Genomic DNA, 461373 nt, shown 5'->3' on the forward strand with positions numbered 1-461373 from the left:
GTAAAAATAAACTGGCGATGTATGGCTCAACTTCCCTCCTGGGTTACGTTATGCCGCTGAATTTCACGCCATATGCGGCTCCGCTTCACCCGAAGTGGTCCCAGCATTACTATAATACGCTTGGACCGGATATCCCCGTCCTCCTGGATGCTTACCGCTTAAATCATAATAAATATGCCAATCTGGAGAAGCTGGCTGAGGCCAGGCCCGAGCTGATTGTCTGTGCGCATGGGGTCGAGAATTGGGAGAAGGAGCAGCTTCGGCTGATTGCCCCTGTCTACGAAATGACGGGCGAGGGTTGGGAGTTCAATTTGCTCAGCCTCGCGAGGATGCTGGACAAGCTGCCTGAAGCAGAGCAGTGGATCGAAGAATTCCATCGCAAAATATCGGCCTATCGTGATCACCTACCCCATGCCATGGGAGGAGAACAGAGAGTTTTAACAGCCCGTCTGCATCAGGACGTACTAATGGATTATAGTCATCCGGGTATACAGGAGCTATTATTTGATTATTTTGATTTTCAGCCAGCATTGCCTGATACCGCGGAGAACAATGAGCGTTTAACAATCGAGCAGATCAAGGAGCTGCGCGCCGAGCATCTCCTTCTTCTGGTCCGGCAGGATTCGGATACGCTTGCCTATTGGAGAAAACTGCAGGCTTCACCGGAATGGTTGGCGCTTTCTGTGGTCAGAGAGGGTGGTTTTCATCTATTGTCCTCCTACCCTTGGCGCGAGTATTCCCCAATAGCAATGGAACGGATGGCAGAGGAAGCCTTCTTGATGTTTTCCGGAAATTGTCCATGATAAATTCGGTTATATGTCCATGGTGAATAGAGAGCAAATCCTATACCATAATTAATAATGATAATCATTATCAATTGATAGAGACCATGGAAGGGGTAAGGAGAGAGAAATGAAACGAATGAAATGGATCTTAGGGTTATTAGTTGTATTTGCGCTGGTACTGTCCGCTTGCGGCGGGGGTAACGAAGCTAAAGATACAGGTGAAGCAAGCACGACTGAATCAACAAATAATAAGACTGCAGCTGAAGAGGATAACGCTACACAGGAACAATCCGGCTCGTCAGATACCAAAGTTGTAAAATACCTCGATCAGGAATATACACTCCCGGCCAAAACAGAGCGCATCGTCATCACGGGTGCTGTTGAAGCGATGGAAGACTCCATTGTATTGGATGTGAATCCGGTGGGGGCGATCAGCTTCGCAGGTTCTTTCCCTCCACTGTTCGAATCGATTACGAAGGATGCCCAGTCGATTGGTGAGAAAACAGAGCCCAACTTTGAAACGATCCTATCGCTCAAACCTGACGTGATTTTGGGGTCTACAAAATTTAAGCCGGAGGTCGTAGAACAATTGAATAAAATTGCCCCTACGATTCCTTATTCCCATGTATCTACGAACTGGGAGAGCAATTTGAGATTGTTGGGTGAGTTAAGTGGCAAGAAGGAGCAGGCCGAGCAAGAGATCACTAAGTACAAAGAAGACCTGGAGACGGCTCGGACGACGATTGGAGACAGCTTGAAAGATAAAAAAGTTCTGACGCTTCGGGTCCGCGGAGGAGAGATGTACATCTATCCAGCAGGCGTGTTCTTTAACCCGATTCTATATGAAGATTTAGGAATTGACGTACCGGCTGAGGTAGAAGCAGCGCAAGCACAGGAGCTGATCTCCAAAGAGAGAATGGCAGAGATGAATCCGGATTATGTATTTATCCAGTTCTCACCGGAGGAGAACATGGAAACGCCGAACGCATTGGAAGAGCTGCAGAATGATCCTATCATGAAGAATCTTAAAGCGTTCAAGAACGGAACCGCTTTTGTCAACGTGGTTGATCCGCTCGCTCAAGGGGGCACTGCATACAGTAAAATTGAGTTTTTGAAAGCGGCGGTTGAAAATCTTACAAAGTAGCATCATTCATTCCAGATAAATTGTATAAGGCGTGTTGTTGATGGGGTTCAAAAAATCACTGCCGGCTGTCATCCTTGTGATGGCCCCGGCAGTCTGTTTATTACTCATAGCGGCCTCCATCTTGTATGGAGCCAAGAATATTACGATGGATACCGTTTGGGATTCCATTTTTGCTTTTGATCCGGAGAGCATTGATCATCAGATTATTAGGAGTTCCAGGCTGCCGCGAGTTGTAGGGGCGATGCTTATTGGTGCCTTTCTCGCTATATCTGGGGCGTTAATGCAGGGGATGACCCGAAACTATTTGGCCTCTCCCTCCATTATGGGAGTATCCGATGGTTCCGTGTTTGCGGTGACCTTGTTTATGGTGTTCATCCCGAATGCCAGTTCTAATATGTATATTGTCAGTTCTTTGGTCGGTTCTGCGATCGGAGCAGGCATCGTGTTTGGATTGGCATGGCTCATACCAGGCGGACTTAGTCCGGTCCGACTGGCTATACTTGGAACCGTAATCGGGACTTTTCTTAGCGGCACCGCGGAAGCTCTAGCTTCTTATTTTCAGATATCCCAAAGCATTAGCTTCTGGTATAATGCTCGCTTGCACGCCATGGATCCTGAGCTGATCAAGCTGAGCATTCCTTTTGCCATCGTTGGTTTATGTCTTGCGATCGTGCTGTCCAAATCGATTACGCTGTTGTCCCTTGGCGACGAAACAGCTAGGGGATTAGGTGTCAAAACATGGGTGGTCAAAGGGCTTGCGATGCTTGCGGTTGTTATCTTGACAGGTGTATCTGTGGCGCTGGCAGGGAAGATTGCATTTGTGGGCTTGATTGTCCCCCATATTGCAAGGTTCCTATCAGGGTCTGATTACCGATGGATCATACCCGTATCAGGTGTGCTTGGCTGTATGTTCCTTGCGCTGTGCGACATTCTCGCGCGGTTTGTGAACGCTCCCTTCGAGACGCCTGTCGGTGTCATTACAGCTCTCATCGGTGTTCCATTCTTCCTCTATCTGATCAAGACGAGGGGAGGGGCTCAGCGTGCGTAACCCTTATTATCGATTCCCGATTGTTCTTACTGGGGGAATTCTATTTGTATTGATTGCCGTATATTTCAGTCTGACCAACGGGACGTTTGATATGACCATCAAGGAAGTATTTCAGACACTTTTTCGGATGAATACCAATGCCGATTTTGATCTCGTTGTATTTGAATTCAGGCTCCCGCGTATTGTACTTGGTGCACTCGTTGGGTTCGCGCTGGGTATAGCGGGTGCAGTCGTCCAAGGGGTTACCCGTAACGGACTGGCAGATCCGGGTATTCTCGGCATCAATGCAGGTGCAGGCATGGCAGTTGTTTTGTTTATGTTCTTGCTGCAAGGGCAGATTCAGCTGACAGGCTGGCTTGGAGTAATGATGATGCCTATGTTCGGGATCGCGGGTGGTTTGGCTGCAACGACCGCCATATATATGTTTGCTAGAGAAAACGGAAAGCTGGATCCGCAGCGGCTCATACTTGTGGGCATCGCGATCGCATCCGGCTTTGGCGCCGTCACCATGTATGTATCGCTTAAAATGAACCCGAAAGATTATGAGACGGCGGCTGCCTGGCTGGCAGGCAGTCTCCACAGCGCCAATTGGAAGTTTGTCGTGACCATGCTTCCGTGGCTCGTTATTTTGCCGCCTGTCATTTGGCTTCGCTCACAAGTGCTTGATTTGTTCCAGCTAAGCGAGGAAAGCGTGAAGAGTGTCGGGGTAACAGTCGAGCGTGAGAAGAATATATTGCTTTTATGCAGCATTGGGCTGGTCAGTGCGAGTGTGGCCGTTTCCGGCAGCATCGGATTTGTTGGTCTGATCGCTCCGCATTTGGCAAGGCAGCTAGTCGGATTACGGCACAGGCATATCTTACCTCTTAGTGGGATAGCAGGTATGGCGATTGTGGTCATCGGCGACTTTATTGGCAGAACCATATTTGCTCCGGCGGAGCTGGCTGCAGGCATTGTGGTGTCTATTATCGGGGTACCATATTTTATCTATCTATTAATTCGCATGAGAAAATAAAAAGACATCTCTTGGGGAGGGTCACATGAATCGTTATCAGCAGCTGATGATTGAAGAAAGAGAACTCATACTGTATTTACCTCCTTCTTATGAAGAATCGGACCGTTCCTATCCTGTCGCCTATGTGCATGATGAAGGAGATCTGTTTACAGACTGCCTGAACTATCTGGACCACCTGTTTGCTGCTGGCCAATTGGATGAGGTTATATTGGTCGGAATATCTTCAGGAAATCGTAATCGCGAGTACACGCCTTGGCCGGCAAAGCCGCTGGTGGAGAGCGGTCCTCCCTTTAGCGGAGACGGCAGGGCCTATGTCGATGAGATTGCCGATGTTATCAAGGCATACATAGACAGACAGTATCGTACGCTGGCAGAACCCCAACATACGGCGATCATCGGCGGTTCTTTTGGCGGTCTGATCTCCATGTTTGCCGGATACTGGCGTCCCGAGATTTTCGGAAGGATCGGCATGCTGTCGGCCTCGTTGTGGTACGAGGGAGTGATGGATTATATTACGCAGCAAGGGCGGCTGCCAGCCGGGCTGAAGGTCTATATGTCCATCGGTCAGCTGGAAGGTGTGTATAAGAAAAATGCACAGAAAAATATGTTTCCGAGTAATATCGAGGCCCATCGCTATTGGAGCGAACAAGGGGTTAGCCCCGATCGGCTGCACCTGGCGGTAGATCCAGATGGAACCCATGACCCTATCTTTATGTCCAAAAGATTCCCCGATGCGCTCCAGTGGTTGCTCAATGGGGAAGCAGAGGAACAAGTGTCGGTGAAGGGGCAGACCCAACGCGAGGATACGGACTATCACGATCAGCACAAAGAGCACAATATCCAAGACAATAAAGGTAACCAAGACAACCAAGATAACCAAGATAACCAAGATAACCAAGATAACCAGGACAACCAAGATAACCAAGATAGCCAGGGCAAAACCTCTTTGTTCCACGTTCCTGGAACGCTGACCTGGTCTATGCAGTCCAACGAGAATGGTCGCAAATACCGTATTTTTATAGCCGAACCGATGGGTCCTCCGCCAGAGGGGGGATATCCGGTGTTGTACTCGCTGGACGCGAATGCGACCTTTGGAACCCTGGCTGAAGCAATTCGCCTGCAATCCCGCACACCCCGCGGCATACCGTCAGCTCTGATCGTCGGCATCGGCTTTGAAAGCGACAGTCCTATCGTGAGCGACGAGCGTTTCTATAATTTTACTGAATTTGCGGCTGACGATGAGCTGCCCGTCCGACCAAATGGAATGAAATGGCCTGAGACAGGGGGCATTGAGGCATTCCTTACATTCATTGAGCATCAGCTGAAACCAGCTGTTGAGAAACAATACGCCGTGAACCGGTCGAAACAAGCGCTGTTCGGACACTCGCTCGGTGGTTTTTTTACCCTCTATACACTTTTTACGAGACCTCATATCTTCCAGCGCTACATTGCAGCATCTCCATCGGTGTGGTGGAAGAATCATGTGCTATATAAGCGATGGGAAGAGGGAAAAGTTCGTTTGCAGCAGAATGAGCAGCTTCGTAAACTGCGTCTATACGTCGGGTCGGAGGAGAAACCGTCTATGGTTCAGGACGCCAAAGAACTGTATGCGCTTCTGAAGGAGCATACAGAGGTGCTGGAGACCACTCTTGATGAAATAGAGGGAGAAGGTCATGTGTCGGTGCTGCCTTCGCTGATAAGCCCTCTGCTTCGTTTTGTGAGCGCATAAGCGCATGACATCGGGGTGGACACCTATATCTATAAATAAGCAGCCTCAAACCCTGTACGAAGGGATATGGAGGCTGCTTATTTGATGTTGTATCATGAATGTTATTCAGACAATTCGGGGTTATCCAGGATAGAGGAATATTTGGGGTATAATCTGCGGATGCAATCCGGACATATATCATGGGTAAACTCAATCGGCAGGCGACTCTCCAAATAACTCTCAACAGGCTCCCATCCTTCGCCATGACGAACATATTTGCATACAGCACAGATGGGAATATGTCCGGGAAGAGGGACGCTGTGAGCCAGTGCTTGCGCTAAGAGTTGTTCCCTGCGCTTAAACTTTGTAATATCACTGAACGATATGACAGCCCCATGAATCTGCTCGCTCATGAGCAGGGGCAGCACCTCGCAAAGAACCCAATTCTCTTGACCCATCCACCTAATCACATATTCAAATGAGTAATCCGTCTGCTTACCCTGTGTAACATCTTTTATGGAGGGCATATCCAACTCCTGGAAAAAATGATCTAGGGAGGTCAAGCCTACAGATTGGGAGGTAAGATCAAAAAAAGAGATTCCCTGCCGCTTAAAATCAGGAGAGAAGCCTATTCGTTCGGCCATCGTCACAAGCGGATCGTTCATTCTGTCGATGATGCCATCCATATTAATGATCATGAGTCCCTTATTCAAGGAGTGAACTGCATTATTCCAAGAAGTGTTCCCGGTATCATAGGGCAAACGACTCGCTCCTCGTACTTAAATAGACTCATGAGTAAAAGATACAATCTTTTCATGAGTACTATGGTATAATTTAGGCAATACATATCGATTATATACTTAATTAAGTGATTATGCAAGAGAAAAATACTTAAATAAGTAAGTTTTTTGAAAAGAATCAGGAAGGCGGTTGTTTGATGCAGTCTATTTACCAACGAATCGAACATCTTATAGAAAGCCGGGGTATGACTAAGAAGGCGTTTTGTGCAACCCTCGGAATCAGCACAGGGAATTTTGGTGACTGGAAGAGGGGAAAAACAACGCCGAGCACGAATAAATTGATTGAAATTGCGGCATTTTTTTCCGTCAGCTTGGATTGGTTGATTATTGGCAAAGGCAGCCCCACGCCGCGCATCAAGGAGACCAGTGGTGAATATGAAGTCGATCCAGAGACGCTGGAGCTTCCTATGATCTCCGGATTGGCTGAACATGAGAAGGATTTCATCCGTGAGTATATCGAGTTCTCCGCCTACCGGAAAGAAAAGCGCAACGATAAGAACTAGTGGAAGCAAGTATTTATTGTCGTTCCATAATTTAGCTCTTTACTTTTGCTTCAGGGATCCGTATAATAGGGAATGTTCGCTACAGAACTTTCCTTATAATTTGCGGTAGTGGTGGAATGGCAGACACGCTATCTTGAGGGGGTAGTGGGTGTATACCCGTGGAGGTTCGAGTCCTCTCTACCGCATAATTTTAGAAAGAAGCTGTATATCAAGTGGGTTAACGCTTGATGTGCAGCTTTTTTTGTTTCTCTGTATAATTGTGCCTCTAAGCTATCGGTTATGGTGTATTTTCCATCAATTCTCCCCTTTTTCGTTTCAATTCCTACTGTAAGTTTAAAGAGTACATGTAGAGAACATAATAGGGCATGAAGGAGATGAACGAGCATGAAAGCATTATACACAGCTGATGTAAAAGTCATTGGAGGCCGCGAAGGCTCGGTTGAATCTACGGATGGAGTTCTAAAGCATAAATTAAGCATGCCGAAGGAACTTGGAGGACCTGGCGGAGACGGGACCAACCCCGAGCAGCTATTTGCGGCTGGTTATGGAGCCTGCTACGAAAGCGCCTTGGCTAATATAGCTCGTAAGGAGGGCATTGAGCTTAAGGATGTCGTGATTCATTCTCAGGTGATGATTGGAAAAGATGAGGGTGCCGACGGCTTCAAGCTTGCAGTAAAGCTGAAGATTGAAATGCCGGGTGTGGATAAGAGCCAGGCAGAGGACCTTGCTAAAAAGGCCCATGCATTCTGCCCTTACTCCAAAGCAACCCGCGGCAACATCGACGTGGAACTAAGCGTAGTTTAAGAATAGAGACGAAAAGATGATCCCCCGTCTTGGAGGGTCATCTTTTTTTGAAGCAGCAGCTGATATGAAACTTTTTGCATGTCGCTTCGTATTTCTGCTATAAACTACAAATGAAAAAGGGGCGTTTAGGATGCGCATTGAACAAATGATAGAGCAGAGGTTTGTATGCAGCAAATGTGGCGGCAATCATTGCCAGACGAAAGAGGTGTCCATGTCAGGAGCAGGACTTAGCAAAATGTTTGATATCCAGCACAACCACTACCTCTTTGTCTCCTGTACCAACTGCGGATATGTAGAAGTGTTTAACCCGGATATACTGGAAGGGAAAAAGCGTGGTCAGCTTGGGTCGATTCTGGATGTGTTCTTCGGTTGACATCAACCTCAAAATTCTTTAATATGACTAAGTACCAGAAAGTACAAACGAGTCACAAGGAATTTAAATAAAATAAACGGGTGATGACATGCCATACAGACCGCAGATTAAAGACGTGACTACAGCTGGAAGCAATGACAAGGAAGGGCTATACGAGTTCATTATCCACACGACTGACGGAACGGACATCCGCGTATTCTATAACCGCTTCCCGGAATGGAAACTAACTGCGCTTAGCCGACTTGGGAAAGTACCTTGCCCGGTTTGCCGTAAGGACTTCATATGCAAATGCATGGACAAATTCTCGAATGAATTCGACCAGCAGATGCGGGACGGCGAGTGGCTGAACAAAGCTGCCGAGAAATAAACCAAAAAAGCGTACTTGATCAAGCGTAGGAGAGGGCTCCTGCGTTTTTTCTTTTTTTAGGGGTGTGTGAGAGGAGGCATTTGAAGGATATGAGTCATTCAACTGATGATCCTAAGGAATCGGCTATTGTGCTGATTGATGGTGTGTGCCATATGTGTCAGGGGTTAACCCAGTTCATTATCCGGAGAGACCCTAGAGGTGTCTTTCGCTTTGCCTCACTCCAATCCGAGATTGGACAAGAGCTGCTAAGGCAGGGAGGAATTAGTAAAGGTTCCATTGATACTATGGTGCTGATTGAGAATGGAAAATATTACACAAGGTCGACCGGTGCTCTACGTATTGCACGGCGTCTTCGTTTTCCTTGGTCGCTGTCGTATATGTTCATCCTGATTCCCCCGTTCTTACGGAATCTGGTGTATCGCTGGGTGGCAAGAAACCGGTACCGGTGGTTTGGTCAATCCAGTGAATGCATGATCCCAACGCCGGAGATTCGGCGCCGGTTTCTGCCCTGATCCAGCTTTTTTAATGATGATGCTCTGCCGTACCTTCCTGAAATGTCGGAGTTCCCGCTTGCAGATAGGCAAGTTCGTCCTCTGACAGTTTGCCAACAGCAAACGGTTTCTGGGGAATGATGATCGAACCGTTGTTGCCGCTGTGAAGTTTGATGAAGTACAGCCCCTCTTTATCGAAAGTTTTGGTTACTGTATACACGCCATCACCGACCTCCACCGCATCCGTCATGGGATCCCGCAGGGAGCCGTCATGGCTCCACAGCTCGTAGTGAACAAAATCTGCACCCGGTACTCTTTGACCGTCTTGGGTGAGGATAATCTCGATGGTTTCCGGCTGATGTATGGATAGTGCTTCCGGAATGTTTACCTCAGCAATCAATGGAATTTCTTTTTCATACCGGTTGGCTGCATCGGGACTTGCCGTACATGCACTCAGCAGCAGGGCCGCCAGCAGTACAGTTAATACAATACGGCTTTTTATGATCATCAAATACTTCCCCCTTATTATCGATCGCGTGATAATGGATCAGGCATTTAGGAAATTCTTGATTGTTGGAACCCTCCTAACAATGATATAATCAATGATCCACACGATGATGAGAGATAGGCCTACAAGCGGGAACAGAATACCGAAGGCAATGAGCAGCAGCAGAAACAGCCTTATTTTCTTGGCATTGGCTACAGGTGCTTTTGGTGCTCCCAGCCCATGATCCGGTTTTCGTTTCCACCACAAGTACAAACCACTTGCCACAATTAAAATGATGCCCATACATATAAGCAAACTGAAGATCTGATTGACGATACCGAATTGGGTTCCTTTGTGCAGCGTAATGCCAAGGGCAACCGCTTTGCCAACGAATCCGTAATGATCATAGCGATAATCAGCCAGCACTGCGCCGCTGTACTGGTCGATATGCATGGTGGCTTCATCCTGGGCTTTCGGTGGATAGGCCGACAAGGTGTACACACCGTCCGCTTGCTGCGGGATACTGATGGTGTAGCTTGGATGCATTCCTTCGCTTCGGGCTACGTACATGACATCTTCAATCGGAAGCGGGGTGAAGTCGGAGATGGTGGAGTTGGGTACTTCGAGATTTTCGGCCGCCCAAGGGACCTCTGCCACTTCCTTCGTCTGCACGACATGGGAGGAAGGGGCACTGCCTGACCAGATGGAAGGGGGATAACCGGCACCGGTATTGGTTGCCATGGTTTGAAAATTACTGCCCCACAGACCCGACCAGGGCAACCCGGTCATGATGAGAAACAGCATGCCTGCTGCGATCCAGAAGGCGGGAACGGCGTGCAGGTCCCGGCGGAGAATCTGCTTGCCCTTGCCGAACCTCGGATACAGAATACCTGCGAGGCTTCTTTTCTTCTTGCTTTTGTTTTTATTTTTCGGGAACCATAAAAATAATCCGGAGAAAATAAGCACGATCGCCCAGCAAGCGGCAAGCTCTACGATCCGGTCGCCGATGGTTCCGACCATCAGCTCGCCGTGAAACTCCTCGATTTTGTCCATGATCCGGTCTTTATCTTTCAGCTCGCCAATCTTATTTCCCGTATAGGGGTCCATGAATACAGTCATCGTTTCGCTGCCCGTTGTCAGGCTGATTTCTGTGGAGCGGGAGTCCGACTCACCGGGGCGGTATTTATTGATGGTGGCGTCAGGGTAGAGTTCTTTCACTTGTCCGACCAGCTTGCTGGGCGTTATACGTTCAACTTGAGGTGTTACTGTGTAGTAGTCCCGATATAAAGCTTGTTCAATCTGGGGCTTAAATAAGTAAACGGAGCCAGTGATAGCTAGGATGATCAGAAAAGGTGCAAAAATGATGCCGGCATAAAAATGCCATCTCCAGATGATTTTGTACAATGCGGCAGAGCTTGGATTTGATGCTTGACTTTCATTTGGTTTAGATACTGGAGTTTTTCTTTTCCCCATGACTCGTGGCTCCTTTTCCCTACGGCTCAAATTTATATAAGATGAACATATGCGTTCATTTCATATATACAATTTTACTTAAGCGGTGCCCGGAAACCGGCCTGCACGGCTTCTTTTTCACTGCAGAACCACTGTTCTTGCTTGGTACGCTCATAATATGGGGAGTCGGGCGTGTGGTAGATTTTTTCACCTTTGGAGTTGATATTGCCTTTAATATCGCAGCCTTGCTTTTGTTTCTGAGGCTTCTCAGCCGGGACCTTGCTTGCGGTTGTACTATTGCTTCCAATGGCTCCTTCGTGTTCTTCCGGATGGAATCCGTCTTCCTGGGCGTAGTTCTCTACACTCCATATGCCGATAGCCTTGTTGCGGCTGATTCGCTGCAAATCGTCAAACTTGTCCACATAACGGGTGTTGGGAGGATAGATGTAGGCTACGCGTGCAAGTCCCTGTTCAAGCAATGATTCCTGGACCATCTTTCCGTCGGCATACACGTAGGCAAGCAGCCTGGAGTATTTGTCGCGGTTTGGACCGATATCAAACTCCAATTCAAGCTTCTTAGCCTGTTCGACGAGCTCTTTGGTATATGATTTCGCCTCAGGCCCGAATGGCTGTACACCCAGTTTTGGATGGCTTGTCTCAGGTGTATCGATCAGAAGCATGCGAACATTTTCCTTTTTGCCCTCGAACATCACGCTAATGGTATCTCCGTCAATGGATTTCACCAGTTCTACGGGTACTCGCGGAAGATTCAGATCATCGGTGGGATAGGTCGTTTGTTTGGAATTCGCCTTATCGGTATTTGTCTTGGCAGGGGCTGTAACGGTTGTTGGGGTATCATCGCTTGATGTCGCCGGGGACATCAGCGGCTGGCTGCAGCCTGATAATAGCAGCAAGGCAGTCAGCATGACGGATAACATACGTTTGTTCACTTGTTGTCACTCTCCTGAGCTTGGAAGTATTGTTTTAATTGGTTTAGGAGTTTATAAGTTACATCTATATAAGAAGTTTCTATATAGAGAACATTAGTTCTAATTCTATATAGTAGGGCATATATCCTTGTTTTGACAATAGTGATTAAGGGCTATCTATATATAAAAATAAAATCTTGCTGTTCATCTGCAACTGTGATATTCTAATGTCAAATTATAACAGGCAACGGAAGCACCGTTCATTGACCGCATTTATGCGGCTTTGACGGTGCTTTTTTGTCGTTGCTACAGAAGAGAGGGATTGGCCATATGATACCGGCCCGACTTGTGCTGGCAGTGCAGGATTCCCGGTATGTTGAACCGCTGCTGAATTATGTGCATGGAAGCTCTTACGGTACGGCTCTGCAAGTGATTGCATTTACGCGTACGGATTCGTTCCTTCGTTATATGGAAACGGGAGAAGTACCGAATTTGGTCGTAGGTGATACGGAAATGCTGGAATGTTGGCTCGCCCGTGGGGAAGTCTCCATCCCTTGGCTGCATTTAAGTGAAGGCAATACAGCTATCTCTTCTATGGAAGGTGGTAATAGTACCCCCAAGTATCAGCCGCTGCCTCAGCTTCTGGATGTCATACTCAGCCACTGCAAGCGAAGCGGGGGGGCCGCTGAGAAGCTGAATGCCGGCAGCACACCGATACTCGGCATTGTTTCTCCACTGGGCGGAAGCGGGAAATCGACCATAGCGATGAACATGGCGAAGCAGCTGGGTGTTCTGGGTTTGAGGGTTTTCTATCTTAATTTGGAGACCGTGAACAGCAGCGCCTTGTTTCTTTCCGGTTCTGTAGGTATGGAGGGAAGCTTCTCAAGATTGCTGTACGACATGAAGGCCGCTCAAGAACCGATATCAGGGAGCGAGTTGTCGGTAACCTCATATATTATCCGGCATCATGGCCTGAAGTGTGATTCCTTTGAGCCCAATTTCAATGTGAAGGAAATGGCGGAGATGACCCGGGAGGACACGGCATTGTTGTTGAACTCTCTTGTTTCTTCCAATCATTACGATGTCATCGTGGTGGATACGGAAGAGTATATGGGGGAGCGAATGCAAGCCGTTCTCGAACAGGCGGGACTGCTGATTTGGGTGCTATTGGATGACCTTATTAGCATACATAAAAGCGGTGTATGGGTCGATCAATTGGAACAGAGGCACCCTGCTCTTTTGGAAAGCGTAAGAAAACGGAGCACATTCATTGTCAATCGTTTTACAGGCCAGCTTGTGAACAGCTTCCCCCGTAAAGATATCAGCATCGACGGCGTACTGCCCTATATACCTTCATGGAAGCAGCTCCATCAAGAAGAACTACTGTTGTCCTCTCCAATCTATCAGAGAGAGGTGTTGAAGCTCTGCCGGCAGCTGCTGGAGGGCGCGGGTATCATGGCGGTACAAGCGGGTGGTGGGCAGTGATGATGGAAGATCCGTTCAGGTCGGTTCGTGATCAGGTGCGCTCCGAGCTTGATATGAGTGCCAGCATTTCCAACTCGGAATTGATGGTCCGCATTGAGGAGATGGTGTGGAGAAGACGCGAGCTTATGGAGCTGACGGCGACAGAGAAGCGAAGGCTGGTGCGCCGGGTATATGATTCTTTTCGCGGGCTGGATGTGCTCCAACCTCTGGTGGATAACCCCAGGATTACGGAAATTATGATTAACAGCCATGAGGATATATTCATTGAGCAAGATGGCGAGGTTCAGAAGCTGCCACTCCAATTTGAGTCCCAGAACCGCTTGGAAGATATCATACAGAGCATTGTCGGTACGGTAAACCGTGTGGTGAATGAATCAACACCCATCGTGGATGCCAGATTAAAGGACGGTTCCCGGGTTAATATCGTGCTTCCTCCTATAGCGCTGAAGGGACCGACCATGACGATTCGGAAGTTTCCGGAATCGCCGATGACGATGGATGATTTGGTTAGGAGGGAAGCCTTGACGGAAGAGGCGGCTGAACAGCTTCGTATCTTGGTCAAAGGGAAGTACAACATTTTTATAGGAGGCGGAACAGGTTCAGGAAAGACAACCTTCTTGAACGCCTTGTCACAGTATATTCCTCCAGATGAACGTGTCATTACGATTGAGGATTCGGCTGAACTGAAGATCGTTACTGTCCCGAATCTCGTGTCTTTGGAGACCCGTAATGCCAACACCGAGGGCCGGGGGGAAATCGCGATACGCGACCTTATCCGTTCTTCATTGCGGATGCGTCCCAATCGAATCGTGGTAGGTGAGGTGCGGGGCAGCGAGGCGTTGGATATGCTGCAGGCGATGAATACGGGACATGACGGGAGTTTATCGACCGGCCATGCGAACAGCACTCAGGATATGATAAGCCGCTTGGAGACAATGGTGCTGAGCGGGGCGGATCTCCCGATTAGCGTCGTCCGTCAGCAGATTAGTTCGGCAATTGATATATTTGTTCATTTATCCCGGCTTCGCGATCGGTCGCGGCGAGTAACAGAAATTAGCGAAGTGATCGGAATGCAGGACGGCGAGGTACTGCTGAATCGACTGTATCGTTTCCGGGAATCAGGCGAGTCAGGCGGACGTGTGATCGGACGCCTGGAACCCTGTGGCAATCCGCTCCAATCCGTGGACAAGCTTCATATGGCCGGGATTACAGCATGGCCGCTGCAGAAGATAACGGAGGTGACGGGATGAAACGATCCCAGAGTTCAGCCTTGATTCCAAAGCGAAATCGGAGGGAGCGGGCGGTGAAGGAAAGAAAGGGAGACAGGCAGGCCGAGTCTACTGCTGCAGTCCGTACACACACCTTACCTGATTACAGTGTATATCACTTTTCGATGGGTCAGAGAACCGGATGCATAATCGTTGGCGGTCTACTGTTTTTTTTCATCGGTTACCTGTTTTATCATCACGTGATCTTGTCCCTGTTGCTGGGAGCCGGAGGTTTGATAGTTCCCAAGTTTTGGCGGCAGTTCATGTTGAAACGCAGACGTAACACGCTCAATCTTCACTTTAAGCAAGCGTTGTATTCCCTGTCCTCTTCCTTGTCAGCTGGGCGGTCGGTAGAGAACGGGTTCAGGGATGCTGTTCAGGATCTGCTGCTTCTCGATCCCGGAGGTAATAGCGATTTAATCTTTGAGCTTAAAGTCATTGTGTCCCGCTTGGAATACGGTGAGCCAATCGAATTGGCGCTGCAGGATTTCGCCCGGAGGGCAGGGATGGAGGATATCTCCAACTTTGCGGATGTGTTCTCGACTTGTAAACGGACAGGTGGCGATTTGGTTGAAGTCGTGCGCAGAACCTCCTCTATTATCGGTGAGAAGCTGGATATCCAGCAGGAGATATCCGTCATGATTGCCCAGAAGCGGTTCGAATCCAAAGCGCTGCTTGCCGCGCCGTTCCTTCTGCTGCTGTTTATGAATATGACGTCTCCCGATTACATGGAGCCTATGTACAGCGGCGCAGGAATTGTTATCTCTACAATCGCACTGGCAGCACTAGGTGGGTGCTTCTTGTGGATCAACAAAATGATGAATATCAAAGTGTGAGGAGGTGAAACGGCATGCTGACGTGGATATCCGGCGCGCTGCTGGTTCTGCTTGTGGGTGGTTGGGTGGTGCTGAATTATGCGTGCGGCGAACGATACCATCGTCTTGCGACGTTATCAATGGAAGGGCTGAGACTGCAGAAAGTGGCGCCGCCCTTGTTGTTCCTCTTGGAACGGGGGAAGGTCCCCATGCGGTTGCCGATTGTCTTTTATCGGATGCAGGCCTCGATTCAGAAGATCCATGGATTGCGGCACAGTGCAGAGATGACCTTGTTGTTTATGGCGGAAGCACTCGGATATACATGGCTTATTTTGATAGGGGGTTCTGTATGGTCGTTGGTGTCAGGAGATGGCACGGGCCTTATAGGAGGTTTAGGCTTAGGCGTATTGCTTCCCGTTGCGTTGACCAAGGATCTTCACAAAAAGGTGATGCTGCGGGAGCAAGATATTATTCTGGAGCTGCCCGAGCTTTTAAACAAGATGGTGCTGCTTGTCGGAGCCGGAGAGACGGTGCAGCGGGCAGTCATTCATTGTGTAGAGCGGAATGAGAATATGAATCATCCATTGTATATAGAGCTTAAGAGGATGGTGCTTGAATGGGAAGGCGGGCATCCGTTCCAGCAAGCCTTCGAGCAGTTTAATAAACGGTGCGGCATACAGGAAGTCTCGATATTTACAACAACCGTGCTGCTTAATTTTCGCCGCGGCGGAAACGATTTTGTGTTGGCACTGCGTGATCTGTCCCGTGTGTTGTGGGAGAAGCGCAAGGCGATCGGCAGGACAAGGGGAGAGCAGGCCTCCTCGAAGCTGGTGCTGCCGATGGTGGTTATTTTTATGATCGTGATTGTTTTGCTCGGGGCGCCTGCATTTATGATGATGGATATGTAGAAGGGATCGGTGTATGAATATGATGTTGACCATGATCAAGAACGGAATGAAGGCTTTTTGGAAGGATGAGAGAGGGATTGGAACACTTGAGATGATTCTGATCCTTGTTGTTATTTTGATTATTGCGTTAGTTTTTAAAACACAGATTACGGATTTGGTAACCAAACTCTTTAATAATGTCAACAATAAAAGCCAAGAATTTCTTAAATAAAGGGATGCGGAGAAGATGGAAGGATGATTCGGGAAGCTTCACGATCGAAGCCTCCCTGGTACTTCCTATCGTGTTGATGGTGACGGTTCTGTTTCTATTCCTCTGCTTGTATATCTATCAGCAGTCTATGCTGGTCCAGGCTTCGGCTGCAGCCTCTGAGCGGGCGGCATATAGCTGGGATAACAGCCACAAGGTGGCAGCAACGGGTTCTGTAGAACAGGGACTTCATGATTCACTTTATTGGCGGTTAACGGATGATCATGTATTAGGACTTCTATTCGGTTTGGCGGGTGGCGACGGAAGCAGGTCCATATCCTTGCCGGGTGGTGGGGAAGGCAACGGAAAGCTGCCCGAACTAAAGATGTCCAAGGGAGGTACAGCTGTTCCTTCAAGCATGGCGGGAGAGATGCGCTATACGAATCAGCTGCTTATTCGAAAAGTATCAACGTCATTGCAAGAGCAGGTATCGCTAACACCGCTAAACCGTATCTTGGATAACGGAGGCGAGATCAAGGTAGATACACAGTCCATCGTGGTAGATCCGGTTGAGTTTATTCGCACTGTGGATTTAATGCGATATTACGGATCGAAATTTCAAGGCGGAGGAAATGGAACGAATAAGGCTACTGCAGGAGAAGTTCTACAAAAGTTCGGAGGTTTGCGATAGTCATGTTGAAACGAGAACGAGCACGTTCTGTCAAGAGAAAGAGAAGTTGGCAGCGGTCGTCGGATGGATCAGTTTCTGTTTTTTTGATTATCGCCTTGGCTGCTGTATTCATGTTTGTAGCCGTATTTATCGATTTTTCCCGCATAGCAGCGATGAAGGTGCAGAGCGAAAGACTGACAAGAGCAGCTGTACGTTCCGTAATGTCGGCCTATGATCCGCAGCTGCAGAAGGAATATGGATTATATGCTCTTGGAGACAGCAGTGGTGATCTGATTATGGGCAATGTGCTCAATGAAACTTTGAACCCGGGCAACAGGAGCGATGCGTTCTCTTTGATGGCCTTGGAAGTTGACAGCTCTGGCCTTGAACTGCAGCGCCAGCTTGGTAGTTATGATATCTTCAACCGGCAGATTATCGAGGATATGAAGTATAAAGCACCGATTGACTTCACGCTGGAGCTTGTCAACAAATTTAAGCCCATGTCGCAAGGGATGAAGGAAGCTTCCAATACGGTAGATGTCCTAAAAAAGCTTCGCAAATTGTATGACAAGCGGGAAGATGCGCTGGATGAGATGCTCGCAAAGCAGCGTAAGGCTGGAGCTAATGCTATGAAGTTATCAAAGCTGGTCATGGATCCGCCAGGGCAGTCCATCCCCGATACTTCGCTAGGTGGCAGTGTCTACAGCGCTGCTGACGTGGCATCACAGTACGAGGATTATAAGGTCAAAGAACAAGAGGATGCGGACAGGCCTCCTAAGGAGAAACAGTATACGCTGCTGCTGATAGCTTACCGCAGCGCGATGTCTTCCATGGGCTCGCAGATCTCGAGAGAGGCAAGCCAGCTCCAGAGGGAGAACGAGAAGCTGCTTGCGGATGCTCATAAGTTATGGGAAGAAGCCAGGGATCTGAATGAAGAGATGAAACAGGTCATTAAGGACTCCGAGAATCGTTCATCCAACGTAGGATATGACCAGGTCACGAATGATGTAACACCGGGATCAACCGATTCTTCCGCTGTAGAGGCGGAAATGATTCAATCCATTCGTAAACAAGCGGATAAGCTGATTCACGATGATGGACTCCTGAATGGCTTTAGGCAAGAGATTGAGAATCAGGAGAGGTATTTTCAGCAAGTTATCCAATCTGTTTCTTCTCTTCAATCCTCATGGGGCGGAGAGGGAATGAAGGGGCCGATACTTGAAGCAAGCCGTTCATTGCAAGGCTTCATATCCAGTTATGGGGTGTCTGGAAGCGGCAATATCATCGATCGGCAGCAGGCAGCCCTAGAGCAGTTTCGCACATCGGATAAGGAACGAAAGGCGATGGAGAAACAAGCTAAGCAGAAGCTGAAGGAGGCAACCAAGGTCATTGAGAGCCTCAACGGGCTAGGTGGGAATCATCAAGCTATTATGGACGAGTTTCGTGAGCTTCAGCAGTACTATGATGACAGTCTTCAGTTTAATGCTGAAGCGGACAGCATGAATAAAGGGAAGTCAATGGACGACGATCCGTACGATGCAGGCAAGAATGCGATGGATAATATGGACGGTATGTTTGGATTTATGGGGAACGTGCTCGGTGGTGTCAGGGATGAGCTGTTTCAGAATGAGTATGCGGTTCATTACTTTCAGCATTTTGATATTGGGAATTTATCCGGAATCGCGGACGGCTCCCAGAGTGGCGGGAATATGATAGAAGAATTTTCCATTGAAAATCAGGAAGTGGAGTATATATTGTACGGGTTCCATAATCCTGCCGGAAATATAGCGGCTGCCTATGCAGAGATTTTTGCTTCCAGGCTTGCGATTCGGACGATGGAAGGATTCATCGTTAATAGCAAACTCGGAAATCCATTGGCGATTTTGGCAGCAGCAATACTGTACGGGATTGAGAAGGCGATAGAGGACATGATTCGGTTGTGTCAGAAGGGGAGTGTTCAGTTATCCAAGTATGTTCCCGTTGAGTTAACTTACAGGGATCATTTACGGATATTTATGTTCATTCACAGCAATAACGAGAAGAAGATGTCTCGTATGTTGGCGCTAATTCGACTGAACACCGGCATTAATCCCGCTGAACGATACACTTACGCTTCTGGGGAAGTCAGCACGGCGATGCGATTATGGTTTTTACCAGGGGTGACAAAAGCGATCGGTGTTGTATTTGGAAACGATGGGGATGAAGTACAGGGGAATCGTTACTTGGTAAAGCGCCATGCCGATTTCTCTTATTAGGATTAGGGGTTACTCGTATGAGACGATTGTCAGGAATACAGCAGCCATATCGTAAGAGCAGAGCATCCGAACAAGGAAGCATGATAGTTGAAGCAGCTCTGGTGCTGCCGATGTTTATGTTTTTTGTCATATTTCTCATATATATCGTGCAGATGACACTAATATCCACTGCACTCCAAAGTACGGTTTCGGATACTGTCAAAACTGTGGCGGCCCATATGTACCCTATTTCTCTTGCAGTACAAGCCAATTCCGATGATAGCGGAACAGGGGAGCCAAGCACATCCCATTGGGAGATTCCGCAGTTGTCGCTCGCTGACTGGGTATCTAAGTATAGTGATTCACTTCCTGCTCCTGTTAATGAATGGGTTAGGGACGCAGTCGCCTCTGGTGAGGAACCGCTGCAGCAGCTCAAGAATCAAACCATAGAAGCAGTATTGGACCCGGTGCTTAAGCCTGTGCTGAAACCGTTTATGCCTGGCAATCTCCTGGACTATGACAGAATTCATGTGTCTAATGTACGCATTCCAAATCTGAAGAGCGGGGCTAGCCCATATTTTGGTATAGAGGTGAATTACGCGCTTCCGATCCGGGTTCCTTTCTTGAATAAGCGTATTGTGCTGCAGGCGAAGGCACAAGAACGATTATGGATTGGCGATACCGGCGAAGGAGGGGCGGGCTCAGGAACAGACGATGAGACGAACGGGGCTATCGAGCTGCTAGAGAAGCCGAATCCGGCGGTCGCTAGTAAACAGGCTTCGGTAAAAGTGAAGGTAGAGCCGGGCAGTAGTGCTCAATTGTCAGTCTATTATAAGAGCGGTCAGAGCACAGCGAAATACTTGGGATGGAAGACGGCAGACGAGAATGGATATATCGACTGGGAATGGAATGTAGGATTCAATACAACTCCCGGTACGTGGCTGTTTGTTGTTGAGACAACGGACGGGGAGCGGATCGAAGTACCGTTTACCGTGGTTGCGCGGTCTGATGGTTGAGCTATGAAAAACATAGTCTCGGGTGCAGCACTATGTGTGTGTTAGAGGTTCAAACTCAATAGACAGCTTGAACACCCGTAAAGCATAAGACTATTGGGTAACATGGAGGATGATCAGGATGGGTGTCTGGGTGTATCTAATAAGCAAATTCTATTGGTTATTCCTGCGAATAGTCTCAGCAAGGGAGTTTTGATATCGTATGGCCGTTGCATTTATTGTTTGTGCCGTTTATCTGATTGCAGCCTTCTTCACAGACCTTCGATCGATGAGAATACCGAATGTCTTAACCGTTTCAGCAATGCTGTCCGGTCTGATCTATCATAGTATTGTGAACGGATGGGAAGGCTTGTTCTTTTCATTAAAGGGGCTTGGCGCGGGTTTCCTCATCCTATTGCTTATGTACTTTATAGGGGCTGTGGGAGCAGGTGATGTGAAATTGTTCGGAGGGATCGGTGCTTGGACCGGTCTATGGTTTACCGTACAGGGAATCATGTATTCGGTTCTATTTGCGGGAGTTATTGGTCTGTTAATACTGCTGTGGCGGCGGGAGGCTATAAAGCGACTGCGCAAACTTGCTGGCAGCATCGTGGGGGTCTTTATCTTCAAGAGCGGGTTGCCATGGCGTAACCATCAGGAGGAACATTTGCGATTTCCATTTATGATTGCCGTCCTTCCTGGTGTAATCAGCACTTATATAGTACTGCATGGGTAGGGGGAGACGCTTATGTTCGGATTAAAAGCGGATTTTAAGCAGAACGGTGGAACAATCATGGTGATGGATCGCCCTGAGGGTATCCCATCCACCGATTTGAATCATGTACAGCTTGGTATGATCCGTTCTTCAAAGATTCCTCATCTTCTGAGGCTGCATATAAAAGAAGTCGATTTTAGAGTAACACTGGAATATGACATTACCGGCAAGAAAATGCTGTCTCAGGCATTAAAAAGTGAGCGCATGACACTAACCGAGTATTTCGGATTGCTGCTGCAGATCGCGACTGCTCTGGACGATAGCAAGTTGTATATGCTGCAACCGGAAAATTATATACTTCATGAGGATTATCTATTTATCGAAGGTTCATTGAATCTGGGTACTTTACATTTGACCTATGTCCCAATAGCAGCCATCGATGAAGGCAGCAGAAACCTCCCTATATTGCTCAAAGAGTTAATGACAAGGCTGCTTGCATCCGTATCTGAGCTACGGGGAGGAGGTGTCCAAGCGCTGATGTCCTTTTGCAGCGATACAAGCTTTAATCTTAAAGGATTCAAGAGTCTGGTTGTTGAGCTGCTTGCGAGAGAAGATGGTGATGAACACCGTGTCGTTAATCAAGCAAATTCAGGAGTGCCTGCACGCATGAATGAAAGTTTGCCGAGTAACGCGATCCAATCTAGAAACATCACCTTCTCCAAGCCCGCGTCTGCAGTTACAGAGCCAGCTAACACTCGGGCAGCAGTGCCCCATGCAGAGAAAGATGCCAATACAGATAAACAGAGCTTAATTCGAAGCTTGACGGAACGTACCAATGAAATGCTTGGGAAGAAGGTTAGATACGAAGATAACGATTCTCATCCGGACCGCAGTTACTCGGGTTCAGTTCCTGCGTGGCCGTCTGATGGAGATAATAGTGCTCTGGAAGGCTCGGATGATGATAAAGCTTCGCCGGTTCGCACCTATATATTGTTGGGATGTTTGCTCGGAACCGCTATGGCTTGGAGATTGTTGTATATGAATCAGCCGAATACCCTGATGCTCGGGTTGTCGGTTGGGATTACGGTCCTCCTAGCTGCAGTAGCTTACCTTGGCTGGACAGGAAAGCTTCGCCTTCCCTCACGCAGGAACGACGAGTGGAGCGATTCACTGCCGATGTTTGAATCAAGTGAGCTTGGTTCGCAGGAGCAATCCAAGTGGAAGCCGGTCCCTCGTTTTCAGGCTGAGCCTCTATCGGGACTCCTAACGGGCAACCCAGGAACAGACCAAAGGAAGTCTGAGCCAGACCCGGAGGAGGGCAGGGAGAGCTGGAGATGGAAAGTTCCTGAGCCTCCATCCCATCCTGAGAGGCAGGAACGTTATTCTGCACCGTCGCAAAGTTATGATTATTCATCCGGACGTGAGGCTGCAGCCTCGGCTTCTTATGAGGAAGAACAGGGGGACTATTACGCCCAGCTGTCCCAACGTACAGAGGTGCTTTCTTCCTCTGGAGCCGGGGGAGCTACTGTGCTGCTAAGCGGAGAGCCAGCGGCTCGTCCAGCAGGGCAGCGTCCACCAAGCGCCTATCTGGAGCTGAACGAACCGAATGCACCCGCCCCTCAGCGGATTGAGCTGCACCAGCCACATTTCATCATCGGTCGGTCACCTGACGTAGCCCAATTTGTTGCTCAGGGAGTGGGAACTTCACGAGCACATGTGGAGCTTTCGCGTGAAGGCGGAGAATACGTATTAAAGGATCTGGGTTCAAAAAATGGTACGGTGTTAAAGGGGGAGGCCATGGTGCCATATAAAGAATATCCTCTGATGGAAGGGGATGTCTTTACTATTGCGGGATGGTCGTTTACGCTGCGGCGGAGTTAATATTAAGTCGAGATCACATGTGTTGAAGAAAGAGCAACAATAGGTTATAGCTTTGCCCAAGCAGACTAAAGAGAATTCGTGAAATTCACGAGGATATAACGAAAAAGATAAATTCGCCTGAGCCTGTGGCTTAAATACTTGGATAGAGGTAAGGCATATCTTTGGGGCCAAAAAAGAAACAGGAATCATTTTTAATGGGCTTAGAGATGAACTCAGAATAATTGTTGAAAAGACTAAAGGCGCTCCTTGATATTTAGGAGTGCTTTTGGTCTTTTTCTTGTTTTAACTAGATCTATAGAAACATTTGGCGTGATGCTTATGGTAAAATATACCTACTGACTATAATGAGACTAAGTTTGTATATTCCAGTCTATTTCAACATTTTTCAGAAGCAGCTCTATCAGAAATGAGATGGACCTTCATTATATTGCTGGAGTCAATAGTTTTAGTTATAAAGTGATGATTTCATAAAAGGGAGAAGTAAATTGAACAAATTAGATCCTGCCTGGATTGGACTTGGTGGAGTTCTTGCTGGTTCGTTGGTTGGTTCACTAACTACATGTTTAGGATAAAGATTGATCTTTTAACAAACGGGATTGAGTAACTATGAATAAACTTCCTGAGATCAGCAAGAACGTGAACACAATTTAAAAGATGCCGTTCTTTCTTTTAATCATGGGAAAAGAGATTCACTTAAATACATTCCCAGGCAGAAAGAAGATATTTAATTTTATATAGATAAATTTATGTCCGCAGAAGAAGGTTCTTAAAAATGAAAAAGACAACGTTTTTGAAGTAAATCCTAATTTGAGAACTATAAATTTATCGGAGTGTATAGACAGACTAAAACATCTTTGCCTATTCACAATATCTGAGGTTCTAGAAAAAATTTATTATTTAAATGGTATTAGAAATCAGTTTATGGATTAAGAGGTTATTCTATCAGAAGAAGGGATGCTTGAACTTTTTCGCAAAATACAATTGGACTATGAGATATGTGTTGAATTTTTGGTTCATTGAGTGTTTACAGGATTCTGAGTTTAGAATCGATGTCTAGTTGAATCTGGGTAGTTTAATACAAATCAAATTGACCACTTGACCAGCAGTTAGATTACTCCAGTGATAACCAATTTGGTTAATCTAGAAATTAATAACCAAGGTGTGTAAATGGGAAATTCACATACTAAAAAAATCCCCTTCAACAATGAGTCAATATGTATTGGGTGACATTTGGTGTCACATCATTTAAAATTCAAAGCCACTCTCTCTTGTTTGGGCTCATACTTGGCTTCCATTTTCAGATCCAATGCTTTGAACACATCATTGATTGGAACCAGATATCCTTTTGTTTTTTCGTTATATACAACGCCTTTGCTTGACTGCTTATCGAGAACAATATCATATGTGTTGTTATTCTGCAGGTTCTTAAGCTTGTATGATTTTTGTTTTTCTATGATATCAAGATACTTATATTCGCTTGCATAGTGCTGAGCTGTCACTAAATCAGGATCGTCATTACTAGATTCATAAATCATGTAATCATTTGAAGCAATAGAGATGAGAAGATCTAATCATGAAGCTTCAAAATTGTGATATATGGTGTCACCCTGTACGAACAATGCAGCTCCCGTTACTAAAGGATAATAGTTCTTGTCCACTTTAAGTTTTAATTCAATGTTTTCATCTAACCTGATAAATTCCCCAGTACTTGTTGTCTTGCTTGAGCCAGAAGCAGTTATTCTATTATCTAGCATAATATTTCCTTTGTTTAACGTTAAATTATATCCTAAAGCATTAGAAACCTCTCTGACGGGCAAGTATGTAATTCCATCAATAACAACCGGCTTGTTCTTCAAGTTTTGTTCTTTTCCATTAACATACACCTTATAACTTGCTTTCGTGGCGGTTAACTTGCCTGATGCTGCATAAGATACCCCTGAAAAAAACACTGCCCCACATATAAACCCGATTACGGCCTTTTTCATAGATTATTCCTCTCTTAGAAATATTAACTAAATTCTACCATTGAGGAACTCCTAGGTCTATGGGTTTATTGAGAACGCGAGATTATCTTATATTATAGAATTTTTCAAGCATCGCGTATCAGGATATTATAAATTACCTTGCGAAAGGGAAAAGTTGAACGCAACTCCAATAGCATGGTTGTCTATACATATATACTTCCCGAAATCTACGGATAATGACAAAACTTCGCAGATTCGGATCTATATGTGATTGATGTTTAATTTGCATTCGAGATATCCAACCGAATGTCTTGGTGATATAGGTTTATAGTCTATAGTGGATTTTTATCTTATGGAAGGGTAAGTGATAAATAAATCCTTGATATTATTTAAACACCAAGTACTAGGAAAAAGGGATCATCGTTTTGATGATCCCTTTCTAAACAAGCTAATTTGATTTTTTAATTAAATATGATCTAATCTCAGAAGTGAAATAACCAACCAAATATGTCCCAAGAATGATTAGTTGAACAGACAGTATACCCTTTGATGATAAGCCCCAACTCTTAAAAAAATTAGGAATCCAAAATATACAAACCATAGCTAAAATAATCAATATTAATACTGGAAGAGTACGTAGCAGTGCCTTCATAGTTGGCTCCCTTATTCATAGTCTTCATCATAACTTAAAAGCATTTTGTTGGCAGGTCACGCGGCCAGAAGAAATGCATCAGAATATTTTTCACTGTTGTTTTTCCTACTTCTTTACCAACAGTTAGACAAACTATGGATTTCACGAGGTCGACTTCATACATCTCAAATGTGACGGACATATCTTCATCTCTTACTGTCTGATAAGCAGTGAGTATCAATCCGGTAACAATTGCAGTAATCGCAGCAGCAAAACCCGCTGTAATTATAGCTTTGTATGCTAGTATTCCAAATAATGCACCTACGGCAGCTACTCCTATTCCTAAGATATAGCTTGCATCACCGGCAGCTATATAAACCTTATAGCCAAACCCCTTGACTGCACTCCAAATTTTTTCGATTTTACTACCTTTCCAAAATCCACTCTTAATCCCGATCTCCCCCTGTACAGGAGCAGAATTAGCACTCTCTATAGCTTCTTCGAGATTTTTCTCAAATTGGAAATATGTTCTTTCTACAACAATAGATTCATTATTATTTGCTAGAAGAGCGAGATTATCCTCACTATTTATACTAATTGTTGAAGAAACTGTAGCATAATGAGTATTGCCGTCATTATTATTTTTCACTTCAACAACCGACATTCCATTTTCGGCATTAGTGTAGACAACTGTAGATTCACAATCACATTCTTCGGATTGAGCATACGCCGGGGCAACAACTGAAAACAACAATATCAAGGATAAGAATAGACTAATCATTTTCTTATTTTTAATCAAGGTTAAATCCTCCTAAAAAAAGTGATTTATTTGAAATCCGGCCGGATATTCAAATCATAACACGATATACATGTAATAATATACCATAAAAGCGCTTTAGATGGAATAAATAATATAATTATCCTTATATTTTAATATATTCCTCGTTTTTATGTCGTTATGAGACTAAAAAACTATCCAATCAAACATAGATTATAAATTTGTATGGGAATGTATAAATCTCCCAGTTGTTCAAAACTAATACTATTAATGGGGGTTATATGAAAGAAGAAGGTTACAAATGATATGAGGAAACTGAGAAGTTTTAGGAACATAAAAAGACATCAAAAGCCCCCTTTACTATTATTGAAGGGGGCCAGAAAATGTCACTTATTAATTAAATGCTGATAAGGCTTGTAGTCGATTTCCTTCATCTGGAGGAAATTCATCAGGAATTTGTAATCCCGCTTTAGGCGTGGCCACGATGTAACCTTTGATGCAGTGATCCCGGGTTACTTCGGTTGCACCGGATTCGACGGCGATTTTGCCGATTTCGGTTGCAATGGAGTGTTTGGCGATATCACGGAACGGTCCTAGCACAGGCTACACCAGTTCATTCAGAAATGTTTTGGATTCATCGGTCATAGCAGACGGCTTCGCTCTACCCGGTAATTTTGCCAATCGAGCTTTGATTTTCCATCTGCCTTGGGAAGTACTTTGAGAAACTTGCGTAACATGAAAAATCCGCCAATAGTATATTAATCTATAGGAGTTGAGTCTAATGTCAAATAGACAACGGTTTAGCATAATATTGTCTAGTGCAGTTTTTTTATGTGGTATAGCAGTCATAATATTTTCATTCCGACCAGCACAAGTCACTTCAACTCTAGAGGAAAAACCGCTCATTGCTCAAAGGATCAATAACAGAAGAACCAGGTTCTCCAACTCCACCTAAAAAACCACTTTCTGTTCATGCTACAATGCTAGACTACACTTATGACATTAAAGAAATGAGAGATGAATCAGATTTGATAGTTGTGGGCGAAGTCATATCACAGTATGAACCCTCCAGAGCTACCGTTGGGTCTGTAATTCGAGTAATTAAAGTTTTCAGGGGTGAGCAGTCAGACGAAATAGTAGTATTTCAATTTGGACAGATCAATGAAGAAACAGTAATTGAACCAAACAAAACTTACTTGTTCTTCATGGCATCTCAGAATATAGAAGGCCAGTATTACACTAAAGGCGGGGAACAAGGGATATTTCTAATCGATAATGAAATATTAAGACCACAAGATATCATTATGAAGGAAGAGTTTGAAACAAAGTTCAATGAAGAAGACGTATTTAATATCAATGCTAAATCTACCAGTGAGTTTGAAAAATGGCTATCTGAATAGAAGCAGCAGCCGTTTCTCGGTTAAGCATCGAGGAACGGTTTTATTTTTTTGTAATCCTAACATTGTTATTTTGCTCACTCATCAATTTTTTCACGTTATTGTCTTATGATACGACAATAATTTACATTTATTTAGAGAAAAAGATAGCAGAGGTTTAAAATGCTGCTTTTGTATCCTTTTAATTAAACGAAATTTATAAAACAAATCCCCCTGACCCTCTCTCGAGGACTAGGGGGAAACTTTTGAGAAAGAAAACCCTCTTTTGGAGGGGGATGTCTTTATTATTGCGGGATGGTCGTTTACTCTGCGGAGGAGTTTATTTTAACGAACAATTATACGGTAGAAGAAAGAGGATTAATTGTTTTCCTAGCTAATATTCAATGGTCTCAGAGAAAATTGAATTATTGTAGAAAAAAACCAATGGCGTTCCTGGATCTTTAGGGCTCGCCTTTGGTTTTTTTCTTGTTTTTAATAGGACACTGGAAACATTTGGGGTAATACTTATAGTAAAGTATACACATTAACTATAATATGACTAACTTTGTATTTATTAATATAAGGAGGAATTTGATGTGTCAGAAGAACTAAATAGAGAAATATTGAGAGAGTTAAAAGAAATAAATAATAAACTAGATACCTTAAACTCGTCAAAGGGGTTATCAGGTACTCTAAAAGTTATTGCTCTGATATTCGGGTTTTTAGTGATAGGACCTTTGCTAATAGGGATTATTGTGTATCTATTTGGAATAACTGGCTAAAATGTTCTTTATGATTCTTATCTTAAGTTCTGAAAGGAGAGGAGATGTAGGAGAGAGGCATATAGTGCTTCATTATTAGTCCTAGCCACCTATCTTTATTTACGAACTTTCGGGGATTGAATGATCAAATACAACCTATGATTACCTATCACTTTATTCCAGCAGATTTATATATATGCGGAGAGCATCTAAAATTTGTCGCTTCATTATTTGGTTAAGCGACATTATCCCTTATATAACAACAAGCAATTCAAGATTAAAATGAGACCAAGTCCTCAGGAGTTATATTCCATATTATGTTAATGTTAAATTATACCAATAAAAGGAGGTAATGTATTATGAATATCAAATCTTTAACAATGGGTGCTCTAATAGGGGTATCAATGTTATTTGGAAGTGTGAGTGCGAGTGCTGCACCTGTTGATACAAATTCTGTATCTCCGTATGCTTCCGAAAATTTGGTCTTGCGCGTCGGTGAAAACCACACCTTTAGTGGTACAATCTCCATGGTTGATAATATACAGAATGTAATAGCTGTAACATATCCGTCGACGATTAGAGGAATCAAGCCGGGAAGCGCAAAACTTAGAGTTTATAGTAATGGGGTATATACATATTATGATATTTTCGTAAAAAGCGGCATATGGTAAACCTACGTTCTTATAATTAAAGCATAGTATCACTAGGGCACTACGCAATGAGTTCATCTTCTTTTGCGTACCACTAAAGGATTACATGCAGAACGGCTTAGATATGTTACGTATATGGCATGTCATTGAGAAGCGGAACCCCCGGGTATTAAGGCAGCAATCCTGCCCTAATACCCGGGGGTTCGTTCTATTATTATTGAAGTGTGCGTTCGAAATATTTATAACGAACTAGAATAGATCATATACTCCGTATCGCCGGTTGGGTCAAAATACCAGTAAGCTACCTTTTTCGAGTAATTATAAGATCCTCCATATAAGGGCCAGCGTGTAACATACATATTGTATTCGGGAACGAAAACATTATACTGGGCATCGTATCCGCTTGGGTAAGAGGAACTGGCAAAGAAGGTAATGATAAATACGTAGACATTTTTGTAGCCGTATTTTTTATGTACATGGTCGGCAATGTTCTTGGTTAACAGATGCCCTGTTGAAGGTTTGCTGTCAAAGGCGTCGATAATGTTTTGCATCGTTTGTTCATCCGAAATTTCTACAGCGATGGAGATTGTATCCGAATCGTCTCTGACGCCATAAGTTAACTTGTTCAGGTGCAGTTTCCCAGAGGAGAGATTCGAGTATTTGGATTCCAATTCCTCTTGGATTTTGTCGGTTTTCGTTTTGACTGGTGGAATCGGAGCAGGCTTTGGTACAAACGGCTCTGTTCCTTGGTAACTGGTTATGTTGATGGTATTTCCTTTTACGGCAAGAGTTGCTCCAGTGGCTTCGCTAATAAAGCGTAGCGGAACGAATATGTTTCCGTTAATTGATACAGGCGGAGATTCGAGCAGCACACGAGAGCCGTTTATATAGGCGTTTTTATTGCCAACGGTCAGCACCAGGTTGATTCCTTTTTTAGTTCCTGTAATTTGCTGTTTAGAAGAATCCCACTTCACGGAGAGACCTAAGCTTTTGAATATAGGAGCGAATTGTACCAAGGTTACCCCGTCTCGCACAATAGGAGCTTGCATCCCCACTTTAACGCCATCTACATTGACGATATTGGCTGGTGCCGCAACTGCAGCTGGTACGAGGCATGTAAATAATAGAACTATAATCGCAGCGATTTTAAACTTCATGTCTTTCTTTCCTCCTGGGTCTGTTGGTATATATTTCTTATAACAGTCTATTATACTTACTTTGCAATTGATATCCTTAATTCTTAAAGAGTAATCTATAGGGGTTGAGTCTTGTGTCAAATAGAAAACGGTTAACTATAATATTATCTAGTGCAGTTTTTTTATGTGGTATAGCAGTCATAATAGTATTTTTATTCCGACCAACACAAGTTACTTCAACATTAGAGGAAAAACCGCCCACTGCTCAAGGATCAAAAACAGAAGTACCAGAAACCCCAACGTCACCAAAAAAACCACTATCTGTTCACGCTTCCTATTCAGACTTCAATGCTGACCTTGAAGCTATGAAAGATTCAGCATATGTGATCGCTGTAGGCGAGGTTGTTTCTCAACATGAGCCCTCTAGAGTTGCGGTAGGCTCTGTAATCCAAATAAACAAAGTTTATAAAGGAAACCCACAAGAGGAAATAATAGTGACTCAGGTAGGTCAAATTAATGAAGAGACAGTACTTGAACACGGCAAAGCATATTTGCTTTTCTTAGGGGATCAGGAGGTCGAAAACACATATTACGTTAAAGGTGGGGAACAAGGAATATTCCTAATCGATAATGAAATCTTGAAACCTCAAGATTATATTATGAAGGTAGATTTGAAAAAAAGATTTAATGAGGAAGTTTCATTTAATATCAATGCTAAATCTACTAGTGAGTTTGAAAAATGGCTATCTGAATAGAAGCAGCAACCGTTTCTCGGTTAAGCATCGAGGCACGGTTTTTTATTTTTCTGTGATCTTAACCTATGTTATTTTGCTGACTCATCAATTTTTCAAATTATTGTCTTCTGACACGACAATAATTTTACATTTGTTTTACATACCTCCGATAGCTGGGTTATTTAAACGATGCTTTCATATCCTTTCAATTTAGCGGTATTTTAAAAAACAAATCCCCCTGATCCTCTCTCAAGGACTAGGGGGAATACTTTTGAGATCAATACGGTTGTCCAGTCATTAGATTGAGAAGAATAACCATTGATCCATTTAGGTTGTGTCATCACTTGTTAATTAAATGCTGATAAGGCTTGTAGTCGATTTCCTTCTTCTGGAGGAAATTCATCAGAAATTTGTAATCCCGCTTCGGCGTGGCCACGATGTAACCTTTGATGCAGTGATCCCGGGTTACTTCGGTTGCGCCGGATTCGACGGCGATTTTGCCGATTTCGGCTGCAATGGAGTGTTTGGCGATATCCCGGAACGGTCCTGGAACAGGCTGCACCAGTTCGTCCAGAAATGCTTTGGATTCATCGGTCCATAGCGGGCGGCTTCGCTCTACCCAGTAATTTTGCCAATCGAGCTTTGATTTACCATCTGCTTTGGGAAGCACTTTGAGAAACTTGCGGAACATGAAAAATCCGCCAATCCCCATCAGTCCGAGCATGACCCATCCCCAGAAGGCAATGGAGTACATGAACCAGGATGGCGGTGCACTGGACGATAAATAACCCAAAACGGCTCCTGTGCTCTGCATCTGTATATCACCTCAATGATTATTTCACATGACACTTTCACGAGAATTATAACGCATTTCTAGATTTATTTCGACTTACAAGCTAAAATAGGTGTAATTGTGTGTTAAAAAAGGGGGATACAGCATGTTAAAAATTGGTTCCCACGTGTCGTTCTCAGACAAGGGATTGCTGACTGCAACGAATGAGGCCAAGTCTTACGGGTCCAGCTCGTTCATGATATATACCGGCGCTCCGCAAAATACACGCCGCAAGCCGATCGAATCCATGTATATTGAAGAGGGCAGAGCGGCTATGCAGGAAAACGGGATTGATGAGATTGTGGTCCATGCGCCATACATTATCAACCTCGGATCGTACAAGCCTAACACGTACGAGCTTGCCGTGAGCTTTCTGCAAGAGGAAATTCGCCGAACGCATGCGGTCGGCGTGAAGAACATCGTTCTCCATCCCGGCGCTTATACCGATAAGGATGCGGAATACGGTATTGATCGAATTGCCGAAGGCCTCAATGAAGTGCTTGGCGGTACGGATGAGACTGAAGTGAAGATTGCGCTTGAGACCATGGCAGGCAAAGGTACTGAGATGGGCCGCAGCTTTGAAGAAATTGCTTCCATTATAGATAAGGTGAAGTACAATGACCGTCTGGCAATTTGCCTTGATACTTGCCATATCCATGATGCCGGATATGACATTGTGAATGATCTGGACGGCGTACTTGAGCAATTCGACCGATTGATCGGCCTCGACAGATTAACTGTCGTGCACGTGAATGACAGTAAGAATCCGCGTGGAGCGGGTAAAGACCGTCACACTCCGATTGGAACCGGATGGATCGGGTATGAAGCTATTCAAAGAGTAGTCCATCATGAAAAGCTGCAGGGCAGACCATTCATTCTTGAGACACCTTGGATCGGTAAAGATCCGAAGAAGCAGCGGCCGATGTATGAGATCGAGATTGCACTGCTGCGTGGTGATGTGGAAGGGCGCTTCGGATCTGATTTTGTTCAGCAAGTACAAGAGCTAGGCGCATTCTTTAATAAGGAAGGCATCGATTCCCGTTCTTTCGTGCTGGATACCTGGACGCTCCTGAAGAATGATGCCAAAGCCAAAAAAGCGGACCCTAGAGAACCGATGGAACGTTTGTATGATATGGTCTTAGCGGCAGGATTGTTGTCCGACTTGTCAGAAGAGCAGATCAATCAACGTTTGATTGCTTGGTTGTCAGGCGCTACTCTGACGGCATAGGTTCCATTGGAATGAGACTTAGTTAAGTTCCGGTCTGAATGTAAAGCAGTATGATAGAGAGTGTCCTCAGCTAGAATGCAGTTTGGTTTTTTGGATGAGGCACTCTCCAATTATTGAAAAGTGGACGTCAAACCTTTATGAAAGTTGTCTTTAGGCTTTCATGTAGGTTGTCGTCAGGGTTTCATGTAGGTATTCGTCAGGCATTTATAAAGGTTGCCTGTAAGCATAAACTATTGAAGTATATTGTAGAAGTATAAGGAGGATCACCTAGTATCATGGAAATACACATCAAGAAAGATTTGTCATCAGCGGCAGGCCAGTACCCTAATCGTGCCCGCATGCTGATTTCCTGTCCGGATGGACCAGGAATTGTAGCGGCAGTTTCCCGCTTCTTGCATGAGCATGGAGCAAACATTGTGCAGTCTGATCAATACACGATCGACCCCGACGGCGGAATGTTTTTTATGCGGGTTGAATTTGATCTGGAGGATTTGAACACCAGGATTTCCAAACTGGAGGAATCCTTCCGGAAAGTGGCGGATCAATTCCAAATGGAATGGAATATCTATCACGCCGCGCGCAAGAAGCGGTTGGCGATTTTCGTTTCGAAGGAAGATCATTGTTTGGTAGAGCTGCTGTGGCAATGGCAGGCAGGTGATCTGGATGCAGATATCGCACTGGTTGTGAGCAACCACCTCGACATGAAAGAATATGTGGAGTCATTTGGTATTCCTTATCACCATATTCCGGTTACGGCCAATACGAAGCCTGAAGCAGAGAGACGCCAACTGGACGTCATCGGTGATGATATTGATATGATCATTCTCGCGCGTTATATGCAGATTATCTCACCGACCTTTATCGAGCATTATCGGAACCGGATTATCAACATCCACCACTCCTTCCTCCCGGCTTTTGTGGGCGGCAAGCCTTATGCGCAAGCCTATAACCGCGGCGTGAAGATTATCGGTGCGACCGCACACTATGTAACTGAAGAGCTCGATGGCGGACCGATTATTGAGCAGGACGTGCAGCGCGTAAGTCATCGGGACGATGTTAACGAACTGAAGCGAATTGGCCGGACCATCGAGCGCGTGGTGCTGGCGAGAGCAGTTAAATGGCATGTTGAGGATCGAATTCTGGTGCATAACAATAAAACGGTAGTTTTCAGCTAATGACGTAGCAGCTTAAGGCAGGATGAAGAGAGAAAACGGGCAATACCCCGCTCCGGCGGCCACTATCCGTGGCCAACAGCTCATTGGAATGATATACCATAGATCATGTAATGGAGCAGCCTGACACTTTAACGCTGCAATGGAATAACCTTGAACCCGCTCCTGTTTCTGGAGCGGGTTCTTTTTTTACAAATGCAAGGATGAAATCGTTTCAGATTTATTTTTTGGATATTAAATGCCAAACTTTTTGTATTTTCGACTCGTCAGTATATTTGAACCTTCGAAGAGAATCATTACATAAGTCTTCGGATTCTTGTGTCATATGTCGTGGGAAAGCAATTTATATGTGGAGAGGGGAATCATCAGTTGTCGTTTTATACTAAGAGAACGTGGATATTGCTGCCGATGATGGTACTGCTGATCATGGCGACTTTATCCTTGTCAATACCGGCAGGAAAGGTTTATGCCGACGGTGCGAAGATTGGCATTCAATCCGAGATGGGGTATCAAGGCAAGATCAAACATGATAAATGGAATCCGCTCAAACTAACCTTAACGAGTGACCGGGATATATCGGGTGACATAGTCGTGCAGATTCAAAGCAACTACGGCAATGGTTATCACACTTCCTATGTCCAGCAGGTGGATTTACCGAAGGATACACCTAAGGAAGTCATTATCGGAATTCCAGGGACTGTGCTAAACAAAGATAATAACCAGATCCTTTTCTATGAAGGGTCTTACTCCAAGGGAAAGCCAATCTCTTTTGCTACGGGTAAAAACTATGTGCAAGCTTCCCCTTACCAAGGCGCGCTTATGGGGGTCTTGTCCGATGATCCGGACACCATGAATTTCATGAACGTCCTGAATGGCAAAGGCAATAGCGTGAATGTATTCCCGCTCAAGCCGACCAGCATTCCAGCAGATGCGATGCTGCTTAACGGGCTGGACGTGATCGTAATCAATAATTTTTCATCCGATACATTGTCAGATCCACAGCGCAAAGCGATCACGGATTGGGTGAATGGCGGCGGTACGCTGATACTTGCCGGTGGTGCGGGTTATGCCAAAACGGCTGCGCCGTTTGCCGACATTGCTCCGGTGGTGGCAAATGGTACGATGACTGTTAACGCTTTGCCCGAGCTTGAAAAACTGGGCGGAAAACCGCTGAAACTGGATGGGCCATTTACCATTTCTACCGTGACGGCGGTGGAAGATGCACAGATCGGAATTAAAGCAGACGGTCAACCTGTATTTGCCTCGCATGTTTATGGCCAGGGAAGCGTTCAATATGCTGCATACGACCTTGCCATGGAGCCAGTAAGCTCATGGGCTGGCCATCCGGATGCATGGGCCTCGGTATTGCGCAATCACCTACCTATGATGGGTTTGCAAAATGGCATGTACTACAATTCGCTTATGGACAATTTGAGTTATGTGCTGGAGTATTTTCCATCGCTCAAGATGCCTTCCTTCACATTGCTGTTATGGATGCTTATTATATATGCGGTCATCGTAGCGCCACTTCTCTATTTTATTTTGAAGAAGGCGGACAAGCGGGAATGGGCGTGGTTCTTGATTCCGATTATTGCTGTCATTGCGAGCGTTTCCGTTTATGCGGTGGGTTCGTCGGATAAAACGAGGGAACTCGCGCATACCATCAACCTGATTGAGCTTAACGGGCGGGGAGACGCGGTAAAATCCACGGCCTCCGCATTCTTCACGCCGCGCAGCGGCAATTATGCCCTCGAATTCCCCGAGCATACGTATTTGAAAACGGGAGGCTTGCAGAATACGTTTGGGGGAATGCGTGATAATAATAGCTTTGTCCGTGTGGGACAGGAGTCCACAACGCTGGAGCTCCGAGATATGTCTCAATGGTCGTTAGCCAAAGTATGGATTGACGGGCAAGGGACGGAGGAGATGGGACGTCTTTCTCTGGATTTAAAGCTGGATGACAAAGGGGATTTAAACGGTAAGGTCACTAACAATACCATTAACGATTTGACCGAGGTGGCATTGGTTGTTGGAGGCAAAGCCTACAAGCTGGGAGATATCAACAAGGGGGGAACGGAAGCTATTCCCCAGGATCCGAAACAAATCATTAAGTTTGTAGGCGGTGATTTATCCGGAATGCTGTACCCATACTCGCAGAATGACACCAAACAGCGGGAACGGGATATTTTGTCTAATTACGGGTATTCGAGAGGGATGGTGGGCCAGGACGCTTACATTTTGGGATGGAGCAAAGACCATTTGACGAACTATACGCTGAAAGGCAGCGAAGTAGATAGTGATCAGCTTAATTTCTGGATACAACCGGTGAAGATGGAGTGGGGGCTGAGCGGCAAGGTTAACATTCCTTACGGTTTCCTATCTGCTGAAATAGCCCAGGTGAATGCACCAATGTTTGGAGTATATCCGCATGGGGTCGAGATGGGACAAGGCAGCTTGATCGCTGAATTCCCATTAATATCGGAAGGCAATGTAAAGTACTCGGAGTTGTCCATTAAAGGCACCAAATTCAACAGCAACGTTACGATGGAGATTTGGAACGCGAAGAAGAGCGAATGGGAGCCTGTTACTGACACGAACAATGTATATACCATTAACAATAATCCCGAGCAGTATATTATAGGGAACCGGATCAGGTTCATGATCACCGCTAAGGATCAAACCAACTTTATGATGCCGGAACTGTCTGTGAAGGGGGAGGCCACGCAATGATCGAAATTCAAAACCTTAGTAAAAAATACGGTACATTTCATGCGCTCAAAGACATTAGTCTTCATATCGAAAAAGGGACGGTATTCGGGTTTGTCGGTCCAAACGGAGCAGGCAAATCCACGACCATGTCCATATTGGCTACCCTGATGCTGCCAACCTCTGGCGTTGCCAAAGTCGGTGGCTATGACGTGACCCAGCATCCCAAGGAGGTCCGCAAGCGGATTGGCTACATGCCCGATTTCTTTGGGGTATATGATCAGCTGAAGTCTACCGAGTATCTGCATTTTTATGGAGCGAGTTATGGCATTCCGCGTGCCGAGCGGGAGCAGCTCATTCCACAGCTTCTTGAGCTGGTGAACCTGAGTGACAAGGCAGATACGTACGTGGATAGTCTCTCACGCGGCATGAAGCAGCGTTTATGCCTGGCGCGCTGTTTGGTGCATGATCCAGATGTATTGATTCTGGATGAGCCAGCCTCGGGTCTTGATCCGCGGGCCCGGATCGAGATGCGGGAAATATTGAAGGAATTGAAGCTTATGGGCAAGACCATCATCATTTCGTCGCATATTCTGCCGGAGCTTGCCGAGATGGTGGATGAAATCGGTGTGATCGAGCATGGCGAGATGGTGGCGCAAGGCAAGGTGGCTGATATCCAAAGCCGTCTCCGCGTCAAAAAGGTCATCCACATCCGCACGCTGGAGCGGGAAGAGGAGCTGGCCGAGAAGCTGCGGGACGAACTCCATGTCACATCGGTATTGACGGATAATACCGGCGTCCATGTCCATTACAGCGGGGATGATGTGCAGCAAAGCGCTCTGCTGCGGCAGGTGGTCTCCTGGGAGATTCCGATTGTGTCGTTTCAGGAAGCGCAAAGCAATCTGGAGGATGTATTCCTCGAAATTACCAAAGGAGGACCCCGCGAATGAATTGGAGTAAAGCGCTAATCAATCCGGTCATTGACAAGGAATTTCGGCTGCGGATGCGTTCAAAGCGTTCGATGCTGTCCGTATTGCTGTATGTGCTGGCGCTTGGCGCCATCGCCATGGGTTTCATATATCTTTTCTTATACTTAGGGCAGCGAGGGCCTCAACGATTCGATCCGCAAATGAGCCAGATGATGTTCTACGTGCTCAGTTTTGCCCAGCTTGTGCTCATTGCGTTCATGGCTCCGGCACTTACCGCCGGGGTCATCAGCAGCGAACGGGAGAAGCAAACACTTAGCATGCTGCTGACAACCCAGCAGAGCTCAGCTACCATCGTGCTAAGCAAGCTGGTGTCGGCACTTAGCTTTATGGCACTCATCGTGCTGGCCACACTGCCGATCTACAGTATTGTTTTTCTGTATGGAGGAATTTCGCCAAAGCAGCTCGTATCTGTGTTTATCTTTTATTTATTCGTCATGCTGCTGCTCGGCTCGCTAGGGGTCATGTTTTCTACTTTATTCAAAAGGACCATCGTGGCGATCATTGTTACCTACGGTGCTGGACTTATTATTTTCCTTGTAACAGGACTGCTGTATCTGTTCTTCATGGGGATTGAACAGCGGAATATGTATCAAAGCGGGCAGCCGATCGTACCGGGGAGTTATTCCTGGGTTGGATATTTGCTTGGTCTGAATCCAGCCGGAGCGATGCTAAGTTTATTTAACCCTTCCTTCTCGGAGCAGGTATTCATGCTGCGCGGCGGAAGCTTAAACAGCAAGGCGCCCATCGAGTTGTGGCTGGAATTCTTCATCGTGTATTCGGTTGTGATCGTCCTTGCCTTGTGGGTAGCTATTCGAAACATTCGACCTGTCGCAAGACGGAAACGAAAGGATAAGATTTCAGCTCAGCCACCCCAAGCACAGGAGACGGCAGATAACGAAGTCTAACATATCCAAAGCTCAGGATAAGGAGGAAGTGCAGTGGACAACATCATGCGCTTTATTGAAGCCGCCAGAGCGCGGCTGCAGCGATTCCGCCTCATTACGTATGCATTATACGGACTTACGGCAGGGTTTGCCGCGCTGCTGCTGCTCCTGGTGCTTGGGAGATTCATACCCATAACCTGGCTTACATTCGCATACATTGCCTTTCCGATTGGTGCAGGCTTTGTAGGTTTGATATGGGGATGGCTGTATCGGGTGCCAATCGAAGAGGCTGCTTCCGCGATGGATCAGTCTTCGGGCGGAACGGAACGAAGCGATATGATGGTGACGGCATTATCGTTTAAGGAAGAGGAATCGCAGGCAGTCAAATGGCAGCGGGAACAGGCGGAGCGTTACGGTGCGCGATTTGCGGAGCAATTACCGGAGCGGCTCCCTTCTCCTCGTCGAAAAAAACAACTCCTGCTGTGCATCGTTACACTCGTTGCCGTGGTCATCCTTGCCTTTGTCCCGAATCCAATGGATAAGAAGGTCGAAGCAGCCAAAGAGCAGCAAAACTGGATGAAGGAACAGGTAGCCAAAACCGAAAAGCTTGCGGAAGAGCTTCAGAAAGAAACACTAGCTCCTGCCGACAGGAAAAAGCTGCAGGAGAAGCTGGATGCCTTGAAAAAAGCATTGAAGCAAGAAAAGCATCCCGAGCAAGCGCTCGAGAAGCTGGAAGAAGCCATGAAAGAGCTGGAGAAGATGGCGAAACAGCAGCAGGAAAAAGCAAAGGCGATGTCTGAACTCGCCCAAAAAATGCAGCAGAATAAGCTGCTATCCCAAGTCGGGAAGAAGCTTGCCGAAGGTATGGCCGATCAATTAAAGCAGGAAATGAAGAAACTCACCGAGCAGGTGAAGAAGATGTCTCAGGAAGAGAAGAACGAGCTGTCCGATGCTTTAAAAAAGCTGGCTGAAGAAGCTGCCAAGCAGATGGAAGACAAGAAGCTGGAGCAAGAGCTTAAGAAAGCAGCCGATGCACTAAAAGAAGGCAAGCTGCCGCAAGAGCTGGAAGAAGCGCTTCAGCAGCTGGCAGAGGAGTTGGCCAAGGCAGCGCAATCCAAAGCAGCTTCAGATAGTCAGTCGCAGTCTGCTGCTTCGCTGGCAGCTGCTCTTGCTTCACAGGGGCTAAGTTTAGCCGATCAGATGGCGGCAGCAGGAATGTCGGTATCCGATGCCTGGAGCAGCGGCGGCAGTGCTGAAGCATTGGCTCTGGCTGGTTCCGGCGGAGGCTCAGGCGAACAAGGCGAAGGCTCGGAGGATTCTTCCGGCGAAGGAAGTAGCGGGGCTGGACAAGGTCAAGGCGCTGGCAGCGGATCCGGTTCGGGAAGCGGCGCAGGTTCCGGTACAGGCTCGGGTTCGGGCGGCAGTGGATCAGGCAGCGGAACCGGCAGTGGAGCCGGTCTTGGCACAGGCGGCCGTGAGCTCGTGACGATCCCGCGGGATTACAAGGGCAGCGGCAATGTACAGAATGATTCCGGCGAGATCAAGGGCAGCGGCGGAGATGTTCAGAAGGGCGGCGTTTCACCGACAGTTCCCGGCATGTCGAGGCCTTATGAGGAAGTGTACCGCGATTACGAGGCCGAGGCGCGTAAAACGCTGGACCGCAATCAGCTGCCGGACCAAATGCAAGGACTGGTTGAGGAATATTTCATGCAAATCAATCCGAATCCGTGAGGGTTTAAAGATATACGAAGTTAGAATGGACTATTGAATTTCATTTTGAATTTTACCAAGAAGATGGAGGTTGAATCCATGTCGGACATAGCAGTGAGGCCGCAGGAATGGATGGAGAAAATAGCAGGCCTGCGGGAACATATCGGCAAGGTGATTGTCGGACAGCAGGATGTCGTGGAGCAGATGCTGTGGTGTATTTTTGCAGGAGGGCATGCCCTCCTGGAAGGGATTCCTGGTCTCGGCAAAACAATGCTCGTCCGTACCGTATCCGAAGCGTTGGAACTGTCCTTTTCCCGTATACAGTTTACGCCGGATTTGATGCCGAGCGATATTACGGGCACCAATATCCTGTCATTTGGCCAGCATGGCGACACCGGAATGACCTTTCAAAAGGGTCCGCTGTTCAGCAGCATTGTGCTCGCCGACGAAATCAACCGGGCAACGCCCAAAACCCAGAGTGCTTTGCTGGAGGCCATGCAGGAGAAAACGGTTACGGTCGGTGGGGTAACCCATCAGCTTCCTAAGCCTTTCTTCGTGCTCGCAACGCAAAACCCGCTGGAAAATGAAGGGACATATCCATTGCCAGAGGCACAGCTTGACCGCTTTCTGCTGAAGATTGAGGTATCATATCCCAGCGCGGATGAACTGAAGGAAATCGTGAAACGGACGACGTCCTCTCATGAATTTCAGGTGGAACGGCAAATGACCGGGGACGAGCTGCTGGAGATTCAGCGCGGAGCCAAGGAAGTGCTTGTTGCAGACGAAATACTGGATTATGCAGTTCGCTTGCTGATGATGACGCATCCGGAGGAGGCAGCAGCACCGGAAGCAGTACGTAAATACGTGCAGTTCGGTTCCGGGCCGCGGGGCATTCAGTCCATCATCTCAGTGAGCAAAGTGCGGGCTCTGTGCAGCGGACGCATGCACGTATCGACGGGCGATATCCGTGCTGTAGCTCTGTCTGCGCTGCGCCATCGTCTGTTTCTGAATTTTGAGGGGCAGGCGCTCGGCATTACGACAGACCATGTCATTCAGGAGGTTCTGCAAGCATTGGAGGCATCCGCGTGAGCGGGGGCGAATACCTGCTTCCTCCGGAGTGGCTTCCGCGCCTGGAGCGATTGACTCTTGATGCAAAGCGAAGGGTCGCTGGAACGCTGCAGGGGAAGAGACGATCCCGCCGGCTCGGTTCATCTCTCGAGTTCGCTGACTACCGGGTATATGCTCCCGGTGACGATGTCCGCAGATTTGATTGGGGCGTTTATTCTCGTACGGGAAAAGCATTCGTGCGGCAATTTATGGATGAACAGGAGCTGACCGTGAGTATCTTTGTAGACTGTTCCGCATCCATGGGAACTGCTATCTCATCGCCTATGGAACCAGCCGCCGATAATCCGGCGGAAGGGAAGGGAAACAGGAAATGGCTGCTTGCGCGTCAACTCGCTGCAAGTATCGGCTATATGGCATTATCATCCTACGACAGGCTGCAGATTGCCTGTTACAGCCGTTCGATTCATGCCCGTCTTCCGATCATGAGAGGAAAGGGATCGGCCCATCGCCTGTTTTCGTTTCTGCAAGGGGCAGAAACGGGGGGAGAGGGCAGTTTGGGAGCGGCGCTTGCGGTTCCAGGTGCCTTGCCAAGGCAGCCCGGAATGACCTGGGTGTTCTCCGATTTTTGGCTGGAGGGCGGCGAAGAGGAATTGTTCAGGGCGCTTTCCCTTTTGTCTGGTACCGGACAGGAGGTCGTGCTGGTGCATGTATTATCAAGGGAAGAGCTGGAACCTAAATTAACGGGCGATTTGCGACTGATTGACAGTGAAACAATGAGCGGCAAGGAAGTAGCATTGACGGGGAAGGTCCTTGAAGCTTACAAGGAGGAGCTGGAGAGTTACCGGACGATGCTGTCCCGCGTGTGTGCGGAACGCGGAATGTCCTATGTGCTTATTCCGGCCGATATGCCGCTTACAGATGCGATGTTTGGAGTTCTTGCGGGAGCTGGTTTGGTCACTGGATAGAGAGGGACTTCATACATGGAGGGTCATTGGATAAAGAGAGGAAGTTATAGATAGCCCTTCTTTTTCAATACTTGGGGAAACAAGGAAGTCTCGCTAGTCAGGGTCCATGGGAGTAAGGAGGGAACAACTTGGGGATTCAATCTTGGCTGAGTCTATGGTTCGGTTTAACGCTGCCGGCCATCGTGCTCATGTATATGTTCAAACGAAAATATGTAGATACAACTGTTCCCAGCCACTTGCTGTGGGAGCGCGTGCTGCGGAACCTGGAGGCCAACAGGCCTTGGCAGAAGCTGCAGAACCGGCTTCTCCTGTGGCTCCAACTGCTTGCTGCAGCACTCATGGTCTTCGCACTGATGCAGCCCTTTTTGCAGGTGTCGGGTGGAGGAAGCGCCCATGTCGTCATCGTTGCCGATACCTCGGGCAGCATGAGCGCGCAGATACAGCCTTCCACAGAAGGAGAAGCAGTTACGAGGCTGGAATTGATGCAGGAAAGAATCAGGGACTATGTAAAGAATCAAGGAAGAAGAAGTGAAATTACGCTGCTGTCGATGGGAGCAAGTCCGATAACACTGCTATCCCATGAAAGTGACCGTACAGCTATTGATAAAGCTGTGGATGACTTGCGTCCTTATTATGGGGCAGCTTCGTATAGGGAGACCCTGTCGCTTGCCTCGGCTCTGACGCGAGAGGAACCTGATGCAGAAGTGGTCATTTTTACGGATAGCTACTGGAAACAGGACACGGTGCCTATAGCATTTCAGGTCCCGGTATCCGTAGAGAAGGTGCAGGGCGAGCTTCCTCACAACGTGTCCATTGATCAATTCGGCATTTCGGCAAAGGGAGAATCGGGCTCATCCTATGGGGCGGTTGCGGTTCTCAGCACGAATGCCAAGGAATCCGTTTCGGCCGAAGTAAATCTTTACGGGGATGAACAGCTGCTGACCAGCAAGGTGCTGGAGCTTTTGCCCGGCAAGAAATTAACGGAATCGTTTACCGATCTCCCGTTTGCGGAGGTATACCGGCTTGAGCTATCCGGGGAAGACGGGTACGCCGCAGATAATCAATCTTATGCATTCGGTCTCGGGCATGGATCTTCACGCGTACTGCTGCTGACTTCAGGCAATCTGTTTCTGGAGAAGGCCCTGCAGTTGAGTGGCGCCGAAGTCACCCGGGTTGCCTGGAATGATGCGGAAGGCAAGAAGGATGAGAATGAGAATTCAAATATAGAAGCGGACAAGGGCAGCGCAGCCTCGGACATACCGCCTGTACCTGACGGCGAATTTGATCTGCTGGTAATGGATGGAGCCGTTCCCGCAGGGTTTAGGCAAGGGAAGTGGGCAGAATTGACTGCCAAAACACCGCTGTGGACGATCGGCGGAGAAGGCGACAAAGTTGGAAACCAAGGAGGACGCCCCGTTCTTGCCAAGCATCCGGTGACTAAATTTGTTACCCTCTCGGGCGTTTATTTCGGAACGCTGGTGGATCAAACCCCGACATGGGGAGATGCTGTCGTCAAGCTTGGTGATCAACCCATCGTCTATGCAGGGAATGAAAGTGGACGCCCTCGATTGTCCTTCAATTTTCTGCTTCAGGACAGCGATCTTCCGTTATCGCCTGAATTTCCGGTCATGGTCAGCAATGCGCTGGAATGGATGACTTCAGGCAAAGGAAGTGGGCTTGGCCGATATATGGCCGGTGCGCAAGCGGATATTCCGATTGCGGCGGATACGGTATCCGCACAGTTCGTGCCCAAGAACGGTCTTGCACTTGCGGACGGAATCTCACCTGAGGAGGCTCTCCGTAATGAGCAAAGCATATCGCCGGTACAGATTGTACCGGAAATCCCTGGGTTGTACGCTTTTGAACAGCAGAATGAGGCGGGCGATAAGCTCCGTTACTGGCTGGCCGTAACGGCAGATCCATATGAGGCGGAGTGGAGCAAAGATCAGGGTCCGCCTGTGAGTCAAACATCATCGAACCAGGATGATACGACAGCTGGTGATCGTGACGGGTCATCCAAGCACAGCGAAACGTCAAGTCGTGCCGGTTCGTTAATGCCATGGCTGGCAGCCTTGGCACTGGCTGTGGTCGCAGCGGAATGGGGGGTGTATCAGCGTGGGCGTTCAATTTAGCCAACCATGGCTTCTGCTGCTGTTGATTCCGGCTGGCGTGTTTCTCTATTACGCATACAAATCGGATTTTCGGTTAAGCGGCTTTCGCAAGAAACTGGCTTTGTTCCTGAGAACCTGTGTCATTCTGTTATTGATCCTTATGATTTCGGGCTTGCATGGTTTTACCGTACTCCGTGATAAACAGGTAGTGTATATGGCAGACCGATCGGACAGTATGGGGGAGTCTGCACGGATCACGAGCTGGATCAACGAGTCTCTTGCGGCAAAAGGGGAGAAGGATGGCACGGCCATTGTATCTGCCGGCCTTGAAGGCGCTGTGGAGCGGCGCTTATCCACTGCGACGAACGCCGGCGCATCTTTAAACGCGCTGCTGGAGCAGCGGTTTACTGGTTTGGAGTCCGGTCTTCAGCTTGCCGGGAGCCTATTTCAGGGCAAAAGTGATTCGCGAATCGTACTGATCTCGGATGGAGAAGAGAATGTAGGCAGTATGGCAGCAGCGGGGAGGCTGCTCAAGGATCGGGGCATTGCGGTTGATGTACTGCCGGCCCCGAAGCAGGTAATCAAGGACGCTGCTGTTGAGGAACTGAAGGTGCCGGATAAGCTGTATCAGGCGGAGTCTTTTTATGTGGAGGTCATGATTCGGAGTACATTCAAAACCTCCGGAGAATTGCGCATTTACGAGGATAACCGGGAGATCGGGCGGGAACGCGTGGACGTAACTCCTGGCGAGAATCGGTATGCCGTTAAAGGTTTGGCCAAAAATCCGGGACTCCATCGCTATCGTGCTGAAATCTTCATGGACGGGGATGAGGCATCCGCCAACAATGCAGCGTTTGATTTTACCCGTGTGGAAGGTCCGCCGAACGTGCTGATCGTGGAAGGTACACCGGGCACGTCAGGCAACATAACAGCTGCGCTTGAGTCCGGAATGATCGGCACCGAAGTGATTCCGCCGGAGCTGCTTCCGCTGGAAGCGGCCAAGTATGCGGCATACGACAGCATCATCTTTAATAACGTGTCGGGCAGTGACGTTGGCGGCAAGCAGATGGAGCTGATCGAGCAGGCTGTCCGAAGCTTTGGTATCGGATTTATGATGGCTGGGGGCGAGGACAGCTTTGGGATGGGGGGATATTTTAAAACTCCCATTGAAAAGGCACTGCCGGTCTCTATGGAGCTTGAAGGCAAGCGGGAGATTCCATCGCTTGGTCTCATCCTTGTCATTGACCGTTCAGGCAGTATGGATGGCGACAAGATCGAATTGGCCAAAGAATCAGCGATGCGAACGGTGGAGCTGCTGCGAGCCAAGGATACGGTTGGCGTTGTTGCTTTTGATGATCAGCCGTGGTGGGTCGTTCCGCCTCAGAAGCTCGGAAATAAGGAAGAGGTGCTCAGCAGCATCCAGTCGATTCCAAGCGCTGGCGGAACCAATATTTATCCGGCCGTTTCTTCAGCGCTTGAGGAGATGTTGAAGATTAAATCGCAGCGCAGGCATATCATTCTGATGACTGACGGACAATCGGCTATGGATCCAGGTTATCAGGATCTCACGGATACGATGGTGGAGAACAAAATTACGATGTCTTCAGTAGCAGTAGGGATGGATGCTGACACGAATCTGCTTCAATCCCTGGCTGAGGCAGCTAAAGGCCGTTATTATTTCGTAGAGGATGAAACGACACTGCCAGCGGTATTCAGCCGGGAGGCCGTTATGCTGGCCAAATCCTATATCGTGGATAAGCCCTTTGTTCCGGCCATTCATAATGCGGGTGATTGGGCGAGCTTATTCCAGAAGGGCGTACCGGGGCTATATGGATATGTAGCCGCAACGCCGAAGTCGTCTGCCCAGACCGTTCTGTCCAGTCCCGAACCGGACCCGATCCTGTCGCGCTGGCAGTACGGATCCGGCCGTACGGTGGCCTGGACGAGTGATTTAAGTGGCAAATGGTCGAAGGAGTGGGTGTCCTGGCCCAGCTTTGCCAATACGTTGACCGAAATCGTGAAGTGGACGTTCCCTCAGTTTTCGTCATCGCCCTATGAAGTGACGACTGAGACAGCAGGCAATCAAGTGAAGCTGCAAGTGACTGCAGCGGGTGAGAATCCGCCGGAGAAGCTTACCGCGGTGATTGGGGACGATGAAGCCGGCGAGCAGACCGTGGAGCTCACGCAGGAGGCTCCGGGTCGTTATACCGGACTTGTTAACGTATCAAAGCCGGGAGCTTATCTAATGTCCCTTGAGGACGCAAGCGGCGAAGGAGCGGTGCAAGCTGCGCCGGGCACCGGTTTCGTTGTGCCGTATTCGCCGGAATATCGCATTGCTTCCGGCAGCGGTGAGGAAGCTCTGAAACGGCTGGCCGAAGCGACAGGTGGCCGCGTGTTATCCTGGGATAACCCGGCCGAAGTGTTCGACCGGCAGGCAACCTCGCGGATGCAGCTCCATGATTGGAGCTATCCGCTACTGGCGGCGGCCCTGCTGCTGTGGGTCGCTGACATCGCCGTGCGGCGCCTGGCTCTGCCATGGGGCGCCATCGGCGCTAGGATGGCCGCCCTGGTCCGCAGGCGGCCGGCTCCTGCCCGCGAGGCCGCGCGTGACGCTGGCCTCGAGCGGCTGGCGGCGCGCAAAGCCCGCGCCGCCGATTTCTACGGCGGCAGCTCCGCGAAGCCGCCGCCGCAGGCCCCGCCCGTACGCGAGCGCAGCGGTGCGGGCCGCAGTGCCGGGGGCGGGGACCCCGCCCCGGCATCCCGCGCAGCTCCGGCAGCGGGCCGTAAGGCCCCGCCGGAGGCGCGCGATTCGCAGCGGGCGGATGCCCCGCTGCGGGAAGAGCGGCCGGCCCAGGCGAAGCCGGCCGCAAGCCAGGGCGCGCGCAAGGACATCGCGCCCACACCGCCTCCCCCGCCGCCGAAGGCGCAGGGGGACGGCAGCAGCCGGCCTGGGAGTACCGGGCCGGCTCCGGAAGCAGGCTCCTCCATGGATCGCCTGCTCAAAGCCAAAAAACGCGGCTCGCGATGATACCGCGCCGTACGAGATTCTCCTAAAATTAAATCTGATTTTTTTAACGAGATAGCTCATTAGATGAAACATACAAAAAAACAAAGAAATGGCGGTATCAGAGATAAACTCTGTACCGCCATTTTTTTGTTTTAGTCAGTTATCTTGCATGGATGCTTATGCATGAAGCAGTGGAGAGAACGAAACGATTCCGGACCAGCGGTAGCGGTCGCCTAAAAGCTTTCCGAAGGAAAGCTACATCGGAAGCAGGTGCTTTGCCCCCGAATTTCGTCCTTGCTAGAAACATTCCAAGATATTTGGGGGCAACAGCGAGAGGAGGAACGTTTCGTACGCGCTATGTTTAACGAAATCGTTTAATGACTGTCGAATCCGGTTATAACCGGACTATTAAGGGAAATAATGCAAGTGGGATGGTGGCTGCCCTGGTGACTTTTACATCACATTGACAATTACGTTATGGAAATGAAAGACGTGTGGTGTTACAATAAGAGTCAAAATGATATTCTCAACATTCCTAACTGCTCAGATGCATGTGAATTTGGGCGGTTAGGGCGTAAGAAGCCTTCATTTTTGAAGCTTACTATGGAAAAGATTTGAGGAGGACGAATCATGACAACCGAACATAACCAAACGATCGACAACCTGTCTATCGCAACGATCCGGACATTGGCGATTGATGCTATCGAGAAAGCGAAATCCGGTCACCCGGGCATGCCGATGGGTTCTGCACCTATGGGCTACCAATTGTTTGCGAAGACGATGAATCATAACCCGCAAGAGCCAACGTGGATTAACCGTGACCGTTTTGTCTTGTCTGCGGGCCATGGCTCCATGCTGCTCTACAGCTTGCTTCACCTGAGCGGCTATGACTTGTCCATTGAAGATTTGAAGCAGTTCCGTCAATGGGGCAGCAAAACGCCTGGTCACCCTGAGTTTGGCCACACTGCTGGTGTTGATGCAACAACAGGTCCGCTTGGACAAGGTGTGGCGATGGCTGTGGGGATGGCGATGGCAGAAGCTCACTTGGGCGCGACTTACAATAAAGATGGCTTTAATGTAGTGGATCATTATACGTATGCGATTTGCGGCGACGGCGACATGATGGAGGGCGTTGCATCGGAGGCAGCTTCGATGGCAGGCCATCTGAAGCTCGGCAAATTGATTATGCTGTATGATTCAAATGATATCTCTCTTGATGGTGAGCTTAATCTGGCCTTCTCCGAGAATGTAGCGAAGCGCTTTGATGCTTATGGCTGGCAGGTGCTGCGCGTGGAAGACGGTAACGATCTCCCTGCAATCGAGAAAGCGATCGAGGAAGCGAAGGCTGATACGAATCGCCCGACGCTGATCGAAGTGAAGACTGTCATCGGTTACGGCAGCCCGAACAAACAAGGCAAAGGCGGCCATGGAGGTACGCACGGTTCCCCGCTCGGTACCGAAGAAGCGAAGCTGACCAAGGAATTTTATAAGTGGGTATATGAAGAAGATTTCTATGTACCTGAGGAAGTACGCGAGCATTTCGGCAAAGTGAAAGACCGCGGTATTGCGGCTTATCAAGCTTGGGTTGATCAGTTCGCGAAATACAAAGAGGCTTATCCTGAGCTGGCAGCACAATTCGAGCGCGGCGAATCCGGTGAATTGGCTGAAGGCTGGGACAAAGACCTGCCGAAGTACAGCGCAGATGACAAAGCGGTTTCCACTCGTGTGGCATCCGGTAAAGCCCTGAATGGTTTGACTGCAGGCGTACCGCAGCTGCTCGGCGGATCGGCTGACCTGGAGAGCTCCACGATGACGCATCTGAACGACCTGGCATCCTTCACGGCAGAGAGCTATGAAGGCCGCAACGTTTATTATGGCGTTCGTGAATTCGCGATGGCTGGTGCCATGAACGGTATCGCACTCCACGGCGGACTGAAGATTTTCGGCGGTACGTTCTTCGTATTTACAGACTACCTGCGTCCAGCTGTTCGTCTGGCTGCCATCATGAAGCTGCCAGTTACGTATGTATTGACGCATGACAGTATCGCTGTCGGCGAAGATGGTCCTACGCACGAACCGATCGAACAATTGGCTTCCTTGCGGATCATTCCAGGTCTGACTGTAATTCGTCCAGCGGATGCTAACGAAACTTCCGCGGCATGGGCGTATGCGGTTGAAAATACGGATCGTCCTGTAGCGTTGGTGCTGACTCGTCAGAATCTGCCAATCCTTGCAGGTGCGGTGGACCAAGCTCGTGAAGGCATTAAACGCGGTGCTTATGTTGTTTCCGATGCGAAAGACGGCAACGCACAAGCTCAAATCATTGCAACAGGATCCGAGGTTCAGCTTGCTGTTAAAGCACAAGAAGCACTGGCTGAAGAAGGAATCGCTGTTCGCGTAATCAGCATGCCAAGCTGGGATCTGTTCGACAGCCAGGATCAAGCATACAAGGATTCCGTGCTGCTTCCGAATGTCAAAGCTCGTCTTGCCATCGAAATGGCTCATCCGTTCGGATGGGAGCGTTATGTCGGCGACCAAGGCGATATTCTTGGCATCAACACATTCGGCGCATCCGCTCCTGGCGACCGCGTCATTGCCGAGTATGGCTTTACGGTTGAGAACGTGGTTAGCCGCGTAAAAGGCTTGCTGTAAGATATTTGTGATATAACTCCATATGGTTGTTCCGGCACCCGCTTCATGCGGGTGCCGTCATATATACAGCTTTACATATTTTGGAGGAGGCGATGAAAGCCGATGTCACTGTTTAAGAATGCAACCATCACGAAAGCAGCTAACGTGTACTATGACGGACAGGTAACCAGCCGTACGGTACTCTTGGAGAATGGAGAGAAGGTAACCCTGGGGATCATGCTTCCGGGAAGCTATGAATTTGACACTGCCGGCCCTGAGATTATGGAAATTCTGTCCGGTGATCTGCGTGTCCTACTGCCAGGTGAGCAGGAATGGCTCGAGATCCAAGACAGCACGACCTTCAATGTTCCTGGCAATTCTAGCTTTAAGCTTGAGGTTCGTACCGTTACGGATTACTGCTGCTCTTATCCGACCATGTAACAGGCTGATGTGCCATTAAAAAATTCGATGCTTTAAACCCTGCACAGCCTGAAGGCTTTCTCTGAGTGACTGAGGGGTTTGCACGTAAATAAAAAACAAAAAAGGCTCAAAGCCGGTGGCTTCGAACCCTTCTTGTCAATGTCTGATATCAATGCATTATCATCCCGGGTAAATGTATCATGGACTCATTCTTCCGGAATTGATACGATCTCGCCTCGATAATCAGGATCGCTGCTGTCCAGTTCCACCCATCCGGCTGCCCATTCATCGGTCTGATTGATCAAGCGGTAGCTGGTCACGCCGGAAGGATAACGGAATACGAAATACGCAAACGTCGAATTTCTGACATCCGGCTGCTTGCCGATCTCCGCTATAATCGCGGGCAGGAAGAACAGGTTTTGTTTTGCCGGTACCTTGGCATTGTAGTCCAGCTTGCCTTGCCATTTCAAATATTTGACGCCGCCGTGGATTTCGAAGTAGCTGGCGATATCATTATCGACCATGAAGTAACGATTGGTTTCGCCTTTGGGAAAGTAAAAATCCCAGCCTTGCATTTCTACAGGGGACATTTCCAATTCAGGCTTCTTCAATTGAGATGTATAAGCAAGCCGAGTCGCCGCATTTCGTGCGGTGGCCAGATCTGAGCTCTTTAAGTCGGAGATGATATCGGCTTCGGCCTTATTAATATAGGCTGTCTTTAGAGATCCGTTCCAATAGACGCTGGCATCAAAAGCTTGGGCAACGGCTCTGAGGGGAATCATGGTCTTGCCTTTATGCAGCACTGGGGCAGCAGGGAGCGTCTTCTTCACTCCGCCGACGTCCATGCTGGTGTGTCCTGCCGTAAGTATCACCGTTTTATGATCACCTTTAATGGTCACCTGCTTCTTGCTGTTGTCATACTTTATGACGTAGTTCCCCAGCGGCTTCAGATCAGTCAGGGTAACGAAAGTAGTGCCTTGCCGAATCAGCACTTCACCGCTTGCCTTTACATTGTTAATGGTAGCGGTAGGTTTGGAAGCGGCAGAAACCGGTGAAACCGCAATGGCAGGAGACAGTACAGTGGTGAGTATGGCAGCAGCTGCCATCGTTTTTAATCCTTTGGTCCAATTCATTTTGTATTTCCTCCCTTCGTATAGTAGACGGAACGAAATTGAGAAAAGTTTCTTCCGGAGGGAAATAAGAGAGGGAAACTATAAAAATGGCTCCTTTCTCCTAGTCCGGATGACCGTATAACTAGAAGAAGGAGCCGTGATAAGACAAGGCATGGCTTGTCTGGTTAAGACGGTTGTCCGCCGATTTTTTGACCGATCCAGGCTTCATAGCATTTCACAACAGCGGAGAGATCCTCATCGCTAAAGCCCTCGCTCGCACCTGCTTGAAACAGGCTTTTGGCCAGGTTCAGCATTGGAGAAGGCATACCGATGCCGTCAGTTAGTGAAGACGCCAGCTTGAGGTCTTTGAGCATAAGCCCAAGCGAGAACTGGTTGCTGAAATCACCGTCGATAATTTTACGGCCTTTCAGCTCGGCTGCTTTGCTGCCGGCCGATCCTAACTGTACAAGTTCCAGAAAGTTGTCAGCGGGAATGCCTGATTTGGCGGCGATGGCAAAGCCCTCGGCAAGCGCCAGATTGTTAATGCCTACAATGGTGTTATGGGCAAGCTTTGCGACAGCACCGCTGCCGTTAGGCCCCATGTGAATGACTTTTTTGCCCAAGGTATCAAAGACATCCGCATGCGCTTCGATGACTGCGGCTTCGCCGCCAACCATGAAGACCAAGGTGCCATCGATGGCTGCTGGCTTGCTGCCGGTTACCGGGGCGTCTAGGAAGGAAGCGCCAAGGCCCGAAACGGCCGAAGCAATTTCCTTAACAAGGCTTTCTGAGATCGTGCTGCAATCTATGACAGTCATTCCGCTCGTAAGGGAAGCTAGCAGACCGTTCTCTCCATAGAATACATCCCGGATGGATTGGTCATTGCTTACCATCGTAATGACCAAGTCCTGCCCATGTGCCGCCTGACGAGGAGTGTCCGCGATGGAAGCTCCCTGCTCGGCGAGCGGGCGGCATTTTTCTTGGGTACGATTGTACACGGTCACATCATAATCCTGTTTGAGCAGATTGGAGGCCATGGGTGCGCCCATGGTGCCCAGTCCGATAAATCCGATTTTCTTCATAGCTACATCACCTTTAATATGGATTCCCGATCCATTCCATCTTAGCATGGGTTCTTGAGGCGAAGCCAGTATTAGAGAAAGATTGAAGAGACGCAGGACATGAAGAATAAATGACAGTTCTCCCATGAAACTTGCGGTCTTTATTAAATTAAAGTATCCTATTTCTAAATTAACTGGAGGTTTAAGGCATGACTAAAAAAATCAAATTTGATTACAGTAAAGCACTGACTTTTGTCAACCAACACGAAGTTGATTACTTTGCTGAGCCGATCCGCACAGCACATGAACAGCTACATAAAGGTACAGGAGCTGGCTCCGATTATTTGGGCTGGATCGACCTGCCGACTCAGTATGATAAAGAAGAATTCTCCCGCATCCAGAAAGCGGCTGCCAAAATCCAAAGCGATTCGGACGTTCTGATCGTTATCGGTATTGGAGGTTCTTACCTCGGGGCAAGAGCTGCCATCGAGATGCTGTCGCACTCGTTCTATAACGAGTTGTCCAAAGACCAGCGCAAGACGCCGGAAATTTATTTTGCAGGAAACAATATCAGCTCCACATATGTTACGCATCTGCTTCAATTAATTGAAGGCAAAGACTTCTCCGTCAATGTTATCTCCAAATCCGGTACAACGACAGAGCCGGCTATCGCATTCCGTATTTTCCGTGCGGAACTGGAGAAGAAATACGGCAAGGAAGAAGCACGCAAACGCATTTACGCTACAACGGACCAAGAGAAGGGCGCTCTCAAAAAGCTGGCAACCGAGGAAGGCTACGAGTCCTTCATCATCCCTGATGATGTGGGCGGACGTTATTCCGTGCTGACTGCGGTTGGTCTGCTTCCTATTGCTACGGCTGGTATCAATATTGAAGAAATGATGCAGGGTGCGGCTGACGCTGCCAAAGAATACAGCAACCCTAACGTTGCCGAGAACGAAGCTTACCAATATGCAGCAGTTCGTAATGCTCTATACCGCAAAGGCAAAGGCATCGAAATTCTGGTGAACTATGAGCCGTCCTTGCATTACGTATCGGAATGGTGGAAGCAGCTTTACGGCGAGAGTGAAGGGAAGGATTACAAAGGCATCTACCCGGCTTCCGTCGATTTCTCTACCGACCTGCATTCCATGGGTCAATTCATCCAGGAAGGCAGCCGCAACATCTTCGAAACGGTCATTCAGGTTGAGAATGTATCCGAGCATATTACGATTGAATCGGATCCGGACGATCTGGACGGTTTGAACTTCTTGACTGGAAAAACATTGGATTTTGTTAACAAAAAGGCTTTCCAGGGAACAATGCTGGCCCATACCGACGGCCAAGTTCCGAATTTGATTGTGACAATTCCAGATTTCACTCCCTATTCGTTCGGATATCTGGTATACTTTTTCGAAAAGGCCTGCGGTATCAGCGGCTATCTGTTAGGTGTCAACCCGTTTGACCAGCCGGGTGTAGAGGCGTACAAGAAGAATATGTTCGCATTGCTTGGCAAACCTGGGTACGAGAAAGAGAAGGCCGAATTGGAAGCTAGACTCTCCGAATAAACCTGACACTTTCACATGGATGACGCAAGACGCTGAAGGAAGCAGTCCACGGGCATAATATAGCCGTGGACTGCTTTCTTGGCAATATAGAGGTGGTTGTAGTTTCATGCTGGATCGATACAAAACGGTACGTCAGGCGGGTTCCAAAGAGATTGTTATCAAGAAGTCGCGATTCATCGGGCATGTGATGCCGGTGGAAACCGAAGCGGAAGCCGTCGCCTTTATTGAAGACATCAAGAAAAAACACTGGAATGCCACACATAACTGTTCCGCTTATATGATTGGTGAGCGGGACGAGATTCAGAAGCAATCGGATGACGGAGAACCGAGCGGAACGGCTGGCAAGCCGATTCTCGAAGTGCTCCGCAATCAGGGGCGGAAGAATGTAGCCATAGTGGTCACGCGTTATTTTGGCGGAATTATGCTTGGTGCAGGCGGACTGATCCGGGCATATACCGACGGCGCCGTGGCTGCGATCGAGTCAGGCGAACCGATCACAAAGGTGCTTCACCGGGAGATTTTCGTCGAGCTGGATTATACGTGGCTGGGTAAAGTGGAGAATGAGCTTCGCAACCGAAGCGTTCGTATGGGTGAGACAAATTTTGCCGACACGGTGACCTTGACCTGCTTGCCGCTCGATGCTGATGCGGAGAGCTTTATGACTTGGATGGTGGATTTGACACAGGGGCAGTCCTTGATCACAGAGGGAGAGCGGCTTTATTTTATTGAAGGGGAATAAAATAATATGGCAAGAAGAGCAGTAGAACGCGAGTTGTCGAGAGAGCGGATACTGGAAGCAGCCAGGCATTTGTTCATAACCAAAGGGTACAGGGCCATTTCGATGCGCAGCATAGGCCAGCATCTGGGTTATAGCCACGGCTCCTTGTATTATCATTTTAAGGAAAAGGCGGAGCTGTTTTACGCCATTGTCGTGAAGGACTTTAATGATCTTAATGATTTGCTGTTGGAAGTCTCGGGAAAGCCTCCCTGTGACGGGGTATCGAAGCTGGAACAGCTGATGCTGGAATTCGTCCGTTTTGGTCTGGATCATCCTTACCAGTACGAAATCATGTTCATGATTCGGGACGAAGAGCTGCTGTCCTACTGTCGCGCTGAGCAGGGACGCTGTTTTGAAATGTTTGCTATGCTGGTTCGTCAATATTTGCTTGAAGAGAATTACGATGAGGAAGAGCGGCGAACCGTCCCGTTGACTTTGTTTTTGTCGCTGCATGGATTCATATCGTATTATATTCAGGACAGGATTGGTTATGATGAGATCAAACCTGCCGCTCATACCCATGTTAAAGTGTTATGCCGGAGCTTGTATAGCAGGGTCTGACTATATTATATGTACTTTGAAGCATAGCCCTGTACTTCAATCCGTTACAACGGCCTAGCGTTGAAACGTCAATCGCCTAATGAAATGAAACAGACAGATGCACGCTCCCTAGCATGTACCTGTCTGTTTCTTTGTGTTTGGAATTGGTAAGCAGTCGGCTATTTCGATCCGGCTGCGAGGTTAGAGATTATCCTTCCATGATCTTCACATGGTATTGACGCTGTCTTGGTCCGTCAAATTCGCAAAAATAGATGCCTTGCCAACGTCCAAGGAGCAGATGTCCATTCTGAATGATGACCGTTTGGGAAGGCCCGCAGGTGATCGATTTGAGATGAGAAGCCGTGTTGCCCTCAGCATGGCGATATTTGGGATGTTCCCATGGATAGACCTCATCCAGGGACATCAGCACATCCCGTTTCACATCGGGATCCGCATTCTCATTGATGGCAATGCCCGCCGTCGTATGAGGACAATAAATCAGGGCGGTGCCTTGCTGAACCCCGCTTTGTTTCACAATGGAGATGATCTCCCTCGTGATATCCCTCATTTCATCTCGTCCTTTTGTATCCAACTCACCAGTAAACAGCATATTAATACCTCCTCATATTTCCATTTCTATTATTTTACCCGATAAGTTGCAAAAGATGGATTGACGATCTGATTCCGCATTTGGTAAAGTATGTGTAAAGTAAAACCAAGTATACAAATAGGAAATATAAAGATGGTGTGTGGAGTCGACCGGAATGCCATCCGGAGGCGGGAGGGATACGATGTGACAACATGGATTCGTCATAGAGGTTGGACTTGGGGTTTTAGAAGTACCGTGCTGCTTTATTTTCTTGCCTTGATCGTATTTCCGATTTTTGGGGTATACGTGCAATCCTTCTCTTCAGGCTGGAGCCATTTTGCGGAGAGCATAGCGGATCCGATTGCCTGGAAGGCTGTGCTGCTTACGATTAAGCTGGGTGTCATCGCTACTCTTATCAATGTGTGTATCGGAACGATGATTGCTTGGGTCCTCATCAGATACCGTTTTCCGGGAAGGACGCTGCTGAACAGCCTGGTAGACTTACCTTTCGCGCTTCCCACAGCCGTAGGCGGCCTGATGATACTGCTGCTGCTGGGACCGGGAAGCTTGCTTGGAGGACTTGCAGAGAAGCTGGGCGCCCAGATCGTGTTTCACCAGCCCGCAATCGTCATTGCTATGCTGTTTGTTACTTTTCCATTTGTGATCCGCGCAGTTCAGCCGCTCCTGGAAGAGCTGGACCCGCTGGAGCAGGAAGCGGCTTATACGATGGGAGCCTCCAAGGCGAGAACCTTCTTCAAGGTTATTCTTCCTTCGATGCTGCCGGGCATTATCAGCGGAGGAATGCTAGCCTTTTCAAGAGCTTTGGCAGAATTCGGCGCGGTTGTATTGGTTGCTGGGAATATTCCGGGTAGAACCCTGATTGCATCCGTCTTTATTTTTGGAGAGGTTGAAAGTGATAATCCGGCAGGCGCGGCTGCGGTATCGGTCCTGCTCCTGACTTTATCGTTCATCATCCTGTGGGTGATAAGCACGGTACAGCAGAGGGGGAGACGGGCTTGAGACGACTGTGGATCGGACTTACGTATGTGGTATTTATCATTCTGCTCATCATTCCCTTGTCTCGAATTGCAATCGGTGCATTCGAGAAGGGGCTGGACGGATTTATGGAGGGACTGCTGAGGCCGGAAGCCCTGCACGCTCTGATGATGACGGGCTTGATTGTGGTGCTTGTAACGCTGCTTAATGCATTGTTTGGCATCATGATGGCGCTGTATCTTGTGCGGGCCAACTGGCTTAGCCGAAGAATCAAAGGCGTTCTAAACAGCATTGTCGACCTGCCTTATGCAGTTTCACCTGTCATTGGCGGCTTGATGATCGTGCTGCTGATTGGTCCAGACAGCATCATTGGTGGTTTTTTTGAAGGGATCGGATTTAAAGTCGTGTATGCTTTCCCAGGCATGGTCATTGCGACACTCTTCGTTACGTTTCCGCTGATGGTTCGTGAGGTCATGCCAGTCCTGCAGGAGATCGGGCATGATCAGGAGCAAGCGGCAGCAACGCTTGGCGCATATGGCTGGACAACATTTCGGAAGGTAACATGGCCGTCCATTCGCTGGGCGGTTGTGTACGGTGTGGTGCTTACGGTAGCCCGTTCATTGGGGGAATTCGGTGCCGTGCTGGTGGTGTCCGGCAACATTATGAACAAAACACAGACGGCAACAACGCTAGTGTATCAGGATGTGGAGAATTTTAATGTGGCTGCCGCGAACGGAGTTGCATTGGTATTGGCTGCCTTCTCGGTAGGGATCTTGCTGCTGATGGAATGGGCCAAAAAAAGAAAGGATGTGCAATGATATGCATGTGGAGGTTCGCGATTTAAACAAGCATTTTGGCACGTTTCATGCCGTCAAGAATGTCAGCTTTGGGATCGAGAAGGGACATCTGATCGGACTGCTGGGACCCAGCGGAGGCGGTAAAACCTCCATCCTGCGCATGCTGGCCGGGCTGGAGAATCCGGATTCCGGGCAAATTTCCTTTCATGGCCAAGTGGTGAATGATTTGCCGCCGCAGGAGCGCGGTATCGGCTTCGTATTCCAAAACTATGCCTTGTTTAAACATATGACCGTGTTTGATAATATTGCTTTCGGTTTGAAGGTGAAGAAAACCCCTAAAGCCCAAATCAAAGACCGAGTGATGGAACTGGTCGAGCTGACCGGTCTAAAAGGTTTCGAAAGCCGCTATCCGCACCAATTATCGGGTGGACAGCGTCAACGGGTAGCCTTTGCCAGAGCGCTTGCTCCCGAGCCGCAGCTGCTCTTGCTGGATGAGCCGTTCGCCGCGATCGATGCGAAGATTCGCCAAGAGCTGCGCTCCTGGCTTCGGGAGTTGATTGAGCGGGTCGGCATCACATCGATCTTTGTTACGCATGATCAGGACGAGGCAATTGAAGTCGCGGATGAGATTATGATTATAAACCAGGGTCGAGTAGAACAGAAAGGAACGCCTTGGGATATTTATAAGGAGCCAACAACCCCTTTTGTCGCTTCCTTCATTGGCGAGTCGACCGTAATTTCAAGCGCTGCCGAGCTGAAGGGATTTGAGGCTGCATCTAACAAGAATGCGACGCGCGCGCTGATTCGGCCGGAATATATCGAGATTGGCAGCGAGCATGATTTCAGTGTGCTATCCGCAACCGAGACTGGCATTGTCCGTCATTTACATTTTCGCGGCAGCGAGTGGCTGGTAGAGGTAGAGGTTAAGGGCCATAAGCTGATCACCTACCGGTCACTGGAAAAGGAAACACTGCATCCGGGTCAAGAGGTCCGTGTCCTCGTTCACCGGGCTTATCTCTTCAATGATGAACACAGCTGGATTGAGGAGAACCGGCTCAAGGTCGATCCGATGCCGATCATGATCTAATGGATCCAAAAATATACGAAGGGAAGTGGATTCATGCGAATCTTGAATATGAAGCGAGCCTCATTCCTGCTGGTTGGCATGGCGCTTCTCTTCAGTGTGCTCATTACAGGATGCGCCAGTGATCAGCCTGTCAGCGAAGAAGTGTTATCGCCGCCTGGCGAAAGAACGATCGTGCTCGGCGCGTACAGCGTAGCAAGAGATGCCTTATCAGAGATTATTCCTGCTTTCCAAGCTGAGTGGAAGGACCGGACCGGAGAAGATATACATTTTCAGGAATCCTATGAGGCATCCGGCACACAAGCCCGTGCTATTACGGGGGGCTTTGAGGCGGATGTTACACTGCTCGCCATGGAGGGGGACATTGACAAGCTAGTTCGGGCGGGGCTGGTCGATCCTGCATGGAAATCGCAGCCCTATGAAGGCATGGTAACCCGATCGATTGTCGTTCTCGGCACGCGTGCGGGTAACCCAAAAGCTATACAGGATTTTGATGATCTGACCCGCTCGGACGTGAAGGTCGTATATCCCAATCCGAAGACCTCGGGCGGTGCACAGTGGGACATCAACGCAATATACGGCGCAGGGCTGAAACGATCCGAAGAGAAGGGGAAGCGCGATTCTGCGGAAGCAAAGGCTTTTCTTGAAGCGGTTCATCGCAATGTGGAGTCACTCGATAAGAGCGGCCGCGCATCGATGGCGGCATTCGAGTATGGGGTCGGCGATGTTATCGTGACTTATGAGAATGAGCTGCTTGCCCGGATTGCCCAAGGTGTCCAGTATGACATTGTTGTACCACAGCATACGATACTGATTGAGAATCCGGCCGCTGTTGTGGAGCGGTTCGCCGAGAAGCACGGCACTCAGGATGTATCGGCGGCTTTTGTCGAGTACTTACGTACGCCGGAGGCGCAGAACATATTCGTGAAACATGGCTTCCGTCCGGTTGAAGAATCCGTTCAGGCACAGACAAAGGATCAGTTTTCCAACCCGCCCGGACTGTTCGATATCGAATACCTGGGAGGATGGGATGAAGTTCGCGAGACGCTGTATTCCAAGCGTGGAGTTTGGTATCAGGTGCTAGCGGGACTTTGATAACTGTATGCGAGATGTTGCGCTCGAAGTGACGGGCACCGCTTGCGTGCGGTCTATGGTCTATCGTAAACAGTGAAATGCAAACACCTAAAACGAGCCTATTCAGCTTATTTCTGGAGGCTCGTTTATTCTGTATCTAGGGAAAGTCAGCAACCTAACTTGGTAAGCGTGCTGTTCGTGCTTCCCATTCCTCCCGCAGGATCCCCATACGGATGGAATCATAGTAGACTCCCTTGTAATACCTGCACTTCCTCATTCGTCCTTCGAGCTGCATCCCAACCTTCTCAGCACAGCGCATCATTCGCGGATTGCCGGACCAGGTGGTGATACCGACACGGGCGATATCAAGATGTTGGAATAGGCATTCAACCCATAAGGACAATGCCTCTGTACCGTACCCGCCGCTCCAAAGACTCGGATCGTAAATCAGGATTCCGGCTTCCAGCCAGCGGGATGCTTCATGCTCCCAGTAGAAGGTGACGATGCCAACCGTCCTTCCATCTACTTCGATGAGCAGATCGTTCGGGAAGTGATCCGTTTCAAAGTCGGCATTCCACTGCGTTTCAAAAATTTCGTAGGAAATTTGCTTGAGCGGAAAATAAGGCGCATCGTATTTTTTCCATTCCGGATTCTTCGTGCCATAGATCAATTGATATAAAACCGGGGTGTCCTCGGGCTTTCTCGATCGCAGCGTAACCTTGCTGCCTACAAGACGTATTTTTTGCATGGAAGATAGGTTCCTTTCGCTCTGTATGTAGTCAGATATGTTGTTAAATCCCAACCTTCATTGTAACGGTGATGAAGTTCATTGCCAATTAGATCTGGATATAAGATCCTATATATGAAACATTAGGTGACCTTATTCCGTCAATAGCAGGTAGATACAGAATCTGACATTGATGGGGGACAAGATGATGAGAGTAAGAAAGGTACTAATAGGTCTATGTCTGCTTCTAGGACTTACTGCTTGCGCACAGGGCAGCGAGATTCAGCCAGGGGAATCCCAAGGCAATGTGCATAAGCAGCCTAAAGCGAAGGAATTGTCGGCGCAGGAACGAAAAGAGGTATTGGGCAAGGTCGATATTGGCATGGCGAAAGCGCAGAATGATTTCGGCTTGCGACTGCATCAAGAGTTATACAAGATAGCTGGACAAGAAAGCGACAATCTGATTATTTCTCCGTACAGCATTACGCAAGCTCTGGCATTGGCTTATAACGGTGCCGTGGGTGAGACAGCAGCTGAGATTGCCGATGTGCTTGGCTGGAAGGGCATGAATACTGCGGATATCAACGAGGGAAACCGTTCGCTGCGGTCCTTGCTGGAGAACGGGGGAGGCGTCGTGTTGAATGTCGCGAATTCCGTGTGGCACAGGCCAGGTCTTAAGTTGAAGAAAGCCTATACGGAGACCGTAAAGGACGCATACAGCGCAGAGGTTAGAGAAACGGACCTTAAGCAGGAGGAGGGGATGAAGGCGATCAATCAATGGGTGAAAGAACAGACCCGTGAAATGATCCCAACGATTTATGATCGGCCTCCAGGCGGCGCCGCAGTCCTGATCAACGCCATTTATTTCAATGGCGGATGGATGGATGAATTCGATCCGGCGCGTACCGTGGAAGAACCATTCACACTGCTGGACGGAACGCGCAAGTCTGTTCCCATGATGAAACAGGAAGGAAGATATGGCTACAAAGAAGGAGAGTCCTGGCAGGCCATTCGCATTCCGTATGGAGACGGCCGTATGCATATGCTGGTCATTCTGCCGAATGAATCATATTCGATGGATGAGCTGCATCAGCAGCTATGGCAGGATGCCTCCGTCTGGAAGGAGGGTTATTCGTTCGAAACTGTGCAGCTTGGGCTGCCCAAGTTTAAGGCAGAGCAGGGCTTCGAACTTTCGGATAACCTCAAAAGCCTGGGAATGGTAAAGGCATTCGACTACGGCAGAGCAGATTTTAGCTCCATGGCGCAGGAGGGTGATGAATTTTATATCGATCATGTCAAACACCGGACGATTGTCGATGTCAGCGAAAAAGGGACAGAGGCCGCAGCGGTTACAGCAGTCGGGGTCGAGGCAGGTGCTGCACCGCAGTCCGAGCCGATCGTCATGAACATCAACCGCCCTTTTTTCTTCGCCATTGAAGACCGCGATACCGGCACATGGTTATTTATGGGGTCTGTTTTGAACCCGTAGCATATACTGTACCAACCTGCATGGCGAGAATTTCCACCCAAAAATAGGCAACTTTGTTATAATGGTCAAATAAGACTAAAATGTATAACAAAGGGAGAATAGGTGTGCCTATGACCATGCCGAAGCCGAATTTATTCATAGGATCTTCCAGAGAAGCCATCAAGTATGCAAGGGCGATCCACGAACAGATCAAGCGTTCTGCACAAGTGACCCCGTGGTATGGCGGAACATTTGGGGCAAACATGTATACGATGGAAGCTTTGGAGAAACAGCTGGCGTCCAGTGATTTTGGTGTGTTCGTCTTTTCTCCGGATGATGTGGCCCTCATTCGAGGCAAACATGTATTTGTCACTCGAGACAATACGCTGTTTGAGATGGGGCTGTACTGGGGAAGGCTGGGACGACGAAGGGTGTACTGCATTATCCCCGATCAGGTGGAGTCTGATCATCATTCCGTACAGGATGTTATTGTTAAAGACTATCATCTTCTCTCCGACCTGCAGGGACTCACTCTGCTCGAATATGAACTGCGCAGTGACGATGATTACAAATCAGCGGTCGATGTCGCCTGCGGGCATATTCTGAATGCAATCGAAAGGGAAGGATTCTATAACAACCCGAGTGCCGTGATTGAGGAGAAGGATGCAGAGCTTAGGCGCAAGCAAAGCGTGCTGCATTTTTTCTGGGAATATAATCGTCATGTGCATGTGAGTGATCAATCGGAAAAATATCATGCCTTGAGCGAAGCTGTACGAAATTCTTTGCTGCCGCCGGCAGCAGGGGGATTCAGGGTGACCGGAGCCGCTTTCTGGGCACGAAAAGATGAAGGCATTGCCCAAATTGGGGGTAATGTAGGAAGAGGAAGGTACTTCCCGTTCGAGGGAAATGGCGAGCATTCTTCGAGCAACCAGTCCATGTACGTCATTGATGTCTATCATAGTGGAAAATGGGCATTTTTTCACAAAGAGGAAGTTGCACAGGTGTATGTGTTCTGCTATCCTTTAGGTGTGAATCATGTATTGTCCGTGCATTTTACGGGAGATGAGATTCTTACGGATGAAGATCTCGCGGGTGTTGTGGAACAGAATCGCGAGCTGCTTCGTACCATCAGGCATTTAGTTGGAGGGGATTCGTCGTGAGCAGGAATGAGAAGAAGAGAACTTCAGGTCATCCACAAGGGTCCGCCAATGGCAGCTGGGTGGTTCGTGGACCCGTACCGATGATGAGTACCGTGAAATCCCGGAAACGTTCGGTAAGACGACCAAGCCAGAACAGCGTATACGTTGGTCCTTCCGTGGAAGGTGTAGATAAGAAGTACGTCAAGGTCATCAGCGGAGCTGTTGACGATAATAAACCTTCATTTGCTTAATAAGAGGGTAAAATAATCGCATCGTTATGCAGAAATGACGAAAGACCGTTTCGGGATGATCCCGGCGGTCTTTATTGTTTCCTATACGTAACTGGGAAGTTCCAATCAACATACATGGGGGATGACTATGAGTGGAGATACATTAACTTTTTTGGGAACCGGAGATGCCATGGGTGTCCCGCGGGTATATTGCGATTGTGACGTATGTACTGAGGCCCGGGATACAGGCGTGAACCGGCGTTTGCGATCCTCAGTGATGGTGGACAGCGGGGAAAGCTCTTTTGTGATCGACTGCGGTCCCGATTGGCGGGTCATGATGGAGCGGCTTGGGAAGCGAAAGATGAGGGATATGTTAATAACGCATGCTCACTTTGATCATATTGGCGGCCTTCCGGAATGGAGCGATGCCTGCAGATGGCAGAGGGAGAAAGGAAGATTATACGCGCCCTCCGAGGTTCTGGACCAGATTATGCGTCAGTATCCATGGCTTTCACGCCAAATGGACATGACGGCCGTGGATGATGGAATTACGCTGGCCGGTTGGGAGATTTGCTGCTGGAAGGTAAACCATGGTCAGAACGGTTATTCTTACGCCTACCGGTTCCAGAAGCAAGGATACATCTGGGTATACAATTCGGATTCGATTAATCTGAGTCCTGCGGAAAAAGAACCTCTGAAAGGTGTGGATTTGCTGGTGCTGGGGACAAGCTTTGTGCATGAAACTGCCGATTTGAAAACCCGCTCCGTCTATGACATGAAGGAAGCGGCTGAGCTCGTCTCGGAGGTGAAGCCTGGACAGACGGTATACACCCATATGTCGCATGACGTAGACGTTCGAACAGAGCTGCCACTGCCCGCAGGAGTCCAGGTGGCGAAGACTGGGATGACCTTGAAATTAAATAAATGAAAATATTAAGGTAGGCAGAGTATGTGTACGGATCGATTGCTCCCATGCAGGAAGGTTACAGCGCGAACATACGGCTGGATTGCCACTTTGAGTCGCGCGCTTGCAGGATCACCTCTTACAGGGATCTGGCCATGCCGTATCGTTCAGGATACAGCAGCTTAAATCCGGCATTCTGATACAGCTTGATTCCGGGAACATCTGTAATGACGGTGACCTCTGTACCGCTTGGTGCTATTTTCCCCAAGTGCTTCAACAGCTCGGACACAAGCATCTCCTCAATGCCATGATCCCGGTAGGGTATCGAGACTATAATATCTGCCAGTTGAAAATAAAAAGCACCATCGCCAATGACTCTTCCCATACCGATCAACCGGTCATTCTCGTCTCGGATGAGGACACACAACAGGCTGTGAGTGAGTGCCGTCTTAGCGACTGCTTCCTCCATCTCAGGCAGCCCTGCATCTAATTTAAGATCCATATATTCCTTGCTCAGTGGAAAATCCTTGGTTATGTGTATATTCATTACGATTAGCCTCCCGCTGTTAAGAATGAGTTCAACTTGATTTCACACCATCAATATACAACATTGATGCAAGTGAGAAGGCGCTAAACACCGAATTCAATCCACTCTAGGGGATAAATTGCACAGACTTTGTCATAGCACTTTAAGGTCTAGATTCAAGGTTTGCCTATGCCTAGTAATTCTGGTAAAGTAGGTTCTCGATTTTGAACAAGGGGGGACGACATGCATTACTACAGACCGAAGGATATCGCCAAAGAGCTGCGTATCAGTACAAGTGCTTTAAGGCATTATGAATCTATGGGAGTGGTACCCTCTCCTGAGCGGAATGAGAAGGGATATCGTCTCTACACGCATTTACATTTGGCCTACTTCCGGTGCCTGCGGGCCATGTTCCCCGCGTACGGTTACCCGGTTACATATGATGTGATTCGCCACATCCAGAAGAGGGAGATGGATGAAGCCCTCTGGATTGTGAATGCGGAGCAAGTTAAACTGCAGCAGGAGAAAACCGTTGCCGACGATACGCTTGCCCTGCTCGAGAATCCAGAGCTTGATAGCATCAAGAATAAACGTTTGAAAGCCCATATGACGATTGGTGAGGTGGCCGAACTGAGCGGCGTGGAATCATCTGCGATCCGCCACTGGGAGAAGGAAGGGCTGATCACCCCAGATCGAAATCCCGAGAATGGATATCGGCTGTACAGCCCCTCGCATGTTAGGCAGATTATGCTGATTTGCTCGCTAAGGCGAACGGTGTATTACCTGGAGAGTATTAAGGATATTATTCAAGCTGTCGAGCATCAGAGTATTGAGCAGGCCCAAAAACTGGTGCGCGAAGCTTTGTCCGTCATTCATCAACGGATTCTGCAGCAATTCAATGGCATTCATAAATTGATGGAGCTGTGTAGGGAGTTAGGATTGCTCAATTTCAACGATGCAGCCCTTTTAAAGCCGATTCTACCTTTTAACCCCGACCGGGATTGAGGGATATGCGACGTTCGTAAGTTTCCCGCTAGCCAGTTCCGGTAAGGAGCGGTCCAGACTCATCATCGGACATGAAGAAGCCCCCACGGATATCGTGGAGGCTTGTTATTGTGCATTCTATTTTGTTGCGTAAATTACTCTTGGTTAAGCACAAATTTATCAATGACAAGCTTCACGCCGTCTTCATTATTCCCGAGTGTAACAAAATCGGCAATCGCTTTAAGCGGCTCGATGGCATTTCCCATGGCAACGCCAAGACCGGCCGCTTCGAGCATTTCGTGATCGTTCCAGGAGTCGCCGACAGCGATGGTTTCCTTGAGATCGCAGCCGAAATGATTAGCAAGGAAAGTGAGGGCATGTCCTTTGGTGCCTTCCTTATGCATGAATTCCAGAAAGTGCGGCTTGGATTTGGTAATATGCACATCCTCGCCAAGCAGCTCGCGGAATATAGGGATCAATTCATCGAGATAATCGGGATCATCGATAATGAGCATTTTTGGTGTCGGCTTCTGAACCATCGTCAAGAAATCAGGCTCGATATAATACGGCGTCCGGTTCAGGGCGCAATAATCTTTAAGCTTTTGATTCTCTTCGCGGGCATAGAGCTTATCATCGACGTAGGTTTGAAGATGCAGATTATGCTCCACGCAGTATTCAAACAGCTTCACGGCAGCGTCGACGGGAACGAAGCGTTCATAGAGAACCTTCTCATCGAGCAGATTTTTAATCAGCGCGCCCTGATAGGTAATGATAGGCACGTTGAGTCCGGTTTGACGGGCGATCGCCTGGGCTGATGCATAGGCACGTCCGGTTGCCAGTGTCACAACGACACCATGGGCGACCGCTTGCTCAAGCGCCCGCTGGACGCCGGGAGTTACTTCTTTATCGTCATTGATCAAGGTATCATCAATGTCGATGGCCATCAATTTGTAAGTAGTCATAGTTATCTCTCCTTCTGATGCTGTCTATGTCTCTCTAACTCTATTGTACCTTTTGTGGCGCAGACTTCAATTCCGCAATCATCATTCCCGCCAAAATACACAGACAACCGATGCCGCCGATGACCGTAAGCCGTTCACCCGCAAACAGAATACCGGTGATTGCCGCGAATACTGGCTCCATGGCATAGATGATGGCCACCCTGGAGGGCGAGGTATATTTCTGGCAGACCGTTTGAATCCAGAAAGCGAATGCGCTCGTAGGCCCGATGGATATGGCTAGTGCCCACAGCACGTCCGGCTTTGTCAACTTGTCGATCAGTTCAGACGTATTACCAACCTGCTCGGTCCATGCAGAAGCCGCCAAGCTGAGTATCCCTACAACGGCCATCTGGAGCGCCGCCAGCACCAGAGAGGGGTACCGTCCTGCATATACGCCTGTATAACCGATATGCAGGGCAAAGCCGATGGCGCAGACAAATACGAGCAAATCCCCTTTATTCAAGCTCATGCCGGCTCCGGTGAAGGTAAGCAAATACAGGCCTGATGCTGCAAGCAATGCACTGAGCCAGGTAAATCTTGAGATGGCGTGCTTTAGCAGGACATAGGACAGGAAGGGAACCAATACGACGGACAAACCGGTAATGAATCCTGCATTAGACGTAGTTGTGTAGAGAAGGCCTGCTGTTTGAAAAGCGTATCCTATGAACAAAAAAAGACCCAGCAAGCAAGCATGCAGCAGCATTTTACCCGATATTTGCTTCCACTGGCCCCGGTAAAACACGGTGATGATCAAAGCCAGAAGCAGGGCTGCTCCCAGAAAGCGGACCGAGTTAAAGGCCATGGGCGGAAGCACGCGCACCGCATGCTGGACGATGAGGAATGTGGAGCCCCACATCATAGCCACCAGAAGCAGGCTGATATCGGCAATTCGTGAGCGATTCACTAGGTAGTCATCCTTTCGAAAAAGTATGCAGCTCTTGATGAGATTTCCGTACAATGTACCCGGATTCACATTTTGGACAAGTGATCAAATTGTATCTCATAACCAAGATTCGGACAACTATTTTTGCACCCGGAAAAAGTGGAAGGGGTAGACAAAAAGAGGATGATTTTGCTATACTAATAAACCGAACATATATTCTCGTTATCCTGGGCTATCGGACGAACGACCGACAAATGATCCATAGTCGACACACAGCTTAGAAAGGAAGATCGTCATCATGATGGGCAGAGCTCATTTGATTATTAGCACAGGGGTCGCTTTATCTGTAATGGAGATGAGCGGAGTTCCCGTTACACTGCCCGCTGCCGCGGTCGCTCTGGTTAGCTCGCTTCTTCCCGATATTGACGAGCCTAACTCCCTGCTGGTTCGTAAAGCTATTCCTTCCGGGTTATTGCGAATTCTGCAGCTAGCCATGATCGGTGCCGCGATATTCGTTGTCTTTTACGGCAAAGAGTATGCCCCTTGGAACATCGCACTGGCTGGACTTATCGGGATCGTTTCATACCTGCCCAGCCGAACGCTGCGTCATATTGTTATGTTCCTGATTGGTCTTGGATTGATATCCTTCGGCCAAGGCTTCAGCCCGTGGAATACCATCGCAGGCAGCGTACTGATTGCAGGCTCTTTGGTGACTCATAGGGGACTTACTCATACCGTTTATGCCGCTGCGGCTTGGACGGGCCTGCTGTATTTTGCGTCTCAGGGCAAGGCTGGCGGAGAAAGTCTATGGTTTGCCGGGGGATTATCCTATTCCATTCATTTGCTCGCAGATGCACTGACCAACCGCGGAATCCGTCCGCTCCCGCCGTTTAAATGGAGAATTAAACTGAAAATCATGAGCACCGGAAGTAAATGGGGACGTGTGGTAGAGAATGTCTGTATCTTCCTGACCCTTGTCCTTGTTTGGTATGTATTTATGGCATCTTGAGCCGAAGTACTCTGTTACAGATGAAAAGCCTCCCGTCCCTATGCGTGTTGCACAGGGACAGGAGGCTTATTTGGCTGCGAGCAGCTTTATTCCTCTAGAAAGATAAGGCTGATCAGATCGTCGAATTCAAGGTTGCCGAAGTAATGCTTGACGTCAATCTCGGATAGGGCGGTGCGTACTGCCGTTTCTTCATATCGTTTGCCGCGAAGTAGGTTCTCGATATCCGTGACATCGCCAACGCCGAAGAAATCGCCGTAAATTTTGATCTCGCCGATATGTCCTTCACGGATGTCCATGCGGATATCGATAATGCCCACTGGAAACTTCTTGGCATGCTTCACATTGCTCTCAGGTGACAGTCCATAGTTCCAATCCCAGTTCTGGTACCGTTCCTTTGAGATCTGGTTGATAATCTCCCAGTCCTTCTCTTGAAGGACATATTGCGGTACTTGATCCGGCTCCATACCGAAGATGGAGCGGAGCAGCTCCGCACGGAACTGTTCAATGGTCATATCGGTGCCAAGCAGTTCCTTGATGTTGGCCACGCGGCTGCGTACGGATTTGGTGCTCTTGGATTTGAATTTTTCCGGATTGGCATTCAGCGAAGCTTGTACATCATCCAGATTCAGATCAAACATCAGCGTACCGTGGCTGAACATGCGCCCGCGTGTGGAGAACTGTGCATTCCCCGATATTTTCTTCTCGCCGACCTGCAGATCATTCCGGCCGCTGAGCTCAGCAGGAACACCCATCTTTTGCAGGAAATCGATGACTGGTTGTGTAAACTTCAGAAAGTTATGAAAAGACTGGCCGTCATCCTTCGTAATGAAGCTGAAATTCAGGTTGCCGAGATCATGGTAAACGGCTCCCCCGCCGGACAAACGGCGAACAACCTGAATGTTGTTATCGCGAACGTATTCCTGGTTGATCTCTTCAATCGTATTCTGATGCTTTCCAATGATAATGGAAGGCTTGTTGATATAAAAGAGAAGGTAGCTCTCGTCCGTGGACAAGTGCTTCAAGGCATATTCTTCAATCGCTAGGTTAATGGAAGGATCATGGATCCCCTGATTATCGATAAATAGCATAGTACCCTCCGTCGTCACAATTCTAAATATGATGCTTCCAGACTATTGTAAACCAATTTCAAGACAGAGACAAAGCATTCCATGTTGACGAGTCAGGGACGGTAGCGACATAATGATGGCATTACATAACGGCAGGGCTTGCAAGAGCCAGGACATGGAAACGAAAGGAGCCCTTATGAACGATAAACAACAACCCGTGATTGAGGTGTATGGCCACGGAGGGGATGTGGAGACGGCCTCCGCCGCATTTGGAAGGAGTGCCGGGGATTTTCTGGATTACAGCGCCAATATTAACCCGCTCGGGCCGCCACCAGGAGTTATAACGGCCTTACAGGAGGGGATGAGTGCCGTTATACGTTATCCGGACCCGGGACATCGCAATTTCAAGGAACGGTTGGCAGCAGAGCTGGATACCGATACGCAGCGCATTCTTGTTGGCAACGGAGCGGCAGAGTGCATGGCGCTGCTGCTGATGAGCCTGCAGCCAGGAAAGGTCGGCGTGGTCGACCCATGTTTTTCCGAATACCGCGAGTTGTCTATGAAATTCGGTTCGGATATCTGCTCCGTATGTGGTCATCCTGAGCAGGACTGGCGTGCGGACAAGGAGGATGTGCTGGAATTGTTGGCACGCACGGACCTCTTGTTTTTGGGACAGCCCAACAATCCGAACGGCGTTCAGTACAGTCTTGCGGATATTCGCGAATTCGCGGCATGCGCAGAGCAGGAAGGGACCTGGCTGGTGTTGGATGAAGCCTTTATCGATTTTATTCCACTTGAAGACAGACAGACGCTGATGCCGGAGCTTCAGGATTATCCACGGACGATTATTGTCCGATCGATGACCAAGTTTTATGCGATTCCGGGTCTGCGTCTGGGGTATACCGTTGCGCATCCTGATGTGATACGCAAGATGGCAGGCAAGCAGGTTACCTGGAGCGTCAATGGACTGGCGCTGCTTGCGGGAGAGGCTTGTCTTGACAGCGGAAGGGAATACGAGCAGCATACGCTGCAATTGATTGACGCAGAACGCGAGAAGCTTACACGGGAGTTACGTGAGCTAGGGCTTGACGTTACGCCGGGTGAGGCCAATTTTCTGCTTATCGAGCTGCCGCAGCCATGGACTGCTGCAACATTTCAGAAGGAGATGGGTTTACGCGGCGTGCTTGTCCGCAGCTGCGCCATGTATCCGGGGCTAGGTGAGCGTCATATCCGGTTAGCCGTAAAGGATGCCGAGGCTAACGGCAGGCTGCTTGCCATCACATCGGGGGTTCTTGGAAGATCCTTAGCAGACGGAACCTAAGTTGCCCCAAATGGCATATATCCATGAATTTGGGGAGCAGGCTGGGTTGATAGCCAGGTGGTCATAAGAGATGGACTCATATCCAGGCGGGATCGTATCCAAGTGGGTTCAGTTCATATTATAGAGAGTAGGGAGAGAGGAACATGGCAGTACCTTTTCTAAACAGCAGGAATCGCCTGCATCATTCAATGGCGTGGCCCGGAGCAGTGGTGTCTCTGGAATCGGAGCTGGAACAGCCTCATATCCGGATATCGTTACCCGGGCGGGCTGCGTCCATAAGCAGCGCCATATATGGCGGTGGATTTGTTCATTTGGACCATATCGTGAACCGATATGTGGACAAGCATTACGATTGCAGTGACCCCGTGAATGATATGACTAACTTTATGGCCGCTTACGGTTATCCGGGTGAATCCTCAGCGGGATTAATGACAGCAGTGAAGCTGAAGTACACTTCCATTCGTGAAGAGCGAAGTGAGCAAGCTTCTATTCTATGCTGCGCCACCGCTGGTGTGGGCAATGCAGCCCGTGCCGGGTCCAGCCGCACGACCTTTGCTGCTTACCAGCCGGGCACAATCAATATCATATTGATGATCGATGGGATGTTAACACCAGGCTGTATGCTGAATGCTGTTCTGACGGCGACAGAAGCAAAGGCGGCGGCGCTTCATGATTTGAACGTGTTAGATCATGAAACCGGGGCCCTTGCGACCGGAACGACGACAGACGCCATAGTTCTGGGAGTCAGCGGTAATACAGCGTATGGGGTAAACCACCATTATGCCGGTACTGCGACCGATCTTGGCGGCATGATTGGCCGTCTTGTTTACGAGAGCGTTACGGAAAGCATCATCTCCGAAAGAGAGGACCGGGTATGACCGTCGTGTGGGTCATGTGGGCAGCGGTCTTGCTGGACTTGCTGATCGGGGACCCGAGATGGCTCCCCCATCCTGTTATTGGCATGGGGAAAGCCATTCGCCGAGTTGAAGCCTGGATACGCCACTGGACGAAGACTGCCCAGGGTCAGAAGCGGGCAGGCATTCTGCTGCCGGTGATCGTAGTCGGCGGCTCCTTCGTGCTGGCATGGCTGCTGCTGAAGCTGTGTGCAGCGATACATCCCTGGCTTGCTTGGGGAGTAGAGATCGTGCTTATTGCGACTACGATTGCTATCAAGGGTCTGCGTGAAGCCGGCTTGGAGGTCTACAATCATCTGCGAGCAGGCCGCATCGCGGAGGCCAGACAGGCGCTCAGCATGGTGGTCGGGAGAGACACCGGCCATCTGGATGAGCCGGAGATTGTGCGGGGAACGGTGGAGACGGTGGCAGAGAATATCGTGGATGCGGTTATCGCTCCGCTGTTTTTTGCCATGATTGGTGGTGCTCCGCTGGCGATGGCTTACCGGGCCGTGAATACGCTCGACTCCATGGTCGGTTATAAAAACGAGAAATATCAACATATCGGCTGGGCATCCGCCCGCCTGGACGATCTCGCTAACTGGATCCCGGCACGTTTGACCGCAGGGCTGTTGACCATCGTGGCTGCGATGTTGTCACTGAAGTGGAAAAAAGCGATCAAGATGGTCAGAAGGGATGCACGCAAGCACCCCAGTCCGAACAGCGGTTTCCCGGAATCGGCTGTTGCCGGTGCCTTAGGCATTCGTCTGGGGGGCGAGAATTCCTATCAGGGTGTGCTGTCATTCCGGGCATATATGGGTGACCCCGAACGTCCGCTTGAAGCGGAGGATATCCGGGTGACAAACCGGCTGCTGCTGGGCGTCTCGGTACTGTTTACAATACTGGGGACAGTAGTGCTTGGACTTGTTGCTGCAGCAGGAGGAAGGTTATGGATATAAGGATTATCCTGCATCTGGTCCGTCATGGTCGCACATTGTGGAACGAAGAACGTCGTTATCTCGGTCACGAGGATCAAGGAATTCTGATGGAAGGCAGACAGCAGCTTCTCCCTTTGCGGGAGAGGTATTTTGCCAAGGAGTTTGCCCGAATCTATTGCAGTGATCTCCTGCGATGCAGGCAAACGTTGAACGTTATCCTGTCGGACTCCAAAATGCCTGCTATTCCCGAGGATGAAGCTCTGGGGCGGTTTATACCTGGTGTTGAGTATGATCCGCGGCTGCGCGAGCTCGATTTCGGAGATTGGGAAGGGAACACGTATGAAGATTTGAAGTCGGATCTCTCTTATCGCCGCTGGATTGATAATCCGGCCGAGGTCACGCCGCCGAATGGAGAGAGCTGGGAGGCATTCCGCTCTCGGGTTCAGGCATTTTTGACAGGATTGTATTCGGATTTAAAGGGACTGCTGCTTAAAGAGATGGATATGGATACCCTTGTGCAGACAGAAACAGAGACAGCCGGAGGCACGGATGCAGTCGCAGTCACAGTTGCTGTCGCAGACACAGGTACAGATGCCAAGCCTGCTCGTTATGGTCTGGGCACACAGCGGTCGGAGCCTGAAGTGCTGGTGGTCACGCATGGTGGCGTTATCCGGCAGATCGTTGCAGCAACCCTTCCACATACGGAATTCTGGGCGACATCAGTGTCCCCAGGCGAGGCGCTCATGCTGCAGTTGACATGGGATGGACAACAGTGGCAAGGCGTACGGTTAAGCGAATAATGAAATTGTATGATATCGGTTCGAAAATGGACGATAACAGGATAACTCGGTATCATTATGCATTCGAATTAAACGAAACTTTCAGTTGTAAGCGAAGGGTTTATCGCCTATAATCTTGGGCAGAGAAACCATGCTTGGCCGAATATACATAAATTCATAAGTTTTGCGAGGGTCCCGGACAGAGGGTGTATGTCTTCTGCCGGGTTAATAGGGAAGCCGGTGCAAGTCCGGCACGGTCCCGCCACTGTGAAGCAGGGATTTCTCCATATGCCACTGAGCGATAGCGCTTGGGAAGGCGGAGAAGTCGTTACAGCCTGCAAGTCAGGAGACCTGCCCTCGACAAATGAATGACGGTCCTTCGAGGAGAGGATTACGTTTGCCTGATCCGCACAATATGTGTGGGCGGAAGTTTAAGGCGCTATCTGTGAATGGATCATCCAGATGACCTTATATTAAAACGTAATCCCTGAGTCCTTCTAAATTGAGGAATCAGGGATTTTTGCTTCTTTGGAATATGACAATTGATGTTTTCTTCCCAAGTAAGGATCGGTCGAAGGAATTTAGATACAATGCGCCAGGTTCTCAATTATGTTCTAGGAGGATTTTAAAGAGATGAAAGCATTAAACAAAACATGGTCCATACTTCTGGTAGCCATACTGATGGCTCTGGCCTTGGCTGGTTGTGGGGACAAAGACACAGCTCCGAAAGAAACAACACCGCCGGCACAACAGGAAGCGCAGACTAACGAAGCACCGGCCGATTCCAGTGCAGATCTTAAAACAACGTATCCATTAACCGTTACCGATTCAACTGGTGTTGAAATGACGTTTGAGCAAGCACCGGCCAAAATCGCGTCCCTCGCACCGTCTGAGACGGAGAAACTGTTTGCACTTGGATTGGATGATGAGATCGTAGGCGTATCCGATAATGATGATTATCCGGAAGCTGCTAAATCCAAGCCTAAACTCGGCGGGTACCAAGTAAATGAAGAGGCGATTATCGCAGCTGATGCGGATGTTGTATTTGCCGCTTCGATCAATGCACAGAATGCCGAGAAATTGCGTGAGCTTGGCGTTACCTTGTTTGTTAATGATCCGAAGACCGTCGATGCGGTTATGGAGAACATTGAATTAATTGGCCAGATTACAGATCGCCAAGCGGAGGCTAAATCGGTCGTTGACCAGATGAAGCAGGAACTGGACAGTGTGACGGAAGCCGTGAAATCCGTGAAGGATGAAGATAAGAAGAAAGTATATGTTGAATTCTCTCCAGGCTGGACCGTCGGTAAAGGCGAGTTTATGGATGAGATCATTAATCTTGCCGGTGGTATCAACGCAGCCGGAGATACGGAAGGCTGGTTTGAAATCAGCGAGGAAAATATAATTGCAGCGAACCCGGATGTCATTCTGTATACGGATGATGTTGTGGATGAAGCAACCAAGAAAACTTTGGACCAATTGATTAAAGAGCGCGGCGGCTGGGATCAAATCGAAGCCATCAAGAACGATCAGGTGATTGCGGTGGATGCCAACCTGCTGAGCCGTCCAGGTCCCCGTGTGACACAAGGACTGATTGAAGTGGCGAAGGCCGTTTATCCGGAACTGATGAATCCATGAGTAAAAAACTTGCAGGATTCGGTGCGGCCGGCCTGATCCTATTACTGTTAACCTTGGTTGTCAGTCTCGGAATCGGTTCGGTGCACCTGCCTGTGAGAGAGATTGGGGCGATGCTGCTGCACCGGCTGCCGGGCATTGGCGATTCCATCGTTCCGAACTGGGAAGCTTCATCCGAGCAAATCTTAATGAAGGTAAGATTGCCACGCATATTGCTGGGGATGCTCGTAGGAGCCTCCCTGGCGATTGCCGGGGCAGCTTTTCAGGGCGTATTACGAAATCCGCTGGCGGATCCGTTCACGCTTGGTGTATCCTCGGGTGCTGCTCTTGGCGCGGCATCCCTTATTTTTTATGGAATGGAATACTCCTTCGCCGGAGGGTATACGTTACCACTTGTAGCGTTTCTCACCGGGGCGGGTACCCTGTGGGTCGTTCTTCTGCTGGCGAGGGATCAAGGAAAGCTGCCCATCCATGGGCTGATCCTGTCGGGCGTCGTCATGCAGTCGTTTCTGGGCGCGGTGGTTTCGTTTCTAACTGTAATGTCCAAAGATACGGTAAACCAGATCCTTTATTGGACCATGGGGAGCCTGAGCATGCGTGGATGGTCGTATACGGCCATCCTTTTCCCGTATTTTATCGCAGGTTTTATATACTTATGGAGCAGGTCGCGGGCACTTAATATTTTGTCGCTCGGTGAACGGCAGGCCACACATATGGGAGTGAATGTGGATCGGCTGAAAACCAGTGTGCTGATCGTTGCAACCCTGCTTGCCGCTGCGGCTGTGTCGGTCTCCGGCGTCATTGGGTTCGTGGGACTGGTTGTGCCGCATATGATCCGCTTAATTACCGGCTCCGATTACCGTGTCATCGTTCCGCTATCGGCTTTGGGTGGAGCAATATTCATGGTCTGGTGCGATACGGCGGCAAGGTCCGTGCTGGCTCCGACGGAAATCCCGCTGGGGGTAGTTACGGCGTTTATCGGTGCTCCGTTCTTTGCGTATCTGCTGTACCGGAACAAAAAACGGCGCAGGGAGGCGTTATCATGATCACAGCCCGCGGACTTGGCAAAGCGTATGGAAAAATGCCTATTCTCTCAGGAGTGGACCTTCATATTGGCGAAGGGGAATGGTGGGGAATCATTGGTCCGAACGGAAGCGGTAAATCCACCCTCATGCAGCTGCTATCCGGTGTGGAGAGCCCTACGGAAGGGAGCGTCACGCTCCTGGGCAGGGAGCTTGGGAGTTATGGCCGCAAAGCATTGGCACGAATCGTAGCGGTGCTTCAGCAGGAGGGTCTGGAGCCCACGGATTTTACGGTCCGTGAAGTTCTGGAGATGGGACGGTTCCCGTTCCTGAATTGGCTGGGCCGCGAGGAGAAGGATGCGGCTCCGCTTATTGAAGCTATTATCAAAAAGCTGGATCTAAACGGTCTGGAGGAACGGCGGCTTACCGAGTTAAGCGGCGGACAGCGTCAGCGTGTCGCTCTTGGCAAGATCATGGTCCAGGAGCCTTCGCTGCTGATGTTGGATGAACCGACAACCTATCTGGATATCCGCTATCAGCTACAGTTCATGGATATGGTGGCAGAGTGGCGAAACACGTCCGGTATAACGGTGATCAGCGTACTGCATGACCTGAATCTGGCAGCACAATTCTGCGATAAGCTACTGGTGCTCGACCAGGGTAAGATCGCAGGGATTGGAACGCCGGAGGAGGTGCTGACCGCCGCTTATATCCGCCGGATTTTTCGGGTAGAGCCTTCCATTGTGACCCATCCCGAGAATGGAGCACCGCAGGTATTGTTAACGGCGAATCGTGCATCCTACGCAGGGGGATTGCCGCATATCGAGCCAGGATGTAAGATGGAGGCAGAAGAGGAAGGGGATCGTTTCATTGACCAATAACATCAATGACATGATGGATACTTTGCATCGCATCACGTCTGACATTAAACCGTTGAATACAAAAGTACAGGCTGAAACAGCCGCTTATTTGGATACATTGACGAAGCCTCCGGGGAGCCTGGGCAAGCTGGAATCGCTCGCCGTCCAGTTAGCCGGAATTACGGGGCAAATGAAACCTGCGCTGTCCAAAAAATCGGTTGTCGTCATGGCTGGAGACCATGGAGTCTGCGAAGAAGGAATCAGCGCGTTCCCGGCTGAAGTGACACCTCAGATGGTCATAAACTTCCTGAATGGAGGTGCTGCGGTTAATGTGCTCGCCCGTCAAGCGGGAGCAGACGTTCACTGTGTGGATATCGGCGTAGCGACTGAGCTGAACCATGAGAAGCTCCTGTCCCGTAATATTAGCAGAGGTACAGCCAATATGGTCAAAGGTCCAGCCATGACGCGTCAAGAAGCGCTCCAATCCCTAGTTACAGGAGCAGAGGTGGCGGCAGAGCTTGTGTCGCAAGGTACGCAATTGTTCGTGACCGGAGAGATGGGGATCGGAAATACGACCCCTAGTGCAGCTATTTTCTCGGTACTATCAGGCAAGCAGCCATCCGAGGTCGTAGGTCGAGGGACTGGCGTAACCGATGAGCGGCTGAGCCATAAGATTCATGTTGTCGAACAGGCTATACAAGTCAATGTGCCACAAGCCGAAGACCCAATCGATGTGCTGGCCAAGGTCGGAGGATATGAAATCGGCGGTTTGGCTGGACTGATTCTTGGCGCGGCTGCCCACGGATGTCCAGTCTTGATTGATGGGTTTATATCTAGTGCAGCTGCCCTGGTAGCCAAATCCATCTGCCCGGAAGCCTTGTCCTACATGATCGCTTCTCATGTGTCACATGAGCAGGCTCATGTACTCCTGCTTGAGGAGCTGGGTCTTCATCCGATGCTGCAAATGGATATGCGTCTTGGGGAAGGGACAGGCGGGGTGCTGTGTCTGCACTTAGTAGAAGCAGCATGCAGAATTATGAGTGAGATGGCAACGTTTGAGAGTGCTGGAATCAGTGGAGGAGCCGTATGAAACAACAGGGAAGAGTGCTGGTAACCGGGGGTGCAAGAAGCGGGAAGAGTTCATTCGCGGAGAAGCTGTGCATGAAGCGGGCTGATTCCGGCATGTATGTGGCGACAGCGCAAGCCTATGACGATGAGATGCGGGAACGGATCCGTATTCATCAAGACCGTCGGCATGATTCGACCTATGCTTGGGAGACGGTGGAGGAGCCTGTAGCCCTGCCTGAATTGTTGGATACGCTTGGCGAATCTCAGTCTAATGCCCCTGCGGTGGTTGTGGACTGTCTTACCCTATGGCTCTCGAATGTGCTGCTGCAGGCTGAGCCTGAAGGTACGGCTGCCATGGAAGATCAGCTGAGACTTCAAATCGGCAGATTGGCAAGGGCGGTGCAAATCTATCCGGGCCTGATCATCCTGGTGACTAACGAAGTGGGTTCAGGCATTGTACCGGAATATCCTTTGGGCCGAATATATCGTGACTGGGCAGGGATTATGAACCAGAGGCTAGCCGAAGTTTGTGATGAGGTCTTTCTGGTGACTGCGGGCATCCCGATGGAAATCAAGAGCAGGGAGTATCTGATATGAGCAAGATGATCGAAGCGGCTGCGGCCGCTTTTCAATTTTTATCCAGACTTCCGATTAGAAGGGAGGTTCCTTTTACTCCGGAAGTTCAACAGCGGAGCGTCATTTTTTATCCATTGGTGGGGGCGGTTATAGGTCTTATTGTTGCAGGATTGGGACTGGGCCTAAGCTTTGTGCTGCCTTCCTTTCCAGCCGCAGTCATCGTGCTGGTGGTATGGGTTGCCTTGACGGGGGGGCTGCACCTCGATGGCTGGATGGACAGCGCTGATGCGCTGCTGAGCTATCGTTCACGCGAACGGATGCTGGAGATCATGAAGGATAGCCGCGTAGGAGCGATGGGCGTTATTGCCTGTATAGTGCTGCTTCTCCTGAAGACTTCCTTGATCATGTCGGTATGGGAATTAGCCGGTGGAACATGGAGACATGAGGTTATGCTCCTAATGCTTGCTCCAATCTGGAGCCGCTGGTTTATGGTTCATGCCATGTATCGCTTTCCCATGGCGCGGGGGAGCGAGGGACTTGCTGCTCTGTTTCACGGGCTGACTGCCGGTAAAAAATTGCTTGCAGGTGTAATGGCGTTTTTGTTAACGCTGGTCATTTTAGGTTGGAATGTGATCATAGACTTCTCGCCCAAGAGTTGGTGGATAGGGGCGGGTGGCCTGATAATACCGTTCATTGCCTGGGCGGCGGGAAGTTTGACGGCTGGCCGAATGAGCCGAAGGCTTGGCGGATTGACGGGGGATACTTACGGCGCATTGAATGAGCTCATCGAAACGGTCATATTGATTTATCTGGTTCTGCTCCTGTCGAATGTTTAATACCTTAAACATAGAATATACCAACTAATCCCATCCATATAATATATATACACAAAAACAACAGTTCCGGTAGGAATTACACGTCAAACGGGTAATGTAATGTTTAGAGTGGGCGGCTAATTGGAAATGACTACATATTAGCGCACTTTTGACATCAGGATGAGGCAGCATATCCTTTTTTGAAGAATAGGAGGATTTATGAGGATGGAAACGCTTTGGGTTATCATCAATGTTCTTGTTCTCTTTCTGTTAGTCGGTATTCTGTACTGGATGCAGAAAAAGCATTACTCGTTTACGAAACGCGTGTTTGCCGGGCTGGGGTTAGGTGTATTGTTCGGCGTGGCGCTTCAGCTCATCTACACTTCGACCTCGGAAGTAGTGGTGAAATCCACCGATTGGTTTAATCTGATTGGATACGGGTACGTCAGGCTCCTGCAAATGATGGTCATTCCGCTTATCATGGTGTCGATCATATCAGCTATTATGAAGCTTAAGGGCGGCCGTAATCTGGGCAAAATGAGCGGGCTCATCATCACGGTGCTGCTTCTTACAACGGCGATCGCTGCTGCGGTCGGAATCACAACCGCACTGGCTTTCGATTTATCCGCTGTTAATATCCAAGGCGGCGCTGCCGAAGAACAGCAAGGCGCTCTGCTGCAGGAGCGACTGGGAGATGTTCAGGACCGCACCTTGCCGCAGCAAATCCTCGATTTCATTCCGAGCAATCCGTTCGCTGATATGACTGGAGCACGTAGAACGTCAACGATTGCGGTCGTCATATTCTCGGCTTTTGTCGGGATTGCGGTGCTCGGCTTGGACAGGAAGAACAAGGAACAAGCGGAAACATTCCGCAACATGATTAATGCAGTCTATGGCGTCGTTATGCGTATCGTCACGCTGGTGCTGCGTCTGACGCCTTACGGGATCTTAGCGCTTATGGCCAAAACGATTGCAACAACCGACCTTGCGGTCATCATGAATTTGATTGATTTCGTTCTGGCTTCCTACGTGGCCTTGATTGTGATGTTCATTATCCATCTTGTGCTGCTTGCCATATTCGGTTTCAACCCGATTAAATACGTGAAAAAGGTATTCCCGACGCTGACCTTTGCCTTTACATCCCGGTCGAGTGCGGCTACCATTCCGTTAAACGTGCAGACACAGAATAAGAAACTGGGCGTCTCGGAAGGCATCGCAAACCTCTCGGCTACGTTTGGCGCCACGATTGGACAGAACGGCTGCGCGGGGATCTATCCTGCCATGCTGGCGGTTATGATCGCGCAGACCGTGGAGGGAGTGGACCCGACCTCCTGGTCATTCATCCTTACTTTGATCGTGGTCGTGATGATCAGCTCCTTCGGCGTGGCGGGCGTTGGAGGCGGAGCAACCTTCGCATCGCTTATCGTGCTGTCCACGATGAACTTGCCAGTTGCCTTGGCGGGTCTACTGATCTCTGTCGAGCCATTGATCGATATGGGACGGACCGCCCTCAATGTGAATGATTCCATGACAGCTGGCGTGATAACCGGCAAAGTCATGAATGAAGTGGATAAAGACGTGTTCAATGACGACCATATTGAACTGGATATGGTGCAGACATAAGGAGCAAAACCAAGAGAGCCATCTTGAAGGCATGATTACTGCCGGAAGATGGCTTTTTTGCATATGAAATAACTACAAATTACCATCTCTTAATCAGTACAATGACAGCATTAATCAGATAGATGAAAAAAGCAAAAGCCCGGATTCAGTTATGAAAACGGCCCGGGCTTTTTATCATGGTGGGTTCAATTATCCGATGATGGTCAGCTCTTTCGGGAACGAGGTCAGGACTTCAACGCCATCGTCGGTTACGAGGACATCATCCTCAATCCTCACGCCGCCTACGCCTGGGAGGTAAATACCCGGTTCGATGGTGAACACGGCTCCGGGCTGCAGTGTTTCCTCGTTCAGTCCATGGACAGACGGATATTCATGAACATCCATCCCAAGACCATGTCCGAGGCGGTGTACAAACGCAGCGCCATATCCTGCATCATCAATCACTTTACGTGCTGCCCGGTCAATTGACCCGTAGGTTACGCCAGGCTTTACAGCCTGAATGCCGGCCAGATTCGCAGCGAGAACCGTCTTATAGATGTTGACCGCTTCCGGCTTTAGTTCGCCGACGGCGAACGTACGCGTGATATCCGATGCATAACCGCCCGCATATACCCCAAGATCGAACATGAGCAGATCCCCTGCTTCAATCCGGCGGGTACCAGGAACACCATGAGGCAGGGCGGTGTTGGGACCGGATAAAACCATGGTGGCGAAGGACGGAGAATCCGCGCCCAATTTTTTCATCAAATACTCTAGCTCTGCGACAAGCTCGATTTCAGTAACACCGACTTTGACTTGGGCCAGCCCTTGAGTCAACACATCTTCAACCAGCCGAACAGCATTCTTAATGATGCTTACTTCCTCGGCGGATTTTTGAATTCGGAGTCCACGAAGCACATTCCCTACATCCTCGACCCGTTCTGCCTTTACATGCTGCTGCAGCTGCTCATAACGAGTGACCGACAGCTGGTCCTTCTCCACGGCCAGCGTACCTGCCGTGCCCTGAATTTGCTGCTGGAGCAAGAGGTAAGGGTTATCCGTGTCCTGATGTGTGACAATATACTTAACCGTTGAAGCAGCCTCAGCCGCTTCTCTATCCAAAGCAGGTACGATGAGGACCGGATCATTCTCAGTGGAGAGGAGCAGTCCCAAAAAGCGTTCATGCGGGTCGCTCGCAAACCCGGTCAAATAATAAACATGCTTAGGGTCTGTAACAAGTACATGATCCCAGCTCTCAGCTTTCATGGATTGGAGCAGACTTAGCAATCGTTCATTCATTCTGTTCATTCCTTTCTTTAACCCAAGACGGCCTTAAGCCCGTCAATGTAAGGGTATCGCGTTCAATCGTGTAAGTAAAGTCTGCTCCTAATATGTGCAGAATTCCTTCATTCATGAAGATCATCTTAGAAAAATAGGAGCGTTTTATTCTCCTCCCTTGTACAATAGAACTCATAAAGAAGAATAGACATCTATTTGGGGGTATGGCGTGGTGACGCATCAATATCATATTGAGTACGCCGTCAAAGAGGATTTGCCGGCCATTGTGGACATTTATAATTCAACGATTTCCAGCAGAAAAGTAACCGCCGATCTGGAACCTGTTACGGTTGAAAGCCGTATACGCTGGTTTGAAGAACATCAAAGCGACCATCGTCCTCTATGGGTTATGCGGGCCGAAGACGGGATAGTTGCCTGGATGAGCTTTCAGTCTTTTTATGGGCGAGCGGCTTATGACGGCACTGCTGAGATCAGTGTATATGTAAACGAAAAATACCGCGGGACTGGGGCCGGGAGCCTCTTGATTCAGAGAGCTATCGAGGAATGTCCGAGGCTTCACATTCACAATCTGGTCGGATTTATATTCGGCCATAATGAGCCGAGTCTCAAGCTGCTGAAGAAGTTTGGATTTGAGCAGTGGGGACTGCTCCCAGGTGTTGCGGAGCTGGATGGAATCAAGCGGGATCTGGTCATTGTAGGCCGTGCAATTTAAGTGCTGAAACACCTGAAGGAACTTAGTTATCGTAAATGGAAAATGTGTTACACAGCATACAGGAGGTTATGTCGAATGAACTCTGCTCAACGGAATACGAAGCCAGTCCGGTTTCTGGAAGGCGAACGGCTTTACTTGCGCCCCTTCAATCAAGAGGATATTGCAGGCTATTATGAAATTCTGTTTCACCCGGAAATGCGAAGGCTGACCGGAACGCGGCAAGCTTTTACAATCGATGGCGTTAGGCGGTATATTGAAGAAAAGTCGGGTAGTCCAGATACGATTATGCTGTTGATCGCTTTATCGGACGATGACCAATTCATTGGTGACATTGCTCTGCAGGATATCGATTACGTTAATCGGAATGCAAATATGCGGATTGCTATTGGTTCGGATGAGCATCTCGGTAAGGGGTATGGACCGGAAGCCATGAGGCTTTTGCTGGAATATGCTTATGGAATCCTCAATCTTCATCGAATTGAGCTGCAGGTGTTTGACTATAACCAGCGTGCAATCAAGGCATACGAGAAGGTTGGCTTTAAGCGCGAGGGGGTTCAGCGTGACGCCTTGTATTACCAGCATCATTATTATGACTCGATTATGATGAGCATGCTGGAGGACGAGTACAGAGCGAAATACCATCGAGGGCAATAGTGCTTCGATTGTATAGCTGATGTATAAGTGCAAACTATTGATGTCATTCTGCATTCGTCTCCCTGCTTCTCATCCGGTACACTTGGGTAAGCTGCTAGCAGCAGGGAGAAGGGAGTGGTGATATGGAAGCAGAGGTTCATGTATATCTAGCGGAACTCAAGGATCTGGGCAAGGCAGCTGCGTTGTTTAATCAGTATCGGCAATTCTATGAGCGGGAAGATGATATGCTCGGGGCTGAGCAATATATCAAGGAGAGATTGACCCAGCGGGATTCCGTTATTTATCTAGCTGATTGGAACAAACAGGGACTCTCGATCCCGGTAGGTTTTCTGCAATTATATCCTACGCTCTCGTCCCTATCGATGTCCAAGCTGTGGATATTGAATGATCTATACGTGGATGCCAAATATCGCGGGCGCAGCATCGGCAGGAAATTGCTTCATCAAGCCCGAATGAACGCTATACAAACCGGAGCTAAGGGGCTGAATCTTTCCACCCAGCATCATAATCTGGCAGCTCAGAGGCTGTATGAATCAGAAGGGTATGTGAAAGATGAGGAGTTTATATCCTACTATCTGGAACTATAGTTTCATATAATTGCAGATACATTCTAAGGTAAACAAATAAGACGCTATCCCCCAAGGACAGCATCTTGTTTGTTATTGATAGATCGAGCATATTTTTCGAAAGACTTCAACACGCGCAATTTTAAGTTCCCACATCTGATCCAGCAGCTTCCGCTGTGTCTCTTGGTCATTTGTTGATTTCAGTTCCTTGTACAGGGCAAGCATGCGATCATTGATCTGATCCACACATTGCCACAGCTCCTGTTCCGTACATTTCCCCGGTTTGGCTGGTTCACGGTAACCCGGTTCTGTCCTATGATGCAGCGTTCGAATGATGTCTGCCTGCCATTCTTGATCTCCCAAATGAATAGCCAAATTGAGAATATCCAGATAATCATCGAGGGACAATGATGTCAGTTCAGTATCACGATGTTTCAACCTGAAAGCCCCCTTAAAAAGACTGCCAAAGATATATACCAAGTATTATACTTGGAATTATGAGTTTTTCAAGGACAAATTCAGGAGTATATTGTTATCTATAGGCTTTTGATTGTTGCAACTAGGCACGTGAATCAATATAGTTAAGGGTGACCGTATTTTTCCAATCCAAGGAGTTATATGATGAAGGTAATTCTTGTAGATGATGAACCGTTGGCTCTGAAGTATTTAGAACGTCAGCTGTTAAAACTGAATACCATGTCGATCGACGTAATCGGTACATATACGAATCCCTTTGAAGGAAGAAACGAGATTCTCGCTAGGAATGTGGACATCGTATTTTTAGATATCAGTTTACCTGAATTGAACGGCATCGAGCTGGCAGAGCAGCTGCTGGAACAGAAACCCCACCTCTGCATTGTCTTTGTGACGGGATATCATGAATATGCGGTGACAGCGTTTGAGCTGAACGCCGTAGACTATATTGTAAAGCCTGTTCAGCTCGACCGTTTAGCCAAAACGATGGAACGACTGCGAAGCCGCATTGTATCCAAGCCGGAAGTAACCATCGAGCCCAATCGCAAGATCCGAATGACGATGTTTCGTCAGGTTATGATTGAGCAACCGAATGAGCCAGGGCAATTCGCCATGCTTCATTGGCGGACAACCCGGGCTCAGGAGGTATTCATTTATTTGCTCCAACACAGAGGGCACCTCGTTCGTAAATCGGCGTTGATCGATATGTTGTGGCCTGAATTTGATATGGACAAGGCGTATCCTCAGCTCTATACCGCAATCTATCATATCCGAAAAACAATAGAGCCGTATAACTCCCGGTTCCAGATTACCAATACGCGGGAAGGCTACGTTCTGAATATGGAGGATGTGGAGCTCGACACCGAGGAATGGGAGAATTGGTTTACTTCGAATACTGCCATAACGGCTGATTTAATGGATCGGCATACGGAAATGCTTAAGCTGTATACGGGAGACTACCTGCAGGAATATGATTATTGGTGGGCTGAAGGAGAACGACAGCGGTTAAAAGAGTTATGGTTAAGCGTTTCGTTTTCTATGGCGGAGTGGTACGCGGATCAGGAACGCTTTGACGAAGCCATGCTCTGCTACTCCTCGATACAAAGATTGCATCCGCTTGAGGAAAGGTCCTATTTTTCGCTGATGAAAATATACGACTTACAAGATAATCCTGGTCAGGTGCATCGCCAATACAGTCTCTTATCCCAAGTGCTCCAGGAAGAGATGGGGGAGCAGCCAAGTCCTTCTATCAAGAAATGGTACGAGGAATGGAGTGCAGAAGTTCAATCTACAACGTGAATAATGTAACTGCTCGGCCATAGGGCATGTTGGCATCGGATGTTCATCCGATGCTCTTTTTTATGTGATGATAAGGACCGGGTAGACGGCTTTACCGGCTTGTTCAGAAATTGTAGAGGAAGGCCCCCTATACTTGAGAATGAAACAGATGAATCGGGAGGTATATTTCGATTATGAAATTCATTCGAAGATTTAAGGAATCTTCGCTGCATAAAGCCATGGGGCTCGAACTTGGAACATTTCAGGAAATGGAGCTAGATGCAGGGAGGGACGAACAGCATTGCAGGGGCTTCTATCTTCACTTCAATGGCATGCGGATCGGCATCGTCGCGACGGACGAAGGGCCGGTATTTCTTTGTAATGAGGACAAGTATTTGTTGGACAAACATACCGCCCATTTTTTACTCAAAAAAAATACCGAGATCAATACATTTATTTTTATGTGGGAAGGAGATGTGAAGCTCCAAATTTCTTATTTGCGCTCCTTAATTAAATATGATGAAAAATGGGTAGACGATTCAATATTCGACTTTTTCTCCTGGTTATATGAAGCCTCCGGGAAAAGGAAATTCTACGCTTACTATACGGTTAAGAACGTATCTATCGCAGAATTAAATCCGTATGAGTCGCTGCACCGCTCTGGTAATACTTTAGCGACTTCGCCAGCATATGCGTAAGCATAGGATTATGGATAGGATTCTATAAAAAAAGGACAGACAACAGTTCGACGCTCATGTAAAATAATGGGCATCTAGATCGTGCAGTTCATGATTCCAATATGATATAAAGGACTGTTGTTATTGTCGACTCTCGTCCATGCTAAATCGAAACTAATCTCCGGCAGAAGATTGCTGGTGATTACTTTGTTATTTATCATCATTCTCATTTCGCTGCGCTTTGTATGGTTTAAGATGATCACAATACCAGAGCAAGCCTCAATCCAGCAAGGAGTATTGGATCTGCGAGAATGGCAGGCTGATTCCCGCAGGATGGTGGCTTTAAACGGAGAATGGAACTTTTATCCTAATCAATGGGTGAACCAGGAGCAGGAGGGACAATCCTACCCCGGTTTAGATGCCATTCAAGTTCCGGGTCCCTGGAAGAATGTTAATGAAAATGGCAGTTCATTCGGATATGGCACCTACCGCTTAAAGATACGCTTGCCAGATACGAACGTGTCGTACGGCATGTGGATCTCCGATATTCGGACGGCTTATCGATTATATGTAAATGGCGATTTATTACACGAATCAGGGCGTCCATCCGCTTCCCCGGAGAGTCATGTCTCAAGGATTGTTCCTCATGTAGAGATTCTTCCTGCGGCTGTCGGTAATGAGCTGGATATCGCTCTGGAAGTGAGCAACTATCAATATCCCGATTCGGGCGGAATTCGGCTGCCGATTAACTTTGGTACGGCCGAAGCGATTATGAAGGGAAAAGCCTTCTCGGAGAACATGCAATTATTGGTATGCATTGTGCTGCTGCTTCATGTAATGTATGTCCTCATCTTGTATTTGATTGGTTATCGGAACAAGGGCCTTTTTTATTTTGCCTGCCTTATTCTATCAACGCTTGTAGCTACGCTTGGAGATGATGATAAGCTGCTGCTAGAATGGCTGCCTATGATCAATTACGAATGGGCGGTGAAGATCCGAGTAATATCCTACGTCGCTATATCATTATGTTTGATTCTGTGCACCAAGCATTTACTACAGCCCCAAATTAGGGAAGGCTTCTACCGGGCTTATACGTTTTTTGTGATTTCCTATGCGGTTATCTATTTGCTTTCGCCAGTTTATGTGATGGTACATCTCTCTAAATTCTTGTCTGTCGTGTTCATTAGTGCGGTGCTGTTTCTACCTTCATTGGCTAAGAAAGCGGTAAGTGAGCGAAAGGAAGCCGCCATATTTATCTTGTTATCTGCTGTCGCGGTATCTTGCAACATAATGCTTAGTGGCGTTTTAAAATTTCGATTTTTTAAGGAACTGCCCTACTATCCGTTTGACTTAATCATTGCATTTCTTGGTTTTGCTTCCTTCTGGTTTATCCGCTTTACCCGAAACACCGTTGTATTGAAGGAGCAGGCCGAGCAGTTACTGCGGGCTGATAAAATGAAGGACGAGTTTCTGGCGAATACGTCCCACGAGCTGCGTAATCCTCTGCACGGGATGATTAATATGGCACAAACCATATTGGATCGTAAAGGAGAAAGATTGCAGCAAGAGGACCGAAATCATCTTGAATTAATCACGGGCATCGGACGGCGAATGTCCTTGTTGCTGGATGATTTGCTGGATATATCGTTATTGAAGGAAAAGAGGGTCCGTCTGAATGTAGGGAGCATTCATCTTCAATCCACGGTCCAGAGCGTGATGGTACTGCTTGGACCGATGGCAAAAGGCAAGCAGATCGAGCTTGTAAATGAGATTCCGGATGAGTTTCCCCGGGTGTTAGCAGATGAGAATCGTTTGATTCAGATCATATTCAACTTGGTTCATAATGCAATCAAGTATACGGAGTCAGGCAAGGTTTGGGTGACTGCCGATGTTGTTGATGGAAGGGGGTATATACATGTTCGAGATACAGGAATGGGGATGGACGAGGGGACATTAGGGCGAATCTTCTCCCCCTATGAGCATGGAGATTCCCATGTTGCCTCGGCAGATGGCGGTTTGGGGCTAGGACTAAGTATCTGTAAGCAGCTTGTAGAGCTGCATGGAGAAGAGATGTCCGTGTCGTCGACGCCGGGACAGGGAAGCTCGTTTACTTTCACACTGAAGGTGGATGATATGATGATTCAGGCGAAGTCCGATACCCTGAAGCTGATTGCGGCTACTACCGTTTCCGAATTTTCGGAGGATAGTATGACGCGATATGAATACAATGCTAAGAATGAATATGATAATACCGAGATGGCAGCGCCTACCGCTCCACCGCTTGGTAAATTACTAATCGTGGACGATGATCCTGTAAATTTGGAGATCATTCATCATTTACTGTCAGGCGAGGGATATCAGATTATGGCAGTAACCCGGGCTGAGGAGGTTCTGCATCAGCTTGATCAAGGGGAATGGGATGTCATTATATCCGACGTAATGATGCCTCATATGTCGGGGTATGAGCTGTCACAGAAGGTCCGGGAGAGGTATATGTTATCCGAGCTTCCGATTCTGCTGCTGACGGCAAGAAACCGGCCAGCGGACATTCATATGGGGTTCAACGCAGGAGCGAACGATTATTTGATAAAGCCAGTGGATCATTTGGAGTTAAAAACAAGGGTCCGAGCTTTGCTTGAACTGAAGCGGTCTACTAAGGAACGTTTACATATGGAGGCGGCTTGGCTCCAAGCTCAAATCCAGCCGCATTTCTTACACAACACCTTGAATTCAATCGCTTCACTTAGCGAGATTGATTCTTCTCGGATGATTATGCTGCTGGAGCGGTTTAGTCATTATTTAAGAGCCAGCTACGATGTCAGTAATTTGCAGCGATTTATCCCGCTCGAGCAGGAGCTTGAATTAGTGCGTTCCTATTTGTATATCGAGGGAGAGCGATTTGGTGAACGACTGCGTGTCCATTGGCATATTTCAGATCGAGTTGCCCGCCAGCAGTGGGGAATTCCACCACTTGCCATGCAGACGATTGTGGAGAATGCTGTGGTCCATGGGATCCTGGCACGTACCGAAGGAGGAGCTGTTACCATTAGCATTACAAATGAAGGTGAAGCAGTAAGGGTCACCATTTCGGATAATGGAGTCGGAGCAGATCCTGAGAAACTTCGTTTGATTCTGGGAAGCGGACAACGCTCTAATAAAAATGTCGGCCTTATGAACACGGATCGACGCTTGAAACAAGCCTATGGCCAAGGGCTCAAGATCGATAGCGCACCGGGTAAAGGAACGACCGTGTCATTTCTGATCAGGAAGATGACACCCTAAGAATCTAAACCTATTAGTGCTATAGTCTTTGTATCTTGGACGAATGCTTAACCTGTGGGGTAGGATTAAGAGGTAATGATATTGACTTCTGTATAAGGGTGGACTTCATGATCTCTTCTATTTTGCTTACGATGTATAACGTATTTCTACCCATATCGCTCCCTGTTATCGGCGGAGCCCTGCTTAAGCGGTTCAAGGGAATTGATACCAAGGGACTGTCGGCCCTGTCTCTATATGTACTGAGCCCGGCGTTAATCTTCGAAACGCTGGAGAATGCCTCCATTACTTCGAATGAAGTGGCTGTTACCGTTGCATTTTGCTTGCTGAACATGTTAGTCCTTTGGGTACTAAGTGCTCTCATTGGAAGATGGCTTGGCTTGTCACAGGCGGAAAAATCCGGTCTGTCCTTAACCACCATTTTTACGAACAGTGTAAACTATGGGTTGCCTTTGGTCCTCCTTGCGTTCGGACAAGCTGGGCTGGACAAAGCCTCCGTGTACGTCATCGTTCAGATTATCTTGATGAATACACTCGGGGTGTATCTGGCAGCGAGATCTCATTTTTCGGCTGTAAAAGCTGTCCGATCCGTATTTACGCTCCCCTCGGTCTATGCGGCTGTGCTCGCTGTATTTTTCCGGTGGATGGAGTTTCGGCTTCCCCAAGGGTTTGAAACCGGCATATCCATGTTGTCTGCGGCTTATGCACCATTAGCTCTTGTTATCCTCGGAGCACAGATGGTCGGAGTTCGTGAGGGAGAGACCACACTTACTGTTACGAAGCGAGGATTCTGGTCAGGGATGGCCATGCGAATGCTGGTGGGTCCTACCGTTGCCTGGCTCCTGCTGCTGGCGCTATCGATTGAAGGAACTCTGTTTTCGGTTATTCTAATCTTGTCTGCGATGCCTGCTGCCGTCAACGCGGTCATTCTTGCCGAGGAGTATGACGCAGCACCGAAGCTGGTATCCAGATGTATTCTGTGGACAACCCTAGCATCCTTTATTGTTCTGCCTCTCATGATAGGTTTATTGTAAAAGCTCATTCTCCGGCTCCTCCTAATAACTGGTTCAACATCGAGATGTGCGTGTATAAAGTAGTAAGCGTTCAGAGATAACCATCATCTGCACGACAGAATCGGATGGAGGTGGAGATTATGAGCAGGCATGACCATGATGTGGAAATCGAGACCCGCAATATCGAAGAGCGTAATGACTCCAGCAGGGTAGCTTCAACACTCATCAAATATGTTGCATACCTTATTATCTTTTTTGGATTCTTGTATTTCCTTATCAAATATGTATTCCCGATGTTCTAAACATCATCTCGAAAGTCTTTCCCCAAAGGGGGAGAGGCTTTTTTTCATATGGTTTAGAATGCCTTGGCATGGTTTATTGATTTAAGAGAATTCGCTGATTGACCTCAAGGCCTGATCGTTGACTTTAGAAACCAATGTTACTATGATGGTTAACATGTTAGTCAATTGAGATTATGGCCGTCAGGAGGGATTGCATGAATATTAGCAGCCGATTTGCAGTGGCCATTCATATTCTAACCATACTCGAGATGAATAAGGCCGGCGTCAGCACCTCGGATTATATTGCAGAGAGCGTGAATACTAACCCGGTTGTGATCCGGCGTATTGTAGGCATGCTGAGCAAAGCGGGCTTGGTCGAGGTAAAACCTGGCGTAGCGGGAGCGAGGCTGGCTAAGCTTCCGTCCGAGATTACGCTGCTGGACATATATCATGCCGTACATGTCGTTCAGGAAGATTCCCTGTTTGGCATTCATGAAAATTCAGACACGAAATGTCCTGTTGGAAAACATATTCAATCGGCGATTGTTCCGGTATTCTCGGCTGCCCAGAAGGCAATGGAGAACACGCTTCAGGGAGTGGATTTGGAGGAAATTGTCGGGAGAGTCCAAGCATCTACGGACGGAGTATTAAGTGAATAATTAATGTGGCTGCGCTCTATCCTGATAAGGATGAGCGTTTTTTTTCGTTGTTTCAGTTTGACAGCTAGGGGGCCTTACGGTCGGCATAATCAATATTGTATTTGACAACAAGACGATCCTGTAACTATAATGATTACAAGTTGGTTGTAACTGTTTTGATTACAGGATCCTATTGTTAACCTGAATACATTCTATGCAATAGACAAAATTACAATACTCAAGGAGTGAGCATATGACATCTATTATACATCCATCCACGAAGCTTGGGCCGGTCTCTCTTCGAATTCGTAATCTGGCACAATCCGTACGCTTTTATACGGAAGTTGTTGGTTTGCGAATGCTTCGCCAGCATGGCAGAATAGCCGAGCTGACAGCTGATGGCAAACGGCCGCTGCTGATCATCGAGGAAGTTCAGGATCTGGTGATTTCACAGACTCGGACGGCAGGACTATACCACTTTGCAATTCTGGTTCCGGATCGGGAAGCGCTCGGCCTTGCGCTTGCCAATCTGATTGCTCACAACATTCCTGTCGGTCAAGGCGATCATCTGGTCAGTGAAGCATTGTATATCAATGACCCGGACGGAAACGGCATTGAGATTTATGCCGACCGGCCTAAGGATACCTGGAAACGCGATGCTAACGGGGAATATGTGATGACCACCGACCCGGTTGATGTCGAAGGACTGCTTGCGCTAGCCCAAGGCAAGGAGTGGCACGGTCTTCCCGAAGGGACTGTAATCGGGCATGTGCATTTCCATGTATCCGATTTGGATAAAGCCCGCGCATTTTATTGCGATGTCCTGGGGTTCGAGCTGACCGCCCATTATGGCGGTGCCGCATTGTTTATATCCGCAGGAGGATATCATCATCATATCGGCCTCAATGTATGGGCAGGAATCGGTGTACCGAATACTCCCCGAAACGCGGCCGGGATGGAAGACTATACGATTGAGCTTCCAAGCCTTGAGGCGCTTGAGGAAGTAGTGGGTCGCATCCGTGAGGCAGGACTGCAAGTGGAACAGCGGGATGGTACTTTCATCGTCCAAGATCCATCAGACATCTGGATCCGGTTGGTCGTAGCTTAAATATGAACATGAAATAAGCCTGACCCCTATCATAGCGGTCAGGCTATATTTTTCGCATCGATTTGCATGCTCCCCTGAATAGGGCAAGTCATACCTGATTTAATTCTTCCAGTGTACGAAGCATAAACTCCAAAATATTAGGGATATCGCTCATCTGCTCTTCGTTGATCTTGCGAGGAAAGAGCAGCTCGATCGTGTTGTGGAGGAGGAGCGGTTCATCACCATGGATATATCGTATCGTTTGTATCGGTGAAAGCTCCGGTTTCCATATGTCCTCAACGATCTGTGCGAGTGCGGGACACTCCACGGAAGCATCAGTCATGTTTTTATAAAAGCGGAGCTTCAACTCGCAGCCGGGTTCATCTTCTGAATTGTCCAGAATTTCAGCTGCCAAATCTCGCACACCGGTCTCCAGGCAGATTTCAGCCGAGGCTTCGGGTTGAAGACTCAATTCAAACCGGAGGCTGAACGTTCTGGAGAAGGTAGCCATATCCAGCAGATCCTTTCGATCGGTGACACGAATAACTTCATCAAGATTATCAAGGTCATAGACCGCATTCTCAATACCGACCTTTAAATTATCAAAAATCGTCGGATCAAACATAACTGCATATCATCCCTAACTTCGGTCCATATTTTTACCATAATAGATTTCGTCCATCTCCAACTTGATCCGCTCCGTAATCTCCTGCTGCTCCCTATCGGACAGCGTATCCTTCGTGTAACCGAACAGATAATTGTCCAGATCGAACTGCTTCAGCTTGCACTTGGTGTGGAAGATGTTTTCTTTATATACATTGACATCAATCATATCGAATAAATCTTTCGCCTCATCGGGAATATAGTTCTGAATAGAGCTGATCTCATGGTCGATAAACAGCTTGTGCCCATGAATATCTCTCGTAAATCCCCGAATTTTATAGTCGATCGTCATTATATCCGTATCAAAAGAATGGATCAAGTAGTTCAAGGCTTTTAGCGGTGAGATTTCCCCGCATGTCGACACATCAATGTCTGCCCGGAATGTACTGATCCCCTCGTCGGGATGGAACTCCGGATACGTATGGACGGTAATATGGCTCTTGTCGAGCTGCAGAACAACGTTATCCGGTAGCGGTCCCGGTGATTCGTCATATGACTCCTCCGGAACCTCCACGACAGGTCCCTCAGATACAAGCACCGTTACGCTGGCGCCTTGTGGGATATAATCCTGCTTGGCGATATTCAGGACATGCGCCCCGATGATTTCAGCCACATGGCTTAATATTTTTGTCAGCCGATCCGCATTATACTGCTCGTCTATATATTCGAGATATGCTTCCCGTTCTTCCCGGGTCTTTGTATAACAAACATCATACATATTGAAACTGAGAGACTTCGTCAGATTATTGAACCCATGGAGAGTAACGCGTTGTTCTGGTGTGATATCCATATGAATGTCCCCTTGTGTAGTTAATATATCAGTTCGAGTACCTATTATTTCCAAAACCGACTGTTCCTAATCTGCCTGTGCTTTGTCTTCAGAGATTTACATTAATATGTTCTTACCCGTATCAGGTTCAACATTAACAGATCAGATCACATACTAAAAAGGACACCCTGCATACATGCAGAGTATCCTTCATACTCCTTGGACTTCATATTGCAGAAATCATGCTCCTCACCAGAAAACGATTTACTCCGTAAATTCCAGCAATTCGATCACATTGCCAAACGGGTCTCGTATCGCACTGTATAGACCGGGAGGGCAAGGCTTCGGGGGTTCAATGATGACTTCAACACCTTGTGATTTGTAGTTCTTGATAGCTGCGTTTACATCAGCGGTCTCGATTCCGATGATCACCTGTGCTTCGTGAGGGTAATCCGTGTTCGCTCGGCGGTCGCATTTTTGTAGAATCAGAGATATGCCCTCATGCTTCAAACTGATGAGCTGTTCATCGTAAACTTTGGAAATTTCGAATCCTAGAATGTCACAATAAAATTGTTTGGCTTGATCCATATCATTCACATTGATAGATATTACGCATAGGTTTGGCATAGTTATGCACTCCTCCAGTTCTTGACTTGGTTTATTCGCAGCATAGAATGCCTTTACCGGATTCCACACTGGATTTCAAGCTAGCAAGCATGCCCTTCCATGCGTCTACATGCCATTCGCGGGCTTGCAATGAAGCCTCGGAGTCTTTCCAGCCTGTATGTTCTAAGGTGATTCTTGTACCGCTATCTGGTTCTGGTCGAAAAGACACCTTGACCGTGGTCAATTCTCCCTGATTCATCGTATCCGCAAAATGGTCGGGTCCCTTCCATTCAAACATGAGGGTGCGCGGCTCATCATACTGCAAAATGGTACAGCCTGCAGTGCACATTGATTCACGATTGCCAGGGTTAAAATAAAGCTCAAATTTCCCGCCCATTCTCGGTTCGATATCCGCTGCCGGTGCAAACCACTTCGTTATCCTCGCAGACTCCGTCCATGCTCGCCAGAGGAGCTGGACATCAGCCTGAATCACGGTTTCTTGAATAATGTTCATATGTATTCCTCCGTAATAACGCTCATTGTATTCGGATCATATTCTTGCAGTTCCATTATATAGGGATAAGCTCTTACAAAATTCTTCTACTTTGCTCTGTCATTCCAATCCTTCTCGAATAATAGTAGAGGCAGATTGACAACAATCGGCGGGTCATACGGCAGAGGATCCCGTAAGGTGATCGTCACGGCTAGATCTGTTCCTTGTTCGATATGTACAGGATCGTCCAGCTTGCCGCGCAAGGATGTGTTCAGAAGCAAATAATCCCGCGGATTGAGACTCCAAGGGATGCCGGCTGCGAGCACATAGTACGTGCCGGTCGGGATGTCAGTTAGGATGCAGGTTCGGTTTTTAAGATTGACGGCCGTACCGGCTACGGGCTTCTGATCGGGTGCGGGTCTTGGAAACAAGCCAACATAAATGATGCCTCGGAATGCATCCGGCGCTTCAATTCGGCAATGAATCCGTGGGAGAACATGGGCTTCTTCCGCGCTCCAGGCTAACGGTTTGTGCTCATATTGATTCACATAACGATGGAGCGAATCAGCGGTGGAACGGAATTTCAGGGGGGACAGACCGACAAGCCGTTTAAATCGGGTGTTGAAGGTACCCTGACTGGATAAACCGACGCTCATCCCTATTTTTACAAGAAGGGAAGGACTGTGCAGGAGTTCGGTCTTACCGGACTCAACCCGGAGCGCAGATAAGTATTGTCTGACCGAAATTCCGGTTACCCGCTTGAATAATCTGGAGAAATGAAAAGGACTGTAACCCGCCAGATCGGCGAGCTGCCTGGTCGTCATCGGCTCATCCAGATGCTCCTTCATATATTGAATGGTTTGGATTATGGTTTCGGTATGTTCGTCTTTCACAAAGATCACCAACTTCATGTTTTCGGTTGTTCATGATATCATGCAAAATTCCATTATGATGAAGTTCTCCTTAGCGAATGCAATTTCCTCCCGTATTCGGTTGCCCATTCATGAAAAGGTCGTTAAACTGAAAGAATGAGGCCTTTTACGAAATGGGAAACCAAGGTAAAATAAGGAGTTTTTATCCATGAATGTGGAAACAAATGATAGAGAAGCAATGAATTTAGATACAGCAAGGGAATATTTGCAGAAATATTACGGTTATCCTGATTTTCGGGATGGTCAGAAAAAGATCGTCGCCAGCCTGCTGGGTGGTCAGGATACGCTGGGAATCATGCCGACGGGCGGAGGTAAATCGATCTGTTACCAGATTCCAGCGCTTCTGTTTCCGGGGCTGACTTTGGTTGTTTCGCCTTTGATCTCTTTGATGAAGGATCAGGTAGATGCTCTAACGACAGCGGGTGTGGCTGCAGCTTATATCAACAGCACGCTCAGCGGCAAGGAAGTGAACGAACGCATACGTGCAGCAAGGCGCGGAGAGCTGAAGCTGCTGTATGTCGCCCCGGAACGGCTCGAGCTGGATTGGTTTCGGGAAGAGATGGCTGGCCTTGATATTTCGATTGTAGCCGTCGATGAAGCGCACTGTGTATCCCAGTGGGGACATGATTTCCGGACAAGCTATCTCTCGGTGGCTCCTTTCGTACAAGGACTGCCGAACCGACCGTTATTGGCGGCATTCACGGCCACCGCTACGCCGGAAGTTATGGAGGACATACAGCGTTTGCTGCGACTGGAACAGCCGCAGGTGTTCGTAACCGGACTTGGGCGTGACAATCTGGAAATGTCGGTGCTTCGTGGTGAGAACAAGCGGGAGTTTGTGCTCGAGTATGCCGCCTCGCATAGCCATCAGCCGGGAATCATCTATGCCGCCACGCGCAAAGAAGTGGATGATTTAAGCCAGCGCCTTCAAGCTAAGGGGCTTCTTGCAGGACGATACCATGCGGGTATGAGTGATGCCGAACGGGCAGAGAGTCAAGAGGCCTTCCTGTATGATGATATTCGTGTAATTGTTGCAACAAACGCATTCGGTATGGGGATCGATAAATCCAACGTCCGGTATGTCATCCATTATAATATGCCGAAAAATATGGAGTCTTACGTGCAGGAAGCGGGCCGCGCAGGACGAGATGGCGAACCCAGCCAGTGCATTCTGCTGTTCAGCGCCCAGGATATTATGACCCAGAAATTTCTCATCGAACAGAATCCTCAGGAGGGGGAGCGCAAGCAGAACGACTACCGGAAGCTGCAGCAGATGATTGATTACTGCTATACTACCCGTTGCCTGCGCAGTGCGATGCTGGACTATTTTGGGGAAGAGCATGGAGATAAACCTTGCGGTACGTGCAGCTCCTGCACGGATGACCGGGAGCTTGTCGACATCACCGTGGATGCGCAGAAGATCTTTTCTTGCATTCACCGAATGCGCGAACGATTTGGTGTGTCCATGGTTGCTTCCGTGCTTAAGGGATCGCGGGCCAAAAAAGTGCTGGAATATGGCTTTGATCGTCTTCCAACCTATGGGGTGATGTCGAATCGGACCGAGAAAGAAATATCCGAAACGATTAATGTTCTTGTATCCGAAGGATTCTTGGCGCTGACGGAGGGCCAATATCCAGTCGTTAAACTGCAGAGTGGGGCGGCTGATGTGTTAAAGGGTCAGCGTGAAGTCATGCAGCGCGTTCCACGGCCTTCCAAAGCCGCATCCAGTCAGCGCAGTGGTCGCCGCACCGATTACTCGCCGTCTGCTGTCAACGAGACGGTGTTTGAGCAGCTGCGCCTCATTCGGCGGGAGCTGGCAAGCAAAGAGCATGTACCATCGTACATCATTTTTAACGACGCAACACTGCGTGAGATGAGTGTGGTTTGTCCGCAGAGCGAGGAAGAGATGCTGAATGTCAAAGGGGTAGGGGAAGTCAAATTCCGTAAATACGGACGCCCATTCCTTGATTTTTTCCTGAATAGTCAGGAGACGCCAACTGACAGTGACGATTTATTTGACTACGAAGATTAACATGGTGATCCGCAGATTCATGGATTTTATTACAGATTACCTTTGAGATAATAACAGCTCTTGAATACTCGTAATTAATAGATTTGAATTCCTGTGAGAACATGCCGTCTTATGAGCGGCTAGGGAATATTTTATGTAGAAAGAAAGTGGACTACCATGAAAGTCATCTTATCAACCCTGAATGCCAAGTACATTCATACATCCTTGGCCATTCGCTGCCTCAAGGCATACAGCGAGAAGGATTTCGATATCGAACTGGCGGAGTATACGATTAAGGATCCGGTGATGAACATCGTCTCCGATTTGTTCCAGCGTAGGCCCGACGTAATTGGCTTCTCGTGTTATATATGGAATATCGAAGAAACGATTAAAGTGATCGACATCGTGAAGAAGATTATGCCGGAGGTTACGATCATACTGGGCGGGCCCGAGGTATCATATGATACGGATTATTGGATGAAAAGGCTGCACAACGTCGACTTTATCGTTATGGGCGAAGGTGAGGAGACATTCCACCATTTGCTGCATACAATCGAAGGGGACCGTAAATTTCATTTTGTATATGGCGTAGCTTACCGCAAGCAGGACGAAGTCATCGTGAACCCGGGAAGACCGAAGAGCATACTCGCCGAGCTGCCTTCCCCGCATCGGTTTCTGGAGGATATCCCGCATCTTGGAAAGCGGGTCGTCTATTTTGAGACCAGCCGCGGCTGCCCCTTCAGCTGCCAGTTTTGCCTGTCAAGCATTGAGGTAGGGGTTCGCTATTACGATATTGAACGGACAAAGGCAGATATTCTCTACCTGATCGATAAGGGAGCTAAGCTGATCAAGTTCGTGGATCGGACCTTTAACATTAAGCGGGATTACGCGCTTGAAATGTTCGAGTTTCTAATTGAGAATCATGGTGGTTGCGTATTCCAGTTCGAGATTACGGCAGATATCATGCGTCCCGAGGTGTTGGACTATCTGGCGAAGAATGCGCCTCCCGGCATTTTCCGGTTTGAAATCGGGGTCCAGTCCACAAATGATCCAACGAACGAGCTGGTAAAGCGTCGGCAGAACTTTACCAAGCTGTCACGTACGGTGACAATGATTAAGGACAGTGGCAAGATCGACCAGCATTTGGATCTGATTGCAGGTTTACCGGAGGAGGATTACGATACCTTCCGCAAAACGTTTAACGATGTATTTGCGCTCGGGCCAGAGGAGCTGCAGCTGGGTTTCTTGAAGATGCTTAGGGGAACCGGGCTGAGGATCGATGCGGATAAGTACAATTATACCTATATGGATCATGCTCCGTATGAAATCCTGGGCAGCAATGTGCTTCCGTTCTCGGATATCGTCCGTCTGAAAAGACTGGAAGATGTGCTGGAGAAATATTGGAATGCGCATCGTATGGATCATACCTTGAATTATTTGATGAAGCATGAATTCATGTCGCCTTTTGATTTCTTTCAGGAGTTTGGCGACTATTGGGAAGGACAAGGCTGGCAGAAAATAGGCCACCAGCTCGAGGATCTGTTTACGCGTTTAACGGCATTTCTTGAGAGCCGGAAGACAGCGCATATGGACGTGATTCTGGGGCTGATGAAGTTTGATTATTTCCTGGGACATAAGTATAAACCGCGGAAGATATGGTGGGATCATACTCAGGATAAAGCGGTATGGAACGCTAATATTCGACGAATTCTTGAGGAGCCTGCGGCATTATCCAACCGTTTTGCTGATCTTGGCATTACGGAGCGCGAACTGCAGAAACATGCAATGATCGAGATGCTGCCATTTAATCTGAACGATGTCATCCAGGGAGGCAGTGGAGTTTCGGACAAGTCAAACCAAGCAACGATGCTGCTGGTTCTGTATCAACAGGACGAAACAGGTCAACCACAGTATTATACGATGCCTGTGCAGCTTATAGAGCAGGCCTAACAAGAGAAAATGAACGTCAAACTCACTTCTTGCTTGGAATTGTCAGGACAGTCTAGCTGTTATGGAGAGATTCTAGGAAACCTGTACTCAGAAAAAGCAAGGCCTTCTTGAGATCCAAGGTTATCGCTGCGTTCTTTATTAACGTGCACACTGGAATAAAACATCCCGGGTATCCGTATTCTAATCGCATCTACAAGATAAGGAGGGGATGTTTATGAACGGGGATCAGAAGGGGCAAGAACAGCCTTCGTCAGGTGAGCCAACGATTGCTCCAGGGATGGAAACCAATGACGATCTGCGTGAAGAAGCTACCGAAGATGAAGTCGCGCAAGGGGAATACACAGAGGTTACACAGCTGCTCGTGGATCGGACTCCGAGCGATGAAGAATAAGAGCAGCTGATTTGTTTCACAACAGAACAGCTGCCCAGATAAGTGCTAAAACAAAAAACGCCAATATACTAAAAAGGGATGCCCCGGCTTAAAACCGGGGGCATCCCTTTTATGCGTTCATTACCATTACACACTACAACATCGGCATCGATACCTGCTGGTTCTCATTCGATGAGGACGTATGACGCTCGAGCCAGTCGAGAACATCGGCTGCTACTTCATCCCGGTTGATCTCATGCAGCATTTCATGACGCCCGCCCGGATACAAACGGTACTCCAGGTCTTGAAGGCCGTATTTCCGGTATAATTCAATCAAGCGCTTCACGCCCTCGCCGCGGTGTCCGACAGGATCTTCTTCGCCGGAGAAGATATAAACTGGCTTATCCTTCAGCAGGCATTCCATCAATGAGGGCTTATGAATCTGGGATAGCAGTTTGAAGAAATCGCGGAAGAAACGAGCGCTGCATACCTTGCCGCAGTACGGGTCGTCGACATACTTATCCACTTCCTTTTCATCTCGGGATAACCAATCGAATGGCGTACGGATGGTGCCGAAGCCTTTGCTGTAAGGACCGAACACGATGGCGTTCAGCATCAGGCTTGGATGCGTGCTTCCTCGGAAACGCATTTGCGCAGCCGCCAAATTCATGCCGAAGGTCAGCAGTCTTTGTGGACCGTTGGTGCCTGACAGAATGAATCCGTCGAATATATCGCCGTTCAAACACATCATCTTTTGTGTCAAGAAAGACCCCATGCTATGTCCCATCAAGTAGTGGGGTACACTAGCATGGCGTTTCTTAAGCACGGAAGCAAGAAGCAGCTGGTCTTCAATCATTCCTTCGAAACCATCTTCGCCCGCATCTCCCAGAGACTCTAGGCCGGCCGTTTGTCCATGACCTCGATGATCATTGCAGTATACGGCGTAGCCATGCCCTGTAAGCAGCTCAGCAAGCTCTTCGTATCGTTTTCCCGTCTCACACATACCATGCGCAATTTGCAAAATGGCGCGAATGGGCGTTTCCCCATCCGGCAGCCATTGATATACAAACACATGCATGCCCTGCGTATTCAGCATCGTAAACGTGTCGGTTTGCATGTAAGGTATAACACCTCCACAATAACGAGTGGTTACTATAAATGATTTATACCCGGTTTAAGGAAGATATGAACGAAGAACGGTGGACTGCCCATCTAATTTATAGGCTCCCAGGTTGGCCGGCAGCAGGAAGCATTGTCCCGACGTATAGTCGATGGAGCCGTTATCCCAGCTAAGCGTGCCTTGACCGTCACATACAACTACGATCGTGAAGCTATCTGCTGAAGTCGACAAGGACCAGTCGCCATTGACAACACCCTTCTCCACGACAAAATAAGGGGATTTCGCAAGCTCAAGCCATTCTCCAGGTATGGTTCCTTCTGTGCTCATCGTGGTTGCTCCGGAGCCTTCGTAGGCCGTCACGTTCAACGAGTCCTCGATATGAAGCTCACGCGGCTTGCCATCAAGGCCAGGGCGATTATAATCGAAAATCCGGTACGTTGTATCCGAGTTTTGCTGAATTTCGGCTACGACAACACCCGCGCAGAGCGCATGTACCGTACCGGCAGGTATGTAGAAAGTATCTCCGGCTTTTACGGACACTTCTTGCAGTTGATCCATCACCGTGCCGTTTTCCATAGCTTCCTGCAGCGTTTCACGGCTAACACCATCTTTCAGACCGTAAATGATTTTAGCGTCGGGCTTGGCAGCAAGGATATACCACATTTCAGTTTTGCCAAGCTCGCCCTTCGGAAGTCCTTCGTAATCATCAGTCGGATGGACCTGAACCGAAAGGTTGTCATTACAGTCAAGCAGTTTGATCAGCAGAGGAAAACGTCCGTTAACCTCGGAGAAGCCTTTGCTTCCGAACCATTCCTGACCGAATTTTTCCCGAACCTGATCCAGTCCCAGACCAGCAAGCTCACCGTTTACAATGTGGGTCGTTCCGTTGGGATGGTCAGCGATCATCCAGCCTTCTCCGATATGCCCTGCGGGAATATCAAGGCCGAACTGTTCCAGGGCGCGGCCGCCCCATACACGTTCTTTAAATTCAGGTTGGAATAATAGTGGATATGGTTTTGTCATTGTAATCATCTACCTTTCTTCATGGTTGACTTATCCTTGGATGCCTAGTACAACATGGATACTCTCTTAAGAACTTATATCATAACGTCTTCTTTCGTTCCAGTGCAATGAGGTAAGGCGCTTCCGAACGTTGAAGACCACGATATAGAATGGTCTGAACGCTCTGCTGCGGCAATTTTGCGGCCCACGCTTGCACAGCATTCGCTTCGGCGTCTCCGCCTCTGTGGCCTGGATACAGCACGATGGTGACGATGCCGCCAGGACGGAGCAGCTCGATGGCAGCCTCCAGGGCTTCCAGTGTACTCGCGGTTTCTGTCATAATCTGTTTATCGGATGAATCCACTGGCAGATAACCCAGATTGAACATGATGGCACCTACATGACCGTGATCATGCTCTGGAATGCTGCTTTTCATGAGAGCATGACTTTGATGATGAAGCGTAATTCCGGCAAGGGCACCCGGTGATTCCTTAGCCAGCCTGTCGCGCGTAAGCATCAGCGCCTGCTCCTGAATATCAAAAGCATGAACATGCCCTTTTGTCCCTATGGTTTTGGCCAGAAACAAAGTATCTGCCCCTGTTCCAGCTGTGGCATCCACTGCGGTGTCTCCAGGGCGAAGCCTTTCGGACACCAGTTTATGGGCAAAACTCAAGACCGACAGGAAACCCATCAGGACACCCCCCACAATTTTCCTTGCCAGGTCTCACGGCGCTTCAGCTCGGCATCGATGCCGTTTAGCACTTGCCATTTGTTGAGACTCCAAGTAGGGCCAATCAAGAGATCACGGGGAGCATCTCCAGTCAGGCGGTGTACAATCATGTCCGGCGGCAGAAACTCCAGGCTATCCACGATAAGGTTAATGTACTCATCCTGCTCGAGAAAACGCAGCAGTCCGGCTTCATATTGCTTTACCATTGGAGTTTTGCGCATCAGATGCAGTAGATGAATCTTGATTCCTTGTACATCCATGTTGGCCACGGCTCGGCCTGTAGCCAGCATCATGTCACGGTCCTCCTGCGGAAGTCCGTAAATGATATGCGTGCAGACACGGATATTGTGCTTGCGGAGCTTCTCGACCGCTTCGAGATAACATTCCGTATCATGGGCCCGGTTGATCAGCTCAGAAGTAGAATCATGAATCGTTTGCAGCCCCATTTCCACCCACAGATAGGTACGCTCATTCAGCTCAGCTAAATACTCCACAACATCGTCAGGAAGGCAGTCAGGGCGCGTAGCGATCGACAGACCGACAACGCCGGGCTGCTGGAGAATTTCTTCATAATATTCACGAAGCTCCTCGACAGGAGCATAGGTATTGGTATAGGCTTGAAAATAACCAATATATTTGGCATTCGGCCATTTCTGATGCTGTCTGTCACGAATGGTATTGAATTGGGTAACGAGGTCATCCCGGCGGCGTCCCGCAAAATCTCCTGAGCCTCGCGCACTGCAGAAGGTACAGCCACCCTTGGCAATCGTGCCGTCACGGTTTGGGCACGTAAAGCCAGCATCCAGCATCACTTTAAATATTTTTTCTTGGAATTGAGTGCGCATTTCGTAATTCCACGTATGAAATCTTTTGTCTCCCCATAGCTTGGGGATCGTTATATGTGGTGTGCTCATGTTGGCTCCTTTATAGCAATCTCAACTGATTTATACAGATACATCCATTGTAACAAAAAATAAAGAACAACGTTATATACAGGTCTTCAAGCCTAATTAAGGCGTTGTTACTTGAATGGTTTACATATAATTGATATATTTAAAATAGATAAATAAATAAATGATTCAATCTATTTTGGCGAGGGTATATATTGGATAGGATTCATATTTGTGTGACGTCATGGATACAATTATACCGTGAGGTGATTACGAATGAATTCGTCAACTATTCAGAATGGAAGCAAGGAAAAAATCACTGTGGAACTCACCCCGAATGAAGCTTTGGCCCTCACGGGTGTAGCATTTAACGCCAGTAAGGATGTAAAGGCTTCGGCACAACGTAAGATTCGGGCTGCCTTCGAGAAGACATTTGATTTTACGGCAGAAGAGAGGTAAACTATTCCACAGTTTAACTATCGCGGAACCCCAATTCCAAATATATGAAAAAGGAACCTAAGGCTTTGCCAAGGCAAAGCTCGGGTTCCTTTTTCTATGGGCTCTTTACTTTTGGGACTAACTTCGTCACAATAGGTGCAGTATCTTGATATCAATCTAAATCTTACTTGGAAAGTTTCGGAGGTATGACATGCGGTTACGCGGAAGAAAAGGAATACGGGAAAATCTGGAGCAGCAGGAAGACCTGGTCGTTTTGGACCCCGGTCAATATAGAGGGAAATGGGCTTCTTTGTTTGGCAATGACCTTCCGATTCATGTAGAATTCGGCATGGGCAAAGGGCAGTTTATCAGTCAGATGAGTTATAAGCATCAGAATGTGAATTTTATCGGGGTTGATATGTATGATGAGCTGATTCGCCGTGCAAGTGAGAAGGGGCGTAATGCGTGGGCTCAGGATGATATCACTACACCTCCGAACTTGAAGCTCGCCTTGTTCAATATTGAGAATGTTGAAGAGGTGTTTGAACCTGGTGAAATTGAACGAATGTATTTGAACTTTAGTGATCCATGGCCAAAAGCAAAACATGCTCGCCGCCGTTTAACGCACCCGCGTTTTCTGGACAAGTATTCCCGAATCCTGAACGAGCGCGGAGAAATTCATTTTAAAACCGATTCGGTGACTCTCTTTGAATTTTCTCTGAATGCTTTTGCCGATTATGGGCTGCAAATGACCAATATTTCACTGGACCTGCATCGTGATGGATTGAACGAGGAGCATGTGATGACGGAATACGAGACAAAATTCGTGGGTCAAGGAATGCAAATCCATCGTTGTGAGGTTATAGTTGGTAAGGAAGCCCTTGCTTCGTACCAGAAGAATCGCCTTGAAAAATACGGTAAATAATCTGGACTTCTGGCGGACTTCCCTATGATTGCGTTTACATCTATTATAATAGAAGGAAATCTATCAATTTGGGGATAGGCTCTCGGTATAAGTACCAAAAAAGGTGTACTCCTGCTTAGGAGTACACCTTTTCATTTTCCAGCATATCGATGATGCTGCGGGCGCTTTGCATCGGATGGGAGCGTTCGATATTTTGTAAATTCTGGGCCCGCTGCTGTTGGAGCAGGTCATATTGTTGCAGAAGCTTATTCATCCACTTCCCAAGAACTTCTAGGGACTGAATAGGCTCTCCCAGCCCCTGCGCTGTAAAGTATTGGCAATTCTCTTCTTCCTGCCCTGGAAGGGGCTGGTGGAACAGCATCGGGATTCCTTTGGCCAGGCCTTCCGTGCACGTCATGCCGCCAGGCTTAGTAACGAGCAAATCCGATACCTCCATCAGCTTGTCGATCTCGCGTGTAAAACCTAAAATTCGGATGTTTGGATGCTGGAATCTTGGGTTGTTCTCCATTTCCTCCCGCCCCTTGTCATTATTGCCGAAACAAAATATAATTTGGATTTCTTCACGCCATCGGGTCAAAAATTCGTGCACGACCTCATCATTCATGATTCCCCAGCCTCCGCCCATGACTAGCACGGTGGGCATATTTAACAGATTAAACTGCTCCCTGATTTCTTCCTTGCTCGGATGGGTCCAGAAATCGGGATGGATCGGAATGCCGGTGACCTGAATTTTTGCATGAGAAACTCCGCGGCTCAGCAGTTTACGCTTTACTTCCGGCGTGGATACGAAATATCGGTCGACCTCTGGGCTGATCCATGTATCGTGAGCATCATAATCGGTTATAACGGTACACAGGGGCACATTTGTGCCCAGCCGTTTTAAACGCGAGATGACTGCGCTGGGGATGAAGTGAGTGCACACGATGATGTCTGGCCGGAGCTGCTTGACCACGTTCTTCGTACTTGTATAGAACATGCGATGAAGGGCTAGAGCGGTAAAACGGTTAAATGACTTCTGGTGGCGGTACATGTACCCGACCAGTCTGGGGCGAGTTGTAATCGTCTTTCTGTAGGCCGAAATGATCAGTGGAGCAATTTTGGGGTTCAAGAAGCTTCCAAGCTCAAGAACTTTGGTCTGTATGCTAGGAGACAACTGGCGCAAGCTGCTGGAGAGAGCATGAGCGGCCTGTGTATGTCCGGCACCGAACCCTTCAGATAACAGCAAGACTCTTTTTTTAGCCACTACTTTTCACCCGTTCTGCAGCGATATTCATTACCTTTAACATATCGATTTTGAGAAAAGAAATCAACCAGTACCATCCTACAAACAAGGGGACTTTAGTCCTGGGAGAGAGAGGCTTTACCGACAGGGTTCTCGCTGGTTGCCTGCTACCTAGGCGGTAATCGACAGCGCGCATTTTGTAGAAAATCAGGGACCGTAGTCTTTTGACTTGAATATAAGTTGCCGATACAATGATTCAAACAGACATCAAAAAGTTTATTAGAGAAAGAGAATGCCGCAATACAACTTTTTGGCCATCTGTTGCGTTTATTAATTGGCGGACAAGTCGATTCAGAAAAGATGGGCGGCAAAAAGAAATAAAAAGTTAGAAAACGGATGAAAATAAGAACTAATGCCATTTGAAACGAAGCTTGCTGGCAAACTGGATTGCAAGCTGAGCTCTTTTACGAAGTTTTTCCGTAAATTAGAGCATTCCACGGTTTTGACAAAAGATTCAAAAGTGTGGAAAATCGTGTATGATGTGCAAAGTTGCCCCGAGGCACCGAGGCTACTAAAAAGGACAGACACAAGTCACAGGGTCATGCAGAAATAAAAATAGCGAAAAACTTAGAGAGAAAAAACAAACATTCTCGGGTTAAAAAAAGGGGGTAACGGAGAATCATGACAGACGCCATCTTTATCGCGCTCCAATTATTTTTGGCCGCGGTGGGTGTGTACCAGTTCGTATTCTCTTTGTTTGGTCTGATCAAGAGAAAAAAGAAACAGCAGTTTGAACCAAATAAATCGTTCGCAGTGCTAGTTGCTGCGCACAATGAAGAGCAGGTTGTCGGGGCGCTAATGGAGAACCTGAAACAGCTTAATTATCCGAAAGAACTGTACGATGTATTTGTCATCTGTGACAACTGTACAGACCGTACTGCAGAGATCGTCCGTGCCCACGGGATGAACGCTTGCGTACGCACGAATCAGAATCTGCGAGGCAAGGGTTACGCCATCGAGTGGATGCTTAAAGAGCTCTGGGCAATGCCGCGCCAGTATGATGCAGTCGTTATGTTCGACGCGGATAATCTGGCAGATCCAAATTTTCTGAATGAAATGAACAATGATCTTTGCTCTGGAGCGAGAGTTATCCAGGGATATATCGATACCAAGAATCCGGAAGATTCCTGGATTACTGCTTCTTACGGGGTGTCGTACTGGTATATCAACCGCCTATGGCAGCTTTCCCGCAGCAATCTGAATATGGCTAACTTCCTTGGCGGTACAGGAATGTGCTTTGAGACCAATCTGCTGAAGGAGATTGGCTGGGGAGCAACAAGTCTGGTTGAGGACCTTGAGTTTACGATGCGCAGCGTTATGCGCGGCGTGTACCCGAAGTTCAACTATGATGCAAAGGTGTTTGACGAGAAGCCGCTTACGTTTAAGGCTTCGGCCAGACAGCGTCTGCGCTGGATGCAGGGCCACTTTACGGTTGCCCGCCGTTATTTCTTCCCACTGCTGTGGCGTGCCATTAAAGAACGCAGCCTTGTAAAATTAGACTTGGCATTGTACGGGGTCAACGTTTACATCGTGTTGCTGACTTTCTTGTTGACAGCCGTCATCTGGATTGACAATTCGTTCTTTGATGGTCCGAATATTGCGAATCTGTACGGTTATCTACCGTTATGGCTGAGCTTTACAGCGATCGCAGCGAATGTCTTCACCTTCATGATTGCCATGCTTCTGGAAAAGGTGAAGTACAAGAAGGTCTATCTGTATCTGGTACTGTTCCCGATCTACCTGCTTTCGTGGTATCCGATCACGGTGTATGCGTTCTTCACGCAGAACAACAAGCAGTGGAGTCATACGGAGCATACCCGCGTTGTGCGCCTTGAAGAGGTACAGAGCAAACAAGGATAATCAAAAAATATCACTTCTGTGTTGACACGGGATCGTATGACCTGTTATACTATCCTAGTCTGTTAAACAGAATATCTGATTGCAAGCAGAAGCACCGCTTCTCACCTGACCGACATATGTTGGCTGGTTTGATCACGAAATCAATCAATGGATTCAACTTCATTTGTGAGATGAGTATCAAATAGGGATGTCGGTGTTTAACCCGGCATCCCTTTATTTTTTTGCAAACAGGAACAACAAGTAATTTGGAGGTGGAGGACTATCAGTAAGGAACATATGATCAATGACGAGATTCGGGCCAAAGAAGTACGTTTGGTTGGTGCCGAAGGTGAGCAAATCGGGATCAAGCCGATTCGTGAAGCACTGCAAATGGCAATTGATCTCAATCTGGATCTGGTGAACGTAGCCCCTCAGGCGAAACCGCCGGTATGCCGCATCATGGACTACGGTAAATTCCGCTATGAGCAGCAGAAGAAAGAGAAGGAAGCACGCAAGAACCAGAAAGTTGTAGATATCAAAGAAGTATGGTTCCGTGCAAACATTGAGGAGCATGATTATCAAACCAAGCTTCGTAATGTTGTCAAGTTCTTGAAAGAAGGCGACAAGGTGAAATGCTCCGTGCGTTTCCGTGGTCGTGAAATCACCCATGCCAATATTGGCCAGAAAATTCTGGAGCGTGTGAAAACGGAAGTGGCAGAACTCTGCATCGTTGAGCGCCATCCTAAATTGGAAGGTCGCAGCATGATTATGATTTTGGCTCCAAAAGCCTAAGAGAGATTAGAGGAGGAAGTACTACAATGCCTAAAATGAAAACACATAGCAGCCTGAAAGGCCGCTTCAAAATTACCGGTACTGGTAAAGTAAAACGTTATAAAGCTTACAAAAACCACTTGCTTTCCCACAAATCCAAGCGTGCTAAGCGCGTGCTGTCCAACAGCCCTGTTATGGCGCCTGGAGATGTTAAACGTTTGAAGCAAGGTCTGGCTAACTTGAAATAGTAAACAACAATTATTGGGAGGTCTATTGATATGGCACGAGTTAAAGGCGGATTTGTCGTTCGTCGTCGACATAAAAAAGTATTGAAGCTTGCGAAAGGTTATTTCGGTTCCAAACACCGCATTTTTAAAACTGCTAACGAGCAGGTTATGAAATCCCTCGTTTATGCATACCGCGATCGTCGTAATACGAAGCGTAATTTCCGCAAATTGTGGATCGTTCGTATCAACGCGGCTGCTCGCCAAAACGGTCTGTCCTACAGCAAATTGATGCATGGTCTGAAGCTTGCTGGCGTGGATATTAACCGTAAAATGCTGGCTGATCTGGCTGTGAATGATCTGAACGCGTTCAACTCCTTGGCTACTGTAGCTAAAGAAAAAGTGAACGCTTAATTAAACGTGTATGAAGAAACCGCCGTATGATTACGGCGGTTTTTTTTGTTTTCTTTTCGTAAAGCAAATGGCATCTCTTAAAATAGCATAATACGCAAGCCTTGATGCTAGAAGGATCTGCCTATCTTTTGCCAATAGGAGGGCCATGAAACAAGCAAGTGAACTCCCTCGGGAATAGATTGAAATGTATATTACCTGAGGAGGGATCTTATGCACAAGCCTGTCAGCAAGGCAAAAGTGAAGTCATATGTGGGCAAACAGATCGTAGCGTATAAGAAGGACGGGACGATGGTGACAGGCAAGCTGGTCCGCGTTTCGGGCAGCCGCCTATTTGTCACCCCGGAAACCAAAGGAAAGAAAGTGAGAACCAAGGCGATTATTCCACTGGCTTTATTTGATCTTCTTGCCATAGGTACCGCACCGTATGCATACGGTGGTGGATATGGAGGCGGCTATGGTGGATATCCGGTAGGGTATGGCGGATATGGACCGGGCTACGGCGCTTTCGGACCGGGATATGGTGGGGGCTTTTTCTGGTAATTATATCAAGCCGTTTTTATTAAGTTCATAGCACTGGCTGGGCTCGATGATTCTGGTCACTGTATAGCCGAGTTTTCGGTAAAATTTCAGACCAGTCGTATTTCCGATGTCTACCATGACCTTGGCGCGTGTGCATCCGCGGGTTGCAGCGAAATGTTCGGCATGCTCCATTAATCGGGCACCCCACCGTTTTCGCTGCGCTGTGGATGCTACGGCCAACATGTCAATATACAGCAGTTCGCCATGCATCATGAAATGGATAAAAGCAAAGACTCTGTCATCATTCTCCGACGAAGCAACGAGGGTAACGCCGCGTTGTAATCGAGAAGGAATATCTTTACGAATGGTGTCGAGCTCTTTTTTTGTCATGTGGGAAAGCGGAACGAGCTGGGACTCGATCAGCTGGAGAATCATCGGATCATCATACCCGGGTTTCCGATAACGGATTATCATATTGCTCCCTCCCTTCGCGACGTTTAAAGTAAGCTCCGTTTATCATATGTAGCAAGCTTTAAGAGGGTGTTTTGCAAGAAGGGAGCGAGGCAAATGATATCACTGTGAATGATACCCTTACACCGGAAGCAAAATAAATGTGTTGACTTCTGGAATGAATGAATCATATAATGTTTCTAAACATTTTAACGAATATATCCAATCGGCAATGATGAGGACGAAGTTTAAAGGGCTCTTTTGCTCAGAGAGTGGCTGGATCAGCTGAAACCACCACCTTAATCCCTTTTATACGAGCTCACCTCGGAGCTGTTTCCCTGAAAGACGCTACGCTAGGACTTTATCGCATTAAGTCGTAACAGCGCGTTTATTAGGGGGAATCGTTATAGTCCGCGTTAAGGACTGCAGATATTGAAGGGCTGTGTTTATTGTTCTTCATACCTGCTGAGGCTTTACACTGCGAAGTGTAGGGCAAACATGGGTGGTACCACGGAAGCTAAACCTTTCGTCCCTCACACGGAGATACTCCGGGTGTGGCGACGGAAGGTTTTTTTATTGCTTGATCATGAGATAGTGAGTGCCAATATTTGAGAGGAGGATGACTGATGAGCGCGCAAACTCCAGAAGTGCGGTCTACAGAACAATTACGAGAGAAATGGTTGAAGCCTGAAGTGATTACCGGATCGGAAATCTTGCTTCGGAGTCTTCTTCTCGAAGGTGTCGAGTGCGTCTTCGGATATCCGGGCGGAGCTGTCCTGTATATCTATGATGCCATGTATGGTTTTGAGGATTTCAACCATGTCTTGACACGTCACGAGCAAGGCGCCATTCATGCAGCTGACGGTTATGCCCGTGCAAGTGGAAAAGTCGGTGTATGTATAGCGACTTCAGGACCAGGGGCAACAAACCTTGTGACCGGGATCGCAACAGCTTATATGGATTCCGTTCCACTCGTTGTCATAACCGGTAACGTTGCAACAAGCTTGATCGGTACAGACGCTTTCCAGGAAGCGGATATCACAGGAATCACGATGCCGATCACGAAGCACAGCTACCTGGTAAGAGATGTAAAGGATCTGCCAAGAGTGATCCATGAGGCGTTCCATATTGCATCGACTGGACGTAAAGGACCCGTGCTGATTGATATTCCGAAGGATGTTTCCGCAGCTACCACCTTGTTCCAGCCGGAAGAGCGGATTCAGTTGAAAGGTTATAACCCTCGAACAGTTCCGAACAAGCTTCAGCTTGATAAACTGGCCCGCGCGATTGAGGATGCGGAGCGCCCGATGATATTGGCTGGCGGCGGCGTGATCTACTCCGGGGCTCATGAAGGACTGCACGAATTCGTGAATAAAACAGGGATCCCGATCACAACCACACTGCTTGGTCTTGGTGCTTTCCCAACCGGTAATGACCTGTGGACAGGGATGCCGGGCATGCATGGAACGTATACATCGAACCATGGCATTCAGCAGTCGGACCTGCTGATCAACATTGGAGCAAGATTTGATGACAGGGTTACAGGTAGGCTGGACGGATTTGCACCACATGCAAAAATCGTCCATATCGACATTGATCCGGCTGAGATCGGCAAGAACGTGCCGACCGATATTCCGATTGTCGGCGATGTAAAAACGGTGCTTGAAATGCTGAATCCTATCGTTTCCTACGCAGCCAAAGCGGATGCTTGGAGAGAGCAGATCAGCAAGTGGAAGGCTGAATACCCATTCCGCTACGTTGATTCGGATACGGTACTGAAGCCGCAGTGGGTCATCGAAATGCTCAATGATACGACGAAGGGCGAAGCGATTGTAACGACTGACGTTGGTCAGCACCAGATGTGGGCCGCACAGTATTACAAGTTCAACCAACCGCGTTCATGGATCACCTCAGGAGGCCTTGGAACGATGGGCTTCGGATTCCCGTCAGCGATCGGTGCCCAGATGGCGCATCCGGATCGACTGGTCATCTCGATCAACGGTGACGGCGGTATGCAGATGTGTTCCCAGGAGCTTGCGATTTGCGCCATCAACAACATTCCGGTAAAAATCGTTGTCATCAACAACCAAGTGCTTGGTATGGTTCGGCAATGGCAGGAACTGATTTACGACAACCGATACAGTCATATCGATCTGGCTGGCAGCCCTGATTTCGTTAAGCTGGCTGAAGCCTATGGTGTCAAAGGACTTCGCGCCACAACGAAAGAAGAAGCACAGCGTGCTTGGGCCGAAGCGATGGAAACACCGGGACCCGTCCTTGTTGAGTTCGTCGTTGAGAAAGGCGAGAACGTATATCCGATGGTGACGCAAGGGTCGACAATCGATCAAATGCTGATGGGGGATGCGTAAGATGAGTACAAAACATACCATTGCTGTACTAGTAAACGACCAGCCGGGTGTCCTGCAGCGTGTATCGGGGCTATTCGGACGCAGAGGCTTTAACATCGAAAGTATTACTGTCGGGCAGTCGGAAGAGGTTGGATTATCCCGGATGGTTATCGTAACCACCGGTGATGAAACGACATTGGAGCAGGTGGAGAAGCAGCTTTACAAGCTGATCGATGTTATTAAAGTTATTAATCTTAGCTCCAAACCGATGGTAGCCAGAGAGCTTGCTCTAATCAAGGTAAAGGCTGAGCCTTCGGCCAGACCGGAAATCATGGGGGTTGTCGAAACTTTCCGCGCATCCGTCGTGGATATTGGCTCGGCTAACCTGATGGTGCAGGTCGTTGGCGATACTGTCAAAATCGATGCCATGATTGAACTCCTCAAGCCGTATGGCATTCAGGAGCTTTCCCGGACCGGGGTTACCGCGATGATTCGCGGTAATGCGTAATCATTATACGATTCTCTTTTATATGGGTGACAAAGTTATTGAGATATAAGATAAGAGTGTTAGATACCTGCATCGTATGAGCGGGTGTCTCAGCAGATCGAAAGATAGATCCGTTGGTCTATTGAGATACCCGCTCATCATGAAGGGTCTTTAAAATCAAAGGAGGACTTATACAAATGGCAATTACTACTTATTATGAACAAGATGCAGAACTGAGCGTATTGAAGGACAAAACGATCGCGGTTATCGGTTACGGTAGCCAGGGCCATGCCCAAGCACAAAACCTGCGTGACAGCGGACTTAAGGTAGTTATCGGCCTTCGTGAAGGCAAATCCTTCGACAAAGCGAAGAATGATGGTTTCGAAGTGCTTCCTGTAGCAGAAGCTGTAAGCCGTGCGGATGTGGTACAAATCCTGATGCCGGATGAAACACAAGCAGCGGTTTACAAGAACGATATCGAACCAAACCTGAAAAAAGGTGCAGCACTGATGTTCTCTCACGGTTTCAACGTTCATTTCGGTCAAATCGTAGCACCAAAAGACAATGATGTCCTGCTGGTTGCTCCTAAATCTCCTGGCCACATGGTTCGTCGTACGTATGTTGAGGGCTTTGGCGTACCTGGACTGATTGCAATCGAGAAAGATGCAACTGGACAAGCTAAGGCAATCGGTTTGGCTTATGCAAAAGGTATCGGTTGTACTCGTGCAGGCGTTATCGAGACTTCCTTCCGTGAAGAAACCGAAACAGACTTGTTCGGTGAGCAAGCAGTACTGTGCGGTGGTGTATCCGCACTCGTTAAAGCTGGTTTCGAAACTCTGACAGAAGCAGGATATGCTCCTGAAATGGCATACTTCGAGTGTCTGCATGAATTGAAGCTGATCGTTGACATGATCTATGAAGGTGGTCTTGCCAGCATGCGCGATTCCATCAGTAACACAGCTGAGTACGGTGACTATGTAACTGGTCCGCGCGTTGTGACCGAGGATACGAAGAAGGCAATGAAAGAAGTGCTTTCCGATATTCAACAGGGTAAATTCGCTCGCGACTTTATTCTAGAGAACCAATCCGGCCGTGCATTCTTGACAGCTACTCGTCGTAACGAGTCTGAGCATCCAATCGAAGTAGTGGGTGCAGAGCTTCGTGAAATGATGCATTGGATCAAGAAATAAGAATATATAGATTTCATAAGGAATTCTTCCGGATACGAACAGTCAAGCAGGCAGTGAGAAGAAGCTATGACTACTCGATCCGTTAGATGAAGCAGCCGGCGGCAGGGGATATACGAACCTGCCGCCGGGTGTTTCCCTCAAGCGTGATAAACTTCAAGGAGGTGCCGACAATGCGAAAGATTTATGTCTTTGATACAACACTGAGAGACGGGGAACAATCACCAGGCGTGAATTTGAACACTCGGGAAAAGGTGGAAATGGCCCTTCAACTCGAAAAGTTGAAAATCGACCGCATGGAAGCCGGATTTCCAGCGGCGTCACCCGGAGACCTTGCAGCTGTGAACGCCGTGGCACGCGCGGTCAAGGACGTTACCGTCATCGGATTGTCACGTTCCCGAGAGAGCGACATTGATGCGGTTCGTGAAGCACTTATTGGAGCACAGGACCCATGCATTCACGTGTTTTTGGCGACTTCGCCGATTCACCGCAAGTTCAAGCTGCGAATGGAGAAGCAGCAAGTGCTGGAAACAGCGCAAGCCTCCATCCGTTACGCCAAGAAGTATTTTTCCAAAGTGGAATTCTCCCTGGAGGATGCCGGACGGACTGAGCTGGATTTTATGGCTGAAGTCGTTGCAATGGCTGTGCGCGAAGGCGCCAGTGTCGTGAATATTCCAGATACGGTAGGTTATTTATACCCTTCGGAGTATGGAGCCATATTCAAATACTTAAAAGAAAACGTTCCTGATATCGAAAAGGTGCAGCTGAGCGCACATTGTCATAACGATCTGGGCATGGCCACCGCCAATACGCTGGCCGCTATTCTGAATGGCGCCGATCAAATTGAAGGCACGATCAATGGTATTGGAGAACGGGCAGGCAACACCGCCATTGAAGAGATTGCAATGGCGCTGGAGACACGTTCCGAATTCTTCGGTGCAAGGACAGGGCTTGCACTGACTGAGATTGCCCGCACCAGCCGCCTTGTCAGCAAGCTCACCGGTATGGTCGTTCCAGGCAACAAAGCCATCGTTGGCGCGAATGCATTCGCTCATGAATCTGGTATTCATCAGGATGGAATGCTGAAAGAAAAGACAACATATGAAATTATGACCCCGGAATCCATCGGACTCAAGGAAAGCAAGCTGGTACTAGGTAAACACTCCGGCCGTCATGCTTTCCGGGAGAAATTGATGGATCTCGGTTATGATTTGAACGAAGAACAGGTGAATGAGGCATTCGCCAAATTCAAGGTGCTGGCTGACAAGAAGAAGGAAGTATCCGATGAGGACCTTCTGGCTTTGCTGGAAGAAAAATTGATCGATACACCGGAAGTTTTCAAATTGGAAACGATCTTTGTCGCTTATGGTAATGAATCAACGCCAACGGCACGGGTTCGCATTGCTACAGAAGATCAGATGATTGAGGAAGAAGCCGAGGGCAACGGTTCTGTAGACGCGATTTATAATGCGATCGACAAAGTGACCGGTGAAGAAGTGACGCTTGCGGATTATTCCATCAAATCGGTAACCCATGGTAAGGATGCTCAAGGTGAAGTGCATGTGGTACTGACACAAAACGATGTGGCTGCACAAGGCCGCGGCCTGAGCACTGATATTCTGGAAGCAAGTGCAAGAGCTTACGTGGATGCGGTCAACGTTCTGATTGAGAAACGCAAAACGTTCAGCCGGCGCGAGCGAGCAACACTGTAATTTTATACTTAATGTGGAACAATGAATGATGGGTAACTCAGGGTACGTGGGGAAATCCATGGAGATATCCAAAGAAAAAGAGGAGTCGCAGTATATGCGGCCCCTCTTTTTTGGTATCAAAATATAATGGTCCAGCCGTGTGCTGTCCCTTCATGTAGAGATTATTGTCTCGCAACTTCCGGGTCAAAACGATGAAAACTTAAATGCAACTTTTACCAGGCATAGGCTTGTGGTGCTGCTCCGCCTGGTCCAGGGAAGATTTCGTCCAGACGGTTCATTGTGGATTCGTCCAGTTCAATCTCAAGTGCGCGCAGGGAACCTTCGAATTGCTCCAGCGTGCGCGGTCCGATAATCGGTCCCGTAACGGCAGGGTTCTTCAGCACCCAAGCAAGAGCTACAGAATCCTGCGGTTCGCCCAGCTCTTGGCAAAGCTCAGCGAACTGTTCCAGTTGTGATCGATATTTCTCGACACGCTCGGCATTCCCTCCGCTGCGCGTGCCCTCAACTTTCTTAAGCGCATTGCGTCCCAGCAATCCTCCATCCAGCGGGCTCCACGGAATAACACCAAGTCCTAGCTTCTGAGAGGCGGGAAGCACTTCGAGCTCAGGCAATCGGCAGGTCAAGCTGTACTTGTGCTGCTCGGAAACCAGGCCAAGGAAGTGACGGCTCTTGGCCGCGGCTTGTGCCTCGGCAATCTGCCAGCCCGCAAAGTTGCTGGATCCGACATACCCGATTTTTCCTTGATGGACTGCTACTTCAAAAGCTCCCCACAGCTCGTCCCATGTAACAGCAGGATCGACGTGATGCATCTGGTACAGTTCGATATGATCCGTCTGCAGACGTTTCAGTGATGCTTCCAGATGCCGGCGCAGCTTATAACTCGACAATCCGGCCTCATTGTTAGGACCATCCAGGGGATCATTCATGGAGCCATAGAACTTGGTCGCCAATATAACCTTTTCGCGGCGACCTCCACCTTGCTTGAACCAGCGTCCGATGATGGTCTCAGTCAGCCCGGCGTTCTCGCCCCAGCCGTAGACGTTGGCGGTATCAAAGAAGTTGACGCCGGCATCAAGCGCCGCATCCATGATACGGAAGGCTTCTTTCTCATCCGTGGCGGGCCCGAAATTCATCGTTCCTAGGCACAGACGACTTACTTGCATACCGGATTTACCTAGAGCAGTGTACAGCATAATCAATGATCACTCCTTGGTCATTTAGGATATAGGACAATTTCATCCCTATTGTAGCGTATTAGCGTAGAAAAATATAACGAAAGACGTTCGGTAACGTTAATGTGGTTGTAATAAAAGTAGCAAACCTAAACCTATCGTTTTCTGTTCTTAATGCTCGTTAGAAATTGTGAAAAGGTGAAGCGAGCGCATGATGTACGAGTAAGTAGCCGAATCAGGAGCTAGTGCAGAAGGTATGAGCAAGTAGTAGAACCGGGAGCAGGGAGCACGAAGGAAGTAGCCGAATCAGGAGCAAGTGCAGGAGGTATGAGCAAGTAGTAGAACCGGGAGCAGGTGCAGGAAGCACGAAGCACGAGCATGTAAGAGAATCAGAAGCAGTTGCAAGAAGCACGAAGCAGGTAGCAGAATCCAAGAGCACGAAGCAGTAGCAGAATCCAAGAGCACGAAGCAGTAGCAGAATCAGAAGCAGGTGCAAGAAGCCAGAAGCAATAGTTGCAATGCAAAAAAGTAGTAACCAAAAGCCGCCCCATGGCTTCATGCATAGGGCGCTTTATCTCCCCCACCCATTGTGATCAGGGAGATGTGCTCATCTCCGGGGAACCCTGCCTAACATTCGGCTTCGAAGCAGCGGAGAGGACGAATCGATTCCGGAGAAGCGGAGCGGTCGCCTTTGGAGCCGAGTTTCAACCGAGATACCATAATTCAAGAAATTCGGCGACAACAGCGATCGGAGGAGCGATACGTACTCGGAGCCCCCCACATCAATCCTTCGAAGCTCCCACATCAATCCTTCGAAGCATCTGTACAACTCTTCGACGCATGCCATCTCCCTGATTCACATTCCCCTCACTTATAGGCAAAATGAATTAAGTTCATAGTTTCTATATCTTGGTCAATTGATAGTGAGTATGTTAAAACAGTAACTAGATGATTAAATACGATCAGTGTACATAAATAAGGAGTGACGAAGGATGGCAGAAACGAAGAAGATTGCGGTAATCGCAGGAGACGGTATTGGTCCTGAAGTAGTGGCGGAAGCGGAGAAAATCATAAGACGTACCGAAGAGGTATTTGGATATTCATTTACGACCGAACATGCATTGTTTGGCGGAATTGCGATTGACGAGAAAGGCACACCGCTGCCGGAGGAAACACTCAAAGTATGTAAAAGCGCCGATGCTGTATTGCTTGGTGCAGTTGGCGGACCGAAATGGGACAACAATTCGAAGGAGCTTCGTCCCGAAACCGGATTGCTCGGTATCCGTAAAGAGCTCGGCTTATTCTCGAACCTGCGTCCGGCTGTCGTTTTTGATTGCTTGAAAGATGCTTCCACATTGAAGCCTGAGGTTCTCGAAGGTACAGACCTGATGGTCGTTCGAGAACTGACAGGAGGTATCTACTTCGGCGAGAAGTTCAGACGCGAGGGTGCTGGCGGCGAAGAAGCAGTGGATACTTGCGCATACAGCACTGCTGAGGTAGAACGCATTGTACATCAAGCCTTTGAGATTGCTCAGAAGCGCCGGAAGAAGCTTGCATCTGTCGATAAAGCAAACGTGCTTGAAACGTCCCGCTTGTGGCGCGAAACCGTAAACCGCATCGCTCCCGAGTACCCGGATGTAGAACTGGAGCATGTGCTGGTAGACAACTGCGCGATGCAGCTGCTGCGTCGTCCGTCTAGTTTCGACGTCATCGTAACCGAGAATATGTTCGGCGACATTCTAAGTGACGAAGCAGCTATGCTGACAGGGTCGATCGGCATGCTGTCATCCGCATCCATGGGAGAAGGAGCTTTTGGCCTGTACGAGCCGGTACACGGTTCCGCACCGGATATTGCTGGTCAAGGCTTGGCGAATCCAATTGCTACGATTCTTTCGGTAGCGCTCATGTATCGCCTTACGTTTGGATACGCGGATGCCGCTGATGCGATTGAACGGGCGGTTGCTGAAGTGCTCGACGCAGGGCATCGGACAGCTGATATCGCCGTGGATAAGAGCAAAGCGCTCAGCACTACGGAGATGGGTGATTTGATCGCCGCATCAATCCGTTAATTCAGGAAAACATCCATCCAAGATAGTTAGTTATTTATAATAATTATTATTAAATAATATATATAATCTTGACTTTGCATATCCTCAATGATAACATTTCTATTAAATGTTCAGAGATGCATAGGTGTAGAAAATACGCATATTTTCATACATAGGTCAAGGAGGATATTCAATCATGGCAGAACGTTTGGTTGGTAAAGCAGCTCCAGAGTTCACGATGGAAACTGTATCGGGAGACGGTAAAGATTTTGGCAAAGTCAGCTTGTCGGATTACCGCGGCAAGTGGCTTGTATTCTTCTTCTATCCGCTTGATTTCACTTTTGTATGTCCAACTGAAATCACGGCACTCAGCGATGCTTATGATCAATTCAAAGCATTGGATACAGAAATCTTGGGTGTAAGTGTTGACTCAATCCACAGCCACAAAGCTTGGATTAACACGCCTAAAGAAGCTAATGGTCTGGGCGCATTGAACTTCCCATTGGCTTCCGATATCACCAAGAATGTAGCTAGAGATTACGGTGTTCTTATTGAAGAAGAAGGCGTTGCTCTGCGAGGCTTGTATATCATCGATCCGGAAGGCGAATTGAAGTATCAAGTCGTTAACCATAACGATGTGGGCCGCAGTGTTGAAGAAACTCTTCGTGTTCTTCAAGCACTTCAATCCGGCGGGTTATGCCCGATGAACTGGAAACCGGGCGATACAAACCTGTAATTTGTTTTTTGCGAAATAAAGGCAACCCTCATTATCTGACATTATATGCAGATAATGAGGGTTTTTCACTCTGACTGTATTGGGTAAATTAGGGGAAGACTCCTTTAAGGGAAACGGATTTGCGATCGTAATAGGATAACAGACTTAAGGTAGGAAAAAAATCCTAATTTTCTCATCCGGTTATTTTCATGAAGGAATTAGAGAGTATGAAAGCGAATACAATAATTTGTAATGATGAAGAATCCATAAAAGGAGGGTGAACGGTATGAGTTTTTGCTGTGGGGCTAGTATGATGGGTACAAAGGGTACACTGAAGCATTATCGCACTCAAGTACATAATGTTCCCCTGCTGTCTTGTCCGGTCTGTCACCGTGTTGAGGTGCATCATCGTGTCGAGAATGAGTATGAGATTCTAGCTGAATATGCCCATGGTGATGGGGCCTCCCAGTTGGATTTTCAGGATTACGTGATGGAAGATGAAGATTCCATATTTGAGAATGTGGTCAACCGGGAGTCCGAGGATCCGCTAACAGTCGTTCAGAGCCAGATTGATATGTCGTTAGATCTCCTGGTTGTAGCCAAATGGATGGAAGATGAGAAGTGGCAAGGCGAACTGAAAAGACGGCTGGCTGTGATGAGTCAGCGCCGCCTGCGGCTGCAGAAACAACCTTAATCCAGGAAATAAAGCCTCGTGATGACCCGGGGCTTTTTTAATGTTGTGCATGTTATGTTTATTTTTTTCGTTCGGGTTAGGTATCTAGAATGGTATTTTTATGCAACTTTCCATTTTTCGACAGGATTTCTGATTGACGTTTCTTTGCCTGGATGACTATCATGAAAGGAAGAAGATTTAGTCTGCTACTGATGCGAAGAGCGGACAAGCAGATTTATATATGTTTTTAATGTCGGTTTGGTGAGTTCAACTTTTCAAGAAATGGGGGAGCCATCTTGTTGAGTCAAATCCGTGAATCTGAGCTGCAGGCAATTCGATCATTTCATTCCAGCCAGCTTATTAGGAACAAGTATGAGAACATACTAGAAAATCTCGACAGCGGGATCATCCTCTTTGATAGTAACGGAGTATTAGCCTTTGTAAATGTACAGATGGCCAAGTTGCTGGGTGTACCCCGGAAATCGCTAACTGGCTGTACATTGACCCAATTACTGCGCCATCCCCAGCTCTCCAGATTTAAGAAGAGAAAAATACTTCGTTTTTTTCGGGAATCGGTGTTTCATCGTAAGAGATTGCATGAACTGGTTGATGAATACGGGAGATCTTGGCTCATTACCATGACTTATGGGGACCAAATGGAAGGAGATTTTCTAATTAGCGTGAAGGATGTATCTGACTTCAAGCGAATTGAGCAAACGGCTTATCAGAATGATAAGCTGGCCATGCTGGGCAAAATCTCGGCTTCCATCGCTCACGAAATACGTAACCCGTTGACATCTATTCGCGGCTTTATTCAGCTGCTTCGTCCACACCTTGTGAGTTTGGGTAAGGATGAGTATGCCAGAATTATACTTACGGAGATCGATCGTGCAAATGATATTATATATGAATTTCTAAATTCCTCCAAACCCTCGGCTCCTGAGACCAAGATCGTCTCCGTACCCTCACTACTGAAGGAAGTCGTTCTTCTTACAGAGAGTGAAGCCTTGATGAAGGGATGCCAGATCAATCTGCATACCAACAAGACCCCTCCTGCGTTTATATCCGTAGATGTGAAACAGATCAAACAGGTGATACTTAACATTATCAAAAATGCACTGGATGCTATCCATGAGCACCATGATGAGAATGAGAACATAACTGGGATGATTGATATTTCGGCCCGTGATACAGGGAAGCATATTTGCATCTATATATCCGACAATGGCGGCGGTATGGATCAGAACACACTGAATCATCTGTTTAATCCCTTTTTTACAACAAAAGAGAGTGGCACGGGACTAGGGTTGTCTGTAAGTTACAGTATTATCAGAAACCATGGTGGTTCGATTGCCGTGGATAGCCAAGTTGGTAGCGGGACGGAGTTTGTGATTACCTTTCCCAAGGTGAGCGTTTCTGAAGTTTAAGAATTCAGGTTCTACAAATTCAATGTGTGAGCAGCTGTTCCGATGGAATGGCTTTTTCTTTTTTAGGAGGAGACCCTATGAGATGGACGTTTACAAGTAATACGACAGCCGAACAGATTGAAATGAATGCCATTATAGTACCCATTACGAAAATACAAGCAGCAGAAGGAGGAATCTCCACTGCCTGGGATCCGATGCTAAAACAGTTGGCTGGTAGCCGGCTATTTGATGGCACGCCCAACAGATCCTATATATTACCGGAGAGCATTGGTGGAAGAACCCGCCTGTTAATATTCGTAGGCTGCCCTGAAGGCATTCTGACCTCCGAGCAGCTGCGACTGATAGCGGCTCAGGCGGTTAAAGCCGCCTTGAAATCAGGAATAGACAGCGCCGCTATTCGAATTCCGTCTACCATGGTCAGCTTGACGGATGAGCAGGCATCCCAGGATGCCGCTCAAGCATTAACTGAGGGATGCGTACTTGGGGGCTACCGCAAGCGGCATTATAAGCGTGATGCTTCAGAAGCAACGAAATTAGAAGAAATCCTCTATTATATAGAAGAAGATTTAAAGCCGGAATGGACAGCTGGATGGACTGAAGGGATGTCGCAGGGTGCAGCGATAGGGGAAGCAACCTGTCTGGCACGCGATTTGACGAACTTGCCAGGTAATATGCTGCTGCCTGAAGATTTGGCTCAGAGGGCTCTTCAGCTGGCGAAACGGCATGATTTTGAAGCACAGGTTCTAGACGAGGAGGGAATCCTTGAGAAAGGCATGGGCGGCCTCCTGGCCGTGGGGAAAGGGAGTGTTCATCCTCCACGCATGATTGTGATTCGCTATCAGGGACGCGAGACCTGGGATGATGTGATCGGCCTTGTTGGCAAGGGGATTACCTTTGATACTGGGGGCGTTTCTCTGAAACGGACGCCCGGTATGGAAAATATGATAAGCGACATGGGCGGAGCGGCGACGGTGCTAGGCGTCATGGAGGCGCTCGGACGAATTCGTCCCAAGGCGAATGTGATCATGGTGATTCCTTCTGCGGAGAACGTATTGAGTGGCAGCGCCTATAAACCGGGTGATATCATTACGACCTTAAGCGGACGTACCATTGAAGTTCTGAACACCGATGCGGAGGGTCGCATCGTACTGGCGGACGGTATCACCTATGCGAAGCAGCTGGGTGCTACCCGGTTGATTGATGTAGCCACATTGACGGGGGCCGTCGTCTCGGCACTTGGAGACATAGCTACAGGCGCTGTGACCAATGATGAGGACTTTCTGCAAGAACTTATAGCCTCTTCACGGAGGACCGGCGAAAAAATATGGCCGCTGCCCTCTTATCCGGAATTCTGGGATAAATTAAAGAGTGACGTTGCGGATATAAGAAATCAAACCGGCCGCGAAGGCGGAACGATAACGGGCGGTCTTTTCGTCGGTACTTTCGCTGATGGTCTGCCGTGGGTACATTTCGATATTGCGGGAACGGCTTTTTTGTCGAAGGAGCGGGGGCTTGACCCCAAGGGAGCAACGGGCGTGCTTGTCCGCACTTTGATTGATTGGATCTGCAGGCAGGCCCAGGACAAGTTGGATTGAAGTACATCATCTTCCCTGGATGCAATATCTAAGTTACCCGAAGGGAATGGGTGGTAATGGTACGTCAATCGACAGTTTTGCTTTACTTTTCAACCGGGCTTCAAGTATGATGAAGAGAAAAATTGCCGAGAGGAGTTTAGCTTAGAATGATTAAGAGTAGTCAGACAAAGATTGTAGATTGTACCATTCGCGATGGCGGATTGGTCAATAATTGGGATTTTAGCGTAGAATTCGTACAAAATTTATATGCGAGCCTGAATGAGGCTGGCGTGGACTATATGGAAATCGGTTATAAAAATTCACCAAAACTGTTAAAAGGCGCTGACCAAGCTGGTCCTTGGCGTTTTTTGGATGATGAATTCCTTAGAAAAGTAATTCCGAATAAGGGAAAAACGAAATTGTCCGCACTTGTCGATATCGGCCGTGTGGATGAAGACGATATTTTACCACGTGAGGAAAGCCTGCTGGATCTCATCCGTGTTGCTTGTTACATTAAAGACGTGGATAAGGCGCTTGCATTGGTTCAAACCTTCCATGAACGGGGTTATGAAACTACGCTGAACATTATGGCCCTCTCCAATGTGATGGAGAACGAGCTTATGGAAGCTTTTGAGATGATTAGAGAAAGCGTCGTAGACGTGGTATATATCGTTGATTCTTATGGAAGCCTTGATCATAAAGACATGGAATACCTTGTGAATAAGTTCAAGGAACATCTGCCGAACAAGCGTCTGGGCGTACATACCCATAACAATATGCAGCTGGCGTTCTCCAACACCCTGGTCGCTGCAGATCTGGGCGTTGAGCTTCTGGATGCATCTGTATACGGAATGGGGCGTGCAGCCGGCAACTGTCCGACCGAGCTTCTGGTTACCCACCTGAAAGGCACGAAGTATGAGCTGCGTCCGGTTCTGGATATTATCGAGCGCTTTATGATTCCTCTTCGTGAAAAAGAGGAGTGGGGTTATATCATGCCTTACATGATTACGGGTACCCTCGATGAACATCCTCGCTCCGCTATGGCGCTTCGCGCTTCGGAAGACAAGGATAAAATTGTGGACTTTTATGATAAATTGACGACACCGGAAGTGACTTTCGACAAAAAATAATAAGGGCGCGCTGGAAACCATCCAGATGCCTGTCTTGTAATTAATTTAGCGCAGCGTCCTTCCCTTGCAGGAAGGATGCTGTTTGCTCTCTAACCATGGAAATAACAGTTTCCATAAAATACATGTTGAAATTAACTTTCCGGCATGGTATATTTATTTTTGTCTTCAAAAGGAAGATGATCATCATCGGGACGTAGCTCAGCTTGGTAGAGCACCTGGTTTGGGACCAGGGGGTCGCATGTTCAAATCGTGTCGTCCCGATTCGCTTATCATTTAGACCTCGCAAAAGTGTCACTTTTGTAGGTTGATATGCGGGTGTAGTTCAATGGTAGAACTCCAGCCTTCCAAGCTGGTAGCGTGGGTTCGATTCCCATCACCCGCTTAGTCTTATGAAACACCTGAAACCCTTGGCCCACAAGGGTTTTTTGTTTGCCCTTTTTTCGACTTACGACTGACGACTTTTTATCTATGAGGCAAATCATGGGGCAAATTGCATCCTTTTTGGATTAAGCTCCTCAAGGGGGCAATTAATTCCCGGCTAACAACTTCGGATTCGTGTGTATATCGGTTAGTAGTTAAAAGTTTAGTATGTCTGAAGAATGTTTAAATCGTTCTTTGGTTTGGTCCATTCTCTCGTAAGAGGATACCGGCAGTATGTCTCAGCCCATGAGGCTTAACATGAGGGAGATTATTTCTCTTTTAAATTTTGACCATCTTCCGGTTGCGGTACTCGGGTAATACATAACACCTTTTCCACCATGGAACAGGTACTGTTTGTCCGCCAAGCCATTTCTTACAAAAAAGCTTCTCTTTTCTCCATTGGCGTTCAAAGCGTTTAAGTTCATCCATATACCATTCCGGCATCGATACTCACCCTTCGGATTCTATGGTTTTCACCTCACTTCCAACCTTTTGGCCTTCTTTGTTTATAGTGATTTGCTTCTCGATGTAGATTGCACTGCGATCGTAGTCCAAATCAGTCCAGTCTACGGGCATTAATTCACCAAAAAATCGATTTGAGAGCTTTGTAGACACTCAATTTACTATTGGTGAGTAAAGAACCTTACTCGCATAGGCTGGTGGACTTCTTTTTATTGAATAGGAACGCTTGTTCTGGTATAATATTCTATAAAGGGAGCGCTAAGTTCCTCAAAGTTCCTCAAAGTTCCTCAAAGTTCCTCAAAGTTCCTCAAAGTTCCTCAAAGTTCCTCAAAGTTCCTCAAAGTTCCTCAAAATAGACCCCAAAAACACTTTATCTGGCTGATATTCTGTATTGGCAAATCTAGGTAAATGAATTATCATGTAAGAAAAACTTTCGGAGGTTCCAATGGGCGGCGATCTAGTAAAGGCAGTTATTGAAAAGATACCTAGCTGGGTTTTTAGTATTATTGGAATAGGTATCGTGGCTTTGTTTTTTTATGTATCATTTCTATTGTCAAAAGGAGCACGAAAGATATCCAGCGTATTAGACAAGGAGAACAATATAAAAGATATGCAAGAGAAGATTCGTTCTCTCGAGAAAGAAAACGAGCGCTTTAATGGAATGTCATCTCAGTTAAGTACCGCGATGGAGAATTTAACAGCTCACATATCTACTCTCGACTTGATAAGGGTAGGGTCAAAGTCATCTGTAGAGACTAGGTATATGTTGACTAATTTACTAGCGAAAATGACGGATTCCTTGGCTGCAGATATCAAATTCTCACCGGGTGAAAAGCATAGATGCGGCTACTGGATATTTGAGAATGAAAATAGATTACTCCGTTTGTTCCAAGGAAGCTCAGGATTTCCGAATGGATATATCAATAATCGAGAATTAAGTGTCGATTCGTCTGTTGCTGGAAGAGCTTATAGATTAAGAAAAACAGTTTACGAGCCCAATGTAGAGGAGGCAATGGAATGGTCTAAGAATCCAGATTCCTTAAGTCGATATAAAGCTATAATAAGTATTCCAGTATTCCCTTTTGGGGTACTTACTATTGATGCAATTAATCCTATGATGAAAGAGACAATAGAGATAGGTGAAGCGTATGCAGCATTATTTGCTATTGTCTCGAGTGAGCTATTTATTTTTAATGCATATATACCTCAAGAAATACCAGAAGATGAGATTTTTGACGAGGAAACAGCATAGGGTATATAATCAAGATAAAGGAGGGATAGGAATGTTTCATGATGAACAAGCTACAATTCTGAAAAAGGTCCTGGAACTCTCACGTGAACGAGGAAAAATTGACGAAGAGGCATACAGTAATGCAATACGGAGGATTATAAGGCAACAAGAAGAAAGCAAAGAGCGCGAATTAGATCGGATTTATTCCAATATGAATCAATTTTTGAAGGAATATAAGAATCTTAAGGATAAGGAATCTTTAGAGGATAACAATGACTCTAAGAAACCTCAATATGCATAATTTGAGCTCCTAGCGCTCTTTTTTATGGTGAAGGTTGTAGAAGGGTTTTTGATATCCCACTGGCCCTTGGTGAAATAGAAGAGGTCCCTTTGTTTAGCTGACAAGGGTCTTCCATTACAAATATTTATGGGGCAAAATGTAACATTTTACTTCTATAGAGATTGATATTATGGACATCTTTAGACTACCTTCTTTCAAAACATTACTAATATGGCGGCGTTTTTGATACAATAGAGCAACGATGAACTGTGGAACGGCCAGCCTTCCAAGCTGGTAGCGTGGGTTCGATTCCCATCACCCGCTTACGAATATGTTTCACAAGAAACCCTTGCGCAGCAAGGGTTTTTTTGTTGCTTAATTGATGATAAACATTCCTTGTCCCTAAGATATATCAATCTTGTTAAATGCAAGTTCGAGTTATGAATATAGTTTCATATCCATGTAACCATGGCGTAGTTTCCTCGTCGTGCTTGTCTTTTATAATTTATATAGGTAATAAACAAAACGACATCGTAGGAGATGACTAGAAGAATGATAAAGCTAGACGGAGTCAAGGGAATACTGGCAGGGGCAGTGCTGACCATTGGATTGGCTGCTGCTGTAAGTACGGTTTCAGCTGGAGATGTTTCCAAAGAAAAGAAGATCTCTTTCAATAACGTCAAAGTAAATGTATCAGGTGACAATGTGGAGTTTAAGGATGAAAAAGGACAGAAGCTAAATCCGTTACTTATCGATGGGACAACATACATACCCCTTCGGGGAATTGCTGAGCAGCTTGGACATGCTGTTGCATGGGATAAGTCAGAGAACATCGTTTATGTGGAAAATTCGGATTCGGGCGGTATCATAAATCTGAAATCAGAGACGGTCCCGAATCCGGAACTGGAGAATAGTATCAAGAAGGTCATGGAACTGGCTTCAGATGAGCTGAAGGAAACTCGTTATTATTATAATTATGTTGATTTGGATGGGGATGGACAGAACGAGGTATTTGTCCAGCTTGTCGGCATGTATGTGAGCGGATCGGGCGGGGATACTGGTCTGCTGTTCCGGCAGAGGGACGGGCGTTATGAACACATTCAGACGTTCACGCTTGTTCGAAACCCGGTCATTGTAAGCAACAACCTTACAAACGGCTGGCATGATCTGATCATGGAGATGTCAGGCGGTGGAGCAGAATTGACACAGGTGAGGCTGCAGTTTGACGGCAGGAAATATCCTGCTGTTTCAGATGGAATAAAAGTGAAGGATAGTGAGCAAGTGAGCGGGACCGCCTTGATTCATAACGATATCGCACAAGATTTTGAGTTAGGAAAAGGATTGTATTTTAAATAGAAGGGTAACAGAAGTGGATTTACGCTTAAGCCCCTTTAATAAACACAGAGTATCTGTTATAATGGCCATAATTTCATTCCAAGAATGCGAGGTAATCTAGTCCAATGAAGTAAGACACCCTTTTCTCTAAACAACTGCATGGATTTTGCAGGCGTTTCTCTACGGTGGTAGAGGAGAGATTTGGTGTGTCTGAATGATGTGACTGGGGTGCCTCTTATTTATATGGTGAGCTGTACCCGCATATATACATTTCACATGCATGGAGTGGATTTGCAGCTACTGCTAACGGGCAGGTAATTGAGCTTATCTCAATTACCGTAAAGACTGGACTGGAATGACAGCCAAACGTTAGGATCAGTTATGCGAAGCGTTCCGTGATTCAGGTCCTACCTATACCTCTCTCTTCATACCCGCCGCAGGCAATCGCCTGCGGTTTTTTAATGTTTAGCCAAAGAGAGAGGATGAGGCGATATGACGATGATTCTAAAAGCAAAAGATATTCGTATGGAACTACAAGGAAAGACTTTGTTTGAGGACATTCAGCTAGAAGTGGCGGAAGGAGAACGCATTGCGCTGTATGGGCGCAATGGTACCGGCAAATCCACGCTTCTCTCCATCCTGGCCGGTGAACGTGAACCAACGGCAGGTATCGTGGAGGCGATCCTCCCAAGAGAGCGATGGGGCTGGATGAGGCAGCAGGATGAGCCGGACGAAGGCGAGATGAGTGCCATCGATACGGTCCGCAGTCTCAGTCATCCGTCGTTGTGGCAGCTGAAGCTTCAGCTTTCCGAAGTTGAGCAGCGAATGAGCGGCGAGAGTTCGAGCGAAATGGAACAACTGCTTGAGTTATATAGCACTCTGCTGGAGAATTACGAGTCTCAAGATGGTTTTCAATGGGAGACGGAGGTGGAGAAAGCCATGATGATGTTGGGCATCAGGGCTGAAGTATGGCCTGTGTCCTATCGGCAGCTGAGCGGAGGTCAGAAGACGAAAGTGATGCTCGCCGCGCTGCTGGTATCTTCACCGAAATTTCTGCTGCTCGACGAGCCCACCAATCATCTGGACAGTGAAAGCATGCTCTGGCTGGAGCAGTGGCTTGTAACGTCCTATAAAGGAACCGTGCTGTTTGTATCGCATGACCGGGAATTCATCGACCGGGTAGCGACATCCGTATGTGAGCTGACATCGAAGGAACTTAGGCAGTATCCGGGAGGATACACAGACTACCGCCGCGAGAAGGAGCGGGAGCTGCGCGAACAGGAGACGCTCTACCGAAAGCAGGAGCTTGCACGGAAAGCGCTTGAGGAATCTATTCGAAGATATGAAGAATGGTTCCATAAAGCGCATAATTCGGCCGGGGATGTCAATGAGGTCAAGATCACCGCCAGTTTTTATAAAGCCAAGGCCAAGAAGAATATCTCGCGATATCATGCCAAGGAAAAAGCGCTTGAACGACTGGAGGCAGAGCGGGTGGATAAGCCGCGCAGCGGACCTAAGCTGAATATGGACCTGGAAGGGGAAGCTTTTGGTGGACGTACTCTTCTCCATGCGGAGGATGTTTGTTTTGGATATGGGGATCATCTGCTGTTTAATCATCTTACCTTCTATCTACATCGCGGCGACCGTTTAGCCGTCAGAGGTCCCAACGGAAGCGGAAAAACGACACTACTCAAGCTGCTGCTGGGCGAAATTGAACCGCAGGAGGGCCGGATTGCCCGCAATCCTTCCGTTAAGATCGGCTATTTCTCCCAGGAGCTGGAGGGGCTTGATCCGGAAACTACGCTGCTGGACAGTCTGCTTGTCATTCAGGGCATGACGGAGAGCCGTGCTCGTACCTTGCTGGGCTCATTTCTATTTCGCCGCGATGATGTGTTTAAGAAGATGGGACAGCTGAGCATGGGGGAGAGGTGCAGAACAGCCTTTCTTAAGCTGTATTTTAGCGGAGCGCATCTGCTCGTGTTGGATGAACCCTCGAACTACCTTGATGTGGATACCCGCGAGGTGATTGAACAAGTGCTGGTAAGCTTTCCGGGTGCGATTGCGCTTGTATCGCATGACCGGTATCTGGTGCGAAAAATTGCCAATCGGCTGCTAACGCTGACTCCAGGGGAAGCCCCCATCTGGTTCGAGGGAAGTGTTGATGAGGAGGAAGAGCAGGCTTCACGAACCGGCGTGATCAAGGGCGATACCGAGAAGGACAATCGCCGGATGGCGCTTGAATACCGGATTCAGGAGTTACTGGGGGTATCCGCAGACGGGCTTGAAGCGGAAGATGAGGCAAGCTGGCTTGCTGAGATCAGGGAGCTTCGAGCTGAGCTTGCAAGGCTTCAGTTGGAATAAGACCAGGCGGCTTATAAAATGTTCCGGATGGGGTTAAAATGGGGGAATGAACTTGCCATATTCCGAAAGGTTGCATATAATAAAGCCTATATATTTGTATATGTTACAAATGCGTGGATGGAGAAGAGTAACCAGTGCCTCTTTACAGGGAAGAGATACCATGGATTGAGAGTGTCTCTCAAAGAAACAGGCTGGTGAAGTTCGCTCCGGAGCAGTTCCTTGAACACGGCATCAGCCAGTCAGTAGGGGATAACGGGTCCGATTCGTTACGTCGGTTAAGTGAGCATGATAGGATTATCCATGTTCAAGACTTTTACAGTTTTGGCGCGGATACATTTGCATGTTAACAAGGGTGGTACCACGGTCTCTTCGTCCCTTTTCGGGAGGAGAGGCCTTTTTTGTTTTCAGTACAAACGATGGAGTTTACAAAGGGGTGTGCGAATAGCCATGAAGGAAAAATTGGAAGCATTAAAGCAGGAAGCATTGGCGCAATTGCAGGATGTCAACGATCCGCAGCAGTTGAATGATTTGCGAGTGAAATACCTTGGCAAAAAAGGTGCCTTGACGGAAATCCTGCGCGGAATGGGTGCGCTGAGCGCAGAGGAACGTCCGATTATTGGCCAGGTGGCCAACGATGTACGAGGTGCAATCGAGGAAGTCATCTCCGCGAAACAGGAGGCTTTCCAGCAGCAGGAAACCGAAGAGCGTCTGCGTGCAGAGAAGGTGGATGTAACCCTTCCGGGACGCAAGCTCAGCCAGGGAGCGATCCATCCGTTGAGCAAGGTTATACAGGATATTGAGGATATTTTCATCGGGATGGGATACCGCGTAGCAGAGGGACCTGAGGTAGAAACAGACTACTTCAACTTCGAAGCGCTGAATCTGCCGAAGAACCATCCGGCACGTGACATGCAGGATTCCTTCTATCTGACAGATGATTTGTTGATGCGTACGCAGACATCTCCGGTGCAAGCCCGGACGATGCTGTCGATGCAAGGGAAAGCTCCTGTCAAAATCATCTGCCCGGGGCGTGTATTCCGCAGAGACGACGATGACGCGACTCATTCGTTCCAGTTCCATCAGATTGAAGGACTGGTCATTGGCGAGAACATCCGCATGAGTGATCTAAAAGGAACGCTGCTGCAGTTCGTGCAGGAAATGTTCGGGGATAATACGCAAATTCGTTTGCGTCCAAGCTTCTTCCCGTTTACGGAGCCAAGTGCAGAAGTCGATGTATCCTGCGTGAAGTGCGGCGGCAGCGGCTGCCGCGTATGCAAGCAAACAGGCTGGCTTGAGATTTTAGGCTGCGGGATGGTCCATCCGAAGGTGCTGGAAATGGGCGGTTATGACCCTGAGAAGTACAGCGGTTTTGCTTTCGGTATGGGAGTTGAGCGAATTGCTATGCTGAAATACGGCGTGGATGATATCCGTCATTTCTTCAATAATGATACAGCATTCTTGAAACAGTTCACACGGATCTAATTTTAACGATAAAAGGGAAGTGAATAGAAAATGAGAGTTTCAACCGATTGGTTGTCCGATTATATTTCGCTCGAAGGTGTAAGCTCTGAGGATTTGGCGGCTCGCATTACCTCGGCTGGCATTGAGATTGATGTGATTGAGAAACGGAATCAAGGGATTAACAAAGTTGTTGTAGGCTATGTCAAGAGCAAGGAGAAGCATCCGGATGCCGATAAGCTGAATGTGTGTATCGTGGATGCAGGCCAGGAAGAGGATCTGCAGATCGTGTGCGGAGCCAAAAATGTGGATGCTGGCCAGAAGGTGCCGGTAGCGCTTGTGGGGGCGAAGCTTCCAGGCGGATTCGATATCAAGAAAGCCAAGCTGCGCGGTGTGCTCTCCCAAGGCATGATCTGTTCTGCCAAGGAGCTGGGCATGAATGATAAATTGCTGCCTAAAGAGCTGCAGGAAGGGATTCTGGTCCTTCCGGCCGAGACGGAAATCGGTAAGCCGATTGTGGATGTGCTCGGTCTGAATGATGAAGTGCTGGAGTTGGATTTGACGCCAAACCGCTCCGATTGCCTCAGCATGCTGGGAGCAGCTTATGAAGTGAGCGCCATTCTGGGCCGTGAGCTGAGTCTTCCAAATCCGGAGAAGGAAATTCTAGAGGTTCAGAATGCAGCAGCCGATCATATCTCGGTTACGATTGATGCTAATGAGCAGTGCAGCCATTACGCAGCACGCTATATCACAGGCGTGACGATTGCTCCTTCTCCGCTCTGGATGCAGAACCGCCTTATGGCTGCGGGCGTACGACCGATTAATAACATCGTTGATATTACGAACTACGTGATGCTGGAATATGGTCAGCCTCTGCATGCTTTTGATGCCGACCAGCTCAAAGACGGTGCAGTTCATGTGCGTATGGCCGAAGCCGGGGAGACGATGGTAACCCTGGATGGTACGGAGCGCCGCTTGGAGCCGCATATGCTGGTTATTACTGCTGGCGGCAAGCCAGTGGCTTTGGCTGGAGTCATGGGCGGCCTGGACTCAGAGGTAACAAGCAGCACGGTGAATATTTTCCTGGAATCGGCGAAGTTTGACGGGGGTACAGTGCGTAAAACATCCCGTCAGCTGGGATTGCGTTCAGAGGCAAGCTCCCGCTTTGAGAAGGAAGTAGATCCGGCCAGAGTCATTCCTGCCCTCGACCGCGCAGCGGCTTTGATGGCCAAATATGCTGGAGGTGCTGTGCATCAGGGAATCGTGGAAGCGGGCAGTACAGTAGTAGAGCCTACTGTAATTACCTTGTCGCTGGAAAAGCTGAATCGCTATCTGGGTACGGAGCTGTCCCTGCTGGAAGTGAAAACAATCTTCTCCCGTCTGCACTTCCCTTGTGGAGATGCAGCCCAAGGTGTGGTGGATGTCCAGGTGCCGTCCCGTCGCGGTGACATTGTGCTTGATGTAGACCTCATTGAAGAGGTGGCCCGTCTGTATGGATACGACAATATCCCTACAACCGCTATTGAAGGTCCAACCACCCCGGGTGCATTGACAAAAGCACAAGCTGTTCGCCGTTCCCTGCGCCGGTTGCTCACGCACAGCGGATTCCAAGAGGTACTGGGATATTCCTTCATTCATCCGCAGCAGGCGGAGATGTTTACCTCCCTTGCATCCGAAGGAATGGCAGTCAAGCTGGCTATGCCAATGAGCGAGGATCGCAGCGTGCTTCGCACCAGTCTGCTGCCGCAGCTGCTGGATATTGCCCTTTACAATGATCACCGCAAGCAGCCGGATTTGGCTCTGTTTGAAATAGGCAACCTGTTCCATACACATGAGAAGACGCTGACAAAGCAGCCGTTGGAACGTCCGGTTCTTGGTCTGCTGCTGTCAGGACGCCTGGGGAACAAGCAATGGAATGTGCAGCCGGCCAAAGTAGATTTCTTTGATCTGAAGGGTGCGCTAGAAACGGTGTTCGACTATCTCGGGATTCATGAGGATGATATCACTTATGAAGCCAATTCTCCTTCCGGGTTCCATCCGGGGCGTTCCGCTTCCATCTATGCGGGACAGGGTGAGAGCAAACGTCTGCTAGGCGTGCTTGGACAAATTCATCCAAAAACACAGCAGGAGCTCGATTTGGAAGATACCTATGCTGCTGAAATCCTGCTTGAGCCGCTGTATGACATGACCAATGATCGAGTTGCTTATCGGGATCTGCCTAGATTCCCAGGTATGGAACGTGACCTTGCCATCGTGGTGGATGAGGGGGTTGAAGCCGGCTCCCTGATTCAAACGATTAAGCAGAATGCCGGAGAGCTGCTCCAGCAGATTCAGGTATTTGATGTCTTTACCGGCAGCAAGCTTGGAGAAGGTAAGAAGAGTGTGGCAATATCCTTGACATACCGTCATAAGGACCGGACATTGACCGATGAAGAGGTGGCTGCAGTGACAGAAAAAGCAGTCGCTGCCCTTCAGCAAACTTTTGGCGCAGAATTAAGAAAATAGCAGGAATTGTGAAAGCCCGCATCGAATCCATTACATCAGGGATTCGATGGCGGGTTTTTTTGCTCTAAATGGATCTGGGATTTGCATCAGGATGCCCGCAGGGTACATAATTATAGACACAGAACTGTGTTATCATATACCAAACTTCGGTCTGCCATCAGGAGGTTCGTCTATCGACGTTATCTCATATATAATGTAAGAGAATAGGACAGACCACATCAGACATCATAGAATTTACACATAGATAGAAGGAGGGCATAATTTTGACTACACCGGATCGTAAAAGCGTCACCGTAGAAATCTACGGGACTTCCTATAAACTTGTGGGCAGTAGCAGTGATTATACTAGGCAGGTAGCAAATTATGTGGACGACCGCATGCGTACCATATCGAAGGCGCACTCCCGGCTCGATACCCCGCGCATTGCCGTTCTTGCCGCAGTACATATGGCCGAAGAAGCTTTGCAGAAGCTGGAATTTCAGAATGAGGCCAAGCAGATGACAGCTGAGCGAAATGAACTTCGCTCGGAACTTGCCAAGGTACAGGGAATTCAAATCGAACAGCAAGAGAGGCATCGTCAGCAGCTGGAGCAATTGGAGCGGAAACTGGCAGAGCAGACGGCTTTAGCGGAGGACTACAGAGTAACCAAGGAGAAGCTGACAGCAGAGTCGGAGCGTACTAAGACATTGCTCCAACAGGAGTCGGATCGGAGTGCGGAATTGCTGAAGACGAACCAGCAGCTTGAAGTGCAACTTAAGGAACAACGTGAGAAGTACGAGAGCAGCCACAAGCAATCCCTCGACGATCTGAAGCGCCGTCACGACGGACAAATTGCACAGTTAACAAACACGCACAAGCAGGCGATCGAGAAGCTGGAACAGAACCAACGGAATTCTGCGAAGCAGGCGGAGGATAAGCTGGCTGAGCAGTTGAAGAAACAGGAGAACACCTATAAACAAGAAGCCCTTCAGAAGGATCAGCAGCACTCAAAGACCGTGCAGGATATGGAGCAGAAGTATACGAAGAGGGTACAGGAACTGGAACAGCAGAATACACAGACCGTTCAGGATCTGAAGCAAAAACATACGAGTACAGTTCAGGACCTGGAGAAGCAGCTTGCCGAGCAGCGCAATCGCGGAGGACAGCTGCAATCAAAATTGTCGTCCGTAGAGAAGGAGCTGACTGCCGGCAAGGCCGAAGCGGACAAGCTGAAGGAAGAACTTCAGCAGTCAAAGAAGCAAGGGGCAGCCGCTTCCCAGGAACTTCAATCCTTCCGATCAAAGGTGGACACATTAACCAAGGAGCTTGAGGATTTGAAACAGGAATCCGCTAAGTCTGAGGAAGAGCGCCGTCGTCTGCAAAAGCTAGTGGTGGATGCGAATCAGACCTCGCGCAAGCAGCAGGAGGAGCTGCAGCGTTTAAGCAGCGAGCTTCAATCCTGGCGTACGCTGGCTGATCAGCGCAAAGAGGAGACCGGTGAGCTGGAGATGAGAATTGTCGAGCTGATGGAAGCCAATGAGAGCCTGGAAGAAGGAATGAAGGGACTTCAGGATGAGCTCCAGGTTATGAAGGACGAAGCTGACCGGAGCGTCTCTGAACGTAAAGGTGCCCAGGAAGAATTGAAGGCATTGAATTCTCGTTATGACGAACTCGAGAAGCTTGCGAAGGAAGCTCGGATACGTGAAGAAGAGACCAACAAGTTATATGCGATGCTGGAAGAAGAATATGATACAGTATCGAATCAGCTTGATAATATTCGCAAAGGAGCCGCAGCGAGTGAGGAACGGGTACGTGAACTTGCCGAGCAGCTGAGAGAATCCGAATTGCGATCCGTAGAGTGGCAGAACCAATATGAACAATGGTTAGTCGAGCGTGAGCAGCTTACTGCTGACAGCGAGAAGATGGCCGCGGAGCGGGATGAATGGAGATATGCGAAGCAGTCTTTCGAAGAAGAGCTTCAGTCCTGGCAGCAGGAAATAGCGACAACCAAGCAAGCTTGTGAACGGCTTGAAGGTCAGAAGAGCGAAGCGGAGCAGCAATATTCCGACCTTGGTGAACAGTATGAGCTGGTCATGCACCAATACCAGCTGCTTCAAGCAGAACAGGAAGTGAAGGCAGAGCATGCCGCTTTGCTTGAAGAGGAACATCGTAAACTGAAGGAAGAATACGCGAAGCTCCAAGTTGAATACAATGAATGGATAGAGTTGATTGAGCAGGATCAGCGTTAAACCATGAACAGTTGGCAACCTGAAAAAGACCTCCGGAATCAAGCAGAGGGTACTCTGGCGATCCGGAGGTCTTTTGTGAGTTCTGTATTACTCCTCAATGATAAGTTTGGAGATCATCTTGCTGTGACCAGCTCCGCACATAATGGAGCAAGAAATCTCGAATTCTCCTGTTTTTTCAGGTGTAACAACTTTAGAGTTATTCTTACGGTCCAGTGACAAACCAAGCACAGGAATCATGACGCCATGATTGCCGTCTTCGTTTTCGTATGTAATCTTAACAGGTACACCTTTTTTGAGGCGATATTCCTTTTGATCAAACTGGAAGTTGGAGCCCTTAATCACGAGTTCCGTTTCAGCTACGCCAGTATCCGTGATCCCGGAATCTCCTTGGGATTCATTTTGCCCTCCGCCACAGGCGGCCAGTACGAATAGAAGCATGCACGAAACAAGTAATGCTATGCCTTTTTTCACTATAATCTCTCCCAACTGTTAAATGTTCATGAATTTATATGCTATTCTTTATGATAGCTCAGAACAAGTACAGTGGCACATGTGTGTTATGAAAAATTGGTGAACGTCCGGCGTTTGCATTGAAAGCTCCGTTTTACGCTATAATGTAGGGAAGCATGTTAATGCGATTGCACAGCCCAACTATTATAAAATTGAACAACCCCCTGTTTCTATGACAACAGGGGGTGATGTGGATATAACATCAGCTGCTGGAATGTACCGCTAAACATGCAGGACATTCAGAAAGAGGGTTCAACCAGGACTTCGTCAGCAGCAGATCTATTTTGATTCTTTGCTGCTTTTGCCTGCTTCAAAAGGGGTCGCGATCGGAATAAACAGATCGATGATCCCGATGACGAGTGCGGCAAGCAGAGCACCCAGTACAGAGACTCTGACGTCTCCCACGATGAACTGGGCAATGTAAATAACAAGTGCACTCACAAGAAAGCCCACGATTCCGCGTCCAAACGGCGTGACTTTTTTACCGAAGATCCCCTCGATAGCCCAGCCGATCAGGGCAATGACGAGAGCAAGCAACAGGGCACTTCCAAATCCGCCGATGGAGAATTGAGGGACAATCCATCCAACAACCATAAGTACAAGCGCGGCAACGATAAACCGAACGACATGCCCGAGAAATTGCATGGTACCTGCCTCCTTAGAATAAGACTACTGGAATGTTACGCAGAATTTATTTTGTTCAAAAAGGGCGCACGTTATGTGTGGAAGGATTTTGGATTCCATGGCGTATTGGCGTGGCTTTCGATATAATATAGGCATCGATTGAGAGGAGTTGTGAACTTCTTGAATGACAAGATTTTACACACTTTAGAATACCGGAAGATCTTAAATGTATTAACACAATATACCCAAACGAGCATGGGAGGCCAGAGGGCCGAAGAGTTGCTGCCCGAAACTGAACTGGAAGCCGTGAAGGATTTACTTGCGGCTACCGATCAGGCTTACACCGTGGACAGGCTCAAGGGAAGTCCTTCTTTTCGTGGAATTACCGATATTAACGATGCTCTAAAACGGGCTAGAATCGGCGGCACTTTGAACCCCCATGAATTGCTTGCTACATCCAATACGATTCATGGTTCTCGCCGTATCAAGCGGTTTATCGCAGGTATTCATGACGATGAGAAGATCGATATTCTTTATAACCTGAGTGACCTTATATCGGAGCAGAAGCCTCTGGAAGATGCCATTCGGCTCTGCATTGATGATACGGCTGAGGTGCTTGATAGCGCAAGCGCAGAACTATCACAGATCCGCCGCGAGCTGCGGGGCGGAGAGGTGCGGATTCGTGAGAAGCTGGAGTCCATGATTCGTTCGCAATCTGTGGCGAAAATGCTGCAGGATCAGCTGATTACGATTCGTGGAGACCGTTTCGTCATTCCCGTTAAAGCGGAATACCGCGCTCATTTTGGTGGGATCGTGCATGACCAGTCGGGATCCGGCGCAACACTGTTTATTGAGCCCGAGTCCATTGTGGCCATGAACAATAAGCTGCGCGAGACCAGAATGCGGGAAGAGCGGGAAATTGAAGTGATTCTCCAGAAACTGACTGCTCAGGTCGGAGAACAGGCTGAACTGCTGTCCATAGATGTGGATTTGATTGGACAGCTCGATTTTATCTTCGCTAGAGCGCGTTTGGCTCATGTCATGAAGGCCTCGCTGCCAAGAATGAATGACAGAGGATACATTAAGCTGCGTAAAGGCAGACATCCGCTTATTCCAGCAGATCAGGTCGTTCCGCTTGATGTAGAGCTAGGCAATTCGTATACATCAATTATCGTCACGGGTCCCAATACCGGTGGTAAGACGGTGACGCTTAAGACAATTGGTCTGCTTAATTTGATGGCCATGTCCGGTCTTTTTATCCCGGCTGAAGAAGGCAGTCAAATGTGTGTGTTTGATGCAATTTATGCGGACATCGGGGATGAACAAAGCATTGAGCAGAGTCTGAGTACCTTCTCCAGCCACATGACCAACATCATCCGGATATTAAGTCATATGACGCCTAAGAGCTTGGTGCTGCTTGATGAAGTAGGTGCAGGAACCGATCCGGCGGAGGGTTCAGCTCTGGCGATTTCTATTCTGGAACATATTCACCAGATGGGATGCCGTATGGTCGCAACTACGCACTATTCGGAATTGAAGGCCTATGCATACGAACGCAAAGGCGTAATTAATGCCAGCATGGAGTTCGATATTAACACCCTAAGTCCGACTTATCGGCTTCTAATAGGTGTGCCTGGACGCAGTAACGCGTTTGCCATCGCAGAACGTTTGGGATTGCCTGGGTCCATTCTGGAATTTGCCCGCGGAGAAGTGAAGGAAGAAGATCAACGCGTGGAGCATATGATTGCCTCTCTCGAAGAGAATCGACATACCGCAGAAGTGGAACGCGAGAAGGCGCAGCAGGTCCGTCAGGAAATGGAAGCGCTGCGTGCGCGGCACCAGCAAGAGCTTCAGAAGCTGGAAGAACAGAAGGACAAGCTCGCCGATAAAGCTCGCACTGAAGCGCGGCAGATCATTGACAAGGCGCGAAGCGAAGCCGAGGAGATCATCTCGGATCTGCGCAAGTTGGCTCAAGAGGAAGGAGCTTCCGTTAAAGAGCACAAGCTGATTGCTTCAAGGAAGCGCCTGGATGATGCTGAACCGAAGCAGGGCAAGAAATCAGCAGACCAGCGAGCAGCGAAGCAGCAGCGCCAGATCGAGCCTGGCGATGAGGTTCGGGTATACAGCCTGAATCAAAAAGGGCATGTCGTGGAAATGGCCGGCTCAAAGGAAGCGCTGGTTCAGCTGGGTATCATGAAGATGAAAGTATCGCTGAATGATTTGGAACTGTTATCGAACCCGGCAGCTGGTTCCAAGCAAGCTCCGAAACAGAATGCTACCGTCCTGAAACGCACCCGTGATACCAATATTCGGAATGAGCTGGATTTAAGAGGAGCGAACCTGGAAGAAGCGCTAATCGAAGTAGATAGTTTCATTGACGAGGCATTCCTAGGTAATCTGGGACAGATCTACATTATTCATGGCAAGGGCACAGGGATTCTGCGAACCGGTATTCAAGAGTATTTGCGTAAGCACAAGCACATCAAGAGTTATCGTTTGGGCAATTACGGCGAAGGCGGCAATGGTGTAACGATTGCTGAGTTGAAATAAGAAAAGCTGGAAATTGGGAACCGTTTTCTCCTTCATCCGTATAACATATCATTATAGGGATCAGAACAAGGGATGCGTAAGATGCCGCATCCCCTTTATATCGAGGAGGAACATAAGGGAATGACAGAAGCGATTGATCACTTGCTGACCCATCCAATCGGTGTGCTTGTCGGCTATTTCTCGGTTGCGATACTTGCGCTTATTGTTTACTTGTATATCTTTGAACTGGTAACGAGGTACAAATGCTGGGATGAGATTCGCAAGGGGAATGTAGCTGCAGCCTTGGCAACCGGCGGGAAAGTGTTTGGGATCTGTAATGTTATGCGGTATAGCATTACGGCCAATACGTCCATATACGACATGATTAAATGGTCGTTCTTCGGGTTTATACTGCTATTATTGGCTTATTGGTTGCTGGAATTCTTGACGCCTGTATTTTCGGTCGATGAAGAGATTGGCAAGGATAATCGCGCAGTGGGCCTGATCGTATTTCTTATCACCGTATCTTTATCTTACATTATTGGAGCGTGCATTACTTAACAGCTTCGGGAGGAAAAGGACGATGAAATATTTACCGCGGATTTTGTTTGCGGCTGCCTTAATTTTTTTTGTAGCAGGCATTGTATACTTGATGTCTCAATAATTATAACTTTAACAGGGCCGCTCATGGCCGTTTGTATCAAGAAAGGGATGAATGACCAATGGAACCGACGGTTTGTCCATGGTGCCAAAGTGAGATTGTATGGGATGAAGAGATAGGTCCCGAGGAGCACTGTCCTCACTGCGCCAATGAGCTCAAAGGCTACCGAACTTTGAATATCGCGCTGGATGATGAAGATGCTGAGGAGACAGAGGTTTACGAAGCGGATTATGAAGAAGCATCCGATGAAGAGGCCGATGATCTCCGCCGAATATGGGGAGCAGAGCCCGAATCGATGTCGACCCTTCGAACAGTCGATAAGTACGGAGAGGATCATGATCTGTTTGCATTTGAAGAAACGGTAGAGAGAATTCTGGATGAACAAGAAGAAGTCCCTGAGTGCCTGCATTGCCGGGAATATATGCTTTTTGCGGGGACTCAGCGTGTAAGCGGAGAAGGTTTCCAGCCGGTTAACCCTCCGTTGATCCAAGGCCCTGTGTTGCAGACTCCGTATGAGATGAACGTGTACGTATGTCCGGGATGTTTCCAAGTACAGTATAACTTGGCCGAGAATGATCGGCTTCAGATGATTAAGAGCTTTATCCACAAAAAGGAATAGACCTGAAGGAAGGCGCTATGAGCCGCTCTCTTGCTTTTGAAGGAATCCGCTTCGTGCGGTTTCCTTTTTTTTGTTCATGAAGTGAAGGAGGGAAGGGTAAAATACCTTGGACTTTAAGTGCGAAGGCAAGGGAGGAACTGTATATGAAATGGACGAAGGACCCCCAGGCTATACTGCTGTTATCCGTTCATGGGCTGTTTATTCTCTCGAGCGCACTCTCGGGTACCTTCCTCAATGTATACCTATGGAAAAGTCGTCAGGATTACACGATGCTTGGCTGGTTCACGATTGCCCAGCAGATTGCTCTGGGTCTGACGTTTTGGGGCGCTGGCAAATGGGTGAAGGAACGGAATAAAATGAATGCCCTTCGTCTAGGGATTGCGGTGGCGGGCCTTTTTTATTTAAGTGTGTTGTGGACAGGACGGGATGCCGTTCATTATATCTGGCCGCTCGGTTTACTATTCGGTGTGTCTTTAGGATTATTCTGGCTCGCTTTTAATGTGGTTTATTTTGAGGTATCAAGTGCAGAGAATCGGGACTGGTTTAATGGCTGGATCGGACTTCTGGGCTCTATAACGGGAATCATCGGTCCTTGGCTCGCAGGATGGATCATTACACTAATGCATGGAGACCGGGGCTATCGATTCATTTTTACCGTGTCGATGGTAATCTTCGCAGTGACAGTAGTCCTGAGCTTCTTCCTGCGTAAAAGACCGGTGCAAAATGACTACCATTGGCTGGAGGGGCTGAATCGCCTGAGAAAGGGCGGTGTCTGGAGGTACGCGATATGGGGCTTGGCTGTACAGGGACTCAGGGAAGGTGTGTTTTCTTTTCTCATTACACTGCTTGTGTTCGTGGCTACGGATCAGGAATCCAAGTTGGGGCAGTATGCATTAATCACTTCCGCCGTTTCGCTTGTCAGCTATTGGGCTTGTGGTAAATGGTTTAAACCCAAATTCCGCAAGACCGGTATGCTGGTGGGTTCCGTATTAATGCTGCTGGTGATTATTCCGCTGTTATTCTCTGTCAACTATGCAACATTGCTGGTGCTGGGAATCGGGTCAGCGTTAGTCTTACCGCTGTACATGATGCCGGCGATATCAGCCAGCTTTGATCTCATGGGATTAAATCAGGAGGATGTAGAGAAGCGGGTGGAGTTGGTTGTGCTGCGGGAACTAAGCCTGACGATAGGCCGCATCACGGGCCTGCTTATATTTATCGTTGTCTTGACATTCAGGCAGGATACGCTAACGGTGACGTTGCTGTTGCTATTTCTGGGGGCTTCTCCGATCGGTTCTTGGCTGTTTATACGCAAGTTGTTTCCTTCAAAGGAACAAGCGACCTAATTATGGATGGCCGTAATAAAGAATGAGAACTCAGCGCCGTTTCATTAGCTGTGTTGCTATTTAGGCATGGAGCGAGCGAGGATGTAAGAAAGCAATCGAAGAGAAGGTATCTCCTGGGCACCGGGCCACGCGGGAGATACCTTCTCTTGTTGAGTCAAATTTCGGTCGTTTGACGTATAAGGGAGAACCATTTAAGCTCCTCCGGCTCGCGACCTGCAATCGTCTTGGCCAGCAGATCAGCAGCCATCATGCTGTAAACCGTCCCATTGCCGCCGTACACCTCGATAAAATAGCTGTGTGGATATTGCGGGTGTCTGCCGATTAACGGGATACCGTCTTTGGTAGAGGCAAATACGCCCGCCCAATGACAAGCAATATTCAAGTCATCCAGATGTGGAAACAGCTTCTGGACTTCATGCAGCAGCCTTTGACCTCTTGGCTCAGCGTATTCCTCAGGTCTGCCTGAAGGAGGGAGCGGTTCATCCAGCCCCCCGGCAATGATCCGCTGATCCGGCGTTGTCCGAAAGTAGAGATAAGGCCGGCTCGTTTCCCAGATGAGTGCACGATCATGCCATGCCGACAGATTCTGTACCGGTTTGGTTAAAATAGCATAGGTATTAAGCAGCTCCGCTTGCGGGTCGGGCTTCCAATCCTGAGTACTGTATCCTGTGGCCCAAATCACATTCTTGGCTACAACGCTTCCGTATTCTGTCGTCACTGTAACATCGCTGTCCGTGTATCGCGTGTCCTTCGCCTCGCTGTGCTCAAATATCCGCGCTCCATGAGCGTGAGCATCCAGGATTAGATTATGTCCAAGTCGGTATGGATCGACCTCGGCATCTCCGTGACTATAAATAGCAGCTTCTTTTGAGAATGGGAAGTGGGCCTCAATTTCCTCCCGGCTCCAGTACTCAACATCGAAACCTTTACGTTTCAGCAATTCATATTCATGTCGAAGCATAGGAGCATCTTCGGTAGTACTGGCATAGTAGAGACTGCTCCGCGGAATGAGGCCCGAATCCCTGGATAACTGATTTGCAATTTCACTAAGCCGGCGTACTGCCTTCTTACACAAATTATAGATCGAAGTGCCGCGATGTTCGCCGAACAGTTCAATCAGTTCGGTCAGCGAGTTATCGTTCGCAAATTGCAAAAGCCCGGTGTTGGCAGAAGTACTGCCTGCACATACGCGTCCTTTATCCAGAAGGATGGTATTCACCCCTTGTTTGCTTAAAACGTAGGTCATCAGTGCACCGCTGATACCCCCTCCTATAACCAATACTTCGCAGCTGAGTTGATCGGTTAACCGGGGGTACTCTTTTATTGATTCCGTATTTAAATATGACCAAGGTGTTGTTCCGCCGGTGAGTAACATAAACTCTACCCCCTTCTCTATAATATCGTTATTAATTTGGTCGTTCCCATTCGTTTTTAAGCCATTTAAGAACATAGATTTTCGCCATGGTGGCATACTAGGTTCTGTGGGATCTAAATGGAAAGGGGAACTGAATCAGGATGACAACGAATCATCAAATACAACCGCTAACTTCCAAAGAACTTGATTATATTGTCGATTGCATTTCCAACGAGTCGATGCTGGCCAAACACTGTGCTGCCGCAGCGGCAGCGAGCCAGAATCATGCCCTACAGCAGGCATTGCTTGGATTCGTAAGCCGCCATGAGCAGCATCTGAATACGCTGGTAGACTCCCTGCAGACACACAGCAGCATCGCACCAGCACAGCCACCACAATAATGAGGAGGACAACCGATGACAACGATGAACGGAACTTCTTACCTACCGGAAGAGGATATGCTAAGCCCCATTCTGGGAGAATTGAAACGGACAGTTCGGGAGTACACGACAGCTACGACGGAAGCTTCATGTCCTATTGTACGTCAGATGTTTACGGATTTAACCGCAGATACCTTGAAGCTCCAAGGTGAATTTTTTAATATGATGAAGCAGCAGAACATGTATTCTCCAGGCTTGCATGCGCTTAAATCAGATGTGGATAAGCAGCATAAGCAAGCCCAGCAAACAGTCCAAAAAACCCGTGATACCATAAACCAAAAGACATCGGGAATGGGTGCTTTCGCTCACCATCCGAATGTCACTCCTCATGCAACGAACGTGGAGCCTTCTCCTTATAATTAACCCGTTATCTAATTTGGAACCAAGCTTTATAACCGATCACATCCGCAGCTGGTGTTGCGGGAGTGCATCGGTTATTTTCTTTTGCACATCCCGTGTAAGTTATTGTAATATAAGTATTAATCTCTGTTCCGTGAAGCCTGTGTAAACATTGCCCGGGTATTTGGAACAAGTGCTGGAGGATACGTATATGGAAGAGCTAAGCGAATTGAAGTTGAAGGTGCTTGATCTGCTAAAAGAGGATGCGAGAAGATCGCCGGCTCTACTCTCTACTCTACTTGGTGTAGATGAAGAGGAAGTTAAAACTTCCATTGCGGAGCTTGAACGAGATCACGTAATTGTCAAGTATGCGACCGTTGTCAATTGGGGCAAGGTGGAAGACGAGAAGGTTACAGCGCTGATCGAGGTTCAGATTACGCCTGAGCGCGGGAGGGGCTTTGAAGGAATTGCCGAACGGATTTACTTGTTCCCTCAGGTGAAATCGGTTTATCTTATGTCAGGCGCCTATGATCTGCTGGTGGAAGTAGAAGGCGCAAGCTTGCGTGATGTGGCCAATTTTGTTTCCGAGAAGCTGTCACCCATCGACTCTGTATTATCAACCAAAACGAACTTTATTTTGAAAAAATATAAACAAGACGGGATTATCTTTGAAGAACGTCAAGAAGACAATCGTCTCCTGATCTCGCCGTAAAGGAAGCGTGTGCTATGATTTTGAACGAACAGCAGCTTGCAGAAAATAACAGGAAATCCATGAGCTCTTACTTGGCGCCACGCGTCAGGGATATCCAACCATCGGGAATCCGAAAGTTTTTTGATCTTGTGAGCGGTAATAAGGATATAATTACGCTTGGTGTTGGGGAACCTGATTTTGTAACTCCGTGGCATGTGAGAGAAGCTTGCGTGTATTCGCTGGAGAGGGGCTTTACAGGATATACTTCCAATGCGGGTATGCCGGAGCTGCGGGAAGCAATCGCCGAATATCTGAGCGCTAGTTTCCAAGTAAACTATGATCCTGCAAGTGAAATGATTGTAACCGTCGGTGGCAGTGAGGCCATTGATCTGGCTCTGCGAGCCTTAATCGTTCCAGGTGATGAAATTCTCATCCCTGAACCGTGTTACATTTCCTACTCGCCAATTGCTTCGATCGGCGGCGGGGTGCCTGTTGGCATTGAAACGACGGCAGAGCATCAATTCAAGCTCACGGCAGAAGCCCTGGAAGCACAAATCACACCAAAATCGAAGATTTTGATCTTATGCTATCCAAGCAATCCAACGGGTGCAATTATGACTTATGAGGATTGGCTGCCTATTGCAGAACTGGTCGAAAAACATGATCTGATTGTAATCTCTGATGAAATTTACGCAGAGCTTACGTATGAAGGCAAGCATGTGAGCTTTGCCTCAATTCCGGGCATGATGGACCGCACTATCTTGGTGAGCGGATTCTCCAAGGCGTTTGCGATGACCGGCTGGCGTATGGGATATGTATGTGCCCATAGAGATCTGATCGGTGCCATGCTGAAAATCCACCAATATACGGTTATGTGTGCGCCGGCAATGGGCCAAGTCGCGGCCCTTGAGGCCCTGCGTCATGGCATGGGTGAAAAAGACAGGATGGTTGAGTCCTATAACCAGCGCCGGAGACTCGTCGTTTCCGGACTTCGGGAAATCGGTCTTGATTGTCACGAACCACAAGGGGCATTCTACGCATTTCCAAGCATAAAGAACACCGGCTTACCCTCGGAGGAGTTTGCTCAGCGTTTGCTGACCGAAGCCAAAGTGGCCGCCGTGCCGGGCACCGCTTTCGGTATGGGCGGTGAAGGATTTATCCGTTGTTCTTATGCCACATCCATCGCTCAACTAAATGAGGCACTGGAAAGAATGGGCAACTTTGTGGCAAAATTAAAATAGCAAAGTAAAATGTTGAACCTTTTCCTTGATTTAACAGAAAAGATACTTTCCAATGGCAAAAAGTATGTTATAATTTTATTTTGGGAGCAGAATTTTACTTTCGGAGGAGGGATCACCAGTGTTTTGTGATTATGAATTGTCAAACTATCGTGGTGAATACATGGCTGAAGACAATAATCACGGTAAATGGTCAATTAAATCAGCCAAATCCACCCCTTCGGAAATTACCTTGGAAGACGAAATTCATATGCTTCGCCGAAAAATGGAACAGATTTTTTTGGAAGAGCAGTCCTTCACATCGGAAATCGTGATTGAAATCAGCAGTCTGCTGGATTTGAAGATCAACGAATATATGAAGGCACACCCCAAAAAGAAACTATAACATACGACATGATTCTAATAATATGAGGCTGATCATGAGTGCGATTACTCAGTGATCAGCCTCGTTTGCATTTGGTTTTCTCTGTGTATCAGGGTGTTTCTGGCGGCCCATGTTCACTGCACGAGGCTGCTGCTTGGAAGCGGGACCGCCGCTGTGAATTATGATATAGTTGAGCTTAATGAGATATGTAGGTGCTTGGCGACGAACAGAGAAGGGACTTTAAAGGAGGAAGATATATTGAAGGTCTATACAAGAACGGGAGATGCGGGGGAAACCTCGATTATTGGCGGCCGGGTGCCAAAGGATGATCCGCGCATTGAAGCATATGGCACCATAGATGAATTGAACAGTTTTGTTGGGCAAGCCGTTTTCTTGGCCAAAGAAGCCGAGTTTGAGGAGCTGCATCAGCAGCTGATTCGAATCCAGCATGAGTTGTTTGATTGCGGATCAGATTTGGCTTACGCGAGACCCCGGGAGGATAAGCTTAAAGTAGCAGCAGAGCTTGTGGACAATTTGGAGTTGTGGCTGGATGCTTTTGAGGAGAAGAATCCTCCACTCGAACGATTTATTTTGCCAGGTGGGAGCGCGTTGTCTTCTGTGCTTCACGTATGCAGAACCGTATGCCGCCGAGCTGAGCGATTGACTATAACCCTTGGACGAACCACAGAAATTAATCCGGAAGTACGCCGGTATTTGAATCGGTTATCGGACTATTTCTTTGTTACTGCACGCGCAGCCAATGCCCATGCGGGGATTCCGGATGTCGAATATGAGCGCAGTGGAAAGGTCTTCCGTTAATTTATGGGCTTGTATTATCCACCAATACGCTATGTTGTGCCCACCCATGAAGACGGCATGCTGCTTAAGACCATTTTGCAAAAACGTATGGGGGTATCCCGTAAGCTGCTTTCACGGCTCAAGTTGACCGAGCAGGGCATTATGCTAAATGGGACCCGTGTTTACATTAGTGTTAAAGTGCAGGCGGGTGATCTAATCGAAATTCGGCTGGAACAGCAACGTTCTGATGATATGCTCCCACAGCCGATGGAACTTCATATTCTGTACGAGGACGAACATCTGCTTGTTCTGAACAAGCCTGCCGGGATTATTGTACATCCGACACATGGGCATTATACTGGGACGCTGGCGAATGGAGTGGTTCACTATTGGCAGGAGAAGGGCTGGAATTACCGCTTTCGAGCGGTTCACAGGCTGGATCAGGAAACGTCCGGTGTGCTCGTAATCGCAAAGAATTCCTACATTCATCAGCATATTTCTGAGCAGATGATTGCCGGCACAGTTGATAAGAGATATGTAGCGCTGGTCCATGGTAGGCCAAGCTCAGAATCAGGCAGTATAGATGGGCCGATTGATCGGGATCCGTTAGAGCCCCACCGCCGTATCGTTACGCCGGAGGGATACCCTTCACTGACAAGTTACAAGGTGTACGAAACGTATCCTGCAGCATCCCTGGTGGAATTGAAGCTGGAAACGGGCCGGACGCATCAGATTCGGGTGCATATGCTCAGCATCGACTGCCCATTAATCGGCGATCGGATGTATCAGCATCCCGTTTACAATTTGGTACAAGCTGGTGCGGACGTGTCTGCAGAGTATAACGATGTACATGAGAAGCACGGGGAAGCATCTTCGATCCTGAAGCTGGACAGCTATATCGACAGACAGGCTCTGCATGCCTCAAGCTTGACATTGGTTCACCCGATTGAAAGGAAGACGATGGTTTTTACAGCTCCTCTTCCAGAGGATATGAAATCTCTGAGATCAATGCTTGCCGGTGAAGAGGCCATCTGATATATCATGACAATCGTAGAAGGAGATCGTATCGAATGAGTAAACTGAAAGTATATCAATATCCGAAGTGCGGCACATGCCGAAACGCAGTGAAATGGCTGCAGAACGAAGGACATGAGCTGGAGCTTCAGAACATTTTTGAAGAGCCGCCGGCGAAGGCGGAATTAGCAGACCTGATCGCCAAGAGCCGCCTGGAACTAAAGAAGTTTTTTAATACGAGCGGAGAGGTTTACAAGGAAATGAATCTGAAAGACAAGCTGCTGGGACTCTCCGATGAGGAGAAAATTGAGCTGCTGTCCTCCAATGGAAGATTGATCAAGCGCCCTATCGTGACGGATGGCAGTAAAGTTACCGTTGGATTCAAAGCCGAGCAATACGAAGAAGCTTGGAAGAAGTAGAACCGCTCAAAAGTGAATATATCTAGCCCTCTGGATTGGATTATCATTACGGTCCTTGTCTTCAGGGCTTTGGAGTTTGTACATGAAGCAATATTACTATTGCATCCCGCGGTCTTTGACTGCCGGGGTGTATTTATGTTAAATGAAATCGCCAATGTTAGGAAATTCAATGAAATGTACTTCGATAAGTCCAAGTCCCTAAGGGGATATGATATAATGAATAGGTTCATTTAAAGGTTTTATCAGAGATGTAAAAGTTAGGAGCGATTCTTACTGTGATATCGAATCAGCAACCATCCTTAATGCTTGTCGACGGGATGGCTTTATTATTTCGTGCTTACTATGCTACCGCGTCAAGCGGTTATATACGACGTACCAAAGCGGGTGTTCCTACTAACGCAATTTACGGCTTCTTGCGTTATATGTGGGATGCCATTGATAAATTTCAGCCTACCCATGTGGCTTGCTGCTGGGATATGGGTTCCAAAACCTTTCGTACCGAGCAGTTCGCCGCCTACAAAGGAAATCGTGCGGAAGCACCGGATGATCTGGTCCCGCAGTTTTCGTTGGTTCGTGATGTGACCGAATGCCTGGGAATTCCGAATCTGGGCGTCGTCGGCTATGAAGCTGATGATTGCATCGGTACACTGGCCAGACGGTTTAGAGACAGCATGAATGTGATGATCCTGTCAGGAGACCACGACCTTCTCCAGCTTGTGAATGACTCAACCTCCGTTATTATTATGAAAAAAGGCCACGGCAATTATATGCACTATACCCCTGAAACGCTATATGCCGAAAAGGGACTATCCCCTAAACAAGTCATCGATGTTAAAGGATTGATGGGGGATACAAGCGATAATTATCCGGGCGTTCGCGGAATCGGCGAAAAGACGGCAGTCAAGTTGATTCAGGAGTATGAATCAGTGGAGGGTATCCTTGCAAACCTTGACTCACTGACCAAAGGGGTTCGCACCAAGATTGAAGCGGATATGGACATGCTGCACTTATCCCGAGCATTGGCTGAGATTCATTGTGAGGTTCCCATGGAGTGCGAATTGGATTTATGCCGATTAAATGTAGATCACGATCGTGCACTGTCCAAGCTGGAGGAGCTTGAAATGAAAAGCCTCGGTTATTTGTTTGGAATCGCGGTCGGATCCTAGTCATAAAGAAACATTTATAGCATTGATTGATTCCTCACGGCCTCGCTGTTTTGCGAGGCCCCTTATTTTAAGTTGGGGAGCCGCCGTGATCGCGGCCATGGCCTCTTGTTTATCAAGCGATGCGGGATAAGACGCCTAGCAGACTTGACGGGAGCGCGATGTTTACATATGCTCGAATAGAGCTTGTTAACAACCAAACAGAAAATTAGATACTGCACATCATGGAGAGGATGGAAGAAGCATGAGTTTACTTGGAGCAATTGAAGCAGGAGGAACCAAGTTCGTATGCGGCGTAGGTACTGCGGATGGAACGGTTGTGGAACGTGTGAGTTTTCCGACAACAACCCCCGAAGAAACGATGGCAAACGTTTTCAACTTTTTTGCTGACAAGGATATAGAGGCGATCGGAGTCGGTTCATTCGGACCGATTGATCCGGTGAAGGGAAGCCCGACTTATGGCTGCATCACAACGACACCGAAGCCGCATTGGAGCAATTACAATATTGTGAAAGCGCTGAAAGAGCGCTTTGATGTTCCGATCGGATTTGATACGGACGTAAATGGAGCAGCTCTTGGCGAGTATACTTGGGGTGCTGCCCAGGGCCTGGACAGTTGTCTGTATATTACGATTGGAACTGGAGTAGGGGCAGGTGCTGTGGTAGCGGGTGAATTGATTCACGGCTTGTCGCATCCGGAGATGGGACATATTTATGTGCGCCGCCATCCGGAAGATCAGTATGAAGGAACTTGTCCTTATCATGCAGACTGTCTGGAAGGCCTTGCTGCCGGTCCGTCTCTGGGTAAACGTTGGGGCGTTCCTGGCGTGGAGCTGACGCCGGATCATCCGGCTTGGGAAATGGAGGCTTATTATCTGGCCCAAGCACTGATGAATTATGTGCTCATTTTGTCCCCTCAGCGAATTGTTATGGGCGGAGGCGTTATGAAGCAGGAGCAGCTATTCCCGTTGATCCGTACGAAACTTCAGGAGTTGTTGGCTGGTTATGTTCAGCATCCAAGCCTTCATGAGGGGATCGACCAGTTTATCGTTCCACCGATGCTTGGTGATAATGCGGGACTCTGCGGCGCATTGGCATTGGCCAAGCTGGCAGTCGATGAGGCGAAGAGCGCACTTGCGTAACCTCTATATAGAATGACATAAAAGCGCTTGATTCCATGGCAAATTATGGTATTATAGATGCAACAGTATAACATGTTTGAATGGGAAGCACCTTTCTTGACGCTGCGGCGGAGGAAAGGTGCTTTTTTGCGTGGTTTTATCGTTATGCTGATTGAGTAAACAGGAGGTAACGGGGAATGCAAATTGTATTTATGAATCAGATGAGCGGGGCGGATGAGTCAGGTCATCCCCGATCTGCTCAGGTGTGGATCGGCGAAGAAGAAGGGGGATGGCGGCTCGGTTGGCGGAGTATCGAGCAAGATGGCGACTTTTCCGATGAGGAGTGGTACGAGGGAAATTCATGGAATGAGTTGTTATGTGTGTATCGGCATCAATTGGCGAAGAAGCTGGGTGAAGGCTTTCGACCACTGATTGAGGGAGTGTTTCATGAATCGGTAGAGAATGGGGGCAAGAGCCAGGTAAGCCAGAAACTGCAGTGCTATAGTGAACTGTATGGCTCGGAGGAGCTGTACACTGAGCTCTGCGCCTGGCGCAGGAGAAAGGCGGCATCCGGCAGGAAGGCACCTTATTTTATTGCCAGCAATCGGGTTTTGCGCATGATTAGCGCGTTTATCCCCCAGACAGAGGAGGAACTCCTTCAGCTTCCGGGAATAGGAACTAGTAAGGCTTCGGAACACGGCGCAGAATGGCTAGAAATAACGTCGAAGATCGAACGAACGACATCATTTCCATTGGATTGGGTATATTCGCAGCTATCTGAAGAAGTGTTCTTATCCTGGCTGTATAAACAAAAAGAACAGAAATACAAGCAGGAGTTGGAGCGCTTCCAAATCCGTCGTATGATGCTTCTTGGCATTGCTGAAGGAGTTTCGCTGGCCCAGCTGGAAGAACGTACTTCGCTGTCGCGTCGGGATCTGGTCGAGGAATTAGAAGGACTTGAGAAGGAAGGTTATGATACAGAACAGCTGCTGCAGGTTGAATTGAGCACAATTACTGAAACAGAGCAGACAACGGTATGGCGTGCTTTTGAAGAGCTCGGTGACACTTTTCTAAAACCGGTATTACAGCGTGTGTATGGACAAGCACAAACCGAGAAGGGAGAGGCAGAGGAAATAGGAGGAACGGAGAAATTATACGAGCGGTTGCGCTTGCTGCGCATTCGGTTCCGAAGGGCAGAGGCCAGCAAAGTTAAGGTGAGCTGAGTCTAACCTACATAAATCAGGCCAGGTTCTCCTTGTTGCAAGGGAACCTGGCCTGATGATGTCTGCAAGTCGTGCAGTCTGGATAAAGTGCATATCATATCCAGTCTTTCTTGCGGAACAGATAAAACATGAGAGCACCGGCAGAAATCATGATGCCTAGTACCACATAGTATGAATATTTCCAGTCGAGTTCAGGCATATTTGTAAAGTTCATGCCGTAGATTCCCGTTATGAGCGTCAGCGGAATGAAGATGGTTGTAATCGCTGTAAACACACGCATAATTTCGTTGGCCCGATTGGCAATACTGGATTGATAAGCCTCGCGAAGGTTACCCATGAGATCCCGATAGGTCTCGAAGGTCTCGGAAATTTTAACGGCATTTTCATAGATGTCGCTGAAATATTTTTGCAGCTGATCATCAATCAGCCGAAGGTCTTTTTTGTTAAGTGTATTGATGACTTCCTTCTGAGGTCCAAGCACTTTCTTGAGCCACAGAATTTCACTGCGCAGACCAATAATTTCGCTCAGGTGGGATTTCTTGGTATGCATCAGAATATCTTCTTCCAGTTTTTCGATCCGTGCCTCGATCCGGTCTCCTACTGTGAAGTAGTTGTCTGTGACGAGGTCGATCAACAGATAGAGGAAACGGTCAGGTGTACTGACTTCATCCTCCCACAGGAGCGGCTTGACGGAGCGAAGCTCATGGATCTTCTGCTTGGTTACCGTGATTATAAAATGTCTGCCCAGGAAAACGTTCAATGCTCGAAGAAATATTTCTTCGTCATCAAAGCGGATACTGTTGACAACGATAAAATAGTGATTTTCATAAATTTCGATTTTGGGGCGTTGCTCCTCTTCACTAAGGCAGTCCTCCACAGCAAGATCATGAAGGGAGAAGAGGGGCTGTAGTTCGGCTAAATCATCCACGTCCGCATCCAGCCAATAGAAGCCGCTAGCTGGTGGTGTTAGTGTCATTTGGATGTCTTCAACAGGTGTAAATACGCCCGAATCGACCAACCGGATTTTCATCTGATATCACTCCTTTGTCAATTACAAGCTGCTTAATTAAGCAGTAAAGGCACAGGATATCAGCCCACCGGTATACGGGCATGACTTAAGAAATAAAGAGCAGAATCAAAGCGCATGAAAAATAACGCTGCCCTTCGCCGGTAAGCTGATCTTAATCCTATGCGGTTGTGCGTCTTGTGCATCCAGTTTCTGACTCGGGTCACCGTCCATCTTTCATGTCACCTCTTTCATACTCGTTTTTTAACAGCACTTGTCTAGTATACCGCTGGGTTTGGGACCTTTCAAGTTGAAATCCAGACCAGTCAAGTGCTTATCATATAGGGTATGGAAAACTTCCGTGTTATGTGTTGGGCGGATGTACTGCAGAAAAGGATCTTGACGAACAATGGTGGATGATTTAAAGTAAGTATCAATTACGAACAAATTTCTAAAACAACTGAATAAAGCGAAATCTTATCAAGAGCAGGTGGAGGGACTAGCCCTATGAAACCCGGCAACCGGCAGCAACATCGTACGGTGCTAATTCTTGCAGGAGATACAACGATTCACGTAATGGTTGTATAGCCTGACAGATGAGAGAGGCGCATTATGATACGTAAATGATGACCTTTCTCCAAGTGAGAAAGGTCATCTTTCGTATATACACAATTAACGCCTAATCTCACAGCTTAAGCATGTATCATTTCATAATTCGAAGGAGTGAGCCATAATGCCAATCAAAATTCCCGATGCCTTGCCGGCCAAGGAAGTTCTGGCTGGAGAGAACATATTTGTGATGGATGAGAGTCATGCGTTCCAACAGGATATCCGCCCATTGCGAATCGCTATACTTAACTTAATGCCAACCAAGGAAACGACGGAAACTCAACTACTGCGGTTGATCGGCAACTCCCCCCTCCAAGTGGATGTTGTCCTTCTTCATCCGGGTTCCCATGTTTCCAAGAATACGTCAGCTGAGCATCTGGAGTCTTTTTACAAAACCTTTGAAGAAGTGAAGAACCGTCGCTTTGACGGCATGATCATTACAGGAGCCCCGGTGGAGCAGCTGGAGTTTGAAGAAGTGAACTACTGGAATGAGCTTACTGAGATTTTTGAATGGAGCAAGACTCATGTTACCTCCACTTTGCATATATGCTGGGCATCGCAGGCCGGTCTTTATTACCATTACGGCGTGCCGAAATACAGCTTGGAAGAGAAATGCTTTGGCGTCTTTTCGCACACGATCAATGAACCCTGTACCAAGCTGCTTCGCGGCTTTGATGAGATGTACTTTGTTCCGCATTCCCGTCATACGGAGGTTCGGCGCGAAGACATTACAGGAATCGACGATTTAGTCATCCTGTCCGAGTCGGAGGAAGCAGGTATTTATTTGGTTGCAAGCCGGGACGGAAAGCAGATTTTTGCCACAGGGCATTCCGAGTATGATGCAGACTCGCTCAAGTGGGAGTACGACCGTGATGTTGCCAAAGGAATGGACATCACGCTGCCTCGCAACTATTACCCGAACGATGATCCAACTAGAACGCCTCCGTCCATATGGCGTGCGCATGCAAATTTATTATTTACTAATTGGCTCAATTACTATGTATATCAAGAAACGCCATATGATATTGGACCGCAAATATAGCAGCGTATAGGAGGAAATATGTGATGGAGAAGAAATCGTTAAATATAGAGAGCAGGCTTGCCCAGATTGGATCGGTACAAGAACCGGTTACCGGAGCGGTGAACTTTCCGATTTATCAAGCTACTGCTTATCGCCATCCAAAGTTAGGCCACAGCACAGGATTTGATTATTCCCGTACGAAGAATCCAACGCGATCCGTGCTGGAAGAGGCCTGCGCGGAGTTGGAATCCGGGGATGCCGGCTTTGCTTGCAGCTCTGGCATGGCTGCCTTGCAGACCATTTTCGCATTGTTCAGCCAAGGCGATCATTTGATTGTATCGTTGGATCTGTATGGCGGAACTTACCGTTTGCTTGAACGAATCATGGCAAAGTTCGGCGTGACTGCAACCTATGTGGATACGAATGATCTGGATGCACTCGAAGGATCCAGACGGCCCAACACGAAAGCGGTCTTCATCGAAACACCGACCAACCCGCTCATGATGATTACAGATATCGAAGCAGTCTGTACATGGGCAAGTCATCATCAACTGATCAGCATCGTAGATAACACACTTCTCACTCCGTATTTTCAGAGACCGATCGAGCTCGGAGCGGACATTGTCATACATAGCGCCACTAAATATCTGGGAGGACATAATGATGTGCTTGCCGGCATCATCGTCACGAAAGGTAAAGAGTTGTCAGAGGAAATGGCGTTTCTTCACAACTCCATTGGCGCAGTATTGAGTCCTTCTGATTCTTATCAGCTTATGAGGGGAATGAAGACACTCGCCCTTCGCATGGATCGGCATGAAGAGAATGCAACCGCAGTAGCTACATTCTTAACGACTCATCCAGCAATAGAGAACGTATATTATCCTGCCCTGCCGGATCATCCGGGACATGTGATTCAGAATCGCCAATCCAGCGGCAATACCGGTATCTTCTCTTTCAAAGTAAAGGATGCCTGCTATGTGGAGCCTGTGCTGCGACATGTGAAGCTGATCGCATTCGCTGAAAGTCTGGGGGGCGTCGAGTCCCTGATGACTTATCCTGCTGTGCAGACCCATGCGGACATTCCGCTAGAGATTCGCGAAGCGATCGGTGTAGATGACCGCCTGCTCCGATTCTCAGTTGGCATTGAACATGTTGATGATCTGATTGCGGATCTGGATGCTGCGCTGAACGCGGCTATCGCTGAAGTGGAAGGGGGCGCTGGGGAATGAGTATTGATAAAGGTCCTTCAGGGCTGGAAACACAAAGCAAGAAATGGTCAGCAGCGCAGAAAGACCATCAGGATGATGATCTCCGTTTTGAAACGAAATTACTTCATTTCGGCGGGGAAATCGACCGGGCGACGGGAGCCTCAAGCGTCCCTATCTATCAAGCTTCGACGTTTCATCATGATGATATCTATAACCCGCCTCAACATGATTACAGCCGTTCCGGCAATCCGACTCGGCAGGCGCTGGAGGACTATATTGCGCTTCTGGAAGGAGGCGTACGTGGTTTCGCTTATGCTTCCGGGATGGCGGCGATCTCCAGCTCGTTCATGCTGCTCTCGGCAGGCGATCACATGATCGTGACGGAAGATGTATACGGGGGAACCTACCGCCTGTTGACCAGCATCCTGAGCCGTATGGGCATTGAGAGTACATTCGTGGACATGACGGATCTGGATCAGGTGAAGAGAGCGCTCAAACCGAATACGAAAGCAGTTTATATGGAGACCCCTTCGAACCCGACTCTCAAGATTACTGACATTGGTGCTGTAACGTCATGGGCGCAGGAGCAAGGACTTCTTACCCTACTTGATAATACATTCATGACACCGTTCTATCAGCGGCCGATTGAATTTGGCGTGGATATTGTCATCCACAGCGCAACTAAATTTCTCGGTGGACACAGCGATGTGCTTGCAGGTCTCGCTGTTGCCAGAACCGAGGAGCTGGGAGAACGTTTAAAGCAGCTGCAAAATGGTCTCGGCACGGTGCTTGGCGCACAGGATTCCTGGCTGCTCATGCGCGGAATGAAGACGCTTAGCACACGTATGGCTCACTCCGAGCAAAGCGCAGCCAAACTGGCGGCTTGGCTGCAGGGTCGCAGCGACATTGAACATGTGTATTATCCCGGCTTATTGAATCATCCGGGACGCGAGGTCCATGAGAAGCAATCCAGCGGTTATGGTGCAGTGGTTTCCTTTGATGTAGGTTCAGGCGAGCGGGCAAAGCAGGTGCTGAATCACGTGAAGCTGCCGCTTGTGGCAGTCAGCCTGGGGGCCGTGGAGAGCATCCTATCCTATCCGGCTATGATGTCGCATGCGGCTATGGGTGCACAGGTTCGGCATGAACGCGGAATTACGGATGGTTTGCTGCGGTTCTCAGTCGGGCTGGAGGATATAGATGATCTGATAGCCGATTTGGACCGTGCTTTTTCAGCGAGCTATTAAAGAGAACTGAGAAGTGCTGAACGGAAGGTTCAAGCGCTCTCTATAGAGTAAGAATTCTGGCATCCCGTCATGGACGGGATGTCGTTTTTAATCCCGGAATGTGGTAGGATGAGAGAGGTTATAGTTTTACTTTTACTGGTGATTTGTTATTTTGTCCTAAGTTGGGAGGCTTCAACAATGAGTACGGTAGACCGTATACTAGATAAGGCTTTACGCGGTGAGCGTTTAAACTTGGAAGATACTGTGGCGCTTTTTGAGAGTGATGAAATTGAGAAAATAGGCCATGCGGCAGATGTGATGACAAAGCGTCTGCATCCGGACCCTATAACAACGTTTGTGATCGGCCGAAATATTAACTACACGAATATTTGTGATGTTTTCTGCCGTTTCTGTGCTTTTTATCGCAGACCGGGTTCTTCCGAAGGATATGTTCTTCCGGATGAGACGATCTTTCAGAAGATTCAGGAGACCGAGGATGTGAACGGCACGGAGATTCTCATGCAGGGCGGAGTTAATCCGGACTTGCCATTTAATTATTATACGGATCTGCTGCGCAACATTAAAAAGCGGTTCCCTAATATTACGATGCATTCCTTCTCCCCTGCTGAGATTATGAAAATGGTGGAAATTTCGGGACTGACACTCGAGGAAGTGATGCGCGAGCTCCATTCGGCAGGACTGGATTCCTTGCCTGGCGGCGGCGCTGAGATCCTGGATGACCGCATCCGTAAAAAAGTCAGCCGCCTGAAAGGTACATGGCGCCAATGGATGGATGTTATGCAGACGGCTCATAAAGTCGGCATGAATACGACAGCGACCATGGTAATCGGTCTGGGCGAAACGATGGAAGAGCGTGCGCTGCATATGCTTCGCGTGCGTGACGCGCAGGATGAGTGCATCCAGAATGGTTATGATTCTAAAGGCTTCCTGGCCTTCATTCCGTTTACATTCCAACCGGACAATACGAATCTGAAGCGTGAGCGCGAAACGCCGGAGGCATACTTGAAGACAGTAGCGATCGGCCGCCTGGCGATCGATAATGTTCCGAACCTGCAGTCGTCCTGGGTAACGATGGGACCTGAGATCGGCAAGCTGTCTCTGAGCTACGGCTGCAATGACTTCGGCAGTACAATGATGGAGGAGAATGTAGTTTCTTCCGCTGGTGCTGTGTATAAGGTCAATATTGAATCGATCATTCAATTGATTCGTGAGACCGGCAATATTCCGGCTCAACGCAACACGCGGTATGATATCCTTCGCGTTTTTGAAGATAACAGTACGATTGAACGTGACTTTGTTATGCAGAACTAATACAAGTAAATCGATCTTCTAAAGACGAGCCGAGCGATCGGCCCGTCTTTTTATGATACAAGCCGTATTCTGCACCTGGACTTGCTTGTTTTTCCAAGCAAGAGTTCCGTATATCCCCGAGCGGGTCCCCATATACTGAAAAGGGAACTCGAAAGGAGTGATTCCATGGAACTGTTCAGCGTATCTGCAGGTATACGGAATGAAGACGAGAAAAAAGCGTTTCACCGTATCATGACAGACAAGCAGAAAGAGTTACATAAACAATGCAAGCAGCTGAAATTCACGTTCAGCGCTTCGGATGACCGCGTAATGTGGACGTGCTCCGGCAAGGTTCCGCTGTCCACTTGGACGGCATCAGCCGACACACTGCGCCGACTCACCGCCGAAGCAATCACTGCTTATATCATGGAAGAGAAAGAGCAGGAGATCGCTGCACGGTTAATGTTCTCGGAATTCGAGTTTGATGATGAGGATGAGGCAGGAAGAATTCTGCAATGGTTTTTAATGCTCCTGCAAAAAAATGAAGGTCCCTCCTGTGAGTTCATGATGAGCCGCAGACGAAGGCTGTCCGATGGCATATACCAATGCCTTAACGAAGTCCCCGAGCTTAATCTCGATGGATTTCTGACATTTCGGCTTCAGCCTTATGAACAGGAGCTTCGCGAGATGGCGGAGTATGCCGTGGATGAATTTATGCTGGATCAACAGTATGAAGAATTCGTAAGCTTGCTGAAGTATTTTGTGTACTTCCAGGAGCCCAAAATGCCCTTGGTCCATGTCATTCACAAAGGAGAAGAAGATTTCCTGCTGCTGGATGGAAATCTCAGACCGATTGAGCGTCCACGCGACGACGGGTTGGTGATGGAAAGGCTTGACCAAGAGATGGAGATCGAGGATATGGTTGTGAGCACGCTGATAGCTGTTTCCCCTGCCAGAATGATCATCCATACAAGGCAGCCGGAGCTTCCTGTAATCGTGACGCTGGCCCATATTTTTGATAATCGGGCTGAGGTATGCTGCAGCTGTCCGGAATGCAGTGCGCTTCTTGGAAACGGCCGAATGATGACTTGACGCACCGAGCTGATCGGGCTTATAATTACTGATAAAATCACGTAAAAGCGATGACAAAGATATGAATCAAACTGGGAAAGACCGTTCAGAGAGAGGTAACCTAGGCTGAAATTTCCTCCGGTGCTCCATTGATTTACCCCTTTGTAGCTGTGTCGCCGAAATCGCACTTCACTATGATTTGCAGATGAGTAGGCTTCACCGGTTCATGACCGTTACCCCATGCTGATGAAGGATCATCCATTCGGGTTAAGTACAGGTATACGGTACGTAAGATGATGGAGAGGTCGAATTAGGGTGGAACCACGGGTATAACACTCGTCCCTTTGCGGGACGGGTGTTTTTTGCATGTTCCGGTATTTCTCGTGATGTATGGGCAGGCATCCTATAGGACCTTATCCTGCATCGCGAGGTAGACTAAAGCGTCCTTCATATATGAAAGTAACGTGAAGTACTTATTAAAGTAATTATTTAGGAGGAATGCAAGGTGGCTATTCAAATTAAATTGCCTGACGGCTCCGTTAGAGAGTACGGGGAAGGCAGCAATATCGAGGATGTGGCTGCATCCATTAGCAGTGGGCTGCGTAAGAATGCCGTAGCGGGCAAATTGAATGGGATCGTCGTGGATTTATCAACTCCGCTTGAAGACGGGGCTTTGATCGAAATCGTTACACAGGATACTCCTGAAGGGCTTGAAGTGATGCGTCACAGTACAGCGCATCTGCTCGCTCAGGCAACCAAGCGTTTGTACGGAGCCAAGGAAGTAAAGCTGGGCGTAGGACCGGTTATCGAGGACGGCTTCTATTATGATATGGACCTTGAAGAGCCACTGAATCCGGAGGATCTGCAGAAGATCGAGAAGGAAATGGAACGCATTGTCGGTGAGAACCTGCCGATTGTCCGCAAGGAAGTAAGCCGTGCGGAAGCGCTGCGTATTTTTGGCGAGCTGGGGGATCCGTACAAGCTGGAGCTTATCAATGCTCTGCCTGAGGATAGTGTCATCACCATTTATGAGCAGGGCGAATTCTTTGACCTCTGTCGTGGACCGCATGTCCCTTCAACAGGCAAGATTAAAGTGTTCAAGCTGATGAATGTGGCCGGCGCTTATTGGCGTGGTGACAGCAAGAATAAGATGCTTCAGCGTGTATATGGTACAGCTTTTGTAAAAAAAGCACAGCTTGACGAGCATCTGCATCTGCTTGAAGAGGCCAAGAAGCGTGATCATCGTAAGCTGGGCAAGGAACTGCAAATGTTTACTTTCTCACAGCTTGTTGGACAAGGCTTGCCGATCTGGCTGCCTAACGGCGCGAAGCTGCGCCGTACCTTGGAACGCTATATCGTGGACATGGAGGAGCGTCTGGGATACCAGCATGTGTACACACCTGTTCTCGGAAACGTAGAGTTGTACAAAACGTCCGGTCACTGGGAGCACTACCAGGAAGATATGTTCCCGAAAATGGAAATGGACAACGAGGAGCTTGTGCTTCGTCCGATGAACTGTCCGCACCATATGATGGTATACAAGAGCGATATGCACAGCTATCGGGATCTTCCGATTCGTATAGCGGAGCTTGGCATGCAGCATCGTTATGAGATGTCCGGTGCACTGACAGGCCTGCATCGTGTACGCGCGATGACATTGAATGATTCTCATATCTTCTGCCGCCCGGATCAGATTAAAGAAGAGTTTGCACGGGTGATTCAGCTGATCATGACCGTTTATAAAGACTTCGGCATCCATGATTATCGCTTCCGACTGTCTTATCGTGATCCTCAGGATACCGAGAAGTACTTCCAGAATGATGAAATGTGGGAGATGTCCCAGCGCATGCTCCGTGAAGTTGTGGAGAGCCTGGACATGCCGTTCTATGAAGCGGAAGGTGAAGCAGCCTTCTACGGTCCGAAGCTTGACGTACAGATTCGCACAGCGCTTGGTAAGGAAGAGACATTGTCAACGGTTCAACTTGACTTCCTCCTGCCGGAACGTTTTGAGCTTGAATATGTCGGTGAAGATGGGCAGAAGCACCGTCCGGTCGTCATCCATCGCGGAATACTGGGTACAATGGAACGTTTCACTGCCTTCTTGCTTGAGAATTTTGCCGGTGCGTTGCCGCTGTGGCTGTCCCCGGTTCAGGTGAAAGTCATTCCGGTTTCAAATGCCTTTGAAGACTACGCTAAGGAAGTAACAGAGAAACTGCAATTCGCCGGAATCTCGGTTGAGGCCGATCTTCGTAATGAGAAGCTGGGCTATAAGATTCGGGAAGCACAGCTCGAGAAGATTCCTTATATGTTTATCGTTGGTGAGAACGAGAAGAATGCGAATGCTGTTTCGGTTCGTAAACGCGGTGAAGGGGATATCGGTGCCCAGCCATTGGATGAAATCATCCTTAAGCTGCGCGAAGAAATCAACACCCATGTCGTGTAATGTTAGCTTTGTATTGTAATATGTAATTAGAAACAAGACCTCTGCTATGGTGTATATTCTATTTGAAAAGTGGGAACCCTCGCTAGTAAGGGGGAGGTTCTCACATGATTCAATGGAAAACATGGCAGAGGTTTTTTGTCGGTTTTATATTAGCAGCTTTCTTGTTTAGTGCAGGTGCTTCAACTGCAGAGGGGGTCAATTTGATTCTTAGTGAATCCTATGATTCCACTGATACCAGAAATGTGTATGATCCTATGGATGAATTTCAAGGTTCCGATTACATTGAAATGTCTCGGTTCTATGCGCTTCGTGCAGCAGGATTAAGCGATATGAATAGATATTTAGGCGTTCCTGATCGGGAGCCCAAGCGCAGCAAGCCTGGGAAAAAACGTGAATCCATGCCTGTGCTTGCACCGAGAGAAGAGCAGGTTCTGCATACGGTGAAGGTTACTGCGACCGGGTATACGGCGGGGTATGAATCTACCGGGAAGAAGCCGGGGCATCCTCAATACGGAATCACCTATTCCGGGGTAAAAGTCAAGCGCGATCGAAATACATTGTCTACGATCGCCGCGGACCCCAAGGTATTTCCGCTTGGCAGCATTCTTTATATACCCGATTATGGCTACGGAATTGTAGCGGATATCGGTTCTGCCATCAAGGGGCCCAAAATTGATCTGTATTTCACCACAACCAAGCAGGTTTTTAAAGAATGGGGCAAAAAGGAAGTCGAGGTGCAGGTCATCAAGACCGGCAGCGGCAAGTGCACGGAGAAAATGCTGAAGACGCTGGACCAGGCGATTGAAACTTATCGTTTCCTGCCTTCAACCATTCTGGAGGAAGCCATCTAAAGTTTAAGAATAATGACACCCTGTTCATCACATACTACTTTTCGGGGGGCAATCCCCTGAAGAGGATGATGGTATTGCATAAGAACAGGGAGGTGAATACTGTGGCTAAAAAGAAGGTGCAAGATAACTATCAAACACCGAATGAAAAGTTCAACGCTGAGTTTGCTGAAGACACAAGCATCGCCAGCAACCCTAAAGGTAACTCCAAGGTTCAGGAAAACTACAAAAAACCGAACGAGAAGTTTGATGCTGAGTTTGGCGAACTGAACACACCAGGGGACCATTCTGCAAACCGCTAATGGTTTAGTGTCAGCAATCGTTCGTGCCACAATAAGACCTCCGCTTATGCGGGGGTTTTTTACTGTTTTAGTAATCTTACAATATTATCCACCGTATCGGTCTCAAGACCGAGATGAACTTCATTCCACCGCCGCTAACCCGTTTTCCTCCATATGTTGTACACTGTAATTAAGAAAAAATAGAATGGAAGGCAAGGGGATGGCCATGAGTAGAAAAGGATGGAGCCAGCTTAGCAATGGATTGCTGCTCATCGGTATTGGTGTGGTATTTCTTTTAAATCAGCTTGATCTGATACATGTGGACCTTGGCTATATATTCTCGACTTTTTGGCCGGTATTTATTATCTGGTTCGGGCTGCAAAGCTTAATATATGCCCGCGGAGGAGCATTGTGGGGATCTATCGTACCGATCATCATTGGTTCGTATTTTCTGGGAAGAAATCTGGACTGGTTTGATATCTCATTCGGTGAGCTTATCAAGTATGCGATTCCGATCATCCTGATTGGGTATGGATTGCAGGTTATTTTTAAACCGAAACATCATACGCCTCCGCCATCACCGCCAGCTCCGGATGACTTTAGTGGTCCGCGGCACGATGAATATAAGTTTCCCGATCCGCCTGAAGCGCGTCCGCTGGAATCTTCTCTGGATGAGGAATTCGAACGGAGATTTGGCAAGCCGGACAAGGCAGAAAAAGAAACACATCAAGGATACGAGTCTAAGAGCACCTATGAGACAGATAAAGGTTACCGCTGGCAGGGTCAGCAGCAGGATCGCCGGCAGCATCATGGACGTCAGGATGGCAGCCACCCGAGAGTCCATGTGGATGTCGACTATGACGGCAGAAGCTACAGCGATGGTTCAGGTAATCAGGATGGAAGGCACGACCACCATCATCACAATTCTTGGCATAGCCATGATACGGTGAACAAGTCCTCATTTATCGGAGACGTGCATATGGGGAAGGAATATTTTCAGTTGAAGCCGACGAATATCTCGCAGTTCATTGGCGATACGGTACTGGATCTGACCAAAGCACAAATCCCTTATGGAGAGACAAAAGTTAATATTTCGGCATTTATCGGAGATGTCAAAGTGTTTGTACCGAACGATTCGGATGTCGGCATTCATGTCACGACCAACTCCTTCATTGGCGACATGAAGGTGCTGGAGGAAAGTCGCAGCGGCTTTATGAGCAATGCAGGGCTTGAAAGTCCGCATTACAGGGAAGCAGGTAAAAAAATCAAAATCATCGTCAGTGTGTTTATCGGTGATGTCAAAGTGAATAGGGTAGGATAACCGTGATGAAGGGCATATTAAAAAACACCAAATGGGTGATCATGTTTTATTTTCTGTTGATCGGAGCCGGAGTTGCTGTGTTCTTATACACAGCTGATCAATCCGGCTACATACATATTGAAGATAACCGGCTGTGGATCTATTACACGGTCGGTGTACTTCTGTTTACAGGCATAGCAGGGTACATTGCCGGTCAGCGTATTCAGCGGCCGCTGGATCTTCTGCATCTGAATATGCTTCAGGTTGCCAAAGGGAATTTGAATGCGCGGCTTCCTGTCATGGAAGATGACTCATTCGCCAGAGTGTATGAAGAATTTAATGGTATGACAGAGGCATTAGAAAAGAAAATGAAGCTGCTGCAGCGTCTCGGCGAACAGGATGTCATGGAGAAAGAGATTGCCGCAGAAGCCGCAGTGCTTGAGGAGCGGCGCCGGATGGCCAGAGATCTGCATGATACAGTAAGTCAGCAGCTGTTCGCCATTCACATGTCGGCGTCATCCCTCCCAGCAGTGCTAAAGCGAAATCCCGAGCATGGCGATAAAGTGCTCGGCCAGTTAATCGAAATGTCGCATATCGCACAGAAACAGATGCGGGCATTGATCGCCCAGCTTCGTCCTGTAGAGCTGGAAGGCAGGACACTGGAAGAAGCACTTGAACGATGGTTCCCGGATTATTGCCGTCATAATGGACTAAAGGGTATGAAGGATGTTGAGCTGTACGGCGGAGTATCGGATGCTATTGAGCACCAGCTGTTCTTAATTATCCAGGAAGCCGTAGCTAACATTGTAAAGCATGCGGGAGCAGGTCTTGTCAGCATGTCGCTGCGAGAAGATCAGAAACGCGTAATGCTCAGCATTAGTGATGATGGCGTCGGATTTGACGAAGTGGCAGGCAAGCAGGGGTCCTACGGACTGTCTACGATGCGTGAACGGGCCGAGAAGCTCGGCGGTCAGGTGGATATCATAAGCAAGAAGGGTGCAGGAACGACGGTGCGGGTGAATATTCCGCTTTTTGATGCCGAGGATATGCAGGAGTCGGGGACTGAGACGGGCAAGAAACAGGAAGTAGTCGCTGAGACAGGGGAATAGAGAGGGGAACATCATTATGGGGACGATTCGAATACTGTTGGCTGATGATCATGATATGGTCCGTATGGGCTTAAAAACATATTTATCGCTGGATCCGGGATTTGAAGTCATCGGTGAAGCAGCAAATGGACAGGAAGTTCTGGATATGCTGAGAGATGGAGATGAGGCGAAGCGGCCTGATCTCATTCTGATGGATTTGATGATGCCGATTATGAACGGGGCAGAGACGACCCGGGCGGTGATGTCGGAATTTCCAGATCAGAAGATCGTGATTTTGACCAGCTTCCTCGAAGATGAGCTTGTAGTCGAGTGCATTGAGGCGGGAGCTGTCAGCTACGTGCTGAAAACCGTATCAGCTGATGAACTCATCTATGCGCTTCAGGGAGCGTTTCGAGGTATGCCAGTCATGACGAAGGATGTATCGGAGGCACTGACCCGCGGGATTCGTCGCCATATGGTGAACGGAGAGGATTCGGGATTGACTGAGCGGGAAAGAGAAGTGCTGCTGCTCATTGCTGAAGGCAAAAGCAATAAAGAGATCGGGGAAGAGCTGCATATAAGCATCAAGACAGTCAAAACCCATGTCAGCAATCTGCTAATGAAGTGTGAACTTGATGACCGTACGCAATTAGCCATCTATGCTCATCGCAAAGGATGGGTAAAAATGTAGAGATGGTCCCCTGAGCGGTCCCCTAGCACGCCTGGTTTTCTTTTATCTGCCTTTAAATTGTTTTTAAGGTACTATTAAGGTTTATAGTACACAATAAGAACAGTTAATCAATTAAACCACTTGGAAGCAAGTGATTCTAATAGGAGGTAGACCTATGGACGACCAAAGAAAGCGTTATGGGTATCCGAATGATGAGGGAATGAACAACAACGAGTCGAATAACAATGAAACATCAAGACCTGAGATATCATCCACTGAAAATTCTTCTTACTACTATTCTTACGGACCGTTTCAGTCCATATCCGAAGACGGAGATGACCGGAAGACAGAGCGGTCCTACCAAAACCGCGCTTCACAGGAGGTTGAAGTTACTGCACCGCAGCCTGTTAAACCAATCCCAACCTCGGGTTTCTCGCAGTCGAATTCCGGAAATCAAGGAGGCGGCGGGCCTATGGATTCCATGAAAGCAAATAAAGAATGGAACTACAGCCAGAAGCCTAAAAATTCCGTGAAAACAGTACTGCTTTCTTTCCTGGCAGGCGTCATCGTTATTTCAAGCTTGATGTTTGCTGCTGATCGAACGAATCTATTCACACCGGATGCAGCTTACTCATCCAGCCCGGCGCAAGAGGCATCGGCCCCTGTGAAGGATAATGGAGGAGCTACGACAGCATCAGCCATGATTCCATCGAACCCGGGTGACGTAGCATCTGTGGTAGATGAGGCTAGCCCAGCTGTCGTGCTGATCCAGACGATGGTGAATAGCAGCAACAGACAAAGCACGAACCCAAGTATGAATGATCCATTCTGGTATTTCTTCGGCGGCAGTCAATCAAGCCAGGGAGGAAATGGCGGAAACAGTGGTAACAATGGTAATAGCAGCAACGGTGGACAAGAATCCCAGCTTCAGCCTTTGGGAATCGGCTCGGGATTCATCTTTGACAAGTCTGGATATATTTTGACGAACGAGCACGTTATCCATGGCTCGGATGTGATTCAGGTTACGGTACAGGGAACCAAAAAGCCATATGAAGCGAAACTGCTTGGCTCCAGTTATGAGCTGGATTTGGCTGTTTTGAAAATCGAAGGTAATGATTTCCCAACCGTTCCGCTAGGTGATTCTAATTCGCTGAAGGTCGGAGAATGGCTTGTTGCGATCGGCAACCCGCACGGATTTGAACATACGGTAACCGCGGGCGTACTCAGCTCGAAGGAACGTGAGATCGATATTCAAGGAACTAACGGCGAGGAAGACCGCAATTATGAGCATCTGCTGCAAACCGATGCGTCCATTAATCCGGGTAACTCCGGTGGCCCGCTTCTTAATCTGAAAGGTGAAGTCATCGGGATGAACGTAGCTGTTAGTGCGGAGGCGCAAGGCATTGGATTTGCGATTCCATCGAGTACGATTAAGGAAGTTGTAGAATATCTGAAGAATAATCAGGAAGTACCAAAAGAGCCAGTGCCATTTATCGGGGCTAACCTGGGAACTGTTACTCCACAAATTGCCCAATCCCTGGGTACCGATGTAACGGAAGGCACTTACGTTGACAGTGTGGTATTCCGTTCACCGGCTTACGAAGCAGACCTGCGTCAGTATGACATCATCGTGGGTGTGGATGGCACCAAATATCCAACTTCGCAGGATTTGGTTGAATTGATCCAATCGAAGAAGGTTGGAGACAAAATTACGCTGAATGTTGTTCGCAACGGCAATAAGATTGACCTGCCGCTGACGATCGGGAATAAGAACGATTTCGATCTGACTCAACAACAGAAGCAGCAGCAACAGCAACCGTAACTCGGAAATAGGCATAAAGACAAGCGGAAGGGACCTTTCCCTTCCGCTTGTCTTGTCCTTGAGGCGACCGATATAATGGGATTGTAATGTCGTACTAAATATAATGTTAGAAGATAGAGGAGATGCCGCTATGCGATCCCGGATTTTAATTGTAGATGATGATGAGAAGATTATTTCCATGCTGCGCCGAGGACTTGCGTTTGAAGGATATGACGTTCTGACTGCATCCAATGGAGCAGAAGGATTGAAAGTGATACTGAGTGAGGACCCGGATGTAGTCATTCTGGATGTGATGATGCCCCAGGTTGACGGGTTTGAAGCGTTGCGCAGACTTCGTGAAGGCGGGAGCACCGTACCAGTGCTGATGCTAACAGCGAAGGATGAAGTCGAGAACCGGGTAAAAGGACTTGATATCGGTGCGGATGATTATCTGGTTAAACCCTTCGCTCTGGAAGAGCTGCTTGCCCGCGTACGGGCCTTGCTGCGCCGTAAAACAGGGGAGGATGCCTCCAATCACCGACTTACGTATGAGGACCTTGTGATGGATACGGATGCGAGGGAAGTGATTCGCAGTGGGCAAAGACTGGAGCTTACCGCGAAGGAATTCGAGCTGCTGCATCTCTTTATGCAGAATCCGAAGCGGGTGTTATCCCGCGACTTAATTATGGATAAAATATGGGGCTACGACTACAGCGGGGAGTCCAACGTGCTGGAGGTTTATGTCGCCATGCTCCGGCAAAAGACCGAGGAACATGGAGGGAAACGGCTGATCCAGACGATCCGCGGGGCCGGCTATATTTTAAGAGGAGATAACTAGCATGTCCATTCGTTTAAGGCTGACCGCTTGGTATACGGGTATTCTATTTGTGACACTACTGGCATTCAGCTCGGCGGTGTACGGCTTTGTTCATTTGTATACGTATGAGGAGTTAAAGCAGCGGATAGTAAACCAGGTCGATAAGGTTGCTTTTGGTACCAATGGCTTTGAAATTGTGCCCAGTAAAGATTCCGCTGATCGACTTGAAGCTGCTGATCTGTATATGCAGAATTACTCCTTTCATAATGGACAGATTTGGCGTTCTGATAATATGCTCTATAGTGGACTTCAGTTTGAGATTCCTTCTACTAACAATATTGCAAAAGCGAATAATGCTTTTACACGCGTACATCTCAATGGGAGTACATTTCTTGTGTATCAAACTGCATTCACAGACTCAAATAAGCTAGTCCTGTGGCTTCAAGTCGGAGCTAATACCCGAACCATCGAGCAGACGCTCGACCGGCTCCAATCCATTCTAATTATGGGTTCGGCAGCGACCCTGGTCATTGCTTCTACCCTCGGCTTGTTCCTCGCCCGGAAGTCCATGAAGCCTATTGGCAAAGTAACGGAGGCTGCTGACTTGATTCAGAAGGGGACGGACCTTAGCGTACGGATCGAGTACGATGGACCGGAGGATGAGATCGGGCAGTTGATTGGCACATTTAACGGCATGCTGGAGAGGACCGAGGGCTTCTATAAAGAGCTTGAGGATGCTTACGCGGCACAGCGCCGCTTCGTATCCGACGCATCCCATGAGCTTCGGACGCCACTGACTACGATCCGGGGCAATGTGGATCTCCTGCAGAAGATGTGGACGGAAGCTCCCGGTGAGAGAGCGAATATGGACGAAGAAACGATGAAACAAATTTCGGCCGAGGCGGTAGGTGATATATCCGATGAAGCGAAGCGGATGAGCCGGCTGGTGAGTGATATGCTGTCGCTGGCTCGGGCGGATACCGGTCAGACCTTTGAACGGGACCCGGTTCCGCTGCAGCCTTTGGTCGAAGAGGTTGCCCGACGTGCGCAATTCCTGGAGAAAACCGCCGAGTGGCATGTAGGCGAGCTATCCGTTCTGAACGGCGTTTATGTTGAAGGCAATAAAGACTATTTACAGCAGATGCTGTTCATTTTTATTGAGAATGCCTTTAAATATACGCCAGAGGGTGAGGTTAGTCTGGATGTAGTTCTGTACAGGGGCCAAGTTGGCATTCGGATTGCAGATACGGGAATCGGCATGGATAAGGATGAGGTTCCGTTTATATTCGAGCGCTTTTATCGAGCGGATCAGTCCAGAGGCGTCACGAGCGGAACCGGACTGGGACTATCCATCGCCAAATGGATTATTGATGAGCACAAAGGCTCTGTTGAGGTGGTGACCCGCAGAGGGGAAGGAAGTACCTTTATCGTTTGGCTGCCCATCATCTTTGCTCCCCCGCTGGAATAGGTTATAATAGACTAGATCGCTCTACGTAATACAACGAAAGCAGGTGAAGATCATCGAGGTCTTGAAAATATCACCGAGAGGATACTGTTACGGCGTCGTTGATGCTATGGTATTGGCGCGTCAGGCGGCTCAGAACTTGGATCTTCCTCGGCCTATTTATATATTGGGCATGATTGTTCATAATAGTCACGTCACGCAATCCTTTGAAGATGAGGGTATCATTACGCTGGATGGTCCGAATCGGATGGATATCCTGAATCAGGTGGAGAGCGGAACGGTTATTTTTACGGCACACGGAGTTTCTCCGGAAGTTCGCAAGCTTGCCCGGGACAAAGGGCTAACTACGCTAGACGCGACATGTCCCGACGTGACCAGAACCCATGATTTGATCCGGGATAAGGTAGCGGACGGGTATGAGATCATTTATATTGGCAAGAAGGGACATCCTGAGCCGGAAGGGGCCATTGGGATCGCTCCGGATCATGTGCATCTCATTGAGAAGGAAGAGGAGATTGAACAGCTGCAAGTGAAATCTTCCCGAATCATCATTACGAACCAGACAACGATGAGTCAATGGGATATTAAACATATCATGAAGAATCTCCTCGATAAGTTCCCGGGAGCAGAGATTCACAATGAAATTTGTCTTGCAACGCAGGTGCGGCAGGAAGCAGTAGCCGAGCAAGCAGGTCAAGCGGATTTGGTTATTGTTGTTGGAGATCCGCGCAGCAATAACTCTAATCGCCTTGCACAGGTATCCGAAGAGATCGCAGGTGTTCCGGCTCATCGTATCGGCGATGTGACGGAGCTCAAGCGCGAATGGCTTGAAGGCGTAGGCAAAGTAGCCGTTACCTCAGGGGCTTCAACACCAACTCCTATTACCAAGGAAGTCATAGCTTACTTGGAACAGTATGAACATGATAAGCCGGAAACTTGGGAGATCAAGCGTACGGTTAATATGAGCAAACTGCTGCCGCCTGTTCGGGTGAAGAGCAGTTCATAATTCTCGAAGAAGAATACCGAAGCAATAGGAATTAGGTCAACCGTCCCGATTGGATCGGGACGGTTGTTTTTTTGTTTTTGTCCATCTATGCTATAGCAGAACCCCCGATTAACGCGGATAATTGCCCAAGCCAGAGAAAGTTGTAGTTTAATCGAACGTTATTCTTAGGTCTCATTCATCGCTAGAGTTTACCGATAACACTGACATCACAGAGAATGGTTCATCAATCGTCGGATTAAACCGTGTTGAGCTGAGAATTGATGATGTTGATTTTATAGTTATTTTGACACATGCCCCGTCCGAGAAGAATCATCTTCTCTCAATTGACAGGCATGAAATATGGTGGACATTCTCCCCTTACGGTAAATAGCGGAACATGAATCCTGAGAAAGAAGGACATGGCCCTGTAGACCTATGGGGATTTTTTTATGTACTGAATCGAAGAGGGAACCACTAGACAATCCATAAAATTACATCCCTTTCAGGTATGCCCTGAAAAGGAGAATCCACCCCTGCAGTTATGTGTGAAAGCGTTTTACTACACGATTGATTTCTATCATTTTTCGTTGATCAGGCAAATATTTATATGTTCGAGTTTATTCTACAATATTAGACATCAGGTACTTCAAGGCAATAGCACAACGGGGGGTTGGAGATGGCACAGATATCCGTAGAACAGAAGGCTGTTCCAAAACGGAAGAGAGACAATGGATTCATACGTTTTTTTAAACAGTGGGATATTCAGTTAATGGTACTTCCCGCGCTCGCATTAATTTTTGTTTTCAGTTATATACCGATGTACGGTATTCTAATGGCTTTTCAGGATTTTAATATATTCAAAGGCATGGGAGGCAGCCCGTTTGTCGGGATGAAACATTTCCAGATGTTCTTTGAATCGCCAGAGTTTATGAATGTCATGCGGAATACCATCGTGATCAGCTTGCTCAAGTTTGCGATTGGTTTCCCGGCACCGATCCTGCTGGCACTTATGCTGAATGAAGTTCGGCATATGTTCTTCAAAAGATTGGTACAGACCGTTAGTTATTTGCCCCATTTCTTATCTTGGGTTATCGTGTCGGGGTTTGTGGTTTCCTTGCTATCTACCGATAACGGAAGCGTAAACATCCTTATGGAAAAAATGAATTTGATCAAGGAACCTATTAACTTCCTGTCCCTTCCTGAATACTTCTGGGGGATTCTGGTGACTACAGGGGTTTGGAAAGAGATTGGTTTCTCCTCCATCGTTTACTTGGCGGCGGTTGCGGGAGTCGATCCCAGTATGTACGAAGCTGCAGATATGGATGGAGCGAGTAAATTCAGACAGATCCTCACGATTACATTACCATCCATCATGCCTGTTGTAATCATCTTTATGATTCTGGCAATAGGTAACCTGCTTACTGCAGGTTTCGAGGATATTTTGCTCTTGGCTAAGAACCCTGTATTAAGAGGGGTTTCCGATGTAATTGATACTTATGTTTACCGAATTGGTATTGAAAACTCCCGGTTCTCTTATGCAACGGCTGTAGGCTTGTTCAAAGCGGTAATCAGTGTGATGCTTCTGACCATCGCCAATGTGATCGCACGCAGATCAGGTAACAGTCTATGGTAAACGAACATTGTAACGAGGGGAGCGATTAGATTGGTACGTTTAGGATTCGGTGATCGTTTCATGATGATCATGATCTATATCTTTCTAGCATTTTTGGCCTTTGTCACCTTTTATCCATTTTGGAATGCGCTTGTGGTTTCTTTTAACTCAGGAGCAGATACGTCGCTTGGAGGAGTCACCTTCTGGCCGAGAGACTTTACATTGGAGAACTACGAGATCGTGTTTCAGGATAAACGCTTGTTGAACGGCTTCGGCATATCCGTAGCACGTACGATCGTGGGAACGATTACTTCGATTCTCGTCACTTCCATCTTCGCATATGGCATGACCAAGCGCGAACTGATGGGCCGCAAATATTACATGATTATGTGTATCGTGACCATGTATTTCGGTGGCGGATTAATCCCAAGCTTCATGCTGATTCGCGGTCTGGGCTTGATGGACTCCTTCTGGGTATTCATCATTCCTGGCTTGGTAAGTGTTTGGAATATGATCATTTTCCGAACGTTCTTTGCGGGCTTGCCTAATGGCCTGGAAGAATCGGCGAAAATTGATGGTGCGGGTAACTGGGGAATCTTCTTTAAGATTATCCTGCCGCTATCAGGACCGGTTATTGCCACATTGTCATTATTTACGGCGGTTTCTCACTGGAATGAGTGGTTCTTGCCTAGTATTTATATCAATAAAGAAGAATTGCTGCCAATCCAGACGATACTGCGTCAAATATTGAATTCCAACATTATGTCTGAACAGATGAGTAATTTGGACTCAGCCTCTCAGGCAGCATTATCCCGAATGCAGAGTGTGACAACGAAATCGTTGTCCATGGCGACTATGATTGTTGCTACGGTTCCGATCATCATGGTGTACCCTTTTGTACAGAAGCATTTTGTTAAGGGTGTACTGGTAGGATCCCTGAAAGAGTAGCCTTAAAGGCTAGTAATCCTGTTGTTTGAAGCTTTAGCTTTAGACATATATATCAAGTGGAAGTACGAAAGGGGAAATCAGAGAATGAAGCTCAGAAAAAAGTCTTTGACCACATCGGTCACTGCGTTGCTCGCAGCAGCATTAATGCTCTCAGCATGCGGCGATAATACGAAGACAGCTAACCCGGCTCCTAACACTGGCGACAATGGAAACAGCACGCCAACAGAAGCAGTATCCGAGAAGTATGTACTGGGTGAGCAACCGCTTGACTTCAGTTTCTACGGACACTATGACTGGTACACCATGCCAACATGGGGAGAAGATGCAGCAACAAAATGGATCAAAGAGAATAAAAAGGTCGATGTAAAAGCGATCAACTCCCAAGGTAATGCACAGCAAAAGTTCAATACGATGATTGCTTCCGGTGAGCTTCCTGACGTAATCTGGATGGATAGAAACTCGGATGTTGAGAAATTGAGAGAGAACGACATGCTTGTGCCTTATGATGACTATCTGGATAAATATCCAAACTTGAAGGAATGGCTGGGTGAGGCTGGAATTAACATGCTTCGTTCCCCAGATGGCAAATTGTATCAATTCCCTAACTGGTACACCAGTCAGCCGAACGGTAATGCGGGATACGTAGTGAACAGCAAAATTTATAAAGAGCTTGGCGAGCCTAAGCTTGAAACAACCGATGATTTGACTAAATACCTGGAAGCTGTTAAAGCTAAATACGGAAACACGGTAGTTCCATTTGAGCCAGGAATTGAAGGACAAGGTATTGATATTCTCTATTCTGCTTTCAAAGAGGATGCACTGACCCGCTGGGTTTCCATTCGAGGTGTGCCTAACGGTGATAAATTATCTTCCATCTTTACAGATCCGACTTATCGTGAATCGATGCAGTATGCATCGAAGCTGTTCCGTGATAAACTGATCTCTCAGGATGCCCTGACTCAAACGGCTGACCAAATCAAGGAAAAAGTAATGACAGGACGCGTAGCAGTATATGCAGCTTCCAGTCCGACTGAAAATGCAATGAACGCACACGCTGAACTTATTAAAAAAGATCCGGATGCCGGTTATTTCATGATCTGGCCGATTCATAAGGAAGGTCTGGATAAGAATAAAATCTTCCCAGGAACTTACACTCAACTTGGTTGGAACGTAAGCGTTATTACGAAAGCTGCTAAAGATCCTGAAGCGATCTTCGCTTTCCTGGATTGGTATACAGGTCCAGAAGGTCAAACGCTGTTGATGTGGGGACCTGAAGGCGGATATTGGGATGGATATGAAGAGGATGGCATAACGCCTAAGTTTACTGAGAAATATGTTACAGATGCTGCAGGTTTGGGTAAGCTGCAGGCTGACACAACAAACCTTCAATGGAACGGTAACACGGTATTTATCGATACAGCAAAAGCGAAATATGAAAGCACATTGCCTGAGGAAGAGCGTAACTGGTCAACTCGTTGGCAATACGAAATAACTTGGAAAACGCAAGCGAATGCTACGGAATTCATCACTCTTGATCCGGCCCCAGAAAGCGAAGAGGGTATTATTCGCCAACGTGTCGAAGATATCTACACAGAAGCTAGAGCGAAAGCGCTGTTTGCAAAAGACGATGCAGAAGTATTGGCTGTCCTGGACAAAGCAGAAGCAGATGCTCAAGCAGCTGGATATGAGAAGCTTCTGGCATACAAAACAACGAAATGGCAAGCTAACCTGGCTCAAATGAATGGCCAATAATAGAATAACATAAACCGAAAGGGGTATGCTGCACATGCAGCATACCCTTATCGAAATTTAGGGGAGATGAGACCCATGTATAAAGTGCTGCTGGCTGACGATGAAATACTGGACCTAGAGGGCATGAAGAGCTTTATTCCGTGGGAGAGTCTTGGAATGACCGTGGTTGATTCCGTTAATAGCGGATTTGCAGCTTGGGAAATTCTACAAAAAGAGAATGTTGATATTCTCGTGACCGATGTACGCATGCCTAATATGACAGGTATTGAATTAGCGCAAAAAGCGCTGAAAATTCATGATGAATTACAGGTTATATTCGTAAGTGGTTACCAGGATTTCAGCTATGTTAAGCAGGCTATTGCGCTAAATGCATGTAATTACGTACTGAAGCCTATGCAGGACGAAGAGTTAATTGAGGAGTTAACAAAAGTAAGGCTCGAGCTGGACAGGCTCCAGGACCGCAAGGAAACAGAACGGGCTTATCAGCAGATGATACCGATTCTCAAAAATCAATTTTTGCTGCAAATTCTGCAGAAGCCCTATGACGGGGCGATGTTAAATATCATGAAACGCGAATATAAGCTTGAGGAGTTAAACTGGCCCGTGAATGTCATATTGCTTGAAGTGGATGATATAAGCTCGTGGAGGAGCAACCATGACGAGTTTGAGAAACCACAGGGGTTAAACGAGCAGTTCTTCACGAGTTTGCATAAGGAGCTGGAGAGCTGCGGCTTCAAGAATATATGCAAGGTAACCGACCAGCGTCTGGCCGTACTCATGGATACAGAGAGGGGCAAGACAGAGATTCAGTCCGTTTTGAAGCAGCTTTGCCAAGAATATCCCCTTACCGTAACTGTAGGCGAGGGTGGGGCTGCCCATCAGGTTGAAGAGCTTCATCCCTCCTATATGATGGCAGAGGGAGCATTGGATTATAAAATGTTCCGTGGAAAAGGGAAATGGATACTCTATAACGAAGTGCCAACGGAGGATCGGGAGGACGCGAGGAGCCTCGATGTCAGACTGGACTCTTTATTTGCTGCGATGACGAATTATGAAATCGTCAAGATTCATGATGAGATCGAAGCTATACAGGTTCTTGCATCCCATATCGGCTCTAAATCTACGGTCCGGAACCTTGGCATGTATATTATGTTAAAACTGGACGCCCATTTGCACACCATGCATGAAGATCTGTTTCGCATGCTGGGAATTGAACTGAAAAATCTGGATGTGCTGCTGCAGTTTGAGACGATGGATGATATTTTTTCGTGGTTAAGAATGAAGGTATTCGAAATATCCGAGCGATTGAACTTTCGCAAACCGACCAAGAATGGTCGGCTTGTTGAGGAAATTATTGGAAATTTACGTGAGCGACTGCATGATAATATTACGCTGCGTGATATGGCCAACCGCTTTTCCTTTTCGCCAAACTATCTTGGAGTTCTGTTTAAGGAAGAAACAGGTTATAATTTTAGTGACTATGTCATAAAGCTGCGCATGGAGCGGGCTAGAGACCTGTTAGTTAGCACCAAACTCAAAATATATGAGGTGGCCTATCAAACAGGCTATCAATATTTGCCTTATTTCAGCCGTCAATTCAAAGAGATATATGGAATGACACCCCTGGAGTACAGGCGTAAGCACTCTTAACATACTACTATAGCGCTCGCAATGGGGTTGTGATTGGTTTTGGCGGGGAAATTTGAACGAATACGTGTCAAGATGCCATTTGGCTTCAAATTGTTGATATCTTACTGCGTATTCATCATTATACCGGTAATGCTGGTTGGGTATATTGCGAATCAGGTATTTATCCAATCGATTAGAGAACAGACAACGAATAATATTCAAGGTACCCTGCTTCAAATGAGTGATAACATTTCCTACAGAATGGGAGACATTGTCCGAGTTTCGGATATGCTTTATTTTGACTCTTCCCTCAATAACCGGCTGCGTTACTCTGAAAGCGCGTATGTCAGCTATGATACGATGGTCAATGTTCTGATGCCCAAGCTGGAAACAGCGATCAGTACAGCGAACTCCAAGGTATGGTTATCGATCTATTTGAGTAACGAAAATTTAGGAGAAGTATATAATAACTACAGTTATTCAGACCCGCTTGATTCAAATACGCGTCTCTTTGACATATATCAATATAATCGTCTTGTCGACAAGGCCTGGTACAAGCAGTATCCTCAGGAAGAAAGCTATGGAACGACGATGGAATGGAAACAAGTTGAGAATGATGCAGACAACGGGCGTATTTCGCTGCTGCGGAGATTAATAGATATCAATTCTATAAAGCTCCAGGAAATCGGTTTCGTGCGAATCAATGTCAGTCTTAAGGATATGTTTGATAGTGTAGATTATAACAAAATCGGTGATGGGACAGCGCTGTACTTAGCAGATTCACAAGGGAAAGTGATTCTCTCATCAGGTGAGATACAGACATCGGTTGTGTTTAAGGAGAATGAGCTGCGCAACAATGGAGATTTACTTATCAGTAAGCCGATCCCTGAACTCGACTGGAATCTTGTAGCGGTCGTTCCTGCAAACATCGTAGAGAAAGATACGGTGAAAATCCGAAATCTCACATTGCTCATTTGTATTGTTTGTATTGGAATCTTTTTTGTGGTCAGCTTGTTAGTGTCACGATACTTCAGTCGCCGGGTATCCAAAATCGTATCGGTTCTCGATTCCTTCCAGGAGGGAGAGTTCCACAAGCGAGCTCATTTCAAAGGAAACGATGAGTTTACACATATCTCTTCAGCCTTGAATGAAATGGGCAGCAATATCGGCAAGCTGATTAATGAAGTATATCTAGCCGATCTTCAGAAGAAACAAGCAGAGCTAGAATCATTACATGCGCAAATTAATCCGCATTTCTTGTATAATACCTTATCCTCCATTAGCCGATTGGCTCGGTTTGGTATGCTGGACAAGCTGCAGCGTATGGTCATGGATTTGGCCAAATTCTACCGTTTGTCGCTTAACGATGGCCGAAATATCATTCCGGTGAAGGATGAGTTGGAGCAGGCTAAAGCCTATGTGGACATTCAAAAAATCAAATATGATGAACGCATGCAGGTTACCTATGATTTTGCGCCGGAAGTAGTCCGCTATGAGACGGTAAAATTGATATTGCAGCCGTTTATCGAGAATGTGCTTGAGCATGCGTGGACCGGCGAGTCAATACATATCCGGATTACCGCAAGCGTACTGGATAATGTCCTTGAATTTAAAGTTATCGATAACGGAGTGGGCTTTCCTCCAGGAAGAGTGCTGAATAATATAGGCGGACAGGAGCTTACGAATGCCGGTTATGGGATTCAGAATGTGGACCAACGGATTAAACTCTACTATGGCAATGAATATGGGGTCACGTTATTCAGCCGGGCAGGCATTGGGACTACAGTGAGAATAGTAATACCGCTCGAGAAACGTACAGTCGCAGAGGGGCGCAACAAACTGTTATAGACGGTTATGGGTATCTAAATCTCTCGGTCGTGAAGGCTTTAAGAATGGGCTTGACGAGGAGAGGTTTTTTCTGTATATTTACTTTATTGAATAAAAGCGTAGAAGCATAAAAGCTTAAAAGCGAACAAGCGTGAAAGTGAATGCTGATATTCATCAATTGAAACCATATTCAGAAAGAGGGTTTAATAAATGATCGTTATTACATCCAATCAAATATCAGAAGAACAAGTTCAGAACATCGTAGACGAAATTGAGAAGGAAGGGCTCCAGGCACATGTTTCCCGAGGTGAAGACCGCAATGTGATCGGATTGATCGGCAGTGTGAATCCGAAGCTGGCTGAGCATCTTCGTCAGATGAAGGGTGTCGAGAACGTCATCAAGATTTCAAAATCTTACAAGCTCGCCAGCCGCGATTTCCATCCTGCTGACACCGTCATCGATATTAAGGGAACCAAGATTGGCGGCGGCAATCTCGTTGTCATGGGAGGCCCATGCGCCGTAGAATCTGCCCAGCAGATTGATGAGATTGCTCAGCTCGTCAAGGCAGCAGGCGGGCAAGTGCTTAGAGGCGGCGCATTTAAGCCACGGACGGGTCCATACAGCTTTCAGGGCGTAGGCGTTGAAGGTTTGATCATGATGGCGGAAGCAGGGCAAAAGCATGGGCTGTTAACCATTACAGAGGTTATGACACCTGAATATGTGGACATCTGTGCGGAATACGCCGATATTCTTCAAGTGGGTACACGTAATATGCAAAATTTTGATTTACTGCGGAAACTGGGTACATGTGGGAAGCCAGTTTTGCTAAAAAGAGGCTTTAGTGCAACATATGATGAGTTCCTGAATGCTGCAGAGTACATTCTTGCTGGCGGCAATCCAAATGTTATGCTCTGTGAACGGGGCATACGAACATTTGAAACGTATACCCGCAATACACTGGATTTAACGGCAATTCCTGTTTTGCAGGGGCTGAGTCACCTGCCGGTGATCTCGGATCCGAGTCATGGAACAGGAAGACGTGAGCTTGTTGAACCGATGTCCAAGGCTTCTGTAGCAGCTGGGGCAGATGGATTGATTATTGAAATGCATACAGATCCCGACAATTCCATGACAGGTGACGGCGTTCAATCCCTCTTCCCTGATCAATTTGCTGCACTGCTTAAAGATTTGGAGCAGCTGGCTCCGCTGGTAGGCAAAAGCTTTGCGACAACGAAGGCTCCAGCTTCCGAATTTGTACGTGTGTAGTCCTTGTTATAAGCAAAGCCATATTTAAGAATACAGTATCAATACGATGGAGACAAAAATTCCATCTGTAATACCGAACAAGACACTTGCAAACCACTGCAGGTGTCTTTTTTTAATTCTATGTTATATTACTTAACATGAGTTTCAAAAATACCTTACATAGGTATTGACGTCAGGTTATCTCACCGCATATAATGACGAAAAGAAAACGAAAGATTAGGAACATTCTTGAGTGGTTTGAGTCTTAATGTTCGGATATTGGGAGGAATAGACATGTCGGTAGAGAAATTATTGCAAACCATTAAAGAGAATAACATCGAATGGGTCGATTTCCGTTTTGTGGATTTAGCAGGAAGGGTACATCACATCAGTTTGCCAGCTTCCGAAGTCGATGAGGAAACATTCGTGAACGGGGTAGCATTTGACGGATCGTCGATTCCAGGATTTCGAGGCATTGAAGAATCCGATATGGTCATGATGCCTGATCCGGAGTCATGCTATATTGATCCATTTACGGCACATCCTACACTTAACATTATGAGCAACATCCATACGCCGGATGGCGAAGCTTATGAGCGTGATCCACGTGGAATTGCAGCCCGGGCTGAGCAGTATCTTCAAGAAGCCGGGATCGGTACCGCAGCATTCTTCGCACCGGAATCCGAGTTCTTCTTGTTCGATGAGGTTCGCTATGAAAGCTCCATGAACAGCTCCAGTTATTTCGTTGATTCGGAGGAAGCCGGATGGAACACCAACCGCAAGGAAGAAGGCGGCAACCTCGGATTCAAAGTTGGCGTCAAAGGCGGATACGTTCCTGTAGCCCCTGTTGATACTCAACAAGACATTCGCAGCGAGATGTGCCGTTTGCTTGAAGAAGCAGGACTCCGCGTCGAGCGTCATCATCACGAAGTAGCCACTGCCGGCCAAGCTGAAATCAATTTCCGTTTCGATACATTAAAGAAGACTGCCGACAATTTGTTGATCTACAAATATATTGTTCATAACACTGCCCGCCAATACGGCAAAACAGCTACCTTTATGCCAAAGCCATTGTTCGGCGATAACGGAAGCGGTATGCACGTTCATCAATCGATATTCGATGGCGATACTCCCCTGTTTTACGAGAAAGGCGCTTATGCTAACCTGAGCGAAATAGCGATTCACTACATTGGTGGTATTCTGTACCATGCTCCTGCATTGATCGCCTTGACGAACCCGAGCACCAACTCATTTAAACGTCTCGTACCAGGCTACGAGGCCCCGGTCAATCTTGTATTCTCCAAAGGCAACCGTTCTGCTGCAGTACGGATCCCAGTCGCAGCTGTAACGCCTAAAGGCTGCCGCATCGAATTCCGCACCCCGGATTCCACAGCAAACCCGTACCTTGCGTTCTCAGCAATGCTGATGGCAGGTTTGGACGGAATCAAGCGTAAAATTGATCCAACTGCACTTGGCTACGGTCCTTACGACAAGAACATCTACGACTTGTCTGACGCTGAGAAGAAGGAGATTCGCAGCGTGCCAGGTTCCCTTGATGAAGCTCTGGATGCCCTGCAAGCCGATTATGAATTCCTGATTGAAGGCGGCGTATTTACAAAAGAGTTTCTTGATAATTTTATTGCGCTTAAGCGTGCTGAAGCCAAAGCAGTTAACATTCGCGTTCACCCTCACGAGTACTCGCTGTACTATGATCTATAATAAATGTGATTCAACATCCCTGGGCATCTGTGCCCGGGATGTTTTTGCACGCAAACTTAGGATATTTTAAATGTGAATAATTACACTTGAAGGTCTATAGGATTGTTGCTATGATTAGCGTTAATTAGAAATCATAGAAAAGAAAGGGTGGAGAGTCTTATGAGCAAGAGAGCATACAATTTTAACGCAGGTCCTGCTGCATTGCCGCTTGAAGTATTGGAGCGCGCCCAGGCTGAATTCGTCAATTACGGGAATACCGGCATGTCAATTATGGAAATGTCTCACCGGGGGCCTGTTTATGAAGCAGTACATAATGAAGCACAGGAACGACTGCTGTCGCTGCTAGGGAACCCATCCGGTTACAAGGTGTTGTTCATACAGGGCGGGGCAAGCACTCAGTTTGCCATGATCCCTATGAATTTCTTGGGACAAGGCCAGATTGCAAATTATGTCATGTCGGGAAGCTGGGCTGACAAGGCCATTAAAGAAGCGAAGCTGATCGGTGAAACCCATGAAGCGGCCTCCTCTAAAGAGAGCAAGTACATGAGCCTGCCTGACCTCAAAAACATGAAGCTGTCGGACCATGCTGCTTATCTCCATCTCACGTCTAATGAGACTATTGAAGGTACGCAGTTTAAGGAATTTCCAGATACGGGCTCGGTGCCGTTGATTTGTGATATGTCGAGTGATATCCTCAGCCGTCCTTTTGATCTGAACCAATTCGGGATGGTATATGCGGGTGCCCAGAAGAACTTGGGACCATCCGGTGTGGCAGTAGTCATCGTCAGAGAGGATATGATTACCGATTCCAAACAGCTGCCGACAATGCTCCGTTACCAGACCTATTTGGCGAATAATTCCCTGTACAATACACCACCATCTTTCGGTATTTATATGATTAATGAAGTTCTGAAATGGATTGAAGAGAAGGGCGGACTGCAGGGCGTTCAAGCGATGAATCGGAAGAAAGCCGGTCTTATCTACGACGCTATTGATCATAGTGACGGTTTCTACCGCGGCTGCGTAAATGCAGAGGCGCGTTCTGATATGAACATCACTTTCCGTCTTGCCACGGAAGAGCTGGAGAAGCAATTTGTTAAGGAATCGGAGCAAGCAGGCTTTGTTGGTCTGAAAGGCCATCGCAGTGTCGGTGGTTTGCGTGCTTCGGTATACAATGCAGTACCTTACGAGAGCGCCCAGGCACTTGTGGAATTCATGCAGCAGTTCAAGAGCCATCACAGCTAATCATTTATGAGATAAATACCCATAACCTTCAGCCCTGTTAGGGCTGAAGGTTATTTTTGGATATCGGGAGAGATCGCTCTGGAATCGGTTATAATAGAAATAAAACAACAGAAAAGGTGGACTATATCAACATGGCATTACACATCGTACTCGTCGAACCGGAAATACCAGCCAATACGGGCAATATCGCCAGAACATGTGCAGCAACGGGAACGCATCTGCATCTGGTTCGTCCACTTGGCTTTAATACAGATGACAAAACATTGAAGCGGGCAGGGCTGGATTATTGGTATGCTGTACATATCGAATATCATGATTCTTTTGAGGAATTACAAGCGCTGTATCCGGATGGACGTTATTTCTATGCTACAACGAAAGCGACCAAGCGTTATATGGATATCGAGTATAGGGATGGAGACTTCCTCGTATTTGGCAAAGAGACTAAAGGGTTACCTCCAGAACTCCTTGCTGCTCATCCCGAAGATTGTATCCGGATGCCAATGACGGATAAGGTTCGTTCGCTAAATCTGTCCAATTCTGCAGCTATCATGGTATATGAGGCATTACGCCAACTTGACTTTCCAGGTATGGAATAAGTCCTCCAGCATCTTGAGTTGGGGAGAAGCATCCGCCTGTACCTAGAAAAAAATATAAAAATTAAGAAAATCTTTATAACCAGCAGGATTCGACAGTTTTTTATCGAACTATTATACTAGGCCCTTATTATCAGTTTCGTACTGTGGTGTCAGAAATCACTTGTTAATTATGAAAGAGGTGTACAATCGTTATGAAACCTGCTGGTGTGGTTCGTAAAGTGGATCAGCTGGGAAGAATCGTTCTACCTAAGTCTCTCCGAAAAAGATATCAAATGAACGAGGGGGATCCCGTAGAGATTCTTGTACAGGGGGACCATATTATATTGGAACGCTATCGTCCGAAATGCGTCTTCTGTGGTTCTATGGATGGAGTAAGCGAGTTTAAAGAGCGCTATATCTGTTTGCCATGCATGTCCGAAATGCAACAACTTCCTAAACATGCATAGTGCTCCATATGAATTACCTTTTGAGCATCGCTTTTAAGCGGTGCTTTTTTGTTTCGATAATAGTCCTGAAAAAATAAAAACTCCCTCGATATACGAGGGAGACGCCTTACAGGCCTTTGGTCTTATCATCATTGTATGCCGCGGTCCAAATACCAACCATATAAAGGGCGAATACAAGCATGACAATCCAAAATGTTAATGAGAAAGACATTCTTGCCACCTCCTGCTAAGCTAATCTTTATTATACCCATCTTGGGCGAAAAAACCAACGAGAATATAGGTGCAAGAAGCTATCATTTGAAAAATAAGAAATGCGTAGGAACGGGCCGCAGGTTTCCATCCGATGGTTTATTTACGACACGGCCGTTAAGCACAAGAGAGGTGGAACCTCCGCCATCCAGATTATATGCATCGATGACGCCTAGTTTTTTTAGCTTGACTTGCAGTTCTTGCAGCGTGGCTCCTGATTTGCCCTTCTCATCATACCCTTCGGTAACTAGGATGAGCAGCTGATCGTCTTTATAATTGCCAATCACCGTGCGCGGCGCACGGCCCGGAGATGTTCTCCATTTTTCCGGGATTGTCGTCAGATTACCATTTTTCATCAGAACCGGTACGAAGGTAGCACCAAAACTCGGATTCAGCCGATCAAGGTCACGCTGGCTGTGGAACTTGCCGCCGATCAGCTTGCCGGATTCGCTTAGGCCGACAAACGCAAGATCCTTAAAGCTGGGTTGAAATCCCGAAACGTACTTGCCGTTATAGAAGGTCGTACTGAGCGGATGTCTGCCCCCGTTCCCGTCTGCAAACCCACCGGCATTAATTCCTGCAACCGCCCCGTGCCGGCTAACGGCACGCATGGTAGTTTCTACAGACCCCGGCCTGCCGCTTTCGCTGCCAAGGGACATCTTCATCGCAGTCGGATCCTTGAGCTTGATCTTCATCGCATATCCATGGTAGGCACCAGGATTGACCTTGTATAATTCGATACGGATCCGGTCACTGTTTACGGTCTCAATAGGAACTCCCAGCTTGGCAGTGATTCTCCGATTATAAATCTGCTCGGGACGTGCTGCTTGGGATTCCGTAGTTTTCAGGATGGTACCTACCGTGGCGGTCGTCTGCCTGTAAAGCTTGGCCGTTTTTTCAATGGAGGATATCGTCTGTTCCGCCGAGAGTGCAGCCTGATCCAGATTCTGTTTGATGATGGCTGACTGTTCCGATATGCTGCCGGTAGGTATGTATGCTGCGGTGTCGTGTGACAAACGCGGCGGCTCCGTTAATAACCACATACATAACAGCAACCCAATAAAAGGAGCGATGGCTAGCATAAATGTACGGTTTAGCTGCTTTGGACGAATATACTTCAGTTTCCTCAGTTTACTCACTTGAGCAGCTCCATCTTGCGCTCCAGGGCTTTCAGCTGTTTCTCCACTTCGTTTAATTGACTGTACAGCTTGTTGCTGTTGTCTGTTTTGCCGCTAGCCTGATCTTTGGTAAAAGTCAACAGCTCATTAAACGATTGAACCTTGCTCTGCATTTCGTCTATCTCCTGAACCAGTTCATTAAACTTCTGATCATACTCCGCTTTGAACGATGCCATTTCCTTCCGCGTATCCTCTTGCAGCTGTATTACGACTTGCTCTTTTAGTTGATTGCTATATAAGTAGGCTGCGGTAGTACCCAGCCCGATGAGAACAATCCAAAAAACCCAGAACCATTTGGTCGAAGGTCCCTTTTGGTGCACTTCCTCACGGGTTTTATAGGGGGAATTGTATTCTGGCCCCAACGCTGGCATTTCATCACCCCTCAAAAACTATCATTTTTTCCAGCTATCATTCTATCATGTCAGAATTACTTTCGCAAAGACGAATAAATCATGCTTGTTTTTATGAAAAATAGATTGCCTAGAAAGTTAGAGTGGGATACAATTTGTATAGATTTGTTAATCCAAAAAGATACATATGAGACATTAGCCTTGTATACCGTCCCTTTCATACGCAGCTGCGGAAGATAAACCTCTTTTATATACGAAAAAGGTTGAAAGTGTGTCAGTCTGTATCTGCAAACAACGAAGGATCGAATGTGGCGGCAAGCAAGGAAATGACGCTGCTTACTTAGATAGAGATACTAGTGATTCAAGTTCGTTGAAACAGGAGGTCTATTTGAAGATGAATCAGGTTTGGCGAGTAGTTATAGTCGGCAGTCAACCTACAAGCATGCTGGGAACAAAATTGATCTTGGAAGAGCAGCAGGACCTGCTCGTTGAGGGCATGACGTCCTCGGATTCTGAAGGGCTTCGAATGGTCGGGAGTCTTCAGCCCGATTTGGTACTATTGGATTACCATCTGCCGGAACACACATCCGAGGATGTGCTTGAGCAGATGAAACAGCTGTCTCCAAAGACGCATGTTGTCATTATGACGGATAATGACGGATTGTCTTTGCTGCAATCCTTGATCAGTCGCGGAGCAAGCGGCCTGTTATCCAAACAGGCATCCACTTTCCAGCTTATTCATATGATTACCGGATTGCGGGAAGGCGTTGCCTCGCTGCCGCTCGATTGGGTAAGGCAGGGCATATGGCCGTTAACCGTATCTGCGATGAACGAAGGCGGCCTTCAGCTCTCGGATACGGAAGCTTTTATTATGGAACGGATCGTCCAAGGTATCACCTACGACAAAATCGCCTTGGAAATACAGGTCAGCCGGCGCTCGATTGATAATTACCTCCGTAAAATCTACGTGAAACTAGGAGTATCCACCCGTGCGCAAGCGATCGAGAAGTATGCCTTATATACCCGCCAAGGCAGACAAATCTATGCATAAAGTCATACATAAAGTTATAATTAGGTCTAATATACAAATAACAGGAATACCTTTTAGAGGTTATCTTAGAGGCTCCTGAACACAAAACCGAGGCTATGATAACGGTTAGAGGAGGGACTTCCATGCAGTATTCCTTTGCTTCCCGTGCACAGACCCTTTTGTCATCCCCGCTGCGCGATATCAGGGAACTTGCGAAGCGGGATTCTTTTATTTCTTTAGCCGAAGAATTGCCGGCAGAAGAGCTATTCCCTGTGCATTCTCTGGCGGAGTCGGCAACATCCGTACTCTCCGAAGACCCGCTCGCCTTGCAGTACGGTGAGGCCGAAGGTTACAGACCGCTCCGTGAGTGGCTGAGTCAAGATTTTTCCCGCCGAAAAGGTCTACATGTCCAGCCCCAGCATATACTGCTGACAACGGGTACCCAGCAGGCTATTGATTTGCTGGTCAGGGTGTATGTGGACCCTGGGGATCCTGTGCTGGTCGACAATCCTACCTCACCGGGACTGCTCCAAGTGCTTCGGCTTCAAGGAGCTGCGATCATACCTGTTGAGGGAGATCAGGAGGGGATGGTGCCTGAGCATCTGGAAGCCATGATCCGAAAGCATAAACCGAAGCTGCTAATGACGGCACCCAATTTCACCAATCCAACCGGTGTGGCCTGGAGCTTGGAGCGGCGCAAGAAGGCGCTGGACCTGTGCATTTCGCATGGACTTCTTATTGTCGAGGATGATTCTTACGGTGATCTCTCCTTTGCAGACGGTAAGAATCAGGCAACAGAGTTGCCCTCGATTTTCTCACTTGAAGAGAAGCAAGGCGAGCATGTCCTGTATGTCGGATCTTTCAGCAAGACGGTGGCACCGGCGCTTCGAACGGGATGGGCTGCCGGCAACCGGCGTGTGATTGAGATGATGACGGCTGTGAAGCAGATGGCCGATTGGCAATCCAGTATGCTAAATCAGCGGATGCTGCACCATCTGCTGGAATCCAAGCATTTTCAGCTGGAGGATCATATCGGCATGCTGAATCGGGAATATGCCATCAGGCTCAAGCTGATGGTGGAACTGCTCAAACGCAGTGCTTGGAAGGATTCTACGTATAGTATACCTTCCGGTGGGATGTTTCTCTGGGTACAACTGCCTCCAGGATTGGATGGAGAGGCGCTTCTGAGAGCGGCTTTATTAAAGGGGGTTGCTTTTCTTCCAGGCTCCATGTGCTCTGCAACATCGGCAAAAGATCGTATCCGCGAATGTATCCGGCTGAATTTTACACATCCCGGCCGGGATGAGCTGCTGCTCGGAATGAATCTCATCAGCGAAGCGGTATTGGAATTTACGGCCCGGAACTAGCCATGGTGGCTTAGTGATAGTTGAACTGGTTGTAACATATCGGAAGCTGCTGAATGGAACTTGATCCGTTCAGCAGCTTTTTTTCATGACGGCTACGCTTTATGATTTCAACACAGAAGCATAGTCTGTCAGGGCTTGGATACCGGCTGGCGTGAGTACGTAGCGTCCACGACTGACTCTGCGGAACCAGCCATAGTAATTGCGCTGCAGAATGTCGGCGGCCGACCCTACACCGCTTCGCTCACGGACAGCTGCCGGGGAAATGCCGGGCAGCACCGAAGGCGAAGGTCCTTCCGGGGACGCGTGGTCATTCTGCAGTTCACGCAAACGGCGTTCTTCCATTTCCGCTGTATTCATGACCGCTGCTACGCGCAGCGTCTTTTCCCGATAGGCCGTCACCAGCTTAGCTCTCGTAATTCCGCCCGTGTTGTAATCGCCGCTGCGCTCTCGAAACTCATACAGCAAGCGTTCCTTCCTCCGGATGGCGGTTCGCCCTTGCTGCACGGCAATCTCCGGCTCACATAGCACTTCGACGAAGGGTGCCTTGGTTTTGTAAAAGGTTACCGTGATGAGACCCAGTCCCAGCTTACCGCATAACGCGGTGAGCTCACCCCAGCGCTGATTGACGGCTCCTTTCTTCGCCCGACTCTTCTCGACGGCAAGATATACGTACGGAGTCAGCTTCAGCCGCTCGATGCCCTGGAGCAGAAGGGCCAGATTGAATGTTTTCTTTAGCTCCACAATGAGTGGCTCATCGGTGCCGTCCTTCATTCCGACCAGATCGCAATTGCGCACCTCGCCTTTAACTTCATATCCGTTTAGTTCAAAAAAGGCCTTCAGGGGAGCGTACAGCTCGGCTTCATGCTTTATTGCCATGATGACTCTCCTTTTTTCTATCCGTAAATGATGAAATGTCGTGACTCGTGATGTCATTTTAGTATAGCATGTGAACGCTGTGATGGCTCATCCGTTCGTCGAATGACCGATGGTTAGTTAAAAAGCGTCTGCTTGACTTCGAAAATAAGGTCAACTATTCCAAGCAAGCCGCATAGGTATGTAATACACTTTTTCGATAATGGCATGTTTTCTAATGACGCTGTGGAATGGAAGCCAATCCCCATAAACAGACTCATAGGAGGTAGCGATATGGATATTTTCGAACGCATAGCATCGTATCGGGCAGAAGGCGACCGTTTGGCGTGGAGCGGCACATTCAGGGAATACATCGAAATACTTAAGAAGGATCCCTCTCCAGCCATGACGGCACATGCCCGTGTGTATGACATGATCGAATCCTACGGTTTCGAAGAGAGCGGGGGTCAGAAAAAATATAAGTTTTTTGAGCAAGAAATATTCGGTCTCGACCGGGCTGTTGAGAAACTCGTAGAGGAATATTTCCATTCCGCAGCCCGCAGGCTTGATGTACGTAAACGCATATTACTGCTTATGGGACCCGTCAGCGGTGGCAAATCTACCCTGGTTACGCTGTTAAAGCGTGGGCTGGAAAAACACTCACGTACGGATCGGGGAGCCATATATGCCATAGCAGGCTGCCCGATGCAAGAAGAACCACTGCATCTGATTCCGCTGGAGCTCAGACCGGAGATCGAGAAGGAGCTTGGCGTCCGAATCGAGGGGAATCTGTGCCCCGCCTGCCAGCTGCGTTTAAGAACCGATTACGGCGGTGATATAGAGCTTGTTGAAGTGGAACGCGTGTTGATCTCGGAGGAAAACAGGGTCGGTATCGGAACCTTCAGTCCTTCTGATCCCAAGTCGCAGGATATAGCCGATTTAACCGGCAGCATCGATTTCTCAACGATCACGGAATATGGCTCCGAATCGGATCCGCGTGCCTATCGGTTTGATGGTGAGCTGAACAAAGCAAACCGGGGCTTGATGGAATTCCAGGAGATGCTCAAATGCGACGAAAAATTTTTATGGAACCTGCTCTCCCTGACCCAGGAAGGGAATTTCAAAGCGGGCCGGTTTGCGTTAATAAGCGCGGATGAGCTGATCGTGGCCCATACCAACGAATCCGAGTATAAGGCATTCATTGCCAATAAGAAGAACGAGGCCCTGCAATCCCGGATGATTGTCATGCCGATCCCGTATAATCTGCGCGTCAGCGATGAGGAGAAGATCTACTCGAAGCTGATCGGTCAAAGCGATATGAAGCATATTCATATTGCCCCGCATGCGCTCCGATCAGCAGCAATATTCTCTGTCTTGACTCGTTTGAAAGAGACGAAGAAGCAAGGGATGGATTTGATCAAGAAGATGCGGATGTACGATGGGGTTGAGGTCGAAGGTTATAAAGAAGCGGATTTGAAAGAAATGCAGAATGAATATTTGGAAGAAGGCATGTCCGGCATCGATCCGCGATATGTGATCAACCGGATTTCCAGCGCTTTGATTAAGCAGGACCTTCAGTGCATTAATGCGCTGGATATGCTGCGGGCGATTAAGGATGGATTGGATCAGCATGCGTCCATTGCCAAGGAAGAGCGGGAACGCTATCTGAACTTTATATCTGCCGCGCGTAAGGAATATGACGATCTGGCCAAGAAGGAAGTACAGAAGGCTTTTGTCTATTCTTTTGAGGAGTCCGCCAAGACGCTGTTCGAGAATTATTTGGATAACATTGAGGCGTTCTGCAATTGGACCAAAATTCGCGATCCGCTAACTGATGAGGAAATGGATCCCGATGAAAGGTTGATGCGCTCGATTGAGGAGCAGATCGGTGTGTCGGAAAATGCGAAGAAGGCCTTCCGGGAAGAGATCATGATCCGGATTTCAGCCTATTCACGTAAGGGCAAGAAGTTTGAGTATCATAACCATGAGCGGCTTCGTGAGGCGATTGAGAAGAAGCTGTTCACCGACCTGAAGGATATCGTCAAAATCACAACCTCGACGAAAACGCCGGATGCCGTCCAGCTGAAACGGATTAACGAGGTAAGCTCCAGATTAATAGATGAACATGGGTATTGCCCGGTATGTGCCAATGAGCTGTTAAGATATGTTGGCAGTCTGTTGAATCGATAAAGTTATATACAAGGCTTCTGAAGCCATTGGATTTCATAGGAAATACCCAAAACGTGAGCTATGTCCTAATAAGATGTAGTTCACGTTTGGGTGTTTTTTCATGTTAAGGATAAATCGACCTGGATAGTGCGTGAATATACACATAATTAGGACTTTGGGTTTATGTTTAGATGGTAAATATAGTCTATAATGGACCTTAAGTTACTTGAACTTGTGAGATTCATCACACTACTTAGGAGTGAATTTTTCGAAATGATTGATGTTTCCCCGAAAAGACGTCAACAGTTGGAGTATATCGGTTTAGATGACCACGGATTAGAGCTTCTGGCCAGTCTTCGTGATGTATTTTCGAAAGTGGTGGATGAGGTCGTTGACCGATTTTATGCACAGATTGGCACGCAACCGCAGCTTATGCAGATTATTGACCGCACTTCGAATGTGGAGCGGCTTAAGGAAACCCAGCGGGTATACTGGTTATCGCTTGCACAGGGAAAAGTGGATGATGTCTATATTGCCGAACGGATTAAGATCGGACAAGTTCATTCTAGAATTGGACTGACAACAGATTATTATCTTGGAAGTTATATGGTTTATTTGGATATCGCCGCCGACTTACTGCAACAAATCGTTCCGGATCAATGGGTTCAGGTCGTGCATGCATTAAGCAAGATGTTCAATTTGGATTCCCAGCTCGTACTGGAAGCTTACGAGATGAAAGAGAAAGAAAAAATTAGCAATTTGGCTACAGATCAGCAAAAAATGCTGGAAGCGATCACGGGGGCTGTTCAAGAATTGACTGCGATGATCGTGGAGCTGGACCAGAGCGCAGCACTGATGGCGGACAATGCCATGAAGACAGCCGAAGCACAGCAAAATGCGCATACGCTGACTTCCGAACTGGGCGAAGAGATTCTGCATATCGAGCGGATGGGAAGTCTGATCAGAGAGATCTCCGATCAGAGTCATTTGCTTGGCCTGAATGCAGCGATTGAGGCAGCTCATGCGGGAGAGCTGGGCAGAGGGTTCGAAGTGGTTGCTGGCGAAGTCCGCAAGCTGGCCACCAACTCCAAGAAGGCAATGGATGAAATCCAAACCAAAGTCAGCGGTATTATCCGCAAGCTGGGTCTGGTCGAACAGGAATCGGAGAAGACATCCGTGAGCGCACGTAATCAAGCGGCAAGCTCGCAGGAATTGGCTGCCTTTGTCAAAATGATGGAGAAGCTGGCGGATGATCTGGAGTCACTTCAGCATGAATATGATATTCAGAAGCACGATATCGAATTGGAGACCATTTATAATTCTCGGTAAATAACAGCAGAACCAGATGACTTATATTTTATATGGATAAACACGACAGCACCAGCAAATGGAGGCATTACTCCAATCGCTGGTGCTGCTGCGTTATATAGGGTTATTATCATTCGCAGACTTGTTAAATAAACCGCCGATGAAGCTTTTTTCCATCATAGGAGAACAGAATCGGCTTGTTCTCTATCATCGTATGCAGATGCACCGGTTTGCCCCAGAGCCTGTAAACATGAGGGACAGTGCGCTCCATATATTTCAGGTCAAGCTCGATGCCTTCGTACAAATGCTTGATCATCAGCTCACCGGAACGGAGATGGTCGCCATCTGTCACCACGAGGTAAGGCGATCCGCCATTGACGCGGGATACGACCAGCTGGTCGCGAATATTCTCCCAAGCTTTATCGGTGATTTTCCACTCTGGTCCTTTTTTCTCGAACACATACAGGTCCAGATCTCTCACCAATTCTTTGGTAAGATAATTGCGCAGAAAGGAGATATCGGAATCGTATTCGCGTACATCAAACATCTTCTCCCGATCCCAGCGGCGCTCGATATCCTCAAAGATTTTAAGGCCCAGGTAGTACGGATTCAGACTATGCCGTGACGGCTGAACAACCGAGGCGTTAAGCTTGGCGAATTCCACGGTTTCATCGCTGGTCAGATCCATTTCCCGCAGGATGCGCTGATGCCAATACGAAGCCCAGCCTTCGTTCATGATCTTCGTCTCCATCTGTGGCCAGAAGTACAGCATTTCTTCCCGGAGCATGCTCATAATGTCCCGTTGCCAATCTTCCAGAATATCGGAGTACTCCTGAATGAACCACATGATGTCTTTCTCGGGCTCAGGCGGAAAGCGCTTGGCTGAGGCTGTGTATTTATTCGGTTTCTCTTCATCCTCTTCGTCCATTCCCCATAAATCATCGTATCGGCCAGGAGGCTGCTGCCGCTTCGCTTCTTCTTCACGCTCTTGCATCCGGCGTGCAGTGTACCGCTCTTTATCCAGTTTATCCGGCCTTACAATCTGTGGATCCACATGCTCTTGAATCGCCAGTACAGCATCGATAAACTGCTCAACCGCTTCCGTACCATGCTCAATTTCATAGCGGGATATCCGCTCGGCAGTGGCCGACATGCTTTCCACCATATTGCGGTTGGAGACGGAGAAGCGGGCGTTGTTCTTAAAGAAATCACAATGAGCAAGGACATGAGCTACGATGAGTTTGTTCTGGATCAGTGAATTGCCGTCCAGGAGAAACGCGTAGCAGGGATTGGAGTTAATTACGAGCTCGTATATTTTACTAAGTCCAAAGTCATATTGCATTTTCATTTTATTGAAGGTTTTTCCAAAGCTCCAATGGCTGAAGCGGGTAGGCATGCCATAGGCACCGAAGGTATATATGATGTCTGCCGGGCAGATTTCGTATCGCATAGGGTAAAAATCAAGACCAAAGCCTGTAGCGATCTCGGTAATCTCCGCAATGGAACGTTCCAGTTCCGCGATCTCGTCTTGGTGCACAAGGATTCCCCCTTCGTCATGAAAAACTTGGTTCTTATCATTTATATGGAATCCCGCTGCAGATATGCGGGCTGCACAAGGGAATCGGAGAAATGATGTAATAATGAATATTATCTTGATCTTCTCGGTCGGGAGACGTAGTGTCTTCTACGTCCGAATAACGATACCGAACAGGTGAATTTTGGGTTATAATAGGATTGGAATCCGGCGAGTTTCCTAATTATATCCATTTATTAACCGCTGGATTATTCGATAAGATCAGGGAGGCAGAACAATGATTGATTTTCCTAAACCGGATGTAGAGCAATTTTTTCAAACGTATGCCATTCGTACATTTGGCATCAGCGCCGATGAATCACGCCTCGTATTCAGCAGCAGCCTGAATGGTAAGTTTAATTTATGGGCCATGGATTTAGAAGGAGAGAGCCCTTATCCTTATCCCCTTACATACAACGATCAGATCGCGAGCTTCATTAAGCTGGACCCGGAAGGGCGGCATATCTTAACGGCGTTCGACCGTGATGGAAATGAGAATTATCAATTTCATGCGTTGCGGTGGAACGGCGGAGAGCCTATGCCACTGTTTGGCGGAGCTGATCCGAATGATAAGCATTACTTCATTCATCTGTCGGAGGACGGAAAACGTTTGTACTATGTCACATCCAAAGACAATCCATCCTTCTTAAATTCGCATGTGTATCATCTGGATACGCAAGAGGATCGACTGCTGCTTGAAGGCAAGGAGACGTCGACTGAATTATGCGCCGTAAGCCCGGATGAGAAGACGATCGCATATACTAAGATGTACGCAAACACTTATTATGTAAGTTATGTGAAGCGTGAAGGCGAGGAAGCCCTCTGCTTGACGCCTTCACCTGAACAGGTGCATATTTCGGGCAATGTACTGTTTACCAGCAATGATCAGGTCATTTTCGCTACGGATTATGAATCGGAATTTTCCTATGTAGCATGTTATGACATCACGCAGCAGAAGTTTGAGCCTCTGTGCCGCATCGACCGGGAGAGTGTTAAACACATGCGGTATCATAAGGATTCCCGAACTATCTACATCGTCACGGAAAGAGGAGTAGAGGATCGGCTGTATTCCTATTCGCTTGACAGTGGTCAGTTAACCGCCATTCCTCTTCCGTCGGACATCGTGGAACAGCTGAATGTCACGAAGTCCGGTAATCTGTACCTGCTCGCCCGAGGTGCAGTGAAGCCGCTTAACATTTACCGTTACTCAGGTGGCACATGGAGCATGATCACGAAGAACGTGCTGACAGGGCTGACCGATGAGGACATGGTGACGCCGGATGTGGTGACATATCCATCTTTTGACGGGATGGTGATTGAGGCACTTCTGTTCCGCGCCAAAGACAACGTAGCAAACGGATATACCGTGTTTTGGCCGCATGGGGGCCCGCAAGCCTCGGAACGCAAGCAGTTCCGCTCCATGTTCCAATATATCCTTGCGAAAGGATATCACATCTTCTGTCCGAACTTCCGGGGAAGTACGGGGTATGGCAGTTCTTTTGTCAAATTGGTAGAGCAGGATTGGGGCGAGGGACCGCGCAAGGACTGCTTGGCAGGCATGGATTGGCTGTTTGAGCAAGGGATTTCGAGCCGCGAGAAGCTGTTTGTGTTGGGCGGAAGCTACGGCGGTTATATGACCCTGCTGCTGGCGGGCCGGAATCCGGAATATTTCAAGGCTGCCATTGACATCGTTGGGGTCAGCAATCTGTTTACCTTCTATAACTCGGTACCTGAGCACTGGAAGCCGATCATGGAACGCTGGATCGGTGATCCGGAGCGTGATAAGGAGCGCTTTATCAAAGATTCGCCGATTACGTACCTGGATAACATGGTGAACCCGATGCTTATTGTTCAGGGAGCCAACGATCCGCGTGTCGTCAAGGAAGAGTCAGACCAAATCGTCGAAGCGCTGCGGGCCAAGGGCCGGGATGTGGAGTACCTGGTATTCGAGGACGAGGGTCATGGAATAACCAAGAAGGCAAATGAAAAAATCGCCTACGCTCGAATGGATGAATTCCTGAAACGCAATCAATAAGCATGTCATTACCATTATGAAAAGAGAGGCATACCCGAGGTTCATTCGAACCCTGAGGATGCCTCTTTGACTATCTATTTATCGATGTCTTCGCTCGGATTCCAGAGCTTGATGCCATCATCCTCCAAAATGCCGAGGGTCACATCCGAAATATTCGGATCCTGATTCAGCAGGGCATTGATCCTCATCTTGGAATGGCCAGCCTCAGCCAAGGTCATTCCCTTCTTCAGTTCAATATAGGCCTCTACATGATAGTTTCGGCCTTCCTGCAGAATTCGCAGGCGATTGATATCACGAACGTCACGATCGCTTAGAATGAGCTTGGATATCTTCTCTTCAACTTCATTCGGAGCGGCTACTCCAATTAAGCCAACCATGTTATCGTAGCCGACCTTAAACGCCACGCCTACCATGAGACAGCCGATCAGGATGGTCGCAATTCCGTCCAGGATGAGGAAATGGAAGAAATGGGCGAACACAATAGCAATCAGAGCAAAGAGGGCACCCAGTGTTGCTACGATATCTTCATAGAACACCAGTCTTGTCGGTGGAGCAGCACGGCCTGCGTGCTTGAAAGCCGCTGGCAGCAGGGCAAGGCCGGATGCCTGAACGTGCGTTTCTTTCATAATCTCTTTCATGGCTTTGAACAGAATCGAGCCGTCGATGAGTACGGCGACAGCCAGCACAATGAAATTGAGCCAGAAGTTTGTGGCTTCCTCCGGATGCTTTAACAGTTTAAAGCCTTTAAGGATCGTCTCATAGGCCATAATGGTAACCACGATCACCGCCACCATACAGACCAGATTTATGACCCTGCCGAAGCCGGTGGGAAACTTCTTGGTCGGCTTTCGCTCGGCGAGCACACTGCCGACAAATACAAATCCCTGGTTCACGGCGTCTGCCACCGAATGCATAGCCGATGCGAACATGGTTCCGCTGCCGCTGACCGATGCGGCAATTCCCTTGATCACCGCTAATCCCGTGTTGCCAAGTGCCGCGATGGCAGAAGAGGTATTTCCTTTCTTAATGAGCTGCCATGTGTTCTTCAACCTAAACCCTCCATCAATAATGTCAAATGACTATCATTTCCGAAGAATATTTTATCATGCGGTTCCAATTTAAGGATATAAATTCATCGTTGGGCAGATTATTCTTTCGTCAAGTTTTCAATTTTTTGTTTGTATTAAACATGATGTACTCATAACTTCATTTATAATCCAATATATTATGATTACAGTGGGAAATAAAGGGAGGCGTGAGCCGGAGATTAAGGATTAATATCGAGCATGTTGCAACGGGTTGTTTGGCTAACGAGCAGGTGTAAATGGCCTTGCAGCAAGGTGAATAAGCCTAAGGAGGAAATATAATGAAAGCGTTAACAAGCCCGGAGGCAGCTAAAGACAAGACAAATGAGGAATGGGGCCTGATTATATGCTCCAGATGTGACGAGATGGTGGATACAATCCCGAGCGACGGTGTGAAGATTATTTATGGATACTGCGGGAAAGGAGAATGTAAAGGGACAGAATCCCTTAATTAATGAATGACAATGGTGATCCTCGAAGGATAAACAAGGCATGCTTAAGGGGAGATGATTCCTATAAGCATGCTTTTTTAGTTGTGTTACTTATATGATGGTTTCTGCAGTGTATTGTTCGTAGCAACCGGTGTAACAGTAGGAGATTTCCTGCAAGGGGTTAAATAAATGCGGGACAGCGGGCTAAAAACCCATTCCGTCATGATGTACTTTGGCACGAGAACTGTCCGGTATATTCGCAGCATTCATCATCTGTTTCAAAGTAATGAATCTTTCGCTGTCACTGCGTCTTCATAATTCATGGCGGCGTAATCCTTAATATTCATAAACATATAAAGGCAATCCGAATTTAGTTATCCTTCGGATTGCCTTTATGCATTGTTTAACGGTTTAACGAGGTATTACTTAACTATGTCTTCTTCGCCCAAGAATCAGCCATGCTCCGCCAAGTACAAGAATGACGGCAATGACAGGCTGTATGAATGACAGGTAGCTCATTACCGGTCCTATGGAGAATACAATGAAGAACAGCAGGGAGAGCACAGTCAGAATGTTAATTGGAATAAGCAGCCACTTGTTACGCGAACCGAACCAATAGAACTCAAACAGCCCTGCGGCGGCCGCCAGAATAAAGCCGGGCCACATGGATCCCCATGAGTCGAACAGGGTGGCGATTTGGCTGACAATACCGGCAGTGAGCAGGACGCCGCCTGGTATTAACAGTCCGATTCCCTTGCGTCCAACAAGCGAGAAATACATCCAATGGAAAAATAATCCGAGTGGGATCACAAACATCGTGGGCCAGAATGTGGCAAAGATTGAACCGGGACCAACCGTTCCGCCTTGATTTAATAGTAAGTAAGCGCCGAGCAGGATGAGCAGAGGTGCCAATATGGTACGTTTCATCATCAAACGTCGTTCCTTTCCTTATGTAAATGGATTAATCCAAGAATACCATGCAAGAGCCGGAGTGTCCTCGGTCCATCGGGGAATGTTTAACCTAGACTTTAGTCTAGGAAGGTCATCCGATTGGCTTAGCGGGAGGGTCATGTGTTTATATAGGAGCATAGGATCCGGCAGACGATATTCCAAAAAAGACAATCCTGCTGAAGTGTTTACATTGCAGGACTGTCTTCGGATGAACAAACTTTAAGATGGCTTCTTGGTGTACATGAGACCAACGGTTTGAGGACCACAGTGACTGCAAATGACACAACCAGCTGTCGAAATGCTAACCTGTTTAGCACCGGTTTTCTCTTGCAGCTGCTTCTGCAGGAAGCGGGCTTCCTCTTCTGCCATGGTATGTACAACAACGATCAGATCATTGTCCATGTTATCAACTTGCACCAGGGCATTCTGTATCATTTGGTCGAGGGCCTTTTCCTTCTTGCCGCGAACCTTGTATGCAGGCGTCATGCTGCCGTCCATGACCTTGATAACCGGACGGATTTTCAGCAGACTGCCGATAATATTCTGCATGCCGGAACAGCGCCCGCCCTTATACAAATAATCCAGCGTATCAACAACGAATTCGCATTCCACTTCATTCACGATACTGCTTAATAACTCCACGATATGGGGTATCGACGAGCCTGCACGGGCCGCATGTACAGCCTTCATGACAAGCAGTCCAATACCTGAGGATAGATTCCGCGAATCAAAGACCGTGACCCGGCCTTCCGGAAGTTCTCCCGCGGCTATTAGCGCATTTTGGTAAGTGGAAGAGAGCTCTGAGGAAATGCTCAGGAACAGAATATCTTCACCTTGCTCGATGGAGGGCGTGAAGGCGGCAATGAAGTCAGACGGTGAGGGAGCCGCTGTTTTGGGCAGGCTGCCGGTCTGATCTACTTTGGCGTAGAGCTGCTCGGGTGTAATGTCGACTCCATCGCGTAAGGATTGTTCTCCAAATACGACATAAAGCGGAACAATGCCGATATTATATTCTTCTATCCACGAGGACGGCAAGTCGCAGGTGCTGTCAGCAAAAATTCTAATTGTACCAGGCATGAACATCTCCCTTTATCTACTAATTGAGTCTGTAATACTAGAATACCTTGTTTGATAAGAAAAGGGAATCTATCATCATTGTTTTGATGAGAATGTGGGACGAATGCTAGAAAAAGTGTAAAAATGCAACTTCAACAACAAGTTTCCCGTTTAGGATGATGGAGGTGGTTTTTTATGGCAATGCATCAGCACAGGTGCAAAATGCTAGCAGCAGCGAGCGCTGTTATGCTTCTGATTGCGCTTACGGCATGCGGTGGTGAAGAGACTTCTCAACCGCCGCTTAAGCGGAATCCGATAGAGGAAGGTGTCAAGCAGCCGAATGACCAGATCAAGCAAGGAACAGGCACTTATGTAGGTCAAATCGATAATAACTCCGTTGAAATTGAAACGGCCGATGGTCCGTCCGCATTCCGCTTGGGTGAAGGCATGGATCAGGTTATATCCAAACTGCAGGGCAATGAGTCGGTTTCATATGAGTATAGAGTGCAGCCCGCCCAGGGTGAAGAAGAATTGAAACAGCTGGTACTCATTAAGCTGACGGTGGAAGAGGTAGACGGTGATAGGGGCTTAGAGCATGCTCAGCTTCCCGCGACCAAGGATTTTGAGCTTGAGCTGGAAGGGATGAAAGAGACCAAAACAGCCAAACTCGTGGAAGGGGATGGCTACGCGCTATATGTTTTTGATATCTTTTCCTTTGACGCAGAAACCGGCAAGCTGATCATGAATGTTGATAATAATTATTATGTGGAAATTACGAAGCTGCCTGCGGACTATGACAGCGATGAACTTCAATCGCAAGCAGAGAAAGAACTTGAGGAGATTGGCAAAGTCCGTATAGCTGAAGACAGTGAAAGGAATCAGGCCATGCAAAATGCTTCGGTGTATATGATAGGGGAAGGCGAAGATCTGACCAAGTTTTATATTGTTGATGAAATGGATGGGCAAGGTTATATTTTTCGCGTGAATAACCCTCACCGCGAACCATCCGAAGGATTTGCGCCGCATGCCTTTACATCTCTGAGCTCAATTGTTAATCAATAATGCTATCTAAAACTATAATAGCCTCTGCTATTGGCCGAAAGGCTCAATGCAGAGGCTATTATTCATGTGTTTATGAAAGTGTGTCCAATCGTTTACGGAGTCGACTCCAGATATTGCTTGATGAAGTGCATGGCATTGTCATTCCGCTTGGTATCTCCTCGAATCCCTGCGAACATTTCTTTCTTCAGTAAAGGTAGTTCTTCACTTAGCTTACTGTTCATAATATCGATGGCATACACATGTTCTGAACCATCTTCCTCGTTCTTGCCCTTTAATAACATCTCTGGTGTCAGCATATCCTTCAGCTCGCCTTCCACCTCTGGTTCGAGAGGCCGTACCATGCCTTGATTACCAACCCAATTAAATGCATTCTGATCCATGATATACAGATCCGGGCGTTCGGTGGTCAACACTAACAGCGCCTTTTGCAGCATGACTGCATCCTGCGGATTACTGGAATCCAGAGGAGGAACATAATTCAGGGTAACCGTGACGCGTTTCCATTCAGGAAATTGTGCCAATATCGCGTCTTCGATCGGTTTAAGGTCTTGTCCTGCATCCTGATTCATATATGAGCCGAGGAACATGACTTCCAGATCAACCGGAGGCAAACTAGCCAGACGTTCTTTCTCCGCTTGGTGATTGAAAATACTGATTACGATATAAATAAGCAGGCCGACCAGAGCGATACCGCCGAGTACATGAAATTTATAATAACGGAAGAAATGGTCGGTTTTTTCCGCTGTCCCGGCAAACTTCTTGTATTTACCGTACCTTTTCTGATTCATCTCTTCTAAAGATTTACGATTTTCTTCTTCCAGGATGAATTTGTAAGATTTGGTGATTTCGGCAAATTCGGCTTCAATCTCCTCGGCACGGTCCGGTTCCCGCCTTTGATGAGAGCGGGTCTGGCGCATGAGCAGTGTATATCGGTCATCAAGCTGTTCCCTGGTTGCTTCCTCAGGTAGACCTAGTCGCTCATAGGCTTCTTTCATTTGGTCCATTCATGTCACCTCTTCTATAACTGTGAGAGTTTCCTAATTACCAGTATATAGTGTAGAGGTGGTAGGTTACAAACGTTATGGAGATGTTTCGATACTGGTTCGCTTATTATGGGTATAGTATGTACAAGTCATGGGACCAACGAGAGCATTTCTTGCTCATGAGGGCAGGCTATAATCTGGTCATGAGCGAAGGGGAGGAGAAATGATAGAGATGAAGGAACAGAATAGCAAGTTACGCGGCTCAGAAGAGTTGATCGAAGAAATCAATCGGACTTCTACTTCTGAAGGCATGGTGGCGGTATGGTTTCTAGGGCAGGAGAGTGTTGTGCTCAAGGGAGGGAATGCCATCATTTATGTCGACCCTTATATGTCGGATGAGTTGGAGCGCAAAGCAGGAGTCAAGCGGGCATTTCCTGCACCGCTCACTCCTGAACATATTACGAATGCAAACATGGTGTTGATTACCCATGAGCATGATGATCATATGGATCTTGCAACGATATCGGTCATTGCTAAACAGAGTCCAGAGACTATGTTTATTGCCCCTGCATGCTGTCATGAAGCGATGCTTGGAGTAGGCGTAGCTGCTGAGTGTTTGTTGGCTGCTAGGTGTGACCAGTGGCAGGAGTTTGAGGGTTTTCGGCTGATGGCGATTCCTGCGGCCCATGAAAGCTTGGAAGAGCATGAGGAGTTAGGACATCGATATGTTGGATATCTGGTGGATATTGAAGGCGTATTGTTCTATCATGCGGGGGATACGGTTGTATATCCGGGCCTGGCTCAGAGATTGCAAGCCTATTCTATTGATATCGGGATGCTGCCGATTAATGGGGGGGATGCATTCCGCCGGCGGGACGGGATTGTTGGCAATATGGGTTTCCGGGAGGCAGCAGAGCTCGCCGCAGCGTCGAACATCGACCTCACCATTCCAATGCACTATGATATCTTCCCTTGGAATGGAGAGAAGCCTGGGTACTTTGTGGATTATTGCTATGAGAATTATCCATATATGAAGACCAAGGTGATGGCGCGGACGGAACGCTTGATATATGTAAAAGCTGAATAACGTTGAGTATACGCATCGCATTTTTTTTGAATCCGGGACAATGAATTTGCAATTTTTCGGATTGACAAGCATATGATTTAGACATGCTCTAATAAATGGAGATGGGGATATGTGGTCATTGCGAAAACATGTCATTATTGTGATCGGTAGCTTACTGATCTCGATAGGGACTAATTTCTTTCTTGTCCCGCATAAGATTTTGGATGGCGGGGTTATCGGTATTGCCTTAATTGCCAACTATGTGTTCGATCTACATATCGGGTTTGTCATTGTTTTATGCGGGATCCCTATGTTTATAGCAGCCTGGGTCCTCAATCGTGAGATCTTCTATAACAGCCTCTCAGGTATGCTCATTTCATCCTTTATGATTGATTTGCTCTCACCATTGCGGAGGGATGCTGCACAAATCCTCGCGTCAAATATTCTCTTTAGTGCACCTATTGGCGGTGCGTTAATAGGAATCGGGCTTGGATTTATGCTCAGAAACGATGCAAGTACGGGAGGGACGGATTTGTTAGCCCATTTTCTGGCGAAATATGTGCCAATGAATGTAGGGGTCATTATTCTACTTATGGATGTCATGATCATTGGCGTTGGCGGTCTCTTGCTGTCGGGCAGCACCTTCATGTACTCCCTTCTGACCATCTTTGCAGGTGGGGTGACCACAGGAATATGCACCCATAAACGTGTATTCCCTCAAAAAAGAATCCATTAGGAAGAACAAAAAGCCTGTCAAGAGAAGACTTGATAGGCTTTTTGTTCTGTTTCTCGCGTAATTATTTGCTTGCTTTAGCTTTTTCAAAGGCATGAATATAAGCGCGTGCCTTCTCCGTAATGAGATTAAGGTCGCCGCTGCGGAGTGCGTCTTTGGTCAAATCGGATCCGATACCCACGGCAAATGCGCCAGCCTCTATCCATTCATGCAGGTTGTCCAAATTGACGCCTCCCGTAGGCATGATGTTGGCCTGCGGAAGCGGACCCTTAAGCGATGGAATGACCGATGGAGCGTACAGATTACCCGGGAAGAGCTTGATGACATCGACACCAAGTTCCAGGGAAGCTACAATATCATGCACGGTTACAGCACCTGGCATAACGGGTATACGGTAGCGGTTGCAGAGCATGATGGTATCGCGATCGAAACTGGGCGAGACAACAAATTCGGCACCAGCCAATATGGCAATTCTGGCAGTTTCGGCATCGAGTACCGTACCGGCGCCGATGATGGCATAGTTGTCCGCTAGCGGATCTTCAGATGTGTACATTTTCGATAGGGTTGTCATGGCTTCGGTCGCAAACGGTACGGTCATGGTGACTTCGATTATTTTGATCCCGCCTTCAATCGCATGCTTCGCAATCTCGACCACTTGTTCGGGAGAATCTCCACGAAGTACGGCTACAACGCCTGCATGGTGAATCTGTTCGATCAGTCTCAATTTTTTCATGCGACACACTCCGTCTCTATATAGTAGATAAAATGACCCGTATACAAAGTATCGTCAGCGCTCGATATGAACCGAATTGCCACGAAGCTGCTCAACCTCTTCCCATGTAGGGAGTGCTTCCCAATCACCAGGTGCCTGGATAACTAGAGCCCCTGTTAAGCCGCCAAGGGCCAGAGCTTCTTCCGGGGTCCAACCTTTGGCGATGCCTGCCAGGAACCCGGCACAGAAGCCGTCACCTGCTCCCACGGTATCCACAACCTGATCAACCGGTTCAAAGGGCAGGGAGTAAATATGGTCCTGATGAACAATGACATTGCTGTCATTGAAGCTCTTGATAACGGATATAGCGGGCAGCTGTCGGAGGCGATCAAGGATGATCTGTTCATCGTCTGTTTCAAACAACAGCTTGCACTCATCATAGCCAGGTAAAAAATAATCGCAGGATTCTGCAAGCTCCAGCAGTACAGGACGTGCATCCTCGATGTTCCATAATTTAAGCCTGACATTAGGATCAAAACTGATCCGTACATTATTCGCTTTGCATACTGAAATGACATGGCGAATCGTTTCCAGACAACTGCTGCTCAAGGCTGCAGTGATACCCGTGAAATGAAGGATATTTGCGCTGGCTATGTATTCAGAATCGATATGTTCCGGCTTAAACTGACTCGCAGCGGAGCCTTTTCGATAGTAATAGACAGAGGATTGCCCACGGACCTTTTGTCTTAGCATGAGGCCAGTGGGTCCAGAATCCGTTTGTCTGGCGCGGGAAATGTCAACCCCTTCGCCTCGAAGCGCTTTCAAAATACCGGTTCCGATCGGATCATTGCCGAGTTGACCAAACCATCCACTGCTGCAGCCGAGCCTGGCGAGGCCAATAGCGATGTTGCTTTCAGCACCTCCGAAGGACTGTGCCATACTTCCGCCTTGGCCGATGCCTTTCACTCCTTCGGGATATAATAAACCCATGGACTCTCCGAACGTAATGACGTCAATGGGACGCATACCAATTTTCATTGTAAACTACCCCCTATATTCCATTTTCCACTATTACACTTTACCTTGAGAGGGAGGATAACACAATCATTAATCATGTAACTAAATAGCCTCCTATCGGAAAGGATAGGAGGCAGGACGATGCATATCTTGGAACAAGAACAAAGTATTAGAAGCCTTTGTACTGAGGCTCTTCCTGTTCAAGCTGCTGAACTCGCTGAGCTACTTGGTCTACGACCTGCTGTGTTTGTTGTGCGGCAGCTGTGAATAGATCTTTGGCATTTTGGTCTTGGGTAGACAATGCGAATTGCTCAAGGCTCGCCTGAGCGCTTTTTAGGGAAGAAAGACATGTTTTAACATCGGAAGCTACAGTCATTGTGTTTGATCACTCCTTTCATGCGTAATAATGTACGCATAATGCCAAAGAACCATGCATGGAATTAATCTGGGGAATAATGGAGTGATTTCGATAATGAGAAATTGACAATAATCTATAGAGTATTGGTCGATGAGTTCGTTAATGACCAAGTCAATAATCGCTTAGGAGGTCTTTCTTGTGCCGCAATGGTTAGAAATTGTACTTAGAACCTTATGTGCAGTCGTTGTGCTGTTTTTCATGACGAAATTACTTGGCAAACGCCAGGTTTCGCAGCTATCTTTTTTTGAGTATCTGACGGGGATTACGATCGGCAGCTTGGTTGCTTATATCTCCCTGGATCTTGAAGCGAATTGGTATTTAGGATTAATTGCGCTGGCGGTATGGGTAGCCTGTTCTTTGCTTATCGAGTTTTTGCAGCTCAAGAGCAAGAAAGTCAGGGATTTTATTGATTTTAAGGCGACCGTGCTCATCAAGGATGGCAAGATATTAGAAGATAATTTGAAGAAGGAACGCTTGACTTCCGATGAGTTGATGGAGCAGTTGAGGAAAAAGAGTGTGTTTCAGGTTGCTGACGTAGAATTTGCCATCATGGAGTCCAGCGGCGAGATCAACATTTTGCAGACCCGAGAGAGTTTACCTCTGACCCCTAAGGATCTTGGGGTTCAGGTTGCGTCTGAGAAGGTTGCCCAAGTCGTTGTCATGGACGGCCAGGTGATGGATGAACCGCTGCGCGTGATGGGCTTCAATCAAGGATGGCTGACGGAAGAACTGGACAAGCAGGGGGCTAAACTCCAGGATGTATATCTTGCCCAGGTAGATACTTATGGACAATTGACCATCGATTTGTATGATGATCAGATCCAGACGCCTCAGAATGAGGAACGAAAGCTGCTATATGCAAATTTAAAGAAATGTCAGGCTGATTTGGAGTTGTTCAGCCTCAGCACGAAGAGCAAGCAGGCGAAGGAAATGTACGAGCAGAGCTCCAAACAGATTGAGAAAATTTTAGCAACAGTCAAAACGATCCTTACTACTTAGCGCATGTCCGAGTCATAAATCGATCAAATCAGGAATAGGATATGTTTGTGTATGGCAAAAAAGGAGCCGGTTGCCGCCGACTCCCAAACACAGCAGATGATCGCCTGCAAGGCGGATATTTGCTTGCAACCAGACGTAAGAAATAGATTCATCTGTATGAGGGACGGGTCTATTTCTTATTATGGAAGGCAAGGATCGAAACGACCAGAGTGGCGAACGATATCATTAAAGCCAAAGCTTCATTTACGCCCATGCCTATCACCTCCTGCTGCCACCCTTGCTAGCTGGTCTACTGTACTATATAATATGCCAATTGCTTACAATAAAAGAACCTTTTTTGGGAAGCGCTTACATAAAATGTTGTTAATTTGTTAAGATTCTTAGTTATATCGGTACACAAACAGGGAGAGCGGTTACGCCGCTCTCCGGGATGCATACCGATGCTATCTTAACCTGATTTCGGTTGAGGTTTTTTTCTGTGCTTGCGTTTGCGGAACCGAGAGGCAACCCAATAGAAAATAGGGATGAACTCCATCAGGAGGAAGAACATGGCCATGCCGAAAGAATTAAAGCTTTCAAGGAATTTAATGGGGTCTTGTGCATATTGGTAGGCCAGAACGATTGCTGTCCCACCCAGTATCACAATCAACGGTCTATCCATTTGATTAAGATTTAGAAGTCTTGCCAAGCATCTTACACCTACATGGATCAGGAAGGCGCTGTGCAGAAACAGCGAACTGCTCCATAATCCGATGACAAGTGGATCGGAATTTCCGAGAATGCCCCTTGCAGAACGCATTAATTCAATAAGTGGATATTGCATTTCCCCTCCTAAATAGGGACCGAAATTCAGTATAGCTGTTGCCCATTGGAGTAATGAGGCTATCATTACCAGGATGCCCGCTGCAGCAAGATTACGAAATGATCTCCGATCGAATTTGAGATAGGGCGCGAGAAAGAGAAAGACGATCCATTCAGCGAAGAAGGTAAGGCAGAATAGGCTATCCTTGATTACCGAGCCGTAATTATGATGCCTGATCAAGGCGATCATCATTTCAGAATGGGCATCCTGGAAGAAGAATACATTCATTGCCACAATCGTAATGACTATGACGATAAATAACCCGTCCGAAATGTAGATCATCGTTTCCAATCCCCATCTTGCAGTAATGATGATTACAAAGCCGACGACGAGTAGGACCACCCACTGCGGTGATTCTCGCATGTAATTGGTACTAAAGAATAAAGTGAAGCTTTCGATATCCATGGCTACATAATTGATGGCCCAGAATAGAATCAGAGCGACAATTGGGAAATGAACCCACTTGGTGACGAGCTTATCGCCAAAATCGACCCAAGGTCGCTGAGGATCCCAAAGTCCTAGTCTTACTGTAAACCAGAGAAAGAGTAAACTCATCGCATAACCGCCCAGAATTGCAAGCCAACCTAAATAAGCTGAATTGTGCATAAGAGGACTTACCAGAAAACCTGTAGGTATGGCATTCAGGTAAATAAATCCGAAACGGAACAACTGCCAGGGCGTGTTGCGCATGACCTTTTTACACATCCTTTCCGTTTAGAATCGATCCATCCACCCGAACAACAATAGAATCAAATGGTTGGGGGTGAACCATTTATCGTTTACTACGGAAACGAAGTTCCATGTTGATAGCACAATGATCAGAATGAGCATCGTCCATTTTTCGCGTGGTGCTCGTGTCTTTCTCTTCGCCATATACCATTCCACCAAAGAATATACGAGAAACAGAAGAGCGATCATGACATTCTCCTTTATTCCGGCTTCGTTCTCAAAATAGTTCCAAAGTTGCGGATTTTGATATCCGTAACCACTTCGATTTCGACTTCATTTTTGTAATATTCAGACCAGTTAGCACGAACCTTTTCCCAGTGATTCGGGTAGTTCCAATCCACCAGCATACCTAATTGTACGACGTCTGAGCCTACCCGCTGTGACGCATGCAGAGCCCTTCTCAAATCCCCAGCGACTTGATTGTTGAGCTCGCGTTCGATAATCCTCTTCACTTCTGGTGTATCGTATTGATTATAGTTTCGTTTGTATACAATATCTCCAGATCCGCTTAATTTGACTGTGAACACGGGGTGACCCGAAACCATACGCACGGACCGGGTGGATTTGGTTGAAATCAGAAGAATGCTCGCCTTTCCTTTTTCGTCCCATGAAACGGTATAAAGCGGAGCCTTGATTTCATTAACGGCCCAACTGATCGTAAGCGATTCGTTCAATGGGACCGTGGTCAACATTTTATGACTCTGGAACAAGGCTGTTCCTTGAACGCCTGTCCACGGCTCCAGCTTTTCTTGCTCGGCTACCATGGGCTTCAATCCAGCTGAAAGATAGGTCAGCGCGTAGCCCTGGTTGCCTGATTCGGCGTAAAGGCAATCCCTCAGATTAGTTGGAATAATATTGTGTTGTTCCGCAATGCGAATCAGAACCTCTGAAGGCATCTGTTCATAGATAGGAGTTAGTTCCGCCACTTTCTTTGCATCTCCCGGTGCGACCATAAGGAACGTATTGAGGTTCGTGGTCGGTTCACGCTGAAGCCAATCCATCAGATCTTTCAAACCTGCCTCCGCGTAGCTTCTGCCAACGACAACAACTCGTGTGTGACTGAAATCAAATCGCCGGGTGAGATCCCGTTGGATCAGTTTCAGTGCATCTTGAACCGTAGAAGCCTCCCTGGTAACCATGGCATAAGGGGCTCCGTTTCCGTGTCCGCCAGCCTGTTGTCCTGAAGTGAGCCTGTTTGGTAGAGGAGTGCTGATCGTAACCTCCGTGTTGCCCTCTTGCTTTCCTTTGTTCACATATAATGCAAATACAAAAGCTTGTTGGTTGATTTCCACCTTGGTTTGATTTTGGGAGCATCCCATTAATGGCGAAAACGTCAGTATTAATATGAGATAAATAAGTAGAGACCTCATGATCAATCCCTTCTCCGTATATTGTTGTTAGATGCATACGATTTTGGGCGATTCTTCATACGCATGGAAGGTACCCGTATCAAGGTGTCTTTCCATTCGGACAGTATAAGAGGTGCGATTGGCTGTAAATAAGGCGTATTAAATGATCTTAGGGAAGCCATATGTCCATATACAAGGAAGGCGGCGGCAAATACTCCGATCAGGCCGAGGGTCCCTCCAAAAATCAGAATGGGAAAACGCAGCAGGCGGAACGTTAACCCAAGCTCGAAATGCGGAATGATGTAAGAAGCAATGCCAGTAATCGACACTACAATCACCATCGGGTTGGATACGATGCCGGCTGCAACTGCAGCCTGACCAATAACGATAGCTCCAATAATGGATATGGTCTGGCCGACAGGCTTGGGGATTCGGGTTCCAGCTTCCCGAAGCCCCTCGAAGGTAAGCTCCATAATCAGCGCTTCCATCAATGCCGAGAATGGAATGTTTTCACGTGATGCCGTAATAGTGATGAGCAGGTCAGTCGGAATGATGGAAGGTTGAAATGTCGTAATCGCTACATACAGCGAAGGCAAGAGCAGCGAGATGATGGCAAAGAGAAAGCGAATCAATCTTATCCAGCTGGAAGAGAAGAAACTGTGATAATAATCCTCGGATGATTGGAGCATAGAGAACAAGGTAACGGGTACGAGTAGTGTGGATGGTGTCCCATCCTGCATGAGGCCAACTCTTCCTTCCAGTAGTGATGCAGCTACGGAATCTGGACGTTCTGTATACTGAAACTGCGGGAATGGGGATATGACAGCTTCCTTCATCTGTTCGGACAAGGTGCTGACTCCAAAAGCCCCATCAATGGTTATGCTGCTCAGTTTCTGGTCCAACTGTGAAACGATCTCGGGTTTGCATAACCCGTCGATATACACCATGTATACGGTAGTCTTGGAATAGTCCCCGATCTGATAACGAATGGTCTTAAGATCGGTGTGTTTAATTTTATGCCGGAGCAATGACAAGTTTGTGTTGATATCTTCGATAAAGGCTTCTTGGGGGCCGTTAACGACCTGTTCGTTCTGGGATTCGGAAACGGCTCTTTTCTGATATTGGGCGATGTCAAATAAATAACTTTCCGATAATGGCTCTACAATCATGGCGGCATTTCCCGACACAATCATATTTGCAATGTAATCCGCAGAGGAAGAACGCTCGAATGGTACCGACAGCATATCTCCGCGATCCAACCGATCAATGAAACTGTCAAAATGCTCCTCCACCGCTGCTGACTCTTTAATCAACGGACTGATGATGCTTTCCTGCAGCGTACGGTTATCCACAATGGATTCGATGTAGATCATCGTGCATGTCGAGCCGTGGATGCGCAGCGCCTGATAGATGACATCCTCACATTTTTCCAGTCGTTGTTTAACAAGGGCTAACAGGTCGCATTGTATTTTCGGTTTCATTCAGGGCTTCCCTCCCTTGCGGGTATGTAGTATAGATTGATCCTTTGTTAGGTTGCCATGGTCTTCGAAAGTTATACCGGGTTTTCAAAGAAATTGATCAAAAGCTAACGATAAATTTCAAAGAAGACAGACAGCATTCAGAATCACATAAAAAAACGCCACGAAGCTGAGCTCCGGGCGTTTTTTTATTAGTTACGACTTCGATTTTCTATTTCGAATGGATTGTTTAATCTTTTTAAGCAAGGGTCTGCGGTAAACGGTGAGTATGATGCGCATCAGAATATAGAGAATGAGGGTAGACAGAATGCTGTTTATGAGGGCCCCCACGAGAAAGTTAACGCCCATATCACCTAATCTGCCAAAATGACTCGTCTCAACCAAATAATCCGTCTCAGGGACAGGGGCGGTAAACGCATCTTCGATTTTGAAAGATGCAGGAAAAGTAGTAAACAGATGAACAAAAACCCCGATCCGATAATTTAAATAAAACAGGACTGGCCACAGAACGGAACCGGTCGAAGCTGCCAAAAAGGAGGAAGGGACATTCCCTCTTACCATGCGAGCGAACAACGGGGCTAGGAGCAGGTCCATGCCGAAAGTTGGATACCAGCAAGGGAAAAAGCCAACGGCAAAGCCGAGCGCAATTCGGTGATCGCTATTGTGCATGCGGAGGGTTCGGAGAATATAGTATTTCAGTCGTCGTATATATTTAGAAAGCAAAACCTTCTCCTCCTGCAAGTACTTATATGCTTATGAAGCGTGCGGATGTCATAGACAATATAGTATGAATCCTATTTATAATAGGAAGAACTTTCAAAAATTATATAGTAGGAGCTTGTGACACGTCAATCTAAGAAGTGGAGGCAGCCTATTTCTATGGTCTCATTTCGGTTAAAAATGAACATCCAAATATAACTATCTGGAATATTACTTTGACAAACATAGTAGTATAAGATACATTATACCTAACCATTCCATATGAGGAGGAGGTACAGGTATTGACTGAACCCATATATAACAGTGATTTGATCCGCGGACATGTCGATACCTTTATTTTGAGCGTGCTGGCGGATGGTGACAATTACGGTTATCACATTATTAAGGAAATTTCATTGCGGAGCGGGAATCGCTTTGAGCTTAAAGAACCAACGCTGTATGCCAGTTTGAGAAGGTTGGAGAAACAGGGTTTTATTCGTTCCTATTGGGGAGAAGAAACCCAAGGTGGAAGGCGTAAATATTATAACCTCAGCCAAGAGGGGCATGCACGTTTGCAGCAAAATCAGGAAGAGTGGAGAGCTGTCCGTGAAATTATCGATGTTCTGATCGAGAACGGGAAGGAGATGTCTTGACAATGTACAACAATAGTAATGATCTGGAAATCTTTGTCGAACGCCTCTTTGCAAACCAGCGTAAAACCAAGGAAGTCGTAGAGCTGAAGAATGAGGTGCTCAGTAATTTGGAAGCACGTGTTTCAGATTATTTGGAGAATGGCATGGAATATCAGTCGGCTATCAGTCTGGCTATCCATAATATTGATGATATTGAGACTCTTATTGACGATAATCAAAAAGTGTACAGCTATCGACTCCGTTATGAGCTTGTCCAGAGCACACTAATCTATTCTTTGTTAGCCTGGATATGTACGATTCCCTTCCGTTTCGTGGCAAGTGGTATATGGGCGAACATGCTATTCTTATGCATTGTCATCCTGAGCGGAGCCCTATATTTATCTATGTCACGACATTTGAAAAGGTATGATAAGCAGACAGGCATTATTAATGCAGGTAAATTGGCCAAATGGCGCAAATGGGCCTGGTCGCTCTGGGGAGTATTTATTATGGTAATGTGGGCATATACGTTTATTATTCAATTTGGCAGCGATGTATGGTTTGGCCGCGAGTTGCGCATCCAGGGACCTTATTCGTTCTATGCTACCTTTGTTCCGTACGCCATACCGCTGACATCGATCCTGATCCCGTTGCTAATCCGTAAAGCTTCCAAGCTTACTACTCAACTTGAGGTGAAGGAATTATGAACAGGAAGAACTGGATTATCATTATGCTGCTTCTCATAGGGATCGGAAGTATAGTTGCTGTGGAGGGATTTATCAAGCCACGGGCACATGAACAAGCCATTCAATACGAAGCAGAGCAGAATGATCCGCTCACGCATGATATTCGTAAATCGCTTAAATTCGCCAGTCCGTATATGGGAAATGCTTCAAACCTCATGAATTTGAACGCCTCGCTTCCCATGCGTGACATCGGGCGCACTTTTCAACTTTATCCGGAACAATTGACAGCTGAGCTTCGATTCCAGGCCAGAGCGGGTGATCTCCAAGAGGAGAAGCTGAAGCAGTTGCTCGTGTATAATTCCACTGCGAATTTTGTGCTGATTGATAATTTGCAGAAACTGATCTTCGCCTTTGAAGACCAAGCCTTTACGATACGGCGAGACGAGGTGGTGTCGTGGTATGCCAATGCTCCTCTTGCTTCATTGCGGGATGCGGCGACATGGGAAAAGGAAGTCCAATCCCGTTTGGATGATTCGAATTATGTGAGTGAATATGTAGACAGTCTTGTGAAGCGGGAATTTCTTTAGATATACTGACTTGCGTAGAGCTAAAGTGAAAGACAGCAAAAGAAGCAATAGATGAGTGCGCTTGAAACTTTGTGTTTCAAGCGCTTTTTATGTTGAATCGTTAGCTGCTAATCTGTTGTTGCGCTTCGGATCATGGACACGCTGGATTCCCGGACGATCAGCCGAGGTTCAAATTGCACACGTTCATACTGACCCGTGATTCGCTCACGGAGCCGCTTGAGCAGCAGTTCCGTAGCCAGCCGGGCTACTTCATCGCCCATAATGGACACCGAGCTGATCTGAGGCGTCGTGACGGTGGTCCATACATTGTTGTCAATGCCGACGACGGCAACATCATCGGGAACCCGAACCTTTAGTTCTTTGAAACGGTTGACGATACCGATAGCAACCATATCGTTCACCGCGTAGATCGCGTCAGGCATATGCTTCAAGCCGTGGAAGTAGTCTGCTGCGCGGACGCCTGTTTCAAATGAGAAATCCTCTCCGAAATAAACCAGTGACGGATCAACTTGCGTAAGCGATTGCTCGTATGCCCAATACCGCTCCTCAATTTTATCTTTTGGTGCTCCGGCATATGCAATCCGGGTGCGTCCTATTTTCAGCAGATGCTCCATGACAAGCCTGCCCTCATGGCGTGCAAGCCCTACAATATCGGCTCGATATTCTTCTCCCAATTGTTTTCCGTAATTGATGATAGATACAGGGAGACTCGATTTGTTGATCAGGTCGCCTAGTGTTTTGGGATAGGCGAGCGGCATAATAATTAAGCCATCGACGTGCAGTTTCTTAATATCCCTTACAACCTCAAGCTCGTTCCGCGCATTACCTGCTGTATTGATCTGAACGACCCGATAGCCGTGCTGTTTGGCAGTCTGTTCGACTGACCAGGCAATTTCCGGAATGATGGCATTACGGATATCGGGAACTGCCAAGGCGATTTGATTCGTTTGACGAACCTTCAGACTTTGAGCAGATGTATCCGGACTAAATCCGATTTCTTCGATCACCTGCATAATACGTGCTTTCGTTGCTTGACTGATTCCTTTGCTATTGTTGATGGCCCGGGATACGGTTGCAATACCAACTCCCGCTTTCTTGGCGACATCTTCAATTGTGACTTTTTTGGAGTTCACCATATATTAAATTCCTTTCTAATCCGGAAACGTTTCCTGTTATTGTTGTGGTGGAGATAAGGAATCGCACAATATCTATATTATAACATTATGGGGGTTCTTAAATCATGGAAATGTATTATGAAAAATCGGAGTATAATCATAGATAGACGGGTAATGTGCAGCCTTATCAAGAAAAGTCTGGGACAATGCAGTGACGAGTTAAGCGGGTCATCTCGAAAATTCTTGACGGTTGAGTTTGACAGATTGTCAGAAATGTGACATATTTGATTTCGGAAACGTTTCCTATTTCATTGTATTTTTTTCTAACATATAAGGAGATGAAGACGATGCAAGCATTACGCTGGCATGGAGTAAAGGATTTGCGTTTGGAAACCATCGCAGAGCCGCAAGCAACGAGTGGAAAAGTGAAAATCAAGGTGGAATGGTGCGGAATTTGTGGCAGTGATCTCCATGAATACGTGGCAGGCCCCATATTTATACCTGAGAATACCCCTCACACCCTTACTGGAGAACAGGCTCCGGTGGTAATGGGCCATGAATTTTCCGGCCAGGTGGTAGAGGTTGGCGAAGGCGTCACGAAATTCAAGGCTGGTGACCGCGTGGTTGTTGAGCCAGTATTTGCATGCGGAAAATGCGCAGCTTGTAGACAAGGAAAATACAATCTGTGCGACGAAATGGGCTTCCTCGGCCTTGCCGGCGGTGGCGGCGGTTTCTCCGAATACGTAGCCGCAGATGAGCATATGGTTCATAAAATCCCGGAAAGCGTCTCCTATGAACAAGGAGCTTTGGTCGAGCCTTCGGCAGTCGCTTTGTATGCCGTGCGCCAGAGCCAGTTGAAGGCTGGGGATCGGGCGGTCGTATTCGGCGCGGGGCCAATCGGTCTGCTTGTCATCGAAGCATTGAAGGCGGCAGGGGCGTCCGAGATTTACGCCGTGGAGCTGTCTGCTGAGCGTAAACAAAAGGCTGAAGAATTGGGTGCCATCGTCATTGATCCTAAGGCTTACGATGTGGTTGAGGAACTTCATCGCCGTACCGGCGGCGGGATAGATGTCGCATTTGAAGTGACGGGTGTTCCACCTGTGCTGAATCAAGCGATCAATTCCACCAAGATCGGCGGACAGATTATGATTGTCAGCATATTTGAAACCTCCGCTCCGATCGTACCGAATGATGTCGTGATGAAGGAACGCAATATTACCGGAATCATCGGGTATCGCGATGTGTTCCCGGCTGTAATCAGCTTGATGGAAAAAGGGTTCTTCCCGGCTGATAAGCTGGTAACTCAGCGGATTCAACTGGATGAAGTTATTGACAGGGGCTTTGAGGCCCTGCTCAAAGAGAAGAACCAGGTGAAGATTCTAGTGAAAGCTCATTAATACTGTTGCTGCTGAGTACGCAGCATAGGAAAGACCGCGTAAGGGAGTGTTGACAAAATCGAATTGAATAGGTTTTCTGAATGGCCGTGTAGAATTAGTATCTACGCGGTCTTTTCATTGGAGGGAAATGTTATGATGGGTATAGATGGAAACAAACAAAATCAATTGATGTATATAAACCTAGATGATCTCGTGCCTCAAGACCATTTGTTACGGGATATTCGACAAAAAATCGACTTCACCTTTATTTATGACACGCGGGTATGGTCCTTTTTCCTAAGTGCTATCATTGTGATTATGCTAAGTGTTACCATCGGCGTATTTAATTCCCTGATTAACAACATCTATAGCAAGCGTAAAGAATTTGCGGTATTACGGGCCATTTCCGTGGATAAAAAGGGTCTTGTTCAGATCATTCTAACGCAGGTGCTGCTGTACCTATGTATCGGAATGTTTGTAGGGGTCACGCTAGGGATTACTCTGGTATATGCTTTTAGATTGATTGACCCGTCACCTATCCATATTCATCCTACTTTCGTAACCACGATCATAGGAATCATGCTTGCGCTGGCGCTTGCCGTATTTATTCCATATGCAAGCAGCCTCGCGAATAAAAAGGTTGCGTCCGAGCTGAATCATAGCCACGTATAGCGGTTGTACCAGCAATTGGCTGGGAGTAGGTCACACAGGCAATATAATAATCAAGCTCAGACGCATTATACAAAAGAACGGCGATTTCCTCCTGTATGTACCGGGAGGCAATCGCCGTCTTTTTATTATAGCCGTTCAACTTAATCCTTGATCAGTAAATATATAAAGTAGGGTGCTCCGAGGCAGGAGACGACCAATCCAACCGGGATCTCGGAAGGAGCCATCAGGTTCTTGCCGATCATATCAGCCACAAGCAGTACAAGAGAGCCGAGAAGTGCAGAGACAGGCAGCATTCCCTGATGACGGGGTCCCACCAGTTTTCGGGCCAGATGCGGGGCAACAAGTCCCAGGAACGCGATGCCGCCGCCAACGGCCACGCAGGCACCTGCCAGGGCAACGGAGATGAACAGGAGCGTTCTTCGCTCGCGCTCCACCATAACCCCAAGCCCAGTTGCCGTATGGTCTCCCAGGTTGAGCACATTCAAATTTTGCGATTTATATACCGCCCAGGGAACCAGCAGAAGGATCCACGGAAGGATCGCATAGACATACTCCCAGCTTGCTCCCCAGATGCTTCCGGACAACCAGATGGTAGCCTGCATAAAATTGTTAGGGTCCATCATGAGCTGAAATACGATAATGAGCGCTGCAAAAGCGGCGTTGATTCCGATCCCTACGAGAACCAGCCGGATAGGCGTCACGCCTTGCTTCCAGGCAAGCGTATAAATCAGGAATGCAGCAAGAAAGGCACCGAATAGCGCGGCAAATGGCATGATGTAGACCGACCATATGCCGGAACTGAATGAGCTGCCTTGAAAATAAAAGATATACAGCACAACCGCCAGTCCTGCTCCGGAGTTAATGCCGAGAATGCCGGGGTCTGCAAGCGCGTTTCGCGAAACGCTTTGCAGAATGGCGCCTGATACGGCGATGCCGGCACCGATCAGTATCGCGATAACCATGCGGGGTAACCGAAAGTGCACGAGCACGGTATAGTTCTGCTCAGTTCCTGTCCCGTTGAAAGCTTTTATTACCTCATCGAGCGGGATTTTCATGGTTCCCATATTCAAGCTAACCAAGAACACGGCTGCAATAGCCAGCAATAGGATCATCGAGACGGACATGACTTTTCTTCTCGTATTCATCATTACAGCCCTCTCCCTTCGCGTCGTGCAAGGTAGAGGAAGAAGGGAACACCGATGATTGCAGTAATGGCACCGACAGGCGTCTCAAACGGAGGGTTGATCATTCGCGCCGCCACATCGGCAAACACCAGCAGAAGTGCTCCCATAACGGCAGAGCAAGGGATGATCAGCCGATAGTCGGGGCCAACGATGAACCGAACGATATGCGGAATGACCAGCCCTACGAACCCGATCGTTCCTCCCACAGCGACAGCTGCCCCTGTCAGCAGTAACACAACGAGCGTGCCGAGAAACTTCACGGTTCCCGTTTTTTGGCCAAGTCCGGTAGCTACTTCTTCGCCAAGGCTCATGACGGTAATGGATCTGCTGAGTGCGAGTGCAATGAGCAGCCCAACGATGGCGACAGGGATCAGAAGCTGCACGTTCACCCACTGCACGCCCGACACGCCTCCGGCATACCAGAAGCTGATATCTTTGGCAACGTTAAAGCGGATGGCAATGGCTGAGGAAATCGAGCTCAGGAGCGCGGTAACGGCAGAACCGGCCAGCGCCAGCTTGACAGGTGTCAGTCCCCGCTTCGATAACGAGCCGATCATCAGCACCAGTCCGGCACCGAGACCCGCACCTGTGAATGAGAGCAGCATGAGTGTGGTGTTGGATGCAGATTCCATAAAGGCTAATCCGATCGACATCATGAAGGTAGCTCCGGCAGTGACTCCCATAATGGAAGGGGAGGCGAGCGCATTTCTGGTCATGCCCTGCATGATGGCTCCCGATACGGCCAGGGAACCGCCGATTAACGCAGCTGCCAAGGCCCTCGGCATGCGCAGTCTCTGAATAATCTGGTGCGAGGTGGAATCGGCATCGAAACGAGCAAACGCCTCCCATATGGTGAACAATTTGATGTTCGATGCACCGTAGATAATCGAGGATGCCATAGCGGCAGCCAGTAGACCAAGCCCCAGCAGAATGACGGCCACGGCTGTTTTGGGCCGGTAAATGGATTTTGCGGTTGTGTTTTTAATGGGATGATTTGCGTTCATGTTCACCTAAACCTTTAAATTGATAAAAAATAAAAATGACGTATTGTAATTGAGAATGAATTTCATTATCATGATAAATGTTATTATATCACTTGATCAGCAGAATGCTAGTGATTCGAATCAGAAAATATACATAGGGGGAAATGAACATAATGAATCATTTCAAGAAAAAAATATGGATTGTCGCAGGGTTGCTGGTTGCCTTGACGCTGCTTGCGGCTTGCGGAAATAGCAAAGACGCAGCTGGGAACGAACCAACGGAGGCGCAAACGCCAAGCGAGCAGAACGGCGGCGCCGAAGCAAAGCCGGGGGAAGGAAGCACGGAAGCCAAGACAGAACATACGTTGACAGACGCGATGGGCCATGAGGTGAAAATTCCGGCCGAGCCGAAACGGGTGATTGCTTCTTACTTGGAGGATAACCTGGTGGCGTTGGGCATTACCCCAATCGCGCAGTGGTCGGTCAAAGGTGGAAGCGTCCAGGATTATCTCCAGGACGCCTTGAAGGACGTGCCTACGATTGAGTATGATCTTCCCTTTGAAGCGGTAGCCAGCTTCCAGCCGGATCTATTGATCATGGACTCGGCTTCCATGGTAGAAGGCAACAAGTATAGCCAATACGAGAAGATTGCTCCAACCTACGTCATTGGCAACGAGGTCAATAACGATTGGCGCGAAGAGCTGAAGAAAGTCGGAGAAATCTTTGGTATGGAGAAGGAAGCGCAAGCAGCCCTTGATAAATACGAGCAGAAGGCAAAAGAAGCTAAGGAGCAAATCCAGCAAGCGATCGGCGGCGAATCCGCTGCAGCGATTTGGCTTGTCGGCGGTAAATTGTTTGTTGTCAGCGAGACGCTGTCCAGCGGTGCGGTCATGTATGGTGATCTCGGCCTGACCGTACCAAGCGTAGTGAAGGAAATCTCGGCATCGGCTACGGGCAACTGGTCCTCCATTTCCCTGGAAAAATTAGCCGAGCTCGACGCGGATCATCTGTTCTTTATTAATAGCGACGGCGAAGGAGCCGAAGTGCTTCAGGATCCGCTCTGGGCGAATATTCCGGCCGTCAAGAACGGCAACATCTATGAATATGGAAAAGATACAAGCTGGCTCTATACCGGCACGATTGCCAACAGCCAGATCATAGATGATGTACTGGAGAGCTTGGTGAAATAAACGCTATCAGATTGAACGTGCAGCCGTCTTCCCGGTATTGATCGGAGAGGCGGCTGTTTTGTTTGAATAATTTAACCCGCATCCTGCGGATTGGGATATTGAACTTGGCATTTAAGCAGGAAAGCATCAGCGCCCAGAGAACTAATTAGCGAGGTGATTGACGGCTATGCCAGAATACACGCTGGATGTATCCGGTCTGCGGACCAGACTGCACAAATATTGCCTGCATGTGGCCAGGGACCCTTGGGAAGCGGAGGATCTTCTGCAGGAGACGATGATCAAAGTGATGCGGGCGGTTGAAACAGAGCCGGAAAGGCCGTTATCAAGTGCCTATTTATATCGTATAGCGAGTAACGCTTGGAAAGATCGATGGAAGAGGGATAAGTTCAATCGGAGTGTTTCCGAGGATGTGCTGCGGGACAGATCCGGCGAGGATGGCGGCTTATCGACCAGGGAGCTTCTGGAGACATTAGCGGATCGGTTATCCTCAAGGGCCATGGTTATTTTGCTGCTGATGGACGTTTTTGATTTCACGGCCAGGGAAACGGCTGAATTTCTCTCTATGTCTGAAGGGACTGCACAGGTGTAGCTTGGACGTGCGCGGGCAAGGCTGAAGAAACTGCATCAGTTGCAACAGGCAGGCATTGAATCTAAGCCGCAAGAGAGAACCCGGGAGGGAACAGCCGCTGGGCTGGATATGGACGCGCTTGTGGACGCTTTCCGGAGAAGAGATCCCAAAGCTATATGTGCTTCATACCTTCAATTGACGAAGCTGCGGTTCAGAATCAGCGAATTGAGGCGGGTTCGCGGCATCCTTGTATTTTATATGGAGGATCCGGACGGCAATGTGTGGCTGATTACAGAGTGAGGATATTTTTTCAGAACTTTGTTTGGTTTTTGCACGAAATATCGTTTCTTATGTGTTGGAACACAACCAAACTTTAGTATAGGGAGGAGGATGGAGATTGACCAAACCCCCATTGTACGGCGTAGGAATTTTTGTACCGGTGAGTGAATTGAAGCGTTCAACGGAATGGTATACCGAGATGCTGGGCCTCGAAATTATTCACAAGGATGAACCCGATGCTATCGTCATGAGAATGAACGACGAGAAAGTGACCTTCTGTCTAGTACGGTCCTATGAGGTGAAGCAACCGGTTTTCCCTAAAAACGACTATGGTGTAGGCCAGTACTTCAATATCCACACCACGGATGTTGGCGGGATGCATCGGCAGTTGAAAGCCAAGGGAGCAAATGTGGGCGATATTGAAGACTTTGATGGAATTCAAGGCTTCTCACTGACGGATCCGGACGGCAACCGGTATGGCGTGACGTCGTAGCGAACCCAAGGACAGCGGTATTGGAATAGACAAGAAGATGTCACTCTTATAAAAAGAGCAGGATATCGCAATAGCAAAAAACACCCGTTACATTGCTTAGCAAGGATGGGTGTTTTTGCTGTTTAATTGTTTATGGAATGCGCATCGGCGATAACCCGCTATTCCTGATCTCGACAGTGCTCCTCGGCCGCCGAAGTAAACTCTTCCTCATTCTCGGAAGCAAGCTTGTCGCCGTATTGGTCCAAACGTTCAGGACTGCTGGAAGGACCGTCGTTTTTAGGTTTGCTGTTTCTGCCTGTCATGCTGTACTCCTCCTTATGTGGGGTTCTCATCGATTGCGGGCGTACGAATGATCGCAGTTCGCGAACGTTTATGTTGTTCCTGATTTGAAGCGGGATTATGCACGTAACCACAACTTCGCTTGGATGTTTTGCACAACGACACTTGTGCCTTCAGTTTCATGTGTTGTTGATGAAGTTATGGTGACAGCGCCCGAAGCTGCTTGTTTGTTCCGGCCGTGACGTGATAACATAATAGAATTTAGAAGATTCATAGATTCAAAACGCTTAAACGATATGGATATCACGGAGGTTGCGTAAATGAAGCTAGTGTCATGGAACGTCAACGGATTGCGGGCCTGTGTAACGAAGGGCTTTATGGATTATTTTCAACAGGCGGATGCCGATATATTTTGCGTGCAGGAGACGAAACTGCAGGCCGGGCAAATTGAACTAGATTTGGGTCCGGACTATCAACAATATTGGAACTATGCAGAGAAGAAGGGATATTCGGGTACGGCAGTATTTACGAGAATTACCCCCTTGTCCGTACGCTATGGGTTGGAAGAAGACAGCGAGCCTGAGGGCAGAGTGATCATACTGGAGTTTGAAGATTTTTATCTGGTGAACGTATATACACCGAATGCGAAGCGTGACCTGAGCAGACTGGATTATCGGCTGGAGTGGGAGGAGAGGTTCCGTACTTATTTGCTACAGCTTGACGAATCAAAGCCTGTGATTGTATGCGGCGACTTGAATGTGGCACATCAGGAGATTGACTTGAAAAATGCCAAGTCCAATCATGGCAATTCCGGTTTCACCCAGGAAGAACGGGGCAAAATGACCGACCTGCTGGCAGCTGGCTTTATCGATTCCTTCCGTTATTTCTACCCGGATCGCACCGACGTGTACAGCTGGTGGTCGTATATGGCCAAGGTAAGAGAGCGGAATATCGGCTGGCGCATCGATTATTTTCTGACGTCTGCACGTTTAGGCGAGAAGCTAAAGGACGCGGAAATCGACTGTCATGTTATGGGCAGTGATCATTGTCCGGTGAGCTTAACGTTAAGCGAGTCATTACGATAGTACTGATTTCTATAAAAAGCCAACCAGAAGAGCAGGGAGCGGATAGCGGCCGCATCCCTACTTGTTGGTTGGCTTTTGTGCTTGGTAGCAAGGGTCGCGCGTTTATCCAATCTGATGCTTCAGCCTGTCCAGAAAGATCGATGCCGGCTTCGACAGGTGATGGGTTCCGAGCTGTACCCATCCGAAAGAAGAGGCAGTATGGCCTACGGGCATCTCCAGCTCCAGTGTTACGATATTTCCCGACGGTACCGGAGAAAAGCTGGAGAAGGACAAATCGACCCCCACTGTAAGTGCCACATTCTCTTCAACGATCTTTTGGATAACCCTCGTCTGGTTGGTTGAGAAGAGAACATCCATTTCTCCGTATTGCTCTTCGAATGCATCCATCAGCTTTAACAGACTGTCATCCTTGTAGAGAACCAACGGATGTTTACGCAGTTCTTCGGGCGTAATCGATTGCCGCATGGCAAGTGGCGATTGACGGCTCACACCCACTACGAAATTGCTCTCCAGCAGCTTGCCGAAATGAAGACCGCGATGCTGCTGAATGATGGAATCATCAACAAATATCAGACCGATATCTGCATGGTTCTGCTTGATATCCTCAATAATATCAAGTGTCGGTTTTTCCGTGATTTCGAGTTTGATATGGGGGAAGTCCTTCTTGAATTGGATAATGGCATCGATAGACAGCGTTAAGGGTACTGGGACCGTAGCAATCCGCAAAGATCCGCCCAGCAGGTTGGAATATCCTTCAGCTTCTGATTTCAGATCCTGAAATTGTTCCAAGATGGTATAGGCCTTCTGGAGAATTCGCTGGCCTTCCGCTGTGGGTGTGGCACCAAGCCGCGAGCGGGTGAACAAAGAAAAACCGAACTCGGCTTCCAGGCTGGAGACGGCTTGGCTGACGGCGGAAAGGGTAACGTTGCAATTCTGAGCAGCTTTGGTTAATGAACCTGTCTTGGCCGTCTCCACGATATATTCCAATTGTTCAAGATTCATATGATCTCTTCCTTATACTTTAATTTAAGTTAAGTAATATTAATTAGGTTTAAATTTACTTAAATATAACGCAGCGTTACAATGAACACAAGGACATGGACACACAATGTTCAAATAATAAAGCTATTTTACCCAAGGAGGTCATTGATAATGTCAGAACAACGTGTTGCGGTAATTACCGGAGGAGCGAGCGGGATCGGTCGTCAGGTCTCCCTTAAATTTGCAAGAAAAGGCGATCGTGTCGTCGTTGCCGATTTTAATGAGACAGCTGGTCAAGAGACGGTGGAGATGATCAAAAAAGAAGGCGGCGAAGCCACTTTCGTTCAAGTCGATGTGTCCAAACAAGAAAGCGTAGAGGCGCTTGTGGATAAAGCGGTTGAGCTTTACGGTCGGATCGATGTCATGCACAACAATGCAGGTATTGGCGGAGCCGGACCTGTTCTCGAACAAAATATGGATCTCTACCATCGCACAATAAACGTGAATCAGCACGGGGTAGCTTATGGTATCATTGCAGCAGGCAGAAAGATGAAAGAGCTTGGTATTCATGGTGTTATCATCAATACGGCATCCGTATTCGGATTCCTGGCTTCACCCGGAACGTTTGCTTATCATGCTACAAAAGGCGCTGTTATCATGATGAGCAAATCAGCAGCACTCGAACTGGCACCATACGGCATTCGCGTCGTTGCTGTTGCTCCTGGAGCAGTAGATACACCGATTATCCAAGGCTATAAAGATTCCGGAATGCTGGATTCCATGAGAGCCAAAGTCATGGGCGGAGAATTGACACAGCCAGAAGTTGTGGCGGATACCGTGTATCTCGTGTCTCTGGATGAAGCAGCAGCGATCACAGGCAGCGTAGTCATGGCTGACCAAGGGTACGCTTCGTTTAAATAAGTTTTCACGGACATATAAAAGATCACCACTGTACGAATAACTATCACAGGACCTCTCCTTTTGAATTGATGCTGACTTCTGTTCTCATCGTTCGAAAAGAGAGGTTTTCTTGTTTTTCTGTCAAATGATTTCCTCTCTTCACAAAAAACAGTTAAAATAGAAGGGAACTTGGAAAAGCATACATACAGTATGAAGCGATGAACCACAAGAAGAGAGGTATATAAATATGATTATTAAACCTAGAACACGAGGATTTATTTGCACCACCTCCCATCCTGTAGGCTGCGAAGCCCAAGTACGGGAACAGATTGATTATGTATTGAAGCAACCTGGTATCGAGGGACCGCGCAACGTACTGGTCATCGGTGCTTCTACAGGATACGGCTTGTCAGCCCGAATTGCTGCCGCATTTGGCGCACGTGCGAATACGGTGGGAGTGTATCGTCCCAGCCAGGCAACCGAGAAGCGGACAGCTTCGGCAGGCTGGTATAACTCAGTCGCTTTCGAGAAGGCAGCAGAAGCCGCCGGCTTGAAATCGTTTAGTGTGACGGGAGATGCCTTCACGCAAGAGACCAAAGCCAAAACGGTTGAACTGATCCGTAAAGAACTGGGCCAGGTTGATCTTGTTGTATATAGTGTAGCCTCGGCACGCCGTACGCTGCCTGAAACGGGCGAAACCGTCAGCTCTGTGCTGAAACCAATCGGACCAGCTTACACTAATAAAACGGTTAACTTTCATACTGGTGAAGTGACAGAGGTCACGATTGAGCCGGCAACCGAAGAGGAAGTGAAGAACACGGTTGAGGTTATGGGCGGCGATGATTGGGAATTGTGGATGAATGAACTGGCGCAAGGCGGTGTATTGACGGACAATGTGACGACGATTGCATTCTCCTATATTGGCTCCGAGATTACCAAAGCCATCTACAGAGATGGATCGATTGGGCAAGCCAAGGATCATCTGGAGGCTACTGCGCTGAAATTGAACGAGAGACTCGCTGCTGGAGGCGGACGGGCTTATGTGACCGTCAGCAAGGCGCTTGTGACCCAGTCCAGCTCGGCGATTCCGGTTGTACCACTCTACGTATCAGCCTTGTACAAGGTCATGAAGGAAAAGGGGCTCCATGAGGGCTGTATTGAGCAGATCTACCGTCTCTTCTCCGATCGTCTCTACAGCGGCCAAGAAACGCCGGTGGATGAGAAAGGCCGAATCCGTATCGACGATTGGGAGCTGCGCGAGGATGTGCAAGCTGAAGTGGCCGATTTGTGGAGCAAGGTTACGAGTGAGAATATTGAGGAACTGACTGACCTTGCCGGTTACCGCCGCGAGTTCTTCCAGCTGTTCGGCTTTGAAACCGACGGCGTGGATTATGATGCGGATGTGAATCCTGTGGTCGACAATCCGAAAGCTATCTAAATAAGCACAAGCGAGCCCAATGATGTCCGGGCTCGCTTTTTTTATAATTATCATTCGAACGCATAGTCAGCTGCTTTACTTAGGAACCTTTCCAAAAATCACTGTTTCTTTGGAACGCACTACTTTCGTTGGGATTTTTTATACTGTTACAGTTTCTGGCATAATCCAAGTATATAATGAAATCAAATATATTTAAGAGGAGGAGCCTTTAAGGATGACAATCGATCAACGAAATGAAGCGACACTAACGAGGAAGGAAGCTTTTCAGGCGGTCGGATTGAGGTGGGAAGGGACTTTTGCCGAGGCGGGTGCCGGAGGTATACGTGCGGTGCATCGAAGACTGCAAGAGCGGCTTGGGGAGATACCTTATGCCATACATACCGACACGATGCTGGGCCTATCTTACCATGCGGTTCCGGGTGGAGACGGATTTATCCATTACGCGGTCGTAGAGGTGGAACGGATTATCGATCGAGTTCCTGACGGAATGGTTACCATATCCGTTCCGGATTTAACCTATGCCGCTTGTTCTCACCGTAAAGAGCAGAGCATCGATCAGTCGTATAACAATATCTATGCTTGGATCAAAGAACAAGGTTATTCGGAATATAACCCGGATCATTTAACGCATTTTGAAAAATACCCGATGAGCCAGGACCCCTATGCGGACGACCCCGAATTCACGATCATGATTCCCGTACGGGTTTGAGAACGGAGTGCTCACCGCCAGTATCTGATAAAAGGACAACATCATGATCATATTGGCGGTGAGCGTAATATAATCCATCGTTCCAGCAAAATTTTTATGAAGCTTTTCTTACTACAGGAATCCATAATTCGTTCTTAAATTCGTCTGGTGGCAGATAGCATTCGATTGCAGGAATAGAAGCGAGATTATAGGATTGGGAAGGGATCCACTCGGTATACAGCCTCTTCCAAATCTCCGCCATCCTGTTTTGGTCACCTGCCACTTCGAATACAGCCCATGTAGCAGCCGGGAAATGGCATTGTATCATCGGTTCCGAAGGCGAATCTCGGGATACAACGGACATAATGTAATCAAAGGTCTCGTTCTTCCCATAATCACCATCCGAACATACACCCAGAATGCCCCGGATAGGATGATTTTCTACACGGTGATTCCATAGCTTCTCGAAGATGCTCTCCTCGTGGGCTTCTTTCCAGATGCGGGGAATATCCTCATAGGCTTGCTGTGTACGAACTTGCTTCTTGAAACCGACAACGGAAAATCCCTCTAATTCTTCGATTCTGTAATTCATTTCAGCAGCTCCTCGTATTGAAAATTGAAAGGAGATTCGTGGATAGTCCTTCAGTTTCGTGCCTGCCTGGCGGGCGGCCGTTGGCGTTGTTCCATGCATGTTCTGAAATGCACGTGTGAATGCCTCCGGGGAATCATAACCATATTGGAGTGCAAGGTCGACCACTTTGATCTCGCTGTTCTGCAAATCATAAGCTGCTAGTGTCAGACGGCGTCTTCGTATGTATTCCGAGAGAGAGACATCTGTAATGTACGGAAACATGCGTTGAAAATGATACACGGAGCAGCAAGCGATCCGGGCAGCTTCGGCGTAATCAATCTCCTCCGTTATATGCGCTTCAATATAGCTAATGGCTTCATTCATCCGCTGTACCCAATCCATCCGGTCATCATCCTTTCTAAGATCACTATAATAGAAGTGGGGCAGGATTAGCCTAGCCATGGTTGCACGGTTATTGCTAGCCTATTCTAGTCCCAAGGCAACGAATCCTCCTCATCGTCATGAAGAAAAACTGGTAAGGATTGCCGTATATAAGTCCTCATGCTTTAATGGAACTACATATACGAATTTAAGATGATGGAGGTATTACATATGCAGCCTAATTTCAGCATACAGGATAAAATAGCGATCGTGACAGGTGCAAGCAAGGGTATCGGTTATGGTCTAGCCCAGGCGCTTGCGGCGGCAGGCGCCAAGGTCGCCGTTATGGCACGAAGTGTTGCAGCGTTGGATCAGTTAGTGGAGGAGATTTCCCAATCAGGAGGCCAAGCAAGGGCTTATGAGCTGGATGTACGCAATGTGGAGCAGATCCGGTCCGTATTTGATCAAGTTGCTGAGGATTTTGGCCAAATTGATATTGTCGTCAACAACGCCGGCGTGGGAGATGGAATGCTGGCTGAAGACATTACGGAAGAGTACTGGGACGAGATGCTGGATGTAAACTTGAAGGGCGTATTCTTCTGCTGTCAGGCTGCCGGCCGCATCATGCTGAAACAGGGATATGGAAAAATCATTAATGTCAGCTCACAGGTGAGTGTTGTAGGCATTACCGAAGGTGCTGCATATTGCGCTTCCAAAGGCGGCGTAAACCAGCTCACGAAGGTGCTGGCGCTGGAGTGGTCCAGTCGCGGCGTGAATATTAACGCCGTCGGCCCTACCTTTATCCATACGCCGGGAACTGCAGAGAGACTGGATTCTCCGGATTTTCGGGATGGCGTACTCGCCCGGATTCCGGCGGGGCGGATCGGAACTATTGGTGATGTAGCGGGAGCAGTCATATATTTAGCTTCCCCGGCATCTGACCTTGTGACAGGTACTTTATTGCTTGTGGATGGCGGTTGGACGGCCCAATAAAGCGGCAAGCTCATGAACGCATGTTCCGCGTTATAACTTCATAGAGGCAAAGCAAGAGGTCGCTCTCTAGCGGCCTCTTTTTTTTAAAAACTTATGTTTATTTCAACAAAATTCGATATAATGATATAGCCATAATATAAAGGTAAATAATATCGCATATGTAAAATATATGATGTTATCTAGGTCTAGCGATACATGCCTAGAAACGCCAAAAATGAAGCAACTGCCACAATCAGATATGTTGGAGGTGCCTTTTCGGGCATGTTATTTAATTCCTATCCTTTTATTTTTGTATTTCTACCGATTACCGTTATCGTTTATTTTGTGTTGAACCGATTTCGATATGGAGTGGCGGCCAAATGCTGGTTGGCACTCTCTTCATTGTTTTTTTACAGCTGGTGGAATATCAGCTATCTACCTCTGCTTCTTGGTTCCATTGCGTTCAACTATACGATCGGAAGGCTGCTGCAAGCCCGGCAAACAGTCTCCCTAAATCCTTCTTCAACTCAGAAGAGACGTGCATCAACAATCATATTGTTTTTGGGCATCTCCGGCAATGTGCTGCTCTTAATTTACTATAAATACGCCGATTTCTTTCTCGTTAACATAGGAGCAGCTACCGGATGGGAAGTGCCGCTTCTAAACCTGGTGCTGCCTCTGGGGATCAGCTTTTTTACGTTCACCCAAATTGCATATTTGGTCGACGCTTACAGGGGGAAAGCCAGTGAGTACAATATCATCAATTATGTATTATTCGTTACGTTCTATCCGCATCTGATCGCGGGCCCGATTCTGCATCACGGCGAAATGATGCCGCAGTTTGATCGGGTTCGAGGAAAGCTGTGGGACTGGGGCAATGCAGCGAACGGCATTTATATATTCTGTATTGGTTTATTTAAGAAGGTAGTGGTTGCCGATACTCTGGCGGTATATGCTAATGCAGGTTTTGATACGGCATCAGGCTTTGTGGACTCCTGGATCGCTGCCCTGACTTATACGTTCCAGCTCTATTTTGATTTTAGCGGTTATACCGATATGGCTATCGGTGCAGCGCTTCTATTTAACATCCGGCTGCCGCAAAACTTCAATTCGCCTTATAAAGCGGTGAATATACAGGATTTTTGGCGCCGCTGGCATATGACGCTAAGCCGTTTTTTACGTGACTATATTTATATCCCGCTCGGAGGTAACCGCCGCAGCGAAGCAATTATGCTGCGAAACCTGGTGGTTACATTCCTCATTGGGGGGTTATGGCATGGTGCGGGCTGGACATTTCTGTTCTGGGGCCTGCTGCACGGCGTCGGGCAAGTAATTCACCGGTTATGGGGGAAGCTAGGCATCACAATGCCGCGTATTCTTGCTTGGGCGATCACGTTCGTGTTCATTACGGTTACCTGGGTCTTTTTTCGTGCAGAAACCTGGGCCGAGGCCATGCGGTTATTAAAAGGAATGAGTGGGCTGGCAGGCCTGCATCTCTACTTGAATTCAGCCTTATTAGAACCGCTTGCCTTGATTGTCGTGATAACGCCAATGGTTCTGTTAGGCCGTAATTCTTCAGAGCTGTCCGTGTCCTTCCGTCCGAATTTTAAACAAGCCATTACTTGCGCGGTCCTGTTTGTCATCTCCCTCATGTATATTACGCGCATCAGCGAATTTCTGTATTTTAATTTCTAGGAAAGGCGGCTATACAATATGCCAACGCCATCCACAGCCACCAAGTCGGCTTCTCCGAAGCCCGGTGCAACTGTTCCTCCTCAATCCTTTCGTCCTCGCAGGCGGGCAGGAAGACGCATGCTGATACAGTTTGCGCTTTGCTCCATTATCGTGGCTCTGCTGGTTAGTGGTATGACCTATGTGCTGGATCCGCTTCAGTTCTATCGCAAAGCCACATGGTATCCACCCGTTTTTACCAGTGAGCAGCGATATCAGAATCCGGGGCTGGCTCGCAATTACTCGTATGATACGATTATTCTTGGCACGTCCATGACGGAGAATTTCCTGCCGTCTGAGGTAGGAAAGGCTCTGGGAGGACAAGCCCTCAAACTATCCATGCGAGGTTCGACAGCAGATGAACAGTACAAAATTGCATCCCTGGCGCTTCAGACTGGCAAGGTCAAAACGGTGCTTTGGGGACTCGACTATTTTGCACTAAAGAATCCGGATGAAGGTGCGGATGCTTATTTCCCGGAATACTTATATGACGACATCTGGTGGAATGACTATAAATACTGGTTCAATTACTCAGCCTATGAAAATTTTGCGAAAGGGATCGTGAAAATGCTCATGGGTGATTCACCTCAAAATATAGAGTACCTATACAATTGGAACTATGAGGCGACCTATGGAAACGATCAAGTGATGAAAGCCTATGAACGGGCCAGAAATACGGAATACTATTTTGGCATGAATGAAGAGCCGATCGAGCAGGTTCAGCATCATTTCAATACGTATGTGCTGTCGCTTGTGGAGGCCTATCCTGATGTAGAGTTCATCGTATATTACCCGCCGTACAGCATTCTGCGGCAGAAGCTGTGGCAGGATACGAATCCGGCCCGATACAGCAATCAGCTGGAGATGAAGACCTGGATGTTTCAGCAGCTGAGCCAATATGGCAATACGCAAGTGTATGATTTCCAAGCTGAGGCGAAATGGACTTATGACTTTACCCAATTCAAGGATCTCTCGCATCATTCGCAGGACATAAATTCCCGGATCACTGAAGCGGTGGGCGCAGCTGATGCTCGCTATAGAATGACGGCTGGTAATGCAGCTGCATTCGTGGAACGCCTGAAGAGACAGGTTGACACGGTGCTGATCATGGGGAAGGAAGTCCGGAGTGTAGAAGTAGTTATTGCTGACGGCATGGAGTCCGTTCCCTTTACAATTCGGAAAATGCCGGATGAAAAGGAACTGATGGTACCCGTAAAGGAAGCGGTTAAAGCACTTGGGGTATCGGCAGATTATCATGCCGGAGCGATGACATTATCTGGTCGCAATGCGATAGCGGAACTGACGGTAGATTCTGCAAAAGCGCGGATGTGGAGCGGCAAACAGAAGCATAATAAGGAGTCCGCAGAAACCGAAATCACCCTGCGGCATGCTCCTTATATCCTGGAAGGGAAGACAATGATTCCACTTCTGCAAACGGCCGAATTGCTCGGATACAATGTAGAAGTGCGGAAGCTGGATCGCTATACATTACAATTTGTGCTTAATCTGCCTTGAGTCTTGATAGGGTGATATAGGTGAAAGAAGTGGAAGAGAAAAGAGTACGACTCATGAAGAATGTTATCGTTTGAGGTTCTGGTCATTGGATAATCCGATCGAAAGTTTGCACTATCCGGATAAAAGGATTTTCAGCGGATATCAAAAAAGTTTACAATTGAATGAGTTTGATATACTTATACTCTATAGCAGCACATCAATATTGTGCCGAGAGTATGGATTAGCAAAGGGAGGATAACATTGAACACATCAATTAAAGTAGGAATCGTAGGTTACGGTAACTTGGGTAAAGGCGTCCAGAAAGCGATCGGACAAAATCCGGACATGGAACTGGTAGCCATCTTCACACGCAGAGATCCGCAGCAAATGCCGGCAAATACCGGCGCACGCTTTGAGCATATATCCGCGGCAGAGCAATATATCGGCAAGATTGACGTTATGATCCTGTGCGGTGGTTCAGCTACGGATCTGCCTGAGCAAACACCGCAGCTTGCAAATATGTTTAATACGGTAGACAGCTTCGATACACATGCTAAAATCCCTGAGTTTTTCGAAGAGGTCAATAAGGCAGCAGTAGCTGGTGGCCATATCAGTGTCATCTCGACAGGCTGGGATCCAGGTTTGTTCTCCATGAATCGTTTACTTGCCGAATCGATCCTGCCTGAAGGACAAACGTACACCTTCTGGGGTAAAGGCGTGAGTCAGGGCCATTCAGATGCAATTCGCCGTGTTCCCGGTGTACAAGCCGGAGTTCAATACACCGTTCCAGTGGAAGAGGTTATCGACCGGATTCGTTCAGGCGAAACCCCAGAGCTGGCAACACGTGAGAAGCATCGGAGAGACTGCTTCATCGTTGCCGAAGAAGGAGCGGATCAAGAGCAAATCCGTCAAACGATCGTATCGATGCCTAATTACTTTGCCGATTACGATACAACCGTGACTTTTATTACTCAAGAAGAGCTGGATACTCAGCATGCCGGAATGCCTCATGGCGGTTTCGTTATCCGAAGCGGTGTTACCGGGTCCGGTAACAACCAAATCATTGAGTTTGGTCTGAAGCTCGACAGCAATCCTGAATTTACATCCAGTGTGCTCGTAGCTTATGCGAGAGCAGCACAACGTTTAAGCAGAGAAGGGCAGCAAGGCGCCAAGACGGTATATGATATTCCGCTGGGCTACCTCTCTCCAAAATCGGCTGAAGAGCTCCGCCGCGAGCTGCTGTAAGCCTGTAAGAAGCATAAAGAAGCCCTGCCGCATATGTGGCAGGGCTTCTCCTTTTGTCTTATACAATTCCTTGGGCGATCATGGCATCCGCCACTTTGATAAAACCTGCGATGTTCGCGCCAGCTACAAGGTTGCCAGCCACACCATATTTTTCAGCAGCTTCTACTGCACTGTTGTAAATGTTCTTCATAATGACATGGAGCTTTGCATCAACCTCATCAAAAGTCCAAGACAGTCTCATGCTGTTTTGGCTCATTTCCAGGGCGGATACGGCAACTCCTCCGGCATTAGCAGCTTTAGCCGGTCCAAACAACACGTTATTGTCGATGAACAGTTCAATCGCTTCTAAAGTAGAAGGCATATTCGCACCTTCTCCGATGGCTTTCACGCCATTGGCGATGAGTGTCTTCGCAGCCTCTGCATCAAGCTCATTCTGCGTGGCGCAAGGGAGAGCGATATCACACGGAATGGTCCAGATGCCTGTACAACCTTCAGTATATACGGCATGCGGGTGAATTTTGACATATTCACTGATCCGCAGGCGATCCCGTTCTTTCAGCAATTTGACGGTTTCAAGATTAATTCCTTCCGGGTCATGCAGGTATCCGTTGGAATCACTACAAGCGATAACGTGAGCACCGAGCTGCTGTGCTTTTTCGATCGCATAGATGGAGACGTTACCTGAACCGGAGACAACGACGCGGCTGTCTTTAAAATCCAGATCTTTCGAAGCCAGCATTTCCTGAACGAAGTAGACACAGCCATAACCTGTGGCTTCTGTACGTCCCAAGCTTCCGCCATAAATGACGCCTTTGCCTGTCAGCACTCCAGCTTCATGTCCTCCGCGGATCCGTTTGTACTGACCAAACATATAACCGATCTCGCGTGCACCAACGCCGATATCACCAGCTGGCACATCGGCATCTGGTCCGATATGGCGGTAAAGCTCAGTCATGAAGCTTTGAGTAAAGCGCATGACTTCCTGGTCGGATTTGCCCTTAGGATCAAAATCAGAACCGCCTTTGCCGCCGCCGATTGGCTGGCCTGTGAGTGCGTTCTTGAAAATTTGTTCAAAACCAAGGAATTTGACAATGCCGGCATATACCGAAGGATGGAATCGGATACCGCCTTTGTAGGGGCCAAGCGTGCTGTTATACTGTACACGGAAGCCGCGGTTTACGCGAACCTTGCCATGATCATCTACCCAAGGTACACGGAAGGTAATCATTCGTTCCGGCTCAACAAGACGCTCTAGGATACCTTGCTCTTGGTATTCCGGATGCTCGGCTAAAACAGGGACGATGGAATCCACAAATTCCCGGACAGCCTGATGAAATTCAGTTTCATTAGGGTCTCGGGACACAACCTGGTTATAGATGGATTCCACATAATCATGGGCGGCAGTAAGGGGTGAAGAAACAGAAATATTCGTAGTCACTTTTGCGATGCACTCCTTCAAATCGTTAAAGTAGAATTGCGGTGGTATCATGGGTACTGCGTAGAGAAAGCCTGTCTTGGACAATTTGTACTAAACCATTAAAAAGTTTGCATTCAGCATTTTTAAGTTAAAAAGAATTGTATAGAATTTTGCCCCGCATTACCAATAAAATGTTTTTTATAACCTCATTAAATATTTCTATAAAGTTATCAAAAAGTCTGATGCAGCAAGCTGTTTCTCCTTATTTTCATGCAGAAGCGGCACAAATGGCTATGAAAAATGTTGCAAAAAAGTGCAAATAAAGTATCGTCGAATGCAAACTTTTCGGATGTATTTTGCGTCTGGAGATATGGAGAATTTGGAATCTTATAACAGGAGTTGATGGGATAATGAAGTTTTCGATTGCCCTATTTATGATTGCACTAAGCATGATGACGGCATGCTCAGTTGGTCAGAAGGAGCAGGTGAAAGAGCCGGCTATCTCTGAAGTGAAGCCGGATCGCCAATTGGAAAATGAAGAGAAACAGCAGGTGATCCAAGATGCGGTTGCTTTGAAGAAAGGGATTTTCGCTTTTGCCAATGAGAAGGGCCAAAAGCTATTGGCTGACCCGGAAACAGCCGTTTATGCTGGTGAGGAACCGCTCATTGCCATTGGCCAGGCAGGCAAGCTGCTTACGGTTCGCTATTCAGGCAAGCAGCAAGCGACTCCGGAAGATGATGGCCGGCAGACCATACACAATTTTAACGATCAGGCTGGGCAATTATATCAGGTAACGGAAGGGTCGGCAGAGCCAAACGAAACCTATTTTATTATTCCCGCGAGTCAGTTCCCGGCCGAAGCGCTCCTGACCATACAGCGTGTGGACCCTCAGCATGCCGGCGCGGATAAACAGGAGCTGCAGGAGATCAAGGAGAGCAAGGGACGAGAGGTAGAGCAGGCTTGGCCGCTGATTGAGCTTCCAGATGGAAAGTCCGTCTATCTGGTGCAATTCGTCAGACAAGGTGACGATATGCTGGCAAGTCTGGCCCTGAAAGACAGAGATACTTGGTTGTATCACGATTATCCGGCGACGTATGATCCCTATTCCACGTGGAGAGTGGATGATGGAGGAGAAGTGCGGCCGGAATTATTCAATTTTCTATTTGCAGCTAAATCTACATCGGGTCTTGTGCTAGGTGTTCAGTGGATGGGCGCGGAAGGAGAGTATGTTTCGCTTCTCTCCGTGACCGACCAAGCCATTACCGATCTCGGTTTGTCATATGGAAGATATATGTCTCCAATATAAGCTGAGGATACTCTATTTTGAAATATCGATGAATCCTTCACCAAATACGTCGCGTACATCATGGATGGTGACAAAAGCATCTTTGTCCTCAGCCCGTACGATTTTTTTGAGCATGGAGACTTCCTGTTTGCTGATGACGATGTAGAGTACATCTTTGGTCTGTCCAGTGTAATAACCATAACCGCGCAGAACGGTCACACCGCGATCCATAACTTCCGTTACCCGTATCGCGATCCGGTCATGGTGAGGAGATATGATGGTGACTGCTTTTTTGGGATTCAAGCCTTCAATGATGAACTCCATTGCTTTGGTCCCGATATAGAGAATGACCACGGTAAACATCACCTTCTCGATTCCAATCACAAAAACGGATAGCCCGGCTACAATCAAGTCAAAGAACAGCAGGGCATAACTTATATTCCAATCCCAGTATTTGTTCGCCAGACGGGCCAATATCACCGTACCTGCCGTTGTGCCGCCCACCCGGACGATGAGCCCGATCCCGACGCCGGCAAACAGGCCGGCAAATATGGCGTTGATTACCGGCTCATTTGAAGCGATGTGCCAGCTCTCCGTCAAATGCAGGAACAGAGAGTGGAAGGCAACCGCGATGATGGTGTAAATGGTTGTCTTTTTATCCAGCAGCTTATAGCCGACCATCAGCAATATTCCGTTCAATATAATGCCGACAAGAGCCGGGGACCACTTTAACGTATAATAGAGAATGATGGATATCCCGGTAACGCCGCCTTCACCAAAGTCATTGGGAATGACAAACAGATTGACTGCTAACGCAAAAATAAATGCTCCGATGAGCAGCATGATCATATCAAATGCTCTTTTTTTCATACGATATATACCTCCATGACTTTCAATAAGCCCACAAAAAAAGCGATTAAAGGAAAAACTCATCCTTTAATCGCTTTATGCAAACATAAGTTGCGCAGCTCTTTTGATATTTTCATTATAATAACCTTCACATCGAATGTAAATGATTTTAATTTCCAATCGAGCACGGGAGCCGGGCGCAAAAGTTTGATTCCAACCGTCTGTGCTGACGGGGATGAAGGTTTTGAATGGGAAGACAGCTTTGGTTACAGGTTCCAGCCGAGGCATCGGACGTGCCATCTTGGTGCGTGTGGCACAGGAAGGAGCTTTGGTAGCCGTTCATTATAGTAAGAGCCGGTCGGCTGCTGAAGAGGTTGTGAGCGAGATTGAGTTGGCCGGAGGGGAGGCTTTCATGGTTGGGGCGGAGCTTGGCTCCTTGGATGAAGTAAGTGCCCTCTACGAGTCGCTGGATGAGATCCTGAAAGCAAGGACAGGCAGCACGCAATTGGACATCCTGGTCAATAACGCAGGGCCGGTTTAGACCCGGAGCGGACATTGAAACCCGTCACGCAGGTTGAATGTTTCTGATGAAACTACGATCGACCGCATCATTAAAATAGGTAGGAAGCGGATTTACCATCACAGAGGAGTAGAGCATCTGGTATAATAACATCACATCAATTGATAATGATTATCATAATCAAGGAGGAAGCTCTATGTCATTTGCTCCAGCGACCCCGCATTCCCCTCATTTTTTTCACGTACCGACTCGTTTAATCGGATTGGATGAAGGGATTCCGAGCACCGGCGGGAACCATCATGAGCCGGGTTACCGAATCGTAATTATCCAGGATGGAGAGGGCGTGCTGCAAGCAGAGGGCCGCACCTACCCGATGTCCAGAGGAAGCGTATTTGTATCTGATGGTATTACGGAATTGAAGGTGAGCTCGAACAGATCAACTCCGTTACGGGGGATTTATATAGAATATCGATGTTTGAATATCGATGGCGGCGGCGTTTCTTGGGGGCTTGAATGCATGGTTCCGCTACATAGTATTCCGTTTGAGATTTTAAGATTGGCAGAAGAGTTTGAGCGTGTTTGGGGAGCGATAAAACGCCAGGAGCCTTATCAACTGCAGCATTTGTTTATTCGATTATTGCAGGAGCTCCATGCGGAGATAGCATTCAGGCCATCTTCATCGCCATTATCGTGGCTGGAGCACGCCTTGCAATATATTGAGGAGAATTACCATAAAGAAGTCACGCGAGAGCAGATAACCTCGATGGCAGGCATCAGTCCGGAGCATTTCTCGCGCATGTTCCGCAAGCACACGGGTCGTACCTTTAATGAATACTTGACCCTGCTTCGCATTCGAAAAGCGCAGGAACGACTGTTGACCGGATCGCAAGATTTAAATGCACTGGCGCAGGAGGTAGGGTATAAGGAGGGCTTATACCTAAGCCGTAAGTTCAAGGAATCCGTGGGCATGTCGCCTACGGCATATAAACGCAAACCGAAGCGAATCACCGCGTTGAACCTTAATCATACAGCGTCATTATTGGCACTTGACGTTGTTCCGGAGCTGGGTGTGTATACCCCTTGGCTTCAGCAGACCCCATACAGCAAGGGCTTGAGTGCGGATCATCTTTTTGATCCATATATCCTCACATCCGATCATTATTATGATGCCGTAGCTTCATCCCATCCGGATCTGATCATCAGCTACGATTCGACCAAGGAGAACAAAACGCTGCTTACGTTGGCACCTGTCCTAGAACTGCCTTTCAAGACCATGAGCTGGCGTGAGCAATTTCGTTTCATCGCGTGCACCATCAATAAACAAGCGGCAGCGGAGGAGTGGCTCTCGCGTTATGACGAACTTGTGGATTGTTCGAATGTTGAACTGAACCGAGTGCTTGGAGAACGGGGAACCGCCGTCGTTTGGGAGATATGCGCGGACACGGCCTACTGCTTCAGCGGAAGCTTCGGCAGGGGTAGCCAGATTTTGTATGATGATATCGGTTTTCGGCCACCGGTCCGGCTGGTGGAGGAGGGCTTGCACCTTCAGGGGTTCGTGGAAGCCAATATTGAAGAAATCGCTTTTTACGATGCCGATCATATTTTCATTACATCACTGCCCGACCATCCCTATGGTCAGAAGCGCGTGGATGCCCTGTTCGGATCACAAGCGTGGCGGGAATTGGAAGCGGTCAGGACCAACCGTGTTTATGTTCTGGACCAACCGGAGTTATTCTTCGGGTATGACCCCATCTCTTCGCAAGCCCAATTGCACGAAATGATGCAAGTACTGACCGGACATCATAAATTTGCATGACCGGATATCATTTAAAGGCATAGCCATTTGGCTGAACAGGAGGTAAAGTTTATTTGAGAATGATTATCGTTATCGATAAATAAGGGGGGATTCATGTGTTTTCTTTACATTATTTTAGCAGACAGCGTCTTATCCTGATCACCACCATGCTTTTTATGGCATTCATGATCAGCGCCTGTGGAACAGGTGAGACTGGTAATGGCAGCAACGGGGAGGCTGTACAGACAACAACGGCTGATTCTTCACAAGCTGGTGAGGCGAATTCAGTGGAAGAATCCGGGATGAAAACTGTCTCCACGATCAATGGTGATATCGAAATTCCGGTGAATCCGCAGCGCATCGTCGCTGAGGAATATTTGGGCAGCCTGATTGCGCTTGATGTGATTCCGGTTGGAGCTCCGGGATTAACCATTCAAAACTATTATTTCAGAGATTCCTTGCAAGGAATTGAGGATATTGGCGATTATGGAAAACCGTCCATCGAGAAAATCGTGGCTTTAAACCCGGATCTCATCATTACCGGCAATGGGGAAAAAACTTATGAGCAGTTAAGCAAAATCGCACCGACCATTGTGATTCCATACGGAGATTTAAAGAATGCCCACGAAGAACTGACGCACTTCGGCGAGTTGTTCGGTAAGGAAGAGGAGGCCAAAACCTGGCTGGAGGCGTACGACCGGCGTATTGCGGAGGCCAAGGCTAAAGTCGATGCAGCTGTTCCTGCGGATGCCACCTTTAGCATTATGGAAGACGGTGAGAAGTCGACCTGGGTGTACGGGGATAATTTCGGCCGTGGCGGTCAGCCTGTCTATCAGGCATTGGGAAGAAAGCCTCCAAGCGGGATTGCTGCGGAAATCATGGAGAAGCAATGGGCAGAATTATCGGCAGAAATGGTAAGCCAATATGCGGGGGATTATATCATTATGACCGCCAATACACGTACGATCGAGGATTTTAAAGCCGATCCGATTTGGAGCACACTGTCTGCGGTCAAGAAGGGACAGATGTATATATGGCCTGAGGAGCGTTCCTGGTATTACGATCCGCTTGCCGTTCTTGCTCAGACGGAAGAATTGGCGGAATGGCTCTCCAAGAAGAATTGATAGATAACTAGGCGCTTGCCATTGTCCTGTAAACATTCAGGCATGGCGGGCGCCTTATTTTATTTTGATGTCACACAGTTTTCTAAAGCTGATATAATACATGGTAGATATACCCCTTATCAGATAACAAAGGTGATTCTTTATGCTTTCATTTACTAGACTAACTAAATGCAAACCCCCTATCCCGTAATTTCTTTGCCAGCCTACTTGAGATTTTTGAATGATAAGGGGGACGTTAGCTGTGCAAAGAAAAATCTCAAATCCATCCATATGGTTATTAATTATCCTTGTGGGTTTCCCACAAATTAGTGAAACAATATATACACCTTCATTGCCGGATATTGCCCATCAATTGGGAGCAAGCAACAATGTGATCCAACTAACCCTCAGCATTTATTTCCTGGGCTTTGCCTTCGGAGTGTTTTGTTGGGGAAGGCTTTCGGATTTCATTGGACGTCGTCCTGCCATGCTGTGGGGCATCCTGGTTTATGGAATGGGCAGCCTGGGCTGCTATCTATCCGGTTCGGCCGAATGGTTATTGGTGAGCCGATTCATTCAGGCTTTTGGTGCCAGTACAGGCTCGGTTGTCACCCAAACGATTTTGCGTGAGAGCATCGACGGAGCCAAGCGTCATGCGGTGTTTGCCCAGATTTCGGCAGCGCTTGCGTTTACGCCTGCTGTTGGACCGCTCCTTGGCGGATGGGTAGATCAATCTCTTGGTTTCAGAGCAGTGTTCTTGACGCTGGTTTTGATGAGCGCCGCTATTCTGGCGTATACCTGGACTTCACTTCCTGAAACTAGAGTCAAGACGGGCTCGAAGATTAACACGCTCTCCGTGGCCAAGCGCCTCGTCTCTGACCGCAGAATATGGGGATTCGGTTTTCTCATTGGAGCCACGAACGGCATATTGTTCAGTTACTATGCGGAAGCCCCGTTTATTTTTATTGAATTTTTTGGGATGAGTCCCGGCAGTTTTGGTTTCTTCGGGATCTTCGTTGCGATGTCATCCATCTTGGGTGCGATGCTGTCGAAGAAACTGCTGCCCAGGCTCCAGGCTGAGCGAATTATTGTGATCGGCACGATCATTACGATGCTGGGTGCCCTTTGCCTTACTGTTCTGGCTGTGAGCGGAATGAATGCCACTATTATGCATATGGCATTATTGGTAGTATGTATTTTTATCCTTCTGCTCGGCATCGGGATGGCGATTCCAAATTGTCTTAGTTTGGCGCTGAACCAATATGGGGATGTGCTTGGAACGGCAGGAGCGATTTTCGGGCTAGGTTATTACTTTGTTGTCAGCTTGATTACGAGCGGCATGAGTATTCTTCACAATGGCTCGCTAGTCACGATGCCCTTGTATTTTCTTGGCCTTGCCATACTGATGGTACTTGTAAGCATGAGGCTTGCTGGTTATAAGCGATAATCCGGAAACTTACTAAAGTATTTTTTTGCGCTTTCTTAAAAAAGCTGTCCCCCTCGTCGGCACGAGGAAGGGGCGGCTTTTTCTTGTTCAACGATGACAGTGTGTAAGATAGCATGCAGTCAGTCGCGTGTGCGGAAAGCGAAAGATTTATAGATTCACGTTTGAAATATCATCATGTTATAGTTAATAGCAACACTAAGTAACAAACTAGATTGCTTGGACAGCCCAGGGATCGTCTCTTAGGATATCTAATATCTGAGATTGTATCTCCATTACATCGAATAATTCAGTGATATCGCTACAGTCGCGACAATTTTAAACACACAAGGTAAACCGTCTTTTTAACTCGTATGTCAATTTCAATATTCATATGGTGGAGGGAGAGCAATATGAGTGAACCGTGGACGGCTTCGATGAGGGGTATTCCCTGGAACATGGACAAAATGGAGAGTGCCGTTAAACAGCTGCGGAACCGTGCTAGTCTTGAGTTCGTTGTTGGGTCAGATAATGCCGCAGATTTGCTGAAGCTGGATGAACAGGTGTTTTCCAAGCGTCCGGATCTGATTCTGCACATATATATTCCAGAAGAGGCAGGTCAATATACTGAGGAAGTTCTGGAGGCACTTGCTGGATTGAAGTTCGTTGCTGCGCTTTATTTGGATCTTAAACAGAAGCAGGATTTGAATAGGCTGGGTGCGCTGGATCGAATGGAGTTCCTGAAGATACGTTCCCCCAAAAAGCAAAATCTCGATTTTATCCGGAATTACAAGTTTTTAAAGTACCTAGAACTCAGCGGTAAATTTGAAGATCTATCACCGGTTGCTGACTGCATTCGCTTGGATACACTGTTTCTGAACTGTGCGATTGATCAGCTGGAGTTTGTCGTGGAATTGCCGATGATGAAATATCTGGCTATCGACAGTTGTACACTGAACGGTTCGCTGGAAGTGTTGGCCGACTCAGATATAAGTATGCTGAGGCTATCCTCTGTCCGAAACCTGACTAATATTGATACCCTGGCATGTTTGAGTAATTTGTCTTATCTTTGCTTGTCGCTGCCAAAGGTGGAGCGCCTATGTGATTTCTCGAATATGAAGAAGCTTCGACAGCTTGAACTGGATTATATGAAATCCTTGCAGGAGATTGAGAACCTGTGGACTGCAAGCCGGCTGGAGGTTTTGACACTTAAGGAGATACATACGCGAATCAAGGCGGAAGCCTTGGACGGCTTAACGAGAATGGAGTGCTTGCGCCAAATAGACTTCCGTTTTATCGACACTGGCAAAGGCCGGATTGCCGCCATCCGTAAGCGAATGGCTGAAGCAGGCAAAGAACATCTTCTCTACGAGAACATTCCCACGGAGAAGCAGAAAAGGTCACTGGCTCTTGAGCATCTGTCAGGGATCTTGATGTAAGACTAGAGATGGCATATAACAAGGAGAAAGCCCGCTATGATAGCGGGCTTTCTTGCCGATTTCAATCTTCCACTATAATCTACTTCAACGATCTAAGTTATGGATATGCATCTTGTAAGAAACAGGAAAGGAGGTTATTATATTTTATTGACTACAAAATTAATTTTCAGTCAATAAAAAGGAGGGGGATAATGCCTAAGATTGTCACTGAACGTGAAAAAGATCTGGTGAGAGAAGCGATGTTTACAAAAGGGATCGAATTGATTCGCAAGAAAGGCGTAAGGCGGATTACGGTAGAGGATATCACCAATGCGACCCATATCGGCAAAGGTTCTTTTTACTCCTATTACAATTCCAAAGAAGAACTTCTCTATTCGATTATCAAAAAGAGCGAGAGCAGAATGTTTGAGAGAGTGGAGGTCGTATTGTCCGAACGCATAAGTTTGAAAGAAAGGCTTGTAAAGGCATTGAAGGAAGTTTATCTGGCAGCGGACAGTATCGTTCTCTACGTTTCTCCATCGGATATCGAGCTGCTGCTTCGTAAGCTTCCAGCTGAGGCGGCGGACCAGGAAGCAATAAAATCGAACGACTACTTTAGCAGGACGTTGTCACTTTGTGGCATTGATGAATCAAGATGCGAAATGGATGTGCTTGCATATTTAATGAACGCGCTCCATTTTATTGGTTCAACAGATATGTCTTTTGGTGAGCGGGGAAGAGATAAGGCCTTGGATATACTCGTCCATTCCATTGCTGACTATATGACGGGCGGAGCCAAACAATGAGCGTTATATGGATTGTATTAGCTGGGCTGCTTATGACCCTCGCTCCCTTGGCTCTGTTTGTCCAGTACATAAAAAAGAAGACTGCACATCAGATACGGATGACTCCCATGAGTAATGGCATTGATTGCAGAGAATTCGTAACTATCGGTGGCATTTCGCAATATTTGCATCATCGGGGCGAGGACATAGATAATCCTGTGATGCTGTTTTTGCATGGCGGCCCAGGTGAGCCTATACTGCCGTTTGCCCAAGAATTTCAGATCCCTTGGGAGAAGCGCATCACGGTTGTTCATTGGGATCAAAGAAACTGCGGTAAAACGTATTTCAATAATGATCCCAAACAAGTTGCTCCAACGGTCACGGTTGACCGTCTTGTTCAGGATACGTACGAAATTGTTAACTATTTGAGAAGAAAATATCACAAAGAGAAAATTATCATTTTGGGTCATTCATGGGGCTCGGTGTTAGGCAGCCTGTTCAGCAAGCAATATCCGGAGCTTGTGCAGACTTATATCGGCGTCGGGCAGGTTGTCAATATGAAGGACAATGAACGCGTTGGATATGAAAAAGTACTGGAAGCGGCAAAAATGGCGGGAAATGACATCGATTATCGAAACCTTCTTCGTTTGAAACCTTACCCTCCGCTTGCATTTGATGACGACATGATCAAGAAACTTAAGAAGGTTCGAAAATATCAAAGAAAGTATAAGTTATCGGCCGGTCCCACAACAGAGCTTATCGTCAATGCTTTAAGCTCACCATTTTATACGCTCAAGGATATGAGGTATTTTTTCATATCCGGAGCATTTGGCGACGGACAGCGTCCTATCTGGAGATATTTATGGGAATCCTTCGATCTGTCGACTATGGACGCTGCATTTGAAATGCCCGTTTTTTATATACATGGAGAGCGAGATTGGCAAACACCCTATCCGCTAGCACAGGAATTTTTTTTAACAATTCAAGCTCCTCTCAAACTGTTTTACTCCATTGCGGAAGCGGGCCATATTCCCATGCTTGAACAGAAGGAAAAATTCAACGAGGCATTATTTGATATTTTTGCGCGAGTGAATGTTACGGCCAAAACCCAAGAGTCTCTGCACAGACCTCCCGTTGGTCCAGGCTGATGCGATCGCTGGTTGGAGCGATTGGATCAGTTATAAGGAGAACTCGCTTTCTATGAGGAGGAAAAAACGAAGAGACCTCGTCCGACGCGGGTTCTTCGTTTTTACTAATCGAAGTGTCTATGTAAGACAAACAAGCACTTCGGCTGCTTACACCCCATACTTGAATAGATCCAAGGCTCAGTGAAGTCAGGTAGCTTACGCAATGATGGATAATTATTTAATGTTTATCATTAAATAGTTATTGTTTTTCGTGAATAAATCAATTAGTATATATTGTAAGTTCACATGAAAAGGAGATTACGCATGAACGGAATTGAATTCAAAGCTAAACCTGGCTTTAAAAGAATGCACACTGCGCTTATGATCGGATATTGGGGTGGGATCGGGCTGCTCGTGGCATTCATCTGTTTCAATCTATGGATCGGTTTGAAGCCCCAGGAGTTGTTCTCTGCAGAGAAGGGAATCATGCACTGGTCCTTTTCAGTACCGTTATCGGATACGGTGACGAAGAGTGTCATCGTGCCTTTCACTTATTTTCAACCGATCAATCCCGACATGTTCGATGCCAAGAACGCTTATCTGGTCGTCAGCTTGACCAATACCGTGCTTGCATTCTGCGCCTACCTCTACTCGATCGGCAAGATTCGTCTTATAATAGGAAGCATACTTAGTGGAATTAGTCCGTTCAGCCTGGCGAATGCCGCCCGTCTGAGAAAGCTGGGAATCGCCGTAATTCTATATTCTTTGCTGGCGAAGCTCATTCTTAATATTTTGATCTGCTTGCTCGTCACACGCATCTTTTCGATCAATCTGGCTGGTATCTCTTTAATCGGAATTATTATTGGTATACTCGTTCTGTTCGTGTCCGAGATTTTCAAGTATGGAGCTCTTCTGCAGGAAGAGCATGATTCGACTTTCTAAGAATGGAGTCTGACAAAAAAGTGCCGATTATTATACGCCTGGACCGTGTCCTGGCCGACAAAAAAATGAAATTGAATGACCTGGCTGACAAGGTCGGAATTTCGAACGTCAATCTGTCCAATCTGAAGACGGGTAAAGTGAAAGCAATCCGGTTCTCCACATTGGAAGCGATCTGCGATATTCTGGACTGTCAGCCGGGAGATATTTTGGAATTCGTTCCGGCCGATAGCGACAGCTGTGAGAGCGATTGAAGGAAATGTCTTGTAAATCCTTAGGTAAATGGCGGATATATCGATGTGCACACGTACTTACCTGTTCCGGCGAATCGAAATCAACTACCAAGTCCAAAATATCGAGCACATAAAATTCCATAGGATTCGACTAAACAATCTCGAAAAATATCTTTGCCTATTTAATGATCTTTCATCGTGGTTTTGCAGGTACAGCAAAAAGCCGCTCGAAGCCCTTCGACTCCAAGCGGCACATCTACCAAGTTATATGGTTACAGGGGGTAACAAGGCTATTCCTCACCGGTGGCCACCGGATTCTCCTCATAGCTGATCCAGTCGCTCCAGCTGCCTGCGTACAGCTTCACGTTGCTGTAACCGGCTGTCTCCAAGGCAAGCACGTTAGGGCAAGCGGTAACGCCGGAACCGCAGTATACGATGATCTCGGCATCCCGCGGAATGTTGGAGAAATGCTCGCGAAGATCATCTGCGTTCTTCCAATGTCCGAAATCGTCCAGGACACCCTTCCAGAAGTAATTCACAGCTCCAGGGATATGTCCGGCCTTGATGTCCATAGGCTCCTCCACGCCGGCATATCTGTGCGGCTCGCGGGAATCGATGAGCGCTTTGCTTCCGTGAAGCGAAGCCTCGCGCACTTCATCCACGCCGACCAGTTTATCGGACTTTAGATTGACTTCATATGTAACGGGGATCACGATCGGCTGTTCGTTCGTTACTGGATACGATGCGTTCTTCCAAGCAGTAAACCCTTCATCCAATACATAAGCTTCTTCGTGCCCCGTGTATTTTAGCAGCCACCATAGACGGCTGGCCATGGCGCCGCCCTGATCGTCATAGATCACGACACGGCTGCTGCCTTGAATGCCCGACTGCCCGAGACGCTTTGCCAGGTGATCCAGGTTCGGCAGGGGATGACGTCCGCCATGTTCCGTAATCGGTGAGGAGAGGTCCTTCTCTAAATCAAGGTAAACTGCCCGCGGAATATGTGATTCTTCATATGAAGCTCTGCCGCTTTCCGGCTTACCGAGGGCAAAACGGCAATCGACGATGACCAAATCCGGTTCATAGAGTCTCGCCAGCAGCCATTTCATTGTAACGATATTGTTCATATACCAGGACACCGCCTTTTAATAGAAATAATGAGAATAGTAATCGAATTATATCATATTGCTGCTTCTGCATACGTATATAAGTAAAAAGCCGACCTGACTCATAGAATGATGAGAGCAGGTCGGCGGTATAGGAATGAATGATGGCATAAATCAGGATGGCTTATTTCTTGATGGCTTGAAGCAGCATGGAGGTGTAGGCTTTGGCGCCCTCCGGCTCCAGATGAACGCCGTCAGACCGGAAGTATTCCGGATGGTTCTTACTGGCTGAATACCAATCAACTAACGTGATTTTGGGATTCTGTGCGGCCGCTTCGGCCAGCATGTCGTTTACATTCTGTTCCCAATCGCGCGGAACCCGCGTGTTGATCAGCAGAATCTGTTTGGCAGAATCCAGAGGACGCAGCAGTGCATTCAGATCCTTTTTCGAGAAGGCGCCATTGGTGCCAAGCCCAACAATGATGATGCCGCCATTGATTCGGTTCTGGTCTTTCATAACAGGAATCAGTTCATCGGCCTGACGCATTTGGCGTCCAATCACCGCATCGATATGAATGCCAGGCAGCGATTGCTCCAGATAAGGAGATACGCCCAGCATGACAGAATCTCCTATCGCCGTAATGACGGACTTGGATGCCGGTGGGTGGGAGGGTTTATTTGCTGGCTTGGCAGGGTTACCCTTTCCACTGGTTGTTGTTTCGCTAGCCGAGTCCTTGGCTGGAGATGACTTATCCGTTTTATCTGCACTAGATTTACCCGTCTTTTCGCCGTTCGATTGATCGGGAACCGTCATTTCGGAATTCACTTTATTCGTATTTCCGCTTTCTGCATCGGTTTGCCCGTCTTCGATGTTTTGGTCATTCCCTGTAGGCTGGTCCGGCAATTCCTTCTCTTCAGCATCGTCATCGTCCGAGTTTGCCTCTTCATCTTGTGCCGGAATCTCAGGAGTTTTATCCCCAGTACCTGGTTTGTTAATCACTCCTGGTTGATTTGAAGGGGCGCTGGTAGGCGGTGCCGCATTGTCCCCGCCAGCTGGGTGGGGGGGCTGCTCTTCCGGTGGCTTAACCGCAACAGCCTCATCACTTGGAGTAAACTCCTGTTCTTCCGAAGGGGAGTTATCCAAGTTCAACATGGCAGCGATATCGTTTACCGTTCTTGCCGAAGATACGCTGCTCATCATTCCCGAGCAGAAGATGCCGATTAGAATAAGCGAGCAGACTGATACGATCCAGCCTCTTAATGAAATCGAAGCCGGGCGACGACGTAGGGAAGAGGCTTTAGACCATAGTTTCTTAAGACCTCCATGTCGTATTGGTTCTTCGACATACTTCCAGGATAGAGCTGCCAGCAGAAAACTTGCTGCGATTTGCAGTGCTACTGCAGGCCAAGGCAGATCGCGCGCACCCGCATCTGGCGATGTCAGAATCATCACGGGATAATGCCACAAGTAAATTCCGTAGGAGCGAACGCCAACCCATACGAGTGGCTTCCAGCTTAACAAGCGACTGACCGAAGCCGCTGGATGTGCTAATACGGCTACGAGTACGGCAGCAGCCAGGGAGAAGAGGAGCATGCCTCCTTGATATAGAAAAGATTCATAACGGTCAACCTTCCACATCATGAAGAGTATCATGAGCAGAGCCACCATTCCCGTGATATTTAGTCGGCGCCGGGAGGACACCGATACATGCGAGGATAGCTTCCAGCTGGGCCATATAATGGACAGCCCTGCCCCGATAAGCAGCCCGAAAGCCCGAGTATCAGTGCCATAGTAAACCCTACTAGGATCATCCCCAGGCTGGTAAATAACAGCCATCCACAGTGCTGATAGTGCAGCCCCGATGGCTATGAAGGTGAACAGAGGTCCTCTGCGGGGAAAAAGCTTGAGCCCCACTAACATGATCAGCGGCCACAGCAGGTAGAACTGTTCTTCTACGGCTAATGACCAGAAATGGCCCAAAGGAGACGGCGGGCCAAATGATTCAAAGTAGGATTGCTCCTGAAAAATAAACTGCCAATTGCTTATGTACGTAACAGCTCCGAGTACATCACCCCGAAGTGCAGTCAGTCGAGAATGGTCAAACAGTGTAACCCATACCACCAGAATAAACAGCATGAGCAGCATGGCTGGCAAGAGCCGCCGAAACCTTCGTATCCAGAAATCCTTTAGATCGATCCGCTGCTGATGATGCCACTGGGAAGCCAGAATATCCGTGATGAGATAGCCGGACAGTACGAAGAATAAGCTTACCCCGAGAAAACCGCCCTTTGCAAAACCAAAACTCCAGTGGTATCCCATAACTCCGATTAATGCGAGGGCCCTGAGTCCGTCCAGACCAGGCATATAACGTGAACGTGGTTTATCTGGTACTGGCATGGGAGATCGCTCCTTCCGAAGGATCTGCACTTGTGCCGCCCTGTGATAGCCGGTGCCATAATATGTAGGACATATTCTCAAACGTCTGGGTGGTTAATAATTGATGTGTCATTTGGAACATGATAACCTTTCCTTTCTTTTATATAAGGACAGATCAGGAGAAGTCTAGTGCGAAGCCTGTCATATCCTGTAGAAATTGTCATAACTACTACATACTATCATCTCGGGAAAACCAGAAGGTGACAAAAAAATGAACCTCTGGCTACATTATGATGTCAAACCTAAGACAGAATTTTCATCTGAACGTACAAGATTTTATTATCATTTTATCCATTCTTCGGTAATGCTCTGTTAGCTGTAACATGACAGTCGATAAGAAAAAAGGAGGCCATGCTGCCTCCTCCATTATTATCCTTTATTAAAATTGCGTTGGAATTAATTAACAACACCTTCCCGTTTGCGAAAGAAGGTTTTAAGGGCTTCGTAGACTTCGCCTTTGTCTTTGATGACATGGTACATGAATTGGTCCAATTTAATATTCTTATAAGCCGACATCAGCGTGCTGCTGCGGTTGTATTGGTTGACCTCTCCATAACCGAACATATTACATACTTTAAGCAAATCACCAATGAGCTTGACGCATCGTTCATTATCAGAGGTGAGATTGTCACCGTCCGAGAAGTGAAAAGGGTAGATATTATATCGGGATGGAGAATAGCGATGATGGATGATCTCTAACGCCTTCTGATAAGCAGATGAGCATATGGTTCCGCCGCTTTCACCGCGGGTAAAGAACTCCTCCTCGCTTACTTCTTTTGCTTCGGTGTGGTGGGCGATAAACACGATTTCCACCTTTTCATACTGTTTGCGGAGGAAGCGGGTCATCCAGAAGAAAAAGCTGCGTGCGCAGTATTTCTCGAATGATCCCATGGAGCCGGATGTATCCATCATGGCGATAATGACTGCGTTTGATTCGGGTATCACGGTATCATCCCATGTTTTATACCGTAGGTCATCCGGACTGATGCCGTGAATACCGGGATTACCTTCTCTGGCATTACGGTGAAGGTTCTCTAAAATGGTACGTTTTTTGTCGATGTTGGACATGATGCCCTTTTTCCGAATGTCGTTAAAAACGATGGATTTTGTGTCGATCACCTCTTGATCCTTAGGCTGCAGCAGCGGCAGTTCGAGCTCCTCGAACAGCATATTTTCCAGCTCCTCCAGGCTGACCTCCGTTTCCACGATGTCCTGTCCTGCTTGATCGCCAGCAGATTCTCCTTTCCCGGACTGGGAAGGCGAAGGGTCACGACCCAGGACATCACCTACTTGACTGTCGCCGTCGCCCTGACCGACATGCTTTTGCTTTTGGTAATTGTAAATGAAACGGTATTCGTCGAGGCTTCGTATGGGAACTTTAATAATCTGTTTTCCGTCAGACAGAATTATATTTTCTTCGGTAATCAGATCGGGCAGGTTGCGTTTGATCACATCGCGGATTTTGTGCTGGTGGCGTACTTGATCCTGATAGCCTTTGCGGTGCAGCGACCAGTCTTCGCGGGATACGATAAACGATAGAGCATCTTCATTTTGCATGGACAGTCACCTCCCAAGTGTAGCCATGACGCTTGTTGCCGTCTTTTTCGGCTGTAGTATCTCATTATATTCGGGAGAAAGAACGATATGTGAGGGTGAATCATGGTTTGGCATGAAAAAGACACCGCACCTGATTTAGATCAAGTACGGTGTCTTTATTCTTGTGTCCTAAGCGTTTAATACAAAGAAGAACAGACCAGCGATGGTAATGATGACAATACTATTCACGATGGTGGCAATGACAGCGACGGCTCTTTTGCGGGTTTTGCTAAAGCAGCCTACAATGCCAAGCGCCAGTCCGATGATATTAATAATCATGACGAGGATGAATACAGCCGCTAATGTGGTCATCGCTTCGAGTGTTTCCTGATTCGGCTCCAAAAGCGGACCATTTTCAGTCATGTAAGGCTCAATCATCGTCGTGCCGAGCGCCCCAAGCAGAATATATCCTAGCAGCGTCACGATGGATAATGTGAAAGATGCTATACCGAAGCGGGAGTGTTTTCTGTCCTCAGGGGGGATGAAGGTAGTTTTGGGTCTTTTGGGTGATGCTTGTTCCTCGGATGGTGAGGAGGATGATTGCTGATCCATGTACATAATCTCTCCTTACTTGGAATACATTCTTTAATCATTTTTTTGTTGGTGTCTACCAAAGTTAGTTATGCTTCCTTATTAATCTTTCACAAAATAGATTGGAAATCAAGTCCAGAGCACTTATACCCCTGTGGAAAAGCTGTAGAGAATCCGTTAAACTTAACATGATGACATAAGGACAGGATGGTCCGTTGATAAAAAAGGGGTTGAACAGGCTTGAGTCGAACATTCATTGCGTGGGGCTCGATTCTGATGGCTTTATCTGTAGCCATCGGAGCATTCGGTGCACATATGCTCCAAGATCGCATTACTGCAGATGAGCTGGCTACGTACGAGACAGGTGTCCATTATCACATGATACACGGACTGGCCGTATTGATTACAGGTATTCTCGCGAAGGTGCTGGGCGAATCCCGCAAGCTGTTTTGGGCGGGCGCTCTTTTTATCGCCGGAACGATTATTTTCTCAGGCAGTCTCTATGTATTAAGTATATCAGGTATTAAGTGGCTAGGGGCTATAACACCAATAGGTGGCGTATCCTTTATCGTCGGCTGGCTGCTGCTGATGTCTTCAGCGCTATCCTCGAAACGAGCTTGATTCTAAAGAAAAAACGGCTTCACCGAACCCTTGTTTATGGGGCGGCGTAGCCGTTTTTTTAATGGATTACGGTGGCGATGTACCGACTTTAACTGACACTGAATTCGTCAATTTCATTTAGTTTGAAGGTATAAACCTGTTTCTCATCGACATGATATACGTTCACAAGAAAATTGCTTTCGTCATAGTTGAGAATACGACAGGGAAGGCTTGTTTGCTTTCCGTTGCGGTTCGTTGTCAGGCGAACAAGTCGATTATCCTTACTGTATACTTTTATCCATTCAAAGGGATCACTTCCGGTGATTGGAGTTTGCACGGGGGGAGCGCTTGCAGTGATCTTTTTCTCCGGTGTCGAAGATGTGGCAGGCGTAACCTGCTTCTCTTTGGGAGAGGTTTCAGAATTCGATTTGCGAGAAGCTTTGCTAATAACAGAATTCTTTTTGGCTTGGATCAAGGTATTGATAATTTCTCCAAGCTCCATTCCGGATTTGACCCGGAAATCGATGACTTCAGCCTTTTCGTTCAGCATTTCTAGCAAATATTGCAGAGCCAGTGCGTTGGAAGAACTCTTGACCAGAATATCAACGTTGAATAAAAAGCCGTTCTCATCGGTGACAGGAATTGTGTTCATAGCTTTTATCATACACCAGCTTTCACATTGTTTTTCCACTGAATCTAATATACCATAATTTTCGAATTTTGATAGTCCTAATGTCATAACGTTTTCATCATTACTCTATCTACTGAAGAGACATTAGCCCCATTTATTATAGAAGGAAATGCATGAACTTACGAGACATTTGCACCATGTCGGTTCATGAGGAATAAACATAATTCTAAGCGAAAAGCGAGGGGAGGTGTGTGAATTGGTGACTTTACTGCCGATTAATATTGAAGGACATACCGTTATGGGCGTGGAGGTTCAGCTGCCGAAAACCACGCTCCTGGCTGTTTATACTTCCCGTGGCTATATCATGTGCGGTGCACTCGATGTGGGACTGCTGAATGAACGGCTGGCTGACCGGAAGATTATTGCAGGGAGGGCTACCGGGGTCCGCACACTGGAGCAGCTGCTGGAAGCACCTCTGGAATCCGTAACTCTGGAAGCAGAGAAGTGGGGAATCCATCCTGGTTTGGCCGGCAAGGATGCCATACTGAGAATGCTGTGAACACAATGCATGCACTACAAGCGTTCACCAAAAAACGGACAATCGGTTGTTAATCGGCTGTCCGTCTTTGGTGTCAAGGCTTATTGATATCGTAGCTGCTATTCAAACAGGCTTTTCAAGCTCTCATGATAAGGTGCTTTCACGACGCCTTTTTCCGTAATGATCGCAGTTACATATTCATTCGGGGTTATGTCAAAGGCAGGATTGTACACTTTAATGCCTTGCGGCGCCGTACGTTTTCCGAAACCTTCCGTGATCTCTTCCCCAGGCCGTTCCTCAATCGGGATATCGGCTCCAGACGCCGTATTCAGATCAATCGTCGACAGCGGGCACGCCACGTAAAAAGGAATGCCATGAGCTTTAGCCAAAACGGCTACCCCGTATGTCCCAATTTTGTTGGCTACATCGCCATTTGCGGCTACGCGATCAGTACCCACGATGACCGCCTGGATCCATCCTTTGGACATGACCATAGCAGCCATGTTGTCAGCGAGAAGTGTTACGTCAATACCCGCCTGCTGGAGTTCAAAAGCGGTTAAGCGAGCACCTTGGAGCACCGGTCTGGTTTCGTCCGCGAATACTTTAATGTTCAGGCCCTGCTCATGAGCCAAATACATCGGTGCCAATGCCGTGCCGTACTTGGCTGTCGCGAGTCCACCCGCATTACAGTGGGTAAGCACGCCCATGCCATCCTCGAAGAACGGAAGTGCGTTTTCACCGATACGGCGGCACACATCCTCGTCCTCAGCCCGGATTGCCTCTGCTTCTGCCAGCAGTGCTGCATTAAGTCCGGCTGCCTCAAGGTTTGAAGCAGCGAGCTGTTCTGCAGCAAGCTTGATCCGGTCCAGGGCCCAGAACAGGTTGACGGCTGTCGGTCTGGAAGTAGCCAGATAAGCGCACGTTTTTACAACTTGCTCAAGCCAGCCCTTGCTGTCGGCACCTTCGTACTGCATGCCGCCAAGCACAGCGCCGAATGCTGCTGCGATTCCAATCGCTGGTGCCCCGCGGACCTTCATGGAGTGAATGCCTTCCCATACTTCTTCGGGTGTAGAAAGCTGAAGATAAACAATTTCCTCCGGGAGCAAACGCTGGTCCAGCAGAACCAGATGATCTCCTTCCCAATAAACCGAACTTAGCGGTGCATAAGTGTTAGCATTGCCGGATGTTATACCGCTCATATGGATACCTCATTTCCTTTCGTTGCTTGTGTTATTAGTGTCAAAATATCCTCTAAGGATTCGATGCTTCTGTGATGGCGCACGAGCTGTTTACCGATGGCAAGCGCTTTGCGCTGTGCCGTTTCTCTGGCGTTATCGTCTGTGATGGTGTCAATGTCCGCTACATGGGACAATCCTACTATGCGGCGAATCATTTTACAACCGGCATACCCGGCGCTATCCTTCAAAATCTGCGATACATAATGATCCTGATAGCCTGGCGTTCGAGACATTTCATCAAGGAGATCCTCATTCCAGAGCTTGCGGAAATTGTTCTCGAAGTGGGTCCACACATCGCTTGCCATCTCAAGGAGTCTGGCTTCCCGCGCTGCCAGCGCATGTTCATCCTGACTCCAGCCCGGTTGTGCTGCATAGTTGAGCAGAATATTACCGATCACAGCGCCGATATCAAAGCCCATCGGACCAAAGAAAGCGAATTCCGGATCGATCACCTTGGTAGATTCTGATGTGACGAAGATGCTGCCCGTATGCAGATCTCCGTGCAGCAGAGCTTGCGCATGGGTTAGAAACTTTTCGCGAAGCAGCGTCACCTCGAAGTGAAGGGACAGGTCGGCACGTAGGGCTTCCGCTTCATCGGCGATGCTTGGCTCATAATTGTTATTAGCTGATTCCCGGTAAGGGTCTTCGAAGATGAGATCTTCTGTGATTTTGCATAAATCCGGATTCACAAAGCGGCCGGCAAGTATTTTCTTCTCTTGCTGGTTCATCCCCAAATCTGAAGTGTAAAACAAGGTTCTGGCCAGGAATAGACCAATATGCTCAGCGAACTTAGGATAAGCGTTTCCTTCAATTAAGCCTTTGCGCATGATGGTATACTCGCTCAAATCCTCCATGATCGTATAAGCAAGCTCATCCGAATATCCGTATACTTCGGGAACAAGATCCGGGCAGAGCGAATATTCCATTTCAAGTGCCTGGCGTTCAATACGTGCGCGTTCCAAAGAAAGCGGCCACGATTCTCCAACGACTTTTGCATAAGGAACCGCTTGTTTGATAATGATACTATCGTCCGTGTTTTTGGCGGTGACATGAAACACCAGATTGAGATTGCCATCCCCGATTTCATGGCATTCAAGCTCAGCATGGTCCGGAAAACGGCCGGGTAAGCTCTTGGCTAATTGTATCGCCTTCTCCGCATTCAGCGGATGATATGTAGACATGTTTAGTCACCCCCAAATAATATAAAAGAAAAAAAGCCAACGTTTTTGCTTGGTATTATCTAGTATAACGTTTTTTCGTAAATTTTGTATCATTTTTTGGGTGAAAGACAAGTTTAATGAACTTGATTCGCTTCGTACTTGTGAGGGTAAACTACAAATAGACGCCCAAGCACAGCATGTACTCATATATTAATGAAGGAATAGCAATAGCAGTTGATTCCAGTTACAATGGGATTACACCGCTGGTGCAGCATATCCTTGGAGACAGTACAGGGTGCATTTCATATAGAAAAGGAAGGGATTAATCATGGCAAAAACTACATCTGGCAAAGCTGCGGGAAAAACCAAAAACTCCAGCCTGGAGCAACTGTTGAATCAGCAAGTAGCAAATCTCAACGTGCTTTATGTCAAAATTCATAACTATCACTGGTATGTAACCGGGGAACAATTCTACTCCCTTCATGTGAAATTCGAAGAGCTGTATAATGAAGTTACACTTAAAATGGATGAAATCGCTGAGCGTCTGCTCTCGATCAAAGGCAAACCGGCTGCAACGATGAAGGAGTATCTGGAGCTTGCTACCGTGCAAGAGGCCTCCGGCAATGAAGATACTCGCGGTATGGTTCAAGCGCTGATTGAGGACTTTGCTACCGTTTCCGAGGAGATGGGCGAAGGCATTGAGATGGCCGAGAAAGCGGGAGACATGCCTACAGCGGATATGTTTACCGGCTTCAAGGCGGATCTTGAGAAGCATATGTGGATGCTGCGTGCTTATCTTGGATAAGAGTGAAACATATAAGGAATGAATTCGGTATCAAACAGGCTTGGCCGTCCAACGGCTAGGCCTGTTTTTTGATTGCTCTACCTGTCTGATGATGTCTTCAAAAAGCCTGTCCGGTTGAAATACGTCATATTTTATTATAAAATGGCTTGAGAATCAGTGATAATCAGTTTAGAATGATTATAAACAAATAATTATTTTTTAATTTATGAAATCAGGGTGTCAAACCTGTTATCATATAGGACAACAATACACTACCTATTCAACGGAGGGAATCTAATATGTCAACAAAGTTTGTCATTGAAGGATTGAAAGCAACAATCGAAGGCAAGGAGATTCTTAAGGGAATCGACCTTGAGGTGAAAGGCGGAGAAGTTCATGCCATCATGGGACCGAACGGTACAGGTAAAAGTACGCTGGCTTCCGCGTTGATGGGTCATCCTAAATATGAGGTTACAGATGGTAAAGTATTGCTTAACGATGAAGACGTACTGGAGATGGAAGTTGATGAGCGTGCGCGCGCAGGTATGTTCCTCGCCATGCAATATCCAAGTGAAATCGCTGGTGTAACGAATTCTGACTTCCTGCGCAGCGCCATCAACGCTCGTCGCGGTGAAGGCAATGAAATTTCTTTGATTAAGTTCATTCGTCAAATGGAAGGCAAAATGAAAGAACTCGAGATGAATCCAGAGTTCGCGCACCGTTACCTGAACGAAGGCTTCTCCGGTGGTGAGAAGAAGCGTAACGAAATCCTGCAGATGATGCTGCTGGATCCAAAACTCGTCATTCTTGACGAAGTAGACTCCGGTCTTGATATCGATGCATTAAGAATTGTAGCAAACGGTGTGAATACGATGAAATCCGAAGAACGCGGTTTCTTGATTATTACCCACTACCAACGTTTGCTTAACTATATTACTCCAGATTTTGTGCATGTTATGATGCAAGGACGTATCGTGAAATCCGGCGGACCAGAACTGGCTGAGCGTTTGGAAGCAGAAGGATATGACTGGATTAAGGAAGAGCTGGGCATTGCGGATGAAACTGTAGGTCAAGACGCGTAAATTGACGGGAGGAGGAAACGATATGACTACACAAACCATACTTCCGGTCAACGCTGAGGCTTTGAAGGCTTTGTCCGAGAGTAGACAGGAACCAACTTGGCTGACAGACAGCCGTTTGGCTTCTTTGGAACTTGCCGGCCAATTGGAATTGCCCAAGCTGGAGAAACAACGCATCGAGCGTTGGAACATCCAAAGCTACGGTGAATATAAAGAAAGCAAGAAACTTGCTTCCCTCGATGAACTGCCTGAGCGGGCAGCACAGCTTGTCGAAGGTTCAAGGGAAGGCGGATTGGTTATTCAACGCAACTCCGGAACGGTATATACAAGTCTGGCTTCAGAACTTGCTGCCAAAGGCGTGATTTTCACGGATTTGGAAACAGCGGTGAGAAAGCATGAGGATCTGGTTAAACCTTACCTGCATCAAGCGCTTAAGAATGACGAGCACGCAATGGCTGCTCTCCACGCTGCAGTATGGAACGGCGGAGTGTTCCTATATGTTCCTAAGAATGTTGAGGTTGATGTTCCGCTTCAAGCCGTTATGCTGACTGATGATGCTGAAGCGACATTCGCTCCGCACGTGCTGATTGTAGCCGAAGCTAACAGCCAAATCACATACGTAGACAACTATGTATCGGATTCCCTGGCTGCGCCGGTAACCCATAACGGAGCGGTAGAGATCTTCGCCAAAAATGGTGCGAAAGTTCGTTATGCTTCCGTTCACCAGTTGACTGTAGAAGCAACGGATGTTACGTTCCGCCGTGCTGTACTTGACAACGATGCTTCGATCGAATGGATTGTTGGCGAGATGAACGATGGCGATACAGCGAGCGATACCATGAGCATTCTGAAGGGCAACGGTTCGACATCAGATGCGAAAGTCATCGCGGTAGGTTCCGGGTCTCAGAAGATCAACTACACAACGCAAGCGAAGCATTATGGTAAGAGTTCCGCTTCCCAGATGATTACGCGTGCGGTTATGCGTGAAGAGGCACAGGCCATCATTAACGGAATCACCAAGATTGAGAAGGGCGCAACCAAGGCAGATGGTCAACAGACCGAACGTGTTCTGATGCTCAGCCCGAAAGCCCGCGGAGACGCGAACCCGATTCTGTTGATTGATGAGGATGACGTAACAGCTGGACACGCGGCGTCCGTGGGACAAGTGAATCAGGAGCAAATTTACTATCTGATGTCCCGGGGGATTTCCCGCAGCGTTGCGGAATCCTTGGTTATTTACGGTTTCTTGGCTCCGGTTGTCAGCGAAATTCCGCTTGAGGGACTGCGCGACCAACTGCAAGGGCTCGTTGAAAGGAAGCTGGGACAATGATCGCCTCTGTCCGTGAGCAATTTCCCATTCTTCACCAGGAGATCAACGGACATCCGCTGGTATACCTCGATAATGCCGCGACATCTCAGAAGCCGCAGGTCGTCATAGATGCGATCAAGCGGTATTACGAGTGGGAAAACTCCAACGTTCACCGCGGGGTTCATACACTCGGGAGCCGTGCTACCGATGCTTATGAAGGAGCCAGGGAGAAAGTTGCTCGATTCATTAATGCCGAGAGTTCGGAACAAATTATATTTACCCGGGGAACGACAACGGCCTTAAATTTGGTCGCCTCATCCTATGCTCGCTCAGTTTGCGGGCCTGGAGATGAAATCGTCCTTACGGAAATGGAGCATCACAGCAATCTCATTCCGTGGCAGCAGGCGGCTTTGGCTACTGGTGCTACGCTGAAATATATACCTCTGCAGCCTGACGGCACGATCCGTGTTGAAGATGTAGAACAACTGGTTACCGAACGGACGAAGGTTGTAGCTATCGCATATGTGTCCAACGTGATGGGTGTTGTACATCCCGTGAAAGAAATTGCGGAGATTGCGCATCGTCACGGTGCTGTCATAGTGGTTGACGGAGCGCAAAGTACGCCGCATATGAAAGTGGATGTTCAAGACCTGGATTGCGATTTCTACGCTTTGTCCGGCCATAAGATGTGTGCTCCAACAGGAATCGGCGCATTATACGGCAAGAAGGCGCTGCTGGAATCAATGGAGCCGATCGAGTTCGGCGGAGAGATGATTAATGATGTTGGACTGTACGAATCCAACTGGAAAGAGCTGCCTTGGAAGTTTGAAGGCGGAACGCCTATCATCGCAGGAGCTGTCGGGCTTGGCGCAGCGATCGATTTCCTGGAGGAAATCGGGATGGACGCCATCGAACAGCATGAGACGCAGCTGGCAGCTTACGCTATGAACCGTATGTCAGAGATCGAAGGCATAACTATTTATGGTCCTCGGGAGCGTAAGGTGGGGCTTGTTACATTCAATTTGGGTGACGTTCATCCGCATGATGTAGCGACCGTGCTCGATGCCCAAGGTATTGCAATTCGCGCCGGACATCATTGTTGTCAACCGCTTATGCGTTGGTTAAAAGTATCTTCCACGGCACGTGCGAGCTTTTATCTGTATAATACAGAAGAGGACGTTGATCGATTAGTTAGCGCCTTAATCCAGACAAAGGAGTATTTTGGCGATGCAACTTGACGATTTGTACAGACGTGTCATTATGGATCACTATAAGAATCCCCGCAACCGAGGAAAGTTTGAAGCTGATGCAGTCACGATTGATTTGAACAATCCGACATGCGGAGACCGAATTTCCTTGCAGCTTAAGGTAGAGAACGGCGTTGTAGCCGATGCTAAATATACGGGAGAAGGCTGTTCCATCAGCATGTCTTCCGCATCGATGATGACTGACGCAGTGAAGGGGAAAACACTGGATGAAGCCATCAGCCTGGCAAACCGCTTCTCCTCTCTTATGCAAGGCGAGGATGTTGAATTTGAAGAGTACGAGGATATTGAAGCCCTATCCGGTGTTAACAAGTTTCCTGCCCGCATTAAGTGTGCAACACTTGCCTGGAACGCACTCCGAAAAGGAATAGACGCGAAGTAATGAATAAATCGATAGGGAGGTAAGTTAAATGGCTAAAAAGGCACCAGAAATGGAAGATTATAAATACGGTTTCCGTGACGAGCACAAAGCTATTTTTCAGACCGGTAAAGGTTTGACGCGTGAAGTCGTGACGGAAATATCCAAGATTAAGAACGAACCTGAGTGGATGCTGGAATTTCGTTTGAAATCTCTGGAGCAGTTCGAGAAAATGCCGATGCCTCGCTGGGGCGGCGACCTCGATGAGCTGGATTTCAATGATATCCAGTACTATGTAAGACCATCCGAGAAACAAGGGAAGACTTGGGAGGAAGTACCTGCTGAGATTAAGGAAACCTTCGATAAATTGGGTATTCCGGAAGCAGAGCAGAAGTTCTTGGCGGGCGTATCCGCACAGTACGAATCCGAAGTAGTTTACCATAACATGCAGAAGGATCTTGAGGATCAAGGCGTTATCTTCATGGATACCGATACGGCTCTTAGAGAGCATCCGGAAATCCTGAAAGAATACTTTGCAACGGTCGTTCCTCCAGCTGATAATAAGTTTGCTGCGCTGAACAGTGCCGTATGGTCTGGCGGAAGCTTTATCTATGTACCAAAAGGCGTAAAATGTGAAATTCCGCTGCAGGCGTATTTCCGTATCAACTCCGAGAACATGGGCCAGTTCGAACGCACACTGATCATTGCGGACGAGGACAGCTTCGTACATTACGTAGAAGGCTGTACAGCTCCAATCTACAGTACGAACTCGCTTCATAGTGCGGTAGTTGAGATCATCTGTAAGAAGAATGCTCGCGTTCGTTATACAACGATCCAGAACTGGGCACCAAACATCTACAATCTGGTAACGAAGCGTGCGGTTGCTGAAGAGAACGCCACGATGGAATGGGTCGATGGCAACATCGGCTCTAAGCTGACAATGAAATACCCTGCCGTTGTTCTGAAGGGCCGCGGTGCAAAAGGTTCCGTGCTCTCCATCGCGGTAGCAGGCAAAGGCCAGCACCAGGATGCTGGTGCGAAGATGCTCCATCTGGCACCGGACACTACGTCTACGATCGTATCTAAATCCATCAGTAAGCATGGTGGTAAAGTAACGTATCGGGGACTTGCTTCCTTTGGCCGCAACGCGGAGGGCGCGAAAGCCAACATCCAGTGTGATACACTCATTCTCGATAATGAATCGACGTCCGATACGATTCCTTATAACGAGATCAAGAACGATAATATTACGCTTGAGCATGAGGCGACCGTATCCAAGGTATCCGAGGAGCAATTGTTCTACCTCATGAGCCGTGGACTTAGCGCATCCGAAGCTACGCAAATGATCGTTATGGGCTTTATCGAGCCGTTCACCAAAGAACTTCCAATGGAATATGCGGTTGAGATGAACCGACTGATTAAGTTCGAAATGGAAGGGTCTATTGGATAACAAATAAAACCTTGTAGAAGGCGAACTCTTTGAGTTCGTCTTCTTCAATTTTTTCAGCAGTTGTTTAGCGCCAACATTTTATAAGTCATAGCACTTGGAGTGTTTATGCTAGTTGTAATTTCATGGGGGGAGATAAATCTTCTTTAGTAAATTAGAGAAAAAAGATGGAATTTATAAAAAATGTAAAAACAATAGGTTGGATATGTTTTTTTTCAACTGTAATTATAGGACTAGTGCTAATTTGTTCTTTTCCTGAAATTTTTAATACATATCGTTTTTGAATAAGCAATAAAATGAACCCATCACATAAATGTGACGGGTTTTTTGGATGAAGGATTTATTGTCGTTTGCAACATTTATATGAAATAGCAAATTACTAGCTACAAAAGGATCTCTTGGATCGAGGTATGATATTCTTTGGAAAGATCAATGAATCGATCATCAGTTTTAACTAGCGGACGGAAATAATCGGAAGGATGGTTCATGACGATGATGCCGGATTCACCTGTTGTCAGCAGGACTTTCTTGCCGATAAAGTTTGGCAGCATTTGCTGAATGAAGGCATGCGTCGGTTTGCCGTTCAGTTTTCCGAAGCTGAGGCTGTATAGTTCCCGTAAAACTGTCAATAGCTGCTGCTTGGATTGGTAAACCCGATTCGTAGTCATCGCACTGTATACATCGGCTACAGCGCAAATATGAGCATAGGGGTGGATTTGTTCTTCTCGGAGCGCCCGCGGATAACCGGAACCGTCATCCCGTTCATGATGCTGCAGCGCAACCATGGCGGTAATCTTGTCATTCATGGAATCAGAGATCATCTCATACCCATAGACGGTATGCAGTTTCACTTCCTCAAATTCCTCTGTTGTCAGTTTGCCAGGCTTATCGAGTATATCCCTCGAAATCTTGCATTTGCCGATGTCATGGAGATAACCGGCTTTGCCAATTTCATAGGCTTCTTTCTTGGAGTAGCCCATCCAATCAGCGATATAATACGATAACATTCCGACTTGAATGGAATGTCTGTATGTATAATCATCTTTCCCATTAAAAAGCAGAAGCAGGGATACAACATCCGTATGAACATCCAAAGAGCCAACTAGTGGTTTGAAGACATCGTCTACGACCGATTGATTGAATTTACCCGTTTGGGAAGCTTCTGTGAATAAGGTAGAACACCCATCAAATGCGAGATTGAATTGTGGCTTCACCTTGTTGAATGAATCTGAGATTTCAGATAAAGGATCAAGGGATAATGACAATGTGCGCGGTTTTATTTCTACGTAATCGATTCCATGCTGGCTAAGCTTGGATATGTCCTCTGAACGAAGTGTGGTCCCTTCCTGTAGAACATGAACGCCCTTATCGTTGTATGCATCGTGCTGTATTTGATCTCCGGGTATCAGGTCTGTGACATGTACTCTCAAATCATTGCACCTCTTGCCCTTATAAAAGTGAGCATTTTGCATAAAATTCTATCTTTGAAAACCAATTGGCGAATTATCGATGTTTTGATCGGATATATTGTATTCGTCAATATACGATGTTATATAATGCGCGTGATAGAATCATGCAAAATACTGAAGTAAAAGATCAAAACTATCTTAGCAAGAAAATTATGGTTTTACAATGTAAAATTGCGTCTTATAGCCTATGATGTGGACCTCAAGAACCTGTTCGTATACTTTGTACTCCCATCTATCGTCCTATATTCTATATCGGAAGATATGTTTCAGTTATTTAATACAAGCTGGAAGGTGGCCAGGAGTTTTGCATGTCGATCATGACACCGGACACAGGTGGAATTAGCATTACCTCATCATCGTACTGAATAAGGCGAGCTGAAAGTGCATATTTTTTGATTGACGCCACGAAAGTCTTGTGAGAGCACTTCCGATATCCATTCGGTTAATCCGAAGTAGCAGCTAAGAATGACTGTCGACAACGGTATCACTCCGTAATTCTTGTGGGCTGCAATATACCATATTCCTTGTTAAAATGTTATGCTTGTAAGACCGGAAATTATCCGTATAACGGACTTATGAGAGGGGGCCGCCAGGTGGTAACAGGGGAGACATATCAGAAGCTGACCCTATTGTACACGAACGATATACACAGCCATTTTGACACGATGAGTAGCGTGGCGGCACTTATTTCCCGGGAAAAGGAAGCTGCCGGCGAGAAGGTGGTTGTGCTGGATATTGGTGACCATATGGACCGGGCATCGATGGAAACTGAGGGTTCCATGGGCCAAGCCAATGTGGATGTCATGAATTTGACAGGATACGACGCAATTACGATCGGCAATAATGAAGGGCTAACCATCTCGTATGATGTGCTGGAACATGTATATGCCGGATTGCAATGCCCTATCGTTTGCTGCAACATTCATGAAATCAAGAGCGGTAATCCTCCTTCTTGGATGAAAACTAACGTGGTTCTGGAGCGGGAAGGCATTCGCATCGGACTTACTGGTGCAACTGCAGCTTTTGCAGGATTTTATCAATTGTTAGGCTGGGAAGCTGGGGATCCGGTGCAAGCCATTGCTGAACAAGTACATGAGCTGCAGGACCACTGCGACATTATTGTTGTGTTATCCCATTTAGGTCTAACGATGGATAAAAGATTAGCAGAACAAATTGCTGGCATCGATGTTATTCTTGGCGGTCACACTCACCATATCTTGGAGGAGCCGTTGATCATCGGACAGACAACGGTGTGCGGTGCAGGCAAATTCGGACAATATGTTGGTCGTCTCGTCATGCAGCGGACCCATGAGAATGAACGCTTTACCTGTATAGAAGGCAGTTTACTGTCCGTGGATAAAAGCTTGATGGAACCGCTCGTAGAGCAAGCAATTATGAAGCACCATGAGCTGGCTAAGGAGAAATTATCGGAGGCGGTTGCCGTTATTGACCGACAGCTGCCGATCAATTATGAGAAGGAGTCACCCTTTGCGAATCTCCTGGCTCAGGCCGTGCTGCAGCATACAGGCGCGGAGATTGCCATCATCAATTCAGGACAGCTGCTTGGACCTTTGCCGGAAGGCGAAATCAGTACAGGAATGCTTCATAGCTTATGTCCGTCCCCGATTAATCCCTGCGTTGTCAAATTGCTAGGAGAGCATATCTACCAAGCGCTTGAAGAAAGTCTTCTTGAGGAGTTTAGCAGGAAGAAGATAATGGGCTTTGGTTTCCGCGGATATATATTAGGCGGACTGGCTGTGGATGGATGCAAGATTCATTATGACAAGGACGGAGAGCCTTATCAGAAAATAACGGATATCTCCTTAAAGGGAAAACCGCTAGACCGGAAACGGGAATACACAGTAGGAACTCTCGATATGTTTACCTTTAAGATAGGATATGAAACGTTGGCGCTTGGTAAGGATACGGTATATATGCTGCCAGAGTTCATCAGAGATTTGCTGCGGACCGAGCTCGCCCGTCCCGGTTCGCTTGAGGAATCCATGATTTCACGCTGGAACTCCTGATATCACCCCTCGACTAACTTGCTTTGTCCGAGCATACATATAAGGAGGACAAAGGTTAGGGAGGGGTAAGATATGGATTTTATCACATCTATTATTCTTGGCATCGTAGAAGGGTTAACGGAATTCATCCCGGTGTCTTCCACAGGCCATATGATTTTGACGACCAAGGTGCTTGGGTACGATGATCAGACACCCATGATGAAGACATTTGAGATTGTTATCCAGCTTGGCGCCATCTTGGCTATTGCGATCGTTTACTGGAATCGGATTCTGAACTTGCTTGGCTGGAGCAGGAGCGAACCACTGAATAAGAAGGAAACACGTAAAAGACTGAATCTTATTCATATCATATTGGGCATCGCTCCAGCTCTGCTCGTTGCTTTTTTTGCAAGGGATTTTATCAAAAGCTTGTTTCATGTCCAGACTGTATTGTTTGCACTCGTTGCCGGCGGTATTTTTATGATGTTTGCAGAATGGTTTAATAAGCACAAAGTTCAAATGACTTCTCAAGAACTCGACGATATGACGTACAAGCAGGCGCTTCAGATTGGCATCTATCAGATTATATCCGTTTTATGGCCGGGTTTTTCCCGTTCGGGATCCACGATCTCCGGTGGCATGCTTAGCGGCGTGAGCTACAAGGCATCGGCCGATTTCTCGTTTATAATCGCCATTCCAATTATGTGTGCTGCGTCCGGTTACGAATTGCTGGATTCGTACCGATATTTTACTTCAGAGACGATCAGTGTGTTTCTAGCTGGTTTTATCGTTTCATTTGTAGTTGCTTATTTTGTCGTCTTAGCCTTTAGGAAGCTTATACAGAAGATTCGCCTGACTCATTTTGCGATCTACCGTTTTGTTCTCGCTGCCGTTTTTTGGTTATTCATCATGCAATAGTAGTCGTACACAAGAAGGGAATCGGCTTCGTCGTATAGGACTCCAGTGAAGACTGAACGCTATATCCTACACAAGTTTGAAAATAGCAGAGGAAGTGACGGATTTTGCGTCTTATACCTATTAACGCGTTGAGGCCGGGAATGGTTCTTGGTAAAAAAATATATAGTAGCGAGGGGCTAATTCTGCTTGCCGAAGGGGTGGAGCTGACAACAGGACTTATCCGCCGACTGGGCACTTTAGAAATCGGGTATGTGTATATTGAGGATCGGATGACAGATGACATTATCGTTCCAGAGCTGTTAACTGAAGAGACCCAGCAGCAGGCGCTTCGCTCGCTTCGGACAAGCTTCAAGAATCTGGAGAATCAGACCACTTTGAAGGGCAGCTTCCTTCATCTTGGCAAAACATTTTCCGGGATGATGGAATCGATTATGGATGAAATATCAGAGCACGATGAGTGTATGGTACTGCTTACGGAGATGAATACGAATGATTACAACCTTTATCGTCATTCGCTTAACGTTTGCACTTATACCACGGTCCTCGGAGTGGCTCACGGTTATAGCCGAGATGAGCTGAAGGTTCTGGGCTTGGGGGCATTACTTCATGATATAGGCAAGACGCGGATCTCCCAGAAGCTTCTACAGCATCCTGGCCGCTTGAGTGATGAAGAATTCCGCGAGGTTCAGAAGCATACCGAGATCGGATTTGCAATTTTGAAGGATGAGCCCAACATTCCGCTGCTTTCGGCCCATTGTGCTCTATCCCATCATGAGCGCTTGGACGGCAGCGGCTACCCCAGGGCTTTAAAGGGACCTGACATCCACGAATATGCAAAATGGATAGCCATCACGGATTCTTATGATGCCATGACAACACAGCGAGTGTACAAGCCAGCTTTATTGCCGCATGAGGCAGTGGAGGTCATGTATGCAGGTTCTGGAAAGCTGTTTGAGCAGTCATTCCTGGCCACGTTTCGAGACCGTGTGGCGATATACCCTCCTGGAATCACTGTGAAATTACATACAGGAGAAAGTGGTGTTGTATCCAAAATACACGCGAACGTTCCGCACCGGCCTGTTGTACGTGTATTAACAGATGCCGAAGGCGTTCCGCTCCCCGCACCATACGAATTGGATTTGTCCCAAACGCTGACCACCATGATTACAGGCATCGGACATACTAACCAAGATCATACTTGATGATAAGGAGGTTGACTCGTGAGACGTAACGACCATACAACATGGCTGCATTCATGGGGGCGGTTCATTTATCGCCACCGTAAATCCATTGTTGTGGCCTGGTGTCTTTTGTTTTGCGGGTTGATTCCCTTTGCGTTCAAGCTGCCATCCCTACTCCAGCATAATGGGTTTACGCCGAAGGACAGCCCTTCCCAGGCGGGGGTTGAGAAACTGGAAGAGGGTTTAGGGTTGTCGGCGGCATCTCTGGATATCGTCATCATTAGCCAAGATGATGAGAATCTTACCACAGGTACATCCCAGAGGCGAATCATGACCGAATTGGAGCCTTTCCGGGCCCTTCCTTATGTCAGGGATATTTATATGAATATGGCTGCTCACAAGGCAGGTGAGGACCAGATTGTGTCGGTGACGGCATTGCTGGACTTGGATGCCTCAGAAGCCCTGAAGCGATTTGAAGAAATACGAGACTCCGTTCCTGACATAACGGGTGCAGATACATACATAACGGGAAATACCGCCATATTTGCTGATATGAACCAGGCTGTCAAAAGTGATATTATCCGTGCGGAGATGATCGGTATTCCAGCAGCGTTGCTCATACTGGCCATCGTATTCGGCACATTGACAGCGGCACTTCTTCCCTTGATAGCAGGTGTAACCAGCGTGGTGGTTACGATGGGTGTTCTGTATTTTGTTGCGCTGGCTGATGGCTCGATCAGCAATTTTCTTCCAAATGTCGTCACGATGTTGGGGCTTGCTGTAGGAATCGATTATGCCCTGCTGGTCGTAAGCCGTTTTAAAGAAGAAATGGGGAGAAACGGTGGAGATACCAGAACTGCTTTGGGTGTCACATGCGCTACTTCCGGTAAAGCTGTCATATTCTCCGGAGCTGCTGTTTTGATAGGTTTTGTGGCGATGAATTTTATAGATCTACCGATCTTCCGTTCCTTTAGCATAGGCGGTATTACTGTCGTTCTATTGTCCGTGCTGGCAGCCAATACGCTTCTTCCCGCTTTATTAGGACTTTTGGGTACACGGATCGATACAATTCCTTTATTTCCGGCCAAATACCGGGCTCATCGGATACGACAGACCTCCGGCATGTGGAAAAGGATCTCCAGATTTGTGATGGCTCATCCCGTAACCATTTCCCTGGCTGTCATCGGATTACTCATGGTGGCCATTTTTCCTGTTCGAAACATGAATATTGCCATTCCTGCCGCTGAAGTGCTTCCGCCTACCTATGAATCCCGATATGGTTACGACCTGCTCACACAGGCTTATGATGAACGAGAACTGAATTCCATCGTTGTAGCGGTTGATCTTCCAGCTTCCTATGACAATGTAAGGTCTATCGAGCTGATGAAGGCTTATACCGATGAAGTCAGGGGAATGCCGGGTGTGAATAGGGTGGAAAGTTACTTGAGCATTGGCAGAGGCTCCATCCAGGAAGTAACCAACTATTTGTCTCGTGATGACATCCGCCAGCAGCTGGAGCAGCATCACTTTGTCAAGAATAATGTGGCAGCCGTCGCTGTAATTCCGGAGTATGGGGAATCTCATGCACTCACCACGGAGCTTGTCCGGGAACTTCGGAAGATGGATACGAAGGAATTGACTACCTACGTCACGGGAAGCCCCGCTTACAAGCTTGATATTATAGATGCCATCCATCAAAATATTGCGCTGGTCCTGGGGTTTGTTTTTGTTGTTACCTATGTCATCCTTCTCTTGGCGTTTCGCTCGGTTGTACTTCCATTAAAAGCAAGTGTGATGAACATGCTTAGCCTCGGGGCTGGGCTTGGGATCGTGGTGTGGGTATTCCAAGAAGGGATAGGTGCTGATTGGCTCGGTGTCTCCTCTACGGGATCTATCTTTGCCCTTCTGCCGATACTCATATTTTGTGTTGTATTCGGCATATCGATGGACTATGAAGTAATGATGCTCTCGCGGATCATGGAGAACTATGTACGAACGGGAGATAACGAATTCAGTACAGCTGAAGGGCTGGAGAGCACGGGGGGACTGATCACAAGCGCAGCTTTGATTCTAGCAGTTGTTGTGGGAGCCTTTATATTTACGGACAACGAAGTTATGAAAGCCATTGGGTTAGGCCTGACTGCTGCCATTTTGCTGGATGCCACAGTAATCCGTGTGCTGCTAGTTCCAGCATTCATGAAAATCATGGGCAAAGCGAATTGGTGGAGTCCCCGCTGGCTGTTCCCTAGACATAGAGTGTCTTCCTCAGAGTGGACCGAGAAGGGGAAGTAAACGGTAGAACTTCATTCCAATCAAGCAAAAGCCTTCTGATTGGGTATGTTATAATCATATAATGGACTTTAATCCAAAACCGTAGAGTACATTCACGCTAAGTTGTACTATTTGATTCGGTAATTTAATGAAATAAGGTGAGTGAAACATGAGTAATACAGCACAGCCAATTCCAGCAGCCGTAAGGCAGATTTCGCCGAGTTATGATCCGTGGGATCCCATCACCTCCTTGCGCGAGCATGGCCGCCATGTGCTGACTAGTGTGGAGATGACCGTGACCCATCTATGTAATATGCGCTGCGAGCATTGCGCTGTTGGGGATATGCTAGTCATGAAGGAAGCCCCGATGCTGCCCCTGGATACGATGCTTAAACGGCTGGACGAGGTTGAGCACCTGCAGACGATCAGTCTGACTGGCGGTGAGCCGGCATTCTTGGGCAAGACCGTGGACAATGTCATTGTTCCTCTTCTGAAGTATGCCAAGGAGCGGGGAATCCGTACCCAGATCAATTCCAATCTGACGCTTGATATTAGTCGATATGAGAAAATGCTGCCCTACCTGGATGTCATGCACATCTCTTTCAATTATTTGAACGGAGATGATTTCTATGAGGTAGGCTTTGCCAATAGTGCACGCCCCGTTTCAAAGGAGACGGCATACAAGATGTATGATACGATGCTGGTCAACTCGGAGAAGCTGAGCGCAGCCGGGATGTACATATCCGCCGAATCTATGATTAATTACCGGACACATACGAAATTGGGCGGCATACACAAGCTGATCAAAGACATGGGCTGCAAACGGCATGAAGTCCATCCGATGTATGCTTCTAACTTTGCTTCGGCCCTACCGGTATTATCCTTGGCGGATATGAAAACCGCTATCCATCATCTGCTGGATGTCCGTGATCCAGACATGTGGATGCTGTTTGGAACGCTGCCATTCTATGCCTGTAGCTCCGATGATCAAGACCAGGAAATCATTCGCCGCCTGCGGCATGAACCGAACGTTACCGTTCGGAATGATCCGGACGGAAGGAACCGGGTGAATGTAAATTTATTTTCTGGTGATGTATATGTAACGGATTTTGCTGATATTGAGGCTTTTGGTAATATTAAGGAACAAACGCTGGACGATATTTTTGAAAAATGGTCAACAGGACACCCGTTAAATCAAACGGTCAATTGCCACTGCGATGCAGTGAGCTGCTGTGGACCGAATTTGTTGGTAGCCGACATGTACTACCGGGGTGTGGATTTCAAGTCAAGACAAGCAAAGACAAACTAGAACCCTAGGAAAGAAGGCGTGTCATCATGGCAGAGGAATTTGAGGTCGGGAAACTGATTTTGAATTTGCTCTTGGTTTTCCTACTCGTGTTGTTAAATGGTGTATTTGTAGCTGCGGAATTCTCATTGGTTAAAATGCGTCAATCCCGGCTGACCCAATTGGTTAGCGAAGGGAATCGGCTGGCGGGCATTGCCCTTAAAGTCAATCAGAAACTGGATGCTTATTTATCTGCGACCCAGCTCGGAATTACCCTAACTTCCCTGGGTCTTGGTTGGATCGGGGAACCTGCGATATCCGATTTGCTGGTGGCCCCGATCATGCATAGTCTTGGTATTACGAATGAAGCCTTGATCACCACGATTTCGGTTGCGGTGGGCTTCTGTATTATTACCTTCCTGCATATTGTGTTAGGGGAGCTTGCACCAAAATCTTTAGCCATCCAGCGGACGGAAGGAACAGCACTGCTTCTGTCAGCTCCGCTGCTCTGGTTCTATCGCATTTTTCTGCCAGTGATCTGGGTGCTGAACAAATCTGCCAACGGTATACTGAAGATGGTCGGCATCGAGCCTGCGAATGAGTCCGAAGCTGCTCATTCCGAGGAGGAAATTCGGATTCTGATGAGCGAGAGTGCAAAGAGCGGAGTCATTGACGAGAATGAAATGAAATTGATGGACAACCTGTTCGATTTCTCTGATTTGAGAGCCAGAGAAATTATGCTGCCGCGAACGGATATGGACGTTCTCTTCACCAACGCTACTTTGGAAGAGAATTTGCAGATTGTAAGTGAGACGAAGCATTCCCGTTATCCAGTAGCCACGGATAATAAGGATCGCATCATTGGATTTGTTCATATTACGGATCTTTTGCTTGCCGAGCCTGAGAAGCAGCGCGATCTGGCTTCCTTGGTAAGACCTATTATGGATGTATCGGAATCGACGGAGATCAGTCGTGTGCTGCGGCAAATGCAGGCAAAGCATGAGCAGCTTGCGCTAGTCGTAGACGAGTACGGCGGGACTGCCGGCATCCTTACAGCTGAGAAGATTCTTGAAGAGATTGTTGGAGACTTGTATGATGAATTTGAGGATGAACGGCCGGAAATCGAAGTGTATGATGAGTACTTTTCGGTGGACGGGCGGATGCTCATTGAAGAAGTGAATGATTTGACCGGTTTAATGATTGAAGAGCATAACGTAGATTCCATCGGCGGCTGGCTATTCAAGGAGCTTGAAGGCAATCCGGCAATTGGCAAGAAGGCGACCTTCAACGGAGTGGACTTTGAAGTTGAGGAATCTACACGTTTACGGGTAACTCGCGTTAAGATTCATTTCAAGTTGGAGAGCCGTCTCATCTAGTACTAGCAAGACTCTATCGGTTAGGAAGTGGATCATGTCGATTAAGCAGCTGATATTTATCGGCCTGGGGCTCCTGTTGCTGTATGGAATGTTTACGGTCGGAGCTCCCTTCTTGTTGGCTATTGTGATCGCTATTGCACTGGAGCCGTTAAATCGGCTCTTAATAAGAAGACTGCGGTTGAACCGCATTGCGGCTGCAACTGTGACCAGCACGTTGTTCCTTCTTCTAATGCTGCTTCTGGCGTATTTGATCGGGCTGCAGGTGTTTAATCAGCTGGTCGAATACTGGAGCCGGGCTCCGCAGTATTTTGAAGGGGCCAACGAATTTCTTCAGCATACGATTATCCAAGCACAGGACGTGCTGAACGGCATTTCTCCTGGGCTTGCCGATAGCCTTACGGAATTCATGTCGAATATTTCTTCCTATGTCCGCTCGCTTGTCAACTCGGTATCTTCAACCTTTTTGTCATTTGCCAAAGTACTGCCGAACCTGTTTGTGACGTTCATCGTATTCTGCGTGGCGGTTTACCTGTTTGCCTTCAGCCTCGATACGATGCGGGAAAAAGTTCTGTCCCTGTTCGATGAAACCTCACAGTCACAGGTGAATGAAGTATTGTTAAGTCTTAAGAAGTCGATCTTCGGCTTTTTGCGGGCACAGCTGATTCTCAGTCTCTTTACGTATGTGATTACGCTGCTAGGCTTGCTCGTATTAGGTATTAATTATCCGCTGGCAATTGCCTTGCTTGTTACGATTGTCGATATTTTGCCGATTCTGGGCGTTGGCTCCGTATTGGTGCCATGGTCCATCTATCTGCTCGCGGTAGGCGATATCTTTACGGGGATTGGTTTGATCATCCTCTTCATTCTGATTACAGTGATTCGCCGGGTGCTGGAACCGAAGGTTATAGGAGATGCCGTCGGAATTGGTGCTTTGCCTGCGCTTGTCAGCATGTATGTCGGCTTTAAGCTGGTTGGCGTGATCGGATTTTTTATCGGCCCATTGGTTGTCATTATCTATTCTGCTATGCGGAAAGCAGGCTTGTTTCAAATCAAAATCAAATTTTAAGACAATATGAAAAGAACCCTTTTCCCGGAAAAAATCCTGGGGAAAGGGTCTTTTTTGTCAAAATTAAAGTTCACTTTCTGGGCGAAAGACATATGTTAGTTACGAAGAGTCTTTGATAACTATGGTGAGCGATAATAAGGAGGAATACCTTTGAAGGAGAATCCGGAGGTACGCGTATATCCAGTCTTTCATTCGCCGTTTGACCCATGCCCTCCCAAACTTTACAGATCGTATGTTGTCCCTGTTAACCAGTTTATCGTGTTTCAACCCCCAGGCCTACCACAGTTTAGCCCTGCCGAAGCATTGAGACACGGAACGTTATGGCCATCCTTGTACAGTCCGTATACCTCGCGAAAATTTAAAGGAGAGTGATCGGCCGTGAATGAAGCCAGACCCCAGGTTGGAGATCTGAAGTATTACGAAATGCTGGAGCAGCTTCAGGCATTGGATTTTGTCCTGGTGGAGCTGAATCTGTTTTTGGATACTCATCCGGATGATCTCAAAAGCATCGAGCAGTTCAACAGGCTGACACAGGAACGGACAGTGCTTGCTAAGCAGTTTCAGGAGTGTTATGGACCGCTGCAAAATTTTGGCCGGGCTTTCTCCAAATATCCGTTTGAATGGGCGCAAGGTCCATGGCCTTGGCAGGTTTAATGGTGCTGGCTAGCGGGCTGCTGCTTTGTTTAAGACTTGCATGCAGCCCCCGTGAGGAGGAAAAGCGAAAACAAGGAGGCGGAGGAGCCCATGTGGGTATATGAGAAAAAGCTTCAGTATCCTGTACGCGTAAGTAAATGTGATCCCAGAATGGCAAGGTTCTTGATGGAGCAATATGGTGGTGCCGATGGGGAACTCGCGGCTGCGCTCCGGTACTTGAATCAGCGGTACACCATTCCAGACAAGGTCATCGGATTACTGAACGATATCGGTACAGAGGAATTGGCACATCTTGAAATGATTGCTGCCATGGTGTACAAATTGACCAAAGATGCAAGCGTAGCGGAGCTCGAGGCTGCCGGTCTTGGCCCTCACTATGCAAATCATGATCATGCACTGTATTATGAGAATGCCGGTGGGGTTCCGTTCACGGCAACTTACATTCAGGCAAAAGGAGATCCGATCGCGGATTTATATGAGGATATTGCGGCAGAAGAGAAAGCGCGTGCTACATACCAATGGCTCATCGACATGACGGATGATGTAGATTTGCAGGACAGTCTTAAGTTTTTGCGGGAACGGGAAATCATTCATTCTCTCCGCTTCCGTGAAGCCGTAGAAATCATCAAGGATGACCGCGCCACGAAGAAGATATATTAAGATAGGGAAGCGTTCATTCAGCCTAATGAAATATACAATGACAGGCCAGGATGCAAGGAGATTTCCGGGCCTGTCTTATTCATGCTAAGGGGACTCACTTGGAAGCAAGTATCCAGCCTGGGCATGCAAGTTGAAGTGGACAAGCCTAGGTAGGGTGCATATTATTCGCCAATATCTGCGAGGTAAATGGGGTTTGCAGTTGTGATATCGTTCCTATATGATGAGGGAAGACTAGACTATAATTAACGTATATGGAGCGAAGGGAAGGGAGAACCCAAGTGGAGAACACTGCAACGTTGACCAAGCCGGTAGCGATGATATTTGATATGGATGGAACCCTGTTTCAGACGGAGACCCTCCTGTTGCCTGCTTATCACCAATTATTCGACATTTTGCGTGAAGAGGGGCATTATGAGGGGGAAACTCCGGATGAGGAACTTATGCTTGGATGTTTGGGGATGCTGCTTGATGATATCTGGAAAAAAGTCATTCCCAATGGGACATCCGCGGCACACCGCCGTGCGGACGAGCTGCTGCTGCAGCTGGAGCTTGAAGGATTGAATAATGAGGCCGCGGTTCTGTATCCCGAGGTGAAAGAAACGCTGGAGGAGCTTCATCGACGCGGCGTTCGCTTGTTTGTTGCCAGTAACGGTCTGGAGCATTACGTGAAAGGCATAGCTGAAGCGAGAGGGATCATGCCGCTTTTTGAAGGGATATACAGTGCCGGGGAGCATGGGACGGCTTCGAAGGTAGATCTGGTTCGTTTGCTGCTGGAGCAGCATGATATCCAAGACGCTTGGATGGTAGGAGACCGATCATCCGACGTGGAGGCAGGTAAAGAGAATGGCCAGACGGTTATTGGCTGTCAATATGCAGGTTTCGGAGGGAAACAGGAGCTGAAAGGATCGGATGTAATTATCCATTCTTTTTCACAGTTGTTGAAGCTTCATGACCATGCCGAGTAGAGATAGATAGGAGTCACAAAGGCTGTTTCCAATGGTAGCAATTGACCCACTTGGAAATAGCCTTTGTGTTATCCTAGAAATGCTAAACCGGTATTCGTACGTTTGACTTAAGCATTCTTAGCGTTTTTTTTCTGGTTGTATACCCACAGGGCATACTCTAACGGTTTTACCATGGACTCACGGTAGGCGGCCATATCGCCGACTTGTGAGAATACTTCCCTTGATGGTTTAGGATTCACCTCGAGGAGAAAGACTCTTCCCGTTTTATCGATGGCTAGATCCAGGGCTAGCTCGCATAAGCCCCCATACTGTCCGTCAAGAAATTGGGCTATATCTACACCGAGGGCTTCGGCTTCCTTTCGGATATTGGCGGATTGTACCGGATCCTCGATCCATTTACTCAGCAATTCATCCATCATGGTTGCGCGCCCGCCGCCATGCAGGTTGGATGTGACACTTCTTAGTGCGCCGACTCGCCCTACACATCCGGTAACCTTCCATTGACCGGAGCCGTTTTTTTGTACGAGCATCCGATAATCATGTACTCTTCCATCGGGAAGCTCCAGCTGAATTCCCTCTTGTACCAAGTATCTATCTTTATTACCCCAGCCTGACAAATATTGTGCCAGATAGCCTGAAGGCATTCTTTTCGGTTTAATGATGCTTCGGTTGTGATTGCGTCCCCGGACTTCATACGTACCCGTAACACCCGGGACCTTCGTGATTCGCAGGATTCCACGCCCGCCCGTTCCGTTGATCGGTTTAAAATAGACGGTAGGGTGGTTTTCCAGCATCCGATGAATGTCACTTGTGCTGCTCACAATCCGGGTAACAGGCAAATGGGGCCGGAAGCGTTTTTTGGTGGACAGTATTTGATGAATCGTCCATTTGTTACGTAAAGGTCTGTTCAAAAACAGCAAATGCCGATAACGCGAACGAAAACTTAGCAGCTGTTGGAAGCGGGGACTCTTTTGAATGCGACAGCGGTCAAAAATCATATTGGGAAATGAACGCCATCTTCGGCTCCATCCCCGGTTATCAGGATCGTACTCCATGGCATTGATCAGGCCTTTAGAGTTGTTTACATCGGAGGGAGTAAAGACATAGACGTCCAGCCCCATCTCTTTCCCTTCCTTGATCATATGCTCGTAGATATGCCGTTCCTCCAGCTTTTTCCGTTGATCCAAGTATAACGTCATAATGCCTAAGACGGGTTTTGACACGGAAGCTCACCTTCTTGAATAGAGTCAGCGCTAGTTGTTAAAGAACTTCGGAATTGGTTTGAGGGCAAGGCTCCGCTCATGATGAATCTAGGCTTACCTGACGGGCCTTGCTCCAGTGTAACGGCCTGCAACCCTGCATGAAAGCACATTCGCAAACTGGCTGAATATTCGGCAGTCACTTTGCATCGCAATCGGCCGAAACTGATTAATTGTAAGCGGATCAGAGAAGATCCGATACGTCGATTACGATATAGAGGGTGTACAGCAACCATACAGGCGTCTTCTCCAAAGTTTGCCGCAAAGCAAATCCCTACCGGTATATGGCCGACATCGCTTCGAACCGTTGCCGCGACGATGGAGGTGCCAGGTTTCAGCAGCCCATCGTAGGATAGCGTTGCAAGACACTGATGATCTTCATGGATCAGTTGCTCATTGCTGTATCGCCGTAAGAAATCACTGCATTGCCGCTTTGCAAGAGGCCATTCATCCGGGCTTGAGAGAGAGAGGGATGAGATCTTCATAGGATCCTCTCCTTTCCTGGGTTTTTAATGAATAAGGAGCTCGCGTCCTGCTTATCTTTGATTGATAAGGTAGTCGGAATATTGAAAAATCCGCTCCAAAGATTTCTTGCGAATCCCGGGTTCATCGAATTTCATTGGTCTTGAGTTGGCTTCAAAGAACCACAGGACACCTTCATTGTCAATGCCAAGGTCCATGGACATTTCTCCATGTGGATGACCGGAACTTTTCTCAATTTGCCGGGCCATATGGACGACTGCTTTTTTAACTTCACTGAGAATGGCATCGGAGCGCTCCTGGCCAAACACGATGGGCAGTAATTTCTCAGGATCCTCAATCGTTCCTCCGCGAGGAACGTGAGTCGTTATACTTTTGGCACCGGCCATACGAGCACCAACGCCGGTAACGGCCCAAAGTCCGGATTCATTTTTCTGTACAAGAATACGGAGGTCAAAAGCACGCCCATGGACCTGAGCTAATTCAATTCCCTGCTGGATCAAGTAACAGCTCCCTTTAGTTTCCTGATAGATCCGGTTCCAAAGTCGCTCCAGGGAAGCTGCTTTGTAGGTAGTACTGTTTTTGTTATTCTGAATTTGAATGCGGTAGGGCAACGATTTATCCTTCTGGTAACGCACCCTCATGATGCCTTGGCCGGCTTTGCCATCCTCAGGCTTAAGATACAGGTAAGGCTTTCGTTTGATCATTTCGTATAAAGTAGGAAAGCCCTTCATACGCTTCGTTAAGGGAGCCCATTTCTTGGTTAAACCTGATTTATTCAGCCATACAAACAGCTGCCTTTTATTAAAGAAATGCGGATTGTAAATATCGATGCGGGGATGCAGCTGACATTCCTTGATTTTGCGACGAACCCAGGGGAGGGATTCATCCTCCCGGTTTGGAATTCGGTTGTATATCACCTGGGGCAGCGGGCACTGTCTCTGCTCCCAGGTATTATCGTGCTGCAACATATAGCCTTTAACGGTATCCGAGTTCAATTTCAGATCGCGTACGGTCACTACATAGACTAGAAAACCCATCTCTTTTCCCGTTTTGATAATTTCCTGGAAATTTTGCCTATTGCCTCTAAACATCGTATTTGAATCATGCATGGTCAGGATTGCCACAATGGGTTTTCCATCACTCTCCACTCGGCTGATCACGAATCATTCCCCCTGTGGAAGCCACTCAAATACATACTATGGTCGAAAATATGCTCGACCGATGCTTTTCCTTCTGCTTTGAGCGCAGGATGGTTGAAGATCGATCGGCCTGGCTTCGAATTTGCTTCAAACATCCAGATTCTCTCTTGATCATCAATTCCGATATCAAATCCGAGTTCTCCCAGGAGATGTGGATGATGACTCTCGATGGCTTCCGACATTGTGATGGCAGCTTGCTTGGTACGTTCCAGTACTTCCCGCGATTTGGAGCCGAATGCTCTGGAAAGCGCGTGTTCCGGCGTCAACAATGATCCACCATTTTTGATGTGCGTAGTTACACTGCCACGGCCAGCCTTTTTGGCACCGATACCAACTACCGCCCAGCTATTTTTGCTGTTCTTATGCATATGGAATCTGAAATCGATCGGGCACCCATCAATTTCTATGAGACGTATTCCCTGTTGAATGACATAATTCCGCAGCCTGGAACCGTGTTTGGCTTGGAGCATCCGCATTAGGCTATTAAAATTGGGGAATTTAAGCAGTGTGTTGCCTTCGTTGCCGTGATAACGCGCGTAGTAGCCTTTTTTCGGAAGGTAGGTTAAGCGGTAGATGCCGAGGCCTAAACTACCGGCAGAGGGCTTATAATATACAAAATTATGACGCTCCATCATATCTTTAATCCGTTCAGGACTTGGATTATTATGGGTTTCCGGCAAGTACTTTCCTGCTTGCAGATCGCCATCCAGCAGTGAATATATATCGGATTTGTTGAAGAAGGCCCAGTTAAAGAACTTGATATTGCGTTTGCCAAAACGGTCCCGCAGCTGATTAGTAAAAGGTGAAAAGTCAGTTTTGCGGCTAGGGAGGCGGTTATAGACGACGTCAGGAAGCGGGGCGGTTCGGCGAACAAAGCCTCCGTTAGCGCCGAGTAAATAACCCTGGACGCTGCCCCGCTGCCAGTTTATATCCCGCGGAGCAAATGCATATACAAACATTTTTTTATTGCCTTCGCGAAGCAGCTGCCGGATATAGGAGGTCCGAGCCCCGAAGGGATTGGACGGAGTGTGCGGACCATCCGATAGAATCCCGACAACAGGCCCTAATTCGATTTCTCCCTCATGGGCAGAATGAATGTAGATGGGTCCTTGTCTGGGAACGGGGATGCTGTTTCGGACTCCGCTGCTTAAATAGATGTGTTTCCCGGATCGCTCTATCGGCTTTACCGCAGTTGATATGGTGCTCGTGCCTATTCGAAGCTGAATGGATTTTTTGCTTGATACCCCTAGGCTTCGAAACAGCGAACCGGATAAAAAGACGACTTTTTCGGGCTGCTGCGAGAAGTGAATATTTCCGAAATTCAAACTCATGTATTTACCCTCCTAAGTTGTCGAAGCAATAAATATCGGGCGTATTGAATCGGATGTTCAACGGATAACCTGGCTGCGTGAGCATCTCCCGTTAAAGTGAATGCACGTCGGCCAGGTTTGGAATTTACCTCCAGAATCCATACCCGCCCTTGGGTATCTACGCCGAAGTCGAACCCCAGCTCGCCCAGTCGGCCGAATCCTTCTTCCAGCAAGGGGGGAAGCTGAACAGATAAATGACGGATGGTCCGAATGATCCGAGCAGCCTTTTCATCTCCGAAATTGGAGGCTAAATATGACAAGGCAGGGTAAGCCGTACCGCCTCCATGAAGGTTAGAAGTCAATCCGTCCTCTGCTCCTTGCCGAACCGCAATTCCTGTGATGGACCATAAGCCGCGATCATTCTTTTGAACGAGAGACCGGAGATCATACGGATTCCCTTTTCGGTTTAGAAGTTTCAGGAAAGGTTGAATGATAAATCGGCGATTGCCCGTAAAATGCCGGACCCAGTCGTCCATCTGCTGGAGAGTAATCGTCTGCTCGAACGTATGGTTTCGTCGGTCTCTTCCTTGCAGTTTGATCTTCTGATCTTCTATAAAAGACAGGTATAGAGTATGACGACCTTGTGAGCCCCCGCTTGGTTTCATGAAGATTCCGCTCCTGAAAGTCAGCAAAGCCCGGTTTAGTGACTCAGCCCCTGTATATTGAATAGTGGCTGGAAGATGAGGTTTTAAGTCGGAGGAGCGTTTCAAGAATTGATGAACTTTCAGTTTTCCCGGCAGCCCCCGTGACCAGAGCATGGAGCCTTGCTGCAGCAGTCTGTTCAGAAACTCACTGGCGCTAGCGGTTTCCTCACCGTTTCGGTGCAGGCATCGGTCGTAGATGAGCTCAGGCGCAGAAAAGGTGCCGATGCTCCATCCATCTGCTCGATTGTAGCGATACCCTTGTATTTGTTTTACAGGGCCACCGGTTCCCCCGACGGCGGAATCGCCCTCCGGGCAAAATACGAATACCTGCACTCCAAGTCCCTTGGCCTGTGAACTCAGTTTTCCTAAATATTCCTTCTCGGCAAAAGGCGGAAATCCCGGTCTGCGACATACCATGACACCCAGGGTGCCTATCATATTTAAGGACATAGGGTTCTCCTTTTACAAACCCGTCAAGTATTGACAGTATTGGATGAGACGTACGGCTGAGGGCCTTACCTTGGAGTCGGTATTCAATGGTGCATTTTCACCTTTGGACGGCTTAGAGTTGACCTCCAGAAGCCAAATCCTGCCTGTTGTATCCATCGCAAGATCAATGCCCAGCTCACCGAAATGATAGGGAATGGCGGCTTCGAGACCATGGGCGATATCAAGCGCGGCTTGGTTCATTCTCGCGGGAGCCGTTTGCTTGGCGGATAATGGAAGTACGCTCATGGCAAGAGCATCTTTAACGGAAGATAACGTGCCGCCTCTGGCGAGATTGGAAACAAAGTGATCTCCCCCAGCGATTCGGGCGACTATTGAGGTTACTGCCCATTTACCGCCTTTGTCTTTATGCATAAGTGCGCGGAAGTCTACATTCCGTTTGTTGATTCGGATCAAATCCAGTCCTTGCTGAATTTGATAACGAGTTTTTTTGATTTTTGCGGATAAGCTGCTGAACAGCTTCGGTAAAGAAGCATAGGCATGCTTCTTGATTCCCTCAAGTGAAGTGGTCATTGTCTGATAATGGCCGTTCTCCTGGCGGGATATCCGGATGATTCCTTTACCCAAGCTTCCTCGCACCGGTTTTAGAAAAACCGTTCGATAAGCTGCACACATTTTTTTGAGCGTCGGATAACCGCTGAGTAAATAAGATTCAGGTAAATACTTTTGGAGCTTTGCATTGGTTCCCAGCGCCTCAAAGACATCTGATTTATCGAGAAATTTCTCGTTAAAGATTTGGGTGCCGTATTGCGATTTTACTTCTCTCATAAAATGCTGTACGCTAGGACTATTCTCCAGTTTGCGGGTAGACAGCCGGTTATTAATGACGTCCGGAGCTGGAACGCTGAGCTTTTTCCAACCCGAGTCATAGGCAATCGCTTCAAGTGTTGACGGATTCGTACCGATCATGTCAGGGGTGAAGAAGTATACATATGCACCTTGTTTCTTGGCTGCATTTACCATTTCCAGGCAGAAGGCCGAGATCGACCCGAAAGGTTTCTCAGGTTCATCCGGCTGATAGCGGCTAACCATGACACCAATAAGGGGACCAATCTTCAGCGTTTTCTCCGCTGGGTAATATCTGACATTCATGGTGGTACGAGGAAGAAGACCCGTGTTACTGAAGATGGAAGGACTGAGGGCAAGCGAGTTCGATTTTCCTCCTGAAGTAACTTGGATTTCCTGCTTGAAGGAGCCAAAGGCGAGCTGTACCGGTGTATCTGTCGGGATACGGAGCTGTCTTATGAGCCGGTCACCAAGCTTGATATCGTAATCCGGAAGCTGAGCTGAGCGGATGATTTGCACCGATATCTTGGATTTGGTGTTGGGTTTGATCTTCGGTTTGCGCATGGTGGATCTCCTTCCGACAACAACTGGATACTTAAGTGAGCAGACTAAAGACATCGTCTGACCATTGCATGTAATGCATCATATGAGGACATATATCCCTTGGTGATTGTACTGTTCGGGAAAAAGGAGTGCTGAAAATGCCGAACTGGCTGTTTATTTTGGTGAATGTGTGCGTTGCTGCCTTTGTTGGCGGCATTACGAACCATTTTGCGATAAAAATGCTGTTCCACCCCCGGGAAGAAAAAAGACTTCTGGGTCGCCGTCTTCCCTTTACGCCTGGTCTAATTCCAAAGCGTAAAGACGAAATCGCAGAGTCGCTCGGACATGTGGTTTCGGACTACCTGGTGACAAGCGAGGGGCTTCAAGATCTCATCCGCAAGCCGGTGTTTCGAAGTAAGATGGAGGACAGCCTTCGTCATAAGCTGGAGGAGTGGAGCCAGTCAGAGCTGAGTTTTGGTGATTTGGCGCTGAAGGTATGGAGTCCCGAGCAGTGGGAACGCTTGAAGCTTCAAGCCGAACAATCAGCACGTCAGCTTACATCTCAAGGTGCGGCAGCAATATGGCATGGTTACGGGCTGGAGGCTAAACCGCTGAAGGAACTTGTTCCCGGCTGGTCTGAGGAAATGATTAAGAAGTGGAGCTCCGCAGCAGCCGATGTCGTATTGAAGGAATTGGGTAATACTCTTTTGTCGGCAAAGGGCCAGCTGATGCTGTCGAGCTTGGCTTCCTCGTTAATGGATAAGGCTGGCGGGTTTCTGGGGACCATGGCTTCGATTTTTATGGATGAGGATAAACTGGTTCAGAAGCTGACTCCCATGTTAATCCAGCAACTCGAGGGCGAGAAGGTCCGGCAGACCATCACGGAGATCGTTTTCGGTAAAATAAACCAGTATGGTGAGATGCCGTTTGGTGATGTTATCGAAAATGCAGCTGGAGAGCCAAGCCTTGAATGGGTCACACGCATATTGGATGACAAGCTGCCTTGGTCCAAGTGGCTTCAGCGGCTGGAGGATCTGCATCTGGCAGAAGTTATTGGACCACGCGTGCCTGCTATCGAGGCAGCGCTGCCTGGGTTGCTTGATAAGGGCCTTAGCTTCCTTGAGCGAAGCATTCCTACAGCCATGAAAGCTGTAAACTTACCGCAGCTTGTCCAGGAGCAGGTGGAGAAATTCCCGATTGAGCGATTGGAAGAGGTTATCCTTAGTGTATCCGGACGCGAGTTCAGGGCTATTACCTGGCTAGGAGTTCTTCTGGGCGGAATGATCGGATTGTTCCAGTCCTTGGTGACCATGCTCTGGAAATGAGAGATGTATGAAGAATGATTTCAATTACGGCGGATTAGCCGAACATAATGGAGGAATTAAGAATGAATATCTATGATAAGGCACATGATTTGGCAAAAGCGATGAAGGAAAGTCAGGAGGTAGAGGAAATTACTTCTGCGATGAAACTTGTGGATGCTGATCCGGAGAGCAGACGTATGCTGGATGACTTCCGTCAGCGTCAAATGGAGCTTCAACAGCGCATGATGTCAGGCGATATGCCGGCACAGGAAGAAATGGAGAAGATGGAGAAGCAATTTGAAGTGCTGAGTCTGAACCTCAATATCCGTCGATTGTTTGATGCCGAGCGTCGTTTGAGTGTTATTATTGAAGATGTGAACAAGATTATTTCGGATAGCCTGCAGCATCTATATGGGCCAGCCCAGTCTTAATAGATCCTTCTATTCTGGCATTGACCGATAGCTTCATTGATTTTAAGACATTTTTGCAAACTTGTCTCATAAATTACGCACGTTCCTCATAGAGTAGAAATATAGATTTCAGAGAGTAGAGGAGCTGCGTTAATTATGAAAAAGAAGAAGAACAAGTTTAAACACACGGCTTATTTATTAGTTGCACTAGGAATGTTGATATACGCCCTGCCCAGCATAACCTTTTCTGCAGGATTCTCATGGGTTTCGCTGTTTGGTGCAGTCTGGGCGGGGTTTGCCTTACTCGTCATCGGCGCGCATTTATATTATCTCATCGGCGTAGATGAAGCAAAGCAGAAAGCGCTGGATGCGATCCGTAAGGAGAAATTGAGTCAATGGGAACTGAAATGGCCTGAGGAACAGAAGAGCCAGGAGGCCAATTAAGAAAAGAATCCCAGCTAAACCTTCTATTAAGGAAATGGTTGCCTATATGGCATCTGTATTCTTAGTCGGAAGGTTTTTTGTGTTGGACGGTATGGGAGGATAGAAGGACGTGATATAATAGATACAGCATAGTACAGATAGTGTTATGGGGGTGTAACAGTTGGACGTTCGGGATGATACGATTACTAAACATGAGCAGTTGGTTCAGCATATTGAAGGTTTAAAGGTTGGCAGCAAAATATCCGTTCGTCGATTAGCCAAAGAGATGGGCGTGAGCGAGGGAACTGCATACCGGGCAGTAAAGGAAGCGGAGAGCCTGGGTATTGTGATTACCAAGGAGAGGATCGGCACGGTGCGCGTGGAACGGAAGCCGAGGAACATCTCTGAGCAGCTCACCTTTGCTGATGTTGTGGAAATCGTCGAGGGGCATGTGCTTGGCGGTGCAGAAGGTCTCAATAAAAGCCTGCATAAGTACGTGATTGGTGCCATGAAAGTAGAGGCGATGGTTCGATATATTGACGCCGGAAGCCTTATGATTGTTGGTAACCGCGAAGATGCCCACTCTCTGGCACTAGAACAGGGGGCAGGCGTGCTGATTACGGGCGGCTTCGGCACGAGCCGGGAAGTGAAGCATCTGGCGGACCAGCTGCATCTGCCGATCATTTCTTCCCGGCATGATACCTTTACGGTAGCTTCTATGATTAACCGTGCCATATTTGACCGTTTGATCAAGAAGAAAATTATGCTGGTTGAGGATATTGCTCGTGATAAGCCGAAGAGTCATCAGTTGAAAAACTCGGTCACCGTTCAAGAATTTATACGGATATCTAAGGAGAGTGGAGAAATCCGTTATCCGGTAACGGACGAATGGAACCGAGTCATTGGCATCGTCGGGGTCCGGGATGTGGAAGGGATGGCTGAATCCCAGCCGATCGAGAAAGCAATGACTCGCAATCCCGTTACGGCAAGCATGAAGACATCCTTGGCATCAGCGGCGCAGATCATGATGTGGGAAGGAATCGATTTTCTGCCGATCGTTGATCGGAACCGCAAGCTCCTGGCTACAGTTACGCGAAAAGAGGTGCTTGGGGCGCTGCGGGATGCCCGAAATCAACCACAGCTTGGCGAGACGTTTGATCAGCTGATCTGGAACGGAATTGCAGAGGATCGGGACGAGGAAGGCCGATTGTTTTTTCACGGCTTTATCACACCTCAGATGGCCTCCGAACTTGGAACGATCTCACAAGGGGTGCTCACGACCGTGATGAGTCAAGCGGCCGTTAAGGCGGCCAAGGATATCAGCGGCTGGGATCATGTGCTGGACCATTTATCAACATATTTCATTCGGCCTGTACAGATTGAGGACCCGATTGTCATTATGCCTAAATTGCTGGAGAACAGCCGGCGCACATGCAAGATGGAGATTGAGATTCAGCATCAGTCCAGCCTGATTGCCAAGGCGGTAATGACCCTGCAGGCCATTGATCATGGATAAGTAATCTTTCACACTATAAATAAAAGGGGCATTCCGCAGGTCGTAATAGACTTTGCGAAATGCCCTTTCTTTGTCGTATAAATCATTCAGTTGGCTTTGGCTGCTTGTGAATTCTTCAGTCTCGAGTAATAAGTACGGCTTCGGATGCCGGCAAATATATTAAATGCCCCCAGCACCAGAAATACCGCTTCGACAATGACAGCCGGCGTGGACCCGCTGAATAGAAACATGCACACAAGTGATAGAGAGACGAGCATGATGCCCATACTGATGTTCATCATGGACATGTATATACCACGGTCGGCCGGATCAGCCGTACGCCGGGCGCGAATGCTGTAGAGCGCGGCTGCTACTACGGACAGCACCAGAACGATATAGAGGATATAGTGGATGACAGTTAACATGGAAGGCTCCTTTATTTTCATTACTAGCTTAAACGCTGCAGGCGTCAAGCATACCGATTATAATCATTTAGCTATCGGTATTGTATCATGCTCCGGTTGACTTTGCATCCACATGATCGATGCTAACCCAGATTTGAAGCACGCCTTCCATGACGAGCATGGTCTTGATTTGAACCTTGTAATCTTTCTCGCGGACTGTATAAATTTTGTCACTGAGGAGGGAACGCGTCAGTTTGCTGTCTGTGTCGATATCAAACACGTTTCGGCCGCGAAGGGCTGCCAGATCCTCACCCATCAACCTGACGAGCTCCTTGATGATTAAAGGATCCAGTGGTTGTTTATCGTTTTGTTCGCTGCGAATCTTAATCTCTTTGATCACCGTGGATTGTTTGCTGTATTTTTTTAACGATTTGATATCTTCTTCATATTGCGCAATTTTGAGCTGCTGCTGTTCATTGACCAACCATAATTTATTGTAGCTGGCATGGTAGAGCGAGTTGTAGACGATGCTCCCGACGACCATACCCAGCACGAAGATCGAAGCGACCTGATAAAAGGGACGGAAGCGATGGGTAGGAGGTACGCGCATCGATCAGCTCCTCCCGTTGCACACCCATTTGACCAGCTCGCTGCCCATATGTGCTCCAAGAAATGCAAAGCCTAAATATAAAACCTGCTTGATGGCAGGAGATAAATTGCCGACTACCATGTTGCTTTCAATAACCCTCATGGGATCAATCGTGCCTCCGATCGCAGCTGCAAGCGCCCATATCTTTATCCGATCAGCTACTTCAATCATGGTTAGTGTGGGGGGCTGCAGAGACAGCACAGCCCCTACCCCTCCCACCATGGCTCCTCCGAGCACGATGCCGAAGGCTATAAAAAAGTCCAGAATCGCTTTCGATAAAAAAACGCTCATGCATTTTGTCTCCTCTCTTCTGACAGTGGGGGTGCTCATGGCTAATTCGCCTGTCCACATTCTCCCTTGTTTCATTCTATGGGCGGTCCTATCAGGATTATGATAAAATAGTATATAGACTTTTTAAGCTATGAGGATATTCATGGAATGTCCTGAAAATATACATGTACCTGCGAAAGGAAGGCGTTACGATGAGCTCTTTCGTGCATTTGCACGTGCATAGTGAATACAGTTTGCTTGATGGAGCGGCACGTATCGGTGACCTGGTGCGGGAAGCGGCCGCGCTCGGCATGAAATCGCTGGCGCTCACGGATCATGGTGTGATGTATGGTGCTATTCCATTTTACAAAGCGTGTGTAGCCCAAGGCATCAAGCCGATTATCGGATGTGAAGCTTATATCACGGCAGGCTCCCGCAAAGAGCGGGGAAGCCGCAAAGACCAGCCAATCTATCATCTGATTTTGCTTGCCAAGAATGAGACCGGTTATCGAAATTTGATGAAGCTGTGCTCGATCGGGCATCTGGAGGGGTATCATTACAGACCCCGAATTGATATGGAGTCGCTTACTGCCCATCATGAAGGAATCATATGTCTCAGCGCTTGCTTAGGCGGCGAAGTTCCCCAGCACTTGCTTCATGGACGTGAGGCCGAGGCGAAGGCAGCTGCGCTTCGTTACCAGGCGATTTTTGGAGATGATTATTACCTGGAACTGCAGGATCACGGCATTCCTGAGCAGAAGCGTGTGAATCCCCAGCTGATCCAGCTTAGCCGAGAGACGGGCATACCGCTGGTAGCCACCAATGATGTTCATTATCTGACCGAGAACGATGCCGAGGTACAGGACGTTCTGATCTGCATTGGAACGGGAAAGACGGTGGAAGACGAAGACAGACTGCAGATCCAGACGAACCAGCTCTATCTGAAGAACGGCAGTGAAATGGAGCGCCTGTACCCCCACGTGCCTGAAGCAATATTGAATACAGCTAAGATTGCAGACCAGTGTAATCTGGAACTGGAATTCGGCAAATCCATTTTGCCGGAATACCGCTCCCTACCGGATGGGAAGGATGCTGCGGAATATTTGCGGGATCTCTGCTTGAACGGATTGCAGGAACGTTATGGAAGTACGGCGCGGTGGCAGGATGAAGCACTGCGCAGCGAGCTGGAGCAGCGTCTCGATTATGAGCTAGGCGTTATCGAGAATATGGGTTTCAGCGATTATTTTTTGATCGTATGGGATTTTATCGCCTATGCCCACCGCCAGGGCATTGCCGTTGGACCCGGCCGGGGTTCATCCGCAGGCAGCCTTGTAGCTTACACGCTTCAGATTACAAATGTGGATCCGATGAAGTATAAGCTGTTGTTCGAACGTTTCCTGAACCCGGAACGGATTACGATGCCGGATATCGATATCGATTTCAGCGACGAACGCCGGGATGAGGTCATTGATTACGTTGTGGATAAATATGGTAGGGGGCATGTGGCCCAGATCATAACGTTCGGAACGATGGCGGCAAGGGCAGCGGTCCGTGATGTCGGACGTGCTCTGAATGTGCCGTTCGGAGATGTGGACAAGGCAGCTAAGCTGATCCCAAACCATTTGGGAATCAGCATTGAGAAAGCGATGGAGCAGAGTCCGCAGCTGAAGGAGCAGTACGAAGCGAAGCCGAAGGTGCGAGAGCTGATTGACATGGCGATGAAGGTCGAGGGCATGCCCCGCCATGCTTCAACGCATGCGGCCGGCATCGTTATTTCCAGGGAGCCATTGACGGATGCGGTACCGCTGCAGGAGGGCAGCGAGAAGACGGCACTTACGCAGTATTCCATGGAGAATCTGGAGAGCGTGGGACTCCTTAAGATGGATTTTTTGGGCCTGCGGACGTTGTCGATTATCGAGCGTACGCTCAGATGGATACAAGAATTGACTGGCAGAGAGCTTGATTTCGAACAAGTCCCAGATGACGATCAAGCGACCTATGAAATGCTGAGTCGCGGGGAGACCACGGGCGTATTTCAGCTCGAATCCGCTGGCATACGGCGGGTTCTGAAGGATTTGAAGCCTTCGGTGTTCGAGGACATCGTATCCGTGAATGCTCTGTACCGCCCAGGCCCGATGGAGTTTATTCCGAAATTCATACAGGCCAAGCACGGCCAGATCGAGCCGGAATATCCCCATCCGGACCTGATACCGATCCTGGGCGATACGTATGGCATTATTGTCTACCAAGAGCAGATTATGCAGATCGCTTCAAGGATGGCGGGCTTCTCGCTTGGGGAAGCGGATTTGCTGCGCAGAGCGGTATCGAAGAAGAAACGCGAAGTGCTTGACCGTGAGCGAAGCCATTTCGTTTCGGGCAGCCTGAAGCTGGGCTATACCGAGGATGAGGCCAATCGTGTGTACGATATGATTGTCCGGTTTGCCAACTATGGTTTCCCGCGTGCGCATGCCGCTGCCTATGGTGTGCTGGCTTTTCAAACAGCTTATCTTAAGGCGCACTATCCGGTTCCGTTTATGGCTTCCATGCTGACAGCTGTCATGGGGAGCCATCGGAAGGTAGCTGAATACGTGCTGGAGGCGCGGCGAATCAACATCGATGTGATGCCGCCTGACGTCAACGAAAGCGGAACGTATTTCACGCCGGTCATGAGCCGCTTGGCTGCCGAGGGCAGTGATGAGCAGACTGGTTCTCCGGAGGGCGGCGCGATCCGCTTTGGGCTAGCGGCCATTAAGAACGTGGGTACGCAGGCAGTGGAGAATATCGTCGAAATACGACAGGAGAAACCGTTTGAAAGTCTGCTTGATTTTTGCCGCCGAGTCGATCTGCGTGTATGCAATAAGCGCGTGATCGAGTCGCTGATTCAGGCTGGAGCCTTTGACTCCCTGCAAGGCCATCGTTCGCAGCTGGTTGCTATGCTCGACGAGACGGTCGATGCAGCCGTGAAATGGAGGAAGGAGCGGGACGATCTCCAGATTCAGCTTTTTGACTTTGTGGAAACTACGAATTGGGATATTGAATATCCTGACATCCCGCAGTATACCGCAAGTCAACAGCTGGAATTCGAACGTGAGCTGCTGGGCATGTATTTGTCCGGACATCCACTGGACGGATTCGAGGATACGCTAACGGAACTAGGAGCGGATCGGTTAATGGATCTGCATGATGCGGCCGATGATTCGATGGCAACGGTCGCCGGTATGGTGGTAACGCTCAAGACGATAACGACGAAACAGGGGAAGGCGATGGCCTTCATGGAATGCGAGGACCAGATCGAACGCTGTGAGGTAGTCCTCTTTCCGGAAGTGTGGAAGCGAAGCTCACATCTGATCGAAAAAGGCGCGCTGCTCGCGATTCGCGCGAAGGTCCAGCTGCAGGACGAAGGCTTTAAGCTGCTAGCTGAAGAAATAGCGCCGCTCGAAGCGCAAACTTTGGGTCAACTGATCCAGCGCAGCAAGGTTCGGGGAACTTCAGGCAGCAGAGGGAGAAACGAGGGAGCAGGCAGGAACGAGAAACCAGGCGGAACTGGAGCACAGGCAGTTTTGTCAGGCAAACCTTCGTCTGTCACGACTCCCCCAGATCAGGTTCTGCAGCCTGGCCGAATGGAAACAACAGTATTACATGAGCCATCCAAGAAGGAATCGCCCGGCAGGATACCGAATGCTAAGGCTGAACAGCGTGTATTTGTAAAAATAACGGCCGATGTGGAGCGGTCGGAGCTGCTCGTGAAGCTGAAGGAGCTTCTGCAGCAGCATCCGGGCTCCATGGCAACAGTGCTGTTCTATGAGCGAAGCCAGAAGGTGCTCGCGCTGAGTGATGCTTACCGGATCAAGCCCTCACAGGAGCTATTTGCCGAAATTGAGAGCATGCTAGGTAAAGACACAGTTAAAGTGAAATGATATGAAAATTTAAGAACGTTTTTCCCCCCTCCCGCATACAAATAGGACACTACAGGTAATGTTGGCCGAGTATTTTGCTCAAATTACAGCTCTTCATAACAGCAGCAACTGGAGAGTAACGGCCAAAGACGCGGGAGGGATTTGTAATGTCAACGGACTTGGCAGAAAGCATGCTTAGCCGCAGAGGAGTCAGTGTAGGCTCCATCGCGGATATCGTATTTAAGCTTCAGCAGCGCTATCATCCCAAGCTAACCATGCAGCAGTGCGAAGAAAGCGTCCGAGCCGTACTCGGCAAGCGAGAGGTGCAGTATACGCTGTTCACGGGCATTGCACTGGATGAGCTGGCCGAGAAAAAGCTGCTGCCTGAGCCGCTGCAGTCCATACTGGAGAATGACGAACCGCTTTACGGAGTGGATGAAACGATGGCGCTGGGTGTTACGAGCATATACGGCATGATTGGACTGACCAGCTTTGGCTATCTGGATAAAGAGAAAATAGGTGTGATTGAGATATTGAATGAACAGTCAGACCAGATTCATGTGTTTCTGGATGATCTCGTTGCAGGCATCGCCGCTGCGGCTTCATCGCGGATCGCACATCGCAGTCCCGATGCGGCCCAGTATGCTGCGGGATCTGACTGATTTGCACGAGGCATGTCGAATCGCTGCATAAGGGTATATAAATGGTTTTCAGCCCCCTGTCTCTTTGTTGAGGTAAAAACTGAAGTATGTTATCATTATCCATTATATCGGCTCAGGAAATGCCTGTGGGACGAGATTAGGGGGATCTGAAAGGCATGTGGACGGTAATCTATATTGCGCCAACTGCAAAGGTGGCGGAAATGATCAAGACCAGGCTAACGGAAGAAGGTTTTTTGGTTCAAAGCCGTCCTGTGAATCTTTCCAAACAACAGTTTGAGATTTTGGTACCCTCCGGAGAGCTTGAGGAAGTACAGGAAGTATTGAATTCGATCTTGCATCCCTAGTTTTTTCTGGGTTACATAGCGAAGCAAGTGTACGGATCGGCGATATGTTATTGCGGCGGCCATTCAAATTTACGGCTGGAGAGGTGTAGTTGTGTTTAAAGACTTGTTTCAGAAAAAAAGGAAATACGCAACGATCCCATCGGAACGATATGGGACAACAGGGCAGCCTCAGGAAGGCGAACGCCCGAAACGGGAAATTCCGGAGGGTCTGATGAACAAGTGTGCCAAATGTGGCACTATTCAATACAGTAAGGAACTTGAGAAGAACCTGAAGGTCTGTCAGGAATGTGGACATCATATGCGCTTGAACGCGGTAGAGCGGATTTCCATGACGCTGGATGAGACAGGCTTCGAAGAGTTCGACGCAGAAATGATCTCGGTGGATCCGCTGAAGTTTCCGGGATATGCAGCCAAGCTGGAGCAGCAGAAGATGAAGTCGGGTCTTCATGATGCCGTAATTACGGGACAAGGCTCCATTCAGGGACAGCCCGTAGTAGTTGCTGTCATGAGTTTCGACTTTTTCACGGGAAGCATGGGCTCCGTCGTTGGGGAGAAGATCACCCGAGCGATTGAGTTTGCAACGGACAAGCGTCTGCCACTTATTATTTTCTCCACTTCGGGCGGTGCGCGAATGCAGGAGAGCATACTTAGTTTGATGCAGATGGCCAAAACAAGTGCAGCTTTGTCCAGGTTCAACGAACTCGGCGGGCTCTATATATCGGTGATCACGGATCCGACGACAGGCGGGGTGTCCGCCAGTTTTGCGACTTTAGGCGACATTAATATCGCCGAGCCGGGAGCTGTCTTCGGCTTTGCGGGCCGGATCGTGATTGAACAGACGATTCGCCAGAAGCTTCCTGACGATTTCCAGACAGCGGAGTTCAATCTGGCTCATGGTCAGCTTGACATGGTTGTTCATCGGAAAGATATGCGCTCCATGCTAGGTAAGCTGCTGGAGATGCATACCGTGAAAGGGGGATTCTAATGTCAGGCGAATTGCCATTTGAAAAGCCACTTGCCGAAATGCGCAAGAAGATTGAAGAACTGAAACAATTCGGAGAGGAAAAAGGGATTGACTTTACGGATGAAATCGCCCGCCTTGAAGAACGATATAGTCGTTTGGAAGAAGAAATCTATACTTCGATTTCACCTTCCCAGAAAATGCATCTGGCCCGTCATCAACAGCGACCGACTTCGCTTGATCTGATCCAGTTGATCTTTACGGATTTCATCGAGCTGCATGGGGATCGTCTCTACGGGGACGATCTTGCTGTTGTCGGCGGTTTGGCCAAGCTTGATGGAGTTCCCGTGACGGTGCTCGGACAGCAGCGCGGGAAAGATACAAAGGATAATATCGCCCGTTTCTTCGGAAGTCCTCATCCGGAAGGCTTCCGTAAAGCACTCCGGCTTATGCAGCAGGCGAATAAATTCAACCGTCCGATCATCACCTTTATTGATACAAAGGGCGCGTATCCGGGTAATACAGCTGAAGAAAGAGGTCAGTCCGAGGCGATCGCCCGTAATCTGCGGGAGATGTCTTCTCTTGGAGTGCCCGTTGTTTGTGTGGTCATCGGCGAAGGTGGAAGCGGCGGTGCCCTTGCGATGGCTGTAGGTAACCGAGTGCTTATGCTTGAGCATGCCATCTATTCAGCGATTTCTCCGAATGGCGCCGCTTCCATTCTATGGAAGGATGCTTCCAAAGCTGACCAGGCTGCCGAAGCGATGAAGATCACCGCTAAGGATTTGCTGGAGATGGAAGTCATCGAAGAGATCATACCGGAGCCTAAGGGTGGAGCGCATCGCAGCTATGAAGAGACGGCCGCTGCGATTTCAAGCGCACTGATCCGTCAGCTGAAAGAGCTGTCCTTGATGGATGCTTGTGAGCTGAAGGAAGATCGGTACCGTAAATTCCGCAAAATCGGTGAGTTTGATTTTGCAAGGGTAGAACAGGAAGACGTTTCCCTATAAAAGTCTGATGAGTATAGGAAAGATGACGAATTTCCTATACAAATGAGACTTTTTGTAGTAGATTTAATTGTTGGAGAGATATAGAGAACCTTTTAATAAACGGAGGAAACCCAAATGCGCAAAACTAAAATTGTATGTACTATCGGTCCTTCCAGTGAATCGTTGGAAAACACCAAGAAGCTCATTATGGCCGGCATGAACGTGGCACGCTTGAACTTCTCCCACGGCGACTTCGAGGAGCATGGCAACCGGATCAAAAACATCCGCCAAGCTTGCGAAGAGCTGAACAAAACGGTAGCGATCCTGCTTGATACCAAGGGTCCAGAAATCCGCACCGGTAAACTTGAAGTGGAACCGATTGAGCTTGTACAAGATGAGTATGTCACCCTTACTACCGAGGAAATCCTTGGTGATAAGAATCGTTTGTCTGTCACTTACAAAGAGTTGCCGCAGGATGTGGTGGTTGGTTCCACTATCCTGATTGATGATGGTCTGATTGGTTTAACCGTTGTAGAAATTCAAGGCACTGAGATCAGATGCCGCGTTGTCAATGGCGGAACGATTAAGAGCAAAAAAGGTGTAAACGTGCCGGGTGTAGCGATTTCCCTACCGGGAATCACGGAAAAAGACGCCAACGATATCATTTTCGGAATCGAACAGGGCATCGATTTTATTGCCGCTTCCTTCGTTCGTAAAGCAAGTGATGTGCTTGAAATCCGTGAATTGCTGAAGAAGCATAACGGTGAGCACATTCAAATTATTTCTAAAATCGAGAACCAACAAGGCGTTGACAACCTGGATGAAATTCTTGAAGTTTCCGATGGTTTGATGGTAGCCCGTGGTGACCTCGGCGTAGAGATTCCGGCTGAGGAAGTACCATTGGTACAAAAGCGCATGATCGAAAAATGTAACCTGGCTGGCAAACCGGTCATCACGGCTACACAAATGCTCGATTCCATGCAGCGCAACCCTCGTCCTACCCGTGCGGAAGCAAGTGACGTGGCGAATGCGATCTTTGATGGAACTGATGCAATCATGCTGTCCGGCGAAACAGCTGCAGGTAAATACCCTGTGGAATCCGTACTCACGATGTCCCGCATCGCAGAGAAAGCGGAATCCGCGCTGAACTATCGCGAAATGTTCTTGAAACAGCGTATCGCTCAAGAAACCAGCGTAACGGAAGCAATCAGCCAATCTGTAGCGATCTCGGCACTTGACCTGAGCGCGAAAGCGATCATTTCCTCTACAGAATCAGGCCAAACCGCCCGTATGGTATCCAAATACCGTCCAGAGGCGCCTATCGTTGCTGTGACGACACAGGAGAGAACGATGAGACGTTTGGCACTGACTTGGGGCGTAACGCCGGTTAAAGGCGAACAGGCTTCCTCTACGGATGAAATGTTTGACTATGCACTGCAAGGCGGTGTGAAATCGGGTCTTGTCAAAGAAGGCGACCTGGTTGTCATTACTGCTGGCGTGCCGCTTGGCCGTTCCGGTTCGACTAACTTGCTGAAAGTGGATCATATTCCGGCACAGCAATAATACAAGAGTCAAGAATCCGTTGGATTATGAATATAACTGCAACCAAGCAATGGACGAGATTGTCGGCCATTGCTTTTTGCATAGATGAGGGGATGATGGTGTTGCCTGATCCATCCATAACGACACTAAGCCGCTGGTTTCGGACTTCCTTTCGGGTTCGTTACCATGAAAGCGATCAAATGGGTGTCGTATATCATGCCAACTATTTAAACTGGTTCGAGATCGGCCGAACCGAGATGATTCGGGAACTGGGGTTTACCTACCGGGGCATGGAAGAGGAAGGCGTCTTGCTTCCGGTGGTGGATTTGGATATCAAATATCGGCAGCCTGCCCGTTATGATGATCTGGTCACGGTATTTACGAGAATGACTGCTTTCTCCCCCCTTCGAATACACTATGAGTATGAGGTGCGTTTGCTTAGCGAACAGGAACAGGCTGGTCTGAGACTGAATGAAGAGCCTGGTCAAGCTGATCTTCCCGGTGTTCTGCTCACGAATGGTTCGACTCGCCATGTATGGTTGAACCAGGAGTGGAAACCGGCTCGACTGGATAAATGCGCGCCTAAGCTGTATCATGCTTTGAAGGACACCCTTTTAGGGAGGAAGGAGTAGCTTCATGTTCAAATGGTTGCTGGCAGCGATTATTTTTGTGCCTGCTATTGAAATATTAGGATTCCAATTCGTTGCGGATCGCGTAGGCGGTATGAATACATTTTGGTTAACATTGCTGACTTCTGCGGTTGGTGTCGCGATGATGAGATTTGAAGGCCGAAAAGCAATGGAGGATGCCAAGCGGAGAATTAACTCTGGCATGGTTCAAGGAGCTTCGATGGCTGATGGCCTGTGTATATTTTTGGGGGGGATTTTCCTCATTCTGCCCGGTTTTGTTACAGACATCATCGGATTCACGCTCATTTTCCCATTAACCCGTCCGCTGTATCGACTCTTGCTGTGGAAGTGGATGAAAAAGAATATGAAAAACGGGAAAATCACGATATTTCGCAGATAACAGCATACGAATTAACAACAGACCGGCCGCTAGCGGCCGGTCTGTTTATGTTGAGATCCCGTTATTCAACGCAGTGCTGCTTCAATTAATCCTCAGTGATGAAGGCGCAGCAGTGAAGAACAAGGTTCGTCTGAGCGCAGACTGATTACCTGAACCTTCCGCCTATCACGTAATTCCTCAGGTCTTTGAATACATGGGCGCGGTGAAATGCATCTAGAATAACCAGCGAAACCGGACCGATGATCAATCCTAAGATTCCGAACAGCTTCAGACCCACGAACATGCCCAGCAGGGCGGCAAGCGGGTCAAGACCCACACTGCTGGCAAGCACTTTGGGCTCCATGATCTGTCTGACGATCAGAATGATACTGTACAGAACAGTCAAACCTATTCCGAGTGTCAGATCATGGGACATGAAAGCATACAGTGACCAGGGGATCAGGACAATCCCGACGCCAAGATAAGGCAGAAGGTCCACCAAGCCGATGAGAAGAGCGATCGAGAACGCGGAATGTACCCCTAGCGCATAAAGAGCGATCATGACGATAAAAGCCGTAATAGAGATAAGAATCAATTGGGCTCTTGCGAAGCCAAGAAGTGCTTTTTTTAAATCCGAAAAAATATAGATCATGGGTTTATGGATGACCCCTGGGACGATACGTAGAAGAGCGCGATTATGACGTTCCCAGCTGTTGCTGAGAAAAAATGTAGCCAGCAATACCACGATAAGAATTGTGCCTAAGTTCGGCAGATAATATATAACCTGCACGATACCGTTAAAAATCCCTGTAACCAAATCGGTCACGAAGGTGCCTATCGTTTGTGTTGTGCGGGTGATATTTTGATTAATGGTATCATGATAATTTGGATTGTTTTGGTAGAAACGGCTGATTTCATTCACGATATTTTGGATGCTGTCACTCTGTGTCCAGGCCGTTAGCCAATTCATCCAGGTGTCGATATGCAAATTGAAGGATTGGGACATAGCGATCAGTTCCTTGACCAGCCTGGTGATGGCCGCGGTAAGAATCATTAGTGCAGCGCCGAAATATAGCAATAGGGATACGATGACAGCTATCCAGCGCGGCACTCTAAGGCTCTTCTGCAGCAGATTGACAAAAGGATTCATCGCATAAGCGATGATCCAGGCCAGAAGGAAGGGATAGAGCAGCGGCAGCGTTACATATATCAAATAGGCGATGAGGCAGAAGGATGCCATCACGCATATTCCCCTGCCACAACGTTTGAGAATTAAACGATCCATGGGCATCACACTCCTTGTTAGCTGCATCCAGGGACGAGCAAAGTGGATTATTCTATACGTATGCAGGGAGTGTTAATATAAGGATAAGAGTTTGAAAAAACAGCTTCATGTGATTCGACAATGAGAATTATCATAGGTATAATGGAATTGTAAGTGATTTCAAAAAAAATGGTTTATGGTAGCGATAAAACATTTTAATGTAGGGAATATCCTTGCTCTTGTTCACATATCAGACAAAATCCAGTATGATATGAGAAGGTTTGCGACTTAGACCATAGCATTTTTTTTGTGCGCTTTTCTTTTTTAATCCGACTTCATGAAAATGTTTTCATGATTGTCAAAATAGTTCAGTTTATCCCGATCATAAAGGAGAGATGATGCATGACAGCTACCAAGGGTTTGGAAGGCATTGTAGCTACCACCTCCACGATTAGCTCGATCGTTGATGGCGTTCTGACTTATCGTGGATATGATATTGACGATCTCGCAGAACATGCAAGTTTTGAAGAGGTAGCCTATTTGCTCTGGTTTGGAAAGCTCCCGAATGAAAAAGAGCTGAAGGCGCTTCAGCAAGATTTGAGCGACTATGCTGCTATTCCGAATGAGCTTATTGAGCAAATCAAACTGTATCCGAAGGATACTAACACGATGGCTGCTCTTCGCTCGGCTGTATCCGCACTTGCTCTGTATGACGCCGAAGGCGACGACATGAGCCGTGAAGCAAACGATAAGAAAGCGGTTAAGCTTCAAGCCCAGCTTCCAACGATTGTTGCTGCTATCGCGCGAATCCGTCAAGGCAAAGAACCGGTAGCTCCGAAAGCGGGTGTCTCCATTTCAGAGAACTTCCTGTATATGCTCAGAGGCGAAGATCCTGACGAAACCTCCATCAAGGCTTTGGATCAGGCACTTGTATTGCATGCGGATCACGAGCTGAACGCTTCGACGTTTGCTGCCCGTGTAACCGTAGCTACGCTGTCTGACATTTATTCAGGCGTAACTTCTGCTATTGGCGCGCTCAAAGGCCCTCTGCACGGCGGTGCGAATGAAGCTGTTATGAAGATGCTGAACGAAGTCGGTTCGATTGATCGGGCACAGGCTTATATTCAGGAAAAGCTGGACAACCGTGAAAAAATCATGGGCTTTGGACACCGCGTGTATAAGAATGGTGATCCACGAGCGAAGCATCTGCAAAAGATGTCGCGTGAGCTTGGAAAGATGAAAGGCGACACGACGCTGTATGACATGTCGGTTCTGATCGACGAAACGGTTACCAACCAAAAAGGGCTGAAGCCAAACGTTGATTTCTATTCCGCCTCCGTCTATACTCAGCTCGGTATCGAGCAGGAATTGTTTACGCCGATCTTTGCCATCAGCCGCGTATCGGGATGGACGGCCCATATATTGGAACAGTATGAAGGCAACCGTATCATTCGTCCGCGCGCAGAGTATACAGGGATGACAGACCAAAAATATGTGCCGATCGAACTTCGCTAAGTGACCGGCATTCGTGTACAATAGGCTAGGGAACCGCTCATACGTGAGTGAATCACGCGTGGCGGATTTCTCTGTGCCTATTCACATGGGATTTTTGGGGAATAGCAAGAGACAAGCAACATCAATACGAAGGAGGAACTCATACTTATGAAATTGGAAAAATTCGCACTACCAACCGAAGGTGAGAAAATCACGATTGATAACGGAAGCTTGCAGGTGCCTAACAACCCTGTGATTCCATTTATTGAAGGTGACGGTACTGGCCGTGACATCTGGAAAGCTTCCAAGCGCGTTCTTGATGCTGCTGTAGAAAAAGCATACAGCGGTTCGAAGAAGATTGCCTGGTATGAAGTATTTGCCGGTGAGAAGGCATACAATACATATGGCGAGTGGCTCCCGAATGATACGCTTGAAGCGATTCGCGAGTACATCGTTGCCATTAAGGGACCTCTGACTACGCCAATCGGCGGCGGTATTCGTTCCCTGAACGTTGCTCTTCGTCAAGAGCTTGACTTGTACACTTGCTTGCGCCCAGTTCGTTACTTTAACGGCGTACCGTCCCCGGTTAAACGCCCAGAACTGGTTGACATGGTTATTTTCCGTGAGAACACAGAGGACATCTATGCTGGTATCGAGTACAAAGAAGGTTCTGAAGAAGTGAAGAAAGTTATTAAGTTCCTTCAGGACGAAATGGGAGCAAACAAAATCCGCTTCCCTGAAACCTCCGGTATCGGGATCAAGCCTGTATCCTCCGAAGGTTCCAAGCGTCTCGTGCGTGCAGCAGTTGAATATGCAATCAAGCATGGCCGCAAATCCGTTACTTTGGTCCACAAAGGCAATATCATGAAGTTTACTGAGGGTGCCTTCAAAAACTGGGGTTACGAAGTGGCTGAGGCTGAATTTGGCGATAAAGTATTCACTTGGGCTCAATATGATGTCATCAAGGAAAAAGATGGCGTAGACGCGGCTAACGCTGCTCAAAAAGCGGCTGAAGAAGCTGGCAAAATCATCGTTAAGGATGCCATTGCCGACATCGCGCTGCAGCAGGTTCTAACTCGCCCAACCGACTTTGACGTTATTGCGACATTGAACCTGAACGGTGACTACCTGTCTGACGCACTGGCTGCACAAGTTGGCGGTATTGGTATCGCTCCGGGCGCTAATATTAACTATGTTACAGGACATGCAATTTTCGAAGCGACTCATGGTACTGCTCCGAAATACGCAGACAAAGACGTCGTAAACCCTGGCTCCGTTATCCTCTCCGGTGTAATGCTGCTTGAGCACCTCGGATGGCAGGAAGCGGCTGACCTGATTTATAAAGGCATGGAAACAGCTATCAACAACAAAACTGTGACGTACGACTTCGCTCGCTTGATGGATGGCGCTACCGAAGTGAAATGCTCCGAGTTCGCAGACGAAATCATTAAAAACCTGTAAGGAGGAGATCTACCGTGGCAATTACCCGTAAGAAGATTACAATCGTAGGTGCTGGCTTTACAGGAGCGACTACCGCGCTCATGCTTGCTCAGAAAGAACTTGGTGATGTGGTGCTGCTGGATATTCCGCAGCTTGAGAACCCTACCAAAGGTAAAGCGCTGGATATGCTCGAAGCGAGTCCCGTTCAAGGCTTTGACAGCAACATTGTTGGTACATCTAACTATGAGGATGCAGCCGATTCCGATATCGTAATCATTACAGCGGGAGTAGCCCGCAAGCCGGGCATGAGCCGCGATGATCTTGTTAATACCAATGCAGGGATCGTTAAATCCGTATGTGAGAACGTGAAGATTCAAGCTCCGAATTCTACGGTGATCATCTTGAGCAATCCGGTGGATGCTATGACCTATGTGGCATATAACACACTCGGATTTCCTAAAAACCGCGTAATCGGCCAGTCTGGCGTCCTGGATACGGCACGTTATTGCACCTTTATTGCGCAGGAATTGAATGTATCGGTTGAAGATGTCCGCGGGTTTGTTCTTGGAGGCCATGGGGATGACATGGTTCCACTCGTGCGTTACTCCAGTGTAGGCGGTATTCCAATCGATACATTGATTTCGGCTGAGCGCATTGAAGCGATTGTACAGCGTACCCGTGTGGGCGGCGGCGAAATCGTAAACTTGCTCGGAAACGGCAGTGCGTATTATGCGCCAGCGGCTTCCCTGGTTCAGATGACGGAAGCGATTCTGAAGGACAAGAAACGAATCCTCCCAGTCATCGCTTTACTGGAAGGCGAATATGGCTACGAACAGCTGTTTATGGGTGTGCCGGCCATTCTCGGCGGTGACGGCATCGAGAGAATATTTGAGCTTGAGCTGACAGCCGAAGAGAAGGCAGCTCTTGATAAATCCGCGGAATCCGTGCGGAATGTGACCTCGGTCATCAAACTGTAATCGAATCGACTTCACAAATTTGTCTTATCCTACAATCCCGTCCCGTTATTCGGGGCGGGATTGCTTTTCATTGGATGATCTGTCCAGTATAATAAGAGACAATGACTTAATGTAATATAAATCACACTAACGATGTTGGAGGAATAGTTTATGTGGAATGTAACATTTTTTCTGCATATGGTCGGTACGGCGGCGCTAGGATTTTATTTGATCCTGCCGTTTGTTGTTGGCGGTATTCAGAAGCTGTCTCTCGGTGCTCAAGAAGGAGCTGTTAACACAATTCGTGTGGTGAACCGATTCGCTCAATACGGTCTGGTTCTCCAGCTTCTGACAGGCGGGTATTTGATGTCTCAAAAGGATTACTCGGTTCCTTGGATGATCATCGTAACCATTCTGCTGCTGGCTATGTTTGCAATTGGCGGGATCATGGGCAAGCCACTGAAGAATGCTCTTGCAGGAATCCGCGAGAAGCGCGAAGTAAAGGAAGAAACCAGCAAGCTGGGTACACTCAGCGCACTTCTCTCTTTATTACTTCTGGTTATGATCTTCTTCATGGTGTTCAACCATATTATCTAAGAGAAATGTATGTTTATTTAAGAAGCCTTCCGTTCACCGGAGGGCTTCTTTTTTTGCAGCGAAAAAGGAAGCCTATGCGTTTGGTGGCTTTCAATCTGGGTAAAAACAATAGCGAAGGGCTTTTTATTAGTATAATGAGCCGCGTCATACGCATCCTATGAATGGTTGTTTGAGATACTGACCTGAAAGGAGAAATGTTCAGATGCCACAAGATCAACAGAAACAAACATTGCCGCCCCAGCATCAGGATCACAGACCTGGAACCGAATCGGAGATGCACCCGAAGCCGGAGTATGAGAGCAGCGAGTATAAAGCAGCTGGGAAGTTAAAGGGGAAAGTTGCTTTGATTACCGGAGGTGACAGCGGTATAGGACGTGCAGTTGCCGTTCATTTTGCGAAAGAAGGCGCTGACGTATCCATTGTATATCTAAGCGAGCATAAGGATGCAGAGGAGACCAAACGCCAGGTGGAACAAGAAGGCCGTAAATGCCTGCTGATTGCCGGGGACGTTGGGGACGATGCATTTTGCCGTGATGCCGTAGGTGAAACTGTGGAGAAGCTTGGAAAGCTTGATATTTTAGTGAATAATGCAGCGGAGCAGCATCCGCAGAAGAAGATTGAGGATATCACCAAAGAGCAACTGGAACGAACCTTCCGTACGAATATATTTGGCATGTTCTTTATGACCCAGGCAGCAATGCCGCATCTGTCTAAGGGCAGCTCTATCATTAATACCGCGTCTATTACGGCGTACAGAGGCAGCCCGCAGCTGCTTGATTATTCATCCACAAAAGGGGCGATTGTAGCCTTCACTCGTTCTTTATCGATGAATGTGGTAGAACAGGGGATCCGCGTGAATGCCGTAGCGCCAGGGCCGATTTGGACCCCGCTGATTCCTTCAACATTCACGTCAGATCAGGTCAGCGAGTTCGGTGCAACCCAGCCGATGAAACGTCCGGGCCAGCCGGAAGAATTAGCACCAGCTTATGTTTATCTGGCTTCAACAGACTCCTCCTATGTGAGTGGACAAGTGATCCATGTCAACGGCGGCGAAGTGGTTAACGGATAAACAGAAAAGCCGCTTACTTGATTTGTAGAAATTTATATGCTGGAAATAAATACAGCGGACATTGGGTTCTTGACCCGATGTCCGCTGTTTGTATCGAGGGGGAAGTTGCATAGAATTAGATGATTCTGAAACCGTTTGGAAGCTCGCCGGTATTCCGGATTTCTCTGATTTGGGCCAACGTCAGACGACGATTGGTACTGATAATAGATTCCGGCTCCTCGCCGCGAATAATATCATCAAGATCGCCGATATTCGAGATTGCGGATACCCACATTCCCGCGCACTACAAACCGGCGTCCTCTATAAAACTCGTTTCTAAACAGGGAAAATCTTGGAAACAGAATCTGTGAGATTGAGGCTTTTATTATCGTAATCACCTCCTTTTCTAAACCAATATATGCGAGATTTATAGATTGGTATGGTCTTAAAGACGAGGAATATCCACACATTTTCTCTACTCTTTCATTTTTTGAAGTAAACCCTTTCAAGTGCAGAATGATATGATATGATTACATTATTGACAGTTTATAATGATTCTTGTTTGCTCTAATGATTGGGTGATGAAAGAGAGGAGAATACTTACGTGACGAAGTTATTTGAAGAGAGCATGTATCGACTGATTGTGGAAACCTCCACGAATTTGCCCGGAGATGTTAGAAGGGCGGTCAATCGTGGGAGGGCTTCAGAGGATGCCGCTACACGGGCTGGGCTGGCACTAACCACGATCGCTCAGAATATCGAGATGGCCGAGCAGGAAGTATCACCAATCTGTCAGGACACCGGCATGCCAACATTCATCATACATACGCCGGTAGGCGCGAACCAGATCGAGATGAAGAAGGCCATTTATTCAGCCGTGATCCGTGCTACGAAGGATGGGAAACTGCGCCCGAATTCGGTTGATTCGTTGACAGGAGCTAACAGCGGGGATAATTTGGGCCCCGGTACGCCTGTCATCCATTTTGAACAATGGGAGCAGGATAAGGTGGATGTCCGTCTGATCCTGAAGGGGGGCGGCTGTGAGAACAAAAACATCCAGTACAGCCTGCCAGCAGAGCTGGAGGGGCTTGGAAAGGCGGGCCGCGACCTGGATGGAATCCGTAAATGCATTATGCATGCCGTATATCAAGCCCAGGGGCAAGGCTGCAGCGCAGGCTTTATCGGGGTAGGCATCGGTGGTGACCGAACCACTGGTTATGATCTGGCCAAGCAGCAGTTGTTCCGTCATGTGGATGATGTGAATCCGCATGAAGATCTGGCCAAGCTTGAAGACTACATAATGGAAAATGCGAACAAGCTGGGAATCGGTACGATGGGCTTCGGAGGGGAAGTCACGCTGCTAGGCTGTAAGGTTGGTGCGATGAATCGCCTGCCGGCAAGCTTTTTCGTATCCGTTGCTTACAACTGCTGGGCCTTCCGCCGTCAGGGAGTATTGATCGAGCCGTCAACCGGAGAGATTACGGACTGGCTCTATGAAGTAGGCAGTGAAGTGCATATGGAGGCAAATGCCGAAACGGCTGCTTCGCAAGTCGAGTCTTCCGATTCAGGTGAAGCCAAAGGCCGTGAAGTGGTGCTTCAGACACCGATTAGCGAGGAGCAGATTCGTTCGCTGCGTGTAGGAGACGTCGTAGTCATCCGTGGTGAAATGCATACCGGACGTGATGCCCTTCATAAATATCTGATGGATCATGATGCCCCTATCGACCTGAACGGAGCGGTCATATATCACTGCGGGCCGGTAATGATGAAGGATGATGAGGGATGGCATGTGAAGGCAGCAGGGCCGACGACGAGTATTCGCGAGGAGCCGTATCAAGGCGATATTCTGAAAAAATTCGGTATCCGCGCGGTGATCGGTAAAGGAGGCATGGGGCCGAAGACGCTGCAAGCCTTGCAGGAGCATGGCGGTGTATATCTGAATGCCATCGGCGGAGCCGCCCAGTACTATGCAAGATGTATTAAGAAAGTAAACGGCGTTGATTTCATGGAATTTGGCATCCCGGAAGCCATGTGGCATCTGGATGTGGATGGCTTTGCTGCCATCGTTACGATGGATTCGCATGGAAACAGCCTGCATGCTGATGTGAGCAAGGATTCGGCTGACAAGCTGGCGATGTTTAAAGAGCCTGTATTTTAAAATAAACATGATGATCCAAGAGCATCGAGAGGCAGAAATATGCCTGTCGGTGCTTTTTTGTATTACGCAGGATCGAAGTCCGTATTTTGGATTTTCGTTGCAGATCGGATCGCTCCGGTTTATGATGAAAGGCAAATACGTTTATTCAGTCATGAGGAGGAAACAGGTGAGAAGTTTGGGACTGGCCTTTACATCATGGTTTGAAAAGTACACTTTTCTCTTGATTCCCGGCTCACTGGTGGTAGGTTGGCTGCTCTCGGATGTCTTGGAAGACTATGTGCCCTTGATTCCGTATCTGTTCGGTTATATTACGCTGGTCATGGCTTTAGGCTGCGGTGTTCGTCATCTGCATGGAGTCCTTAAACGCCCATATGCCGTTCTTTTGACGTTGTTTCTAGCCCATGCAGCCGCTCCGATTATTGCATATGGACTGGGGTCAGCTATATTTGGCGCAGACTCGGATTATACGATTGGCTTGCTGTTGTTTGCGATCATTCCGCTAGGAATATCCTCAGTGATGTGGGTCGGAAGCTCCGGGGGAAGCATTCCATTCATATTGGCAGTGGTTGTGCTTGATACCATACTTAGTCCGCTTATTGTGCCAGCTTTGATGGATATGTTTATCGGGAATGCCATGGTAACTTGGAATGCGTCCGGGTTAATTATGGATTTGCTGACCATGGTAGTATTGCCTACGGTGATCGGAGTGTTGTTGTACGAAGTTTCACGAGGGAGGGTTAAAGACTGGTCTGCTCCCGTAACACAGCCGATTTCCAAGCTGTTTTTTATGCTCGTGGTTATGCTGAACGCTGCTGCGATCGCTCCCCATGCAGCAGGTATGAAAGAGGAAATGCTGGTCGTTATCCCGGTTGTCATAACACTGATTGTAATTTGCTATTTGCTGGGGTTCTTCGGCTCCTATGCGATGCTGCGACCGTCGCCTGATATGCAAGTTACGTTTACATACGCATCAGGTATGCGAAATATATCGCTCGGAATGGTGCTTGCGACTACATATTTCTCACCGCAGGCCTCCATTCCGGTGGTATTGGGCATCATGTTTCAACAGCCTGCGGCTACGGTAATTCATGCGCTATTTCACAGAAAACGCACCCAGGCGGTAATTTATCCAAAATGATTACGCGGCAGAAAGAGGAGAGACCATGAGGCAATATCGTAACCGTTTGACTCTGATTATGCTTACCCTAATCGGGCTATCCATGCTGGCAGCAGGCCTGGCAATGGTGACGGTGTTCAAGCAGTCCCATATTCAGCTGCTGGAGGACAACATGGTTAGGGAGATCCGGCTTCTACAGACTATGATGGAATTTCGGGATACGACCGGCACGGATGCCGTTGCGTATTATACAGACAAATCCTTGCAGCTTGAAGCAGTGTCGGATGCGAGAGTGACTTTCATTCTGAAAGACGGCAAAGTGATTGGGGATTCGGAGAGTGATCCGCTGACCATGGATAATCACGCTTATCGCGAAGAAATGGTCCAAGCCATGAAAGAAGGCAGAGGGATCACCATACGCCGCAGCCATACGCTTCAGCAGGACATGCTGTACGTTGCTCTCCCGGTCCAGGCCGGAGAGAACTTTGATGGATTCATCCGATTATCCGTCAGCCTGAAGGAAGTGGATAAAGGTGTCAAGCAAGGCTGGATCGTCATGGGGATAGGTCTGCTGGTGTTATTCCTGATTGCAGCCTTTGTAAGTTACCGTGTGGCCAAAGGCTTAACGTCTCCACTTGAGAAAATTACGCGCGTAGCCAGGCGTATATCACGTCTGGAGTATGATGCCAGAGTGAATATTCATCGTAAAGATGAAATCGGTCAATTGGCTCAAGCCATTAATGGCATGGCCGATAGCCTTCAGACTCAGCTGCGAACGATTCGGGACAATGAAGATTTATTGCAAAGCGTTCTGAATAATATGACAGGTGGCATTGTGATGGTGAATGGCGCGGGTCATATCATGCTTGTGAACCGGGCTGCCGAGAGAATGCTCGGCATTGATGCCGAAGTCATCACAGGCAAATCGTATCGTGAGCTCAAACAGCATTACGAGCTCATGAAGTTGATGGAAGAGGGACTTGAGAGCAGAACTAGTTTCCATGAGGAGCGCAATATATATTATCCGAAGGAAGCGATTATCCTGCTGGATGGGGTCACCATGATGCAAGAGGAGGAACAGGACACTTATCGAGGCATGCTGTTTCTGCTGCAGGACGTGAGTGATATTCGGCGACTTGAACGGATGCGAAGCGAATTTGTGGCCAATGTATCCCACGAGTTGAAGACCCCGCTTGCTGCGGTGAAAGGATTTGCCGAAACCTTGCTTGGCGGTGGAGTTACGGATGAGAAGACATCGCGTTCCTTCCTCCAGATTATTTATGACGAGTCCGAACGGCTCAACCGGCTGATCGGCGACATTCTAGAGCTGTCTAAGATCGAATCAAAACGGATTCAGATGGAATATTCACCAATTCATCTGGCTACATTTTTTGATACGATATCCGAAATGATGCGCACGGTAGCGGAGAAGAAGCGTATTAATCTTGAGCTGGATATTCCGGAAGAATTGTTTATGGAGGGGGATGAGGACAAGCTTCGCCAGATCTTCATGAATCTGCTTTCCAATGCAATCATCTATACGCAAGAGGGCGGGCGAGTCCATCTAACAGCGCGTGAACGGCATCATTCGGGGGATGCTGATGATACGGTAGAATTCATCGTAAAGGATTCGGGAATCGGCATCCCGAAAAAAGATCTGCCCCGAATATTTGAAAGGTTTTATCGGGTGGACAAAGCGCGTTCGCGCGGGTCAGGCGGAACAGGACTGGGGTTATCCATTGTCAAGCATCTAGTGGATCTTCATCACGGTACCATTAAAGTGGAGAGCGAGCTGGGCATCGGCAGCTCCTTCATTATGGAATTTCCGATCCTGCAGGAAACGGACGCTGAGGAGAGTTAACACTGCGTTAACATTCTGTTGATATACTTGCTTAAGCAGTCCAATATTCAAGATAAGGGCGGGGGTAACCTTGACGCAACGCATGCTTGTTATCGAAGATGAGCCGACGCTTTCTCGGCTGTTGTCGTACAATCTGACGCAGGAAGGTTTTCAAGTAGAGGTAGAAGAGCATGGAACCGCAGGCTACGAGAAAGCAGCGAATCATTCCTATGATCTAATTCTGCTGGATGTGATGCTGCCGGGAATGAACGGTTTTCAGATTCTGGAGAAGCTTCGAAGTAATAGAATCACTACGCCAATCATTATACTAACCGCAAAGAACGCTGAGGAAGAAGTTGTTCAGGGCCTGAAAATGGGCGCGGATGATTATATTACGAAGCCGTTTGGCGTGTCTGAGCTGCTGGCCCGCGTGTCAGCTGTTATGCGCCGGGTTTCCGGGCAGCCTGAAGATGTCAGAAAGACCGAACATCAAGGGAATGTCATTTCACTTGGGCAATTGGAAATATACCCTGAGAAATATGAGGTACGACTCGGAGGGCAATCCATCAATCTTCGACCGAAGGAATTTGAAGTGCTGCTCTATCTGGCGAAGAAACCGGGCGTTGTGTTAACTCGGGATGATTTGATGAATGTGGTGTGGGGGTTCGACTATATCGGCGGGCAGCGCACCGTTGACGTACATGTAAGTTCCCTGCGAAAGAAGCTTGAGCTTGACCCTGAATCCGTACACATCGACTCCATTCGAGGAGTGGGTTATAAACTTGTTGTAAATCCTAAAAAAGGCTCCCATCATTCCATTTGAAATGATGAGGAGTCTTTTTTAGGTCTTATGGCAGATAAATCCCTCTTATGATCAGATTCATTCGCCCATTGTTTACGCTCCTTTGATTAATCGAGTATATTCCCTTAACACTGGTCCGTTAAGATGCGTCTAAAGAACCAGATAAAGAAGGGGCGAGGGCGCATGACACTGCTTCAAACCAGACCGATTCAGACAGAGAGAAACCTAGTATTAGCAGAAGAGGCTACACTTCAATATCCAGGGCAAGCAGCTCGCGAGCCTGAAGCAGGCGCTTATTATCAGCCATACATAAGAGAAGTTCCCGTAATCCGTGAAATTGAGTCGTGCCTTGATGTGCTCAATATATTTGCTAAGGACGACCGAGTTCCTTGTGTGGTTTATTGTGATGAAGATGATCAGCCGGCTGGGCTGATTATGCGGGATGTTTTTTACCAGCGAATGATGGGCAGGTTTGCTGTTGATCTGTACTATTCGAAGCCAGCTTTCAAGTTTGCAGATCAACAATTCATGAAGATCGACATATTCGAAAAGGTGGGAACACTGCTGAATCTGGCCCTGCAACGCTCGGATTCGAAATTTTACGATTGTGTTCTCCTTACGAGTGTCGGCCGGTTGGAGGGTGTATTGACAGTTCGGGATCTGATGAGCCTATCGAACCTGCTTCAAGCGGAAGCGGAAGAGAAGCGGGAGCTGATTCTACAGGAAAGCTACCGCCATACAGGGAATATTCAACACTCATTAACCGAGGTACGGTCGGCAGCTGCAAAAACAAGCTCGGAATGTATCCGGATGAAGCAGTGGTCCCAGACCGGAAAGGCAAAGCTTGACCTTGTGCAAACGTCATATCTTGGACTTGTAGAAGATATGACGAAGCGGGAAGGACAGGCCTTCGATCTCGTGTCCGATGCTAGTCAAATTCTATCCATAACCGGGAAGATTACCGAACTTGCGAACCAGAGTAGTCTACTGGCGATGAATGCCTCGATCGAAGCCGCACATGCCGGCGTGCACGGCAGAGGGTTTCAAGTGGTTGCAGCGGAAGTGCAGTCGCTTGCCAAACAAACGTATGAATTGTCCGGAAATATCTCGAAGCTGCTAGAGCATATTCGGCGACTGGCAGAAGATACAGCCAAGGGAGCGGTGTCTTCGCTGAAGGAGCTTCAAGCCTGTGAGGGGTTCGTTATGGAAGGTGCCCGCATGTTCCATGAAATGGAGAATGCTGTTCAAGAGGTACAGAAGTCCGGTAACCAGGTTCATCAACTCGCCGAAGAGACAGGGACGCGTGTAGACAGGGTTATGGATGATCTCGCTGGCATGAACTCTGCCAAGCAGCAATCGTTTGAAGACGAATCAACTCTATGAGTTTATTTCAAGCCACATATTTTACATTGCGTTTACATTTCTAGAAAACTGTTATTACATTCCGGTATTAATATGAATATTGTGAGTAGGAAGTAGAGACAACAACCATCTTTGAAGGAGTGGATTCGTTTGTTTAGAAAAAGGGGTCGTAAACCAGCAGGTATTCTCGTATTGGTGTTGATGCTGAGCACGCTTTTGGCAGCATGCGGAGGAGGAAATTCCGGCAGTGCTTCAGGAGAAAATACAGATAACGGTTCAGCACAGCAAACCGAGGGAAATACCACAGCAGCTTTGACAGGAACAATTGAAATTGACGGTTCTAGTACACTTCATCCATTAACTGAAGCAGTGGCTGAGGAATTCGGCGCCGCTAATCCAGATGTACGTGTTCCAATCGGAACAGGCGGAACAGGTGCTGGATTCAAACGCTTTAACAACAGCGAGATTGCGATCTCTAATGCTTCAAGACCAATTAAAGATAAAGAAGCTGAAGAAGCGAAAGCTAATGGAGTTGAATATCACGAAGTTTTGGTAGCATATGACGGATTGTCTGTCGTAGTGAACCCTAGCAATGATTTTGTAGATAAACTGACCGTAGATGAGCTTAAGAAAATTTATGAGCCAAACAGCACGGTAAAGACATGGGCTGATGTTCGTGAAGGCTGGCCGGCTGAAGAGATCAAAATTTATTCACCGGGCACAGACCACGGTACATTCGACTACTTTACAGAAGCGATTAATGGTGAAGCACAGGCAAGCAGAAATGATAGCCAAATTACATTCAGTGCGGATACAAACGCAGTTGTTCAAGGGGTAGCTGGTGATAAGAACTCCATCGGATATTTCGGGTTCTCCTTCTATGAAGAGAACCAGGATAAGCTGAAGCTGGTTCCGATTGATAACGGAACGGCTACCGTAGCTCCAAGCATGGAGACGATTAAGGATAACAGCTATGCTCCATTGTCCCGTCCACTTCTGCTCTATGTTAATGATAAAGAGCTTGAGCGTCCAGAAGTAAAAGCATTCATGGACTTCTACCTTGAGAACGCCGCTAGTCTTGCTGGTGAAGTTGGTTTCGTACCACTTCAAGATGACCAGTATCAAGCAGAAAAAGACAAGTTGGCTAAATAATTTAAGACGACATGCCCGAAAGATACCCTTTCGGGCATCCCAATAGAAAGGGAAGAGGAGAATGAACAAAACTTCACCCCTGGCGGTAAACACAAAGAGTATGACATTCCGTCGCAGCAAAACTCGCATCTCAGACAAAATCATTCCAATTCTGCTCGGCTTGTGTGCCATACTCTCGGTGTTTACCACTATCGGTATTGTATATACGCTTCTACAGGAATCCGTGATCTTCTTTAAGGAAGTACCGGTATGGTCCTTCCTGACGGGAACGACATGGAGTCCTATTCTCCCTCCAAAAGAATTCGGCGTGCTGCCCCTGTTGGGCGGCACATTGCTGATTACAGGCATTGCGATCCTATTCGCAGTGCCTATCGGCTTGGCTTGCGCTATTTATCTTAATGAATACGCACCTGCCCGGGTTCGGGGGATTGTTAAGCCAGTACTTGAAGTATTGGCTGGCGTACCAACCATTGTATATGGTTATTTTGCGCTTGAAACGGTAACGCCATTCCTTCAAAAGATATTTCCCAACATGGGAATATTCAATGCGCTGAGTGCTGGTATCGTCGTAGGTATCATGATTCTGCCCATGATTTCGTCACTGAGTGAAGATGCCATGCGCGCTGTTCCAAAAAGCTTGAGACAAGGGGCATATGCGCTGGGTGCAACCCGATTTGAGGTTGCCCTTAAAATCGTACTGCCTGCTGCTCTGTCCGGTGTGGTTTCCTCCTTCGTGCTTGCTTTCTCTCGTGCGATTGGTGAAACGATGATTGTGACGGTTGCGGCCGGTGCTACTCCACAGTTGACACTGAATCCGCTGGATAGCATTCAGACCATGACCTCTTATATTGTGCAGGTAAGTATGGGGGATGTTCCACGCGGCACGATTGAATATGGCACGATTTTTGCAGTGGGTCTGACCTTGTTCGTCATTACCTTCTTGCTTAACATACTGGCGCAGTGGGTCGCTCGCCGCTTCAGGGAGGAATACTAGATGAAACAATTGAACCTGGGGGACAGTAAAGGCATTAACCGAAGACGCCTTGGTGACAAGACACTGCATATTATTTTTCTGGCTTGTACCAGTATCGGGATTCTAGCATTAATGGCTCTGATTGTAACGATCGTAATGGATGGTATTCATAGACTCTCACCCGATCTGTTCACTAACTATCCGTCACGTATCGCAGACCGGGCAGGCTTGAAGTCACCGATTGTCGGTACGGTCTACCTGCTGCTGCTCATGGCGCCGCTGTCTTTCATTCTAGGTGTTGGCGCAGCGATCTTTCTTGAAGAGTATGCGGGACGCAGCCGCTGGGTTCGGCTGATTCAACTGAATATCAGTACCCTCGCAGGGGTTCCTTCTATTATATATGGTATCTTGGGGCTTGCGATTTTTGTGCGGGGAATGAATCTTGGACGCAGTCTGCTGTCCGGTGTATTAACCATGACTTTGCTCGTACTGCCGATCATTATCGTTGCCGCTCAAGAGGCCCTGCGTGCCGTACCTAAAAATCGCCGGGATGCTTCTTATGCGCTGGGCGCAACAAAATGGCAAACGGTATCCCAATCGGTGCTTCCGTCAGCGATTCCGGGAATTATGACCGGTGTTATTCTCGCCCTGTCTCGCGCAATCGGCGAAACTGCACCACTTATTATGATTGGTGCTTTAACCTACGTAGCCTTCTTGCCGGAAAATCTGCTCGATTCGTTTACAGTCATGCCGATCCAGATCTTCAACTGGGTATCAAGACCAAGCGAGGCATTCCACGAACTCGCAGCTTCGGGTATTATTCTGTTGCTCATCATGTTATTTATTATGAATATTGCAGCCGTGTGGATCCGGAATAAGTATTCGAAGAACATCTAAGAGACGCTAAGCAGATTCTATCCGTGAAAAAGGAGACATGAATAAGATATGGAATCCATCATACAGATTGAGAAATTGAACCTTTACTACGATACGTACCATGCGCTTAAAAATGTAGATTTAAACATTCCCGAAAAAACGGTGACAGCGTTCATCGGGCCATCCGGCTGCGGGAAATCGACACTGCTGCGGACGCTGAATCGCATGAACGATATGATTCCTTCCACTCGAATCGAAGGCAGCGTCCAAATCGGCGGAACGGAAATCTACAGCGAGGAGGTCCATGTGGAAGCTTTGCGCAAGCAGGTTGGGATGGTGTTCCAGCAGCCGAATCCGTTTCCGAAATCGATCTATGACAACATTGCATATGGGCCAAGACTGCATGGAATTAGGAATAGGGCAGAGCTTGACCAAATCGTCGAACAGAGCTTGAAGCAGGCTGTTTTATGGGATGAGGTAAAAGATTATCTTAAGCGTTCTGCGCTTAGCTTGTCCGGAGGGCAGCAGCAGCGTCTGTGTATTGCACGGGCCCTTGCCGTGCAGCCGGATATCCTGCTTATGGACGAAGCCACATCTGCGCTGGACCCGATTTCAACACTCAAAATTGAGGAGCTGGTCCAGGAACTGAAGAGCAATTACACCATCGTTATGGTTACCCACAATATGCATCAGGCCGCTCGCGTATCCGGGCAGACGGTATTTTTCCTGAACGGCGAAGTGGTTGAATCCGCTAATACCGATTTGCTGTTCTCTACGCCGTCAGATGCTCGAACCGAAGACTACATTTCGGGCCGCTTTGGCTAATACGTTCGTGATTACAAATGATCTTTCTTAAAAGTAGATAGGAGGAGCATCATATATGATCCGGAGAATTGAGTTTGATCAGCAGCTGAATGAGCTGAAAACCCTGCTGCAGGATATGGGCAAGCATACGGAGGAGGCACTCGCAAACAGTGTGAAGTCTCTCCAGGCTCTGGATGCGGAGCAAGCGCAGGCGGTTATTAAGAACGATGTGCAGTTAAACACAATGGAAGAGCAGATCATGGACATCGGCTCCCGCTTGATCGTGACCCAGCAGCCTGTAGCGAAGGATTTGCGCCGTATATTGGTTGCGTTCCGGATTGCAAGCGATTTGGAGCGGATGGGAGATCTGGCGCGGGATGTCGCAAAAGTTACAATTCGCCTGCAAGGCCAGAAGCTGATTAAGCCATTGGTGGATCTTCCGCGTATGTCTGATCTGGTGCGAGTGATGGTTGCAGAGTCCATTGAATCCTATCTGACGGAAAACACGGATCTTGCTTATAAAATGGCCCAGGATGACGATCAGGTCGATCATTTATATAGTGTGATTTTACAGGATTTATACACTCATCTTACTTCGGGTCCCGACTCGGCAAACCAAGCCATGTTGCTGATCATGGTGGGACGCTACATTGAACGGATCGCTGACCATGCAACCAATATTGGTGAAAGCACGGTGTATCTGGTGACGGGCCATCGTCCGGACCTCAATCAATAGATAGATGTAAGTTCAACATGAACGCCGGCGAAAGCCGGCGTTTTTATATGGGCGTACTTGAAATTTACCAGGAATCGGATGGATGGTTCGGATTTCACGGTGACGTATGTTATCATGTGAAAAGGAAGTAATATAGGTGCGAGGTGTTCTATGGACAAGCTGATTTTGATTGATGGAAATAATATCATTTACCGTGCATTTTTTGCGATGCCGCCGCTAACCAATGCCAGCGGACAGCAGACGAATGCGGTTTACGGCTTTACAACCATGCTGCTTCGCTTAATCGATGAGCATAAACCGACACATATGATGGTTGCGTTCGATGCCGGCAAGGAAACGTTTCGGCATGCGGATTACCAGGATTACAAGGGCGGCCGTCAGAAGACTCCACCCGAGCTGTCAGGTCAATTTCCACTGCTGAAAGAGCTGCTGAAAGGCCTGGGCGTAGCTCAATTTGAAATTGGTGGTTATGAGGCCGATGACATTATCGGTACGATATCTCGTCAAGCTGACGAGGCTGGACGCAAGGTAATGGTCGTATCAGGGGATAAGGATATGCTGCAGCTGGCTTCAGAGCATACCACAATTGCCATGGTCCGCAAGGGCGTGACCGATATTGAATATTATGGACCGGAACAGATCAAGGAACGTTATGACCTGACACCTGAGCAGATCATTGATCTGAAGGGGCTCATGGGTGATGCTTCCGATAATATTCCAGGGGTTCCCGGCGTAGGCGAGAAGACTGCTCTGAAGCTCCTTCATGAATTTGGCTCGGTTGAAGCCGTGGTATCACGGACAGATGAGCTCAAAGGCAAGATGAAGGAGAAAATCGTGGAGCATGCAGATTCTGCGATACTCAGCAAGAAGCTGGCTACGATCTACCGCGAAGTTCCGCTTGAGCAATCACTGGATGAGATGGCATTTACGGGCCTGAATGAAGAGACAGCTGGTCCCGCACTGGCGAAGCTGGAGTTTAAATCGCTCATTGAACGATTGAACCTGAGCACAAGTGGTGGCCCTGGTGCTGCATCTGAGTCGAAGCCTGAAGCGAAGATTAATGTGACCCTCATGGACGTGCAGGGGCTTGCCAAAGTAGCGGATAATCTGGACCAAGTGAACGTGCTTCATGTGGAGACACATGGGGATAATCCTCATCATGCTGATGTTATTGGGCTGGCACTTGCTACGGAAGAGCAGCAGTTCTTCATCCCGTTTGACGTGCTGAAAGCGGAGGAGGCGGAGCCTGTCCGCGCTTGGCTTGCTAATAGCGAGATCCCTAAACGCGGGTATGACCTGCATCGTATTGACCTGGCACTGCATTGGCAGGGCATCGCTTTTGCCGGAGCGGCATTTGACGTTCATTTGGCAGCATACCTGCTGGATCCAACGGAATCGAATCAATCGCTTAGCGGACTCGCTTCCAAGTACGGACTTGCGTATCTTCAAGCGGATGAAGAAGTGTTTGGCAAAGGGGCCAAATACAAGGTTCCGGAACAGGATAAGCTCAGCGAGCACATGGCCAGAAAATGTCTGGCTGTATCCGATCTCGTACCCGTTCAGGAGAATGAATTAGCTGCCAATGAAATGCTGCCGTTATTCCATGATCTGGAGATGCCGCTGTCCCGCATATTGGCTGACATGGAGAAGCAGGGCATTGCTGTCAACGCAGAGGATTTGAAGGAACTGGGAAGCGAGTTTGAAGTGCAGATCAAGAAGCTCGTTGAGGAGATTTATGAGATCGCCGGAACGGAATTCAATCTCAACTCGCCTAAACAGCTGGGCGAAATTCTGTTTGTCAAGCTGGAGCTGCCGGTCATCAAGAAGACCAAGACAGGGTATTCCACTGATGCCGAGGTGCTTGAGAAGCTTGCGCCTTATCATGATATTGTCCGCTTGATTTTGCAGTATCGCACTTTGGCCAAGCTGCAATCTACTTATGTGGAAGGTCTGCTGAAGGAGATTTCGACCGAGACGGGTAAAGTCCATACTTACTATCGTCAAACTATTGCTGCTACAGGCCGCTTAAGCAGCCAATACCCGAACTTGCAGAATATTCCGATCCGCCTGGAGGAAGGGCGTAAACTGCGCAAAGTGTTTGTTCCTTCCGAGCCGGGCTGGAGCATTCTGGCAGCGGATTATTCCCAGATCGAGCTGCGGGTGCTCGCACATATCTCCGATGATGAGAGGCTGAAGGAAGCCTTCGTGCATGATATGGACATTCACACCAAAACGGCTATGGACGTGTTTGGCGTCAGCATGGACGAGGTAGATTCCAATATGCGCCGTTCCGCTAAAGCGGTCAACTTCGGTATTGTGTATGGCATAAGCGATTATGGTCTGTCCCAGAATTTGAACATTACCCGGAAGGAAGCTGCAGCGTTTATTGACCAATATTTCGAAGTATTCCAAGGCGTTCGGCGCTATATGGACGAAATTGTCAAACAGGCGAAACAAGACGGCTATGTGAAGACTCTGCTCGAACGTAGACGCTATCTTCCAGAGATCAATGCCAGCAACTTCAATCTGCGTTCTTTTGCAGAACGGACGGCGATGAATACGCCGATTCAGGGGACGGCAGCCGATATTATCAAACTGGCTATGGTCCATATGGACAAGGCGCTGTATGATCATCAACTGAAGAGCCGCATGCTGCTTCAGGTGCATGATGAATTGGTATTTGAGGTGCCGGAGGATGAGCTGGAAATCATGAAGAAATTGGTGCCGGAAGTGATGAGTCAAGCATTGAAACTGTCCGTACCGCTGAAATCGGAAGTCAGTTATGGAGAGAACTGGTACGAAGCGAAATAAAGCCGTAGTGAATGTTAACTGATGCAGGTGCTTTATATGAGGGATCATGGGTGAAGAGGAGCAGCAGCTGCACTCCTTTTCCACAAAAACCATGGTCCCGCTCTGTTCCAACTTCCGGTATAATGGATATGAGGTGAAATCATTATGCCGGAATTGCCGGAAGTAGAAACGGTTAAACGAACACTTAACGAATTGATTAAAGGTAAGCATATAGATCACGTATCTGTACATCTGCCGCGAATTATCCAGCGGCCTGACGATATTGAGGCATTTGCTTTTATGCTGAAGGATCATACGATCGAAGGCGTAGAGCGCAGAGGCAAATTTCTACGAATATTGCTGGACGGACTGGTTCTCGTCTCTCATCTTCGGATGGAAGGTCGTTATGGATTGTATGATGCCAAAGATCCGGTGGAGAAGCATACCCACGTCATCTTTCATTTCTCGGATGGTACGGAGCTGCGGTATAAGGATGTACGCCAGTTTGGTACGATGCATCTGTTTGCACCGGGGGAAGAGTTTAAACATGCCCCTCTTGCCAAGCTTGGATACGAGCCGCTCGATGAGACCTTTACCTACGTCACTTTTAAAGAAGTTATCGGGAGCAAGAAAACGAAGATCAAAGCCGTGCTGTTGAATCAGGCATATGTGGTCGGCATCGGCAATATATATGTTGATGAGGCCTTGTTCCGGGCTAAAATTCATCCTGAGCGCAATGCTAACAGCTTGAAGGATGCTGAACTCAAGCGGCTGTATCAGGCGATCATAGATACGTTGTCTGAAGCGGTGAATGCGGGAGGATCCTCCATCAAATCCTATGTTAACGGTCAGGGCGAAATGGGGATGTTCCAGCACAGCCACCAGGTATACGGCCGGAAGGACAAGCCCTGCCCTGCTTGCGGCGGACCGATCCATAAGATCGTAGTCGGCGGCCGGGGAACCCATTATTGTCCGAAGTGTCAACCTGTGAAGAAGTGAACCAATAGGCATGCACCCTTCCTCTCCTCACACATATAATGTGAAAACATATGTGGAGCGCATGAAGCTGCTTTTTTCTAGGGAATAAGCAGTTTGATGTGGAGCTTGTCGAGGAGGGAATAGGGTGCTCAGTCATGTTTTCTCGGTTGTACTGCTGGCCATGGCTTTAAGCCTGGATGGATTCGGGGCGGGGGTTACATACGGTCTGCGCAAAACAAGGATACCGCTGCTTTCTGTATTAATCATCTCGCTATGCTCGGGTCTTGTGCTCGGCGTCTCCATGCAGGCAGGCGCGCTGCTACAGCGGTTCTTCTCGCCGTCTACGGCGGCCGTTATCGGTGCTGCCATTTTAATTCTGCTGGGCTTATGGTCTTTATATCAGCAGATACGAAGAAGAAGTGAACCTGAAGAAGAAACGCAAACGGGTGTAAGAGCAGGAGATCCGCCTTGTGAGGTAAGCATGGCAAGTCAAGAGCAGCTTCAGCGGGCGGTATTCTCGTTAGAGATACCGAAGGTCGGGGTTGTCATTCAAATTCTCCGCAGTCCGGCGAAGGCGGATCTGGATGATTCCGGCAGTATCTCGCCATGGGAGGCGATGTGGCTCGGGATCGCGCTGTCGCTGGACGCGTTCGGAGCGGGACTTGGCGCAGCGATGCTGGGCTTCTCGCCACTGGGTACCGCAGCTGTTGTTGCCTTGTTCAGCGGAATATTCCTGATGCTCGGGATACGGATCGGTTTGCGTTTTGCTGCTAAAGGCGGTATGCGATTGATTTCATATCTGCCTGCTTTAATGTTAATCATCATGGGTATAATGAAGCTGTTATGAGGTGAAGTGTCATGAATATCGGTTTAACCGGAGGAATTGCAACAGGCAAAAGCACCGTGTCCTCTATGTTGGCCATGAAGGGAGCGCTTCTCGTCGATGCGGATGTTATCGCCCGGGAAGTGATGCTCCCGGGTCATCCGGTGCTGGGCAAAGTGACAGAGCATTTTGGACAATCGATCCTGCTGGAGGACGGCACGTTGGATCGTAAGAAGCTCGGGGAATTGATCTTCAATAACCCGCAGCAGCGCGAAGTGCTGAACGGAATTACGCATCCGGCGATCCGCGAGGAAATCCGGGAACGGACGGAGGCGTTCGAGCTTCAGCATCCCGACCGGCTAGTGGTGGTGGATATTCCGCTGCTGCTTGAGGCAAGGGAACAGTATCCCTATCTGGATGAGATCGTTGTCGTGTATGTTCCGCGGGAACTTCAACTGAAGCGTTTGATTGAGCGGGATGATCTTGCCCGAGAAGCGGCGGAGGCACGCTTAAATAGTCAGATGGATATCGAACAGAAGAAGGCTTTGGCGGATATCCTTATCGATAACAGCGGCACCCTGGCTGAAACGCAGCAGCAGGTGGACAAGCTGTGGCATAGGTTGGTCCTGCAATGAAGTGGCTCCGTAAAAAAAGAGTGCTGCTCCTGTTGTTTATTTCTTTTGTAGCGCTGCTGTACTTAAGCTCCAACTGGATGACGCTGCTCTATCCGATTTATTATAAAGATGAAATCAGAAAGCATGCTGCACATTATAAGGTTGATCCATTCCTGGTGGCTTCCATCATTCGGGTGGAAACGAACTTTAAACCGGGTAAGGAGTCCAAGAAAGGCGCGCTTGGCATTATGCAGCTGATGCCGGACACAGCCAATTGGGCGATGGATATGGCCAAGCTGCCCTCGGTGAATCTGTTGAATGTGAAGAATGAAGTGGATGCGAATATCCAGCTCGGCACATGGTACATACAGAACCTGCATAAGGAGATGGACGGCAATCCGATTGCTGCCATAGCCGCTTATAACGCAGGGCCCGGGAACGTTAAGAATTGGATCAATAAAGGCATGTGGGATGGTACCTATGAGAATGTGAAGAGTATCCCTATCGGGGAAACTCGTCATTATGTCCAGCGCGTGATTTATTATTATAATCAGTATACGGATGTCTACAAGGATGGTTTTTAATGTGAAAAAAGAGCGCTGGAAGGCTCTTACCTCGAGCCCCAACACTCCTTTTTTTAAGGAAGAATCAATTATTGACCGGAGTATTGACCAGCCAATTGTTGCTCGGCCAGGGTTACAAGACGCTTTGTGATGTATCCCCCGATCGAACCGTTCTCGTAGGAAGTCATGTTACCTTGGTATCCGTCTTGTGGAATGGAGATACCAAGTTCTTGAGCCACCTCATACTTCAATTGCTCAAGAGCAGCGTTAGCGCGAGGAACAACCAGGTTGTTGGAGTTGTTATTGCTTTGTGCCATGTGTAGTTCACCTCCTTGGGTTGGTAAAAGTATTATGTCTCGCGTTTCGCATTTTCATAACAACAAGAAATAAAGTTTGACTGGTAAATTATTCTTGCCGTTCAATTAACGGCTAAATACGCTTGAAACAAAGGAAGTGAGTATCGTATGAAGTGTCCATATTGTAGTTATGCTGGAACCAAAGTGCTGGATTCCAGGCCTGCTAACGAGAATAAATCCATTCGCCGCCGCAGAGAATGCGAGCAGTGCAGCAAGAGATTTACGACCTTTGAGATGGTGGAGGAAACGCCACTTATCGTGGTCAAAAAAGATGGAAGCCGTGAAGAGTTCAGCCGCGAGAAGGTGCTCCGTGGATTGATACGTGCTTGCGAGAAGCGTCCGGTCTCTGTAGACCAACTGGATATGATTGTATCGGATGTGGAGAAGGCACTGCGTAATACCGCAGCAGCTGAAGTGGAGAGCCGCCAGATCGGGGAGCTGCTCATGGAACGGTTGTATCCGGTCGATGAGGTCGCTTACGTCCGCTTTGCGTCCGTGTATCGGCAATTCAAGGATATCAATATGTTTATGAAGGAACTGAAGAGTCTGTTGTCCAAAGATATGGATACGGACAGTCAGGAACTCTAAGAGCACCGGTCCCTCGATCAAGGTGCTCTTCGGGTGCTCGATTAAGCAAGCCTCATCAGGATAAGTGACATTATATAGAGAAGTAAAAGAGTTGCAGCACGTCTTCGAATATTGCAAAAAAATGTTGACATGCCTGCTTTAATTTTATATGATATAGAAGTCGCTTACGGGGCTATAGCTCAGCTGGGAGAGCGCCTGCCTTGCACGCAGGAGGTCAGGGGTTCGATCCCCCTTGGCTCCATAGAAAAAACGCCACTACGATTTTCGTAGTGGCGTTTTTATGCGTGTTGGGGGGGCGAACCCCTGAAAGGGGGGCGTCCCACGCGGAGGCAGCGATACAAGGGGGCCCCGCAAAGTAATAGGAATAAGCTTCGAAGCTTTGCTTCACTTTGTGGGGTATAGCAACGAGCACGGCATCGAAATCTATCTCAAGGATCTGAAACGTCGATAAAGCATCGTAAGCAAAGTTGATCAAGATTTCGATATCCCCCTAGGCTCCACACATAAGAACCGCCAAACACACGGAATCCGAGTGTTTGGCGGCTTTTCGCAAGTAGAAATAAACCTGATGATTGATCCGTGGTCATAGGTTTGGTCACAGTATCCCCGAACAACAAATTTCTATATTGTTTTGCTGTTTCTTTAAGGACAGAAGGAAGTACATGGGAGCCGGTTGTTCAAGCCTGACGGGATTGTTACCCGAGCTGAAGCAGCTGCCATTGCAGTGAGGGTACTGGAACACTTGACAAATGAATCCATAACGAAGCAAGTCCAGTTTACAAAAGCTTAACATTAAGTTGATCTCTGGCAAATAATCACTTGTTACCCTTAGCTAGTATGCAGATAATTCCTCGGAATTTTGATTCATCTAAAGAGAGGGGTATTAAGTAGTGATTTTGAAGAGGAAATTGAAGAGATGGACATCTATGTTAATTTTGAGCAGCTTGCTGCTGAGTGTGACAGTCCCTGCAGCAGGTGCAACAGGCATTGCAACAAATGATGTAAGCAACACTGATCAAGTATTAATTGAAGCAGATGGAACAGGAGTTGCAATAGGTGAAACAGGAGTTGCAACAGATGTAACAGATGCAACTTATGGAACAGATGCTGAAAGCAATACTGTCCAAGAATCAACTAAAACAGGTGCACTGCTTATTACGGAGATGGTGCCGGATACGAATAATGTCAATGGGGCAGATGCATACGAGTTTGTTGAAGTTTACAACAATACGAATCAACCGGTCAATTTTGATGAGCAATATTATTTTTTCTACAATAATGTTGATCCCTGGTCATTGACAAATAAAGATGTTCCAGTTGTCATTCCGGCTAATGAAGCTGTTGTCTTCTGGATCATGAATGGGAAAAATACAGCGGAAACAGTAGACGGCTTTTTGACTAATTTCTCCTCGGACGTTGATCTTCAGGAAGGCGTGAATTTATTCCGTATTGAAGGCGGCGGAGGAATGGCGAACACAGCTTCGCGTAATCTGCAAATTAGAGAGAAGGCAAACAATACTGTAGTGGTATCAGCTTCCTATGAGGCAAGCCATGTCAAATTGAACAAAGGCATTTTCTTCAGCCATCCAGAAGGCGCAAGTCAAAATATGAACGTTGTTGTACCTGATTCAGGTACTTTGGCCGCGACACCAGGCATAGTAACGACAGAACAAATTACGCCTCCGATCGTTTCGGAAGTACAGCCTGAAATTGTACATACCCCAGGTTCGTTAATTGAAGCAGCCGATTACGAGATAGCCGCAGCTGTCAAAAACTTCTCCGACTTCGAGGAGGGGAAACTGCCGGCAATGGAGCTGCTGTATAAAACTCCTTCTCAAGCGAGATATACGATCGTATCAATGATGTCCAAAGGTGCAGGGCAATTCAGTGCGATTATACCTGCAGTAGCCTTGGTCGAGCCTGAGCTTGAATATAAGCTTCGGGTTAAGGATACAACAGTTAGCTATTCGGTTCAGGTTAAATTGTCTGAATTTGATCCTGAAAAGGCGCCTGAGCTGCTTGTGACTGAGCTATTGCCTAATTCAACGAATGTACCAAACACTTCTTCAGATGCTTTCGAATATATTGAAGTATACAATAATACCGATCAGCCGTTAGACTTTAACAATTATAAGATTTATTATCGATATCCCGATAAAGGTTCTGCGGCTGATGTGAAATGGCCATCTACGCAGGAGAACTTTATAATACCAGCTCAACAGTCTGTTGTTTTCTGGATTATTAATAGCGCGAACAGTAATTATACCGTTCAGGATTTTAATTCATTTTTTAACACTTCACTAGAAGAAAATAAAGATTTATTCATGATTAATAGTGACGGGATGGCTAACTCCGGCCGGCGTGCAGTTGTTATTAAGTCGAATATCGGCAAGGAAATTTCAGCTGCCTATTATGATGCGGACCAATTGTATGATGGTGGAGTTAAAAGCGACGAAACGAAAGAGGATCGAGGAATTCAATATAAGTATCCGGTCAACGGCAGTACACCAATGATCAAAGCAAGCTCTGGCATTGAAATGGCTTCGCCGGGCAAAATTGATTCTTCCCAGGTTCCTGCTGTCCCTAAGCATGTTATTCCCGATACGATTGAACCAGTGGTCACTGACCTTACAGGCGTAACCCAGATCGATCAGTCCCAAAAGCTTGATCTTAAGGTTCAAGCTGAGGATGACAACCAAATTACTTCGGTAGAAGTATTCGTACGTTCTGACAAGCAAACTGATTATGTCAGTCATCATTTAATGCAAGATTATAACGACAAACTGTATCATTATGAGCTTCCTTCCGCTGATCTAATAGGCAGAGCATATGTGGAATATTATTTCAGTGTGTCCGATGGAACGAATACAGTAAATACAAATATTCAAAAAGTGGAGATTGTTGGCGGGCCAGACCAATCGCCTCTGAGACTTAATGTGAAAGACGGCGATATTATAAGCGGCACTACCGTTTTGAAGGGCACCGCACAAAATGCCGGCCAAGAGCAATTAACTTTAAGCATTGACGGCAAAGAGATAGCTGACAAGAACACGTCTCATGCACTTGAGAATGATGCTTACTTTGTATTTGAAGCTAAAAATGTAGACTATTACTTTAAAAACGGGATTACGATGGGACCACCAGAGCTTGGCGATGCATCCATTCTGTATACGTTTATGGATCCTATTCCGAATTATACGACTTTATCTTTTCCAATCCCTTCTGAGCGTCTTCAGCTTGGCGACGACAATGTGATTTATATCCGTGCAGGGTCTAAGTCATCGCCGTTTGATCCCCGACCAGAGGAAAATAAAGATGATTTCGAAATTAAAAATATTCGGCTTTTGCTGGCAGATGGAACTGAAATTAGAGATCCGTTGTATGCAGAGCGCGATAAAGAAATTAAGATGGGTGACAGTGCAGGCAAGCATGAGTGGATTGGTTTCCAATTCACGCTGGAGCCTGAGATGCTGAAGTCTAAAGCGTATGAATGGGATACAACAGCAGTGGCAGATGGCAGTCATGAGATTAAAGTGAAACATGAATCCAATGAAGTAACGGCTAATGTTTCGGTCGACAACACAGCTCCTTTGATTCAACCAAGTGTGGAGGAGGGAAAGCAATACCGCGGTCATTTTGAGATTAGCGCGGAAATTTCCGATGTACTGTCGGGCGTGGATCAAGTAGAAGTGAAGCTGGATGGGCAGAATATTTCGCTGCCGTATGCAACCTCATCCGGTAAATTAGATGGCGGTTCCCATACGTTATTTATTAAAGCAACGGATAAGGCAGGCAATACGGCTGATAAGACAGTTCATTTCGATGTACCGAATGAGAATCCATATGCTCCAGTGCTTGTAGGGCCGGTAGACGGGAAAAGCGGTATCGGTAGCAATACAAGCTTGACTGCGAAGGTGGAGGATCCGGAAGGAGATGCACTTGACGTCTCTTTCTACAAAGGCTACAAATATGACGGCAAGCATAGAAATGGCTTCGAAGGCTTTAAGCATGCATCAGATACGGAGCCGCCTAAAGTGATGATTCCAAACGGAGAGCAGGCGCTCACTGATGATGACTATGCAAAAATTGGCGCTGCAGACGGGCAGTATTTGGTTAATGATGCTGTGGAGCAATTCCCGTATCAGCGTTATGAAATCAAGCTCGATCCTTCGGTGAAATCAACCGATCAAGCGGTTATAGAATGGAAAGGTAATTCCCTTGAAGGGCGTAAAGTAAGCTTGTATGCATGGAGCTACTCAAGCGAAACATGGGAGCTGCTGAGCAACCAAATTGCAGGAACGGAAGATTTTGAGCTAAAGGCGGTTGTACAAGCTGGTGATTATGCAAAAGACCATACGATTCAAATCTTAGTTCAAGACGAGATTGCTGCCTACTCATCACCATCGCCTGTTACAGAAGACCGATATGATTTTACCATCGGATGGATGTCCGATACACAATACTATTCCGAAAGCTATCCTCATATTTATGAGTCAATTGTACAATGGTTTGCAGATAATAAAGAGCGAATCAATCTACAATATGTTATTCATACCGGTGATATTGTGGATAAGGAATATCAAGAGTATCAATGGGAAGCAGCAGATAAAAGAATGAAAGTGCTGGAGAATGCCAATATTCCTTACGGCGTATTAGCAGGCAACCATGATGTCGGTCATCAGAATAATGATTATACGAAGTATTATGAATACTTTGGCGACTGGCGTTTCAAGAATATGCCAACGTTTGGCGGCTCCTATAAAAATAACCGCGGACACTATGATCTAGTGTCGGCAGGCGGGAATGATTTCATTATCGTCTATATGGGCTGGGGGCTTGCTGATGAGGAAATCGAATGGATGAATGAAGTCGTCTCCCAATACCCGGAACGTAAAGCTATTCTAGCCTTGCATGAATATTTGCTAGTATCGAATAACCGTGCACCGATTGCAGATAAAATCTATGAGAAGGTCGTAGTACCGAATAAAAATGTATTTGCAACATTGTCAGGTCATTATCATGATTCACAGCTAAAAGTTGATGAGCTGGATGATGACGGCGACGGTACAACGGATCGGAAGGTTTATCAAATACTTGCCGATTATCAAGGAGCGGCAGAAGGCGGACTTGGTTTTATTCGGCTTATGCAATTCGATATCGAAAATAATAAGCTTCATATGAAAACTTATTCACCTTATTTGAATGAATACAATTACTATGATCCAATTGAATTCCCTGGAAAGGATGAATTCTCGCTTGATCTGGATTTGCAGCCAAGAACGAAGCGTGTTGCCACTGACTATATCGGTGTAAAGATATACACCGATCGGCTTATTGGCAACATCAACAATGTGCCAAGCGGTACAGAACCTTCGGTTAATTGGAAAAATCTGAGCGACAATACGAACTATCAGTGGTATGTAAAAGCAGAAGATGCTAACAGCGGCATGGTAATGTCAGATATTTGGGGCTTTCAAACGGGTGAATCAGACGGATCTGGCGGTACTGGAGGCACGGGCGGATCAAATGGCTCTGGGGGATCAAGCGGCTCTGAAGGATCAACAACTAATCCTAATCCTAATCCTAATCCTAATCCTGAGCCGGGGGCATTGCCAATTGTAGAAAATGGTACAATCAAATTCGAGCCTGGCATAGCAAACGGCGAGTATATAGTGGACCGCACAGCTATGGAGAAGGCGATGAAGCAATCGAATAATGGGAAGATTGGTATCCATATAGAGGATAAAGTGACAAGTGGCTCCAATATGAGACTTGAGCTGGATGCTGCCGCATGGCATGAAGCAAAGGCCCGCAAGCTGCTGCTTGAAATCGTGACGCCGTCTATATCGGTGAAGGTTCCGGCTTCATCATTGCCAGATCATACGGCCGATGCTAATACTATCGTGTTGGAGCTTGAGGCTTTATTGAGTAAAGTTTTTGAGAATTTACAGAATCCTTGGGTCAAAGAGGGAGATAAACTCAATTCAACAGGAGTTGCATACGGGCTATCTCTTCGCATGATTAAGGATGGTAAGGAGACTTTGATTCAGCAGCTAAAAGAACCAGTGACAATTGCTATCACATTGACAGATGAACAGCTTCGCCAATTAAATATCGATTTTGCTGGCGTATATTCTTTGATTAAAGGAGAAGCCAGTTATATTGGCGGCAAATTTGCGGGCAACACTGTAACCTTTACTGCTGATCAATTATCGCAATATGCTATTTTAGAATTTTATAAAAATTTTGATGATGTAACAGGAAGCTGGGCTGAGCCGTTCATTATGAAGCTTGCAGCGAAGCATATTATCCGCGGTATAGACGATCATCGTTATGGTCCGCAGCGGAGCGTATCGCGCGCAGATTTTGCAACACTTGTCATTCGCTCTCTAGACATGCCGGAGACGGATAATAATTCCCGCCCTGTATTTGGCGATGTACCGGAGAATGCTTATTATACCGATTATGTAGCTAAGGCTGCAGCCTTGGGAATTGTTCAAGGCAGCGGCGGCAATTTCCGTCCAATGGATACCGTTACCCGTGAAGAAGCTGCAGTTATGATCGCTAAGATGGCAGCTTACATGGGAAAAACGAAGAAGAATGAGGCTTCGAATTCTTCCTTCGCAGACATCGGTCTTACATCCTCATGGGCAGTTGATGCTGTAAATGAAGTGAAGACGCTTGGTATTATGAGCGGTAAAGTCGGCAATCGTTTCGATCCGAAAGGCCATGTAACACGGGCGGAACTTGCTAAGATGTTGTATCAGGTTCTGAATCTTGAGTAAAAAGAAAAAGCTGTGTAAAACAATTAAAAAGTTAACAGTTTAATAATGTTAAATAATCCCCGCCAGATGTAATGGACAGCTTTCCGAAGCCGATTTCGAAGCTGCCCATTGCTTGGCGGGGATTTTTGTATGAGAGGGAATAGAAATTATATAAAACCATAGGAACTACTTGTACCTCGAATAAAACGCTATCTCGTACGCGATCGACAGATGGACCAGAAGCTACCTGTTCGTATACGGCTAGGGAGAATATTGCTATGGGGCGATTGGATCGCTTGACCGATGATGCCGGCATTAAGGAGGCAGCGAATCAATCGGGTGCAGGAGAGCTGTTAAGCCGTTTGCCTGAAGGGCTGGACACAGAGTTAGGTCCGATGTTCGATGGTGGATACGAGCTGTCAGGCGGGCAGTGGCAGAAAATTGCGTTAAGTCGAGCGTATATGAAGGATGCCCAGCTGGTCATTCTTGATGAACCAACCTCGGCGCTTGATCCTAAAGCAGAGGCAGAGATTTACGATCACTTTGCTAGTCAGTACGAAGGTAAGACGACGATCATGATTTCGCATCGCTTAAGTAGTTGTCGTCATGCTGATCGCATTATTGTACTGAAGGATGGCAAGATCATTGAAGAAGGAAGTCATGACGACTTATTACATAAGAATGGACAATACGCTGAGATGTTTCTTACGCAAGCGAAGAGATATACAGCATAGCTGATAGGTGGAATATGCACTAAGGGTAGTATGGAATTGATAACATTGACGTCAAGTCCTTAATCATTGAAGTCATTTTAATAGAAACAGCAGACTGAGATTCCATCCTAGTCTGCTGTTTCTTATTTTGGGATATAACACTAGGTTCGAAAAGCTAGTAAAGATTGCTGTTATTGTTGGGGGGCTTCGCTATGGGTCGTATCCTAATTCAAGAGAAAGCTATAACGCCGGAGATTGACAGTGTCAAAGCGAAAGAGGATTCGAAGCGGGTAGAGGATCAAATCAATTGAAGAAGTGGTTGATCACTAATCAGAATGACATGTTTGGTAATCTGTACACGGATGCTGATGATAATTATGGAAAGAAGATCGGAAATCAGGTTTCGGAGATTGTTCGGGGAGATCTTGAGCGTCTATTTATGTGAATCAATTGTGAGAGCAACGTTCCACTTGAATGTAGATAGGTGAAACCTCAAAAGGTCTAGCTCTAAAGGGCTTTCCTCCCAGTTTTCTTAAGGTACAAACTCCAGTCGCTCCACTGGCAGCGATGAGGTCAGGGGTTCGATCCCCCTAGGCTCCATAAACTAAAGAAACCGCCAAACACAGGAATTTTCAAGTGTTTGGCGGTTTTTTGCGTTGCGTATTGAAATCTGTTGATTGATCCGTGGTCATAGGAAATAACGTGTTTAATTGCTGTTTTAAATGAAGACTTAATCAACTATCTCTTTCAAAAAGCAATTGCTTGTTAATTATCCGCTTCCCTGAAATAGATCTTTTTGGGGTGGATTTGTATTAATATGAAAGTTTAACTCTTTATAGATTCAATTGTTATTTTTGATAAAAATAAGAAGGTATTTCATTTATTTTGTCAAATAAGTAAAAGAAATTATTTTTAGATAATTTAGTATAATATGTTAATCATTCGTGCGAAATAGTTAAGCATCATAGATAGCTAAATTAGGTATTTATTTAAGATGTAATTACTAAATTCCGATGCGGGGGATAATTAATGTATCTACCGATTCAGCCAGTAAGAGGAATCAGCACGGATTGTTTCCAAGACCTCATCATTTCCACGATGATATATTTGGGGCTGCCTTATCAGTTGACATTTTCAGAATCCATGGGTTTTAACTTTGTACAGCATGATCGCAACGACTTGATTGGAAAATGTATCGTTAATAACAAATATACTTCACTGGATTTATTGAGGGGCTTTCATGGAGTCTTGTTGAGCAAATCTACATTGCAATCTTCAGAAGAAGTATATGACATCATATTGAATGAATTGCGGCAAGACATGCCTGTCATCATTTATTTAAGCTCATATTGGAATCTTTGGGGAAATCCTCATGCGTATCAAACGATCGATAGTGCGCATTTTTGTTTAGTGAGCGGTATTGATAAAGATCATCTGATGTGTGTAGATCCTACCTTTGGAAAAGAAATGAAATCGCTTCCATTTAAGAACTTTTTTGAAGGGAATAATGGAGTTTGTTTTACTTTCAAACGTGTGGAGCCTGAGATCAAAGACACCAAGGACGTTTTTTTGCGAGTGATTAATAATGTGATATCCAATAATAATTATTTAGCGTTATATGATTTGGCGAATGCTATAGAGTCTCAGGAGAATTTAAGGCATGAATTTGAAGGGTTTCATGATTTTTGGGCAAGTGATTTTTTCCAGGGAATCGATACCTTGTTGTTTAGCAGGTTATATTTCCGTAAGGCGATAGAGTTTCTATCCCAAATCATCGATGATAATCCAATAAGCGCAAAAATGCCTCAATTGATAAGCTGCTGTGAGCAATTATCGAATGGGTGGGAGATTGTTCAAAAAATGATTATACGAGATTATCTGGATCTTGAACTTGTTAGACATAACAGATCTATAAGAAAAATGTCGAATGCAATTAAAAAAAATGCTGAACTTGAAGAACAGCTAGTTAATGAACTGATTGAGATGAAAAGATTGCTCGTCTAATTTCGTTATAATTAAAGAACCCGCTAAACACAAGATTTCCGTGTGTTTGGCGGGTTTTTGCTATGCATTGAAAGCTAAGAATATGGTCTGTTCATATTCCGTTCATATTGACGTCATAGAGAGTACATATCCGTCATGTAAGATTTCCTGGAAGGTTTGAAGCTATTAAAACAGACAAGGTCAGGAGTCGATACATATGAAACGAAGTGAGGACATAAAGGGGAAGAAGGATCCGGCTACAGATAAGAAGTCAACCCCAATGACGAGAAGAGTTCTTATGCTCTTGCTGAAAGCAATAGCAGTATTGGCCATACTAGGAGTTATATTTATAACAACTGTTTTTATTGTGGATAAGGTCGCTACTAAATCGGAGCAGGGGAAAATACAATCCTATGGTCAACTAGTGCCTGTAGACGGTAAAAGGATCAATACTGTGATTCAAGGAACAGGGGAAGAAACAATTGTGCTCTTGCCTGGCTTTGGAACAGCGGCGCCAGCCCTTGATTTTAAGCCGTTAATAGATGAACTAGCACCGTTCTACAAAGTTGTGGTGATTGAACCTTTTGGTTATGGACTGAGTGATACAACCGACAAAGAAAGAACGACGGAAAATATCGTGAGTGAAATTCACGAAGCTGTGCAGAGCCTTCAAATTGACCGTTACATTCTAATGGCTCATTCCATTTCCGGCCTGTACGGATTAGATTATGTGAACAAATATGAGAACGAAGTGAGTGCGTTTGTTGGACTCGACAGCAGCGTTCCAACGCTTAGCGAACAAGAGGTTTCATCTTCAACATTAGGGATATTAAGCCTAATCAAAAAATCCGGGTTCACCAGATTATATGCGAAACTAGGCGATGACCCGTATGCTGAGCTGCCCTATGATGATGAAACTAAAGAACAAATGAGAATGCTTGGTCTCAAAAACATGTTAAATCCAAGCCAACTAAATGAAATTAAGTGGATGCCTTCTAATTTTAAAGCGGCTGAACGTTTAACATTCCCACATAAGCTTCCCGTTGTTTTCTTTATCCAAGCGAATCATCCTGTAACGGATAGATGGGTGCCTGAGCATGAAGAGCAAGCAAAAGCTTCTGTTTATGGTAAAGTGATCACATTGGAAGCAGATCATTACTTGTATCGTACCGACGCAAAAGAAATTGTAGAAAAATTCCGGGCATATATGGAAGGAATCAAATAAGAGAAGCTGTTGCGGCATCTTGTGCAAGGGTTCTTGCATAGGATGCCGTTTGTTTTTACGCATTCATCAAAAAACTTCTACAGCGCTCCACCTTTATGCACGGTAATTGCTTTATAGTATACTGGTTACCAAGTATAGCGAGGGAAGAGAGGGAACGGATGAATGCCTACGATATTAGTTGCTGATGATGATGTGAACATTCGCGAACTCGTCTGCTTGTTTTTGCGCAATGACGGATTCGATACCGTAGAAGCCGCAGACGGCAAGGAAGCGATGGCAGTATATAACTCGACTAGAGTCGATCTTGTCGTGCTTGATATTATGATGCCGCTTATGGACGGCTGGGAGCTGTGCAGGGAGCTTCGAAAAGCTAATCCTGACCTCCCGCTGCTAATGCTGACGGCAAGAGGCGAGACATGGGAGAAGGTAAAAGGGTTTCAGCTGGGTACGGATGATTATTTGACGAAACCATTTGATCCGCTGGAGCTGACCGTTCGCGTGAGGGCGCTGCTGAAGCGTTACGGAGTCAGCACGACGCAGACCATCCAGATCGGCAGCGTCATACTGGACCGGCAGACTTATAAGGTGACGAGGGGGTCAGAATCGCTGGCGCTCCCGCTAAAGGAATTTGAATTATTGTACAAGCTGGCGGGCAAGCCTGGGCAAATCTATACGCGCGAGCAGCTGATCGATCAGATTTGGGGAATGGATTACGCTGGTGATGAACGGACGGTCGATGTCCATATTAAGCGGCTGCGCGAACGGTTCGCGGAAACAGCTGATTTTCGGATCGATACTGTGCGGGGTCTCGGTTACCGGCTTGAGGTATCTCCATGATCAGCTCCTTATACACCCGTATCGTATTGACCTTTCTGGTGTCTGTCATCGGGGGGACGATCATTGCCACGTTTACTACATCGTGGCTGTACAAGGAGAAGCTGAACGATAACCTGATGCTCAACGTATTCCACTTCGGTGAAGACGTCTCACGGATCTACGATGCTTTGCCGCCTGCGGAGGCGGAAGCGTATGTCCGCGGAATGAAGCAGCTCCATTCCTACTATATTCGCATGTACGACCAAGGCGGGCAGATTCAATCATTCGGGGAGCTGAACGGTCAGAGCGTATCAGAAGTAACACCGGAGCAAATCAGTCGAGTGCTGGCTGGAGAAGTGCTTCAGATCAGCTCGCAGGGAATAGTGCCTGTTCTGATGGGCATGCCTCTTCGCACAGAGACAGGAACGAAAGCCATGTTTGTAGAGCCGCTTGCGGCCTCCTCCGTCTCACTGTTGGTGAGGTTTTTAACCAACTCCTTAATAACCGGAAGCTTGCTCATTCTGATCGCTGCCGTATTTCTGGTCAGGCCAATCAAGAAGCTGACAGAAGCAACCAAGCGCATTGCGGCGGGGGACTTCAACGTCAAGCTGAATATTAAGCAAAAGGGGGAGCTGGGTACGCTTGCCCGCAGCTTTGAGGAGATGATGCGTGATCTGAAGCAGCTGGAACAGATGCGCAAGGAGTTCGTATCAAATGTATCGCATGAGGTACAGTCACCGCTCACCTCGATATCCGGTTATGCTATAGCGCTCAAGCAAGCAGGCATCCCTGAGAGCGAGCGCAATCGCTACCTCGATATTATCATCTCCGAAGCGAAGCGCATGTCCAAGATGAGCGACAGTCTGCTCAAGCTAAGCTTGTTGGAATCCAGCACACAGCAGCTGCGAGTAACTGAGCTAAGGCTTGATGAGCAGATCAGGCGGGTCATTGTAGCGATTCAGCCGCAATGGTCAGCACGGAGCATTAGCTTTGACATGAATCTGAAGCCTATACCCGTCACGGCAGATCATGACCAGCTTAACCAGGTATGGACCAATATTATTGGCAACAGCATCAAGTTTTCCGAAGAGGGCGGCACCATTCACGTCAGTATGAAGCAAGACGCCAAAACCGTAACCATCCGCATAGCCGACGCCGGTATGGGCATCTCCCAGGAAGATCAGAAACGTATATTCGAGCGGTTCTTCAAAGCTGACCGTTCACACAGCCGCAAGTATGACGGCAGCGGCATGGGGCTCGCCATTGCGAAGCAGATCGTATCGCTTCATCAAGGACACATCCGTGTCGAGAGCGAGCTTGGACGGGGGGCTGCTTTTATCGTCACCTTGCCGATTGCATCCTCGTCAGAGTAGTCTCAATATTTTGGGCAGCCGTTCATATTCAGTTCATATACGCGTCATCGTCCGTACATCTTCATCAGATAAGCTTTCTATACGGCTCGCAAAGGCAGCCGAATGATCTGGAGAAGAAAGGTGTAGGTAAGATGAAAAAGTGGCTGAGGATTCTGCTCAAAACTTTAGCAGTAATTCTAATATTGATTGTAACTTTTATCGCGATTGTATATATCGTGAATGTGGTCAGCAACAAGACGGATCAGAAGAAGATTGAGGCATATGGACAGCTTGTTCCCGTAGACGGCAAGCATATGAATGTGCTCATTCAAGGGGAAGGCGAAGAGACCGTCGTGCTTCTGCCGGGTTATGGAACAGCATCGCCTGTTCTGGACTTCAAGCCGCTCATAGATGAGCTGTCGCCTTATTACAAAGTGGTAGCCATTGAGCCATTCGGATACGGATTAAGCGACTTGACCGATAAGGACCGCACAACCGGAAATATCGTTCAAGAAATTCATGAGGCGCTACAAAGCCTTAACATTGACCGCTATATCCTGATGGGACACTCGATTACAGGTCTATACGGTGTAGATTATGTAAGCAAGTATAGGGATGAAGTTACTGCATTTATCGGAATCGATACCAGTGTTCCAACGCAGGGCGGCATGGATGTCGAATTCCCGATCAGCAAATTCAAGCTGCTCAAAAACTCGGGCTTTGCCAGATTGATGTTGAAATTTAGTCCCGATCCTTATGAAGGTTTGCCTTACGATGAAGAGACCAGAAAACAAATGAATTTGATCCAGCTCAAAAATATGTTCAACCCGTCCATCTTGAATGAGATGGAGCATATCTCCTCGAACTTTAAAGAGGGCGAGCATATGAAGTACCCGGTTGATCTTCCTCTGCTGCTTTTTGTCGGAAGCGATAATCTCTCAGAGGAATGGGTTCCGCTTCATGAAGAGCAAGCGGCTAGTGTAGAGAATGGCAAAATGGTAGTTTTCGATACAAGCCATTATGTACATCATACGAAATCCAAGGAAATTGCGGAGAACTTCAGACAGTTCATGGAGGACATGAAGGAAGCATCATTATAGCTTAGATTTGAAATCTGCATTGATAGAACAGTTTTTGGTAGTGAAACCAGCAATAGTGGGAGAGCCCATCGCTGGCAGCGATGAGGTCAGGGGTTCGATCCCCCTAGGCTCCATACATGAAAACCCTTGATGCTATATCATCAAGGGTTTTTTGCTTTTTCTAATAAGTCATAAGTATTGTTCGAAAACGTCATTGGAGACGAAAATTGAGCATTATGGAGATGAGTAATTATTTTAGGTCATAAGAATTCCTCGGTATAGGCGAAAAGCCAGGTTCTTAAGGTCTAAAGTATCGGAAACATTGACCGGGCAGAATGTGTTCACGTTTACGGTTCTAAACCGCTTTGTATTATAGGGTTCACCATTACGGCGGATGATTAAACAAGTATGGTCGAATGTGTTTTGATACGAGGACTGGCGATTGTATCAGGACCAACTGCGTTAAAATATTGATTTAATGAAAAAAACTGTCGAATTATGGTGACTCGTTGCTATAATAGTCTTAAATGGAATAAACGATGTAGTACCGGGCGGGGGGATGGACACCAGCCGATGCGGGACAGGCAGAGAAATATGCTGGCATGCTGCTTTTATAAGCTTTTTGCAATGGGTTGCATACACGTGTTTTTTAAGCGAGTGTCCGTTTGGAAGCGCCTTCTCTATGACTGTCGTGTAATCGAACTAACCTTATGAATGTCAGGCTGATAATCGAAGGCATCATCATGTATGAAATCATAGAAATGATATTTCCATTGATAGCTTATATTGCGAGGAGCCTTTAACATGAGAACAAAAGATGATCATTGGATAACCCGGAGTCGATGGTTTATGAGCAAGCCGTCCTTTTACCGGAAAATGATATGGATTGCTTTACTGTCATCGATTATTCCGGTTATGATTTTGGGAATATCCAGCTATATCATGACAATGAGGATGGTGGAGCGTGACGCCAGTCAGGATGTATCGCAAATTTTGAGCTATACTTCACAGACGATCGATTCGGGACTCGATCGTATCCAGGATAATTTGATTCAGATGCAGATGGGAAGCTTCTTCACCTCTGATTTTAAGGAGCAGAAGCATAGCAACTACGCGGGCTTCTATGCGAATGTATATCAAAATCTGGCGGCGTTTAAAAACGGGAATCCCCAGATCAAGGATATTTCTCTGTACACGCTGGACGAGAACTATTTTATATCTGCTACATATGGCGGACACAAGGTGGTGGCAGAGGAAGAAAAGAAGGTGGCTCACCAGATGCTGAGCAACAAGCAGCATTTGTATTGGAAGGCGGGATATTCAATTAATGGGACAGACGCCAACGGCATAACGATTGTCAGTGCGGTCCCGCTGCATACCAATGATCCGATCGGCTTTATCCAGATTACGATGGATAACCGGATGTTCGAGTCTTTGGCCAAGCCATTTGTCAAATATGCCAATGAGCGGATGTACGTGCTGAACGATAAGGGTGAGCTGGTCTTCCAAATGAGCGACGCTTCGGTACCACAAGAACTGTACAAAATGATAACGGTTACAAATACAGAGCATCAAAAATTTATGTACCCTTTGGAAGGAAAGGAATACCTCGTCACAACGAAACTTTCCCCCGTGTACAATCTGCTGTACATCAACATGATCCCAACCGATGAATTGTATAGCAGCTCGCGCTGGATTGCCGGCATGACGCTGGTTCTGGTCGTGGCCGTTATTGTTGCAGGGACTGTCCTTGCATGGCTCGGAGCGAAGAGAGCCTATCGGCCGATCAAAAAACTGGTGTATCAGGTCAGCGGCAGCCATGCGGACGATATGGGCATGGATGAGATCAGCTATGTGAACAAGCGTTGGACCGAGATTAACAGCAAGGCGCTGGAGCTGGAAGGACAGCTGAATGAGCAGCTGCCCATTATCCGGGAAATTTTTGCCCTGCGGCTGATGGAAGGGCAGTTTACCCATGACCGTCACGAGCAGCTGGTTGCGCTGCTGCGCAGATACAGCATCCCTGAGTTGCAATCGGCGGTTGTATTTATCATTGCCTGCGACCAGTTTGCGGAAGAAGCCAAATTCCAGGAGTCCGATAAGGATTTGATTCTGTTTATTATGAAAAATATTACGTCCGAGATACTGGAGCAGCGGAAACTTCAGGGGATTGTAATCAATGCGTTGAACGATGAGGTGGTTGTCTGGCTCTGGACCGAGGAAGCAGAAACGGAGGCATGGGAGCACAATCTGCGGTCGGCTGTGGAAGAAGTGCGTCAGCAGATCGCTCATTACCTGCGCTCCCCCGTGACGATTGGCCTCAGCAGAAAGGCCGATCAGGTGGAAGAGTTGCCGGATTTGTACCGCGAGGCTCATCTCGCTATTCATTCGCGTATAATTCATGGCGGCAACCAGATTATCGAGAGCAAAGGCCTGACGAACTCTATGAACTACCGGTATCCGAGCGAGCTGGAGGCCCATTTCACCGATTCGCTTCAGGTTGGCAATTTTGACGAGGCCGAGCGCATGCTGCAGGCGTTCTCTGATAAAGTGAGGTCGGCTGTTCATAATCCCGAACTGATATTGATGTCCTATGACCAGCTGCTGTCAACGACACTTCGAACCGCTTATCTGATGGAGATCGATTCCGAGCTTGTGGTTGGCCGGCCGGTAGTGGACCTGTACAGCGAGATGAGAAGGTGCTCGACGATCCAGGAGCTGGACGACTGGTTCAAGCATGAAATTGTAGAGCCGATCATTATGTCGCTGAGCAATAAAAAGAATCAGGAGTATGAGCATCTCATTCAAAAGGTAACCCAATACATTGTCGAGCATTACCATCTGGACATTTCCCTGGACCAGTGCGCGCAGATCTGCAATTTAAGCCCTCCGTATCTCAGCAAGCTGTTCAAACGAGTGATGGGTATTTCCTTCATTGAATATTTGACGCAGGTTCGGGTTGGCAAAGCAATGGAGCTGCTGGTGACGACGGACCTGCTGGTGAATGAAATAGCCGAGCAGGTCGGCTATAATCCTAAAAATTTCATTCGGGTGTTCAAAAAACAGACCGGGCTGCCTCCGGGCCAATATCGGGATGTGAACACAAAACAACGCTCATACCAATAACGCTCATGCCGCAATGGACTTGCAAAAGAGGGGAACACTGCACCTCCCCGATTTTGCAAGTTTTTTTGTGCAAAAACGCAGGGTTCTTTTTTTAATTAACATCTCCTCACGACAGTTAAAAATTGAGGTGCCGCATGCGGAAAAGACTGCTGTATCAAGGGATTCACAATAATTGCTCAGGGAGGGGAACCTTCAAAAGAATTGGTCATTGTCGGGGGAATCGCCGGCTTGCTAAGATGCAGACATGAAACGATTAGGCAAGTGAAGCTTCATGAACATGCAGGAGGTGGTGGTTACCTTGTCGCAATCCAATATCCAACAATCGATTTTGGCATCTGGTAGTGAGAGGGAACAAAAAGGAAAAAAGGCATCAAAACTGGAACGATTTAAAGTCGTGTTCGCCCGGGAGAAATATTTGTATTTGCTTGCACTGCCGGGGTTGCTCTTTTTCCTTATATTCAAGTATTTTCCGATATGGGGACTGGCGCTCGCCTTCCAAAACTATTCTCCATATTTGGGGTTCTGGGACAGTGAGTGGGTCGGTTTTAAACATTTCATTGATTTCTTTACCAATCCGGACTTTTTGCTTCTATTCCGAAACACGATGGCGATCAGCCTGATGAACATTTTCTTCTTCTTCCCTATTCCGATTGTGCTGTCATTGCTCATCAATGAAGTGCGGAGCATGAAGTTTAAGAAGACGGTTCAGACCATTATTTATTTACCCCATTTCTTGTCATGGGTTATCATCGCTGGGATTTGTTTTATAATCCTGGGCCACGACGGTATTATCAATGAGATTATCGTGGCGTTCGGCGGTCAGCCGATTGGAATTCTGACGGAGCCAAATTATTTCTGGGGCTTGCTCACAGGGCAAAGCATCTGGAAGGAAGCCGGCTGGGGTACCATCATTTTTCTGGCAGCGCTCGCAGGGATCAACCAGGACCTGTATGAAGCGGCCCAGATTGATGGGGCCAACCGATGGAAGCAGATGATTAACGTTACGCTGCCGGGGATCAAAAGCACAATCATCGTTCTGCTGATCCTGAGACTCGGCCAGGTCATGGAAGTCGGGTTCGAGCAAGTGTACCTGATGATGAGCTCTCCCGTGTCGCACGTAGCGGATGTATTTGATACGTATGTGTACCGGACAGGAATTCAGAACGGCCGGTTCAGTTATGCAACAGTAGTAGGTATATTTAAATCGATTGTCGGTCTCCTGCTTGTTGTGATGGCCAATCGCCTGGCTAAGAAATTCGGTGAGGAGGGTCTTTACTAAATGCAGAAAACCTTTGGATATAAATTTACCAACGCGATCATTTATACCGTACTGGCGATTGTGGGTTTAGTTACCCTGCTGCCATTCCTGTATGTCGTTATTGTATCGTTCACCGATCCGACGGAATATTTAAGCAAATCACTGATCATTATTCCGGAAAAATGGAGCATCAGCTCCTACAAGTACATTTTGTCGACGGAAATGTTCTTGCGATCCCTAGGAGTCAGCGCCTTTCTGGCTATTGTGGGCTCGGCCATCAGCATCATCGTTACGAGTGCGCTTTCCTATGCACTGTCACGCAAACGGTTTTTCGGGAAGAAATTTTTCCTGCTGGCCATTCTGATGACGATGCTCTTCAACCCCGGCATGATTCCGAACTTCTTGCTGGTGGAGAGCCTGGGGCTGATTGATACAATCTGGTCGCTCATTCTGCCAGCCATCACCAGTGCCTGGTATGTATTCCTGATGAAGAACTTTTATCAAGAGCTGCCGGACGAGCTGGAGGAAGCGGCAAAAATCGACGGCTCGAACGATATCGGGGTGTTCTTAAGAATTATGCTTCCGATCTCGCTGCCGGCCATTGCCGCCTTTGGCTTGTTCTTCGCCGTTGGCTTCTGGAATACGTACTTTAACGGGGTTCTGTACATTAACTCCGAGGAGCTGCGTCCGATGCAGGTCGTGCTCCAGATGATGCTCATCTCCGCATCCACCAACGTGGCTGATCCGTCTGTTGCCGCCATGCTGCAGAGCGAGCAGATTCTTCCGCCGGAGACGATCAAGATGGCAGCCGTTGTAGTGGCATCACTGCCGATCATCATGGTCTATCCATTCTTGCAGAAGTACTTTGTCAAGGGTATGCTGGTGGGTTCCGTGAAGGGTTAAAACCTTCCGGAATCCCCCTTACTATAGCTTCATAAATTATAAAGGGAGGGTCTTTACGAATGAAAAAACGAAGCTGGGTCACCAGGTTATTCGCAATAACGCTTACACTATCACTAACCCTGGTAGGTTGCTCCAAAGGGGGAGAGACGACAAACACTGCTGATACGGGAGCAGCAGGAGGCGACAAGCCTACGGAGATCACCATCGGCACCATGACCTACGGTGAATCGCCAAGCAATGATCTGGACAGCATCAAGCAGTTGAACGAAGAGCTGAACGTCAAGCTCGACATTGATTTCTATCCGATTAATAGCTACAAGGAGAAGGTAAACGCATTACTGGCCTCCAAGAGCCTGCCGGATGTTATCTTGATTGAAGACATTAACGATCCAGTATTCTCAACCGCAACCGAGCAGGGAGCGTTCTGGGATCTGACACCATATATCAAGGACTATCCGAACCTGTCCGCTTACCCGGAAAATACGTATGAAAATACGAAGTTTCAGGGCAAAACCTACGGCATTCCGCGTGTCCGCCCATTGGACGGCCATGAATCTCTCATCATCCGCGAGGATTGGCTGAAGCAGGTTGGCATGGAAGCTCCAACAACGATGGATGAGCTTTATAAAGTATTGGAAGCCTTTACAAAAAATGATCCGGATCAGAACGGAAAGAACGACACTTATGGTCTTGCACAAGCAAGTGTAAGCTCTTACCTGATGTCGATGTTCGGTGCGGGAATAAACTGGAAAGAGCAGGCTGACGGCTCGCTTCTTCCATACTGGATGACAGAGGAAGCCAAAACGGCGCTTGAGTTTTGGAACAAAGCCTATGTAGACGGCTTGATCACGCCGGACCTGCCGGTCATGAAGTCCAGCCAGGTCAAAGAAATGTTGATCCAGGGTAAAGCGGGCATGGCGATTGCCAACGTCAACGAAGCCTTTATGTTTGGCCAGGAATTGAAAAAGGTCAACGCGAATGCCGAGCTGAAAGCTTACGAAATTCCTAGCGCTCCGGACGGCAACAAATATCATGATCAGGCGTACGGCTCCTATGGCGTATTCATGATCAATAAATTAACGGTTGACGAAGCGAAGCTGAAGAAAATTCTTGAGGTTTACGACAAAACCGCTTCTGTTGAGGGTTACAATCTGGTTACTTACGGCGTCAAGGACGTGCACTACACGATTTCCGAGGACGGCTCCATCGTACAGACTGAAGAAGGCAAGAACAAGGCATATGGAACGGCTACGACTGCACAATGGATCTCCGGCTATTTCAACAAGTATCAGCGTGCGGAAGCACCGGATATGCCGGCCGACGTGAAGGATTACAACTACAAGCTGATCGATGCCATCGCCAATTCCTCCGTGGCTAACCCTGCTGCAGGCTTGCCTGTGACTCAGGCTTGGATGGAAAAGGGCGCCGACTGGCAGAAGAAATTCGTGGATATGTTCACGAACGTGCTGATCGGCAAGTCTAGCTTGGCGGATTGGGATAACTTCATTAACGGTTTGAAAGCAGATTCGAGCTTTCAGCAGCATTTGAAAGATACAACAAACAGCTACAAAGCCAAGTAATGAAATAATGATCTGAAGTACCCCGGTAAATTCGAATAGCACGCTCGAGTTTGCCGGGTTTTTATTATACCGCTCAAGGAGGAGATCAAGTGGAAACAATCTATTCGGCGGACCAGCTGGAAACGAGACTGGTCAGCTCGCTGGTAAAAGTGTTTGCGGATGAGGATCTGCATGCGCCCGTTCATCCCTCCGGTTCTGCTTTGCGCGGCGAAACCTATTCTTTTCAGGTAGCTTACCGCTCCAAGGTGCATATGAGATCGCTGCAGGTTCAAGCGGAGTCTGAGCTGCTGCCGGACATATCCATTCGCACCGTGGAATTATCCCCTGCGAATTTCGTCAACTATCATGATGCGGATGATTTTGTGCTACGTTCCACACCGGGATTGTACCCTGACCCGCTCTTTCCGCTGGATGCTGCGCGCGGATTGACGGGGTACCCGCATCAATGGCGTGCGCTTTGGATCGCTGTGGAGGTTCCCGAGCAGGCTGCGGCAGGCTCGTATGATATTGCCATCAAGATCAGCGACGGCCAAGGAAATCTTTTGGGAGAAGAAACGTTCAAGCTGGAAGTGATCGCGGCGGAACTTCCGGAACAGAGGCTGCTGCACACCGAGTGGTTCCATGTGGATTGCTTGTCGACCTATTATAAGACGGACGTATTCAGCGAACGGCACTGGGAGCTGATTGAACAGTATATCGAAACAGCGGTCAAGCATGGCATGAATATGATTCTGACCCCGCTCTTTACGCCTCCGCTGGATACCGAAATCGGAGGAGAACGCCCGACGGTTCAGTTGGTGGATGTGAAACGGACGTTGGGAACCTATCGGTTTTCTTTTGAACGGCTGAAGCGCTGGATCGAGGTATGTAACCGCACAGGCGTGAAATATTTGGAGTTCTCCCACCTGTTTACGCAGTGGGGGGCAAAACATGCGCCGAAAATTATGGCTGACGTGGACGGCCGGCACATCCAGCTGTTCGGATGGGAAACCGACTCCAGGGACCCGGAATATACCGCATTTGTCACGGGATTTTTGCAGGAGCTTGTGCTATTCATTAAGGACAACTCACTGACGGACCGGGTGTTTTTCCACGTATCGGATGAGCCGAAGCCGGAGGATCTGGACACCTATCGAACCGCCAGCGAGCTGGTGAAGCCGATTCTGAAGGATTTTCCGATCATCGACGCTTTGTCGGACTTTGAGTTCTACAAGAGCGGGCTGATCGAGCAGCCGATACCGGCCAGCAATGACATCCAACCATTTTTGGACAACGGGATTGAAGGGCTGTGGACGTACTACTGCTGTGCCCAATATAAGCTCGTATCCAACCGCTTCTTCCATATGCCATCCTCACGCAACCGCGTGCTGGGCATGCAGCTTTACAAGTTGAATTTGAAGGGCTTTTTGCACTGGGGATATAACTTCTGGTACGCACAGTTCTCGAAATATGCAATCAACCCGTTCCAGGTGACGGATGCTGGCGGGGGGTTTCCGGCAGGCGACCCGTTCCTGGTCTATCCTGGCGAGGAAGGGCCAATTGAATCGATCCGGCTGGAAGTGCTGGCCGAAGCGCTGCAGGATCTGAGGGCGCTTGAGCTGCTGGAGCGGAAGCTGGGTAGAGAAGCAGTCGTTGCGATGCTTGAAGAGGGGCTGGAGGAAGAAATCACGTTAAGCGTATATCCGCAGGAGACCGAATGGTATATCCAAAAGCGGGAGCAAATCAATACCATGATTCGTGACAGCATGATCAAGGCGTAAGCGCAGTTTGGATCAAAAGCTATCAGCTGATCATGAGCAGAAGGGGCGAATATCGATGACATCATTCATGATACAAGGGGATCAATTCGTAATGGACGGCCAGCCGATCCGGCTACTGTCCGGAGCTATACATTACTTCCGCGTCGTGCCGGAATATTGGAAGGACCGCCTGCTCAAGCTGAAGGCTTGCGGCTTCAACACGGTGGAAACCTACGTGGCCTGGAATATGCATGAGCCGAAGGAAGGACAGTTCAATTTCACCGGGATGGCCGATATCGTCAAGTTCATAGAGACGGCGGCGGAGGTCGGGCTATATGTCATTGTCCGACCGAGCCCGTACATCTGCGCGGAATGGGAGTTTGGCGGAATGCCCGCATGGTTGCTGGCGGATGAAAGCATACGCTTGCGGTGCTACGACACGAAATTCCTGGCAAAGGTCGATGCTTATTATGATGTGCTGCTGCCGAAGCTGAAGCCGCTGCTATGTACGAATGGCGGTCCGATCATTGCCATGCAGGTGGAGAATGAATACGGAAGCTACGGCAATGACCTTAAATATCTCGAATATTTGAAGGAGGGCATGATTGTCCGCGGGATGGATGTCCTGCTGTTTACGTCTGACGGCCCTGAGGATTTCATGCTGCAGGGCGGCATGATTCCGGGCTTGCTGGAGACGGTGAACTTCGGTTCGCGGGCGGAGGAGGCCTTCGAGAGCCTTAAGCAGGTGCAGCCAGATAAACCGCTGATGTGCATGGAGTACTGGAACGGCTGGTTCGACCACTGGAACAAGCCGCATCATACGCGCGATGCCCAGGATGCGGCGAACGTGTTTGAAGATATGTTGAATGCTGGCGGTTCCGTCAATTTCTACATGTTCCACGGCGGCACGAACTTCGGATTTTACAACGGGGCCAACAACCACGGGACATATGAGCCGACGGTAACCAGCTACGACTATGACAGCCTGCTGACCGAATGGGGAGAGATTACCGAAAAATATGTGCTCATGAAGGAGATAATCGAGCGGTATTTTGATGTAGAACCGATGCCGCTCCCGGAACCCGTCCGCAAGCAAAGGTACGGTTCCGTAGAGTTGAAGCCGATTGCCCCGCTTTTTGATGTGCTGTCCGTTCTCTCCGAGCCTGTTCAGCGGACTTGCCCGGAGCCGATGGAAAAGCTGGGCCAGGATTACGGCTTTATTTTGTATACGACACAGATTACCGGTCCCAGGAAGCAGTGCTCGCTGGAGCTTCAGGAGGTGCATGACCGGGCGCTAGTATTCGTTAATGGCGAATACAAAGGGGCCATTGAGCGCTGGGACCCGAAACCTATCGAGTTTCAGGTTCCGGAAGGCGGGGCAGAACTGCGCATTCTGGTCGAAAATATGGGCCGTATCAACTATGGCCCATACTTGAAGGACTACAAGGGAATCACTGAGGGCGCCAGACTGGGCTTCCAGTTCCTGTTTGACTGGACCATCCATACACTGCCGCTGGATAACATCGGCTTGCTGAATGAACGAACTGTCGACCAGCCCGCAGAGGGGGGGCGTCCGTCAGAAGGACCTGTATTCTATAAAGGCAGCTTCCATATCGCGGACGAGGCTGATATTGCCGATACCTTCCTGAAGCTTGAGGGATGGACCAAAGGCGTTGCGTACGTGAACGGCTTCAACCTGGGACGCTATTGGGAGGCCGGTCCGCAAAAGTCGCTGTATGTACCCGCTCCGCTGTTGCGGGTGGGCGATAACGAAATTGTTGTATTTGAGCTTCACGGAACTTCACAACAGCAGATTACGCTTCAGGATCACGCAGAATTAGAGTAGGACTACTATACTTAGCTTCAGACGAAAAGGAGCGCACTTATGGATATCAAAAAGAAACAGATATCAATCATAGTAGTATTCTGTATGACGATTCAGCTGGTTTTTGCGGGGTTGCCCATATTTAATGGGCAAGTCTACGCGAGCACGCAGACGGATCCAGCGGCGAATATGCTCGTTAACGGCGGATTCGAGAACGGGGCGTTGACGCCGCACGCGGACTGGACGGGCGGCAAGCCCGAGGGCTGGAGCGTTTGGAAGCCGACGCCGGGCGGACAGGTGTCCGTTACGGAGTCCGTCTATCACAGCGGCACCCACGCAGTAGAGATCAGGCACGATACGACTGCGAGAACAGCGGTATCGCTGAGTCCGCTGGCGCCTGTCACGCCGGGGCAATCGTATACAATGCAGTTCTGGCTGAAAACGGACAATGTACAGCCTGCTGATGTCAGCAAAGGCGTGTACATTCGTACACAGTTCTGTGCGGAAAGCGGCACCAAGATCCAGGATGGACCGAGCATTCCTTTTGTGAAAGGAACTAGTGACTGGACGCTGTATGAGTTGAACATCCAGATTCCCAACGATGCCCAGGTTACAAGATTCAAAATTGAAGCGCTGCTGGAGACGGGCACGGGAACCTTCTGGATGGATGATGTTTCCCTTGTTCCAGAGAAAGGCCTCATTGCGCTGGATATCTCTCCGAAATCGGCCAACACGAAAAAAGGCGAAACCTTGCAATTGACGCCGATTGCTACACCGGCAGGCGAGCCGCTCGACGGCTTGGCCTGGAGCTCTTCCAATCCCGCTGTGGCTTCCGTTCAGAACGGATTGGTCACTGCGGTCGATCACGGATCGACAGATATTGAAGTCCGTACCAGCGACGGGAAACACTCCGCGCTGAGCCGGATCTATGTGGAATCGGAAGCCCAATTGCAGGCATATGATCTGGTCCGGCAGAAGTGGGCGTCCAAGCTGGCCGGCGGCTCCGGCATCGACCGGAATGATCCCGATGTCGCTGCAAACTTGGAGGCACTGGTGAAGCGGATGACGAATCCGGAAAAAACGGGCAGATGGGATACGATGAACAAGGCAGCTGATCCGGACGCTCTGTGGCCTGGTGTGATCAGCAAAACCCAGAACGATTCGTGGCGCATTTCGTGGGCCTACGGCATTATCCGCGATCTCTCGCTGGCCTATTCCATCGAGGGCTCATCGCTTTACAAAAACGAAGAGCTGAAGCAGGATATCGTGCGTGCCATGGACTGGATGTACCGGCACCATTACAACTCGGGCAAAAACATAACCGGCAACTGGTGGGACTGGGAAATCGGCACGCCCCAGGAGATCATGAACATCCTGTCCCTCATGTATGACGCGATTCCACCGGCAATGCTGGATCAATATTTGGCCGTTATCGACAGGTTCGTTCCCGATCCGAAAAAACGCGTAGCCAATTCGGCGGCCGTTGAAACGGGAGCGAATCTGCTAGACAAGGCCTTGGTGGTTACCTTGCGGGGCATTGTCGGCAAGCAGGAAGCCAAAGTGCTCCAAGGCAGAGTTGCCATCAATAATGAATTTTTGTATGTGAAGCAGGGGGACGGGCTCTATGAGGACGGCTCTCTCGTACAGCATAAAAACATAGCCTACACCGGCGGCTACGGAGCCGTCCTGCTCGGACGCATGGCGGATTTGTTCTTCCTATTCGAAGGCTCGCCATGGCCGATCACCGATCCGAACGCGGGCAATGTCTACAACTGGGTGGAAGACTCCTTTGAGCCGCTGATCTACAAAGGGGCCATCATGGATTCGGTGAAGGGACGCAGCATATCCCGGGCTGCCGATTCGGACCATATCACCGGGCACATGATCATCATGACGCTGCTCCGGCTTGCGGAGTCCGCACCGGCTGATCAGGCGGCAAGAATCAAAAGCATGGTGAAAGAATGGGCGCTGACGGACACGACGTTCGACAACTACTATACCGGATTGCCGCTCTATGAGCTGAACCTGTTAAAGAAACTGATGCAGGATCAGAGCATATCCCGGCGGGGTGAAGTGGTTCACACCCAGATGTTCGCAGGCATGGACCGTGCCGTTCAGCTCCGACCGGAGTTCGGACTCGGCATCAGCATGTTCTCGGACCGCATCTCGGCTTTTGAATACGGCAATGGAGAGAACAAAAAGGGCTGGTATACCGGCATCGGCATGACGAGCCTGTACAACAATGACCTGAAGCAATTCAGTAATCAGTATTGGCCTACGGTTGACAGCTACCGACTGCCGGGCACGACAACGGACGGCTCCTATAAGGCTCCAGCGGAATGGGGTTATTACATGAACCCTAAAGATTGGGTCGGCGGGTCGGTCCTAGATCATTACTATGGAGCCTTGGGCATGGAATTTTCATTGTCCGGCAGTACGGGAAGCCCGCTGCAGGGCAAAAAGTCATGGTTTCTGTTTGACGACGAGATGGTGGCGGTTGGATCGGACATTGCTAATACATCCGCCAATCTGACGGAAACGATCGTTGAAAACCGGCAATTAACGGACACGGGGACGAACCGTCTTATCGTGGATGGCAGGGAAATGCCGTCCCAGCTTGGCTGGCAAGACAAGCTGGCCAATGTGAAGTGGGTCCACCTGGAAGGAAACGTGGCGGGCTCGGATATCGGGTACGTCTTCCCGTCCGGGCAAGAAGTGGCAGGCAAGCGTGAAGCCCGCAGCGGTTCCTGGCGGGACATCAACACCAGCGGACCGACGGATGTCATTACCCGCAACTATTTGAGTCTGGCTGTTGAGCATGGCGTCTCGCCTCAAGCAGGGACATACGAGTATGTGCTGCTGCCTGGCAAGACACCGGAGCAAACGGCGGCGTATGCCGTGAACCCGGACATTCAGGTGCTGGCGGCGAGCGAGCGGGTTCATGCCGTCAAGGAACTGAAGCATAACGTAACCGGCATGAACTTCTGGAAGGCCGGTGCCTTCCAGCATGTGAAGACCGACAAACCAGTCTCGCTGATGCTGAAGGAAAGCGGCGATCTGCTGACGGTGGCGGTGGCCGAGCCGACGCAGAAGCAAGGCACCGTTATTGTGGATATCGGCAAGCTCGGTTTCGAAGTCATGTCAAAAGATCCGAGTGTAACCGTGATGCAGACATTCCCTTATACCCGCCTCGCGATTGATACGCAGAGCACGGCCGGGAAGACGTATGCCATTACGCTGAAGATCGACCCGAACCAGACGATCAGCATGGAAGGCTCGGAACCAGCGGCTGGCGAGGTTGTCAACGTACCTGTAGCGGAGGATACCTTCGTCCGTGACGGCAGCTTTGCCGGAACGAATCAGGGGAACAAAACGTTTCTGGAGGTCCGCGAAGCCGGTGGCGGCTATACCCAGCGTTCATTCCTCAAGTTTGACCTGAGCGGGATTGCAGGGGAAGTGGAGTCCGCCCGTCTGAAAGTGCACGGAGCGATCAACGACAATAAAGCGACGGATACGACGACAACTGTCATTCGTGTCCATCGGGTCCAGGACGACAGCTGGAAAGAGATGGAGATGCTGTGGGGCTCTCAGCCCCGCTATGAAGAGGCCACCGCTTCAATGACCATCGGTAAACAGCAGAAATGGCATGAACTCGATGTGACGGCACAGGTCCGGGCAGAGGCAGCAGGGGATAAAACGCTGAGCGTGGCCCTGATCGAGCAGCCGCGAAATGCTAAAGCTTGGAATACGCAAATCAAAAGCAAGGAGCAAGGCCTGCAGGCACCTTATCTGGAGGTCAAACTGAAAGGAGCGCCTGCCGTCGTCGTAACGAAAGTGGCTGTTACACCTGCAAGTGTCAAGATGAAGCAAGGCGAGCAGGTCACGTTCACGGCAGCAGTGAAGCCGGAAAACGCGCATAATACTCAAACTGTATGGTCTATGAAGGCGGCTGACCAGAGCTTGGCTTCACTGCAAGCGGCTGGCGGCCAAGCGGTTGTAACGGGGTTGCAGCCGGGTACGGTGGAGTTGACGGCTACCGCTGTGGACGGCGGGGTTCAGGCGTCCGCGATGATTGTGATTGAAGCGGCGGCTGGCGTTCCGGGACTGGATCCGGATCCAAACCCAAACCCAAACCCAAGTCCTAACCCGAGCCCAGGCCCGGGCTCAGGCTTGGATCCTCGAGAAGGAAGCGGCTGTGATCGTGAAGAGCGGGATCGTGCAGGGTGATCGCCATCAACAGTTCAAGCCACAGTCGATCGTCACCCGTGCCGAAGCGGCTGCCATTCTGGGCCGTATGCTGAATCTGATGAATGGATAGATGGAAAGGAGTAAGGACATGTGGAAACAGGCAATTGAGGATGCAATGATCAAAGTCAAAAATAACGTGGAGCGTTTCGGAGACCGCTTCCCGCATGTCAGTGTCAACGGAAATTATGAGTTAAACAACAATGAGGATTGGACAAACGGCTTCTGGAGCGGCATGCTCTGGCTGTGCTACCAGTACTCCGGCGATGAAGCTTACCGTGAGGCTGCACGCCTCACGGTGCAAAGCTTCAAACGGCGAATGGAGCAGCATATTGTACTTGACCATCACGATATCGGCTTTCTTTATTCGCTGTCCTCCAAAGCGCAGTGGATCGTGGAGCGCGATGAGGAAGCAAGGCAGCTGACGCTGCAGGCGGCCGATGTGCTGATGCGCCGCTGGCGGGAAAAAGGGCAGTACATCCAGGCATGGGGGCTGCCGGACGATCCACAGCATGGGGGACGCATGATTATCGATTGCCTCTTGAATCTGCCGCTGCTGTTCTGGGCTTACGAGCAAACCGGGGATGACCGTTACCGGCAAATCGCCGTCCGGCAGGCGGATCAAAGCCGCCGCTATCTCGTGCGGGGCGATGACAGCTCTTATCATACCTTTGTGTTTAATACGGAAACGGGCGAGCCGCTTGGTGGGGCGACGTATCAAGGTTATACCAACGGCTCGACCTGGGCCCGCGGCCAGGCATGGGGAGTGTACGGGTTTACACTTGCTTATCGTTATACCGGGGACAAACTGTACCTAGATACGGCCAAGCGCATGGCAGCCTATTTTCTGGAACAGCTGCCGGAGGATCATGTGGCTTATTGGGACTTCAGTGCTCCGATTGATACGGCGACCTACCGGGACAGCTCGGCCTCTACGATCGTGGTAGCCGGGTTGATCGAGTTGCTGGAACATATGGATGTGGAAGATCCTCAGCTCGCCTGGTTTGAAGAGAAGATGAAGCTGTCCATGACCTCGCTTGTGCAGAACTATTCCACGATGGACGAGCCAGAGGCTGAAGGGCTGCTGAAGCACGGGTCCTATTATGTGCGCGGCAATTTGGCTCCCGATGATTTCATGATCTGGGGCGATTATTACTATCTTGAAGCGCTGATGCGTATGGATAAAGGAATTAAAGGATACTGGTACGAGTAAATGAACAACACATTATAAAGCTTGCTGAATCTGGAGACGAAAGCGTTACAGCCGGTCAGGACCTCCTTGACGGAAGGGGATGAAGGACGAAATACAAGGAAATCGTGGAGAACTTCAGACAGTTCATGGTGGACATGAAGTAAGCATCATAGCTAGTATTGAACGCTGGCAGGAAGATAATTTTACAGTTTCATTCAGGTATAGGGCTTCTTTTTCAGTCTTGAAATGGTGGGCTGCCGTGATCACGGAAACACGGCGATGGCTTAGGCCTGGACCGCCTCCATTATCGCAATTTCATTTATCAGGCTGCTTTTTAAGACAAAAAGGCACGGAATGAATGTTTCTCATACGTAAAACAAAAGCTGCCAACCCCTCGAGAAGGGGTGGCGGCTTTACTATGCTGTGAATAAAATTGTCAATAAGTTCGGTTGATCACAGTGGAAGAGTTGTTACATCATTCTGTAGACGTTGCATCATTCTGTAGACGTTGCATCATCCTGCCGACACAGCTATAATCCCGCACTTCCACAGTTTATTGCTTAGTCCATGTGCCAAGCTTATACGCTCCATCGGACAGTCGATCCGTATTCGCAAAATCAACCGCTGGGCGGTTCGTAGTTGGATCCAGGATTGCGATGACCAGATCATAGGTACCGCCTGGCAGCGTGGATGTGGAGAGAGAGGCCGAGGCCGTGTGCAGGCCAGTTTTCCACGTTCTTAAGTCGGCGGACGTCTTTTGACGCGCCACGATGTTTCCGCCGCTTCGGAGTTGGATTTCAACAGGCCAGTTGAACGGGAAGTGCTGAACCCCTTTATTTTCCACATGGACGGAAACGTCTAATATGCTTCCGTTTTCCATGGTCGCCTTGCTCACGACAAAATGATAACCCATTCGTTTCTTGAGCTGATCCATATTGCTTTGCAGCGGATTGCCCACCGCCAAGGAAGCCGGGGCATTCGGCCCGAGCCAGCTTGGCTTGCTGAGCTCAGTTTGCCGCATCGTCTCGTTAAAGCCGCTGCCTGTCGTCAGGGCGGATTTCATACCATAGTCGCCGCCATAAAATTCCCCGCCAGACACGCGGATGTCCCAGAAGTTCGGATGGCCCGGCTGCTTCTGGCTAATATCGTCCCAATAACCGTTCTGCGTCCCCGTGTACCATCCCCATTCGGAATCAAAGCTCGGCTTGTCGCCGAATACGTCATTATACATGCCCATAATGATACCTTTGTTATTGTTCTTGGCGAGTTCCACGCTCCGCCGGATCATTAGCTGCGTATGATCTTCTTGATTGGCAAATGCATCGATATAATGCTGAATGTACTGGTTAGAAATAACGTTCGGTGGAAACGCGCCGGTATAGTTGCTTTCCCCTTTGGGTCCTATGTAAGGCCAAGTGTGAAATTCCGCCCAATGGCCGAGAGAACCGATTTGTACAAAAGCGATCGGGCTGTCAGGGGTGTCGTAATGCTTCGCAATCGCATCGATTGCAAGCTTGTGCCGGGCGATCAGATATTCGGAGCTATAATTTGGAGAGAAGCCCATATTGTTGCCGGCGCCCATGCCTCCGGTTTCATCATGATAGGCCTTTCCCGGCGATTGCCCCAGACTGACCATGTCATTGTACAGCCAGTCCGGAATATCCCGGTGAGGTACGCCGGAAGGACTGTCCATAATAAAACGCAGAACGACTTTGACTCCGCGGCTCCGCCATTGCTCGAAATGATTGGAAGCTTCAATTGCGCTGAAATCATATTTGCCCTTCGTTGGTTCCAGCTCCTTCCAAGTTACGCCGACATACACGAGACGGTGATCCTGAGGATAGCTGGTTGATTTCGCAGAAGGAGCCCAGCCCTTAAACGGGTTGTTTAGCGGATGATCCAGCTCGGTTGGATAGAATTCGATCATAGTTTCTCCGGGATTCCTTTCGCTTAGGGTATAGACAGGAAGCGTCTGGTTTTGCGCAGGCAGGCGATTGGTGTCCGAGTTGTTGTCTATATATCCGATGCTTACGCTGCTGCCTGCAGAGAGTCCAAGCTCCGGGAGCGGAAGTGCAACTTCAAGAACGGATGAGGTGCGTGCGAATTGGGTAGAAGGAAGAGTTGAAGACAAATTCCAGCTCCAGGTACTTCCGTTCCCCCCATAGCGGTACAGGGAAAATTATTTTCAAGAAGCCACTCAATCCCTGTCTCCTTCCAGCCATAGGCTTGATATCCCGTGGAAGCGCTGCCATCCGTATTTAACCAGAGACTGCCCATGGCCGTACTCAGGCCGGAGCCTTCCACAAGGAGATACAGATTCCGGTCGTCGTGGGCAGCCTTTAGAGTTTTGGTTGTTCCGGAATTCGTGGAAAGAGCCGGAATGCCCTCCCAGTCGTTTGTTTTGCCGTCGATAACAATCGAGGCTGCTTCCGCAGTCGGAGTAAAGGCGGGTAAGGGGGATAATGTAAGAAGAATGGCCATCATCATTAAAACAATCATTTTCATTGGATTACCCCGTGTTCTCATGTCAAATCTCCTCCTAGAAATATGGGTTAGCGTAAAACTCCAGGTCCATAATCGGTTAACCTGGGTATCGCGATGATTTCGAAGCGCTCACCTCCTTTCATATCGAAATTTCGTTAGAAAAAATAGAGCACCGTGTCAGGTGCTCCTTTCCTTTACAGATCACTAGCTTACGTACACACTTGACCCTGAGCGAAGGATGCGTGCTCCACGGTATGCATGAATGGCCGTCGACCTCACGGTTGGCTTCAAACATATGCTTAAGTCGAGCTGCGCACGATCAAGTGGGTAGGCAGTATGACTTTTTTCGGTAGCAGCTGGTTCCCGTTGATGCGGTCGATCAGGTTGTCCACGGCAACCATGCCGATTTCCTTGGTCGGCACTTCGATTGTCGACAGCGGAGGATTGGAATACTTGGATACCTCAATGTTGGACAGACCGATAACAGCCAGTTGATTCGGAACGGAGATACCGTTGTTGTAGAGCCCATTAAGGGCGGCCATTGCCATTAGATCACTTCCGGCGAAGAAGGCGGTCGGATAGTTGCCGGTTAGGCATAAACGGTTGATCTGCTCGATGCAGACCGCCTCATCCCATAAGCAATCGATTACCCAATCGGGATTTACCGTCAATCCCGCGGCATGCATGCTTGCGTAATACCCTCGGTAGCGGCGGCTGTCTTTCAAGTTTCCCGTGTATCCGCTTCCCCCGATATATCCAATATGGGTATGGCCCTTCTCAATGAGATGGTTCACCGCCATCGAAGCCACATTGTAATGATCATAGCCCACGTTATCGATATCTCCGCGCTCCGTATCAATCCCCACGATATAAGGGACCTGCTTGCGAATATACTCGTAGGTTTCGCTGTTCAAGGACTCCATCAGGATCAGACCGGTAATCGGCTCGCTGAACGTATTGAACAGAATTTTGCGGTCATCCAGCTCAATGCCAGTCCGAATAAATGCGATGTTATACCCTGCACTGAGAAGCCTCTCTTCTACGCCGGATAAGATCGACATGAAGTACGGATCGTTGTACTTGTCTCTCGTTACGCTTAAGACGCATCCGATTTTGATTTGCGACTTGTTATCAACTTGATCCTTAGCTGTTAAACTTCGCTTGGGGCTGGAACTGATTTTATAGTTGAGCTGTGTAACAGCTTGCCATACCCGTTCTCTGGTTTCTTCCGTAATTTTATATTTTGTATCATTATTCAAAACTCTGGACACCGTGGCAGTAGATACGTTCGCTAGCTTCGCAACATCCCGAATCGTACTCATGGATAGACACATTCTCCTTTGTAAAAATGCATTTAAATTGCTAATTGATCATCATTTAAGGGTTAATTAGAAATGTTAAATCGCAAACAATGATTCGTATAATAATATGACTCGTTACGTAATTTGTTACGTTGTTCGCTGATGTTCTTACAGTTTACATGATTATTATTGTGAATTCAATATATACATGTATGAATCAACGTTTATGTACATGAATTTTATAAAAAATTCAAAATTGTTATTGCACGATTAAGGCAGAATGATATAACATGAAGTCACTAAACATAAAGAGTTTGTTACGTTAAATTTACGTAACAAATGATGTAACGAATTAGATTTTCTACTAGTCAAATGGGGGTATAGTGCGAAATGGCGAGTCTGATGAATTTTAAAGAATGTACTGCAATCTGCAACTTCGATTACCTGCCTGAAGGTTTGGAAGCAAAGTTCAACCGGTATACGCCGGATAACAATTCCCAGCTCATCCCGCGAGCATTCCTTTTGGAGCTCTTCGAGTCCTATCAAGTCCCAGAGAATCTCCAGCAGCGACTTGTCGCCGGCATTGAGGAGATCGAACAGGATGATGTGTTGTTTCACTTCACCAAGTTTTTGGTGGAAGACCTTTGCTCCGTGCGCGATCGCTGCGACGAGACGCCGTATTCGAACATGACGCCAGGGTGCATGAAACAGCACGGAGATCTCTATTCCTTTCTGCTGCTGGTTGCCTGTGTTGTTCCTTCCATGAATAAGCTTGAGCGGCGTAACGTGCCCAAAGCGTACTATGAGCAGATCCCCCATCAGCCGCTAAAGCTTCAATTGGAAAAATTGGCGCTCCATGGAGATCCCAAGGTTCATGATTTTCCATGGGTGATGAATTTTTATACCTGCTCCATCTTTCTATTGGACCGATTTTATTTCATCCCTTACCAGTTCGGGGATCCGTTTACGATGTTCCGCCAGATGAACACAAGAGAGGTAGCCGCCCTCCGGCATGCTGGGGAAGAGTTTCGCAGCGATGGGCAGCGCAATGGGATTAACGATGTGCTTGACCTACAAGGAAGCTTCACTTCCAAATGGGATGAGAACGATACCTTCATCATTGCCAACCGGATCAATCCGTTGGGCTTCGTCGAAAGAGAAACGACGCCGATCTTCAAGAACGAATGGGAGCGGGTACTGGAATCAGGGGATACACTTCTGGCTCTTCACATTCCATCCGGCCCCGGATATACACCGGATCGTGTGAAGAATTCAATGATGATGGCGCTTGAATTTTACGACCGATATTTTCCGGAGTTATCGATCAAAGGCTTCTGGAGCTCTAGCTGGCTATACGATACAAGGCTATCACTCATCTTGGACAACGAGAAAAGCAACATCGTCCGTGTTCAACAACAGTTTTACAATTATCCAACATTGGATGGGGACGGCATGCTGCGTTATGAAGTCTTTGGCGATTGGAAGGCCGATCCCGTCGGCAGTCCCGGCGAACTGACAACTTCGCTGCAACGGGCGGCGGCTGAATATATGCGTACGGGTGCGCGGTTTAATACGTTAAGCATGGTGGTGCTGAGGGAAGATGTCCCACAGATCGGCAACATGCCTTACATAACCGACGCAGATAAGGAGCAATTCCTCCGAACCGTAGACAGTCACTTATCCAACCTGTCCGGTAGAGCGCAGCAGGATATATAAGATGAGGCAGGCGCGATTGCAGATATTGAATTTTTGACAAAATACGAGTCGCTGGAGGTTATTGATTTGAAACTAGCATTAGTTGGAGCAGGACAACGAGGCATGATCTATGCGAGGCAGGCTCATCAAAGTGATGAAATCTTCGCGGTGGTCGAGCCAGATGATGAGAGAAGAAAGGCGGCAGCAGACGAATTCCAGATTCCGCCGGACCGACAATTCACATCGGTAGATGAATTTTATTGTTTAGGGAACATTTGCGATGCCATTATCATTTCTTCAATGGATCGGGATCACTATGAGCAGACGATGGCAGCACTTGAGCTTGGCTATGATATTTTGCTCGAAAAGCCCATCTCCCCAAGTCCCGAAGAATGTATGAGAATCCAGGAAAAGGCCGATGAAAAAGGCTGTAAAGTGATTGTTTGCCATGTCCTAAGGTACACGAATTTCTTTATGGAGATGAAGAAGATCATCGATAGTGGGGAGCTCGGCAAGGTTGTCACGATTCAGCATAACGAGAATATCGGCAATTTCCATATGGCCCATTCCTTTGTCAGGGGCAATTGGCGGAGAAGTGATCTTGCCAGTCCGATTATCATGCAGAAGTCCTGTCATGACATGGATATTTTATCCTGGTTGGTGGACAGTGGCGCCAAGCGAATCTCTTCCTACGGCAGCCTTGCATATTTCAAAGAGGAGAATGCGCCGGCCGGCAGCGCCGAGCGATGCCTGGACTGCAAGGTCGCCGCAGATTGCCGGTTTGATGCAAGAAAAGCCTACCTGCCTATCAGAGGGCAATGGCCAGCTGCGGCCGTGTCGGCAGATCAGACAGAAGAAGGATTGCTGAAGGAGCTCGAAACGAGTCCATACGGACGATGCGTTTATCGGGTGGACAATGATGTGTGTGATCATCAGGTAACCTTGATCGAGTTCAAGAACGGGGTAACGGCTACGTTTAACCTAAGTGGATTTACCAATAAAATGTATCGAACCATCAAAATTATGTGCGAGCATGGAGAAATTCGAGGCGATGATACCTTGAATGTCATTGAAGTCACTCGATTTAACTCCAATATGGCTGAATCCCAGCAGCACACCGTCATTCGGCCGGCTGCGATGGATGGTGGGCATAACGGCGGCGATACGGGGCTGATGATCGACTTTTTGGCGAATTTGAAGACCCCTGACTTCAGCAGCAGATCCTCAATTGAGATGTCGGTCGAGAGTCACATCATGGCCTACGCAGCAGAAGAGGCAAGAATGACCGGTACCGTGATCGATCTCGATGAGCTTAAAGCGAAGCTGCAGCAGAGCATTACAGCCTAATCGATTGTATAAAGGTGGTGAGGGTATGAGCTCCGTCGTTAAGGGGTTTCTCCATGAAATCAAGAAAAACCGAATTCTGTATCTCATGTGCGTGCCTGCGCTGATCGTGCTAATCATGTTCGCGTACATCCCTTTTGCGGGAGTATGGATGGCATTTACCGATTTCAATGTGGTGGATGGAATCTTCGGCAGCAAGTTCGTGGGGCTGGACAATTTCAAATATTTTTTCTCGGCAAACAGCATGGGGTGGAAGGTAATCTACAACACGCTGTACATCAACTTCTTCGGTCTCATCTTAGGGGTCATCGTCCCGGTCAGCATTGCTGTCCTGCTTCATGAAATCCGGCATAAAACTTACAAAAAAATCGCCCAAAGCATGATGTTCTTTCCATACTTTCTGTCTTGGGTCGTCGTCGGGGCGATTCTGTACGGCATTTTTTCCACGGACGTGGGTGTTGCCAACAACATCCTGGAGTTCTTTGGAGCCGATCCGATCAGATGGTACTCGGAGCCGAAGTATTGGAAGTGGATCATCATCCTATCGAGCGTCTGGAAATGGAGTGGGTACAATTCCATAATCTATTTGGCGGCGATGTCCAATTTCGACGGAAGCTTGTACGAAGCGGCTAAAGTCGATGGAGCCAGCAAATTGCAGCGTATTTTTTATCTAACCGTGCCGATGTTGAAACCGACAATCATCGTTTTGACCCTGCTCAGCGTGGGAAGGATCTTCTATGGTGACTTCGGTATGATTTACGGCATTGTCGGCAACAACCCGGTTCTGGCTGATGAGGTAACAGTCATCGATACATATGTGTACCAGTCGATGCGGACGCTGGGCTTCTCATACTCGACGGCCATCGGACTGTTCCAGTCCTTGATGGGATTGATCCTGATCACGGTCGCCAACAAATCGGCCAAGAAAATAAATGATGGGGAGGGTCTGTTTTAATGTTGGGAAAGACTCGATTGCTCAGCGACAAGCTGGTTATCGCCTTTGCTTACGGTTTCGTCGGCTTATTCGCTCTCATTTGTCTATATCCTCTTGTTTTAACCTTAAGCGTATCCTTTTCATCAGAGCAGGCCGTCGCAAGAAGCGGCTATTCGATCCTCCCCTTGAGCCCCACTTGGGATACGTATAAATACATTTTCGTTAATAGCGGTATGAAAATACTAAAATCTTACGGCGTGACGATCTTCATTACGGTTGTAGGTACGACGGGCGCCTTGCTTATCACAAGTTTGATAGCGTTTTCATTATCGATCAAAAAGCTGAAATACCGTAACGTGCTGGCCTTTATCAGCAATTTTACGATTATTTTCTCGGCCGGTCTGATTCCATGGTACATGGTCAGCGTTAATTTCTACGGCTTGAAGGACAGCATTCTGGCCCTGATCCTGCCGTCCATCTTCAGCGTATGGAATATGTTTCTCATGCGCACGTACTTTTCCAACATCTCGATCGCGCTGTATGAGGCTGCCGAGATGGATGGCGCCAATTATTTTACGATCTACTGGAGAGTCGCTCTTCCATTAAGCAAGACCGCGCTCCTTACGGTCGGATTAATGTATGCGCTTCAATATTGGAATGATTGGTGGCATGCGCTGATCTTCATTCAGGAGCAGGATTTATTTCCGCTGCAATATTACCTATACAATATTTTGTCCAACGTTAATGCAATCAGCTCTGGACGTATTCCATCCGGAGCCGCGGGCAGCATTACATTGCCTGCGGAGACCGTGAAGATGGCCGTCACGGTCATAACGATCGGACCGATCATATTCCTCTACCCCTTTGTGCAAAAATACTTTGTTCACGGGATTATGGCCGGTGCAGTCAAGGAATAGGCTGTGCACGGTTACTGCCGAATCAGGCTTTATATAGATGAACCATTTTATTAGGGGAGGGTCTTATATGAAGGCAAGGAAAATGATGCTGATCAGTTTGGTTCTACTGCTCGCTTCGCTGTCGGTTTTGGCAGGGTGTGGCGGAAGCAAAGAGGGGAAAGAAGAAGCTAAGCTTGAAACCGTGAAGATTTTGTACCCTGGAGATCGAAGCGATCGTATGAACGAATTTCTCAAAAACGAATTCGCAGAGAAGATGGCAACCGATCTTGGGTTGAAGGTGGAGGTCGTATTCGTGCCGTGGGCCCAGTATTGGGAGCAGAAAGACATCATGCTGGCCGCGAATGAGTCGATCGATCTCTATTGGGACGGGCTTCCGGATCTTTCAACGATCGTGAACAAGAAACAAGCGATGCCGCTGGATGATTTGATCCAGCAGCACGGTCAGGATATGCTGAAAGTGCTGCCGATGGAGCAGCTTCAAGGGGCAACAATTGATGGGAAGATTTACGGCATTCCATCGGCGTATGCGCCATCCTCCGCGATGTTTCAGTTAGTCGCCGTCCGCCAAGATATCCTGGAGGCCGTCGGAATGACGGAAGTAAAGACTACGGACGATTTGAAAGAATTCGCTATGAGGGCAAAAGAGAAGTTTCCTGAGATGAAAGGGCCAGCCGATATTATATTTAAGCCGCTGACACGTTATTTTGCAGATGAGCAATATAACTGGATCGCTGTTGAGGATCTGGTCGTATTCGGAGAAGACAGCAAAAAAGCATACAGCTATTATGAAACCGAGGCTTTTCAGGAAGTCGCCAAATTTAACCGCAGCATGTATGATGGGGGATTATATACGGAGGATCTGACGATTAAATATAACGAAAGAGACTCTCGCATGCAGACAGGGTTATACCTATGGGTGGAAGGATCCTTGGGTAAAGAAATGGAAATTATCGATGCCGTCAAAGCGAATGCCCCGGATGCCGAAATTAAAACGTATCTGTTGGCCGAGGAGAAGCCTCGTTATATTACAGCGGCAGGTGGTGAGGTTCTGGGCATTCCGGTAAATGCACCAAATCCGGAAGGTGCCATGAAGTTTATCAACTGGATATACAAGTCGCAGGAAAATTACCTATTCGCCCTGTATGGCGTTGAAGGCAAGGATTACGAGATCGTGGACGGAAGAATCAAAAAGCTGTCTTCCAGCGAATTTTTCTATGAGTGGATGTTCCGGAATCAAAATTACCAATTGTTCGGTCCGGAAGTGGCCCAAGAGTCTATCGATCAGTATAAAAGCTGGGATAACAATGCGGTTAGATCCAACTCATTAGGATTCCGCTTCAATAACGAGAATGTCAAGCTCATCGAGACAGCCTTGAAGGAAGTGGCAGGTAAGGATATGGCCGCGATCCGTTCCGGTTTCGTGGATTTCGAAACAGAATATCCGAAGGCTGTCCAGAAGCTAAAGGCAGCAGGCATTGATGATTATGTAGCCGAGATACAGAAGCAGCTGGATGAGTTTTTGGCGAATCAGAAATAAGAGACAAGAAAGGAAAAGCTCTTGGATCCCAAGGGCTTTTTCCTGTTTCCTATCACCAGATTGCAGGTTATTTGGAGGGAATTGTAACAAGATTTCGTTCATGAATGGTTTGGGTGAGCTGCTTCAAACTTATGCCGTACTGCCGGGCGATGTCTCTTGCGAAGCTTTGACCTTGCGGCTTTCCGGGAGTTACTTTATATGAGCGATTGGACTCGGTTAAATGATGATCTATTCCTTCTTTAATCCCTGCTACCATGCTGATGAGCTTGCTTTCACCGGCTTGCTGGGTATTAATTTCATTTACGCTTTCAGCTAGTTCATGCAGATGTGTAGCGATGACAGCACGAAGACCTAACAATTTAAGGGCACAAACAATATCTTTCATTAAATAGAGACTTTCCCCTGGACTGGTTGAAGAGAATGATTCATTAAGTAAGATCAAACTGTTTGGTGTTGCGTTCTGAAAAATTTCACCTATTTTTTTGGATTCCACGCCTAGCCGCCCCGTCTCCATGCTGGAGTTTTCCTCTACATTAAAATAAGGATAAAGTCCATCCACAGGACTCATTTCGGCTTCAACACAAGGAACATATAACCCAGCCTGCATTAGAACCTGTGTCAAGCCGATAGCTTGGGCATATGTCGTTTTTCCTCCAGAGTTAGGACCTGTTAGAATAAATATGCGTCCCTGATCGTCAAAGGTAACATCATTGGTTACGATATGGTCCCCCAATTTGCCATCCTCATATCGAGTTGACAGTCTAAGCGCGAGATTAAGATTATAATTTCCTTTCAAGTGGGTCTTGCGTTCCTCAGATGGAAGCAGAGTAGGTCTGCACATTGGCATACCCCAATCTCGTAATTTATTGATAAATCTAACAGCCCCAACATAAAAGGCTATATCCGTCTCTAGCGAAAGAATCCAGTTGAAATGCAGATAAGCATATCTTTCAACCATCGGCTGAATCGGCTTCAACACATGTTTAAGTACCTTTTTCAGATCACGAAATAATATTCTTCGAAGTTCAGTCTCTTCTGGCGACATGTCATAAGTGGAGGTATCATTTTTAGAAATATGTACGGTTTGCATATGCTCAGGGTTTTTGTACAACTCGGATATGCCTTGGTACTCCTTACCGCTTGCAAAAAGTTTGCCGAGAAGTGAATTTCCGGAAAATTTCTTATCGTTAATAGAGATAAGTGTTGCTTCAACAGGGTTTAATTGAGCATCAAAGTTAATACCGATTGTTACGCTCGAAATTGAGTCTAGCCCTTTTTGTAGTATAGGAAGCTGTTCGGATAAGTTTTTAAAGTCGAAATCTTCGGAAATTTGAATAATACGATCTTTCAGACGAATAAGTCCTGCAGATTTTAAGTGGGCGTCGGTGAAGGCTTTAAGTAATTGTTGAACAAAGTCGACATATATACTTAGCTCCTTGATTCTCGATACAGTTTGCAGCATATCAACACTTACGCTGGAATTCTTTCCAGAAACAAACCGCATATCAGCAATGATAGATAAACTCTCTTCTAGACATAGCAACAAGTCAGAGTTATTTAACAAGTCTTCTACAATATCTAACCTGTACTTTATTGTTTCAGGATCATAGTTTAGTTGCCTAAATATATTTCGAATATCGTTAAAGTGTTTGCGGTTATTGTCTATCATATGAATGATTGCGTTAAGTTCGAGCTCGTTGAAGTCCTGCTCAGTTAATCTTACTCCTTTCATTTCTATACCATGAGGAAAAATAAGATTTATATTTTCGTTGGTGAGGAGGGGCACTTGCATCATTCTCCTTTTATATAGATGTTGTAGTAGATGATATTAAAATGGCACCGGCAACAACTCCACTTAGCAAAACGGTTACAATTTTTGGACTCCAGGTACGGCATATTCCTTTCTTTTGTGAAGTTTTCGACACGGTGGGTCATGTTAATATTTACAACGTAATATACTGCTGAGTAGTTATATTATTTTTCTTACTGATTGCTTCCGGGTCAGCTTTTTTTGATCGTGGTACATCTTCAAATCCCTGGCCTGATTGAAGGAGGTTAATTAATTGAGCCCGCTCTTCTCCCGGTTTACATTCCGTTTAAATAGGGGTGTTACGATCCTTACATCATCCATTAGCGAATAGGAGGAAATCATAATGGAGCATATATACAGAAAGCAAATGGAGTATAGCCCTGGAGAATTGGCAGTTGAGGCTTACGGGCTAGTCAAAACATTCGGCGACAACCGTGCCGTGGATGGCGTGAATTTGAACGTGCGCGCCGGCACCATCTATGGCGTGCTGGGTCCGAATGGGGCAGGCAAGACAACCACCATCCGGATGCTGGCGACCTTGCTTAAGCCGGATGCGGGTTCGGCCCGAATCTTCGGGCACGACGTGCAGGCGGAATCGCAGATCGTCCGTCAGTTGATCGGGGTAACTGGCCAGTACGCCTCGGTGGACGAATCGCTTAGCGCTATGGAGAATCTGATCATCTTCTCCCGATTGCTTGGTCTGGGTCGTTCGGAGGCACGGCGTAAGGCGGTTGAGCTGCTTGAGGAATTCGGTTTGTCGGAAGCCGCCAAACGACCGCTCAAAAATTTCTCCGGCGGTATGCGTCGCAGATTGGATCTGGCAGCAAGCCTCATTGCCCAGCCGCCTCTCATCTTCCTGGATGAACCGACGACGGGGCTAGACCCACGCACGCGTTCACAAATGTGGGATACGATCCGCCGGTTGGTGAATACCGGTTCAACGGTACTGCTGACCACGCAGTATCTCGAAGAGGCGGATCAATTGGCGGACCGGATCGCCGTTATCGATGACGGCCGGGTCGTGGCCGAGGGAACAGCGGATGAACTGAAGATGTCGGTGGGCACATCTTCGCTGCATTTGACTATCCAGAATTCACAGGCCATGGATAGCGCCCGTCATATCGTTGAACAAGTGCTGAAGGTCCATGCAAATGTATCGCCGGAAGCCGGAAAGATTACGGCACCGATGGCCGATGCGGACCTCGTTACTGACCTGTTAATCGAGCTGCGTTCGGCAGGAATCGGCTTGTCCGAGGTGAGCGTGCAAAAACCGACCCTGGATGAAGTATTCCTGACGATCACCGGCCATGGCGTGAAAGAAGACACACCCCAAGCGTCTTATGAATCCATTAAGACGGAGGTGGCAGGGGTATGAGCAGCACTATGATGAAGCCGACGAAGAAACATCAACTCAAAAACCGCACGAGCTTACGTCAGACGATACGGAATTCGCTGACGATGGCCTACCGGGGGCTGCTAAAAATCCGCCGCACGCCCGAGCAGTTGTTTGACGTTACGTTTCAACCCATTATTTTTACGCTGATGTTCACCTACATTTTTGGCGGTGCCATCTCCGGTGACGTTGCGAGTTATTTGCCAGTTATTATACCCGGAATCCTCGTCCAGACCGTGATTACGACCTCGGTCGTCACGGGTGTACAACTGCGAGAGGATATGGATAAAGGCGTGTTCGACCGATTCAAGTCATTGCCAATTGCGCGCATCGCACCGCTGGCTGGTGCCCTGCTGGCCGACACCGTCCGATATACGATTGCAACCGTGCTTACCTTCTCGATGGGATATATTATGGGCTACCGACCGGGTGGCGGTTTAGGTTACGTTGCACTTGCCGGGCTAATCGTCATAGTATGCTCATGGGCGATCAGCTGGATATTTGCGTTCTTCGGCGTGATTGCAAGATCCGCCTCCAGCGTTCAGGGAATATCGATGATCGTGCTATTTCCACTCACGTTTCTTTCTAATGCCTTTGTTCCTGTCGATACGATGCCGGGTTGGCTGCAGTGGTTCGTGAATATCAACCCGATTTCGCACCTGGTGACGGCCGTCCGGGATCTCATGAACTCCGGAAATGTGGGCTGGGATCTCATGATATCCTTGGCTGGCGCTGCGGTGATTGTGGCGATCTTTGCACCCGTTACGGTTCGCGCCTATATGCGCCGCACCTGATGTTTGGATGCACCACCTGATGTTTAATCCATGTGTCCGAACGAATCAAGGCATCCGTCCGACACATAGTTGACATCGATATATTAATTCACTATACTGTCTGTAATCTTATAAGCGACATACGTTGAAAGAGCCCAGTAGCAGCTTGGTCCCTGTTGCAGAAAGCCGGGGGTTGATGAAACCCGGTACACACCAAGACAGCGAATTACACTCTGGAGTATCTCGGGTAATGCCGAGCGGTAACGGCGAACGATATCTCGTCGAATGAGCGGCATGAATGACACGCAGCAAGCGCTGCAGATCATTTGTGCAATCTGGGTGGTAACACGGTTATTAATCGTCCCTATGTCTGTAACAGACAAGGGGCGATTTTTTGTTTTTTCAACGGCAATGGACGTTTCGTTATAAGGATACCAATGAACTGAAGGAGTGTTAACGCTGTGAATATTATCGATGAACTAGAATGGCGCGATGCGATTAACCAACAGACGGATGCCGAAGGTCTCCGGGAGCTTACGAATGAAAAATCAATCTCGCTGTATTGCGGCGTGGATCCAACGGGAGACAGCATGCATATCGGTCACTTGATTCCCTTCATCATGCTCAAGCGTTTCCAGCTTGCCGGTCATCGGCCTGTCATTCTGATTGGCGGCGCCACCGGCACGATCGGCGATCCAAGTGGTCGTCAAACGGAGCGTTCACTGCAGACGTTGGAGCAGGTCCAAGCTAACGTGGATGCATTGACGGGCCAAATGAAGAAGCTCTTCGTGACGGAGGGCGACAATCAAATCCGCATGGTTAACAACTACGACTGGACGCATAAAATTAACATTATCGAATTTCTGCGTGACTTTGGCAAGAACTTCAGCATTAACTCCATGCTGGCGAAGGATGTAGTGGCAAGTCGGCTTGATAGCGGTATTTCCTTCACGGAATTCTCTTACCAGATCCTGCAGTCGGTAGACTACCTGCATCTGTACCAGAATGAAGATGTGCAGCTTCAAATCGGAGGCTCGGATCAATGGGGGAACATTACAAGTGGTCTGGACTTGATTCGGAAGAAGGAAGGACCTGAGGCCAAAGCATTCGGCCTGACCATCCCGCTCATGCTGAAAGCAGACGGCACGAAATTTGGCAAAACGGCTGGCGGCGCGATCTGGCTTGATCCGAACAAAACAACTCCATTTGAGTTCTACCAGTTCTGGGCCAACACAGACGACCGCGATGTTGTGAAATACTTGAAATACTTCACCTTCTTGACCAAAGAGCAAATTGATGAATTGGCCGAGAAAGTGCAGACCGAGCCGCATAAACGCGAAGCGCAAAAAATGCTGGCTGAAGAGATGACGAGATTTGTTCATGGTGAGGAGATGCTGGAGCAGGCCAAGCGTATTACGGCGGCTCTGTTCAGCGGGGATATTAAGTCGCTCACGGCAGATGAAATCGAACAAGGCTTCAAAGAGATGCCAACATTCGAAGCGACACCTGAGACAAAGAATATCGTGGACTGGCTTGTGGATCTGGGCATCGAGCCATCCAAGCGGCAAGCTCGTGAGGATATCACAAAGGGCGCGATCTCAATGAATGGCGAACGCGTTAGCGACGTGGGCCATGAAGTGACAGCCGACCAGGCGATCGGCGGCCGTTTTATCATCATCCGCAAAGGCAAGAAAAACTACAGCTTGGTGAAAATGTCCTAGAACACGCTGCTTAACTTAATTACTGAGGTTTTCAGTAAGGGAGGCAGCCCTGCTCTAATGCTGTAATGAGCCGCTAAACACTTTTTTTAAGTGCTTGGCGGCTTTTTTTATAATCGAAGTTCAAGGGACTTGCTAGACTTATAATTATATTTATAAAGGAGAGTGAGAGTGAACATGGATATTCAACTCCAGACCGATGTTTGTCATCTGTTCGGCATTCGCTATCCGCTCATTCTGGCAGGGATGGCCGGAGGGCCGACGACAGTTGAGCTTGTCGCTGCCGTATCCGATGCAGGCGGACTTGGTACATTAGGGGCGGCTTATATGGAGCCGGAAGCGATCCGTCACAGCATCAGGGAAATTCGAAAGCGGACGGATAAGCCTTTTGCCGTCAACCTCTTCGCATCCCGGTCCACGGATTGCTGTGATCGAATCGAAGAAGTTCAGCGACAGTTAAATGGAATGAGGAACGATCTTGGTATCTCCCACTCGGATGCACAAGAAGTAACCACCCCGGATTGGTTTGAGGAGCAATTTGCAGTTCTCCTTGAAGAACAGGTGCCTGTCATCAGTACGGCATTCGGGATTCTGCCCGAACCTCTTATGCAGCAGGCCAAAGCGTTCAAGCTTCGTGTTGTCGGAATGGTAACAACAGTGCGGGAAGCGATCTTGGCAGAACAAGCAGGCTGTGACGCCATCGTGGCTCAAGGCAGTGAAGCAGGAGGGCATCGAGGAACGTTTGATATCACCGAGCATCCGCTGGGTGCCCAAATTGGGTTGTTCGCCTTGGTACCGCAAATTGTGGATCGCGTTAACATACCCGTTATTGCTGCCGGAGGTGTGATGGATGGACGAGGAATTGTAGCCTCTCTGGTTCTTGGAGCACAAGGTGTGCAGATGGGGACGAGATTCCTGACGGCGGTGGAATCCGGTGCGCATGAGGCTTATAAGCAAGCGCTCCTGCAGAGTACGGAAGAGAGCACAGTCATCACCAAAGCGTTTTCGGGGCGGCCGGCAAGAGGGATCAGCAATTCATTCATCGGGCGCTGGAACGAGAGTGGCGTAGAGCCGCTGCCTTTTCCTACACAAAATACGGTGACACGTGACATCCGAAACGCTGCAGCCCGACAGGGCAATCCGGAGTATATGTCCTTGTGGGCAGGACAAGGCACCAGAGGGCTCACTTCGGGACAGCATGCTGCAGAGATTGTAGAGGAGACGATCCGGGAAGCGCTTTTGATATGCCCCTATAAGAGGTAATTCAGCGATTTGAAATGATGAGATGATATGTAATATCCGGCAAGAGATCTTCAGGAATTCATCAATTATAATCACAACGAAATAGGAGGATTATGATGACAGAACGGCTGCCATGTCGAAGCGATGGATGTTCAGCTACAATACTGCCGGCAACCGCGGCCAAAACCGGCGGGTATTGCATGCCGTGCAAGCAGGAGATGGAGCGTAAGGAACGGCAGCGTTACATCGAAGCACATCGGAGAGATGTCGACTTGTTTGAAGGGATTACAGATCCCGTGGAGGTCCTTAAGATCATGCATGCCCCGCTTAAACGGGATCCGTTGATTCGCTACATTCCCTATCCACGCAAAAGAGAGGAGGTATATTCGGCGTTATCTCCAGCCGAGGCCCAGCGAATGGTAACTATGGCCCTTGATCTGCTGGAAGCAGGTGATGAAGATACCTGCCAGGACATTCTTGTCTCCCTAGTCTGCTACCAGAACAAGTCGCTTGAATCCTATATCAAGGCATTGATGGAACACGATATCTATTATCCTGGCATTTTGTTTAAAGATGCGTCTGCCCATAGCAGGAACGAATTGCTGCAACGGGTAGAACAGGACAGGGATAATCGCAATCACCTACTGCTTGCCTTGGCTTGGATCGGGGATGATCAGGTCGTGCGCCAATTTCAAGAATGGCGGTCCGATCCTCCAGCTTGGGCAAAGGAACTGTATGTCCCGCCTGAAGCTTATGCGCGAGAAGGAGGCTGGGAACTCACGGAAAAAGGGAGCAAGCGGGACTTATACCACCGTGAGAGCTATGCCATAGAGAAAAGAGTGTTGTCCGAGACCCTGCGTTTAGCGTTATCTAATACGGAACCTGCAGAATTTCTAAGGGAGGATCCTGCTCGCTGTCCATGGTGCGGAAGCAGCCTGACTACTTTAGCGGATCTGGACATCAGCCATCCAAAGCTTCGATTCCTGGGGCTGCCTGGAGAGAGGCTGCGGGTGAACACCTGCGTGAACTGCAGCTGTTACGATACGATCTATATGGATGTGGATTTTCACGGGAAATCCGAATGGAGTCAAGCCAACAGTAGACAAGGTTATGAGCTGGAGCTAAGTTCCGATGAGGATGATAGAAGCTATACGGCGGCGGGGCAGTCCTTACGGCTGGCGGACAATCCTCGCAATAGCTATTATGCGGCCTATTGGGCACTGGGTTCGGCTGTTTCGCAAATCGGCGGCTACCCGGCTTGGATTCAGGACGCGGTATATCCACCATGTTCCTGCTGTTCCCAAAGCATGACCTTCATCGGCCAGCTGGATTGGGAACAGATCGAAGAGTACGGGGAAGGTATTTATTATATGTTTCTGTGTGCGGACTGCCAGGTAACGGCAACTTTGTTTCAGCAAACTTAAACAGCTCTCTTCTTCTAGTACAATTCCCTGGAATTTGGTTCAGGTATTTAGACATATCGTTTTTTATTCATCCTTCATTAGGTGTGGTATTATATACCATTAGAGAAAGATTTGAGAATGGAGGCCACATTCGTGAAGAAATTGAATCGTAAGGTAGCTTATATGTTAATGACGATCCTATTGATGGTCAATTGTACAGCGATAGGCACTGTTGCAGCTGAGAAGGCAGTCAATGGAGATTCCAGATCTAAACCGGTTAGTGTTGCAGGAGGCAGCGGACACGGCGTAGCTGCATGGTATGACGGTTCAGTTACCGCCTGGGGTTACAACAAGTCGGGTCAAGTTGGTGACGGGACAAGCATTCACCAAATGGTGCCTAAGCAAGTGGCGGGTCTAACGGATATCATTCAGGTGGCTGCTGGCAACCATACTTCATTTGCGTTGGACAAGAATGGTGACGTATGGGCTTGGGGTGAATATTACTCTCCCTATATTAGCGGAGATCCTTTATTGCCTTTCCAGAAGCGTGGAGGACTCATGAAGCTGGAAGGGCTTAAAGATGTAGCGAGTCTGGCTATTTCCAGCCATGGTTCAGTCGCATTGCATAAGGACGGGACGGCAACGATATGGAACGAGACTTTTGATCCGAATGATCCTACAAAAATGACGGTAAAGTACTTCCCTATCAAGGGAGTCACGAATGCACAAAACATCGTCGTCGCTGGACATGAGGCTCTGATTCTCGGCCGTGACGGCAGTGTTGGCATGATAACGGTATATAACAGCTTTTACGATCGATTCCGACTGGAAAGTGAGTTTCGCGAGGTTAAGCCGCTAGTCGCTTCCTCCATTACCGGAATCGCATCATATTGGTATGACGTGTTTCTGCTTGATAAGAATGGGACAGTGCTGCACTGGAATGTGAATACGAAGCAGAAAGCTCCGGTTGCGGTGAAAGGACTTAAAGATATCAAGGAGATCAGAACGGGGTACAACCGTTTATTCATGCTTAAGAAGGATGGTACAGTCTGGCAGTGGAATTATAACAACCCAGCAGCTAAGCCTTTTCAATTGAAAGGTTTGACAGGTATAACAGCATTATGGGGCAGCAAGGGACGTACAGGTTATGCAACCAATAAGGACGGTCAACTGCTGGCTTGGGGAGAAGAGCAATATCAAGGCAGCGGTTCACTTAACGAGCATGATGGGAAGCCAGTCTTGGTACAGCCTCCTTTATCTTGGACGGTAAATGGACAAGAGATTAGCTTCTACGGTTCATCTGCCGTTGTAAAAGGCAAACTGTATGTACCGTATAATAGTGTATTTGAAGCGCTTGGGGTAAAAGTAACGCGCGGACAATCTAATCCCGATCCAAAACATGGTAATTATCGATATCCAGTCTGGTCTTTCTCATATGGTGGCAACACCGTATCCATTAAGTCCAGTGACCCGGCGGTTGTATTGGTAAACGGTAAGGTGACGCGAGAGGACACCAACGTTCCATTTCTGTCCAATACGAGCATGTTTCCATTGGAGTTGATCACATCCAAGCTTGGCATCCCGATGTCCTGGAATAAGACGTCAGGTGAAGTAATCCTTGGGACAACTTCATAAGAATAGCGCGAGGAAGACACGCCCATGGCGTATCTTTTGCTTTTCTGGATAAAGCCACTCACATCACCTGAAGCCGTGATACATCATGACCAGCATGCGCCGCTGCTCTCTTATAAAGCTGCGCAAGCGGTTCAAAATTCATCGGGCTTCCGCCAATGATCGCTAGCATAAGCAGCAGCCCTAACAAACCTGCACGGATGGCGGAATTCTGTCTGCCTTCGCTGCCTATCCATACAGGCAAAGGGTTTTGAACAGGCCGTGGGTACACGCCTAAATTGTTAATTGCTGGTCGGTGTCCGCCTGTTCAGGTTACTTTATCGGATTCCTGGAGCTTAAGAAGCAATTTCAAGTGTTCTTCGAACGGCTCATCATAGTCATTCAAGTCATATCCGAACAATGGAAAAGATTCGATAAAAGAACCCCGTCCGGCTATAATCTCCGCACGTCCATTTGAAATACTATCCAGCGTGGCAACATCCTGAAATACACGCACTGGATCAGCTGAAGAAAGCACCGTCACCGCACTGGCCAACCGAATCTGTTACCAATCTCTATATGATTTCTCTCCTTTAAGTTGCAATCATTATCGTGATAAGTCATCCTTAGTACCTTTGGTCATAATCCAAAACACAAGCGCAAAAGCGCTGACTGAAGCCCCTAACACAGATACTCCATTCCAGCCGTACTTTGCGTAAACATGGGTCGAAGCAATGGAGCCTGCGGCACTTCCGATAGAATAAAAAATCATATAAGCGCCAACGAGTCGACTGCGTGCTTTGGGACGCAAAGCGAAGATCATGCTCTGATTCGTGACATGCACGGCCTGCACCGCCAAGTCCAGCAGAATAATGCCAATGACCAATGCGAACAGTGTCCGTTCTGTATAGCTGATGGGCAGCCATGATAGTACTAGAAGGAACAACGCGATTCCTGTCGTTCGCTGTCCATAACCTCGATCGGCTAGCTTGCCGGCCTTGGCCGCAGCCAAAGCTCCTACGACACCCACGAGGCCAAACGCCCCGATGGCTGTATGTGAAAGAGATAAGGGTGGCGCACTGAGAGGCAGCACTAATGGTGTCCATAAAATGCTGAAGACAGTGAAGATGAGCATAGCCAGAACAGCACGGATGCGTAACAGCCGTTCTTGTACGAACAGCATCAGTACGGACTTAAGCAGTTGAGGATAGGATATTGACTTATCCTCATGCTTTACATTTGGAAGTGCCTTGTATAATGCATAAATCACAAGAAGCATCAGTGCAGCAGAAGCCAGATAAACTGAACGCCATCCTGCAAGATCCTTCAAAACTCCGGCAACGGTTCGTGCCAGAAGAATGCCGATTACAATGCCGCTGGTTACTGTACCAACGACACGCCCTTGTTCAGCAGGGGCAGCTATGGTCGCCGCGAACGCTACAATGGTCTGCGTCACAACAGCAAGCAACCCGACCAAAGCCAATCCTGCAAAGAGCATGGAGCCGGAGGAAGCAGTCCCAACGATAACCAATGCTATCATGGAGACTGTCATCTGGCTGAGAATCAATTGGCGCTGATTCAGCAAATCTCCTAGCGGTACCAACAGAAGCAGTCCCAACGCATAAAAGACTTGAGTGGTGGTAATAAGAATTCCAATGATCGAATAGTCAATGCCAAACTCAAACGACAGCTGATCGAGCAGCGGCTGAGCGAAATAGATATTGGCAACCGATATTCCGCAAGCTATCGCAAACAGTAACGTCACGTAACGAGTTAAAGGGAGGCGAGCAACGGATTCTGCTGAGGTTACCGTCCCCTGTGATGTTTTCGCCCTAGTGTTGTTAGGGACCGCTTTTCGTTCTATCATCTCATCCATTTCTGAGCATCTACCCCTTTTGTTTTTTTGTATACCGATCGGTATGATATAACTCCCGATAAATATATCCTGCGATGATATTTCTTGTCAATATGTTAATTTTGAATGATTGGTGTAGTAACTTGTAATTGTTCTAACGTTGGTATGTATAAGAAAATTCGGGGTTTGACAAAAGAAGCAGTACATCATAAAATTATTTATACTGATTGGTATTTAATACGAGTTATTTACACGCCGTTATGATCACGGCATTCTCCTTAAACTAACAATAACGAGAGGTAATCCATTATGGGACGAGTTCGCGAATTTGATGAAGAGAAAGTACTAGATGCCGCGATGCAGCTATTTTGGGAGAAGGGATATGAGGCTACCTCATTAAGCGACTTGACTTCCAGAATGGGCATTCAACGGCCCAGTATATATTCAGCCTTTGGAGACAAAAAGGAACTGTTTGAAACAGCCCTGCGGAAGTATACGAGTTCGCGTGCTTCCGAGACGCGAACCAGGCTGCAAAGTCATCAATCGGTCAGGGAGGCGTTTCGAGCCTTTTTTGATAATGTAGTCGAAGAGGAATACTCCGATAGCCCCAGCCGAGGATGTTTCTGCATCAACACGATGGTCGAGCTTGCGCCACATGATGAGAAATTTGAAATTCTCACAAGGGAGCATCAGATGTACCTGGCCGTTATATTTCAAGAAACCATCGAACGGGGCATCCAATCGGGTGAGCTTGCGAGCGATACGAACGCCAAAGCTTTATCCCAAGCGCTCATCATATCGTTAATTGGTCTGACTGTGATGTTGAAATCCCGTCCGGACCGCTCATTCATCAACAATTCGATAGAGGTGACTCTTACATTGCTTAAATAGGATGTTTTCGAGCTGTATGGTCATATGTTGTTGCAGCGGTCAAAACATAGTAAACTGTTCTAAAAAAACAACAGTAGGTGCATCGATGAATATGAACATACGGATAGGAAACACAGAAGATCTTCAGGAAATCACGGCTTTGATTGCCCGCTGTGTTAAGGTCATGCAGGCTGGAGGCAGCGATCAATGGGATGATCAGTATCCGAACCGGGAAGTTATCGGGGGGGATTTACAGCGTGGAACGTTGTTTGTAGTTGAGGGTGAAGGCCGGATCTTGGGAATTATTGTCCTAGACGAATCACAGGATGAACAGTACCAGAACATTAACTGGAAGCAGATAGAAGGACCTCACTTGATGATGCATCGCCTTGCCGTTGACCCAGAAGCACAAGGACAGGGTGTGGCGCGAAAATTGATTGCCTTCTCCGAGGAATTTGCCTTACGTGGTGGTTACAAAAGCCTCCGACTGGACACCTATGCCAAGAATACGGCTGCGCTCAAGCTGTATCAAGGTTTGGGGTACGATCTGCGGGGGGAGGTGAATTATCCTGGGCGAGCCATGGGCTTCCCGGTATTAGAGAAGGTACTCGATAAATAGCCTTACAATAAGAAAGTCTGCTGAGGATTAGAGTTTATGCTGATCCGAGGTGGACTTTTGTTGTTTATTAAGGTATGAGCTGGATAGTTCCGGAAGTTCCTAGGATTGAGGTTTGTCAGTATGGTTTTTTGCCTCTATTTAGATTTTTTTCGAAATAGATATTGAAATCTGTATGGGATTGAGCGATAATGTATTTAGAAGAAATTCTAAATAGAAATACGGGTGATGCAAATTGGGGTTTCCTGAAACATTCAAGGCGTTATCTGATCCGGTAAGGCGCGAAATTCTGGTTATGCTTAAGCGCGGCAAAATGTCAGCAGGTGAGATTGGTCAGCATTTCGATATGACCGGCGCAACTATTTCGTATCATCTATCGCAGCTGAAGAAGGCTGGGCTGATATTTGAATCAAAATACAAGAATTATGTTTACTACGAAATTAATGTGTCGGTCTTTGAAGAAATTATGTTATGGTTCTCACAATTTAACGGGGGGAAACAAGATGGGGAAAAAGAATAGCTCCACACTCATTATGACCACGCTGGGATGTTTATTGCCGATTATTTTATCGATCACACTGTATGACCAATTGCCCGAACAAATGGCTGTTCATTGGAACAGCGCAGGCAACCCGGATAATTATTTACCAAAAGCTATAGCTGTGTTCGGGCTCCCGGTCCTCATGGCTGTGATTAACTTCGTTGTGCATATCGTCGTTAACAATGATCCTAAGAAGATGAACGCTGCTCCCGCAGTAAGATGGATTGGTTTATGGATGATTCCCGTATTGTCAGTTATTATCATGCCCGTTACGCTATTTAAGGCCATGGGTGCTGATCTGCCGATTGAGACGATTGCTCCGGCGCTTGTGGGCATTCTAATTATAGTAGTCGGAAATTATATGCCGAAGACCAAACAGAACTATACGATGGGCATTAAGCTTCCATGGACGCTGCATAATGAGGATAACTGGAACAGAACACATCGTTTTGCAGGTTATCTATGGATGATAGGTGGAACGCTCATCATTATGACGACATTTCTAAAGTTAAATATTGCTTTAGCGATCATCCCGATTGTGGTAGTGCTTGTAGTTGTTCCGACTGTATACTCGTATTCCATGTATAAAAAAGGTATGTAAATTATCTCTTCTTCTGGAAGCGGAACATTACAATTAACATATAGAAATAACAAGGCTGAACCCCGAATCCAGGGTTTCAGCCTTGTTTTGTTTTATTTACCGTACGGATCAATGGTTTGAATGGTGCCGTCCTCATTGTAGGTCAATTCCGTAAATTTCACGCTGCGTTTATTGTCTGCTCCTCCCGAAAGGGAGCTGTCATGATAGAAGAGGTACCATTTATCCTGGAACTGAACGATAGAATGATGCGTAGTCCAACCGATAACAGGTGTAAGGATCGTCCCTTTAAACTCAAATGGCCCCATTGGGCTTTGACTCGTGCCGTAGACGATTTTGTGCGTTGAACCGGTAGAGTATGACAGATAGTAGGTGCCCTTGTATTTGTGAACCCAGGGACCTTCAAAATATCTGCGTTCTTCATCTCCTGCTACAATCGGCTCGCCATTCTCATCGGTAATGGATATCTCCCGGGGAGCATCCTTGAAAGTAAGTATATCGTCACTTAGTTCCGCAACCCGCGGACCGATGGCAGGTGCATCAGCTGCAGGTCCTTCCGCATTCGGAATATGCGCTTCGGTCTGCCATTGCTCCAATTGCCCGCCCCAAAGGCCGCCGAAGTACAAGTAGGCTCGGTTATCATCATCAATGAATACGGCGGGATCAATGCTGTAACTTCCCGGAATATAGTTGGGTTCAGCCTTAAAGGGGCCAGAAGGGGAGGAGCTTGTAGCCACTCCTATACGGAATATATCGTCATGATCTCTTGCAGGAAAATACAAGTAGTAAGTGTCGTTCTTATAAGCGGCATCCGGTGCCCACATCTGTTTCTTGGCCCATGGAACATCCTTGATATGCAGTGCTTCGCCATGGTCCACGCATGGAGTATTCACATCATCCATTGAAAGAACATGATAGTCTTCCATGTCATATTGGTCCCCGTTATCATTGGATGTGTTCTCGTGATCGAGGTCATGGGAAGGATAAATATAAATCTTACCCTCGAATACGTGGGCAGAAGGATCGGCGGTATAGATATGAGTTACAATCGGTTCGTTAGGCTGTACGGGCTTGATCATCACGGTTCCTCCTTGATTCAATACATTGTAAGCGCTTCTCATGTTATTTTATCAGACGCTTATTGCACCTTAAACCTAAGAAAATTAGGTATTTCACCTAAAAATATTAGATCTTTTCTAATCAGGAAGGCCAAAAGAGACCTCCAGCACTTGCACCGAAAGTCTCTTTTACCAAGCAGGATTGCTATTTGTTCAGCCAGTTACATGTAAGACAGGAACATGGTCGCTATGCCGAAATAAATAACAAGCGAAAGGATATCATTAATCGTTGTGATCAATGGGCCTGAGGCAACAGCTGGATCAACCTTGAATTTATACAGGATCAATGGAATGATTGTGCCGGCCATCGTACCCACGATAAGCGTTGCAATTAATGAGCTTCCGACCACGAACCCAAGATACATATTGCCCTGCCAGAGGTAGGCGATCAGTGCGATCAGAATTCCGCATATTACCCCGATCATCAAACCGACCCTCAGCTCTCTGACTAACAGCCGGATTACCACAGATCTGGACAATTTCTTTGTTGTCAGTCCGCGCACAATGACAGCGAGGGACTGTGTACCGGTATTCCCTGTCATCCCTGCAATCATAGGCATGAAGAAGGCCAAGGCTACAACCTGGGCCAGCGTCTCTTCAAATCTGGAAATAATGGTCCCTGAGATCAGACCGATGAATAAAAGCAGAATCAGCCATGGCAATCTCCGATAAGCAGCAACGGTTGCTTTGGTGTTGAAATCAATGGTCTTACCTCCGGTGGCGTTCATTTTGCGAAAATCTTCATCCGCTTCCATGACGATGATATCGAGGACTTCGTCGACCGTAACGATGCCGACAAGCCGCTCATCCTTCTCTACGACCGGGATGGCAACCATATTGTATTTTTGGATAAGGAATGCCACTTCTTCCTGATCTGTATCCACGGGTACGGACAGAACGGGGCTGTGCATAATTTCCACGATATATTCGTCCGGCTCAGCCAGAATAAGTCCTCTGTATGAGACGACGCCCAGCAGCTTCCTTTCCTCATCTATCACATACAGATAGTTGATTGTTTCCGAAATGGAGGCATAGCTTTTTAGCTTATCTACCACTTCTGAAACGGTGTAATGCTGCGGAATCCACACATAACGGTTGGTCATGATCCGGCCTGCGGTTTCAGACGGGTACTCTATCATATTCAATACAAATTGGGACTCCTCTTCGCGCATCCCCTCAAGGAGTTCTGTTTTTTGCTGGATTGACAGGTCTTCGAGCAGAACCGCAAGATCCTCATTATTCATCCAATCCAACACGAGAGCTGTTTTTTCTTTACCCAGCTTGTGGAACAAGTCAATTTGCTTGTCGTGATCCATAATCAGGATCAAGTCCGTAAGCTGTTCCACATTAAGAAACTGTAAAAAATGGAACTGTTCGGTGTCGCTTAATCGGCTATGTACGAATGCCAGATCAGTAGGAAGAAATTCATGAATGATTCTCTGAAAATCATTGGACGTCTTTGCTTTCAGACTTTCTTTAATTACAGGCATTCGGCGTTCTATCGTACGAGAATTCATGCCAAGGGCCCCCTTTCTTATTCCGAATGATGATAGTGAAAGAATCGATGACGTATAATAGGGTTCACCATAACAATTGCTTATTAAACAGTCAAATCTTTAGTGAGAGAACGAAATTATGATGTTAGGCGAGAGAGAGTGCCAGTTACCCATATTTGCAAACGGTTTCAATTTCAAATAAGATATAGGCGCGTAGTGTATAAATTGATGAGTAGGGGTGAGTTCAGTGAAATACAGACGTCTTGGGAAAACCGATTTACGGGTTTCGGTAATAGGTGTAGGAACATGGCAATTTGGCGGTGACTGGGGAAAGGATTTTAATCAAAAAGAAGTGGACGCCATCTTGAACCATGCGAAGGAACGCGGAATCAATTTGATCGATACGGCTGAGTGCTATGGACCTCACCATATGTCCGAAAATTTCATCGGAGATTTCTTGTCGCGTGACCGCCGGGAGGATTGGGTCATTGCTTCGAAGTTTGGTCATCAGTGGCACGCAAAGTGGGAAAATGCTTGGGACGTTAATCAGATCCAGCTTCAGCTGGAGGAATCCCTTAAAGCACTCCGCACGGATTACATCGATCTGTATCAATTTCATTCCGGCTCGGATGAAGTGTTCAATCAAGATGATATGTGGACGATGCTGGATAAGCAGGTTCAGGCGGGAACGATTCGCAATCTTGGCATTTCGATCGGCAGCAACCGCAATATCTATCAAACCGACAGGGCTTCAGAGCTAAATGCCAAAGCGATTCAAGTGGTGTATAACCGTTTGGATCAAGCGCCGGAGGAAGAGGTCTTCTCTTCATGCATAAAGCAGGATCTTGGTGTATTGGCGCGTGTTCCGCTTGCGAGTGGCTACTTAAGTGGTAAATACAAGCCGGGGACGGTATTCAGTGATAATGTACGTAAGAACCGCGATCAGGATGAGATTGATATGAAGCTGAAGCTCGTGGAAGAGATTAAGAAAAGTGAAGTGCCGGAAGGCGTGAATATGGCACAGTGGGCCTTGGCCTGGTGTTTGAAGCATCCGGCGGTCAGCTGTGTAATCCCAGGTTGCAAAAGTGTGGAGCAGGTAGAGAGCAACGCAAATGCTGTGGAGTTGGACATGGTGAGGGAAGATCACCCTAGCGCTTGGAAATCCTGAAATGACAAGATGACTGCAAACCTACAAAACACGCCTTCGAAGGCGTGTTTTTTGTATTTCAGCGCCAAGTCTTCCAGCTTGGTCAAACAGGATATGTCATAGAATTCTGCCGTGCTGTGAGATGACATAGACCCCAATTGAGAGAGTTTGTTATAGTTAGGTTATCATGCCTATTGTTTAATACAGAAGAAGAGAATGATTATTCAGGATGTTCAGGGAGGAACCAGATGAAGGCTATAAATAAACTTAGTATACAAGAGGAAATTGTCGGTTTTTATTTATTAAAAGAATTGAATATGAGGCAGACCAACGGTACACCGCCAAAGGATTACTTCGATATCATCCTTGCGGATGCCAGCGGGCAAATATCGGCGAAATACTGGGATGTGACGGTTCAGGACAAGGAAACATTTCTGCCGATGCAATTAGTCAAAATTCAGGGTACCGTTCTGAGTTATAGGGATCAGCCGCAGGTCAAAATCAGTCGGATTCGCAAGGCCACCGAAGCAGATGGCGTTTCCCTAACCGATTATGTGCGGGCTGCACCGATCCGTCCCGTTGACCTGGTGCATACGATTAATCTGACCGTGAATGAGATAAGAGAGCCGCAAACACGAAGCATCGTGCAGTACTGTGTCTCGAAGGTAGAAGAGAAGCTGATGCATTATCCAGCAGCGAAAACCTATCATCACGCCTATTACGCAGGACTTGCCTATCATATCGTCCGCATGCTCGAAATCGGCGATTTCATCTGCAAGCAGCGGCCATTCTTGAATCCGGATTTGATCAAGGCGGGTATTATCCTCCATGATATCGCCAAGCCGGAAGAGATGATCGCACAGATGGGTGTCGTTACGGACTATAGCAACCATGGAAAGCTGATCGGGCATATAGCTCTTGCCTCCAACTGGATTGTGGAGGCCGCCATTTCGCTGGATATCCCGCTGGAATCCGAAGTTGTACTAGGTTTGCAGCATCTCGTGCTTTCCCATCATAATCTGGGAGAGTGGGGGAGTCCGGTCCAGCCGCAAACGGCCGAAGCCGTAGCTCTACACCACATCGACAATCTGGATGCCAAACTGCAAATGGTAGAAGATGCACTGGATACAACAATTGAAACGGAGCCTTGGACACCGATGATCCGCGGGCTTGATAATAAGGCAATATATCGGTTGAAGGTATAACGATGAGGCCCCCTTGATCCATTGGATCATAAGGGGGCCTCTTTATTTTTGCAGGGGGACGATCATGTTTCTTGGATGGGCAAGGTAAAACGAACGGTTGCCCCGCCAGATGGATTATTCTCCGCATAAATCTCTCCTCCATGATGCTGAATCAGCAGCTTGGCAATATACAATCCAAGACCTGAGTGTCCTTTTTGCCTGGAGGAATGACCCTCCCCTTGATAAAACTGCTTGAATACCTGCTGCAGATCTTGCGTCTCTCCAAAGCCTGTTCCATTATCTGAAATAGCCATTAACACCTGCTGCCTGGTGATTTCAATCTGCCATAGAATTACACCGGTTTCAGGCGACGCATACCGAATACTGTTGGAGACAAGGTTATCGAGGACCTGAATGATGCGATACGGATCGAGGATAACAGGAGTTTTGAGCGTTCGGTTATCGTTAATTTCAGTATGAAAGGCGATGCATTTGTCCTTGCATAATGCGGCGTATTCGGGTGTTTTATCATTCGCCAATTCCTCAATATCTACGGGGAGCGGCTGAAGACGGAACGACATCTTCTCAAGTTCTGTTATGGTGTTCATATCCTGCAGCAGTTTTGAAGCACGAATGGTATTTCGCCTGATCACTTGCAAATATTGTGCTCTTTTGGCAGCATAGAATTCACCCTTCATCTGCTCCATGCCCTCGACATGCCCTTGAATAATCGTAAGCGGTGTACGCAGGTCGTGGGCAAGTGCTGCAAACATGGTGCTTCTTTCTTGTTCCAATCTCCACTCCCGCGTTATGGATTGCTCCAGCTCCTGACGCATGTCTTCAAAGGCATTCGTCAGTCGGTTGACTTCCGTTATAGATGACGTTCCGGTCATAGAGAACCGTAAATTTCTCGTCTTAATCATTTCAGCTCCTTGCAGCAGCTGCTGCAAAGGAGTGCTGATCATCCGGCTGAACCGCCTTCCAAATATGAAGGTGAACAAAATGATATACAGAAATGGCGTTAAAAAAAGGTTAGGAACCCTATGGTTACCATAGGATTAAGCGCTGGATCATCTGCAGTCACTTTGAGATTGTATCCCAGCAGAAGAGCACCTATGAATTCTCCATTTTGGGATAAAACGGGCGTGTATTTAACAACCTGGTTGAGGTTGCTGTGCGTCTGGTTCAAGCGCGCTATTATTTTCTGCCCGGTGAGTGATTCTTTAATCTTGAGATCTCCGTACAGAGTCTCACCTGCAGGTGACACAACAAGATAGTTCATGCCTTGGGAAGGGATGAGCTTCTCTAAACTTGCCTGCCCCTGCTTATCCATGATAGAATCGCCGCGGGTTTTCGCGTACTGTGTTATGGCAGGAATTTTCGTTTCGTAATGATTCGCCGGGTGCGCAACGTTATGGTTGAACAAGTAGCCGAGCAGCAGCGCTAGAAATCCCCAAGTCAACAGAGTAGCCACTAAACTGAAGGTCAGAATGGAGACGAAGTGTCGGGCAAACGTATTTTTTATGGAACGTTGTTTGGTCATTTGGGATCCCATTTGTAACCGATGCCCCATACCGTTTGAATATAGGTACGGTCTTGTGTGTGAGCGGCCAGCTTAGCCCGGACTTTCTTGATATGCTCCGTGATCGTGGAATCGTCACCCATCGCATCGAATCCCCATAATTTCTCATAGATTTGTTCCCTGGAAAAAACCTGGCCCTGATGCATGGCCAACAATTCTACGATCAGATACTCTTTATTTGTAAGAGGAATGTTGTGTCCATTGCAATTCACGGTATGTCCTTTGCAATCAATCGTTAAGGATGGGAATCGAAGGACACCTTGTTCTATTTGCATATGGATTCTCTGCTCTCTCCGCAGATGGGCATGGATTCTAGCTTTTAATTCAGCGAGGCTGAAGGGTTTAAGCAGATAGTCATCTCCGCCCGCGGCCAAACCTCTAATACGGTCCACTTCACTCTGACAGGCGCTTAGAAATACAATGGGACATTGCGTTGTTTCCCTAAGCTGTTCGCATACTTCAATGCCGTTCATCTCAGGCATCATCACATCGAGTATTATCAGCGAAGGCTGCTGTTTGCTCTGGATTAAGGCATCCCGCCCGTTAGCGGCAGTCAATACATGGTAGCCTTCTAGCTCCAGCGAATCTTGTATAAAAGCAATGATTTCTTCTTCATCATCCACCAATAGGATCGTTTCGTTTGCCATACCCGTACACCCTCCAAGAACTAGCTATAAAAATGTCTATCTTGTTATTGTACACATCATTTCTAAAGAATGAATAAAGAAGTGGACTTAATATTCTGTAGATCAAGCACCACTACGCCTGCGGATCATTCTTCCGATCGCTGTTGCCCCCAGATTTCTATCATTCAATTATTAATTGTTGAAATCCGGGTGCAAAGGCGACCGCTGCCGCTTCTTCAGAACGATTCCGCCTGCTCCGTTGAAGTAGGACACTTATACTAACAGCAAGATTTAAATCTTTATCCTTTCTTTATGATTGTACCTTAATCTGGGAGCATCATAATTAGGGGGTACGAGAATGGCATTGAACTCACAATCAAGAATAGAGCTGATTGACAGCTTGAGAGGGTTTGCACTATTAGGCATATTCTTGGTCAACATTTCCTTTTTCACAACATCGCTGCAGACGATCTCATATGGGGTTGATTTATGGTCTGGCTGGTATAATGAGCTTGTTTTGCTGCTGCGCGGGATTGTCATTGACGGCAAATTTGTACTCATTTTCTCTTTCTTGTTTGGTTTTGGGATGGTATTGATGCGGGAGAGTGCTCAGGCAAAAGGAAGAAGCTTCAACCGTATTTATACCCGAAGATTGACGGCGTTGTTATTGATTGGATTGCTCCATGGGATCTTCATCTGGTATGGAGACATTCTGACACACTATGCGTTAATGGGCTTTCTCCTCATGCTGTTTCAGCGCTGCAAGCCGAGAACATTGCTGATTTGGTCATTGTCACTGCTGCTGATTGTTCCAATCCTGGTGACGGGTGCAAGTCTGTTGAGTGACTCAGCAAGTCAGGCTTTTGACCCGGTAAGCCAAGCGGATGTTCGGCAGATAGGAGTCTATTATCAAGAGCGGGATGCAGCCATTTACGGTGCGGGGACGATGACCCAGATTATCATTCAGCGGGTAAATGATTACATTGGCTCCATCTTTAATATGCTGCTATTTTATCCGCAAATATTAGGCATGTTTTTGATGGGGGCTTATTTCTGCAAACGCCGGATTTTACATGATGTTCAGGAGAACCGGAAGGGAATTATACAATTGCTCATCATTGGCGGAGGCATAGGACTTGTCCTTCAACTTGTATTATCGCTGGTAAAAGGACTTCCGTTCTGGGGCGAAGCAGCAGCTTTGTTCGTAGGCGCGCCACTTCTGGCGCTGGCCTATATCGGAGTGTTTGCACTTTTATACCAAAGTAACCTCTGGAAGAAAGGACTCCATTGGTTTTCCTACCCAGGGAAAATGGCCTTCACGAACTATTTGTTACAATCGGTCCTGTGTGGATTGATCTTTTACAGCTACGGCTTGGGATGGTATGGAACGATCGAGCCAGTCTGGCAAATGGTGATCGTTGTCGTTATTTTTGCTCTGCAAGCGGTGTTTAGCCGGGTATGGTTAAAGCTTTTCCCAATCGGACCGCTCGAATATGTGTGGCGCCTGTTCACCTATTGGGGAAGCCCGCTGAATCAAGGGCGGAGAGGGCAGACCCAGCCCTTGCATGAAGCAAAATGAAATACATCTTCACTGCATCAAAGCATGCAAGCTTTAAATAAAACTCTTGCATTTCTGATCCGGGGTGTAATACAATGCTTCTAAATTCAACACGATATGTTTAAACAAGCGATGATGGAAAGAGTAAGCGAAGGAACATTCCTGACAGGAAAGGGCTGCCACCGACTGAGAGCGCCCGAGAGAAGGTTTCCCGCTGAAGTTCATTCCGGAGCTGGTATTCTGAAACGCTGCATGTTTCATGCAGGCGCACGTAGGTTTACCCGTACCCTTGCGTTAAGAGGTTCAAGTGAGATGTGTTTGTTTTTTTCGACATATCTAATAAGGGTGGTACCACGACTCCTCGTCCCTTTCCGGGCGGGGGGTCTTTTTGTTTTTATATACTAGAAAATATGAGGGAGAGATTGTGAATGACTCAACGTTTAGAACAATTAAGATCGGAGCTTGATACCGTTAATCTGCAACTGCTCGAGCTGTTGTCGGAGCGGGCGAGAATCGCGCAAGAGATCGGCCAGGAGAAGCAAAAACAGGGAGTGCCCGATTTTGATCCGGTTCGTGAGAAAAAAATGCTGGATACCCTGGTGGAGCATAACCAAGGACCTTTTGATAATGAGACTGTTCGTCATTTATTTAAACAAATTTTCCAGGCATCGCTGAAGCTGCAGCAGGTCGATCATAAGAAACATCTGCTGGTCAGCCGAAAGAAGAAACAGGAAGATACACTGATTCAACTGGGCGACACTGTAATCGGTGGCGGCGCACCGGTAATGATTGCAGGACCATGCTCAGTTGAAAGCTATGAACAAGTACGCCAGGTTGCGGCTGCCCTGAAGGAAGCAGGTATAACCGTCATGCGCGGAGGTGCGTTCAAACCGAGAACATCCCCTTATGATTTCCAAGGACTGGGGGTTGAAGGGCTGAAAATCCTGAAGGAAGTGGCTTCTGAGTTCGGACTGAAGACGATTAGCGAGATCGTGGATCCTGCGCATATTGAGCTCGCTTGCGATTACATTGACGTCATCCAGATCGGAGCGCGGAACATGCAGAACTTCGAGCTGTTAAAAGCAGCGGGTGACGTTAAGACACCGGTGCTGTTAAAACGCGGCCTCGCAGCTACGATTGATGAGTTCGTGCACGCTGCGGAGTACATCGTATCCCGCGGGAATACGCAAGTAATGCTGATCGAACGCGGCATTCGGACATACGAAAAGGCGACAAGAAATACGCTGGATATCTCGGCGGTGCCGATTCTGAAACAGGAAACGCATCTTCCGGTGCTGGTGGATGTGACGCATTCTACAGGCCGTAAGGACATTCTTGCTCCTTGTGCCAAGGCTGCGCTGGCTGCGGGTGCAGACGGTGTCATGGTTGAGGTCCATCCTGATCCGGCTACCGCACTTTCCGATGCAGCACAGCAGTTGAATATTCCGGAATTCCATGATTTCCTGGCTAGCGTGAAGAAGTCCGGATTGCTGTAATAAGCGAAATTACGGAGATCTTGCATGCTATAAGTACGGCTTTCTGATCGAAACGCTTGTTTGTTCGACTATTCGTTCTGAGAAACACTCTTGAAAACCAAAGTTAGCTCGTCGGCATATAGTCGACAGTCATCCAAGCATGCCCCGAACATGCATCATGCGCACAAGGAGAAGTCCGCACGATGTACAAAGAGCATACAGTGGAAGACCATGACATCGAGTTATGGTCTTTCTTTATTAAGTGATTGATCAAGGGAACGGCAGAGAATAGGTTTGACACATCGATATTTTTCGATATAATGATACGTATGAAACCAATCGAAGTTTTTAAAGCATTGTCTAATGAATCGAGGCTTGAAATATTGAATTGGCTCAAGGATCCGGAACAACATTTTACACCCCATGAAGGGATTGATATGAGGAAAGTAGGGGTATGTGTAAGCCAAGTGACAGAGAAGCTGAATATGACGCAGTCCACTGCATCGCAATATTTATCGATTCTGCATCGGGCAGGTTTGATCCAGACGGAGCGGCTTGGGAAATTCACATATTACAAGCGGGATGAAGATGCTATTCGGGAAATCGTCGAGTATTTGAAGCAAGAAATATAGCTCAGGAACTGAATATTCTTTACGACATAAGGAATATTCAGTCTATTTCTGTATAATACATCGACATATCGTAATATGTACTTCTTTTGGTTTATATATCGACAATTTATAATATGTAAATATAACAGAAGGAGTGGAATCATGACTAGTGCTTGGAAGATTTATTTATTGGCAATCGTCAGCTTTCTAGTGGGAACATCGGAATATATTGTATCGGGAATTTTGGATAAAATTGCGGATTCGTTAGGAATTACAATAACAGCAGCAGGTCAGCTTATTACGATTTTCTCACTGGTATATGCCATTATGACCCCTGTACTTATGGCATTAACAGCTAGGGTGGAAAGACGGAAGTTGTTGGTTTACTCTTTGGGCATCTTCGTGATTGCCAATATTTTGTCATTTGTTCTTCCGGGTTATGTCCCGTTTGTGATCGCGCGAGTTGTTATGGCGATTGGAGCAGGAATGGTAGTTGTTACCGCACTCGGAATTAGCGCCGAAATTGCGCCGCCGGGCAAACAAGCGAGTTCGATCGCCACTGTCATTATGGGATTCACGGCTTCTCTCATCATAGGCGTCCCTCTTGGACGTGTCGTGGCAGCTGCTTTTGGTTGGAAATCGGTGTTTGGGTTGATTGCCATTCTGGGTGTTATTTCAATGTTTATCCTCAATAAGACGGTGCCAAAAATAAAAGGAGATGCTCCCGTTCCGTTGCTCCAGCAATTCGCACTGCTCAAGAAGCCCAAAGTGGCACTTGGCTTGGCAATCACATTCTTCTGGTTGGGTGGATATTCGGTTGCCTATACTTATCTGTCTCCTTACCTGCTTAACGTCAGCGGCTTGAGCGAAAAATGGATCAGTCCAGCTCTGTTTGCCTTTGGTATTGCCAGCCTCATCGGATCTAAGCTCGGTGGCTTCAGTACAGACCGGTGGGGAGTATCTCTTACATTGTCCGGGGGGATGCTGCTGCATATTGTCGCATTGATCGTACTGACCTTCACTCATGCAGCGGCATCTGTCATTCCCGTGTTTATTATTCTTGTGATATGGTCGTTAGCTGCTTGGTCATCCGGTCCGACACAGCAGTATAACCTAGTCCAGCTCGAGCCAGGTTCATCCGGAGTCATGCTTGGCTTGAACCAGTCGATGATGCAGCTGGCTATGGCTGCAGGAGCAGGGATCGGGGGGATCGCCATTGAGAAAATATCCTTATCGTCGACTGCCTGGATTGGTGCTGCGGGCGTTGCGATCGCTATGGTCGTATCGTTTGTGTTGTTCCGATTTAGGAAACAGGGGAGCACGATCACGCAGAAAGTTGAACAATCGACGGGCATGAAGCAGTGACCCTTTAGCTACCCTGCAAAACATGGAATTGGACTTCTATGAGAGTATGATACGCTTAATCACTGCTTCACGGCTTCATATTTCACAGAGAGAATTAAGAAACGAACCTGTCACTGGTTCGTTTCTTTTTTGTGAGACGATGCAGGTCTTCATGTTAATTGTGCTGCCCTTTAAGGACTGGTACAAGATACGCTTGTTATCATGTCAATAAAGTTCAGAGCGGTTCTGGAGATATGATGATCCTTCAGCCAGATCAAAGCAGTGGAGGCGGTGGCGGGGATATCCTTTATATGAACGGCATGAACTGATTCAGGCAAAGATTGTTTGATCAGAGTTTCGGGAACGATCGCCATGCCAAATCCCGAATCGACCAAGCGCAGCAACAGCGAAATGTCGGAGCATTCGGCAACGATGTTCGGCTGGAGCTTCTGCTCCGAGAAAGCCATGTGGATTGTATAGTATACGCCAAGCCCCTCCGTACTGGGCAGAATAAGCGGATACTTCGCGATATGGGAGAGCGATATATCGTGTTCGAAAGCTGGATCTGCTGTAAGCATATAGTAGGACTCGGTCTGCAGATGAAGGATCGAGAAATCATCCAATTCCAGTGGGAGGCGAACGATGGCTAATTCGAGCGATCGGTTTCTCACGAGCTCGCAGAGCTGATACGACTCATTTTGCTGAATTTTATACGAGACTTGGGGATATCGTGCTTTGAACTTATGCAGCCATGACGGCAGCTCAACCGAGGACAGTGTATTGATTCCAAGACGGAGCGTCCCCTTGTCGCCAATTCCGACCTCTTGAACCTCAGCTTTGGCTTCTTCCAAGAGCTGCGTCATCTGGAGTGCATATTTGTACAGGGTTTTACCGGATTCGGTAATTTCCAGCCGCTTTCCTCTGCGATAAACCAATACAGCTCCCAGCTCTTCCTCCATAGCCTTCAGCTGCTGGCTGAGAGGCGGTTGGGAGATATGAAGCCGGTTTGCGGCAAGGGAGATCGTACCTTCCTCCACAATGGCAATAAAATAACGCAGCTGTCTGATATCCATAAGATGTCGCAATCCTCCTTGTATATGAAAAACCTTAGTAAGTTCAATTTTTTAAGTATTTTTCATATGGTTCCGTCTCATGTTAGCATAATCATATACACGATAGAAAGAGGAGGGCGTATTGGAGTGCTGCGTTTTTCAGCGATTCTATTGGTCCTGTTCCTGTCGGCTTGTCAATCAAATCTGGAGAAAGAAGAGGTGCAGAATATGGATCGTGAACTCATTGAGTATGCCGAACAGGGCAATACGGAGCTTGTCGAACAGCTTCTTCAGTCTGGAGCCAACATAAATGCGACGAATGAGCAGGGGAGAACAGCGGTGATGGCTGCAACTTACCGTAACCATGTCGAAACGGTAGAGGCCTTGATCCAGGCGGGTGCTGATATCAATATTCGGGACCATCAACGAAACAATGTATTTTTGTATGCCGGGGCAGAAGGAATGGCGGAAATCCTGCAATTGGCGATCGAAGCTGATGCGGATGTAACGTTAACTAACCGTTACGGCGGGACGGCTCTCATTCCGGCCTCTGAGCGCGGGCATGTCGAGATTGTACGACAGCTGCTGACCCAGACCAACGTTGATGTGAATCATGTTAATAATTTGGACTGGACCGCTCTGCTGGAGGCTGTCATTCTTGGTGACGGCAGCGAGAATTATCAGCGTATCGTTGAGCTGCTGCTGGATCATGGGGCGGACGCCCAGATTCCCGACGGGAAAGGCATAACTCCTCTGCAGCATGCCAGGGAGCGGGGATATCAAGAGATCGAACAGATTATATTGATTGCAATTAACGAAGAACAAGGCGAATAGAAGGCAGGTATAACCAAAAAGGGGATGAACGCTATGAGTGAACAAAGCACAGCATATTGGCTTCTGAATGTCCGTCTGGAAACAGGGTACCGCTATGAGAATGAAGTTGTGACCGGAACTGAAACGGGACTTTTTCATGTGAAAATAGAAAATGGCACCTTCACTGAGATCCTTACGGCGGATGCTGTGCCTGATACGCTATTGCCGACACGGGACATGAAGGGGGATCTGATGCTTCCTTCATTTAGAGATATGCATATCCACTTGGACAAAACCTACTATGGCGGCCCTTGGAAGGCGCCAACACGTCCGGCCCACGGCGTATTTAGCAGGATCGAAGAGGAAGAAAGGCTACTACCCGAACTGCTTCCTACCGCCAAGCAAAGAGCAGAAGGCTTGCTGGATCTGCTGCTGAGCTTTGGGTCTACCCATATTCGCTCTCATGTTAATGTGGATCCTGTCGTTGGCTTGAGAAATTTGGAGGCCACTTTGAAGGCAGTGGAAGGATACAGGGAAAAGGCTTTTGTCGAGATTGTAGCGTTTCCTCAGCACGGCTTGCTCCGCAGTCAGTCCGTATCCCTGGTCAGGGATGCGCTTCGAAATGGGGCAGCTCTCGTAGGCGGCTTGGACCCCGCAACGATAGATGAGAATATGGAGAAATCGCTCCATACCGTGATGGAGCTGGCTGTGGAAGCCAATGCGCCTATTGACCTGCATCTGCATGAGCCGTCTCATGTCGGGCTTAATACCTTTAAACGCATAGCCGATCTTACGGAAGACGCGGGCTGGAATGGAAGAGTTACGCTCAGTCATGCTCTGGCTTTCGCTGATATCTCCTCAAGCGAGGTAGACGAGATGGCGACTCGACTGGCAGACCTGGGCATTTCAATTACTTCCTCCGTACCGCTGGGTCGAACCATTCCAATCCCACAGCTTCAGCGCTGCGGCGTAGACGTCTCCCTGGGTCAAGACAGCATTATGGACCATTGGTCTCCATTTGGCAAAGGGGATAATCTGGACAAAGCGGGTACGCTGGCCGAACGCTTCAATATGAGCGATGAACGTTCGCTCGGACAGGCTCTCGGGTTTATTACGGGAGGCGTGACCCCATTAGATCGAGATGGCCGCTATGCTTGGCCTAACGCCGGGGATGCGGCAGACGCGGTAATCGTAGAAGCCAGCTGCTCTGCGGAAGCCGTTGCCAGACGGTCACGCCGCCGACTCGTCCTGTTCAAGGGCAACCCGGTTTACGAATCATGATAAAGAAACAGCCGCTGCCTGCCGGAGTTTTCCGGGTGCAGCGGCTATTGTTGGTTATGGGGTTATAGCTGCTTCAAATGCTCATGAGGGTCATCCTTTCCACTGCGTCAAGGTAAATTCCTATTGAACATTTTTAACAACGAACCGGTCTCCCGCTTTGTTCGGATTGGAGGGAATGGAGGTAACCTTTGAATTCTGCAACATGATGCCTCCGTTATCCGCCGTGAGTTTCGGTTTTTTTCCGTTGACGCGGCAGCAGGAAAAGACGACGGGAGACAGCCTCGCCATGGTCGCTAGAGCCCCATTAATTTGGGGTGCTTCTACGATCCACTCCGCCGAGGTCTGCGGACCGTTGTAGCGTTGCAATGTTCGAAATGTCCAATTCCGGGATTCGTTTCGAAGGGTGATTAACCAGTTAGAACCGCTGCGTTTGCTGATGCTGGCATACATCCGGTCACCCGGCTGAATCGGTAGCGGGATGATTGTAGCCGAGGCCGGGAGGATCTCCCACCATGCATAATAGTAAGCCTTACCGTCTATGAATTCATGACCCGTTCCGGTCTGTATCAGATTGCTGTTGCCGAAGCCGTCTATTCCAATCCATGCAGACGAATAGGTAGCTGCACGGCTTGGACGAACAAACGGCACATTCCATTTGGCGGAAATCTGTTTGTAAGCTCCTTTTTTTCCTTCGAGACTGTATCCGCTCCAATTGCTTGATATCCATCCGATGTTACGACGCGGCTTGGTTGAAGTATCAAGTTGGCAAGTGTGATTCCACTTTTCTATCGTGAGAATTCCCATATCTCCCACCGCCTTTACTAGATTGATAGTATATCTAATGAAGAATCGATAGAGTTGGTATGGGTTTTCTGCTAGAAAGTTCGGTAATGAATAGTCGTGCATAAAAATGAGCCTGACACGATGTATTGAAACATCATGTCAGGCTCGATTATGGGTAAAGCAAATTCAATTTCAACCTGTTGTTACGATCATTCCGCTCTGTCATGAAGCTCCAGCTCAATAACCGTATTGCGTTTGTCAGGAAGCGGATACGTAAAGTGTTCAGGCCGGGCAAAATTCACGAAGGCATCTTCAACGAATTCCGCAGCACTCCAGGGGCGGCTAAGGAATAATTCATAACCGTCAGATAGCAGCCTTGCCTTCTTGACTTTGTCGGCCATGCCAATCAGATTGATTGGACCAATGGACTCTTCAAAAACATGGGCGTACAGCTTATTCCCTTTTTGCGTATAGCGTCCCCACTCCGGCTTCGGATAATCGGCTGCCGCGCAGCCATAGATACTGTCGCTGTTCTTGCTCATCCAGTCACCAATCTCGGCCAAAATGTCAAGGCTCTCCTTAGGGATATTGCCTTTTGCATCGGGTCCGACATTCAGCAGCATGTTACCGTTCTTGCTGACGCACTCTACCAGTTTACGGATAATTGTGGTGGCCGATTTATAATTGCGGTCAGCTGCAGCATAGCCCCAGTTGTTGTTCAGCGTAATGCAAGCTTCCCATGGGATCGGGGCTCCTGTCACATCCACAACGCCATGCGGTGGGATAATCTGTTCAGGGGATGCAAAATCGCCGCTATAAACAGAAGGCTCGGTGGTATAGATGCTGCCGCCGCTTTCGCCGCTGCCCTCGAGCCGGTTATCGATGAGGATGTGAGGCTGGAGCTCGCGAATCATTTTCATAAGCTCGGTGGCGCGCCACACTTCACTGCGCATGTCATCATAAGAGAAGTCAAACCACATAATATCGAGTTTGCCGTAGCCTGTCAGCAGCTCCCGAACTTGCCCATGCATATAATCCAGGTAACGGTCGAAATTTTTAGGATCGCGCTTGAAGGCTTCATTCGCGCGCATAGGGTGAATGCGGTCACCATAAGCAGGGTAGTCTTCGTGATACCAGTCGATCAGCGAGAAATATAGGCCGACTTTGAGGCCTTCTTCACGGAAGGCATCCAGAAATTCTTGCACGAGGTCCCGGCCTGCCTTCGTGTTCGTAGCTTTATAGTCTGTCAGCTTACTGTCGAATAAACAGAATCCGTCATGGTGCTTGGCTGTCAGTACGGCATATTTCATGCCTGCCTTCTTGGCAGCTTTGGCCCATTCACGAGGGTTATAATCAACCGGGTCAAATTCATCGAAATACGTCTGATAGTCTTCGATGCTCATCTGCTCCGAGCTTCGGAGCCATTCGCCTCTGGCGGGAATCGAGTAGAGTCCCCAGTGGATGAACATGCCAAAACGGTCGTTTTGGAACCATTGCACACGCTCGGTTCGGTCGCGGATGACTTGGTTTTGTGGAGTGGTAGTTTTTGTCATATGTCAAACCTCCGGTTGTTGGAATTGTCGAGTTTGATTTTATCAAGAATGTGATAGTATGAATAGAGAATTACTTAACTCTGGCGGGTATTATAATAACTTTAGAGGATAATGGAAGATGAAGAATGAACGAAATGGACATGAAGCCATTCAGCAGATGCTCCTGAACATGCAGGTTCAAATCTGGGAAGCCGAGAGAACGCAGTGCTGGCCGGAGTGGAAGGAATTTGACTACACCGTGTCATACAACAAGCTCTATTTTATTCTGGATGGGGAAGGATGGGTGAAGATCGGTGATGAGGAACTGTATCCCGTTCCGGGGCAGCTGGTTCTGATGCCGGCACGCACCAGGCAATCCTACTCTGTCATCAGCGGTCGTCCCTATCTTAAATACTGGTCGCATTTCTCGGCAACGGTGGGTGATTCCGATGTGTTTTCCTGGCTGAATGTGCCCTATTGCTATGACTTGTCGGGGAACGCGGAGATGCCTGCTTTGTTCCAGCAGCTTGTCGATTCGCATCGCTCCGAATCAATCGCCGCAAGGTTGAGAGAAAAGTCGGTGATGCTGGAGATTCTATCCCGGGTATTCGAACATCAGCAGCCGCAGATCCATGCGGACAAGATGGAGGATATGGGCCGGCTTCACAAAGTACAGCAGTACATTAAGAATCACCTGCACGAGGAGATAACCTTGGAGCAGATGGCAGGAACGCTGCATTTGCATCCGAATTACTTTATTAAGTATTTCAAGCGGCATTTTGGGATTACCCCGCAAAAATATTTAAGCCTCAAGCGGATGGAGCAGGCGAAATTGATGCTCCGGACAACTCCGCTGAGCATTAAGGAAATTGCGGACGCGACCGGGTTTGAATCGGCGAACTATTTTTCCAAAACGTTTCGTAAAGAGGTCGGCTACAGCCCGTCCGAATATCGGAACAATATATAGTGAAAAGAAGCTATTCCTGAATTTCGATTCGGGAACAGCTTCTTTTTTAATGGCGTGAAAAATGAATATACTAAATCCCTTTACCCCCAAGGGGTTTCAGCTTGAGCGGCTCCGCGCCGGCGATCAGTGACCGTCCGCGCTGCAGCAGCTCTGACGTATCGGCTCCCTGCAATGAAGCGGCATGGGCATCTTGGCTGCTCCACAATTCCGTAACCCATACGGCATTGGGGTCGCTGTCTGACACGTTCACAATATAGAGTTCACAGTCTTTGTTATCGCTGAGCATCGCTGCTGCTTCGAGCAGGATCTCCGCAAGTTCATCCCGTTTGCCGGGATGGGCGATCAGCTTTCCGTACATGGCGAATTTCTCCATCGTGGTTCATCCTTTCTTATTGGTCATGTGGCTTAACATGTGTTCATAATGGAGGCTCATGCTTGTCGTAATTTCTGTTAACTTAAGGACAAGAGATTCGGGCTCCTGAATGGTTAAAGCTTTGCCATAAGGGAGGAGAAAATAGGGAACATAGGACATCAGTGAAGAAGTGCCCAGCCGGAAATGAACTTCTTCATGCCGACGCTTGATGAGGGTATGTCCGAATAACCAGTGCTGACACAGTTCATTCAGAACATGCTCATGACCTTGGATGATAACATCGACCAAGGATTCATGGCTGTCCGGACCGGGGAGAAGATTGCCAAGGAGTGCTTCCTTGGCCGAGAAATCAGCAGGCCGTTCAAATAAAAGTTCTGTCTGCTCCAATCCCATGATCCGATCCACGCGAAAATTGCGAATCTCATGTCGCAGATGACAGTAGCCGGCTGCATACCAGTGACCTTTCCAATGGATAATGCCATAGGGATCGAAGTTACGGGTCATGCTGTCGCCTTCCCTGCCCTTCGAATACGTCATCGTCAGCGTTTGCCTATGTGCCGCGGAACTCTCCAGCGTCTGAAGCAGCGGCCGAAGCCTGTCATGGACAGGAGGCTGCAATACCGAGACTCCGCTGCCGTGCCGTTCAATGTGAGAAAGCTGTTCCGCGTTCGTATAACGCTTCAGCTTGCCGATTGCCCGCTCCAGTGCGTCCGTATACGGATAGCCGGATTCTTTGGCAAAAATCGAGGCGTGCACCAGTGCTTTCTGCTCTTCCGCATCAAACAACAGCGGGGATTCCGCAAACTGCCCGTGAATCCGAAAGCCGCCGTTCGGCCCGGAATCGGCAATGATCGGTGCACCACTGGCACACAACGAATCGATGCAGCGGTATACCGTTCGAACATGGATTTCCAGCTCATCGGCGATCTGCTGTGCGGTCATTTTCTTGCCTGAACGGAGCATCCACAGGATCGACAGCATATTATCCGCTTTGGACATCAAGGCAGGCTCCTTCCATTTGCAATAATCTTCAATGTTGAAATTAATTCGATTGTATCTTTTTTACACGAGCGGGTCCATGCCCTTGTCGATCCAGGAATCGTAGTTCGGACCGTAGATCTCGGGAATCCGCAGACCGGCTTGTCTCATCAGCACCGTCATCTGTCCGCGGTGATGGGCTTGATGAATCAGAGTAAAGTGGAGGAATGCCGCATTTGTCCAAGGCTCTCCATCGAATTCACGGGTAGCGCTCAGATCCTCCTCGCTCCACTGTGACTGAACCGCATCCAGAAGTGCATGCCGGATCCGGCGGTAGCTATCCGCAATTTCGGAAGCTGAATCGGGAATCTCCTGCTCGCGAGACGGGGCTTCAAATTGCAAACCGAGCATGGTCATATACTGAATGGACATTACCAAATGCCAGGCCAGCTGACCCAGTGTGCGATGCTGGTCCGTTATGGCAGTTTTAAGCGAATCGTCTGTCAAAGTCTCCAATACTTGTTCTGTTATATGCGCCTCTTTTAACCATTCCGTTGTAAAATCCGCTTTGCTTATGTTCATGTGCTAACCCTCGCTTTGTTTAGAATGTGTGCTTCAAGTCGAGTATAGGACATTATTCCTGACAGTTACGGTCAGTGATTAGGAGGCAAAGTAGAATTTTAGTGGAAATGGAGGGACAATCTAATCATTCAATTATCAATAAGGACACAAAAAACCAAGCATTGACCCTCGTCTGTTACAGATGGGACAAGAACGCTTGGTTGTTCCTTTTGCAATATAGAGTTAAGGTTTCAAGATCACCTTTGTGCAATCCTCTTGGTGATCGCTAAATATCCGGTAAGCATCACTGGCTTGTTCGAGTGGCAGCCGATGGGAGATGATCTCGGTCGGGTCGAATTCGCCGGCGGTAATTTTCTTATACAATTCGGGCATATAATGAATGACCGGAGCTTGGCCCATGGTAAGGGTAATGTTTCGTTCGAATATATGGCCGAGCGGGAACATATTGTACAGCGAACCGTATACGCCGGTCAGCTGAATGGTGCCGAATTTCCGAACGGCATCCATCGCAATATCGATTGCACTTAACGTGCCGCCCTGGAGCTTCAGTTTTTGGCCAATGGCCTCCATAGCGGATTTTTTGCCGTCCATCCCTACGCAATCGATTACGATATCCGAACCGCCCTTGGTAATCTCGCGAATATAGGCACCCATATCGTCATAATCTTCAAAGTTGTATATCTCAACATTGTTCATTTGTTTTGCTTTTTGCAGCCGGTAAGGGAGACGATCCACAGCGATGACTCGTTTAGCGCCTTTCATCCATGCGAATTTCTGGGTCATCAGTCCGACAGGCCCGCATCCAAGCACCGTTACGGTATCACCTGGCTTCACTCCTGCGTTCTCAACACTCCAATACGCAGTCGGCAGAACGTCAGATAAGAAGAGAAGGGCCTCGTCTTCCAGCTCACATGATTCCGGAATGACAAATGGCATAAAATTACCGTACGGTACGCGTAATAACTCAGCTTGTCCTCCCGGATAGTTTCCATAACGCTCCGTGAATCCCATATAACCGCCAGTATGGATATCCGCTCTGCGATTCGAATTGTCGCATTGGCTTTCCATATCATGTTCGCAATAGTAGCAATTACCGCAAGATACATTGAACGGGAGAACCACACGGTCTCCTTTTTTCACGCGAGTGACGTTAGTGCCGACTTCTTCAACAATTCCCATAGGTTCATGGCCAATGACGTAATCTTTAGCGGCTGGCAGAGCTCCTAAATATATATGGAGATCGGAACCACAAATAGCTGTAGAGGTAATACGGACAATGATGTCATCCTGCGTCAGAATCTTAGGATCCTCGACATGCTTGACTTGTATGTCTTTTGCGCCTTGAAATGTGACTGCTCTCATACTTTCCCTCCTCATCTATTGTGCCTTATCTTTGGATTAAATACCCATTATGTGTTTTCATGAACATCTCTATCATTATTGATAGCTGCAGGAGTTTGTATGCACTCAAATGTAAAGAACTTCATTTTAACTGCAAGTGGAAAGAGGCAGAGGAGGATGCTGACATACCGAATGTACATAGCTGTAGGAGAAAAATAGTGGGTTAATTGATGAGGCATTAGCTTCTTATTCGCTGTAATTGAAAATTGTTTATATTGTGCAAATGCATCTACATATAAGTAAAAGACGCATATCGGCAGGATTCGATTCCTGCGATATGCGTCTCTTATTACGGGCATCTATTCTGACCTGGTATGGTCAGTTAGCTTACGGAGCCGAGGTTATTACACTAGCTTCAGATACTGTACAATTGTCAGCAGCCCTTTATCGAAATTCTCCAGATTAAAATGTTCATTTGGTGCATGCAGATTCTCATCCGGCAAGCCAAAGCCCATCATGACAGCAGGAGCATGGAGTGTACTGGACAGCTTCTCCACGATCGGAATGGAGCCGCCATCTTTTGTGAAAAGGGCGCGGGTTCCATACACTTGCTCGAATGCGTCCGCCGCTTTTTGCAGCATCGGATGGGACGGATCGATGTTAAATGCGAATGCCTTTTCCTTCGGTTTGAATGTAATCTTTGAACCGGTAGGAGTGTGGGCATGTAAGTGTGCTTCAATTGCATCGAGAACCGCTTGCGGATCCTGGTCTGCAACCAGGCGACACGTAATTTTGGCATGGGCTTCTTTTGGAATTACCGTCTTGCTGCCCTCACCCTGGAACCCGCCGTATACGCCGTTCAGCTCAAGAGTCGGACGCGCTCCCACGCGTTCAACGAAGGAAAAGCCTTCTTCGCCATACAGGGAATCCAGGCCGAGGTCCTGCTTCAGCTTTTCCTCATCGAATTCTTGTTTGGCAAACTCCTCGCGCATCTCGGGAGACAGCTCCAGCACACCGTCATAGAAACCCTTCACGGCGACGCGGCCTTGTTCATCATGAAGTGAAGAGAGCAGGGAGACGAGGGCATGCAGCGCGTTAGGAACGCCGCCGCCATATGTACCGGAATGAAGGTCCGTATTGGCTGTTTCCAGGGACAATTCCAGCGAACATAATCCGCGAAGACCTGTGGATATGGCCGGTCTGCCCGGTGCGAGCAGGGATGTATCCGAGATGACGATGGCATCTGCAGCCAGTTTGTCCTTGTTCTGCTCAAGGTAAAGCGGCAGGTTCGGGCTAGATACCTCTTCCTCGCCTTCAATGCAGAATTTAATGTTGACCGGAAGCTCTTTCTCTTGCTTCAGCATGGCTTCCACGGCTTTCACATGCAGGAAGAGCTGGCCTTTGTCATCTGTAGCTCCGCGAGCGTACAATTTACCGTTACGGATCGCCGGTTCAAATGGCGGGGTTTCCCATAAATGAAGGGGATCAACAGGCTGTACATCATAGTGGCCGTAAACGAGCACGGTCGGTTTGCCTTCAGCATGCAGATAGTCTGCTGTGATGATGGGGTGCCCGGCTGTTTGGTGGATTTCTACATGCTCCAGTCCTGCTTCATTCAGTTTGCTGGCAAGCCATTCGGCTGCTTTTGCAACGTCGCCTTTATGGTCAGATAAGGCGGAAATGCTGGGAATGGACAACCATTCCTTTAATTCATTCAGATGTTCTTCGCGATGTTCAGCAAAATACGCTTTATAATCAACGCTCATGTATAGGAACCTCCTTAAATTTACATTGGGCATTCAAATGATGCCTTACCTTACTATTCTAACCCTTTTTCAAAGATAACGAAATAAAACGGCGTATACAAAATAAGAAGATACACAGCTTTAATTATGGCTGCGTATCTTCAGAAGCTCGCTTCATCCCCAGAAGGGCCTTGAGAAAATATCCCCTTGATTGCCGATCATTTGCTGCTGCGGGCGCCGGGACTGCTGCTGCTCAGATGGAGATGGTGGATGCAGAGGGAAGGTATCTTGAAACAGTTGTCGCTGCTGGAAGAGCTGCTGCTGTTGCTGGAATTGTTGCTGCTGCTGTTGTTGAAGAAGCTCATAATCATGATTGTTATAAGTTCCCTGATGATCATAGTGATGATTATGATGCGAAGGATGATGTTGATGCATCATCTGGCCTTGCATTTGTTCTTGATGCATGCAATTTTGGGGTGGCCCGATCACAACGGTATCGGTAATAGGTGCAAGTGTATCTTTGACTTTGGCCTCATCCAGGCAGTAAGTATGAGCGAACACGCTAGCCGGCGTCAATCTCAAGAGATCCGAACCTCCAATGAATTCAGGCACAGGAGCGTCAAAGACCGCGATCAGGTGCGTGTTGTCAACCGTCGCCATTTCATAATGCCACCAGCCTTGAGGGACGAGCGCAACCTGGCCGGGTGTTACCGTGAAGTTCAGCAGTTCTTTCGTAAACGGATTGACGATGGAGACGATGACGGAACCGGAAATAACATATATCAGCTCCGATGCATTCTGGTGGATATGCGGCTCCACCACGTTGCCAGTGCTGAGGTATATATCCAGCAGGGAAGCGTTGCCGAGCGTATTCAATTCTTTTACCGAGAGAGAATTAATGTAATTTTGACTGTCTTTTCTGAAAAAAGGGTTATTGCTCATATCATAAGTAAACCGAACGGACGGTGAGGTGAAATCCATATAAGAAGTTGCCACTGTGACTCCTGCCCTTCATCATGTAGTAGGCGTTGACCCATAAAATACGTTATTCTCCTAGGCAATCGTACGTGAGCCCAATTTTATGAATCAGCAGCATGCAAGCCATCCGATAGCAGGGAGGTTTCCGCTAAGTTCATCATGAGTGGAACGGTTTGTTTCTGCTTCTCATTAATATGGTAATGAGGTTTATAGCTAACGATGACAAGGAGGGGGTCATAATTAATGAATAAAGCGAGAATAAATCGCGGCTTACTTACGCTGGTTTTGGCCGCTGTGGCACTGCTGTTATGGACATCCATATGGAGTACATCAGTTCATGCGATCGCCCGGTCGGCAGCCGTTGGTGACAGTGGAGCTGTACCATCAGGATCTGATCTGTCGGAGGACGTAATAGCCTGTTCCACGGCATCATGTCTGCATAGTGCATTAAAGAATGTGCTCCCCGGCAAGCGGATTGTACTTGCACCCGGTACGTATACGGGAAGCTTCTCAACGGATGTTGAGGGAACAGCACAGCAGCCTATCATAATCGAAAGTCAGAATCCGGATAATCCCGCTATAATTTCAGGATATTCCATAGGTTCCGGATATGGTCTGCGTGTCCGAGGCGATCACTGGGTGATCCGTAACCTGAAGTTTACCAATGCGCAAAAGGGAATCCTTCTGGATCATTCCAATTACACTTTTATAACCGATGTGGAGGTTTACCATATTGGATATGAGGCCGTGCACTTCCGGGACGGCACTTCCTATAGTTCCATCGAAAACTCAAGTATTTATGAAACAGGTAAGGCGGGGGCAGGCTTTGGGGAAGGAGTCTACGTAGGCTCTGCCGAAGGTGCGGGCTACAATCAGAACACACACTACAATACAATACGTAACGTTGTATTCGGACCGAATATTACTGCGGAGCATATCGATATTAAAGAACGATCGATCGGAACGCTGGTGGAGGGATGCACCTTCTACGGCGACGGAATCAGCGGTGCGAATTACGCCGACAGCTTCATTGATGTAAAGGGTAATGGAGCCATCATCCGTAATAATACCGCTTATCAGAACGGGAACAGCCTTATCGTGGATGCATTTCAGCTTCACGAGATCGTAACTGGGTGGGGGACTGGTAATGTATTTTCCAACAATACGCTGTACCTGACAGACCCTTCGGTATATGTAATCGGAGCTTATAACCAAACGTCGGCCACGGCGCATCAGAATACGAGAAGCCCGGCAGGCAATATGTACAAGGGGAATGTAACAGTTCAATAAAATAAGCGACCGGCAATATTGAGTGAAATGAAAACAACCCGTATGCCATGATGTCAGCATACGGGTTGTTTCTATATATAGAACTTCGATGAAGCGATGAATCAAACTGTCAAAGAGGACGAAGCGATATTAATGCCTCCTGGTCCATTACATGTTCAGATCATGTCCTTTGCTTGAGGATTCGCCCTGTTCCTTAGGACTGAATGGCCACCAGTTAGCCCGGCCAAAGATACGTACCATGACCGGCACGAAGAATGGCAGGAATACGAGAGCATAGAGCACAAGTCCAACCAGAACTACGGTTGCGATCTGCATCATGGACAGTACGCCCGATGGATACATCGCCGCGAAGGTACCGCCAAGAATGACTACCGCAGACAGGATTACCGTTCCCATGTTGCGCATGGCATGGAGAATGGCATCCTGAACATTCCAGGATTTGTTCTCATTGAAGCGGGCCATGAGGAAGATGCTGTAGTCAACTCCAAGCGCGATCAGCATGACAAAGCTGAAGAACGGCGTGGCCCAAGTAATACCGGAATACCCGAAGCCGTGAACGAAGATCATTTCAGTTACACCTACAGCGGTAAAGTAGGTAATAACCAATGAAATAATCAGGTAAATCGGCATCACGATGGAGCGCAGAAGCAGAACCAGAATAATGAAGATTCCGCTCAGCATGAGAATAACGGTTCGGGAGTAATCTTCATTCGATATATTTTGCAGATCATTGTTGGTGCTGGTAATGCCGCTGATGGCAACTTCTGCATTCTCTAATTTCGTGTCTTTTACGGCACGATCTACGGCAGCTTGGATCTGCTCGACGGTTCCAAGTGCTTCCTCGCTGTATGGATTGGTAGCCAAAACTACATCCAGTGTCATCACTTTACGGTCTCCGCTTAAATAGGTATCGAATACCGTCTGGAACTCTTCATTCTCGAGAGCTTCTTGTGGAATGAAGAATCCGCTGAGGTCCTCATCATGAAGATCCTGAATCTGCTGCAGATAATCCTGTGCGGAATGCAGTCCATCCGAAATTTGCTTCAGACCGTCCGCGCTGGCGCTCAGCCCTTCCGTCAGCTCTCCGATTTGGCCGGTAAGATCACCAAAGCCGTTGGCGAGCTGCTTCTGACCTCCCTGCAGCTGGTCCAGTCCGCCCGTAATGGAAGGGATCTTGCTTACAATCTGGCCTTGCCCGTTAGCTGCCTGAGATAGACCGGATTGAAGCTCTCCGATACCAGCTACAAGCTGTTGAAGTCCATCGGCAAGCGCCGTTTGCCCGGCAGCTGCCTTTGCGTAGCCTGCATTTGCTTCAGACAAGCCGGCTGCAGCACCTTTGAGCTGTTCGGAAATCTGACCCAAGCCTGCTGCCAATTCGGCTGCGCCTGCGGCCGTCTGCGTTACGGTTCCTTTTATAGTTTGGTAATCCGTATCTTGCATAAGCTCCGGATAGCTGCTCTCAAGGCCCGTGAAGGAGCCTTCAAGCCCGCCTAATGCAGCCGAAACACCGCCAAGCTGCTCTTTAAGTCCGGCAATGCCGCCTTCCAATGCTCCCAGTCCCGTATCGAGTTGTTTGTAGCCTTGAAGAAGCTGGGCATGTGCTGTCGCTAACTCTTTGGCGCTTTGTGCAGCTTTCGCTAGACCGGCTTTGATCTCGCCCGCGCCTGCGCTTCCGTTTTGAATCCCTTTTTGAATAGCGCTTAGACCTTGACCAAGTTCCGCAATTCCATTTTTGAGATCGGCTGTTCCCTTGGTTAATTCCTTGGCTCCCGCGGCGGCTTCATTTAGCTTAGGTGCATTATCGCTGAGCTGTTTGCCTGCTTCGGTCAGACCGTTCTGAATCTCGGTCAGACCGTCTTTGGTTTCTCCCAATCCTTCATTTAACGTCTTGACTTGAGTAGGAATAAGGAAGTCGTTGATTTGCTCACCTGTTGGGCGGGAGAGACCGCGTACGCTGGATATGCCCTCAACCTTTTCAACTTCCCGGCTGATTTTCTCAGCGAGACCCATGTATTCGGCTGTATCCATCCGGTCATCATTCTTGATTACGATGGTGGAAGGCAGCGATTGTCCGGGACCGAAGCTGTCCGAGATAATGTTGAAGCCCTTGACCGAAGCGTAGCTTGGTCCGATTTCTTCTAAGCTGTTAAATGACAGCTTGCCGCTATAGGTGACCAGGAATGGAGCCACAATCACAGCTACAACAAGCAATGCAGCCCATGGGCGTTTAAGCGAGAAGGAACCCGCCGCTCCCCAAAGCTTATTTTCACTATGCTCCAGTTTACCGCGTGATGGCCAGAAGAGCTTCTTGCCAAGCACAGCCATGAAGAACGGCACAACTGTAACCAATGCAAGTAACATAACAGCGATGCCGATGGCCACCGCAACTGCTGATTTATACAGAATGAATTTGGATAATCCGATCGCTGCAAAACCTACAAATACGGCAAGACCGGAATAAAGAACGGTGCCGCCTGCTTTTCGGTAGGTCTCGATGATAGCCGTCTTGGTATCTTCAGATGTGCTGAGCTCTTCCTTAAATCGGCTGATCAGCAGGATGCAGTAATCGGTTCCGATCCCGAACATAACCGCCACCATAAAGATCTGGGTGAATGTCGATATCGGAAAATTGAATTGGTCTACAAGGAAGGATACAACCGATTGAGACACGATGTAACTGAGTCCCACGGTTAAGAGTGGCACGAACGGTGCTACAAAGGAACGGAAGACAAGAAACAGAATAAGAAGAATGAAGATGACCGTAATATATTCCGTTTTCTTCAAGCCTTCCTCGGAGCTGACGATGGTATCTTCGTTTATGAGACCTTCGCTTGTCAGGTAATGGTCGGCTTGAACGCCTTTGAGTACCTGATCAACCTTCTTCGGCAGCTCCTTCACGGCTTCGTCGCCGCCGCTGACCTGAAGAGCGACCATGATGGTCTTTCCGTCTTCAGCAATCAGTGTGTCTTCCAGCTCTGGCTGTGTGAATGGTTCATTAATGGAGTCGATATGGAGGCTTTTTTTATTGTCGTTCAGTGCTTGAACGCCCTCCCGAATACTCTCTTTATCCGCTGCACTTAGCCCATCGGGCTTGTTGAAGACGAGTGCAACCTGGTTCAGGATTTCGCCGCCTTCACCACCGGCAGCTTCCTTAAGAATTTCCGCGGCTCGTGAAGAGGTATAACCATCAGGTACGGATAATTGCCCCTTTTCCCGTACCAGATCCGCCATGGAGGGTGCGAGCAGAAACATCGCGACAGCTGCAACCAGCCACAGCACGATAATGGCCCATCTTGCTTTCAGTATGGCTTTCAATTCTTTCTCCCCCCTGATTCAAACATCAATTGCCCCAGTTTCTCGAACATCGAGATAAACATTTCAATATCTTTTTCTTCAAAATGCTGTAGATAAGGGGAGACGATCTCCCTCATCTGTTCCTGGGCAGATTCAAAAATCGTATGTCCGTATTCCGTTAAAGTGAGATAAACCAGCCTACGATCTGCTTCATCTCGGGTTCTGTCGATAATGCCGGCATCCACGAGGCGGTTGACGATGGCAGTAACCGAGCTTTTTCCGACCGCCAGAGCTTCCGCCAGATAGGACGAAGTGCAGCGATCCATGCTGTTGATCAAGCGCACGACTTGAAACTGGTCACTAGTCAAATCCTCCCCGAGCTGCTCCCGAATCTGGGCATTGATCCGCCGCGATACCAGCAAATAAACATCGACATACCGGTCGATCCATTGCCTTGCCTTATCGTTCAACAATAGTTCTCCTCTCGAATAGTTCATGTATGAAATAGTTTCATTAATGAACTATATGGCAAGAGGAAAGAAAAGTCAATATTTGCGACGCGAATAAAGCAGGGGGGATCACATTACCTTGGGTAATGTGAATAACCTGGATATTTCACTACAGGCTGCTTTTCTTTGCGCAGCGCGCCGGTAATCTCTGTTCCGACTCTTAGATTACTCTGGACCAAATCTCGAGGAGTCAGGGCCATCCATTGATTCAAGGATATATCCTCGAATCGGTCGCTTCTGAACATTTCCAGGAACCATAGGGATTCCGTGCCTGTGTTCTGTATGTAGTGACCGAATGCAAAAGGCACATAACCGACGTCTCCCGCTCTGTAATTTAAGGTTCGTGCCGTTCCATTGCCAGCAAATACGGTCATTCTTCCTTGCCCGGTCAGGTAATACTGCCATTCATCCTGATTCGGATGCCAATGAAGCTCTCTCATGGCGCCCGGTTTAATCTCGACAAGCGCGGCTGCTATGGTTGTTGAGATCGGAAAATTGCTTGAATCCACGATTCTTACGCTTCCTCCGGGGGTTATGATTGGTTCTTGCGCTAGCAAGCGATGCTTGAAGCTGAACGGCACTTTGCCGTAAGGAGACTGGACCTCCTGGCTTTCGAGTGAACCAGGTAACCGGTCTTGAAAAATATAAACTTGTTCCTTTGGGATATGGTCAAGCGCGTTCTCCGGAACTCCGAAGTTGGCGGACAGCACGTCCTTAGGCGTATGGGCAAACCAGTCGGAAATCGACAAGGTGTTCAGGTCCGAGAAATGACCGTCGTCAAAGACAAGCAGAAACTCGCAGCCTTCTTCGAGACCCTGGATCGAGTGGGGAAGGCCAGCCGGAAAATACCACAGATCGCCTGGACCCACATCCGCGATGAAATTCCTGCCGCTTGCATCCATTGCCGTAATCCTGGCGCCGCCCCAGATCATATAAGCCCACTCCGCCTGCTGGTGCCAATGCAGCTCCCGAACGCCGCCGGGTGTAAGGCTCATATTGACGCCAGCTAGCGTGGTGGCAATCGGGAGGTCACGTACCGTAATTTCTCGTGACCAGCCGCCATGATTCAGCTGCATATGCGTGTCGGAGAACGACATTTTTAGATTAGGCATCAAGCCTGCATCTGTGACCGGCGGCACTAGCATATCGGGGTTCTCGATATCCCTCATCACATCCCGCGGCCCATAGTCCGGCCCGCCTGCTCCATCGCTGCGTATTGGTTGGGGAACATGGTGATGACTTCCTCGTTTCTTGCTCTTATCCTCCATCAATCCGTATCTCCTTCCATACGTCTCTTACGTAAAACAACTGGTTAAAGGGCTATCTCTTATGGATATGAGCCAGTTCTTGGCTAATATGCGGGAGATATGCGAGTCCCGTTGGAGATGGCTTCCGCCATGATATTTCTCATTGCAATTCGAAAAGATAGTTGGCTTTTGAAGGCGCTCCCGGAAGAACATCTAACGATTACATGCCTCTACGAATCGGTGCGATATACTTTCCTATGGTTAGACCGAACCATACCAGAAACAGAATGATGGGCAAGGTGATTAGTGTTCCGATCATGAGCACCGGGGTGGTCACGAAGCCGTCATGTATGAAGCGATAAAGTGCAAAAAAACCATAAGGCACCTCAATAAAGGCAGCCGTAATCACCCCAGGGGTGTATGTCCGAAGAACGATAGAAGCTCCCACATGCTTAACGCCGTCCAGTGCGAAAACGGCAACCAAACCGGCAAACAGGACGTTGACTAGGCTGCCGGGCTCGAAGTTTCGCGCCGTTAGGAAGGTAACACTGGTGAGCATGAAGCCAATTACAAGTACTGCAAATGTGAATTGAAGAGTAATATGCTTATCCCATCGAATGGAAACCGGATAGATCTTGGACAGCAAAGGGTTGTTGCGGTTATGTCGAAGCCACCTTTCCATTGTAATTATCTCTTCGCCGTCATGAATAATGAACATTAATGGCAGAAACCAGATAATCGACTCCAGACTCCAGTCTTGCATGAATGTAAACATAGAACTAGCAGCTCCCCTCGATTAATATTAACGTTGATGATTTAAACCCTAAAAACTGAGTAAACACTCAAAATGAAGTCGAAAAAATAGCTGATGCAGTTCTGAATCATGATACTGCTATCAGCTTTATTAGCATTCTAAGCCTGATGATCAAGCGATGAGCGCTCGTTCCACCCATGCATTAGCAGCCGGACTAATTCACGGATATAAGAATCATCATCAAATGGCAGGGCTTCTTGTCCAAGGCGGGAGTGGAGTATGCAATAGACCAGGATGGAGGAGGTCATCATCATCATCGCAACCTGAACCGTTTGTTCCGGTTGATGACTCGATCCTGTAGCTCGTTTGAGAATACTGCCTCCCGCTGTCCCGAACCCTGCGATCAGTCGCGATACTTCACTTGACACCTCAGCATCTCTTATGAGTTCAGGTGACCAAATGAGCATGAGATAATCCATGTTCGTCCGAAGGAAACCGAGGTATGCCAAGCCGTATTGAAACAGGGCTTCCTCCGCAGGAAGCATTGAAAGTTCGGCCGCGTCCTCTTGAAGTTGGGTAACAAAGGAAAAATTATTTACAAGATAGAGCAGCAGCTTCCGCTTATCTCCGAAGTGGTAGAAGATCAGCCCTTCGGCAACGCCGCTTTCGGCGGCAATCTCTTTAGTGGTCGTCGCATGATATCCCTGCAGTGAGAACAGCTTGAGAGCGGCGTTTAATATTCGTTCCTTTTTGGCATTTGGTTTGTTGGTTGTAGGCATAGGCAGATGGGTTCCTTTTTTTGATTGAAATGTCGATTCCAAAAAAAACTGAGTGTTTACTCAATAATATAATCATCATCCCCAGGAATTGTCAACCTGCACGATAGTAGATATGGAAGGTTCTAAAATTTCTTTCTGATTGATAATTATGAAGGGAGGATGCTATAGAGCATGCTGCATATGTGATGGAGAAGAGGAGAATCACATGAATTGCTTGTCTGCTTTTTGGCATGCAGTTTATGTGATTTTTTGTTTACTTTATTTGCGAATCCTTGCGTCTTTTCTTATGCAGAGCAAAATTTTCGAAGAAAGGGGAATGTCGGTTGTCTCGTAATGAAAGCGTTTTATCTGATGAGAAAGCTAAACACGTAATAGTAAGAAAAAGGCTGTGGGGTGAGCATGCTTTAGCTTATGGATTTCTGGCCCCCTCCATTATCCTGTTTGTGATGTTCTTGTTCTACCCGATGCTGAAATCGGTTTATCTCAGCATGACAATCACAGATCCGCGGGGGCAGGTTGTTGAATTTGTATGGTTGGAGAATTTCATCCGGCTCCTATCAACAGAATCTTTCTATAGGAATCTTGGCGTAACGCTAATGTTTATCTTGTTTACCGTGCCCACCTCCTTAGTATGGTCTCTGTTTCTTGCCGCCATTACCCACAACAAGCTGCGGGGGATGAAGGTATTTCAGTTTATCTTCTCACTGCCGATTGTCATTTCCGTCGGGACCGGCTCGATAATATGGTTTCTTTTATTTCATCCTACGGCGGGCATGCTGAACTATTTTCTAAGTTTCGTTCATCTCGGGCCGATTCCTTGGTTAACTGATCCTTCATGGGCTCTGATCTCCATCTCGATTATGACGATCTGGATGAACATGGGATTTCTGTTTATTGTGCTGTCCAGTGGTTTACAGGGAGTTCCCGAAGAAATATATGAGAGTGCTAAAATGGACGGCTCGGGACCGATCCGAACCTTTATTCAAATTGTGCTGCCGCTGTTATCGCCCACGATTTTCTTTGCCTTGATTGTATCAGTAATCAGTGCATTTCAAGCATTCGGGCAAATTCACATTCTGACCAAGGGCGGACCGATCAACTCTACGAACGTCATAGTCTATTCCATTTATCAGGATGCTTTCGTTAATTTCCGGTTTGGCATCGGCAGCGCACAGGCTCTGATCCTGTTTGCGATTATTCTGCTCCTTACATTGCTGCAATTTAAAGTTCTGGAGAAGAAGGTGCATTACCAATGACCCTGCGCGGAATCACTTCTTTGTTTACTTATCTGCTGCTCATACTCCTGTCTTTGGTTGTTTTATATCCGCTCATCTTTACCGTGTTCTCATCTTTTATGACCGAGAAAGAGGTAGCTAATTTTCCGCCACCGCTCTTCCCATCTAGCTTCTATCTGGGGAATTTTACGGAGGCCATCTCCGGCTTCCCGATTATTCGCTTTATTCTGAACAGCTTCATCGTCTCAACGGCTATCATGATCAGTCAGGTCATTACATCGAGTCTGGCCGCATACGCGTTTGCATTTCTGAATTTTAAAGGAAAGACACTGCTGTTCGGGCTCTTCTTGTCAACGATGATGATTCCTTGGGAAGTCACGATTATTCCGAATTATCTGACCATCAAGGATTGGGGCTGGATGGACAGCTACCAGGGATTGATCGTGCCGTTTATGGCTGGGGCGTTTGGCGTTTTCCTGCTGCGTCAGTTTTTTCTGCAGCTCCCGCGAGAGCTGTTTGATGCGGCCAAAATCGACGGGTGTGGCCATATTCGCAGTTATCTGTCCATGGTGCTGCCGCTGTCCCGCTCTTCCATTGCCACCTTGGCGGTATATACCTTTCTCACACACTGGAATCACTTCTTGTGGCCACTGCTGATCACGAACCAGGCATCCATGCGAACTGTGCAGATTGGGGTGGCTATGCTGCAGCATGCCGAGGTGATGTCATGGAATCTGATTTTGGCCGGCGTGACCATCGTATTGATTCCTTCCTTTGTGCTGCTGGCTTTTGGCGTCAAACAATTGGTGCGCGGTATTACCGCTGGGGCGTTGAAAGGTTAGTGTGGTGGTTGACCTGACATAAGCAGGTTTATCATAAGAAACATTTTACAAAACGAATGGGAAGGGGATCGCGATGAGAAGAAGAATGAGGCTGGTAAGTATCGTATTAGCTGCTGTCATGCTGGTGCTTAGCGCATGTAACATTAACATGGGTGAGGGTAAGGAACCTGCAAAAGGGACGGATACTGTGCCCAAGACCGATGTTGGCGCTCAAAAAGTGGTGTTCTGGCACGCGATGGGAGGGGCTACAACCAATGTCGTTGATCAATTGGTCGCTAACTTTAACGCATCACAGGACAAGGTGCAGGTAGAGGCAGTGTATCAGGGAACCTATGATGACCTGTTAAGTAAACTGAAGGCGTCCATGGGTACAAATGAGGGACCATCCGTAGTCCAGATGTACGAGATCGGCAGCCGGTTTATGATCGATTCCAAATTAGTAACGCCCATGCAGGAGTTTATTGATGCGGATCAGTGGGATGTGTCGCAGCTAGAGCCTAACATCAGCGGGTATTATACATTTGAGGATAAGCTGTATTCCATGCCTTTCAACTCCTCTAATCCGATACTGTATTACAATAAAGACCTGTTCAAGGATGCGGGGCTCGATCCGGAAAGTCCGCCCAAGACGTTTGAAGAACTGAAAATCGCGGCAGACACGATATCGAAAAAAGGGAAGGCGGTTGGAGCGAATTTTGCTATATACGGCTGGTTTATGGAGCAGTTGTTTGCCAATCAGGGTGCGGAGTATGTGAACAACGGCAACGGACGCGACGATCTGGCGACCGAGTCACTAGTCAATACCGAGGCTGGGGTAAAGGTGCTGACTTGGTGGAAGGATCTGATCGATTCCAAGGCAGCCAATAACCTGGGACGGAAAACCGATGATTCCAAGAAGGCATTCTCGGCCGGTCAGGTCGCCATGATTCTAGACTCAACCGCAGCTTTGAAGGGACTTGTGGATAGCGCAGAAGGCAAGTTTGAAGTAGGAACAGGCTTCCTTCCAAAACCGGAGGGAGCGGGAGAAGGCGGTGTTATCGTGGGTGGTGCAAGCCTCTGGATGATGAACAGCCGTCCTGAAGCAGAGCAAAAAGCCGCATGGGAGTTCATTAAATTCCTGACCTCTCCATCGGAGCAGGCATACTGGCATATCAATACCGGGTACTTCCCGATTACCACGAAGGCGTATGAGGAAGAGAGTGTGAAGGAGAATCTGAAGAAATTCCCGCAATTCCAGACAGCCATTGATCAGCTGCACCAGACGAAGCTGGTTAAAGCGACCCAGGGTGCCGTGATGGGCGTATTCCCCGAGGCAAGACAGATTGTGGAAGGAGCGATTGAAGAGGTGCTAAATAATAAAAAGTCACCGCAGCAGGCACTGGACGACGCAGCCAAAGAAATTACGGCCAAAATTCAGGATTATAACCGTACGGTAAAATAAACTACTTGGCGATATGCTAACCAACAATCGCTAACCAGACTAAGGTCTAGGAAAAAACTGGTCCCGGGAATCGTGTTGATTTTTTCCTCTGCGATATAATGGATATATACATAATCAGGAATGGACGTGGAGGATAGTATGAAGAAAAAGAGTATGATGGCAGTGAAAATCTCATCGCTGTTGATATTTGCCGTCTTGGTGGCATGCGATGCCGCCAATAATGCGGAGGAAGTAATACGCCGGGAGCTTGATCCATTGGCAGAAGTCGGGAATATAGCCGGAGATTCGGCGCTCGCTATCAGCGATAAAGTAAAACGGGAAGGGAAAGAGTTCGAGCTGACGACGGCTCAGGAAGCTGGAGAAGCAGAGGGGCTGGCCATCGACCATGCCGTAGGCGATATTGAGCTGATCACTGTACCCGGTAATGAGATCAAGGTAAAAACGAGAGTGTGGTTTAATGAGAGCTTCTTCAAGAATGAAAACATTCGTACCCAGGTGACAGAACAGGCCGCTACTTCCTTTAAGCTTCATGGCGGCACGCTGGAATTACTAACGCATTCCAAGGAGGATTCCAGCAAGAGTTTATGGGACTGGTCGCAGAAGAAATTTGGCGATTCGGGTTTTATGATCGATTATGTGATCGAGGCGCCGGAAAGCCTGAACCATATCCGCATTAAGAATGATGTTGGAAAAATACAGGTGAACAAATGGATAGGGGCTTTTGATCTTCAGTTGGGAGCCGGGGAAATTCAGCTTGGCCAAACTGAAGTCACGGACAATTCCAAGATCGTATCCGAGGCAGGGAGCGTGAAACTGGATCTGGTGCAGATCGATAAGGACAGCACGCTGACGGCCAGCACATCGGCAGGCAGCATTACAGCCTCGTTTGCACCGTCTATGGCATATACGCTCAATACCAAAACCGAGCTCGGACAGATTACAGGCGCAAGCCGGGGGCAGAGCGATGTGAATGGCGGCGGAGCGAAAATCTCGCTGTCTACCTCAGTCGGTTCTATTAAGGTTAATCCGTAAGTGTCATATTTCCAGGCGACGAACTTGCACTATATTATAGGCTGAATACTTAGAAGAAGTTCCAAAGCGTGAACCGCTTAAGGGATAGTCAGTGCGACTATCCCTCTTTTTGGTTTCAGGCTGTATAATAGAGCAAGGGAAATTCGAGTAGGATTTCGATAAAGCAAAATGTCTTGTTGAGGGAGGGTTATTCATTGACCTTACAGCAGTTAAAATATGTGATCGAGATCGCCAATCGAGGCTCGATGAACGAAGCGGCCAAACGACTGTTCATATCCCAGCCCAGTCTGTCCAACGCGATCAAGGATTTGGAAGAAGAGCTGCGAATTACTATATTCGAGCGGACGAATAAAGGTATCTCTCTGTCCAAAGAAGGTGCGGAGTTTCTCGGATATGCACGGCAGGTGGTAGAGCAGGCGGAGCTGCTGGAGGGGCGTTATCTGAATGCAAAGCCCTCTCCGCAGCATTTTTCGGTATCTACCCAGCACTATGCTTTTGCGGTAAATGCTTTTGTTAATCTCGTTCAGGAATATGGTCAGGAAGAGTATGAATTGGCACTTCGCGAGACGAAGACATATGAAATTATTCAGGATGTCAAAACTCTGCGGAGTGAAATCGGCATTCTATATCTTAATGAATTCAATGCGAAGGTAATCAACAGGCTGCTTAAGGATGCAGGACTCCATTTTAACAGCCTGTTTACGGCGCGGCCGCATATTTTTATCAGTATTCATAATCCACTGGCCAAGCAGTCCATCGTGACAATTGATGACCTTCAGAACTATCCTTATTTGTCCTTTGAACAGGGAGAATACAATTCCTTTCATTTCTCGGAGGAGATTCTCAGTACGTTGTCGCATAAGAAAAGCATCCGGGTCAACGACCGCGCAACTCTGTTTAATCTGCTGATCGGATTGAATGGCTATACGATCTCTACGGGAGTACTGTGCGCTGATTTGAACGGAAATGAGATCATCCCGGTTCCGCTGGATTGCGATGAGACAATCAATGTGGGATGGATTAGCCATAAAAATGCGACATTGTCCAAGCTTGGAGCTGCCTATGTAGAGGCGCTGCATGAGGCGATATCCTAGCAGACGAGATTTGGAATAAAGTTATAATCGATCAATCACCCTCAGGGCCATAGGCAGGTAAGTTGCCTCCTATGAATCCTGGGGGTTTTATACTTTACTTTGACAAAATAAATTAACTTATGTTAATTTATTTACAAGAGTTAACGAAAGGCGGTATGTACTTTGCTGTATTCGGATATTCCTTTAAGGGAATTAAAGAAAGCTACAAACAAAATCACACTGTACGAGGCGGCATTATCGTTGATGAGAGACCGGATGTTCAGCCAGGTCATGCTGGAGGACATTTGTAAGAGAGCCGAAATTTCAAAGGTCACTTTTTTTAAGTTCTATCAACGTAAAGAGGATTTGTTGATTTACTTTATGCGGATCTGGTTAACCAAGCGGGTCATCGAAATCAACGCGGAAGGAAAAAGAGGGTTTCAAGCGTTCCGGCATCTATTGTCCCAAGTAGCTAAGGAGCATCAAGTACGACCGGGCATGATGCCGAGTCTGATTTCGTTCCTCGCGGAGCAGAACATGCAGCCCTCTATGCCGGAGCTTAGTCTCGCGGAGGTATCGCTGCTCTTTCCGGGCCACGAGGAAGAGGGAAGCCAGTCGCCCAACATGTACGCTATGTTTCAGCAGTTCATGGTGGAAGAGGAGCAAGCCGGAAATCTGAATAAACACTTGACCTTGGAACAAGCCGTACAGATTTGTTTTACGATTTTTTACGGAGCGTTTCTGACGGCTCAATTGTACAATTCAACCGAAATCGGACACTTTTACGAAACACATTTGGGTCTGCTGGAAAATAAGGAAGAGGAGTGAGCAAGCATGGGCAAAGCCATTCCGGGTCGATACACAGCACACATGGACGGCCCCTTTGTTGTATTCATGATCGGGTTTCGGATTAACAAGTGGTGGGCGGTGCATAAGTGGCTGCCCGTCATGAACGCCATGCCCCCGATGCTTCAGGAACTGTACCGGAACAAGGAGGAGCTTGGCTTCATGGATGGCACCTATCATTTGTCCGGCCGTGGACTTACCCTCGTCCAGTACTGGAGGAGCTTTGAGCATCTGGAACATTATGCCCGCCACGGAGCCAATCACCTGAAGGCTTGGCGGGACTTTAACCGCAAGGTCGGAACGGGAGGGGACGTGGGGATATTTCACGAAACCTATCTGGTCCAGGAAGGCCAGTATGAATGCCTGTACAACAACATGCCGAGGTTCGGCTTGGCTAAGGCGGGGGAGCATGTACCTGCGACAGGCTATAGAGAAACGGCAAGCCGGCGGCTTGGACGTGAGAGCGATCCGGCTGTGCCCACTCCTCCGAATCCATAGATTAGAATCTAAGAAGCTGATTGCAGCATGACCGGCAGACCAGCCATAGGATAGATTCCCCCCAGGTTAAGCTCCTGTGCGAATGTCCCTAATAAGTTTAAATAGCCCCGCATTCCTAAGTGTACGAGAATGCGGGGCTATCTGAATTATGTACATAAAACCTGCTTATAGAACTTTATGGTTTCTTGCCATGAGTCCACACTTGCTTGTGCGAGTTGCTGCCTAGTTCCCGGATCCGTTGAGATTACTCGCAGATAAGGGATGCCGATGTAATGACCTGCCCCCTCATACTTGAGATGCTTGGACCTTCCGGATGGATAGGCTTGTATCTTTCTGTTGAATCCTCGCGCGGAGAGGGTGGCCGAATCCCAGCTTTCATCTTCCAGCCCCGAGACCATGAGAAGTTCGCCATGCATTTTTTCTAATGGTATGGTCGCCTTCTCAAGTAATTCCACATTCTTCGACAATCCGTCATGCCATAACCGGAGAGGGTTCCCTTTGCGGTTCACCCACATCTCTTTACATTCAAGCGCCAATTCGATTGGGTTCTCAGGTTGAAGATAAGGGAGGGGCTGCCCTTGGTAAGTCCATGCAGGTGGAAGCGTTGGCTCTTCCGTCCAAGGGACAATCCCGCAGAACGATACGGCTGAACCGTTTAAGGATACCGTTGCCATGATGTCGGGAAATAGCGTCGCTGACCATAAAGCGAGCTCGCTGCCCCGGGATGTACCATGTATTCCGATGCCTCCTGCTTGAACCTCCTTTCTTCCTTTTATCCAGTTTAAGGCGGAACCTATGTATTCTAGCGGGATCTCCCGAAGTTGTTTCGGACGTTTCTCTATACCAAAATAGGCTACAGCCAATACTGAGAAACCGTGCGAGGCCAGAAGGGCTGCGGTTTTCTCATTGATTCCTCCCTCAGACCCCCCCAGAACAATGATGGCAGGTCTCGGTTTCCGATCTTTATGATAAAAAAAGGAGCCGGTCAGCTCTTCCTCCTGAATGCCATGTTTCTCTATGTCACTGCTCATCCATTGACGGGTTATGGCCTGATGTGACACGATAATATCGGCCATTTCCAGCAGTACAACCGAGACTTGTGGCGACAATTCATCATATAGTTCAGATGGTTGATATTGATCAATATAGCATTTCATCTCTTCCGTCAAGTATGCAGGTTCCATGGACCAGAACAGGCCCATACGATCTATCCCTTGGTAAGAGCCCTGAACAGGTGATTGACGGCCAAGGTCCACGGTCCCTTCTTGGTCTGCGGTATAGCTGGCCTTGGAAGCGAGATAACGTTCGCCGTTTAATTTTTTGATCAGATGTAATGTGATGACCTCTCCAGGCTGAACACCATTGACGGATATATTGATAGGTTCATCTATTCTGGAAAGAATATCATGGATCACAATGTTTGGATGGCTCACAGTCACAAATCCCTTCATTTTTGAGTGAAGATACTATACTTCTGCTAATGAGCGATAAATCCTTTAATCGATGAGATATTCTTGGATCAGTCAACAGCGGCAAACCACGAAGGCGAAGAAAGAGGTACTCAGTGGTTCTAGTGGTACTGCTGAATTTATGCAATCATAGAAGCAAGGGGGGCATACGATGTATTCCGATTTCAGGCCGGCGAATGACCGACCAGCGTATATTCAAGTCAAAGATTACATGAAACGCTTGATAACGACAGGTGCCCTGCAAGCGGATCAAAAGCTTCCTTCCACGCGTGAGCTGAGCGCCCTGCTGCACATCGGACGAAATACGGTGCTGAGCGCTTACGCAGATTTGGAGGATGAAGGATATATTTACGCAGTCAAAGGGCAAGGTCACTTCGTGGTCCCTTCGATCAGTGGAGTATCCGTTCATCCGGTAGGTAAGCCACTGGATTGGGGGCTTCGTTTGAACGATTACGCTAGGCTGGCCGAAGAGAATGACCTGATGAAACACGGCATCCGCGCCGAGAAGGGCGCGATATCTTTTACAAGCATTGCTCCTGATGAGAAGCTGTTTGATTTGCAAAATGTAAAACGTGCCTTTTTGGACCGGATGTCGCTTGAAGGTGATGTGCTTCTAAACTATGGATACGCGAAGGGCTATAAACCGCTCATTGATTACCTCCTCGGTTATATGGAGAACAAGGGCGTGAACATTCAGGGGAAGGATATGCTGATCACAAGCGGGTTTACAGAGGCTTTAAGCTTGGTGTTATCCACCTTGAACAAAAACCATGGCCGCATTCTGTGTGAGAATCCGACCCATCATACGGCTATTAAAAATTTTAAAATGCACGGGTACGATATCACTGGTATTGAGATGGAACCTGACGGCATCAGTCTGGAAGGACTGGCGCGGGAGTTATCGAACCGACCTTACGATTTAGCGTACCTTGTGCCTTCTTATCATAATCCAACCGGGATTGTTATGTCTCATCAGAAGCGGCTGGAAGCGCTGAGGCTGCTCAATGATTACGAGATCCCCGTGATTGAGGATGGCTTTAACGAAGAGCTGAGATACTCGGGATCTCACATTGCGCCACTTGTTGCTTGCGCAGGTGGAGAGAGTAACAGCGTAATCTATCTGGGCAGCTTCTCCAAGATTCTATTTCCCGGTTTACGGGTTGGATGGGTGCTTGCCGACAAGACGCTAATTGATTATCTGGAAAGCGTAAAACGTGCCCGCAGCATTCATACATCCACCTTGGATCAATCCCTGCTTTATCAATATCTGTATAACGGCAACTTTGAGCGGTATTTAAAGAGAGCGAAGGCCGAGTATAAACGAAAATATGAGCTTGCGATCCGCTGCTGCCAGGAATGGATGCCGATGGAACGCTTGTCCGGCGACGGCGGGCTTCATGTGTTCATTGAATTTCACCGTGAATTCCGGACCAGGGAGCTGCTGGCTGCCTGTTCTGCCAAGGGCGTGGTGTTTACGCCGGGCGATATTTTTTATACAGATGGCGGGGGCCATCACACCCTGCGTCTTGGCTTCTCCCGCGTCTCCGACGAGAACATTGAGAAAGGGATCCGTATCATCGGCGAGGAGGCAAGAAAGCTGGTGTAGTGGGCTGCAACGGAGAAAGTGGAATTATTGCAGCGAAGCAGAGGAAGCTCGCTTCGGAAGCCGAATGCAGACGGGAAGTTGGTTTTGACTTCAACGGAGAAGGCGGAATTATTCTGGAGAAGCGTAGCGTTCTCCTGAAAGCTTTCCAGAGGAAAGCTCGCATCGGAAGCCAATACAGCCGTCGGATTTCAACATATGAAAATTCCAATCAGTAGAAATCTGAGGGCAACAGAGATCGGAAGAAAAATCCGCATGCGGAGTGATGATCAACATACAAGGAAAGGTCTCTTGCTGCAACGGGGAAGGCAAGGTATGCAAAGAGGTCTCACAAAACTTTTAGGAGGATTACATCATGAAGGTAGGCATCATCATGGGAGGCGTTTCATCCGAGAGGGAAGTTTCGCTAATGACTGGAGCGGAAATGATGGCTCATCTGGATAAAAGTCGCTATGAGGTTTATCCGATCGAAATTAACGATACACGTGAGCTGATCAGCAAAACGGAGGGCATTGATGTGGCCTTGCTCGCCTTGCATGGCAAATATGGGGAAGACGGGACGGTGCAAGGCACGCTTGAATCCCTGGGTATTCCGTATACCGGCAGCGGCGTGCTCTCCAGCAGTGTGTGTATGGATAAAGATTTGAGCAAGAAGCTGCTAAGATACGAAGGGGTGCCTATAGCTGATTGGATCATGGTCGGCAGTATGGAGGAGCTTGCCAACGCTGATATGGGTGAGCTCGGATATCCAGTTGTGGTGAAACCGAACGCGGGCGGGTCCAGCATAGGTACCCGGATTGTTCGTAACCCTGCTGACCTTGCACCCGCTGTCGAAGAGGCGCTGAAGTGGGACCGCTCGGTGATGATTGAGCAGTTCATCGAGGGAGAAGAGCTGACTTGTCCGGTTTTAAACGGAGAAATCCTGCCCATAGTGGCGATCAAGCCTCACTCCGAGTTCTTCGACTATACCTCTAAATACAAGGAGGGCGAAGCGGATGAACAAGTAATTGAGCTTCCTGAAGAGCTTCAGAGGCAGGTGTGTACAGTCGCACTTCAATGCTATAAATCGTTAAAGTGCAGTGTGTATGCAAGAGTCGATATCATCTTGAAGAATGGAGTTCCTTATGTTCTGGAGGTAAATACACTCCCTGGATTAACGAAGAACAGTCTACTGCCCAGAAGTGCACAAGCGGCAGGATACTCGTTTAGCGGGCTTCTGGATGCCATTATTGAAACCTCATTATTAGAACGAAAAAGCGAAGGCAAGGAGTAGAAGGATATGAAACCAACGAACAGCTTTCTGACATCAACCGTGCAAGTCATGCCGCCTTCCGGCATTAGGCAATTTTTTAATGCTGCAGAAGCGGATGATGAGGTTATTTCGCTTGGGGTGGGCGAACCGGATTTCGTGACACCGCAATGTGCGATTGATGCCTGCACACGTGCCTTGGAGCATGGTCGTACGATGTACACGCCGAATGAGGGGTTAATGGAGCTGAGGGAAGAGATTGCGGGCTATCTGCATACCGGTTTTCAGTTAAAATATGAACCGTCGAGAGAGATTCTGGTCACGGTAGGAGGCAGTGAAGGGATTGATATTACGCTGCGGGCCCTTATCTCGCCGGGTGATGAGATTATCATTCCCGTACCCGGTTATGTCGCTTATGCTCCTTTAGTGCAGTTGAACGGAGGGGTCGCTGTTGAGCTCGAGTTATCCGCAGAGGATGATTTTAAATTAACTGCAGACGCATTACAGAAGGCGATTACTCCCCGTACGAAAGCGATCGTTGTTAACTTTCCAAGCAATCCGACAGGCGCTGTGATGACGGAAGAGGATTGGCTTCCGATTGCCAGCCTTGCAGCTAAGCACGATTTGGTGGTGATCTCCGACGAGATCTATGCCGAGCTGACCTTCGGCAGTACGCATACCAGCATTGCTTCGCTGCCGGGGATGCGGGAACGAACCATTGTCATTGGCGGATTTTCCAAGGCCTTTGCGATGACGGGATGGCGGGTCGGTTACCTCTGCGGCGATGCCGACTTGGTAAGCGCGATGATCAAGATTCATCAATACACCGCGCTCTGTGCGCCGATTATGGGGCAGGTTGCGGCTATCGAATGTCTAAGGAATGGACTGAAGGATCGGGATGCGATGAAGCAGGCTTATGATGAGCGCCGAATCATGTTTGCGCAAGGTCTAAGCGATATCGGCCTAAGCTGCAGAACTCCACGAGGGGCCTTCTATGCATTTCCCAGCATAGCGACAACTGGTCTAGGGTCACAAGAATTTGCAGAGCGATTACTTCGGGAAGCAAAAGTAGCGGTGGTACCCGGTCATGTATTCGGAGCTGGAGGCGAAGGTTTCATTCGCTGCTCATATGCCGCATCGTCCAACCAATTGAGCGAAGCACTTGGCCGGATGGAACGATGGCTTGAAGTAAACACATCTGCACACCAACGACAACACGCATTATAGAATTCTTGATAATTTGCGGTAGTCGGTGGCGGTTATTCCCTCCAGCCTGCGGAAGATCCGGCTGAAATAATGTATATCCGGGTATCCGACCCTTTCGCCAACCGCCTCGATCGAGATATCGGATTCCCGGAGTAGCCGGCGTGCTTCCCGGTGACGAACGGATTGAACAAATTCACTGGGTGGCATTCCTGCAAAGCGTTTAAACAGCTTGGCGGTATGATCGGCGCTTAACATCAACTGCTCTGCAATCACTCTGTTGCTCCAGTCTTTGGCTGGAGCTTGTTCGATTTGTGTCATAAGCTCAATCAGCCTCGCGTTATGCGGCGACGTTTCCATCAAGGACTGGGAGGAATGCGTACGAAACAATTGGACCAGCACATCCAGCATAAGCCCTTTACAGGCGAGCTCATAACCAGCCGGACGCAGGGTGAATTCCTCCACGATTCGTTCCATCATCTGAACGCAGGACAGCGGAGGCGTATAGATCACCCGGGATGAAAGTGGAGGGAAGGCGGATGACACCGCCTCATGGGCGAATTTATTCACATCCAGTACAGCTTCATTCACGATCATATCTGCTTCTGTCTGGATGTCCAGCTCATCATAAAAATCGAAATGAATCCCCAGAAACCGTGCATCAGGGTGGGAAATCACCTCATTCTGGTGGTAAACACCCGAAGGTAAGAAGATCAGTTGACCAGCCTCGATCGTATATGTATTGCCGTACATTGTGGTGACCGCTGCTCCCTGACATACATAAAGAAGCTCAAAATCATAAAGTCTGCGCTGAGGGAGTGCTCCCGTCGCCATGCGCTGAAACTGAGCATAGTGGATACTGGGCGACCATTCCTTGACTGGGGCTTCTCGCTTTATAGGAAAAGAAAGGTTCACATCAACCATCTTTGATTCACTCCCACATGTAATTAAGAAGATGATACATAAACACGGAAAAATCCAAATATTCGCTTTTCTATCTAAATCAATTTGCAGAGAATTTAATTACTATATAAGTATTATTACATTCAAATACTGTGATTACAACTTAACGGAAAAAGTCAAAATAGACGTTTTCCGAACAAGGAGTTCACAGCAACTGCCTATTGATTCGAGGAGGGATTCGCGATGAAGAAAGGGATTAATATTTGGTCATTTTCCGGAGAAACATCCATTACAGACTGCATCCGGTTGGCGAAGGAAGCCGGGTTTGACGGGATCGAATTGTCACTGGACCAAACAGGAGAACTCAGCTTGCAGTCAGGTGATAAAGAAGTGCAGCGCATTACAGAGCAGCTGAAAGATGCGGATTTGGAAATAGCGGGCTTAGCAACTGGCTTGTATTGGGATTATCCGATGACAAGCGATGACCCGGCAATTCGTGACAAGGCCATGGATGTGTGTAAGAAGCAGTTGGAGCTCGCAGCCGCCTTCGGAGTGGATGCGATCCTGGTAATACCAGGGGCTGTAGGCGTCGATTTTATTCCCGGATCCGCCGTTACTGATTATGAATTGGCTTATGAGCGTGCTCAAGAGTCCATTCGCAAGCTAGTACCTTATGCGCAGAGCGCGGGCGTTTCTATCGCGATTGAGAATGTATGGAATAAATTCCTGTTGTCGCCGCTCGAATTGCGAACTTTCATTGATGAAATCGGTTCCAATTATGTCGGCTCCTACTTTGACGTAGGCAATGTCGTTCATAATGGCTATCCTGAGCAGTGGATTCGGATATTAGGCGAACGAATTAAGAAGGTCCATTTCAAAGATTACCGCAGACAGGCGGGAGGATTGCACGGTTTTGTCGACCTGTTGGCAGGGGATGTTGATTACCCGGCTGTAATGGAATCGCTGCGTTCCATCGGCTATGACAATTATGTTACGGCAGAGATGATCCCGGCATATACCCACTATTCGGAACAGATCATTTTTAATACATCTAACGCAATGGATGCGATTCTGGGTCGAACGCCAACATTGCGAAAACCAAACGTTCACCTGAGTTAAGGCCAAACATCATAACAAGGAATGGAGGAACGACAATGCTGAAAATTGGAATTTTAGGTTTTGGTTTTATGGGCCGCATGCATTTCGATAACTATGTTCGTCTGGCCGAGGAAGGTGCGGATATTGAACTAGTGGCGATCTGTGATCTGCGTATCGATGAGCTTAAAAACAGCAAAGCCAACGGCAATATGGCGACTGAGCGCGATGTATATAATCTGGATCCTTATCATTTATATGACCATGTGGACAAAATGCTAGAGCACGAGGAACTGGACATCGTGGATGTATGCTTGCCGACATATTTACATGCGGACATGTCCTGCATGCTGCTTGAGCGGGGCATTCACGTTATGTGTGAGAAGCCTGTGGCGGGAAGTTCCGAGGAAGCTTGGCGCATGGCGCAAACAGCGAAACGCACCGGAAAAACATTAATGATCGGACAATGCCTGCGTTTCTGGCCAGCTTATGAATATTTGAAAGAATGCGTAGAGGACGGACGCTACGGCAGCATCGTAACAGGCGAATTCTTCCGGGGTTCGGAGCCGCCTCAAGGCTGGTTCCTGGAAGGGGACAAAAGCGGAGGCTGCATTACCGATATGCATGTGCATGACGTAGACATGATTCACTGGTTGATGGGCAAACCTGAGCGGGTATCGACGTTTGCCAAAACGGTCATTGAGGGAAGTTTGTATGATACCGTATCTACTCACTACAGTTACCCGGATGGCAAAATAATTAACGCCCATGCCGATTGGACGCTGCACGGAGAACATGGATTTTATATGGGATACCGTGTAAATATGGAGCAGGCTACACTTGTATTCGAGAATGGGGAATTGAAAGTGTATCCAGAAGACGCACCAGGCTTTACAGCCGAGCTGTCTCAAGACTCCGGCTATTACCGCGAGCTTCGTTATTTTATTGAGCATGTTGCAAAAGGACAGCCGGTTTCCGTATGTACACCGGAAAGCGCAGCCGGATCACTGGAGATTATTGAAGCTGAAATTCGGTCGGCCAGAGCGAATGGGGCTTTAGAGATGGTATCCACAAAGGCATAGTAAACCTAATCCTTCATAACTTCTCGCAACAAAGTGAAGAATGACAAAAAACCAGCCGATCCGGATTCCGGATCGGCTGGTTTGATTAAAATATAAGGTGCGACTCTGCTTCCACAGAACGATGGTTATAGTCCTGCTAATTACAGTCGGAACTCTTGCTGACGAACAGTCTAGGCTCTGAACGTTTTTAAGAAGTCTACCGCAAGCTTGATGTCGGCTTCAGGACTCGCTTTTACCTCGCGTTCGATTGTCAGATAGCCTGTATAGCCAATATCCTTAAGAGCTTGCAGGTATGCGTTCCAGTTAACGCCGCCTTCTCCAAGCGGTACCTCACGGAACTTCTCGCCGGATTCCGCCATGTCTGCAATTTTGTCATGGTCAAGCGCAGGTGCCTCGTATCCGAAATCGCCATATACATCGCGAGGATCGATATAATCGGCCAGCTTAATGCCGTCTTTCGCATGTGTATGAACAATATAATCCTTCAGGGTATATACGCCTTGTACCGGGTCATCCCCTGTGACCATAACCATATTGGCCGGGTCAAAGTTCACGGATACGCCGTTGGAACCCAGGCCGTCCAGGAATGACTTCAGGTGAGCGGAAGGCTCAGGACCTGTTTCGATGGCAAAGAATGCGTTCATGGATTTAGCGAAGGAACTAAGCTCCATACAAGCATTATGCATCGTTTCATAGACGCGGCCGTTATGATCCTGCGGAACAATACCGATATGGGTGGTGATGATATTGGTTCCTAGTTCCAGGCCGAGCTCCATGATACGTTTGGATTTCTCGATTTTGGCTGCATTTTCAGCAGGATCCTGGAAGCCGTGCCCGCCAAGGTCACCGACGAGGGCGGAGATTTCAAGGCCTAGCGAATCAATATAATCCTTCAATTCTTTTCGCGCGGAAGTAGAGAGGTTAGCTGGATCCATTTCACCGTGAACGGCATAAATCTGTACGCCGTCAGCTCCAACCTCCCGTGCTTTAACAAGACCTTCTCTTACGCCAACCCGAAAGCTGTCAACAATAACGCCAATTTTATTCGGCATGATAGGCTTTGTCATCGTTATATCCTCCTCATATCATATATATATGATCTATTGAATTTAGACTTCATTCCATACTTTGCGGACGTATTCCAATCCAAACTTGGCGCCAGTGCGGCAGTCTTCCATTCCTTCGAACTCAATTGAGATATAACCGTCATAACCCGATTCCTTCACAATGCGTATAACTTCCGGCATATCAATGTCGCCTTGACCGACAATGGCGCCGCGCAGCCAATTGCCGCTGGAGGTATTGAACCAGCCCGAACCTGGTGCCCGGTTAGCCGGTCGATAATAGAAGTCCTTGAAGTGAACCATTGAAGCCAGGCCGATGTTGTTCTTGACAGCTACCGTGGATACCTCGTCTGCACAGAGGAAGTTTCCGATATCGAGCGTCGTTTTAAAGTTAGGGTGATTCACAGTTTGAACGAGCGCCTTCACGCGGTCGCTGTGTTGAATGAAATATCCGTGGTTTTCTACACTGGTTGTGATACCGCGCTCTGCTGCATAATCCGCGATGATACGGCAAGCATTGGCCATCCGGGGGAGCTCCTCCAGGAAATGAGTGATCGACAGGTCCTTGGAAGATCCCACATCATGGCGCATCAGTTTGACGCCAAGAGCTGCCGCGATGTCCACTTCGCCTTTGACTCTTTCAATCTCAGCTTCATAAGCAGCATCATCCAATTCGGCGAAATTGGCACCGATTGCATAGTTGGAAATCTCAATTCCTTTGGAAGCTGCATGGGACTTGATGGTATCGATCAATGCTGGTGTTTCCTTCAGATTAAAACCGAGCGGAACAATTTCAATATGCTCTCCGCCGATTTCTGCAACGTAGTCGATGACGTCGGTAATGGTCATTTCACCTTTGTTCATAGCCTGGTACAGGCTGTATGAGCTTACTCCGAGTTTCATAGCAGAACTTCAGCTCCTTTTTCGGCGGATTCATAGATACCGCACAGAATTTTCATGATTTCCACACCGTCTTCAACTGGGCTGAGCGGTGTTGTACCGTTCTCAATGCTGGAAATGAAGTGATTGACTTCGCTTTGGAAAGCAGCGTCGAAATCAAATCCTTTGTTGTCTGTCTGCGGCTGGATATTGACGATGGTATCATGCTTCTCTGTAACGATGACCACTTCAGGATCAATCTCGAAGCCGCCCTTGTCTCCGAATAATTTAACGGATTGCTGATTGTCCTTCGAATGGAGCGTAAAGCTCACATCTACCAGCAGCGAAGCTCCGTTCTCAAAACGAATCATCGCGTTCGCCATATCTTCTACCGTATTCTTCTCCGCATCATAATCAGCCGCCTTGTAGAAGGACAGATTACGGACGTTGGAACGGTTGCCGAGCTTCCGGTATGTATTGGCACTGACAGCAACCGGTTTCGGACGGCCCATCATGTACCAGCACAGGTCAATGACATGCACACCGATATCAATCAGTGGCCCGCCGCCGGAACGTTCAATGTCAGAGAACCAGCCGCCAGGATTGCCGAGACGACGGATGGAGGAAGCCTTCGCAAAATAAATCTCACCGAATTCCCCTTTATCTGCGAACTCGCGGAGCATTTGAGCGTTAGGGTCATAACGTCTTACGAAACCGACTTGAAGCAGCTTGCCTGAAGATTTCACGGCCTCCTGGACTTTAAGCGCTTCCTCAACCGTGCGGCAGAGAGGTTTCTCAACCAGTACGTGTTTGCCAGCGTTGAGTGCCGCGATACTAATCTCGGCATGTGTGTTGTTCCAGGTACAGATGCTTACGGCATCGATTTCCGGATCAGCCAGCAGTTCGTTGTAGTCTGTATAGACCTTGGTAGCGCCATATTTTTCAGCAGCACGCTGTGCCCGCTCTTCATTTAAGTCACATACAGCGAGCAAGTTTGCGTTCGCATGTTTTTGATAGGATTGCAAATGCATAGCGGAGATCGATCCAGTACCGATGACGCCAACATTAATAGATTTCATGATTTCATTTCACTCCTCAGATTTTACTGCATTACACTTTCGTATTATAATGCTTTTAGAGGAAGAAACCATGATAAAGCGTGCTGTTTGTTTGTACAATTGTGCTGTCTTACTGGAAGGAGATCAGAGGGTTGGACAAAACACTGCAAGAACCGATGACGATGCCGGATCCTCAGTTTCCGATCAAGGTTCATCGCTGCGATTATGAGGGTCGAGGTCAAGTATTATTTAACCATCACTGGCATGAACACCTAGAATTTCTATATTTTGTTACCGGCGAGGCGAGTCTGGAATGCGGATCATCTACCTTTACGGCGAAGGAAGGTGATGTGATTGTCATCAATCGCAATGAGCTGCATTACGGCGTCAGCCTATCGGATCATTTGCAATATTATGTGCTGATTGCAGACTTCTCACTGCTGCAGAGCCATTCCCTGGATGCGCCCGAGATGAAATTCATCACGCCGATCACCCAGAATCGGCTGCTCTTTCATAACCGGATCAGCGGAGATGATATTCTATCCTCAATGCTGTCCATTGTCAGCGAGCTGGAGCGTCAGGAGTTTGGTTATGAACTGGCGATCAAGTCGGAGCTATATCGATTGCTAACACTCCTGTTACGGGGCTATGTTGCGACCGTACTCACGCAGGATGAATATGTGGAACGGATGAAGAATGTGGAGCGGTTTGCCCCGATATTCAAGTATATTGAGGATCATTACCGCGAGGACTTATCCGTGGAGCAGTTATCCGCTATGGCCGGTCTCAGCCGCTATCATTTCAGCCGGTTGTTCAAGGAGATTAGCGGCAGAACCGTGACGGAGTATGTGAATGAAACCAGACTTAATCGAGCGGATTATTTGCTTCGCGAAAGTCCGCTTACGGTGTCGGAGATCGCTGCTGCTACCGGGTTCAATGATATTTATTATTTCAGCAGAACCTTCAAGAAATATAAGCGTATGGCTCCGTCGGCATTAAGGAAGAAATAACAGTCGGCTTGTTCGTCTCCGTGAGTCCCCATGCTGACTATGTAGACATAAGTATAAAACCAACCTATAATGAATAGACATATGTATTGCATAAAGTGGTGGAGATAGCAGAGAACCCTTTTTGCTTGAGTGCGTACTTAATTTGGTGCGCATTTCTGGCAGGATGGGTTCTCTTTTTAATAGCTCAGTCTTCTTTTACGGGCAATCGAGATATGGGCTTTGAATATACGTCAGGGAGGGAATAATCGGGTGGACACAAGCTTATCCGCTAGGATGCGGACCCAATATATTCAGGGCATGTCGGCGAACAAGCTGGATGTGCTGGTGATTGGCGGCGGTATCACGGGTGCGGGAATTGCTTGGGATGCCAGCAGTAGGGGAATGTCCGTCGGATTGGTGGAGATGAATGATTTTGCTTCGGGAACGAGCAGCAGGTCAACGAAGCTGATCCATGGCGGACTCCGCTATTTGAAGCAGGGGGAACTTAGTCTGGTGCGTGAGGTGGGCTACGAACGAGCCCTGCTTCACCGGAGCGCTCCGCATCTGGTAGAGCCGATTCCCATGCTTCTGCCCATTTATCAGAAGAGCACGTATGGTTATTATGCCAGCGCCCTAGGACTGTTTCTATATGATTGGCTGGGTGGAGTCAAACAATGTGAGCGGCGGAAGATGTTCAGACGTGAGGGAACCTTGAAGCTTGAACCGCTTTTACGTAAGGAGGGGCTAATAGGCTCCGGGTATTATTACGAATACCGAACCGATGATGCACGCCTGACGGTTGAAGTGATGAAATCGGCTCAAGCTAAGGGAGCTCTGATTGCCAATTACGCCAAAGTACGGGGATTTATTTACCGGGGCGGGAAAGTGGTTGGAGCTCAGGTAGAGGAACGATTGAGCGGGGAGACGTATCCGATATTCGCCAAAAAAATCATTAATGCAGCAGGTCCTTGGGCCGATCTGGTCAGACTCAAGGAAAAATCGCTGGATGGGAAGCAATTGCTTTTGACAAAAGGGGTTCATCTCGTGGTGGATCATACCAAGCTGCCCATTAGGCAGGCTGTTTACTTCAATGTGCCGGGCGGAAGAATGCTCTTTGTTATTCCAAGGGAGGGCAAAACTTATATTGGAGCAACCGAGACGGTACATGAAGGCGCAATTGAGACGCCAAACATTACAGATGAGGATCGACAATATCTTATCGGGGCTGTGAACCATGTTTTTCCGGAATCCCGATTGGTGCTTGATGATATTGAGTCAGCATGGTCCGGTCTGCGTCCTCTTGTCCGCGAGGAAGGTAAGAGCCCTTCAGAACTATCAAGAAAAGATGAAATTCTGATATCGGACTCCGGGTTGATCACGATTGCTGGCGGTAAACTGACGAGCTTTAGAAAAATGGCCGAGAAGGCAGTGGATTTTATAGCCAGACAGTTCCAGGATACCGAGGGAATTATCTATCCTCCTTGCACAACCGATCGTCTTCTGATCAGCGGGGGAGAACTGAATAGTCTTACCTATGAGCAGTATCAGGAGGCACTGATCAAGCAAGGGAAGTCGCTTGGTATCCGAAGGGAAGTCATGTGGAGTCTAATCAATAGGTACGGTTCTAATACCCCGCTGCTTCTGGAACGGGTGGGTTCCTCTTCGGTCAGAGCCGAAGCCCTTGAGGAGCAGTTGTTACGCGCGGAAATCGAGTATTCTATTGAGTTTGAGATGACGGTGGCCGCCGTTGATTTCCTGTTAAGAAGAACAGGTTGGGTATGGTTTGACCGGCAAAAAGCCGAGCGATCGATTGCATCCGTTTTAGCAGTAATGAGCGAATGCTTGGATTGGGATGAGGAAGAGGTTGAGAGACAGCGGGAGCTGTTGCAGGAGGAATTGCAATCAGCATGGGGAATGCAGAAGGCAGATGGAATGGATCTGTCCTCTGGTAGGGCAGATCCAGAAGAGGTCGCGGCAACGGTCTCAGAGGATGAGGCGATTAACTCCACCACCCTATCATCCATGAAATAATAGAAATCTTTAATTTAATACATTCACCTTGTCAAATGTAAAATATGGATGTAGTATAACCATATAAAGTTATAGAGCTGGGCAGAGATGATGAGAAGCCTTTGCATAACGAAAATCTTTCATTTATTGATAAATGAAAGCGTTTTTCAATGCAAAGTGCTTCTCATTTTTTGTTCCCACAGAAGCTTTTTGTCCAAGGACTAAAGTGCATAGCGAAGTCATATGTATACGTTACGGATGGGAAGTGTGGATCCATAACAGAACTGATCTGATCAGGACTTGTGCAGTTTGGCATTCTTGGCGGCGAAAATATCAGATTGAATATGCAGAGGAGAACGAACAATGGACCATTTTTCGGGGTATATTTTTGATTTGGACGGAACGATCTATCTTGGGGCAGAGGCCATCGAGGGAGCAGTTGAAACCATTCATTACCTGCAAGGATTGGATAAGAAACTATTGTTTTTGACCAACAAAACGATAGATTCCCGCGAGAATTATTTAAAGAAATTAGCGAAGCTGGGCATTCAGGTTGGACTGAATAATATATTGAATCCTGCGCTTGTAACAATTCATTATCTTCAGAAGCATCACCCCAATGCAAAGGTTTACGTCATAGGCGAGGATATATTGAAAAACGAGCTCCTTGCGAGCGAAATTACATTTGCATCTACCCCAGAGGAAACGGAAGTTGTGGTTGTATCATGGGATCGGGAGTTCCATTACCGTCACCTGGATTTTGCATACCAGGCGATTAAACAAGGAGCAGAAGTGATTGCAACACATCCAGACCGGACTTGTCCGATGCCTGGTGGAGATATTCCCGACTGTGGCGGGATGATTGGGGCGATCGAAGGCACCGCTGGCATCAAGATAACGACCATTATGGGCAAGCCTTCCATCTTGACGGCTTTAACAGCTCTTGATATTTTGGGAGTGAAGGCTGAAGCTTGTCTGATGTCAGGTGATCGGCTGGAGACGGATATTCGGATGGGCGAAGAGGCAGGAATGAGCACGGCATTAGTTCTAACGGGCGTATCCACCAAGGATGATCTTGTTGGAAGCAGTGTTAAGCCAACCTATGTGCTCGATTCAGTCCATGATATTTATCTTCAGCGTACAGCTTGCAAGCAGATCAACGAAGCTACGCCATGAAATTAACAAAAATATGCCGGGGCAGCGGGAGAAATGGAGAAGCTGTTGCGGCAACGAGGTGAAGACATGAAGACAAGTGGTGAAGGTGCACAGCGAATTTCGTATTGTTTGAAGCGTAGGCCTATTATAACGTCATTAATGAATGCTGATGAATTGCCAGCTGTGCTGGCCACCGAATCGAATATCGTGTTTATTCTCAAGACGGATATCTTTATCATTGAATCCATCGTTGAGCAAATCCGGGAAGCCGGCAAGCTTTCGTTTGTGCATTTTGATCTCATTGAAGGAATCGGCAAAGACAAGACGGGTGTCAAGTATTTAGCCGAGAAGGTTGGCATTGACGGAATTGTGACGACCAAAAACACAGCAATCGTGGAAGCGAAGAGATTGGGTTTACTAACGGTTCAGCGTTTGTTCGTCTTTGACTCCGTTTCCCTGGACAACGGGATTAAGATGATTAAGGCTTCGAATCCGGATGCCATTGAAGTGCTGCCTGGCATGGTATGTCAGCGGATTATGGATCGTATTCGTGCAGAGGTGGACGTGCCTGTTATCGCAGGGGGACTTATGATCGATTTGCAGGATTTTGATACGGCTTTGAAGAGCGGCGTAATCGGGATATCCACTTCCAGCAAAGATCTGTGGCGCTGGCAGGATGAACATATGATATAACGAAGAGCCGCCTTACATAACAAAGATAGGTGGAGATTAGGAATGGACATGGACGTGTTTCTACTTGAAACAGAGACCATGCTTATGCGGCTGCTCCTTGCAGCACTACTTGGCGGCTTGATCGGTTGGGAGCGTGAACGCAGAAATAAACAGGCAGGTTTAAAAACCCATCTCCTGGTAGCTGTGGGCTCCACGCTGATTATGCTGACTTCCATCTACGGGTTTGATCCCTCTCTGATCAATCACCCGAATGCGAGGTTTGATCCTGCCCGGTTGGCAGCACAAGTGGTGAGCGGTATCGGATTTTTAGGCGCCGGGGCCATCCTGCGGCGTTCCAATCACATTATTTCAGGTCTTACTACAGCAGCAACCTTATGGGTGGCAGCAGCGATCGGTTTAAGTGTCGGCTCCGGTTTTTACTGGCCAGCAATTATAACGACCACAATCGTATTGGTCAGTACGCTGGTGCTTAATAAATTGGAGTCGAAGTTTCTTTTTATCAAGAAGTCTGGCAGCTTGAAAATCATCATTGAGACTGGAGACCGTCCTGTACATGTGAGCACAATTACCGAATTGCTGCAAAGGGGGAACTTGACTGTTGAAGGAATGATCGTGAACAATGATTCAACAGAAGACGATTCAACCAAGGTAACAATGGAATTTCGGGTGTACTCCTACAACAGCAAGGGCATCGACAGTTTGTTCGAGCAATTGTGGCAAGTAGAGGGAATTCGACAGGTTCGGATGAATTGGCGGGATTAAGGCTTATGATCTGAGAAGCGGCGAGATGGCTGAGTGCAGGGTGCACCCAGCCTTACTTATTAGTGTGATTGGTCAGTTTTCAAGTGCCGGCTCCTTGAGGTTTCATCCAGCAGATATATCTGAATGGTGTAACCACTCAATATTGCTTGGGAAATAATGATCGAGAAATAAATGTAACAAATCACAATTTATGTTCATTATCTTGGGCATATTTATTTCAATAAGTTTTGTATTATTATGCTGCGCTGATAACTTCTTTCGATTGTTAAATAAGTTATCAAAGATGGGGAGTGTCTTTCCAACTGTGTTTGAAGGCTTGATAATCATCTTTAAGCGTATCGTAAGAAAACAATATTGAAATTGCCCTGAAGGCCTAAGGCATAATCGATATTGTTCATCAGCGAACTTAGGGGGTATAGACCAGTATAATGACAGGAGAATGATGCTTTTTTTGAAAGGAGGGGGTTAGGTGAAGAAGCTTGATGGCATGAGTAGATTGCTTACCGGTATTTTGGCTACAGCTATTGGAATAATCGGTTTCATTCAGTATGGAGGAGAGGCGCTGGCTTCTGACATATCAATGAACCGCTCTATCGAAGTTCGAGTGAATGGCGGCAAACTTCTACTGGAATCACCTGCAATTATCCATCACGGCAGGGTAATGGTGCCGTTCCGGGATATATCAACAGCAATGGGGGCTCAGGTTCGCTGGTCTCAGTCTGAGCAGATGGCAATTGTCAGTAATGGCCAACACACGACGAGTTACACAGTGGGGAAGAATCGTATGATTAAAGACGGCAAGTCCATGACGATGGATGTCCCGCCAATACTCAGGGAAGGACATGTGTATATCCCTCTACGCTATTCGGCAGAAGGTTTGGGTGGCAAAGTGGTTTGGGATAACTCTGCAAAAAAGGCTGAGATTTATCCGCTCCTCACTCCGAAAGAGGCGGAAGACGCGGTGTCCGAGATTGCGGAGCAGGCGGTTACCTATCTTAGAGATCGGGAGTTTGGGAAGCTTGCAGAGCTCGCTCATCCGGACGGAATAACATTTTCGCCGTATGCCTATGTAGACCGCAAGAAGGATATCACGCTTAGCAAGCAGCAGCTTCGTGAAGGATTTCAGTCAGATACCCTATATCGATGGGGGGAGTATGACGGCAGTGGAAAGCCGATCCTCATGAATGTTGAGGACTATTATAAGAAATTTATTTATACTCAAGACTTTGCCGCGGCTCCTTGGGTAGGCTACAATCAATCCAAAAGTGAGGGGAATACGATTAATAATGGAAGCAGCCAATATAAAGGGGCTGTTTTCGTAGAATATCACTTTGATGGAGTTCATCCTGATTATGCAGGAATGGACTGGGAGAGCTTGCGGCTTGTATTTCAGCGGTTGGAAAAGCGTGGGTCATCTCCGGTATCATTCATGATCAATGGACAATCTAATAGGTCGAAAAATGTCGAATACACGGGAAATGAGTGCTTTCGACATTTTTTTCACATAAAATGCTTGCTTTTTAACTGCAGACGTTATATACTCTTAATTACGGTGATCAACACGATCACGAATTACATACTATGCGGTCGTGGCGGAATTGGCAGACGCGCACGGTTCAGGTCCGTGTGGGCTTACCCCCGTGGAGGTTCGAGTCCTCTCGACCGCATCTATATTATGAATAAATTGGCTCTTGAATTTGTCTTCGGACGATTCAGGAGCCTTTTTGCGTACTCGGATTTAAATCTTTGAGTTGTATTCAAAATGAGCTTAGATCTTAGCAGTCGTTGAAATAATAGCTGTGCACCACCCGATCCGAATCCCACTACAATTATGATTCCGGCGGGTCCTTGGTTATAGAAAGTTGAACCCTAGTTTGTTATAATCATAGTATTTTTGTCTTATGATTGAATTGAGTAATGTTTTGGCTGATATGGAGGGGAATAAATGATCCGGATTGCGATTGTTGAAGATGAAGCTCATTACAAAGAGCAACTCACGGAATTTCTAAATCGATTTGAGCAAGAAATCGGCGAACATATTGAAATTGCAACATATGCGGATGGAGATGAGTTCGTTGAGGATTACAAGGCGCAATTTGACATTATTTTAATGGACGTGCAAATGCGCTTTATGGATGGTATGTCGGCAGCCGAAGAGATTAGAAAAATGGATTCCGAGGTTGTCATTATGTTCATTACCAATATGGCTCAGTATGCGATTAAAGGCTATGCGGTAGATGCGCTTGATTATATTTTAAAGCCGATTTCATATTTTCAGTTTTCACAGCGCTTGAATCGCGCGATTGAACGTATGAAAAGACGGGAGGAGCACTTTATTACAATCAAGGTCAAGGGTGGAGTAAAACGGTTTCAAGTATCGGATATTTACTATATTGAAAGTCATGGACATAAACTGATTTTTGCAACGAGATTAGGAGAGATTGAAACTTTAGGCACGATGAAGGAACTGGAGGAGCAGTTTGCGGGCTATCGTTTTTTTCGCGGCAATAAAGGATACTTTATTAATCTGGAGCATGTGGAAGGTATGAACGATATTTTTGCAATTGTAAAAGGCAAGGAGCTGCTGATCAGTCGCCCCAAGCGCAAAGCATTTATGGAGGCCCTATCGAATTATTGGGGAGAAGTGATTAAATGAACAGCGTGCTTCCAGAGATTCCTCGGATGTATACTGCGCTTGCGGAATGGTTTGCGTGCGTAGTGTATATTTTGCCGTTGAAAAAACAGTTAAAAGGCTGGAGTTTAATCGCTTTTTCCTGCGGTTTTTTTATCGTTCAAGCCTTGTTTTTAATGCTGACCAAGAATTTACCTATTTATTTTTGGATTCCTTGCATGATTGCCGCGATCGGCATGATGTTTTTTTTCATCTACACAAGCTGCAATATTAGTATTCAGGAAGCAGGATATTTTAGTGTAAGAGCATTTGTCGCAGCTGAATTTGTTGCCTCATTGGAATGGCAGGTGCATGTGTTTATATGGCAGGACGGACATGCTTCGGTATTGGAGGAAATACTGCTGCTGTTTCTAATCTATGGGGCGTCGTTCGCGATTATTTGGCTTTTAGAGAAGCGGCATATCCTAGAAGACGGCAAGTTGAATATTAAGCCTCGTGAACTCTGGTCAACCGTAATCATCGGCGCTGCTGTATTTGGTATTAGCAATTTAAGCTTTATCAGCACGCAAACGCCGTTTAGCGGACAGTATGCACAAGAAATTTTAAACATTCGCACGCTCGTTGATTTGGGAGGCTTTGCAATTCTTTATGCCTACCATATTCAACGTAATGAACTGCGTATCCGCCACGAGCTGAAGGCGGTGCATAACATTCTTCAGCATCAATATTCTCAATATCAGCAATCGAAGGAAAGCATCGAGCTCATTAACTATAAATATCATGATTTGAAAAATCAAATCATAGCGCTGCGTGCTGAAGAAGATACGGAGAAACGCAATGCCTACTTAAAAAAAATGGAGGACGAAATTAAATTTTTTGAAGCGCAGAACAAGACGGGGAATCATGTGCTTGATACGCTGCTTGCCAGCAAAAATATGTATTGTATTAAAAACGGAATTACGCTAACCTGCGTTGCGGACGGCAGCTTGCTTGATGATACCGATGTCATTGATATTTGTACGATTTTTGGTAATGCGCTGGATAATGCGATTGAATATGAGCAGCGTATTGAAGAAGCTGAAAAGCGCTTGATTCATGTGTCGGTCTTTGAGCAAAAGGGCTTTATAATGATTCGCTTCGAAAATTATTTCGAGGGCAAACTGGAGCTGGACGGCGACTTGCCAGTTACTACGAAGACGGATACCTTTAATCACGGCTATGGGTTAAAAAGCATACGCTACTCCGTAGAAAAATACGGCGGCGTTGTCAGTATCGGGCAGCAGGATAACTGGTTCGAACTGAAAATTTTAATCCCGATAAAGCATAAGAGCGTTAGCTAACACATGTTATAGTCAGCTTTAGCGTACAAAGAGCCAGCTTATAGCTGGCTGCTTGTACGCTATTTTTGTATGCCATCATACAGTTCATGCAGAAATAATTACAGTTTGTGCGTTTTCCCTTTGCATGAAAAATTAAGTGCTAGAATTGTTCATGTTGAAGCTTGAAGGGGGCTGTTAATGCGGTGAATGCCTGCTAAGTTTGACAGTTATTATGAATGCAAATTATAAAAAAAGACAAAATGAATGCGCTTTATTTTCGAACTTTTCAGCAAATAATCATCGCAGCAACATTCGTGCATCAAGATGAAACACCTAAAAACAGAGGGGGAAATTAAAAGATGATCGAGCTCAATATGGAAGATGTTATGAATGTCATTAATCTTGCACTGCCATATTTGATTTTCTTTGGGGCATTTTTGCTAGTCGCGTTAATCGTGATTGTGCTGGTAAGGAAATTGGTAAAACCTAAAAGATTTATGGTACGTGCCCAAGCGGGAATTGCCATTTTTTTAGTGTTTATTATTGCGGCTAATTTGACAGCATTCGGTCCTTTATCTACATTGCTTACTTTGGCAACTGGGAAAGGCAAAATTAGTGAGGCATCTGGTAGCCATGCGAAAGCAGTTGGCGAGAAAATTGCCGCAGAAGGCATCGTGCTATTAGATAACGAGGACAATTTCTTGCCTCTCGAGTCTAAAACCAAAATCAATGTATTTGGCTGGGCTTCAACTAATCCAATTTATGGTGGTACTGGATCAGGTGCGATGTCAGATGCATATCCAACGGTCAGTTTGCTTGATGGTCTAACGAAAGCTGGCTTCGATCTTAACAATGAGCTTTCAGAATTCTATACGGCATATAGAGCTGAACGTCCAGCATCCGGCATTTTTGAACAAAACTGGACATTGCCTGAACCAGCAGTATCTTCTTATCCGACGGAAATGGTAGAGGGTGCCAAAAATTTCTCTGATACAGCAATGCTTGTTATCGGACGCTCTGGAGGAGAAGGTGGTGACCTTCCACAGGATTTAAAAACTGTTACATATGAGAATAACTCAGAGGAATATCCTGACTTTGGAGAAGGTCAGCATTACTTACAGTTAAACCGTTACGAGCAGGAATTGCTTGATTTGGTTACATCGAATTTTGATAACGTCATCGTTGTATATAGTGGTGCAAACGCATTTGAGCTTGGTTTTACTGAACAATACGAGCAAATTAAGAGTGTGGTTTGGGTGCCAGGAACAGGTCAAACAGGCTTTGATTCCTTTGGCAAAATTATAAGCGGGGAAATTAATCCGTCAGGCAAAACAGCAGATACGTTTGTCTATGATTTGTCCAAAACACCTTATTTTAATAACATTGGCAATTTTGATTATAAAAATATGGATGAATTTAAAGTAAATGTATTTAACAGTGATGTTACACCTACTTTCGTTAACTACGTTGAAAACATTTATGTTGGGTATCGTTTTTATGAAACAGCACATGAAGAAGGTTTAATTGATTATGAAAATACAGTGCTTTACCCGTTTGGACATGGGTTATCCTATACAACCTTCAAGCAGGAGATGGGACAACTTCATACAGATGAGGCAGGCAATATATCAGTAGATGTAAAAGTAACAAATACAGGCTCTGTTGCTGGTAAAGAAGTAGTGGAGTTGTATTACACTCCTCCTTACACAAATGGAGGTATTGAAAAAGCGTCAGTTAACCTTGTTGCATTTGATAAATCCAATACACTGGAGCCTGGCGATTCTCAAACACTAACGCTTACATTCAAAGCGGAAGATATGGCGTCATACGACAGTTATAATGCTGGTTCATGGGTACTGGAAGATGGTGATTATAACATCACTTTACGCTCTGATTCGCATACTGTAATCGCTGAACAAACCTATCATGTTGATCAAACAATTACGTATGGTGAGAACAGCAAGCGATCAACTGACAAAGTAGCGGCAGTTAATCAGTTTGCTTTTGCTGAAGGAGATATAACGTACCTGTCTCGTGAAAATGGCTTTGCTAATTATAAAGAAGCTGTAGCAGCTCCAACATCCTTTGATATGAGCGCAGAAGCAAAGGCTGTTTTTAGAAATAAAGTTAACTATGACCCAAGCGATTTTAATAATCCTGACGATGTAATGCCAGTAACAGATGCGAAAAATGGCTTGAAATTAGAACAAATGCGAGGCTTATCTTATGACGATGAGGCTTGGGAGCCTTTACTTGATCAGCTATCAATCAGTGATATGGTGAACTTGATCGGCTTCGGAGGCTACCAGACAGCAGAAGCAAAATCTGTAGGTAAATTATCTACAATTGATGTTGACGGACCGGCTTCACTAAATAACAACTTTACACGCGTTGGTTCTATCGGGTTCCCATCTGCAGTAACGATGGCAAATACTTGGAATGAAGAGTTGGCGAAGGAGTTTGGCCAAAGTATCGGAGAAATGGCAGTCGAGATGGGAGTGTCTGGTTGGTATGCTCCAGCAATGAACATGCATCGATCCGCATTGGCAGGACGAAACTTTGAGTACTACTCGGAAGACGGATTTTTGTCAGGTAAAATTTCTGCAAATGCGATAGTCGGAGCAAAAGAATACGGCGTTTATGCATATATAAAACACTTTGCTCTTAACGATCAAGAGAACAATCGGTTGAAAATGTTGGCGACATGGTCAACTGAACAAGCGATTCGTGAAATTTATTTAAAGCCATTTGAAATTGCTGTAAAAGAAGGCGGGGCAGGAGCCGTTATGTCCGCATTTAATTATATCGGACCAGAATGGACTGGCAGCTCGGATGCTTTGCTAAATAAAGTGCTGCGTGGTGAGTGGGGATTCCGCGGCATGGTCATTACAGATTATTTCGGAGGCAATGGTTACATGGATACAGACCGCACGATTCGCAACGGCGGCGATATGGCGCTAATTGCATATGAAGGTGACGGTAATGTACTGGATGATACAGAGAGTGCAACTGCGGTAACTGCCATGAGGCAAGCAACAAAAAATATTCTATACACTGTTGTAAACAGTCGCGCCTACAGTGAGGATGCACTAAAACAAGGCATGCATGTATGGCAGATTGGGGCAATCATTATCAACATAGTAGCAGCATTTATTATCCTATTGCTTGAAGTGGTCGTTTTCAAAAAATTCAGAAAGAAAGTAATGCAGTGGAAGGAAGAGAAAGCAATCCAGGCACAAGAATTTGAATCGTAAAATCGAAACGCATCTTTGAATCCTAAGAAGTTTCCAAAATATAAATAAACGGTCCAGGGCAGTCGTTAAGTCGTACATTATCAGACCTAAAGCTGCTCTGTTCCAAATGGTGGAGATATCCGTATGAAACATAAAGATATTGTGAAAAAATTGACGCTTGAAGAAAAAGCATCACTAATGTCAGGTAAAGATTTTTGGCAGACACAAAACATTGATCGTCTTGGCATTGCAAGTATCTTTCTTGCTGATGGTCCGCACGGGGTAAGAAGGCAAGCTGAAGCAGCAGATCATCTCGGGCTGAATCCCAGCCTTCCAGCAACCTGTTTCCCTACAGCCGCTACAGTCGCAAACAGTTGGAATGAAGAACTAGTTGAAAAGATGGGGTCACATCTTGGCATGGAAGCAGTTGCACAAAATGTTAACGTGTTGCTCGGACCAGGCGTTAATATGAAGCGAAATCCTCTTGCAGGAAGAAACTTTGAATATTTTAGCGAAGATCCATATTTGGCTGGCAAACTGGCTGCCGGAATGATTCGTGGCATTCAATCGCAAGGCATTGCCGCTTGTGTCAAACATTTCGCAGTCAATAATCAAGAAGAACGCAGAATGGTAATCGATACGATAGTCGATGAACGGACATTGCGAGAAATTTATTTGACCGCATTTGAAATTTCAATTGAAGAAGGCAGGTCCAAATCAGTCATGTCCTCCTACAATATGCTGAACGGAGCATTTACTAATGAAAATCTACATCTGATGCGTGATATTTTGCGCAAAGAATGGGGATATGAGGGGGTAGTCGTTACCGATTGGGGAGGAAGCAATGATAGAGTTGCGGGTTTAATTGCTGGTAATGAACTAGAAATGCCGACAACAGCAGGGGAAACGAACGCTGAAATCGTTGCGGCAATCAAGTCCGGCAAAATGAAAGAAGAGATTCTGGATGAATGTGTAGATAGAATTTTGGAGCTGAACTTCTCAACAACTGCAGCGCTACAAGGAAAAAAACCAGATATCGAAAAGCAAGTACACCATCACATGGCACAAAAAGTGGCTGAAGAATCTATTGTACTTTTGAAAAATCAAGATCAAATCCTACCGATTAGCCAAGAAAAAAAAGTAGCGGTTATTGGAGATTTTGCACAAGCTGCTCGTTATCAAGGTGCAGGTTCCTCTATTGTAAACCCAACTATTTTAGATCACACGGTGCCTAATTTGGTTCAATCAGGACTAACCAGCATTGGCTTTGCCCAGGGCTTTAATCGTTATGGCAGAAGAAGCAATAGCAAGATAAAAGAAGCATGTGCACTTGCAGAAAAGGCAGACATTGTACTTCTTTATATTGGATTGGATGAAGTAACAGAAGCTGAGGGACTGGACCGCCAAAATGCACAAATTCCTGCTAATCAAATCGAGTTGTTAGACGCTCTCTATCAGGTCAATCCAAACATTGTTGCAGTCCTATCCTGCGGGGCAGTGGTGGAAATGCCATGGATTAACCAAGTAAAAGGTCTTGTGCACGCATATTTAAGTGGTCAAGCTGGAGCAAAAGCAGTGCTGCGAGTTTTGACTGGTGAAGTTAATCCATCGGGCAAGCTTGCCGAAACGTATCCGCTTCGGTATGAGGATACCCCATCTTATTATCATTTTCCAGGTAAAGAGGCTAGTGTAGAGTATCGTGAAGGACCTTATATCGGGTATCGCTATTTCGACACGGCTGGTGTTGACGTTTTATTTCCTTTCGGATACGGGTTAAGCTACACAAGCTTTGAATATGCTAATTTGCAGATTACTAAGCAAGGCGTCAGCTTTGAGATTACAAATTCGGGAAAAGTAACAGGGATGGAAGTGGCTCAGCTTTATGTGGGTAGTCAATCTGATCATATATTCCGACCGCGTAAGGAATTAAAGGGGTTTATAAAGGTTCAGCTTCAGCCAGGCGAAACGAAGACGGTCTCGATTCCATTTGACAATAAAACGTTCCGTTACTTTAATGTAAAGACTAATCAGTGGGAAATCGAGGAAGCCAATTACGACATTTTAATTGGTCAATCAAGTAGAGATATTTGCTTGCGGGGCGTACTTTTTGTTGAAGGAACAGGAGCTCCATTTCCATATGATGCAGATAAACTGCCTACCTATTACTCAGGAAAGGTACAAAAGGTCAGCCAAGCTGAATTTGAAAGTTTAATAGGACGTAAAGCTCCCAATGCTAGATGGGATCGTACACAGCGGCTTGGTTACAATGATACGATTGCGCAATGTCAATATGCCAAGGGCTGGTTAGCGAGATTCGCATATCATACAATTACTTTTGCCCATTGGTTCTTTAAGAAAATTGGCAAGCGGAGTATGGCTAATTTGATAATGATGTCAATTTATCATATGCCATTTAGAGGCGTGGCGCGCATGACTGGCGGAGTTATCAACATGCCCATGCTTGACGGAATTTTGCAGATGGTAAACGGCCAATTTTTTAAAGGTTTCTCGCATTTGTTAAGGGAAAGAAAGAAATTGAAAGTGGCAAAAGGCAGAATGGTGAGAGCAGCAAAGGGAGAGGTATGATAGAATGGGAAAGCTTAAGGATCATAAATTGTCTGGTGCTGCCTTAGGATTCTGGAGCAATTATAAAGAAAAGCACCCCAATATCGCCCAATTTCTTGTTTTCTTTTTGCTGAGCAATGGGATTACAGTATTGCAACTGGTGCTGATGCCGATTTTTAAATGGATATTTGCCAAAACATCATTAGTTGATATAAATTTTCAAATCATGCAGTTCGGTAATAACTTTGATGGCAGCCAATACTATATCTTTGACTATGCGGCAGGACCTTTGGCAGATGGCGGTGGCGGTGGCCTTTCATATTTTCTTGCAGTCCAAATTACGATTGCTATTGCACAAATCATTAACTTTTTTGCCCAACGAAGTATAACTTTTAAGTCGAACAGCAATATTTGGAACGCAGCATTCTGGTATTTAATTGCTTATATTGTAATTACAATTGGGGCGGCTGCGGCACAAGGTTTTTATAAAGCACCAATTTACAATATGCTGATGAATACATGGGGAATGGGCTCGGCAGGTGAGACAACTGCTGATTTTATTACCATGATTATTAACAGTGCCATATCTTTCTGGGTATTCTTCCCTATTTTTAAAATTATATTTAAGAATAAATAAAGGTTGTGTGAACATGAAGTTATTATCAGTCGTCATTCCTTGCTATAACTCACAAGATTATATGAAGTCGTGCATCGAGTCCTTACTGCCTGGCGGGGATAGCGTCGAAATACTGATAGTAAATGATGGTTCAAGCGACAAAACGGCGGATATTGCAAATGATTACGCAGATAAATATCCAGCCATCATCAAGACTATTCATCAAGATAATGGAGGGCATGGTGAGGCGATTAATGCAGGGATTCGCCATGCGAGCGGTTTATATATAAAGGTTGTTGACAGCGACGACTGGGTAGACGTTAGAGCATATATAAAAGTGCTGACTGTATTGGAACGGTTTGCAATGGATAAGGAGCCTGTTGATTTGCTGGTCAGCAATTTTGTTTATGAAAAGGAAGGCGCGAAGTATAAAAAAATAATGAAATACGAAAACGTATTGCCGGAAAATAAATGGTTTACATGGGACGAGATCGGCCGCTTCCGTAAAGGCCAATACTTGATGATGCATTCGCTCATTTATCGAACAGCCTTACTGCGGGAATGCGAGCTTGAGCTGCCTAAGCATACGTTTTATGTCGATAATCTTTACGTTACGACGCCACTGCCTTATGTAAAAAGTATCTACTATCTTAACGTTGATTTCTATAGATATTTCATCGGGCGCAGCGACCAATCGGTCAATGAGAGGATTATGATTAATAGAATCGACCAGCAACTGAAAGTAAACAAGCTGATGATAGAACAGATTAATCTGAAAAGCATCAGAAACAGTAAGCTGCGCCAATATTTATTCAATCATTTGGAAATCGTTACGATGATTTCGACGATTTTGCTAATACGTTCTAACTCAAAAGAAAATTTGCAGAAGAAGCAAGCCCTTTGGCGCTTTATTAAGGAATATGATTTGGAGCTGTACCATCATTTGCGCTACGGGATGATGGGGCAGCTGTTAAGTCTGCCAGGGCGAATCGGGCGCATCATTTCGGTGGGCGTATACAAAATTACGCAAAAGGTCGTCGGCTTTAACTAACTTGGAGGCTAGCTATGCATAAAACCTACGATTTCCTTATCGTCGGAGCAGGGCTTTACGGAGCTGTATTTGCACATGAAGTGAACAAGGTTGGTAAAACCTGTCTCATCATCGACAAGCGTAATCATATTGGCGGTAATGTCTATACAGAAAAGGTGGCGGATATCGAAGTTCATCGATACGGCGCGCATATTTTTCATACGTGCAGCAAGAAGGTATGGCAGTATGTCAATCAGTTTTCAGAGTTTAACCGCTTTACGAACAGTCCGATTGCCAACTATAAGGGCGAGCTTTACAATTTGCCGTTTAATATGAATACCTTTAACAAAATGTGGGGGGTAACGACGCCGGAGGAAGCGAAGCAAAAAATTGAGCAGCAGCGCAAGGACAGTTATGTGGAGCAGCCGCGTAATTTAGAGGAGCAGGCCATTAATTTGGTAGGACGCGATATTTACGAGAAATTAATCCGCGGCTACACGGAAAAGCAGTGGGGACGATCTTGCTGCGAGCTGCCTGCTTTTATTATTCGCAGATTGCCGGTGCGCTTCACATATGACAACAATTACTTCAATGATCCGTATCAAGGCATCCCGATTGGCGGCTATACGGCGATGGTGAACAAGATGATCGAAGGGATCGATGTACAGTTAGAAACCGATTATCTTGCCGATAAAGCGTATTGGGACAGTATGGCAGAGAACATTGTATATACAGGGCCAATCGATGCATATTTTAATTACGTCTATGGTGTGCTGGCTTACCGCAGTTTAACCTTTCACACTGAAATATTGGATACGGACAATTATCAAGGTAATGCTGTCGTCAACTATACCGATCTGGAAACGCCGTATACGAGAATTATTGAGCATAAGCATTTTGAGTTTGGCGCACAGCCGCAAACGATTATAACTCGTGAATACAGCGGGGAATGGAAGCAGGGCGATGAGCCCTACTACCCGGTTAATGATTCGAATAACAGTAAGCTGTATGCCAAATACAAGCAATTGGCTGATGCCGAATGCAATGTGATTTTTGGCGGACGACTCGGCGAGTACAGGTATTATGATATGGATAAAGTAATTGCCGCAGCTCTTCATAGAGTAAAAGAAATTTTAAGTAAAAAGTAAAAAAACATTGATTTTACAAGGCTTTTGGAGGTTTTTTATTTCCGTTCCTTTGACTTATATTTCGCTTGGACGAGAAATCAGGTGATACAGAGTCTGCTGTGGGAAACCGGCTGGATACAGAACAGCATGAGGCCCATGCTTCTCACAATCAAGCCAAGCATGCTAACGTCGTTTATCCACTGTGACAGCAATTCAACTTGTTGAACACCAATCTGGCTGGATTGGGGGAAGGTTTGAAGCAGGTCGGAATGTTCCGGCCTGCTTTTTTTAAAAATCTTGTGCAGGACAAGGGAGTTAGGGGAGTTCCTTGAATATATTTTTGGATCCCGCCCATAGTCCGGCAGCCATGCCCGCACAGCCAAAGAAAGTCACCAAGGCAATCAAATGGTAAGCCTGTGAACTGAGCAGAAACCCGATACCGCTTCCCATTGTTGTTCCAGCCAACAAGCCAAGTGCAGTACCAATCTGCTTATGACGTATTTTCAATTGTCTTTTCGTCTCCTCACTTCTTGTTGTAATTCCGTATTAGTTTATATTCCCTGATTGTGTCGAAATATGCCATAACTGAAAATAAGCTCAGCCTTGCCGGATGTGATCCAGCTAGGCTGAGCTTAGTCATGGTTAAGTAAGTATGGTAAGTGACGCAGTCTTAATTAAGAATCTTCCTTCAATGCGCAATCTGCGAACAGCACGGATTTAGGGATACGGAAGAACTGTTCTGCTTTATCCTGGAACGCAGCGGAAGGCAGGGTACCCTGGTGCAGCCATTTACGGAAAGTTCCGGGATGCACACCGATCCAGCGGCTGACATCGCTTACGGATAAGTCATGAACCATGCACAGGCCTGTCAGAATCCGGTTACTGACCGGAGAGCGTGTCAGTGTGCGCTTCATAAAGCGGGAAGGTGCCGGCTGACAGATCAAAGGAGACTTGTCCAGGAGTTCTTCTCTGAAGAGAATATGGCGGGGATATCCCAGGTAACTGCACGCCTTCTCCAGATTGCTTTTACCGGGAACACGTCCTTCATATACCCAGGCGCTGACACTGCGAGAGGAAACTCCCAGATCCTCGGCTAGTTGTGACAACTTGATATCATTGGCCATAAGAATGGCGAGTAGGACGCGGTTGCGAATTTGGCAGCGGGTCGGCCTGCGGAAGCGCTTGACACGCACACCTTTCCCCAGATATTTACGATTGATCAGGGACCACGCCTCAATAGAGTGTTTTTCTTGCTGTAGTTGTGTAGGCATAATTCCTCCGATTTTTTTTAACACAATACTACAATATTCGACACTAACTTTTCAATAGCCAAACGTTAAACATTTGTTTCCATATCGTTGTTACCTGATTTATACGCCCGAGGGATGTGATATTCGGCTTAAGCTTTGTAATTTGAATGATGAACCGAATGTTCGTATATTTTAGGTTTGTAGTAAATAAACACAATACTTCTTATGGGTATTTTCATGAAAATACGGAAATTATAAAGAAATAAATCGTAAATATTCGTCATTTAAAGGGACTTAACAATGAAAAAAGTTATCATCCGCGGATGGCTAAAGATGGGATGCTTTTTTGCAAGCGAGTTTCCATGCCGAGCCTGAGAGAAGCAAATGTATGTTTAGGTTCGGACTTTCTGCTTGTCCCTGAGCCAGCCGGAAACGATTTCTTTTTCCTGATGAACGGGGTATGATAGAAAGATAGATTTACATACATGGAAGAGATGGAGGAACGGGCGATGATTAAACATATTGTTTTTTTTAAATTGAAGGAACCCACGGCGGCGAATATTGAGAAGACCGTACAGGTTCTGCGCAACATGGATGGTAAGATTCCGATGGTCAGATCTCTCGAAGCGGGTGCTGATGTGATTCAATCTGAGCGCTCCTATGACTTGGCTTTGATCGTTGAAGTGGACAACCTTGAAGATTTGCAAGCATATGCTGTACATCCTGTTCATCAGGAAGTCATTCAATATATCAATACAGTGAAAGATCATACGCTTAGCGTAGACTTTGAAGTATAGACGATTCTGATTGAATTATTACGACAGGCTGGAGGAGATTTGCCGTGTATTATGTGAATCAAGAGCAAATTGAACGGCGGCTGAATGCAATCCCGGAAATTGCGGAAGGGTTGCGGACCGCGGCACAATCATGGGACGGAGGACTGACACTAGGGTTGGTCCAGGAGCGTGCGCTTCATCTGGCAATTGAAGTTGTTACGGATATTGGAAGCTACCTCATCGACGGATTCATTATGCGGGATGCCAGCAGCTACGAAGATATTATGGATATCAATCATGAGGAAAAAGTATTTCCGCAAGAGGTTCATACCGTGCTTCTGGATTTGGTGCGCTTGCGTAAGCCGCTAGTTCAAGACTATTACGAGTGGGAGCGGCATAGCCTTCATCCTTTAACTCCGGTTTTGCCCGATGTGCTGGAGCAATTTGCAGGTAATGTCCGCGAATATTTAAAGAATGAATTGTACTAACGGGTTGTACCGCTTGATTAACCTGTCTTAGCAAGAGCGGGCTTATCTTTGAATCATAAGAAGAACAGACCTTCAAGGATTCTTGAAAGGTCTGTTTTTTTGTGGGCTTAATATCCTCGAACAAAAGGTTTGAGCGGCGTCTGCTTCCTCAACAATAAATCGGCTGAAGGATTATTTCATGAGATATTGTGTCAAAACAAGCCCATGCTGCTTATAATGCATCATGCGACTAGGCATTCGCCCGGTCGAGACGAAAGGAGGAATTTCCCGATGACAGAATGGAACGCGCTCGTCGCAGCCATTGGCATCATACTAATCGCGGTTGTGTTGGTTATCATGATGCTGTCGGTTAAGAAGCTGATACGACGAGCCGAGAGCCTGTTGGGCCAGCTTGAGAAAGACAGCACCCGATTAACCCAAGAAGCTTCGCAGGTGTTGAAGCAGACATCCGTCTCATTAGAGTTGATTCAGCGTCAGCTTGAAGCCGGTGAAGCTATAGCTGCTTCCTTGTCCGATGCTGCCTCAGCGGTTGTCAAGACGGCCGACGCGGTTCATGCTGTTGGGAAAAAAGCTTCCATCACCGCCATTGAGCATCTGGAACGTGCTCGCCTCGATAATGAACGGCAGATCGGGGAGCTGTTCCGGTGGGTTGACGCTGGAATGACGCTTTGGCATTCATGGAACAAGTACACCTCCAAGTCCGGCGAAGGGCAAGCCAAATAGAAGGAGAGATGGAAGATGAAAGAGAAGAGCAAAGGACTCCTCTGGGGAGTATTGATCGGCAGTGTTGCAGGTTCGGTTACCGCACTTCTTTTGGCTCCAAAATCGGGCAAAGAGCTGCGCAGTGACATTGCCGACGGCGCCCGCGGCATTGGCACTAAGGTGCAGGAAGTAGCGGAGAAAGTAGGCGAGCAAGGCGTTCATTTCATCGGCATTATGACGGATCGGGCAGAGAATGTAATCTCCGATATTCAATCCTGGCGTAATCGCCAAGAGGGCTGGCTGGCAGAAGAAGAGGTAGCCCAGGTGTCTTCATTTGACCGTGAGTATGATGTGAATGGGGAAGATGACGAGACTTATGCCTCTACTGTTTCAGAAGTGAAGATCAGCGAATAATTCCGATTAGACGGTTATAGACCTTATCATCATTGATCTTATATCAAGAAGCTGCTGCATATGGTGAAAGCCGGGGCCGATTATGGCCCCGGCTTTGCTGCTTATAGGGGACAAGCATTATTGTATTTATCTCTGTAATGGAAATTCGGTGATTGGATATCGTTAACATAGGACTTATGGAAGATATGCGTCGCTGCGGGCGAGAGCGGAGGAATCAGCCAGCTCCAATCGCCCGTAAGGTCACGACCAGCTTGTTCTTCACGCCGCTCGAATGCAGCGAATTGAGTTGCGGCTGTATGGTGATCGACGATGCTGACGCCTGCTTTTTTGTAGGAATAGAGCACCGCATAATTGAGTTCCACCAATGCTCGATCCCGCCATAGGCTGGATTCGCTGGAAGTATCCTGTCCCATGAGCTGAGCCATCAGTGGAAGCTTGTTATAACGCTGCTCATCGGCCAGATTGCGTGCTCCGATCTCCGTTCCCATATACCAGCCGTTAAAAGGAGCGGCCGTATACATTATGCCGCCGATCTCAAGTTGCATATCCGAAATGATGGGCACCGCATACCACTTCAAACCTTCCTCTATGAGCGCTGGGATCTCAGGATGCTCCAAGGAAACTTCCATTACGCAGGAGCGGGGGATCTGATGCCATGTTGGAGGCTCATTTCCCTGCTGTACAACAAGTGGCAGCACATCATGCGGGGTCATGTCTCCCTGCCATCCTAATTCCATGCATTCTTTTGTAAAAGAGATGGATGCCGGGTCTCCAATGACGCCGCTTGGCGTTTCATAACCCGCATATCGTATCAGCTGATGGTTTTTGATGATTAGGGGTTCCTCCCCTGGACGTGCAGCTCTGAATATCGTAATCTTAGGTACGATTCTGCCGCCATTGGTGGCGCTCTCGATATGATCGATAAGAGCGGATAGAATATCCGAGGATTCCGTTAGATGCCGGGCATCGGTTACATGAAGGCGGTCCCAGAACAACCTGCCGATGCAGCGATTGCTGTTTCGCCAAGCTATCTTTGCCCCAAGGATTAGTTCCTCTGACGTATGCTCGTACATACCTGTCAGCTCGATCTGCGCGCGGATGTCCTTCAGACGGGCTTCCGCTTCCTCCATGGTTCGGTCTAGTTCTGTATAACAGAGCATGATAAACTGCTTCGCGGACTGGAAAAGATCAGTATGATGCAAGTTGTTATTCACAAAAAGGTCTCCTTTACTATGCGTGCACTTAAATATAGAATAACACTCTCGCAAAACGAAAAAGGAAGGAGAGTCCTACAATTGCTTGAACAAAGGAACCGGTAGTTTAATCCAAAAGCCCTTTATTGAAGATAAGGGGGAATTGGGGTAAGATTTAAGGTACATTTCGATCTGAAATGACATATGGTATCACTGTGAGCCAAGATTATGACAAGAAGGAAGCGGTGGGTTCGTGCAGCAAGCAATCGCAATACTAGACTCGGGTGTGGGCGGGCTAACTGTCGCAAAAGAAGTGATGAGACAGCTCCCGAGAGAGAAAATTATTTATTTTGGAGATACAGCCCGCGCACCCTACGGACCCCGTACACCGGAAGAAGTCCGTTTATTTACGGAGCAAATTGTAGACTATTTAATTCAATATGACCCCAAAATGATCGTCATTGCCTGTAATACGGCCACGGCAGCAGCGCTTGATTATATTTCATCCAAAGTATCTGTGCCGGTCATTGGCGTCATCCACCCCGGCGCGAGAGCCGCGATAAGCGCTACAAAGACAGGCAACGTCGGAGTTATTGGTACGGTTGGAACCATTGGCAGCGGAGCATATACAGCGGCTCTGAAACAGCTGTCACCTTATGTGGAGGTGGAGAGCCAGGCTTGCCCTGAACTGGTCCCACTTGTCGAGCATGGACTGTTTCGTTCGAAGGAATCATTGCAGGTTGTACAGAAATCCCTGAGAGGGATCAAGGATTCGCCAATTGATTGTCTCATCCTAGGCTGTACACATTATCCGTTTCTCATGAAGACGATTCAAACCGTCATGGGACGTGGAGTGAAGCTGATCAGCTCTGCCGATGAGACGGCTCGCGAAGTCAGTACCATTCTATACGATAAAGGGCAGCTAGCGAGCAGCGAAGAGAGTCCCGTGCATCAGTTCTTCTGTACAGGTGACCCGGTGATATTCCAAAGCATCGCAATTGAATGGCTTGGAGATCATATCAAGCGAACGCCTGTTGTATGGCAAATTACAAAGCTATAATCGACAATTTATGCTTTAGACTTTTTGGAGAATAATAGGAGATCCGCCCAAGGTTTAGGCAGGCAGGACAAGGAACTACCTTGTACGCCTGCCTATTTATATGGGCAATTAAGGGAAGCGGCATTGTTGTTAATGGCACTTTCAATTTGTAAAACTTTATATGATACATGTTGGACAAACGCCAGCTCATATACATGGAATGGACGCTAATCGAAGCGGTTTTGCCGCGGAAAGGAAATCCATTATGCAGCAATATGTCGTTCAGAAAGGCGATACGCTTAGACGCGTAGCGGCGAGACATAGTCTGGCCTATGAACAGCTGATTACGGCAAATCCATGGGCGGGCCAGCAGCCATATCTTCAGCAGGGCCAGATGTTATATCTTCCAGCCTCGCTGCGTCGCAGGTATGTCATCCAGGAACAAGATACATTAGATAGCATTGCATTGACTTTCCGGTTTAGAAAGGAAGCACTGGAGGAACTGAATCCCGGATTATCGGCGACGCATCTTCCCCAAGGAAAAACTGTAGTCCTCCCAGCTTCCACAGATAAACACTTAATACGGTTATCCGGTGAATATGGGCCGGCAGATCTGGAGCGGGACATCGGTGAGATGCAGAAGCGCTATCCTGCAGTGGAGTGGAGCACCATCGGCAGAAGTGTACTAGGCAAACCCCTGTACGCTGCCAAAATCGGCGAGGGTCCAAAGCATCTTCACATCAATGCCGCGCTCCATGCGAATGAATGGATTACCACCCCATGCCTAATGCGATTCTTGGAGGACTACAGCCGGTCATTAGCCCATCAGTCGCCTAATTATCTGCAGAATACGGATGAGTGGTATCGGAACTATACCTTATGGGTTGTGCCGATGGCAAATCCGGATGGCGTCGAGCTCGTTCAAGAAGGAGTTACTCCCATACATCCTTTTTATAACCGTCTGCTTGAATGGAACGGTGGACGTGAGGACTTCCGACGCTGGAAGGCAAATGTGAATGGTGTAGATTTGGGGGATCAATTTCCTGCGCATTGGAACGAGGAGGTAGAACGGAGAGGGAGGCATTATCCGTCGCCGCAGGATTATGCGGGTACTAAACCGCTTAGCGAACCGGAAGCTGTAGCCGTTTATGAGCATACCCTGGGGGTCTGTCCAATTCGAGCCATCTCGCTTCATAGTCAAGGCAAGGAAATTTATTGGAATTATAGAGACTACGAGCCCCCCGAAAGCGAGAAGATGGCACGAATATTGGGGCAGGCTGGCGGTTATCGCCCAGTAAAGCTGCAGGGTAGTGATGCGGGTTATAAAGATTGGTTCATTCAGCATTTTAGGAAGCCGGGCTTTACAGTTGAAATTGGTTATGGGATTAATCCGCTGCCGCTTGAAGATTTTGAGGATCTGTGTGTCGAAGTGAGGTCTATTCTGTCGGCGTTCATGAATTTGGAGTAAAAGCTTATGAAACGCATGTATTTGCTGGAGCGTATATTGAGAAAAAGAGGCCGCTGCTCATTTGGTAAAGGCGTGGGCCTCTTTCGCGTTCTGAGCGATGACGGCTTTTATCGTTCCTTGGAGGGCTATTTTCTTAGAGATTCGTAAAATGGGTAATGATATAGGCAAGCAGTTGGAATGGAGGGAACATCTTGAAGTGGAGAAGATTATGGTCGCTTCGACGCTGGTCACATGTATTCCAGAGAATATTCGGTTATTTGGCCTCTTCCCGGATTTCATTAGGGGACAAGCTGCTATTTCTGATTCCGGTTGTCTTGTATTGGGTGCTGCCGGATGTTATGCCCTTGCTTCCGATTGATGATATCGGGGTTACGATGCTGCTGATGAACTGGTTTGTGTCCCGGGTTGAACGGAAATATCCAGACTTGCTTGAGAAGGACCAGGGTACGGCAAAGCGCGTTCGCTGAAGACAGCAGGATTAATGCCAATCCGATATGGCGTGTGCCCTTGCGAAAAAGTCGACAGGGGTCTACAATAACATATTGAATGAATCATCCGTGAGGAGATGTATATACATGAAATGTAAAATAACCCGTAATGCGGCTAAGGTTATAAAGAGAGAATTGGACAAGGAAGAGAACAAGGGTAAGAAACTTCGCGTTCTGGTCACCCACGCTCATGGGGATCATGCCCACTACGGTCTTGATCTGGATACGCCTAAAGAAAACGATGTTGTGGTTTCCACCGATAAAGAGATCGATGTCATCCTGGAGGCGGGACAAGCCTTTTTGGACGGCGTCAAAATCGACTATCTCTATTTTCCTGAGGAAGGCTTTGTGATTACAAATCCGTCCCAAGGCAATCACGGCGACCACTAGGTTACTTCAGAATAAAGAGGGTATTAATTCATGGCTAATGATATACGCGTTTGCGAGAAGTGCAAACATACTAGATTGAAGTCTATCATCCCGAAAATCCAGAAAATGGCACCGGACGCCGACATCAAGGTCGGTTGTAAATCCTACTGTGGCCCTTGCGGCAAACGTGCATTTATTTATGTTAATGGCCGATATGTCAGTGCGCCTACAGAGGATGAAGTGCTGGAGAAAGCTAAACCGTTCATCAAAGGATGAGCCGTTAAGAAGCGCGTTAGAGAAGAATTCACAAAAAAACCTTCTAAGAGTATAGTTCCTGGCTCTGCCATCCATCCTAAGAGGGCAACAGGAACGACAACTTTAGAAGGGAGCATCCGTTATGAACAGTCATGATTCCAGTCTTCATTCCAACAGTCCCAGCAACAGTGCATTAGATTCCGTCGAGAAGCTGCATCGTGCCGTTTCATCGGCGATGTCTCATCCAACGGATCAGTTGATCCAGCAAGCAGAGAATTCGCTATCCCATACAGAGCGAGCGGTCGACCAGGTGACCGATCAGGCGAACCGGAATGCGGTGGAATTGGCTGAAGAATTGCTGGGGGAAGAGAAGGAACGACTGTCCAAGCTTCGTTCAAGTGATAAGTAGTTATATCCGTTGCAGCCCGTTCAAGAGCTTTTGAGCCTTTGAACGGGCTTTTTATTTGTATTTATTGTTGCAGGGTGTCCGATAGAGCCTTTAGTCGAAAATACCTGAGGGGAAGCCCTGTAAGGTACCCAACTTGTTATTTGGCTTCACCGAGCTTGCCGCCACCATCTGCTTTAAACTGCTTCAGCAAATCATATGTGATGACTTGGTCCGAGATCTTCAGCTCTTTCTGAGTCTCGTCATAACCTTCACGACATGCTTGAATGTCAGTGGGCTGGCGCGAAGTCAAATCGTAGCAAGTTCCGCCTTCCAGTCCTGCCGTTTCCGAAGGAAGGTAGAATACATTTTCATCGGAAAAAGCACCACTGCGCAGCGGGATCAGACGCGGACGCCCATCAAATAGCTGGCTTCCGATCCAGTAATACGGCTCTGATGACACACCGAGAAGATGGAGGATGCTCGGGGTCACATTCATCATGCCCGCGGCCTCGGGATATACTCCGGCATTCTCGCCATCAGGCAGGTGGATGAGCAAAGGCACTTGGTTCATGATTTGCTCCATGTCGAGGGCATTCAGCTTCCGTCCGAGAAATTTCTCATAGTCCGATTGATCCTTGATGGAATTATCATGGTCCCCATAAATGATCAGGATGGTGTTATCCCACAAGCCCTGTTGCTTCATTTGATCCACGAACTGGCCGAAAGCTTCGTCAACATAATGGATGGATTGCAAGTAGTTCCCGAATATCGTGCCTTCGAACTCCCCCGTATCCAGCTTGCGGCCATCCTTCGGCACGTAATACGGATGATGGCTCGTTAACGTAATCAGGAAGGAATAGAAGGGCTGCTGGATGTCCTTCATATAACTCAGTGATTGTGCAAAGAACGCCTTGTCACTCAGCGACCATCCCTGAACATCAGTCATCTCAAAGTCTTTCTTGCTGAAGAAACGGTCATACTTCATTTCCCGATACATCGTTGTTCGGTTCCAGAAGCTGCTGTCATAAGCATGAAAGGCATTAGCAGCATAGCCTTGCTCTTTCAAAATCTCCGGCAGGGTATCGTATTCGCGGTCGGCATATCGCGTAAACACCGAACCGGTGGGCAGGGGCAGCAGGGAACTGTGCGTGACAAAATCCGCATCGGATGTTCGTCCTTGTCCGGTTTGATGATAGAAATTGCTGAAGTACATGCTGTCTTTCATTAATCGGTTGAAGTTGGGAGTGATCTCCTGTCCCTCAATCGATTGGCCGATCACAAAATTCATGAAGGCTTCCGTCTGAATCATAATGACATTGCTACCTTTATACTTGCCGAACATAGCATCGGTACCGGCTGGCATAACACGTTTGGTATCAAACCATGCCTTAACCTGCTCGGTTTCTTCCTCAGCTAGCTTGGGCTGGCCCAATAGATGATCCCGGCCGTAACGGTACATATCATATCCATGGAAGCCGATCAGTCCCGTCACATTATAAAGCGTAATATTCCACCAATTGCCTTCAAAGAGACCGACCGCCCATGTATCTGATGCTCTCTTGATTGGAACAAAGGTCATGGCAATGCCAAGGATGAGAGCCAGCGTTCCTGTCACCAAGCGCCGAAGCACCCGTGTCCGCCGCTGCTGACGATATTCACCCGGGAGCCTATAGGCTATGGTGGCTGTATTCCGTTTGCGGAACACTATCGCGGCCGTAAACGGAACAATTGCAAGCCAATCAATAAAGAATAGCAGGTCGACGCCGTGAATCAGGGAACGGATGCTGTCCCCAAGCGATCCGACTTGCCCGGCCTGCATGAGCACAGGCACCGTGATGAAATCATCGAAGTACCGATAGTAGATCAGATCGGCGTATACGATCCCCGTCCAGACTAAATTTAATAAAGTTAATGATACCAGCCGGCCTCTTGCCGGAAGCCACAGGGTCCAGAAGGAGATCAACAGGAGCGACCCAACAGCAATCACATAGTCGGCCTGATCCAGCTTCATATTGGCAATATGGAGTTGATGATCCAGCATGAGCAGCTTGTACATCATGAGGATCAGGAATAGTGGATAGGCAGTGTACCGGTAATGCAATCCTTTGGAGACCCGGCTTCGGATATCAGTCCATGATGGCGATAAACGCACGAAGGCCATCCTCCTTTTCAACAGAATTTTCGAATTAAGTTCATTAGAGCGAAACCTACTTGATAGCTATAGCAAAACAAAATAATGCCATAATTCAAGCTGTGTTCTGCAAAATCTGATTTGTACGCTACTTATTATAGCTTGTCCGGATATGATTTCAAACGCCAGCCGAGCCCAAAAAGCCGCCCGAAGGCGGCATGGCATATCGCATTATTCTGTCACTGGTTTGTTGCGTGGAGGCAAGGGGCCGAGATATTGATAGTACTGGCATTCAATACGGCCATTAAACAATTTGCGGCGCTTGTCTGCTTTACGACCTAAGTAATGCTCAAACTGCTTGGTCGGACTAAGCGCGAAGAAGGACCAGGTTGGCAGAGAGTGCATGACGGATCCGATCTGCCTGATCAGACGTTCAACCTCTTCTTTCTCACTTAAGCGTTCGCCATAAGGGGGATTGGTAATGATGCAACCATAATCCCCTTCAGGGATGGCTTTGGCGGCAGGGAGAACCTTAAAGTCGATTTCGCCTGCGAGGCCGGCGCTCTTGGCTGCTGCCTTGGCAACCTCAATCGCTTTCGGATCAATATCACTTCCGGCAATATAAAGCGGAATATCATCCTTTACGGCATCAAAGGCTTCCTCGCGTGCCTCTTC

Annotated in this window: 417 protein-coding genes, 6 tRNA genes, 3 pseudogenes, 2 riboswitches and 2 other annotated features (2 of these 430 cut by a window edge); of the genes and pseudogenes, 310 read left to right on the top strand and 116 right to left on the bottom strand. The window is 47.7% G+C overall.

The window, feature by feature from the left end:
- From ABEQ74_RS15985 to ABEQ74_RS16005, 5 genes are all read left to right on the top strand, one after another.
- On the top strand, positions 1–803 hold the 3' portion of the coding sequence (locus ABEQ74_RS15985) for a helix-turn-helix domain-containing protein (protein WP_430123129.1). Its footprint begins 856 nt before the window's first position; 803 of the gene's 1659 nt are visible here — the last part of the coding sequence; its start codon lies off the left edge, out of view; its stop codon occupies positions 801–803.
- Positions 804–912: 109 nt separating this feature from the next.
- Positions 913–1929, top strand: coding sequence for an ABC transporter substrate-binding protein (locus tag ABEQ74_RS15990; protein WP_430123130.1), 1017 nt, complete (start codon positions 913–915; stop codon positions 1927–1929).
- A 40-nt stretch (positions 1930–1969) separates the two neighbouring features.
- Positions 1970–2977 carry a FecCD family ABC transporter permease gene (locus ABEQ74_RS15995; protein WP_430123131.1) on the top strand — a complete coding sequence of 336 codons (1008 nt, stop codon included), beginning with the start codon at positions 1970–1972 and terminating at the stop codon, positions 2975–2977.
- Positions 2970–3989, top strand: a complete 1020-nt coding sequence (locus tag ABEQ74_RS16000; protein ID WP_430123132.1) for a FecCD family ABC transporter permease — start codon at positions 2970–2972, stop codon at positions 3987–3989. Before ABEQ74_RS15995 ends, ABEQ74_RS16000 begins: the two co-directional genes overlap by 8 nt.
- Positions 3990–4014: 25 nt before the next feature.
- Complete coding sequence (locus ABEQ74_RS16005) at positions 4015–5718, top strand: alpha/beta hydrolase (RefSeq protein ID WP_430123133.1); 1704 nt, start codon at positions 4015–4017, stop codon at positions 5716–5718.
- Between the two features lie 101 nt (positions 5719–5819).
- Here ABEQ74_RS16005 and ABEQ74_RS16010 read toward each other — a convergent pair whose 3' ends face one another.
- A complete protein-coding gene (locus tag ABEQ74_RS16010) occupies positions 5820–6458 on the bottom strand; it encodes a hypothetical protein (RefSeq protein ID WP_430123134.1) in 639 nt (212 codons plus the stop codon).
- Between the two features lie 176 nt (positions 6459–6634).
- Between ABEQ74_RS16010 and ABEQ74_RS16015 the strand changes: the two genes are divergently transcribed.
- The 6 genes from ABEQ74_RS16015 (at position 6635) to ABEQ74_RS16040 (ending at position 9056) form a co-directional block, all read left to right on the top strand.
- Positions 6635–7000: a helix-turn-helix domain-containing protein gene (locus ABEQ74_RS16015; protein WP_430123135.1), complete on the top strand. Its 366-nt coding sequence runs from the start codon at positions 6635–6637 to the stop codon at positions 6998–7000.
- A gap of 102 nt (positions 7001–7102) precedes the next feature.
- Positions 7103–7185, top strand: a tRNA-Leu gene (locus ABEQ74_RS16020).
- A gap of 199 nt (positions 7186–7384) precedes the next feature.
- Positions 7385–7804, top strand: a complete 420-nt coding sequence (locus ABEQ74_RS16025) for an organic hydroperoxide resistance protein (protein ID WP_430123136.1) — start codon at positions 7385–7387, stop codon at positions 7802–7804.
- A gap of 130 nt (positions 7805–7934) precedes the next feature.
- On the top strand, positions 7935–8177 hold the full coding sequence (locus tag ABEQ74_RS16030; protein ID WP_053491747.1) for a zinc ribbon domain-containing protein: 243 nt from the start codon (positions 7935–7937) through the stop codon (positions 8175–8177).
- 88 nt (positions 8178–8265) lie between these two features.
- Positions 8266–8544 (top strand): hypothetical protein, encoded by a 279-nt coding sequence (locus ABEQ74_RS16035; RefSeq protein WP_430123137.1) that lies wholly within the window; start codon positions 8266–8268, stop codon positions 8542–8544.
- An 89-nt stretch (positions 8545–8633) separates the two neighbouring features.
- A complete protein-coding gene (locus ABEQ74_RS16040) occupies positions 8634–9056 on the top strand; it encodes a thiol-disulfide oxidoreductase DCC family protein (protein WP_430123138.1) in 423 nt (140 codons plus the stop codon).
- A 10-nt stretch (positions 9057–9066) separates the two neighbouring features.
- Here ABEQ74_RS16040 and ABEQ74_RS16045 read toward each other — a convergent pair whose 3' ends face one another.
- The 3 genes from ABEQ74_RS16045 to ABEQ74_RS16055 all read right to left on the bottom strand — a co-directional run bounded on the left by ABEQ74_RS16045 (position 9067) and on the right by ABEQ74_RS16055 (position 11855).
- Positions 9067–9543, bottom strand: coding sequence for a FixH family protein (locus ABEQ74_RS16045; RefSeq protein ID WP_430123139.1), 477 nt, complete (start codon positions 9541–9543; stop codon positions 9067–9069).
- Positions 9544–9582: 39 nt separating this feature from the next.
- On the bottom strand, positions 9583–10995 hold the full coding sequence (locus tag ABEQ74_RS16050) for a PepSY-associated TM helix domain-containing protein (RefSeq protein ID WP_430123140.1): 1413 nt from the start codon (positions 10993–10995) through the stop codon (positions 9583–9585).
- Positions 10996–11069: 74 nt separating this feature from the next.
- Positions 11070–11855: a thermonuclease family protein gene (locus tag ABEQ74_RS16055; protein WP_430123591.1), complete on the bottom strand. Its 786-nt coding sequence runs from the start codon at positions 11853–11855 to the stop codon at positions 11070–11072.
- 378 nt (positions 11856–12233) lie between these two features.
- On the opposite strand from ABEQ74_RS16055, the gene ABEQ74_RS16060 reads away from it, so the two are divergent.
- The 10 genes from ABEQ74_RS16060 (at position 12234) to ABEQ74_RS16105 (ending at position 23058) form a co-directional block, all read left to right on the top strand.
- Positions 12234–13388: a hypothetical protein gene (locus tag ABEQ74_RS16060; RefSeq protein ID WP_430123141.1), complete on the top strand. Its 1155-nt coding sequence runs from the start codon at positions 12234–12236 to the stop codon at positions 13386–13388.
- On the top strand, positions 13388–14638 hold the full coding sequence (locus ABEQ74_RS16065; RefSeq protein ID WP_430123142.1) for a CpaF family protein: 1251 nt from the start codon (positions 13388–13390) through the stop codon (positions 14636–14638). Before ABEQ74_RS16060 ends, ABEQ74_RS16065 begins: the two co-directional genes overlap by 1 nt.
- Positions 14635–15492 (top strand): type II secretion system F family protein, encoded by an 858-nt coding sequence (locus ABEQ74_RS16070; RefSeq protein ID WP_430123143.1) that lies wholly within the window; start codon positions 14635–14637, stop codon positions 15490–15492. The genes ABEQ74_RS16065 and ABEQ74_RS16070 overlap by 4 nt, the downstream gene beginning before the upstream one ends.
- A 14-nt stretch (positions 15493–15506) precedes the next feature.
- A complete protein-coding gene (locus tag ABEQ74_RS16075) occupies positions 15507–16379 on the top strand; it encodes a type II secretion system F family protein (RefSeq protein ID WP_430123144.1) in 873 nt (290 codons plus the stop codon).
- Positions 16380–16392: 13 nt separating this feature from the next.
- Positions 16393–16590 (top strand): Flp1 family type IVb pilin, encoded by a 198-nt coding sequence (locus tag ABEQ74_RS16080; protein ID WP_430123145.1) that lies wholly within the window; start codon positions 16393–16395, stop codon positions 16588–16590.
- Between the two features lie 4 nt (positions 16591–16594).
- The gene (locus ABEQ74_RS16085) at positions 16595–17257 is read left to right on the top strand and encodes a TadE/TadG family type IV pilus assembly protein (protein WP_430123146.1); all 663 of its coding nucleotides are present in this window, start codon (positions 16595–16597) and stop codon (positions 17255–17257) included.
- 2 nt (positions 17258–17259) lie between these two features.
- A complete protein-coding gene (locus tag ABEQ74_RS16090; protein ID WP_430123147.1) occupies positions 17260–19491 on the top strand; it encodes a hypothetical protein in 2232 nt (743 codons plus the stop codon).
- 17 nt (positions 19492–19508) lie between these two features.
- Positions 19509–20486, top strand: coding sequence for a pilus assembly protein (locus ABEQ74_RS16095; RefSeq protein WP_430123148.1), 978 nt, complete (start codon positions 19509–19511; stop codon positions 20484–20486).
- A gap of 199 nt (positions 20487–20685) precedes the next feature.
- On the top strand, positions 20686–21198 hold the full coding sequence (locus tag ABEQ74_RS16100) for an A24 family peptidase (protein WP_430123149.1): 513 nt from the start codon (positions 20686–20688) through the stop codon (positions 21196–21198).
- 12 nt (positions 21199–21210) lie between these two features.
- The gene (locus ABEQ74_RS16105) at positions 21211–23058 is read left to right on the top strand and encodes a DUF6382 domain-containing protein (RefSeq protein ID WP_430123150.1); all 1848 of its coding nucleotides are present in this window, start codon (positions 21211–21213) and stop codon (positions 23056–23058) included.
- Positions 23059–24629: 1571 nt separating this feature from the next.
- Here the strand turns inward: ABEQ74_RS16105 and ABEQ74_RS16110 are convergent.
- From ABEQ74_RS16110 to ABEQ74_RS16120, 3 genes and pseudogenes are all read right to left on the bottom strand, one after another.
- On the bottom strand, positions 24630–25043 hold the full coding sequence (locus ABEQ74_RS16110; RefSeq protein ID WP_430123151.1) for a stalk domain-containing protein: 414 nt from the start codon (positions 25041–25043) through the stop codon (positions 24630–24632).
- Positions 25044–25708: 665 nt separating this feature from the next.
- Positions 25709–26452, bottom strand: coding sequence for a hypothetical protein (locus ABEQ74_RS16115; protein WP_430123152.1), 744 nt, complete (start codon positions 26450–26452; stop codon positions 25709–25711).
- A 365-nt stretch (positions 26453–26817) separates the two neighbouring features.
- Positions 26818–27183, bottom strand: a pseudogene (locus ABEQ74_RS16120) (DUF2621 family protein).
- A 153-nt stretch (positions 27184–27336) separates the two neighbouring features.
- On the opposite strand from ABEQ74_RS16120, the gene ABEQ74_RS16125 reads away from it, so the two are divergent.
- From ABEQ74_RS16125 to ABEQ74_RS16135, 3 genes are all read left to right on the top strand, one after another.
- The gene (locus ABEQ74_RS16125; RefSeq protein ID WP_430123153.1) at positions 27337–27831 is read left to right on the top strand and encodes a hypothetical protein; all 495 of its coding nucleotides are present in this window, start codon (positions 27337–27339) and stop codon (positions 27829–27831) included.
- A 572-nt stretch (positions 27832–28403) separates the two neighbouring features.
- On the top strand, positions 28404–28589 hold the full coding sequence (locus ABEQ74_RS16130) for a hypothetical protein (RefSeq protein ID WP_430123154.1): 186 nt from the start codon (positions 28404–28406) through the stop codon (positions 28587–28589).
- Positions 28590–28927: 338 nt separating this feature from the next.
- Complete coding sequence (locus ABEQ74_RS16135) at positions 28928–29239, top strand: hypothetical protein (protein WP_430123155.1); 312 nt, start codon at positions 28928–28930, stop codon at positions 29237–29239.
- A 218-nt stretch (positions 29240–29457) separates the two neighbouring features.
- On the opposite strand, the gene ABEQ74_RS16140 is transcribed toward ABEQ74_RS16135, so the two are convergent.
- Positions 29458–30375 carry a copper amine oxidase N-terminal domain-containing protein gene (locus ABEQ74_RS16140; RefSeq protein ID WP_430123156.1) on the bottom strand — a complete coding sequence of 306 codons (918 nt, stop codon included), beginning with the start codon at positions 30373–30375 and terminating at the stop codon, positions 29458–29460.
- A gap of 113 nt (positions 30376–30488) precedes the next feature.
- Here ABEQ74_RS16140 and ABEQ74_RS16145 point away from each other — a divergent pair, with 113 nt between their 5' ends.
- Entirely contained in the window at positions 30489–31109 is a 621-nt protein-coding gene (locus ABEQ74_RS16145) for a hypothetical protein (protein ID WP_430123157.1), read from the top strand.
- Between the two features lie 319 nt (positions 31110–31428).
- On the opposite strand, the gene ABEQ74_RS16150 is transcribed toward ABEQ74_RS16145, so the two are convergent.
- On the bottom strand, positions 31429–31902 hold the full coding sequence (locus tag ABEQ74_RS16150; protein ID WP_430123158.1) for a DUF2621 domain-containing protein: 474 nt from the start codon (positions 31900–31902) through the stop codon (positions 31429–31431).
- Positions 31903–32026: 124 nt separating this feature from the next.
- Here ABEQ74_RS16150 and ABEQ74_RS16155 point away from each other — a divergent pair, with 124 nt between their 5' ends.
- The 12 genes from ABEQ74_RS16155 to ABEQ74_RS16210 all read left to right on the top strand — a co-directional run bounded on the left by ABEQ74_RS16155 (position 32027) and on the right by ABEQ74_RS16210 (position 50832).
- A complete protein-coding gene (locus ABEQ74_RS16155) occupies positions 32027–33148 on the top strand; it encodes a deoxyribonuclease IV (protein WP_430123159.1) in 1122 nt (373 codons plus the stop codon).
- 275 nt (positions 33149–33423) lie between these two features.
- Positions 33424–34323, top strand: coding sequence for a formyltetrahydrofolate deformylase (purU, locus tag ABEQ74_RS16160; protein WP_430123160.1), 900 nt, complete (start codon positions 33424–33426; stop codon positions 34321–34323).
- Positions 34324–34689: 366 nt separating this feature from the next.
- Positions 34690–37050: a hypothetical protein gene (locus ABEQ74_RS16165; protein ID WP_430123161.1), complete on the top strand. Its 2361-nt coding sequence runs from the start codon at positions 34690–34692 to the stop codon at positions 37048–37050.
- Entirely contained in the window at positions 37047–37976 is a 930-nt protein-coding gene (locus tag ABEQ74_RS16170) for an ATP-binding cassette domain-containing protein (protein WP_430123162.1), read from the top strand. Before ABEQ74_RS16165 ends, ABEQ74_RS16170 begins: the two co-directional genes overlap by 4 nt.
- Positions 37973–38920: an ABC transporter permease gene (locus tag ABEQ74_RS16175; protein ID WP_430123163.1), complete on the top strand. Its 948-nt coding sequence runs from the start codon at positions 37973–37975 to the stop codon at positions 38918–38920. The genes ABEQ74_RS16170 and ABEQ74_RS16175 overlap by 4 nt, the downstream gene beginning before the upstream one ends.
- Before the next feature lie 33 nt (positions 38921–38953).
- Entirely contained in the window at positions 38954–40630 is a 1677-nt protein-coding gene (locus ABEQ74_RS16180) for a phage tail tape measure protein (RefSeq protein ID WP_430123164.1), read from the top strand.
- Between the two features lie 78 nt (positions 40631–40708).
- A complete protein-coding gene (locus ABEQ74_RS16185) occupies positions 40709–41698 on the top strand; it encodes an AAA family ATPase (RefSeq protein WP_430123165.1) in 990 nt (329 codons plus the stop codon).
- Entirely contained in the window at positions 41695–42642 is a 948-nt protein-coding gene (locus ABEQ74_RS16190; protein WP_430123166.1) for a DUF58 domain-containing protein, read from the top strand. The genes ABEQ74_RS16185 and ABEQ74_RS16190 overlap by 4 nt, the downstream gene beginning before the upstream one ends.
- A gap of 128 nt (positions 42643–42770) precedes the next feature.
- A complete protein-coding gene (locus tag ABEQ74_RS16195; protein ID WP_430123167.1) occupies positions 42771–44774 on the top strand; it encodes a vWA domain-containing protein in 2004 nt (667 codons plus the stop codon).
- Entirely contained in the window at positions 44758–47781 is a 3024-nt protein-coding gene (locus ABEQ74_RS16200; protein WP_430123168.1) for a VWA domain-containing protein, read from the top strand. Before ABEQ74_RS16195 ends, ABEQ74_RS16200 begins: the two co-directional genes overlap by 17 nt.
- Before the next feature lie 609 nt (positions 47782–48390).
- Entirely contained in the window at positions 48391–50412 is a 2022-nt protein-coding gene (tkt, locus tag ABEQ74_RS16205; protein ID WP_430123169.1) for a transketolase, read from the top strand.
- 102 nt (positions 50413–50514) lie between these two features.
- A complete protein-coding gene (locus tag ABEQ74_RS16210; RefSeq protein WP_053491779.1) occupies positions 50515–50832 on the top strand; it encodes a pyrimidine/purine nucleoside phosphorylase in 318 nt (105 codons plus the stop codon).
- Between the two features lie 185 nt (positions 50833–51017).
- On the opposite strand, the gene ABEQ74_RS16215 is transcribed toward ABEQ74_RS16210, so the two are convergent.
- On the bottom strand, positions 51018–51944 hold the full coding sequence (locus ABEQ74_RS16215; RefSeq protein ID WP_430123170.1) for a copper amine oxidase N-terminal domain-containing protein: 927 nt from the start codon (positions 51942–51944) through the stop codon (positions 51018–51020).
- Positions 51945–52108: 164 nt separating this feature from the next.
- A complete protein-coding gene (locus tag ABEQ74_RS16220) occupies positions 52109–53053 on the bottom strand; it encodes an NAD(P)-dependent oxidoreductase (protein WP_430123592.1) in 945 nt (314 codons plus the stop codon).
- A 140-nt stretch (positions 53054–53193) separates the two neighbouring features.
- On the opposite strand from ABEQ74_RS16220, the gene ABEQ74_RS16225 reads away from it, so the two are divergent.
- The 3 genes from ABEQ74_RS16225 (at position 53194) to ABEQ74_RS16235 (ending at position 55888) form a co-directional block, all read left to right on the top strand.
- Positions 53194–54549, top strand: coding sequence for a glucose-6-phosphate isomerase (locus tag ABEQ74_RS16225; RefSeq protein ID WP_054404008.1), 1356 nt, complete (start codon positions 53194–53196; stop codon positions 54547–54549).
- Between the two features lie 106 nt (positions 54550–54655).
- Positions 54656–55288: a YigZ family protein gene (locus ABEQ74_RS16230; protein WP_430123171.1), complete on the top strand. Its 633-nt coding sequence runs from the start codon at positions 54656–54658 to the stop codon at positions 55286–55288.
- Positions 55289–55294: 6 nt separating this feature from the next.
- A complete protein-coding gene (locus tag ABEQ74_RS16235; RefSeq protein ID WP_430123172.1) occupies positions 55295–55888 on the top strand; it encodes a TetR/AcrR family transcriptional regulator in 594 nt (197 codons plus the stop codon).
- Between the two features lie 187 nt (positions 55889–56075).
- Here ABEQ74_RS16235 and ABEQ74_RS16240 read toward each other — a convergent pair whose 3' ends face one another.
- On the bottom strand, positions 56076–56477 hold the full coding sequence (locus ABEQ74_RS16240; RefSeq protein WP_430123173.1) for a secondary thiamine-phosphate synthase enzyme YjbQ: 402 nt from the start codon (positions 56475–56477) through the stop codon (positions 56076–56078).
- A gap of 183 nt (positions 56478–56660) precedes the next feature.
- Here ABEQ74_RS16240 and cysT point away from each other — a divergent pair, with 183 nt between their 5' ends.
- From cysT to ABEQ74_RS16260, 4 genes are read left to right on the top strand one after another with little or no spacing between them, the layout of a single operon-like run.
- Positions 56661–57476, top strand: coding sequence for a sulfate ABC transporter permease subunit CysT (cysT, locus tag ABEQ74_RS16245; RefSeq protein ID WP_430123174.1), 816 nt, complete (start codon positions 56661–56663; stop codon positions 57474–57476).
- Entirely contained in the window at positions 57473–58270 is a 798-nt protein-coding gene (locus ABEQ74_RS16250; protein WP_430123175.1) for a sulfate ABC transporter permease subunit, read from the top strand. The genes cysT and ABEQ74_RS16250 overlap by 4 nt, the downstream gene beginning before the upstream one ends.
- A 1-nt stretch (position 58271) precedes the next feature.
- A complete protein-coding gene (locus ABEQ74_RS16255) occupies positions 58272–59336 on the top strand; it encodes a sulfate/molybdate ABC transporter ATP-binding protein (RefSeq protein WP_054404005.1) in 1065 nt (354 codons plus the stop codon).
- Between the two features lie 33 nt (positions 59337–59369).
- A complete protein-coding gene (locus tag ABEQ74_RS16260) occupies positions 59370–60428 on the top strand; it encodes a sulfate ABC transporter substrate-binding protein (protein ID WP_430123176.1) in 1059 nt (352 codons plus the stop codon).
- Between the two features lie 154 nt (positions 60429–60582).
- Here ABEQ74_RS16260 and ABEQ74_RS16265 read toward each other — a convergent pair whose 3' ends face one another.
- Positions 60583–61155 (bottom strand): GNAT family N-acetyltransferase, encoded by a 573-nt coding sequence (locus tag ABEQ74_RS16265; protein ID WP_430123177.1) that lies wholly within the window; start codon positions 61153–61155, stop codon positions 60583–60585.
- A 187-nt stretch (positions 61156–61342) separates the two neighbouring features.
- Between ABEQ74_RS16265 and ABEQ74_RS16270 the strand changes: the two genes are divergently transcribed.
- The 4 genes from ABEQ74_RS16270 (at position 61343) to ABEQ74_RS16285 (ending at position 64899) form a co-directional block, all read left to right on the top strand.
- On the top strand, positions 61343–62623 hold the full coding sequence (locus tag ABEQ74_RS16270) for a serpin family protein (RefSeq protein ID WP_430123178.1): 1281 nt from the start codon (positions 61343–61345) through the stop codon (positions 62621–62623).
- A gap of 110 nt (positions 62624–62733) precedes the next feature.
- The gene (locus ABEQ74_RS16275) at positions 62734–63762 is read left to right on the top strand and encodes a TIR domain-containing protein (protein WP_430123593.1); all 1029 of its coding nucleotides are present in this window, start codon (positions 62734–62736) and stop codon (positions 63760–63762) included.
- Positions 63759–63992 carry a hypothetical protein gene (locus ABEQ74_RS16280; RefSeq protein WP_430123179.1) on the top strand — a complete coding sequence of 78 codons (234 nt, stop codon included), beginning with the start codon at positions 63759–63761 and terminating at the stop codon, positions 63990–63992. Before ABEQ74_RS16275 ends, ABEQ74_RS16280 begins: the two co-directional genes overlap by 4 nt.
- Positions 63993–64119: 127 nt before the next feature.
- Positions 64120–64899 carry an MBL fold metallo-hydrolase gene (locus ABEQ74_RS16285; protein ID WP_430123180.1) on the top strand — a complete coding sequence of 260 codons (780 nt, stop codon included), beginning with the start codon at positions 64120–64122 and terminating at the stop codon, positions 64897–64899.
- A gap of 115 nt (positions 64900–65014) precedes the next feature.
- Here the strand turns inward: ABEQ74_RS16285 and ABEQ74_RS16290 are convergent, their stop codons facing one another.
- Complete coding sequence (locus ABEQ74_RS16290; RefSeq protein ID WP_430123181.1) at positions 65015–65422, bottom strand: GNAT family N-acetyltransferase; 408 nt, start codon at positions 65420–65422, stop codon at positions 65015–65017.
- Positions 65423–65644: 222 nt separating this feature from the next.
- On the opposite strand from ABEQ74_RS16290, the gene ABEQ74_RS16295 reads away from it, so the two are divergent.
- On the top strand, positions 65645–66406 hold the full coding sequence (locus ABEQ74_RS16295) for a TioE family transcriptional regulator (protein WP_430123182.1): 762 nt from the start codon (positions 65645–65647) through the stop codon (positions 66404–66406).
- A gap of 134 nt (positions 66407–66540) precedes the next feature.
- Here ABEQ74_RS16295 and ABEQ74_RS16300 read toward each other — a convergent pair whose 3' ends face one another.
- Entirely contained in the window at positions 66541–67347 is an 807-nt protein-coding gene (locus tag ABEQ74_RS16300) for a Cof-type HAD-IIB family hydrolase (protein WP_430123183.1), read from the bottom strand.
- Between the two features lie 40 nt (positions 67348–67387).
- Positions 67388–68290 carry a DMT family transporter gene (locus ABEQ74_RS16305; protein ID WP_430123184.1) on the bottom strand — a complete coding sequence of 301 codons (903 nt, stop codon included), beginning with the start codon at positions 68288–68290 and terminating at the stop codon, positions 67388–67390.
- Between the two features lie 277 nt (positions 68291–68567).
- Here ABEQ74_RS16305 and ABEQ74_RS16310 point away from each other — a divergent pair, with 277 nt between their 5' ends.
- Positions 68568–69278, top strand: coding sequence for a metal-dependent hydrolase (locus ABEQ74_RS16310; protein WP_430123185.1), 711 nt, complete (start codon positions 68568–68570; stop codon positions 69276–69278).
- Positions 69279–69364: 86 nt separating this feature from the next.
- On the opposite strand, the gene ABEQ74_RS16315 is transcribed toward ABEQ74_RS16310, so the two are convergent.
- Positions 69365–70366: a lipoate--protein ligase gene (locus ABEQ74_RS16315; protein WP_430123186.1), complete on the bottom strand. Its 1002-nt coding sequence runs from the start codon at positions 70364–70366 to the stop codon at positions 69365–69367.
- Positions 70367–70541: 175 nt separating this feature from the next.
- On the opposite strand from ABEQ74_RS16315, the gene cobD reads away from it, so the two are divergent.
- From cobD to ABEQ74_RS16370, 11 genes are all read left to right on the top strand, one after another.
- Entirely contained in the window at positions 70542–71666 is a 1125-nt protein-coding gene (gene cobD, locus ABEQ74_RS16320; RefSeq protein WP_430123187.1) for a threonine-phosphate decarboxylase CobD, read from the top strand.
- Between the two features lie 143 nt (positions 71667–71809).
- The gene (locus ABEQ74_RS16325; RefSeq protein WP_430123188.1) at positions 71810–72544 is read left to right on the top strand and encodes an adenosylcobinamide amidohydrolase; all 735 of its coding nucleotides are present in this window, start codon (positions 71810–71812) and stop codon (positions 72542–72544) included.
- Entirely contained in the window at positions 72541–73518 is a 978-nt protein-coding gene (cbiB, locus tag ABEQ74_RS16330; protein WP_430123189.1) for an adenosylcobinamide-phosphate synthase CbiB, read from the top strand. Before ABEQ74_RS16325 ends, cbiB begins: the two co-directional genes overlap by 4 nt.
- Complete coding sequence (locus tag ABEQ74_RS16335) at positions 73509–74297, top strand: histidine phosphatase family protein (RefSeq protein WP_430123190.1); 789 nt, start codon at positions 73509–73511, stop codon at positions 74295–74297. Before cbiB ends, ABEQ74_RS16335 begins: the two co-directional genes overlap by 10 nt.
- A gap of 152 nt (positions 74298–74449) precedes the next feature.
- A riboswitch (cobalamin riboswitch) is annotated at positions 74450–74649 on the top strand.
- A gap of 260 nt (positions 74650–74909) precedes the next feature.
- Positions 74910–75914: a helical backbone metal receptor gene (locus ABEQ74_RS16340; RefSeq protein WP_430123191.1), complete on the top strand. Its 1005-nt coding sequence runs from the start codon at positions 74910–74912 to the stop codon at positions 75912–75914.
- Positions 75911–76957 carry a FecCD family ABC transporter permease gene (locus ABEQ74_RS16345; protein WP_430123192.1) on the top strand — a complete coding sequence of 349 codons (1047 nt, stop codon included), beginning with the start codon at positions 75911–75913 and terminating at the stop codon, positions 76955–76957. The genes ABEQ74_RS16340 and ABEQ74_RS16345 overlap by 4 nt, the downstream gene beginning before the upstream one ends.
- Positions 76954–77814 (top strand): ABC transporter ATP-binding protein, encoded by an 861-nt coding sequence (locus tag ABEQ74_RS16350; protein ID WP_430123193.1) that lies wholly within the window; start codon positions 76954–76956, stop codon positions 77812–77814. Before ABEQ74_RS16345 ends, ABEQ74_RS16350 begins: the two co-directional genes overlap by 4 nt.
- A gap of 10 nt (positions 77815–77824) precedes the next feature.
- Positions 77825–78883, top strand: a complete 1059-nt coding sequence (cobT, locus tag ABEQ74_RS16355) for a nicotinate-nucleotide--dimethylbenzimidazole phosphoribosyltransferase (protein WP_430123594.1) — start codon at positions 77825–77827, stop codon at positions 78881–78883.
- Positions 78880–79458: a bifunctional adenosylcobinamide kinase/adenosylcobinamide-phosphate guanylyltransferase gene (gene cobU / locus ABEQ74_RS16360; protein WP_430123194.1), complete on the top strand. Its 579-nt coding sequence runs from the start codon at positions 78880–78882 to the stop codon at positions 79456–79458. Before cobT ends, cobU begins: the two co-directional genes overlap by 4 nt.
- The gene (cobS, locus tag ABEQ74_RS16365) at positions 79455–80273 is read left to right on the top strand and encodes an adenosylcobinamide-GDP ribazoletransferase (protein WP_430123195.1); all 819 of its coding nucleotides are present in this window, start codon (positions 79455–79457) and stop codon (positions 80271–80273) included. The genes cobU and cobS overlap by 4 nt, the downstream gene beginning before the upstream one ends.
- A 204-nt stretch (positions 80274–80477) precedes the next feature.
- A complete protein-coding gene (locus tag ABEQ74_RS16370) occupies positions 80478–81875 on the top strand; it encodes an L-cystine transporter (RefSeq protein WP_430123196.1) in 1398 nt (465 codons plus the stop codon).
- 189 nt (positions 81876–82064) lie between these two features.
- Here ABEQ74_RS16370 and ABEQ74_RS16375 read toward each other — a convergent pair whose 3' ends face one another.
- The gene (locus ABEQ74_RS16375) at positions 82065–83153 is read right to left on the bottom strand and encodes a M24 family metallopeptidase (RefSeq protein WP_430123197.1); all 1089 of its coding nucleotides are present in this window, start codon (positions 83151–83153) and stop codon (positions 82065–82067) included.
- A 211-nt stretch (positions 83154–83364) separates the two neighbouring features.
- Here ABEQ74_RS16375 and ABEQ74_RS16380 point away from each other — a divergent pair, with 211 nt between their 5' ends.
- The 3 genes from ABEQ74_RS16380 to ABEQ74_RS16390 all read left to right on the top strand — a co-directional run bounded on the left by ABEQ74_RS16380 (position 83365) and on the right by ABEQ74_RS16390 (position 85106).
- The gene (locus ABEQ74_RS16380) at positions 83365–83865 is read left to right on the top strand and encodes an N-acetyltransferase family protein (RefSeq protein WP_430123198.1); all 501 of its coding nucleotides are present in this window, start codon (positions 83365–83367) and stop codon (positions 83863–83865) included.
- Positions 83866–83940: 75 nt separating this feature from the next.
- The gene (locus ABEQ74_RS16385) at positions 83941–84519 is read left to right on the top strand and encodes a GNAT family N-acetyltransferase (protein ID WP_430123199.1); all 579 of its coding nucleotides are present in this window, start codon (positions 83941–83943) and stop codon (positions 84517–84519) included.
- A 122-nt stretch (positions 84520–84641) separates the two neighbouring features.
- Complete coding sequence (locus tag ABEQ74_RS16390) at positions 84642–85106, top strand: GNAT family N-acetyltransferase (RefSeq protein ID WP_430123200.1); 465 nt, start codon at positions 84642–84644, stop codon at positions 85104–85106.
- A 72-nt stretch (positions 85107–85178) separates the two neighbouring features.
- Here the strand turns inward: ABEQ74_RS16390 and ABEQ74_RS16395 are convergent, their stop codons facing one another.
- Positions 85179–85523, bottom strand: coding sequence for a hypothetical protein (locus ABEQ74_RS16395; protein ID WP_430123201.1), 345 nt, complete (start codon positions 85521–85523; stop codon positions 85179–85181).
- Between the two features lie 183 nt (positions 85524–85706).
- Here ABEQ74_RS16395 and ABEQ74_RS16400 point away from each other — a divergent pair, with 183 nt between their 5' ends.
- The 7 genes from ABEQ74_RS16400 to ABEQ74_RS16430 all read left to right on the top strand — a co-directional run bounded on the left by ABEQ74_RS16400 (position 85707) and on the right by ABEQ74_RS16430 (position 93833).
- A complete protein-coding gene (locus ABEQ74_RS16400; protein WP_430123202.1) occupies positions 85707–86858 on the top strand; it encodes a response regulator in 1152 nt (383 codons plus the stop codon).
- Positions 86859–87031: 173 nt separating this feature from the next.
- Positions 87032–87535: a hypothetical protein gene (locus tag ABEQ74_RS16405; protein ID WP_430123203.1), complete on the top strand. Its 504-nt coding sequence runs from the start codon at positions 87032–87034 to the stop codon at positions 87533–87535.
- 177 nt (positions 87536–87712) lie between these two features.
- The gene (locus ABEQ74_RS16410) at positions 87713–90796 is read left to right on the top strand and encodes an ATP-binding protein (protein ID WP_430123204.1); all 3084 of its coding nucleotides are present in this window, start codon (positions 87713–87715) and stop codon (positions 90794–90796) included.
- Between the two features lie 107 nt (positions 90797–90903).
- The gene (locus ABEQ74_RS16415; protein ID WP_430123205.1) at positions 90904–91827 is read left to right on the top strand and encodes an AEC family transporter; all 924 of its coding nucleotides are present in this window, start codon (positions 90904–90906) and stop codon (positions 91825–91827) included.
- 119 nt (positions 91828–91946) lie between these two features.
- Positions 91947–92108 (top strand): hypothetical protein, encoded by a 162-nt coding sequence (locus ABEQ74_RS16420; RefSeq protein ID WP_165593438.1) that lies wholly within the window; start codon positions 91947–91949, stop codon positions 92106–92108.
- A 194-nt stretch (positions 92109–92302) separates the two neighbouring features.
- Positions 92303–92746, top strand: a complete 444-nt coding sequence (locus ABEQ74_RS16425) for an Rrf2 family transcriptional regulator (RefSeq protein WP_430123206.1) — start codon at positions 92303–92305, stop codon at positions 92744–92746.
- A gap of 232 nt (positions 92747–92978) precedes the next feature.
- Positions 92979–93833: a VOC family protein gene (locus tag ABEQ74_RS16430; RefSeq protein ID WP_430123207.1), complete on the top strand. Its 855-nt coding sequence runs from the start codon at positions 92979–92981 to the stop codon at positions 93831–93833.
- Between the two features lie 88 nt (positions 93834–93921).
- Here ABEQ74_RS16430 and ABEQ74_RS16435 read toward each other — a convergent pair whose 3' ends face one another.
- From ABEQ74_RS16435 to ABEQ74_RS16455, 5 genes are all read right to left on the bottom strand, one after another.
- Positions 93922–94437 carry a hypothetical protein gene (locus ABEQ74_RS16435; protein ID WP_430123208.1) on the bottom strand — a complete coding sequence of 172 codons (516 nt, stop codon included), beginning with the start codon at positions 94435–94437 and terminating at the stop codon, positions 93922–93924.
- Between the two features lie 15 nt (positions 94438–94452).
- Positions 94453–95265, bottom strand: a complete 813-nt coding sequence (gene speD, locus ABEQ74_RS16440; protein ID WP_430123209.1) for an adenosylmethionine decarboxylase — start codon at positions 95263–95265, stop codon at positions 94453–94455.
- A gap of 243 nt (positions 95266–95508) precedes the next feature.
- The gene (locus tag ABEQ74_RS16445) at positions 95509–95871 is read right to left on the bottom strand and encodes a VOC family protein (RefSeq protein ID WP_430123210.1); all 363 of its coding nucleotides are present in this window, start codon (positions 95869–95871) and stop codon (positions 95509–95511) included.
- Between the two features lie 31 nt (positions 95872–95902).
- Positions 95903–96364, bottom strand: a complete 462-nt coding sequence (locus tag ABEQ74_RS16450) for an SRPBCC family protein (RefSeq protein ID WP_430123211.1) — start codon at positions 96362–96364, stop codon at positions 95903–95905.
- An 86-nt stretch (positions 96365–96450) separates the two neighbouring features.
- Positions 96451–97254: a helix-turn-helix transcriptional regulator gene (locus tag ABEQ74_RS16455; RefSeq protein WP_430123212.1), complete on the bottom strand. Its 804-nt coding sequence runs from the start codon at positions 97252–97254 to the stop codon at positions 96451–96453.
- A 169-nt stretch (positions 97255–97423) separates the two neighbouring features.
- Between ABEQ74_RS16455 and recQ the strand changes: the two genes are divergently transcribed.
- The 3 genes from recQ to ABEQ74_RS16470 all read left to right on the top strand — a co-directional run bounded on the left by recQ (position 97424) and on the right by ABEQ74_RS16470 (position 101627).
- Complete coding sequence (recQ, locus tag ABEQ74_RS16460; RefSeq protein WP_430123213.1) at positions 97424–99307, top strand: DNA helicase RecQ; 1884 nt, start codon at positions 97424–97426, stop codon at positions 99305–99307.
- 156 nt (positions 99308–99463) lie between these two features.
- Positions 99464–101236: a B12-binding domain-containing radical SAM protein gene (locus ABEQ74_RS16465; protein WP_430123214.1), complete on the top strand. Its 1773-nt coding sequence runs from the start codon at positions 99464–99466 to the stop codon at positions 101234–101236.
- Positions 101237–101450: 214 nt separating this feature from the next.
- A complete protein-coding gene (locus tag ABEQ74_RS16470) occupies positions 101451–101627 on the top strand; it encodes a hypothetical protein (protein ID WP_430123215.1) in 177 nt (58 codons plus the stop codon).
- Positions 101628–101760: 133 nt separating this feature from the next.
- Here the strand turns inward: ABEQ74_RS16470 and ABEQ74_RS16475 are convergent, their stop codons facing one another.
- The 4 genes from ABEQ74_RS16475 to ABEQ74_RS16490 all read right to left on the bottom strand — a co-directional run bounded on the left by ABEQ74_RS16475 (position 101761) and on the right by ABEQ74_RS16490 (position 105372).
- Positions 101761–102723 (bottom strand): lysophospholipase, encoded by a 963-nt coding sequence (locus ABEQ74_RS16475; RefSeq protein WP_430123216.1) that lies wholly within the window; start codon positions 102721–102723, stop codon positions 101761–101763.
- A gap of 57 nt (positions 102724–102780) precedes the next feature.
- Entirely contained in the window at positions 102781–103749 is a 969-nt protein-coding gene (locus ABEQ74_RS16480) for a type I phosphomannose isomerase catalytic subunit (RefSeq protein ID WP_430123217.1), read from the bottom strand.
- Positions 103750–103828: 79 nt separating this feature from the next.
- On the bottom strand, positions 103829–104419 hold the full coding sequence (locus tag ABEQ74_RS16485; RefSeq protein WP_430123218.1) for a class I SAM-dependent methyltransferase: 591 nt from the start codon (positions 104417–104419) through the stop codon (positions 103829–103831).
- Positions 104419–105372, bottom strand: a complete 954-nt coding sequence (locus tag ABEQ74_RS16490; protein ID WP_430123219.1) for a TIGR01212 family radical SAM protein — start codon at positions 105370–105372, stop codon at positions 104419–104421. Before ABEQ74_RS16490 ends, ABEQ74_RS16485 begins: the two co-directional genes overlap by 1 nt.
- A gap of 252 nt (positions 105373–105624) precedes the next feature.
- Here ABEQ74_RS16490 and ABEQ74_RS16495 point away from each other — a divergent pair, with 252 nt between their 5' ends.
- Both ABEQ74_RS16495 and trmB read left to right on the top strand, forming a co-directional pair.
- On the top strand, positions 105625–105807 hold the full coding sequence (locus ABEQ74_RS16495; protein WP_430123220.1) for a hypothetical protein: 183 nt from the start codon (positions 105625–105627) through the stop codon (positions 105805–105807).
- A 190-nt stretch (positions 105808–105997) separates the two neighbouring features.
- A complete protein-coding gene (trmB, locus tag ABEQ74_RS16500; RefSeq protein WP_430123221.1) occupies positions 105998–106711 on the top strand; it encodes a tRNA (guanosine(46)-N7)-methyltransferase TrmB in 714 nt (237 codons plus the stop codon).
- Between the two features lie 115 nt (positions 106712–106826).
- Here the strand turns inward: trmB and ABEQ74_RS16505 are convergent, their stop codons facing one another.
- A complete protein-coding gene (locus ABEQ74_RS16505) occupies positions 106827–107954 on the bottom strand; it encodes an MGDG synthase family glycosyltransferase (RefSeq protein ID WP_430123222.1) in 1128 nt (375 codons plus the stop codon).
- 660 nt (positions 107955–108614) lie between these two features.
- On the opposite strand from ABEQ74_RS16505, the gene ABEQ74_RS16510 reads away from it, so the two are divergent.
- From ABEQ74_RS16510 to ABEQ74_RS16530, 5 genes are all read left to right on the top strand, one after another.
- Positions 108615–109853 (top strand): glycosyltransferase family 2 protein, encoded by a 1239-nt coding sequence (locus tag ABEQ74_RS16510; protein WP_430123223.1) that lies wholly within the window; start codon positions 108615–108617, stop codon positions 109851–109853.
- Between the two features lie 276 nt (positions 109854–110129).
- Positions 110130–110624 carry a translation initiation factor IF-3 gene (gene infC / locus ABEQ74_RS16515; protein WP_430123224.1) on the top strand — a complete coding sequence of 165 codons (495 nt, stop codon included), beginning with the start codon at positions 110130–110132 and terminating at the stop codon, positions 110622–110624.
- A 26-nt stretch (positions 110625–110650) separates the two neighbouring features.
- The gene (rpmI, locus tag ABEQ74_RS16520; RefSeq protein WP_007127239.1) at positions 110651–110851 is read left to right on the top strand and encodes a 50S ribosomal protein L35; all 201 of its coding nucleotides are present in this window, start codon (positions 110651–110653) and stop codon (positions 110849–110851) included.
- 30 nt (positions 110852–110881) lie between these two features.
- Positions 110882–111241 carry a 50S ribosomal protein L20 gene (gene rplT, locus ABEQ74_RS16525; RefSeq protein ID WP_006212255.1) on the top strand — a complete coding sequence of 120 codons (360 nt, stop codon included), beginning with the start codon at positions 110882–110884 and terminating at the stop codon, positions 111239–111241.
- Positions 111242–111451: 210 nt separating this feature from the next.
- Positions 111452–111781 (top strand): hypothetical protein, encoded by a 330-nt coding sequence (locus tag ABEQ74_RS16530; RefSeq protein WP_430123225.1) that lies wholly within the window; start codon positions 111452–111454, stop codon positions 111779–111781.
- On the opposite strand, the gene ABEQ74_RS16535 is transcribed toward ABEQ74_RS16530, so the two are convergent.
- Positions 111782–112231, bottom strand: a complete 450-nt coding sequence (locus tag ABEQ74_RS16535) for a GNAT family N-acetyltransferase (protein ID WP_430123595.1) — start codon at positions 112229–112231, stop codon at positions 111782–111784.
- Positions 112232–112836: 605 nt separating this feature from the next.
- Between ABEQ74_RS16535 and ilvB the strand changes: the two genes are divergently transcribed.
- The 4 genes from ilvB to ABEQ74_RS16555 all read left to right on the top strand — a co-directional run bounded on the left by ilvB (position 112837) and on the right by ABEQ74_RS16555 (position 117944).
- The gene (gene ilvB, locus ABEQ74_RS16540; protein WP_430123226.1) at positions 112837–114579 is read left to right on the top strand and encodes a biosynthetic-type acetolactate synthase large subunit; all 1743 of its coding nucleotides are present in this window, start codon (positions 112837–112839) and stop codon (positions 114577–114579) included.
- Position 114580: 1 nt separating this feature from the next.
- Complete coding sequence (ilvN, locus tag ABEQ74_RS16545) at positions 114581–115066, top strand: acetolactate synthase small subunit (RefSeq protein ID WP_430123227.1); 486 nt, start codon at positions 114581–114583, stop codon at positions 115064–115066.
- Between the two features lie 176 nt (positions 115067–115242).
- Positions 115243–116235, top strand: coding sequence for a ketol-acid reductoisomerase (ilvC, locus tag ABEQ74_RS16550; protein ID WP_430123228.1), 993 nt, complete (start codon positions 115243–115245; stop codon positions 116233–116235).
- Between the two features lie 170 nt (positions 116236–116405).
- Positions 116406–117944 carry a 2-isopropylmalate synthase gene (locus tag ABEQ74_RS16555; protein ID WP_430123229.1) on the top strand — a complete coding sequence of 513 codons (1539 nt, stop codon included), beginning with the start codon at positions 116406–116408 and terminating at the stop codon, positions 117942–117944.
- Positions 117945–118156: 212 nt separating this feature from the next.
- Here the strand turns inward: ABEQ74_RS16555 and ABEQ74_RS16560 are convergent, their stop codons facing one another.
- Complete coding sequence (locus ABEQ74_RS16560) at positions 118157–119137, bottom strand: aldo/keto reductase (RefSeq protein WP_430123230.1); 981 nt, start codon at positions 119135–119137, stop codon at positions 118157–118159.
- A 971-nt stretch (positions 119138–120108) separates the two neighbouring features.
- Here ABEQ74_RS16560 and leuB point away from each other — a divergent pair.
- The 8 genes from leuB to ABEQ74_RS16600 all read left to right on the top strand — a co-directional run bounded on the left by leuB (position 120109) and on the right by ABEQ74_RS16600 (position 127065).
- Positions 120109–121185: a 3-isopropylmalate dehydrogenase gene (leuB, locus tag ABEQ74_RS16565; protein WP_430123231.1), complete on the top strand. Its 1077-nt coding sequence runs from the start codon at positions 120109–120111 to the stop codon at positions 121183–121185.
- Between the two features lie 175 nt (positions 121186–121360).
- Entirely contained in the window at positions 121361–121900 is a 540-nt protein-coding gene (locus ABEQ74_RS16570) for a peroxiredoxin (RefSeq protein ID WP_430123232.1), read from the top strand.
- 265 nt (positions 121901–122165) lie between these two features.
- On the top strand, positions 122166–122573 hold the full coding sequence (locus ABEQ74_RS16575) for a hypothetical protein (RefSeq protein WP_430123233.1): 408 nt from the start codon (positions 122166–122168) through the stop codon (positions 122571–122573).
- 275 nt (positions 122574–122848) lie between these two features.
- A complete protein-coding gene (locus ABEQ74_RS16580) occupies positions 122849–123979 on the top strand; it encodes an ATP-binding protein (RefSeq protein ID WP_430123234.1) in 1131 nt (376 codons plus the stop codon).
- Positions 123980–124056: 77 nt separating this feature from the next.
- Entirely contained in the window at positions 124057–125574 is a 1518-nt protein-coding gene (locus tag ABEQ74_RS16585; RefSeq protein WP_430123235.1) for a leucyl aminopeptidase, read from the top strand.
- Between the two features lie 146 nt (positions 125575–125720).
- Complete coding sequence (locus tag ABEQ74_RS16590; RefSeq protein ID WP_430123236.1) at positions 125721–126683, top strand: aldolase catalytic domain-containing protein; 963 nt, start codon at positions 125721–125723, stop codon at positions 126681–126683.
- 187 nt (positions 126684–126870) lie between these two features.
- Positions 126871–126944, top strand: a tRNA-Pro gene (locus ABEQ74_RS16595).
- A gap of 50 nt (positions 126945–126994) precedes the next feature.
- Positions 126995–127065: transfer RNA gene (locus tag ABEQ74_RS16600), tRNA-Gly, on the top strand.
- 317 nt (positions 127066–127382) lie between these two features.
- Here ABEQ74_RS16600 and ABEQ74_RS16605 read toward each other — a convergent pair.
- The gene (locus ABEQ74_RS16605) at positions 127383–127547 is read right to left on the bottom strand and encodes a hypothetical protein (protein WP_430123237.1); all 165 of its coding nucleotides are present in this window, start codon (positions 127545–127547) and stop codon (positions 127383–127385) included.
- Positions 127548–128010: 463 nt separating this feature from the next.
- Here ABEQ74_RS16605 and ABEQ74_RS16610 point away from each other — a divergent pair, with 463 nt between their 5' ends.
- The 7 genes from ABEQ74_RS16610 (at position 128011) to zapA (ending at position 138963) form a co-directional block, all read left to right on the top strand.
- Positions 128011–128817, top strand: coding sequence for a GAF domain-containing protein (locus ABEQ74_RS16610; protein ID WP_430123238.1), 807 nt, complete (start codon positions 128011–128013; stop codon positions 128815–128817).
- Positions 128818–128848: 31 nt separating this feature from the next.
- The gene (locus ABEQ74_RS16615) at positions 128849–129097 is read left to right on the top strand and encodes a hypothetical protein (RefSeq protein ID WP_430123239.1); all 249 of its coding nucleotides are present in this window, start codon (positions 128849–128851) and stop codon (positions 129095–129097) included.
- 531 nt (positions 129098–129628) lie between these two features.
- Positions 129629–130432, top strand: coding sequence for a stalk domain-containing protein (locus ABEQ74_RS16620; RefSeq protein ID WP_430123240.1), 804 nt, complete (start codon positions 129629–129631; stop codon positions 130430–130432).
- Positions 130433–130903: 471 nt separating this feature from the next.
- Positions 130904–132772: a ribosomal protection-like ABC-F family protein gene (abc-f, locus tag ABEQ74_RS16625; protein WP_430123241.1), complete on the top strand. Its 1869-nt coding sequence runs from the start codon at positions 130904–130906 to the stop codon at positions 132770–132772.
- Positions 132773–132877: 105 nt separating this feature from the next.
- Positions 132878–133152: a binding site (T-box leader), on the top strand.
- Positions 133153–133219: 67 nt separating this feature from the next.
- Positions 133220–134254: a phenylalanine--tRNA ligase subunit alpha gene (pheS, locus tag ABEQ74_RS16630; RefSeq protein WP_430123242.1), complete on the top strand. Its 1035-nt coding sequence runs from the start codon at positions 133220–133222 to the stop codon at positions 134252–134254.
- Between the two features lie 30 nt (positions 134255–134284).
- Positions 134285–136735: a phenylalanine--tRNA ligase subunit beta gene (gene pheT / locus ABEQ74_RS16635; RefSeq protein ID WP_430123243.1), complete on the top strand. Its 2451-nt coding sequence runs from the start codon at positions 134285–134287 to the stop codon at positions 136733–136735.
- A 263-nt stretch (positions 136736–136998) separates the two neighbouring features.
- Positions 136999–138963, top strand: coding sequence for a cell division protein ZapA (gene zapA / locus ABEQ74_RS16640; RefSeq protein WP_430123244.1), 1965 nt, complete (start codon positions 136999–137001; stop codon positions 138961–138963).
- Between the two features lie 87 nt (positions 138964–139050).
- On the opposite strand, the gene ABEQ74_RS16645 is transcribed toward zapA, so the two are convergent.
- Positions 139051–139434, bottom strand: coding sequence for a cytochrome c oxidase subunit II (locus ABEQ74_RS16645; protein ID WP_053491855.1), 384 nt, complete (start codon positions 139432–139434; stop codon positions 139051–139053).
- A gap of 318 nt (positions 139435–139752) precedes the next feature.
- Positions 139753–140118, bottom strand: coding sequence for a phage holin family protein (locus ABEQ74_RS16650; protein WP_430123245.1), 366 nt, complete (start codon positions 140116–140118; stop codon positions 139753–139755).
- A gap of 159 nt (positions 140119–140277) precedes the next feature.
- On the opposite strand from ABEQ74_RS16650, the gene ABEQ74_RS16655 reads away from it, so the two are divergent.
- The 4 genes from ABEQ74_RS16655 to ABEQ74_RS16670 all read left to right on the top strand — a co-directional run bounded on the left by ABEQ74_RS16655 (position 140278) and on the right by ABEQ74_RS16670 (position 145252).
- Positions 140278–142647 carry an endonuclease MutS2 gene (locus ABEQ74_RS16655; RefSeq protein ID WP_430123246.1) on the top strand — a complete coding sequence of 790 codons (2370 nt, stop codon included), beginning with the start codon at positions 140278–140280 and terminating at the stop codon, positions 142645–142647.
- A 120-nt stretch (positions 142648–142767) separates the two neighbouring features.
- The gene (locus ABEQ74_RS16660) at positions 142768–143187 is read left to right on the top strand and encodes a DUF350 domain-containing protein (RefSeq protein ID WP_430123247.1); all 420 of its coding nucleotides are present in this window, start codon (positions 142768–142770) and stop codon (positions 143185–143187) included.
- A gap of 161 nt (positions 143188–143348) precedes the next feature.
- Positions 143349–143906, top strand: a complete 558-nt coding sequence (locus ABEQ74_RS16665) for a hypothetical protein (RefSeq protein ID WP_430123248.1) — start codon at positions 143349–143351, stop codon at positions 143904–143906.
- Between the two features lie 143 nt (positions 143907–144049).
- Complete coding sequence (locus ABEQ74_RS16670; protein WP_430123249.1) at positions 144050–145252, top strand: MFS transporter; 1203 nt, start codon at positions 144050–144052, stop codon at positions 145250–145252.
- A 154-nt stretch (positions 145253–145406) separates the two neighbouring features.
- On the opposite strand, the gene ABEQ74_RS16675 is transcribed toward ABEQ74_RS16670, so the two are convergent.
- On the bottom strand, positions 145407–146627 hold the full coding sequence (locus tag ABEQ74_RS16675; protein ID WP_430123250.1) for an NAD(P)/FAD-dependent oxidoreductase: 1221 nt from the start codon (positions 146625–146627) through the stop codon (positions 145407–145409).
- A 140-nt stretch (positions 146628–146767) separates the two neighbouring features.
- Here ABEQ74_RS16675 and ABEQ74_RS16680 point away from each other — a divergent pair, with 140 nt between their 5' ends.
- The 11 genes from ABEQ74_RS16680 (at position 146768) to ABEQ74_RS16730 (ending at position 155415) form a co-directional block, all read left to right on the top strand.
- Positions 146768–147007 carry a hypothetical protein gene (locus ABEQ74_RS16680; protein WP_430123251.1) on the top strand — a complete coding sequence of 80 codons (240 nt, stop codon included), beginning with the start codon at positions 146768–146770 and terminating at the stop codon, positions 147005–147007.
- A gap of 15 nt (positions 147008–147022) precedes the next feature.
- On the top strand, positions 147023–147409 hold the full coding sequence (locus ABEQ74_RS16685) for a spore coat protein (protein WP_430123252.1): 387 nt from the start codon (positions 147023–147025) through the stop codon (positions 147407–147409).
- Between the two features lie 187 nt (positions 147410–147596).
- Complete coding sequence (locus ABEQ74_RS16690; RefSeq protein WP_054403949.1) at positions 147597–148097, top strand: Lrp/AsnC family transcriptional regulator; 501 nt, start codon at positions 147597–147599, stop codon at positions 148095–148097.
- 14 nt (positions 148098–148111) lie between these two features.
- On the top strand, positions 148112–149317 hold the full coding sequence (locus ABEQ74_RS16695; protein WP_053491865.1) for an aminotransferase class I/II-fold pyridoxal phosphate-dependent enzyme: 1206 nt from the start codon (positions 148112–148114) through the stop codon (positions 149315–149317).
- 118 nt (positions 149318–149435) lie between these two features.
- On the top strand, positions 149436–149699 hold the full coding sequence (locus tag ABEQ74_RS16700; RefSeq protein WP_053491866.1) for an aspartyl-phosphate phosphatase Spo0E family protein: 264 nt from the start codon (positions 149436–149438) through the stop codon (positions 149697–149699).
- Between the two features lie 237 nt (positions 149700–149936).
- Complete coding sequence (locus tag ABEQ74_RS16705; RefSeq protein ID WP_053491867.1) at positions 149937–150497, top strand: cob(I)yrinic acid a,c-diamide adenosyltransferase; 561 nt, start codon at positions 149937–149939, stop codon at positions 150495–150497.
- A gap of 3 nt (positions 150498–150500) precedes the next feature.
- A complete protein-coding gene (locus tag ABEQ74_RS16710) occupies positions 150501–151511 on the top strand; it encodes an RluA family pseudouridine synthase (RefSeq protein ID WP_430123253.1) in 1011 nt (336 codons plus the stop codon).
- A 35-nt stretch (positions 151512–151546) separates the two neighbouring features.
- On the top strand, positions 151547–151909 hold the full coding sequence (locus ABEQ74_RS16715) for an arsenate reductase family protein (protein ID WP_430123254.1): 363 nt from the start codon (positions 151547–151549) through the stop codon (positions 151907–151909).
- A 302-nt stretch (positions 151910–152211) separates the two neighbouring features.
- The gene (locus tag ABEQ74_RS16720) at positions 152212–153075 is read left to right on the top strand and encodes a 5'-3' exonuclease (RefSeq protein WP_430123596.1); all 864 of its coding nucleotides are present in this window, start codon (positions 152212–152214) and stop codon (positions 153073–153075) included.
- 241 nt (positions 153076–153316) lie between these two features.
- Entirely contained in the window at positions 153317–154213 is an 897-nt protein-coding gene (locus ABEQ74_RS16725; protein WP_054403946.1) for an ROK family protein, read from the top strand.
- Between the two features lie 176 nt (positions 154214–154389).
- Positions 154390–155415, top strand: coding sequence for an HRDC domain-containing protein (locus ABEQ74_RS16730; RefSeq protein WP_430123255.1), 1026 nt, complete (start codon positions 154390–154392; stop codon positions 155413–155415).
- Between the two features lie 94 nt (positions 155416–155509).
- On the opposite strand, the gene corA is transcribed toward ABEQ74_RS16730, so the two are convergent.
- Positions 155510–156445 (bottom strand): magnesium/cobalt transporter CorA, encoded by a 936-nt coding sequence (gene corA, locus ABEQ74_RS16735; RefSeq protein WP_430123256.1) that lies wholly within the window; start codon positions 156443–156445, stop codon positions 155510–155512.
- 450 nt (positions 156446–156895) lie between these two features.
- A riboswitch (SAM riboswitch) is annotated at positions 156896–157024 on the top strand.
- Positions 157025–157154: 130 nt separating this feature from the next.
- Here corA and metA point away from each other — a divergent pair.
- The 25 genes from metA to ABEQ74_RS16860 all read left to right on the top strand — a co-directional run bounded on the left by metA (position 157155) and on the right by ABEQ74_RS16860 (position 187581).
- Positions 157155–158072, top strand: coding sequence for a homoserine O-acetyltransferase MetA (metA, locus tag ABEQ74_RS16740; RefSeq protein ID WP_430123257.1), 918 nt, complete (start codon positions 157155–157157; stop codon positions 158070–158072).
- A gap of 23 nt (positions 158073–158095) precedes the next feature.
- Positions 158096–159280: a PLP-dependent transferase gene (locus ABEQ74_RS16745; RefSeq protein WP_430123258.1), complete on the top strand. Its 1185-nt coding sequence runs from the start codon at positions 158096–158098 to the stop codon at positions 159278–159280.
- The gene (locus ABEQ74_RS16750) at positions 159277–160503 is read left to right on the top strand and encodes a PLP-dependent transferase (protein ID WP_430123259.1); all 1227 of its coding nucleotides are present in this window, start codon (positions 159277–159279) and stop codon (positions 160501–160503) included. Before ABEQ74_RS16745 ends, ABEQ74_RS16750 begins: the two co-directional genes overlap by 4 nt.
- Positions 160504–160680: 177 nt before the next feature.
- Positions 160681–161814: a cyclic dehypoxanthinyl futalosine synthase gene (gene mqnC, locus ABEQ74_RS16755; RefSeq protein ID WP_430123260.1), complete on the top strand. Its 1134-nt coding sequence runs from the start codon at positions 160681–160683 to the stop codon at positions 161812–161814.
- A gap of 165 nt (positions 161815–161979) precedes the next feature.
- A complete protein-coding gene (locus tag ABEQ74_RS16760) occupies positions 161980–162885 on the top strand; it encodes a putative sporulation protein YtxC (RefSeq protein WP_430123261.1) in 906 nt (301 codons plus the stop codon).
- Positions 162886–163369: 484 nt separating this feature from the next.
- Positions 163370–165307, top strand: a complete 1938-nt coding sequence (thrS, locus tag ABEQ74_RS16765) for a threonine--tRNA ligase (RefSeq protein ID WP_430123262.1) — start codon at positions 163370–163372, stop codon at positions 165305–165307.
- A 329-nt stretch (positions 165308–165636) separates the two neighbouring features.
- The gene (locus tag ABEQ74_RS16770; RefSeq protein WP_430123598.1) at positions 165637–166158 is read left to right on the top strand and encodes a 3D domain-containing protein; all 522 of its coding nucleotides are present in this window, start codon (positions 165637–165639) and stop codon (positions 166156–166158) included.
- A gap of 101 nt (positions 166159–166259) precedes the next feature.
- Positions 166260–166457, top strand: a complete 198-nt coding sequence (locus tag ABEQ74_RS16775) for a hypothetical protein (protein ID WP_053491881.1) — start codon at positions 166260–166262, stop codon at positions 166455–166457.
- Positions 166458–166656: 199 nt separating this feature from the next.
- On the top strand, positions 166657–167757 hold the full coding sequence (gene liaF / locus ABEQ74_RS16780) for a cell wall-active antibiotics response protein LiaF (protein WP_430123263.1): 1101 nt from the start codon (positions 166657–166659) through the stop codon (positions 167755–167757).
- Between the two features lie 5 nt (positions 167758–167762).
- Positions 167763–168845 (top strand): histidine kinase, encoded by a 1083-nt coding sequence (locus ABEQ74_RS16785; RefSeq protein WP_430123264.1) that lies wholly within the window; start codon positions 167763–167765, stop codon positions 168843–168845.
- Between the two features lie 16 nt (positions 168846–168861).
- Positions 168862–169515, top strand: coding sequence for a response regulator (locus ABEQ74_RS16790; protein ID WP_053491882.1), 654 nt, complete (start codon positions 168862–168864; stop codon positions 169513–169515).
- A gap of 154 nt (positions 169516–169669) precedes the next feature.
- Positions 169670–171316, top strand: coding sequence for a S1C family serine protease (locus ABEQ74_RS16795; protein ID WP_430123265.1), 1647 nt, complete (start codon positions 169670–169672; stop codon positions 171314–171316).
- A gap of 130 nt (positions 171317–171446) precedes the next feature.
- Positions 171447–172133 (top strand): response regulator transcription factor, encoded by a 687-nt coding sequence (locus ABEQ74_RS16800; RefSeq protein ID WP_053491884.1) that lies wholly within the window; start codon positions 171447–171449, stop codon positions 172131–172133.
- A gap of 1 nt (position 172134) precedes the next feature.
- Positions 172135–173580: a sensor histidine kinase gene (locus ABEQ74_RS16805; protein ID WP_430123266.1), complete on the top strand. Its 1446-nt coding sequence runs from the start codon at positions 172135–172137 to the stop codon at positions 173578–173580.
- 52 nt (positions 173581–173632) lie between these two features.
- Positions 173633–174583, top strand: coding sequence for a 4-hydroxy-3-methylbut-2-enyl diphosphate reductase (locus ABEQ74_RS16810; RefSeq protein ID WP_430123600.1), 951 nt, complete (start codon positions 173633–173635; stop codon positions 174581–174583).
- Positions 174584–175238: 655 nt separating this feature from the next.
- Positions 175239–176195 (top strand): ABC transporter permease, encoded by a 957-nt coding sequence (locus ABEQ74_RS16815; protein WP_430123267.1) that lies wholly within the window; start codon positions 175239–175241, stop codon positions 176193–176195.
- A 30-nt stretch (positions 176196–176225) separates the two neighbouring features.
- The gene (locus ABEQ74_RS16820; protein ID WP_430123268.1) at positions 176226–177122 is read left to right on the top strand and encodes a carbohydrate ABC transporter permease; all 897 of its coding nucleotides are present in this window, start codon (positions 176226–176228) and stop codon (positions 177120–177122) included.
- Between the two features lie 84 nt (positions 177123–177206).
- Positions 177207–178874 carry an extracellular solute-binding protein gene (locus ABEQ74_RS16825; RefSeq protein ID WP_430123270.1) on the top strand — a complete coding sequence of 556 codons (1668 nt, stop codon included), beginning with the start codon at positions 177207–177209 and terminating at the stop codon, positions 178872–178874.
- 75 nt (positions 178875–178949) lie between these two features.
- Positions 178950–180524: a response regulator gene (locus ABEQ74_RS16830; RefSeq protein ID WP_430123271.1), complete on the top strand. Its 1575-nt coding sequence runs from the start codon at positions 178950–178952 to the stop codon at positions 180522–180524.
- 39 nt (positions 180525–180563) lie between these two features.
- Positions 180564–182351, top strand: a complete 1788-nt coding sequence (locus ABEQ74_RS16835) for a sensor histidine kinase (RefSeq protein ID WP_430123272.1) — start codon at positions 180564–180566, stop codon at positions 182349–182351.
- A 189-nt stretch (positions 182352–182540) separates the two neighbouring features.
- Positions 182541–183596 carry a 3-deoxy-7-phosphoheptulonate synthase gene (gene aroF / locus ABEQ74_RS16840; protein WP_053491890.1) on the top strand — a complete coding sequence of 352 codons (1056 nt, stop codon included), beginning with the start codon at positions 182541–182543 and terminating at the stop codon, positions 183594–183596.
- Positions 183597–183869: 273 nt separating this feature from the next.
- Positions 183870–185294, top strand: coding sequence for a type I glutamate--ammonia ligase (gene glnA / locus ABEQ74_RS16845; RefSeq protein WP_430123273.1), 1425 nt, complete (start codon positions 183870–183872; stop codon positions 185292–185294).
- A 159-nt stretch (positions 185295–185453) separates the two neighbouring features.
- Positions 185454–186539 (top strand): 3-phosphoserine/phosphohydroxythreonine transaminase, encoded by a 1086-nt coding sequence (serC, locus tag ABEQ74_RS16850; protein WP_430123274.1) that lies wholly within the window; start codon positions 185454–185456, stop codon positions 186537–186539.
- A gap of 131 nt (positions 186540–186670) precedes the next feature.
- On the top strand, positions 186671–187135 hold the full coding sequence (trmL, locus tag ABEQ74_RS16855; RefSeq protein WP_430123275.1) for a tRNA (uridine(34)/cytosine(34)/5-carboxymethylaminomethyluridine(34)-2'-O)-methyltransferase TrmL: 465 nt from the start codon (positions 186671–186673) through the stop codon (positions 187133–187135).
- 191 nt (positions 187136–187326) lie between these two features.
- A complete protein-coding gene (locus ABEQ74_RS16860; protein WP_053491894.1) occupies positions 187327–187581 on the top strand; it encodes an AbrB/MazE/SpoVT family DNA-binding domain-containing protein in 255 nt (84 codons plus the stop codon).
- Between the two features lie 293 nt (positions 187582–187874).
- Here ABEQ74_RS16860 and ABEQ74_RS16865 read toward each other — a convergent pair whose 3' ends face one another.
- A complete protein-coding gene (locus ABEQ74_RS16865; protein WP_430123601.1) occupies positions 187875–188960 on the bottom strand; it encodes a phosphodiester glycosidase family protein in 1086 nt (361 codons plus the stop codon).
- Between the two features lie 5 nt (positions 188961–188965).
- Positions 188966–189379: a hypothetical protein gene (locus ABEQ74_RS16870; protein ID WP_430123276.1), complete on the bottom strand. Its 414-nt coding sequence runs from the start codon at positions 189377–189379 to the stop codon at positions 188966–188968.
- Between the two features lie 373 nt (positions 189380–189752).
- On the opposite strand from ABEQ74_RS16870, the gene ABEQ74_RS16875 reads away from it, so the two are divergent.
- Both ABEQ74_RS16875 and ABEQ74_RS16880 read left to right on the top strand, forming a co-directional pair.
- Entirely contained in the window at positions 189753–190409 is a 657-nt protein-coding gene (locus ABEQ74_RS16875) for a response regulator (RefSeq protein WP_430123277.1), read from the top strand.
- Between the two features lie 122 nt (positions 190410–190531).
- Positions 190532–191755: a PLP-dependent aminotransferase family protein gene (locus tag ABEQ74_RS16880; protein WP_430123278.1), complete on the top strand. Its 1224-nt coding sequence runs from the start codon at positions 190532–190534 to the stop codon at positions 191753–191755.
- Positions 191756–191854: 99 nt separating this feature from the next.
- Here ABEQ74_RS16880 and ABEQ74_RS16885 read toward each other — a convergent pair whose 3' ends face one another.
- Positions 191855–192631, bottom strand: coding sequence for a DUF2161 family putative PD-(D/E)XK-type phosphodiesterase (locus ABEQ74_RS16885; RefSeq protein WP_430123279.1), 777 nt, complete (start codon positions 192629–192631; stop codon positions 191855–191857).
- Positions 192632–192901: 270 nt separating this feature from the next.
- Between ABEQ74_RS16885 and ABEQ74_RS16890 the strand changes: the two genes are divergently transcribed.
- Positions 192902–194797 (top strand): PrkA family serine protein kinase, encoded by a 1896-nt coding sequence (locus ABEQ74_RS16890; protein ID WP_430123280.1) that lies wholly within the window; start codon positions 192902–192904, stop codon positions 194795–194797.
- Positions 194798–195049: 252 nt separating this feature from the next.
- Positions 195050–196105, top strand: a complete 1056-nt coding sequence (locus ABEQ74_RS16895; protein WP_430123281.1) for a protoglobin domain-containing protein — start codon at positions 195050–195052, stop codon at positions 196103–196105.
- Between the two features lie 124 nt (positions 196106–196229).
- Here the strand turns inward: ABEQ74_RS16895 and ABEQ74_RS16900 are convergent, their stop codons facing one another.
- Positions 196230–197621 (bottom strand): SpoVR family protein, encoded by a 1392-nt coding sequence (locus ABEQ74_RS16900; protein ID WP_430123282.1) that lies wholly within the window; start codon positions 197619–197621, stop codon positions 196230–196232.
- A 274-nt stretch (positions 197622–197895) separates the two neighbouring features.
- Here ABEQ74_RS16900 and ABEQ74_RS16905 point away from each other — a divergent pair, with 274 nt between their 5' ends.
- Positions 197896–199692, top strand: a complete 1797-nt coding sequence (locus ABEQ74_RS16905) for a S9 family peptidase (RefSeq protein WP_430123283.1) — start codon at positions 197896–197898, stop codon at positions 199690–199692.
- Between the two features lie 74 nt (positions 199693–199766).
- Here the strand turns inward: ABEQ74_RS16905 and ABEQ74_RS16910 are convergent, their stop codons facing one another.
- Positions 199767–200741, bottom strand: coding sequence for a cation diffusion facilitator family transporter (locus ABEQ74_RS16910; RefSeq protein WP_430123284.1), 975 nt, complete (start codon positions 200739–200741; stop codon positions 199767–199769).
- Positions 200742–201058: 317 nt separating this feature from the next.
- Between ABEQ74_RS16910 and ABEQ74_RS16915 the strand changes: the two genes are divergently transcribed.
- The gene (locus ABEQ74_RS16915; protein WP_430123285.1) at positions 201059–201232 is read left to right on the top strand and encodes a GapA-binding peptide SR1P; all 174 of its coding nucleotides are present in this window, start codon (positions 201059–201061) and stop codon (positions 201230–201232) included.
- 402 nt (positions 201233–201634) lie between these two features.
- Here ABEQ74_RS16915 and ABEQ74_RS16920 read toward each other — a convergent pair whose 3' ends face one another.
- Together ABEQ74_RS16920 and ABEQ74_RS16925 are read right to left on the bottom strand one after the other, a co-directional pair.
- Positions 201635–202138 carry a hypothetical protein gene (locus tag ABEQ74_RS16920; RefSeq protein WP_430123286.1) on the bottom strand — a complete coding sequence of 168 codons (504 nt, stop codon included), beginning with the start codon at positions 202136–202138 and terminating at the stop codon, positions 201635–201637.
- A gap of 240 nt (positions 202139–202378) precedes the next feature.
- Positions 202379–203236 carry a DegV family protein gene (locus ABEQ74_RS16925; RefSeq protein ID WP_430123287.1) on the bottom strand — a complete coding sequence of 286 codons (858 nt, stop codon included), beginning with the start codon at positions 203234–203236 and terminating at the stop codon, positions 202379–202381.
- A gap of 174 nt (positions 203237–203410) precedes the next feature.
- Here ABEQ74_RS16925 and ABEQ74_RS16930 point away from each other — a divergent pair, with 174 nt between their 5' ends.
- Entirely contained in the window at positions 203411–204277 is an 867-nt protein-coding gene (locus ABEQ74_RS16930) for a hypothetical protein (RefSeq protein WP_430123288.1), read from the top strand.
- 92 nt (positions 204278–204369) lie between these two features.
- Here the strand turns inward: ABEQ74_RS16930 and ABEQ74_RS16935 are convergent, their stop codons facing one another.
- The gene (locus tag ABEQ74_RS16935; RefSeq protein WP_430123289.1) at positions 204370–205281 is read right to left on the bottom strand and encodes a J domain-containing protein; all 912 of its coding nucleotides are present in this window, start codon (positions 205279–205281) and stop codon (positions 204370–204372) included.
- A gap of 211 nt (positions 205282–205492) precedes the next feature.
- Between ABEQ74_RS16935 and ABEQ74_RS16940 the strand changes: the two genes are divergently transcribed.
- Positions 205493–206347 carry an MBL fold metallo-hydrolase gene (locus tag ABEQ74_RS16940; protein WP_430123290.1) on the top strand — a complete coding sequence of 285 codons (855 nt, stop codon included), beginning with the start codon at positions 205493–205495 and terminating at the stop codon, positions 206345–206347.
- 109 nt (positions 206348–206456) lie between these two features.
- Complete coding sequence (locus ABEQ74_RS16945) at positions 206457–207062, top strand: YitT family protein (RefSeq protein WP_430123291.1); 606 nt, start codon at positions 206457–206459, stop codon at positions 207060–207062.
- 61 nt (positions 207063–207123) lie between these two features.
- Here the strand turns inward: ABEQ74_RS16945 and ABEQ74_RS16950 are convergent, their stop codons facing one another.
- The 3 genes from ABEQ74_RS16950 to ABEQ74_RS16960 all read right to left on the bottom strand — a co-directional run bounded on the left by ABEQ74_RS16950 (position 207124) and on the right by ABEQ74_RS16960 (position 209164).
- On the bottom strand, positions 207124–207792 hold the full coding sequence (locus ABEQ74_RS16950) for a bifunctional 2-keto-4-hydroxyglutarate aldolase/2-keto-3-deoxy-6-phosphogluconate aldolase (protein ID WP_430123292.1): 669 nt from the start codon (positions 207790–207792) through the stop codon (positions 207124–207126).
- Positions 207793–207846: 54 nt separating this feature from the next.
- Complete coding sequence (locus ABEQ74_RS16955) at positions 207847–208809, bottom strand: sugar kinase (RefSeq protein ID WP_430123293.1); 963 nt, start codon at positions 208807–208809, stop codon at positions 207847–207849.
- A gap of 148 nt (positions 208810–208957) precedes the next feature.
- Positions 208958–209164: a DUF1657 domain-containing protein gene (locus tag ABEQ74_RS16960; protein WP_053491912.1), complete on the bottom strand. Its 207-nt coding sequence runs from the start codon at positions 209162–209164 to the stop codon at positions 208958–208960.
- 180 nt (positions 209165–209344) lie between these two features.
- Here ABEQ74_RS16960 and ABEQ74_RS16965 point away from each other — a divergent pair, with 180 nt between their 5' ends.
- Positions 209345–210205 carry a DUF421 domain-containing protein gene (locus ABEQ74_RS16965; protein WP_430123294.1) on the top strand — a complete coding sequence of 287 codons (861 nt, stop codon included), beginning with the start codon at positions 209345–209347 and terminating at the stop codon, positions 210203–210205.
- A 169-nt stretch (positions 210206–210374) separates the two neighbouring features.
- On the opposite strand, the gene ABEQ74_RS16970 is transcribed toward ABEQ74_RS16965, so the two are convergent.
- From ABEQ74_RS16970 to ABEQ74_RS16995, 6 genes are all read right to left on the bottom strand, one after another.
- Positions 210375–210458 carry a putative holin-like toxin gene (locus ABEQ74_RS16970; protein ID WP_223260591.1) on the bottom strand — a complete coding sequence of 28 codons (84 nt, stop codon included), beginning with the start codon at positions 210456–210458 and terminating at the stop codon, positions 210375–210377.
- 195 nt (positions 210459–210653) lie between these two features.
- Positions 210654–211757, bottom strand: a complete 1104-nt coding sequence (locus tag ABEQ74_RS16975) for a GerAB/ArcD/ProY family transporter (protein WP_430123295.1) — start codon at positions 211755–211757, stop codon at positions 210654–210656.
- A gap of 24 nt (positions 211758–211781) precedes the next feature.
- A complete protein-coding gene (locus ABEQ74_RS16980) occupies positions 211782–211985 on the bottom strand; it encodes a hypothetical protein (protein ID WP_430123296.1) in 204 nt (67 codons plus the stop codon).
- An 11-nt stretch (positions 211986–211996) separates the two neighbouring features.
- The gene (locus ABEQ74_RS16985; protein ID WP_430123298.1) at positions 211997–213166 is read right to left on the bottom strand and encodes a Ger(x)C family spore germination protein; all 1170 of its coding nucleotides are present in this window, start codon (positions 213164–213166) and stop codon (positions 211997–211999) included.
- A gap of 2 nt (positions 213167–213168) precedes the next feature.
- On the bottom strand, positions 213169–214626 hold the full coding sequence (locus ABEQ74_RS16990; protein WP_430123299.1) for a spore germination protein: 1458 nt from the start codon (positions 214624–214626) through the stop codon (positions 213169–213171).
- Between the two features lie 192 nt (positions 214627–214818).
- Positions 214819–215346, bottom strand: coding sequence for a DUF2062 domain-containing protein (locus tag ABEQ74_RS16995; protein ID WP_430123300.1), 528 nt, complete (start codon positions 215344–215346; stop codon positions 214819–214821).
- Between the two features lie 278 nt (positions 215347–215624).
- Here ABEQ74_RS16995 and ABEQ74_RS17000 point away from each other — a divergent pair, with 278 nt between their 5' ends.
- The 3 genes from ABEQ74_RS17000 to ABEQ74_RS17010 are packed head-to-tail and all read left to right on the top strand — an operon-like array spanning position 215625 to position 217227.
- Positions 215625–215975, top strand: coding sequence for a PadR family transcriptional regulator (locus ABEQ74_RS17000; protein WP_430123301.1), 351 nt, complete (start codon positions 215625–215627; stop codon positions 215973–215975).
- Between the two features lie 2 nt (positions 215976–215977).
- A complete protein-coding gene (locus ABEQ74_RS17005; protein ID WP_430123302.1) occupies positions 215978–216661 on the top strand; it encodes a permease prefix domain 1-containing protein in 684 nt (227 codons plus the stop codon).
- Positions 216658–217227, top strand: a complete 570-nt coding sequence (locus ABEQ74_RS17010) for a DUF4825 domain-containing protein (protein ID WP_430123303.1) — start codon at positions 216658–216660, stop codon at positions 217225–217227. The genes ABEQ74_RS17005 and ABEQ74_RS17010 overlap by 4 nt, the downstream gene beginning before the upstream one ends.
- Positions 217228–217334: 107 nt before the next feature.
- Here ABEQ74_RS17010 and ABEQ74_RS17015 read toward each other — a convergent pair whose 3' ends face one another.
- Positions 217335–218363, bottom strand: a complete 1029-nt coding sequence (locus ABEQ74_RS17015; protein ID WP_430123304.1) for a LacI family DNA-binding transcriptional regulator — start codon at positions 218361–218363, stop codon at positions 217335–217337.
- 326 nt (positions 218364–218689) lie between these two features.
- Between ABEQ74_RS17015 and ABEQ74_RS17020 the strand changes: the two genes are divergently transcribed.
- Entirely contained in the window at positions 218690–219739 is a 1050-nt protein-coding gene (locus ABEQ74_RS17020; protein ID WP_430123305.1) for a 2,3-butanediol dehydrogenase, read from the top strand.
- Positions 219740–219871: 132 nt separating this feature from the next.
- Positions 219872–220390: an FtsX-like permease family protein gene (locus ABEQ74_RS17025; protein WP_430123306.1), complete on the top strand. Its 519-nt coding sequence runs from the start codon at positions 219872–219874 to the stop codon at positions 220388–220390.
- Between the two features lie 140 nt (positions 220391–220530).
- Here ABEQ74_RS17025 and ABEQ74_RS17030 read toward each other — a convergent pair whose 3' ends face one another.
- Both ABEQ74_RS17030 and ABEQ74_RS17035 read right to left on the bottom strand, forming a co-directional pair.
- Positions 220531–221535 (bottom strand): FecCD family ABC transporter permease, encoded by a 1005-nt coding sequence (locus tag ABEQ74_RS17030; RefSeq protein ID WP_430123602.1) that lies wholly within the window; start codon positions 221533–221535, stop codon positions 220531–220533.
- Positions 221536–221537: 2 nt separating this feature from the next.
- Positions 221538–222578, bottom strand: coding sequence for a FecCD family ABC transporter permease (locus ABEQ74_RS17035; protein ID WP_430123307.1), 1041 nt, complete (start codon positions 222576–222578; stop codon positions 221538–221540).
- Positions 222579–222730: 152 nt separating this feature from the next.
- On the opposite strand from ABEQ74_RS17035, the gene ABEQ74_RS17040 reads away from it, so the two are divergent.
- From ABEQ74_RS17040 to ABEQ74_RS17055, 4 genes are all read left to right on the top strand, one after another.
- On the top strand, positions 222731–223747 hold the full coding sequence (locus ABEQ74_RS17040; RefSeq protein WP_430123308.1) for an iron-hydroxamate ABC transporter substrate-binding protein: 1017 nt from the start codon (positions 222731–222733) through the stop codon (positions 223745–223747).
- Positions 223748–223913: 166 nt separating this feature from the next.
- Positions 223914–224336 (top strand): RNA polymerase sigma factor, encoded by a 423-nt coding sequence (locus ABEQ74_RS17045; protein ID WP_430123309.1) that lies wholly within the window; start codon positions 223914–223916, stop codon positions 224334–224336.
- 39 nt (positions 224337–224375) lie between these two features.
- A complete protein-coding gene (locus tag ABEQ74_RS17050; protein WP_430123310.1) occupies positions 224376–224615 on the top strand; it encodes a hypothetical protein in 240 nt (79 codons plus the stop codon).
- Between the two features lie 97 nt (positions 224616–224712).
- Positions 224713–225087 carry a VOC family protein gene (locus ABEQ74_RS17055; RefSeq protein ID WP_430123311.1) on the top strand — a complete coding sequence of 125 codons (375 nt, stop codon included), beginning with the start codon at positions 224713–224715 and terminating at the stop codon, positions 225085–225087.
- A gap of 158 nt (positions 225088–225245) precedes the next feature.
- On the opposite strand, the gene ABEQ74_RS17060 is transcribed toward ABEQ74_RS17055, so the two are convergent.
- On the bottom strand, positions 225246–225389 hold the full coding sequence (locus ABEQ74_RS17060; RefSeq protein WP_009595787.1) for a hypothetical protein: 144 nt from the start codon (positions 225387–225389) through the stop codon (positions 225246–225248).
- 297 nt (positions 225390–225686) lie between these two features.
- Between ABEQ74_RS17060 and ABEQ74_RS17065 the strand changes: the two genes are divergently transcribed.
- Positions 225687–226451 (top strand): exodeoxyribonuclease III, encoded by a 765-nt coding sequence (locus ABEQ74_RS17065; RefSeq protein WP_430123312.1) that lies wholly within the window; start codon positions 225687–225689, stop codon positions 226449–226451.
- Positions 226452–226553: 102 nt separating this feature from the next.
- On the opposite strand, the gene ABEQ74_RS17070 is transcribed toward ABEQ74_RS17065, so the two are convergent.
- Complete coding sequence (locus ABEQ74_RS17070; RefSeq protein WP_430123313.1) at positions 226554–227453, bottom strand: LysR family transcriptional regulator; 900 nt, start codon at positions 227451–227453, stop codon at positions 226554–226556.
- Positions 227454–227603: 150 nt separating this feature from the next.
- Between ABEQ74_RS17070 and ABEQ74_RS17075 the strand changes: the two genes are divergently transcribed.
- From ABEQ74_RS17075 to ABEQ74_RS17085, 3 genes are all read left to right on the top strand, one after another.
- Complete coding sequence (locus ABEQ74_RS17075) at positions 227604–228353, top strand: SDR family NAD(P)-dependent oxidoreductase (RefSeq protein WP_430123314.1); 750 nt, start codon at positions 227604–227606, stop codon at positions 228351–228353.
- 226 nt (positions 228354–228579) lie between these two features.
- Positions 228580–229770 (top strand): enoyl-ACP reductase FabV, encoded by a 1191-nt coding sequence (fabV, locus tag ABEQ74_RS17080; RefSeq protein WP_430123315.1) that lies wholly within the window; start codon positions 228580–228582, stop codon positions 229768–229770.
- Positions 229771–229984: 214 nt separating this feature from the next.
- Positions 229985–230479: a GyrI-like domain-containing protein gene (locus ABEQ74_RS17085; RefSeq protein WP_430123316.1), complete on the top strand. Its 495-nt coding sequence runs from the start codon at positions 229985–229987 to the stop codon at positions 230477–230479.
- A gap of 94 nt (positions 230480–230573) precedes the next feature.
- Here ABEQ74_RS17085 and ABEQ74_RS17090 read toward each other — a convergent pair whose 3' ends face one another.
- A complete protein-coding gene (locus ABEQ74_RS17090) occupies positions 230574–231431 on the bottom strand; it encodes an AraC family transcriptional regulator (protein WP_430123317.1) in 858 nt (285 codons plus the stop codon).
- A 210-nt stretch (positions 231432–231641) separates the two neighbouring features.
- Here ABEQ74_RS17090 and ABEQ74_RS17095 point away from each other — a divergent pair, with 210 nt between their 5' ends.
- From ABEQ74_RS17095 to ABEQ74_RS17110, 4 genes are all read left to right on the top strand, one after another.
- A complete protein-coding gene (locus tag ABEQ74_RS17095; protein ID WP_430123318.1) occupies positions 231642–232403 on the top strand; it encodes an SDR family NAD(P)-dependent oxidoreductase in 762 nt (253 codons plus the stop codon).
- A gap of 261 nt (positions 232404–232664) precedes the next feature.
- Entirely contained in the window at positions 232665–234077 is a 1413-nt protein-coding gene (locus tag ABEQ74_RS17100) for an MBOAT family O-acyltransferase (RefSeq protein ID WP_430123320.1), read from the top strand.
- Positions 234078–234095: 18 nt separating this feature from the next.
- A complete protein-coding gene (locus ABEQ74_RS17105) occupies positions 234096–235628 on the top strand; it encodes a stalk domain-containing protein (RefSeq protein WP_430123321.1) in 1533 nt (510 codons plus the stop codon).
- Between the two features lie 240 nt (positions 235629–235868).
- Positions 235869–236852 (top strand): diaminopimelate dehydrogenase, encoded by a 984-nt coding sequence (locus tag ABEQ74_RS17110; RefSeq protein WP_430123322.1) that lies wholly within the window; start codon positions 235869–235871, stop codon positions 236850–236852.
- Between the two features lie 58 nt (positions 236853–236910).
- Here the strand turns inward: ABEQ74_RS17110 and gdhA are convergent, their stop codons facing one another.
- A complete protein-coding gene (gene gdhA / locus ABEQ74_RS17115; RefSeq protein ID WP_430123323.1) occupies positions 236911–238290 on the bottom strand; it encodes an NADP-specific glutamate dehydrogenase in 1380 nt (459 codons plus the stop codon).
- A gap of 389 nt (positions 238291–238679) precedes the next feature.
- Here gdhA and ABEQ74_RS17120 point away from each other — a divergent pair, with 389 nt between their 5' ends.
- A complete protein-coding gene (locus tag ABEQ74_RS17120) occupies positions 238680–239576 on the top strand; it encodes a hypothetical protein (protein ID WP_430123324.1) in 897 nt (298 codons plus the stop codon).
- Positions 239577–239588: 12 nt separating this feature from the next.
- On the opposite strand, the gene ABEQ74_RS17125 is transcribed toward ABEQ74_RS17120, so the two are convergent.
- Positions 239589–240425, bottom strand: coding sequence for a YitT family protein (locus ABEQ74_RS17125; protein ID WP_430123325.1), 837 nt, complete (start codon positions 240423–240425; stop codon positions 239589–239591).
- Positions 240426–240648: 223 nt separating this feature from the next.
- On the opposite strand from ABEQ74_RS17125, the gene ABEQ74_RS17130 reads away from it, so the two are divergent.
- From ABEQ74_RS17130 to ABEQ74_RS17170, 9 genes are all read left to right on the top strand, one after another.
- Positions 240649–240945, top strand: a complete 297-nt coding sequence (locus tag ABEQ74_RS17130; protein ID WP_430123326.1) for an SDR family NAD(P)-dependent oxidoreductase — start codon at positions 240649–240651, stop codon at positions 240943–240945.
- Between the two features lie 175 nt (positions 240946–241120).
- Complete coding sequence (locus tag ABEQ74_RS17135) at positions 241121–242740, top strand: helix-turn-helix domain-containing protein (RefSeq protein WP_430123327.1); 1620 nt, start codon at positions 241121–241123, stop codon at positions 242738–242740.
- Between the two features lie 95 nt (positions 242741–242835).
- Entirely contained in the window at positions 242836–243843 is a 1008-nt protein-coding gene (locus ABEQ74_RS17140; RefSeq protein ID WP_430123328.1) for an ABC transporter substrate-binding protein, read from the top strand.
- Between the two features lie 241 nt (positions 243844–244084).
- Positions 244085–245269: a multidrug effflux MFS transporter gene (locus tag ABEQ74_RS17145; RefSeq protein WP_430123329.1), complete on the top strand. Its 1185-nt coding sequence runs from the start codon at positions 244085–244087 to the stop codon at positions 245267–245269.
- 389 nt (positions 245270–245658) lie between these two features.
- Complete coding sequence (locus ABEQ74_RS17150; RefSeq protein ID WP_430123330.1) at positions 245659–246684, top strand: hypothetical protein; 1026 nt, start codon at positions 245659–245661, stop codon at positions 246682–246684.
- Between the two features lie 191 nt (positions 246685–246875).
- Positions 246876–247469 (top strand): TetR/AcrR family transcriptional regulator, encoded by a 594-nt coding sequence (locus ABEQ74_RS17155; protein ID WP_430123331.1) that lies wholly within the window; start codon positions 246876–246878, stop codon positions 247467–247469.
- A complete protein-coding gene (locus tag ABEQ74_RS17160) occupies positions 247466–248596 on the top strand; it encodes an alpha/beta fold hydrolase (RefSeq protein ID WP_430123332.1) in 1131 nt (376 codons plus the stop codon). Before ABEQ74_RS17155 ends, ABEQ74_RS17160 begins: the two co-directional genes overlap by 4 nt.
- A 303-nt stretch (positions 248597–248899) precedes the next feature.
- Positions 248900–249517 (top strand): DUF2975 domain-containing protein, encoded by a 618-nt coding sequence (locus tag ABEQ74_RS17165; protein ID WP_430123334.1) that lies wholly within the window; start codon positions 248900–248902, stop codon positions 249515–249517.
- A gap of 20 nt (positions 249518–249537) precedes the next feature.
- Positions 249538–249768, top strand: coding sequence for a helix-turn-helix domain-containing protein (locus ABEQ74_RS17170; RefSeq protein ID WP_430123335.1), 231 nt, complete (start codon positions 249538–249540; stop codon positions 249766–249768).
- A 269-nt stretch (positions 249769–250037) separates the two neighbouring features.
- Here the strand turns inward: ABEQ74_RS17170 and ABEQ74_RS17175 are convergent, their stop codons facing one another.
- The 4 genes from ABEQ74_RS17175 to ABEQ74_RS17190 all read right to left on the bottom strand — a co-directional run bounded on the left by ABEQ74_RS17175 (position 250038) and on the right by ABEQ74_RS17190 (position 255438).
- Positions 250038–250874, bottom strand: a complete 837-nt coding sequence (locus ABEQ74_RS17175) for a sulfurtransferase (RefSeq protein WP_430123336.1) — start codon at positions 250872–250874, stop codon at positions 250038–250040.
- Positions 250875–251037: 163 nt separating this feature from the next.
- On the bottom strand, positions 251038–253251 hold the full coding sequence (locus ABEQ74_RS17180) for an acyltransferase family protein (RefSeq protein WP_430123337.1): 2214 nt from the start codon (positions 253249–253251) through the stop codon (positions 251038–251040).
- A gap of 435 nt (positions 253252–253686) precedes the next feature.
- Positions 253687–254847: a sporulation protein YhbH gene (gene yhbH, locus ABEQ74_RS17185; protein ID WP_430123338.1), complete on the bottom strand. Its 1161-nt coding sequence runs from the start codon at positions 254845–254847 to the stop codon at positions 253687–253689.
- 168 nt (positions 254848–255015) lie between these two features.
- Positions 255016–255438, bottom strand: a complete 423-nt coding sequence (locus tag ABEQ74_RS17190; protein ID WP_430123339.1) for a hypothetical protein — start codon at positions 255436–255438, stop codon at positions 255016–255018.
- A gap of 219 nt (positions 255439–255657) precedes the next feature.
- Here ABEQ74_RS17190 and ABEQ74_RS17195 point away from each other — a divergent pair, with 219 nt between their 5' ends.
- Positions 255658–256038 (top strand): DUF423 domain-containing protein, encoded by a 381-nt coding sequence (locus ABEQ74_RS17195; RefSeq protein WP_430123340.1) that lies wholly within the window; start codon positions 255658–255660, stop codon positions 256036–256038.
- A gap of 88 nt (positions 256039–256126) precedes the next feature.
- Here ABEQ74_RS17195 and ABEQ74_RS17200 read toward each other — a convergent pair whose 3' ends face one another.
- A complete protein-coding gene (locus ABEQ74_RS17200; protein WP_430123603.1) occupies positions 256127–256681 on the bottom strand; it encodes a hypothetical protein in 555 nt (184 codons plus the stop codon).
- Between the two features lie 223 nt (positions 256682–256904).
- Between ABEQ74_RS17200 and ABEQ74_RS17205 the strand changes: the two genes are divergently transcribed.
- The gene (locus ABEQ74_RS17205; protein WP_054403875.1) at positions 256905–257207 is read left to right on the top strand and encodes a YunC family protein; all 303 of its coding nucleotides are present in this window, start codon (positions 256905–256907) and stop codon (positions 257205–257207) included.
- Positions 257208–257305: 98 nt separating this feature from the next.
- Here ABEQ74_RS17205 and mtnA read toward each other — a convergent pair whose 3' ends face one another.
- Together mtnA and mtnK are read right to left on the bottom strand one after the other, a co-directional pair.
- On the bottom strand, positions 257306–258385 hold the full coding sequence (gene mtnA / locus ABEQ74_RS17210) for an S-methyl-5-thioribose-1-phosphate isomerase (RefSeq protein ID WP_430123341.1): 1080 nt from the start codon (positions 258383–258385) through the stop codon (positions 257306–257308).
- Positions 258382–259605: an S-methyl-5-thioribose kinase gene (mtnK, locus tag ABEQ74_RS17215; protein ID WP_430123342.1), complete on the bottom strand. Its 1224-nt coding sequence runs from the start codon at positions 259603–259605 to the stop codon at positions 258382–258384. Before mtnK ends, mtnA begins: the two co-directional genes overlap by 4 nt.
- Positions 259606–259912: 307 nt before the next feature.
- Here mtnK and ABEQ74_RS17220 point away from each other — a divergent pair, with 307 nt between their 5' ends.
- The 6 genes from ABEQ74_RS17220 (at position 259913) to sufB (ending at position 265829) form a co-directional block, all read left to right on the top strand.
- A complete protein-coding gene (locus ABEQ74_RS17220) occupies positions 259913–260389 on the top strand; it encodes a Dps family protein (protein ID WP_053491966.1) in 477 nt (158 codons plus the stop codon).
- Between the two features lie 278 nt (positions 260390–260667).
- Entirely contained in the window at positions 260668–261450 is a 783-nt protein-coding gene (sufC, locus tag ABEQ74_RS17225) for a Fe-S cluster assembly ATPase SufC (protein ID WP_430123343.1), read from the top strand.
- Positions 261451–261472: 22 nt separating this feature from the next.
- Positions 261473–262777: a Fe-S cluster assembly protein SufD gene (gene sufD / locus ABEQ74_RS17230; RefSeq protein WP_430123344.1), complete on the top strand. Its 1305-nt coding sequence runs from the start codon at positions 261473–261475 to the stop codon at positions 262775–262777.
- Entirely contained in the window at positions 262774–263994 is a 1221-nt protein-coding gene (locus tag ABEQ74_RS17235) for a cysteine desulfurase (RefSeq protein WP_430123345.1), read from the top strand. Before sufD ends, ABEQ74_RS17235 begins: the two co-directional genes overlap by 4 nt.
- Positions 263984–264403 (top strand): Fe-S cluster assembly sulfur transfer protein SufU, encoded by a 420-nt coding sequence (gene sufU, locus ABEQ74_RS17240; RefSeq protein WP_053491970.1) that lies wholly within the window; start codon positions 263984–263986, stop codon positions 264401–264403. The genes ABEQ74_RS17235 and sufU overlap by 11 nt, the downstream gene beginning before the upstream one ends.
- Positions 264404–264431: 28 nt before the next feature.
- On the top strand, positions 264432–265829 hold the full coding sequence (sufB, locus tag ABEQ74_RS17245) for a Fe-S cluster assembly protein SufB (RefSeq protein WP_430123346.1): 1398 nt from the start codon (positions 264432–264434) through the stop codon (positions 265827–265829).
- Positions 265830–266209: 380 nt separating this feature from the next.
- Here the strand turns inward: sufB and ABEQ74_RS17250 are convergent, their stop codons facing one another.
- On the bottom strand, positions 266210–267256 hold the full coding sequence (locus ABEQ74_RS17250) for an HD-GYP domain-containing protein (RefSeq protein WP_430123347.1): 1047 nt from the start codon (positions 267254–267256) through the stop codon (positions 266210–266212).
- A 632-nt stretch (positions 267257–267888) separates the two neighbouring features.
- Between ABEQ74_RS17250 and ABEQ74_RS17255 the strand changes: the two genes are divergently transcribed.
- From ABEQ74_RS17255 to ABEQ74_RS17305, 11 genes are all read left to right on the top strand, one after another.
- Positions 267889–269322 carry a bifunctional metallophosphatase/5'-nucleotidase gene (locus ABEQ74_RS17255; RefSeq protein WP_430123348.1) on the top strand — a complete coding sequence of 478 codons (1434 nt, stop codon included), beginning with the start codon at positions 267889–267891 and terminating at the stop codon, positions 269320–269322.
- A gap of 72 nt (positions 269323–269394) precedes the next feature.
- Positions 269395–270219, top strand: coding sequence for an undecaprenyl-diphosphate phosphatase (locus ABEQ74_RS17260; protein WP_430123349.1), 825 nt, complete (start codon positions 269395–269397; stop codon positions 270217–270219).
- Between the two features lie 104 nt (positions 270220–270323).
- The gene (locus ABEQ74_RS17265) at positions 270324–271421 is read left to right on the top strand and encodes an HD-GYP domain-containing protein (protein WP_430123350.1); all 1098 of its coding nucleotides are present in this window, start codon (positions 270324–270326) and stop codon (positions 271419–271421) included.
- A gap of 18 nt (positions 271422–271439) precedes the next feature.
- Positions 271440–273692 (top strand): MMPL family transporter, encoded by a 2253-nt coding sequence (locus ABEQ74_RS17270; protein ID WP_430123351.1) that lies wholly within the window; start codon positions 271440–271442, stop codon positions 273690–273692.
- Between the two features lie 148 nt (positions 273693–273840).
- A complete protein-coding gene (gene yfkAB / locus ABEQ74_RS17275) occupies positions 273841–274980 on the top strand; it encodes a radical SAM/CxCxxxxC motif protein YfkAB (RefSeq protein ID WP_430123352.1) in 1140 nt (379 codons plus the stop codon).
- A gap of 26 nt (positions 274981–275006) precedes the next feature.
- Entirely contained in the window at positions 275007–276332 is a 1326-nt protein-coding gene (locus ABEQ74_RS17280) for a hemolysin family protein (RefSeq protein WP_430123353.1), read from the top strand.
- Between the two features lie 34 nt (positions 276333–276366).
- Positions 276367–277398, top strand: a complete 1032-nt coding sequence (gene ytvI, locus ABEQ74_RS17285) for a sporulation integral membrane protein YtvI (RefSeq protein ID WP_430123354.1) — start codon at positions 276367–276369, stop codon at positions 277396–277398.
- Positions 277399–277548: 150 nt separating this feature from the next.
- Positions 277549–277770, top strand: coding sequence for a spore coat associated protein CotJA (locus ABEQ74_RS17290; protein ID WP_430123355.1), 222 nt, complete (start codon positions 277549–277551; stop codon positions 277768–277770).
- Between the two features lie 6 nt (positions 277771–277776).
- Positions 277777–278052, top strand: coding sequence for a spore coat protein CotJB (locus ABEQ74_RS17295; RefSeq protein ID WP_430123356.1), 276 nt, complete (start codon positions 277777–277779; stop codon positions 278050–278052).
- A gap of 90 nt (positions 278053–278142) precedes the next feature.
- Positions 278143–278712, top strand: a complete 570-nt coding sequence (locus ABEQ74_RS17300) for a manganese catalase family protein (RefSeq protein ID WP_430123357.1) — start codon at positions 278143–278145, stop codon at positions 278710–278712.
- A gap of 278 nt (positions 278713–278990) precedes the next feature.
- The gene (locus ABEQ74_RS17305; protein ID WP_430123358.1) at positions 278991–279677 is read left to right on the top strand and encodes an HAD family hydrolase; all 687 of its coding nucleotides are present in this window, start codon (positions 278991–278993) and stop codon (positions 279675–279677) included.
- A 107-nt stretch (positions 279678–279784) separates the two neighbouring features.
- Here the strand turns inward: ABEQ74_RS17305 and ABEQ74_RS17310 are convergent, their stop codons facing one another.
- From ABEQ74_RS17310 to ABEQ74_RS17335, 6 genes are read right to left on the bottom strand one after another with little or no spacing between them, the layout of a single operon-like run.
- Positions 279785–280900: a YheC/YheD family protein gene (locus ABEQ74_RS17310; RefSeq protein WP_430123359.1), complete on the bottom strand. Its 1116-nt coding sequence runs from the start codon at positions 280898–280900 to the stop codon at positions 279785–279787.
- Entirely contained in the window at positions 280882–281421 is a 540-nt protein-coding gene (locus tag ABEQ74_RS17315; protein WP_430123360.1) for a GNAT family N-acetyltransferase, read from the bottom strand. Before ABEQ74_RS17315 ends, ABEQ74_RS17310 begins: the two co-directional genes overlap by 19 nt.
- A gap of 51 nt (positions 281422–281472) precedes the next feature.
- Positions 281473–282579, bottom strand: a complete 1107-nt coding sequence (locus ABEQ74_RS17320; RefSeq protein ID WP_430123361.1) for a YheC/YheD family protein — start codon at positions 282577–282579, stop codon at positions 281473–281475.
- The gene (locus ABEQ74_RS17325; RefSeq protein ID WP_430123362.1) at positions 282576–283949 is read right to left on the bottom strand and encodes a YheC/YheD family protein; all 1374 of its coding nucleotides are present in this window, start codon (positions 283947–283949) and stop codon (positions 282576–282578) included. The genes ABEQ74_RS17320 and ABEQ74_RS17325 overlap by 4 nt, the downstream gene beginning before the upstream one ends.
- Entirely contained in the window at positions 283946–285082 is a 1137-nt protein-coding gene (locus ABEQ74_RS17330; protein ID WP_430123363.1) for a YheC/YheD family protein, read from the bottom strand. The genes ABEQ74_RS17325 and ABEQ74_RS17330 overlap by 4 nt, the downstream gene beginning before the upstream one ends.
- Before the next feature lie 12 nt (positions 285083–285094).
- A complete protein-coding gene (locus ABEQ74_RS17335; protein ID WP_430123364.1) occupies positions 285095–286489 on the bottom strand; it encodes a YheC/YheD family protein in 1395 nt (464 codons plus the stop codon).
- Positions 286490–286626: 137 nt separating this feature from the next.
- Between ABEQ74_RS17335 and ABEQ74_RS17340 the strand changes: the two genes are divergently transcribed.
- From ABEQ74_RS17340 to ABEQ74_RS17355, 4 genes are all read left to right on the top strand, one after another.
- A complete protein-coding gene (locus ABEQ74_RS17340; protein ID WP_430123365.1) occupies positions 286627–287793 on the top strand; it encodes a DUF445 domain-containing protein in 1167 nt (388 codons plus the stop codon).
- A gap of 62 nt (positions 287794–287855) precedes the next feature.
- On the top strand, positions 287856–288203 hold the full coding sequence (locus tag ABEQ74_RS17345) for a YlbF family regulator (RefSeq protein ID WP_009595776.1): 348 nt from the start codon (positions 287856–287858) through the stop codon (positions 288201–288203).
- Positions 288204–288338: 135 nt separating this feature from the next.
- A complete protein-coding gene (locus ABEQ74_RS17350) occupies positions 288339–288626 on the top strand; it encodes a hypothetical protein (RefSeq protein ID WP_430123366.1) in 288 nt (95 codons plus the stop codon).
- A gap of 160 nt (positions 288627–288786) precedes the next feature.
- Entirely contained in the window at positions 288787–290121 is a 1335-nt protein-coding gene (locus ABEQ74_RS17355; protein WP_430123367.1) for a DRTGG domain-containing protein, read from the top strand.
- Positions 290122–290207: 86 nt separating this feature from the next.
- Here ABEQ74_RS17355 and ABEQ74_RS17360 read toward each other — a convergent pair whose 3' ends face one another.
- The 3 genes from ABEQ74_RS17360 to ABEQ74_RS17370 all read right to left on the bottom strand — a co-directional run bounded on the left by ABEQ74_RS17360 (position 290208) and on the right by ABEQ74_RS17370 (position 291444).
- Complete coding sequence (locus ABEQ74_RS17360; protein ID WP_430123368.1) at positions 290208–290525, bottom strand: YtpI family protein; 318 nt, start codon at positions 290523–290525, stop codon at positions 290208–290210.
- 85 nt (positions 290526–290610) lie between these two features.
- Positions 290611–291114, bottom strand: a complete 504-nt coding sequence (locus ABEQ74_RS17365) for a hypothetical protein (protein WP_430123369.1) — start codon at positions 291112–291114, stop codon at positions 290611–290613.
- Between the two features lie 3 nt (positions 291115–291117).
- Complete coding sequence (locus tag ABEQ74_RS17370; protein WP_430123370.1) at positions 291118–291444, bottom strand: YtrH family sporulation protein; 327 nt, start codon at positions 291442–291444, stop codon at positions 291118–291120.
- A gap of 191 nt (positions 291445–291635) precedes the next feature.
- Here ABEQ74_RS17370 and ABEQ74_RS17375 point away from each other — a divergent pair, with 191 nt between their 5' ends.
- The 8 genes from ABEQ74_RS17375 to ABEQ74_RS17410 all read left to right on the top strand — a co-directional run bounded on the left by ABEQ74_RS17375 (position 291636) and on the right by ABEQ74_RS17410 (position 300843).
- Positions 291636–295340 carry a DNA polymerase III subunit alpha gene (locus tag ABEQ74_RS17375; protein WP_430123371.1) on the top strand — a complete coding sequence of 1235 codons (3705 nt, stop codon included), beginning with the start codon at positions 291636–291638 and terminating at the stop codon, positions 295338–295340.
- Positions 295341–295486: 146 nt separating this feature from the next.
- Positions 295487–295981, top strand: a complete 495-nt coding sequence (locus tag ABEQ74_RS17380) for a phosphatidylglycerophosphatase A family protein (protein WP_430123372.1) — start codon at positions 295487–295489, stop codon at positions 295979–295981.
- 155 nt (positions 295982–296136) lie between these two features.
- The gene (locus tag ABEQ74_RS17385) at positions 296137–296325 is read left to right on the top strand and encodes a hypothetical protein (RefSeq protein WP_006212044.1); all 189 of its coding nucleotides are present in this window, start codon (positions 296137–296139) and stop codon (positions 296323–296325) included.
- A 91-nt stretch (positions 296326–296416) separates the two neighbouring features.
- Positions 296417–297310 (top strand): acetyl-CoA carboxylase, carboxyltransferase subunit beta, encoded by an 894-nt coding sequence (gene accD, locus ABEQ74_RS17390; RefSeq protein ID WP_053491997.1) that lies wholly within the window; start codon positions 296417–296419, stop codon positions 297308–297310.
- Positions 297310–298293, top strand: coding sequence for an acetyl-CoA carboxylase carboxyltransferase subunit alpha (locus tag ABEQ74_RS17395; protein WP_430123373.1), 984 nt, complete (start codon positions 297310–297312; stop codon positions 298291–298293). The genes accD and ABEQ74_RS17395 overlap by 1 nt, the downstream gene beginning before the upstream one ends.
- 114 nt (positions 298294–298407) lie before the next feature.
- The gene (pyk, locus tag ABEQ74_RS17400) at positions 298408–299835 is read left to right on the top strand and encodes a pyruvate kinase (RefSeq protein ID WP_430123374.1); all 1428 of its coding nucleotides are present in this window, start codon (positions 298408–298410) and stop codon (positions 299833–299835) included.
- A 95-nt stretch (positions 299836–299930) separates the two neighbouring features.
- Positions 299931–300446 (top strand): acyl-CoA thioesterase, encoded by a 516-nt coding sequence (locus tag ABEQ74_RS17405; protein ID WP_430123604.1) that lies wholly within the window; start codon positions 299931–299933, stop codon positions 300444–300446.
- 4 nt (positions 300447–300450) lie between these two features.
- Positions 300451–300843, top strand: coding sequence for an FxsA family protein (locus tag ABEQ74_RS17410; RefSeq protein ID WP_430123375.1), 393 nt, complete (start codon positions 300451–300453; stop codon positions 300841–300843).
- A gap of 145 nt (positions 300844–300988) precedes the next feature.
- Here ABEQ74_RS17410 and ytvI (ABEQ74_RS17415) read toward each other — a convergent pair whose 3' ends face one another.
- On the bottom strand, positions 300989–302107 hold the full coding sequence (gene ytvI, locus ABEQ74_RS17415) for a sporulation integral membrane protein YtvI (protein WP_430123376.1): 1119 nt from the start codon (positions 302105–302107) through the stop codon (positions 300989–300991).
- Positions 302108–302488: 381 nt separating this feature from the next.
- Here ytvI (ABEQ74_RS17415) and citZ point away from each other — a divergent pair, with 381 nt between their 5' ends.
- The 5 genes from citZ to ABEQ74_RS17440 all read left to right on the top strand — a co-directional run bounded on the left by citZ (position 302489) and on the right by ABEQ74_RS17440 (position 307642).
- A complete protein-coding gene (citZ, locus tag ABEQ74_RS17420; RefSeq protein WP_430123377.1) occupies positions 302489–303601 on the top strand; it encodes a citrate synthase in 1113 nt (370 codons plus the stop codon).
- Positions 303602–303748: 147 nt separating this feature from the next.
- Positions 303749–305041 (top strand): NADP-dependent isocitrate dehydrogenase, encoded by a 1293-nt coding sequence (icd, locus tag ABEQ74_RS17425; protein ID WP_430123378.1) that lies wholly within the window; start codon positions 303749–303751, stop codon positions 305039–305041.
- A gap of 14 nt (positions 305042–305055) precedes the next feature.
- Positions 305056–305997 (top strand): malate dehydrogenase, encoded by a 942-nt coding sequence (gene mdh / locus ABEQ74_RS17430; protein WP_430123379.1) that lies wholly within the window; start codon positions 305056–305058, stop codon positions 305995–305997.
- 150 nt (positions 305998–306147) lie between these two features.
- Positions 306148–306573: a hypothetical protein gene (locus ABEQ74_RS17435; RefSeq protein WP_054403846.1), complete on the top strand. Its 426-nt coding sequence runs from the start codon at positions 306148–306150 to the stop codon at positions 306571–306573.
- A 202-nt stretch (positions 306574–306775) separates the two neighbouring features.
- Positions 306776–307642, top strand: a complete 867-nt coding sequence (locus tag ABEQ74_RS17440; RefSeq protein WP_430123380.1) for an SDR family oxidoreductase — start codon at positions 306776–306778, stop codon at positions 307640–307642.
- Positions 307643–307757: 115 nt separating this feature from the next.
- On the opposite strand, the gene ABEQ74_RS17445 is transcribed toward ABEQ74_RS17440, so the two are convergent.
- Positions 307758–307916, bottom strand: a complete 159-nt coding sequence (locus ABEQ74_RS17445) for a hypothetical protein (RefSeq protein WP_430123381.1) — start codon at positions 307914–307916, stop codon at positions 307758–307760.
- A 333-nt stretch (positions 307917–308249) separates the two neighbouring features.
- On the opposite strand from ABEQ74_RS17445, the gene ABEQ74_RS17450 reads away from it, so the two are divergent.
- The 15 genes from ABEQ74_RS17450 (at position 308250) to ABEQ74_RS17520 (ending at position 325230) form a co-directional block, all read left to right on the top strand.
- Complete coding sequence (locus tag ABEQ74_RS17450; protein ID WP_430123606.1) at positions 308250–309779, top strand: fumarate hydratase; 1530 nt, start codon at positions 308250–308252, stop codon at positions 309777–309779.
- A gap of 166 nt (positions 309780–309945) precedes the next feature.
- Entirely contained in the window at positions 309946–310917 is a 972-nt protein-coding gene (locus tag ABEQ74_RS17455) for a bile acid:sodium symporter family protein (protein ID WP_430123382.1), read from the top strand.
- Between the two features lie 25 nt (positions 310918–310942).
- The gene (pnpS, locus tag ABEQ74_RS17460; RefSeq protein WP_430123383.1) at positions 310943–312757 is read left to right on the top strand and encodes a two-component system histidine kinase PnpS; all 1815 of its coding nucleotides are present in this window, start codon (positions 310943–310945) and stop codon (positions 312755–312757) included.
- A 70-nt stretch (positions 312758–312827) separates the two neighbouring features.
- Positions 312828–313559 carry a response regulator transcription factor gene (locus ABEQ74_RS17465; RefSeq protein ID WP_430123384.1) on the top strand — a complete coding sequence of 244 codons (732 nt, stop codon included), beginning with the start codon at positions 312828–312830 and terminating at the stop codon, positions 313557–313559.
- 162 nt (positions 313560–313721) lie between these two features.
- Positions 313722–314921 (top strand): methyl-accepting chemotaxis protein, encoded by a 1200-nt coding sequence (locus ABEQ74_RS17470; protein WP_430123385.1) that lies wholly within the window; start codon positions 313722–313724, stop codon positions 314919–314921.
- 129 nt (positions 314922–315050) lie between these two features.
- Complete coding sequence (locus tag ABEQ74_RS17475; RefSeq protein ID WP_430123386.1) at positions 315051–316052, top strand: PstS family phosphate ABC transporter substrate-binding protein; 1002 nt, start codon at positions 315051–315053, stop codon at positions 316050–316052.
- A gap of 100 nt (positions 316053–316152) precedes the next feature.
- Positions 316153–317046, top strand: coding sequence for a phosphate ABC transporter permease subunit PstC (gene pstC / locus ABEQ74_RS17480; protein ID WP_430123607.1), 894 nt, complete (start codon positions 316153–316155; stop codon positions 317044–317046).
- The gene (gene pstA, locus ABEQ74_RS17485; RefSeq protein ID WP_430123387.1) at positions 317047–317922 is read left to right on the top strand and encodes a phosphate ABC transporter permease PstA; all 876 of its coding nucleotides are present in this window, start codon (positions 317047–317049) and stop codon (positions 317920–317922) included.
- Between the two features lie 48 nt (positions 317923–317970).
- A complete protein-coding gene (gene pstB / locus ABEQ74_RS17490) occupies positions 317971–318726 on the top strand; it encodes a phosphate ABC transporter ATP-binding protein PstB (protein WP_430123388.1) in 756 nt (251 codons plus the stop codon).
- A 55-nt stretch (positions 318727–318781) separates the two neighbouring features.
- Positions 318782–319441 (top strand): phosphate signaling complex protein PhoU, encoded by a 660-nt coding sequence (gene phoU, locus ABEQ74_RS17495; RefSeq protein ID WP_430123389.1) that lies wholly within the window; start codon positions 318782–318784, stop codon positions 319439–319441.
- 150 nt (positions 319442–319591) lie between these two features.
- Complete coding sequence (gene polA, locus ABEQ74_RS17500; protein WP_430123390.1) at positions 319592–322252, top strand: DNA polymerase I; 2661 nt, start codon at positions 319592–319594, stop codon at positions 322250–322252.
- A gap of 144 nt (positions 322253–322396) precedes the next feature.
- Positions 322397–323230 carry a DNA-formamidopyrimidine glycosylase gene (gene mutM, locus ABEQ74_RS17505; protein ID WP_430123392.1) on the top strand — a complete coding sequence of 278 codons (834 nt, stop codon included), beginning with the start codon at positions 322397–322399 and terminating at the stop codon, positions 323228–323230.
- Positions 323231–323354: 124 nt separating this feature from the next.
- Positions 323355–324056 (top strand): MntP/YtaF family protein, encoded by a 702-nt coding sequence (locus ABEQ74_RS17510; protein ID WP_430123393.1) that lies wholly within the window; start codon positions 323355–323357, stop codon positions 324054–324056.
- An 11-nt stretch (positions 324057–324067) separates the two neighbouring features.
- Positions 324068–324667 (top strand): dephospho-CoA kinase, encoded by a 600-nt coding sequence (gene coaE / locus ABEQ74_RS17515; protein WP_430123394.1) that lies wholly within the window; start codon positions 324068–324070, stop codon positions 324665–324667.
- Positions 324664–325230: a lytic transglycosylase domain-containing protein gene (locus tag ABEQ74_RS17520; protein ID WP_430123395.1), complete on the top strand. Its 567-nt coding sequence runs from the start codon at positions 324664–324666 to the stop codon at positions 325228–325230. The genes coaE and ABEQ74_RS17520 overlap by 4 nt, the downstream gene beginning before the upstream one ends.
- Positions 325231–325298: 68 nt before the next feature.
- Here ABEQ74_RS17520 and ABEQ74_RS17525 read toward each other — a convergent pair whose 3' ends face one another.
- Positions 325299–325526: an alpha/beta-type small acid-soluble spore protein gene (locus tag ABEQ74_RS17525; RefSeq protein ID WP_006212016.1), complete on the bottom strand. Its 228-nt coding sequence runs from the start codon at positions 325524–325526 to the stop codon at positions 325299–325301.
- 147 nt (positions 325527–325673) lie between these two features.
- On the opposite strand from ABEQ74_RS17525, the gene nrdR reads away from it, so the two are divergent.
- The 20 genes from nrdR (at position 325674) to ABEQ74_RS17625 (ending at position 355974) form a co-directional block, all read left to right on the top strand.
- Positions 325674–326153, top strand: a complete 480-nt coding sequence (nrdR, locus tag ABEQ74_RS17530) for a transcriptional regulator NrdR (protein WP_053492023.1) — start codon at positions 325674–325676, stop codon at positions 326151–326153.
- 168 nt (positions 326154–326321) lie between these two features.
- Positions 326322–326394 (top strand) — tRNA-Ala (locus tag ABEQ74_RS17535).
- A gap of 685 nt (positions 326395–327079) precedes the next feature.
- The gene (locus ABEQ74_RS17540; protein ID WP_430123396.1) at positions 327080–332938 is read left to right on the top strand and encodes an S-layer homology domain-containing protein; all 5859 of its coding nucleotides are present in this window, start codon (positions 327080–327082) and stop codon (positions 332936–332938) included.
- Between the two features lie 158 nt (positions 332939–333096).
- The gene (locus ABEQ74_RS17545; protein ID WP_430123608.1) at positions 333097–333651 is read left to right on the top strand and encodes an ATP-binding cassette domain-containing protein; all 555 of its coding nucleotides are present in this window, start codon (positions 333097–333099) and stop codon (positions 333649–333651) included.
- A 286-nt stretch (positions 333652–333937) separates the two neighbouring features.
- A complete protein-coding gene (locus ABEQ74_RS17550; RefSeq protein WP_430123397.1) occupies positions 333938–334075 on the top strand; it encodes a hypothetical protein in 138 nt (45 codons plus the stop codon).
- Positions 334076–334659: 584 nt separating this feature from the next.
- On the top strand, positions 334660–335634 hold the full coding sequence (locus ABEQ74_RS17555; protein WP_430123398.1) for a hypothetical protein: 975 nt from the start codon (positions 334660–334662) through the stop codon (positions 335632–335634).
- Positions 335635–335830: 196 nt separating this feature from the next.
- Positions 335831–336838, top strand: coding sequence for an alpha/beta fold hydrolase (locus ABEQ74_RS17560; protein ID WP_430123399.1), 1008 nt, complete (start codon positions 335831–335833; stop codon positions 336836–336838).
- 162 nt (positions 336839–337000) lie between these two features.
- Entirely contained in the window at positions 337001–337675 is a 675-nt protein-coding gene (locus ABEQ74_RS17565) for a response regulator transcription factor (protein ID WP_430123400.1), read from the top strand.
- On the top strand, positions 337672–339027 hold the full coding sequence (locus ABEQ74_RS17570; RefSeq protein WP_430123402.1) for an ATP-binding protein: 1356 nt from the start codon (positions 337672–337674) through the stop codon (positions 339025–339027). Before ABEQ74_RS17565 ends, ABEQ74_RS17570 begins: the two co-directional genes overlap by 4 nt.
- Positions 339028–339158: 131 nt before the next feature.
- Positions 339159–340106: an alpha/beta fold hydrolase gene (locus tag ABEQ74_RS17575; protein ID WP_430123403.1), complete on the top strand. Its 948-nt coding sequence runs from the start codon at positions 339159–339161 to the stop codon at positions 340104–340106.
- A 48-nt stretch (positions 340107–340154) separates the two neighbouring features.
- Positions 340155–340219: transfer RNA gene (locus ABEQ74_RS17580), tRNA-Ala, on the top strand.
- 670 nt (positions 340220–340889) lie between these two features.
- Complete coding sequence (locus ABEQ74_RS17585; RefSeq protein ID WP_430123404.1) at positions 340890–343211, top strand: helix-turn-helix domain-containing protein; 2322 nt, start codon at positions 340890–340892, stop codon at positions 343209–343211.
- Positions 343212–343482: 271 nt separating this feature from the next.
- On the top strand, positions 343483–344490 hold the full coding sequence (locus tag ABEQ74_RS17590) for an ABC transporter permease (protein WP_430123405.1): 1008 nt from the start codon (positions 343483–343485) through the stop codon (positions 344488–344490).
- Positions 344491–345372 (top strand): carbohydrate ABC transporter permease, encoded by an 882-nt coding sequence (locus ABEQ74_RS17595; RefSeq protein WP_053492031.1) that lies wholly within the window; start codon positions 344491–344493, stop codon positions 345370–345372.
- A gap of 59 nt (positions 345373–345431) precedes the next feature.
- The gene (locus ABEQ74_RS17600) at positions 345432–346952 is read left to right on the top strand and encodes an extracellular solute-binding protein (RefSeq protein WP_430123406.1); all 1521 of its coding nucleotides are present in this window, start codon (positions 345432–345434) and stop codon (positions 346950–346952) included.
- Positions 346953–347041: 89 nt separating this feature from the next.
- Positions 347042–348712 carry a DUF4091 domain-containing protein gene (locus tag ABEQ74_RS17605; protein ID WP_430123407.1) on the top strand — a complete coding sequence of 557 codons (1671 nt, stop codon included), beginning with the start codon at positions 347042–347044 and terminating at the stop codon, positions 348710–348712.
- A gap of 55 nt (positions 348713–348767) precedes the next feature.
- A complete protein-coding gene (locus ABEQ74_RS17610) occupies positions 348768–350537 on the top strand; it encodes a beta-galactosidase (protein ID WP_430123408.1) in 1770 nt (589 codons plus the stop codon).
- A 39-nt stretch (positions 350538–350576) separates the two neighbouring features.
- The gene (locus ABEQ74_RS17615) at positions 350577–354743 is read left to right on the top strand and encodes a polysaccharide lyase family 8 super-sandwich domain-containing protein (RefSeq protein ID WP_430123409.1); all 4167 of its coding nucleotides are present in this window, start codon (positions 350577–350579) and stop codon (positions 354741–354743) included.
- The gene (locus ABEQ74_RS17620; RefSeq protein ID WP_430123410.1) at positions 354718–354834 is read left to right on the top strand and encodes an S-layer homology domain-containing protein; all 117 of its coding nucleotides are present in this window, start codon (positions 354718–354720) and stop codon (positions 354832–354834) included. The genes ABEQ74_RS17615 and ABEQ74_RS17620 overlap by 26 nt, the downstream gene beginning before the upstream one ends.
- A gap of 18 nt (positions 354835–354852) precedes the next feature.
- Positions 354853–355974, top strand: a complete 1122-nt coding sequence (locus tag ABEQ74_RS17625) for a glycoside hydrolase family 88 protein (RefSeq protein ID WP_430123411.1) — start codon at positions 354853–354855, stop codon at positions 355972–355974.
- A gap of 532 nt (positions 355975–356506) precedes the next feature.
- Here ABEQ74_RS17625 and ABEQ74_RS17630 read toward each other — a convergent pair.
- The 3 genes from ABEQ74_RS17630 to ABEQ74_RS17640 all read right to left on the bottom strand — a co-directional run bounded on the left by ABEQ74_RS17630 (position 356507) and on the right by ABEQ74_RS17640 (position 359759).
- Positions 356507–358084, bottom strand: coding sequence for a DUF4832 domain-containing protein (locus ABEQ74_RS17630; protein ID WP_430123413.1), 1578 nt, complete (start codon positions 358082–358084; stop codon positions 356507–356509).
- On the bottom strand, positions 357982–358479 hold the full coding sequence (locus tag ABEQ74_RS17635) for a hypothetical protein (RefSeq protein WP_430123414.1): 498 nt from the start codon (positions 358477–358479) through the stop codon (positions 357982–357984). The genes ABEQ74_RS17630 and ABEQ74_RS17635 overlap by 103 nt, the downstream gene beginning before the upstream one ends.
- Positions 358480–358736: 257 nt before the next feature.
- A complete protein-coding gene (locus tag ABEQ74_RS17640) occupies positions 358737–359759 on the bottom strand; it encodes a LacI family DNA-binding transcriptional regulator (protein ID WP_430123416.1) in 1023 nt (340 codons plus the stop codon).
- Positions 359760–360128: 369 nt separating this feature from the next.
- On the opposite strand from ABEQ74_RS17640, the gene ABEQ74_RS17645 reads away from it, so the two are divergent.
- The 5 genes from ABEQ74_RS17645 to ABEQ74_RS17665 all read left to right on the top strand — a co-directional run bounded on the left by ABEQ74_RS17645 (position 360129) and on the right by ABEQ74_RS17665 (position 366165).
- Entirely contained in the window at positions 360129–361454 is a 1326-nt protein-coding gene (locus ABEQ74_RS17645) for an acyltransferase domain-containing protein (RefSeq protein ID WP_430123418.1), read from the top strand.
- A gap of 66 nt (positions 361455–361520) precedes the next feature.
- Entirely contained in the window at positions 361521–362780 is a 1260-nt protein-coding gene (locus tag ABEQ74_RS17650) for a Gfo/Idh/MocA family protein (protein WP_430123419.1), read from the top strand.
- Positions 362781–362805: 25 nt separating this feature from the next.
- Positions 362806–363732, top strand: coding sequence for an ABC transporter permease (locus tag ABEQ74_RS17655; protein WP_430123420.1), 927 nt, complete (start codon positions 362806–362808; stop codon positions 363730–363732).
- Positions 363732–364628 carry a carbohydrate ABC transporter permease gene (locus ABEQ74_RS17660; protein WP_430123421.1) on the top strand — a complete coding sequence of 299 codons (897 nt, stop codon included), beginning with the start codon at positions 363732–363734 and terminating at the stop codon, positions 364626–364628. Before ABEQ74_RS17655 ends, ABEQ74_RS17660 begins: the two co-directional genes overlap by 1 nt.
- A gap of 67 nt (positions 364629–364695) precedes the next feature.
- Positions 364696–366165, top strand: a complete 1470-nt coding sequence (locus tag ABEQ74_RS17665; RefSeq protein WP_430123422.1) for an ABC transporter substrate-binding protein — start codon at positions 364696–364698, stop codon at positions 366163–366165.
- A 67-nt stretch (positions 366166–366232) separates the two neighbouring features.
- Here the strand turns inward: ABEQ74_RS17665 and ABEQ74_RS17670 are convergent, their stop codons facing one another.
- Entirely contained in the window at positions 366233–367960 is a 1728-nt protein-coding gene (locus ABEQ74_RS17670; protein WP_430123423.1) for a MutS-related protein, read from the bottom strand.
- A gap of 358 nt (positions 367961–368318) precedes the next feature.
- Between ABEQ74_RS17670 and ABEQ74_RS17675 the strand changes: the two genes are divergently transcribed.
- The 6 genes from ABEQ74_RS17675 to ABEQ74_RS17700 all read left to right on the top strand — a co-directional run bounded on the left by ABEQ74_RS17675 (position 368319) and on the right by ABEQ74_RS17700 (position 376139).
- Complete coding sequence (locus tag ABEQ74_RS17675; RefSeq protein WP_430123424.1) at positions 368319–369350, top strand: ATP-binding cassette domain-containing protein; 1032 nt, start codon at positions 368319–368321, stop codon at positions 369348–369350.
- Positions 369347–370162 (top strand): tetracycline efflux ABC transporter Tet(58) subunit B, encoded by an 816-nt coding sequence (gene tetB(58) / locus ABEQ74_RS17680; protein WP_430123426.1) that lies wholly within the window; start codon positions 369347–369349, stop codon positions 370160–370162. The genes ABEQ74_RS17675 and tetB(58) overlap by 4 nt, the downstream gene beginning before the upstream one ends.
- A gap of 115 nt (positions 370163–370277) precedes the next feature.
- Positions 370278–370510 (top strand) — a binding site (T-box leader).
- A gap of 92 nt (positions 370511–370602) precedes the next feature.
- Positions 370603–371862: a tyrosine--tRNA ligase gene (tyrS, locus tag ABEQ74_RS17685; RefSeq protein ID WP_054403451.1), complete on the top strand. Its 1260-nt coding sequence runs from the start codon at positions 370603–370605 to the stop codon at positions 371860–371862.
- 174 nt (positions 371863–372036) lie between these two features.
- On the top strand, positions 372037–373122 hold the full coding sequence (locus tag ABEQ74_RS17690) for an NAD(P)H-dependent flavin oxidoreductase (RefSeq protein WP_430123427.1): 1086 nt from the start codon (positions 372037–372039) through the stop codon (positions 373120–373122).
- 95 nt (positions 373123–373217) lie between these two features.
- Positions 373218–374525, top strand: a complete 1308-nt coding sequence (locus tag ABEQ74_RS17695) for a DUF1963 domain-containing protein (protein ID WP_430123428.1) — start codon at positions 373218–373220, stop codon at positions 374523–374525.
- A gap of 132 nt (positions 374526–374657) precedes the next feature.
- Positions 374658–376139 (top strand): stalk domain-containing protein, encoded by a 1482-nt coding sequence (locus ABEQ74_RS17700; RefSeq protein WP_430123429.1) that lies wholly within the window; start codon positions 374658–374660, stop codon positions 376137–376139.
- Between the two features lie 64 nt (positions 376140–376203).
- Here the strand turns inward: ABEQ74_RS17700 and ABEQ74_RS17705 are convergent.
- Both ABEQ74_RS17705 and ABEQ74_RS17710 read right to left on the bottom strand, forming a co-directional pair.
- A pseudogene (locus tag ABEQ74_RS17705) lies at positions 376204–376680 on the bottom strand (LLM class flavin-dependent oxidoreductase); the annotation flags it as partial.
- Positions 376681–376722: 42 nt separating this feature from the next.
- On the bottom strand, positions 376723–377991 hold the full coding sequence (locus ABEQ74_RS17710; RefSeq protein ID WP_430123430.1) for an MFS transporter: 1269 nt from the start codon (positions 377989–377991) through the stop codon (positions 376723–376725).
- Positions 377992–378279: 288 nt separating this feature from the next.
- Here ABEQ74_RS17710 and ABEQ74_RS17715 point away from each other — a divergent pair, with 288 nt between their 5' ends.
- The 4 genes from ABEQ74_RS17715 to ABEQ74_RS17730 all read left to right on the top strand — a co-directional run bounded on the left by ABEQ74_RS17715 (position 378280) and on the right by ABEQ74_RS17730 (position 380598).
- Positions 378280–378861, top strand: a complete 582-nt coding sequence (locus ABEQ74_RS17715; protein ID WP_430123431.1) for a TetR/AcrR family transcriptional regulator — start codon at positions 378280–378282, stop codon at positions 378859–378861.
- 91 nt (positions 378862–378952) lie between these two features.
- Positions 378953–379459 (top strand): N-acetyltransferase family protein, encoded by a 507-nt coding sequence (locus ABEQ74_RS17720; protein ID WP_430123432.1) that lies wholly within the window; start codon positions 378953–378955, stop codon positions 379457–379459.
- A gap of 232 nt (positions 379460–379691) precedes the next feature.
- A complete protein-coding gene (locus ABEQ74_RS17725; RefSeq protein WP_053492049.1) occupies positions 379692–379976 on the top strand; it encodes an autorepressor SdpR family transcription factor in 285 nt (94 codons plus the stop codon).
- Positions 379960–380598: an SdpI family protein gene (locus tag ABEQ74_RS17730; RefSeq protein ID WP_430123433.1), complete on the top strand. Its 639-nt coding sequence runs from the start codon at positions 379960–379962 to the stop codon at positions 380596–380598. Before ABEQ74_RS17725 ends, ABEQ74_RS17730 begins: the two co-directional genes overlap by 17 nt.
- 92 nt (positions 380599–380690) lie before the next feature.
- On the opposite strand, the gene ABEQ74_RS17735 is transcribed toward ABEQ74_RS17730, so the two are convergent.
- Both ABEQ74_RS17735 and mgtE read right to left on the bottom strand, forming a co-directional pair.
- Entirely contained in the window at positions 380691–381674 is a 984-nt protein-coding gene (locus ABEQ74_RS17735; RefSeq protein WP_430123434.1) for a glycoside hydrolase family 43 protein, read from the bottom strand.
- A 200-nt stretch (positions 381675–381874) separates the two neighbouring features.
- Positions 381875–383230, bottom strand: coding sequence for a magnesium transporter (gene mgtE, locus ABEQ74_RS17740; RefSeq protein WP_430123435.1), 1356 nt, complete (start codon positions 383228–383230; stop codon positions 381875–381877).
- A 226-nt stretch (positions 383231–383456) separates the two neighbouring features.
- On the opposite strand from mgtE, the gene ABEQ74_RS17745 reads away from it, so the two are divergent.
- Both ABEQ74_RS17745 and ABEQ74_RS17750 read left to right on the top strand, forming a co-directional pair.
- A complete protein-coding gene (locus tag ABEQ74_RS17745; RefSeq protein WP_430123436.1) occupies positions 383457–384377 on the top strand; it encodes an aldo/keto reductase in 921 nt (306 codons plus the stop codon).
- A gap of 227 nt (positions 384378–384604) precedes the next feature.
- Entirely contained in the window at positions 384605–385561 is a 957-nt protein-coding gene (locus ABEQ74_RS17750; protein WP_430123437.1) for a 3'-5' exoribonuclease YhaM family protein, read from the top strand.
- Positions 385562–385623: 62 nt separating this feature from the next.
- Here the strand turns inward: ABEQ74_RS17750 and ABEQ74_RS17755 are convergent, their stop codons facing one another.
- The 3 genes from ABEQ74_RS17755 to ABEQ74_RS17765 are packed head-to-tail and all read right to left on the bottom strand — an operon-like array spanning position 385624 to position 387769.
- Positions 385624–386505 (bottom strand): sensor histidine kinase, encoded by an 882-nt coding sequence (locus ABEQ74_RS17755; protein ID WP_430123438.1) that lies wholly within the window; start codon positions 386503–386505, stop codon positions 385624–385626.
- A gap of 56 nt (positions 386506–386561) precedes the next feature.
- Entirely contained in the window at positions 386562–387083 is a 522-nt protein-coding gene (locus ABEQ74_RS17760) for a hypothetical protein (protein ID WP_430123439.1), read from the bottom strand.
- Positions 387080–387769, bottom strand: coding sequence for a response regulator transcription factor (locus ABEQ74_RS17765; RefSeq protein ID WP_430123440.1), 690 nt, complete (start codon positions 387767–387769; stop codon positions 387080–387082). The genes ABEQ74_RS17760 and ABEQ74_RS17765 overlap by 4 nt, the downstream gene beginning before the upstream one ends.
- A 337-nt stretch (positions 387770–388106) precedes the next feature.
- Here ABEQ74_RS17765 and ABEQ74_RS17770 point away from each other — a divergent pair, with 337 nt between their 5' ends.
- The 4 genes from ABEQ74_RS17770 (at position 388107) to ABEQ74_RS17785 (ending at position 392757) form a co-directional block, all read left to right on the top strand.
- Positions 388107–389327: a DUF418 domain-containing protein gene (locus ABEQ74_RS17770; RefSeq protein ID WP_430123441.1), complete on the top strand. Its 1221-nt coding sequence runs from the start codon at positions 388107–388109 to the stop codon at positions 389325–389327.
- Positions 389328–389734: 407 nt separating this feature from the next.
- The gene (locus ABEQ74_RS17775) at positions 389735–390802 is read left to right on the top strand and encodes a bifunctional 3-deoxy-7-phosphoheptulonate synthase/chorismate mutase (RefSeq protein WP_430123443.1); all 1068 of its coding nucleotides are present in this window, start codon (positions 389735–389737) and stop codon (positions 390800–390802) included.
- Between the two features lie 308 nt (positions 390803–391110).
- A complete protein-coding gene (locus ABEQ74_RS17780) occupies positions 391111–391413 on the top strand; it encodes an ArsR/SmtB family transcription factor (protein ID WP_054403680.1) in 303 nt (100 codons plus the stop codon).
- A 141-nt stretch (positions 391414–391554) separates the two neighbouring features.
- Complete coding sequence (locus tag ABEQ74_RS17785) at positions 391555–392757, top strand: MFS transporter (protein ID WP_430123444.1); 1203 nt, start codon at positions 391555–391557, stop codon at positions 392755–392757.
- Positions 392758–392927: 170 nt separating this feature from the next.
- On the opposite strand, the gene ABEQ74_RS17790 is transcribed toward ABEQ74_RS17785, so the two are convergent.
- Positions 392928–393809, bottom strand: coding sequence for a LysR family transcriptional regulator (locus ABEQ74_RS17790; RefSeq protein ID WP_430123445.1), 882 nt, complete (start codon positions 393807–393809; stop codon positions 392928–392930).
- A 126-nt stretch (positions 393810–393935) separates the two neighbouring features.
- On the opposite strand from ABEQ74_RS17790, the gene ABEQ74_RS17795 reads away from it, so the two are divergent.
- Together ABEQ74_RS17795 and ABEQ74_RS17800 are read left to right on the top strand one after the other, a co-directional pair.
- Positions 393936–394622: an ankyrin repeat domain-containing protein gene (locus ABEQ74_RS17795; RefSeq protein ID WP_430123446.1), complete on the top strand. Its 687-nt coding sequence runs from the start codon at positions 393936–393938 to the stop codon at positions 394620–394622.
- A 33-nt stretch (positions 394623–394655) separates the two neighbouring features.
- Positions 394656–395882: an amidohydrolase gene (locus ABEQ74_RS17800; protein WP_430123447.1), complete on the top strand. Its 1227-nt coding sequence runs from the start codon at positions 394656–394658 to the stop codon at positions 395880–395882.
- Between the two features lie 120 nt (positions 395883–396002).
- Here the strand turns inward: ABEQ74_RS17800 and ABEQ74_RS17805 are convergent, their stop codons facing one another.
- Positions 396003–396686 carry a G1 family glutamic endopeptidase gene (locus tag ABEQ74_RS17805; protein WP_430123448.1) on the bottom strand — a complete coding sequence of 228 codons (684 nt, stop codon included), beginning with the start codon at positions 396684–396686 and terminating at the stop codon, positions 396003–396005.
- Between the two features lie 188 nt (positions 396687–396874).
- Positions 396875–398218 carry an alpha-L-fucosidase gene (locus ABEQ74_RS17810; protein ID WP_430123450.1) on the bottom strand — a complete coding sequence of 448 codons (1344 nt, stop codon included), beginning with the start codon at positions 398216–398218 and terminating at the stop codon, positions 396875–396877.
- 118 nt (positions 398219–398336) lie between these two features.
- Between ABEQ74_RS17810 and ABEQ74_RS17815 the strand changes: the two genes are divergently transcribed.
- The gene (locus ABEQ74_RS17815; protein WP_430123451.1) at positions 398337–399164 is read left to right on the top strand and encodes an AraC family transcriptional regulator; all 828 of its coding nucleotides are present in this window, start codon (positions 398337–398339) and stop codon (positions 399162–399164) included.
- Between the two features lie 70 nt (positions 399165–399234).
- Here the strand turns inward: ABEQ74_RS17815 and ABEQ74_RS17820 are convergent, their stop codons facing one another.
- The 6 genes from ABEQ74_RS17820 to ABEQ74_RS17845 all read right to left on the bottom strand — a co-directional run bounded on the left by ABEQ74_RS17820 (position 399235) and on the right by ABEQ74_RS17845 (position 405179).
- The gene (locus ABEQ74_RS17820) at positions 399235–399537 is read right to left on the bottom strand and encodes a putative quinol monooxygenase (RefSeq protein WP_430123452.1); all 303 of its coding nucleotides are present in this window, start codon (positions 399535–399537) and stop codon (positions 399235–399237) included.
- Between the two features lie 6 nt (positions 399538–399543).
- Positions 399544–400536: a helix-turn-helix transcriptional regulator gene (locus tag ABEQ74_RS17825; protein WP_430123453.1), complete on the bottom strand. Its 993-nt coding sequence runs from the start codon at positions 400534–400536 to the stop codon at positions 399544–399546.
- A gap of 63 nt (positions 400537–400599) precedes the next feature.
- Positions 400600–401097: a DinB family protein gene (locus ABEQ74_RS17830; RefSeq protein ID WP_430123454.1), complete on the bottom strand. Its 498-nt coding sequence runs from the start codon at positions 401095–401097 to the stop codon at positions 400600–400602.
- 222 nt (positions 401098–401319) lie between these two features.
- Entirely contained in the window at positions 401320–402459 is a 1140-nt protein-coding gene (locus ABEQ74_RS17835) for a zinc-dependent alcohol dehydrogenase (protein WP_430123455.1), read from the bottom strand.
- A gap of 383 nt (positions 402460–402842) precedes the next feature.
- On the bottom strand, positions 402843–404204 hold the full coding sequence (locus tag ABEQ74_RS17840) for a dipeptidase (RefSeq protein WP_430123456.1): 1362 nt from the start codon (positions 404202–404204) through the stop codon (positions 402843–402845).
- A 153-nt stretch (positions 404205–404357) separates the two neighbouring features.
- Positions 404358–405179 carry a cupin domain-containing protein gene (locus tag ABEQ74_RS17845; RefSeq protein ID WP_430123457.1) on the bottom strand — a complete coding sequence of 274 codons (822 nt, stop codon included), beginning with the start codon at positions 405177–405179 and terminating at the stop codon, positions 404358–404360.
- 225 nt (positions 405180–405404) lie between these two features.
- Here ABEQ74_RS17845 and ABEQ74_RS17850 point away from each other — a divergent pair, with 225 nt between their 5' ends.
- Entirely contained in the window at positions 405405–406451 is a 1047-nt protein-coding gene (locus ABEQ74_RS17850) for a right-handed parallel beta-helix repeat-containing protein (protein WP_430123458.1), read from the top strand.
- A gap of 147 nt (positions 406452–406598) precedes the next feature.
- Here the strand turns inward: ABEQ74_RS17850 and ABEQ74_RS17855 are convergent, their stop codons facing one another.
- From ABEQ74_RS17855 to ABEQ74_RS17875, 5 genes are all read right to left on the bottom strand, one after another.
- A complete protein-coding gene (locus ABEQ74_RS17855; protein WP_430123459.1) occupies positions 406599–409766 on the bottom strand; it encodes an MMPL family transporter in 3168 nt (1055 codons plus the stop codon).
- Positions 409763–410215 carry a MarR family winged helix-turn-helix transcriptional regulator gene (locus ABEQ74_RS17860; RefSeq protein WP_430123460.1) on the bottom strand — a complete coding sequence of 151 codons (453 nt, stop codon included), beginning with the start codon at positions 410213–410215 and terminating at the stop codon, positions 409763–409765. The genes ABEQ74_RS17855 and ABEQ74_RS17860 overlap by 4 nt, the downstream gene beginning before the upstream one ends.
- Positions 410216–410328: 113 nt before the next feature.
- Positions 410329–411522 (bottom strand): oxalate decarboxylase family bicupin, encoded by a 1194-nt coding sequence (locus ABEQ74_RS17865; protein ID WP_430123461.1) that lies wholly within the window; start codon positions 411520–411522, stop codon positions 410329–410331.
- Positions 411523–411721: 199 nt separating this feature from the next.
- A complete protein-coding gene (locus ABEQ74_RS17870) occupies positions 411722–412276 on the bottom strand; it encodes an HXXEE domain-containing protein (protein WP_430123462.1) in 555 nt (184 codons plus the stop codon).
- 137 nt (positions 412277–412413) lie between these two features.
- On the bottom strand, positions 412414–413034 hold the full coding sequence (locus ABEQ74_RS17875; protein WP_430123463.1) for a TetR/AcrR family transcriptional regulator: 621 nt from the start codon (positions 413032–413034) through the stop codon (positions 412414–412416).
- A gap of 323 nt (positions 413035–413357) precedes the next feature.
- Between ABEQ74_RS17875 and ABEQ74_RS17880 the strand changes: the two genes are divergently transcribed.
- From ABEQ74_RS17880 to ABEQ74_RS17910, 7 genes are all read left to right on the top strand, one after another.
- Complete coding sequence (locus ABEQ74_RS17880; RefSeq protein ID WP_430123464.1) at positions 413358–414290, top strand: carbohydrate ABC transporter permease; 933 nt, start codon at positions 413358–413360, stop codon at positions 414288–414290.
- Positions 414287–415111, top strand: coding sequence for a carbohydrate ABC transporter permease (locus ABEQ74_RS17885; RefSeq protein WP_430123465.1), 825 nt, complete (start codon positions 414287–414289; stop codon positions 415109–415111). The genes ABEQ74_RS17880 and ABEQ74_RS17885 overlap by 4 nt, the downstream gene beginning before the upstream one ends.
- Positions 415112–415184: 73 nt before the next feature.
- Positions 415185–416552, top strand: coding sequence for an ABC transporter substrate-binding protein (locus ABEQ74_RS17890; RefSeq protein ID WP_430123466.1), 1368 nt, complete (start codon positions 415185–415187; stop codon positions 416550–416552).
- A gap of 138 nt (positions 416553–416690) precedes the next feature.
- A complete protein-coding gene (locus tag ABEQ74_RS17895) occupies positions 416691–417584 on the top strand; it encodes a DUF4097 family beta strand repeat-containing protein (protein ID WP_430123467.1) in 894 nt (297 codons plus the stop codon).
- A gap of 194 nt (positions 417585–417778) precedes the next feature.
- On the top strand, positions 417779–418678 hold the full coding sequence (locus ABEQ74_RS17900; protein ID WP_430123468.1) for a LysR family transcriptional regulator: 900 nt from the start codon (positions 417779–417781) through the stop codon (positions 418676–418678).
- Positions 418679–418840: 162 nt separating this feature from the next.
- Positions 418841–419485 carry a TetR/AcrR family transcriptional regulator gene (locus ABEQ74_RS17905; RefSeq protein ID WP_430123470.1) on the top strand — a complete coding sequence of 215 codons (645 nt, stop codon included), beginning with the start codon at positions 418841–418843 and terminating at the stop codon, positions 419483–419485.
- A 6-nt stretch (positions 419486–419491) separates the two neighbouring features.
- Entirely contained in the window at positions 419492–420001 is a 510-nt protein-coding gene (locus tag ABEQ74_RS17910) for a DUF4188 domain-containing protein (protein WP_430123471.1), read from the top strand.
- Between the two features lie 146 nt (positions 420002–420147).
- Here ABEQ74_RS17910 and ABEQ74_RS17915 read toward each other — a convergent pair whose 3' ends face one another.
- The gene (locus tag ABEQ74_RS17915) at positions 420148–421434 is read right to left on the bottom strand and encodes an acyl-CoA thioester hydrolase/BAAT C-terminal domain-containing protein (protein WP_430123472.1); all 1287 of its coding nucleotides are present in this window, start codon (positions 421432–421434) and stop codon (positions 420148–420150) included.
- Positions 421435–421621: 187 nt separating this feature from the next.
- Between ABEQ74_RS17915 and ABEQ74_RS17920 the strand changes: the two genes are divergently transcribed.
- The 3 genes from ABEQ74_RS17920 to ABEQ74_RS17930 all read left to right on the top strand — a co-directional run bounded on the left by ABEQ74_RS17920 (position 421622) and on the right by ABEQ74_RS17930 (position 425549).
- Positions 421622–423076 (top strand): PLP-dependent aminotransferase family protein, encoded by a 1455-nt coding sequence (locus ABEQ74_RS17920; protein ID WP_430123473.1) that lies wholly within the window; start codon positions 421622–421624, stop codon positions 423074–423076.
- Between the two features lie 352 nt (positions 423077–423428).
- Positions 423429–424346, top strand: coding sequence for a D-alanine--D-alanine ligase (locus tag ABEQ74_RS17925; RefSeq protein WP_430123474.1), 918 nt, complete (start codon positions 423429–423431; stop codon positions 424344–424346).
- A 6-nt stretch (positions 424347–424352) separates the two neighbouring features.
- Positions 424353–425549, top strand: coding sequence for an aminotransferase class I/II-fold pyridoxal phosphate-dependent enzyme (locus ABEQ74_RS17930; RefSeq protein WP_430123475.1), 1197 nt, complete (start codon positions 424353–424355; stop codon positions 425547–425549).
- Here ABEQ74_RS17930 and ABEQ74_RS17935 read toward each other — a convergent pair.
- Positions 425544–426449, bottom strand: a complete 906-nt coding sequence (locus tag ABEQ74_RS17935; RefSeq protein WP_430123476.1) for an AraC family transcriptional regulator — start codon at positions 426447–426449, stop codon at positions 425544–425546. The two genes, ABEQ74_RS17930 and ABEQ74_RS17935, sit on opposite strands and share 6 nt — an antisense overlap.
- 222 nt (positions 426450–426671) lie before the next feature.
- On the opposite strand from ABEQ74_RS17935, the gene ABEQ74_RS17940 reads away from it, so the two are divergent.
- Both ABEQ74_RS17940 and ABEQ74_RS17945 read left to right on the top strand, forming a co-directional pair.
- The gene (locus ABEQ74_RS17940) at positions 426672–427547 is read left to right on the top strand and encodes a sugar phosphate isomerase/epimerase family protein (protein WP_430123477.1); all 876 of its coding nucleotides are present in this window, start codon (positions 426672–426674) and stop codon (positions 427545–427547) included.
- A gap of 35 nt (positions 427548–427582) precedes the next feature.
- Entirely contained in the window at positions 427583–428605 is a 1023-nt protein-coding gene (locus tag ABEQ74_RS17945; protein WP_430123478.1) for a Gfo/Idh/MocA family protein, read from the top strand.
- A gap of 170 nt (positions 428606–428775) precedes the next feature.
- Here ABEQ74_RS17945 and ABEQ74_RS17950 read toward each other — a convergent pair whose 3' ends face one another.
- Genes ABEQ74_RS17950 through ABEQ74_RS17960 form a run of 3 tightly spaced genes read right to left on the bottom strand, consistent with a single transcriptional unit; the run spans position 428776 to position 431627 of the window.
- Positions 428776–429672 carry a sugar phosphate isomerase/epimerase family protein gene (locus ABEQ74_RS17950; RefSeq protein WP_430123479.1) on the bottom strand — a complete coding sequence of 299 codons (897 nt, stop codon included), beginning with the start codon at positions 429670–429672 and terminating at the stop codon, positions 428776–428778.
- Between the two features lie 42 nt (positions 429673–429714).
- The gene (locus ABEQ74_RS17955) at positions 429715–430572 is read right to left on the bottom strand and encodes a sugar phosphate isomerase/epimerase family protein (protein WP_430123480.1); all 858 of its coding nucleotides are present in this window, start codon (positions 430570–430572) and stop codon (positions 429715–429717) included.
- Positions 430569–431627: a Gfo/Idh/MocA family protein gene (locus tag ABEQ74_RS17960; RefSeq protein ID WP_430123481.1), complete on the bottom strand. Its 1059-nt coding sequence runs from the start codon at positions 431625–431627 to the stop codon at positions 430569–430571. Before ABEQ74_RS17960 ends, ABEQ74_RS17955 begins: the two co-directional genes overlap by 4 nt.
- A 131-nt stretch (positions 431628–431758) precedes the next feature.
- Between ABEQ74_RS17960 and ABEQ74_RS17965 the strand changes: the two genes are divergently transcribed.
- The 14 genes and pseudogenes from ABEQ74_RS17965 to glf all read left to right on the top strand — a co-directional run bounded on the left by ABEQ74_RS17965 (position 431759) and on the right by glf (position 449758).
- A complete protein-coding gene (locus ABEQ74_RS17965; RefSeq protein ID WP_430123482.1) occupies positions 431759–432616 on the top strand; it encodes a helix-turn-helix domain-containing protein in 858 nt (285 codons plus the stop codon).
- A gap of 249 nt (positions 432617–432865) precedes the next feature.
- A complete protein-coding gene (locus tag ABEQ74_RS17970; protein WP_430123483.1) occupies positions 432866–434626 on the top strand; it encodes a glycerol-3-phosphate dehydrogenase/oxidase in 1761 nt (586 codons plus the stop codon).
- Positions 434627–434968: 342 nt separating this feature from the next.
- The gene (locus tag ABEQ74_RS17975; protein ID WP_430123484.1) at positions 434969–435781 is read left to right on the top strand and encodes an HAD-IIA family hydrolase; all 813 of its coding nucleotides are present in this window, start codon (positions 434969–434971) and stop codon (positions 435779–435781) included.
- 66 nt (positions 435782–435847) lie between these two features.
- Positions 435848–436453, top strand: coding sequence for a glycerol-3-phosphate responsive antiterminator (locus tag ABEQ74_RS17980; RefSeq protein ID WP_430123486.1), 606 nt, complete (start codon positions 435848–435850; stop codon positions 436451–436453).
- A 42-nt stretch (positions 436454–436495) separates the two neighbouring features.
- Positions 436496–437215 (top strand): MgtC/SapB family protein, encoded by a 720-nt coding sequence (locus ABEQ74_RS17985; protein ID WP_430123487.1) that lies wholly within the window; start codon positions 436496–436498, stop codon positions 437213–437215.
- A gap of 661 nt (positions 437216–437876) precedes the next feature.
- A pseudogene (locus ABEQ74_RS17990) lies at positions 437877–438077 on the top strand (copper amine oxidase N-terminal domain-containing protein); the annotation flags it as partial.
- A gap of 721 nt (positions 438078–438798) precedes the next feature.
- Positions 438799–438882 (top strand) — tRNA-Leu (locus ABEQ74_RS17995).
- A gap of 278 nt (positions 438883–439160) precedes the next feature.
- Positions 439161–439871 carry a LytR/AlgR family response regulator transcription factor gene (locus ABEQ74_RS18000; protein WP_430123488.1) on the top strand — a complete coding sequence of 237 codons (711 nt, stop codon included), beginning with the start codon at positions 439161–439163 and terminating at the stop codon, positions 439869–439871.
- On the top strand, positions 439868–441187 hold the full coding sequence (locus tag ABEQ74_RS18005; RefSeq protein ID WP_430123489.1) for an ATP-binding protein: 1320 nt from the start codon (positions 439868–439870) through the stop codon (positions 441185–441187). Before ABEQ74_RS18000 ends, ABEQ74_RS18005 begins: the two co-directional genes overlap by 4 nt.
- A gap of 338 nt (positions 441188–441525) precedes the next feature.
- Entirely contained in the window at positions 441526–444420 is a 2895-nt protein-coding gene (locus tag ABEQ74_RS18010; protein WP_430123490.1) for a glycoside hydrolase family 3 N-terminal domain-containing protein, read from the top strand.
- Positions 444421–444543: 123 nt separating this feature from the next.
- Entirely contained in the window at positions 444544–446985 is a 2442-nt protein-coding gene (locus tag ABEQ74_RS18015; RefSeq protein ID WP_430123491.1) for a beta-glucosidase, read from the top strand.
- Between the two features lie 4 nt (positions 446986–446989).
- Positions 446990–447601 carry a hypothetical protein gene (locus ABEQ74_RS18020; RefSeq protein ID WP_430123492.1) on the top strand — a complete coding sequence of 204 codons (612 nt, stop codon included), beginning with the start codon at positions 446990–446992 and terminating at the stop codon, positions 447599–447601.
- A gap of 13 nt (positions 447602–447614) precedes the next feature.
- Positions 447615–448631, top strand: a complete 1017-nt coding sequence (locus tag ABEQ74_RS18025) for a glycosyltransferase family 2 protein (protein WP_430123493.1) — start codon at positions 447615–447617, stop codon at positions 448629–448631.
- A 14-nt stretch (positions 448632–448645) separates the two neighbouring features.
- Positions 448646–449758, top strand: coding sequence for a UDP-galactopyranose mutase (gene glf / locus ABEQ74_RS18030; protein ID WP_430123494.1), 1113 nt, complete (start codon positions 448646–448648; stop codon positions 449756–449758).
- Positions 449759–450052: 294 nt separating this feature from the next.
- On the opposite strand, the gene ABEQ74_RS18035 is transcribed toward glf, so the two are convergent.
- On the bottom strand, positions 450053–450244 hold the full coding sequence (locus ABEQ74_RS18035) for a hypothetical protein (RefSeq protein WP_430123495.1): 192 nt from the start codon (positions 450242–450244) through the stop codon (positions 450053–450055).
- Between the two features lie 167 nt (positions 450245–450411).
- Entirely contained in the window at positions 450412–451008 is a 597-nt protein-coding gene (locus ABEQ74_RS18040; protein WP_430123496.1) for a helix-turn-helix domain-containing protein, read from the bottom strand.
- A 488-nt stretch (positions 451009–451496) separates the two neighbouring features.
- Here ABEQ74_RS18040 and ABEQ74_RS18045 point away from each other — a divergent pair, with 488 nt between their 5' ends.
- The 4 genes from ABEQ74_RS18045 (at position 451497) to ABEQ74_RS18060 (ending at position 453367) form a co-directional block, all read left to right on the top strand.
- Positions 451497–451784: a Dabb family protein gene (locus tag ABEQ74_RS18045; protein WP_430123497.1), complete on the top strand. Its 288-nt coding sequence runs from the start codon at positions 451497–451499 to the stop codon at positions 451782–451784.
- Between the two features lie 44 nt (positions 451785–451828).
- On the top strand, positions 451829–452251 hold the full coding sequence (locus tag ABEQ74_RS18050; protein ID WP_430123498.1) for a DUF86 domain-containing protein: 423 nt from the start codon (positions 451829–451831) through the stop codon (positions 452249–452251).
- Positions 452252–452521: 270 nt separating this feature from the next.
- Positions 452522–452974, top strand: a complete 453-nt coding sequence (locus ABEQ74_RS18055) for a DUF948 domain-containing protein (protein WP_430123499.1) — start codon at positions 452522–452524, stop codon at positions 452972–452974.
- Between the two features lie 15 nt (positions 452975–452989).
- Positions 452990–453367, top strand: coding sequence for a YtxH domain-containing protein (locus ABEQ74_RS18060; RefSeq protein ID WP_430123500.1), 378 nt, complete (start codon positions 452990–452992; stop codon positions 453365–453367).
- A 101-nt stretch (positions 453368–453468) separates the two neighbouring features.
- On the opposite strand, the gene ABEQ74_RS18065 is transcribed toward ABEQ74_RS18060, so the two are convergent.
- Positions 453469–454581 carry a nitric oxide synthase oxygenase gene (locus ABEQ74_RS18065; RefSeq protein WP_430123501.1) on the bottom strand — a complete coding sequence of 371 codons (1113 nt, stop codon included), beginning with the start codon at positions 454579–454581 and terminating at the stop codon, positions 453469–453471.
- A 232-nt stretch (positions 454582–454813) separates the two neighbouring features.
- On the opposite strand from ABEQ74_RS18065, the gene racE reads away from it, so the two are divergent.
- The 7 genes from racE to ABEQ74_RS18100 all read left to right on the top strand — a co-directional run bounded on the left by racE (position 454814) and on the right by ABEQ74_RS18100 (position 458588).
- A complete protein-coding gene (gene racE, locus ABEQ74_RS18070; RefSeq protein ID WP_430123502.1) occupies positions 454814–455620 on the top strand; it encodes a glutamate racemase in 807 nt (268 codons plus the stop codon).
- A gap of 244 nt (positions 455621–455864) precedes the next feature.
- On the top strand, positions 455865–457067 hold the full coding sequence (locus ABEQ74_RS18075) for a M14 family zinc carboxypeptidase (RefSeq protein WP_430123503.1): 1203 nt from the start codon (positions 455865–455867) through the stop codon (positions 457065–457067).
- Between the two features lie 6 nt (positions 457068–457073).
- On the top strand, positions 457074–457214 hold the full coding sequence (locus tag ABEQ74_RS18080; protein ID WP_430123505.1) for a hypothetical protein: 141 nt from the start codon (positions 457074–457076) through the stop codon (positions 457212–457214).
- A gap of 44 nt (positions 457215–457258) precedes the next feature.
- Positions 457259–457534, top strand: coding sequence for a hypothetical protein (locus ABEQ74_RS18085; RefSeq protein ID WP_430123506.1), 276 nt, complete (start codon positions 457259–457261; stop codon positions 457532–457534).
- A gap of 108 nt (positions 457535–457642) precedes the next feature.
- Positions 457643–457945 (top strand): HesB/IscA family protein, encoded by a 303-nt coding sequence (locus tag ABEQ74_RS18090; protein ID WP_430123507.1) that lies wholly within the window; start codon positions 457643–457645, stop codon positions 457943–457945.
- A 30-nt stretch (positions 457946–457975) separates the two neighbouring features.
- Positions 457976–458200 carry a DUF1450 domain-containing protein gene (locus tag ABEQ74_RS18095; RefSeq protein WP_430123508.1) on the top strand — a complete coding sequence of 75 codons (225 nt, stop codon included), beginning with the start codon at positions 457976–457978 and terminating at the stop codon, positions 458198–458200.
- 121 nt (positions 458201–458321) lie between these two features.
- Positions 458322–458588 (top strand): hypothetical protein, encoded by a 267-nt coding sequence (locus ABEQ74_RS18100; RefSeq protein ID WP_430123509.1) that lies wholly within the window; start codon positions 458322–458324, stop codon positions 458586–458588.
- A 136-nt stretch (positions 458589–458724) separates the two neighbouring features.
- Here ABEQ74_RS18100 and ABEQ74_RS18105 read toward each other — a convergent pair whose 3' ends face one another.
- Together ABEQ74_RS18105 and ABEQ74_RS18110 are read right to left on the bottom strand one after the other, a co-directional pair.
- Positions 458725–460719 (bottom strand): LTA synthase family protein, encoded by a 1995-nt coding sequence (locus tag ABEQ74_RS18105; protein WP_430123510.1) that lies wholly within the window; start codon positions 460717–460719, stop codon positions 458725–458727.
- Between the two features lie 210 nt (positions 460720–460929).
- Positions 460930–461373, bottom strand: partial view of a THUMP domain-containing class I SAM-dependent RNA methyltransferase gene (locus ABEQ74_RS18110; RefSeq protein WP_430123511.1) — the final stretch only. It continues 708 nt past the right edge of the window; 444 of the gene's 1152 nt are visible here — the last part of the coding sequence; its start codon lies beyond the right edge, outside the window — the gene reads right to left on this strand; its stop codon occupies positions 460930–460932.

This window comes from Paenibacillus solani (assembly GCF_050475945.1).
Lineage (GTDB): Bacteria > Bacillota > Bacilli > Paenibacillales > Paenibacillaceae > Paenibacillus_AQ > Paenibacillus_AQ solani_A.

What these genes read in the sequence shown, in the direction of transcription:
- ABEQ74_RS15990 (WP_430123130.1), top strand. Translation starts at nt 913, where the DNA reads ATGAAACGAATGAAATGGATCTTAGGGTTATTAGTTGTATTTGCGCTG.
- ABEQ74_RS15995 (WP_430123131.1), top strand. Translation starts at nt 1,970, where the DNA reads ATGGGGTTCAAAAAATCACTGCCGGCTGTCATCCTTGTGATGGCCCCG.
- ABEQ74_RS16005 (WP_430123133.1), top strand. Translation starts at nt 4,015, where the DNA reads ATGAATCGTTATCAGCAGCTGATGATTGAAGAAAGAGAACTCATACTG.
- ABEQ74_RS16015 (WP_430123135.1), top strand. Translation starts at nt 6,635, where the DNA reads ATGCAGTCTATTTACCAACGAATCGAACATCTTATAGAAAGCCGGGGT.
- ABEQ74_RS16025 (WP_430123136.1), top strand. Translation starts at nt 7,385, where the DNA reads ATGAAAGCATTATACACAGCTGATGTAAAAGTCATTGGAGGCCGCGAA.
- ABEQ74_RS16030 (WP_053491747.1), top strand. Translation starts at nt 7,935, where the DNA reads ATGCGCATTGAACAAATGATAGAGCAGAGGTTTGTATGCAGCAAATGT.
- ABEQ74_RS16035 (WP_430123137.1), top strand. Translation starts at nt 8,266, where the DNA reads ATGCCATACAGACCGCAGATTAAAGACGTGACTACAGCTGGAAGCAAT.
- ABEQ74_RS16040 (WP_430123138.1), top strand. Translation starts at nt 8,634, where the DNA reads ATGAGTCATTCAACTGATGATCCTAAGGAATCGGCTATTGTGCTGATT.
- ABEQ74_RS16045 (WP_430123139.1), bottom strand. Translation starts at nt 9,543, where the DNA reads ATGATCATAAAAAGCCGTATTGTATTAACTGTACTGCTGGCGGCCCTG.
- ABEQ74_RS16050 (WP_430123140.1), bottom strand. Translation starts at nt 10,995, where the DNA reads ATGGGGAAAAGAAAAACTCCAGTATCTAAACCAAATGAAAGTCAAGCA.
- ABEQ74_RS16055 (WP_430123591.1), bottom strand. Translation starts at nt 11,855, where the DNA reads ATGTCCCCGGCGACATCAAGCGATGATACCCCAACAACCGTTACAGCC.
- ABEQ74_RS16060 (WP_430123141.1), top strand. Translation starts at nt 12,234, where the DNA reads ATGATACCGGCCCGACTTGTGCTGGCAGTGCAGGATTCCCGGTATGTT.
- ABEQ74_RS16065 (WP_430123142.1), top strand. Translation starts at nt 13,388, where the DNA reads ATGATGGAAGATCCGTTCAGGTCGGTTCGTGATCAGGTGCGCTCCGAG.
- ABEQ74_RS16070 (WP_430123143.1), top strand. Translation starts at nt 14,635, where the DNA reads ATGAAACGATCCCAGAGTTCAGCCTTGATTCCAAAGCGAAATCGGAGG.
- ABEQ74_RS16075 (WP_430123144.1), top strand. Translation starts at nt 15,507, where the DNA reads ATGCTGACGTGGATATCCGGCGCGCTGCTGGTTCTGCTTGTGGGTGGT.
- ABEQ74_RS16080 (WP_430123145.1), top strand. Translation starts at nt 16,393, where the DNA reads ATGAATATGATGTTGACCATGATCAAGAACGGAATGAAGGCTTTTTGG.
- ABEQ74_RS16085 (WP_430123146.1), top strand. Translation starts at nt 16,595, where the DNA reads ATGCGGAGAAGATGGAAGGATGATTCGGGAAGCTTCACGATCGAAGCC.
- ABEQ74_RS16090 (WP_430123147.1), top strand. Translation starts at nt 17,260, where the DNA reads ATGTTGAAACGAGAACGAGCACGTTCTGTCAAGAGAAAGAGAAGTTGG.
- ABEQ74_RS16095 (WP_430123148.1), top strand. Translation starts at nt 19,509, where the DNA reads ATGAGACGATTGTCAGGAATACAGCAGCCATATCGTAAGAGCAGAGCA.
- ABEQ74_RS16100 (WP_430123149.1), top strand. Translation starts at nt 20,686, where the DNA reads ATGGCCGTTGCATTTATTGTTTGTGCCGTTTATCTGATTGCAGCCTTC.
- ABEQ74_RS16105 (WP_430123150.1), top strand. Translation starts at nt 21,211, where the DNA reads ATGTTCGGATTAAAAGCGGATTTTAAGCAGAACGGTGGAACAATCATG.
- ABEQ74_RS16110 (WP_430123151.1), bottom strand. Translation starts at nt 25,043, where the DNA reads ATGAAAAAGGCCGTAATCGGGTTTATATGTGGGGCAGTGTTTTTTTCA.
- ABEQ74_RS16135 (WP_430123155.1), top strand. Translation starts at nt 28,928, where the DNA reads ATGAATATCAAATCTTTAACAATGGGTGCTCTAATAGGGGTATCAATG.
- ABEQ74_RS16140 (WP_430123156.1), bottom strand. Translation starts at nt 30,375, where the DNA reads ATGAAGTTTAAAATCGCTGCGATTATAGTTCTATTATTTACATGCCTC.
- ABEQ74_RS16150 (WP_430123158.1), bottom strand. Translation starts at nt 31,902, where the DNA reads ATGCAGAGCACAGGAGCCGTTTTGGGTTATTTATCGTCCAGTGCACCG.
- ABEQ74_RS16155 (WP_430123159.1), top strand. Translation starts at nt 32,027, where the DNA reads ATGTTAAAAATTGGTTCCCACGTGTCGTTCTCAGACAAGGGATTGCTG.
- purU (WP_430123160.1), top strand. Translation starts at nt 33,424, where the DNA reads ATGGAAATACACATCAAGAAAGATTTGTCATCAGCGGCAGGCCAGTAC.
- ABEQ74_RS16170 (WP_430123162.1), top strand. Translation starts at nt 37,047, where the DNA reads ATGATCGAAATTCAAAACCTTAGTAAAAAATACGGTACATTTCATGCG.
- ABEQ74_RS16175 (WP_430123163.1), top strand. Translation starts at nt 37,973, where the DNA reads ATGAATTGGAGTAAAGCGCTAATCAATCCGGTCATTGACAAGGAATTT.
- ABEQ74_RS16185 (WP_430123165.1), top strand. Translation starts at nt 40,709, where the DNA reads ATGTCGGACATAGCAGTGAGGCCGCAGGAATGGATGGAGAAAATAGCA.
- tkt (WP_430123169.1), top strand. Translation starts at nt 48,391, where the DNA reads ATGACAACCGAACATAACCAAACGATCGACAACCTGTCTATCGCAACG.
- ABEQ74_RS16210 (WP_053491779.1), top strand. Translation starts at nt 50,515, where the DNA reads ATGTCACTGTTTAAGAATGCAACCATCACGAAAGCAGCTAACGTGTAC.
- ABEQ74_RS16215 (WP_430123170.1), bottom strand. Translation starts at nt 51,944, where the DNA reads ATGAATTGGACCAAAGGATTAAAAACGATGGCAGCTGCTGCCATACTC.
- ABEQ74_RS16220 (WP_430123592.1), bottom strand. Translation starts at nt 53,053, where the DNA reads ATGCTAAGATGGAATGGATCGGGAATCCATATTAAAGGTGATGTAGCT.
- ABEQ74_RS16225 (WP_054404008.1), top strand. Translation starts at nt 53,194, where the DNA reads ATGACTAAAAAAATCAAATTTGATTACAGTAAAGCACTGACTTTTGTC.
- ABEQ74_RS16230 (WP_430123171.1), top strand. Translation starts at nt 54,656, where the DNA reads ATGCTGGATCGATACAAAACGGTACGTCAGGCGGGTTCCAAAGAGATT.
- ABEQ74_RS16235 (WP_430123172.1), top strand. Translation starts at nt 55,295, where the DNA reads ATGGCAAGAAGAGCAGTAGAACGCGAGTTGTCGAGAGAGCGGATACTG.
- ABEQ74_RS16240 (WP_430123173.1), bottom strand. Translation starts at nt 56,477, where the DNA reads ATGCTGTTTACTGGTGAGTTGGATACAAAAGGACGAGATGAAATGAGG.
- ABEQ74_RS16255 (WP_054404005.1), top strand. Translation starts at nt 58,272, where the DNA reads ATGCATGTGGAGGTTCGCGATTTAAACAAGCATTTTGGCACGTTTCAT.
- ABEQ74_RS16260 (WP_430123176.1), top strand. Translation starts at nt 59,370, where the DNA reads ATGCGAATCTTGAATATGAAGCGAGCCTCATTCCTGCTGGTTGGCATG.
- ABEQ74_RS16265 (WP_430123177.1), bottom strand. Translation starts at nt 61,155, where the DNA reads ATGCAAAAAATACGTCTTGTAGGCAGCAAGGTTACGCTGCGATCGAGA.
- ABEQ74_RS16270 (WP_430123178.1), top strand. Translation starts at nt 61,343, where the DNA reads ATGAGAGTAAGAAAGGTACTAATAGGTCTATGTCTGCTTCTAGGACTT.
- ABEQ74_RS16275 (WP_430123593.1), top strand. Translation starts at nt 62,734, where the DNA reads ATGACCATGCCGAAGCCGAATTTATTCATAGGATCTTCCAGAGAAGCC.
- ABEQ74_RS16285 (WP_430123180.1), top strand. Translation starts at nt 64,120, where the DNA reads ATGAGTGGAGATACATTAACTTTTTTGGGAACCGGAGATGCCATGGGT.
- ABEQ74_RS16290 (WP_430123181.1), bottom strand. Translation starts at nt 65,422, where the DNA reads ATGAATATACACATAACCAAGGATTTTCCACTGAGCAAGGAATATATG.
- ABEQ74_RS16295 (WP_430123182.1), top strand. Translation starts at nt 65,645, where the DNA reads ATGCATTACTACAGACCGAAGGATATCGCCAAAGAGCTGCGTATCAGT.
- ABEQ74_RS16300 (WP_430123183.1), bottom strand. Translation starts at nt 67,347, where the DNA reads ATGACTACTTACAAATTGATGGCCATCGACATTGATGATACCTTGATC.
- ABEQ74_RS16310 (WP_430123185.1), top strand. Translation starts at nt 68,568, where the DNA reads ATGATGGGCAGAGCTCATTTGATTATTAGCACAGGGGTCGCTTTATCT.
- ABEQ74_RS16315 (WP_430123186.1), bottom strand. Translation starts at nt 70,366, where the DNA reads ATGCTATTTATCGATAATCAGGGGATCCATGATCCTTCCATTAACCTA.
- cobD (WP_430123187.1), top strand. Translation starts at nt 70,542, where the DNA reads ATGAACGATAAACAACAACCCGTGATTGAGGTGTATGGCCACGGAGGG.
- ABEQ74_RS16325 (WP_430123188.1), top strand. Translation starts at nt 71,810, where the DNA reads ATGGCAGTACCTTTTCTAAACAGCAGGAATCGCCTGCATCATTCAATG.
- cbiB (WP_430123189.1), top strand. Translation starts at nt 72,541, where the DNA reads ATGACCGTCGTGTGGGTCATGTGGGCAGCGGTCTTGCTGGACTTGCTG.
- ABEQ74_RS16335 (WP_430123190.1), top strand. Translation starts at nt 73,509, where the DNA reads ATGGATATAAGGATTATCCTGCATCTGGTCCGTCATGGTCGCACATTG.
- ABEQ74_RS16340 (WP_430123191.1), top strand. Translation starts at nt 74,910, where the DNA reads ATGAAAGCATTAAACAAAACATGGTCCATACTTCTGGTAGCCATACTG.
- ABEQ74_RS16345 (WP_430123192.1), top strand. Translation starts at nt 75,911, where the DNA reads ATGAGTAAAAAACTTGCAGGATTCGGTGCGGCCGGCCTGATCCTATTA.
- ABEQ74_RS16350 (WP_430123193.1), top strand. Translation starts at nt 76,954, where the DNA reads ATGATCACAGCCCGCGGACTTGGCAAAGCGTATGGAAAAATGCCTATT.
- cobT (WP_430123594.1), top strand. Translation starts at nt 77,825, where the DNA reads ATGATGGATACTTTGCATCGCATCACGTCTGACATTAAACCGTTGAAT.
- cobU (WP_430123194.1), top strand. Translation starts at nt 78,880, where the DNA reads ATGAAACAACAGGGAAGAGTGCTGGTAACCGGGGGTGCAAGAAGCGGG.
- cobS (WP_430123195.1), top strand. Translation starts at nt 79,455, where the DNA reads ATGAGCAAGATGATCGAAGCGGCTGCGGCCGCTTTTCAATTTTTATCC.
- ABEQ74_RS16370 (WP_430123196.1), top strand. Translation starts at nt 80,478, where the DNA reads ATGGAAACGCTTTGGGTTATCATCAATGTTCTTGTTCTCTTTCTGTTA.
- ABEQ74_RS16375 (WP_430123197.1), bottom strand. Translation starts at nt 83,153, where the DNA reads ATGAATGAACGATTGCTAAGTCTGCTCCAATCCATGAAAGCTGAGAGC.
- ABEQ74_RS16385 (WP_430123199.1), top strand. Translation starts at nt 83,941, where the DNA reads ATGAACTCTGCTCAACGGAATACGAAGCCAGTCCGGTTTCTGGAAGGC.
- ABEQ74_RS16390 (WP_430123200.1), top strand. Translation starts at nt 84,642, where the DNA reads ATGGAAGCAGAGGTTCATGTATATCTAGCGGAACTCAAGGATCTGGGC.
- ABEQ74_RS16400 (WP_430123202.1), top strand. Translation starts at nt 85,707, where the DNA reads ATGAAGGTAATTCTTGTAGATGATGAACCGTTGGCTCTGAAGTATTTA.
- ABEQ74_RS16405 (WP_430123203.1), top strand. Translation starts at nt 87,032, where the DNA reads ATGAAATTCATTCGAAGATTTAAGGAATCTTCGCTGCATAAAGCCATG.
- ABEQ74_RS16415 (WP_430123205.1), top strand. Translation starts at nt 90,904, where the DNA reads ATGATCTCTTCTATTTTGCTTACGATGTATAACGTATTTCTACCCATA.
- ABEQ74_RS16420 (WP_165593438.1), top strand. Translation starts at nt 91,947, where the DNA reads ATGAGCAGGCATGACCATGATGTGGAAATCGAGACCCGCAATATCGAA.
- ABEQ74_RS16425 (WP_430123206.1), top strand. Translation starts at nt 92,303, where the DNA reads ATGAATATTAGCAGCCGATTTGCAGTGGCCATTCATATTCTAACCATA.
- ABEQ74_RS16430 (WP_430123207.1), top strand. Translation starts at nt 92,979, where the DNA reads ATGACATCTATTATACATCCATCCACGAAGCTTGGGCCGGTCTCTCTT.
- ABEQ74_RS16435 (WP_430123208.1), bottom strand. Translation starts at nt 94,437, where the DNA reads ATGTTTGATCCGACGATTTTTGATAATTTAAAGGTCGGTATTGAGAAT.
- speD (WP_430123209.1), bottom strand. Translation starts at nt 95,265, where the DNA reads ATGGATATCACACCAGAACAACGCGTTACTCTCCATGGGTTCAATAAT.
- ABEQ74_RS16445 (WP_430123210.1), bottom strand. Translation starts at nt 95,871, where the DNA reads ATGCCAAACCTATGCGTAATATCTATCAATGTGAATGATATGGATCAA.
- ABEQ74_RS16450 (WP_430123211.1), bottom strand. Translation starts at nt 96,364, where the DNA reads ATGAACATTATTCAAGAAACCGTGATTCAGGCTGATGTCCAGCTCCTC.
- ABEQ74_RS16455 (WP_430123212.1), bottom strand. Translation starts at nt 97,254, where the DNA reads ATGAAGTTGGTGATCTTTGTGAAAGACGAACATACCGAAACCATAATC.
- recQ (WP_430123213.1), top strand. Translation starts at nt 97,424, where the DNA reads ATGAATGTGGAAACAAATGATAGAGAAGCAATGAATTTAGATACAGCA.
- ABEQ74_RS16465 (WP_430123214.1), top strand. Translation starts at nt 99,464, where the DNA reads ATGAAAGTCATCTTATCAACCCTGAATGCCAAGTACATTCATACATCC.
- ABEQ74_RS16470 (WP_430123215.1), top strand. Translation starts at nt 101,451, where the DNA reads ATGAACGGGGATCAGAAGGGGCAAGAACAGCCTTCGTCAGGTGAGCCA.
- ABEQ74_RS16475 (WP_430123216.1), bottom strand. Translation starts at nt 102,723, where the DNA reads ATGCAAACCGACACGTTTACGATGCTGAATACGCAGGGCATGCATGTG.
- ABEQ74_RS16480 (WP_430123217.1), bottom strand. Translation starts at nt 103,749, where the DNA reads ATGACAAAACCATATCCACTATTATTCCAACCTGAATTTAAAGAACGT.
- ABEQ74_RS16485 (WP_430123218.1), bottom strand. Translation starts at nt 104,419, where the DNA reads ATGGGTTTCCTGTCGGTCTTGAGTTTTGCCCATAAACTGGTGTCCGAA.
- ABEQ74_RS16490 (WP_430123219.1), bottom strand. Translation starts at nt 105,372, where the DNA reads ATGAGCACACCACATATAACGATCCCCAAGCTATGGGGAGACAAAAGA.
- ABEQ74_RS16495 (WP_430123220.1), top strand. Translation starts at nt 105,625, where the DNA reads ATGAATTCGTCAACTATTCAGAATGGAAGCAAGGAAAAAATCACTGTG.
- trmB (WP_430123221.1), top strand. Translation starts at nt 105,998, where the DNA reads ATGCGGTTACGCGGAAGAAAAGGAATACGGGAAAATCTGGAGCAGCAG.
- ABEQ74_RS16510 (WP_430123223.1), top strand. Translation starts at nt 108,615, where the DNA reads ATGACAGACGCCATCTTTATCGCGCTCCAATTATTTTTGGCCGCGGTG.
- infC (WP_430123224.1), top strand. Translation starts at nt 110,130, where the DNA reads ATGATCAATGACGAGATTCGGGCCAAAGAAGTACGTTTGGTTGGTGCC.
- rpmI (WP_007127239.1), top strand. Translation starts at nt 110,651, where the DNA reads ATGCCTAAAATGAAAACACATAGCAGCCTGAAAGGCCGCTTCAAAATT.
- rplT (WP_006212255.1), top strand. Translation starts at nt 110,882, where the DNA reads ATGGCACGAGTTAAAGGCGGATTTGTCGTTCGTCGTCGACATAAAAAA.
- ABEQ74_RS16530 (WP_430123225.1), top strand. Translation starts at nt 111,452, where the DNA reads ATGCACAAGCCTGTCAGCAAGGCAAAAGTGAAGTCATATGTGGGCAAA.
- ilvB (WP_430123226.1), top strand. Translation starts at nt 112,837, where the DNA reads ATGAGCGCGCAAACTCCAGAAGTGCGGTCTACAGAACAATTACGAGAG.
- ilvN (WP_430123227.1), top strand. Translation starts at nt 114,581, where the DNA reads ATGAGTACAAAACATACCATTGCTGTACTAGTAAACGACCAGCCGGGT.
- ilvC (WP_430123228.1), top strand. Translation starts at nt 115,243, where the DNA reads ATGGCAATTACTACTTATTATGAACAAGATGCAGAACTGAGCGTATTG.
- ABEQ74_RS16555 (WP_430123229.1), top strand. Translation starts at nt 116,406, where the DNA reads ATGCGAAAGATTTATGTCTTTGATACAACACTGAGAGACGGGGAACAA.
- ABEQ74_RS16560 (WP_430123230.1), bottom strand. Translation starts at nt 119,137, where the DNA reads ATGCTGTACACTGCTCTAGGTAAATCCGGTATGCAAGTAAGTCGTCTG.
- leuB (WP_430123231.1), top strand. Translation starts at nt 120,109, where the DNA reads ATGGCAGAAACGAAGAAGATTGCGGTAATCGCAGGAGACGGTATTGGT.
- ABEQ74_RS16570 (WP_430123232.1), top strand. Translation starts at nt 121,361, where the DNA reads ATGGCAGAACGTTTGGTTGGTAAAGCAGCTCCAGAGTTCACGATGGAA.
- ABEQ74_RS16575 (WP_430123233.1), top strand. Translation starts at nt 122,166, where the DNA reads ATGAGTTTTTGCTGTGGGGCTAGTATGATGGGTACAAAGGGTACACTG.
- ABEQ74_RS16585 (WP_430123235.1), top strand. Translation starts at nt 124,057, where the DNA reads ATGAGATGGACGTTTACAAGTAATACGACAGCCGAACAGATTGAAATG.
- ABEQ74_RS16590 (WP_430123236.1), top strand. Translation starts at nt 125,721, where the DNA reads ATGATTAAGAGTAGTCAGACAAAGATTGTAGATTGTACCATTCGCGAT.
- ABEQ74_RS16605 (WP_430123237.1), bottom strand. Translation starts at nt 127,547, where the DNA reads ATGCCGGAATGGTATATGGATGAACTTAAACGCTTTGAACGCCAATGG.
- ABEQ74_RS16610 (WP_430123238.1), top strand. Translation starts at nt 128,011, where the DNA reads ATGGGCGGCGATCTAGTAAAGGCAGTTATTGAAAAGATACCTAGCTGG.
- ABEQ74_RS16615 (WP_430123239.1), top strand. Translation starts at nt 128,849, where the DNA reads ATGTTTCATGATGAACAAGCTACAATTCTGAAAAAGGTCCTGGAACTC.
- ABEQ74_RS16620 (WP_430123240.1), top strand. Translation starts at nt 129,629, where the DNA reads ATGATAAAGCTAGACGGAGTCAAGGGAATACTGGCAGGGGCAGTGCTG.
- abc-f (WP_430123241.1), top strand. Translation starts at nt 130,904, where the DNA reads ATGACGATGATTCTAAAAGCAAAAGATATTCGTATGGAACTACAAGGA.
- pheS (WP_430123242.1), top strand. Translation starts at nt 133,220, where the DNA reads ATGAAGGAAAAATTGGAAGCATTAAAGCAGGAAGCATTGGCGCAATTG.
- pheT (WP_430123243.1), top strand. Translation starts at nt 134,285, where the DNA reads ATGAGAGTTTCAACCGATTGGTTGTCCGATTATATTTCGCTCGAAGGT.
- ABEQ74_RS16650 (WP_430123245.1), bottom strand. Translation starts at nt 140,118, where the DNA reads ATGCAATTTCTCGGGCATGTCGTTCGGTTTATCGTTGCCGCGCTTGTA.
- ABEQ74_RS16660 (WP_430123247.1), top strand. Translation starts at nt 142,768, where the DNA reads ATGACAGAAGCGATTGATCACTTGCTGACCCATCCAATCGGTGTGCTT.
- ABEQ74_RS16665 (WP_430123248.1), top strand. Translation starts at nt 143,349, where the DNA reads ATGGAACCGACGGTTTGTCCATGGTGCCAAAGTGAGATTGTATGGGAT.
- ABEQ74_RS16670 (WP_430123249.1), top strand. Translation starts at nt 144,050, where the DNA reads ATGAAATGGACGAAGGACCCCCAGGCTATACTGCTGTTATCCGTTCAT.
- ABEQ74_RS16675 (WP_430123250.1), bottom strand. Translation starts at nt 146,627, where the DNA reads ATGTTACTCACCGGCGGAACAACACCTTGGTCATATTTAAATACGGAA.
- ABEQ74_RS16680 (WP_430123251.1), top strand. Translation starts at nt 146,768, where the DNA reads ATGACAACGAATCATCAAATACAACCGCTAACTTCCAAAGAACTTGAT.
- ABEQ74_RS16685 (WP_430123252.1), top strand. Translation starts at nt 147,023, where the DNA reads ATGACAACGATGAACGGAACTTCTTACCTACCGGAAGAGGATATGCTA.
- ABEQ74_RS16690 (WP_054403949.1), top strand. Translation starts at nt 147,597, where the DNA reads ATGGAAGAGCTAAGCGAATTGAAGTTGAAGGTGCTTGATCTGCTAAAA.
- ABEQ74_RS16695 (WP_053491865.1), top strand. Translation starts at nt 148,112, where the DNA reads ATGATTTTGAACGAACAGCAGCTTGCAGAAAATAACAGGAAATCCATG.
- ABEQ74_RS16710 (WP_430123253.1), top strand. Translation starts at nt 150,501, where the DNA reads ATGGGCTTGTATTATCCACCAATACGCTATGTTGTGCCCACCCATGAA.
- ABEQ74_RS16715 (WP_430123254.1), top strand. Translation starts at nt 151,547, where the DNA reads ATGAGTAAACTGAAAGTATATCAATATCCGAAGTGCGGCACATGCCGA.
- ABEQ74_RS16720 (WP_430123596.1), top strand. Translation starts at nt 152,212, where the DNA reads ATGCTTGTCGACGGGATGGCTTTATTATTTCGTGCTTACTATGCTACC.
- ABEQ74_RS16725 (WP_054403946.1), top strand. Translation starts at nt 153,317, where the DNA reads ATGAGTTTACTTGGAGCAATTGAAGCAGGAGGAACCAAGTTCGTATGC.
- ABEQ74_RS16730 (WP_430123255.1), top strand. Translation starts at nt 154,390, where the DNA reads ATGCAAATTGTATTTATGAATCAGATGAGCGGGGCGGATGAGTCAGGT.
- corA (WP_430123256.1), bottom strand. Translation starts at nt 156,445, where the DNA reads ATGAAAATCCGGTTGGTCGATTCGGGCGTATTTACACCTGTTGAAGAC.
- metA (WP_430123257.1), top strand. Translation starts at nt 157,155, where the DNA reads ATGCCAATCAAAATTCCCGATGCCTTGCCGGCCAAGGAAGTTCTGGCT.
- ABEQ74_RS16745 (WP_430123258.1), top strand. Translation starts at nt 158,096, where the DNA reads ATGGAGAAGAAATCGTTAAATATAGAGAGCAGGCTTGCCCAGATTGGA.
- ABEQ74_RS16750 (WP_430123259.1), top strand. Translation starts at nt 159,277, where the DNA reads ATGAGTATTGATAAAGGTCCTTCAGGGCTGGAAACACAAAGCAAGAAA.
- mqnC (WP_430123260.1), top strand. Translation starts at nt 160,681, where the DNA reads ATGAGTACGGTAGACCGTATACTAGATAAGGCTTTACGCGGTGAGCGT.
- ABEQ74_RS16760 (WP_430123261.1), top strand. Translation starts at nt 161,980, where the DNA reads ATGGAACTGTTCAGCGTATCTGCAGGTATACGGAATGAAGACGAGAAA.
- ABEQ74_RS16770 (WP_430123598.1), top strand. Translation starts at nt 165,637, where the DNA reads ATGAATAGATATTTAGGCGTTCCTGATCGGGAGCCCAAGCGCAGCAAG.
- liaF (WP_430123263.1), top strand. Translation starts at nt 166,657, where the DNA reads ATGGCCATGAGTAGAAAAGGATGGAGCCAGCTTAGCAATGGATTGCTG.
- ABEQ74_RS16785 (WP_430123264.1), top strand. Translation starts at nt 167,763, where the DNA reads ATGAAGGGCATATTAAAAAACACCAAATGGGTGATCATGTTTTATTTT.
- ABEQ74_RS16790 (WP_053491882.1), top strand. Translation starts at nt 168,862, where the DNA reads ATGGGGACGATTCGAATACTGTTGGCTGATGATCATGATATGGTCCGT.
- ABEQ74_RS16795 (WP_430123265.1), top strand. Translation starts at nt 169,670, where the DNA reads ATGGACGACCAAAGAAAGCGTTATGGGTATCCGAATGATGAGGGAATG.
- ABEQ74_RS16800 (WP_053491884.1), top strand. Translation starts at nt 171,447, where the DNA reads ATGCGATCCCGGATTTTAATTGTAGATGATGATGAGAAGATTATTTCC.
- ABEQ74_RS16805 (WP_430123266.1), top strand. Translation starts at nt 172,135, where the DNA reads ATGTCCATTCGTTTAAGGCTGACCGCTTGGTATACGGGTATTCTATTT.
- ABEQ74_RS16815 (WP_430123267.1), top strand. Translation starts at nt 175,239, where the DNA reads ATGGCACAGATATCCGTAGAACAGAAGGCTGTTCCAAAACGGAAGAGA.
- ABEQ74_RS16825 (WP_430123270.1), top strand. Translation starts at nt 177,207, where the DNA reads ATGAAGCTCAGAAAAAAGTCTTTGACCACATCGGTCACTGCGTTGCTC.
- ABEQ74_RS16830 (WP_430123271.1), top strand. Translation starts at nt 178,950, where the DNA reads ATGTATAAAGTGCTGCTGGCTGACGATGAAATACTGGACCTAGAGGGC.
- aroF (WP_053491890.1), top strand. Translation starts at nt 182,541, where the DNA reads ATGATCGTTATTACATCCAATCAAATATCAGAAGAACAAGTTCAGAAC.
- glnA (WP_430123273.1), top strand. Translation starts at nt 183,870, where the DNA reads ATGTCGGTAGAGAAATTATTGCAAACCATTAAAGAGAATAACATCGAA.
- serC (WP_430123274.1), top strand. Translation starts at nt 185,454, where the DNA reads ATGAGCAAGAGAGCATACAATTTTAACGCAGGTCCTGCTGCATTGCCG.
- trmL (WP_430123275.1), top strand. Translation starts at nt 186,671, where the DNA reads ATGGCATTACACATCGTACTCGTCGAACCGGAAATACCAGCCAATACG.
- ABEQ74_RS16860 (WP_053491894.1), top strand. Translation starts at nt 187,327, where the DNA reads ATGAAACCTGCTGGTGTGGTTCGTAAAGTGGATCAGCTGGGAAGAATC.
- ABEQ74_RS16870 (WP_430123276.1), bottom strand. Translation starts at nt 189,379, where the DNA reads ATGCCAGCGTTGGGGCCAGAATACAATTCCCCCTATAAAACCCGTGAG.
- ABEQ74_RS16875 (WP_430123277.1), top strand. Translation starts at nt 189,753, where the DNA reads ATGAATCAGGTTTGGCGAGTAGTTATAGTCGGCAGTCAACCTACAAGC.
- ABEQ74_RS16880 (WP_430123278.1), top strand. Translation starts at nt 190,532, where the DNA reads ATGCAGTATTCCTTTGCTTCCCGTGCACAGACCCTTTTGTCATCCCCG.
- ABEQ74_RS16885 (WP_430123279.1), bottom strand. Translation starts at nt 192,631, where the DNA reads ATGGCAATAAAGCATGAAGCCGAGCTGTACGCTCCCCTGAAGGCCTTT.
- ABEQ74_RS16890 (WP_430123280.1), top strand. Translation starts at nt 192,902, where the DNA reads ATGGATATTTTCGAACGCATAGCATCGTATCGGGCAGAAGGCGACCGT.
- ABEQ74_RS16895 (WP_430123281.1), top strand. Translation starts at nt 195,050, where the DNA reads ATGATTGATGTTTCCCCGAAAAGACGTCAACAGTTGGAGTATATCGGT.
- ABEQ74_RS16905 (WP_430123283.1), top strand. Translation starts at nt 197,896, where the DNA reads ATGATTGATTTTCCTAAACCGGATGTAGAGCAATTTTTTCAAACGTAT.
- ABEQ74_RS16915 (WP_430123285.1), top strand. Translation starts at nt 201,059, where the DNA reads ATGAAAGCGTTAACAAGCCCGGAGGCAGCTAAAGACAAGACAAATGAG.
- ABEQ74_RS16920 (WP_430123286.1), bottom strand. Translation starts at nt 202,138, where the DNA reads ATGATGAAACGTACCATATTGGCACCTCTGCTCATCCTGCTCGGCGCT.
- ABEQ74_RS16925 (WP_430123287.1), bottom strand. Translation starts at nt 203,236, where the DNA reads ATGCCTGGTACAATTAGAATTTTTGCTGACAGCACCTGCGACTTGCCG.
- ABEQ74_RS16930 (WP_430123288.1), top strand. Translation starts at nt 203,411, where the DNA reads ATGGCAATGCATCAGCACAGGTGCAAAATGCTAGCAGCAGCGAGCGCT.
- ABEQ74_RS16935 (WP_430123289.1), bottom strand. Translation starts at nt 205,281, where the DNA reads ATGGACCAAATGAAAGAAGCCTATGAGCGACTAGGTCTACCTGAGGAA.
- ABEQ74_RS16940 (WP_430123290.1), top strand. Translation starts at nt 205,493, where the DNA reads ATGAAGGAACAGAATAGCAAGTTACGCGGCTCAGAAGAGTTGATCGAA.
- ABEQ74_RS16945 (WP_430123291.1), top strand. Translation starts at nt 206,457, where the DNA reads ATGTGGTCATTGCGAAAACATGTCATTATTGTGATCGGTAGCTTACTG.
- ABEQ74_RS16950 (WP_430123292.1), bottom strand. Translation starts at nt 207,792, where the DNA reads ATGAAAAAATTGAGACTGATCGAACAGATTCACCATGCAGGCGTTGTA.
- ABEQ74_RS16955 (WP_430123293.1), bottom strand. Translation starts at nt 208,809, where the DNA reads ATGAAAATTGGTATGCGTCCCATTGACGTCATTACGTTCGGAGAGTCC.
- ABEQ74_RS16960 (WP_053491912.1), bottom strand. Translation starts at nt 209,164, where the DNA reads ATGACTGTAGCTTCCGATGTTAAAACATGTCTTTCTTCCCTAAAAAGC.
- ABEQ74_RS16970 (WP_223260591.1), bottom strand. Translation starts at nt 210,458, where the DNA reads ATGGGCGTAAATGAAGCTTTGGCTTTAATGATATCGTTCGCCACTCTG.
- ABEQ74_RS16975 (WP_430123295.1), bottom strand. Translation starts at nt 211,757, where the DNA reads ATGCGCAACACGCCCTGGCAGTTGTTCCGTTTCGGATTTATTTACCTG.
- ABEQ74_RS16980 (WP_430123296.1), bottom strand. Translation starts at nt 211,985, where the DNA reads ATGATCGCTCTTCTGTTTCTCGTATATTCTTTGGTGGAATGGTATATG.
- ABEQ74_RS16985 (WP_430123298.1), bottom strand. Translation starts at nt 213,166, where the DNA reads ATGAGGTCTCTACTTATTTATCTCATATTAATACTGACGTTTTCGCCA.
- ABEQ74_RS16990 (WP_430123299.1), bottom strand. Translation starts at nt 214,626, where the DNA reads ATGAAACCGAAAATACAATGCGACCTGTTAGCCCTTGTTAAACAACGA.
- ABEQ74_RS17005 (WP_430123302.1), top strand. Translation starts at nt 215,978, where the DNA reads ATGTACAACAATAGTAATGATCTGGAAATCTTTGTCGAACGCCTCTTT.
- ABEQ74_RS17010 (WP_430123303.1), top strand. Translation starts at nt 216,658, where the DNA reads ATGAACAGGAAGAACTGGATTATCATTATGCTGCTTCTCATAGGGATC.
- ABEQ74_RS17015 (WP_430123304.1), bottom strand. Translation starts at nt 218,363, where the DNA reads ATGGTGAACTCCAAAAAAGTCACAATTGAAGATGTCGCCAAGAAAGCG.
- ABEQ74_RS17020 (WP_430123305.1), top strand. Translation starts at nt 218,690, where the DNA reads ATGCAAGCATTACGCTGGCATGGAGTAAAGGATTTGCGTTTGGAAACC.
- ABEQ74_RS17025 (WP_430123306.1), top strand. Translation starts at nt 219,872, where the DNA reads ATGATGGGTATAGATGGAAACAAACAAAATCAATTGATGTATATAAAC.
- ABEQ74_RS17030 (WP_430123602.1), bottom strand. Translation starts at nt 221,535, where the DNA reads ATGAATACGAGAAGAAAAGTCATGTCCGTCTCGATGATCCTATTGCTG.
- ABEQ74_RS17035 (WP_430123307.1), bottom strand. Translation starts at nt 222,578, where the DNA reads ATGAACGCAAATCATCCCATTAAAAACACAACCGCAAAATCCATTTAC.
- ABEQ74_RS17040 (WP_430123308.1), top strand. Translation starts at nt 222,731, where the DNA reads ATGAATCATTTCAAGAAAAAAATATGGATTGTCGCAGGGTTGCTGGTT.
- ABEQ74_RS17045 (WP_430123309.1), top strand. Translation starts at nt 223,914, where the DNA reads ATGCCAGAATACACGCTGGATGTATCCGGTCTGCGGACCAGACTGCAC.
- ABEQ74_RS17060 (WP_009595787.1), bottom strand. Translation starts at nt 225,389, where the DNA reads ATGACAGGCAGAAACAGCAAACCTAAAAACGACGGTCCTTCCAGCAGT.
- ABEQ74_RS17065 (WP_430123312.1), top strand. Translation starts at nt 225,687, where the DNA reads ATGAAGCTAGTGTCATGGAACGTCAACGGATTGCGGGCCTGTGTAACG.
- ABEQ74_RS17070 (WP_430123313.1), bottom strand. Translation starts at nt 227,453, where the DNA reads ATGAATCTTGAACAATTGGAATATATCGTGGAGACGGCCAAGACAGGT.
- ABEQ74_RS17075 (WP_430123314.1), top strand. Translation starts at nt 227,604, where the DNA reads ATGTCAGAACAACGTGTTGCGGTAATTACCGGAGGAGCGAGCGGGATC.
- fabV (WP_430123315.1), top strand. Translation starts at nt 228,580, where the DNA reads ATGATTATTAAACCTAGAACACGAGGATTTATTTGCACCACCTCCCAT.
- ABEQ74_RS17085 (WP_430123316.1), top strand. Translation starts at nt 229,985, where the DNA reads ATGACAATCGATCAACGAAATGAAGCGACACTAACGAGGAAGGAAGCT.
- ABEQ74_RS17090 (WP_430123317.1), bottom strand. Translation starts at nt 231,431, where the DNA reads ATGGATTGGGTACAGCGGATGAATGAAGCCATTAGCTATATTGAAGCG.
- ABEQ74_RS17095 (WP_430123318.1), top strand. Translation starts at nt 231,642, where the DNA reads ATGCAGCCTAATTTCAGCATACAGGATAAAATAGCGATCGTGACAGGT.
- ABEQ74_RS17100 (WP_430123320.1), top strand. Translation starts at nt 232,665, where the DNA reads ATGTTATTTAATTCCTATCCTTTTATTTTTGTATTTCTACCGATTACC.
- ABEQ74_RS17105 (WP_430123321.1), top strand. Translation starts at nt 234,096, where the DNA reads ATGCCAACGCCATCCACAGCCACCAAGTCGGCTTCTCCGAAGCCCGGT.
- ABEQ74_RS17120 (WP_430123324.1), top strand. Translation starts at nt 238,680, where the DNA reads ATGAAGTTTTCGATTGCCCTATTTATGATTGCACTAAGCATGATGACG.
- ABEQ74_RS17125 (WP_430123325.1), bottom strand. Translation starts at nt 240,425, where the DNA reads ATGAAAAAAAGAGCATTTGATATGATCATGCTGCTCATCGGAGCATTT.
- ABEQ74_RS17135 (WP_430123327.1), top strand. Translation starts at nt 241,121, where the DNA reads ATGTCATTTGCTCCAGCGACCCCGCATTCCCCTCATTTTTTTCACGTA.
- ABEQ74_RS17150 (WP_430123330.1), top strand. Translation starts at nt 245,659, where the DNA reads ATGAGTGAACCGTGGACGGCTTCGATGAGGGGTATTCCCTGGAACATG.
- ABEQ74_RS17155 (WP_430123331.1), top strand. Translation starts at nt 246,876, where the DNA reads ATGCCTAAGATTGTCACTGAACGTGAAAAAGATCTGGTGAGAGAAGCG.
- ABEQ74_RS17160 (WP_430123332.1), top strand. Translation starts at nt 247,466, where the DNA reads ATGAGCGTTATATGGATTGTATTAGCTGGGCTGCTTATGACCCTCGCT.
- ABEQ74_RS17165 (WP_430123334.1), top strand. Translation starts at nt 248,900, where the DNA reads ATGAACGGAATTGAATTCAAAGCTAAACCTGGCTTTAAAAGAATGCAC.
- ABEQ74_RS17175 (WP_430123336.1), bottom strand. Translation starts at nt 250,874, where the DNA reads ATGAACAATATCGTTACAATGAAATGGCTGCTGGCGAGACTCTATGAA.
- ABEQ74_RS17180 (WP_430123337.1), bottom strand. Translation starts at nt 253,251, where the DNA reads ATGCCAGTACCAGATAAACCACGTTCACGTTATATGCCTGGTCTGGAC.
- yhbH (WP_430123338.1), bottom strand. Translation starts at nt 254,847, where the DNA reads ATGCAAAATGAAGATGCTCTATCGTTTATCGTATCCCGCGAAGACTGG.
- ABEQ74_RS17190 (WP_430123339.1), bottom strand. Translation starts at nt 255,438, where the DNA reads ATGGATCAGCAATCATCCTCCTCACCATCCGAGGAACAAGCATCACCC.
- ABEQ74_RS17200 (WP_430123603.1), bottom strand. Translation starts at nt 256,681, where the DNA reads ATGATAAAAGCTATGAACACAATTCCTGTCACCGATGAGAACGGCTTT.
- mtnA (WP_430123341.1), bottom strand. Translation starts at nt 258,385, where the DNA reads ATGAGCGGTATAACATCCGGCAATGCTAACACTTATGCACCGCTAAGT.
- mtnK (WP_430123342.1), bottom strand. Translation starts at nt 259,605, where the DNA reads ATGTCTACATATCATCCGCTGAATGCGGAGAAGGCGATACAATTAGCC.
- ABEQ74_RS17220 (WP_053491966.1), top strand. Translation starts at nt 259,913, where the DNA reads ATGGCAAAAACTACATCTGGCAAAGCTGCGGGAAAAACCAAAAACTCC.
- sufC (WP_430123343.1), top strand. Translation starts at nt 260,668, where the DNA reads ATGTCAACAAAGTTTGTCATTGAAGGATTGAAAGCAACAATCGAAGGC.
- sufD (WP_430123344.1), top strand. Translation starts at nt 261,473, where the DNA reads ATGACTACACAAACCATACTTCCGGTCAACGCTGAGGCTTTGAAGGCT.
- ABEQ74_RS17235 (WP_430123345.1), top strand. Translation starts at nt 262,774, where the DNA reads ATGATCGCCTCTGTCCGTGAGCAATTTCCCATTCTTCACCAGGAGATC.
- sufU (WP_053491970.1), top strand. Translation starts at nt 263,984, where the DNA reads ATGCAACTTGACGATTTGTACAGACGTGTCATTATGGATCACTATAAG.
- sufB (WP_430123346.1), top strand. Translation starts at nt 264,432, where the DNA reads ATGGCTAAAAAGGCACCAGAAATGGAAGATTATAAATACGGTTTCCGT.
- ABEQ74_RS17260 (WP_430123349.1), top strand. Translation starts at nt 269,395, where the DNA reads ATGGATTTTATCACATCTATTATTCTTGGCATCGTAGAAGGGTTAACG.
- yfkAB (WP_430123352.1), top strand. Translation starts at nt 273,841, where the DNA reads ATGAGTAATACAGCACAGCCAATTCCAGCAGCCGTAAGGCAGATTTCG.
- ABEQ74_RS17280 (WP_430123353.1), top strand. Translation starts at nt 275,007, where the DNA reads ATGGCAGAGGAATTTGAGGTCGGGAAACTGATTTTGAATTTGCTCTTG.
- ytvI (WP_430123354.1), top strand. Translation starts at nt 276,367, where the DNA reads ATGTCGATTAAGCAGCTGATATTTATCGGCCTGGGGCTCCTGTTGCTG.
- ABEQ74_RS17300 (WP_430123357.1), top strand. Translation starts at nt 278,143, where the DNA reads ATGTGGGTATATGAGAAAAAGCTTCAGTATCCTGTACGCGTAAGTAAA.
- ABEQ74_RS17315 (WP_430123360.1), bottom strand. Translation starts at nt 281,421, where the DNA reads ATGAAGATCTCATCCCTCTCTCTCTCAAGCCCGGATGAATGGCCTCTT.
- ABEQ74_RS17325 (WP_430123362.1), bottom strand. Translation starts at nt 283,949, where the DNA reads ATGAGTTTGAATTTCGGAAATATTCACTTCTCGCAGCAGCCCGAAAAA.
- ABEQ74_RS17330 (WP_430123363.1), bottom strand. Translation starts at nt 285,082, where the DNA reads ATGTCCTTAAATATGATAGGCACCCTGGGTGTCATGGTATGTCGCAGA.
- ABEQ74_RS17335 (WP_430123364.1), bottom strand. Translation starts at nt 286,489, where the DNA reads ATGCGCAAACCGAAGATCAAACCCAACACCAAATCCAAGATATCGGTG.
- ABEQ74_RS17340 (WP_430123365.1), top strand. Translation starts at nt 286,627, where the DNA reads ATGCCGAACTGGCTGTTTATTTTGGTGAATGTGTGCGTTGCTGCCTTT.
- ABEQ74_RS17345 (WP_009595776.1), top strand. Translation starts at nt 287,856, where the DNA reads ATGAATATCTATGATAAGGCACATGATTTGGCAAAAGCGATGAAGGAA.
- ABEQ74_RS17350 (WP_430123366.1), top strand. Translation starts at nt 288,339, where the DNA reads ATGAAAAAGAAGAAGAACAAGTTTAAACACACGGCTTATTTATTAGTT.
- ABEQ74_RS17360 (WP_430123368.1), bottom strand. Translation starts at nt 290,525, where the DNA reads ATGTTAACTGTCATCCACTATATCCTCTATATCGTTCTGGTGCTGTCC.
- ABEQ74_RS17365 (WP_430123369.1), bottom strand. Translation starts at nt 291,114, where the DNA reads ATGCGCGTACCTCCTACCCATCGCTTCCGTCCCTTTTATCAGGTCGCT.
- ABEQ74_RS17370 (WP_430123370.1), bottom strand. Translation starts at nt 291,444, where the DNA reads ATGAGCGTTTTTTTATCGAAAGCGATTCTGGACTTTTTTATAGCCTTC.
- ABEQ74_RS17375 (WP_430123371.1), top strand. Translation starts at nt 291,636, where the DNA reads ATGAGCTCTTTCGTGCATTTGCACGTGCATAGTGAATACAGTTTGCTT.
- ABEQ74_RS17380 (WP_430123372.1), top strand. Translation starts at nt 295,487, where the DNA reads ATGTCAACGGACTTGGCAGAAAGCATGCTTAGCCGCAGAGGAGTCAGT.
- ABEQ74_RS17385 (WP_006212044.1), top strand. Translation starts at nt 296,137, where the DNA reads ATGTGGACGGTAATCTATATTGCGCCAACTGCAAAGGTGGCGGAAATG.
- ABEQ74_RS17395 (WP_430123373.1), top strand. Translation starts at nt 297,310, where the DNA reads ATGTCAGGCGAATTGCCATTTGAAAAGCCACTTGCCGAAATGCGCAAG.
- pyk (WP_430123374.1), top strand. Translation starts at nt 298,408, where the DNA reads ATGCGCAAAACTAAAATTGTATGTACTATCGGTCCTTCCAGTGAATCG.
- ABEQ74_RS17405 (WP_430123604.1), top strand. Translation starts at nt 299,931, where the DNA reads ATGGTGTTGCCTGATCCATCCATAACGACACTAAGCCGCTGGTTTCGG.
- ABEQ74_RS17410 (WP_430123375.1), top strand. Translation starts at nt 300,451, where the DNA reads ATGTTCAAATGGTTGCTGGCAGCGATTATTTTTGTGCCTGCTATTGAA.
- ytvI (WP_430123376.1), bottom strand. Translation starts at nt 302,107, where the DNA reads ATGGATCGTTTAATTCTCAAACGTTGTGGCAGGGGAATATGCGTGATG.
- citZ (WP_430123377.1), top strand. Translation starts at nt 302,489, where the DNA reads ATGACAGCTACCAAGGGTTTGGAAGGCATTGTAGCTACCACCTCCACG.
- icd (WP_430123378.1), top strand. Translation starts at nt 303,749, where the DNA reads ATGAAATTGGAAAAATTCGCACTACCAACCGAAGGTGAGAAAATCACG.
- ABEQ74_RS17435 (WP_054403846.1), top strand. Translation starts at nt 306,148, where the DNA reads ATGTGGAATGTAACATTTTTTCTGCATATGGTCGGTACGGCGGCGCTA.
- ABEQ74_RS17440 (WP_430123380.1), top strand. Translation starts at nt 306,776, where the DNA reads ATGCCACAAGATCAACAGAAACAAACATTGCCGCCCCAGCATCAGGAT.
- ABEQ74_RS17445 (WP_430123381.1), bottom strand. Translation starts at nt 307,916, where the DNA reads ATGTGGGTATCCGCAATCTCGAATATCGGCGATCTTGATGATATTATT.
- ABEQ74_RS17450 (WP_430123606.1), top strand. Translation starts at nt 308,250, where the DNA reads ATGTATCGACTGATTGTGGAAACCTCCACGAATTTGCCCGGAGATGTT.
- pnpS (WP_430123383.1), top strand. Translation starts at nt 310,943, where the DNA reads ATGAGGCAATATCGTAACCGTTTGACTCTGATTATGCTTACCCTAATC.
- ABEQ74_RS17470 (WP_430123385.1), top strand. Translation starts at nt 313,722, where the DNA reads ATGACACTGCTTCAAACCAGACCGATTCAGACAGAGAGAAACCTAGTA.
- pstC (WP_430123607.1), top strand. Translation starts at nt 316,153, where the DNA reads ATGACATTCCGTCGCAGCAAAACTCGCATCTCAGACAAAATCATTCCA.
- pstA (WP_430123387.1), top strand. Translation starts at nt 317,047, where the DNA reads ATGAAACAATTGAACCTGGGGGACAGTAAAGGCATTAACCGAAGACGC.
- pstB (WP_430123388.1), top strand. Translation starts at nt 317,971, where the DNA reads ATGGAATCCATCATACAGATTGAGAAATTGAACCTTTACTACGATACG.
- phoU (WP_430123389.1), top strand. Translation starts at nt 318,782, where the DNA reads ATGATCCGGAGAATTGAGTTTGATCAGCAGCTGAATGAGCTGAAAACC.
- polA (WP_430123390.1), top strand. Translation starts at nt 319,592, where the DNA reads ATGGACAAGCTGATTTTGATTGATGGAAATAATATCATTTACCGTGCA.
- mutM (WP_430123392.1), top strand. Translation starts at nt 322,397, where the DNA reads ATGCCGGAATTGCCGGAAGTAGAAACGGTTAAACGAACACTTAACGAA.
- coaE (WP_430123394.1), top strand. Translation starts at nt 324,068, where the DNA reads ATGAATATCGGTTTAACCGGAGGAATTGCAACAGGCAAAAGCACCGTG.
- ABEQ74_RS17520 (WP_430123395.1), top strand. Translation starts at nt 324,664, where the DNA reads ATGAAGTGGCTCCGTAAAAAAAGAGTGCTGCTCCTGTTGTTTATTTCT.
- ABEQ74_RS17525 (WP_006212016.1), bottom strand. Translation starts at nt 325,526, where the DNA reads ATGGCACAAAGCAATAACAACTCCAACAACCTGGTTGTTCCTCGCGCT.
- nrdR (WP_053492023.1), top strand. Translation starts at nt 325,674, where the DNA reads ATGAAGTGTCCATATTGTAGTTATGCTGGAACCAAAGTGCTGGATTCC.
- ABEQ74_RS17540 (WP_430123396.1), top strand. Translation starts at nt 327,080, where the DNA reads ATGTTAATTTTGAGCAGCTTGCTGCTGAGTGTGACAGTCCCTGCAGCA.
- ABEQ74_RS17555 (WP_430123398.1), top strand. Translation starts at nt 334,660, where the DNA reads ATGTATCTACCGATTCAGCCAGTAAGAGGAATCAGCACGGATTGTTTC.
- ABEQ74_RS17560 (WP_430123399.1), top strand. Translation starts at nt 335,831, where the DNA reads ATGAAACGAAGTGAGGACATAAAGGGGAAGAAGGATCCGGCTACAGAT.
- ABEQ74_RS17565 (WP_430123400.1), top strand. Translation starts at nt 337,001, where the DNA reads ATGCCTACGATATTAGTTGCTGATGATGATGTGAACATTCGCGAACTC.
- ABEQ74_RS17570 (WP_430123402.1), top strand. Translation starts at nt 337,672, where the DNA reads ATGATCAGCTCCTTATACACCCGTATCGTATTGACCTTTCTGGTGTCT.
- ABEQ74_RS17575 (WP_430123403.1), top strand. Translation starts at nt 339,159, where the DNA reads ATGAAAAAGTGGCTGAGGATTCTGCTCAAAACTTTAGCAGTAATTCTA.
- ABEQ74_RS17585 (WP_430123404.1), top strand. Translation starts at nt 340,890, where the DNA reads ATGAGAACAAAAGATGATCATTGGATAACCCGGAGTCGATGGTTTATG.
- ABEQ74_RS17590 (WP_430123405.1), top strand. Translation starts at nt 343,483, where the DNA reads ATGAACATGCAGGAGGTGGTGGTTACCTTGTCGCAATCCAATATCCAA.
- ABEQ74_RS17595 (WP_053492031.1), top strand. Translation starts at nt 344,491, where the DNA reads ATGCAGAAAACCTTTGGATATAAATTTACCAACGCGATCATTTATACC.
- ABEQ74_RS17600 (WP_430123406.1), top strand. Translation starts at nt 345,432, where the DNA reads ATGAAAAAACGAAGCTGGGTCACCAGGTTATTCGCAATAACGCTTACA.
- ABEQ74_RS17610 (WP_430123408.1), top strand. Translation starts at nt 348,768, where the DNA reads ATGACATCATTCATGATACAAGGGGATCAATTCGTAATGGACGGCCAG.
- ABEQ74_RS17615 (WP_430123409.1), top strand. Translation starts at nt 350,577, where the DNA reads ATGGATATCAAAAAGAAACAGATATCAATCATAGTAGTATTCTGTATG.
- ABEQ74_RS17625 (WP_430123411.1), top strand. Translation starts at nt 354,853, where the DNA reads ATGTGGAAACAGGCAATTGAGGATGCAATGATCAAAGTCAAAAATAAC.
- ABEQ74_RS17635 (WP_430123414.1), bottom strand. Translation starts at nt 358,479, where the DNA reads ATGAGAACACGGGGTAATCCAATGAAAATGATTGTTTTAATGATGATG.
- ABEQ74_RS17640 (WP_430123416.1), bottom strand. Translation starts at nt 359,759, where the DNA reads ATGAGTACGATTCGGGATGTTGCGAAGCTAGCGAACGTATCTACTGCC.
- ABEQ74_RS17645 (WP_430123418.1), top strand. Translation starts at nt 360,129, where the DNA reads ATGGCGAGTCTGATGAATTTTAAAGAATGTACTGCAATCTGCAACTTC.
- ABEQ74_RS17655 (WP_430123420.1), top strand. Translation starts at nt 362,806, where the DNA reads ATGAGCTCCGTCGTTAAGGGGTTTCTCCATGAAATCAAGAAAAACCGA.
- ABEQ74_RS17660 (WP_430123421.1), top strand. Translation starts at nt 363,732, where the DNA reads ATGTTGGGAAAGACTCGATTGCTCAGCGACAAGCTGGTTATCGCCTTT.
- ABEQ74_RS17665 (WP_430123422.1), top strand. Translation starts at nt 364,696, where the DNA reads ATGAAGGCAAGGAAAATGATGCTGATCAGTTTGGTTCTACTGCTCGCT.
- ABEQ74_RS17670 (WP_430123423.1), bottom strand. Translation starts at nt 367,960, where the DNA reads ATGATGCAAGTGCCCCTCCTCACCAACGAAAATATAAATCTTATTTTT.
- ABEQ74_RS17675 (WP_430123424.1), top strand. Translation starts at nt 368,319, where the DNA reads ATGGAGCATATATACAGAAAGCAAATGGAGTATAGCCCTGGAGAATTG.
- ABEQ74_RS17690 (WP_430123427.1), top strand. Translation starts at nt 372,037, where the DNA reads ATGGATATTCAACTCCAGACCGATGTTTGTCATCTGTTCGGCATTCGC.
- ABEQ74_RS17695 (WP_430123428.1), top strand. Translation starts at nt 373,218, where the DNA reads ATGACAGAACGGCTGCCATGTCGAAGCGATGGATGTTCAGCTACAATA.
- ABEQ74_RS17710 (WP_430123430.1), bottom strand. Translation starts at nt 377,991, where the DNA reads ATGGATGAGATGATAGAACGAAAAGCGGTCCCTAACAACACTAGGGCG.
- ABEQ74_RS17715 (WP_430123431.1), top strand. Translation starts at nt 378,280, where the DNA reads ATGGGACGAGTTCGCGAATTTGATGAAGAGAAAGTACTAGATGCCGCG.
- ABEQ74_RS17720 (WP_430123432.1), top strand. Translation starts at nt 378,953, where the DNA reads ATGAACATACGGATAGGAAACACAGAAGATCTTCAGGAAATCACGGCT.
- ABEQ74_RS17730 (WP_430123433.1), top strand. Translation starts at nt 379,960, where the DNA reads ATGGGGAAAAAGAATAGCTCCACACTCATTATGACCACGCTGGGATGT.
- ABEQ74_RS17735 (WP_430123434.1), bottom strand. Translation starts at nt 381,674, where the DNA reads ATGATCAAGCCCGTACAGCCTAACGAACCGATTGTAACTCATATCTAT.
- mgtE (WP_430123435.1), bottom strand. Translation starts at nt 383,230, where the DNA reads ATGAATTCTCGTACGATAGAACGCCGAATGCCTGTAATTAAAGAAAGT.
- ABEQ74_RS17750 (WP_430123437.1), top strand. Translation starts at nt 384,605, where the DNA reads ATGAAGGCTATAAATAAACTTAGTATACAAGAGGAAATTGTCGGTTTT.
- ABEQ74_RS17755 (WP_430123438.1), bottom strand. Translation starts at nt 386,505, where the DNA reads ATGATCAGCACTCCTTTGCAGCAGCTGCTGCAAGGAGCTGAAATGATT.
- ABEQ74_RS17760 (WP_430123439.1), bottom strand. Translation starts at nt 387,083, where the DNA reads ATGACCAAACAACGTTCCATAAAAAATACGTTTGCCCGACACTTCGTC.
- ABEQ74_RS17765 (WP_430123440.1), bottom strand. Translation starts at nt 387,769, where the DNA reads ATGGCAAACGAAACGATCCTATTGGTGGATGATGAAGAAGAAATCATT.
- ABEQ74_RS17770 (WP_430123441.1), top strand. Translation starts at nt 388,107, where the DNA reads ATGGCATTGAACTCACAATCAAGAATAGAGCTGATTGACAGCTTGAGA.
- ABEQ74_RS17775 (WP_430123443.1), top strand. Translation starts at nt 389,735, where the DNA reads ATGACTCAACGTTTAGAACAATTAAGATCGGAGCTTGATACCGTTAAT.
- ABEQ74_RS17780 (WP_054403680.1), top strand. Translation starts at nt 391,111, where the DNA reads ATGAAACCAATCGAAGTTTTTAAAGCATTGTCTAATGAATCGAGGCTT.
- ABEQ74_RS17785 (WP_430123444.1), top strand. Translation starts at nt 391,555, where the DNA reads ATGACTAGTGCTTGGAAGATTTATTTATTGGCAATCGTCAGCTTTCTA.
- ABEQ74_RS17790 (WP_430123445.1), bottom strand. Translation starts at nt 393,809, where the DNA reads ATGGATATCAGACAGCTGCGTTATTTTATTGCCATTGTGGAGGAAGGT.
- ABEQ74_RS17800 (WP_430123447.1), top strand. Translation starts at nt 394,656, where the DNA reads ATGAGTGAACAAAGCACAGCATATTGGCTTCTGAATGTCCGTCTGGAA.
- ABEQ74_RS17805 (WP_430123448.1), bottom strand. Translation starts at nt 396,686, where the DNA reads ATGGGAATTCTCACGATAGAAAAGTGGAATCACACTTGCCAACTTGAT.
- ABEQ74_RS17810 (WP_430123450.1), bottom strand. Translation starts at nt 398,218, where the DNA reads ATGACAAAAACTACCACTCCACAAAACCAAGTCATCCGCGACCGAACC.
- ABEQ74_RS17815 (WP_430123451.1), top strand. Translation starts at nt 398,337, where the DNA reads ATGAAGAATGAACGAAATGGACATGAAGCCATTCAGCAGATGCTCCTG.
- ABEQ74_RS17820 (WP_430123452.1), bottom strand. Translation starts at nt 399,537, where the DNA reads ATGGAGAAATTCGCCATGTACGGAAAGCTGATCGCCCATCCCGGCAAA.
- ABEQ74_RS17825 (WP_430123453.1), bottom strand. Translation starts at nt 400,536, where the DNA reads ATGTCCAAAGCGGATAATATGCTGTCGATCCTGTGGATGCTCCGTTCA.
- ABEQ74_RS17830 (WP_430123454.1), bottom strand. Translation starts at nt 401,097, where the DNA reads ATGAACATAAGCAAAGCGGATTTTACAACGGAATGGTTAAAAGAGGCG.
- ABEQ74_RS17835 (WP_430123455.1), bottom strand. Translation starts at nt 402,459, where the DNA reads ATGAGAGCAGTCACATTTCAAGGCGCAAAAGACATACAAGTCAAGCAT.
- ABEQ74_RS17840 (WP_430123456.1), bottom strand. Translation starts at nt 404,204, where the DNA reads ATGAGCGTTGATTATAAAGCGTATTTTGCTGAACATCGCGAAGAACAT.
- ABEQ74_RS17850 (WP_430123458.1), top strand. Translation starts at nt 405,405, where the DNA reads ATGAATAAAGCGAGAATAAATCGCGGCTTACTTACGCTGGTTTTGGCC.
- ABEQ74_RS17865 (WP_430123461.1), bottom strand. Translation starts at nt 411,522, where the DNA reads ATGGAGGATAAGAGCAAGAAACGAGGAAGTCATCACCATGTTCCCCAA.
- ABEQ74_RS17870 (WP_430123462.1), bottom strand. Translation starts at nt 412,276, where the DNA reads ATGTTTACATTCATGCAAGACTGGAGTCTGGAGTCGATTATCTGGTTT.
- ABEQ74_RS17875 (WP_430123463.1), bottom strand. Translation starts at nt 413,034, where the DNA reads ATGCCTACAACCAACAAACCAAATGCCAAAAAGGAACGAATATTAAAC.
- ABEQ74_RS17885 (WP_430123465.1), top strand. Translation starts at nt 414,287, where the DNA reads ATGACCCTGCGCGGAATCACTTCTTTGTTTACTTATCTGCTGCTCATA.
- ABEQ74_RS17890 (WP_430123466.1), top strand. Translation starts at nt 415,185, where the DNA reads ATGAGAAGAAGAATGAGGCTGGTAAGTATCGTATTAGCTGCTGTCATG.
- ABEQ74_RS17895 (WP_430123467.1), top strand. Translation starts at nt 416,691, where the DNA reads ATGAAGAAAAAGAGTATGATGGCAGTGAAAATCTCATCGCTGTTGATA.
- ABEQ74_RS17910 (WP_430123471.1), top strand. Translation starts at nt 419,492, where the DNA reads ATGGGCAAAGCCATTCCGGGTCGATACACAGCACACATGGACGGCCCC.
- ABEQ74_RS17920 (WP_430123473.1), top strand. Translation starts at nt 421,622, where the DNA reads ATGTATTCCGATTTCAGGCCGGCGAATGACCGACCAGCGTATATTCAA.
- ABEQ74_RS17925 (WP_430123474.1), top strand. Translation starts at nt 423,429, where the DNA reads ATGAAGGTAGGCATCATCATGGGAGGCGTTTCATCCGAGAGGGAAGTT.
- ABEQ74_RS17930 (WP_430123475.1), top strand. Translation starts at nt 424,353, where the DNA reads ATGAAACCAACGAACAGCTTTCTGACATCAACCGTGCAAGTCATGCCG.
- ABEQ74_RS17935 (WP_430123476.1), bottom strand. Translation starts at nt 426,449, where the DNA reads ATGGTTGATGTGAACCTTTCTTTTCCTATAAAGCGAGAAGCCCCAGTC.
- ABEQ74_RS17940 (WP_430123477.1), top strand. Translation starts at nt 426,672, where the DNA reads ATGAAGAAAGGGATTAATATTTGGTCATTTTCCGGAGAAACATCCATT.
- ABEQ74_RS17945 (WP_430123478.1), top strand. Translation starts at nt 427,583, where the DNA reads ATGCTGAAAATTGGAATTTTAGGTTTTGGTTTTATGGGCCGCATGCAT.
- ABEQ74_RS17950 (WP_430123479.1), bottom strand. Translation starts at nt 429,672, where the DNA reads ATGACAAAGCCTATCATGCCGAATAAAATTGGCGTTATTGTTGACAGC.
- ABEQ74_RS17955 (WP_430123480.1), bottom strand. Translation starts at nt 430,572, where the DNA reads ATGAAACTCGGAGTAAGCTCATACAGCCTGTACCAGGCTATGAACAAA.
- ABEQ74_RS17960 (WP_430123481.1), bottom strand. Translation starts at nt 431,627, where the DNA reads ATGAAATCTATTAATGTTGGCGTCATCGGTACTGGATCGATCTCCGCT.
- ABEQ74_RS17975 (WP_430123484.1), top strand. Translation starts at nt 434,969, where the DNA reads ATGGACCATTTTTCGGGGTATATTTTTGATTTGGACGGAACGATCTAT.
- ABEQ74_RS17980 (WP_430123486.1), top strand. Translation starts at nt 435,848, where the DNA reads ATGAAGACAAGTGGTGAAGGTGCACAGCGAATTTCGTATTGTTTGAAG.
- ABEQ74_RS17985 (WP_430123487.1), top strand. Translation starts at nt 436,496, where the DNA reads ATGGACATGGACGTGTTTCTACTTGAAACAGAGACCATGCTTATGCGG.
- ABEQ74_RS18000 (WP_430123488.1), top strand. Translation starts at nt 439,161, where the DNA reads ATGATCCGGATTGCGATTGTTGAAGATGAAGCTCATTACAAAGAGCAA.
- ABEQ74_RS18005 (WP_430123489.1), top strand. Translation starts at nt 439,868, where the DNA reads ATGAACAGCGTGCTTCCAGAGATTCCTCGGATGTATACTGCGCTTGCG.
- ABEQ74_RS18010 (WP_430123490.1), top strand. Translation starts at nt 441,526, where the DNA reads ATGATCGAGCTCAATATGGAAGATGTTATGAATGTCATTAATCTTGCA.
- ABEQ74_RS18015 (WP_430123491.1), top strand. Translation starts at nt 444,544, where the DNA reads ATGAAACATAAAGATATTGTGAAAAAATTGACGCTTGAAGAAAAAGCA.
- ABEQ74_RS18020 (WP_430123492.1), top strand. Translation starts at nt 446,990, where the DNA reads ATGGGAAAGCTTAAGGATCATAAATTGTCTGGTGCTGCCTTAGGATTC.
- ABEQ74_RS18025 (WP_430123493.1), top strand. Translation starts at nt 447,615, where the DNA reads ATGAAGTTATTATCAGTCGTCATTCCTTGCTATAACTCACAAGATTAT.
- glf (WP_430123494.1), top strand. Translation starts at nt 448,646, where the DNA reads ATGCATAAAACCTACGATTTCCTTATCGTCGGAGCAGGGCTTTACGGA.
- ABEQ74_RS18040 (WP_430123496.1), bottom strand. Translation starts at nt 451,008, where the DNA reads ATGCCTACACAACTACAGCAAGAAAAACACTCTATTGAGGCGTGGTCC.
- ABEQ74_RS18045 (WP_430123497.1), top strand. Translation starts at nt 451,497, where the DNA reads ATGATTAAACATATTGTTTTTTTTAAATTGAAGGAACCCACGGCGGCG.
- ABEQ74_RS18055 (WP_430123499.1), top strand. Translation starts at nt 452,522, where the DNA reads ATGACAGAATGGAACGCGCTCGTCGCAGCCATTGGCATCATACTAATC.
- ABEQ74_RS18060 (WP_430123500.1), top strand. Translation starts at nt 452,990, where the DNA reads ATGAAAGAGAAGAGCAAAGGACTCCTCTGGGGAGTATTGATCGGCAGT.
- ABEQ74_RS18075 (WP_430123503.1), top strand. Translation starts at nt 455,865, where the DNA reads ATGCAGCAATATGTCGTTCAGAAAGGCGATACGCTTAGACGCGTAGCG.
- ABEQ74_RS18080 (WP_430123505.1), top strand. Translation starts at nt 457,074, where the DNA reads ATGAAACGCATGTATTTGCTGGAGCGTATATTGAGAAAAAGAGGCCGC.
- ABEQ74_RS18090 (WP_430123507.1), top strand. Translation starts at nt 457,643, where the DNA reads ATGAAATGTAAAATAACCCGTAATGCGGCTAAGGTTATAAAGAGAGAA.
- ABEQ74_RS18095 (WP_430123508.1), top strand. Translation starts at nt 457,976, where the DNA reads ATGGCTAATGATATACGCGTTTGCGAGAAGTGCAAACATACTAGATTG.
- ABEQ74_RS18100 (WP_430123509.1), top strand. Translation starts at nt 458,322, where the DNA reads ATGAACAGTCATGATTCCAGTCTTCATTCCAACAGTCCCAGCAACAGT.